417 protein-coding genes, 13 tRNA genes, 9 rRNA genes, 3 pseudogenes and 3 riboswitches (2 of these 445 only partly in view) are annotated in these 453782 nt (G+C 62.9%); of the genes and pseudogenes, 159 read left to right on the forward strand and 283 right to left on the reverse strand.

From position 1 onward, the window contains the following. Positions 1 to 144, reverse strand: partial view of a transcriptional regulator NrdR gene (gene nrdR / locus BTHE68_RS10495; RefSeq protein WP_061148277.1) — the beginning only. 339 nt of this gene lie to the left of the window's left edge; 144 of the gene's 483 nt are visible here — the first part of the coding sequence; the start codon lies at positions 142 to 144; its stop codon lies beyond the left edge, outside the window. Positions 145 to 162: 18 nt separating this feature from the next. Continuing rightward, positions 163 to 1410, reverse strand: coding sequence for a serine hydroxymethyltransferase (gene glyA, locus BTHE68_RS10500; protein WP_162066276.1), 1248 nt, complete (start codon positions 1408 to 1410; stop codon positions 163 to 165). Between the two features lie 166 nt (positions 1411 to 1576). After that, positions 1577 to 1675, reverse strand: a riboswitch (ZMP/ZTP riboswitch). Positions 1676 to 1869: 194 nt separating this feature from the next. Here glyA and ydfG point away from each other — a divergent pair. From ydfG to BTHE68_RS10550, 10 genes are all read left to right on the forward strand, one after another. Then, positions 1870 to 2616, forward strand: a complete 747-nt coding sequence (ydfG, locus tag BTHE68_RS10505; RefSeq protein ID WP_162066861.1) for a bifunctional NADP-dependent 3-hydroxy acid dehydrogenase/3-hydroxypropionate dehydrogenase YdfG — start codon at positions 1870 to 1872, stop codon at positions 2614 to 2616. Positions 2617 to 2742: 126 nt separating this feature from the next. Beyond that, positions 2743 to 3204: a tol-pal system-associated acyl-CoA thioesterase gene (gene ybgC, locus BTHE68_RS10510; RefSeq protein ID WP_162066277.1), complete on the forward strand. Its 462-nt coding sequence runs from the start codon at positions 2743 to 2745 to the stop codon at positions 3202 to 3204. A 165-nt stretch (positions 3205 to 3369) separates the two neighbouring features. Further along, positions 3370 to 4047 (forward strand): protein TolQ, encoded by a 678-nt coding sequence (gene tolQ / locus BTHE68_RS10515; protein ID WP_008342801.1) that lies wholly within the window; start codon positions 3370 to 3372, stop codon positions 4045 to 4047. 14 nt (positions 4048 to 4061) lie between these two features. After that, on the forward strand, positions 4062 to 4505 hold the full coding sequence (gene tolR, locus BTHE68_RS10520; RefSeq protein WP_162066278.1) for a protein TolR: 444 nt from the start codon (positions 4062 to 4064) through the stop codon (positions 4503 to 4505). Further along, positions 4502 to 5596 (forward strand): cell envelope integrity protein TolA, encoded by a 1095-nt coding sequence (gene tolA, locus BTHE68_RS10525; protein ID WP_162066279.1) that lies wholly within the window; start codon positions 4502 to 4504, stop codon positions 5594 to 5596. The genes tolR and tolA overlap by 4 nt, the downstream gene beginning before the upstream one ends. Before the next feature lie 123 nt (positions 5597 to 5719). Next, a complete protein-coding gene (gene tolB, locus BTHE68_RS10530; protein WP_061176741.1) occupies positions 5720 to 7012 on the forward strand; it encodes a Tol-Pal system beta propeller repeat protein TolB in 1293 nt (430 codons plus the stop codon). Between the two features lie 54 nt (positions 7013 to 7066). Beyond that, a complete protein-coding gene (gene pal / locus BTHE68_RS10535; protein ID WP_061176742.1) occupies positions 7067 to 7573 on the forward strand; it encodes a peptidoglycan-associated lipoprotein Pal in 507 nt (168 codons plus the stop codon). Between the two features lie 36 nt (positions 7574 to 7609). Further along, a complete protein-coding gene (gene ybgF / locus BTHE68_RS10540) occupies positions 7610 to 8359 on the forward strand; it encodes a tol-pal system protein YbgF (protein WP_162066280.1) in 750 nt (249 codons plus the stop codon). Between the two features lie 159 nt (positions 8360 to 8518). Then, a tRNA-Lys gene (locus BTHE68_RS10545) sits at positions 8519 to 8594 on the forward strand. A 192-nt stretch (positions 8595 to 8786) separates the two neighbouring features. Beyond that, complete coding sequence (locus tag BTHE68_RS10550; protein ID WP_162066281.1) at positions 8787 to 9872, forward strand: helix-turn-helix transcriptional regulator; 1086 nt, start codon at positions 8787 to 8789, stop codon at positions 9870 to 9872. A 6-nt stretch (positions 9873 to 9878) separates the two neighbouring features. Here BTHE68_RS10550 and BTHE68_RS10555 read toward each other — a convergent pair whose 3' ends face one another. Together BTHE68_RS10555 and BTHE68_RS10560 are read right to left on the reverse strand one after the other, a co-directional pair. After that, positions 9879 to 13340: an ATP-binding protein gene (locus tag BTHE68_RS10555; protein ID WP_162066282.1), complete on the reverse strand. Its 3462-nt coding sequence runs from the start codon at positions 13338 to 13340 to the stop codon at positions 9879 to 9881. Between the two features lie 3 nt (positions 13341 to 13343). Further along, positions 13344 to 14600 carry a metallophosphoesterase family protein gene (locus BTHE68_RS10560; RefSeq protein WP_162066283.1) on the reverse strand — a complete coding sequence of 419 codons (1257 nt, stop codon included), beginning with the start codon at positions 14598 to 14600 and terminating at the stop codon, positions 13344 to 13346. 169 nt (positions 14601 to 14769) lie between these two features. Here BTHE68_RS10560 and BTHE68_RS10565 point away from each other — a divergent pair, with 169 nt between their 5' ends. Continuing rightward, positions 14770 to 15024, forward strand: a complete 255-nt coding sequence (locus BTHE68_RS10565; protein ID WP_162066284.1) for a hypothetical protein — start codon at positions 14770 to 14772, stop codon at positions 15022 to 15024. Here the strand turns inward: BTHE68_RS10565 and rsmA are convergent. From rsmA to BTHE68_RS10585, 4 genes are all read right to left on the reverse strand, one after another. Continuing rightward, a complete protein-coding gene (gene rsmA, locus BTHE68_RS10570) occupies positions 15006 to 15821 on the reverse strand; it encodes a 16S rRNA (adenine(1518)-N(6)/adenine(1519)-N(6))-dimethyltransferase RsmA (protein ID WP_162066285.1) in 816 nt (271 codons plus the stop codon). The genes BTHE68_RS10565 and rsmA overlap by 19 nt on opposite strands. A gap of 33 nt (positions 15822 to 15854) precedes the next feature. After that, entirely contained in the window at positions 15855 to 16847 is a 993-nt protein-coding gene (gene pdxA / locus BTHE68_RS10575; protein WP_162066286.1) for a 4-hydroxythreonine-4-phosphate dehydrogenase PdxA, read from the reverse strand. Between the two features lie 4 nt (positions 16848 to 16851). Next, positions 16852 to 18195: a peptidylprolyl isomerase gene (locus tag BTHE68_RS10580; protein WP_162066287.1), complete on the reverse strand. Its 1344-nt coding sequence runs from the start codon at positions 18193 to 18195 to the stop codon at positions 16852 to 16854. Between the two features lie 139 nt (positions 18196 to 18334). Next, the gene (locus tag BTHE68_RS10585; RefSeq protein WP_162066288.1) at positions 18335 to 20725 is read right to left on the reverse strand and encodes an LPS-assembly protein LptD; all 2391 of its coding nucleotides are present in this window, start codon (positions 20723 to 20725) and stop codon (positions 18335 to 18337) included. Positions 20726 to 20952: 227 nt separating this feature from the next. Between BTHE68_RS10585 and BTHE68_RS10590 the strand changes: the two genes are divergently transcribed. The 3 genes from BTHE68_RS10590 (at position 20953) to purB (ending at position 24164) form a co-directional block, all read left to right on the forward strand. Beyond that, positions 20953 to 21978: an aminoglycoside phosphotransferase family protein gene (locus tag BTHE68_RS10590; protein WP_162066289.1), complete on the forward strand. Its 1026-nt coding sequence runs from the start codon at positions 20953 to 20955 to the stop codon at positions 21976 to 21978. Positions 21979 to 21985: 7 nt separating this feature from the next. Continuing rightward, on the forward strand, positions 21986 to 22687 hold the full coding sequence (gene murU / locus BTHE68_RS10595) for an N-acetylmuramate alpha-1-phosphate uridylyltransferase MurU (protein ID WP_162066290.1): 702 nt from the start codon (positions 21986 to 21988) through the stop codon (positions 22685 to 22687). Between the two features lie 88 nt (positions 22688 to 22775). Then, positions 22776 to 24164, forward strand: coding sequence for an adenylosuccinate lyase (gene purB, locus BTHE68_RS10600; protein WP_162066291.1), 1389 nt, complete (start codon positions 22776 to 22778; stop codon positions 24162 to 24164). A 76-nt stretch (positions 24165 to 24240) separates the two neighbouring features. Here purB and BTHE68_RS10605 read toward each other — a convergent pair whose 3' ends face one another. The 5 genes from BTHE68_RS10605 to edd all read right to left on the reverse strand — a co-directional run bounded on the left by BTHE68_RS10605 (position 24241) and on the right by edd (position 29273). Next, positions 24241 to 24735 carry a gluconokinase gene (locus BTHE68_RS10605; protein WP_061176756.1) on the reverse strand — a complete coding sequence of 165 codons (495 nt, stop codon included), beginning with the start codon at positions 24733 to 24735 and terminating at the stop codon, positions 24241 to 24243. A 10-nt stretch (positions 24736 to 24745) separates the two neighbouring features. Further along, on the reverse strand, positions 24746 to 26110 hold the full coding sequence (locus BTHE68_RS10610) for a GntP family permease (protein ID WP_162066292.1): 1365 nt from the start codon (positions 26108 to 26110) through the stop codon (positions 24746 to 24748). 159 nt (positions 26111 to 26269) lie between these two features. Further along, on the reverse strand, positions 26270 to 26494 hold the full coding sequence (locus tag BTHE68_RS10615; RefSeq protein WP_232077876.1) for a DUF2827 family protein: 225 nt from the start codon (positions 26492 to 26494) through the stop codon (positions 26270 to 26272). A 129-nt stretch (positions 26495 to 26623) separates the two neighbouring features. Continuing rightward, complete coding sequence (gene eda / locus BTHE68_RS10620; protein ID WP_162066293.1) at positions 26624 to 27256, reverse strand: bifunctional 4-hydroxy-2-oxoglutarate aldolase/2-dehydro-3-deoxy-phosphogluconate aldolase; 633 nt, start codon at positions 27254 to 27256, stop codon at positions 26624 to 26626. 67 nt (positions 27257 to 27323) lie between these two features. Beyond that, positions 27324 to 29273 (reverse strand): phosphogluconate dehydratase, encoded by a 1950-nt coding sequence (gene edd / locus BTHE68_RS10625; RefSeq protein WP_162066294.1) that lies wholly within the window; start codon positions 29271 to 29273, stop codon positions 27324 to 27326. Positions 29274 to 29573: 300 nt separating this feature from the next. Here edd and BTHE68_RS10630 point away from each other — a divergent pair, with 300 nt between their 5' ends. Continuing rightward, the gene (locus BTHE68_RS10630; RefSeq protein WP_162066295.1) at positions 29574 to 30413 is read left to right on the forward strand and encodes a MurR/RpiR family transcriptional regulator; all 840 of its coding nucleotides are present in this window, start codon (positions 29574 to 29576) and stop codon (positions 30411 to 30413) included. A 131-nt stretch (positions 30414 to 30544) separates the two neighbouring features. Then, positions 30545 to 31003: a hypothetical protein gene (locus BTHE68_RS10635; protein WP_162066296.1), complete on the forward strand. Its 459-nt coding sequence runs from the start codon at positions 30545 to 30547 to the stop codon at positions 31001 to 31003. On the opposite strand, the gene BTHE68_RS10640 is transcribed toward BTHE68_RS10635, so the two are convergent. The 9 genes from BTHE68_RS10640 to BTHE68_RS10680 form a co-directional block, all read right to left on the reverse strand. Then, positions 30990 to 31406 carry a CopD family protein gene (locus tag BTHE68_RS10640; RefSeq protein ID WP_162066297.1) on the reverse strand — a complete coding sequence of 139 codons (417 nt, stop codon included), beginning with the start codon at positions 31404 to 31406 and terminating at the stop codon, positions 30990 to 30992. The two genes, BTHE68_RS10635 and BTHE68_RS10640, sit on opposite strands and share 14 nt — an antisense overlap. A gap of 22 nt (positions 31407 to 31428) precedes the next feature. Continuing rightward, the gene (locus BTHE68_RS10645; protein WP_162066298.1) at positions 31429 to 32700 is read right to left on the reverse strand and encodes a glutamate-5-semialdehyde dehydrogenase; all 1272 of its coding nucleotides are present in this window, start codon (positions 32698 to 32700) and stop codon (positions 31429 to 31431) included. A 108-nt stretch (positions 32701 to 32808) separates the two neighbouring features. After that, positions 32809 to 33900, reverse strand: coding sequence for a DNA polymerase III subunit delta (gene holA, locus BTHE68_RS10650; protein WP_162066299.1), 1092 nt, complete (start codon positions 33898 to 33900; stop codon positions 32809 to 32811). Between the two features lie 21 nt (positions 33901 to 33921). Next, entirely contained in the window at positions 33922 to 34515 is a 594-nt protein-coding gene (locus tag BTHE68_RS10655; RefSeq protein WP_162066300.1) for an LPS-assembly lipoprotein LptE, read from the reverse strand. Beyond that, complete coding sequence (gene leuS, locus BTHE68_RS10660; RefSeq protein WP_162066301.1) at positions 34515 to 37109, reverse strand: leucine--tRNA ligase; 2595 nt, start codon at positions 37107 to 37109, stop codon at positions 34515 to 34517. The genes BTHE68_RS10655 and leuS overlap by 1 nt, the downstream gene beginning before the upstream one ends. Positions 37110 to 37302: 193 nt before the next feature. Continuing rightward, positions 37303 to 37743: an ExbD/TolR family protein gene (locus tag BTHE68_RS10665; RefSeq protein WP_162066302.1), complete on the reverse strand. Its 441-nt coding sequence runs from the start codon at positions 37741 to 37743 to the stop codon at positions 37303 to 37305. Between the two features lie 12 nt (positions 37744 to 37755). After that, positions 37756 to 38421 (reverse strand): MotA/TolQ/ExbB proton channel family protein, encoded by a 666-nt coding sequence (locus BTHE68_RS10670; protein ID WP_162066303.1) that lies wholly within the window; start codon positions 38419 to 38421, stop codon positions 37756 to 37758. Between the two features lie 12 nt (positions 38422 to 38433). Continuing rightward, on the reverse strand, positions 38434 to 39231 hold the full coding sequence (gene dapB, locus BTHE68_RS10675) for a 4-hydroxy-tetrahydrodipicolinate reductase (RefSeq protein ID WP_061177780.1): 798 nt from the start codon (positions 39229 to 39231) through the stop codon (positions 38434 to 38436). 127 nt (positions 39232 to 39358) lie between these two features. Then, positions 39359 to 40159 (reverse strand): outer membrane protein assembly factor BamE, encoded by an 801-nt coding sequence (locus BTHE68_RS10680; protein WP_162066304.1) that lies wholly within the window; start codon positions 40157 to 40159, stop codon positions 39359 to 39361. Between the two features lie 175 nt (positions 40160 to 40334). Between BTHE68_RS10680 and fur the strand changes: the two genes are divergently transcribed. Continuing rightward, entirely contained in the window at positions 40335 to 40763 is a 429-nt protein-coding gene (gene fur, locus BTHE68_RS10685) for a ferric iron uptake transcriptional regulator (RefSeq protein WP_035507641.1), read from the forward strand. 135 nt (positions 40764 to 40898) lie between these two features. Here the strand turns inward: fur and BTHE68_RS10690 are convergent, their stop codons facing one another. The 3 genes from BTHE68_RS10690 to BTHE68_RS10700 are packed head-to-tail and all read right to left on the reverse strand — an operon-like array spanning position 40899 to position 43767. Then, positions 40899 to 41408 (reverse strand): ureidoglycolate lyase, encoded by a 510-nt coding sequence (locus BTHE68_RS10690; protein ID WP_162066305.1) that lies wholly within the window; start codon positions 41406 to 41408, stop codon positions 40899 to 40901. Next, positions 41405 to 42415 carry an allantoicase gene (gene alc / locus BTHE68_RS10695; RefSeq protein WP_162066306.1) on the reverse strand — a complete coding sequence of 337 codons (1011 nt, stop codon included), beginning with the start codon at positions 42413 to 42415 and terminating at the stop codon, positions 41405 to 41407. Before alc ends, BTHE68_RS10690 begins: the two co-directional genes overlap by 4 nt. A gap of 26 nt (positions 42416 to 42441) precedes the next feature. After that, positions 42442 to 43767 (reverse strand): C4-dicarboxylate transporter DctA, encoded by a 1326-nt coding sequence (locus BTHE68_RS10700; RefSeq protein ID WP_162066307.1) that lies wholly within the window; start codon positions 43765 to 43767, stop codon positions 42442 to 42444. 228 nt (positions 43768 to 43995) lie between these two features. Here BTHE68_RS10700 and BTHE68_RS10705 point away from each other — a divergent pair, with 228 nt between their 5' ends. Together BTHE68_RS10705 and BTHE68_RS10710 are read left to right on the forward strand one after the other, a co-directional pair. Next, a complete protein-coding gene (locus tag BTHE68_RS10705) occupies positions 43996 to 44691 on the forward strand; it encodes a FadR/GntR family transcriptional regulator (RefSeq protein WP_162066308.1) in 696 nt (231 codons plus the stop codon). A 114-nt stretch (positions 44692 to 44805) separates the two neighbouring features. Next, a complete protein-coding gene (locus tag BTHE68_RS10710; RefSeq protein ID WP_162066309.1) occupies positions 44806 to 45195 on the forward strand; it encodes a hypothetical protein in 390 nt (129 codons plus the stop codon). Positions 45196 to 45264: 69 nt separating this feature from the next. Here the strand turns inward: BTHE68_RS10710 and gap are convergent, their stop codons facing one another. Both gap and tkt read right to left on the reverse strand, forming a co-directional pair. Then, a complete protein-coding gene (gene gap / locus BTHE68_RS10715) occupies positions 45265 to 46275 on the reverse strand; it encodes a type I glyceraldehyde-3-phosphate dehydrogenase (RefSeq protein WP_162066310.1) in 1011 nt (336 codons plus the stop codon). A gap of 48 nt (positions 46276 to 46323) precedes the next feature. After that, a complete protein-coding gene (gene tkt, locus BTHE68_RS10720) occupies positions 46324 to 48342 on the reverse strand; it encodes a transketolase (protein ID WP_502710584.1) in 2019 nt (672 codons plus the stop codon). A gap of 502 nt (positions 48343 to 48844) precedes the next feature. On the opposite strand from tkt, the gene BTHE68_RS10725 reads away from it, so the two are divergent. Beyond that, positions 48845 to 49258, forward strand: coding sequence for a VOC family protein (locus BTHE68_RS10725; RefSeq protein WP_162066312.1), 414 nt, complete (start codon positions 48845 to 48847; stop codon positions 49256 to 49258). Positions 49259 to 49323: 65 nt separating this feature from the next. Beyond that, positions 49324 to 50061, forward strand: a complete 738-nt coding sequence (locus BTHE68_RS10730; RefSeq protein ID WP_162066313.1) for a 16S rRNA (uracil(1498)-N(3))-methyltransferase — start codon at positions 49324 to 49326, stop codon at positions 50059 to 50061. A gap of 115 nt (positions 50062 to 50176) precedes the next feature. Here the strand turns inward: BTHE68_RS10730 and BTHE68_RS10735 are convergent, their stop codons facing one another. Next, positions 50177 to 50740, reverse strand: a complete 564-nt coding sequence (locus BTHE68_RS10735; protein ID WP_061177769.1) for a barstar family protein — start codon at positions 50738 to 50740, stop codon at positions 50177 to 50179. A 16-nt stretch (positions 50741 to 50756) separates the two neighbouring features. Beyond that, entirely contained in the window at positions 50757 to 51239 is a 483-nt protein-coding gene (locus BTHE68_RS10740; RefSeq protein WP_162066862.1) for a ribonuclease, read from the reverse strand. A gap of 688 nt (positions 51240 to 51927) precedes the next feature. On the opposite strand from BTHE68_RS10740, the gene BTHE68_RS10745 reads away from it, so the two are divergent. After that, positions 51928 to 53562, forward strand: coding sequence for a tetratricopeptide repeat protein (locus BTHE68_RS10745; protein ID WP_162066314.1), 1635 nt, complete (start codon positions 51928 to 51930; stop codon positions 53560 to 53562). Between the two features lie 72 nt (positions 53563 to 53634). On the opposite strand, the gene BTHE68_RS10750 is transcribed toward BTHE68_RS10745, so the two are convergent. From BTHE68_RS10750 to BTHE68_RS10765, 5 genes and pseudogenes are all read right to left on the reverse strand, one after another. Then, on the reverse strand, positions 53635 to 54375 hold the full coding sequence (locus BTHE68_RS10750; protein WP_162066315.1) for an OmpA family protein: 741 nt from the start codon (positions 54373 to 54375) through the stop codon (positions 53635 to 53637). Between the two features lie 83 nt (positions 54376 to 54458). Continuing rightward, positions 54459 to 65063 (reverse strand): annotated as a pseudogene (locus BTHE68_RS10755) (YadA-like family protein); the annotation flags it as partial. Between the two features lie 294 nt (positions 65064 to 65357). Beyond that, positions 65358 to 65489: pseudogene (locus BTHE68_RS37335) on the reverse strand (ESPR domain-containing protein); the annotation flags it as partial. A 511-nt stretch (positions 65490 to 66000) separates the two neighbouring features. Beyond that, positions 66001 to 68619, reverse strand: coding sequence for a tetratricopeptide repeat protein (locus BTHE68_RS10760; protein WP_162066317.1), 2619 nt, complete (start codon positions 68617 to 68619; stop codon positions 66001 to 66003). 273 nt (positions 68620 to 68892) lie between these two features. Further along, a complete protein-coding gene (locus tag BTHE68_RS10765; protein ID WP_162066318.1) occupies positions 68893 to 71187 on the reverse strand; it encodes an NADP-dependent malic enzyme in 2295 nt (764 codons plus the stop codon). Between the two features lie 253 nt (positions 71188 to 71440). Here BTHE68_RS10765 and thiL point away from each other — a divergent pair, with 253 nt between their 5' ends. Genes thiL through BTHE68_RS10785 form a run of 4 tightly spaced genes read left to right on the forward strand, consistent with a single transcriptional unit; the run spans position 71441 to position 76829 of the window. Further along, positions 71441 to 72439, forward strand: coding sequence for a thiamine-phosphate kinase (thiL, locus tag BTHE68_RS10770; RefSeq protein ID WP_162066319.1), 999 nt, complete (start codon positions 71441 to 71443; stop codon positions 72437 to 72439). Continuing rightward, positions 72429 to 72971 (forward strand): phosphatidylglycerophosphatase A family protein, encoded by a 543-nt coding sequence (locus tag BTHE68_RS10775; protein WP_174258007.1) that lies wholly within the window; start codon positions 72429 to 72431, stop codon positions 72969 to 72971. Before thiL ends, BTHE68_RS10775 begins: the two co-directional genes overlap by 11 nt. A gap of 26 nt (positions 72972 to 72997) precedes the next feature. Next, positions 72998 to 73498 (forward strand): CinA family protein, encoded by a 501-nt coding sequence (locus BTHE68_RS10780; protein ID WP_061177766.1) that lies wholly within the window; start codon positions 72998 to 73000, stop codon positions 73496 to 73498. Positions 73499 to 73514: 16 nt separating this feature from the next. Then, a complete protein-coding gene (locus tag BTHE68_RS10785; RefSeq protein WP_162066320.1) occupies positions 73515 to 76829 on the forward strand; it encodes a DEAD/DEAH box helicase in 3315 nt (1104 codons plus the stop codon). Between the two features lie 9 nt (positions 76830 to 76838). On the opposite strand, the gene pyrF is transcribed toward BTHE68_RS10785, so the two are convergent. The 16 genes from pyrF to mpl form a co-directional block, all read right to left on the reverse strand. After that, a complete protein-coding gene (gene pyrF, locus BTHE68_RS10790) occupies positions 76839 to 77651 on the reverse strand; it encodes an orotidine-5'-phosphate decarboxylase (protein ID WP_162066321.1) in 813 nt (270 codons plus the stop codon). Between the two features lie 65 nt (positions 77652 to 77716). Beyond that, entirely contained in the window at positions 77717 to 78829 is a 1113-nt protein-coding gene (locus BTHE68_RS10795; RefSeq protein ID WP_162066322.1) for an aldose 1-epimerase, read from the reverse strand. 90 nt (positions 78830 to 78919) lie between these two features. Next, positions 78920 to 79807, reverse strand: a complete 888-nt coding sequence (locus BTHE68_RS10800; protein ID WP_162066323.1) for an SMP-30/gluconolactonase/LRE family protein — start codon at positions 79805 to 79807, stop codon at positions 78920 to 78922. Further along, a complete protein-coding gene (locus BTHE68_RS10805; protein WP_162066864.1) occupies positions 79798 to 80586 on the reverse strand; it encodes an SDR family NAD(P)-dependent oxidoreductase in 789 nt (262 codons plus the stop codon). The genes BTHE68_RS10800 and BTHE68_RS10805 overlap by 10 nt, the downstream gene beginning before the upstream one ends. Before the next feature lie 678 nt (positions 80587 to 81264). After that, positions 81265 to 82281, reverse strand: a complete 1017-nt coding sequence (gene araH, locus BTHE68_RS10810) for an L-arabinose ABC transporter permease AraH (protein ID WP_061177761.1) — start codon at positions 82279 to 82281, stop codon at positions 81265 to 81267. Between the two features lie 29 nt (positions 82282 to 82310). Beyond that, complete coding sequence (gene araG, locus BTHE68_RS10815; protein WP_162066324.1) at positions 82311 to 83825, reverse strand: L-arabinose ABC transporter ATP-binding protein AraG; 1515 nt, start codon at positions 83823 to 83825, stop codon at positions 82311 to 82313. A gap of 50 nt (positions 83826 to 83875) precedes the next feature. Beyond that, a complete protein-coding gene (locus tag BTHE68_RS10820; RefSeq protein WP_162066325.1) occupies positions 83876 to 84883 on the reverse strand; it encodes an arabinose ABC transporter substrate-binding protein in 1008 nt (335 codons plus the stop codon). 130 nt (positions 84884 to 85013) lie between these two features. Then, complete coding sequence (locus BTHE68_RS10825) at positions 85014 to 85793, reverse strand: SDR family oxidoreductase (protein ID WP_162066326.1); 780 nt, start codon at positions 85791 to 85793, stop codon at positions 85014 to 85016. Beyond that, positions 85790 to 86467 (reverse strand): 2-dehydro-3-deoxy-6-phosphogalactonate aldolase, encoded by a 678-nt coding sequence (locus BTHE68_RS10830; protein ID WP_162066327.1) that lies wholly within the window; start codon positions 86465 to 86467, stop codon positions 85790 to 85792. Before BTHE68_RS10830 ends, BTHE68_RS10825 begins: the two co-directional genes overlap by 4 nt. A gap of 15 nt (positions 86468 to 86482) precedes the next feature. Then, complete coding sequence (locus BTHE68_RS10835; protein WP_162066328.1) at positions 86483 to 87445, reverse strand: 2-dehydro-3-deoxygalactonokinase; 963 nt, start codon at positions 87443 to 87445, stop codon at positions 86483 to 86485. Then, positions 87442 to 88386 (reverse strand): IclR family transcriptional regulator, encoded by a 945-nt coding sequence (locus BTHE68_RS10840; RefSeq protein WP_162066329.1) that lies wholly within the window; start codon positions 88384 to 88386, stop codon positions 87442 to 87444. The genes BTHE68_RS10835 and BTHE68_RS10840 overlap by 4 nt, the downstream gene beginning before the upstream one ends. 346 nt (positions 88387 to 88732) lie before the next feature. Continuing rightward, positions 88733 to 89494 carry a monofunctional biosynthetic peptidoglycan transglycosylase gene (mtgA, locus tag BTHE68_RS10845; RefSeq protein ID WP_174258008.1) on the reverse strand — a complete coding sequence of 254 codons (762 nt, stop codon included), beginning with the start codon at positions 89492 to 89494 and terminating at the stop codon, positions 88733 to 88735. Beyond that, positions 89494 to 90336, reverse strand: a complete 843-nt coding sequence (gene aroE, locus BTHE68_RS10850) for a shikimate dehydrogenase (RefSeq protein ID WP_162066330.1) — start codon at positions 90334 to 90336, stop codon at positions 89494 to 89496. Before aroE ends, mtgA begins: the two co-directional genes overlap by 1 nt. Further along, positions 90333 to 92387 carry a ribonuclease catalytic domain-containing protein gene (locus BTHE68_RS10855; RefSeq protein ID WP_162066331.1) on the reverse strand — a complete coding sequence of 685 codons (2055 nt, stop codon included), beginning with the start codon at positions 92385 to 92387 and terminating at the stop codon, positions 90333 to 90335. Before BTHE68_RS10855 ends, aroE begins: the two co-directional genes overlap by 4 nt. A 77-nt stretch (positions 92388 to 92464) precedes the next feature. Continuing rightward, complete coding sequence (locus BTHE68_RS10860) at positions 92465 to 93061, reverse strand: YqiA/YcfP family alpha/beta fold hydrolase (protein WP_162066332.1); 597 nt, start codon at positions 93059 to 93061, stop codon at positions 92465 to 92467. Next, positions 93058 to 94494 carry a UDP-N-acetylmuramate:L-alanyl-gamma-D-glutamyl-meso-diaminopimelate ligase gene (mpl, locus tag BTHE68_RS10865; protein WP_502710585.1) on the reverse strand — a complete coding sequence of 479 codons (1437 nt, stop codon included), beginning with the start codon at positions 94492 to 94494 and terminating at the stop codon, positions 93058 to 93060. Before mpl ends, BTHE68_RS10860 begins: the two co-directional genes overlap by 4 nt. A 172-nt stretch (positions 94495 to 94666) precedes the next feature. Between mpl and BTHE68_RS10870 the strand changes: the two genes are divergently transcribed. From BTHE68_RS10870 to BTHE68_RS10915, 10 genes are all read left to right on the forward strand, one after another. Next, complete coding sequence (locus BTHE68_RS10870; protein WP_162066334.1) at positions 94667 to 95314, forward strand: UDP-N-acetylmuramate--alanine ligase; 648 nt, start codon at positions 94667 to 94669, stop codon at positions 95312 to 95314. Positions 95315 to 95332: 18 nt separating this feature from the next. Continuing rightward, a complete protein-coding gene (locus tag BTHE68_RS10875; protein ID WP_162066335.1) occupies positions 95333 to 95872 on the forward strand; it encodes a TlpA family protein disulfide reductase in 540 nt (179 codons plus the stop codon). Between the two features lie 205 nt (positions 95873 to 96077). Further along, the gene (locus BTHE68_RS10880) at positions 96078 to 96341 is read left to right on the forward strand and encodes a hypothetical protein (RefSeq protein WP_162066336.1); all 264 of its coding nucleotides are present in this window, start codon (positions 96078 to 96080) and stop codon (positions 96339 to 96341) included. A 75-nt stretch (positions 96342 to 96416) separates the two neighbouring features. Continuing rightward, complete coding sequence (gene accB, locus BTHE68_RS10885; protein WP_162066337.1) at positions 96417 to 96893, forward strand: acetyl-CoA carboxylase biotin carboxyl carrier protein; 477 nt, start codon at positions 96417 to 96419, stop codon at positions 96891 to 96893. A gap of 153 nt (positions 96894 to 97046) precedes the next feature. Continuing rightward, positions 97047 to 98414, forward strand: coding sequence for an acetyl-CoA carboxylase biotin carboxylase subunit (gene accC / locus BTHE68_RS10890; RefSeq protein ID WP_062255370.1), 1368 nt, complete (start codon positions 97047 to 97049; stop codon positions 98412 to 98414). A gap of 20 nt (positions 98415 to 98434) precedes the next feature. After that, positions 98435 to 99337, forward strand: coding sequence for a 50S ribosomal protein L11 methyltransferase (gene prmA / locus BTHE68_RS10895; RefSeq protein WP_162066338.1), 903 nt, complete (start codon positions 98435 to 98437; stop codon positions 99335 to 99337). Between the two features lie 50 nt (positions 99338 to 99387). Next, on the forward strand, positions 99388 to 100710 hold the full coding sequence (locus BTHE68_RS10900) for a DUF3426 domain-containing protein (protein ID WP_162066339.1): 1323 nt from the start codon (positions 99388 to 99390) through the stop codon (positions 100708 to 100710). A 123-nt stretch (positions 100711 to 100833) separates the two neighbouring features. Continuing rightward, entirely contained in the window at positions 100834 to 101334 is a 501-nt protein-coding gene (tpx, locus tag BTHE68_RS10905) for a thiol peroxidase (RefSeq protein WP_162066340.1), read from the forward strand. Positions 101335 to 101454: 120 nt separating this feature from the next. Continuing rightward, positions 101455 to 102393, forward strand: a complete 939-nt coding sequence (locus BTHE68_RS10910; protein ID WP_162066341.1) for a carbohydrate kinase family protein — start codon at positions 101455 to 101457, stop codon at positions 102391 to 102393. A 17-nt stretch (positions 102394 to 102410) separates the two neighbouring features. Continuing rightward, a complete protein-coding gene (locus tag BTHE68_RS10915) occupies positions 102411 to 102890 on the forward strand; it encodes an outer membrane lipoprotein (RefSeq protein ID WP_008342914.1) in 480 nt (159 codons plus the stop codon). Between the two features lie 257 nt (positions 102891 to 103147). Here BTHE68_RS10915 and BTHE68_RS10920 read toward each other — a convergent pair whose 3' ends face one another. The 4 genes and pseudogenes from BTHE68_RS10920 to BTHE68_RS10935 all read right to left on the reverse strand — a co-directional run bounded on the left by BTHE68_RS10920 (position 103148) and on the right by BTHE68_RS10935 (position 106411). Continuing rightward, on the reverse strand, positions 103148 to 103798 hold the full coding sequence (locus BTHE68_RS10920; RefSeq protein WP_162066342.1) for a histone H1-like DNA-binding protein: 651 nt from the start codon (positions 103796 to 103798) through the stop codon (positions 103148 to 103150). Between the two features lie 31 nt (positions 103799 to 103829). Then, positions 103830 to 104157: pseudogene (locus BTHE68_RS36825) on the reverse strand (hypothetical protein). A 103-nt stretch (positions 104158 to 104260) separates the two neighbouring features. Beyond that, positions 104261 to 105505 (reverse strand): ribonucleotide-diphosphate reductase subunit beta, encoded by a 1245-nt coding sequence (locus BTHE68_RS10930; RefSeq protein WP_162066343.1) that lies wholly within the window; start codon positions 105503 to 105505, stop codon positions 104261 to 104263. 693 nt (positions 105506 to 106198) lie between these two features. Then, complete coding sequence (locus BTHE68_RS10935) at positions 106199 to 106411, reverse strand: DUF3820 family protein (RefSeq protein WP_162066344.1); 213 nt, start codon at positions 106409 to 106411, stop codon at positions 106199 to 106201. Positions 106412 to 106533: 122 nt separating this feature from the next. On the opposite strand from BTHE68_RS10935, the gene BTHE68_RS10940 reads away from it, so the two are divergent. Then, a complete protein-coding gene (locus BTHE68_RS10940) occupies positions 106534 to 107931 on the forward strand; it encodes an MFS transporter (protein WP_162066345.1) in 1398 nt (465 codons plus the stop codon). Between the two features lie 712 nt (positions 107932 to 108643). Here the strand turns inward: BTHE68_RS10940 and BTHE68_RS10945 are convergent. From BTHE68_RS10945 to BTHE68_RS10960, 4 genes are all read right to left on the reverse strand, one after another. Further along, positions 108644 to 111646, reverse strand: coding sequence for a ribonucleoside-diphosphate reductase subunit alpha (locus BTHE68_RS10945; protein ID WP_162066346.1), 3003 nt, complete (start codon positions 111644 to 111646; stop codon positions 108644 to 108646). Positions 111647 to 112219: 573 nt separating this feature from the next. After that, positions 112220 to 112843 (reverse strand): 1,6-anhydro-N-acetylmuramyl-L-alanine amidase AmpD, encoded by a 624-nt coding sequence (gene ampD / locus BTHE68_RS10950; RefSeq protein WP_162066347.1) that lies wholly within the window; start codon positions 112841 to 112843, stop codon positions 112220 to 112222. Then, positions 112840 to 113184: a PP0621 family protein gene (locus BTHE68_RS10955; RefSeq protein WP_162066348.1), complete on the reverse strand. Its 345-nt coding sequence runs from the start codon at positions 113182 to 113184 to the stop codon at positions 112840 to 112842. The genes ampD and BTHE68_RS10955 overlap by 4 nt, the downstream gene beginning before the upstream one ends. A 28-nt stretch (positions 113185 to 113212) precedes the next feature. Continuing rightward, positions 113213 to 114127, reverse strand: a complete 915-nt coding sequence (locus tag BTHE68_RS10960) for a cytochrome C assembly family protein (protein WP_162066349.1) — start codon at positions 114125 to 114127, stop codon at positions 113213 to 113215. A gap of 110 nt (positions 114128 to 114237) precedes the next feature. Between BTHE68_RS10960 and ffh the strand changes: the two genes are divergently transcribed. Further along, positions 114238 to 115605, forward strand: coding sequence for a signal recognition particle protein (gene ffh / locus BTHE68_RS10965; protein ID WP_061177733.1), 1368 nt, complete (start codon positions 114238 to 114240; stop codon positions 115603 to 115605). A gap of 123 nt (positions 115606 to 115728) precedes the next feature. Beyond that, the gene (locus BTHE68_RS10970; RefSeq protein WP_053568795.1) at positions 115729 to 116280 is read left to right on the forward strand and encodes a hypoxanthine-guanine phosphoribosyltransferase; all 552 of its coding nucleotides are present in this window, start codon (positions 115729 to 115731) and stop codon (positions 116278 to 116280) included. 43 nt (positions 116281 to 116323) lie between these two features. Here the strand turns inward: BTHE68_RS10970 and BTHE68_RS10975 are convergent, their stop codons facing one another. Both BTHE68_RS10975 and BTHE68_RS10980 read right to left on the reverse strand, forming a co-directional pair. Next, positions 116324 to 116923 (reverse strand): MarC family protein, encoded by a 600-nt coding sequence (locus BTHE68_RS10975; RefSeq protein ID WP_061177731.1) that lies wholly within the window; start codon positions 116921 to 116923, stop codon positions 116324 to 116326. Then, positions 116923 to 118659 carry a proline--tRNA ligase gene (locus BTHE68_RS10980; RefSeq protein WP_162066350.1) on the reverse strand — a complete coding sequence of 579 codons (1737 nt, stop codon included), beginning with the start codon at positions 118657 to 118659 and terminating at the stop codon, positions 116923 to 116925. Before BTHE68_RS10980 ends, BTHE68_RS10975 begins: the two co-directional genes overlap by 1 nt. A 260-nt stretch (positions 118660 to 118919) precedes the next feature. On the opposite strand from BTHE68_RS10980, the gene BTHE68_RS10985 reads away from it, so the two are divergent. Together BTHE68_RS10985 and BTHE68_RS10990 are read left to right on the forward strand one after the other, a co-directional pair. Beyond that, positions 118920 to 119570 carry an RNA pyrophosphohydrolase gene (locus tag BTHE68_RS10985; protein WP_061177729.1) on the forward strand — a complete coding sequence of 217 codons (651 nt, stop codon included), beginning with the start codon at positions 118920 to 118922 and terminating at the stop codon, positions 119568 to 119570. Between the two features lie 144 nt (positions 119571 to 119714). Next, positions 119715 to 120278, forward strand: a complete 564-nt coding sequence (locus BTHE68_RS10990) for a CNP1-like family protein (RefSeq protein ID WP_162066866.1) — start codon at positions 119715 to 119717, stop codon at positions 120276 to 120278. A gap of 53 nt (positions 120279 to 120331) precedes the next feature. Here BTHE68_RS10990 and proB read toward each other — a convergent pair whose 3' ends face one another. The 4 genes from proB to rplU all read right to left on the reverse strand — a co-directional run bounded on the left by proB (position 120332) and on the right by rplU (position 123343). Then, on the reverse strand, positions 120332 to 121450 hold the full coding sequence (proB, locus tag BTHE68_RS10995; protein WP_162066351.1) for a glutamate 5-kinase: 1119 nt from the start codon (positions 121448 to 121450) through the stop codon (positions 120332 to 120334). Positions 121451 to 121476: 26 nt separating this feature from the next. Beyond that, positions 121477 to 122562, reverse strand: coding sequence for an Obg family GTPase CgtA (gene cgtA / locus BTHE68_RS11000; protein WP_162066352.1), 1086 nt, complete (start codon positions 122560 to 122562; stop codon positions 121477 to 121479). Positions 122563 to 122727: 165 nt separating this feature from the next. Beyond that, positions 122728 to 122988: a 50S ribosomal protein L27 gene (rpmA, locus tag BTHE68_RS11005; protein ID WP_008342952.1), complete on the reverse strand. Its 261-nt coding sequence runs from the start codon at positions 122986 to 122988 to the stop codon at positions 122728 to 122730. 43 nt (positions 122989 to 123031) lie between these two features. After that, positions 123032 to 123343 (reverse strand): 50S ribosomal protein L21, encoded by a 312-nt coding sequence (rplU, locus tag BTHE68_RS11010; RefSeq protein ID WP_035511298.1) that lies wholly within the window; start codon positions 123341 to 123343, stop codon positions 123032 to 123034. 268 nt (positions 123344 to 123611) lie between these two features. On the opposite strand from rplU, the gene BTHE68_RS11015 reads away from it, so the two are divergent. The 9 genes from BTHE68_RS11015 (at position 123612) to BTHE68_RS11055 (ending at position 131404) form a co-directional block, all read left to right on the forward strand. Next, entirely contained in the window at positions 123612 to 124604 is a 993-nt protein-coding gene (locus BTHE68_RS11015; protein WP_162066353.1) for a polyprenyl synthetase family protein, read from the forward strand. A 41-nt stretch (positions 124605 to 124645) separates the two neighbouring features. Next, positions 124646 to 124722: transfer RNA gene (locus BTHE68_RS11020), tRNA-Pro, on the forward strand. A 144-nt stretch (positions 124723 to 124866) separates the two neighbouring features. Beyond that, complete coding sequence (locus BTHE68_RS11025; protein WP_162066354.1) at positions 124867 to 126153, forward strand: HlyC/CorC family transporter; 1287 nt, start codon at positions 124867 to 124869, stop codon at positions 126151 to 126153. 74 nt (positions 126154 to 126227) lie between these two features. Then, the gene (locus BTHE68_RS11030) at positions 126228 to 127445 is read left to right on the forward strand and encodes a GspE/PulE family protein (protein ID WP_162066355.1); all 1218 of its coding nucleotides are present in this window, start codon (positions 126228 to 126230) and stop codon (positions 127443 to 127445) included. Further along, positions 127442 to 128641: a type II secretion system F family protein gene (locus BTHE68_RS11035; protein ID WP_162066356.1), complete on the forward strand. Its 1200-nt coding sequence runs from the start codon at positions 127442 to 127444 to the stop codon at positions 128639 to 128641. Before BTHE68_RS11030 ends, BTHE68_RS11035 begins: the two co-directional genes overlap by 4 nt. Positions 128642 to 128672: 31 nt before the next feature. After that, a complete protein-coding gene (locus BTHE68_RS11040) occupies positions 128673 to 129593 on the forward strand; it encodes a prepilin peptidase (RefSeq protein ID WP_162066357.1) in 921 nt (306 codons plus the stop codon). A 17-nt stretch (positions 129594 to 129610) separates the two neighbouring features. Then, positions 129611 to 130216 (forward strand): dephospho-CoA kinase, encoded by a 606-nt coding sequence (coaE, locus tag BTHE68_RS11045; RefSeq protein WP_162066358.1) that lies wholly within the window; start codon positions 129611 to 129613, stop codon positions 130214 to 130216. A gap of 170 nt (positions 130217 to 130386) precedes the next feature. Continuing rightward, positions 130387 to 131142: a cell division protein ZapD gene (zapD, locus tag BTHE68_RS11050; RefSeq protein ID WP_061164498.1), complete on the forward strand. Its 756-nt coding sequence runs from the start codon at positions 130387 to 130389 to the stop codon at positions 131140 to 131142. A 70-nt stretch (positions 131143 to 131212) separates the two neighbouring features. Continuing rightward, positions 131213 to 131404 carry a DNA gyrase inhibitor YacG gene (locus BTHE68_RS11055; protein ID WP_061177722.1) on the forward strand — a complete coding sequence of 64 codons (192 nt, stop codon included), beginning with the start codon at positions 131213 to 131215 and terminating at the stop codon, positions 131402 to 131404. A gap of 23 nt (positions 131405 to 131427) precedes the next feature. Here BTHE68_RS11055 and BTHE68_RS11060 read toward each other — a convergent pair whose 3' ends face one another. From BTHE68_RS11060 to secA, 4 genes are all read right to left on the reverse strand, one after another. Continuing rightward, positions 131428 to 131871, reverse strand: a complete 444-nt coding sequence (locus BTHE68_RS11060) for an NUDIX domain-containing protein (RefSeq protein WP_162066359.1) — start codon at positions 131869 to 131871, stop codon at positions 131428 to 131430. Next, positions 131868 to 132731 carry an ATP-binding protein gene (locus tag BTHE68_RS11065; protein ID WP_061177720.1) on the reverse strand — a complete coding sequence of 288 codons (864 nt, stop codon included), beginning with the start codon at positions 132729 to 132731 and terminating at the stop codon, positions 131868 to 131870. The genes BTHE68_RS11060 and BTHE68_RS11065 overlap by 4 nt, the downstream gene beginning before the upstream one ends. Positions 132732 to 132756: 25 nt before the next feature. Beyond that, on the reverse strand, positions 132757 to 133998 hold the full coding sequence (argJ, locus tag BTHE68_RS11070) for a bifunctional glutamate N-acetyltransferase/amino-acid acetyltransferase ArgJ (RefSeq protein WP_162066360.1): 1242 nt from the start codon (positions 133996 to 133998) through the stop codon (positions 132757 to 132759). 158 nt (positions 133999 to 134156) lie between these two features. Then, the gene (secA, locus tag BTHE68_RS11075) at positions 134157 to 136970 is read right to left on the reverse strand and encodes a preprotein translocase subunit SecA (RefSeq protein WP_162066361.1); all 2814 of its coding nucleotides are present in this window, start codon (positions 136968 to 136970) and stop codon (positions 134157 to 134159) included. A gap of 287 nt (positions 136971 to 137257) precedes the next feature. On the opposite strand from secA, the gene BTHE68_RS11080 reads away from it, so the two are divergent. Beyond that, complete coding sequence (locus BTHE68_RS11080; RefSeq protein ID WP_162066362.1) at positions 137258 to 137743, forward strand: DciA family protein; 486 nt, start codon at positions 137258 to 137260, stop codon at positions 137741 to 137743. Positions 137744 to 137795: 52 nt separating this feature from the next. On the opposite strand, the gene lpxC is transcribed toward BTHE68_RS11080, so the two are convergent. From lpxC to coq7, 18 genes are all read right to left on the reverse strand, one after another. After that, positions 137796 to 138713, reverse strand: coding sequence for a UDP-3-O-acyl-N-acetylglucosamine deacetylase (lpxC, locus tag BTHE68_RS11085; RefSeq protein ID WP_061177717.1), 918 nt, complete (start codon positions 138711 to 138713; stop codon positions 137796 to 137798). A gap of 263 nt (positions 138714 to 138976) precedes the next feature. Beyond that, entirely contained in the window at positions 138977 to 139480 is a 504-nt protein-coding gene (locus BTHE68_RS11090; RefSeq protein ID WP_061177795.1) for a peroxiredoxin, read from the reverse strand. Between the two features lie 271 nt (positions 139481 to 139751). Next, positions 139752 to 140966, reverse strand: coding sequence for a cell division protein FtsZ (ftsZ, locus tag BTHE68_RS11095; RefSeq protein WP_162066363.1), 1215 nt, complete (start codon positions 140964 to 140966; stop codon positions 139752 to 139754). 110 nt (positions 140967 to 141076) lie between these two features. Next, the gene (gene ftsA / locus BTHE68_RS11100; protein WP_008342980.1) at positions 141077 to 142309 is read right to left on the reverse strand and encodes a cell division protein FtsA; all 1233 of its coding nucleotides are present in this window, start codon (positions 142307 to 142309) and stop codon (positions 141077 to 141079) included. A 27-nt stretch (positions 142310 to 142336) separates the two neighbouring features. Then, positions 142337 to 143089 carry a cell division protein FtsQ/DivIB gene (locus tag BTHE68_RS11105; protein ID WP_162066364.1) on the reverse strand — a complete coding sequence of 251 codons (753 nt, stop codon included), beginning with the start codon at positions 143087 to 143089 and terminating at the stop codon, positions 142337 to 142339. A gap of 34 nt (positions 143090 to 143123) precedes the next feature. Beyond that, positions 143124 to 144065 (reverse strand): D-alanine--D-alanine ligase, encoded by a 942-nt coding sequence (locus BTHE68_RS11110; RefSeq protein ID WP_162066365.1) that lies wholly within the window; start codon positions 144063 to 144065, stop codon positions 143124 to 143126. Between the two features lie 25 nt (positions 144066 to 144090). After that, a complete protein-coding gene (gene murC, locus BTHE68_RS11115; protein WP_162066366.1) occupies positions 144091 to 145491 on the reverse strand; it encodes a UDP-N-acetylmuramate--L-alanine ligase in 1401 nt (466 codons plus the stop codon). 2 nt (positions 145492 to 145493) lie between these two features. Next, the gene (murG, locus tag BTHE68_RS11120; RefSeq protein WP_162066367.1) at positions 145494 to 146612 is read right to left on the reverse strand and encodes an undecaprenyldiphospho-muramoylpentapeptide beta-N-acetylglucosaminyltransferase; all 1119 of its coding nucleotides are present in this window, start codon (positions 146610 to 146612) and stop codon (positions 145494 to 145496) included. Beyond that, complete coding sequence (ftsW, locus tag BTHE68_RS11125) at positions 146609 to 147886, reverse strand: putative lipid II flippase FtsW (protein WP_162066368.1); 1278 nt, start codon at positions 147884 to 147886, stop codon at positions 146609 to 146611. Before ftsW ends, murG begins: the two co-directional genes overlap by 4 nt. Further along, positions 147883 to 149394, reverse strand: coding sequence for a UDP-N-acetylmuramoyl-L-alanine--D-glutamate ligase (gene murD / locus BTHE68_RS11130; RefSeq protein ID WP_061177710.1), 1512 nt, complete (start codon positions 149392 to 149394; stop codon positions 147883 to 147885). Before murD ends, ftsW begins: the two co-directional genes overlap by 4 nt. A 48-nt stretch (positions 149395 to 149442) precedes the next feature. Beyond that, a complete protein-coding gene (gene mraY / locus BTHE68_RS11135; RefSeq protein WP_061177709.1) occupies positions 149443 to 150612 on the reverse strand; it encodes a phospho-N-acetylmuramoyl-pentapeptide-transferase in 1170 nt (389 codons plus the stop codon). Positions 150613 to 150635: 23 nt separating this feature from the next. After that, positions 150636 to 152066: a UDP-N-acetylmuramoyl-tripeptide--D-alanyl-D-alanine ligase gene (locus tag BTHE68_RS11140; RefSeq protein WP_162066369.1), complete on the reverse strand. Its 1431-nt coding sequence runs from the start codon at positions 152064 to 152066 to the stop codon at positions 150636 to 150638. Then, on the reverse strand, positions 152063 to 153607 hold the full coding sequence (locus tag BTHE68_RS11145) for a UDP-N-acetylmuramoyl-L-alanyl-D-glutamate--2,6-diaminopimelate ligase (RefSeq protein WP_162066370.1): 1545 nt from the start codon (positions 153605 to 153607) through the stop codon (positions 152063 to 152065). Before BTHE68_RS11145 ends, BTHE68_RS11140 begins: the two co-directional genes overlap by 4 nt. After that, positions 153604 to 155460, reverse strand: a complete 1857-nt coding sequence (locus BTHE68_RS11150) for a peptidoglycan D,D-transpeptidase FtsI family protein (RefSeq protein ID WP_162066371.1) — start codon at positions 155458 to 155460, stop codon at positions 153604 to 153606. Before BTHE68_RS11150 ends, BTHE68_RS11145 begins: the two co-directional genes overlap by 4 nt. Continuing rightward, positions 155457 to 155801 (reverse strand): cell division protein FtsL, encoded by a 345-nt coding sequence (gene ftsL, locus BTHE68_RS11155; RefSeq protein WP_162066372.1) that lies wholly within the window; start codon positions 155799 to 155801, stop codon positions 155457 to 155459. The genes BTHE68_RS11150 and ftsL overlap by 4 nt, the downstream gene beginning before the upstream one ends. Next, complete coding sequence (gene rsmH / locus BTHE68_RS11160) at positions 155798 to 156751, reverse strand: 16S rRNA (cytosine(1402)-N(4))-methyltransferase RsmH (RefSeq protein WP_162066373.1); 954 nt, start codon at positions 156749 to 156751, stop codon at positions 155798 to 155800. Before rsmH ends, ftsL begins: the two co-directional genes overlap by 4 nt. Before the next feature lie 16 nt (positions 156752 to 156767). Beyond that, positions 156768 to 157196 (reverse strand): division/cell wall cluster transcriptional repressor MraZ, encoded by a 429-nt coding sequence (mraZ, locus tag BTHE68_RS11165; RefSeq protein WP_061177703.1) that lies wholly within the window; start codon positions 157194 to 157196, stop codon positions 156768 to 156770. Between the two features lie 388 nt (positions 157197 to 157584). After that, complete coding sequence (coq7, locus tag BTHE68_RS11170; protein ID WP_162066867.1) at positions 157585 to 158229, reverse strand: 2-polyprenyl-3-methyl-6-methoxy-1,4-benzoquinone monooxygenase; 645 nt, start codon at positions 158227 to 158229, stop codon at positions 157585 to 157587. 415 nt (positions 158230 to 158644) lie between these two features. On the opposite strand from coq7, the gene BTHE68_RS11175 reads away from it, so the two are divergent. After that, positions 158645 to 159811, forward strand: coding sequence for a porin (locus tag BTHE68_RS11175; protein ID WP_162066374.1), 1167 nt, complete (start codon positions 158645 to 158647; stop codon positions 159809 to 159811). A gap of 148 nt (positions 159812 to 159959) precedes the next feature. Here BTHE68_RS11175 and BTHE68_RS11180 read toward each other — a convergent pair whose 3' ends face one another. Next, positions 159960 to 161633 (reverse strand): long-chain fatty acid--CoA ligase, encoded by a 1674-nt coding sequence (locus BTHE68_RS11180; protein ID WP_162066375.1) that lies wholly within the window; start codon positions 161631 to 161633, stop codon positions 159960 to 159962. A gap of 128 nt (positions 161634 to 161761) precedes the next feature. Next, positions 161762 to 163843, reverse strand: a complete 2082-nt coding sequence (locus tag BTHE68_RS11185) for a molybdopterin-containing oxidoreductase family protein (RefSeq protein WP_162066376.1) — start codon at positions 163841 to 163843, stop codon at positions 161762 to 161764. Positions 163844 to 164005: 162 nt separating this feature from the next. On the opposite strand from BTHE68_RS11185, the gene BTHE68_RS11190 reads away from it, so the two are divergent. Further along, positions 164006 to 165199: a M20 aminoacylase family protein gene (locus tag BTHE68_RS11190; protein WP_162066868.1), complete on the forward strand. Its 1194-nt coding sequence runs from the start codon at positions 164006 to 164008 to the stop codon at positions 165197 to 165199. A 110-nt stretch (positions 165200 to 165309) separates the two neighbouring features. On the opposite strand, the gene rrf (BTHE68_RS11195) is transcribed toward BTHE68_RS11190, so the two are convergent. The 6 genes from rrf (BTHE68_RS11195) to BTHE68_RS11220 form a co-directional block, all read right to left on the reverse strand. Continuing rightward, a 5S ribosomal RNA gene (gene rrf / locus BTHE68_RS11195) occupies positions 165310 to 165422 on the reverse strand. 134 nt (positions 165423 to 165556) lie between these two features. Then, positions 165557 to 168443, reverse strand: a 23S ribosomal RNA gene (locus BTHE68_RS11200). 334 nt (positions 168444 to 168777) lie between these two features. Next, a tRNA-Ala gene (locus tag BTHE68_RS11205) sits at positions 168778 to 168853 on the reverse strand. 50 nt (positions 168854 to 168903) lie between these two features. After that, positions 168904 to 168980, reverse strand: a tRNA-Ile gene (locus BTHE68_RS11210). A 62-nt stretch (positions 168981 to 169042) separates the two neighbouring features. Then, positions 169043 to 170576 (reverse strand): 16S ribosomal RNA (locus BTHE68_RS11215). Together the 16S, 23S and 5S rRNA genes with 2 tRNA genes alongside form the textbook arrangement of a ribosomal RNA operon. Before the next feature lie 434 nt (positions 170577 to 171010). Continuing rightward, entirely contained in the window at positions 171011 to 171787 is a 777-nt protein-coding gene (locus BTHE68_RS11220) for an enoyl-CoA hydratase (RefSeq protein ID WP_162066377.1), read from the reverse strand. 140 nt (positions 171788 to 171927) lie between these two features. Between BTHE68_RS11220 and paaN the strand changes: the two genes are divergently transcribed. The 4 genes from paaN (at position 171928) to paaK (ending at position 176412) form a co-directional block, all read left to right on the forward strand. Further along, positions 171928 to 173637, forward strand: a complete 1710-nt coding sequence (paaN, locus tag BTHE68_RS11225; RefSeq protein ID WP_162066378.1) for a phenylacetic acid degradation protein PaaN — start codon at positions 171928 to 171930, stop codon at positions 173635 to 173637. A 157-nt stretch (positions 173638 to 173794) separates the two neighbouring features. Then, positions 173795 to 174586, forward strand: a complete 792-nt coding sequence (gene paaG, locus BTHE68_RS11230) for a 2-(1,2-epoxy-1,2-dihydrophenyl)acetyl-CoA isomerase PaaG (protein WP_162066379.1) — start codon at positions 173795 to 173797, stop codon at positions 174584 to 174586. Between the two features lie 64 nt (positions 174587 to 174650). After that, positions 174651 to 175037, forward strand: a complete 387-nt coding sequence (gene paaI, locus BTHE68_RS11235) for a hydroxyphenylacetyl-CoA thioesterase PaaI (protein ID WP_232077936.1) — start codon at positions 174651 to 174653, stop codon at positions 175035 to 175037. 70 nt (positions 175038 to 175107) lie between these two features. Continuing rightward, positions 175108 to 176412, forward strand: coding sequence for a phenylacetate--CoA ligase PaaK (paaK, locus tag BTHE68_RS11240; RefSeq protein WP_162066381.1), 1305 nt, complete (start codon positions 175108 to 175110; stop codon positions 176410 to 176412). A 67-nt stretch (positions 176413 to 176479) separates the two neighbouring features. On the opposite strand, the gene mltA is transcribed toward paaK, so the two are convergent. Beyond that, positions 176480 to 177646, reverse strand: coding sequence for an MltA domain-containing protein (gene mltA, locus BTHE68_RS11245; RefSeq protein ID WP_162066382.1), 1167 nt, complete (start codon positions 177644 to 177646; stop codon positions 176480 to 176482). Between mltA and BTHE68_RS37340 the strand changes: the two genes are divergently transcribed. After that, positions 177645 to 177794 carry a hypothetical protein gene (locus BTHE68_RS37340; protein ID WP_033536109.1) on the forward strand — a complete coding sequence of 50 codons (150 nt, stop codon included), beginning with the start codon at positions 177645 to 177647 and terminating at the stop codon, positions 177792 to 177794. The two genes, mltA and BTHE68_RS37340, sit on opposite strands and share 2 nt — an antisense overlap. Positions 177795 to 177818: 24 nt before the next feature. On the opposite strand, the gene apaG is transcribed toward BTHE68_RS37340, so the two are convergent. Next, entirely contained in the window at positions 177819 to 178193 is a 375-nt protein-coding gene (apaG, locus tag BTHE68_RS11250) for a Co2+/Mg2+ efflux facilitator ApaG/CorD (protein WP_162066383.1), read from the reverse strand. A 221-nt stretch (positions 178194 to 178414) separates the two neighbouring features. Between apaG and rpe the strand changes: the two genes are divergently transcribed. The 8 genes from rpe (at position 178415) to BTHE68_RS11290 (ending at position 185579) form a co-directional block, all read left to right on the forward strand. Beyond that, a complete protein-coding gene (rpe, locus tag BTHE68_RS11255; RefSeq protein ID WP_162066384.1) occupies positions 178415 to 179110 on the forward strand; it encodes a ribulose-phosphate 3-epimerase in 696 nt (231 codons plus the stop codon). Further along, positions 179107 to 179847, forward strand: coding sequence for a phosphoglycolate phosphatase (locus tag BTHE68_RS11260; RefSeq protein WP_162066385.1), 741 nt, complete (start codon positions 179107 to 179109; stop codon positions 179845 to 179847). Before rpe ends, BTHE68_RS11260 begins: the two co-directional genes overlap by 4 nt. Before the next feature lie 370 nt (positions 179848 to 180217). Next, complete coding sequence (trpE, locus tag BTHE68_RS11265) at positions 180218 to 181714, forward strand: anthranilate synthase component I (protein ID WP_162066386.1); 1497 nt, start codon at positions 180218 to 180220, stop codon at positions 181712 to 181714. Positions 181715 to 181726: 12 nt separating this feature from the next. Next, positions 181727 to 182311, forward strand: coding sequence for an aminodeoxychorismate/anthranilate synthase component II (locus tag BTHE68_RS11270; protein WP_162066387.1), 585 nt, complete (start codon positions 181727 to 181729; stop codon positions 182309 to 182311). A 4-nt stretch (positions 182312 to 182315) separates the two neighbouring features. Beyond that, positions 182316 to 183350: an anthranilate phosphoribosyltransferase gene (trpD, locus tag BTHE68_RS11275; protein ID WP_162066388.1), complete on the forward strand. Its 1035-nt coding sequence runs from the start codon at positions 182316 to 182318 to the stop codon at positions 183348 to 183350. 11 nt (positions 183351 to 183361) lie between these two features. Continuing rightward, positions 183362 to 184147: an indole-3-glycerol phosphate synthase TrpC gene (trpC, locus tag BTHE68_RS11280; protein ID WP_162066389.1), complete on the forward strand. Its 786-nt coding sequence runs from the start codon at positions 183362 to 183364 to the stop codon at positions 184145 to 184147. 5 nt (positions 184148 to 184152) lie between these two features. Continuing rightward, the gene (locus BTHE68_RS11285; protein ID WP_162066390.1) at positions 184153 to 184797 is read left to right on the forward strand and encodes a CYTH domain-containing protein; all 645 of its coding nucleotides are present in this window, start codon (positions 184153 to 184155) and stop codon (positions 184795 to 184797) included. 2 nt (positions 184798 to 184799) lie between these two features. Then, positions 184800 to 185579, forward strand: coding sequence for a uracil-DNA glycosylase (locus BTHE68_RS11290; RefSeq protein WP_162066391.1), 780 nt, complete (start codon positions 184800 to 184802; stop codon positions 185577 to 185579). A 48-nt stretch (positions 185580 to 185627) separates the two neighbouring features. On the opposite strand, the gene BTHE68_RS11295 is transcribed toward BTHE68_RS11290, so the two are convergent. The 4 genes from BTHE68_RS11295 to BTHE68_RS11310 form a co-directional block, all read right to left on the reverse strand. Further along, positions 185628 to 186224, reverse strand: a complete 597-nt coding sequence (locus tag BTHE68_RS11295) for an FMN-dependent NADH-azoreductase (RefSeq protein WP_162066392.1) — start codon at positions 186222 to 186224, stop codon at positions 185628 to 185630. A gap of 143 nt (positions 186225 to 186367) precedes the next feature. Beyond that, complete coding sequence (locus tag BTHE68_RS11300; protein WP_162066869.1) at positions 186368 to 188167, reverse strand: M61 family metallopeptidase; 1800 nt, start codon at positions 188165 to 188167, stop codon at positions 186368 to 186370. A gap of 178 nt (positions 188168 to 188345) precedes the next feature. Continuing rightward, on the reverse strand, positions 188346 to 189077 hold the full coding sequence (locus BTHE68_RS11305) for a DsbC family protein (protein ID WP_162066393.1): 732 nt from the start codon (positions 189075 to 189077) through the stop codon (positions 188346 to 188348). A gap of 66 nt (positions 189078 to 189143) precedes the next feature. Next, a complete protein-coding gene (locus tag BTHE68_RS11310) occupies positions 189144 to 190316 on the reverse strand; it encodes a UbiH/UbiF family hydroxylase (RefSeq protein WP_162066394.1) in 1173 nt (390 codons plus the stop codon). Positions 190317 to 190527: 211 nt separating this feature from the next. Here BTHE68_RS11310 and ychF point away from each other — a divergent pair, with 211 nt between their 5' ends. The 3 genes from ychF to BTHE68_RS11325 all read left to right on the forward strand — a co-directional run bounded on the left by ychF (position 190528) and on the right by BTHE68_RS11325 (position 194822). After that, positions 190528 to 191622 (forward strand): redox-regulated ATPase YchF, encoded by a 1095-nt coding sequence (gene ychF, locus BTHE68_RS11315; protein WP_162066395.1) that lies wholly within the window; start codon positions 190528 to 190530, stop codon positions 191620 to 191622. 254 nt (positions 191623 to 191876) lie between these two features. After that, entirely contained in the window at positions 191877 to 193544 is a 1668-nt protein-coding gene (ettA, locus tag BTHE68_RS11320; RefSeq protein WP_162066396.1) for an energy-dependent translational throttle protein EttA, read from the forward strand. A 150-nt stretch (positions 193545 to 193694) separates the two neighbouring features. Then, positions 193695 to 194822 carry a DUF748 domain-containing protein gene (locus BTHE68_RS11325; RefSeq protein WP_162066397.1) on the forward strand — a complete coding sequence of 376 codons (1128 nt, stop codon included), beginning with the start codon at positions 193695 to 193697 and terminating at the stop codon, positions 194820 to 194822. An 18-nt stretch (positions 194823 to 194840) separates the two neighbouring features. Here the strand turns inward: BTHE68_RS11325 and BTHE68_RS11330 are convergent, their stop codons facing one another. The 3 genes from BTHE68_RS11330 to BTHE68_RS11340 form a co-directional block, all read right to left on the reverse strand. Next, the gene (locus BTHE68_RS11330) at positions 194841 to 195464 is read right to left on the reverse strand and encodes an HAD family hydrolase (RefSeq protein WP_162066398.1); all 624 of its coding nucleotides are present in this window, start codon (positions 195462 to 195464) and stop codon (positions 194841 to 194843) included. Between the two features lie 19 nt (positions 195465 to 195483). Beyond that, complete coding sequence (locus BTHE68_RS11335) at positions 195484 to 197271, reverse strand: aminopeptidase P family protein (protein WP_232077937.1); 1788 nt, start codon at positions 197269 to 197271, stop codon at positions 195484 to 195486. 126 nt (positions 197272 to 197397) lie between these two features. Further along, the gene (locus BTHE68_RS11340; protein WP_162066400.1) at positions 197398 to 197670 is read right to left on the reverse strand and encodes a hypothetical protein; all 273 of its coding nucleotides are present in this window, start codon (positions 197668 to 197670) and stop codon (positions 197398 to 197400) included. Positions 197671 to 197731: 61 nt separating this feature from the next. On the opposite strand from BTHE68_RS11340, the gene BTHE68_RS11345 reads away from it, so the two are divergent. The 7 genes from BTHE68_RS11345 to BTHE68_RS11375 all read left to right on the forward strand — a co-directional run bounded on the left by BTHE68_RS11345 (position 197732) and on the right by BTHE68_RS11375 (position 203949). Then, entirely contained in the window at positions 197732 to 198577 is an 846-nt protein-coding gene (locus BTHE68_RS11345) for a galactosyltransferase-related protein (RefSeq protein WP_162066401.1), read from the forward strand. Between the two features lie 161 nt (positions 198578 to 198738). Then, positions 198739 to 200034: a glutamyl-tRNA reductase gene (gene hemA / locus BTHE68_RS11350; protein ID WP_162066402.1), complete on the forward strand. Its 1296-nt coding sequence runs from the start codon at positions 198739 to 198741 to the stop codon at positions 200032 to 200034. Positions 200035 to 200131: 97 nt separating this feature from the next. Beyond that, entirely contained in the window at positions 200132 to 201214 is a 1083-nt protein-coding gene (gene prfA, locus BTHE68_RS11355; protein WP_162066403.1) for a peptide chain release factor 1, read from the forward strand. Continuing rightward, complete coding sequence (gene prmC / locus BTHE68_RS11360) at positions 201211 to 202047, forward strand: peptide chain release factor N(5)-glutamine methyltransferase (protein WP_162066404.1); 837 nt, start codon at positions 201211 to 201213, stop codon at positions 202045 to 202047. The genes prfA and prmC overlap by 4 nt, the downstream gene beginning before the upstream one ends. Before the next feature lie 83 nt (positions 202048 to 202130). Next, positions 202131 to 202442, forward strand: coding sequence for a Grx4 family monothiol glutaredoxin (gene grxD / locus BTHE68_RS11365; RefSeq protein WP_061179180.1), 312 nt, complete (start codon positions 202131 to 202133; stop codon positions 202440 to 202442). 11 nt (positions 202443 to 202453) lie between these two features. Further along, on the forward strand, positions 202454 to 203053 hold the full coding sequence (locus BTHE68_RS11370; protein ID WP_162066405.1) for a UbiX family flavin prenyltransferase: 600 nt from the start codon (positions 202454 to 202456) through the stop codon (positions 203051 to 203053). Positions 203054 to 203163: 110 nt separating this feature from the next. Beyond that, positions 203164 to 203949 carry a DODA-type extradiol aromatic ring-opening family dioxygenase gene (locus BTHE68_RS11375; protein WP_162066406.1) on the forward strand — a complete coding sequence of 262 codons (786 nt, stop codon included), beginning with the start codon at positions 203164 to 203166 and terminating at the stop codon, positions 203947 to 203949. Between the two features lie 57 nt (positions 203950 to 204006). Here the strand turns inward: BTHE68_RS11375 and BTHE68_RS11380 are convergent, their stop codons facing one another. Further along, positions 204007 to 205599: an APC family permease gene (locus tag BTHE68_RS11380; protein WP_174258010.1), complete on the reverse strand. Its 1593-nt coding sequence runs from the start codon at positions 205597 to 205599 to the stop codon at positions 204007 to 204009. A gap of 427 nt (positions 205600 to 206026) precedes the next feature. On the opposite strand from BTHE68_RS11380, the gene BTHE68_RS11385 reads away from it, so the two are divergent. Beyond that, the gene (locus BTHE68_RS11385; protein ID WP_007000074.1) at positions 206027 to 206230 is read left to right on the forward strand and encodes a cold-shock protein; all 204 of its coding nucleotides are present in this window, start codon (positions 206027 to 206029) and stop codon (positions 206228 to 206230) included. A gap of 78 nt (positions 206231 to 206308) precedes the next feature. Here the strand turns inward: BTHE68_RS11385 and BTHE68_RS11390 are convergent, their stop codons facing one another. Then, positions 206309 to 207559, reverse strand: a complete 1251-nt coding sequence (locus BTHE68_RS11390; protein ID WP_162066871.1) for an Hsp70 family protein — start codon at positions 207557 to 207559, stop codon at positions 206309 to 206311. Positions 207560 to 207762: 203 nt separating this feature from the next. Between BTHE68_RS11390 and BTHE68_RS11395 the strand changes: the two genes are divergently transcribed. After that, a complete protein-coding gene (locus BTHE68_RS11395; protein ID WP_162066407.1) occupies positions 207763 to 209256 on the forward strand; it encodes an MFS transporter in 1494 nt (497 codons plus the stop codon). Between the two features lie 10 nt (positions 209257 to 209266). Here the strand turns inward: BTHE68_RS11395 and BTHE68_RS11400 are convergent, their stop codons facing one another. Beyond that, positions 209267 to 209863: a nitroreductase family protein gene (locus BTHE68_RS11400; RefSeq protein WP_162066408.1), complete on the reverse strand. Its 597-nt coding sequence runs from the start codon at positions 209861 to 209863 to the stop codon at positions 209267 to 209269. A gap of 98 nt (positions 209864 to 209961) precedes the next feature. Further along, complete coding sequence (locus BTHE68_RS11405) at positions 209962 to 211245, reverse strand: MFS transporter (protein ID WP_162066409.1); 1284 nt, start codon at positions 211243 to 211245, stop codon at positions 209962 to 209964. A gap of 132 nt (positions 211246 to 211377) precedes the next feature. Between BTHE68_RS11405 and BTHE68_RS11410 the strand changes: the two genes are divergently transcribed. Further along, entirely contained in the window at positions 211378 to 212025 is a 648-nt protein-coding gene (locus BTHE68_RS11410; RefSeq protein WP_162066410.1) for a TetR/AcrR family transcriptional regulator, read from the forward strand. Next, positions 212022 to 212579, forward strand: a complete 558-nt coding sequence (locus tag BTHE68_RS11415; protein WP_162066411.1) for a DUF1415 domain-containing protein — start codon at positions 212022 to 212024, stop codon at positions 212577 to 212579. Before BTHE68_RS11410 ends, BTHE68_RS11415 begins: the two co-directional genes overlap by 4 nt. Here BTHE68_RS11415 and BTHE68_RS11420 read toward each other — a convergent pair whose 3' ends face one another. Continuing rightward, positions 212580 to 213455, reverse strand: coding sequence for a class I SAM-dependent methyltransferase (locus BTHE68_RS11420; RefSeq protein ID WP_162066412.1), 876 nt, complete (start codon positions 213453 to 213455; stop codon positions 212580 to 212582). It abuts the gene before it with no gap. Between the two features lie 375 nt (positions 213456 to 213830). On the opposite strand from BTHE68_RS11420, the gene BTHE68_RS11425 reads away from it, so the two are divergent. Then, positions 213831 to 214151: a hypothetical protein gene (locus BTHE68_RS11425; protein ID WP_061151036.1), complete on the forward strand. Its 321-nt coding sequence runs from the start codon at positions 213831 to 213833 to the stop codon at positions 214149 to 214151. A 48-nt stretch (positions 214152 to 214199) separates the two neighbouring features. On the opposite strand, the gene BTHE68_RS11430 is transcribed toward BTHE68_RS11425, so the two are convergent. Beyond that, entirely contained in the window at positions 214200 to 214898 is a 699-nt protein-coding gene (locus BTHE68_RS11430) for a FadR/GntR family transcriptional regulator (RefSeq protein WP_162066413.1), read from the reverse strand. A gap of 238 nt (positions 214899 to 215136) precedes the next feature. On the opposite strand from BTHE68_RS11430, the gene BTHE68_RS11435 reads away from it, so the two are divergent. The 3 genes from BTHE68_RS11435 (at position 215137) to BTHE68_RS11445 (ending at position 219185) form a co-directional block, all read left to right on the forward strand. Next, a complete protein-coding gene (locus tag BTHE68_RS11435; protein WP_162066414.1) occupies positions 215137 to 216261 on the forward strand; it encodes a mannitol dehydrogenase family protein in 1125 nt (374 codons plus the stop codon). 88 nt (positions 216262 to 216349) lie between these two features. Then, positions 216350 to 217633 (forward strand): MFS transporter, encoded by a 1284-nt coding sequence (locus BTHE68_RS11440; RefSeq protein ID WP_162066415.1) that lies wholly within the window; start codon positions 216350 to 216352, stop codon positions 217631 to 217633. A gap of 10 nt (positions 217634 to 217643) precedes the next feature. Next, positions 217644 to 219185, forward strand: coding sequence for a UxaA family hydrolase (locus BTHE68_RS11445; RefSeq protein ID WP_162066416.1), 1542 nt, complete (start codon positions 217644 to 217646; stop codon positions 219183 to 219185). 42 nt (positions 219186 to 219227) lie between these two features. On the opposite strand, the gene BTHE68_RS11450 is transcribed toward BTHE68_RS11445, so the two are convergent. The 13 genes from BTHE68_RS11450 to BTHE68_RS11510 all read right to left on the reverse strand — a co-directional run bounded on the left by BTHE68_RS11450 (position 219228) and on the right by BTHE68_RS11510 (position 231750). Then, positions 219228 to 220862, reverse strand: coding sequence for an NAD(P)/FAD-dependent oxidoreductase (locus BTHE68_RS11450; RefSeq protein WP_162066417.1), 1635 nt, complete (start codon positions 220860 to 220862; stop codon positions 219228 to 219230). 150 nt (positions 220863 to 221012) lie between these two features. Continuing rightward, a 5S ribosomal RNA gene (gene rrf, locus BTHE68_RS11455) occupies positions 221013 to 221125 on the reverse strand. A 136-nt stretch (positions 221126 to 221261) separates the two neighbouring features. Further along, positions 221262 to 224148 (reverse strand): 23S ribosomal RNA (locus BTHE68_RS11460). Positions 224149 to 224436: 288 nt separating this feature from the next. Further along, a tRNA-Ala gene (locus BTHE68_RS11465) sits at positions 224437 to 224512 on the reverse strand. Between the two features lie 50 nt (positions 224513 to 224562). Further along, positions 224563 to 224639: transfer RNA gene (locus BTHE68_RS11470), tRNA-Ile, on the reverse strand. 62 nt (positions 224640 to 224701) lie between these two features. Next, positions 224702 to 226235 (reverse strand): 16S ribosomal RNA (locus BTHE68_RS11475). A gap of 396 nt (positions 226236 to 226631) precedes the next feature. Further along, positions 226632 to 226707, reverse strand: a tRNA-Thr gene (locus tag BTHE68_RS11480). 18 nt (positions 226708 to 226725) lie between these two features. Continuing rightward, positions 226726 to 227232 carry a ClpXP protease specificity-enhancing factor gene (locus tag BTHE68_RS11485; protein ID WP_162066418.1) on the reverse strand — a complete coding sequence of 169 codons (507 nt, stop codon included), beginning with the start codon at positions 227230 to 227232 and terminating at the stop codon, positions 226726 to 226728. Between the two features lie 64 nt (positions 227233 to 227296). Then, complete coding sequence (locus BTHE68_RS11490; RefSeq protein WP_014192402.1) at positions 227297 to 227908, reverse strand: glutathione S-transferase N-terminal domain-containing protein; 612 nt, start codon at positions 227906 to 227908, stop codon at positions 227297 to 227299. A gap of 94 nt (positions 227909 to 228002) precedes the next feature. Then, the gene (locus BTHE68_RS11495; protein WP_162066419.1) at positions 228003 to 228758 is read right to left on the reverse strand and encodes a cytochrome c1; all 756 of its coding nucleotides are present in this window, start codon (positions 228756 to 228758) and stop codon (positions 228003 to 228005) included. A 23-nt stretch (positions 228759 to 228781) separates the two neighbouring features. Continuing rightward, complete coding sequence (locus BTHE68_RS11500; protein ID WP_162066420.1) at positions 228782 to 230164, reverse strand: cytochrome b; 1383 nt, start codon at positions 230162 to 230164, stop codon at positions 228782 to 228784. Continuing rightward, the gene (gene petA, locus BTHE68_RS11505; protein WP_162066421.1) at positions 230165 to 230785 is read right to left on the reverse strand and encodes a ubiquinol-cytochrome c reductase iron-sulfur subunit; all 621 of its coding nucleotides are present in this window, start codon (positions 230783 to 230785) and stop codon (positions 230165 to 230167) included. 218 nt (positions 230786 to 231003) lie between these two features. Further along, entirely contained in the window at positions 231004 to 231750 is a 747-nt protein-coding gene (locus BTHE68_RS11510; protein ID WP_162066422.1) for a Nif3-like dinuclear metal center hexameric protein, read from the reverse strand. Between the two features lie 20 nt (positions 231751 to 231770). On the opposite strand from BTHE68_RS11510, the gene BTHE68_RS11515 reads away from it, so the two are divergent. After that, positions 231771 to 232994 carry a S1C family serine protease gene (locus BTHE68_RS11515; protein WP_061180205.1) on the forward strand — a complete coding sequence of 408 codons (1224 nt, stop codon included), beginning with the start codon at positions 231771 to 231773 and terminating at the stop codon, positions 232992 to 232994. An 87-nt stretch (positions 232995 to 233081) separates the two neighbouring features. On the opposite strand, the gene tatC is transcribed toward BTHE68_RS11515, so the two are convergent. From tatC to BTHE68_RS11660, 29 genes are all read right to left on the reverse strand, one after another. Continuing rightward, complete coding sequence (gene tatC, locus BTHE68_RS11520; RefSeq protein ID WP_061180204.1) at positions 233082 to 233858, reverse strand: twin-arginine translocase subunit TatC; 777 nt, start codon at positions 233856 to 233858, stop codon at positions 233082 to 233084. Between the two features lie 45 nt (positions 233859 to 233903). Then, positions 233904 to 234434 (reverse strand): Sec-independent protein translocase protein TatB, encoded by a 531-nt coding sequence (tatB, locus tag BTHE68_RS11525; protein WP_162066423.1) that lies wholly within the window; start codon positions 234432 to 234434, stop codon positions 233904 to 233906. 36 nt (positions 234435 to 234470) lie between these two features. Beyond that, positions 234471 to 234707, reverse strand: a complete 237-nt coding sequence (gene tatA / locus BTHE68_RS11530; RefSeq protein ID WP_162066424.1) for a Sec-independent protein translocase subunit TatA — start codon at positions 234705 to 234707, stop codon at positions 234471 to 234473. A 158-nt stretch (positions 234708 to 234865) separates the two neighbouring features. Further along, positions 234866 to 235228, reverse strand: coding sequence for a histidine triad nucleotide-binding protein (locus BTHE68_RS11535; protein WP_061180201.1), 363 nt, complete (start codon positions 235226 to 235228; stop codon positions 234866 to 234868). A 27-nt stretch (positions 235229 to 235255) separates the two neighbouring features. Then, entirely contained in the window at positions 235256 to 235648 is a 393-nt protein-coding gene (locus BTHE68_RS11540) for a DUF4870 family protein (protein WP_162066425.1), read from the reverse strand. A gap of 33 nt (positions 235649 to 235681) precedes the next feature. After that, positions 235682 to 236050 (reverse strand): phosphoribosyl-ATP diphosphatase, encoded by a 369-nt coding sequence (locus BTHE68_RS11545; RefSeq protein WP_061180199.1) that lies wholly within the window; start codon positions 236048 to 236050, stop codon positions 235682 to 235684. Then, positions 236047 to 236439 carry a phosphoribosyl-AMP cyclohydrolase gene (gene hisI, locus BTHE68_RS11550; protein ID WP_174258037.1) on the reverse strand — a complete coding sequence of 131 codons (393 nt, stop codon included), beginning with the start codon at positions 236437 to 236439 and terminating at the stop codon, positions 236047 to 236049. Before hisI ends, BTHE68_RS11545 begins: the two co-directional genes overlap by 4 nt. A 15-nt stretch (positions 236440 to 236454) precedes the next feature. Further along, positions 236455 to 237228, reverse strand: coding sequence for an imidazole glycerol phosphate synthase subunit HisF (hisF, locus tag BTHE68_RS11555; RefSeq protein WP_162066426.1), 774 nt, complete (start codon positions 237226 to 237228; stop codon positions 236455 to 236457). Positions 237229 to 237312: 84 nt separating this feature from the next. After that, entirely contained in the window at positions 237313 to 238065 is a 753-nt protein-coding gene (hisA, locus tag BTHE68_RS11560) for a 1-(5-phosphoribosyl)-5-[(5-phosphoribosylamino)methylideneamino]imidazole-4-carboxamide isomerase (RefSeq protein ID WP_162066427.1), read from the reverse strand. A gap of 149 nt (positions 238066 to 238214) precedes the next feature. Beyond that, on the reverse strand, positions 238215 to 238856 hold the full coding sequence (hisH, locus tag BTHE68_RS11565) for an imidazole glycerol phosphate synthase subunit HisH (protein WP_162066428.1): 642 nt from the start codon (positions 238854 to 238856) through the stop codon (positions 238215 to 238217). Next, positions 238853 to 239473, reverse strand: a complete 621-nt coding sequence (locus tag BTHE68_RS11570; RefSeq protein ID WP_061180194.1) for a MarC family protein — start codon at positions 239471 to 239473, stop codon at positions 238853 to 238855. Before BTHE68_RS11570 ends, hisH begins: the two co-directional genes overlap by 4 nt. Before the next feature lie 40 nt (positions 239474 to 239513). Further along, a complete protein-coding gene (gene hisB / locus BTHE68_RS11575) occupies positions 239514 to 240101 on the reverse strand; it encodes an imidazoleglycerol-phosphate dehydratase HisB (protein WP_162066429.1) in 588 nt (195 codons plus the stop codon). Positions 240102 to 240133: 32 nt separating this feature from the next. Continuing rightward, on the reverse strand, positions 240134 to 241207 hold the full coding sequence (hisC, locus tag BTHE68_RS11580; protein WP_162066430.1) for a histidinol-phosphate transaminase: 1074 nt from the start codon (positions 241205 to 241207) through the stop codon (positions 240134 to 240136). A gap of 72 nt (positions 241208 to 241279) precedes the next feature. After that, positions 241280 to 242602 (reverse strand): histidinol dehydrogenase, encoded by a 1323-nt coding sequence (hisD, locus tag BTHE68_RS11585; protein WP_162066431.1) that lies wholly within the window; start codon positions 242600 to 242602, stop codon positions 241280 to 241282. Positions 242603 to 242648: 46 nt separating this feature from the next. Beyond that, on the reverse strand, positions 242649 to 243341 hold the full coding sequence (gene hisG, locus BTHE68_RS11590) for an ATP phosphoribosyltransferase (protein WP_061180190.1): 693 nt from the start codon (positions 243339 to 243341) through the stop codon (positions 242649 to 242651). Further along, a complete protein-coding gene (gene murA / locus BTHE68_RS11595; protein WP_162066432.1) occupies positions 243338 to 244609 on the reverse strand; it encodes a UDP-N-acetylglucosamine 1-carboxyvinyltransferase in 1272 nt (423 codons plus the stop codon). The genes hisG and murA overlap by 4 nt, the downstream gene beginning before the upstream one ends. A 152-nt stretch (positions 244610 to 244761) precedes the next feature. Beyond that, positions 244762 to 245001 carry a BolA family protein gene (locus BTHE68_RS11600; protein WP_061180189.1) on the reverse strand — a complete coding sequence of 80 codons (240 nt, stop codon included), beginning with the start codon at positions 244999 to 245001 and terminating at the stop codon, positions 244762 to 244764. Between the two features lie 15 nt (positions 245002 to 245016). Beyond that, positions 245017 to 245772, reverse strand: a complete 756-nt coding sequence (locus BTHE68_RS11605; RefSeq protein ID WP_162066433.1) for an ABC transporter permease — start codon at positions 245770 to 245772, stop codon at positions 245017 to 245019. Then, the gene (locus tag BTHE68_RS11610) at positions 245769 to 246695 is read right to left on the reverse strand and encodes an ABC transporter ATP-binding protein (protein ID WP_162066434.1); all 927 of its coding nucleotides are present in this window, start codon (positions 246693 to 246695) and stop codon (positions 245769 to 245771) included. Before BTHE68_RS11610 ends, BTHE68_RS11605 begins: the two co-directional genes overlap by 4 nt. 202 nt (positions 246696 to 246897) lie before the next feature. Then, on the reverse strand, positions 246898 to 247185 hold the full coding sequence (locus tag BTHE68_RS11615) for an STAS domain-containing protein (protein WP_162066435.1): 288 nt from the start codon (positions 247183 to 247185) through the stop codon (positions 246898 to 246900). Beyond that, entirely contained in the window at positions 247182 to 247811 is a 630-nt protein-coding gene (locus BTHE68_RS11620) for an MlaC/ttg2D family ABC transporter substrate-binding protein (RefSeq protein WP_061180185.1), read from the reverse strand. Before BTHE68_RS11620 ends, BTHE68_RS11615 begins: the two co-directional genes overlap by 4 nt. A 125-nt stretch (positions 247812 to 247936) precedes the next feature. Further along, the gene (locus BTHE68_RS11625) at positions 247937 to 248827 is read right to left on the reverse strand and encodes an MlaA family lipoprotein (protein ID WP_162066436.1); all 891 of its coding nucleotides are present in this window, start codon (positions 248825 to 248827) and stop codon (positions 247937 to 247939) included. 10 nt (positions 248828 to 248837) lie between these two features. Then, positions 248838 to 249392: an outer membrane lipid asymmetry maintenance protein MlaD gene (gene mlaD / locus BTHE68_RS11630; protein ID WP_162066437.1), complete on the reverse strand. Its 555-nt coding sequence runs from the start codon at positions 249390 to 249392 to the stop codon at positions 248838 to 248840. Positions 249393 to 249486: 94 nt separating this feature from the next. Then, entirely contained in the window at positions 249487 to 250254 is a 768-nt protein-coding gene (mlaE, locus tag BTHE68_RS11635) for a lipid asymmetry maintenance ABC transporter permease subunit MlaE (RefSeq protein ID WP_162066438.1), read from the reverse strand. After that, complete coding sequence (locus BTHE68_RS11640; RefSeq protein ID WP_162066439.1) at positions 250251 to 251066, reverse strand: ABC transporter ATP-binding protein; 816 nt, start codon at positions 251064 to 251066, stop codon at positions 250251 to 250253. Before BTHE68_RS11640 ends, mlaE begins: the two co-directional genes overlap by 4 nt. Before the next feature lie 97 nt (positions 251067 to 251163). Beyond that, positions 251164 to 252249 carry a thiamine phosphate synthase gene (thiE, locus tag BTHE68_RS11645; protein ID WP_162066440.1) on the reverse strand — a complete coding sequence of 362 codons (1086 nt, stop codon included), beginning with the start codon at positions 252247 to 252249 and terminating at the stop codon, positions 251164 to 251166. After that, positions 252246 to 253052: a thiazole synthase gene (locus BTHE68_RS11650; protein ID WP_162066441.1), complete on the reverse strand. Its 807-nt coding sequence runs from the start codon at positions 253050 to 253052 to the stop codon at positions 252246 to 252248. Before BTHE68_RS11650 ends, thiE begins: the two co-directional genes overlap by 4 nt. A gap of 23 nt (positions 253053 to 253075) precedes the next feature. Then, positions 253076 to 253273, reverse strand: coding sequence for a sulfur carrier protein ThiS (gene thiS, locus BTHE68_RS11655; protein ID WP_061180179.1), 198 nt, complete (start codon positions 253271 to 253273; stop codon positions 253076 to 253078). A 16-nt stretch (positions 253274 to 253289) separates the two neighbouring features. Next, a complete protein-coding gene (locus BTHE68_RS11660) occupies positions 253290 to 254438 on the reverse strand; it encodes an FAD-dependent oxidoreductase (protein WP_162066442.1) in 1149 nt (382 codons plus the stop codon). A gap of 183 nt (positions 254439 to 254621) precedes the next feature. Continuing rightward, a riboswitch (TPP riboswitch) is annotated at positions 254622 to 254746 on the reverse strand. Positions 254747 to 254951: 205 nt separating this feature from the next. On the opposite strand from BTHE68_RS11660, the gene BTHE68_RS11665 reads away from it, so the two are divergent. Next, positions 254952 to 256694 (forward strand): ABC transporter ATP-binding protein/permease, encoded by a 1743-nt coding sequence (locus BTHE68_RS11665; RefSeq protein WP_162066443.1) that lies wholly within the window; start codon positions 254952 to 254954, stop codon positions 256692 to 256694. Positions 256695 to 256767: 73 nt separating this feature from the next. Here BTHE68_RS11665 and BTHE68_RS11670 read toward each other — a convergent pair whose 3' ends face one another. The 3 genes from BTHE68_RS11670 to BTHE68_RS11680 all read right to left on the reverse strand — a co-directional run bounded on the left by BTHE68_RS11670 (position 256768) and on the right by BTHE68_RS11680 (position 264055). Then, on the reverse strand, positions 256768 to 258234 hold the full coding sequence (locus BTHE68_RS11670) for a glutamate synthase subunit beta (RefSeq protein ID WP_162066444.1): 1467 nt from the start codon (positions 258232 to 258234) through the stop codon (positions 256768 to 256770). Between the two features lie 80 nt (positions 258235 to 258314). Further along, a complete protein-coding gene (locus tag BTHE68_RS11675) occupies positions 258315 to 263018 on the reverse strand; it encodes a glutamate synthase-related protein (protein WP_162066445.1) in 4704 nt (1567 codons plus the stop codon). A gap of 329 nt (positions 263019 to 263347) precedes the next feature. After that, on the reverse strand, positions 263348 to 264055 hold the full coding sequence (locus BTHE68_RS11680; protein ID WP_162066446.1) for a transposase: 708 nt from the start codon (positions 264053 to 264055) through the stop codon (positions 263348 to 263350). A 205-nt stretch (positions 264056 to 264260) separates the two neighbouring features. Between BTHE68_RS11680 and BTHE68_RS11685 the strand changes: the two genes are divergently transcribed. From BTHE68_RS11685 to BTHE68_RS11695, 3 genes are all read left to right on the forward strand, one after another. Further along, on the forward strand, positions 264261 to 264986 hold the full coding sequence (locus tag BTHE68_RS11685) for an OmpW/AlkL family protein (protein WP_061179128.1): 726 nt from the start codon (positions 264261 to 264263) through the stop codon (positions 264984 to 264986). 68 nt (positions 264987 to 265054) lie between these two features. Then, a complete protein-coding gene (locus BTHE68_RS11690) occupies positions 265055 to 265297 on the forward strand; it encodes a hypothetical protein (RefSeq protein WP_162066447.1) in 243 nt (80 codons plus the stop codon). Further along, positions 265281 to 265658: an ElaB/YgaM/YqjD family protein gene (locus BTHE68_RS11695; protein WP_061179088.1), complete on the forward strand. Its 378-nt coding sequence runs from the start codon at positions 265281 to 265283 to the stop codon at positions 265656 to 265658. Before BTHE68_RS11690 ends, BTHE68_RS11695 begins: the two co-directional genes overlap by 17 nt. Positions 265659 to 265662: 4 nt before the next feature. Here the strand turns inward: BTHE68_RS11695 and ugpQ are convergent, their stop codons facing one another. The 12 genes from ugpQ to pilM all read right to left on the reverse strand — a co-directional run bounded on the left by ugpQ (position 265663) and on the right by pilM (position 277729). Then, positions 265663 to 266418: a glycerophosphodiester phosphodiesterase gene (ugpQ, locus tag BTHE68_RS11700; RefSeq protein WP_162066448.1), complete on the reverse strand. Its 756-nt coding sequence runs from the start codon at positions 266416 to 266418 to the stop codon at positions 265663 to 265665. A 14-nt stretch (positions 266419 to 266432) separates the two neighbouring features. After that, positions 266433 to 267518, reverse strand: a complete 1086-nt coding sequence (locus tag BTHE68_RS11705; RefSeq protein ID WP_162066449.1) for a sn-glycerol-3-phosphate import ATP-binding protein UgpC — start codon at positions 267516 to 267518, stop codon at positions 266433 to 266435. A gap of 15 nt (positions 267519 to 267533) precedes the next feature. Further along, positions 267534 to 268379, reverse strand: coding sequence for a sn-glycerol-3-phosphate ABC transporter permease UgpE (ugpE, locus tag BTHE68_RS11710; protein ID WP_162066450.1), 846 nt, complete (start codon positions 268377 to 268379; stop codon positions 267534 to 267536). Continuing rightward, positions 268376 to 269260, reverse strand: a complete 885-nt coding sequence (gene ugpA, locus BTHE68_RS11715) for a sn-glycerol-3-phosphate ABC transporter permease UgpA (protein WP_162066451.1) — start codon at positions 269258 to 269260, stop codon at positions 268376 to 268378. Before ugpA ends, ugpE begins: the two co-directional genes overlap by 4 nt. A 56-nt stretch (positions 269261 to 269316) precedes the next feature. Beyond that, complete coding sequence (ugpB, locus tag BTHE68_RS11720; RefSeq protein ID WP_162066452.1) at positions 269317 to 270642, reverse strand: sn-glycerol-3-phosphate ABC transporter substrate-binding protein UgpB; 1326 nt, start codon at positions 270640 to 270642, stop codon at positions 269317 to 269319. A gap of 46 nt (positions 270643 to 270688) precedes the next feature. After that, positions 270689 to 271909, reverse strand: coding sequence for a deoxyguanosinetriphosphate triphosphohydrolase (locus BTHE68_RS11725; RefSeq protein WP_162066453.1), 1221 nt, complete (start codon positions 271907 to 271909; stop codon positions 270689 to 270691). 42 nt (positions 271910 to 271951) lie between these two features. Further along, positions 271952 to 273028, reverse strand: a complete 1077-nt coding sequence (gene aroB / locus BTHE68_RS11730) for a 3-dehydroquinate synthase (RefSeq protein ID WP_162066872.1) — start codon at positions 273026 to 273028, stop codon at positions 271952 to 271954. 8 nt (positions 273029 to 273036) lie between these two features. After that, on the reverse strand, positions 273037 to 273588 hold the full coding sequence (locus BTHE68_RS11735) for a shikimate kinase (protein ID WP_162066454.1): 552 nt from the start codon (positions 273586 to 273588) through the stop codon (positions 273037 to 273039). A 94-nt stretch (positions 273589 to 273682) separates the two neighbouring features. After that, positions 273683 to 275272, reverse strand: a complete 1590-nt coding sequence (locus BTHE68_RS11740; RefSeq protein WP_162066455.1) for a type IV pilus secretin PilQ — start codon at positions 275270 to 275272, stop codon at positions 273683 to 273685. Next, positions 275182 to 276051 carry a type IV pilus inner membrane component PilO gene (locus BTHE68_RS11745; RefSeq protein WP_162066456.1) on the reverse strand — a complete coding sequence of 290 codons (870 nt, stop codon included), beginning with the start codon at positions 276049 to 276051 and terminating at the stop codon, positions 275182 to 275184. Before BTHE68_RS11745 ends, BTHE68_RS11740 begins: the two co-directional genes overlap by 91 nt. Continuing rightward, positions 276048 to 276731: a PilN domain-containing protein gene (locus BTHE68_RS11750; RefSeq protein WP_162066457.1), complete on the reverse strand. Its 684-nt coding sequence runs from the start codon at positions 276729 to 276731 to the stop codon at positions 276048 to 276050. Before BTHE68_RS11750 ends, BTHE68_RS11745 begins: the two co-directional genes overlap by 4 nt. Continuing rightward, on the reverse strand, positions 276728 to 277729 hold the full coding sequence (gene pilM, locus BTHE68_RS11755; RefSeq protein WP_162066458.1) for a type IV pilus biogenesis protein PilM: 1002 nt from the start codon (positions 277727 to 277729) through the stop codon (positions 276728 to 276730). Before pilM ends, BTHE68_RS11750 begins: the two co-directional genes overlap by 4 nt. A gap of 250 nt (positions 277730 to 277979) precedes the next feature. Here pilM and BTHE68_RS11760 point away from each other — a divergent pair, with 250 nt between their 5' ends. Continuing rightward, positions 277980 to 280388, forward strand: coding sequence for a penicillin-binding protein 1A (locus BTHE68_RS11760; RefSeq protein ID WP_162066459.1), 2409 nt, complete (start codon positions 277980 to 277982; stop codon positions 280386 to 280388). A gap of 53 nt (positions 280389 to 280441) precedes the next feature. Here BTHE68_RS11760 and cyaY read toward each other — a convergent pair whose 3' ends face one another. After that, positions 280442 to 280759: an iron donor protein CyaY gene (cyaY, locus tag BTHE68_RS11765; RefSeq protein WP_062259623.1), complete on the reverse strand. Its 318-nt coding sequence runs from the start codon at positions 280757 to 280759 to the stop codon at positions 280442 to 280444. Positions 280760 to 280794: 35 nt separating this feature from the next. Between cyaY and lptM the strand changes: the two genes are divergently transcribed. Then, complete coding sequence (gene lptM, locus BTHE68_RS11770; protein ID WP_162066460.1) at positions 280795 to 281079, forward strand: LPS translocon maturation chaperone LptM; 285 nt, start codon at positions 280795 to 280797, stop codon at positions 281077 to 281079. Positions 281080 to 281121: 42 nt separating this feature from the next. Next, a complete protein-coding gene (lysA, locus tag BTHE68_RS11775; RefSeq protein ID WP_162066461.1) occupies positions 281122 to 282384 on the forward strand; it encodes a diaminopimelate decarboxylase in 1263 nt (420 codons plus the stop codon). 45 nt (positions 282385 to 282429) lie between these two features. Here the strand turns inward: lysA and msrQ are convergent, their stop codons facing one another. The 5 genes from msrQ to BTHE68_RS11800 all read right to left on the reverse strand — a co-directional run bounded on the left by msrQ (position 282430) and on the right by BTHE68_RS11800 (position 288511). Then, entirely contained in the window at positions 282430 to 283083 is a 654-nt protein-coding gene (msrQ, locus tag BTHE68_RS11780; RefSeq protein WP_162066462.1) for a protein-methionine-sulfoxide reductase heme-binding subunit MsrQ, read from the reverse strand. A 3-nt stretch (positions 283084 to 283086) separates the two neighbouring features. Further along, on the reverse strand, positions 283087 to 284076 hold the full coding sequence (gene msrP, locus BTHE68_RS11785; RefSeq protein WP_162066463.1) for a protein-methionine-sulfoxide reductase catalytic subunit MsrP: 990 nt from the start codon (positions 284074 to 284076) through the stop codon (positions 283087 to 283089). 148 nt (positions 284077 to 284224) lie between these two features. After that, on the reverse strand, positions 284225 to 285427 hold the full coding sequence (gene ccsB, locus BTHE68_RS11790; RefSeq protein ID WP_162066464.1) for a c-type cytochrome biogenesis protein CcsB: 1203 nt from the start codon (positions 285425 to 285427) through the stop codon (positions 284225 to 284227). 4 nt (positions 285428 to 285431) lie between these two features. Continuing rightward, complete coding sequence (locus tag BTHE68_RS11795; protein ID WP_162066465.1) at positions 285432 to 287663, reverse strand: cytochrome c biogenesis protein ResB; 2232 nt, start codon at positions 287661 to 287663, stop codon at positions 285432 to 285434. A gap of 173 nt (positions 287664 to 287836) precedes the next feature. Continuing rightward, entirely contained in the window at positions 287837 to 288511 is a 675-nt protein-coding gene (locus tag BTHE68_RS11800) for a c-type cytochrome (protein WP_162066466.1), read from the reverse strand. A 303-nt stretch (positions 288512 to 288814) separates the two neighbouring features. On the opposite strand from BTHE68_RS11800, the gene yihA reads away from it, so the two are divergent. Together yihA and hemB are read left to right on the forward strand one after the other, a co-directional pair. After that, positions 288815 to 289477 (forward strand): ribosome biogenesis GTP-binding protein YihA/YsxC, encoded by a 663-nt coding sequence (yihA, locus tag BTHE68_RS11805; RefSeq protein WP_162066467.1) that lies wholly within the window; start codon positions 288815 to 288817, stop codon positions 289475 to 289477. A gap of 257 nt (positions 289478 to 289734) precedes the next feature. After that, positions 289735 to 290733, forward strand: coding sequence for a porphobilinogen synthase (gene hemB / locus BTHE68_RS11810; protein WP_162066468.1), 999 nt, complete (start codon positions 289735 to 289737; stop codon positions 290731 to 290733). 53 nt (positions 290734 to 290786) lie between these two features. On the opposite strand, the gene dsbD is transcribed toward hemB, so the two are convergent. From dsbD to BTHE68_RS12085, 55 genes are all read right to left on the reverse strand, one after another. After that, positions 290787 to 292619 carry a protein-disulfide reductase DsbD gene (dsbD, locus tag BTHE68_RS11815; RefSeq protein ID WP_162066469.1) on the reverse strand — a complete coding sequence of 611 codons (1833 nt, stop codon included), beginning with the start codon at positions 292617 to 292619 and terminating at the stop codon, positions 290787 to 290789. Further along, positions 292612 to 292944 carry a divalent-cation tolerance protein CutA gene (cutA, locus tag BTHE68_RS11820; RefSeq protein WP_162066470.1) on the reverse strand — a complete coding sequence of 111 codons (333 nt, stop codon included), beginning with the start codon at positions 292942 to 292944 and terminating at the stop codon, positions 292612 to 292614. The genes dsbD and cutA overlap by 8 nt, the downstream gene beginning before the upstream one ends. A 154-nt stretch (positions 292945 to 293098) precedes the next feature. Beyond that, positions 293099 to 293494, reverse strand: a complete 396-nt coding sequence (gene rplQ / locus BTHE68_RS11825) for a 50S ribosomal protein L17 (protein ID WP_162066873.1) — start codon at positions 293492 to 293494, stop codon at positions 293099 to 293101. 138 nt (positions 293495 to 293632) lie between these two features. Then, positions 293633 to 294610: a DNA-directed RNA polymerase subunit alpha gene (locus BTHE68_RS11830; protein ID WP_162066471.1), complete on the reverse strand. Its 978-nt coding sequence runs from the start codon at positions 294608 to 294610 to the stop codon at positions 293633 to 293635. A gap of 134 nt (positions 294611 to 294744) precedes the next feature. Then, positions 294745 to 295368: a 30S ribosomal protein S4 gene (rpsD, locus tag BTHE68_RS11835; RefSeq protein WP_061179112.1), complete on the reverse strand. Its 624-nt coding sequence runs from the start codon at positions 295366 to 295368 to the stop codon at positions 294745 to 294747. 148 nt (positions 295369 to 295516) lie between these two features. Beyond that, positions 295517 to 295921, reverse strand: coding sequence for a 30S ribosomal protein S11 (gene rpsK / locus BTHE68_RS11840; RefSeq protein WP_006052224.1), 405 nt, complete (start codon positions 295919 to 295921; stop codon positions 295517 to 295519). Positions 295922 to 295949: 28 nt separating this feature from the next. Continuing rightward, a complete protein-coding gene (gene rpsM / locus BTHE68_RS11845; protein WP_061179113.1) occupies positions 295950 to 296315 on the reverse strand; it encodes a 30S ribosomal protein S13 in 366 nt (121 codons plus the stop codon). A gap of 41 nt (positions 296316 to 296356) precedes the next feature. Beyond that, positions 296357 to 296473, reverse strand: coding sequence for a 50S ribosomal protein L36 (gene rpmJ / locus BTHE68_RS11850; RefSeq protein ID WP_004199844.1), 117 nt, complete (start codon positions 296471 to 296473; stop codon positions 296357 to 296359). Between the two features lie 20 nt (positions 296474 to 296493). Further along, the gene (infA, locus tag BTHE68_RS11855; RefSeq protein ID WP_004521905.1) at positions 296494 to 296712 is read right to left on the reverse strand and encodes a translation initiation factor IF-1; all 219 of its coding nucleotides are present in this window, start codon (positions 296710 to 296712) and stop codon (positions 296494 to 296496) included. Between the two features lie 8 nt (positions 296713 to 296720). Continuing rightward, positions 296721 to 298067 carry a preprotein translocase subunit SecY gene (gene secY / locus BTHE68_RS11860; RefSeq protein ID WP_061179114.1) on the reverse strand — a complete coding sequence of 449 codons (1347 nt, stop codon included), beginning with the start codon at positions 298065 to 298067 and terminating at the stop codon, positions 296721 to 296723. A gap of 41 nt (positions 298068 to 298108) precedes the next feature. Further along, positions 298109 to 298543, reverse strand: coding sequence for a 50S ribosomal protein L15 (gene rplO / locus BTHE68_RS11865; protein WP_035506750.1), 435 nt, complete (start codon positions 298541 to 298543; stop codon positions 298109 to 298111). Positions 298544 to 298574: 31 nt separating this feature from the next. Beyond that, positions 298575 to 298757, reverse strand: coding sequence for a 50S ribosomal protein L30 (gene rpmD / locus BTHE68_RS11870; protein WP_010106952.1), 183 nt, complete (start codon positions 298755 to 298757; stop codon positions 298575 to 298577). Positions 298758 to 298767: 10 nt separating this feature from the next. Next, positions 298768 to 299286 carry a 30S ribosomal protein S5 gene (gene rpsE, locus BTHE68_RS11875; RefSeq protein WP_008343875.1) on the reverse strand — a complete coding sequence of 173 codons (519 nt, stop codon included), beginning with the start codon at positions 299284 to 299286 and terminating at the stop codon, positions 298768 to 298770. Between the two features lie 14 nt (positions 299287 to 299300). Further along, entirely contained in the window at positions 299301 to 299666 is a 366-nt protein-coding gene (rplR, locus tag BTHE68_RS11880; protein ID WP_061179115.1) for a 50S ribosomal protein L18, read from the reverse strand. A gap of 12 nt (positions 299667 to 299678) precedes the next feature. Continuing rightward, entirely contained in the window at positions 299679 to 300212 is a 534-nt protein-coding gene (rplF, locus tag BTHE68_RS11885) for a 50S ribosomal protein L6 (RefSeq protein ID WP_162066472.1), read from the reverse strand. A gap of 18 nt (positions 300213 to 300230) precedes the next feature. Further along, a complete protein-coding gene (gene rpsH, locus BTHE68_RS11890) occupies positions 300231 to 300626 on the reverse strand; it encodes a 30S ribosomal protein S8 (protein ID WP_044041653.1) in 396 nt (131 codons plus the stop codon). A gap of 14 nt (positions 300627 to 300640) precedes the next feature. Beyond that, entirely contained in the window at positions 300641 to 300946 is a 306-nt protein-coding gene (gene rpsN / locus BTHE68_RS11895) for a 30S ribosomal protein S14 (RefSeq protein ID WP_016346471.1), read from the reverse strand. A 7-nt stretch (positions 300947 to 300953) separates the two neighbouring features. Then, positions 300954 to 301493, reverse strand: coding sequence for a 50S ribosomal protein L5 (gene rplE, locus BTHE68_RS11900; protein WP_162066473.1), 540 nt, complete (start codon positions 301491 to 301493; stop codon positions 300954 to 300956). Positions 301494 to 301507: 14 nt separating this feature from the next. Continuing rightward, positions 301508 to 301816 (reverse strand): 50S ribosomal protein L24, encoded by a 309-nt coding sequence (gene rplX, locus BTHE68_RS11905; protein WP_061179118.1) that lies wholly within the window; start codon positions 301814 to 301816, stop codon positions 301508 to 301510. Between the two features lie 9 nt (positions 301817 to 301825). Beyond that, positions 301826 to 302194 (reverse strand): 50S ribosomal protein L14, encoded by a 369-nt coding sequence (gene rplN / locus BTHE68_RS11910; protein WP_006998478.1) that lies wholly within the window; start codon positions 302192 to 302194, stop codon positions 301826 to 301828. 302 nt (positions 302195 to 302496) lie between these two features. Beyond that, positions 302497 to 302769, reverse strand: a complete 273-nt coding sequence (rpsQ, locus tag BTHE68_RS11915; protein ID WP_008343854.1) for a 30S ribosomal protein S17 — start codon at positions 302767 to 302769, stop codon at positions 302497 to 302499. Next, the gene (rpmC, locus tag BTHE68_RS11920) at positions 302766 to 302960 is read right to left on the reverse strand and encodes a 50S ribosomal protein L29 (protein ID WP_035933103.1); all 195 of its coding nucleotides are present in this window, start codon (positions 302958 to 302960) and stop codon (positions 302766 to 302768) included. Before rpmC ends, rpsQ begins: the two co-directional genes overlap by 4 nt. 10 nt (positions 302961 to 302970) lie before the next feature. After that, entirely contained in the window at positions 302971 to 303387 is a 417-nt protein-coding gene (gene rplP / locus BTHE68_RS11925; protein WP_008343852.1) for a 50S ribosomal protein L16, read from the reverse strand. A gap of 2 nt (positions 303388 to 303389) precedes the next feature. Beyond that, a complete protein-coding gene (gene rpsC / locus BTHE68_RS11930) occupies positions 303390 to 304184 on the reverse strand; it encodes a 30S ribosomal protein S3 (protein WP_162066474.1) in 795 nt (264 codons plus the stop codon). Between the two features lie 11 nt (positions 304185 to 304195). Next, the gene (gene rplV / locus BTHE68_RS11935) at positions 304196 to 304525 is read right to left on the reverse strand and encodes a 50S ribosomal protein L22 (protein WP_011490054.1); all 330 of its coding nucleotides are present in this window, start codon (positions 304523 to 304525) and stop codon (positions 304196 to 304198) included. A 12-nt stretch (positions 304526 to 304537) separates the two neighbouring features. After that, the gene (gene rpsS / locus BTHE68_RS11940; protein ID WP_035506764.1) at positions 304538 to 304813 is read right to left on the reverse strand and encodes a 30S ribosomal protein S19; all 276 of its coding nucleotides are present in this window, start codon (positions 304811 to 304813) and stop codon (positions 304538 to 304540) included. A gap of 10 nt (positions 304814 to 304823) precedes the next feature. Beyond that, a complete protein-coding gene (gene rplB, locus BTHE68_RS11945; protein ID WP_162066475.1) occupies positions 304824 to 305651 on the reverse strand; it encodes a 50S ribosomal protein L2 in 828 nt (275 codons plus the stop codon). 2 nt (positions 305652 to 305653) lie between these two features. Next, positions 305654 to 305968 carry a 50S ribosomal protein L23 gene (rplW, locus tag BTHE68_RS11950; RefSeq protein ID WP_008343846.1) on the reverse strand — a complete coding sequence of 105 codons (315 nt, stop codon included), beginning with the start codon at positions 305966 to 305968 and terminating at the stop codon, positions 305654 to 305656. Next, positions 305965 to 306585: a 50S ribosomal protein L4 gene (gene rplD, locus BTHE68_RS11955; protein ID WP_035506767.1), complete on the reverse strand. Its 621-nt coding sequence runs from the start codon at positions 306583 to 306585 to the stop codon at positions 305965 to 305967. Before rplD ends, rplW begins: the two co-directional genes overlap by 4 nt. After that, positions 306585 to 307244, reverse strand: a complete 660-nt coding sequence (gene rplC / locus BTHE68_RS11960; RefSeq protein WP_162066476.1) for a 50S ribosomal protein L3 — start codon at positions 307242 to 307244, stop codon at positions 306585 to 306587. Before rplC ends, rplD begins: the two co-directional genes overlap by 1 nt. Before the next feature lie 210 nt (positions 307245 to 307454). Then, positions 307455 to 307766 (reverse strand): 30S ribosomal protein S10, encoded by a 312-nt coding sequence (gene rpsJ, locus BTHE68_RS11965; RefSeq protein WP_006998489.1) that lies wholly within the window; start codon positions 307764 to 307766, stop codon positions 307455 to 307457. Positions 307767 to 307905: 139 nt separating this feature from the next. Further along, positions 307906 to 309096: an elongation factor Tu gene (tuf, locus tag BTHE68_RS11970; protein WP_016346480.1), complete on the reverse strand. Its 1191-nt coding sequence runs from the start codon at positions 309094 to 309096 to the stop codon at positions 307906 to 307908. 67 nt (positions 309097 to 309163) lie between these two features. Next, positions 309164 to 311266 carry an elongation factor G gene (gene fusA, locus BTHE68_RS11975; RefSeq protein WP_061179122.1) on the reverse strand — a complete coding sequence of 701 codons (2103 nt, stop codon included), beginning with the start codon at positions 311264 to 311266 and terminating at the stop codon, positions 309164 to 309166. 118 nt (positions 311267 to 311384) lie between these two features. After that, complete coding sequence (gene rpsG / locus BTHE68_RS11980; RefSeq protein WP_006053291.1) at positions 311385 to 311855, reverse strand: 30S ribosomal protein S7; 471 nt, start codon at positions 311853 to 311855, stop codon at positions 311385 to 311387. A gap of 182 nt (positions 311856 to 312037) precedes the next feature. Then, a complete protein-coding gene (gene rpsL / locus BTHE68_RS11985; protein WP_006053290.1) occupies positions 312038 to 312418 on the reverse strand; it encodes a 30S ribosomal protein S12 in 381 nt (126 codons plus the stop codon). A gap of 219 nt (positions 312419 to 312637) precedes the next feature. Beyond that, on the reverse strand, positions 312638 to 314485 hold the full coding sequence (gene recQ / locus BTHE68_RS11990) for a DNA helicase RecQ (protein WP_162066477.1): 1848 nt from the start codon (positions 314483 to 314485) through the stop codon (positions 312638 to 312640). A gap of 179 nt (positions 314486 to 314664) precedes the next feature. Then, positions 314665 to 318906: a DNA-directed RNA polymerase subunit beta' gene (gene rpoC, locus BTHE68_RS11995; RefSeq protein WP_162066478.1), complete on the reverse strand. Its 4242-nt coding sequence runs from the start codon at positions 318904 to 318906 to the stop codon at positions 314665 to 314667. A 21-nt stretch (positions 318907 to 318927) separates the two neighbouring features. Next, positions 318928 to 323034, reverse strand: a complete 4107-nt coding sequence (gene rpoB, locus BTHE68_RS12000) for a DNA-directed RNA polymerase subunit beta (RefSeq protein ID WP_162066479.1) — start codon at positions 323032 to 323034, stop codon at positions 318928 to 318930. A 368-nt stretch (positions 323035 to 323402) separates the two neighbouring features. Beyond that, positions 323403 to 323777 (reverse strand): 50S ribosomal protein L7/L12, encoded by a 375-nt coding sequence (rplL, locus tag BTHE68_RS12005; protein WP_035511392.1) that lies wholly within the window; start codon positions 323775 to 323777, stop codon positions 323403 to 323405. 83 nt (positions 323778 to 323860) lie between these two features. After that, a complete protein-coding gene (gene rplJ, locus BTHE68_RS12010; protein ID WP_034473109.1) occupies positions 323861 to 324358 on the reverse strand; it encodes a 50S ribosomal protein L10 in 498 nt (165 codons plus the stop codon). A 301-nt stretch (positions 324359 to 324659) separates the two neighbouring features. Then, positions 324660 to 325358, reverse strand: coding sequence for a 50S ribosomal protein L1 (rplA, locus tag BTHE68_RS12015; protein ID WP_162066480.1), 699 nt, complete (start codon positions 325356 to 325358; stop codon positions 324660 to 324662). After that, entirely contained in the window at positions 325359 to 325790 is a 432-nt protein-coding gene (rplK, locus tag BTHE68_RS12020) for a 50S ribosomal protein L11 (RefSeq protein WP_106857454.1), read from the reverse strand. It abuts the gene before it with no gap. Between the two features lie 147 nt (positions 325791 to 325937). Then, positions 325938 to 326495: a transcription termination/antitermination protein NusG gene (gene nusG / locus BTHE68_RS12025; RefSeq protein ID WP_014192489.1), complete on the reverse strand. Its 558-nt coding sequence runs from the start codon at positions 326493 to 326495 to the stop codon at positions 325938 to 325940. Between the two features lies 1 nt (position 326496). After that, on the reverse strand, positions 326497 to 326877 hold the full coding sequence (gene secE / locus BTHE68_RS12030) for a preprotein translocase subunit SecE (RefSeq protein WP_162066481.1): 381 nt from the start codon (positions 326875 to 326877) through the stop codon (positions 326497 to 326499). Positions 326878 to 326911: 34 nt separating this feature from the next. After that, positions 326912 to 326987: transfer RNA gene (locus tag BTHE68_RS12035), tRNA-Trp, on the reverse strand. Positions 326988 to 327054: 67 nt separating this feature from the next. Then, positions 327055 to 328245: an elongation factor Tu gene (gene tuf, locus BTHE68_RS12040; RefSeq protein ID WP_016346480.1), complete on the reverse strand. Its 1191-nt coding sequence runs from the start codon at positions 328243 to 328245 to the stop codon at positions 327055 to 327057. Between the two features lie 62 nt (positions 328246 to 328307). Continuing rightward, positions 328308 to 328382: transfer RNA gene (locus BTHE68_RS12045), tRNA-Thr, on the reverse strand. A gap of 16 nt (positions 328383 to 328398) precedes the next feature. Next, a tRNA-Gly gene (locus BTHE68_RS12050) sits at positions 328399 to 328472 on the reverse strand. A 30-nt stretch (positions 328473 to 328502) separates the two neighbouring features. After that, positions 328503 to 328588, reverse strand: a tRNA-Tyr gene (locus tag BTHE68_RS12055). Between the two features lie 153 nt (positions 328589 to 328741). Continuing rightward, positions 328742 to 328854, reverse strand: a 5S ribosomal RNA gene (gene rrf, locus BTHE68_RS12060). Positions 328855 to 328976: 122 nt separating this feature from the next. Next, positions 328977 to 331863, reverse strand: a 23S ribosomal RNA gene (locus tag BTHE68_RS12065). 288 nt (positions 331864 to 332151) lie between these two features. Then, positions 332152 to 332227: transfer RNA gene (locus BTHE68_RS12070), tRNA-Ala, on the reverse strand. Positions 332228 to 332277: 50 nt separating this feature from the next. Next, positions 332278 to 332354: transfer RNA gene (locus BTHE68_RS12075), tRNA-Ile, on the reverse strand. A gap of 62 nt (positions 332355 to 332416) precedes the next feature. Continuing rightward, positions 332417 to 333950: ribosomal RNA gene (locus BTHE68_RS12080) — 16S ribosomal RNA — on the reverse strand. A gap of 445 nt (positions 333951 to 334395) precedes the next feature. After that, on the reverse strand, positions 334396 to 335691 hold the full coding sequence (locus tag BTHE68_RS12085) for an SGNH/GDSL hydrolase family protein (protein WP_162066482.1): 1296 nt from the start codon (positions 335689 to 335691) through the stop codon (positions 334396 to 334398). A 169-nt stretch (positions 335692 to 335860) separates the two neighbouring features. Here BTHE68_RS12085 and BTHE68_RS12090 point away from each other — a divergent pair, with 169 nt between their 5' ends. Further along, positions 335861 to 337015, forward strand: a complete 1155-nt coding sequence (locus BTHE68_RS12090) for a methyltransferase (RefSeq protein WP_162066483.1) — start codon at positions 335861 to 335863, stop codon at positions 337013 to 337015. A 6-nt stretch (positions 337016 to 337021) separates the two neighbouring features. Here BTHE68_RS12090 and BTHE68_RS12095 read toward each other — a convergent pair whose 3' ends face one another. Next, a complete protein-coding gene (locus tag BTHE68_RS12095; protein ID WP_162066484.1) occupies positions 337022 to 338281 on the reverse strand; it encodes a TIGR03862 family flavoprotein in 1260 nt (419 codons plus the stop codon). A 178-nt stretch (positions 338282 to 338459) separates the two neighbouring features. Here BTHE68_RS12095 and BTHE68_RS12100 point away from each other — a divergent pair, with 178 nt between their 5' ends. From BTHE68_RS12100 to BTHE68_RS12140, 9 genes are all read left to right on the forward strand, one after another. Beyond that, positions 338460 to 339932 (forward strand): MFS transporter, encoded by a 1473-nt coding sequence (locus BTHE68_RS12100; protein WP_162066485.1) that lies wholly within the window; start codon positions 338460 to 338462, stop codon positions 339930 to 339932. A 245-nt stretch (positions 339933 to 340177) separates the two neighbouring features. Then, on the forward strand, positions 340178 to 341182 hold the full coding sequence (gene paaA / locus BTHE68_RS12105) for a 1,2-phenylacetyl-CoA epoxidase subunit PaaA (RefSeq protein ID WP_162066486.1): 1005 nt from the start codon (positions 340178 to 340180) through the stop codon (positions 341180 to 341182). A 17-nt stretch (positions 341183 to 341199) separates the two neighbouring features. Further along, positions 341200 to 341484 carry a 1,2-phenylacetyl-CoA epoxidase subunit PaaB gene (gene paaB, locus BTHE68_RS12110; RefSeq protein WP_014191517.1) on the forward strand — a complete coding sequence of 95 codons (285 nt, stop codon included), beginning with the start codon at positions 341200 to 341202 and terminating at the stop codon, positions 341482 to 341484. A gap of 13 nt (positions 341485 to 341497) precedes the next feature. Then, positions 341498 to 342298, forward strand: coding sequence for a 1,2-phenylacetyl-CoA epoxidase subunit PaaC (gene paaC, locus BTHE68_RS12115; protein ID WP_162066487.1), 801 nt, complete (start codon positions 341498 to 341500; stop codon positions 342296 to 342298). Continuing rightward, positions 342298 to 342822 (forward strand): 1,2-phenylacetyl-CoA epoxidase subunit PaaD, encoded by a 525-nt coding sequence (paaD, locus tag BTHE68_RS12120; RefSeq protein ID WP_162065679.1) that lies wholly within the window; start codon positions 342298 to 342300, stop codon positions 342820 to 342822. The genes paaC and paaD overlap by 1 nt, the downstream gene beginning before the upstream one ends. A gap of 73 nt (positions 342823 to 342895) precedes the next feature. Then, complete coding sequence (gene paaE / locus BTHE68_RS12125) at positions 342896 to 343984, forward strand: 1,2-phenylacetyl-CoA epoxidase subunit PaaE (RefSeq protein ID WP_162066488.1); 1089 nt, start codon at positions 342896 to 342898, stop codon at positions 343982 to 343984. A gap of 83 nt (positions 343985 to 344067) precedes the next feature. Beyond that, entirely contained in the window at positions 344068 to 344868 is an 801-nt protein-coding gene (locus tag BTHE68_RS12130) for a DUF1835 domain-containing protein (RefSeq protein WP_162066489.1), read from the forward strand. 34 nt (positions 344869 to 344902) lie between these two features. After that, positions 344903 to 345505, forward strand: a complete 603-nt coding sequence (locus BTHE68_RS12135) for a TetR/AcrR family transcriptional regulator (RefSeq protein ID WP_061180111.1) — start codon at positions 344903 to 344905, stop codon at positions 345503 to 345505. A 289-nt stretch (positions 345506 to 345794) separates the two neighbouring features. Then, positions 345795 to 346391 carry a GNAT family N-acetyltransferase gene (locus tag BTHE68_RS12140; protein ID WP_225936256.1) on the forward strand — a complete coding sequence of 199 codons (597 nt, stop codon included), beginning with the start codon at positions 345795 to 345797 and terminating at the stop codon, positions 346389 to 346391. Positions 346392 to 346466: 75 nt separating this feature from the next. On the opposite strand, the gene BTHE68_RS12145 is transcribed toward BTHE68_RS12140, so the two are convergent. Beyond that, positions 346467 to 346970, reverse strand: a complete 504-nt coding sequence (locus BTHE68_RS12145) for an Lrp/AsnC family transcriptional regulator (protein ID WP_061180113.1) — start codon at positions 346968 to 346970, stop codon at positions 346467 to 346469. Positions 346971 to 347115: 145 nt separating this feature from the next. Between BTHE68_RS12145 and hppD the strand changes: the two genes are divergently transcribed. After that, positions 347116 to 348219 (forward strand): 4-hydroxyphenylpyruvate dioxygenase, encoded by a 1104-nt coding sequence (hppD, locus tag BTHE68_RS12150; protein WP_162066491.1) that lies wholly within the window; start codon positions 347116 to 347118, stop codon positions 348217 to 348219. Between the two features lie 107 nt (positions 348220 to 348326). Here the strand turns inward: hppD and BTHE68_RS12155 are convergent, their stop codons facing one another. Next, on the reverse strand, positions 348327 to 348536 hold the full coding sequence (locus tag BTHE68_RS12155; protein WP_061180115.1) for a hypothetical protein: 210 nt from the start codon (positions 348534 to 348536) through the stop codon (positions 348327 to 348329). A gap of 336 nt (positions 348537 to 348872) precedes the next feature. On the opposite strand from BTHE68_RS12155, the gene BTHE68_RS12160 reads away from it, so the two are divergent. Further along, entirely contained in the window at positions 348873 to 352457 is a 3585-nt protein-coding gene (locus BTHE68_RS12160) for an indolepyruvate ferredoxin oxidoreductase family protein (protein WP_162066492.1), read from the forward strand. A gap of 74 nt (positions 352458 to 352531) precedes the next feature. Here BTHE68_RS12160 and BTHE68_RS12165 read toward each other — a convergent pair whose 3' ends face one another. Both BTHE68_RS12165 and BTHE68_RS12170 read right to left on the reverse strand, forming a co-directional pair. Beyond that, positions 352532 to 354805 carry an NADP-dependent malic enzyme gene (locus tag BTHE68_RS12165; RefSeq protein WP_162066493.1) on the reverse strand — a complete coding sequence of 758 codons (2274 nt, stop codon included), beginning with the start codon at positions 354803 to 354805 and terminating at the stop codon, positions 352532 to 352534. Between the two features lie 265 nt (positions 354806 to 355070). Continuing rightward, positions 355071 to 356312 (reverse strand): MFS transporter, encoded by a 1242-nt coding sequence (locus tag BTHE68_RS12170; protein WP_162066494.1) that lies wholly within the window; start codon positions 356310 to 356312, stop codon positions 355071 to 355073. A 232-nt stretch (positions 356313 to 356544) separates the two neighbouring features. Here BTHE68_RS12170 and BTHE68_RS12175 point away from each other — a divergent pair, with 232 nt between their 5' ends. Beyond that, positions 356545 to 357231 (forward strand): orotate phosphoribosyltransferase, encoded by a 687-nt coding sequence (locus BTHE68_RS12175; protein ID WP_061120316.1) that lies wholly within the window; start codon positions 356545 to 356547, stop codon positions 357229 to 357231. 83 nt (positions 357232 to 357314) lie between these two features. Here BTHE68_RS12175 and BTHE68_RS12180 read toward each other — a convergent pair whose 3' ends face one another. After that, entirely contained in the window at positions 357315 to 358028 is a 714-nt protein-coding gene (locus tag BTHE68_RS12180; RefSeq protein ID WP_162066495.1) for a response regulator, read from the reverse strand. A 290-nt stretch (positions 358029 to 358318) separates the two neighbouring features. Between BTHE68_RS12180 and BTHE68_RS12185 the strand changes: the two genes are divergently transcribed. The 3 genes from BTHE68_RS12185 (at position 358319) to argC (ending at position 360611) form a co-directional block, all read left to right on the forward strand. Continuing rightward, the gene (locus tag BTHE68_RS12185; RefSeq protein ID WP_162066496.1) at positions 358319 to 358924 is read left to right on the forward strand and encodes a YbhB/YbcL family Raf kinase inhibitor-like protein; all 606 of its coding nucleotides are present in this window, start codon (positions 358319 to 358321) and stop codon (positions 358922 to 358924) included. 72 nt (positions 358925 to 358996) lie between these two features. After that, a complete protein-coding gene (locus tag BTHE68_RS12190; RefSeq protein ID WP_162066497.1) occupies positions 358997 to 359611 on the forward strand; it encodes a flavodoxin family protein in 615 nt (204 codons plus the stop codon). A 46-nt stretch (positions 359612 to 359657) separates the two neighbouring features. Next, positions 359658 to 360611: an N-acetyl-gamma-glutamyl-phosphate reductase gene (gene argC, locus BTHE68_RS12195; RefSeq protein ID WP_162066498.1), complete on the forward strand. Its 954-nt coding sequence runs from the start codon at positions 359658 to 359660 to the stop codon at positions 360609 to 360611. A 233-nt stretch (positions 360612 to 360844) separates the two neighbouring features. Here argC and BTHE68_RS12200 read toward each other — a convergent pair whose 3' ends face one another. The 4 genes from BTHE68_RS12200 to BTHE68_RS12215 all read right to left on the reverse strand — a co-directional run bounded on the left by BTHE68_RS12200 (position 360845) and on the right by BTHE68_RS12215 (position 363490). Next, complete coding sequence (locus tag BTHE68_RS12200; RefSeq protein WP_162066499.1) at positions 360845 to 361210, reverse strand: response regulator; 366 nt, start codon at positions 361208 to 361210, stop codon at positions 360845 to 360847. A gap of 7 nt (positions 361211 to 361217) precedes the next feature. Further along, complete coding sequence (locus BTHE68_RS12205) at positions 361218 to 361658, reverse strand: hypothetical protein (RefSeq protein WP_162066500.1); 441 nt, start codon at positions 361656 to 361658, stop codon at positions 361218 to 361220. 162 nt (positions 361659 to 361820) lie between these two features. Next, a complete protein-coding gene (locus tag BTHE68_RS12210) occupies positions 361821 to 362450 on the reverse strand; it encodes a LysE family translocator (protein WP_162066501.1) in 630 nt (209 codons plus the stop codon). Positions 362451 to 362545: 95 nt separating this feature from the next. Then, a complete protein-coding gene (locus BTHE68_RS12215) occupies positions 362546 to 363490 on the reverse strand; it encodes an NAD(P)-dependent oxidoreductase (protein ID WP_286202776.1) in 945 nt (314 codons plus the stop codon). A gap of 44 nt (positions 363491 to 363534) precedes the next feature. On the opposite strand from BTHE68_RS12215, the gene BTHE68_RS12220 reads away from it, so the two are divergent. After that, complete coding sequence (locus tag BTHE68_RS12220; RefSeq protein WP_162066503.1) at positions 363535 to 364290, forward strand: Mut7-C RNAse domain-containing protein; 756 nt, start codon at positions 363535 to 363537, stop codon at positions 364288 to 364290. Positions 364291 to 364351: 61 nt separating this feature from the next. Beyond that, complete coding sequence (locus BTHE68_RS12225) at positions 364352 to 364621, forward strand: hypothetical protein (protein ID WP_162066504.1); 270 nt, start codon at positions 364352 to 364354, stop codon at positions 364619 to 364621. Positions 364622 to 364642: 21 nt separating this feature from the next. Here BTHE68_RS12225 and BTHE68_RS12230 read toward each other — a convergent pair whose 3' ends face one another. The 7 genes from BTHE68_RS12230 to BTHE68_RS12260 all read right to left on the reverse strand — a co-directional run bounded on the left by BTHE68_RS12230 (position 364643) and on the right by BTHE68_RS12260 (position 369904). Further along, positions 364643 to 364909: a Txe/YoeB family addiction module toxin gene (locus tag BTHE68_RS12230; protein ID WP_162066505.1), complete on the reverse strand. Its 267-nt coding sequence runs from the start codon at positions 364907 to 364909 to the stop codon at positions 364643 to 364645. Beyond that, positions 364906 to 365208 (reverse strand): hypothetical protein, encoded by a 303-nt coding sequence (locus BTHE68_RS12235; RefSeq protein WP_162066506.1) that lies wholly within the window; start codon positions 365206 to 365208, stop codon positions 364906 to 364908. Before BTHE68_RS12235 ends, BTHE68_RS12230 begins: the two co-directional genes overlap by 4 nt. Positions 365209 to 365379: 171 nt before the next feature. After that, the gene (locus BTHE68_RS12240) at positions 365380 to 365691 is read right to left on the reverse strand and encodes a cupin domain-containing protein (RefSeq protein WP_162066507.1); all 312 of its coding nucleotides are present in this window, start codon (positions 365689 to 365691) and stop codon (positions 365380 to 365382) included. A gap of 11 nt (positions 365692 to 365702) precedes the next feature. Further along, positions 365703 to 366992, reverse strand: coding sequence for an MFS transporter (locus tag BTHE68_RS12245; RefSeq protein WP_162066508.1), 1290 nt, complete (start codon positions 366990 to 366992; stop codon positions 365703 to 365705). Positions 366993 to 367192: 200 nt separating this feature from the next. Beyond that, a complete protein-coding gene (locus BTHE68_RS12250; protein WP_162066509.1) occupies positions 367193 to 367507 on the reverse strand; it encodes a high-potential iron-sulfur protein in 315 nt (104 codons plus the stop codon). A 133-nt stretch (positions 367508 to 367640) separates the two neighbouring features. After that, on the reverse strand, positions 367641 to 368741 hold the full coding sequence (locus BTHE68_RS12255; RefSeq protein WP_162066510.1) for an NAD(P)/FAD-dependent oxidoreductase: 1101 nt from the start codon (positions 368739 to 368741) through the stop codon (positions 367641 to 367643). 185 nt (positions 368742 to 368926) lie between these two features. Beyond that, positions 368927 to 369904 carry an AAA family ATPase gene (locus tag BTHE68_RS12260; RefSeq protein WP_162066511.1) on the reverse strand — a complete coding sequence of 326 codons (978 nt, stop codon included), beginning with the start codon at positions 369902 to 369904 and terminating at the stop codon, positions 368927 to 368929. A 326-nt stretch (positions 369905 to 370230) separates the two neighbouring features. Between BTHE68_RS12260 and BTHE68_RS12265 the strand changes: the two genes are divergently transcribed. Both BTHE68_RS12265 and BTHE68_RS12270 read left to right on the forward strand, forming a co-directional pair. Next, positions 370231 to 370752 (forward strand): hypothetical protein, encoded by a 522-nt coding sequence (locus tag BTHE68_RS12265; protein WP_162066512.1) that lies wholly within the window; start codon positions 370231 to 370233, stop codon positions 370750 to 370752. A gap of 50 nt (positions 370753 to 370802) precedes the next feature. Next, positions 370803 to 371609 (forward strand): endonuclease/exonuclease/phosphatase family protein, encoded by an 807-nt coding sequence (locus BTHE68_RS12270; RefSeq protein ID WP_162066513.1) that lies wholly within the window; start codon positions 370803 to 370805, stop codon positions 371607 to 371609. 8 nt (positions 371610 to 371617) lie between these two features. Here BTHE68_RS12270 and BTHE68_RS12275 read toward each other — a convergent pair whose 3' ends face one another. After that, the gene (locus BTHE68_RS12275) at positions 371618 to 372019 is read right to left on the reverse strand and encodes a response regulator (RefSeq protein ID WP_162066514.1); all 402 of its coding nucleotides are present in this window, start codon (positions 372017 to 372019) and stop codon (positions 371618 to 371620) included. Between the two features lie 161 nt (positions 372020 to 372180). Between BTHE68_RS12275 and BTHE68_RS12280 the strand changes: the two genes are divergently transcribed. Beyond that, positions 372181 to 372789 carry an alpha-ketoglutarate-dependent dioxygenase AlkB family protein gene (locus BTHE68_RS12280; RefSeq protein ID WP_162066515.1) on the forward strand — a complete coding sequence of 203 codons (609 nt, stop codon included), beginning with the start codon at positions 372181 to 372183 and terminating at the stop codon, positions 372787 to 372789. Here the strand turns inward: BTHE68_RS12280 and BTHE68_RS12285 are convergent. Further along, positions 372786 to 373184, reverse strand: a complete 399-nt coding sequence (locus BTHE68_RS12285) for a RidA family protein (RefSeq protein ID WP_162066516.1) — start codon at positions 373182 to 373184, stop codon at positions 372786 to 372788. The two genes, BTHE68_RS12280 and BTHE68_RS12285, sit on opposite strands and share 4 nt — an antisense overlap. 121 nt (positions 373185 to 373305) lie before the next feature. Here BTHE68_RS12285 and BTHE68_RS12290 point away from each other — a divergent pair, with 121 nt between their 5' ends. Continuing rightward, positions 373306 to 373800 (forward strand): MgtC/SapB family protein, encoded by a 495-nt coding sequence (locus tag BTHE68_RS12290; RefSeq protein WP_162066517.1) that lies wholly within the window; start codon positions 373306 to 373308, stop codon positions 373798 to 373800. Here the strand turns inward: BTHE68_RS12290 and BTHE68_RS12295 are convergent. The 3 genes from BTHE68_RS12295 to arsC all read right to left on the reverse strand — a co-directional run bounded on the left by BTHE68_RS12295 (position 373770) and on the right by arsC (position 376020). Then, positions 373770 to 374969 carry a GGDEF domain-containing protein gene (locus BTHE68_RS12295; RefSeq protein WP_162066518.1) on the reverse strand — a complete coding sequence of 400 codons (1200 nt, stop codon included), beginning with the start codon at positions 374967 to 374969 and terminating at the stop codon, positions 373770 to 373772. The genes BTHE68_RS12290 and BTHE68_RS12295 overlap by 31 nt on opposite strands. A gap of 214 nt (positions 374970 to 375183) precedes the next feature. After that, positions 375184 to 375471 carry a hypothetical protein gene (locus BTHE68_RS12300; protein WP_162066519.1) on the reverse strand — a complete coding sequence of 96 codons (288 nt, stop codon included), beginning with the start codon at positions 375469 to 375471 and terminating at the stop codon, positions 375184 to 375186. A 126-nt stretch (positions 375472 to 375597) separates the two neighbouring features. Continuing rightward, complete coding sequence (gene arsC, locus BTHE68_RS12305) at positions 375598 to 376020, reverse strand: arsenate reductase (glutaredoxin) (RefSeq protein WP_162066520.1); 423 nt, start codon at positions 376018 to 376020, stop codon at positions 375598 to 375600. A gap of 473 nt (positions 376021 to 376493) precedes the next feature. On the opposite strand from arsC, the gene BTHE68_RS12310 reads away from it, so the two are divergent. From BTHE68_RS12310 to BTHE68_RS12320, 3 genes are all read left to right on the forward strand, one after another. Next, complete coding sequence (locus BTHE68_RS12310; RefSeq protein WP_162066521.1) at positions 376494 to 376802, forward strand: hypothetical protein; 309 nt, start codon at positions 376494 to 376496, stop codon at positions 376800 to 376802. A gap of 96 nt (positions 376803 to 376898) precedes the next feature. Then, entirely contained in the window at positions 376899 to 377165 is a 267-nt protein-coding gene (locus BTHE68_RS12315) for a cupin domain-containing protein (RefSeq protein WP_162066522.1), read from the forward strand. 16 nt (positions 377166 to 377181) lie between these two features. Next, on the forward strand, positions 377182 to 377997 hold the full coding sequence (locus BTHE68_RS12320; RefSeq protein ID WP_162066523.1) for a DUF72 domain-containing protein: 816 nt from the start codon (positions 377182 to 377184) through the stop codon (positions 377995 to 377997). Positions 377998 to 378010: 13 nt separating this feature from the next. Here the strand turns inward: BTHE68_RS12320 and gudD are convergent, their stop codons facing one another. The 3 genes from gudD to BTHE68_RS12335 form a co-directional block, all read right to left on the reverse strand. After that, the gene (gene gudD / locus BTHE68_RS12325; protein ID WP_162066524.1) at positions 378011 to 379360 is read right to left on the reverse strand and encodes a glucarate dehydratase; all 1350 of its coding nucleotides are present in this window, start codon (positions 379358 to 379360) and stop codon (positions 378011 to 378013) included. 282 nt (positions 379361 to 379642) lie between these two features. Beyond that, complete coding sequence (locus BTHE68_RS12330) at positions 379643 to 380992, reverse strand: MFS transporter (RefSeq protein ID WP_286202777.1); 1350 nt, start codon at positions 380990 to 380992, stop codon at positions 379643 to 379645. Between the two features lie 52 nt (positions 380993 to 381044). Continuing rightward, positions 381045 to 381980 (reverse strand): 2-hydroxyacid dehydrogenase, encoded by a 936-nt coding sequence (locus BTHE68_RS12335; protein WP_162066525.1) that lies wholly within the window; start codon positions 381978 to 381980, stop codon positions 381045 to 381047. A 99-nt stretch (positions 381981 to 382079) separates the two neighbouring features. On the opposite strand from BTHE68_RS12335, the gene BTHE68_RS12340 reads away from it, so the two are divergent. Next, entirely contained in the window at positions 382080 to 382997 is a 918-nt protein-coding gene (locus BTHE68_RS12340; RefSeq protein WP_162066526.1) for a LysR family transcriptional regulator, read from the forward strand. A 43-nt stretch (positions 382998 to 383040) separates the two neighbouring features. On the opposite strand, the gene BTHE68_RS12345 is transcribed toward BTHE68_RS12340, so the two are convergent. Continuing rightward, positions 383041 to 383949 carry a 2-hydroxy-3-oxopropionate reductase gene (locus BTHE68_RS12345; protein WP_286202786.1) on the reverse strand — a complete coding sequence of 303 codons (909 nt, stop codon included), beginning with the start codon at positions 383947 to 383949 and terminating at the stop codon, positions 383041 to 383043. Between the two features lie 42 nt (positions 383950 to 383991). Continuing rightward, positions 383992 to 384777: a 2-dehydro-3-deoxyglucarate aldolase gene (gene garL, locus BTHE68_RS12350; protein WP_162066528.1), complete on the reverse strand. Its 786-nt coding sequence runs from the start codon at positions 384775 to 384777 to the stop codon at positions 383992 to 383994. Between the two features lie 366 nt (positions 384778 to 385143). Here garL and BTHE68_RS12355 point away from each other — a divergent pair, with 366 nt between their 5' ends. Next, a complete protein-coding gene (locus BTHE68_RS12355; protein WP_162066875.1) occupies positions 385144 to 385848 on the forward strand; it encodes a FadR/GntR family transcriptional regulator in 705 nt (234 codons plus the stop codon). A 482-nt stretch (positions 385849 to 386330) separates the two neighbouring features. Here BTHE68_RS12355 and glmS read toward each other — a convergent pair whose 3' ends face one another. From glmS to BTHE68_RS12380, 5 genes are all read right to left on the reverse strand, one after another. Further along, positions 386331 to 388148 (reverse strand): glutamine--fructose-6-phosphate transaminase (isomerizing), encoded by a 1818-nt coding sequence (glmS, locus tag BTHE68_RS12360; protein WP_162066529.1) that lies wholly within the window; start codon positions 388146 to 388148, stop codon positions 386331 to 386333. Positions 388149 to 388229: 81 nt separating this feature from the next. Continuing rightward, complete coding sequence (gene glmU, locus BTHE68_RS12365) at positions 388230 to 389591, reverse strand: bifunctional UDP-N-acetylglucosamine diphosphorylase/glucosamine-1-phosphate N-acetyltransferase GlmU (RefSeq protein WP_162066530.1); 1362 nt, start codon at positions 389589 to 389591, stop codon at positions 388230 to 388232. 96 nt (positions 389592 to 389687) lie between these two features. Then, on the reverse strand, positions 389688 to 390647 hold the full coding sequence (gene ttcA, locus BTHE68_RS12370; RefSeq protein WP_162066531.1) for a tRNA 2-thiocytidine(32) synthetase TtcA: 960 nt from the start codon (positions 390645 to 390647) through the stop codon (positions 389688 to 389690). Then, positions 390644 to 391045, reverse strand: coding sequence for a dihydroneopterin aldolase (locus BTHE68_RS12375; protein WP_061173962.1), 402 nt, complete (start codon positions 391043 to 391045; stop codon positions 390644 to 390646). The genes ttcA and BTHE68_RS12375 overlap by 4 nt, the downstream gene beginning before the upstream one ends. A 28-nt stretch (positions 391046 to 391073) precedes the next feature. Then, a complete protein-coding gene (locus BTHE68_RS12380; protein ID WP_162066532.1) occupies positions 391074 to 391916 on the reverse strand; it encodes an SDR family oxidoreductase in 843 nt (280 codons plus the stop codon). 13 nt (positions 391917 to 391929) lie between these two features. On the opposite strand from BTHE68_RS12380, the gene BTHE68_RS12385 reads away from it, so the two are divergent. Further along, positions 391930 to 393135 (forward strand): class I SAM-dependent methyltransferase, encoded by a 1206-nt coding sequence (locus BTHE68_RS12385; protein WP_162066533.1) that lies wholly within the window; start codon positions 391930 to 391932, stop codon positions 393133 to 393135. Positions 393136 to 393145: 10 nt separating this feature from the next. Then, positions 393146 to 393340, forward strand: a complete 195-nt coding sequence (locus BTHE68_RS12390; RefSeq protein ID WP_061173965.1) for a DUF2905 domain-containing protein — start codon at positions 393146 to 393148, stop codon at positions 393338 to 393340. A 6-nt stretch (positions 393341 to 393346) separates the two neighbouring features. Here BTHE68_RS12390 and BTHE68_RS12395 read toward each other — a convergent pair whose 3' ends face one another. From BTHE68_RS12395 to BTHE68_RS12410, 4 genes are all read right to left on the reverse strand, one after another. Then, the gene (locus tag BTHE68_RS12395) at positions 393347 to 394582 is read right to left on the reverse strand and encodes a multifunctional CCA addition/repair protein (RefSeq protein WP_162066534.1); all 1236 of its coding nucleotides are present in this window, start codon (positions 394580 to 394582) and stop codon (positions 393347 to 393349) included. Further along, on the reverse strand, positions 394579 to 395202 hold the full coding sequence (locus tag BTHE68_RS12400) for a glutathione S-transferase family protein (RefSeq protein ID WP_162066535.1): 624 nt from the start codon (positions 395200 to 395202) through the stop codon (positions 394579 to 394581). The genes BTHE68_RS12395 and BTHE68_RS12400 overlap by 4 nt, the downstream gene beginning before the upstream one ends. A gap of 18 nt (positions 395203 to 395220) precedes the next feature. Next, positions 395221 to 396177: a complex I NDUFA9 subunit family protein gene (locus BTHE68_RS12405; RefSeq protein ID WP_162066536.1), complete on the reverse strand. Its 957-nt coding sequence runs from the start codon at positions 396175 to 396177 to the stop codon at positions 395221 to 395223. Between the two features lie 120 nt (positions 396178 to 396297). Then, positions 396298 to 398265 (reverse strand): lytic transglycosylase domain-containing protein, encoded by a 1968-nt coding sequence (locus tag BTHE68_RS12410; RefSeq protein ID WP_162066537.1) that lies wholly within the window; start codon positions 398263 to 398265, stop codon positions 396298 to 396300. 19 nt (positions 398266 to 398284) lie between these two features. On the opposite strand from BTHE68_RS12410, the gene BTHE68_RS12415 reads away from it, so the two are divergent. After that, the gene (locus BTHE68_RS12415) at positions 398285 to 398914 is read left to right on the forward strand and encodes a 5-formyltetrahydrofolate cyclo-ligase (RefSeq protein ID WP_162066538.1); all 630 of its coding nucleotides are present in this window, start codon (positions 398285 to 398287) and stop codon (positions 398912 to 398914) included. A gap of 12 nt (positions 398915 to 398926) precedes the next feature. Here the strand turns inward: BTHE68_RS12415 and BTHE68_RS12420 are convergent, their stop codons facing one another. Beyond that, positions 398927 to 399439 carry a winged helix DNA-binding protein gene (locus BTHE68_RS12420; RefSeq protein ID WP_162066539.1) on the reverse strand — a complete coding sequence of 171 codons (513 nt, stop codon included), beginning with the start codon at positions 399437 to 399439 and terminating at the stop codon, positions 398927 to 398929. A 183-nt stretch (positions 399440 to 399622) separates the two neighbouring features. On the opposite strand from BTHE68_RS12420, the gene pxpB reads away from it, so the two are divergent. The 15 genes from pxpB (at position 399623) to pseI (ending at position 415828) form a co-directional block, all read left to right on the forward strand. After that, positions 399623 to 400276, forward strand: coding sequence for a 5-oxoprolinase subunit PxpB (pxpB, locus tag BTHE68_RS12425; protein ID WP_162066540.1), 654 nt, complete (start codon positions 399623 to 399625; stop codon positions 400274 to 400276). Continuing rightward, positions 400273 to 401313 carry a 5-oxoprolinase subunit C family protein gene (locus tag BTHE68_RS12430; RefSeq protein WP_162066541.1) on the forward strand — a complete coding sequence of 347 codons (1041 nt, stop codon included), beginning with the start codon at positions 400273 to 400275 and terminating at the stop codon, positions 401311 to 401313. Before pxpB ends, BTHE68_RS12430 begins: the two co-directional genes overlap by 4 nt. Positions 401314 to 401380: 67 nt before the next feature. Continuing rightward, positions 401381 to 402130 (forward strand): 5-oxoprolinase subunit PxpA, encoded by a 750-nt coding sequence (pxpA, locus tag BTHE68_RS12435; protein ID WP_162066542.1) that lies wholly within the window; start codon positions 401381 to 401383, stop codon positions 402128 to 402130. 145 nt (positions 402131 to 402275) lie between these two features. Next, a complete protein-coding gene (locus tag BTHE68_RS12440) occupies positions 402276 to 402995 on the forward strand; it encodes a DUF969 domain-containing protein (protein WP_061173973.1) in 720 nt (239 codons plus the stop codon). Beyond that, a complete protein-coding gene (locus BTHE68_RS12445) occupies positions 402992 to 403948 on the forward strand; it encodes a DUF979 domain-containing protein (protein ID WP_162066543.1) in 957 nt (318 codons plus the stop codon). The genes BTHE68_RS12440 and BTHE68_RS12445 overlap by 4 nt, the downstream gene beginning before the upstream one ends. A 335-nt stretch (positions 403949 to 404283) precedes the next feature. After that, on the forward strand, positions 404284 to 405657 hold the full coding sequence (locus tag BTHE68_RS12450; RefSeq protein WP_162066544.1) for an undecaprenyl-phosphate glucose phosphotransferase: 1374 nt from the start codon (positions 404284 to 404286) through the stop codon (positions 405655 to 405657). Between the two features lie 16 nt (positions 405658 to 405673). After that, positions 405674 to 406798 (forward strand): polysaccharide biosynthesis/export family protein, encoded by a 1125-nt coding sequence (locus tag BTHE68_RS12455; protein WP_174258012.1) that lies wholly within the window; start codon positions 405674 to 405676, stop codon positions 406796 to 406798. Continuing rightward, the gene (locus BTHE68_RS12460; protein WP_162066545.1) at positions 406795 to 407232 is read left to right on the forward strand and encodes a low molecular weight protein-tyrosine-phosphatase; all 438 of its coding nucleotides are present in this window, start codon (positions 406795 to 406797) and stop codon (positions 407230 to 407232) included. The genes BTHE68_RS12455 and BTHE68_RS12460 overlap by 4 nt, the downstream gene beginning before the upstream one ends. Next, entirely contained in the window at positions 407229 to 409445 is a 2217-nt protein-coding gene (locus tag BTHE68_RS12465) for a polysaccharide biosynthesis tyrosine autokinase (protein ID WP_162066546.1), read from the forward strand. Before BTHE68_RS12460 ends, BTHE68_RS12465 begins: the two co-directional genes overlap by 4 nt. Positions 409446 to 409496: 51 nt before the next feature. Further along, entirely contained in the window at positions 409497 to 410759 is a 1263-nt protein-coding gene (locus BTHE68_RS12470) for a lipopolysaccharide biosynthesis protein (protein WP_162066547.1), read from the forward strand. A gap of 27 nt (positions 410760 to 410786) precedes the next feature. After that, positions 410787 to 411788: a UDP-N-acetylglucosamine 4,6-dehydratase (inverting) gene (pseB, locus tag BTHE68_RS12475; protein WP_162066548.1), complete on the forward strand. Its 1002-nt coding sequence runs from the start codon at positions 410787 to 410789 to the stop codon at positions 411786 to 411788. Further along, entirely contained in the window at positions 411789 to 412946 is a 1158-nt protein-coding gene (pseC, locus tag BTHE68_RS12480) for a UDP-4-amino-4,6-dideoxy-N-acetyl-beta-L-altrosamine transaminase (protein ID WP_162066549.1), read from the forward strand. Continuing rightward, a complete protein-coding gene (pseF, locus tag BTHE68_RS12485; protein WP_162066550.1) occupies positions 412943 to 413659 on the forward strand; it encodes a pseudaminic acid cytidylyltransferase in 717 nt (238 codons plus the stop codon). The genes pseC and pseF overlap by 4 nt, the downstream gene beginning before the upstream one ends. A 31-nt stretch (positions 413660 to 413690) precedes the next feature. Then, positions 413691 to 414722 (forward strand): UDP-2,4-diacetamido-2,4,6-trideoxy-beta-L-altropyranose hydrolase, encoded by a 1032-nt coding sequence (gene pseG / locus BTHE68_RS12490; protein ID WP_232077940.1) that lies wholly within the window; start codon positions 413691 to 413693, stop codon positions 414720 to 414722. A 38-nt stretch (positions 414723 to 414760) separates the two neighbouring features. Next, entirely contained in the window at positions 414761 to 415828 is a 1068-nt protein-coding gene (gene pseI, locus BTHE68_RS12495) for a pseudaminic acid synthase (protein ID WP_232077879.1), read from the forward strand. 32 nt (positions 415829 to 415860) lie between these two features. Here the strand turns inward: pseI and BTHE68_RS12500 are convergent, their stop codons facing one another. Further along, on the reverse strand, positions 415861 to 416364 hold the full coding sequence (locus BTHE68_RS12500; RefSeq protein WP_162066552.1) for a hypothetical protein: 504 nt from the start codon (positions 416362 to 416364) through the stop codon (positions 415861 to 415863). On the opposite strand from BTHE68_RS12500, the gene BTHE68_RS12505 reads away from it, so the two are divergent. From BTHE68_RS12505 to BTHE68_RS12525, 5 genes are all read left to right on the forward strand, one after another. Then, entirely contained in the window at positions 416359 to 416871 is a 513-nt protein-coding gene (locus tag BTHE68_RS12505; protein WP_162066553.1) for a hypothetical protein, read from the forward strand. The genes BTHE68_RS12500 and BTHE68_RS12505 overlap by 6 nt on opposite strands. After that, positions 416868 to 418076 (forward strand): O-antigen ligase family protein, encoded by a 1209-nt coding sequence (locus BTHE68_RS12510; RefSeq protein WP_162066554.1) that lies wholly within the window; start codon positions 416868 to 416870, stop codon positions 418074 to 418076. The genes BTHE68_RS12505 and BTHE68_RS12510 overlap by 4 nt, the downstream gene beginning before the upstream one ends. A gap of 70 nt (positions 418077 to 418146) precedes the next feature. Further along, positions 418147 to 418845 (forward strand): WecB/TagA/CpsF family glycosyltransferase, encoded by a 699-nt coding sequence (locus BTHE68_RS12515; protein ID WP_162066555.1) that lies wholly within the window; start codon positions 418147 to 418149, stop codon positions 418843 to 418845. Positions 418846 to 418859: 14 nt separating this feature from the next. Continuing rightward, on the forward strand, positions 418860 to 420263 hold the full coding sequence (locus tag BTHE68_RS12520) for a right-handed parallel beta-helix repeat-containing protein (RefSeq protein WP_162066556.1): 1404 nt from the start codon (positions 418860 to 418862) through the stop codon (positions 420261 to 420263). 14 nt (positions 420264 to 420277) lie between these two features. Further along, entirely contained in the window at positions 420278 to 420757 is a 480-nt protein-coding gene (locus BTHE68_RS12525; protein ID WP_162066557.1) for a GNAT family N-acetyltransferase, read from the forward strand. Between the two features lie 16 nt (positions 420758 to 420773). Here the strand turns inward: BTHE68_RS12525 and BTHE68_RS12530 are convergent, their stop codons facing one another. From BTHE68_RS12530 to BTHE68_RS12580, 11 genes are all read right to left on the reverse strand, one after another. Then, positions 420774 to 421865 carry a TraB/GumN family protein gene (locus BTHE68_RS12530; protein ID WP_162066558.1) on the reverse strand — a complete coding sequence of 364 codons (1092 nt, stop codon included), beginning with the start codon at positions 421863 to 421865 and terminating at the stop codon, positions 420774 to 420776. 44 nt (positions 421866 to 421909) lie between these two features. Next, positions 421910 to 422914: a peptide ABC transporter ATP-binding protein gene (locus BTHE68_RS12535; protein ID WP_162066559.1), complete on the reverse strand. Its 1005-nt coding sequence runs from the start codon at positions 422912 to 422914 to the stop codon at positions 421910 to 421912. Further along, positions 422911 to 423903 (reverse strand): ABC transporter ATP-binding protein, encoded by a 993-nt coding sequence (locus BTHE68_RS12540; RefSeq protein WP_162066560.1) that lies wholly within the window; start codon positions 423901 to 423903, stop codon positions 422911 to 422913. Before BTHE68_RS12540 ends, BTHE68_RS12535 begins: the two co-directional genes overlap by 4 nt. A gap of 1 nt (position 423904) precedes the next feature. Beyond that, positions 423905 to 424825, reverse strand: a complete 921-nt coding sequence (locus BTHE68_RS12545; RefSeq protein ID WP_162066561.1) for an ABC transporter permease subunit — start codon at positions 424823 to 424825, stop codon at positions 423905 to 423907. 10 nt (positions 424826 to 424835) lie between these two features. Further along, positions 424836 to 425846: an ABC transporter permease subunit gene (locus BTHE68_RS12550; protein WP_162066562.1), complete on the reverse strand. Its 1011-nt coding sequence runs from the start codon at positions 425844 to 425846 to the stop codon at positions 424836 to 424838. A gap of 127 nt (positions 425847 to 425973) precedes the next feature. Continuing rightward, positions 425974 to 427605: an ABC transporter substrate-binding protein gene (locus tag BTHE68_RS12555; protein WP_162066563.1), complete on the reverse strand. Its 1632-nt coding sequence runs from the start codon at positions 427603 to 427605 to the stop codon at positions 425974 to 425976. Positions 427606 to 427926: 321 nt separating this feature from the next. Further along, the gene (metF, locus tag BTHE68_RS12560; RefSeq protein WP_162066564.1) at positions 427927 to 428766 is read right to left on the reverse strand and encodes a methylenetetrahydrofolate reductase [NAD(P)H]; all 840 of its coding nucleotides are present in this window, start codon (positions 428764 to 428766) and stop codon (positions 427927 to 427929) included. 25 nt (positions 428767 to 428791) lie between these two features. Beyond that, positions 428792 to 429145 (reverse strand): phage holin family protein, encoded by a 354-nt coding sequence (locus BTHE68_RS12565; RefSeq protein WP_061173991.1) that lies wholly within the window; start codon positions 429143 to 429145, stop codon positions 428792 to 428794. A gap of 84 nt (positions 429146 to 429229) precedes the next feature. Continuing rightward, positions 429230 to 430651 carry an adenosylhomocysteinase gene (gene ahcY, locus BTHE68_RS12570; RefSeq protein WP_162066565.1) on the reverse strand — a complete coding sequence of 474 codons (1422 nt, stop codon included), beginning with the start codon at positions 430649 to 430651 and terminating at the stop codon, positions 429230 to 429232. A gap of 31 nt (positions 430652 to 430682) precedes the next feature. After that, a riboswitch (S-adenosyl-L-homocysteine riboswitch) is annotated at positions 430683 to 430808 on the reverse strand. Positions 430809 to 430890: 82 nt separating this feature from the next. After that, a complete protein-coding gene (locus tag BTHE68_RS12575) occupies positions 430891 to 431613 on the reverse strand; it encodes an LrgB family protein (RefSeq protein ID WP_162066566.1) in 723 nt (240 codons plus the stop codon). 10 nt (positions 431614 to 431623) lie between these two features. After that, positions 431624 to 432067: a CidA/LrgA family protein gene (locus BTHE68_RS12580; protein ID WP_162066567.1), complete on the reverse strand. Its 444-nt coding sequence runs from the start codon at positions 432065 to 432067 to the stop codon at positions 431624 to 431626. 130 nt (positions 432068 to 432197) lie between these two features. Here BTHE68_RS12580 and BTHE68_RS12585 point away from each other — a divergent pair, with 130 nt between their 5' ends. Then, entirely contained in the window at positions 432198 to 433142 is a 945-nt protein-coding gene (locus tag BTHE68_RS12585) for a LysR family transcriptional regulator (protein WP_162066568.1), read from the forward strand. Between the two features lie 66 nt (positions 433143 to 433208). Here the strand turns inward: BTHE68_RS12585 and BTHE68_RS12590 are convergent, their stop codons facing one another. After that, complete coding sequence (locus BTHE68_RS12590) at positions 433209 to 434891, reverse strand: OmpA family protein (protein WP_162066569.1); 1683 nt, start codon at positions 434889 to 434891, stop codon at positions 433209 to 433211. A 312-nt stretch (positions 434892 to 435203) separates the two neighbouring features. Here BTHE68_RS12590 and BTHE68_RS12595 point away from each other — a divergent pair, with 312 nt between their 5' ends. Then, positions 435204 to 436901 carry an isovaleryl-CoA dehydrogenase gene (locus tag BTHE68_RS12595; RefSeq protein WP_162066570.1) on the forward strand — a complete coding sequence of 566 codons (1698 nt, stop codon included), beginning with the start codon at positions 435204 to 435206 and terminating at the stop codon, positions 436899 to 436901. Here BTHE68_RS12595 and BTHE68_RS12600 read toward each other — a convergent pair. The 5 genes from BTHE68_RS12600 to fliE all read right to left on the reverse strand — a co-directional run bounded on the left by BTHE68_RS12600 (position 436879) and on the right by fliE (position 439924). After that, positions 436879 to 437211 carry an EscU/YscU/HrcU family type III secretion system export apparatus switch protein gene (locus BTHE68_RS12600; protein WP_162066571.1) on the reverse strand — a complete coding sequence of 111 codons (333 nt, stop codon included), beginning with the start codon at positions 437209 to 437211 and terminating at the stop codon, positions 436879 to 436881. The genes BTHE68_RS12595 and BTHE68_RS12600 overlap by 23 nt on opposite strands. Further along, positions 437208 to 438518, reverse strand: coding sequence for a flagellar hook-length control protein FliK (gene fliK / locus BTHE68_RS12605; protein ID WP_162066572.1), 1311 nt, complete (start codon positions 438516 to 438518; stop codon positions 437208 to 437210). The genes BTHE68_RS12600 and fliK overlap by 4 nt, the downstream gene beginning before the upstream one ends. Before the next feature lie 42 nt (positions 438519 to 438560). Further along, complete coding sequence (locus BTHE68_RS12610) at positions 438561 to 438890, reverse strand: flagellar protein FliT (protein ID WP_061174000.1); 330 nt, start codon at positions 438888 to 438890, stop codon at positions 438561 to 438563. Positions 438891 to 438920: 30 nt separating this feature from the next. Then, positions 438921 to 439340, reverse strand: coding sequence for a flagellar export chaperone FliS (gene fliS / locus BTHE68_RS12615; RefSeq protein ID WP_061174001.1), 420 nt, complete (start codon positions 439338 to 439340; stop codon positions 438921 to 438923). A 218-nt stretch (positions 439341 to 439558) separates the two neighbouring features. Continuing rightward, positions 439559 to 439924 (reverse strand): flagellar hook-basal body complex protein FliE, encoded by a 366-nt coding sequence (fliE, locus tag BTHE68_RS12620; protein WP_061174002.1) that lies wholly within the window; start codon positions 439922 to 439924, stop codon positions 439559 to 439561. A gap of 271 nt (positions 439925 to 440195) precedes the next feature. On the opposite strand from fliE, the gene fliF reads away from it, so the two are divergent. The 13 genes from fliF to fliR all read left to right on the forward strand — a co-directional run bounded on the left by fliF (position 440196) and on the right by fliR (position 452330). Then, on the forward strand, positions 440196 to 441968 hold the full coding sequence (fliF, locus tag BTHE68_RS12625; RefSeq protein WP_162066573.1) for a flagellar basal-body MS-ring/collar protein FliF: 1773 nt from the start codon (positions 440196 to 440198) through the stop codon (positions 441966 to 441968). Continuing rightward, positions 441958 to 442953: a flagellar motor switch protein FliG gene (gene fliG / locus BTHE68_RS12630; protein WP_061174004.1), complete on the forward strand. Its 996-nt coding sequence runs from the start codon at positions 441958 to 441960 to the stop codon at positions 442951 to 442953. The genes fliF and fliG overlap by 11 nt, the downstream gene beginning before the upstream one ends. Then, positions 442946 to 443629: a flagellar assembly protein FliH gene (gene fliH, locus BTHE68_RS12635; protein ID WP_162066574.1), complete on the forward strand. Its 684-nt coding sequence runs from the start codon at positions 442946 to 442948 to the stop codon at positions 443627 to 443629. The genes fliG and fliH overlap by 8 nt, the downstream gene beginning before the upstream one ends. Beyond that, entirely contained in the window at positions 443623 to 445149 is a 1527-nt protein-coding gene (fliI, locus tag BTHE68_RS12640) for a flagellar protein export ATPase FliI (protein WP_162066575.1), read from the forward strand. The genes fliH and fliI overlap by 7 nt, the downstream gene beginning before the upstream one ends. 65 nt (positions 445150 to 445214) lie before the next feature. Then, positions 445215 to 445664: a flagellar export protein FliJ gene (fliJ, locus tag BTHE68_RS12645; RefSeq protein WP_162066576.1), complete on the forward strand. Its 450-nt coding sequence runs from the start codon at positions 445215 to 445217 to the stop codon at positions 445662 to 445664. Between the two features lie 34 nt (positions 445665 to 445698). After that, positions 445699 to 447048 carry a flagellar hook-length control protein FliK gene (locus BTHE68_RS12650; protein ID WP_162066577.1) on the forward strand — a complete coding sequence of 450 codons (1350 nt, stop codon included), beginning with the start codon at positions 445699 to 445701 and terminating at the stop codon, positions 447046 to 447048. An 805-nt stretch (positions 447049 to 447853) separates the two neighbouring features. Beyond that, complete coding sequence (gene fliL / locus BTHE68_RS12655) at positions 447854 to 448342, forward strand: flagellar basal body-associated protein FliL (protein WP_162066578.1); 489 nt, start codon at positions 447854 to 447856, stop codon at positions 448340 to 448342. A 24-nt stretch (positions 448343 to 448366) separates the two neighbouring features. Next, on the forward strand, positions 448367 to 449365 hold the full coding sequence (gene fliM, locus BTHE68_RS12660) for a flagellar motor switch protein FliM (protein ID WP_061174010.1): 999 nt from the start codon (positions 448367 to 448369) through the stop codon (positions 449363 to 449365). Beyond that, positions 449358 to 449789 (forward strand): flagellar motor switch protein FliN, encoded by a 432-nt coding sequence (gene fliN / locus BTHE68_RS12665; RefSeq protein WP_061174011.1) that lies wholly within the window; start codon positions 449358 to 449360, stop codon positions 449787 to 449789. The genes fliM and fliN overlap by 8 nt, the downstream gene beginning before the upstream one ends. After that, entirely contained in the window at positions 449786 to 450277 is a 492-nt protein-coding gene (gene fliO / locus BTHE68_RS12670; RefSeq protein ID WP_162066579.1) for a flagellar biosynthetic protein FliO, read from the forward strand. The genes fliN and fliO overlap by 4 nt, the downstream gene beginning before the upstream one ends. A gap of 185 nt (positions 450278 to 450462) precedes the next feature. Continuing rightward, positions 450463 to 451233 carry a flagellar type III secretion system pore protein FliP gene (gene fliP / locus BTHE68_RS12675; RefSeq protein WP_162066580.1) on the forward strand — a complete coding sequence of 257 codons (771 nt, stop codon included), beginning with the start codon at positions 450463 to 450465 and terminating at the stop codon, positions 451231 to 451233. Between the two features lie 10 nt (positions 451234 to 451243). Continuing rightward, positions 451244 to 451513, forward strand: coding sequence for a flagellar biosynthesis protein FliQ (gene fliQ, locus BTHE68_RS12680; RefSeq protein ID WP_008352562.1), 270 nt, complete (start codon positions 451244 to 451246; stop codon positions 451511 to 451513). 22 nt (positions 451514 to 451535) lie between these two features. Then, positions 451536 to 452330 carry a flagellar biosynthetic protein FliR gene (gene fliR / locus BTHE68_RS12685; protein ID WP_162066581.1) on the forward strand — a complete coding sequence of 265 codons (795 nt, stop codon included), beginning with the start codon at positions 451536 to 451538 and terminating at the stop codon, positions 452328 to 452330. Here the strand turns inward: fliR and BTHE68_RS12690 are convergent. Continuing rightward, positions 452327 to 453782 carry the 3' portion of a glycosyltransferase family 9 protein gene (locus BTHE68_RS12690; RefSeq protein WP_162066582.1) on the reverse strand. It continues 236 nt past the right edge of the window, so the window shows 1456 of its 1692 coding nt (coding positions 237-1692); its start codon lies beyond the right edge, outside the window; its stop codon occupies positions 452327 to 452329. The two genes, fliR and BTHE68_RS12690, sit on opposite strands and share 4 nt — an antisense overlap.

Genomic DNA, 453782 nt, shown 5'->3' on the forward strand with positions numbered 1-453782 from the left:
CAACGCCAGTTCGACGCGCTCATAGGTGGTAAAACGCTTGTCGCACGCCGGACAGCGCCGGCGCCGCCGAATGGCCGCGCCATCCTCCGACACGCGAGAATCCACGACCTGGGTATCTTCGTGTCGGCAGAATGGGCAGCGCATCGGCGGTGTGCTCGAAAATTAACGATAGACCGGGAAACGCTTGGTCAGATCGGCCACTTGCGCGCGCACGCGCTCAATGGTCGCCTGGTCTTCCGGATTGTCGAGCACGTCGGCGATCAGGTTGCCGACGATCTCCGCTTCCTTCGTGCCGAAGCCGCGCGTGGTCATCGCGGGCGAGCCGAGACGCACGCCGCTCGTGACGAACGGCTTTTCGGGATCGTTCGGGATCGCGTTCTTGTTGACGGTGATGTGCGCTGCGCCGAGCGCGGCTTCCGCAGCCTTGCCCGTGATCTTCTTCGCGCGCAGATCGACCAGCATCACGTGACTTTCCGTGCGGCCCGACACGATGCGCAAACCGCGCTTCACCAGCGTTTCGGCGAGCACGCGCGCGTTGTCGATCACGCCTTGCTGGTACGTCTTGAAGTCCGGCGACAGCGCTTCCTTGAACGCGACAGCCTTCGCCGCGATCACGTGCATGAGCGGTCCGCCCTGAATGCCCGGGAAGATCGCCGAATTGACCGGCTTCTCGAACTCGGACTTCATCAGGATCACGCCGCCGCGCGGGCCGCGCAGGCTCTTGTGCGTCGTCGTGGTGACGAAATCGGCGTGCGGCACCGGATTCGGGTACAGCCCGGCCGCGACGAGACCGGCGTAATGCGCCATGTCGACCATGAAGTAAGCGCCGACGCTCTTCGCGATCTTCGAGAGACGTTCGAAGTCGATGCGCAGCGCGAACGCCGACGCGCCCGCGACGATCAGCTTCGGCTTATGTTCCTTGGCGAGCGCTTCGGTCTTTTCGTAGTCGATGTCTTCGGCTTCGTTCAGGCCGTAGCTCACGACGTTGAACCACTTGCCCGACATGTTGACCGGCGAGCCGTGCGTCAGGTGACCGCCTTCGGCGAGGCTCATGCCCATGATCGTGTCGCCCGGCTTGAGCACGGCGAAAAACACGCCCTGATTCGCCTGCGAGCCGGAGTTCGGCTGCACGTTCGCGGCTTCGGCGCCGAACAGTTGCTTCACGCGGTCGATCGCGAGCTGCTCGACGATGTCGACATACTCGCAGCCGCCGTAGTAACGCTTGCCGGGATAGCCTTCGGCGTATTTGTTGGTGAGTTGCGAGCCTTGCGCGGCCATCACGGCCGGGCTCGTGTAGTTTTCCGACGCGATCAGCTCGATGTGATCTTCCTGGCGGCGGTTTTCCTGCTCGATCGCCTTGAGCAATTCGGGATCGACGTTGGCGAGGGTACTTTCGGCTCTGTCAAACATACGTTTTCCGTGAGATCAAAACAGGTTGACCGGATCGCGCGCGCGCCGCGTTGGAAGCAGACGCAAAAGACGCTGGAAACCGATGGAGTCCAGACGCGACGGATAGAGGATGAATCCGGTTTCGCGGAACGGACAGCCACCGGCAACGCAGCAACGGCGTGCGGATCTCAGCTGCCCAGGCGAACGGCAAAACGACGCTCCGCGCTTCCTGGTGGGTCGCTCCACCTTGAATCCGAAGATTCTATCGCCAGTCACGCGGGGTTTGAGCGTTGTAGTGTAATGGGCGGGCAGGCTTTAGGCAACCGGCTTCCGGCGCGATCCGGCACGCCTGCGATCGCGCTTAAAGCACGATCGTTCGCTCCCGCGATTGCTTGCCGCGCCGCATCAATGGAAGTACCCTTTGCGCCGTTGCCGGACGCGCTCCGGCTCTACCCATTTCATCCCGTTCGGAGTCCGCTCATGATCGTTTTCGTCACCGGCGCGTCGGCCGGATTCGGCGCCGCCATCGCCCGCACTTTCGTGAAGGGCGGCCATCGCGTGATCGCTGCCGCGCGCCGCAAGGAGCGCCTGGTCGCCCTGTCGAACGAGCTCGGCGACGCGCTTTTGCCGGTCGAACTCGACGTGCGCGACGAAAACGCGGTCCGCAACGCCATCGCGTCGCTGCCCGAGTCGTTCGCCCAGATCGACGTGCTCGTGAACAACGCCGGCCTCGCGCTCGGCCTCGAGCCCGCGCAGCGCGCGAACCTCGAGGACTGGAAAAGCATGATCGAGACGAACTGCACGGGCCTCGTGACGGTCACGCATGCAATCCTCCCCGGCATGATCGAGCGCAATCGCGGCCATGTATTCAACATGGGATCGGTGGCGGGCACGTATCCGTATATCGGCGGGAACGTGTACGGCGCGTCCAAGGCGTTCGTGCGGCAGTTCAGCCTGAATTTGCGTTCCGATGTCGCCGGCACCGCGCTGCGCGTGACCGACATCGAACCGGGCCTCGTGGGCGGCACCGAATTCTCCAACGTGCGTTTCAAGGGCGACGACGGCAAGGCGGCGACCGTTTACAAGGACGTGCAGGCGCTGACACCCGAGGATATCGCCGATGCCATCTACTGGATCGCCACGCGTCCGGCACACGTGAATATCAATGCAATCGAGATGATGCCGATCGCGCAGACGTTCGCACCGTTGCAAATTCACCGCGGCTGATTCCGAGATTGCCCAAGGTTTTGGCAGTCGTGCTTCCGGTTCCGGTAAAATGCCGCCGATGAATATTTGTCAAAAAGCAAGCCGGAGCGGGCCAATCAGCCTCCGCGCGAGCGGAGCGGCGCAAAGGTGAGTGATTCGTTGACTTTCGATTGGCCGGTGCGGGTGTACTACGAGGACACCGACGCCGGCGGCATCGTCTTCTACGCGAACTACCTGAAGTTCTTCGAACGGGCGCGCACCGAATGGCTGCGCGCGTGCGGCATCGACCAGCAGCGTCTCGCAGAGTCGAACGGCATCCTGTTCGTCGTGCGACGCACGTCCGTCGAATATGCATCGCCGGCGCGTCTGGATGACGTCATTCGCGTCGTGAGCCGCATCGAGCGGCTCGGGCGCGCATCGGTGGATTTTCATCAGGAAGCGTGGCGCGACGGCGTGCTGCTCGCGAGCGGCGACATTCGCGTCGCTTCGGTGGATCGCGCGTCGATTCGTCCGGCCGCCATTCCCGACGGCGTGCTCGACGGATTGAAGCGCGGCCCGCGCGCGGCGCCCGCCACCGCGTCATGCGGCGCGAACCCGGACCAGGCCTGATCGATGAACGCATCGCACCCCGAAGCGAACCAGGGCATCGGTAACAGAGGAAGCACTAACGAGCATGAGCCGGTTACGGCACGGCTTTCGTTTGATTCACATCCCTTTCACGAAAGCATGATGCTTTGACCGGACGCCCCTTGCGGGACGTAACAGCGGACCTTTATGAACAATACACAAGACCTGTCGATCATTTCTCTCGTCGTCCACGCGAGCCTGCTCGCGCAGGCGGTGATGGCGCTGCTGCTGTTGCTGTCGCTGCTGTCGTGGACCTTCATCTTCCGCAAGTGGTTCGCCATTCGTCGCGCGCGGGCGCAAACCGAGCGTTTCGAGCGCGATTTCTGGTCGGGCGGCGATTTGCAGGCGCTTTATCAGAGCGCGGCGAACAATCGCCACACCATCGGTGCGCTGGAGCGTATCTTTGAATCCGGCATGCGCGAATTCCTGAAGGGCAAGGAGCGCCGCATCACCGATCCGGGCGCGATCCTCGACGGCTCCCGCCGCGCGATGCGCGCGGCCTTCCAGCGCGAAATGGACGTGCTCGAGGCGAATCTCGCGTTTCTCGCGTCGGTCGGCTCGGTGAGTCCGTATATCGGTCTGTTCGGCACGGTCTGGGGGATCATGAATTCGTTCCGCGGACTCGCCAACGTGCAGCAGGCAACGCTCGCGAACGTAGCGCCGGGCATCGCCGAAGCGCTCGTCGCGACCGCGATCGGCCTGTTCGCCGCAATTCCCGCGGTGGTCGCATACAACCGCTACGCGCACGACATCGACCGTCTGGCGATCCGCTTCGAGACCTTCATCGAAGAGTTCTCGAACATTCTGCAGCGTCAGGCGCACTAAGCAAGGAGTTCGCGATGGCAGGCCCCATTCGTTCCAGCATGCGCGGCAGCTCGCGCCGCGCGATGTCCGATATCAACGTCGTGCCGTACATCGACGTGATGCTCGTGCTGCTCGTCATCTTCATGGTGACCGCGCCGCTCGTTTCGCCGTCCATCATCAATCTGCCGACCGTCGGCAACGCGCAGCCGCAGGAGCAACAGCCGCCGCTCGTCATCAACATCAAGGCCGACGGCAGCATGAACGTCCGCTACAAGGAGAACGGCGGCTCGACGCAGGAGCAGAAGATGTCGAAAGACGAGTTGAACACGTTCGTGCTCAATCGTCAGGAATCGCATCCGGATCAGCCCGTCGTGATCGCGGCGGACAAGACCGTGAAGTATGAAGTCGTGATGAACGTGATGTCCGATATGAAGGCGCGCGGTGTGAAGCGCGTCGGATTGCTCGTCAAATCGCAATGACCCTTTTGCACAAGCAGACACGCGCATCGTCCGCGCGACCGATTCGCCCGCCGCGCGAGCGCGGCACGGGCAAGGCGTTCGCGCTCGCGGCAGTGATGCACTTGCTGCTCGGCTGGCTGCTGTATCACGGCATCAACTGGCAGAACAACACGCCGGCGGGCTCGGAAGCGGAAATCTGGACCGAGATCCCGGATACGTCCACGCCGACGCCGCGCCCCGCTCCGCCGCCGCCCGCGCCGGTGAAGGTGCAGCCCGCGCCGCCGCCCGCGAAGGACGAGGACGCGGACATCGCGTTGCAGGAAAAGAAACGCAAGCAGCAGGAAGCCGCCGCGCGGGAAGCGCAACTCGCCGAGCAGCGCCGTCAGCAGGAGCAGGCCCGCCAGGAAGCGGAAGAGAAGCGCCAGCAGCAACTCGCCGCCGCGGCCGCCACACAGAAGGCGATGCAGGACAAGCAGAAGCAGATCGAGCAGCAGCGTCAGGCGGAACTGCAGAAACAGCAGCAACAGAAGGCGCAGCAGGACAAGCAGCGTCAGCAGCAGCAGGCGGAAGCGCAGAAGCAGGAACAGCTCAAGGACCAGAAGGAACAGCAGGAAGCCAAGGCGAAGGCCGATGCGCAAGCCAAGGCCAAGGCTGAGTCCGACGCGAAGGCGAAGGCGGCCGCTCAGGCGAAAGCCAAGGCCGAAGCGGAAGCGAAGGCCAAGGTCGATGCCGAACGCAAGGCGCGTCTTGCGCAACTGCAGGGTCAGTTGGGCGGCGGCACGGCGGGCAGCGGCGAAGGCCTCGCGAAGAGCGGCACCGGCAAGGGCGCGGGCGGCAATGCGACCTCGCCCGGCTATGCCGAGAAAGTGCAGCGCCGCGTGCGGCCGAATATCGTGTGGGCCGGCGAAACGGCCGGGCTCGAGACCGTCGTTTCGGTGCGTTGCTCGCCGACGGGCACGCTGCTCTCGGCGAACATCACCCGTTCGAGCGGCAACGAGCAATGGGATCAGGCGGCCCTGCGCGCAGTGCAGCGCTCCGATCCGATGCCGGTGGATATCGACGGCAAGGCTCCCGGCGCCTTCACGATCACGCTGCGGCCGGCCGGAGGCTGAGCGCGATTGCCTGAAAGCCGGCTTGTAAGCTGGCATTAAGCAGCGGGAACGAATTGTGCGAGCGCGGGTCTGTTCTGCAGTCCGCGGACACTTGAAAACGCTTTTATCTGGAACCTATACAGCATGAGTTTGATGACGAAGCTTGGCCTGAAAACGCTGGTCGCGTCCTGCCTGATCGCAGCCGGCACCGCCGCACACGCCCAGTTGAACGTACTCGTGACCGGCGTCGGTTCGACCCAGTTTCCGATCGCAACGGCCAATTTCGCCAATGAAGCGAATTCTCCGCAGCAGGTCAGCGCGATCATTCGCCAGGATCTGCAACGAAGCGGCAAGTTCACGAATATCGACGCGGGCGGCACGCCGGTGTCGGAAACCGATTCGGTCGACCTCGGCGCCTGGAAGGCGAAAGGCGCGGACGCGTATGTGTCGGGCAGCGTGAACAAGCTGCCGAACGGCCAATACGAAGTGCGCTTCCGTCTGTACGACACCGTCAAGCAGCAGAATCTCGGCGGCCTGTCGCTGGTCAGCGCGGAAAGCGGTCTGCGCATGAGCGCGCACAAGATCGCCGACTACATCTACGCGAAGCTGCTCGGCGGCCGCGGTGTGTTCGCCACGCGCCTGTCCTACGTGATTCAGACTGGCGGGCGCTATCAGTTGCAGATTTCGGATTCGGACGGCCAGGACGCGAAGATCGCCCTCTCCAGCCCCGAGCCGATCATCTCGCCGGCATGGTCGCCGGACGGCACGAAGGTCGCATACGTGTCGTTCGAAAAGAAGAAGCCGGTGGTCTACATCCACGATCTGCCGACGGGACGTCGCGTGGTCGTGTCGAATCAGAAGGGCAACAACAGTGCTCCGGCGTGGTCGCCCGATGGCCGCAAGCTCGCCGTCGCGCTCTCGCGCACCGGCAACACGCAGATTTTCGAAGTCAACGCAGACGGCTCCGGCCTGCGCCGTCTGACACAAGGCAGTTCCATCGATACCGAGCCGGCCTACTCGCCCGATGGCAACTCCATCTACTTCACGAGCGATCGCGGCGGCCAACCGCAGATCTACAAGATGCCGGCGGCGGGGGAAAGCGCCGGCTCGGCCCAGCGGGTCACCTTTGCGGGCAGCTACAACACCAGCCCGCGCGTGAGCCCGGACGGCAAGCAACTCGCGTACATTTCGCGCACTGGCGGCGGCTTCAAGCTGTATCTGCAGGACCTCGCGTCCGGCACGGCGACGGGGCTGACCGACACGACGCATGACGAATCGCCGAGCTTCGCGGCGAATGGTCAGTACATCCTCTACGCCACCCAAGTGAACGGACGTGGCGTGTTGGCAGCCGTTTCGACCGACGGTCGCACGCGGCAAGTCTTGTCCTTACAGGGCGGTGTGGTGCGCGAGCCGTCCTGGGGTCCGTTCATGCAATAAGTCCAGCAATAACGTTTAGAAACAACGTTCAGCTACAACACAAGGAGAGGTACCATGATGTCGAAACTTCGTATCGGCCTGGCAGTTGCGATGGTCGGCGCATTGGCGGCGTGTCACTCGGGCGTGAAGCTCGACGAAGGCCAAAACAAGGGTGCAGTCGGCACGCAGCCGAACCCGACGGACGTGAAGCAGGTCAATATCGACCCGCTGAACGACCCGAACAGCCCGCTCGCCAAGCGCAGCATCTATTTCGACTTCGACAGCTATGCCGTGAAGGACGACTATCAGCCGCTGCTGCAACAACACTCGTCGTACCTGAAGAGCCATCCGGAGCGTCACGTCCTGATCCAGGGCAACACCGACGAGCGCGGCACCAGCGAGTACAACCTCGCACTGGGCCAGAAGCGCGCGGAAGCCGTGCGTCGCGCGATGTCGCTGATGGGCGTCGCCGATTCGCAGATGGAAGCCGTGAGCCTCGGCAAGGAAAAGCCGATGGCGACGGGTCACGACGACTCGTCGTGGGCACAGAACCGCCGTGCGGACCTCGTGTACCAGCAGTAATCAACTTAACGTAACCAGTTACGGGTGAGTCGCCCTATGTTGTATCGTTTTCCCTTGCTGCGTGTAGCCGCAGCCGCGTGTCTGGCTGGCTCGACGATGCTGAGCGTGCCCGCGCACGCCGGCGTCTTCGACGACACCGAAGCGCGTAAAGCCGTGCTCGACCTGCGCACGAAGACTGATGGCCTGTCGAATCAGTTGCAGGCTGCGCAGCGCACGATCCTCGATCAATCGAACCGTATCGACCAGCTCAACCAGCAGGTCGCCACGCTTCGCGGCCAGAACGAGGATCTGGCCAATCAGGTCACCACACTGCAGAAGCAGCAGAAGGACTATTACGCCGATCTCGACACGCGCTTGAAGAAGTTCGAGCCGCAGCAGGAAACAGTCGACGGCGTGACCGGTTCGGTGCAGCCCGGCGAGACGGAAGCGTTCAACGCAGCGTCGACTCAATTCCGCAACGGCGATTACAAGAACGCCGCGGCGTCGTTCAAGGCGTTCGTGGCGAAGTATCCGCAGAGCCCGTATCAGCCGACGGCGCGGTACTGGCTCGGCAATGCGCTCTATGCACAGCGCGACTACAAGGGATCGACGGCGATCTGGCAGGATCTGGTGAAGAGTTATCCGACGCATCCGCGGGCGCCCGAGGCATTGCTTGCGATCGCGAACAATCAGATCGAGCAAGGCCAGAAGGCGGCTGCAAAGCAGACGCTTCAGCAGATCATCTCGCAGTACGCCGGTACGGAAGTCGCGCAGACCGCGCAGAGCAAGATGTCGCAGGTGAAGTGAAGTAAGCAACGCTTTGCGGTGCTTTTTGGCATCGCGCCTCTCGAGGAGAATGCCCGTGGGCCATGAAGCCGCGGGCGTTTTTCTTTCGGGATTTCGGCTGTTCTTCGGCGGAATGGGTTGACGGTTCTCCCTTTCGGCGATTATAATTTTGCCTCTTTCGGGTCGTTAGCTCAGCTGGTAGAGCAGCGGACTTTTAATCCGTTGGTCACAGGTTCGAATCCCGTACGGCCTACCAAAGAAATCAAGCAGATAGCCCGGTCATTGCGACCGGGCTTTTTGTTTTGCATGCGCGATTCGTCTCAATGCACTTCGTCGGCTCTTCAGTCAAGCCAACGAATCGCCACCCTCCCCGCTGTTCCAATCGAGACACAATACGTCTCGTACCTTCCTATAATCGAATTCCTCCCCGCCCCACTCCCGCCCTCCCATGACCTCCAGCCTCGACGAAGCCATACTCCGCGTGCTGCCCACCGAGCGTGACGCGACCGCCTGGCTCTCGACGCCCGAAATCCGCAGGCGGCTCGAAGAGCGCGGCCATCGCGTCGGCTATACGAAGAAGGTGCAGCGCCATCTGAGCGCGCTCGAAGCCGACGCGCGCGTCGTGTCGATGATCAATGGCCGCGAACTGCTCTGGCAGCGCAAGCCGTGGCTGCACGGTTTGCAGGAAGGCGTCAGCGGTTTGATGAGCGCATCGGAGGCGGTTGCCTTTCACATCCTCCAGCGCTTCGCGGGCAACAAGCTGCCGAACGCCGTGACACGCGATATCGACCCGCTCTTCAAGGCGGCCGAATCGCGGTTATCGCAGGAAAAAGCCGACAGCCGCATCTATCGCGCGTGGGCGGACAAGATCGATTCCGTCGACGGCGCCTTCACCTTGATCCGCCCGAAGCTGCGCCCGGAAATCTTTCAGACCGTCGCGACCGCCACCTTCTTCGAGCGCGAGCTGCTCGTGCAATACCGCGCCGCGTACAAGGCGGAGCAACAGCACGATCAAAGTAACGATCCGAAGACCAGAACGCTCTGGCCGCTCGCGCTCGTCGAATCGGCTGGCGTCATGTACATGGTCGCGCAAGATCCGAGTCGCGCGCCGCGTCCGGAAAAAGGCGAAACGCAATGGCTGCGAACGCTTTATCGCCTCGATCGCATTCGCTCGGTGACGGAGTCGGGCGCATCGTTCACTTACCCCGAGGACTTCAAGCTGCGCAAATACATCGAGACGCAGCAGGTGTTCGACTTCCTGCCCGAGCCGCCGGTGTTGCTCGAACTCGCCTTCGATGACAACGCGGGCAATCAGTTGCGCGAATCGCCGATGTCGAAAGATCAGCAGATCAGCACACTCGCTGATGGCCGCATGAAAGTGACAGGCACCGTCACGCCGAGTCTCAAGCTGCGCTGGTGGCTGCGCGCGCTCGGCGCGAGCGTCGAGATCCTGGCGCCGAAAGCGCTGCGCGACGAATTCGCCGAAGACTATCGCAAGCTCGCGAGCCGTTACGACGAAACGTCGCGCACCTGAAGCGCCTCACCTCATGTAGCACACGTTGACCTGCGGCCCGAACACGTCGCGCACGATATCGATCAGATGATCGTGATGGCTCAGAAAGATCACCTGGGTGCGCTTTGCGATCTGCGCGAGCACGCGCAGGCCGGCGCGCGCGCGTCCATCGTCGAAATTGATGAACAGATCGTCGGCGACGAACGGCAGCGCCGACGCCTTCTCACCGTGCTCTTCCAGCGCTGCCAGCCGCAGCGCGAGATACAGCTGATCGCGCGTGCCCTCGCTCATTCCGGCGATCTCGACGTGCTCGCCGCTCGCACGAACCGCCGACAGCGCCATCGGCTGCCGGTCGTAATCGACGACGAGCCGCGCGAACGTGTCGAGCGTGAGCGCCGAGAAGATCGCACTCGCGCGTGAGAGCATCGGGCCCTGCCGGCGCTCGCGATAGCGGTCGATCGCCCACTTGAGCAGCGTCGATGCGGTCTCGACTTTCACGAAGCGCTCGGCGGCATCGGCCATCGCGGCAAGCGCTTCCTGGCGCTTCGCTTCGGCGCGCGCGGCATTCGCTTCGCCCGAAATGGCCGCGAGTTCGCGACGCGCGGCATCGAGTGCGGTCGCGGTTTCGCTCGCGATTCGCACCGATTCCGACAGCGCCGCGCCGATGCGCGACAGCTCGGCCGGCACGTTCGGCATGTCGGCGTCCTCCACCTCCGCGACGAGCTCGTCGAGCGCCAGGCCATCGCCGCCCTTGATGAGCGCGGCGCGCGCGTCATCCACCGCGGCGCTCAGCGCGCGCTTTGTCTGCGATTGCGCGATCAGCGCCTGGAGCACGTCAGGCGTATCGACGCCAGCCAGATCATAGAGCGGACGCAAAGTCGCTTTCGCTGCTTCGACCTCGGCGCGGGTCTGACTCACCTGCTCGCTCGCCGACGCGTGAGCCTTCTGCAACCGCTCCCACTCGGCATGCGCCGCGCATGCGCGATCGAGGCGCGCGGACAGTTCCGTCGCGATCGTCTTCGCGCCTTGCGTCGCAAGCGATTCATCGAGTTCGCGCGCCAGTTGCGATGCATCGCCGTCGAGCGCGGCGAGCGCAGCGCGCATCGCGTCGATCTGGCCGGTGCGTGTGGTCTCGATCTGCGTCAATTGCTCGCCGATCTTCTTCACGATATCGATGGCCGCTTCGGCCGCGGCCTGCGAATCCGCCGCGTTCGCGAGGCCCGCCTTCGCGATCGCCGCCGACCACTCGCGCTGCCAGCGCGCGTACGCTTCGCGGGCCGTTTTCGCCGCGCCCTGCCGCGCGATGCGTTCGGCCTGCGCTTCGTCGAGCTGCGCGGCGACATTGCGGCGCGTCACCGTGGCTTCGTCGATGGCCGCGATATGCGCCTCGGCCATGTCGCACAGCATGTCGAAACTGACGTGCGCGCCGGGTTGCGCGCCCGCCTCGGCAAGATGCCGCGCGAGTTCGTCGCGGCGCGTATCGGCATCGGCGGATTCGCGCGCGAATTCCTCGGCGCGCGCGTCGAGCGTCTGCGCGGCGACGAGCGCCTTCTCGCGCGATGCGATCCACGACGGCGCATCGTCGAGCGGCATGTCCGCGATGTGCGATTGCGCGGCGAGCGCGCGCCACGCGTCATCGAACGTCGTCAGCGCCGCTTCGGCTTCGCGCACGCTTTCCTCGCGGCGCGCGAGCGCGGATGTCTCGCTCGCGACACGCCGTTTCAGCGCCGCGAGTTGCGTCGCGTGTCCGACCGATCCGAGTTGACGATCGGCGAGGCCGTCCGCCGCGTGCATCGCGCTTTCGAAACCGGACGCGCCTTCATCGAGCGCGATATCGCCGGATCTGATCGCGGTCCACGCCGCATCGCGCGACGCGCGCGCGGCGTGAACCTGATCGCCCGTCACGACATCGTGCGCTTCGACGAGCGCGTCGAGTTCGCTGCGCGTCGCGTGGAGCGTGTCCTGCGCTTCCTTCGCGCGATCCGTGGCGAGCGTCAGCCGCGAAACGCATTCCTGACGCTGCGCGCGCAACGCGGCGATGCGCTCGGCTGCCGGCAGCGTCATCGTCTTCAATTCGGCGATCGGCCGCGACCATCGGCCAAGCGCGGCGATGCCCGCGTCGAGCGCATGCTGCGCGTCGCGCCGCGCGTCTTCGAGGCGCGCTTTCGCCTCGCCCGTATCGCGATACTTTTGCGCGGCACGCAACGCGGCGCGCAGACGCGGCGGCACATCGCCGCCCGCGATCGCCGCGAGCCTCGCTTTCAGCGTGTCGATCTGCGCGGCGCATTCGTCGGCTGCCTGCTCAGCATTGCGCGCGGCGAGTTCGAGTTCGCCGTGCTCGAGCATCAGGCTCGTGACCGTCTGGAGCGCGAGCGCGCCGGGCATCGTGCGGCGCACGCCCGCTTCGTCGTGCGGCCAGCCGAGTTGCGCGCCGTCCTGCGCGATCTGGCGCAGTCGCATCGCGACTTCCTGTTCGAGGCGGGCGATATCGCTCGCGTGATGCGTGCAGCGCTGCCGCGTGGCGTCGAGCGCACGAATGCGCGCCTGCGCGGCGAGCAGCGCGTGCGCGATGTGAATCGCGTTCAGTTCGGCGTGCAATCGCTCGGCCGCCTTCGCGTGTACGTCGAGCGCGCCTTGCGCCGTCGCGAGCCGCGTGAGCGCGTTTTGCAGCGTCGCTTCGGCGTTCGCGGGCAAGTCGACGACGTCGCCCAGTTCGCGCAACTCCGCCGCCTTCTCGCGCCACACGTTCAGAAACGGCGCGACACGCCTCACGCGTTCCAGCTTGCCGCGCTGCGCTTCCAGTTCCGCGCGGCGCGCGTCCTGCTCGCGGCGCTGCTCTTCGGCCTCTTCGACCGCGCCGTGCGCGCGACGCCACTGTGTCGTTCGCACGCTCGCCGTTTTCAGTTCGCTGGTGGCTTCGTCGTATTGCTTTAGGCCGATGTAATACGCACGGTCGCCCGACTTGCGCTTCGCCCACAGACGATCGGCTTCGTCCGCGAGACGCTGGCGCACGTCACCGAGACTCGCGATGCCCGCCGCCGACTGGAACAGCATCTGCCCGACATCGCTCGATGCATCGAGAATGCCTTGGCCGCCGCGAATCAGCGCCGTGTGATCGAGGCAGTACATCTGCTCGAAGAAGCTCTTGTCGGCCGAGCCGAGAAACGGCGCGAGCGCGTCGGCGGCAAGCGCGTCGCCGTTCGGCGCGCTGAGCGACGACTTACGGCTCTTCGTGCGATGAAACGCGAAGGTTTCGCTACCCGCCTCGATCGACGCGCCGAGCCGCAAGTCGCTCTGCGGATGCACGAACGCGAGCGGCGAGCTGTGCGGCATGCCGAAGAGCAATTCGGAGATCGCGTTCTTGATGGTCGATTTGCCGGCCTCGTTCGGACCGACGACGAAGTGAAAGTCATGTTCCGGCGCCGGAAACTCGACGGCGTGATCGGTGAATTTGCCGTAGCGGATGAGTTCGAGCTTGCCGATACGCATCGCTTACTCCGCGTCCGCCAGTTGCGCGATCAGCCCGGAGCGCACGTCGCCGACGAGCTTCGCGAGTTCGCCGTTGCGCACGTGCTCGAGCTCGGGCACGGACTTCTGCAATTCGCTCGGCGCCTGCGATGCCAGCGCGATGAGTCTTTCTTTCAGCATGCTCAGGAATTCCGGGTCGGACTCGGCTTCGATCAGCAGGCCGTGAAGATCGGCGAGCGCGTCGGTGCGGCCGCTCGCGGGTTCGCTGTGTGCGAGCGGCGCGGTCGCGATCTTCACTTTTTCGAGCCACAGACGGTCGTGGCTGATCGCGGCGATCTGCGCGAGCACTTCCGCGCGCAGTTGCGCCTCCAGTCCGAACAGTTCGCCGTGCGCTCCGGTCGCGCCGGTGATCGTCACGCGCACCGCGTGCGGCACGGACGATGCCGCCGCTTCGATGAGCGCCTCCAGCGCGCGTCCGACCGCGAGCGCGACTTCATCGAGCGTGCTCGCCAGTGATGCGTCCACCGTGACGGCTTCCCAGCGCAACACGTCGATGAAGAGCCGCTCGACGCTCACCTCCTCCGTGTCCGACACCGTGACGAGCACCGCGCCGCGCCGTCCCGTCTCGCGGATGTTGCGGCCTTGCAGATTGCCCGGAAACACGATGGTCGATGCGTCCTGCCAGATCGCGTATTCGTGGACGTGGCCGAGCGCCCAGTAGTGATATTCCTTCGCGTGCAATTCGGCGACCGAGCATGGCGCGTAGCTCGCGTGCATCGACCCACCTTCGAGTGCGGTATGCAGCACGCCGATATTGAAGTACCCGGCGACCGGCGACGGATACGCGGTGACGAGATTCGTCGTGACCGCCTTTTCCTTGAAGCTGTGGCCGTGCAGCGCGACCTTCAGTGCGTCGATGCGGAAGGTCTGCGGCTTTCTCGTCGAGAAGGTGTGGACGTTGTCGGGCAGTTGCAACTGGCTCGTCATCTCGCTTTCGGCGTCGTGATTGCCGAACAGCACGTAGACCGGAATGCCGGCGCGTCGCAGGCGTCCCATCTCGCGGCAGAAAAAGATGCCCGTGTTGTGGTCGCGCCAGGTGCCGTCGTAGAGATCGCCGGCGATCACCATGAAATCGACCTGTTCGTCGACCGCCACCGACACGAGCTTCGAGAACGCCTCGCGCGTGGCGTTGCGCAGCATGTCGGCGGGTGCGTCCGCGTAGGCGGAAAGGCCGTGCAGCGGGCTATCGAGATGAATATCCGCGGCGTGAATGAAGCGCATGCAGTCTCCGTTGAAGGATGTCTTTCTGCCCCGGACCGATGGGGACGACGATCATAGCAGCCGGTCGGGACACATCGCGTCCCGATCGATGTTGTGCATTCGGGACGTCGAATGTCTCGCGCCGCTCGCAGAATCGGCCACTCGGAATCAACGCGACACGAGGATAACGATGAACGAAACACTCGCGCGAAACACCACGATCACGAGCCCATACACACCGAAGAATGTCGATGCCGCGATCGGGCATCTGGAGCGCGTGCTGTCGGCGGAAGGCGCCAACTCGCTGTTCGGCCAGACCTACTGGCGCACGCGCGTGCGGCAGGTGAGCGCGACGCACGGCCTGCATCGCGAACAGCGCGCGCGACTGGAACGGCTGCTGAAATTGCTGTCGGATGTCGGCTGCGTTCAGGCTTTCGAGCGCTGAACCGCCTGCGCGAGCGCGACGAACTCCGCAACCGGCACTTCCTCGGCGCGGCGCGTGAGATCGAAGCCGAGGGCATCGAAATCGATCGTGTCGCGATACGCGCCCAGATTGTTGCGCAACACCTTGCGACGCTGCGCGAAAGCCGCCTTCACGACATCGGACAGCACGGCTTCCTCGACTTCGGGCAACTCGTGCGGCGCGAACGGAATCATTCGCACGATGGCGGAATTCACCTTCGGCGGCGGGTTGAACGACTCGGGCGGCACGTCGAGCAGCTTGTCCATCACGTAGCGGTATTGCAGCATCACCGAAAGACGCCCGTAGTCCTTGCTCGCGGGCTCGGCGATCATGCGTTCGACCACTTCGTCCTGCAGCATGAAGTGCTGGTCGATCACCTTGTGCGCGAACGTCGTCAGATGAAAGAGCAGCGGGCTCGAGATGTTGTACGGCAGATTGCCGACGATACGCAGCGTCGGCTTTTCCCCTTCGAGCGCGAGCGAAGCGAAGTCGAACTCGAGCGCATCGGCGGAATGCACGACGAGCCTGTCGCCGAAGCGCTTTTCCAGCCGACCGATCAGATCGCGGTCCAGTTCGACCGCATGCAACGGCGCTTCGGGCGTGGCGAGCCGCTCGATCAGCGGCTCCGTGAGCGCGGCCAGTCCCGGCCCGATCTCGACCATGCGCTCGCCGCGCTTCGGCGCGATCACATCGACGATGGAATCGATCACGCCCTGATCGACGAGGAAGTTCTGCCCGAAGCGCTTGCGCGCGAAATGGCCTTGATGTTTGGTCGACATACTCGTTTGAAAGAAGCGGGCGCGTGGCCCGGATCACGCCGCGCGCGCGTGACGCTTGTGACGCGCCATCGTGACGGCGGCGTCGATTGCGGCGATCATGCTGCCCGGGTCGGCGCGGCCCGTTCCCGCGAGATCGAGCGCGGTGCCGTGATCCACCGACGTGCGGATGATCGGCAAGCCGAGCGTGACGTTGATGCCCTCGCCGAACGTCGCATACTTCAGCACCGGCAAGCCCTGATCATGGAACATCGCGAGCACGCAGTCGGCGTCTTTCAGATAGCGCGGCTGAAACAGCGTGTCGGCGGGATACGGACCCGGCGCGTCGATGCCAAGCGCGCGGGCGCGTTCGAGCGCGGGCGTGATGACGTCGATTTCCTCGCGGCCCAGATAGCCGTTCTCGCCCGCATGCGGATTGAGGCCGGTGACGAGAATGCGCGGCGCGCGCAGACCGAAATGCGCGCGCAGATCGTGATCGATGATCGTGAGCGTTTCAACGAGGCCGTCGATCGTGAGCGCCGCGGACACGTCCTTCAGCGGCAGATGCGTGGTCGCGAGCGCGACGCGCAATGGCCGCTCGCTCGAACCCGCCAGCATCATCACGACGCGCGGCGTGTTCGTGCGTTCGGCGAGATATTCGGTGTGGCCGGTGAAAGGCACGCCGGCATCGTTGATCGTGCTCTTTTGCAGCGGCGCGGTGACGATGGCGTCGAAACGGCCGGAAACCGCACCGTCGATGGCGGCATCGAGAAGACCCAGCACGTAGCGCCCGTTCGCCGCATTCAGCTTGCCCGGTTCGGCGGGCACGGCGAGCGCGTGATGTTCAACGTCGACGGCATCGTTTGTTTCGAGCCAGTCCGCGCCGGCACGCGCTTCAAGCAGAGCACGATCGCCGAGCACCGTGAAGTGCGCCGACGGCCAACGCTCGCGCGCCTGCCCGAGCGCAGCCGCGGTCAGTTCCGGGCCGACACCGGCCGGCTCGCCAGTCGTGATGGCGATGGCGAGCCGTCGGGCGTCGGCGGAGTTCATGCTCTTATTGCGGCTGGGCAGCGATGCCCTTGTACTGCACGTAAGCGGTGTCGCGCAGTTCGCGCAGCCAGTCCGAATACGCCTGCTCGGCCTTGCGCTGACCGATTGCCTGACGGGCGATATCGAGCTGCTGCGTCGCCGATCCTTCCGCATCGCGGCGGCCGAGCACCTGGATCAGGTGGTAGCCGTATTCGCTTCGCACCGGATCGCTGACGGCGCCGTCCTGGAGGTTGTTCATCGCGCGCTCGAATTCAGGCACGGTTTCGCCCGGGCTGATCCAGCCGAGATCGCCGCCCTGCGACGCCGAGCCGTCCTGCGAGTAGGTCCGCGCGAAGTTGGCGAAATCGCCGCCCGCCGCCACTTGCTGCTTGATGTCGAGCAGCTTCTGGCGCGCGGACTGTTCCGACATGCCATCGGATACGCGCAGGAGGATGTGGCGCACGTGCGTCTGCACGAGCTTCGGCGCGTCGGCTGCGGTGCCCTGGCTCGCGCGGCGATCCACCAGCTTGATGATCTCGAAGCCGCCGTCGGTGCGCAAAAGCGTGGGCACGACCTGGCCCGGACGCAGTGTCGACACCGCCGAGACGATGCCCGCCGGCAGCGAACCCGGTGCGCGGAAGCCGAGATCGCCGCCCTTACCGGCGTCGGTGTCCTGCGAGTTCTGCTTGGCGAGTTTCGCGAAATCGTCGCCGGCCTGCGCCTGCTTGAGCACGGCGTCGGCCTGAGCCTGAACCTTCGCGACATCGCTTTCAGGCGCATCCGACGGAAGCTTGAACATGATGTGCTGCAGACGCAGATCGCTCGCGTTGCGCGCGCCCGGGCCGCGCTGGCTGGCGATGTAGTTCGCCACTTCGCCGTCGGACACGGTGACCTTGCTGTCCACTTCCTTCTCGCGCAGCTTGGAGAGCGTGAGTTCGGTGCGCGCGTCGCGCATGAAGGTGGACCAGGGCACGCCCTGCGCCTCGATCCGCGAGCGGTAGACGTCGAGCGTCATCTGGTTTTGCTGGGCGAGACGCGAGAGTGTGCGGTTGACCGTGGCGTCGTCGACGACGATGCCGTCTTCCTTCGCCCGCTGAAGCTGGATGCGCTCGAGCACCATCTGATCGAGCACCTGCCGCTGCATCTGGTCCGCAGGCGGCACCGGCGCGTTCTGTTGCTGGAGACGCTTCGCGATGAGCGCCGTGCGTTCTTGCAGTTCGCGCTGCGTGATGACGCCGTCGTTCACCACCGCGACGACGGAATCGGCGAGCTGCGCATTGCGATTCGACAACGCCTGCGCACCGGCCGGCGAACTCAGGATCAGCGCGGCAGCGAGCGCGCCCGCTGCAATTACCGTCGATCGAAACATTTTCACGTTTGCCACAGATACTCCATCAAATACGAGCTTCACCCGTTCGTGTACTGCTTGTGTGTGCTGCCTGCGCGGCCATCGGCGCCGCTCTTGACCGCTCGTCATTGGATTCCCGCGCGAGAACGCCCGTTTCGGCCTACTCGTAGTCGCTGTACCGGGACAGCGGCGCCGGCGCCGGCGGCGGCGGCTGGTAACCCTGGACGCTCGAACGGAACGCGGTGACGAGGCCATTGTCGACGTTCGACAAGCCCTTGAACGTCAATTGCGCGAGCACGCGCGTGCCCGACGAAGGCTGGCCCTGCGTGTTCACGCCGTTGGCGTAACGCTGCATGCCGAAGCCGAACGCCCAGCAGTCGGCATCGTACTGGAAGCCCAGAAGCCCGTCGACGAGACGATGGCTCGCGAGATCATAATTTACGCGGGCGACGGCATAGAGCCGATTCGAGAGCGGCCACTCGCCCGACAGCAGGATCTGGTTGATCGGCTCGTTCACCAGGGTGGTCTGGTTGGAACGCGTGTAGCGGTATCCGACGTTGATCACCTTGCGTTCGGCGGGGCTGAACGCAAAACCGACGCTCGAGCGCACGAGCTGATTGTTATCGACATTATATTGGAACGCGGTTTCCGAAGCGAAACCAGCGCCCAGCTTGATGGCCGCGCCCGCGATCAGGTCTGAGTGCTTCGCCTGCTCCGGCAGCTGGCCCGGCGTGATCGTGACGCGCTGGCTCTGAAAATAATACTGCTGCGCGATGACGAAACGCGCGCGCTCGTCGCCCGTCGCCGGGTTGATGAAGCGCGTGGTCAGGCCGGCCGTCAGGCGGTTCGCATCGGCGATGCGGTCGTTGCCGACGAACGTGTTCGGCGTGTAGATCTCGGCGAGGCCGAAGTCGGCTTCGGCGGTATCGAAGATCGGCGCGAAGTCCTGATTGTGATACGGCGTGTAGACGTAATAGAGCCGCGGCTCCAGCGTCTGGATGTAATCCTGGCCGAACAGGCGCACCGAGCGGTCGAACACGAGCCCCGTATCGAAGCTGAGGGTTGGAATCGACTCGGTGAAATTCTTGGGCTGCCCCGCCACCGGCGGCGACGAGCCCGCAACCTGCGTGGTCGCGATGTGACTCAGGTCGTACGACGCGAAGTGCCATTGCACCTTCGGCGTGACGAAATAGCCCGGTGCATTGATGCCGTAGCTCAGGTACGGATTGAAGTACAGCCGGTTGCCGTCGGTCGCGCCATCGGTGGTGATGGTGAAGCGCGTCGCGTCCAGCTCCGCGCCGTAGTCGAAGCCGCCGACGTTGTACTTGTTGTACTGAACGTTCACCTGCGGCTCACGCGCGTACGGCGGAACCGACGGCTGCAGCGTCTGCCAGCGCTGTTCGCGCGCGAGCACGGACCACGGGCCGTTGTTGTACGTGAGCCCCGCTTCCTGCTGATACAGCAACTGCGTGCCGTTCAGGAACTGATTCGACGCGTTGCCCAGGTCTTCCGGATATTGATCGTCCGAAACCTTGTTGTAATTGACGTAGCCGCCGAAGCCGTTGCCGAAGTTCTGGCGATGCTGCCAGAAGATCGCATAGCGGTTCGTGTGCGTTACCCGGTCATTCGGCAGATAGTCGCCGGTAAACGAGCCCGAGTAGGTCGGCGACAGGTAGCGGTAGGTCGCTTCGCCCAGCACGCCACGCTTCGTCATGATGCGCGGCGTGACGGTCAGATCGCGATTCGGCGCGATGTTGAAATAGTACGGGATCGTCGCTTCGAAACCGGTCGTCGAGCTGAGCGAGAAGGTCGGCGGCAACAGGCCGCTGCGACGGTCGCTCGTGAGCGGAAACGAAAGCCACGGGCTCGCGAACACCGGCACGCCCTGGAAGAACAGCACGCCGTTATGCGCAACGCCTTCGTCGGCGCCGGTGTCGAAATCGAACGACGTGCCCTTGATGTACCAGGCCGGATCGGCTTCGCACTGGCACGCGGTGTACGTGCCGTGATCGATGCGCGCGCGCTCGTCGTCGATCATGTCGGCGCGCTCGGCGCTACCCGAGCCGCCCGTCAGATTGAAGTGGTACTTCGGGTTCGTCATGAACCCTTCGTTGGCCTCGACCTTCAGATGCGCTTCCGGACCGGCGAACGACACGCCGTTGTTGATCAGCCTGACATTGCCGAAAGCATCGGCCATGTCCGTGTCCTGATCGTAGTGCAGCGCGTCGCCCTTGATGACCGTCACCGTGCGGCGGATCTCCGCCGAACCCTTCGCCGCCATGTCTTCGTCGGAGGTGCCCGTCGCCTTGTCGCTCAGCAGGAAGGTAGACGATTGCTGGCCGCTTTGCAGCGGGCGCTCTTCGAGTTGCGGCGCGAGGCGCAGACTGCCGGGGCCGTCGAGCGGCTGCGGATACGCGGCGTCGCCCGCGAGCTGGGCGTGCGCGAGAGCGGGCATCAGACCCGGAACGGATAGAAGCGCGGCGACGAGCCGCCGCCTGCGTGGCTGAGCGTCGCCTTGGATTTTCGATACGGGAAACTGTCGTGGCGGCATGTATGGGTGGCGGTTCGATCCCGTTCGCGTCCCACGCGCCCGATGCCGCCGGGCAGGCGGCCGCGCCCTTTCCGCAGTCACGAACTTGACGGTCCGTTGCTAAGCGGGACGACACTCGATCGAACGGTGACGCTCACAGTCGTCGGGGGCCTGGTGCCAGGCGTGAAACGGATCGCTTAAAAAAGTCGTGGGGTATTATATGGCAAGATGTTTGGCCCCCCGAATTTATGACGCATATTCCTTCCGACGCCCGCCTGAATCAGCTCCGCTCATGGCTCGAAAATTTCGCCGGACGCTACCGGTTGAATGTCGCGAGTCTCGCCCCCGCTTCCGCCGATGCAAGCTTTCGCCGCTATTTCCGGCTGGAAAGCGATTCGGAGCACGGCCGGACGCTCATCGCCGTCGATGCTCCGCCGCCCGAAAAATGCCGCGAGTTCGTGCAGGTCGCCGGGCTGCTCGAAGCGGCGAACGTACACGTGCCGAAAATTCTCGAAGCCGATTTCGAAGCCGGTTTCATGCTCGTGACCGACCTCGGCAACACGACGTACATCTCCGTTCTCGACGAAAAGAACGCGCGGCCGATGATGCGCGACGCGATCGACCCGCTGATCCGCTTCCAGCAGACCGCGCGCGAAGGCGTGCTGCCGCCTTTCGACGAGGCGTTTTTGCGCCGTGAAATGGAATTGATGCCCGAGTGGTTCATCGGCCGTCATCTGGGCCGCGAAGTCACCACGGACGAACGCAAGACGCTCGACGACACCTTCACGCTGCTCGTGCAGAGCGCGCTCGCGCAACCGCAAACCTTCATGCTGCGCGACTACATGCCGCGCAATCTGATGGTGTGCGAGCCGAATCCGGGCGTGCTGGATTTTCAGGACGCGGTGTACGGCCCGATCACCTACGACATGGCGTCGCTGATGCGCGACGCATTCGTCAGTTGGGAAGAAGAATTTCAGCTCGATTGCATCGCGTATTACTGGGAACGCGCGAAGAAGGCCGGACTTCCCGTCGATCCGGATTTCGGCGACTTCTACCGTCAGCTCGAATGGATGGGCCTGCAGCGGCACATCAAGGTGCTCGGCCTGTTCGCGCGCATCCACTATCGCGACGGCAAGCCGCAATATCTCGCCGATCTGCCGCGTTTCATCGGCTATGCGCGCAAGGTCGCGGAGCGCTACGCGCCGCTCTGGCCGTTCGCGCGTCTGCTCGACTCGCTGGAAGGCCGCGCGATCGAAGTCGGTTACACCTTCTGAGCCGACGATGACGCACGCTCTCAAGACGGCGATGATCTTCGCCGCCGGTCGCGGCGAACGCATGCGCCCGCTCACCGACACATGTCCGAAACCGCTGCTCGAAGCAGGCGGCAAGCCGCTCATCGTGTGGCAGATCGAGCGGCTGGCGGCGGCGGGCATCGAAACGATCGTCATCAATCACGCGTGGCTCGGCGCGCAGATCGAAACCGCACTGGGCGACGGTGCGCGCTGGGGCGTTGCGCTGCGGTATTCGCCCGAAACCGAAGCGCTGGAAACGGCGGGCGGCATCGCGCAGGCGCTGCGGCTGATCGGAGACGGCGTGTTCATCGCCGTCAGCGGCGATGTGTTCTGCGATTTCGACTACTCGACCCTGCACGACCGCGCCGAAGCGCTCGAAGCACGCGACGAACCGGGCATGCATCTCGTGATGGTCCCTAATCCGCCCTTCCACGCGAAAGGCGATTTCGCGCTGAACGACGGCGTGCTCGCGCTCGACGGCACGCCGCGCCACACCTTCGGCAATATCGGGCTCTACGACACGCGCATGTTCCGCGATCTCGCGCCCGGCACGCGCCGCGCGCTCACGCCGTACTATCGCGAAACCATCGCGGCGGGGCGCGCGAGCGGTGAACTCTACGCCGGCCGATGGGAAAACGTCGGCACGCCCGCGCAACTTCGCGCACTCGACGACGAACTGCGAACCCGCTGAGCGGCGGCCGCGCGCCGGGGATTGGGACGCATCCGATGGTAAAATGCGCGGTTCTTCCGTCTTTTCCCTTCCGGCCGCGCCTGCAATCATGTCCGATACCCGTCCCGATACCCTTTTCGCGCTGACCGCGCTCTCGCCGCTCGACGGCCGCTACGCCGCCAAGACCGAAGCCCTGCGCGAATGGCTCTCCGAAGCCGCGTTCATGCGCCATCGCGTGACGGTCGAGATTCACTGGCTGATCGCGTTGTCGCGCGCCGGTTTCGCCGAAGTGCCGCGCTTCTCCGAAGCCTCCGAGCAATTCCTGCTGAGCCTCGCCGAGCGCTTCACCGCGCACGACGCAGCGCGCATCAAGGACATCGAGCGCGTCACGAATCACGACGTGAAGGCCGTCGAATACTGGCTCAAGGAGTCGGTCAAGGGCCAGCCGGAACTGGAACGCGCGAGTGAGTTCATCCACTTCGCGTGCACGTCCGAAGACATCAACAACACGTCGCACGGCCTGATGCTCGCCGGCGCGCGCGAGCGCGTGATCCTGCCTGCGCTCCGCTCGGTGTACGAACGCCTCGTGAAGCTCGCGCACACGCACGCCGAGCAACCGATGCTCTCGCGCACGCACGGCCAGCCCGCCAGCCCGACCACGCTCGGCAAGGAGATCGCCAACGTCGCGGCGCGTCTGTCGCGCGCAATCCAGCGCATCGAGAAGGTCGAACTGCTCGGCAAGATGAACGGCGCGGTCGGCAATTTCAACGCGCATCTGTCGGCGTATCCGGAATTCGACTGGGAAGCGTTCTCGAAGGACGTCGTGGAGAATCGGCTGAAGCTCACGTTCAATCCGTACACGATCCAGATCGAGCCGCACGACTACATGGCCGAACTGTTCGACGCGGTCGCGCGCGCCAACACGATCCTGCTCGACCTCGACCGCGACGTGTGGGGCTACATCTCGCTCGGCTACTTCAAGCAGAAGCTAAAGGCTGGCGAAATCGGCTCGTCGACGATGCCGCATAAGGTCAACCCGATCGACTTCGAGAATTCCGAAGGCAACCTCGGCCTCGCGAACGCGACGCTGCGCCATCTCTCCGACAAGTTGCCGGTCTCGCGCTGGCAGCGCGACCTGACCGATTCGACCGTGCTGCGCAACATCGGCGTCGCGTTCGGCTATTCTCTGCTGGCTTATGACGCGCTGATCCGCGGCCTCGACAAGCTCGAAATCAACGCGGCGCGCCTGAACGAAGATCTCGACAATACCTGGGAAGTGCTCGCCGAGCCGGTGCAGACGGTGATGCGCCGCTACGGCATCGAGAATCCGTACGAGCAGTTGAAGGAGCTGACGCGCGGCAAGGGCATCACGCGCGAGGCGTTGCAGACGTTCATCGGCGGTCTGGCGATTCCCGCCGATGCCAAGAAGCTGCTGCTGGAAATGACGCCGGGTTCGTATATCGGCAAAGCGGCCGAACTGGCAAAGCGTATCGCCTGATTCGCGGCGCAAGGTCGAAGAAAAAGCCCCACGCTTTGCGGCGTGGGGCTTTTTTTCTGCAACGTCAAACGCGAAATCAGCGCGTCTTCAGTTCCTCGATCACGATCTCGACGATTTCCTCGGGCGTGTGCTCGATGCTCACCACGATCGCCTCGTCCGCGCCCGGCGCCTCGAGCGTATCGAGCTGGCTCTGCAGCAGCTTCGGATCGAAGAAATGTCCCGTGCGCGTCGCGAGCCGTTCGTGCAGCACGTCGAACGTGCCTTCGAGATAGACGAAACAGACGTCTTTGTCGCCGTCGCGCAACACGTCGCGATACGAGCGCTTCAGCGACGAGCATGTGAACACCGCCGTCTCGCCCGCACGCTGCTTTTCCTCGATCGCGGCGCGAATCGTCTTGAGCCACGGCCAGCGGTCGTCGTCGGTCAGCGGGATGCCCTTGTGCATCTTCTCCTTGTTGGCGGCGCTGTGGAACGCGTCGCCATCGGTGAACGAGCATTGCAGGCGCTCCGCCAGCAATTCCCCGATAAGAGACTTGCCGGCGCCCGACACGCCCATTGCGATCAGAATCATCGAAATCTCCTTACACGAACGCCGCGAGCACGAAAGTCAAGCCGAGTCCCATCAGGGAAATGAGGGTTTCGAGCAACGACCAGGTCTTGAAGGTCTGTCCGACGGTCATCCCGAAATACTCTTTGATCAGCCAGAAGCCGCCATCGTTCACATGCGAAAAGATCAGCGAGCCGGAGCCGGTGGCGAGCACCAGCAATTCCGGGCTCGTATGGCCGCCCGCCGCGGCCGCGATCGGCGCGACGATGCCGCACGCGGTCGTCATCGCGACGGTGGCAGAGCCGGTCGCCAGACGAATCAGCGCGGCGACGAACCAGCCGAGCAACAGCGGCGACAGATTCGCCTGCGAAGCGGTGGCGACGATCTGCTGCGAGATGCCGCTGTCGCGCAGAACCTGGCCGAAACCGCCGCCCGCGCCCACGATCAGCGTGATGCCTGCGATCGGCGCAAGACACTCGCCGCAGAACTTCTGAATCTGTTCGCGGTTGAATCCACGTTTCGCGCCGAAGGTCCAGAAACTGACCAGCACCGCGATCAGCAGCGCCATATCCGATTGGCCGATGAAGCGCAGCAAATCGTTCGGCAGCGTCTTCGGCGTGAAGACCAGATCCGCCCAGCTTCCGACCAGCATCAGAATGACCGGCAGCAGAATGGTGAAGAGCGTGATGCCGAAGCTCGGCAGGTCGCGCTTCTTTTCCGTGTCGCCGTGCTTTTCCGTGAACTGGTCGGCGAGTGCGTTGGCGTCCGGCAGCTTGATGTATTTGTGGATCATCAGCGCAAAGAGCGGGCCCGCGACGATCGCGGTCGGCACGCCGACGATCAGGCCGTATGCGATCGTCTTGCCGATATCCGCGTGATACTGCTGCACCGCGAGCAGCGCGGCCGGGTGCGGCGGAATCAGGCCGTGCACGACCGAGAGGCCGGCGACCATCGGCAGGCCGATGAGCAGCAGCGATTTGCCGGTGCGTTTCGCGACGTTGAACGCGATCGGAATCAGCAGCACGAAGCCGACTTCGAAGAACACCGGCAAGCCGACGATGATCGCGACGACCATCATCGCCCAGTGAATGTTCTTCTCGCCGAACAGATGGATGAGCGTATTGGCGATGCGCTCGGCGCCGCCCGATTCGGCCATCATCTTGCCGAGCATCGTGCCGAGACCGACCACCACCGCAATGTGGCCGAGCGTGTTCCCGTTGCCGGTTTCGAACGACTTCACGATCTTGTCCATCGGCATGCCGACCGCGAGGGCCAGCAGCACGGACACAATCATGAGAACGAGGAAAGGGTAAACCTTGTAGCGGGCGATCATCAGGATCAGAACCGCGATCGCGATCACCGCGTAGAGCAGCAGCATGCTCCCGTGGACGGCTGGCATAACGCCTCCTTTGATTTTGTTGAGGTTTTTGCGCTATGTATGCGTTTGCCGTCGCTGCACTGCACACATCGGCGGCGTCCGGCAAGCGCAAACACGGCGCAAGGCAACGGAATTTTATCTGTAAGCGAGGAGATTGGCCGGGAATTGAGCTTCGAGGAATTATGCGCTGGCCGCGCGGGTTTCCCACTGGTGACCGTCCACCGCATCGACGGTGGCCGGCACGATCTGCGCGAAGGGGAACCGCCCTTCGAAGTTGCCGAGGCCGTGCTTCACGTAATCGAGTCTCTGCGCGAAGCCGGCGAACACCGCGTGATCCTTCAGCTTGAACGTGTTGTACGCCCATACGCGCTCGAGCCTGTCCGGATTCTCGCGATGTGCCCGCATCGCAGGCGATCAACCGGTCGGCGAAAGCATCGAGGTTTGCCTGATTGAATCGAACAGGACATCCGGCCAAAAGAAAAAGCGCGTCCGACCGCTCACATGGTCGCGACGCGCCTTTGGATGCAAAGCAGCTTACTGGTGCGGCGCCAAGTCGCTCGCAGCGCGTGCAAGACGCGTGACTTCCTCCCAGTTCTGCGCGGCAAGCGCGGCCTTCGGCGTCAGCCAGGAACCGCCGACACACACCACATTCGGCTGTGCGAGAAAGTTGGTCGCGGTTTCAGCCGTGATCCCGCCCGTCGGACAGAATTTCAGATTCGGGAACGGTCCGTAGAACGCCTGAAGCATCGGAATGCCGCCCGCCTGCTGCGCCGGGAAAAACTTGACGATTTCGTAGCCCAGTTCCATCGCGGCGATGATATCGCTGGGCGTCATCACGCCCGGCAGCAGCGGCAAGCCTGCGTCCTGCGCGGCCTTGTGCATGTCCTTCGTGAGACCGGGCGACACGCCGAACTGCGCGCCCGCCTTCTTCGCCTGCGCGCAATGCTCGGGCTTCGTGATGGTGCCCACGCCGACGACGATATCGTCCGCCAACTGGCTCGCGCGCTCGATCGCGCCGATGCCCGCTGGCGTGCGCAGCGTGATTTCCAGCACTTTCACGCCGCCCGCGTGCAGTGCGCGCGACACATGTTCGCCTTGCTCGACCGTTTCGAACGCCAGCACCGGAATCACCGGGCCCAGACGCACGATTTCGCTTACCGATTTCATTTGATGCGACTCCTGTTTTTGATGCGGCGCCATTCGGTCTGTCCGCGGTTTCTCGACGTTGCGATGTTCAATGCTGCGTGGCGTGCGCCTTGTTCAGCGCCGATGCCGCGGCGCGCGCGTTTTCGCGAAGCGGATTCTTGTCTTGCGGGGCCGCCGCGCCGTTCGCCCCGTCGTGCGCGGACGTCGCGCCGATGAGCGCGCCGAACACCGACGCCCCCTCTTCCGCTGGCAGCGCCGCGCTACGGAATACGCCGAACAGTTCGCGTCCGAATCCTGCTTCGTTGTCCGCCTGATAGAGCGGCGCTTGCACTTCCCGCGAATCCCACTCGTTCGCATCGATTTCGATGTCGAGCACGCCGGCGGGCGCATCGATTACGAGCATGTCGCCGGTGCGGACCTTGCCGAGCGGTCCTTGCAGCAGCGCCTCGGGCGACACGTGAATGACCGCCGGCACCTTGCCCGACGCGCCCGACATGCGTCCGTCCGTAACCAGTGCGACATGGAAGCCCTGATCCTGCAGCACGCCGAGCAGCGGCGTCAAACGATGCAGTTCGGGCATGCCGTTCGCGCGCGCGCCCTGGAAGCGCACCACGGCGACGAAATCGCGCTTCAGTTCGCTTTTGTCGAACGCTTCCTGCACTTCCTCTTGCGAATTGAACACGATGGCCGGCGCCTTCACCACGCGATGCTCCGCCGCGACCGCCGAAATCTTGATGACCCCGCGCCCGAGCTTGCCCTGCATGAGACGCAGGCCGCCGTCCGGCTGGAACGGCTCGCCGATGCCGCGCAGCACCTTGGTGTCGTGGCTTTCAGGCGCGCCGTCGACCCATTGCAGCTTGCCGTCGATGAGCTTCGGCTCCTTCGTATAGTGCGAAAGTCCCTTGCCCGCGACCGTCTGCACGTCTTCGTGCAGCAAGCCGCCTTCGAGCAGATTGCGTACGAGGAACGCGACGCCGCCCGCCGCGTGGAAGTGGTTCACGTCGGCCTTGCCGTTCGGGTAGATTTTCGCGAGTAGCGGCACCACTTGCGAAAGCTCGTCGAAATCGTTCCAGTCGATCATGATGCCCGCCGCCCGCGCGATCGCCACGAGATGCAGCGTATGGTTGGTCGAGCCGCCCGTCGCCAGCAGCGCGACGATGCCGTTCACGATCGCCTTTTCATCGACCACATGGCCGATCGGCGTGTAGTTGCCGCGTTCCAGCGTGAGATCGAGCACACGACGCGCGGCCTCGGCCGTGAGCGCGTCGCGCAGGGGCGTGTGCGGATGCACGAACGCCGAGCTCGGCAAATGCAGGCCCATCACTTCCATGAGCATCTGGTTGCTGTTCGCCGTGCCATAGAACGTGCAGGTGCCGTGTCCGTGATACGCCGCGGATTCCGCTTCGAGCAGCGCGCCCCGATCGCATTTTCCGGTCGCGAACTCCTGGCGCACTTTGGCCTTGTCGTCATTGGTCAAGCCGCTGGTCATCGGGCCGGCGGGCACGAAAATGGTCGGCAGGTGACCGAACTGCAACGCGCCGATGGCCAACCCCGGCACGATCTTGTCGCAAATACCGAGGCACAGGGCCGCGTCGAACATGTTGTGCGTGAGCGCCACGGCCGTGCTCATCGCGATGACTTCACGCGAAAAAAGCGACAGTTCCATGCCGGCGTTGCCTTGCGTGATGCCATCGCACATGGCGGGCACGCCGCCCGCGAATTGCGCGACGCCGCCGTGCTCGCGCGCCGCCTGCTTGATGATGTCGGGGAAGTTCTTGTACGGCGCGTGCGCGGACAGCATCTCGTTATAGGACGAGACGATGCCGATGTTCGGCTCGCGAATCGCCTTGATCGCTATCTTTTCCTCGCCTTCGAGTCCGGCGAAGCCGTGCGCCAGATTCGCGCACGAAAGCGCGCCGCGCGCCGGAAACTTGCCGTGGGCGGCATCGATGCGCGCCAGGTATGCGGAACGCGTCGGCTTGCTGCGCTCGATGATGCGATCGGTGACTTTTTTGAGTTGCGAATGCGGGGAAACCATCGAAGCTCCTTCGTCTTACGCCCGGCGCGCCTGCCGTCGAGGTTGGGTGGAATGTTGCGGAGAACGGCGTTCGGTTCGTTGTCGTGCGGTATTGCCGTGTTTCGCGATGTTAGTAGAAAAACTACATTGTGACAACGTGAATTCCTGCATGCATTTTAAGCAACCGCATGATTCGAATCGCTTACGGGGAAACGGTCTACGGGATTTCCCTTAGATTGCGCAGACTGATTCTGTAGTATTTGTACATTCTCGATGTTCGGCTATAGTCCCAAGCAATTTTCAGCATAGGCGAGATTTCCGATGTTGCTGTCTCAAGTCGAAGCGAAGCGCGAGCAACTGCGGCCGTCCGAGCGCAAGCTGGCCGACTATGTGCTCGAAGCGCCGCGCGAGGTACTCGACCTGTCGATGACCGATTTCGCGGCGCGTGCCGGCGTCAGTCAGCCGACCATCGCGCGCTTTTGCCAGGCGCTCGGCTTTTCGGGTTTCCGGGAATTCAAGATTCGCCTGGCTCAGAACATAGCAGCGGACGTTCCCACCGTTTACCGCGACGTGCGCGCGGACGAGCCGCCCGCGGGCGTCGCGGCCAAGGTGCTCGACCGGACCATCGGCGCGCTGATCGCCGTGCGCAATACGCTCTCGTCGGACAGCGTCGCGGCGGCCATCGCGATCCTGGCCGAGGCGCGCCGCATCGAGTTCTACGGCGCTGGCGGATCGGGCATCGCCGCGCTCGACATGCAGCACAAATTTTTTCGATTGGGCGTGCCGTCTGTCGCATACTCCGATCCGCATACGTACACCACTTCCGCCGCGCTCCTCGGAGCTGGCGACGTCGTCGTGGCGATCTCCAATACCGGACGCACCCGGGACATTCTCGACGCGTGCAGATCGGCGTTGAACGGCGGCGCGAGAGTCATCGCGATTACGCACGGCCACTCGCCGCTCGCGCGCATGGCGACGGTCGGATTGTTCGCAAATGTCGATGAAGACACCGACATTTTTTCGCCGATGACATCGCGCGTGTCGCATCTCGCAATCGGCGACATTCTGGCGGTTGGTCTGGCACTGGCGCGTGGACCCGCGCTCGCGGACAAGCTTGCCGAAGCGAAAGACGTGCTGGAAGGACGGCGAGTGGGAGCGTAAGCGGCGGAGGCGGCGGCGTCTTCGAATGAAGGCGAACGATCGCCGGTGCTGTCCATATCCCCGATCGTTTATCTATTGGTTGATACGCCACAATTCATAGATCTTCTGACGTTGATGGCGCCTTCCTCGGTATGGCCTCGCCGCAGCAGAGAGCGGTTGAACAATTTGCCAGTCGCATGGCGGCAGCCATCGTCGCGCTGCTCAGAATCCGGATCGCACTCTCAGAGACACAATTCAAGAGGTTAACCAGTTGCCGATACTCGGCGCTGCCCTTCGGCAACACGAACGGCATCGTATACGCGTTCACAGTCGGGTTGCCGGGCATCTGCAAGACTGGCCGGGAGGTGTTCGAGCGCATCGACGGCGCCATGTTCATGCGCGCCTATATGCCCGGCTGGATGGTCGCGGAAACCGTGGAGGAATACATCGAAGCCGCGGTGCGACTCGCCAACAATCACGACGAGCGTGAATCGCTGCGCAGCTACATGTTCGAAAAGAACGTAGTGCAGCGATTCTTCGAAGGGCGTCCGGAAGTCTTCGGTGAAATGTTGCTCGATCTGGTCAACGAGCAACGCCTCAGAACGGCTTGATCACCACGAGCAAGGTCGCGCCGAGAAGCCCGAGAACCGGAAGTTCATTGAACATCCGATACCACTTGTCCGAGCGCTTGTTCTCGCCGCGTTGAAACGTGTGCAGCAAGCGCCCGCAATACCCGTGATACACGATGATCAACGCGACGATGGTCAGCTTGGCGTGCAACCAGCCCTGCCCCGCCCCGATCCCGACGACGAGCCACAGCCACAACCCGCACGCGAGCGCGGGCACCGCGATGAACGTCATGAACCGGAACAGCTTGCGCGCCATGAGCAGCAGCCGCGCGGTGGCCGCCGGATCGGTTTCCATCGCGAGGTTCACGAAAATGCGCGGCAGATAAAAAAGCCCCGCGAACCACGAGGCCACCAGCACGATATGCAGCGATTTGATCCAGAGCATCCTTGTTCTTGTCGACTCGTGCTTATTGACGCACTTCGCCGCGCCCGAGCACGACGTATTTGAGCGATGTCAGCCCTTCCAGGCCGACCGGGCCGCGCGCGTGCAGCTTGTCGTTCGAAATGCCGATCTCCGCGCCGAGGCCGAATTCGAAGCCATCGGCGAAACGCGTCGAGGCATTGACCATCACGCTCGCCGAATCCACTTCGCGCAGGAAACGCATCGCGCGGTCGTGATCTTCCGTGCAGATTGCATCGGTGTGATGCGAGCCGTAGCGATTGATATGCTCGATCGCTTCGTCCAGATCGCCGACGACCTTGATCGCGAGCACCGGCGCGAGATATTCCGTGCTCCAGTCTTCTTCGGTCGCATCGACGAGCCCGCCGATCTTCGCCGCTTCGAGCACGGCGCGCGCTTGCCCGTCCACGCGCAGTTCGACTTCCTTCGCCTGAAACGCGCGCGCGAGTTGCGGCAACGCTTGCTGCGCGATGCCGCGCGCGACGAGCAGCGTTTCCATCGTGTTACAGGTGCCGTAGCGATGCGTCTTCGCGTTGTCGCAGATCACCGATGCCTTCGCGAGATCCGCGCGATCGTCGACATAGACGTGGCAGATGCCGTCGAGGTGCTTGATCATCGGCACGCGCGATTCTTCCATCAGGCGCGCGATCAGGCTCTTGCCGCCGCGCGGCACGATCACGTCGACGAACTCGGTCATCGTGATGAGCTTGCCCACCGCCGCGCGGTCCGCCGTCTCGACGACCTGCACCGCGTCCTGCGGCAATCCGGCCGCTTCCAGCCCGACGCCGATCAGCTTCGCGAGCGCCGTATTGCATTCGAGCGCCTCGGAGCCGCCGCGCAGAATCGTCGCGTTGCCGGATTTGAGACACAGCGCGGCCGCGTCGATGGTCACGTTCGGCCGCGATTCGTAGATGATGCCGATCACGCCGAGCGGCACGCGCATCTGTCCGACCTGAATGCCGCTCGGACGGAACTTGAGCCCGCTGATCTCGCCGATCGGATCGGCCAGCGCGGCCACTTGCCGCAAGCCTTCGACCATCGTGTTGAGCGCCTTGTCGGAGAGCGTCAGGCGGTCGATGAACGCGGCGTCGTGGCCCTTTTCGCGCGCGCGCGCAAGGTCACGGCCGTTGGCTTCCTTGAGCGCCTCGCGCTCGCGTTCGATGGCGTCCGCCACCGCGTGCAGCGCCGCATTCTTCGCCGCCGTCGACGCCCGCGCCATCGCGCGCGACGCCGCACGTGCGCGGCGGCCGAGGTCGGTCATGTATTGATCGATGTTCATCGTGGGTCTCATCCGTGATCCGCTTTCTTGAGCCGCCTTCACGGCCGAAGCGTCGATGCATCATTCTAAGCCGTTGCACGAATTGCAACAGCGCGTGACAGAAGCGTTCTAGCGACGCGGTCGTGGCGCTGGCGGCGCCTGCGCCGGCTTGCCGCCGTGCGCGACCGCCATCGCCAGTTCGAACATGCCAGCCCACGGGTCCGGCGGCGGCTCGCTGCCGCGCTTGCCCGTGCTGCCCGAGAGCCCCTTCACCTGCCGGTCGAGGCGCGCCGCGAGCGACAGCGCCTTTTCCAGCGCTTCGTCCGTCACGCGCGAAAGCGCCGGACCGATCAGCCGTTCGCGCGGCCCCCAGACGCGGTTCTCGCGCAACAGCGTGGCGAGCGGCTTGCCCGCAGCGACGCCCCGTTTGATGCGCAACAGCGTACGCACCTCTTCGACGAGCGCCCACAGCACGAGCACGGCGGCTTCGCCTTCGCCCTTCAGGCCATCGAGCATGCGCGCGAGACGGCCGACGTCGCCCGTCAGCATCGCCTCGTTGAGCTTGAACACGTCGTAGCGCGCGACGTTCAGCACCGCGTCGTGGATCTGCTCGAACGTGAGCACGCCCTCGGGATACAACAGCCCGAGTTTCTGAATTTCCTGATGCGCGGCGAGCAGATTGCCTTCCACCCGCTCCGCTATGAACGACAACGCGCGCCGGCCTTCCTCGCCGGGCGCGACGCGCTGACCTTGCTGCGCGAGCCGCTGGCCGACCCACATCGGCAGTTGCGCGCGTTCGATCGGATCGATCTTCAGCGCGACGCCCGCGCCGCTCAATGCGGTGAACCAGCCCGCTTTCTGCGTCGCGCCGTCCACGCGCGGCAGTGTGACGAGCGTCACGACATCCGGGTTATCGGCGTCAGCGAGCGTCTTCAGCGCTTCCGCGCCTTCCTTGCCCGGCTTGCCGGTGGGAATGCGCAGTTCGATGAGTTGACGGTCGCCGAAGAGCGACATCGATTGCGTCGCGCCGATGAGCGCGCTCCAGTCGAAGCCACGCTCGACGGTGAACACCGTGCGGTCCGTGAAGCCGCCCGCGCGCGCAGCGGCCCGGATGCGGTCGCACGCCTCCTGCGCGAGCAGATGCTCATCGCCATAGACGACGTACAGACCCTTCAGGCCTTTCGCGAGGTGCGCTTCGAGCGCGTCGAGCTTCAGTTGCATGATCCTGACGAGCGCGGCCGATCAGAGCGGCGGCACCGGAAGCGGCGCGCGCGGCGCGACGCCCGGTGTCTGTTCGCCCGGCGCCGGATGCAGCGAGCGCACCGTCGCGAGACGGCGCGTCAACTGATCGACGGCGTCGTTGCGCATGTCGTTGTACAGCAGCGTTGATTCCTGGCCTTTTCCAAGCGTGTATTGATCGCTATAGGTCATCGAGCGGTTCAATACGATGGAACTCGGCGGAATCAGCAGCGTCCCATCGGCGCCTGTCAGCGAATAATTCACGTTGTAGATCAGCTCGTATTCCTGCACGACGCCCTGCGCATTCAGGCTCAGCGTGCGCAATCCCTGACCTTCCGACAGACTGAGCGTCGCGTCCGGCTTCTCGAATGGCTTGACGATCACCGTGTCGCTGCCGCCCTGCACCATGCGCTCGAGGCGCGCGACCATCTGCGGCACGCCGCCCGTGATCGCGAGCCGCTTGAACGCGTAGTCCTGCTGGCCGCGCAACTGGAAGCCGCACGCGGACAGCATCGCCGCGCCGCCGATGAGCGTAAGAAATGAGCGCCTGCTCGTGCTGACTTTCCCGGTCACATCGACTCCCATGGTTGTACGCATCAGACGACGACGTTGACGAGACGCCCCGGCACCACGATCACCTTCTTCGGCGCGCGGCCTTCCGCGAACTTCTCGAACATCTCGTGCGCAACCGCGGCCTTTTCGATGGCTTCGCGCGATGCATCCTTCGCGACCGTCAGCGCGCCGCGCACCTTGCCGTTGACCTGCAGCACGAGTTCGATCTCCGATTGCTCGAGCGCGGCTTCGTCGACCTTCGGCCAGGGCGCGTCGAGCAGCGGGCCGAATTCCTTCTCGTAGCCGAGTTCCGACCACAACTGGAACGTGACGTGCGGCACGACCGGATACAGCACGCGCAAGAGCACGCCGAAGGTTTCGTTCAGCGCGCCGGCGCCCGCGTTCTTCGCGCCTTCGACCGCGTTGAGCATCTTCATCGCGGCGGAAACCACCGTGTTGTATTGCAGGCGGCCGTAGTCGAAATCGGCCTGCTTGAGCACGGTGTAGATTTCGCGACGCAGCGTTTTGTCTGCGTCGTTGAGCGTCGAGGCATCGAGCTTCGCGTGCTGACGCAGCGCGTCGGCGTTGTCGTGCGCGAAGTGCCACACGCGGCGCAGGAATCGGCTCGCGCCTTCCACGCCCGCGCCCGACCATTCGAGCGACTGCTCCGGCGGCGCCGCGAACATCACGAACAGACGCGCGGTATCCGCGCCGTACTGGTCGATCAGCGTCTGCGGATCGACGCCATTGTTCTTCGACTTCGACATCTTCTCGACACCGCCGAGCACGACCGGCTGCCCGTCCGCGTTGAGCGTGGCGCCGCTCGGACGGCCCTTGTCATCGTGCGCGACGGTGACGTCGAGCGGGTTGTACCAGGTCTTCTTGCCGGCCGCGTCCTCGCGATAGAACGTTTCGTTCAGCACCATGCCCTGCGTGAGCAGGTTCTTCGCCGGCTCGCCGAACTTGATGAGACCCATGTCGCGCATGACCTTGGTCCAGAAACGCGAGTACAAGAGGTGCAGAATCGCGTGCTCGATACCGCCGATGTACTGATCCATCGGCATCCAGTAATCGGTGCGCTCGTCGACCATCGTGCTCGCGTCCGGCGCGCTGTAGCGCGAGAAGTACCAGGACGAATCGACGAAGGTGTCCATCGTGTCGGTTTCGCGCTTCGCCGCCGCGCCGCACTTCGGGCACGCGCAGTTCAGGAACGCTTCGGACTTGGCGAGCGGATTGCCCGAGCCGTCCGGCACGAGGTCTTCCGGCAGCACGACGGGCAGATCCTTCTCCGGCACCGGCACGTCGCCGCAGCTCGGGCAATGGATGATCGGAATCGGCGTGCCCCAGTAGCGCTGGCGCGAAATGCCCCAGTCGCGCAGACGCCAGGTGACCTGCTTGTCGCCGAGGTCCTTCGCTTTGAGATCGGCGGCGATCGCGTCGATCGCTTCCTCGGTGGTCATGCCGTCGTACTTGCCGCTGTTGATGAGGCGCCCCGCGGTCTTGTCGCCGTACCACTCTTCCCATGCGTCGGTCGAATAGGTCTTGTCAGCGACATCGATCACCTGATTGATCGGCAAGCCGTACTTCTTCGCGAACGCGAAATCGCGCTCGTCGTGCGACGGCACGCCCATCACCGCGCCTTCGCCGTAGGACATCAGCACGTAATTGCCGATCCACACTTCGACCTGCGCGCCCGTCAGCGGATGCGTGACGAAGAAGCCGGTCGGCACGCCCTTCTTTTCCATCGTGGCGACATCGGCTTCCGCCACGCCGCCGCGCTTGCATTCGTCGATGAAGGCCTGCAGTTCGGCGTTGTCGCGCGCGAGGCGCGTGGCGAGCGGATGCTCCGCCGCGACCGCCGCGAAGGTCACGCCCATGATGGTGTCGGCGCGCGTGGTGAACACGCGCAGCAGCTTCGCTTCGCCGTCGATTTCATACGGGAAGCCGAAATTCACGCCGAAGCTCTTGCCGATCCAGTTCTGCTGCATGATCTTGACGCGCTCGGGCCAGCCGAGGCCGTCGAGATCGTCGAGCAGTTGATCCGCGTAATCGGTGATGCGCAGGTAGTACATCGGGATTTCGCGCTTTTCGACCAGCGCGCCCGAGCGCCAGCCGCGCCCGTCGATGACCTGTTCGTTCGCGAGCACGGTCTGGTCGACCGGGTCCCAGTTCACCGTGCCGGTCTTCTTGTACGCGATGCCCTTTTCCAGCATCTTCAGGAACAGCCACTGGTTCCACTTGTAGTACTCGGGCGAGCAGGTGGCGACTTCGCGCGACCAGTCGATGGCGAGGCCCATCGACTGCATCTGCTTCTTCATGTACGCGATGTTGTCGTACGTCCACTTCGCCGGCGGCACGTTGTTCGCCATCGCCGCGTTCTCGGCGGGCATGCCGAACGCGTCCCAGCCCATCGGCATCAGCGTGTTGTGACCGTTCATGCGCAGATAGCGGTACATCACGTCGTTGATGGTGTAGTTGCGCACGTGCCCCATGTGCAGCTTGCCCGACGGATACGGCAGCATCGAGACGCAATAGAACTTGGGCTTGGCCGACGTCTCGGTCGTCCGGTAGACGTCGTTCGCGCGCCAGTTGCTCTGCGCGGCGGATTCGACGTCGGCGGGTACGTATTTATCGTGCATGGTGTGGTTTGGCTTTCGGCAAATGCTGGGAACGGACTTTGGAACCAGCCGCTATCGATATGGGCGACGAGTCCAGGCGCTGCGGCATTGCTGACACGGCGCGGCGTCGGATTTTCGGGCCTGCTGGCTTCCGCAAGGCCCGCCGAACGGGGAAAACGGGATTATACCGTTCGATGCGCGGCAACTCGCGCGCTTATCGCGCGGGCGCTTGCGCCTGCGGCCGCGCCGGCTGCGTGACGAAGCCGATGCGCTCGAGCCCCGCCTGCTGCGCCGCGCCCATCACCTGCGCGATGACCTCATAGCGCGTCGCGCTCGACGCCCGCAAATGCAACTCGGGTTTTTGCGCCGCCTTGCCGGCATCGGCGAAGCGCGCGCGCATCTGCTCGAAGCTGATGGGCGTGTCATTCCAGAAGAGCTTGCCGGCGTCGTCGATGGACAGCGTGATGGTCTGCGGCGTCTCGCGCGCCGGTTGCGACGCGACTTTCGGCAAATCCAGCCGGATCGCGTGCGTGAACAGCGGCGCGGTGATGATGAAGATGACGAGCAGTACGAGCATGACGTCGATGAGCGGCGTCATGTTGATGTCCGCCATGGGCGCGCCGTTGGGCTTCTTGTCGAGTCCGCCGAAGGCCATCGTCGCGCGCTCCTATTCGGCCGGGCCGCAGACGAACGTGTGCAGATCGTGCGCGAAGCCGTCGAGTTCCTCGGAAATCTGCCGCACGTAGCGGCCGAGCACGTTGTACGCGAGCACGGCGGGAATCGCGACGACCAGCCCGAACGCCGTCATGATGAGCGCCTCGCCGACAGGCCCGGCGACGTTCTCGATCATCGCCTGCCCGCTCGACGCGATGCTGCCGAGCGCGTGATAGATGCCCCATACGGTACCGAGCAGTCCGACGAACGGCGCCGTGCTGCCCACCGATGCGAGCAGAACCTGGCCGAATTCGAGCCTGCGTTGCGAACGAAGCATGGCCTCGCGCAGCGCGCGCAACACCCGCTCGCTGCGCTCGACGCGCGCGAGCATCGCGCCGGGCATGTCGGTCTCGGACGCGTGCCACGCGGCTTCGGCAAGCGGCAGGAAAACGCGCTCGCGATCCGCGCTGCGCAGTGCGCTGATGCCGTCCTTCAGATTCGCCGCCTGCCAGAAGCGACGCAAGGCGCGTGGCCCCTGCCATTTGGCGTGCGCGAGAATCCACGCCTTCACGAGCAGGAAGCACCAGCTCGCGAGCGACATCGCGAGCAGCACGCCCGCGACCGCATGCGTGACGGCGTCGCCGGATTGCAGATAGTGAATGACGCCAGTCGCTGCCATCGTCGAGAACGATCAGCGCAGGCCGAGTACGTCCTGCATGTCGAAGAAGCCTTTGTCGTGTCCTTGCAGGAAATGCGCGGCGCGCAGCGCGCCTTGCGCATAGGACAGACGGCTCGCCGACTTGTGCGTGATCTCGATGCGCTCTCCGATGCCCGCGAAGAGCACCGTGTGATCGCCGACGATATCGCCGCCGCGAATCGCGGAGAAGCCGATGGTCGACGGATCGCGCTCGCCCGTCACGCCTTCGCGCGCGTACACGGCGCAGTCCTTCAGATCGCGGCCGAGCGCCTTGGCGATCACTTCGCCCATGCCGAGCGCGGTGCCCGACGGCGCGTCAACCTTGTGACGGTGATGCGCCTCGATGATCTCGATGTCGTAGCCGGTGGCGAAGTGCTTCGCGGCGAACTCGAGCAGCTTCATCGTGACGTTCACGCCGACGCTCATGTTCGGCGCGAACACCACGCCGATCTTCTCGCCCGCCTGCTTCAGTTGCGCCTTCTGCTCGTCCGAGAACCCAGTCGTGCCGATGATCATCTTCACGTCGTGGCGCAGCGCGGCTTCGAGATGAGTCATCGTGCCTTCGGGGCGCGTGAAGTCGATCAGGTAATCGGCATCGGCGAATACGCGCTCGATGTCGTCGGTCAGCAGCACGCCCGTGGTCTTGCCGAGGAACGCGCCCGCGTCCTGCCCGAGTTGCGGCACGCCGGGCCGGTCGAGCGCCCCTGCGAGCTGCGCTTCGGAATCGTTGAGAACGGTTTCGATCAGCATCCGGCCCATGCGGCCCGATGCCCCGGCAATGGCGATCTTCATGGCAGTCTCGTATTGAATCTGAATCGCGCGCGCGACGCGCGATGGATGATGCGGATGGGCTGGCCGGATGAAGCAAGCGCCAGGTCGAAACGCCTGGCGCGGCCTCATCCGCAAACGGCTGAACTGCTTACTGACTTTGCTGCGGCAGATAGAACTGCGCCTGACCGCTCGCATTGGCCGGCGTGGGCGACGAGCCCGACGGGCCGACCGCGCTGCTGTCCGGAATGTTGATCGTCTGCGGCCGGCGCTTCAGTTGAATCTGCGAGTTGCTGCCGCTCTGGCCGCTCGAGCCGGGCGCACCGCCCGCCGTCTGCGGCACGTTTGCGCGCACCGACGACTGCGTGCGGCCCGTCGGCATGTCGACCTGCGCCGTGGCGCGATTGGCGGCCTGCGCGGCTTCCTGATTGGCGTCGCCTGCAAACGCGGCCGCGGTGTTCGGCTGCGTGGACGGCTCGCCGACCGGCGCGGTCACCGCTGCCGTCGACGCCACCGGCGCCGATGCCGCCGCGGGCGCTACGGGCTTCGCGACCTTGATACCCTTGTCGCCGTCGATTTCCGCGAGCAGTTCGAGGTTCGACGGCAGGTTCTCGCCGCCCGACCAGCTGACGACGCGATCGCTCGCGAAGTTCACGACGAAGTCACGCTGCTGCACGATCGACGTCGACCCGCGCTTGAAATAAAACACATAGTCCCAGCGATCGGCGTGGAACATGTCGCTCAGGAGCGGCGTGCCCAGAAGCTGCTTCACCTGATCGCGCGACATGCCGACCTGCATCTGATTCGCCGCTTCCTGCGAAACGAAATTGCCTTGCACGACCGTGATCCGATACGGCGTGATGCTTTGCGCGATCTTCTGCGTGACGCTGTCATACGCCGAGCAGCCGGCGAGCAATGCGGCCAAGGTTGCTGCGATCACGATTCCCCGCATGCGACGGCTCTCCCTGCAATTCGATAAAGATTTGACGAACATTTCACCTTTCACGCGAGGCGCTCCGAGGTCGCGCTCTTTTCATCCGATTCGCCTTGCATCCGCGTGGGATGTCGGGAATTGGAAAAACGCATTACTATGAGAACCTTGAATTGTACTCTAGGGATGCCTAGCCATGACCAATCCCGCCGATCTCAAAAATATCGGGCTCAAGGCGACCCTGCCCCGCCTCAAAATCCTCGAAATTTTTCAGCATAGTCCGGTGCGCCATCTGACCGCTGAAGACGTGTATCGCAGCTTGCTGAACGAAGAGCTCGATATCGGTCTCGCAACGGTGTATCGCGTGCTCACGCAGTTCGAGCAGGCCGGCCTGCTGTCGCGTAGCAATTTCGAATCGGGCAAGGCCGTCTTCGAACTCAACGAGGGATCGCACCACGATCACCTCGTGTGCATCGACTGCGGACGTGTGGAAGAGTTTTTCGATGCGGAGATCGAACGCCGTCAGCAATCGATCGCGAAGGATCGCGGCTTCAAGCTCCACGAGCATGCGCTCGCGCTGTACGGCGCATGCACGAAGGAAAACTGCCCGCACCGCAAGCATTGAGTTTCGAGCGCCGGCTTCGCGGCGCACGGAAATGAAAACCGCCGCCCATCTCGCGATGGACGGCGGTTTCGTTTCGCCTGTACGCTTTGTGATTTGCGTCTGCGATCGATTCGCAGTTGCATTTCGATTAGCGCGTCACGCGGCGTGTACTTCGTGTTCGACCAGCGTGTAACGATCCGGCAGATCGATCTCATCGCAATTCGGCGCATCGCCGCCGCGATCCACGACGATGAAATCGCCAGCTTGGTCGAGCACGATCAGCGGGTGATGCCACACGCCGCGCGCATAGTTCACGCCTTGCCAGCCGCGCGCGAAGAATGCGCGCAGCTTCGCCGGATCGAACTCGCCCGCGGGCGCGACCACCACGAGATAGCGCACGTCCGCGAGCGGCACGAACGCCTGGCTGCCGAGCGGATGGCGCTCCATCATCGAGATCACGACCGGCTGCGGGCGCGGCTGGCCGCGAAACACGTTGATGAGCGGCCGCCCGCCGCTCTCGAAACCGACCTCCACATTCGCGAGATCGTGAAAGCGCTCGGTCGTGCCCGCGTTGATCGGAAAATGGCGCGCGCCGTCGAGTTCGATCACGTCGCCGAACGGGGCGAAGGCTTCGCGCGTCAGCGGCTCCAGCGTCAGCGTCTTCATTCCAGTTCACCGAAGATGCGCAGCCGCGACACGCCGCCATCCGGGTAGATATTGAAGCGTACGTGCGTCACCGGTCCGAGCGCGGCGATCTCCTTTTCGAAGCGATGCACGCTGTCCATCGAGAGCTTCTGCTCGTCGAGCAGCACGGGCCAGAACATCGCCTGCGTGACGAGCGATTCATCCGTGCCGCCTTCCACGCGCGCAGCCTGCAGCGAACAACGGTCCGGGTAGTTGCCCTTGAAGTGCGCGGTATCCACTTCGATCGCGCGGATCACGCCGGGATTCGCCAGCGCGACGATCGCCCAGTCGTTGCCCGGCTCGCGCCGACGACGCGTTTCCCAGCCGTCGCCCATGTTCACGCCACGCCCGGGCATCAGCATTTGCGACGCGGGTCCGAAATGCTGATTGTTCGCCGCGACGAGATACGCGCCGTTTTCGATCGCCGCGAGATCGAGCAGCGTGCCGCGTTCGACGCGCGAAAAGTCCGTCTTCGGCTGGCCATAAACACGCAAGCGCGCGATGCCGCCATCGGGATAGATGTTCACGCGCAGATGCGTGTAAGCGCGCGTATCGCCGATCTCGAGATAGTGATGATGATTGCCCTGCAGCGTCGTCGACGGCACGATTTCGCGCCAGTCGCCATCGTCCTGCGGATTCGCGCTTTCGCTGTAGCACGCGTCGATCGACGCCGCCGGCGGGAAGTTGCCGGTGAAGTGACTCGTATCAATGTCGATGCCGTGAATCACGCCCGCGCGCGCGAGTTTGACGATGCAGTGATCGTAGCCCGTCGTGCGCTTGCGGCGCGTTTCCCAGCCGTCCATCCACTTGCCGTGTTCGTCGTACTTGCCGGGGATGAACACCGCGGGCTGCGGTTCCAGCATGCGTTCCTTCGGCGCGAAGAATTCGTCGGTGGCGACGAGTGCCTGCGCGCCGAGTCGCGGGTCCGCGAGGTTCATGTAGCGGCGGGCGAAAGCGGGAGCGTCGTCGGGCAGAATCGGATTGGCCATTTCAGTGTTCCTTCGGTTGCGGTGAGTCAGATTGCGTGTGCGTTTTCATGACCGTGCGTGTGCGCGGGTTCCGGCGCGGCAGGCACGAAGCGGTATTCGGCGTCCTGGTCGAGCACGCGCTTCGCACGCACCCGGTCGATGTCGTTCTCCCACACCGCGACGATCACCGTCGCCACGCAGTTGCCGATCAGATTGGTGACGGCGCGCGCGATGCCGACGAACCAGTCGACCGGCAGGATCAGCACGAGGCCGAGCACGGGAATCGCGGGAATCGCGGAAAGCGTCGCGGCGAGAATCACGATGGCCGAGCCCGGAATACCGTGTGCGCCCTTCGACGTCACCAGCGACACGAGCACGACGACGATCAGGTCATGCAGCGACAGCGGCGTGTTGGTCGCCTGCGCGATGAAGATCACGGCGAGCGTGAGATAGATCGAGAAGCCGTCGAGGTTGAACGAGTAGCCGGTCGGAATCACGAGGCCGACGGTCGAATCCTTCACGCCCATCCATTCGAGCTTGCGCATGATCTGCGGCAGCACGGCATCGGACGACGCGGTGCCGAGCACGATCGACAGTTCTTCGCGCAGGTAACGCACGAGCTTGAAGATCGAGAAGCCCGCGAGCCGCATTACCACGCCCAGCACGACGAACACGAACAGGAAGCAGCTCGCGTAGAACACCATCACGAGCAGGCCCAGTTGCTTGAGCGACGCGACGCCGTACTGGCCGGTCGTGAACGCGATCGCGCCGAGCACGCCGAGCGGCGCGAGCTTGATGATGAACGCCATGATGCGGAAGAACACGTTCGACAACTCGTCGATGAACACGGTCACGCGCTGCGCCTTGTCGCCGAGCATCGAGAGCGCCGCGCCGAACAGGATGGCGAACACGAGCACTTGCAGGATGTCGCCCTTCGCGAAGGCATCGATGGCGGTGTCGGGGATGATCTTCAGCAGGAAGCCCGCCGTGTCCTTCAGGCTCTTCGCGTGCTCCGTGTAGGTGGAGAGCGACGCCGCATTGAGCGTATGCAGATCGATGTTCATGCCGACGCCCGGGCGCGTGACCCACGCCAGAATCGCGCCGATGACCAGCGCGAGCGTCGTCATGATCTCGAAGTAGATGACCGCCTTGAGCCCGACGCGCCCGACCTTCTTCAGATCGCCCGCGCTCGCCATGCCGCTCACGACGACGCAGAACACGATCGGCCCGATCACCATTTTGATCAGCTTCAGAAAGCCATCGCCCAAAGGCCGCAGCGACTGGCCGAATTGCGGAAACAGCGCGCCCACCACGATGCCGATGACCAGCGCGATCATCACCCTGCCGAACAGCGAATTCAGAAATCTCGACACGACCGTCTCCTCGTGTAATGTCTCAGGACCTGAGCAACTGTTCCGACTGGTCGGACCAGTGCTGTGATGTGGAATATTAGAAAGCCGATATAACCCAGTCAAGGACGCATTCGTAGCGGTATACCCTGTTCGGTCCGGGCACGAAAATGCGCGCGGCGCAGTCGCTTACACACGCGCGCGGCACGCGCATACAATGGCGGTCAGACCGGCCAATACTGTTTTCTTCCTATGAAAAATGTCCCGCACACCGTGACCGACGCCGCGATCGCGACCATTCGCGAACGTATCGAATCGAGCGTGTATCCGGTCGGGAGCCTGCTGCCGGCGCAGCGGCAACTATCGGAGGAACTGGAGATCAGCCGGGCGTCGCTGCGCGAGGCGCTCTCGACACTCGAAGCGCTCGGCATGCTGCATATCCGTCCCGGCAAGGGCGTGTACGTCAGCAACGCGCAGGCGAGCAACGCGCATCCGTGGCGTTTCGCGGATCAGGCTTCGTTGCCGGACACTTATCAGATGCGTTTCGCGCTGGAGGGATTCGTCGCACGGCTCGCGGCGCATTCCATCGGCGATTCCGACATCGACTGGCTCGACGACAATCTCGGTTCGCTGCACGTCGCGTTGACGGAATCGGCGCTCGAGGAAGCCGCGCAACTGGATTTCGCGTTCCATATGCGTATCGTGAGTCTCGCGGGCAACGCGGCGATCGAATCGATCCTGCGCGGCAGCGCCGACATCATGAAGGAAAGCCAGCGCCTGCCGTTCTATCGGCGCGAACTGGTGCTGTCGACGTATCACGAGCACGCGATGATCATCGAGGCGCTGAAGGCGCGCGACGGAGAGAAGGCCGGCCGCGCGATCGAAGGACACATCGTCAATGCGGCGCAGCGCGCGGGCGTGCATTTTCCGGTGCCGAACAAAGCGTGAGCGCATGCGGCACTTCTTTTGATGTCGTCAGTCTCAGCAAGGGCCGTGCGTGATGGAGGTTTCTATCCGCTTGCGCTGCCCTGCAATTGACGAACATCAAGAGGAGCAGCGTCGATGGACATGCAACAACTCGTTTCGGAATTTCTATCCTCGGATCACGGCGCGCAAGCCACGCAAGCGCTGACCGATCAGGGCTTCAGCCCCGAAGACAGCCAGCAGATGCTCGGCACCGCTGCGGAAACCGCGCACGCGCACGCCGAAGAGCAGAGTCAGGGCTTGCTGGGCGATCATCCCGGCAAGAGCTTTTTCGCGGCGTTCGCCGCCGGGCTCGTGCGCGGCGACGGCTTTCTGAAATCGATGGAGGAAGGTGGCGAAGGCGTTCTCACGGGACGCATCGCGGAATCGATCGCCGCGCGCATGGGCATGGACCCCGGCACGGCAGCCACGGTCGCGGCGGCGGCGACACCTTACGTCGTATCGTTTCTGCGCGAGAAGCTCGCGTAACGCAGACTAAAAGCTGCAAAAAACAAAGCCGCTCCGAAGAGCGGCTTTGTCATTTCAGCAAGCCGAAACTTACTTGGCGTTCGCGAGTGCAACCGCCGTATCCAGCATGCGGTTCGAGAAGCCCCACTCGTTGTCGTACCAGCTCGACACCTTCACGAGACGGCCCGACACCTTCGTGAGCGTCGAGTCGAACGTCGACGAAGCCGGGTTGTGGTTGTAGTCGATCGAGACCAGCGGCGCATCGTTGTAGCCGAGCACGCCCTTCAGCGCGCCTTCCGACGCTTCCTTCATGATCTTGTTGACTTCCTCGACCGTCGTGTCGCGCGCGGCGATGAACGACAGATCGACGACCGATACGTTGATCGTCGGCACGCGAATCGCGTAGCCATCCAGCTTGCCGTTCAGCTCCGGCAGCACGAGGCCGACCGCGGAAGCCGCGCCCGTCTTCGTCGGGATCTGGCTGTGCGTGGCCGAGCGCGCGCGGCGCAGGTCTTCGTGATACACGTCGGTCAGGACCTGATCGTTCGTGTAGGCGTGGATCGTGGTCATCAGACCGTTCACCAGACCGATCTTGTCGTTCAGCGGCTTGACGAGCGGCGCGAGGCAGTTCGTCGTGCACGATGCGTTCGAGATGACCGTATCCGAAGCCTTCAGCACGTGATGGTTCACGCCGTACACGACGGTCGCGTCCACGTCCTTGCCGCCCGGCGCCGAGATGATGACCTTCTTCGCACCGCCCTTGATGTGCGCGCTCGCCTTTTCCTTGGTCGTGAAAAAGCCCGTGCACTCCAGCACCACGTCGACCTTCAACTCGCCCCACGGCAGTTCGGCCGGATTGCGGTTCGCCAGCACGCGGATCTTGTCGCCGTTGACGACGAGGTAATCGCCGTCCACCGACACTTCGCCCGGGAACTTGCCGTGCGCGGTGTCATATTGCGTCAGATGCGCGTTCGTCTTGGCATCGCCCAGATCGTTGATGGCGACGATCTCGATATCGTGCTTCTTGCCGTTTTCATAGAGGGCGCGCAGCGTGTTGCGGCCGATCCGGCCGTAGCCGTTGATTGCAACGCGAATCGTCATGGTCTATCTCCTTGGCTCAAAAAAACCTTGCTTCGCTGAGATCAGTGCTTACGCGGCGAGAACGGACTTCGCCGTCCCGACGACGTTCTCCACCGTGAAGCCGAAATGCTTGAACAGCGCGCCCGCCGGGGCCGACTCGCCGAACGTGTCGATGCCGACCACGCCGCCTTCGAGGCCCACGTACTTGCGCCAGAAATCCGTCACGCCCGCCTCGATCGCCACGCGCGCCACGCCCTTGGGCAGTACGCGTTCGCGGTATTCGGCGTCCTGCTTGTCGAACAGGTTCGTGCAGGGCATCGACACGACGCGCGCGCCGATGCCTTCCTTCGCCAGCGCCTCAACCGCTTCCATCGCGAGCTGCACTTCCGAGCCGGTCGCGATGAGGATGATCTTGCGCGCGGGGATGTCGTCATTCCAGTCGCGCAGAACGTAGCCGCCCTTCGCGATGTTGGCGATCTGAATGTCGTTGCGCGCCGAGAATTGCAGGTTCTGACGGCTGAAGATCAGCGTCGACGGACCTTGATGCGCGATCGCATGCGTCCACGCGACGGCCGTTTCGACGGTATCCGCCGGGCGCCACGTCTGCAGATTCGGAATCAGGCGCAGGCTGGACACGTGCTCGATCGACTGGTGCGTCGGGCCGTCTTCACCGAGGCCGATGGAATCGTGCGTGAACACGAAGATCGAGCGCGATTTCATCAGCGCGGCGACGCGCAGCGCGTTGCGGCTGTAGTCCGAGAACGTCAGGAACGTGCCGCCGAACGGACGATAGCCGCCGTGCAGCGCGAGGCCGTTGATGGCCGCGCTCATGCCGAACTCGCGCACGCCGTAATTGATGTGATTGCCCCACTGGATGCCTGCGTGATCCGGATTCGCGTTTTCCGCGTCTCCTGCCGCACGCACCGCTTTGGAAGCCTTCCAGTTGGTGAGGTTCGAACCGGTCAGGTCGGCCGAGCCGCCGAGCAGTTCCGGCAGCGCGGCAGCCAGCCCTTCGATCGTGTTCTGCGATGCCTTGCGCGTCGCAACGGTCTCGCCCTTCTGGTTCGCGTCCTCGATGATCTTCGCGGCAGCTTCGGCCCAGTTCGCGGGCAGTTCGCCAGTCATGCGGCGCGCGAATTCCGTGCCTTCGCTGGCGTACTTCGCCTTGTAGGCGTCGAATGCCTTGTTCCACTCGGTTTCAGCGTGCGCGCCCTGTTCCTTCGCGTCCCACGCTGCGTAGACTTCCTGCGGAATTTCGAACGGACCGTAATTCCAGCCGATGGCCGCGCGCGTCGCCGCGATTTCCTTGTCGCCGAGCGGCGCGCCGTGCGCGTCGTGGCCGCCCGCCTTGGTCGGCGCGCCCTTGCCGATGACCGTGCGGCAGCAGATCAGAGTCGGCTTGTCCGACTTCTTCGCTGCGGCGATGGCCGCATCGACCGCATCGACGCTGTGGCCGTCCACCGCGCGGATCACGTTCCAGCCGTACGCTTCGAAGCGCTTCGGCGTGTCGTCGTGGAACCAGTGCTCGACGTGGCCGTCGATCGAGATGCCGTTGTCGTCGTACAGCGCGATCAGCTTGTTCAGCTTCAGCGTGCCCGCGAGCGAGCAGGCTTCGTGCGAGATGCCTTCCATCAGGCAGCCGTCGCCGAGGAACACGTACGTGTAGTGATCGACGATCTTCGCGTCCGCCTTGTTGAATTCAGCGGCGAGCAGTGCTTCGGCGAGCGCCATGCCGACGGCATTGCCGACGCCCTGGCCGAGCGGGCCCGTGGTCGTCTCGACGCCAGCCGTCATGCCGTATTCCGGGTGGCCCGGCGTCTTCGAATGCAACTGGCGGAAATTCTTCAGTTCGGCGAGCGGCAGGTCGTAGCCGGTGAGATGCAGGAGCGAGTACAGCAGCATCGAACCATGACCGTTCGACAGAACGAAACGGTCGCGATCGAACCAGTGCGGGTTCGTCGGGTTGTGCTTCAGATGGCGCGACCACAGCGCGACGCCGATTTCGGCCATGCCCATCGGCATGCCGGGGTGACCGGAATTGGCTTGTTGAACGGCGTCCATGGCAAGCGCGCGGATCGCGTTGGCCATGAGGGCGGACTGGCTGGAGGTCGGGATCGTCATGTCGAGTCTGGGGCAGGTCCTGAAATGATCCACGGTGCTTCTCTTGCAGTACTTCTCACCCGAGCCGGACCCGCGGGACACAACGTTTTCAGGACCGGAACGACGAGAAACGACGAGGATCGGGAGGCCGTCATTCTAACAGACCGGTCCGATTGACACGCGCCGCAAGCATGGCAAAGCGGGTGCGGCCAGGCGTCCCGGGGCGCGGGCATGTTCCGTGCAAATGACCGTCGGCGATCTGCGGGAACTGCGCCGCGCCGCGCGCGTCGCAAGCGTGACAGACGTTGTCACGACTTCGTGACAACGCGTCACATTACACGGTAACGCGCATCATCGACGGACGTTGTTCCGGCGAAATCCGTCTGGCGCGCGGCTCGTTCTGCAAAATTCTTGCTGCTCCATTGTTCGTACGGCTTCATGGCAAAATGCCTGTCAATGTGCAGCAGCAAGGCTTCAAGGAGTGCTTTCGATGACCGACCCTCGCCCCGCCGACGTGCCCTGGCTGATCCCGTACCTCACCGTGCGCGATGCGCGCGTGAGCATCGCGTTCTATGAAAAGGCGCTCGGCTTCGCGGTGCGCGACAGCGTGAACGACGACGGCACGATCATTCACGTCGAGATGGCTTATCGCGGACAGTTGATCGTGATGTTCGCGCCCGAAGGCGCATACGGTTCGCAGGCGCGCACGCCGAAGAGCGCCGGCCTGATGGCGCCGCAGTCGTTCTATCTGTATGTCGACGACGTCGACGCGACGTTTCAGCAGGCGCTCGCCGTCGGCGCCAAATCCCTCATCGAGCCGCAGGACCAGTTCTGGGGCGACCGTTTCGCGCAGATCGAAGACCCGGACGGCTATCGCTGGGCTATCGCGCGGCATCTGCGTTAAACGCGCTCGCATCGCCGTCAGGTATCACTACTATCCGCGGATCGAATATCCGCGATCGACCATCCATGCCACGTTTTCACGTCGACGGCCCACTTCGCGTGGGCCAGACTCTCACCCTTCCCGATGACGTCGTGCGTCACGTCCACGTCCTGCGCCTGCAGACCGGCGACGCGATCACGCTCTTCGATGGCGCCGGCGGCGAATATCGCGGCGAGCTGGTCGATATCGCCAAACGCGCGGCGACCGCGCGCCTCGACGAACACAGCGATCGCGAGGCCGAGCCGCCTTATCGCGTGACGCTTGCGCAAGGTGTGGCGGGCGGCGACAAGATGGACTGGCTCATCGAGAAGGCGGTGGAACTCGGCGTGGCGGCCATCGCGCCGATCACCGCCGAGCGCGGCGTCGTGCGTCTCGCCGGCGAGCGCGCATTGAAGCGTCAGGCGCACTGGCAGGCGCTCACGCGCGCAGCGTGCGAGCAGTGCGGCCGCAACCGCGTGCCGGATGTCGCCCCGCCGCGCGATCTCGACGCCTGGCTCGCCGATCTGCCCGCCGCCACCGATGGCGAACTGCGCCTGCTGCTCTCGCCGCGCGCCGAAGTCAGCTTCACGTCGCTGCCCGCCGATCCGCCGCGCGCTCCGGTCACGTTGCTGATCGGCCCCGAAGCGGGCTTCTCGCCCGGCGAAGAAAGCGCGATCGTCGATGCGGGCTTTGCCACGCTCGGCCTCGGCCCGCGCGTGCTGCGCACCGAGACGGCCGGCATCGCGGTGCTCGCCGCGCTGGCCGCGCGCTGGGGCGGCTGGTGAGTCTCCGGCACAATCCGGCGCGCCAACGAAAACAGCCCGATGAACGCGCCTTTCGGCTGCGCCCATCGGGCTGCTGCACCATCCTGACCGCCGCGAGCGCGGCGGCCGAGCGAACTCAGACGAACGAGTAAAACACGCGGAAAGCCACTTTCCGCTCGGCCCAGAACTCCGCTGCATCGCGGAAGACGTCGAGGAGGACTTCACGCCCTTCCTTGTCGAATTTCTGCGCGATCGGCAATTGCTCCAGCACGATCACGAAACCCGGCTGCGAGCCCGCCTTGTGAACGAGATCGGTGAGCGAATCGTAGAGCGCGTCGTAGTTCTTGCCGAAATGCTTGGGGAAAATGAACGAGGTGGCGATGGTCTCGAGCACTTCCTGCTTGCTCTGAGCCTGACCGAGATAGGCGTAGAGAAAATGCTGGCCCAGGCGGTTCGCTTCGTCCGCGAGATCCTGCACGCGGAACGCGCGTATCGACTGCACGATATTAGGCCGCACGGTGGCGAACAGCGCTTCAGGATCCTCTTGCGAATGGAACTCCTCAGGCCTGGTCTCGTCGTCGGGTCTGTTGTCGTGTTCTGTCATGCGTAGCCGCAATACTCGCTGGAACAGGTTGCCATCGCCGGTGGCGAAAAGATCACCCGCGACGCTATGGTCGTGCGCGTAGATGTTGTCGCTCATGCCGTTAATCCCGTAGTTAATCCGCAATGCGTTTGAAACTGGCGTAGTGGTCGTCCGTGTAGTAGCAATCGCCGATCTGCTTCCTCGGGCCGCCGCAAACGATCCGGCGCGCGCCGCGATCCCGCGCGCGCGGCGTGGGAACGGTGTATTCGTGGTAGTAGCCGCGTGCATGCCGCGGCAGCAGACGCTCGCGATTGCCGAACACGACGCCGTCCTTCTCAAAAGGGAAAGGGCCGCCCGCTTCGATCAGCCGCAAGGTCGCGACCGCCTGCCTGGGCAATTGCGCGATGTGGACGGTGGCGAACCCGTCACGCTCCTGCCCGCCGGTCGCGTCAAGCTGCCGTGACTGCGCCTCCCGGACCGGTTCCACTGGCGCAACCGGCGCCGGACTCGCCGACGCAACCGGTTCCTGAACGCCACTGCGAGGTTCGTCCTTGCCGCATGCGCCCAACAGGACGCTCAGGACGACGACGGAACACAGAACCCGCGCGCGTATCACCAAACGGTTGTCCTCGCGTTACACCAGAATTCGACGACCATGAAAGATGTAAGGGTATCGCTAATGACAGGGCGAAGCAACGTCAGGCCGAAAATCGGAAATTTTTTCTCAGATTGATCGCGTCGAGCAATTCCGGGCGCGCTTCATCGGCCGCATTTAGCCCAAATCTGAGAGATTTTTATCTCACACAGGATAATAATTCGACGCGTGGGATCTTGAAGCCTCTGGACGAGCCGCCTCACTCGTCGCCAGCTTCACGGCAACGCGCTCCGCCGACGATCCCGCATTTTGGTGAATTGAGGTTCCCCTCTTCGCCTCGGGCGTGCCGCAAACCTGCGGCACGCTTTTTTTAACACGGACGGTTTCCTTCAAGTTCCTTCAAGGACGCCGCACCCGCTGCACCATCACTCAGCACACCGGCGTGCAAAAAAATGCCGTCGATGTGAACTCCGCAAGTGCACCTTTGGTGAACGTCGCCGACTCGCGAAACGCGGGTTGCAATTTTTGCGTACTTTGACATTGACGGCCGCCGCGCGAGGGATAATCTCCTTCACATATCCCGGATCGAGGAGACGTAGATCCGTCCTCGAGCGCTCCGCGTCTGCACCATGTGCGACGCACATTGAACCCGAACACAACGGCCTGTTTGCACGCCGACGACGTTTCAGGCCGACTCCCAGGATACCGAATGAACGAATCGATCCATCATGCGACGGGCTCGATCCTCGATGCTTTCCAGACCTTCCTGCGCAATGCACTAAACGCGCAACAACAGGGCGATCAACGCGCGCGCGACATCTGGATGCAGGCTGCGAGTCACTTGTCGCTTACGGATGGCGCGTCTATCAGCGCCCTGCTTTCACGACTCGGCATCGAACGACGCAATATCGAAGCCGAAAACATCGCACGCACCCTGCTGGCGCTCGAACCACGCAGTGCGCTGGCGCATTTCAACCTGGGGTTGGCTCTTCAGTATGCGAATCGTCACGTCGATTCCATGACGCCCTATCGCGCAGCGCTCGCAATCGATCCCAATCTGATCAGTCTGCGAAACAACCTTGCCGCCGCGCTGCTGGACGGCAATCCGGCGTCTGGCGAAGCGGCCGAATTGCTCGAAACCGCGCTCGTACATAGCCCGAATGACGCGAACTGTTGGGTCAATCTCAGCAAAGTACGTTTGGCAAGATTCGATCTCGATGGCTCTCTCGAAGCCAGCGAGCGTGCAGTGAAACTCGCGCCCGACGATTCCGTCGTGATCAGCAACCACGGGCAAAAGCTGCGCGAAGCTCAAAGATGGGACGACGCCGAGCGCTATGCGACGACAGCACTTCAGCTTGCCCCGGGCAACGCGGCGTATCGATCGAATCTGGGGATGCTTCATCTCATGCGAGGCAACTACGCCGATGGTTGGGCGGAGCACGAAGCGCGATGGGACGGCGCGAAGGAACTGGCGGGAAAGCGACCCGCATTCCCCGGCCCGACGTGGCAAGGCCAGCCGCTCGAGGGTAAGACACTCCTGCTCTGGGGCGAACAAGGCATGGGCGACCTGTTGCAGTTTTGCCGCTATGTGCCTTTGCTTGCGGATCGAGTGCATCGCGAAGGCGGGCGGCTCGCGTGGAATTCGTTCCCCCAGATGGGCGGGTTGCTCGCCCGCACGCTCGCTCGTTATGCAGATGAATTCACGCTGGGCGGTGGCGTCGAATTATTACCGAGGTTCGACTACGAAATTTCGATGGTGACGCTGCCGCTTATTCTCGATACTCGCGAAAACACCATTCCTGCAGATGTACCCTATCTGGACGCCGACCCGAAAGCCGTCGACGAATGGCGTGAGCGTCTTGGCACGGAAAAACGTCTCAAGGTCGGATTAACGTGGACCGGCAGCCGCACGCATCAGCGCAACCCATTCCGTCGCGTCGGACTCGAACGCTACGAAGCGTACTTTCGCGACCTCGACAATGTGGCGTTCTATTCGCTCCAACCCGATGCAAGTGCCGAGGTCGCGGCGGCGCGCTCCGCGGGCCTGGACATCGCCGATTTCACGAGCGAGTTCAAGAGTTTCGACGATACGGCCGCGTTCATCAGCGCGCTGGACCTGGTGATAAGCGTATGCACGTCGGTCGCACATCTGAGTGGCGCTTTGGGACAGCGAACCTGGGTTCTGCTCGATGTCAATCCGCATTGGGTGTGGCTACTCGATCGCACAGATAGCCCGTGGTATCCGAGTGCCACGCTATATCGGCAGAAGCGGTTTGCGGATTGGGAGTCTGTTTTCGAAGAGCTCAGGGAGGATCTCGTGGCACTTCCGGCTGGGCAGATCTGAAATGAGAAGAGCCCGACGCCTCACGGCGTCGGGCTCTTTGTCATCCTGAACTAATATGTTCGCTTCCTGCTATTACTGACCGACCGCGCGGATCTCGATGCCGTCTGTGCTGATCTCGACGCGCCGATTTTGCGCGCGCCCAGCGGCCGTTGCGTTGGTGGCCACCGGCGACGCAGGGCCAAAACCATGCACGTCGTAACTATCGGCGCGCAGACCACGCGACGTCAGATAGTTCTGCGTCGCCAATGCACGCGCTTCGGAGAGCCGTTGGTTGAGAGCCATTGAACCGGTTGAATCCGTATAACCCGCGATGCTCAAACGCTGGATATGGTAGCCCTTGTTCGCCTCGACGAACTCGTCCAGCTTGCGCTGCGCGATCGGACTGAGGACCGCACTGTTGGTCGCGAAGTTTGCGTCGCCCGGCAACGTCAAAGCTCGGATCGGTTTGACAGGCGCGGGTGCCGGAACGGGTACTGGAACCGGTGCGACCACTGGCGCGGGTGCTGGTGACGGTGTCGCAGCGGGAGCGTTGCCGCACTTGAACGTGATCTCGCGCGGATCGCTCACCGCCCTGCGATCGTTCGCCATGTGATCCACCGCGCCGATCAGGCGCACGGACTGATCCTTGCAGATTTCCTGCGCACGATTCATACAGGTCTTGCTGCTCTCCAACAACCCTTGGCACTGAACGCGCCAAGCCTGATCGCCAGTACTCAATGTCACCACGTCTGTGTTTGTCGTCGGTGTGGAATAGCTCGTACAGCCGGTCGCCGCTACGGCGACGAAGGCTGCCAACAGAATTCGAATGTACATGATTTACTCTTACCGAATTGAATTTGCTTTGCTAACCGAAACAATCGGACGGTCTTCACCGTCCGATTGCCATCAGTTGTAGGTTACCACTGGTAAGACGCACCAGCGCCAACTGTCATACCTCCAGAACTGTAGCCAGCGCCAACCTTCACCTTGATGTTCTGCGTAATGCGCGCGGTGGCACCAAGGGCTGTTGCCTGATAACCCTTGTAGTTGGCCGTGCCGACGCCAACCGCGATCGTCTTGCCGAGATCGACATCGGGAATCATGGTCAGCGCTGTTGCTGCAGCCACGCCCGAGTAGGCGCTGCGTGCCACGGAGGTGATCTGATCACCCAACGCGTTGACCTTTTGATCGGTGTACGAATTGGCTTGCGTCACACCCTGCGAGATGCTCTGGTTCAACTGATCCAGATTTACGGCATCGGTGCCCTGTGTGCCAGCCGCGACATTCGTGATCTGACGCTCGTTACCAGCTGAGCCGACAGAGACCGTGTTTTCGCGGTCAGCGACGGAGTTAGCGCCCAGCGCGACCGAGTTCGTTGCCGACGCGGTAGAGCCCGAGCCGATTGCGGTAGCTTGGGATCCCGTCGCACCTGCATTGGCACCCATCGCGGTCGAATGCGTACCGGTTGCCACGGCCTGCTCTGTATCGCGATTGCCATCAGCCGTGAAGAACGGGTTGCTCGCCGTTTCAGCAATATGCGTGACATTGCCGATTGCGTCGTTCAACTGGTCTACGTTGACTGCGTCGCCACCATCGACACCGTACGCCACGTTGTGAATCGCCGTGCCGCCTTGACGCGTCTTGGAGTTGTACGTGTTACCTCCGAGCGTGATGCTGTTGTAGTTCGTCGTGTTGTCCGGATTCGTGTCGTACTTCACAGCGCCGTTGGTCGCGGTGTTCGTGATGTGCGTGATCTCGCCCGCCAGGTTGTTCACCGCCTGGTTCGTCGCATATAGCTGCGAACCATTCACGGCGTCCGTCGACGTGCCCGAGATCGTTCCCGCCGCGACATTGGTGATCGTACGTTCGTGACCCACCGACCCGATGCTGAGGGTACCGACCGGCGAAGTACCGGCAAAGGTGTAGTCCACACCGCCAATAGTCGTACCCGTAGTCGCCACGGCAGCCGAAGAGGTAGAGTTCGCTCCCAAAGCAATATCGTTAGCGTTATTCGCAACCGCACCCGTACCGATCGCAACAGAATCCACGCCCGTAGCCGTCGAATCCGCTCCCGTGCTGTTCGCATGGAAGTACTTCGTGCCCGTCTCGTAGATGTTGTTGATCTGGTTTCCCATGTTGGTGATGTCACCACCGATGTTGGTGATCGAGCCCGCCACGTTCGAGATGTCCGACGTGTTCTGGTCGATCGCCTGATTCGCCGCGTACAGCTGCGAGCCGTTCACCGCATCCGTCGAGGTCGACGACAGGCGACCCGCCGCCACGTTGGTGATCGTGCGCTCCGCACCCGCCGAACCCACCGACACCGTGCTCGTCGCGTTGCTGCCCGCGAACGTGTACGCCGTGCCGCCGATCGTCGCGCCCGCGGTGTTCACCACGGCCGCCGTCTTCGAGTTCGCGCCCAGCGCCACGTCGTTCTTGTTGTTCGACACCGCACCCGTACCGATCGCAACAGAATCCACGCCCGTAGCCGTCGAATCCGCTCCCGTGCTGTTCGCATGGAAGTACTTCACACCCGTGTTGTAGATGTTGTTGATCGAGTTGCTAACGTTCGTCAGCTGCGAGAAGTTCACCGCGTCGCCAGCTTGCGTGCCGTCAGCCACGTTGTGAATCGTCGTGCCGCCTTCATGCGTCGTCGTGTTGTACGTCGTGCCGCCCATCGTGACGCTGTTCATGTCGGTCGCGCCGTTGATCACGTCGTACTTCACCGAACCCGCGCTCGAGTTGTTGATCGCGTCGTTGATCGCCAGATTCGATGCGTACAGTTGCGAGCCGTTCACCGCATCCGTCGAGGTCGACGACAGACGACCCGCCGCCACGTTGGTGATCGTGCGCTCCGCACCCGCCGAACCCACCGACACCGTGCTCGTCGCGTTGCTGCCCGCGAACGTGTACGCCGTGCCGCCGATCGTCGCGCCCTTGGTGTTCACCACGGCCGCCGTCTTCGAGTTCGCACCCAGCGCCACATCGTTCTTGTTGCTCGACACCGCACCCGTACCGATCGCAACAGAATCCACGCCCGTAGCCGTCGAATCCGCTCCCGTGCTGTTCGCATGGAAGTACTTCGTGCCCTTCGTGTACACGTTGTTGATCTGGTCACCCATGTTCGTGACGTCACCAGCGATGTTGGTGATGTCGCCTTGCATGTTGGTGATGTCACCCGAGATGTTGGTGATCGAGCCCGCCACGTTCGAGATATCCGACGTGTTCTGGTTGATCGCCTGATCCGCTGCGTACAGTTGCGAGCCGTTCACCGCGTCCGTCGAGGTCGACGACAGACGACCTGCCGCCACGTTGGTGATCGTGCGCTCCGCACCCGCCGAACCCACCGACACCGTGCTCGTCGCGTTGCTGCCCGCGAACGTGTACGCCGTGCCGCCGATCGTCGCGCCCTTGGTGTTCACCACGGCCGCCGTCTTCGAGTTCGCACCCAGCGCCACATCGTTCTTGTTGCTCGACACCGCACCCGTACCGATCGCAACAGAATCCACGCCCGTAGCCGTCGAATCCGCTCCCGTGCTGTTCGCATGGAAGTACTTCGTGCCCTTCGTGTACACGTTGTTGATCTGGTCACCCATGTTCGTGACGTCACCAGCGATGTTGGTGATGTCGCCCGAGATGTTGGTGATCGAGCCCGCCACGTTCGAGATGTCCGACGTGTTCTGGTTGATCGCCTGATCCGCTGCGTACAGCTGCGAGCCGTTCACCGCGTCCGTCGAGGTCGCCGACAGACGACCCGCCGCCACGTTGGTGATCGTGCGCTCCGCACCCGCCGAACCCACCGACACCGTGCTCGTCGCGTTGCTGCCCGCGAACGTGTACGCCGTGCCGCCGATCGTCGCGCCCTTGGTGTTCACCACGGCCGCCGTCTTCGAGTTCGCGCCCAGCGCCACGTCGTTCTTGTTGCTCGACACCGCACCCGTACCGATCGCAACAGAATCCACGCCCGTAGCCGTCGAATCCGCTCCCGTGCTGTTCGCATGGAAGTACTTCGTGCCCTTCGTGTACACGTTGTTGATCTGGTCACCCATGTTCGTGACGTCACCAGCGATGTTGGTGATGTCGCCTTGCATGTTGGTGATGTCGCCCGAGATGTTGGTGACCGAGCCCGCCACGTTCGAGATGTCCGACGTGTTCTGGTTGATCGCCTGATCCGCTGCGTACAGCTGCGAGCCGTTCACCGCGTCCGTCGAGGTCGCCGACAGACGACCCGCCGCCACGTTGGTGATCGTGCGCTCCGAACCCGCCGAACCCACCGACACCGTGCTCGTCGCGTTGCTGCCCGCGAACGTGTACGCCGTGCCGCCGATCGTCGCGCCCTTGGTGTTCACCACGGCCGCCGTCTTCGAGTTCGCACCCAGCGCCACATCGTTCTTGTTGCTCGACACCGCACCCGTACCGATCGCAACAGAATCCACGCCCGTAGCCGTCGAATCCGCTCCCGTGCTGTTCGCATGGAAGTACTTCGTGCCCTTCGTGTACACGTTGTTGATCTGGTCACCCATGTTCGTGACGTCACCAGCGATGTTGGTGATGTCGCCCGAGATGTTGGTGATCGAGCCCGCCACGTTCGAGATGTCCGACGTGTTCTGGTTGATCGCCTGATCCGCTGCGTACAGCTGCGAGCCGTTCACCGCGTCCGTCGAGGTCGCCGACAGACGACCCGCCGCCACGTTGGTGATCGTGCGCTCCGCACCCGCCGAACCCACCGACACCGTGCTCGTCGCGTTGCTGCCCGCGAACGTGTACGCCGTGCCGCCGATCGTCGCGCCCTTGGTGTTCACCACGGCCGCCGTCTTCGAGTTCGCACCCAGCGCCACATCGTTCTTGTTGCTCGACACCGCACCCGTACCGATCGCAACAGAATCCACGCCCGTAGCCGTCGAATCCGCTCCCGTGCTGTTCGCATGGAAGTACTTCGTGCCCTTCGTGTACACGTTGTTGATCTGGTCACCCATGTTCGTGACGTCACCAGCGATGTTGGTGATGTCGCCTTGCATGTTGGTGATGTCGCCCGAGATGTTGGTGACCGAGCCCGCCACGTTCGAGATGTCCGACGTGTTCTGGTTGATCGCCTGATCCGCTGCGTACAGCTGCGAGCCGTTCACCGCGTCCGTCGAGGTCGCCGACAGACGACCCGCCGCCACGTTGGTGATCGTGCGCTCCGCACCCGCCGAACCCACCGACACCGTGCTCGTCGCGTTGCTGCCCGCGAACGTGTACGCCGTGCCGCCGATCGTCGCGCCCGTGGTGTTCACCACGGCCGCCGTCTTCGAGTTTGCACCCAGCGCCACATCGTTCTTGTTGCTCGACACCGCACCCGTACCGATCGCAACAGAATCCACGCCCGTAGCCGTCGAATCCGCTCCCGTGCTGTTCGCATGGAAGTACTTCGTGCCCTTCGTGTACACGTTGTTGATCTGGTCACCCATGTTCGTGACGTCACCAGCGATGTTGGTGATGTCGCCCGAGATGTTGGTGATCGAGCCCGCCACGTTCGAGATGTCCGACGTGTTCTGGTTGATCGCCTGATCCGCTGCGTACAGCTGCGAGCCGTTCACCGCGTCCGTCGAGGTCGCCGACAGACGACCCGCCGCCACGTTGGTGATCGTGCGCTCAGCACCCGCCGAACCCACCGACACCGTGCTCGTCGCATTGCTGCCCGCGAACGTGTACGCCGTGCCGCCGATCGTCGCGCCCGTGGTGTTCACCACGGCCGCCGTCTTCGAGTTCGCACCCAGTGCCACGTCGTTCTTGTTGCTCGACACCGCACCCGTACCGATCGCTACAGAATCCACGCCCGTAGCCGTCGAATCCGCTCCCGTGCTGTTCGCATGGAAGTACTTCACACCCGTGTTGTAGATGTTGTTGATCGAGTTGCTCACGTTCGTCAGCTGCGAGAAGTTCACCGCGTCGCCAGCTTGCGTGCCGTCAGCCACGTTGTGAATCGTCGTGCCGCCTTCATGCGTCGTCGTGTTGTACGTCGTGCCGCCCATCGTGACGCTGTTCATGTCGGTCGCGCCGTTGATCACGTCGTACTTCACCGAACCCGCGCTCGAGTTGTTGATCGCGTCGTTGATCGCCAGATTCGATGCGTACAGTTGCGAGCCGTTCACCGCATCCGTCGAGGTCGACGACAGACGACCCGCCGCCACGTTGGTGATCGTGCGCTCCGCACCCGCCGAACCCACCGACACCGTGCTCGTCGCGTTGCTGCCCGCGAACGTGTACGCCGTGCCGCCGATCGTCGCGCCCGTGGTGTTCACCACGGCCGCCGTCTTCGAGTTCGCGCCCAGTGCCACGTCGTTCTTGTTGCTCGACACCGCACCCGTACCGATCGCAACCGAATCCACGCCCGTAGCCGTCGAATCCGCTCCCGTGCTGTTCGCATGGAAGTACTTCGTGCCCGTCGTGTAGATGTTGTTGATCTGGTTGCCCATGTTCGTGACGTTGCCACCGATGTTCGTCACGCTGCCAGCCACGTTCGAGATATCCGACGTGTTCTGGTTGATCGCCTGATCCGCTGCGTACAGCTGCGAGCCGTTCACCGCGTCCGTCGAAGTCGCCGACAGGCGACCCGCCGCCACGTTGGTGATCGTGCGCTCCGCACCCGCCGAACCCACCGACACCGTGCTCGTCGCGTTGCTGCCCGCGAACGTGTACGCCGTGCCGCCGATCGTCGCGCCCGTGGTGTTCACCACGGCCGCCGTCTTCGAGTTCGCGCCCAGTGCCACGTCGTTGCTGTTGTTCGACACCGCACCCGTACCGATCGCAACAGAATCCACGCCCACAGCACGCGAATCCGTTCCCGTGCTGTTCGCATGGAAGTATTCGATGCTGCCGCTGGTGTTGATGCTGTTGATCTGATTGCTCAGATTCGACATCGCGGTATTGGTCGCATACAGCTGCGAGCCGTTCACCGCATCCGTCGAGGTCGACGACAGACGACCCGCCGCCACGTTGGTGATCGTGCGCTCCGCACCTGCCGAACCCACCGACACCGTGCTCGTCGCGTTGCTGCCCGCGAACGTGTACGCCGTGCCGCCGATCGTCGCGCCCGTGGTATTCACCACTGCCGCCGTCTTCGAGTTCGCGCCCAGTGCCACGTCGTTCTTGTTGCTCGACACCGCACCCGTACCGATCGCAACCGAATCCACGCCCGTAGCCGTCGAATCCGCTCCCGTGCTGTTCGCATGGAAGTACTTCGTGCCCGTCGTGTAGATGTTGTTGATCTGGTTGCCCATGTTCGTGACGTTGCCACCGATGTTCGTCACGCTGCCCGCCACGTTCGAGATATCCGACGTGTTCTGGTTGATCGCCTGATCCGCTGCATACAGCTGCGAGCCGTTCACCGCGTCCGTCGAAGTCGCCGACAGACGACCCGCCGCCACGTTGGTGATCGTGCGCTCCGCACCCGCCGAACCCACCGACACCGTGCTCGTCGCGTTGCTGCCCGCAAACGTGTACGCCGTGCCGCCGATCGTCGCGCCCGTGGTGTTCACCACGGCCGCCGTCTTCGAGTTCGCGCCCAGCGCCACGTCGTTCTTGTTGCTCGACACCGCACCCGTACCGATCGCAACCGAATCCACGCCCGTAGCCGTCGAATCCGCTCCCGTGCTGTTCGCATGGAAGTACTTCGTGCCCGTCGTGTAGATGTTGTTGATCTGGTTGCCCATGTTCGTGACGTTGCCACCGATGTTCGTCACGCTGCCAGCCACGTTCGAGATATCCGACGTGTTCTGGTTGATCGCCTGATCCGCTGCGTACAGCTGCGAGCCGTTCACCGCATCCGTCGAGGTCGCCGACAGACGACCCGCCGCCACGTTGGTGATCGTGCGCTCCGAACCCGCCGAACCCACCGACACCGTGCTCGTCGCGTTGCTGCCCGCGAACGTGTACGCCGTGCCGCCGATCGTCGCGCCCGTGGTGTTCACCACTGCCGCCGTCTTCGAGTTCGCACCCAGCGCCACGTCGTTGTTGTTGTTCGACACCGCACCCGTACCGATCGCAACAGAATCCACGCCCACAGCACGCGAATCCGTTCCCGTGCTGTTCGCATGGAAGTATTCGATGCTGCCGCTGGTGTTGATGCTGTTGATCTGATTGCTCAGATTCGACATCGCGGTATTGGTCGCATACAGCTGCGAGCCGTTCACTGCGTCCGTCGAGGTCGACGACAGGCGACCCGCCGCCACGTTGGTGATCGTGCGCTCCGCACCCGCCGAACCCACCGACACCGTGCTCGTCGCGTTGCTGCCCGCGAAGGTGTACGCCGTGCCGCCGATCGTCGCGCCCGTGGTGTTCACCACTGCCGCCGTCTTCGAGTTTGCACCCAGTGCCACGTCGTTCTTGTTGCTCGACACCGCACCCGTACCGATCGCAACAGAATCCACGCCCGTAGCCGTCGAATCCGCTCCCGTGCTGTTCGCATGGAAGTACTTCGTACCCGTCGTGTAGATGTTGTTGATCTGGTTGCCCAGGTTCGTGACGTTGCCACCGATGTTCGTCACGCTGCCCGCCACGTTCGAGATATCCGACGTGTTCTGGTTGATCGCCTGATCCGCTGCATACAGCTGCGAGCCGTTCACCGCGTCCGTCGAAGTCGCCGACAGACGACCCGCCGCCACGTTGGTGATCGTGCGCTCCGCACCCGCCGAACCCACCGACACCGTGCTCGTCGCGTTGCTGCCCGCAAACGTGTACGCCGTGCCGCCGATCGTCGCGCCCGTGGTGTTCACCACGGCCGCCGTCTTCGAGTTCGCGCCCAGCGCCACGTCGTTCTTGTTGCTCGACACCGCACCCGTACCGATCGCAACCGAATCCACGCCCGTAGCCGTCGAATCCGCTCCCGTGCTGTTCGCATGGAAGTACTTCGTGCCCGTCGTGTAGATGTTGTTGATCTGGTTGCCCATGTTCGTGACGTTGCCACCGATGTTCGTCACGCTGCCAGCCACGTTCGAGATATCCGACGTGTTCTGGTTGATCGCCTGATCCGCTGCGTACAGCTGCGAGCCGTTCACCGCATCCGTCGAGGTCGCCGACAGACGACCCGCCGCCACGTTGGTGATCGTGCGCTCCGAACCCGCCGAACCCACCGACACCGTGCTCGTCGCGTTGCTGCCCGCGAACGTGTACGCCGTGCCGCCGATCGTCGCGCCCGTGGTGTTCACCACTGCCGCCGTCTTCGAGTTCGCACCCAGCGCCACGTCGTTGTTGTTGTTCGACACCGCACCCGTACCGATCGCAACAGAATCCACGCCCACAGCACGCGAATCCGTTCCCGTGCTGTTCGCATGGAAGTATTCGATGCTGCCGCTGGTGTTGATGCTGTTGATCTGATTGCTCAGATTCGACATCGCGGTATTGGTCGCATACAGCTGCGAGCCGTTCACCGCATCCGTCGAGGTCGACGACAGACGACCCGCCGCCACGTTGGTGATCGTGCGCTCCGCACCTGCCGAACCCACCGACACCGTGCTCGTCGCGTTGCTGCCCGCGAAGGTGTACGCCGTGCCGCCGATCGTCGCGCCCGTGGTGTTCACCACGGCCGCCGTCTTCGAGTTCGCGCCCAGTGCCACGTCGTTCTTGTTGCTCGACACCGCACCCGTACCGATCGCTACAGAATCCACGCCCGTAGCCGTCGAATCCGCTCCCGTGCTGTTCGCATGGAAGTACTTCGTGCCCGTCGTGTAGATGTTGTTGATCTGGTTGCCCATGTTCGTGACGTTGCCACCGATGTTCGTCACGCTGCCAGCCACGTTCGAGATATCCGACGTGTTCTGGTTGATCGCCTGATCCGCTGCGTACAGCTGCGAGCCGTTCACCGCGTCCGTCGAAGTCGCCGACAGACGACCCGCCGCCACGTTGGTGATCGTGCGCTCCGAACCCGCCGAACCCACCGACACCGTGCTCGTCGCGTTGCTGCCTGCAAACGTGTACGCCTTACCGCCGATCGTCGCGCCCGTGGTGTTCACCACTGCCGCCGTCGTCGAGTTCGCGCCCAACGCAACCGAGCCCGCCACTGACGCATTCGCGTTCTCACCCAATGCAAGCGAGTTTGCGGCCGTTGCCACCGCGGAACGACCCAGAGCCGTCGCATTCAGAGCGGAAGCGCTCGCATTTGTACCCAACGCCACGGAACTCGTAGCCGACGCAAGCGCGCCGAAGCCAACTGCCGTGCTACCGTCTCCCGCCGCCGTCGATGTTCCACCAAGTGCAGTGGCCGCATTATTCGACGCAAGTGCATTCGTGCCGATCGCCGTCGCGTTATAGGTGCCGTTGCCCGAAGCCGTCGCGGACGCGCCCAACGCGATGTCGCCGTAATTGCTCCCAAACGCCGAATCGCCGATTGCTACGGCCCATCCGGCTCCGGTCTTGGCGTTCGCGCCCATTGCGATCGCACTCGTGCCAACGCTCGTGGCCGCCTGACCAATCGCCACCGCATCCGCGCCCGAAGCAGTCGAGTCCGCTCCAGTGCTGTTCGCATGGAAGTATTTGATGCTGCCGCTGGTGTTGATGTTGTTGATCTGGTTGCCCAGATTTGATACCGCCGTGTTGGTCGCATACAACTGCGAGCCGTTCACCGCGTCCGTCGAAGTCGACGACAGGCGACCTGCTCCGACGTTGGTGATCGTGCGCTCCGCACCCGCCGAACCCACCGACACCGTGCCCGTCGCGTTGCTGCCCGCGAACGTGTACACCGTGCCGCCGATCGTCGCGCCCGTGGTGTTCACCACGGCCGCGGTCGTCGAGCTCACGCCCAGTGCAACCGAGTTGGCCACCGACGCATTCGCATTCTGACCCAATGCGAGCGAGTTCGCGGCCGTCGCCTTCGCAAAACGACCCAGCGCCGTCGCATTCTGGGCGCTAGCGGCCGCATTCGTACCCAACGCCAGGGAACTCGCACCCGATGCCGTCGCGCCATAACCAACTGCCGTGCCGGAGTCTCCCGTCGCCGTCGATGATCCACCCAGCGCAGTGGTCGCAATACCCTGCGCCGTGGCACTCGTGCCGAGCGCCGTGGCGTAGTACGTGCCGCCGCCCGAAGCCGTCGCGGACGCACCCAATGCGATGTCGCCCATATTGTTCGCAAACGCATTATTGCCAATTGCCTCGGCATAGTCGCCTGCGGTCTTCGCGGACGCCCCCATGGCGATCGAACTCGTGCCAACGCTCGTGGCCGCCTGACCGATCGCCACCGCATTCGCACCTGAAGCAGTCGAATCCGCTCCCGTGCTGTTCGCATGGAAGTACTTCGTGCCCGTTGCGTAAATGTTATTGATCTGGTTGCCCTGCGAGCCCAACGCGGTGTCGATTTCCGTGAGCGCGGAGCCTACGTCGGTCTGCGACGCCGCCATGCCCGTTATCGCGCTGGCCTTGGGAAGCGCAAATGTAGGTCCGGTGACGGCGCCCGTGGTCGTGTTAAACGACGCGCCGCCGCCCAAAGCGGTGACGAGCGGCGTAAGCTGACCGACGTTCACGGCATCACGCGTGCTCACACCGGCAGCGATGCCGGAAAGAAGCACGCCGCCATACGCACTGTCTGTCATCGTGGCGATGTTGGCGCCGCTTGGGGAAAAGCCCAGCTTTTTCTGAGCTGTAGAGACAACTATCTGGGTTTGGCCAGCGCCCATGCCTGACCAGACGCTGCCGGGCGCATCTCCCAGAACGTTTGTATTGCCCCAGGCAGCGCAGCCTGCAACGTCGCCGGTGGCCTGGTAGTTATGTGCATCTTTGGCGACCATCGAGCAAAAATCGGCCCAAGCTGACCCCGAGAACGCAGAAAAGACGGCGCCGACGCTCAACACAGAAATTGCCGGGGCCAGCTTTACACCTTTCGAAGCCGACTTGCCACGGGCCGTTGCGGTCTCTTGCACGGCGCACCACGTTTGCGTTGATTCGTTCCACACCGAACGATAAGTCTTATTCATCTTAGTCCTTTAGACCTTAAAGAAATTTGATTTGAAATCACGCAAGAGCGTGACGCGCGGCAGTTAAAACCAATTAAATGATTGAATGCGGCAAACCGGCTCTGACCCAGTAAAGAAAGCGGCAGCAGACTCTAAGGCAGCCATGCCGGCTTTCGGTGAGGACAGGAGCAACTTAAAAAACAATTCACGCTGCACCCGACAAGGCTATACGCACCCATGAAGTGAGTAGATCGCAAGACTCTTAAAATGAGTCAAATTTCTTCGCAAGACACCGATTCGGGGATCAGCAGGCGAACGCCAACTCAGCGCCAACCAAGAGGCGATATGATTTAGATTAAATTCAAAAAACGGAATAAGAAAAAGACGAGTCTTTTAATTGAAAAAATAAGCACTTTCCTATTCGCAAATCAAGACGAGTGCGATTCATAGTTCGCCTCGCCATGAAATGGACTTTGAAATGGGAATATTGATAAATCCTGAAACCGTCACGCGATGCTGCGCAGTCTTAGCTTCAGATACGGCTCCGCGCCTTCCTCGCTTTCGGGCGCACTTCGGCGCGCGGAGCGGTGCCACTTACCCACCCGGCCCACATCGAGCGGAACGCCTTCTCCATCCCGCGAGCGAAACGGGCGCCATCCATCAGCGGAGAGCGCTCCATTCTCGCGCGCAGTCCTGAGCGGAGCTCGCGCAACCGAGGCAGGTCGCTAGCCAACCCGACAGCTTCAGTGACGAAGCATTCCTCCGAGTCACCAGCCAGTTCGGGCAAGCCCAGGTTCGACAGAAATGCATAGCCGGCCCGCGCCGCTGCCGTTTCGCCGATCATCGTCACCACCGGAACGCCCATCCAGAGCCCATCCAGGCTTGTCGTGTGACCGTTGTACGGGAACGTGTCGAGCACGATGTCGATCTGCTGGTACGTCCGCAGATAGGTCTCGCGCGGTTGATAATCCACGAGACTCAGCCGCCCGGCATCGATCCCGAGCGCCGCAAAGCGTGCAATGATCGCCTCACGCGCCTGTCCCTGGCTGACCAGCAGTGTCAGGCGGGAGCCGGCCACCTGCGACATCACGCGCGACCAAAGCTCGAACGTTCGATCACTGAGCTTGCAGGGATTGTTCAGACACCCGAACATAACGTGGCCCGCGCCGTCGGCGGGTAGCGGGCCCGATTCGAGGTCGGCCGTCATCGGGTCGTAACACCAGAAGGTATCGGGAAGACGAATCGATTGTTCTGTGTAGCGTTCGTCCGCCTCGGGCGAACCGGGAGGATCGATCCACGGATCGGTCAAGCGATAGCCGATGGCGCTGCTACCCGTCGTGCCCGGATAAGCGAGCCAGGCGACCTGCACTGGCGCCGGACGGCGCGCATAAAGCTGCGGACGCCCGTTGGACATATGCATGGTGAGATCGACGAGCACGTCGATCCGGTCTTCCCTGATCTGGCTGGCGAGTTGATCGTCGTCCAGTTTGTGGACGTCGCGCCAGACGTCGGACAGGCCGGCGATTTCGCGCGTTACGTCGTCCGGTTTTGAAACGCTCGAATAGCAATAGACTTCGACTGCCTCGTGATCGTGATGGCGCAACAGTGGCAGCAGGAACATTGCCTGGCAGTGGTTGCGAAAATCCGGGGAGACATAGCCGATGCGCAAACGCCGCGAAGGGTCGGAATCGTTGGTGTACTTCATGGGGCCCGTCGCGTACGGGGCCTCGAAGTGAGCGGCAAAGCGCCTGGCCTCTTCCAGGACATCTAAGCCGTTGGAACTCTCGAAGTTGAGCGTGAAGGCCAGATTCGAGTGCCCGATCAGACAGTCCGGATCGACCTTGATCGCATGGCGATAGTTGTTCAACGCCTCACCAATGTCACCGGAGGCTTTCCCCAGCAACACATTGCCGAGACCGACATACCCTGCCGCCAGACGCGGCTTCAGCTCGACGACCCGACGCGAGACCGTTTCGGCTTCGTCCAGCCTGCGCGCGCTCTTCAGCAGCAAGCCAAGGGCGTAGACCGCGCCCCAATGCGCGCCATCGAGTTCGATTGCGCGCCGCAGAACGGTTTCCGCTTCGCCACTGCGCCCGGTTTCCATGAGCAGGTTGCCCAAGTTCACGTGCGCCGCAACGAATGCAGGATCAAGTTCCAGCGCGCGACGCAGCGTGGGCTCGGCATCCGCGAATTCCCTCTCCTCCGCCAGCGTGGCGCCCAACGCATTGAGCGCGCCGGCATCGTCGGGCAGCAGGGCGACCATCTTGCGGAACATTTCGATGGCCTCTGTCCGGCGCCCCAGGCGAGACAGGAGACGGGCCAACGCTTCGTTCGCGCCGGCGAACGCGGGGTCGACCGACAGCGCCGTGCGCAACTCGGATTCCGCTTCCGCAAGGCGCCCCGCCTCCACAAACAGCGATCCCAGGTTGCAGCGCGCTTCAGCGAAATCCGGTTTGAGTTCCAGCGCACGACGAAAAGCAGACTCGGCATGCTTCAGCTCGCCCAGTTCTCCGAGCGCAGAACCCCGGCTGTTGTGCGCCTCCGCCCATGCGGGACGCAGTTCCACAGCGCGATCAAACTCCGCGAGTGCTGCTTTCGAAGAACGGGTTCGTGCCAGCAGCTTGCCGTAATTGAAGTGGAAATCCGCGGCGTCCGGCTTCAGTTCGATGGCGCGCCGATAGGCGGTTTCGGCCTGAACTACATCGCCTTGCTCGTCGAGGAGCCGCGCGGCATTGTGATGCGCGAACGCGAAATCGGGGTCAAGCGAGAGCGCGCGTTGCAGGGCGGCACCGGCGTCCGCGTAGCGCTTCTGCGCTTTCAGGGCGAGACTGAGATCCGATTCGCCGGCGGCGCTCTTTGTTTGCGCGAGCGAAATGCGGATCAGCGATTCCGCCTTCGCCGGATCGCCGCTCAGCAAGTGGATTAAACCGCGAAGATGATTGGCGCCGGCATGGCCCGGCGCCTCACTCAAAATTTCGTCGCAGTGGGCGGCGGCCAGCGCCCGGTCGCCTGCGCGGAAACTCGCGAGTGCGGAGTCAAATGAGTCGGTCGTTGCGTGTCCGGTTGCTTGCAATCCTGCGTCCCCTTCGGTGCGTGCATGGAGGCCGAAGGAGAAGCACTTCGGCCAGGCTTCATGAACCGGCGCGAGCAAGCGCTCCGGCAGACCGCATAGTAAAAAGCAGGGGGTATCGCAGCCATCCGACGATTCCGAAAATCAGATCGTCGAGTCTGAAAAACTTAGGCACGCGCCTTAAGACAGGCAGTCAGGAAAGAAGAGTCGGAAATGCGTAGTCCAAGACAGGCGCGCAAGCGCTCCAGAAGCCGGGCCCGGCCGACGTCTACGGTGATGGTCGTCACGTACAAAGCAAAACGCGGCGAAATTCGCCGCGTTTTGCTTAACCATCCAGAAACTCAGATTTCGTTATCACCGCGTGGCCGTCGCGTCCGCCACCAGCAACGCCGTCATGTTGACGATCCGCCGCACTGTCGCCGACGATGTCAGCACGTGCACCGGCTTCGCCGCGCCGAGCAGGATCGGCCCGATCGCGATGCCGCTTCCCGCCGCCGTCTTCAGCAGGTTGTACGAGATGTTCGCCGCGTCGATGTTCGGCAGGATCAGCAGGTTCGCGTCGCCTTCGAGGGTCGATTCGGGCAGCACTTCCTTGCGCAAGCGCGAATCCAGCGCGACGTCGCCGTGCATTTCGCCATCCACGTCGAGATCGGGCGCGCGCTCCTTCAGGATCGCGAGCACCTCGCGCATCTTCTGGGCGCTCGGCGCGTTGCTCGTGCCGAAGTTCGAATGCGACAGCAGCGCGATCTTCGGCACGATGCCGAAGCGCTTCACTTCTTCCGCCGCCAGAATGGTGATTTCGGCGAGCTGCTCGGGCGTCGGATCGACATTCACGTGCGTATCGACGATGAAAATCTGCCGGCCCGGCAGCACGAGCGCGTTCATCGCCGCGTACACCTTTGCGCCTTCCTTCTTGCCGATCACCTGATCGATGAAGTGCAAATGGCGATGCGTCGTGCTCACCGTGCCGCAGATCATGCCGTCGGCTTCGCCCTTCTGCACGAGCATCGCGCCGATCAGCGTCGTGCGGCGGCGCATTTCGAGCTTCGCCATCTGCTCGCTGATACCCTTGCGCGCCATCATCTTCGCGTAGGTCTGCCAGAAATCGCGGTAACGCTCGTCGTGATCCGTATCGACGACGGAGAAATCGGTGCCCGCCGTGAGACGCAGGCCGAACTTCTGGATGCGCTGCGCGATGACCGCCGGACGGCCGATGAGAATCGGCTTCGCGATCTTCTCATCGACGGCGATCTGCACTGCGCGCAGCACGCGCTCTTCCTCGCCCTCCGCGAACACGATGCGCTTCTTCTCCGGCTCGACGCTGCGCGCGAGCTGGAACACGGGCTTCATCGTCGTGCCGCTGTGATAGACGAACTGCTGCAGATGCTGCTCGTAGGCTTCCATGTCCTCGATCGGACGCGTCGCGACGCCGGAGTCCATCGCGGCTTTCGCCACCGCCGGCGCGATCTTCACGATCAGACGCGGATCGAACGGCTTCGGAATCAGATATTCCGGACCGAAGGACAAATCCTGAATGCCATAAGCGGTCGCGACGATATCGCTCTGTTCCTGACGCGCCAGTTCCGCAATCGCGTTCACCGCCGCGATTTCCATTTCCTTCGTGATGACGGTCGCGCCCACGTCCAGCGCGCCGCGGAAGATGAACGGGAAGCACAGAACGTTGTTGACCTGGTTCGGATAGTCCGTGCGGCCCGTGGCGAGCACCGCGTCCGGGCGCACTTCGAGCGCGAGTTCCGGCAGGATTTCCGGCGTCGGATTGGCGAGCGCGAGGATCAGCGGCTTCGCGGCCATCTGCTTGACCATGTCCTGCTTGAGCACGCCGCCCGCCGACAGACCGAGGAACACGTCCGCGCCTTCCATCACTTCAGCGAGCGTGCGCGCGCTGGTTTCGCGGGCGAACAGTTCCTTGTCCGGGTCCATGAGTTCGGTGCGGCCCTTGTAGACCACGCCGGCGAGATCGGTCACGTAGATGTTCTCGCGCTTCATGCCGAGATCGACGAGCAGGTTCAGACAGGCCAGCGCCGCCGCACCCGCGCCCGACGCGACCAGTTTCACTTCGCCGATATTCTTGCCGACGACCTTCAGACCATTGGTGACCGCCGCCGCGACGACGATCGCCGTGCCGTGCTGGTCGTCGTGGAAGACGGGAATCTTCATGCGCTTGCGGCATTCGCGCTCGACGATGAAGCAGTCCGGCGCCTTGATGTCTTCCAGATTGATGCCGCCGAAAGTCGGCTCCAGCGCGGCGATCACGTCGACGAGCTTGTGCGGGTCGTTTTCGTTCAGCTCGATATCGAACACGTCGATGCCGGCGAACTTCTTGAACAGCACGGCCTTGCCTTCCATCACCGGCTTCGACGCGAGCGGCCCGATGTTGCCGAGTCCCAGCACGGCCGTGCCGTTCGACACGACGCCCACGAGATTGCTGCGCGCGGTGAAGCGCGCGGCGTTCAGCGGATCTTCCACGATCGCTTCACACGCGAACGCGACGCCCGGCGAATAGGCGAGCGCGAGGTCGCGCTGGTTGATCATCTGCTTCGTGGGCGCGATCGCGATCTTTCCCGGAACCGGGAATTCGTGATAATCGAGCGCGGCTTCGCGCAACTTCGTATTGGCGTCAGTCGTCATAAGGCGGGCTAGCAGTGCGGGAATTAGAATGGAAGTTCGAACGCATTGTAGCGCCAATCAGAGGCGGTTTCGGGCCGCGCTCCATGCATTTCGGCTACAAGTGCCATGACCGGAAATGGTCTGATCGCTCCGTGGGGCAAGGCTCGCGGCGCTTCGTTCGATTTTTTCGAGACACGGGACGGATGCTTTCGGGGTTCTTGGGCGTCCCGCGTCGTTCTCTTGCAGCGCACAAAAAACCATTTCATCGCCGACGATGCTCTCCGAGTTTTCCCTGATCGACCGCTTCTTTGCACGCCGCGCGACCGCGCCCTCGCCACGTCATGACGACGAAGCCGCGCGGCCGCTCGGCATCGGCGACGACTGCGCGCTGATCGCGCCGCCCGCCGGCCATCAGCTCGCCATTTCGACGGACATGCTGGTCGAAGGCCGCCACTTCTTTCCCGATGTCGATCCTTACGCGCTCGGGCACAAGGCGCTCGCCGTAAATCTGTCGGACCTGGCCGCGATGGGCGCGCAGCCGCACGCGTTCACGCTCGCGCTCGCGCTGCCGCGCGCCGACGAAGCATGGCTCGAAGCGTTCAGCAATGGCCTCTTCGCGCTCGCCGACCGGCATGACTGCGCGCTCGTCGGCGGCGATACGACGAGCGGTCCGCTGAATCTCTGCATCACCGTGTTCGGCGACGTGCCGCACGGCGCGGCCCTGCGTCGAGACGCCGCGCGGCCTGGCGACGACATCTGGGTGTCCGGCACGCTGGGCGATGCGCGCGCGGGACTCGGCGCGATCCGCAACGAATGGCGCGCGCCCGACGAAGCCACCGCCGCAAACTGGCAGCGCGCGCTGGAGCGGCCCGAGCCGCGCGTCGCGCTCGGTCTCGCCCTGCGCGGCGTCGCGCACGCGGCGCTCGATATCTCCGACGGCCTCGCGGGCGATCTCATGCACATCCTGAAACGCTCGGGCGTGCGCGCCATCGTCGATGCCGATGCCGTGCCGTGCTCGGACGCCGTCCGCGCGCTGCCCGAGGCCGCGCGCCGCCAATGCACGCTCGCCGGCGGCGATGACTACGAGCTCTGCTTCACCGCGCCGCCCGCCGCGCGCGCGGCGCTCGCGAATATCGCGACGAGCGTGAAAGTGCCGCTGACCCGCATCGGTACAATCGAATCATCCGGTGCGCCCGGTATCGCCTGGCGCGATGCCGCGGGCGCGCCGCTCTCCCTGACGTTGCAAGGCTTCGATCATTTTCATGCAGACTGACCCGACCCTCGCGGGCGAACCGAACGATTCACGCAATGCGCCGCGCGCGCCGCGCAAGGCGAGCGCACGCTTCATGCTCACGCATCCGCTCCATATTCTTTCGCTCGGCTGCGGCAGCGGGCTGTCCCCCGTCGCGCCGGGAACGGTCGGCACGCTGTTCGCGTGGCTATCGTTCATCGTCTTCAACCCGCATATGACGGTCGCGGCGTGGGGCGCGCTGATCGTCGTCGGCTTTATCGCCGGATGCTGGTTCACCGGCTTCACCGCGAAGAAAATGGGCATCGCGGACCCGTCGCCGGTCGTGTGGGACGAGATCGTCGCGTTCTGGCTCGTGCTGCTGCTCGTCACACCCGCGACATTTACCGGTCAGTTGTGGGCGTTCATCGTGTTCCGTTTCTTCGACATGGTGAAGCCGCCGCCCATCCGCTATTTCGACCGCCATCTGAAAGGTGGCTTCGGCATCATGTTCGATGATCTCGTCGCGGCGTTCTTCACGCTGCTCGTGATCGCGCTCTGGCGCATGACCGTCTGACTTTCCCATCCATCGAGAACACCGCCATGCCAACCGACACCGTCGTTCACCAACTTGCGATTCGCGTCGGCAACAAGCTGCGCGACGAACGGCTGATGCTCGCGACCGCCGAGTCGTGCACGGGCGGCATGGTCGCGACCGCCATCACGGATATTTCCGGCAGCAGCGCGTGGTTCGAGCGCGGCTTCGTCACCTATTCGAATCTCGCGAAGATCGAGATGATCGGCGTGCCGGCGGCGCTGATCGAGCAGCACGGCGCGGTGAGCGAACCCGTCGCGAAGGCGATGGCCGAAGGCGCGCTGCGCAACAGCCGCGCGCAGGTGTCGGTGGCGATCACGGGTGTCGCGGGCCCGGCGGGCGGAAGCGACGCGAAGCCGGTCGGCACGGTGTCGTTCGCGTGGAGCAACCGCCTTCATACCGGCGTCGAAACGCAACTGTTCAAGGGCGACCGCGAACAGGTGCGCGCGCAGGCGGCGGCGCATGCCCTGCGCAAGCTGCTGGAGTTTCTGGATCAGCGCGAACGGTGAGGCGCAGTTGCATCGCATGACGAAACCAGATAGCCAGACGGCCGATCCGGCCACATACACCAGAGACCAGGTGGCCCGCTGGATGGGCCCGAAGACCATCGGCAAGGCGCTCGGCTATGTCCGCGCCGTCGGCGATATCGACTTGGTGAAGCACATGATGTACGCGCAGGTACCGGGGACGCAACCGGCGCCGTACATGGTCGAGATCACATTCCAGAGCGGCCGGCCGCACGGCTACTGCTCCTGCCCGGTCGGGTATGACTGCAAGCATGTCGCGGCAACGCTGCTCGCCTGGCTGGAGCGAAAGGAAGCGGCTGAGCGATCCGGCGTGAGCATGGCCGTCGAGCGGTGGCTGTCGGGCTTTCGCGCCAAGGTCGAGGCGACGCGGCAGGCGCAGGCGAAAGCGGCCCGATCCGCTACCGGCGCGGTGTATCAGATTGTCTACGTGCTCATGCCGTCCCTGCGCGGTCACTCGGGTTTCGAGCTGGTGACGCTCAAGGCGCGGCTCAACGTCGATGGCGCGATCCGCGCGACCGAAAGCTGGTACCCGAACTACGCCGCCTGGAAAAGCCCGCCTAAATTCGTGTCCACCGAGGACGACGCGATCATTCGCGCGCTCAGATCCGAGCGGGGCTATTCGGGCGACGGCTACGCACCATTCGGCAAGCGCGGCGCGGTGGTGTGGCAGATGATGCTAGCGACGGGCCGCCTCTACTTCGAGCCGAACGCGAATGCCCTGCAGTTGAAACAGCCTTTGCGCGAAGGCGCGCGCCGCCGCGGCAATGTCGAATGGATTCCGCACCACGACGACATGATCTTCGCGGCGCTCGAAACCGAGCCGGAAGGCGGCGTCGTGCTGCCGACCGAACCGCCGTGGTACTTCGATGGCGTCAGGAACGAAACCGGCCCCGTCGATTCACCCGTGCCCGACGAACTCCTCGCCGACTACCTGGCGATGCCGGTGCTGACGCTCGAGGAAGCGGCCATCGTGCGCGCGGCGCTCGCCGAATTCGCGTCCGAACTGCCCGCGCCGCCCGCCGACGGCGACGCGGGGACCCGCACGATCGACGCCGCGCCGGTCCCCGTGCTCACGCTCGCCACGCTCCTGCTCGACGCGCCTCGCAGGCTGAACGCGCCGCCGGTGGAACTCGATATCGCCCGATTCGATTTCGACTACGGCGGCATCACGATTCCGGCGAACGGTCTCGAGACGCTCGTGCGGCTCGCGGACGGCGAACGCGTCCGTATTGCGCGCCCTCAAGATGCCGAAGACGCGTGCTGGAATCGTCTGATCGAAGCCGGACTGAAGTCCATTACCGGCGTGCGGGGCCATCACGACGACTCCCAGTATGCCGGCGCCTTCGTCTTGCCCTCGCAGGATGCGTGGCCAGCGTTCGTCGCCGAACAGGTACCCGCGCTGCGTGCAGCCGGCTGGCGCGTGATCATCGAGCCGAACTCGCGTTTCGATGTCGTCGAGATCGAAGAAATCGAGGCGACCGCGCGTGCCGCCGAGAACAACTGGTTCGATCTCGAACTGGGCATCATGGTCGAGACGGAGCGCGTGCGCCTGGAACCGCTGCTCGCCGAACTCTTCGCGCGCGACCGCCGCTGGCTCAACGGCGCGATCGATCTGATCGACGACGCCCACGCCGTCGAATTCCGTACTCAGGCGGGCAGGCGCTTCATGGTTCGCGCCGCGCGGATCAAACCGCTCGTGCACGCGCTGATCGACCTGTTCGACCGCGCCGATCCTCAAGCGGAAACACCGTTGCGACTGTCGGCGCTCGAAGCCGGCCGCCTCGCCGAAGCCGATGAACGATTGCGCTGGCAATTCGACGGCGACGCGTCGGTGGTCGGACTAGCGCAGCGGCTGCGCAAAGCCGCCGGACCGCGCCGGATCGCCGTGCCGCGCGGCCTGAAAGCGAAGTTGCGCGATTACCAGCGCGAAGGCGTCGACTGGATGCAGTTCCTGCGCGAACACGATCTCGCCGGCGTGCTCGCCGACGACATGGGCCTCGGAAAGACCGTGCAGACGCTCGCGCACATCCTCGTCGAAAAGGAAGCCGGCCGTCTGACGCGCCCGGCACTGATCGTCGTGCCGACCACGCTCGTCAACAACTGGCAGGAAGAAGCGCGCCGTTTCGCGCCACGGCTCAAAGTGCTGGATCTGCATGGGCCGCAGCGCCACGAACGCTTCGCGCTGATCCCGGAGCACGAACTCATCGTCACGACGTATCCGCTCGTCTGGCGCGATCACGAAGCGCTTGCGCAACACGACTATCACCTGCTGATACTCGACGAGGCGCAGTACGTAAAGAACGCTTCGAGCAAGGCGGCGGGCGTCATCCGCACGTTGCGCGCGCGGCATCGCCTGTGTCTGACCGGCACACCGCTCGAGAATCATCTAGGCGAACTCTGGTCACAGTTCGATTTCCTGCTGCCCGGCTTTCTGGGCACGCAAAAAGACTTCGCGGCCCGCTGGCGCAAACCGATCGAAAAGTACAACGATTCGACGCGCCGTGACCTGCTCGCGCGCCGGATTCGCCCCTTCCTGCTTCGTCGCCGCAAGGACGATGTCGCGACCGAACTACCGCCGAAGACCACGATCGTGCGCAGCGTCGAGCTGGAAGGCGCGCAGCGCGATCTCTATGAGACCGTGCGCGCCGCGATGCAGAAGAAGGTGCGCGATGCGATCGCGCAGCAAGGTTTCGCACGCAGCCACATCCTGATGCTCGACGCGCTGTTGAAGCTGCGGCAGGTGTGCTGCGATCCGTCGCTCGTCAAACTGCCGGGCGCGAAAAAAACGTCGGATTCGGCCAAGCTCGCGCTGTTGCTCGACATGCTGCCCAATCTGATCGAGGAAGGCCGGCGCGTGCTGGTGTTCTCGCAATTCACGGGCATGCTCGCGATCATCGCCGCCGCCCTCGACGCGGCCGGTCTTGGCTACGTCACGCTGACGGGCGAAACCGCCGATCGCACGACGCCCGTGCAGCGCTTTCAGGCCGGCGAAGCGCCGATCTTCCTGATCAGCCTGAAAGCGGGCGGCGTCGGTCTGAACCTGACCGCCGCCGATACCGTCATTCACTACGACCTGTGGTGGAACCCCGCCGCCGAGAATCAGGCGACAGACCGGGCGCACCGCATCGGGCAGGACAAGCCGGTGTTCGTGTACAAGCTCGTGGCGACGGGCAGCATCGAGGAAAAGATATTGTCGATGCAGGAGCGCAAGGCAGCGCTCGCCGCGGGCATTCTGTCCGAAGATTCGCGCGCGGTCGAGAAGTTCTCCGCCGAGGACATCGACGCGCTGTTCGCGCCGATTCCCGATGCCTGAACCGCGCGCTCAGCGATACTGATTGATCGTATCGCGCGTCTTCTTCGCCGCTTCGGCGGCGGCTTGCGCGTAGTCGTCGCCCTTGCTCGCGTAGATGATCGCGCGCGACGAGTTGATCAGCATGCCCGTGCCGTTCGCGGTGCGGCCCGCGCGCACGGTCGCTTCGACATCGCCGCCTTGCGCGCCGATGCCGGGAATCAGCAACGGCATATCGCCGACGATGCCCCGCACGGTTTCGATTTCCTTCGGGAACGTCGCGCCGACGACCAGCCCGAGCTGGCCGCTCGCGTTCCACTTTTCGGCGGCGAGCGTCGCGACGACCTGGTACAGCGGCTTGCCGTCGGTCGTGAGGAATTGCAGATCCGAGCCGCCCGCATTTGACGTGCGGCACAGCACGATCACGCCCCGGCCTTCATGTTCGAGATACGGCTCGATCGAATCGAAACCCATGTACGGATTGACCGTCACGGCATCCGCCCGATAGCGCTCGAACGCTTCCTTCGCGTACTGCTCGGCCGTGCTGCCGATATCGCCGCGCTTTGCATCGAGAATCACCGGAATGCCGGCGTGTTTTTCATGGATGTGCGCGATCAGCGCTTCGAGCTGGTCTTCGGCGCGATGCGCCGCGAAGTACGCGATCTGCGGCTTGAACGACGATGCGTACGGCGCGGTCGCATCGACGATGGTCTTGCAGAACTCGAAGATCGCATCGGCGCGGCCGTTGAGCGCGGCGGGAAATTTCGCGGGCTCAGGGTCGAGGCCGACGCACAGAAGCGATTGCGTGCGCGACCACGCGGCGTTGAGAGACTGAATGAAGGACATGGCGGGATTCGTTGAACGTCGATGCCACGCATTTTAACGTGCGTGGCATCGCCGTCTCCCGGACATCAGCGCGATGCGCTTCTCGCCCGCGCCTTCGCTCCCGCGCGCGTGCGCGGCCGTGCACGCCGCGCCGCTTCTCCGGTGCGTTCGACCGTGAAGCGAAACTCCCGCGACAGCCGCTCGCCCGGCGCGAGCACGGTCATGCCGTGCGCTTCGCCGCCGCCGGGCAGATTCACCGCGTTAACCGGATGATCGACCGGCTCGAAACAGAAGAAGCTCTCGCCGGGCGGCGCGTACAGCACGTAATAGTCGGTATCGGCGACGATCGTCAGCGACAGGCGCCGCTTCGGCCACAGCACGCTCGTGCGCCCGCTCCATCCCGTGAACGCGTTGTTCACCATCTCGGACGGCATCGGATACGCGACGCCGAACTGCCACGCCGGCGGCGTCGGCACATGCCGCACCGGCAGCCAGTCGTCGCCGCACAGCCACACGCCGCCCGCCGCCGCCGACAATTCCGTGTCGGCCTCGCGCATCAGAAACGGATGCAGCCCGAGGCCGAACGGCAGCGCTTCGTCGCCGGTGTTCTCCACGTCGAGCGTGACGACGAGCGTGGCTTCGTCGAGCGCGTAAGTCTGCGCGGCGCGAAACGAATACGGCTTGCCGTCGCTGCGATCGAGCGTGAGACGCGCACGCCCCGCATCTTCCGCGTCCTCCGCTTCGACCTGCCACGCGCCGAGCCAGCCGTCGCCATGCAGCGGCAGCGGTTCGCCCGCGCGATTGCACGGCACGTCGATGGAGCGTCCGGAGAACTGAAAGCGCCCGTCGCCGATGCGGTTCGAATACGGCAGGAGCGGATAGCACGCGAGCTGATTCGGATCGGTATCCGGACCGGGTTCGGCGCAGGGCCGGAAGATCGGCACCAGCGTGCCTTCGTGACGCCAGTCGAAGCGCGTGATGCCGCCGCCGAGCGACGGCGCGAGTTCGAGCCGCAGATGCGCGTTGGCGAGGGTGATGCAGCCTTCGGTGTGCGATCCGCCGATCGCGACGACCGCCGTGCCCGGGCCGGGACGGATGGGCGGCTCGGCCGCGGCGGCCAGCCTGGAGCGGCGGGCGTTCGCTTGCGCCGTGGACGTCGATGCAGGATTCGGTCTTTGCTCTGTGCGCGCAACAGCCATGACTCGTGCTCCATCGAGAGGCGAAAAACCCGGCGCCGCCGGGGCAGGTCGGACGACGCGTCGTTGCGCGCCGTCTCGGTGTTCTCTTCGTTACGCCTTGCCTGCGAACACGGCTTCGGCGATGCCGCGCGCGCCGGGTGTCGCGACGAACACGCCGCCGGCGTGTGCATCGCTTCCGAGTGCCGTGTCGTCGAGACCGATGCGCGCGCTCGTCACATACAGCGTGCCGAAATCGGCGCCGCCGAACGCGGCGCAACTCGGCTGCGCGGTCGGCACGTCGATGCGCGCCGTCTCGCGGCCATCGCGCCCATATCGCACCACCCGCGCGCCGCCCCACTGCGCGTTCCACAAACCGCCTTCGGCATCGACGATGGAACCATCGGGCACGCCGGTCGCGTCGGTCAGCTCGACGAACACGCGGTCATTCGAAAACGTCGGGTAATCGCAAACGCGGATCTGGCGCGTCGGCGAGTCACAGTAATACATCGTCGCGCCGTCGGGGGAAAAACCGATGCTGTTCGAGATCGCGCAATTTCCGAGCGGCAGCCGTTCGAGCGACAAATCCCGGTTCAACCGATAAAACCCGCCGATCGCCTGCGCGTCGTCGACATCGTGCTTCGTGCCGAATACGAAGCGTCCCTCGCGATCGCAGCGGCCGTCGTTCAGGCGCGTCGGCAGATCGGCTTCGACTTCCATGAGGGTCTCGATCCTCCCCGTCGCGATCTCGTAGAACGCGAGCCGCGATGCGAGCCCGAGCAGCAGGAAACGCGCATCGGCGCACGGCGTGAAGCATCCGAGCCGTTCGGGCATGGCGAACGATTCGCTCGCGCCGTCGCGCGGATCGTAGCGCCACAGCGTGTTGCCTTCGATGTCGGTCCACCAGAAGCGGCCGCTCGCGGCGCACCACGTCGCGCCTTCGCCGAGCGAGCATCGGCTGTCGATGAGAAGTTGCGCGCGAGTCGAGTTCATCAGGCCCATCCTCCGTCGACGATGATGTCTTGCGCAGTCAGCATGCTGCTGTCGTCCGAGGCGAGAAAGAGCGCGGCGCGGGCGAGATGCGCGGGCAGCAGTTCCGCGTCGATGCACTGGCCTTGCTTGATCGCTTCGCGGCCGGCGTCGTCGAGCCAGAGGCGCTTCTGCTTTTCGGTCATGACCCAGCCGGGTACGAGCGTGTTCACGCGGATGCCGAACTTGCCGAGATCGCGCGCGAGGCCGCGCGTCATACCTTGTACGGCCGATTTCGCCGTGACGTAGACGGGGAAGTTGCCTTGCTTGAGCATCCAGCTGATCGAGCCCAGATTGACGATCGAGCCGCCGCCCGATTGCTTCATGTCTTCGATCACCGCCTGAGCCGCGAAGAACTGATGGCGGATGTTGACCGCGATGCCCGCATCGTAGGACTCGGGCGTGACATCCTCGATCTTGTGGCGCTTGTCGTTGGCGGCGTTGTTCACCAGCACGGTGATCGGGCCGAATGCGGTTCGCACGTCCGCGATGCCTTTGCGCAAGGCGTCGATGTCGGTGAGGTCGATGTTGAGGAACATCGGGCGGGTCTGGGTTGGCTGCAAGGCCGCGCCGAGGCGGTCGGCGAGGGATTCGCCCGCGTCGGTGTCGATGTCGAAGAAGGCGACTTTCGCGCCTTGATCGAAGAAGTGTTCTACGAAGGCTTCGCCGATGCCGGTCGCGCCGCCGGTTATCAGGACGGTTTTGCCTTGCAGGCTGGGGTATCTTGCGAGGTGTTTGTCGATTTGTGCCATGTCGTTTTGTCTCTTTGCCTGCGCTTCTAGGGAATCCTGAGTTCGTGTCGGTCTATTAGCACTGCCCCTGTGCGGGGCGGCAGTCACTTTCTTTGCTGCTGCAAAGAAAGTAACCAAAGAAAGCAGCTCGAGACGCCCACGGTCACACGCAATTTGGGTGTCCTTCTCCTCACCCGTGGCCTCTGTAGCGAGTGCCCTCATAGGCCACATCCGGCTTGGACCGCGCACGGTCTGCCACATCGCGCCGCGTGCGTGCCTGGTTCAGCACCAAATAGCTCCGGCCCGCTTCGCGGCCGACCGGTCAATCGGGTCTGCGCGTGCTTCTGTGCTAACACTTCCATCTCGCTGCATCGGCGCTTCGTCGGTTTCCCTTGCATGCCCGGCGGCAGCGCGTAGCGCTGTGCCGGAGCTCTTTCGTGCTGAACCAGCACGCTATACGTTCTAGCTCGTCAGACCGTGCGCGGCCCACGCCCGGTTAGGCCTACGAGGGCACTCGCTACTGAGTCCACGAACAACGAGAATAGTGGCCAAATTGCGTGTGACCGCGGGCGGCTCGAGCTGCTTTCTTTGGTTACTTTCTTTGCAGCAGCAAAGAAAGTGACTGCCGCCCCGCACAGGGGCAACGCAAATAGACCGACGCGAAATCAGGATTCCACGAAGGCCCGGGCGCACCAACCATCAATCCCTCGACCCGCGATTCTTCAACTGATCAAGCAACACGGCTGCAAGCAAAATCGCCCCCCGCACGAGGTACTGATAAAACGCGTCGATATTCAGCAGATTCATGACGTTCTCGACGGTGCCCATGATCAGCACCCCAATCACGACGCCAGAAATCGTCGCCCGCCCGCCGAGCAGCGAAACTCCGCCGAGCACGCAAGCCGAAATCACGTTCAGCTCGAAACCTTGAGCCGCATTCGGCTGCCCCGACGTGATCCGCGAAGCGAGAATGACACCCGCCAGCGCGGTGACCGCGCCCTGAATCAAAAAGATCCACACCCGCGTGCGCTCGACATTGATCCCCGCGAGCCGCGAAGCCTCTGGATTACCGCCGATCGCCAAGGTATTGCGTCCATACACAGTCTGGTTGAGCAATACGCCAAAAACGATGAAGCACGCAAGCGTCACCCAGATAGGCAGGGAAATCCCGAGCATAGACAAACTGCCGAGCGCAATGAACGTATCCGACGACACCCCGACCGCCTGCCCGTGCGACACGATGAACCCGAGCCCGCGCACGATCTCCATCGTCGCGAGCGTGGTGATCAGCGCGTTGATGCGCAAATAGGCGATCACCGCGCCGTTCACGAAACCGATCACGGCACCCGCCGCCACGGCCGCGACAATCGCAATCGCCGTGTTGTCGGTCGCGTTGAGCACCATCGCGCAGAGCACGCCGGCGAACGCGATCGTCGACCCGACCGACAGGTCGAAATCGCGCGACGCGAGACAGAACATCATCGTGCAGGCGACCATGCCGATCTGCGAGATCGACAGCGCCAGACCGAGCATGTTCTCGATCGAAAAGAAGTGATCCACGGTCAGCGACATCGTCAGGAACATGACGATGAAGATCACGATCAGGCTGTATTCCGTGATCTGCTGCCACCACTTCTGCTTGTCGTTCTTCTGCGGGATCAGCGCATTCGCGACGGTTTCCGTCGCCTGCCCCACGATGTTTTCTCTTGCTTCCATGCTGCGCTCCTCTTGTCCTGATGTTGCCTTCATGCCGCCTGCGCGACGCTGTCCGACTGCGGCAGCGCGAGACTCAGCACCGCCTGTTCGTTCGCCTTCTCGCGCGGCAGTTCGCCCGCGATCCGCCCCTGTCGCATCACGATGATCCGGTCGGACACGCCGAGCACTTCCGGCAGCTCCGACGAAATCATCACGATCGCGCAGCCGCGCTCGGCAAGCTGATAGATGACGTTATAGATCTCGTGCTTCGCGCCGACGTCGATGCCGCGCGTCGGCTCGTCGAGGATCACCACCTTCAGATCCGGCTCCGCGAGCCAGCGCGACAGAATCGCCTTCTGCTGATTGCCGCCCGACAGAAAACGGATGCGCTGCTTGCGGCTCGGCGTCTTGATCTTCAGAAGCTGGATGAAGCGCTCGGCCGTCTGCGCCTCCTTCTTGCGATCCAGAAAGAGGCCGCCGCGCAGATAGTGACGGCGGCACGAGATGTTGATGTTCTCCGCGACCGTCGCGATCGCGACGATGCCCTCTTCCTTGCGATCCTCCGGACACAGCACGATGCCGTGACGAATCGCTTCGCCCGTGCTGCGTACCTTGATCGGCTGGCCGTCGAGCGTGATCGTGCCTTCCTTCTTCTTGTCCGCGCCGTAGACGAGATGCATCAGCTCGCTGCGGCCCGCGCCCACGAGCCCGAAAAATCCGACGATTTCACCGCGCTTCACCTCGAAGTTCGCGGGCGCGCTCAATGCGTCGCCCAGCACGTTCTTCACGGAGAAACGCACATCGCCGAGCGGCCGCGCCCGATAGTTGTAGATGTCGCTGATTTCGCGGCCGACCATTTCCTGCACGAGCGTGTCGCGCGGCACGTCGGCGAGCGACAGATGCGACGCGATCTTGCGGCCGTCGCGGAAGATCGTGCAGGCATCGCAGAGTTCGTAGATCTCGTCCATGCGATGCGAGATGTAGATCAGCGCGCGGTTGTCCGCCTTCAGGTCGCGCACGAGCTTGAACAGCACTTCCGTCTCGCGGTGCGAAAGCGAACTCGTCGGCTCGTCGAGCGCGATCACGCGCGCGTTGCGCAGCAACGCCTTGCAGATTTCGACCATCTGCCGCTGCGCGATGGACAGCTTGCGCAGCTTCGCGTTCGGATCGAGATCGACGCCCATCGCGGCAAGCCGTTCGCGCACGTGCGCCTTCGCCGCGCGCTTGTTCACCCAGCCGAGCCGGTTCGGCAGCGCGCCGAGCAGCAGGTTCTCGGACACGGTCAAATCCGGCACGTACTGCAATTCCTGATGAATCACCGCGATGCCCGACGCGATCGAAGCCGCCGCGCTCGCGAAATGCACTTCGTTGTCGTCGATGAGCACGCGCCCCGAATCGGGCTGATACTCGCCGCCGAGAATCTTGAGCAAGGTCGATTTACCCGCGCCGTTCTCGCCCATCAGACCGTGAACTTCGCCGGCGTTGACGTCGAACGACACGCCGTCGAGCGCGCGCACGCCTGGAAACACCTTGCCGATATTGTCAAAACGCAGCGTCGCTGACACATCGCCTCCTGAATTCGCGCGGGCCGTACTTTCATACGGCCCGCAAAGCTTTAGTTCGATGCCAGGCCCATCTGCTGACGCACCGAAGCCACGTTCTCACGCGTGGCGAGCATGCCGGTCGTGAGCGTGAGCGGCGGCGGCGCCTTGCCGTCCTTGATCCACGCGTACATCAGCTCGGAGGTCTCTTCGCCGTGACGCTTCGGGCTGATGATCACGGTGCCGTAGAAGCCCGTCGGATTCGGCTTCTTGAACTCGTTGAGTGCCGAGTCCGAACCGCCGATGCCGATGCCGATCATGTTGTCCGCCTTGAAGCCGCGCCCTTCCGCCGCGCGCACCGCGCCGAGCACGCCCTCGTCGTTGAGCGCGTAAGCGACCCAGTGCTTGAACTGCGGATTCTTCGTGAGCGCGATGTTCGCGGCGTTGAACGCGTTCTCGGTGTCGGTCTTCGCCTGCGGCGCCATGATGATGTTCGCCTTCGGGAAACCGGCAGCGACGAGCGCGTCGGTCGCGCCGGCGGTGCGGTCATGCGCGGTCGGCAACTGTTCGTAGGTAACGTCGATCGCGCCGACGTCCTTCATGTCCCAGCCGCGCTTCTTGATCTCGGCCGCGATGCCGTCGCCCACCTGCTTGCCGATGTTGTAGGCCGAGATGCCCATGTGCGGCACCGACTCGATCGGCTTGCCGGAGCCGTCGACCAGGCGGTCATCGACCGTCATGATCTTGAGCTTGTCGGCCTTCGCCTTCGCGACGATGCCCGGTCCGAGCTTCACGTCCGGCGTGCAGATGATGAAGCCCTGCGCCTTCTGCGCGGCGAGATTGTCGATCGCGCTCATCACCTTTTCTCCCGACGGCGCGCCGATCTTCACGAGCGTGAAGCCCTTCTCTTTCGCGGCCATTTCGGCGAACTTCCATTCGTCCTGGAACCACGGCTCTTCGGGCTGCTTCACGAGGAAGCCGATCTTGACCTCGTCCGCGGCCTGCGCGACGGGCGCGGCGATCATGGACGCACTCGTTGCCGTGGCGGCGGCGATCAGCGTGAGGAACAGTCTGCGTTTCATTTTTTGTCTCCCGACTTTTTCCGATGTCGAAAAAAATGCCCGCGCACGGGCGCTACGAAGGTGTGTGGCCGTGTTTTTTATGGTGATGCCGCACCGCGGCCAGTGCGTCATTCTTTCGGTGGTTCGTGGTTCAGTCGTGGTACAGCGCGGAGCGTCCGCCATCCACGGTGATGCAACTCGCGTTGATGAACGGCGCCTCGTCGGAGGCGAGAAACACCGCCGTCATCGCGACTTCCTGCGGCTGGCCGATGCGCTTCATCGGCTGAAGATCGAGCGTTGCGGCACGCGCGGCCTTCGGGTCGGCTTGCGAATCCCACCAGTCCAGCGTCAACTGCGTTTCGATGTAACCCGGCGCGATCGCATTCACGCGCACGTTGTTCGGCGCGTACTCGATGCCGAGCGCGCGTGTAAGCCCGATCACGCCGTGCTTCGCCACCGGATACGGAAAGCAGCCCGGAATGATCTTGAAAGCGTGCGTCGACGCGATATTCACGATGCTCCCGCCGCCACGCGCGACCATGCCCGGCAGCACGGCGCGGCAGCCGTTCCACACGCCGTCGAGATCGACGGCGAAGCAGCGGCGCCAGTCGTCGTCGGTCATGGTGAGCGGGTCGCAGAACACGTTGATGCCCGCGTTGTTCACGAGCACGTCGATCGGACCCAGCGACGCTTCGATCTGCTCGACCGCCTGTTTCACCTGCGCGCTCTGCGTCACGTCCGTCGGCACCGCGATCACGCGCGCGCCGCTGACTTCCGACGCGATGCGCTCCGCGCTCGCGCGCGCCGTGTCGATGTCGAGTTCGGCGAGCGCCACCGCTGCGCCCTCGCGCGCGAACGCCAGCGCGATCGCGGCGCCGATGCCGCGTCCCGCGCCCGTGACCATCGTCACTTTGCCGGCGAGGCGGTTCATCTCGTTTCGCCTCGCGCTTTCGCGAGCCCGTCGATGAAGGCCTTCGCGTGCTGCGCGGTCACGTCCGCGCTCTGGCCCGGCTTGTAGAGCGCCGAACCGAGGCCGAAGCCGTTCGCGCCCGCGCTCAGAAACGGCCCCATGTTGTCCGGCGAGATTCCGCCGACCGGCACGAGCGGCACCTCGTTCGCGATCACCGCGCGCCAGGCCTTCGTCACCGTCGGGCCGAGCTGTTCGGCGGGGAACATCTTCAGCACGTCCGCGCCTGCTTTGAGCGCGAGAAACGCCTCGTTCGGCGTCGCGACGCCCGGCGCGCACGCGAGGCCTTGCGCCTTGGCGGCGCGTACGACATCGGCGTCGCTGTGCGGCATCACAATGAGTTCGCCGCCCGCTGCCTTCACGCTGTCGACATAACTCGGATGCAGCACCGTTCCCGCGCCGACGATCGCATCGGCGGGCAGCGTCTGACGGATCGCCGCGATGCTGTCGAACGGCTGCGGCGAATTGAGCGGCACCTCGACGATGCGAAAGCCCGCTTCGTACAGCGCGCGGCCATGTTCGGCGGCTTCGGCCGGCGTGACGCCGCGCAGGATCGCGATCAACGGGCACGCGGCGAACGCCTTGGCGAGACCGGCGTGCATGCCGTACGGCGCGGGCAGATTGATGGGAGGCTGCATTGTTTTTGCTCCTTCTCAGGCCGCGCGCGCGGGCGCGGCAACCAGCCCGGCGAGGGCTGCGATACGGTAAAGGCCGTGCTCGGTGGCGTGCGCGACCGTCGTGGCATCGTGGCAACCGAAGCGCGCGAGCGCGGTGCGATAGCGGTCGCAGAGCGCATCGTTGCCGATCAGCCGCAGCGTCCGGCCTGCGAGCGACGCCTGCTGGCGCGCGAGCACTTCGTTCAGGCCGCGCAATTCGTGACCTATCAGGAGGCCCGACAGATAGTCCGGCTGCTGCTCCGCCGTAAGCTGACCCGTGAGGCCGAGCGTGCGCGTGCTGAAGATCGTCGCGAGCACGCCGGGATGACCGGCATCGCGCGCGGTATCGACGCCGCGCAGGAACACCGGTTCATCGTGCGTCGGGCTCGGATGCATCGTGCGGCCGAGGATCGTGTGATCGCGCAGCGCGCCGAAGGTCTCGCCGGTCATGAAGGTGTAGAAGCGCTCGATGCGCTCATCGTTCACGAACACCCATTTCGCGTGCGTGCCCGGCAAGCCGATCAGCGCGCCGCCCGCCGCGCCCGACGCAGGGTCGCTGGCGAGCGCGCCGAAGATCTGCGTTTCCTCGCCGCGCATCACGTTCGGCAACGCGCCCGGCTCCAGCACGCCCGGCACGACATGCACCGTGACGCCGCGCGCCGTCTTCACCTTGACGATGCCCGCGACGAGCGCATCCGCGCCCGCCGGCGTTTCGACGTACGGCGCTTCCACCCAGCCCTGCGCGCTGCCGACCATGCCCGCCGCGATGACGGGAACCCGGGCAGCATCGAGCCACGCGCCGCAGGTTTCCTCGAACGCCTGATCGAAGCCGCCTGCGGGCAGGTTCATGATGCCCGCCGGCGATGCGCGCGTATCGAGCGCGACGCCGTCCGCGCCGAGCAGATAGGCGCGCAGGGACGTCGTGCCCCAGTCGAGCGCGATCAGTGCCGCCGCGCTCATCGCTTGATCCTGCGCGCGGACTGCGGCGCGCGCCAGCCGAGTTCCTCGGAGATCGCGCGCGCCTCGCGCTGCAAGACCGGAATCAGTTCTTCCATGCGCTCGTGCGGCATATAGGGAATCGTGCTCGCCACCGACAACGCCGCGACGATCGCGCCCGACGCATCGCGCACGGGCGCGGCGACGCAGCGGATCGACGCTTCGTTCTCTTCGAGATCGAAGGTGAAACCGCCTTGCGAATAGCGCGTCATGCGCTGCAGGAAGGTGTCGAAGTCGGGGCGGTTATCGGGCTTGAAGCTCGTCTTCGCGAGCGCGCGATGCGACGCGTCGAGCAGCCTCTTCCACGCGTTCGCTTCGAGGTCGAGCATCATTGCCTTGCCGATGCCCGTCGACGCGAGCGGCATGCGGTGCCCGACGCGCGAGCGCATCTCGAGGCCGCGCGTGCCGGGAATCTTGTCGATATAGAGCACGTCGTCGCCGTCGCGCACGCCGAGGTGGATGGTGTCGTGCGTGTGATCGGCGAGCGCCTGCAAGTGCGGGCGGGCGACCGTCGTGAGCGGCATCTGTTCCAGCGCGATCGTGCCCAGTTCGATGAGCTTCGGTCCGAGCAGATAGCCGCCCTGCACCTGGCGCAGATAGCGCGCCTGCACGAGCGAGCTGACGAGCCGGTGCGTGGTGCTGCGCGTCGTGCCGAGCGCCGCGCCGAACGAGCGCAGATCGCGCGCGCCGTTGGCGGCGGCTTCGAGAATCGCGAGGCCGCGCAGCAGCGTCTGCGTGCCGGCCTGTTGCGGCGTGATGTCGACGAGTGCGCTCGGCAGCGCGATAGCGTCGGGATCGGGCAGGTGTTTCGTTGCGCTCGCGCCGCTCGGCTTCGCGCGCGGGCCGCTGGTATGCGCGGCTTGCGCTTCGGCGGCGTCGGTTTCGGGATTCTGGAATTGGGTCATGGCGCGCGTTCCTCGTCGCTCAGCGCGTGGATCGCGATGCGAGTGGGCGCAAAGTCGAACCAGCGTGCGAATCGTGCGGATCGTGCGATGAGGCCCGCGAGCGCGGGCAGGCGATCGAGTGCATGACGTGTCTCCGTTGTTCTGGTCGTGCGAGCCGGTTTCTCCCGGTCTTTGCACGCATGTGCCGTTTGGCTTGGTCGGATTGTAGTTCCGCCTCTCCGAATAATTCAATATGTGATCGCACTGTTCAGATGTTGGGAGGAAACCTGACTATCGACAGCCTTCTGAAACAAAAAAGCCCTGATAAATCAGGGCCTTACATTGTTTAGTTTGGTAAAGCTAAATTTCACTGCGGCAATTCCGCCGCCCCCATCCGCCGCGCGATGACGCCGGCCCGCTGCGACAGATACGGCGCACTGCGATGGTCGTCGAAATATTTGGGACGCGGCAGCATCACGGCGAGCCGCGCGCTCTGCCAGGCGGTCAGCTTCGCCGCCGATGTCTTGTAGTAATGCTGCGCCGCCGCTTCGGCGCCGTACACGCCGTTGCCCCATTCGACGGAATTCAGATAGATCTCGAAGATGCGTTCCTTGGTCCACCAGAATTCGAGCATCCACGTGATGACGAGCTCCTGCGCCTTGCGCACATAGCTCTTTTCACGCGACAGAAACAGATTGCGCGCGAGCTGCTGCGAAATGGTCGAACCGCCCGCGACGATCTTCCCGCGCGATTTATTCTTCTCCCACGCCTGCAGGATGGCGTCGGTTTCGTAGCCGTTGTTGTTGACGAAGTTGGCGTCTTCAGACGCGATGATCGCGCGCTTCAGGTTGCGCGAAATCTGCTCGTACGGCACCCAGGTGCGCTGCAACTCGATGCCCGGATGGGTCTTGGCGAGCGTCCACGCGTCGGCGCGCATGAACGCGGTCGGTCCGGGATTCACTACCGTCCAGATGCCGATCTGCGCGAAAAAGTAGAGCTGCGTCGCGATGAATGCGATGCCGAGCACCGCCACGCCATATGCGATCCAGCGCGCCGGGCCGAGCCGCACCGCGCGTCGCACGCGCGGCGTGCCGGTGGGCGTGCGGCTGCCGAGCGGCGCGGTCGTCATCAGGCTTTGGCTGCGAGCGCCTGGCGCAATTCGCGCAGCACCGCGCCACCGTCCGGGCGCACGCCGCGCCAGATGAAGAACGATTCGGCGGCCTGCTCGACCAGCATGCCGAGGCCGTCCGACGCGCGCGCGCCGAGTTTCGACGCGTGCTGCATGAAGACGGTCGGCTGCGCGCCGTACATCATGTCGTAGGCGAGCGTGCCCGCGCCGAACGCGCTGTCGTCGCAATCGGGCAAGGCGGCGTCGAGGCTGCCCGCGGTCGCGTTGACGATCACGTCGTAGCGGCCCCCTTCGGCGCTGTCCGCGCCGCCGCCCGAAAAGCGCACGCCGCATTCGGCCGCGTTGCCGGCGAACTGCTCGACGAGCTGCTGCGCCTTCGCCGCCGTGCGATTGACGATGGTCAGCGCCGCCGGCGCGCGATCGAAGATCGGCAGCACGACGCCGCGCGCCGCCCCGCCCGCGCCCAGCAGCAGGATGCGCGCGCCTTTCAGGCTCACGCCGAGATTCACTTCGATGTCGCGCACGAGCCCGACGCCGTCGGTGTTGTCGCCGCGCACGCCATCGGGACCGAAGGCCAGCGTGTTCACCGCGCCCGCCGCCGCCGCGCGCGGCGACAGTGAATCCGCGAGTGCGTGCGCTTCGAGCTTGAACGGCACCGTGACGTTCATGCCGCGTCCGCCCGACGCGATGAATTGCTTCACCTCACGCTCGAAACCGCCGAGCGGCCCGAGAATGCGCCCGTATTCGACCGGCTCGCCGGTCTGCGCGGCGAACTTCGCGTGAATCCACGGCGATTTGCTGTGCTCGATCGGATTGCCGATCACCGCGTACTGGTCTTTCATGGCGTCGGTTCCTGCGCGTCGTCCGGCGTTTCCGGTTGTGGCTGCTCCGCCGGCGCTTCCGCCTGCGCTTCGGCTTCGCTTTCGGCGGAAAGATCGGTCGTCTCGATGATCTCTTCTTCCGCCTCTTCTTCCTCGACCGGCGCGCTCGCGGCGGGCGCATCGATGACGTGCAGCAGACGGCACGACGCTTCGACGGTCAGCTCATCGATCGATACGACTTCCAGCATCACGCGCGTGCCGCGCGCATGCACGCCGAGACCCGGCACGTGCAGAATCAGCGGGATTTCTTCGAGCCGGACGAGATCGTCCTTGATGACCGACGCCGGAACGTGTTTCCTGTTCTCCTGCTTCAGCCAGCGCAGGCACCAGAAATACTCCATGCGGCGCTGGTGATCGGCATACGCGGTATAGGTATCGTCGAAGCCCTGCACGACGGCGAAAAGGTCCGCGTCCTTCGGCTTGAACGGCGCGGCGAGCTTCGCCGTCACGCCGTGCTGCACGCACGCGATCAGTTGCCATTGATTGACGAGATCGACATAACGGCGCAGCGGCGACGTGCTCCACGCGTATTGCGCGACACCCAGACCTTCGTGCGGCGCCGGCGTCGTCTGCATGCGCGTGCGCTTCGGGCCCGGGCCGCCGAAACCGCGCTGCGAGCGATAGATGCCCGGCACGCCGTGATCGTTCAGGAACGCGCCCCACGACGAGTTCGCGAGAATCGCCAGCTCCGCGACGATCAGGTCGAGCGGTGACCCACGACGGCGCGGCGTGATCGAGATGTGCTCGCCATCGACGTAAAAGTTGAAGTCGTTGTTGCGCTGCACTTCGCGCTTCAGACCATAGGTGGCGCGCGCCTGCTGCCGCTTCTCGAAGAGCGCCTGCGCGAGCGGCCACAGCACCGCGATGTCCGCCTTGTGCGGATAGTCGCCCGTGCCCGCCGCGAGACTTTCCTCGGTGACGAACTCGTCGAGATGGTTGTGGCGCAGATTGCTCTTCACGAACACGCGCTCGGCGCGCGTTTCCGTCGCGACGATATCCTGCGTCTCGCGATTCACGATGATGTACAGCGACAGCGCCGGGCGCAGTCCGCCTTCGCCGAGCGTGAACACATCGACGACGTTGTCGGGCAGCATCGTGATCTTGTCGCCGGGCATGTAGACGGTCGACAGACGCCCGCGCGCGATCGCGTCGATCGCGTCGCCGCGTGTGATGCCGAGCGCCGGCGCCGCGATGTGGATGCCCACGCGCACGCGGCCATCGGAAAGATGCTCGACGGAAAACGCGTCGTCGATTTCGGTCGTGGTGACGTCGTCGATGGAGAAGGCTTCGACATGCGCTTCGGGCAGATCGTCGGGCAGCGGCCCCGGCTGCACCGACGGAAAGCCGATGCCGTGCGGAAAATGCTCCGACAGAAAGCGCGCTTCGTGCAGCGCGCGCGGCGATGCAATGCCGCCGCATTCCAGCATCAGACGCGCCTGCGAGATGCCGCGCGCAGCCGCCGCCGCTTCGAGCGCCTTGTACTCGATGGAATTCTTGTCCGGCTTGGTGAGCAGGCCGAGCGCCTTGTCCTTCAGCGCGTCGGGCAGTTTGCCCGCCTTCAGTTCCTCTTCGTAGCCCTGCTGCACGAGCGCCTGCTGACGCTTGCGCTCCAGCCCGGCCAGCGCCATCTGCAACTGTTCCTGCGGCGCGCGCTGATACTGGCCGCGTCCCTTGCGCCGGAAATAGACCGGCGCGCCGTGCATGCGCAGGACGAGCGCCGCGCGTTCGGCGGGACCGAACTTGTCGCCGAAATAGTCCGCGCCGAGCGCCGCGAACGGGAATTCGTCTTCTGGCGCGCACTCCCACAGAAAGTCGAGATCGATGTCCTGCGCGATGGCGTCGGCTTCCTGCATCAGATCGCCGGCGGCGGGTTTATCGAATTCGATCAGCACATCTTTGGCGCGCACCTTCGCGCGCCGCCCGCCCGGCAACTCGACTTGGAACGCGTCGCCCTGTTTGGACAGCACCGATCCGGCCTTGAAACTACCCGATTCCTCGAAGAAAACGTTCACTCAATACTCTCGTAATACGGTGGACCGGGCCGCGCTCGTGCGGCAGGCGCGCCGGTGGTTGAATGGGTTTGCCCGCATCACGCGGCGGCCGGCGCAACGAGCGGCGGCGCCTGATCGCAGAACGCGAGGACTTCGGCGAGATGCGCGGGGAAGTCGCTGATTGCGTGATCGCCGCCCTGAATCAGCGTGGTGCGCGCGCCGGGATAGTGGTCGAGCATCGTGCGGTAATCGAGCACTTCGTCGCCGGTGGCCGCGATCAGATAGTAGCGCTCGGGCCGGGTGATCGAGGCGACGGAAAGCGCGCGCAACTCGTCGAGGTGGCGCGGCAAGACCGTGATGCTGCCGTCGCCGTGCCACAGCGGCTGTTCGCCGAGAAAATGGCTCAGATCGCGCTGCGGCACGACCGCGGGATTGAGCAGCACGGCGCGCCAGCCGTGCTTTTCGGCGAGATAGGTGGCGTAGTAGCCGCCGAGCGAACTGCCGACGACGGTCACATCGGCCGGGCTCTCGGCCGCCGCGAGCGATTCCGCCAGCGCGACGGCGTCGAACGGCGACACCGGCAGCGTCGGGCACTGCCATTCGCCGAGCCTCCCGAGTTCCGCGAGACGCGCGCGCATCACGCGCGCCTTGAACGATTGGGGAGACGAGCGAAAGCCGTGCAGATAGAGAATCACGAATGTCCTCCTGCGCCACGCGCCGAGAGCGCGTCGAGCAGTTTCTGATGGACGCCGCCGAAGCCGCCGTTGCTCATCACGAGCACGTGGTCGCCGGGGCGCGCGGCTGCCGCGACCGCCTTCACCAGAGGTTCGATCTCGTTGAATGCCCGCGCCTTGTCGCCGAGCGGGGACAACGCCTCGGCGAGATCCCAGCCGAGCTTGTCGCGGCCTTCACGCGCGCCGTAGCCGAATACGAGGTCCGCATTGGCGAGACTCGCGGGCAACTGTGCCTTCATCGTGCCGAGCTTCATCGTGTTCGAGCGCGGCTCCAGCACCGCGAGAATGCGCGCCTGGCCGATGCGCGTTCTCAGTCCCGCGACGGTCGTGTCGATCGCCGTCGGGTGATGCGCGAAGTCGTCGTAGACGGTGACGCCGTCGACGCTGCCTTTCACTTCCATGCGCCGCTTGACGTTGCGAAAGCTCGCCAGCGACTTCACCGACTGCGCCGCCGGCACGCCGACCGAACGCGCCGCCGCGATCGCCGCGAGCGCATTCATGCGATTGTGCTCGCCCTGCACCTGCCAGTCGACGACGCCCTGACGCTCGCCCTCCCAATACACGGCGAACTGCTGGTCGACGTTCGCGCCATCGGTTGCGGGCAACGCCTGCCAGCCGCCCTCGACGCCGAAGCGCTCGACGCCCGACCAGCAGCCGCGCGTGAGCACGCGCTCCAGCGCGTCCTCGCGCCCGTTCGTCACGATGCGGCCGACGCCCGGCACCGTGCGCACGAGATGATGGAATTGCGTTTCGATCGCGGCGAGATCGGGAAAGATGTCGGCGTGATCGAATTCGAGATTGTTGAGCACCGCCGTGCGCGGACGGTAATGGACGAACTTCGAGCGCTTGTCGAAGAATGCGGTGTCGTATTCGTCGGCTTCGATGACAAAGAAGCTCGAATCCGTCAGCCGGGCGGAAATGCCAAAGTTGAGCGGCACGCCGCCGATCAGAAAGCCCGGGTTCATGCCCGCGTCTTCGAGCAGCCACGCGAGCATGGAGCTCGTCGTGGTCTTGCCGTGCGTGCCCGCGACGGCGAGCACCCATTTGCCGTTGAGCACGTGCTCGCCGAGCCACTGCGGGCCGGATGTGTAAGGCAGACCGCGATCCAGGATGGCTTCCATCAGCGGATTGCCGCGCGTCACGACGTTGCCGATGACGAACAGGTCCGGCTCGAGCGCGAGTTGCTCGACGCCGAAACCTTCGATCAACTCGATGCCCTGCGCTTCGAGCTGCGTGCTCATCGGCGGGTAGACGCCCGCGTCGCAGCCGGTGACCTTGTGGCCCGCTTCGCGCGCCAGGACGGCGAGTCCGCCCATGAAGGTGCCGCAGATGCCGAGGATGTGGATGTGCATAAACCGTGTCGCGCCGCGCGGGCGATTGAGATGCCGAAACAGGAAACGGCGCCGTACGGGTCAACCTAAGGGCAAACCCGTGCAGAAAGGCGCCTGAAGGCGCATATTGTAACCGAGCAGGCCAGGCGTTCCGCCGCCGGCGCGAGCCTGCGGCAAGGGTCCGCCGCCCGGGTCCCAGAAAGGCCGTCCGAGGTTATCTAGTATCATTCCCGCCATGGTTCGCAAAACACATTTTGATCCGCAGCGCGTGCGCGAGGAAATCGCGATTGCGGCTGCGCGGATGATCGCCGAGGACGGCCTCGACTACGCCACCGCCAAGCGCAAGGCGGCGCGGCAGGTGATCGGCGAAGCCAGGATCGGCGGCGAGTTCCTGCCCGATAACGACCAGATCGAAGAGGAAATCCGCACGTACCAGGCGATTTTCCAGGGCGACAGCCAGCCGGCCGTGCTGCGCCACATGCGCGAAGTCGCGCTCGACTGGATGGATCGGCTGAAGCCCTTCGATCCGTATCTGACGGGCGCGGTGCTAAATGGCACGGCGGGCGAGCATTCCGATATCCATCTGCAATGCTTCTGCGACAATCCGAAGGAAGTCGCGATCTACCTGTTGAACGCGAACATGCAGTACGACGTATCGGAGACGCGGCATTTCGCCGGGCGCGGCTATGTCGAGACGCTGAGTTTCCTGCATCGGGTGCGTGGCGAGGAACCGGTCGGCGTGCATATCGCGCTCTATGGCGCCGATGACCTGCGCGGCGCGGTGCGCGCGGATGGCCGCGGACGGCTCGCGCGCGCGAATGCGGCGGCCGTGCGCGCGCTGCTCGATCATCCCGATGTCCCGCCGCTGGAAGTCGGCGGCTGACCTTTCTTCTGGACGCTCATGAAAAGCACACGCATTCTGGCGGCCCTCGTGGTCGCGGTCGCCGCGACCGTCGGCGGTTTCTACGCGGGTCATCTGTTCACCGGCAGCGATACCGTGGCCGCGACGCCGGCAAGCGGCAACGCCGTCGAACAACTCTGGAAAGCGACGCCGCCCGGCGCCTCGGGCACGGCGCAGCCGCTCGCGGCGTACCGGGGCAAGCCCGTCGTCGTCAACTTCTGGGCCTCGTGGTGCGGGCCGTGCGTGAAGGAAATGCCGACTCTCTCCGCGATGCAGCGCGACTATGAGAAGAAAGGCATCACGTTCATCGGGCTCGGCGTCGACAGCGAAAAAAACGTCAACGACTTCCTGAAGAAAGTGCCGGTCGCCTACCCGGTCTACGTCACCGGATTCGGCGGCGCGGATCTTGCGCGGAGCTTCGGCAACAATGCCGGCGGCTTGCCGTTCACTGTCGTGATCGATGCCAAGGGCCAAATCCGCTCGACAAAATTGGGCGAAGTCGATCCCGCCGAACTGAAGCACACTCTGGACAGCCTGTAAAAATTCGCAGCTTTTAGGCAGCGGCTTGCGCTAAGTAAGCGGCGAGTTAAGGTACAGTACGGCGATCTTGCGGGGAATTCAGCTTGTCCCACGGCTTGGGATGGTAATTTCTCCCGCCGTTTCAGAACGACCTGCACGGTAAAACTAGACAAAATTCTCTAAACGGCGCTAAAGTGCGCCGAATTCCGCACAACCTGAAGCGACCATGACAACTCTGCCGGTGCCACGAGGCTACCTCGCCGTCGAGTCCGACACCCGTGAAAGCGGTGCCGGCCGCGTCGGGGCATTCGCGGCGGTCATGTCGTCCGGGCGCGCGCTTCAAAGCGACCACGATGACGCGTTCGATATGAACGCGTCGGGCGTGCCGACCGATTCCGCCGCCGTGGTTTCCGTCGGCGCTTGCATGGGCGCGGAGATGCGCGGCGTGTTTGCGCATGTCGGCCGGCTGGCCGCGCCGGTTCGCGGCTGAGCAGTCAGAACACCCACAAATCAAGTCAAGTGCCGGGCAGATCCCGGTCTCCAAGTATTGAAAGGGGAATTTTCGATGGACCTTCGTAAACTGAAAACGCTGATCGACCTCGTCTCGGAATCCGGCATCTCGGAGCTGGAAGTGACGGAAGGCGAAGGCAAGGTTCGCATCGTCAAGAACGCCGCGCCCGTCTACATGCAGGCGCCGCAGCAATACGCGCCGCAAATGCAGGCGCCGGCCGCGCCGCATTTCGCCGGCGCGGGCGAGGCAGGCGCACCGGCCTCGGCGGCCGCGCCGGCCGTAGTCGCACCGCAGGGTCACGTCGTGACTTCGCCGATGGTCGGCTCGTTCTATCGCGCGCCGTCGCCGGGCGCGGACCCGTTCATCCAGGTCGGCGATACGGTGAAGGAAGGCCAGACCCTCTGCATCATCGAAGCGATGAAGCTCTTGAACGAAATCGAATCGGACAAGGCTGGCGTCGTGAAGGAAATCCTCGTCGAGAACGGGCAGGCGGTCGAGTACGGCCAGCCGCTCTTCGTGATCGGCGACTAAGGGCGCACCGGGCCGTGCCGCGGATGCGCCTCGCAGCCGCCGCCGGCTTCACCGCCCCGGCGCGCTTCATGCGGCATCGATCCGTCGAGAAGCGCGCCGCCGATTGGATCCCCGAGGGCCGCTCGCGCGAGCCCGTTGATGAGCCGACCCACTATGTTTGAAAAAATTCTCATTGCGAACCGCGGCGAAATCGCGCTTCGCATCCAGCGCGCGTGCCGCGAGCTGGGCGTCAAGACCGTCGTCGTCTACTCCGAAGCCGACAAGGAAGCGAAGTACGTCAAGCTGGCCGACGAAGCCGTGTGTATCGGACCGGCGCCGTCGAACCTGTCCTACCTGAACATGCCGGCGCTCATCAGCGCGGCCGAAGTCACCGACGCCGAGGCCATCCACCCCGGCTACGGCTTCCTCTCCGAAAACGCCGACTTCGCCGAGCGCGTCGAGCAATCGGGCTTCACCTTCATCGGGCCGCGTCCCGAAACCATCCGCCTGATGGGCGACAAGGTCACCGCCAAGCAGACGATGATCAAGACCGGCGTGCCGTGCGTGCCGGGTTCGGAAGGCGCGTTGCCCGAAGATCCGCGCGAGATCGTGAAGATTGCGCGCGCGGTCGGCTACCCGGTCATCATCAAGGCGGCGGGCGGCGGCGGCGGGCGCGGGATGCGCGTGGTGCACACCGAAGCGGCGCTCGTCAACGCGGTCAACATGACGCGCGAGGAAGCGGGCCGCGCCTTCGGCAACCCGCAGGTGTACATGGAGAAGTTCCTCGAGAATCCGCGCCACATCGAGATTCAGGTGCTGTCGGATTCGTTCCGCAACGCAATCTGGCTCGGCGAGCGCGACTGCTCGATGCAGCGCCGTCACCAGAAGGTGATCGAGGAAGCGCCGGCGCCGGGCATCGCGCGCCGGCTGATCGAGCGCATCGGCGACCGCTGCGCCGACGCATGCAAGAAGATGGGTTATCTCGGCGCGGGTACCTTCGAGTTCCTGTACGAGAACAACGAGTTCTACTTCATCGAGATGAACACGCGCGTGCAGGTCGAGCATCCGGTGACGGAACTCATCACGAGCGTCGACATCGTGCAGGAACAGATCCGCATCGCCGCGGGCGAAAAGCTCTCGATCCGCCAGAAGGACATCCAGTTTCGCGGCCACGCGATCGAATGCCGCATCAACGCGGAAGATCCGTTCAAGTTCACGCCTTCGCCGGGACGCATCACGTCGTGGCACACGCCGGGCGGTCCGGGCATCCGCGTGGATTCGCACGCGTACGCCAACTACTTCGTGCCGCCGAACTACGATTCGATGATCGGCAAGCTGATCGCGTACGGCGCGACACGCGAGCAGGCGATCAACCGCATGCGTATCGCGCTGTCGGAAATGGTCGTCGAAGGCATCTCGACCAACATTCCGCTGCATCGCGAGATGATGATCGACGCAAAGTTCGTCGAGGGCGGCACGAGCATCCACTACCTCGAAAACAAGCTGGCGGCGCGACAGGCAGCCGTGGCGGAAGAGTCGTAAGCCGAGCGAGAGAGAGAAGCATGAGTTACCGGGAACTGATCGCCGAGCTGGATCGCGAGCGCGCGGAAGCACTGTCGGACGCGCTGCTCGAAGTCGGCGCCTTGTCGGTGTCGGTCGAAGACGCCGACGCCGACACGCCCGACGAGCAGCCGCTCTTCGGCGAGCCGGGGCTCGTGCCCGAGAAGCGCGCGTGGAATCGCTCGCGCGTGGTCGCGCTGCTCGCCGAGGACGCCGATCCCGACGTGCTGCTCGCCGCCGCCGCGAACGAGATCGGCCTCGCGGCGACGCCCGCCTTCACCGTGCGTGACGTGGCGGAACAGGATTGGGTGCGTCTCACGCAGGCGCAGTTCGATCCGATCGCCATCGGCGAGCGCATCTGGGTCGTGCCGTCGTGGCACGACGCGCCCGATCCGGACGCGCTCGTGCTCGAACTCGATCCCGGTCTCGCGTTTGGCACCGGCAGCCATCCGACCACGCGCCTGTGCATGGAATGGCTGGAGCAGTCGGTGCAGCCGGGGCAATCGCTGCTCGACTACGGCTGTGGCTCCGGCATCCTCGCGATTCTCGCGAAGAAGTGCGGCGCGCAGCCGGTCGTCGGCATCGATATCGATCCGCAGGCGGTCGAGTCGGCGCGTCAGAACAGCACGCGCAATCACGCGGACGTGACCTACGGTTTGCCCGACGCGTGCCCCGCCGGCGAGTTCGATATCGTCGTCGCGAACATTCTCTCGAATCCGCTCAAACTGATGGCGTCGATGCTCGCCGCGAAGGTGAAACCGGGCGGCAGAATCGCGCTTTCGGGCGTGCTCGCGCGGCAGGCCGACGAAGTCGCGGCGGTCTATGCGAAGTGGATCGACATCGGCGTCTGGCGCGAACACGAAGGCTGGGTGTGCCTCGCGGGAACCCGGCGCGAAAGCCTTTAGAATAGCGCCATCCTCCACGAATGGCCGTCAAGGCCAACGGCACTTCTTATATGGCGCTGGCAACCCGCTGCCCTCACTGCGAAACCGTGTTCAAGCTGGACCCGCACCTGCTCGCGCCGCATGACGGCCGCGTGCGTTGCGGACACTGCCAGGAAGTTTTCGATGCCGCGCATCATCGCTTCGAGCTTCCCGATGAGCCGGCCGCGGCTGGCGTCGCCCAGCATGCCGCGATCATCGACGATGACGTCGCCGTCGGGCCCACGACCAGTTCTCCCGATGCGTCCGCCCGTGCGCCCGTCACGCCTGAAGCGCCGCTGAAGCCGCGTCCGTTCGCACCGCGCAAGCTCGATCTCGATACGCCTTCCCAGCCCGTCCCGCCCTTCGGCACGAAGCCCGGCGAAGACAGCGAGCGAACGGTCTATGCCGACTCTCCCGCCTTCGCCAGCGCGTCGGGACCGGCGCGCTCAGCGCCTCCGCGCACCGAGCCCGCGCAGTCCGATGCGGCGAACGAGCCATCCGCGCTGCCTTCCGAACCGGACCGCCTGAAGCAGTTCATCCGCGTCCGCTCGCCGCATCCCGACGCCGCGAACGCCGCGAACGCCGCGCAAGGCGGCGCCGATGCGCCGCTCGGCGAGCCGCCCGTCGCGCCGTTCGCTGGGCCCGTCGATGATCGCGCCGAGCCGTTCATCGGACCGGCTCCGCAACTGGACGCGCCGCCCGCGCGCCCCACGCCGGAACCGCCTGCCGCATCTGCCTGGCGCAATGACGAGGAGCCGGCCTTCAGCGCCAAACCGCCCGCCCCCGCTCGCCGCACAAGCGCGAACGAAGCGTTTCCGGTCATTCGCGAGTCGCGGGAGGCGCGAGAGTCGCGCGCGCCCGTGCGCCCCGCGCCGAGCAAGGCCAGGCGCGTCGTCGGCATCATCGTCGCCGTGTTGCTGGCGTTGCTGCTGCTCGTGCAGCTCGCGTGGTGGCAGCGCGAAACCGTGATGGTGTACGTGCCCGGATCGCACTCGCTCTATTCGGATGTCTGCGACCAGATCGGCTGCACGATCTCACCGCCGCGCAACATCGACGGATTGCAGATCGAGAGTTCCGGCCTGCGTCAGGTGGACGGCCCGCACAAGCTCGAGCTGAAGCTGTCGTTGCGCAATCGGCTGGATGTGGCGCTCGCATATCCGGCGCTCGAGCTCACGCTGCTCGACGACAAGAACAACGTCGCGATCCGCCGCGTGCTCTGGCCGCAGGATTACGCGCGACCGGGTACGATATTCGCCGTTGGCCTTCCGCCGCAAAGCGCGCAGCCGGTCGTCGTCCGACTTGATACGGGCGACGCGGTCGCCGCGAATTACCGGGTTCAGGTCTTTTATCCGTGATCACGGCCTTGGCGCCCCGTCGCGCGCAAGGCGAACCCAGTGCCACACGACGCGCGTGCCTGCCCTCATGGCCCGGCACGCGCGATTTTCCTGTCAGCATCTGACAATTCTCTGGAGCGCAACATGAGTCAAGTTACCCTCGGCGGCAATCCCATCGACGTCAGCGGCACGTTTCCGGGCGCGGGCCAGCAAGGGCCCGAATTCACGCTCGTCGGCGCGGATCTCGGCGACGTCAAGCTCGCGAGCTTCGCGGGCAAGCGCAAGGTGCTGAACATCGTGCCGAGTCTCGACACGCCGACCTGCGCCACCTCGACGCGCAAGTTCAACGAAGCGGCCGCGAGCCTCAACAACACGGTCGTGGTCGTGGTTTCGGGCGATCTGCCGTTCGCGGCGAAGCGCTTCTGCACGACCGAAGGCATCGCCAATGTCGTGACGGCATCGACGTTCCGCGGCCATGACTTCGCGCAGGCCTACGGCGTCGACGTGACTAGCGGCCCGCTCACGGGCCTGACGGCACGCGCGGTCGTCGTGCTGGACGAGAACAACAAGGTGCTGCACTCGGAGCTCGTGCCCGAGATCAAGAACGAGCCGAACTACGACGCAGCGCTCGCCGCGCTGAAGTAATCCTTCGCGACGGACCGCTTCGCATCGAAGCGGTCTGCGCATACGAGGCGCGGTGAACCGCCCGCCGCGCGCCGTATGCGCATTTTTTTCCTCGGCCCCTATTCATAAAGGACGTTCGCCTTGGCTACGCTCATCTGCGGCTCGCTCGCCTACGACAACATCATGACCTTCCAGGGCCGCTTCGGCGACCACATCCTGCCGGACCAGGTGCACATGCTGAACATCAGCTTCCTGGTGCCGACGATGCGGCGCAACTTCGGCGGCTGCGCGGGCAATATCGCCTATGCGCTCAAGCTGCTCGGCGGCGATCCGAAGATCATGGCGACGCTCGGCGCGGCCGATTCGCAGCTCTACACCGACCGGCTCGACGCGCTCGGTCTGTCGAAGGAATACGTGCGCGTGCTGCCCGACCAGCACTCGGCGCAGTGCTTCATCACGACCGATCTCGCCAACAACCAGATCACCGCGTTCCACCCCGGCGCGATGATGGAATCGCACCAGAACCGCGCTGATGAAGCGCGCGGCATCTCGCTCGGCATCGTCGCCCCTGACGGCGCCCAAGGCATGCGCGAACACGCCGAAGGAATGGCCCGCGCGGGCGTGCCGTTCGTGTTCGATCCGGGTCAGGGATTGCCTATTCTGGAAAGTGCGGAACTTTGTCGCATGATTGAACTCGCCACCTACGTGGCGGTCAACGATTACGAAGCCAAGCTGCTGAGCAACAAGACCGGCTGGTCGATCGAAGACATCAAGAGCCGGGTCGATGCCCTCGTCGTGACACGCGGCGAACACGGCGCGCAGATCTATCATCAAGATGGCGTGCTCGAAATTCCGTGCGTGGAAGCGCGTCAGGTGGTCGATCCGACCGGTTGCGGCGACGCATTCCGCGGCGGCCTGCTGTACGGCATCGAAAACAAGCTTGGCTGGGAGAAAACGGGGCGTCTCGCAAGTCTGATGGGCTCGCTGAAAATCGAACATCAGGGACCGCAAACCTACGCGCCGACGCGCGTCGAAATCGAAGAGCGTTTCAAGCAGGCCTTCGGAAGCAGCCTGTTCTGAATGATTGGAGTGAAGGAATGAAAACGGTAAGTCGTATCGCGCTGGCAATGGCACTCGTCGGCTCGGTGGCGCTGACGGGCTGCGCCTACAACAGCAGTTCTTCGGACGTCTACACGGCCTCGCAGGCACAGCGTGAGGAAACGGTACGCATGGCGACTGTCGAAAGCGTGCGCGGCGTGAAGATCAGCTCGAACAACGGCCAGCCGACCGGCCTCGGCACGATCGGCGGCGGCGCGCTGGGCGGCGTCGCGGCGGCAAGTGCGATCGGCGGCGGCAACGGCTCGATCATCGCGGGCATCATCGGCGGCCTGGCTGGCGCCGTGGCGGGCAACGCGGTCGAGAACAGTGTCGCGATGAAGAACGGCCTGGAGATCACCGTACGCCTCGATAACGGCGATCTGCGCGCGATCACGCAGACCGCGAACGGCGAGGTGTTCCAGGCGGGCGAACGGGTGCGTCTGTTGTCGAGCGGCGGCGTCACGCGCGTTACGCACTGAACTGAGCCATTGAGGCATTCAGCGGAGGAATAGGCGCCGCGCCGCAAGGCGCTGACCTCTCCGACACGGGCGCATGTATCGAAAGATGCATGCGCTTTTTCTTTGGGCGCCCGACTCGGGCGAGTTGCCCCATGCGATTCGTTCGCCGAAACGAAAAACCCGCCGCCAGGTTGCTCCGGCGACGGGTTCAGGCCGGGTAGGCCTACCCGGACCAAGGGCACAGCGCGCTGTGCCTGGGTGTTGCCTACTGCGAGAGCTTACGGACGGCTGCCCGTCGGGAACGGCCATGCCGCTGCCGGGTTCAACGCCGTCTTGACAGCCGCAGCCGGAGCCGGAGCGGGCGCCGATACGGTCGTTGCCGTCGTTGCAGGAGCGGCAGCCGTAGTCTTCTTCGCAGCAGCGGCCTTCTTGGCCGGAGCCTTCTTCGCAGGGGCCTTCTTTGCAGCAGGAGCGGGCGCAGCCGCAGGCGCAGGGGCTGCGGTTTTCGCAGCAGCCTTTTTCGCAGGAGCCTTTTTCGCGGCAGCCTTCTTCGCCGCGGCCTTCTTCGCAGGTGCCTTCTTCGCTGCGGCCTTCTTCGCAGGCGCCTTCTTCGCCGCTACCTTCTTGGTCGCAACCTTCTTCGCTGCGGCCTTCTTCGCGGGCGCCTTCTTCGCCGCGACCTTCTTCGCTGCTACCTTCTTCGCCGCGACCTTCTTCGCTGCTACCTTCTTTGCCGCGACCTTCTTCGTCGCTACTTTCTTTGCAGCAACCTTCTTCGCTGCGACCTTCTTCGCTGCTACTTTCTTGGCAGCGACCTTCTTCACAGCGACCTTCTTAGCGGCAACCTTTTTCGCCGGCGCAGCCTTCTTGGCGGTGACCTTCTTTGCTGCAGCCTTTTTCGCGGCGGGTTTTTTCTTGGCAACTGCCATGGTTTTTCTCCTTCAGGTTTTCAGATGAGAGTCAGTTCAAACTACACCCTTCGTCAAAACCCGCTTCCCACGTGTCGCCTCTCACAGCGCACGCTACGAAGCGGATTATTCATCGGCGTACGCTGATCCCACCTGCTTACGCTAATGAATACGGCAAGGCGCGCCGTGCCCCGAGGCACCGCGCGCCAAATTGAGTCAGCACCGTTTGTTCGCGGCGCCGGCCTTCGCTTGATCGAGCCAGCGAGCTTGCCGCTGGCATATTCCGGGGGGAAGTTTGCCCATCCCTTTTCAGGGAACGCAAAACGCCTGTCTTCCATTCGAGCCACTTGGCCCGCCACGTCAGTAGGCGCACTCTGCATCAGGCGACCGTTCTCCTAAACCTTGTCGGCCGGGCGCGCGTGAGCGACACGCTGCTGCCCGTCCGTCCCGTCGATTTCGTCTGCAACACGTCCTGGATTTTTATTATTCCCAGGTCAGCGCGCCGCCGGTTTGATACTCAATCACGCGTGTCTCGAAGAAGTTGCGTTCCTTCTTCAAGTCGATCATTTCGCTCATCCACGGGAACGGGTTTTCCTCGTTCGGGAAGAGCGGGTCCAGTCCGATCTGCTGGCAACGCCGGTTGCAGATGAACCGCAAGTAGCTCTTGAACATCGACGCGTTCAGGCCGAGAACCCCGCGCGGCATGGTGTCTTCAGCGTAGCGATATTCAAGATCGACAGCCTGCTTGAAGAGCTCGCGGATCTCGGCCTTGAATTCGGCGGTCCACAGTTGCGGCTCTTCCAGCTTGATCTGGTTGATGAGGTCGATACCGAAGTTGCAGTGCATCGATTCGTCGCGGAGGATGTACTGATACTGCTCCGCCGCGCCAGTCATCTTGTTCTGGCGACCCAGCGCCAGAATCTGCGTGAAGCCGACATAGAAGAACAGGCCTTCCATGATGCAGGCGAACACGATCAACGACTTCAGCAATTTCTGGTCCGCTTCCAGCGTGCCGGTGGTGAAGGCCGGGTCGGTCAGCGTATTGATGAAGGGGATGAGGAACTCGTCCTTGTCACGGATCGACTTGACCTCGTGATACGCGTTGAAGATCTCGCTTTCATCGAGACCGAGCGATTCGACGATGTACTGGTACGCGTGCGTGTGGATCGCCTCTTCGAAGGCTTGGCGCAGCAGGAACTGGCGGCACTCCGGAGCGGTGATGTGACGGTACGTGCCGAGCACGATGTTGTTCGCGGCGAGCGAGTCCGCCGTGACGAAGAAGCCGAGGTTGCGCTTGACCACGCGGCGCTCGTCGTCCGAGAGACCGTTCGGGTCTTTCCACAGGGCGATGTCGCGCGACATGTTCACTTCCTGCGGCATCCAGTGATTCGCGCAGCCGGCGAGGTACTTCTCCCACGCCCACTTGTACTTGAACGGGACGAGCTGATTGACGTCGGTCTTGCCGTTGATGATGCGCTTGTCGGCGACATTGACGCGCGCTTCGCTCTGCGCGGCGATCGCGCCGGCGGACGGTGTGGCGGCTGCGGGGGGAACGAAGCCATCGGAAAAGATGTTGTTCGCCTGAGCAGTCTGGGCAGCTTGATGAGCGTGCGCTACTTGCGTCGCGCCTTGCGTGCCGAAAGTCGTGCCTTGAGCGTGACGCAACGGGTTCTGTTGCGAAGCGCTCGAGGGAGCTACGGCAGTGGTCTCGTCATCCCAGTTGAGCATAAATTCTCACCATCAATTTAGATCGGTTTGTACCATCTTTTCATGAGCGATAAAAGAGTTTGCTCATGAAAAATCTCGTTTTCATGCGATTTAGATTCGACGTTGCTACCTGCATACAACACTTGGCTCGTCGATGTGTGTGTGAGGCTCGATGCGACATCTCTTCGATCGGGTGTGAAGCGGTCCTGATCGAGTGACTTCGAAGGCATCTCCGCATGCGTGCGAGTAACTTCATCGATGCCTTGGAAGCCTTGTCTCACAAGGCTTTGCGGCCGACGCACAAAGCACGCTGCGAAGCACATCGCGTTTCGCTGCAAGCATCGGCTCACTGCTGAGCGCGCGATCTCGAACGCATCGCAGCGTGACGCGCTTCGCTCATCGATCCATCTTGCTCGACGACACTCGATGCGATGCAAAACATGTGTCGAGAAGCGATCGACTTGCTGCCTTCTCTCGCTCTCTTCGATGACCTTCGAAGCATGTCATCGGACCCATACCGCGTCGCTCGAAAGACTCTCGCGAAGGCATCTCGAAGCGCGCTCTACTGCCTGCTTGCGGCCGCGAATTCGTTGCCGAAGTTTAGCATCTGGTGTCTCGTATTTCCACAATATCTTGTGCTTGCAAATATCACCAATACAACCTATAGCGTGTTTACGCGGCACTCCGACTCACTGCAAAACCTTGCGCCAAGCGTCACCGGCCTCGCAGCGGATCGAGCAACGCACGCAAGTTGTTGTGGTCGATCTCATGCATCAAGGCGAGCAACTTGCCGAGCTTGCCCTCTGGAAAACCCTCACGCGCGAACCACGCGAGATAGTGACCGGGCAGGTCCGCGATGAGCCTGTCCTTGTACTTGCCGTACGGCATCGTCTGCGTGACGAGACGCTGCAGATCTTGCGGGTCCATCGCTTCTTCACTCCTCGTTCAATGTTCATCGCACCACCCAACGCGTGGCAATCGCTCAGCGACTGCTCCATATCGGTGCCATAATCGCCGCTCTTGCCGCCAAGAGTTGATCGCGATTCACCATGCCGCTTGCCGTCAAAGCTTTCATCGCCCCTCTCATCGTCGCGTGCGCGATGTTCATGGAAAGCGTCGACGCCAATGTCATCGTCACGGCGATTCCTGAAATGGCTCGTGCCTTCGGACGCGATCCCGTCACGTTGAAGGTCGCCGTCACGAGCTACGTGCTCGGGCTCGGCGTCTTCATACCGATCTGCGGCTGGGTCGCCGACCGCTTCGGCGCACGCGCCGTGTTCCGCACGGCGATCGGCGTGTTCGTCGTCGGCTCGCTGCTCTGCGCGGCTTCCACTTCGCTCGGACCATTCACGGTCGCGCGCTTCATCCAGGGCGTCGGCGGCGCGATGATGGTGCCCGTCGGCCGCATCATCATCTTCCGCTCGGTGCGCCGCTCCGACTTCATCCGCGCGATGAACTATCTCTCGGTGCCCGCAATGCTCGGACCCGCGGTCGGGCCGCTGCTCGGCGGCTTCATCACGACGTACCTGCACTGGCGTCTGATCTTCTTCATCAACATTCCGATCGGCATCGCCGGCATCTGGCTGACCAATCGGCATATCCCCAACTCGCACGAGGAGCATCCCGGCCGGCTCGACTGGTTCGGCTTCTTCCTCTCGGCGAGCGCGGGCGTGTTGCTGCTGCTCGGACTCTCGCTCGTCGGCGGCGAACTGATTCCGCAAGGCACCGCCTACGCGATGTGCGCCGCCGGCGCGCTGATGGTCGTGCTGTACTGCATCCACGCGCGCCGCGCGGAGAAGCCGCTGCTCGATCTGCGCTTCTTCCGCGTGCCGACGTTTCAGGCGAGCGTGCTGGGCGGCTCAATGTTCCGCATCGGACTCGGCGCGGTGCCGTTCCTTTTGCCGCTCGCGCTGCAGGAAGGTCTCGGCATGTCCGCGTTCAAGTCCGGCGCGATCACCTGCGCGTCCGCGTTCGGCGGCATGTTCATGCGCTCGTTCGCTTCGCGCGTGCTGCATCGCTTCGGCTTCCGTCAGACGCTCTTCTACAACGCGGCGCTGTCGGGCATCGCCATCGCGGCGTGCGGCGCGTTCTTCCCCGGCACGCCGACCTGGGTGATCTGGGCTGTCGTGCTGCTCGGCGGCTTCTTTCCCGCGTTGCAGTTCACGAGCCTCAACTCGCTCGCGTATGCGGAGATCGAAACGCGCGATGTCGGACGCGCGACCAGCCTCGCGAGCTTCGTGCAGCAGGTGTCGCTGGGGCTTGGCGTGACGGTCGCGGGTATCACGCTCGAACTCTCGCAATATCTGAACGGTCATGCGAGCGTGCAATGGTCCGACTTCTGGCCTGCGTTTGTCGTCGTGGGGCTGTTTTCTTTTCTTTCGATGCCGATTACTGCGCGGCTCGCGCACGATGCCGGCACGGAGATCTCGCGCGGGACGCGCGGCTGAGTCTGGTTCTTCAGCTGGGTTTCTCGCCGGATCCCGTTGGCGTGTTGGTCGGTTAGCGTTGCCCCTGTGCGGGGCGGCAGTCACTTTCTTTGCTGCTGCAAAGAAAGTAACCAAAGAAACAGCTTTCCCCATCCAAAGTACTTCACGCCGGCCGCGGCACAGGCGATCAGTCTTGGCACAGCAGTAGCGAGTGCCCTCAAAGGCCTAACCGGGCTTGGACCGCGCACGGTCTGCCACATCGCGCCACAAAACAAACTGGTTCAGCACGAAATAGCTCCGGCCCGCTTCGCGGCCGATGGGCTAATCGGGTCTGCGTGGGCTTCTGCGTTTCTCTTTTCTCATCGGTTTCCCTTGCATACCCAACGGCAGCGCGTAGCGCTGTGCCGATGCTATTTCGTGCTGAACCAGCGCGCTCAAACGACTAGCTTGTCAGACCGTGCGCGGTCCAAGCCCGAGGTGGCCTGTGAGGGCACTCGCTACAGACGCCACGAGCGACGAGAAGAACACCCAAATTGCGTGTGACCGCGGGCGTATCGAGCTGCTTTCTTTGGTTACTTTCTTTGCAGCAGCAAAGAAAGTGACTGCCGCCCCGCACAGGGGCAACGCTAACCGACCAACCCGCCAACGGGATCCGGCGAAAAAAAAACGGACCAGCACCGGAGCAGAAAAAAACCACTCCGATGCCGGCCCGCCCGACCGGCTCACTCGACGCTTACTGGCAAGCCTCGCACTCGTCGAAGCCCGCATCGCCCGGACGCATCATGCAGACGGGGCCATCGGCTTCCTGAGCCGGCGCTGCCTCAACCGCCGCAGCATTGAACCCGCCCGCGCCCGACGAAGCACCACCCGACACGCCACCGAAGCCACCTTGCGCACCCGATGCGCCATGACCGCCATCGCCCGACGGCACCGCGTTCAGCGCCCCATGCGCAACAGTGGACTTCTCGACATGCGTCGCCGCCATCGTGCGGAGATAGTAGGTCGTCTTGAGGCCGCGAATCCACGCGAGCTTGTAGACCTCATCGAGCTTCTTGCCCGACGCGCCCGCCATATAGATGTTCAGCGACTGCGCCTGATCAATCCACTTCTGACGGCGCGACGCCGCCTCCACCAGCCACTTCGGATCGACTTCGAACGCGGTCGCGTAGATCGCGCGCAGATCCGCCGGAACACGGTCGATGCGCGAGAGCGTGCCGTCGAAATACTTCAGATCCGACACCATCACTTCGTCCCACAGCCCGCGCGCCTTCAGGTCACGCACCAGGTAGTCGTTGACGACCGTGAATTCGCCCGACAGATTCGACTTCACGTACAGGTTCTGGAAGGTCGGCTCGATGCACGCCGACACGCCGATGATGTTGGAGATCGTCGCCGTCGGCGCGATCGCCACGCAGTTCGAATTGCGCATGCCGTACGTCGAGATGCGCGAACGCAGTTCGGGCCAGTCCATCGACTCGGACGAATCCACTTCCACATACCCGCCGCGCGCGTCCGCCAGCAGCTTCAGCGAATCCTGCGGAAGAATGCCGCGATCCCACAGCGAGCCGCGATACGTCGCGTAACGGCCACGCTCTTCCGCGAGTTCCGTCGACGCGTAGTACGCGTAATAGCAGACGGCTTCCATCGAACGATCCGCGAACTCGACCGCTTCGCCCGACGCGTACGGCGTGCGCAGCAAATGCAGGCAGTCCTGGAAGCCCATGATGCCCATGCCCACCGGACGATGCTTCAGGTTCGAGTTACGCGCCTTCGGCACCGCGTAGTAGTTGATGTCGATGACATTGTCGAGCATACGCATCGCGACGCTGATGGTGCGCTTGAGCTTGGCGTGATCCAGCGCGTAGCTGCCGTCGGCCTGCTTCACCATGTGCGCGACCAGGTTCACCGAGCCGAGATTGCACACCGCGATTTCCGTCTCGCTCGTGTTCAGCGTGATTTCCGTGCACAGGTTCGACGAATGCACGACACCGACGTGCTGTTGCGGCGAGCGCACATTGCACGGATCCTTGAACGTGATCCACGGATGGCCGGTCTCGAACAGCATGCCGAGCATCTTGCGCCACAGTTGCGCCGCCGGCAGCTTCTTGAACAGCTTGATCTCGCCGCGCGCTGCTTTCTCTTCGTAAGCCACATAGGCCTTCTCGAAGTCCGCGCCGAACAGGTCGTGCAGGTCCGGGCAGGTCGACGGCGAGAACAGCGTCCAGTCGCCGCCTTCGACGACGCGCTTCATGAACAGGTCGGGAATCCAGTTCGCCGTGTTCATGTCGTGCGTGCGGCGACGGTCATCGCCCGTGTTCTTGCGCAGCTCGAGGAATTCCTCGATGTCGAGGTGCCACGTTTCCAGGTACGCGCACACCGCGCCCTTGCGCTTGCCGCCCTGATTCACGGCGACGGCCGTGTCGTTCACGACCTTCAGGAACGGCACGACGCCTTGCGACTTGCCGTTGGTGCCCTTGATGTGCGAGCCGAGCGCGCGCACGCGCGTCCAGTCGTTGCCGAGGCCGCCCGCGAACTTCGAGAGCAGCGCGTTTTCCTTCAGCGCTTCGTAGATGCCGTCGAGATCGTCGGCGACGGTCGTCAGATAGCACGACGACAACTGCGAGCGATGCGTGCCGGAGTTGAACAGCGTCGGCGTCGACGACATGAAGTCGAACGACGAGAGCACGTTGTAGAACTCGATGGCGCGCGCTTCGCGGTCGATTTCGTTGAGCGACAGGCCCATCGCGACACGCATGAAGAATGCCTGCGGCAACTCGATGCGGGTGCCTTCGACGTGCAGGAAGTAGCGGTCATACAGCGTCTGCAGGCCGAGGTAGCCGAATTGCAGATCGCGGTTCGCGTCGAGCGCGGCGCCGAGGCGCTTCAGATCGAATTGCTGGAGCTTGTCGTCGAGCAGGCCGGCTTCGACGCCGCGCTTGATGAACAGCGGGAAGTATTCGGCGTAGCGCTCGCCCATTTCGGCTTGCGTCACTTCGTCCACGAGAATTTCGCGGCGGATCGTGTGCAGCAGGATGCGCGCGGTGACCTGGCTGTACGCCGGGTCCTTTTCGATCATCGTGCGCGCGGCGAGGATGGACGACTCGTAGACCTGCGACATCGGCACGCCGTCGTACAGGTTCTTCACCGTTTCCGCGACGATCGGCTCAGCGGACACCGCGTCGCCGAGGTTCGCGCACGCGGAGACGATCAGCGCCTTCAGCGCGTCGAGATCGAGCGGGCGCGTGACGCCGTTGTCCGTCACGTTGATGACGCCCTCGTGCGCCTGCGCGTCCTGCGTCTGCGCGCGCTCTTGCGTACGCTGCTGCGTGCGCTTCTCGCGATACAGCACGTATGCGCGCGCGACGTTGTGCTCGCCACCGCGCATCAGCGCGAGTTCGACCTGATCCTGAATGTCTTCGATATGGAACGTGCCGCCATGCGGACGGCTGCGCACGAGCGCGCGCACGACGGCTTGCGTCAGTTGCTCGACGAGCTCGCGCACACGCGCGGAAGCTGCGCCCTGCCCGCCGTTCACGGCGATGAACGCCTTCGTCACCGCGATCGCGATTTTCGTCGGCTCGAACGACACCACGCTTCCGTTGCGACGGATGACCTTGTAGTCGGCAAACGTCGTGTCCGGCGCGAGCGCTTGCGCGGCGCTCGTGGACTGGGCACCGCCCATCGGCTGTGCGGATGCGCCTTCGAAGGAAGTCGCGGCGTTCTCGGTGGTTTGCATGTGCAAAACTCCTGGTGTTCGAATGGTGCGGATGGTCCGCGGATTTATCACTTATGCCGCGCGCGTCAGGACATCGTCATGAAGATTGCGCGGTGTTTTGGCGGTAAAGCGGGCTGTGAATGCAGCAGGCTGGAAACACGATTCGCGGCGCTTACGGCCCGCATTGTCTTTGGCGTCTCATGCGGTGCCCGCGTTGGCGCGCGGTGTCGGTCGACGCAACTCGCGCTCACTTGCTTGCCTTCTTCACGGTGCTGCTCGCTGGCGCTCGATGCGCCTGACGCCTCCCCCCTCGCAAAGGGAAACGGTCTCGCGCATCGCCCCGGGCCAGCCAAACTTCTCTTACGCCGGAAAGCCGGCGGCGCCGGCTCATCGGAGCGGGCGCCGCCACAACAACACAAGATCTAGTGCCAATTACGTCTTTCGGCACCAAGTATAGTGGACATCCGCGCAGTCTCAAAAAGGTTTATTTGCCTGCCGTCTGCCTGTACGGGGTTGACTTTTGCTATCGCAAAGCGCGGCAAGGCCTCGCGCGCAACGCTGTTGCGCCGCAGCGAGAAAGACCTTACGCGACGCTCAGATGCTGGACTGGAAGGGGAAAAACGAAGGCGGCAAGGCGCTGTCGCGACGCACGCGCGGCCAGTCGAAATGCGGACCGGGATCGGTCTTGCGACCGGGCGCGATGTCGGAGTGGCCCGCCACGGCATCGATCGGATAGCGCTTCACGACGATGCGCGCGAGCGCGCTCAACGCGGCGTACTGCGCGTCTTCGAAGGGCATGCGGTCGCTGCCTTCGAGCTCGATGCCGATCGAGAAATCGTTGCAGCGCTCGCGCCCGCAAAACGACGAGACGCCTGCGTGCCACGCGCGTTCATCGCAGGAGACGAATTGCTGGACCGCGCCGTCGCGGCGAATCACGAAGTGCGCCGACACGCGCATGCCGCGCAGATGATCGAAGTACGGATGCGCGTCGTGATCGAGCTTGTTGAGGAAGAAATCGGCGATCGAGTTGGTCGTGAAATCGTCGGGCGGCAAGCTGATGTTGTGCACGACGATGAGCGTCGGCACGGCGTCGCCGGGACGCGCCTCGAAGTTCGGCGAAGGCAGGCGCGACGCGTGCGTGAACCAGCCGTGTGCGTCGATGTGCGGATCGCCTGGCCGGACGACAGGCTGGACGTGCGGGACGTGCTGTGGGGTCATCGCGCGTCGCGACCGGTCGGACGGCTCGCGTAGTGGCGCGCGTGATCGGCGCAGCAAAAGCGCTCGCCCGCGACGACGATCGACTCGCTGCGCGGCGTGTGCACGCCGCACTGCGCGCAACGGATGAGCGGATCGGCGAGTTGCGGCGCGCCGTTCGACGCACCATTGCCATTGCCATTGCCGTTGCCACTACGCGCGCGTTGCGCGCCATTGGCGCCGCCCGCGGTCGCGCCGCCGGCCTGCGCGTCGCCCTGCTGCGCGCGCTCGTTCGCGCGGCGCAGCTTCTTCAGGAGCCACTGGCTCACGAAGAAGAGAACGATCAGAAAGATGAAATTTCGCATCGATTCATGCCGATAAAAAAGTACGCGCTCAGACGACCGCACGGTGCAGCAGCACTTCGAACACGAAGCGGCTGCCCACATACGCGAGCAGCAGCGCGGCGAACGAAGCCAGCACCCAGCGCAACGCGGCGCGTCCGCGCCATCCGGAGATGCGGCGCGCGGTGAGCAACGCGCCGAACATCAGCCAGGAGATGAAAGCGAAGATGGTTTTGTGATCGAAGCGCAGCGCGCGATCGACCAGTTGCTCGTTGAACGCGATGCCCGACACGAGCGTGAGCGTGAGCAACACGAAGCCGGCCGCGATCAGACGGAACAGCAGCTTTTCGAGCGTCAGGAGCGGCGGCAGCGCGTCGAGCCAGCTCGTGAGCCAGCTGTTGGCGGCATGACGCGTCGCCATGCCGCGCATGCGTTGCAGACGGCGTTCGAGCATCAGCATCAGCACGGCGTGCAGCGCGGCGATCGCGAAGAGTCCGTACGCGATGTTCGCGATCAGGAAATGCAGCTTGAACATCGGCGCGGCGGAGTACGACAATACGCGCACGCCGCCGAACACGAGCGGCAAAAGCGACGCGATGCATGCGAGCGGCAGGACTAGCAGACGCAGGCCGTCGAGCGGGAAGAAAAAGCTTTCGATCCAGTAGATGCCCGCGCCGAGCCAGAACATCGCGGAGAGCGCGAACGCGAAGCCGAAGATCATCGCGTTCTGGGGGAAGATCGTGGTGTGCAGCAGGATGCCGTGCACGAGCAACGCTATTAATAATAGAGCGCGGCCCGTTGCGCCCATTGCGCCCATGCCCGGCGACACTTTCGGCGCCGCCTGCGCCATGCCCGAAGGCACACCGGCCAGCGCCGGCTCCACGGTCGTGTGACGATGCGCGCGCCACCCCGCTACGGCCAGTCCGCCGTAGAGAAGCGCAGTGAGGGCATACAGTACAATATCCATGTTCGAAGTTTACACTAGGCCCCTGAATCGCGACGTTTTCCCCCTTGCGGCAACGCGGGGCGTCGAGTCGTTCTGCGCTGAAAAAGGGCCGCATTCCCTACCGCTCCCCCATGCTCGATAACCTCACTCAACGGATGGCGCGCGTCGTCAAGACGCTGCGCGGCGAGGCCCGGCTCACCGAGGCCAACACGCAGGAAATGCTGCGCGAGGTGCGGCTTGCGCTGCTCGAAGCGGACGTGGCGCTACCGGTCGTGCGCGAGTTCATCGCGAAGGTGAAGGAGAAGGCGCTCGGCGAAGAAGTCGTGTCGAGCCTCTCGCCGGGCCAGGCGCTCGTCGGCGTCGTCCAGAAGGAACTGACGGCCGTGATCGGCGGCGATTACGAAGGCAAGGCCGCCGAACTGAATCTCGCCGTCACGCCGCCCGCCGTCATCCTGATGGCCGGCTTGCAGGGCGCGGGTAAAACGACCACGACGGGCAAGCTCGCCAAGCTCCTGCGCGAAAAGAGCAAGAAGAAGGTGCTCACCGTTTCCGTCGACGTGTACCGCCCCGCCGCTATCCGCCAGTTGCAGACGGTGACCGAGCAGGTCGGCGCGGACTTTTTCCCGTCGGAGCCGAACCAGAAACCTGCGGACATCGCGCGCGCGGCGATCGACTGGGCGAAGCGGCATTATCACGATGTCGTGATCGTCGATACGGCCGGTCGCCTCGGCATCGACGAAGCGATGATGAACGAGATCAGCGAGCTGCACACGCTGCTCAAGCCCGCTGAAACGCTGTTCGTCGTCGACGCCATGCTCGGTCAGGACGCGGTCAACACCGCGAAAGCGTTCAACGACGCGTTGCCGCTCACCGGCGTCGTGCTCACCAAACTCGACGGCGATTCGCGCGGCGGCGCGGCGCTCTCCGTGCGCCACGTTACCGGCAAGCCGATCAAGTTCGTCGGCGTCGCGGAAAAGCTCGACGGCCTCGAAGTCTTCCATCCGGATCGCATGGCGAACCGGATCCTCGGCATGGGCGACATTCTTGCGCTCGTCGAGGAAGCGCAGCGCGGCGTCGACAGCCAAGCCGCGCAGAAGCTCGCCGACAAGGTCAAGAAAGGCGGCGACTTCGACCTGAACGACTTCAAGGCGCAACTCTCGCAGATGAAGAAGATGGGCGGCCTCTCGTCGCTCATGGACAAACTGCCCGCGCAGTTCCAGCAAGCCGCGCAAGGCGCAGACATGAACAACGCGGAAAAGCAGATGCGCCGCATGGAAGGCATCATCAATTCCATGACCATTCAGGAACGCGCGAAGCCCGAACTCATCAAGGCCGCGCGCAAACGCCGTATCGCGGCAGGCGCGGGCGTGCACGTGCAGGAAGTGAACCGCATGCTCAATCAGTATGAGCAGATGCGCGGCATGATGAAGAAGCTGAAGGGCGGCAACCTGCAGAAGATGATGCGCGGCATGAAGGGCATGCTGCCCGGCATGCGCTGATCGCGGCACCTCGAACCCGCGTTTGCGCGCGTCGCCCGACGCGAAGCAAGCGCGGGTTTATCATATGGCGCACGCCGCCGTTTTTTTCCACACTAAGAAGTCAGCCTCTCCCCCGCTTTCCCTATGAATCGCGAAGAAGCTCTCCATATTTTCAGCCACTCCGAAGAAATCGTGACGGCTGACGAGGTCAATGCATCGATCGGCAAGATGGCCTCGTCCATCAAGGCGGCGACGCAAGACGACTTCCCGCTCGTGCTCTCGGTCATGGGGGGCGCGGCCGTATTCACCGGCATGCTGCTGCCGCATCTCGACTTCCCGCTCGAGTTCGATTACATCCACCTGACGCGCTATCGCAACGCCATCAAGGGCGGCAGCGAGATGCAGTGGCGCGTGGCGCCGGCGGAATCGGTGAAGGACCGCGTGGTGCTCGTGCTCGACGACATCCTCGACGAAGGCGAGACGATGGCCGCGATCCGCGACCGCATCATGGCGATGGGCGCGAAGACGTTTCTGTCGGCGGTGCTGTGCGAGAAGATCATCCCGAAGGCAAAGCCGTTGCGACCGGATTTCTGTGGATTCGAGGTGCCGGACAGGTACGTGTTCGGCTGCGGGATGGACGCGAAGGGTTACTGGCGGAATTTGCCGACGATTCGCGCACTGACCGAAGGCGCGTGAGCGTTTTCCGGCGACATGAAAAAAGCGGCCTCGGCCGCTTTTTTTATAACTGATGCACGAAAGTGCGTATCCCCGTCAGTATCATCTCGACGGAAATCGCGACCAGCACGAGCCCCATCAACCGTTCGAACGCCGTGACCGCGCGCTCGCCGAGCCAGTGCTGAATCTTTTCCGCAAGAATCAGCACGATCGCGCAGACGATCATCGTCACCGACAGCGCGCCGACCCATTCGAGCATCTTGCCCGGCGCCTGCGAAGTCAGCAGCATCACCGTCGCCAGCGCGGACGGCCCGGCCAGCGCCGGAATCGCGAGCGGTACGATCAGCGGCTCGCCGCCGCGCGCATCGCCGCCCATCGCGCCGTCGGGATGCGGAAAGATCATCCGCAGCGCGATCAGAAACAGCACGATCCCGCCGCCGATGCGCAACGACAAATCCGTCAGATTCATCGCGCGCAGGAAGCGGTCGCCCGCCAGCATGAACAGCAGCAGGATGCCGAACGCGATCGCCACTTCGCGCAGGATCACGACGCGGCGCCGCTCTTTCGCAACGCCGCGCAACGCGTTGATGAAGATCGGAATGTTGCCGAGCGGATCGGTGATCAGCAGCAGCAGGATCGTCGCCGACAGGAAGTCGTACTGCATTACTTCCCGAGCGCCGCTCGCACCTTCGCTATCACCGCGCCGGCGGCTTCATCGACCGGCAGCAGCGTGGCTTCGGTATCGCGTCGGCCCTGATATTCCAGCTTGCCTTCCTTCAGCCCGCGATCGCCGATCACGATACGATGCGGCACGCCGATCAGTTCCCAGTCCGCGAACATCACGCCTGGACGCTCACCGCGATCATCGAGGATCACGTCGATGCCCGCTTCCTGCAGCGTCGCGTACAGCTTGTCGGCCTGCTCGCGCACGGCGTCGCTGCGGTCGTAGCCCATCGGGCAGATCACGACTTCGAACGGCGCGATGGCTTCCGGCCAGATGATGCCGCGATCGTCGAAGTTCTGTTCGATCGCCGCGCCCAGCACGCGCGTCACGCCGATGCCGTAGCAGCCCATCTGCATCGGCGCGGGCTTGCCGTTTTCGTCGAGGAAGGTCGCGCCCATCGAATCGGAGTACTTCGTGCCGAGCTGGAACACGTGGCCCACTTCGATGCCACGGCAGATTTCCAGCGTGCCACGGCCGTCCGGCGACGGATCGCCCGCGACGACATTGCGGATATCCGCGACTTCCGGCTCGGGCAGATCGCGGCCCCAGTTCACGCCGGTCGTGTGGTAATCGACCTCGTTCGTGCCGACGACGAAATCGCTCATGTTCGCGACCGTACGGTCCGCGATCACGCGCACCGGCTTCTTCGTGCCGATCGGGCCGAGATAGCCCGGCGGCGTGCCGAACCATTCGATGATCTCGGCTTCCGTCGCGAAGCGGTAGCCCGCGAGGCCCGGCAGCTTGCCGGTCTTGATGTCGTTGAGCGAGTGATCGCCGCGCAGCATCAGCAGCCAGATGGTGGGCTCGGCGCCTTCGTTTTCGGTTGCGAGAATGATCGACTTGATGGTCTTTTCAAGCGGAATGTTCAGAAGCTGCGCGACCGCCTCGCATTTCGCGGCGCCCGGCGTCGGCGTCTTCTTCAGTTCTTCCGTGGGCGCGGCGCGTTGCGCGATGAGCGGCAGCGCGTCCGCCGCTTCGACGTTCGCGGCGAAGTCCGAGTCCGGGCAATACGCGATGTCGTCCTCGCCCGTATCCGCGATGACGTGAAACTCGTGCGAGCCGCTGCCGCCGATCGAGCCGTTGTCCGCCGCGACCGCGCGGAACTCCAGGCCGATACGCGTGAAGATGCGCACATAGGCGTCGTACATCTTGCGATACGACTCGGCGAGACCGTCGAGGTCCTTATCGAAGGAATAGGCGTCCTTCATGATGAACTCGCGGCCGCGCATCACGCCGAAGCGCGGACGGATCTCGTCGCGGAACTTCGTTTGAATCTGATAGAAGTTCACCGGCAACTGGCGATAGCTCTTGATGTCGCGGCGCGCGATGTCGGTGACGACTTCCTCATGCGTCGGGCCCATCACGAAGTCGCGCTCGTGGCGATCCTTGAAGCGCAGGAGTTCCGGACCGTACTGCTCCCAGCGGCCCGACTCCTGCCACAGTTCGGCGGGCTGCACGGCGGGCATCAGCAGTTCGAGCGCGCCCGCGCAGTTCATCTCTTCGCGCACGATGGCTTCGACCTTGCGCACCGAGCGCAGGCCGATCGGCATGTAATCGTAGATGCCGCCCGCGACGCGGCGGATCATGCCGGCGCGCATCATCAGCTTGTGGCTGACGATCTCGGCGTCGGCGGGAGCTTCTTTCAGGGTGCCGATGAAGAAACGGGATGCTTTCATTCAAATTTTCCAAAAGCGGCGCGCGCTTCGGAGCCGTTGTGGCGCCGGAGCAGGCGTATCGAAGGTGAACGACGGAAACGGTCTACGGCTTTCGCAGGGAAGAAGATTTTGCCGCCTTCCGCAAGGTCTGGCAAAGCGTCCTGCACCCTGCTCGGCAAACGTGCCCCGCATTCGGCTTCATGCCGCGGGTTCGAACCGATGCGCGGGGTCCGTTAACTGTTTATAATCAAAGCAATTTTAAAGGATTTGAAGGTGGCTGTATGCTGGATCGTGAAGGCTTTCGCCCGAACGTCGGCATCATCCTCTTGAACGCGCGCAACGAAGTGTTTTGGGGCAAGCGGCTGCGTGAACATTCCTGGCAGTTTCCGCAAGGGGGCATCAAATACGGTGAGACCCCTGTGCAAGCGATGTATCGGGAGTTACACGAAGAAACCGGTCTGCTTCCGGAGCATGTGAAAGTTGTCGGTCGCACGCGCGACTGGCTGCGTTATGAGGTGCCGGACAAGTTCATCAAGCGCGAGGTGCGCGGACATTATCGCGGTCAGAAACAAATCTGGTTTCTGCTGCGCATGGTGGGACGCGATTGCGACATCTGCCTGCGTGCGACGGACCATCCGGAGTTCGATGCCTGGCGCTGGAACGAGTATTGGGTGCCGCTTGACGCGGTCATCGAGTTCAAGCGCGACGTTTATCAAATGGCTCTCACCGAGCTGTCCCGGTTCCTGCGGCGAACCAACTCCCGCGCCGAGCGCGGCGAGCGAGCCGCGCATCATGGACTGCGCTATCCACGCGTCGTCCAGACGATGACGATCGAAGCACCTGCCGTTACTGCCTCCGGCGCGGCGGTTCAGGCAGAATGCACGGTCAGCGAGGAAGTGCATGTGATCGCGCACCGCTCATCGTGCGACTGATCATCGCGGTTCCTCGCACACGTCGACACTCAGCATGACTTCGATCGATGGCACGGCGATTCACTCGCCGTGCCATTTCGCTTTGTTCCGCCGGGCGGGCGCGTCAAGCCCCGCGCGCATGTTTCCGGGAAGATCCAATTGAAAGTGAATGCCTCACTCGCGGTAATCGCGGCATCCGCGGCAGCGCTTGCCGTGCTCGCCGGCTGCTCCAGCAATAAAACTCCGTCCACCCAGGACGACGGCGTGTTCACCTATCTGCTCGACCGCAAGCCGAACTGGACCGAGGAGAAGATCGAGACGCTGCCGCCTCTGCCGCAAGCATCGAATCTGCTGGCGTTCAATGTTTCGCAGAACACGCCGCTCACTTTCGCCGTCGACAAGACATCGCTCACGGTCGGCAACGACGGCGTGGTGCGCTATGTGGTCGTCGTGACGAGTCCGGCGGGCGCGCGCAACGTCAACTATGAAGGGATTCGTTGCGACACCTACGAATGGCGCCGCTACGCGAGCATCAACGACGATCAGAACGGCTGGGATCAGGGTTCCGCGTTCGACTTCAAGCGCATCGAGAACGGCGAGTTGAACGCGTACCAGGCGGCGCTCTATCAGGATTACTTCTGCGCGAGCAAGCTGCCTGTCGGCACGGCGAAGCAGATCGTCAACAATATCCAGTACAAGCGCACGCAAAGCTCGATCAATCTGCGCTGATTTCACGGCACGGCAAAGTACAAAAGCCCGCTGGATCAGCGGGCTTTTTCGTATCAGACGAGCACGAGATTGTCGCGATGAATCAGTTCGGGCTCCAGCATATAGCCGAGCACGGTTTCGATCTCGCCGCTGGGCCGCCGATGAATCAGGCGCGCTTCGGAACTGCTGTAGTTCGTGATGCCGCGCGCGACCTCCTGCCCCTGAGCATCGACGCACGCGATGACCTCGCCGCGCGCGAACGCGCCCTTCACGTCGATGACGCCGATCGGCAACAGGCTCTTGCCGTCTGCGGTGAGCTTGCGCACCGCGCCATCGTCGATCACGACGTGCCCGCGCACCTGCAGGTGATCCGCCATCCACTGCTTGCGCGCCGCCATCCGCGCCGTGCGCGCGATGAGTTGCGTGCCGATCATTTCGCCGGACGCGAGACGTGTGAGCACGTCGGCTTCGCGGCCGCTCGCGATCACCGTGTTCGCGCCACTATGCGCCGCGCGCTTCGCCGCGAGAATCTTGGTCAGCATGCCGCCGCGTCCGAGGCTCGAGCCCGCGCCGCCTGCCATCTGCTCGAGTTCGGGCGTGCCGGCATCGGCCTGTTCGACGAGCGTCGCGTTCGGATCCTTGCGCGGATCGGCGGTGAAGAGACCGCGCTGATCGGTGAGGATGACGAGCGCATCGCCTTCGATCAGATTGGCGACAAGCGCGCCGAGCGTGTCGTTGTCGCCGAACTTGATTTCGTCGGTGATGACGGTGTCGTTCTCGTTGATGATCGGCACCGCGCCCAGGCGCAACAGCGTGAGCAGCGTCGAGCGCGCGTTCAGATAGCGCTCGCGATCGGCGAGATCCGCGTGCGTCAGCAAAATCTGCGCGGTGCGGATGCCGTGCGCGCCGAAGCTGCTTTCGTAGACCTGCGCGAGGCCCATCTGGCCGACGGCCGCCGCCGCCTGCAACTCGTCGATCTCGCGCGGCCGCTTGGTCCAGCCGAGCCGGTGGACGCCTTCCGCGATCGCGCCCGAACTCACGAGCACGACTTCCTTGCCCTGCTCGCGCAGCGCCGCGATCTGCGCCGCCCAGCGAGAGATTGCCGCATGGTCGAGCCCGCGCCCGTCGTTGGTGACGAGGCTGGACCCTACTTTCACTACGATTCGCTTCGCAGCGGCGATGACCGAACGCATCGTGCGCTTTCTCCTCGTGGTTGCGTTTATTCCTTCGCTGCGTCGTCGCGGAAACGCACGTCGGCGGCGAGATCTTCCGCCTCCGCCGCACGCGATGCGTCGGAATGCTGCGAGATGTAGTCGTAGATCGCGTACGTGAGCGCCTCGCAGCCCTGGCCCGTCAACGCGGAAATCTCGTAGACCGGACCATCCCACTCGAAGCGCTCGACGAAATCGGCGATACGCGCTTCGCGCTCGTCCTCCGGCACCATGTCGAGCTTGTTCAGCACGAGCCAGCGCGGCTTGTCGTAAAGCGACTCGTCGTACTTGCGCAGTTCGTTGACGATCGCTTTCGCTTCGGCGACCGGATCGACGTTTTCGTCGAACGGGGCCATGTCGACGAGATGCAGCAGCACGCCGGTGCGCTGCAAGTGACGCAGGAAACGATGCCCAAGCCCCGCGCCTTCCGCCGCGCCTTCGATCAGGCCGGGGATGTCCGCGATCACGAAGCTCTTGCTCGGCCCGACGCGCACCACGCCGAGATTCGGCGCGAGCGTCGTGAACGGATAATCCGCGATCTTCGGCCGCGCGTTCGACACCGACGAGATGAACGTGGATTTGCCCGCGTTCGGCATGCCGAGCAGACCGACATCGGCGAGCACTTTCAGTTCGAGCCTGAGCATGCGGCGCTCGCCCGGCTTGCCGTCGGTCTTCTGACGCGGCGCGCGGTTCGTGCTCGACTTGAAATGCAGGTTACCGAGGCCGCCCGCGCCGCCCTGCGCGATCAGCACCTGCTGATTGTGTTCGGTCAGATCGGCGATGATCTCGCCCGTTTCCTGATCTGAAATGATGGTGCCGACCGGCATGCGCAGCGTGATGTCGTCGCCGCCCTTGCCGTAGCAGTCCGCGCCGCGGCCGTTTTCGCCGTTGCGCGCCTGATGCTTCTTGGAGAACCGATAGTCGATCAGCGTGTTGATATTGCGATCGCCGACCGCGTAGACGCTGCCGCCGCGTCCGCCGTCGCCGCCGTCGGGGCCGCCGAACGGGACGAACTTTTCGCGGCGCATCGACGCGCTGCCATCTCCTCCGTCGCCGGCGATGACTTCAATCTTCGCTTCGTCAATGAACTTCATGCGTTGCTCCGTCCCGTGTATTTGCAGCTATTTTGCCGTGACCCGGCGTTGCCCGGTCACCGATATTCTCGAATTCCCGCCGATGCGCGTTCCCCGCGCACCAACGAAAAAGGCCCCGCGAACTTCGCGGGGCCTTTTTTCGGTCCTGAAGCCCGTGCGTAAAATTTACGCTGCCGGGACGACGACGACCGTGTGCTTCTTCGCAGCGCCCTTGGTCACGAACTTGACGTGGCCGTCGGCGAGCGCGAACAGCGTGTGATCCTTGCCGATGCCGACATTCTCACCCGGATGCATGCGCGTGCCGCGCTGGCGAACGATGATGCCGCCTGCGTTGATTGCCTGGCCGCCGTACACCTTAACGCCGAGGCGTTTCGACTCGGAGTCGCGGCCGTTGCGGGAAGACCCGCCTGCTTTTTTGTGTGCCATTTGATTAGCTCCTTAACCGATATCTGTGCGGAACGATCGCGCCTTAGGCGTTGATCGCGTCGATGCGCAGCTCGGTGTAGTTCTGGCGATGGCCAGCGTGCTTTTGGTAGTGCTTCCGGCGGCGCATCTTGAAGATGGTCACTTTCTTGTGACGACCTTGCGACACGACGGTAGCCTTGACGGAAGCCCCACCCACCAGCGGCGTACCGAACTTAATCGATTCGCCTTCGCCTACTGCGAGAACCTGGTCGAGCGTGATTTCAGCGTCAATGTCTGCCGGTATCTGTTCTACTTTCAATTTTTCGCCAACGGCAACCTTATACTGCTTGCCGCCGGTTTTTATGACCGCGTACATTGAGAACCTCACTCAGAATTCTTTTTCCACGCACCACGCGGGGAAAACACGCGATTATACATAGGGTTACGCTTGACGTCAAAGTGCGTCGACGTCCCCTTCGCGCACGGCGCGAGCGCGCGGTCCGCGGCCGAACCTCGGCGAACACAACGAAAATCGCAGCGAATCCTGTCCGAATTTCGCGCACAGCGCGCGGATCGACACAGCCGAAACCCCGTCGTCTGTCGGATTCGCCTTATAATCCGCCGGATTACCTTTCCTGCCGAACATGTCGTCCACCGCCACTTCCCCTCCCAACGCCGCCGCGCTGCTCGCCCCGATCGCCGAGGACATGCAGCACGTCAATCGTGTCATCCGGCAGCGCCTGGCATCAGAAGTGATGCTGATCAACCAGATTTCGGAGTACATCATCGGCGCGGGCGGCAAGCGGCTGCGTCCGGCGCTGCTGCTGCTGGTCTCCGGCGCGCTGGGCGACACGACCGGATATCGCCATGAACTGGCCGCCGTGGTGGAGTTCATCCACACGGCGACGCTGCTGCACGACGACGTCGTCGACGAATCCGACCTGCGGCGCGGCCGCAAGACCGCGAACGCGCTGTTCGGCAATGCGGCGAGCGTGCTGGTCGGCGACTTCCTCTACTCGCGCTCGTTCGAGATGATGGTGAGCGTCGGCAAGATGCGCGTGATGGAAATCCTGTCGGTCGCGACCAACGTCATTTCCGAAGGCGAAGTGCTGCAGCTGCTCAACATGCATGACCCTGATGTGGACGAAACGCGCTACATGCAGGTGATCCGCTACAAGACCGCGAAGCTGTTCGAAGCGGCCGCGCAACTGGGCGCGGTGCTGTCGGGTGCGGATGCGCGCACCGAAGCGGCGGCGGCGGAGTTCGGCCGGCGCATCGGCACGGCGTTCCAGATCATGGACGACTGGCTCGACTACACCGGCACGCCCGAATCGATGGGCAAGAACGCCGGCGACGACCTGCGCGAAGGCAAACCCACTCTGCCGCTCATCTTTCTGATGGAGCACGGCACGCCGGAGCAGGCGGCGCTCGCACGCGAGGCCATCGAGCAAGGCGGCACGGACCGCTTCGACACGATCTTCCACGCGATCACCACGTCCGGCGCGCTCGACCACACGCTGGAATGCGCGCGCAAGGAAGCGCAGGCGGCGGCGAATGCGATTTCTGCATTTCCCCCTTCCATCTACAAAGAGAGCCTGCTAGAATTATGTTCTTACTCGACGTCACGGCAGTCTTGAACGAGACTGAAACAGCGTAAGAGTCCAAGTTTGGTCAAATTCGGGGTGTAGCTTAGCCTGGTAGAGCGCTACGTTCGGGACGTAGAGGCCGGAGGTTCGAATCCTCTCACCCCGACCAGAATTGCAAAAACCCGCATGGTCCGCCATGCGGGTTTTTTATTTCCAGCGCACGAAACCGCGTACGCTGGTCAACAGGCCGAAGGCGGGCGTGCCTGCCCGTCTGCTATATTGCCTCCCATCTCCGCCCCTACTCGATCACCGCGTGGACAACCTTCCCTTATGGGCGCAAATTTGCGCCATTTTTCTGCTTCTCATCCTTTCCGGCTTCTTCTCGATCTCCGAAACATCGATGATGGCGCTCAATCGCCATCGGCTGAAATATCTGGCGAGCCAGGGATCGCTGCGCGCCCGCACGACGCAAGGGCTGCTCGCAAAAACCGACCAGCTTCTCTCCGTGATCCTGATCGGCAACAACCTGATCAACACGATCATCCCGGTGCTGACCACATCGATCGCGCTGCGCACCTTTGGCCACAACAACCTCGTCCTGTCGGTCACGACGGGCGTGATCGCGTTTCTGATCATCGTGTTCGCGGAGATCGCGCCGAAGATCGTTGGTGCGACTTATCCCGAGAAAGTGGCGCTGCCCGCGAGTCTGGTGCTCTCACCGCTCATGCGTATCGCGCGGCCGCTGATCTGGTTCGTGAATCTGTTCGCCAACGCGATTCTCGCCGCGCTGCACATCAACACGAAAAACAAGCGCGACCAGCGCATTTCGCCGGAAGAACTGCGCACGATCGTGCTCGAGACCGGCAGCTTCATGCCGACCAAACACCGCAGCATCCTGCTCAATCTGTTCGATCTGGAAAACATCACCGTCGATGACGTGATGATTCCGCGCCGACGCATCGAAGCGCTCGACTTCGAGGCGCCGTTCGAGCAGATCCTGCATCAGCTAGAGACCTGTTATCACAACAAGCTCGTCGTCTTTCAGGGCGATATCGATCGCGTGATGGGCATCCTGCACGTGCGCAAGACGCTGTCTGCGCTGCATAACCAGGAGCTCGAACGCGAGACGCTGCGCGAACTGCTCACCGAGCCCTACTTCGTACCGACCGGCACGCCCGTTTTCCAGCAACTGCAGTACTTTCAGGAAAGCGGCCATCGCATCGCGATCGTGGTCGACGAGTACGGCGAGTTGCAGGGGCTCGTCACGCCCGAGGACATCATCGAGGAACTGATCGGCGAGTTCACGACGACGATTCCGCGCGGCGCGGGCTCGCGCGGCGGCTGGAACGAGAACGGCGAGTGCATCGTGGCGGGCAGCATGCCACTGCGCGAACTGAATCGCTGGCTGAACCTGACGCTGCCGACGGACGGCCCGAAAACGCTCAACGGCCTGATTCTCGAAACGCTCGAAGACATCCCGGACGGCGACGTGTCGATCCGCATCGCCGACGTCACTTTCGAAGTCATGCGCAGCGACGATCAGGCGATCCGCACCGTGAAGATTTTCCGCCCGCTCGGGCCGCAGCGCGCACTGCGTTAGCCATTCGGACGACTGGGCGTCGGTAGTTGCGAACGAGATGATCGGGTCATCTCGACTCCGACCGCACGACGCCCATGATTTCTCCCTCCCGCGACGCTTTCGACACTTTCGCGCGCCCGGCCCGCTCCGTCGATCCCGCGCTCGAAGGCGCATCCGATCACGACACGCCCGCCGTTTCGCTCCTCGCCGACACCCTGCGCGAAGCCGCCGAGCGCGGCGCATCCGACATTCACGTCGAGCCTTCCGAGCACGACTGGCGCATCCGCCTGCGCGTCGACGGCGCGTTGCATGTGCTCAGACGCCCGCCGCCGCACTTGCGCGACGCGTTCGTCACGCGCATCAAGGTGCTGGCCCGCATGGATATCGCCGAGCGGCGCGTGCCTCAGGACGGCCGCCTGCGTCTGAATCTGCCGGGCGGGCGCGTCGGCGACTATCGCGTGAATTCGCTGCCGACACTCTTCGGCGAAAAGCTCGTGCTGCGGCGGCTGGACGCGCTGCCGCCTGATCTGTCGCTCGCCGCGCTGGGCCTCGATGACGCCCAAAGCCGCACGGTCGAATCGGCGATTCGCGCGCCGCACGGTCTCGTGCTCGTGACGGGCCCGACCGGCAGCGGCAAAACCCTGTCGCTCTACTGCTTCCTGCAGATGCTCAACGCCGAAGCGCGCAACGTGTGCTCCGTCGAAGATCCGGTCGAGATTCAGCTGGCGGGCATCAATCAGGTCAGCGTGCGCGAGAAGGCCGGGCTGACGTTCGCCGTGGCGCTGCGTGCGTTCATGCGCCAGGACCCCGACGTCATCATGGTCGGCGAGATTCGCGATGCGCAAACCGCGGACGTCGCGGTTAAGGCCGCGCAGACCGGACACCTCGTGCTCTCGACCTTGCACACGAATGACGCGCCCGCCGCGATCGCGCGGCTCATCGATATCGGCGTCGCGCCTTATAACCTCGCGTCGGCGCTCCGGCTCGTCACGGCGCAACGGCTCGTGCGCAAGCTGTGCGAGCACTGCCGAGCGCCATCGGCGCTGCCGCTCGCGGACGGATTTCATCCGTTCGAGGCGCGCGGCTGTCCGGCGTGCCACGGCATCGGCTATCGCGGGCGCGTCGGCGTGCATCAGGTGATGCCGGTCTCGGACGAGATACGCGAGTTGATCGTCTCGCGGTCGGCGACGCATGCCATCGCGCGCGCCGCACAGACGCAAGGCATGCCCGCGCTGCGCGACGCGGCCTTCACGCGCGTGCGCGAGGGCGTGACGAGCGTCGCCGAGGCGGCCGAAGCGACGGAGATCGAATGATGTCAATGGAGATGCGCTTCGCGTGGCGCGGCCTGGATGCCGAAGGCCGGCAAAAGCACGGAAAGATCATCGCAACCGATGCGGTCTCGGCGCGTGCGACGCTGCGGCGCGAAGGCGTCATCGTCACCTGGCTCGAAGCGCTCGGCGTCGCACCGCCGCCCAAGGCCAAGGCCGGCGAAGTCACGCTCTTCACGCGCCAGCTTGCCGGCCTGCTGCGCGCTGGCCTGCCGCTCGCGGGCGCGCTCGAATTGCTGGCCGGCAGCGCGACGGGCGGCGGATTGCCGCGCATCGTGCGCGCCCTTGCACGCGACATCACGCGCGGCGTGCCGTTCTCCGCCGCGCTCGCGCAGCATCCCTCGGCATTCGGCGCGTTGTATTGCCAGTTGGTCGCGGTCGGTGAAGTGGCGGGCGCGTTGGCGTCCGTTCTAGCCCGCCTCGCCGACGATCGCGAACGCGCCGCGTCGCAACGGGCCCGGCTGCGCGCCTCCCTCACCTATCCGGTCATGGTCTTGCTGCTGTCCCTCGCGATCACGGCGGGCTTGCTGATCGGTGTCGTGCCGACGTTCAAGACCATCTTCGACGGTTTCGGCGCCCCGCTGCCCGCGCCCACGCGTTTCGTGCTCGCGCTCTCGGACGGCGTCGCGAATGTCGGCGTGCCGTTTGTCGTGGCGTGCGCCTGTGCGGCGATCGTCGTGTCGCGCTGGATCAGGCGCTCGCCCGCTGCACGCGAATCGGCCGACCGCCTGGTGCTGCGTCTGCCGCTCGCGGGCAGGCTGCTGCGCGCGCTGGCCGTCGCGCGCTGGAGCCGCGCGCTCGGCACGCTGCTCGCCGCGGGCACGCCGCTGTCGGACGCCTTCGATTCGCTCGCGCACGCCACCGGCAACCGTGTGTTCGACCGCGCGACCGTCGATATCGCCGCGCGTCTGCGCAACGGCGAGCGCCTCGCGGCCGCGATGCGCGCCAGCGGTTGCTTTCCGCAGGACGTGGTGCAGCCGATCGCGGTCGCGGAAGAATCGGGCTCGCTCGACGCGATGCTGCTCGATCTCGCCACCCTCGCGGATCGTCAAGTGGACGAGCGTCTCGGCGCATTCGCGAGTCTGTGCGAGCCGATCGTCATCACCGTGCTCGGCGCGCTGGTGGGCGGCCTCGTCATCGCGATGTATCTTCCTATCATTCAGCTCGGCAACGTGGTGTAGCATCGCGGGCCAAAGCAACCGTTCGTTCATCATGCAGCCTTCGTTCGATCCGTCCACCGCGCATTTCGCGAGCCGCTATGCGGCCGTGTTCGCCGTGCTTCCCGTCGCCGTGCAGTACGGCTTCGTCGTCGTGTTCGGTCTCGTGATCGGCAGCTTCCTGAGCGTCGTCGTGCATCGTCTGCCAGTCATGCTCGAACGCGCGTGGCGAGCCGAAGTCGATGCGGCCATGCCCGATGCGTCCAATTCCCCCAAACCCGCCGCCGATTCCTATCCCGCCCGCTTCAACCTTGCAGTGCCACGCAGCGCGTGTCCGCATTGCAAGCATGTGCTGCGTGCGTGGGAGAACATTCCCGTCGTGAGTTATCTCGCGCTGCGCGGGCGCTGCTCGGCGTGCGGGACGCGCGTCAGTGCGCGCTATCCGTTGATCGAACTTGCGACCGGCGCGCTCGCGGCGCTCTGCCTCTATGCCTTTGGTCCCGCCTGGCCCGCGCTCGCCGCGTTCGGACTGTGCGCGACATTGCTGGCGGCAGGCCTCATCGACTACGACACGCGGTATCTTCCCGATGTGCTGACGCTGCCGCTGCTGTGGGCGGGACTCATCGTCAATTTTGGCGAAGGCGGATTCGCGACGCTGCACGATGCCGTCACCGGCGCGATCGCGGGTTATCTTTTCCTGTGGTGCGTGTACTGGCTCTTCAAGCTCGTGCGCGGCGTCGAAGGCATGGGCTACGGCGACTTCAAGCTGCTCGCCGCGATCGGCGCGTGGCTCGGCTGGGGGGCGCTCGCGCAAGTGGTGCTGATCGCGGCCGTTGCGGGTGCGCTGGTTGGCATCATCGCGACGTGGCGCAAGCACATGCGTTTCGAAGAGCCGTTGCCGTTCGGGCCATTTCTCGCGGCGGGCGGCGCAATCACGCTCTTCGCCGGCACGCCGCTTTACGCATTGTTCGGATGAACGAAGGAGCGCAACGGATGTTCAGCATCGGTCTTACCGGCGGCATCGGCAGCGGCAAGAGCACGGTCGCGGATCTGTTCGCGCAGCGTGGCGTGCCGCTGATCGACACGGACCTGATCGCGCATCGGATTACAGCGCCGAGTGGCGTCGCGATGCCGCTGATCGCGAGCGAGTTCGGTGACGATTTCGTCGCCGCCGACGGCTCGCTCGATCGCGCGAAAATGCGCGCACTGGTTTTCGCCGACGACACCGCGAAAGCACGTCTCGAAGGCATCGTGCATCCGCTGATTCGCGCCGAAACGGAGCGCCAGCGGCACGGGGCGTCGGGCGCGTATCACATCGTCGTCGTGCCGCTGCTCGTGGAGTCCGGCGAATGGGCGAGCCGCGTGTCGCGCGTGCTGGTTGTGGATTGTCCCGTCGAGACGCAGATCGCGCGCGTCATGCGGCGCAACGGCTTCACGCGTGAACAGGTGCTTTCGATCATCGCGAAGCAGGCGTCTCGCGAAGCGCGCGTCGCAGCAGCGGACGATATCGTCGTCAACGATGAAACCGCCACGCTCGATTCACTCGCACAACAAGTCGACGCACTGCATGCGCGTTATTTGTCGCTCGCATCCGTCTGACGCAACGCAATCGCCTGAGTTTGCCAAATCGACGAAAAGTTCCCGGATTTGCGGCGAAACCGGCAGCTTGACGCGCGAATATGCCCCGATTTGCTAGGGTGAGGATGCGGCATTAGAATGTGCTCACTTCCGCTCAAGGAAGCAACCGACCCACGCCGAGGCGAGCGCGCTTGATCCTTTACGAGTATCCCTTCAACGAGCGAATCCGGACGCTGCTGCGCCTCGAAGACCTGTTCGAGCGCTTCACGTTCTTTCTGACTCAGGAAGACGCGCGGGAACATCACGTCGCGCTCACGACACTCTTCGAGATCGCCGAAGTCGCTGGCCGCACGGATCTCAAGGCCGACCTCATGAAGGAACTGGAGCGGCAGCGGCAGACGCTGGCGCCGTTCCGCGGCAATCCGGGCATCGAGCAGGAAGCGCTCGAAGCCGTGCTCGGCGAAATCGAGCAGACGCTCACCGGGCTCACCGATATGCACGGCAAGACCGGCCAGCATCTCGCCGACAACGAGTGGCTCGCGAGCATCCGCAGCCGCACGATCATCCCCGGCGGAACGTGCAAGTTCGATCTGCCGTCGTACTATGCCTGGCAGCAGTTGCCGGTCGAAGAGCGGCGTCAGGATATCGCGAAGTGGGTCATGCCGATGCTCGCGCTGCGCGACGCGGCGGCCATCGTGTTACGGCTCGCGCGCGAGTCCGGTCAGGCGTCGAAAGTCATGGCGATGCAGGGCAGCTATCAGCAGATGCTATCGGGCCGCACGTATCAGCTGATGCAGGTGCGCGTTTCGCCCGACACACGCGTGATTCCGGAAGCGAGCGCGAACAAGTACATGCTGTGGGTGCGCTTCACGGTGCAGGATGGCGATCTGAAGCCGCGCGCCGTCGATGTCGATGTGCCCTTTCATCTGACGCTTTGCAGCCTTTGAAACGAATCGGCAGGCCCCATATCGTTCCGATGTCGATCAAAGCCTGCGCGATTTTTCACGCCTTACCGTTATGAGCACTGTCGTCAAATGCCCGACCTGCGACAAAGACGTTCGCTGGGTTCCGGAAAACCGTTTTCGCCCGTTCTGCTCGGAGCGCTGCAAGCAGATCGATCTCGGCGCGTGGGCGACCGAGAAGTACAAGATCGCGGGCAATTCGCAGGAAACGCCGCCGGACGACGATACGCGCGGCGGCCTGAACTGATCTGAACTGAGCCGTCTCCGGCTCTATTCGCGCTCTTCCTCTTCGAGCCATTCGAGAATCGGAATGGCCGCGGGCAGCAGCGGCGCGACGTCGACCGGAAGCGACTGCCACGCGATCGCCTGACCTTCACGCCCGCGCGGTGTGCCCTGCCAGTCCGTCACCTTGCAGAAAAACAGACGCACGTACGCGTGCGGATAGTCGTGCTCAAGCGTGCGCCAGAGCTGGCACGCGGTGACGTCGATGCCCAGTTCTTCGTGCAGTTCGCGTCCCAGCGCCGCCTCGATGCTCTCGCCCGCCTCGAGCTTGCCGCCAGGAAACTCCCAGTAACCTTCATACGGTTTGCCCTCGGGGCGCTGCGCGAGCAGATAGCGGCCGTCGCGCTGCACCATCACGCCGACGGCAACTTCGGTCACCTTGCGTCCGTCGGGCGCGATGTCGGTCTGCGAGCTGGTGTTCGACTCGCTCATTGCTTGCGTCCCGACCAGTCGCGCGCGAATTGCCATGCGACGCGACCCGAACGCGAGCCGCGCTCCAGCGCCCACACGAGCGCATCGCCGCGCGCGCTTTCGACTTCCGCTTCATCGCAGCCGAAATGCTTCAGCCAGTGACCGACGATCGAAAGATAGTCGTCCTGCTTGAACGGATAGAAGCTGACCCAAAGGCCAAAACGCTCGGACAGCGAGATCTTCTCTTCGACCACTTCGCCCGGATGAATCTCGCCATCGGACGTGTGCTTGTACGTCTCGTTGTCGCTCATGTATTCGGGCAACAGATGACGGCGATTCGACGTCGCGTAGATCAGCACATTGTCCGATTGCGCCGCGACCGAACCATCGAGCGCCACCTTCAGCGCCTTGTAGCCCGACTCGCCTTCCTCGAACGAAAGATCGTCGCAGAACACGATGAAACGCTCGGGCCGCGCCGAAATCAGGTCGACGATATCGCCGAGATCGTGCAGATCGTCCTTGTCGACTTCGATGAGACGCAGGCCGTCCTTCGCATGCGCATTCAGGCACGCCTTGATCAGCGACGACTTGCCCGTCCCGCGCGCGCCCGTCAACAGCACGTTGTTCGCCGGCAGCTTCTTCACGAACTGCTGCGTGTTCTGCTCGATCAAGCCCTTCTGGCGATCGATGTTCTGCAGATCATCGAGCGTGATCTGCGAGATGGCCGGCACCGGCTGCAGAAATCCGCGCCCCTGACGCTTGCGCCAGCGAAACGCCACCGCGGATGCCCAGTCGATATCCGGCGCGGCGGGCGGCAACATACCTTCGATGCGCGCGAGGACCGCCTCGGCGCGCGTGAGAAATTGTTCGAGCTTGTCCATATGGGTATCGATGCGCGCCGCTTGTTCAGGAACGGTAGTCGGCGTTGATGCTCACGTAATCATGCGAGAGGTCGCACGTCCAGATCGTCGCTTGTGCGTTGCCGCGTCCGAGCAGCACGCGAATCGCGATCTCGCTCTTCTTCATCACGCGCTGGCCGTCTTCTTCTTTGTACTCGGGATTGCGTCCGCCCGCTTTCGCGACGAGCACGTCATCGAGATAAAGATCGATCTTGCCGACGTCGAGATCCGTCACGCCTGCATAGCCGATCGCCGCGAGAATACGGCCGAGATTCGGATCGGATGCGTAGAACGCCGTCTTGACGAGCGGCGAATGGCCGATCGCGTACGCGATCTGACGGCATTCCGCCGCGTCCTTGCCGCCTTCCACCGTGATCGTCATGAACTTGGTCGCGCCTTCGCCATCGCGCACGATGAGTTGCGCGAGCGCCTGAGCGACTTCCGTCACGGCATCGCGCAGCGCGACGTACGCAGGCGAATCCGTCGACGTGATCGCGGGCAGGCTCGACTTGCCAGACGCGATCAGGATGAACGAATCGTTGGTCGACGTATCGCCGTCGATGGTGATGCAGTTGAACGAGCGATCCGCCACATGCTTCACGAGCTGATCCAGCACCGGCTGCGCGACGGTTGCATCGAAGGCGAGGAAGCCGAGCATCGTCGCCATGTTCGGCTTGATCATGCCCGCGCCCTTGCTGATGCCCGACAGCGTGACGACGTGTCCGTCGATCGTCACCTGACGCGACGCCGCCTTCGGCAGCGTGTCGGTGGTCATGATGGCTTGCGCGGCATCGAACCAGTGCGCGGCCTGCTGGTTCGCGAGCGCGGCGGGCAGACCGGCCTTCAGGCGATCGATCGGCAGCGGCTCCAGAATCACACCGGTCGAAAACGGCAGGATCTGCTGCGCATCGAGACCTTCGAGGCGCGCGAGCTCCGCGCACGTCGCGCGCGCGTGCGCCAGGCCCGGCTCGCCGGTGCCGGCGTTCGCATTGCCGGTGTTCACGACGAGCGCGCGAATGCCCTTGCCGCCCTTGCTGACAGCCGCGAGATGCTCGCGACACACCGTGACGGGCGCGGCGCAAAAGCGATTCTGCGTGAACACGCCTGCGACGCTCGCGCCTTCATCGACGCGAATGACGAGCACATCCTTGCGATTGGGCTTGCGGATATTCGCCTCGGCCCAGCCTAGCGTGACGCCGGCGACGGGATGAAGCGCTGCGGGATCGATCGAGGGAAAGTTGACGGCCATGTTCGCGTCTCGCTGAAGGTGGCGAGTGCCGGCTTATCGGACCGGCACGCTTTGGAAGACTGACGCCCGCCCGGCTATTCGAGGCCGGCGCCGTGAATAAGGGACCTGCAAAGACAAACGACGCATCGCTGCGTCGCTTGGATCTGGTCGACAGCCGATTAAGCCAGCTTGCCGTGACAGTTCTTGTACTTCTTGCCGCTGCCGCACGGGCACGGATCGTTGCGGCCGACCTTCGGAACGTCGTCCGAGGGGCGGGTCGCGACGCTGATGTCGTCGCCTGCGGCCATCGCCTGGCTGACCATCTGCGCCGTCGCGCTCGCCGCCGTCGAGGCGGGCGTCGGCTCGGCGGCCGGCGCGTTGAAGTCCGCGTGCGTGAACGACACGTTCTCGAGATGGCTGCCCTTTTCTTCGTACTGCTCGGCGGCTTCTTCGAGCTGTTCCGGCGACTGGATCTGCACGTTCATCACGACGCGCGTGACTTCCTGCTTCACGGCGTCGAGCATCGCGGCGAAGAGCTCGAACGCCTCGCGCTTGTATTCCTGCTTCGGGTTCTTCTGCGCATAACCGCGCAGATGGATGCCCTGACGCAGATGATCGAGCGCGGCGAGATGCTCGCGCCAGCGGCTGTCGAGCGTCTGCAGCATGATCGAGCGCTCGAACGCGCTGAACGATTCGCGGCCCACGAGCGTGACCTTCGCTTCGTACGCTTCGTCGGCGGCGGAGAGCACGGCCTCGCAGATCTCTTCGGCGTCGATCGAGTTCGACTCGTTGATCATCTCCTGCACGGCGAGATCGAGCGACCAGTCGTTGCGCAGCACTTCTTCCAGTTCGGGCGCTTCCCATTGCTCTTCGATACTGCCCGCCGGCACGAACGTACGAACCACGTCGCCGATCACGCTCTGGCGCATCGCGGCGATGGTTTCCTGCACGTCGTTCGCTTCGAGCAGTTCGTTGCGCTGCTGGTAGATCACCTTGCGCTGATCGTTGGAGACGTCGTCGTATTCGAGCAGCTGCTTGCGGATATCGAAATTGCGCGCTTCGACCTTGCGCTGCGCGCCTTCGATCGAGCGCGTGACCATGCCCGCTTCGATCGGCTCGCCTTCCGGCATCTTCAGACGATCCATGATCGCGCGCACGCGGTCGCCCGCGAAAATGCGCAGAAGCGGATCATCCAGCGACAGATAGAAGCGCGACGAGCCCGGATCGCCCTGACGGCCCGCGCGGCCGCGCAACTGGTTGTCGATACGGCGCGACTCGTGACGCTCGGTGCCGATGATATGCAGACCGCCCGCGGCCTTCACGTGATCGTGCAGCGCCTGCCATTCGTCGTGCAGCTTCTGGATGCGCGCGGCTTTTTCGTTCTCGGGAATCGACAGATCCGCTTCGATGAACGACGCCTGCTTCTCGACGTTGCCGCCGAGCACGATGTCCGTGCCGCGGCCGGCCATGTTCGTCGCGATGGTGACGGCGGCCGGACGGCCCGCTTCGGCGACGATCGCCGCTTCGCGCGCGTGCTGCTTCGCGTTGAGCACTTCGTGCTTCACGCCCGTCTGCGCGAGCAGGCCGGACAGCAGTTCGGACGCTTCGATCGATGTCGTGCCGACGAGCGTCGGCTGACCACGTTCGACGCAATCGCGGATGTCGCGGATCACCGCGTCGTAACGCTCCTTCGACGACTTGTAGATCTGGTCCTGCTTGTCGACGCGCTTCGGCGGACGGTTGGTCGGAATCACGACCGTTTCGAGGCCGTAGATTTCCTGGAATTCGTACGCTTCCGTGTCCGCCGTACCGGTCATGCCGGACAGCTTCGCGTACATGCGGAAGTAGTTCTGCAGCGTGATGGACGCGAGCGTCTGGTTCTCGGCCTGAATCTGGACGTGTTCCTTCGCTTCGACGGCCTGATGCAGACCGTCCGACCAGCGGCGGCCGGTCATCATGCGGCCCGTGAATTCGTCGACGATCACGACTTCGCCGTTCTGCACCACGTAATGCTGGTCGCGCATGAAGAGCGTATGCGCGCGCAACGCGGCATAGATGTGGTGCATCAGCGTGATGTTCTGCGGCGCGTAGAGGCTTTCGCCCTCGCCGATCAGGCCCCACTCGGCGAGCAGGCGCTCGGCCTTCTCGTGGCCCGATTCCGTCAGGAACACCTGGCGCGCTTTTTCGTCGAGCGTGTAGTCGCCGGGCTTCTCTACGCCGGTGCCATCCGCCTTTTCCTCGCCGATCTGCTGTTCGAGCAGCGGCGGCAGCGCGTTCATGCGTACGTAGAGATCGGTGTGATCTTCCGCCTGACCGGAGATGATGAGCGGCGTGCGCGCCTCGTCGATGAGGATCGAGTCCACTTCGTCGACGATCGCGAAATTGAGCGGCCGCTGCACGCGCGCGTTGGTCTCGTAGACCATGTTGTCGCGCAGGTAGTCGAAGCCGAATTCGTTGTTCGTGCCGTAGGTGATGTCCGCGCCGTAGGCTTCCTGCTTCTGCGAGTGCTCCATCTGCGACAGATTCACGCCGCATGAGAGCCCGAGGAAGTTGTAGAGGCGCGCCATCCATTCGGCGTCGCGCTGGGCGAGGTAATCGTTCACCGTCACGACGTGCACGCCGCGGCCAGACAACGCGTTCAGATACGCCGCGAGCGTCGCGACGAGTGTCTTGCCCTCGCCGGTACGCATTTCAGCGATCTTGCCGTAGTGCAGGACCATGCCGCCGATCAGCTGGACGTCGAAGTGGCGCATCTTCAGGACGCGCTTGCTCGCCTCGCGACAGACTGCGAACGCTTCGGGCAGGATCACGTCGAGCGATTCGCCGCCCGCGACACGCTGGCGGAACTCATCGGTCTTGGCGCGCAGCTGGTCGTCCGAGTACTTCTCGACGGTCGGCTCGAGGGCATTGATCGCCGCAACGGTCTTTTGATATTGCTTGACCAGCCGCTGATTGCGGCTGCCAAAAATCTTCTGAAGGAAACCGGTCGTCATCGGATCAGTGTCTGCGTCGCGGCTTCGGACGGGCGGCAGCATGAGCTGCGTCCGGCCTCGGGGAACCTCGGCGACTTAAGTCCATAAGGTGAAATTCGAATCGGGAATTTTAGCACGCGAGTCTGGCAGACCTTGTGTCAGCGTGCCCGCCCGCGCGTCGGTGCGGCGCGACAGTCAACGGGTTGAAAGCTTGCCTGCAAGCAACGCCCCAAAAGGCTCGCGACCGGGAACAATGGCTCGCCTCGCGTACAATCGAACCGTTCCATCGGGCCTGCGCCTAGATAAAAATGAGCCGCTTTTCTACAAATTCAAGGTCGCGTTTCGATCCGCGCCGGCCGCAAGCCGTCGCCGACGTGCTCGATCGCACCGATGCGTTCCGCGCGCTGCGGGCGGGCGTCGAGCAAGTGGCGGCGCTGCAGCGCGATCTCGGCGCGCTTTTGCCGGATTATCTGGCGTCGAACGTGGAGCCAGGGTTCATCAAGGATGGCGTGCTCGCGCTCTTTGCCGCGCACAACGCGCTCGCCGCACGGCTGCGGCATCTGGAGCCGCGTCTGCTCTCGGACCTTCAGCAGCGCGGCTGGGCGGTCGATGCGCTGAAAATCCGCGTGCGTCCGCAGCCGATGAAGGAAGCCGCGCCGCCGAAGCAGGCGCGCATGTCGCCCGCGGGTGCGTCGGCGTTGCAGGAACTGGCGGAAACGCTGGAGCCGTCTCCGCTCCAGGAAGCGCTCGCACGCATGGCGTCGCGCCACCAGGGACGCGCGCAAAAAAAATGAGCGGCGCTTTCGCTGCCGCTCATTCTCTGACTGCTCGAATCGCCTAGTTACATCAGGCGAATGCCGTCTGCGTGTCAAAACCAAAACCGCGCGGCGCCTTCTGCGTGTCCTCGAACGTGACGATCTCGTAGGCGTCTTCGGTCGCGAGCAACTCGCGCAGCAACATGTTGTTCATCGCGTGGCCGCCCTTGTACGCCTTGTACGACGCCAGCAACGGATGGCCGACCACGTAAAGATCGCCGATCGCGTCGAGCATCTTGTGCTTCACGAACTCGTCGTCGTAACGCAGGCCGTCGTTGTTCAGGATGCGGTATTCGTCCAGCACGATCGCGTTGTCCATGCTGCCGCCGCGCGCAAGGCCCAGTTCGCGCATCATCTCGACTTCATGCGCGAAACCGAAGGTGCGGGCGCGCGCAATTTCACGCACGTAGGACGTGGTCGCGAAATCCACTTCGAGCGCCTGGCCCGTCTTGTCGACGGCCGGATGGCGGAAATCGATGGTAAAGCTCAGCTTGAAGCCGAAATACGGTTCGAGACGCGCGAACTTGTCGCCGTCGCGCACTTCGACGGGCTTCGTCACCTTGATGAACTGCTTCGGCGCGTTCTGCTCTTCGATACCCGCCGATTGAATCAGAAACACGAACGATGCCGCGCTGCCGTCCATGATCGGGATTTCCTCGGCGGTCACGTCGACATACAGGTTGTCGATGCCGAGGCCGGCGCATGCCGACATCAAGTGCTCGATGGTCGAGACCCGCGCGCCGTCCTTCTGCAACACGGACGCGAGCCGGGTGTCGCCGATCGCCATTGCCGACGCCGGGATATCGACCGGCTCCGGCAAGTCGATGCGCGAAAATACGATGCCCGTGCCAATCGGTGCGGGGCGCAGGGTCAGGTTGACCTTGCTGCCGGAATGGAGCCCGATCCCCACGGTTTTGACAACGGTCTTGATTGTTCGCTGCTTCAACATGATGTTCTTTCCGATTTACGATCCCTATAAAGAGAATCAATCGTGCATTAAATTCTAATAGGTCGAATTATACTCCATTCGTTGCACGCCGTCCTGATCCATGAGGTATCAAACGTTTCCCTGTGTTACGTCGCGGCGGCCCAACTGAGAAGTAGAACGGGCCGATGCCCGGAATGGAGGCATTTCCGGTCATCGGCCCCAAGTTACGGCTGATTGCGAGGGCGTCTGAAGCGTTGCGCGCGGGCAACGCAACGCCGCTGCATTCAGCGCAACGTCGCCAGGATGCTTTGAGCGTCGCTGACTTCGAACTTGCCGGGCGCTTCGACAGACAGCGTCTTGACCACGCCGTCGTCGACCACCATCGCGTAGCGTTGGGAACGGATTCCCATGCCACGCTCGGACAAATCCTGATCCAGTCCGAGTGCCTGAGTGAAACGCGCACTGCCGTCCGCGATCATCTTCACCTTGCCCGAGGCTTGAAGATCGCGTCCCCACGCGCTCATCACGAACGCGTCGTTGACGGAAACGCACCAGACTTCGTCGATGCCCGCTGCGGACAGGTCCGCCGCCGCATCGATGTAGCCGGGCACGTGTCTGGCGGAGCACGTCGGCGTAAACGCGCCCGGCAATCCGAAGATCACCACGCGTTTGCCGGCGCACCGCTCGCGCACCTGGAACGCATTCGGTCCCACGGCACAGCCCTCGGTCGCCTCGTCGATGAACTCGAAAAGGCGCGTATCGGGCAACGCTTCACCTACTTTGATCATGCTCGGTCCTTCCCTCATCAGTGCTCGCGACATCCTCGCGATTGCATCATCCCGCAACCGCGCCGAGGCCTTTTGCGGTCATGTCGGTTTCACTCTGCCTCCCTCGACGTCAGAAGCAGATTCGTGGAGGTCGGCTGGCCACGGCCCGGCGTCCATTTCGAATCAGGACGCGGCCTTGGACAGTCGCCCCACGCGAAACCTTCATCATCCGCGCAAAACGTTCAGCGCGTGCACGCGGTGTGCTGCAAGCAGCAAATAAACTGCGCTTCGCTCAGTCCGCCTGCTTGCGCAGGAACGCCGGAATGTCATACGTATCGACGCCCTTTTCCTGCAGCGCCTGCACGTGCGATGCCGCGGTTTCGCGGGTCGAACGCCACACTGCCGGGGTATCGAGCTGACCGTAATCCGTCGTCGACTGGCCGTGCTGCGCGCCGTACGTATTGTGATTGTGCGAAGGCTGATGGCCGTGCGCGATCGGCTGGTTGTCGGTGCCGGTGCGCAGCAGGGTCATCGGCGCTTGCTGCTGCTTCTTCGCCGCGCGGCCCAAACCAGTTGCCACCACCGTCACGCGCAGTGCGTCGCCCATCGCGTCGTCGTACACCGCGCCGAAGATCACCGTGGCATCGTCGGCCGCGTAGCTCTTGATGGTGTTCATCACTTCACGCGTTTCCGACAGACGCAGCGAACGGCTCGACGTGATGTTCACCAGCACGCCGCGCGCACCCGACAGATCCACGCCTTCCAGCAGCGGGCTCGCGACAGCCTGTTCGGCGGCGAGGCGCGCGCGATCGACGCCGGCGACCGTCGCCGTGCCCATCATCGCCTTGCCCTGCTCGCCCATCACCGTCTTCACGTCTTCGAAGTCGACGTTCACGAGGCCATCGACGTTGATGATTTCCGCGATACCGGCCACAGCGTTGTTCAGCACGTCGTCCGCGCACTGGAAGCACTTGTCCATCTCGGCGTCATCGCCCATCACCTCGAACAGCTTGTCGTTGAGCACGACGATCAGCGAGTCGACGTGATCCTCCAGTTGCTGCGAGCCAGCTTCGGCCACGCGCATGCGGCGGCCGCCTTCGAACTCGAACGGCTTGCTCACCACGCCGACGGTCAGAATGCCCATTTCCTTGGCGATCTGCGCGACCACCGGCGCCGCGCCCGTGCCCGTGCCGCCGCCCATGCCCGCGGTGATGAACACCATGTGCGCGCCGCGCAGCGCATCGGCGATGCGTTCGCGCGCGTCTTCCGCCGATTCCTTGCCCTTCTCCGGTTTCGCGCCGGCGCCCAGACCCGTCATGCCCAGTTGCAGCACCGTCGGCGCGCGCGAACGAGCGAGCGCTTGCGCGTCGGTGTTCATCACGATGAAGTCGACGCCCTGCACGCCGCGCGTGATCATGTGCTGAACCGCGTTGCCGCCAGCACCACCAACGCCCACGACCTTGATGATCGTTCCGTTGGTTTCCGTTTCCAGCATTTCGAAATCCATGTTGCCTCCGTCAAGAATGAAGATCGGCGTTATTCGATGAAAGATCGGGCAACCTTTCGTCGCGCGCCAGCCGCCGGTACCAGCGCGTAATTCGTTTCAATGCGTTTTGCTTAGAAGTTTCCGAGGAACCAGTCCTTCATCCTCGAAAACACTTGTCCCATCGAACCGTTCTGCACCGCGACCTTGCGGCCACGCATGCGTTGAGAGCGTCCTTCGGCGAGCAGGCCCATGGCAGTCGAGTAGCGCGGATTGCGCACCACGTCCGCGAGGCCGCCCGCGTACTCCGGCACGCCGATACGCACCGGCTTCAGGAAGATGTCTTCGCCGAGCTCGACCATGCCAGGCATCATCGCCGCGCCGCCGGTCAGCACGACGCCGCTCGACAGCAGCTCTTCGTAGCCCGACTCGCGCACGACCTGCTGCACCAGCGAAAACAGCTCTTCGACGCGCGGCTCCACCACCGCCGCCAGCGCCTGACGCGACAGCGTGCGCGGACCGCGTTCGCCGAGCCCCGGCACTTCGATCATTTCGTCCGGATCGGCGAGCGCCTGCTTGGCGATGCCGTAGCTCACCTTGATGTCTTCCGCGTCGGGCGTCGGCGTGCGCAGCGCCATCGCGACGTCGCTCGTGATCTGGTCGCCCGCGATCGGAATCACCGCCGTATGACGGATCGCGCCTTCGCTGAAGATGGCGATGTCGGTCGTGCCGCCGCCGATATCGACGAGCACCACGCCGAGTTCCTTCTCGTCCTCGGTCAGCACCGCGAGCGACGACGCCAGCGGTTGCAGGATCAGGTCGTTCACTTCGAGGCCGCAGCGGCGCACGCACTTCACGATGTTCTGCGCCGCGCTCACCGCGCCCGTCACGATATGCACCTTCACTTCGAGGCGGATGCCGCTCATGCCGATCGGCTCGCGCACGTCCTCCTGACCGTCGATGATGAATTCCTGCGTCAGGATGTGCAGCACCTGCTGATCGGTCGGGATATTGATCGCCTTGGCCGTCTCGATCACGCGCGCGACGTCCGCCTGCGTGACTTCCTTGTCCTTGATCGCGACCATGCCGCTCGAATTGAAGCTGCGGATATGGCTGCCCGCGATGCCGGTGAAGACGTTCGTGATCTTGCAATCCGCCATCAACTCGGCTTCTTCCAGCGCGCGCTGGATGGATTGCACCGTGGCCTCGATATTGACCACGACGCCCTTCTTCAACCCCTTCGAGTCGCTCTGACCGAGTCCGATCACCTCGTAGTGGCCTTCGCCCTTCAGTTCGGCGACGATCGCGACCACCTTCGACGTTCCGATGTCGAGGGAAACCAGCAGGTCTTTGTAGTCTTTGCTCATAGCGTGCTCATTGCCTGTGATGTCTGCTTACTTCTTGGCCTTGTCGGTGTCGTTGATGAAGCGCATGCCGGCTGCGCGTATCGCGAAGCCGTTCGGGTAACGCAAATCCGCATATTCGATGTCCTTCCCCCATCGTCCCGTTACGGACGTCCACGAAGCGACGAAACGCTTGCAGCGCTCATTCAGCGTGTCCTGGTTGCGTTCGCGACCCAGTTCGATCTGCGTGCCGTTCGAGAGCTTGACCGTCCACGCGAAACGCGGCGACAGCGTCACTTCCTCGGGCTGCGCGTCGAGCGGCGCGAACCACTTCTGGAAATCGCGATACCGCGCGACCACTTCCTTTGCCGTGCCTTCGGGGCCGTCGAACGCGGGCAGATCGTCGTCGAGCTCGCCCTGATTCGCCGTGAAGAGATCGCCGTCGACGCTCACCAGTTGATCGTTGCCCCACGTGCCGAGCGGCTTGTACTCTTCCAGCGTCACCGCGAGCGCGTTCGGCCACACGCGGCGCACGCTCGCATGACGCACCCACGGCACCTGTTCGAACGCTGCGCGCGCGGCATCCAGATCGACCGTGAAGAAGTTGCCCTTCAGGTGACCGACCACGCTCGCGCGCACGACCGGCTTGCTGACGTGCGTGGTGTCGCCGTCGATCTGAATCTCGCGCAGGCGAAACTCGGGACGCTGGATCGCCCAGTAACCCGCGGCGGCCAGAAGCAGCAGCACGAGCACGACGTGCAGCGCGTTGGCGGCGAGGTTGAGTTGGCGAACGTTGTTCCACATGGTTTCGCTTGTTCGTGTCCTGTGTGTGATCGACCTAATTCTTCAGCGTGAGCGACAGCACCTTCACGACGAGATCCTTGTAGCTGATGCCCACCGCGCGCGCGGCCTTCGGCGGCAGCGAGTGATCCGTCATGCCAGGCGCCGTGTTCACTTCGAGGAAGTACGGGTTGCCGTCCACATCGAGCATGAAGTCGGCGCGGCCCCAGTCGGTGCAGCCGAGAATCTCGAACGCGCGCTTGGTCAGCGCCTTCATGCGCGCTTCCTCGGCGTCCGTCAGGCCGCACGGAATCAGGTACTGCGTGTCGTCGGCGACGTACTTCGCGTGATAGTCGTAGAACTCGCCCGCCGGCACGATCTTGATGACCGGCAGGTCGAGATCGCCCGCGATGCAGCATGTGAATTCACCGCCGCCTTCGATGCTCTTCTCGACGATCACGATCTTGTCGAAGTTCGCGGCTTCCGCGAGCGCCGGCACGAGCGTTTCCGCGCTCTTCACCTTGATCACCGCGACACTCGAACCTTCGCTCGCCGGCTTCACGAAGAGCGGCAGCCCGAGCTTCGCGATGATGTCCTGCGCACGCGCCGCATAGTCTTCGCCGCGGAACACGGTCTCGAACGGCGGCGTCGGAATGCCGGTCTGCTGCCACACGAGCTTGGTGCGCAGCTTGTCCATGCCGAGCGCCGAGCCGAGCACGCCGCTGCCGGTGTAACGAATGCCGTAGAAGTCGAGCGCGCCTTGCAGTTGCCCGTTCTCGCCGTAACCGCCGTGCAGCGCGATGAACGCGCGCACGAAGCCTTGCGCCTTCAGATCCGAAAGCGGATGCCGGGCCGGATCGAACGGATGCGCGTCGATGCCTGCGTCGCGCAGACCTTCGAGCACGAGCCGTCCCGAATTGAGCGAGACTTCGCGCTCGGCGGAGTTACCACCGAGCAGCACCGCGACTTTGCCGAACACGGCCGGATCGATTTGATTCACTTGATTGCTCGTTACGTCTGTCATTTCAGTTCTGGCCGTTTGCCACGTTCGCCAGCTTTCCGCACACGCCGCCGATGGAACCGGCGCCCATCGTGATCACCACGTCGCCGTTGCGCGCGATCGTCGTGACCGCGTCGGGCACTTCATCCACCGTATCGACGAACACCGGCTCGACCTTGCCCGCGACGCGAATCGCACGCGCCAGCGCGCGGCCGTCCGCGGCGACGATGGGCGCTTCGCCTGCTGCATAGACATCGGTGAGCACGAGCGCATCGACCGTCGACAGCACTCTCACGAAATCCTCGAAGCAGTCGCGCGTGCGCGTGTAGCGATGCGGCTGGAACGCGAGCACGAGACGCCGGCCGGGAAACGCGCCGCGCGCCGCCGCGATCGTCGCAGCCATTTCCACCGGGTGATGGCCATAGTCGTCGATCAGCGTGTACGCGCCAGCGCCGTCATTCGCGCTCACTTCGCCGTAACGCTGGAAGCGCCGGCCCACGCCGTTGAATTCGGCGAGCGCACGCTGGATATCGGCATCGGCGACTTCGAGTTCAGTCGCGATCGCAATCGCCGCGAGCGCGTTCTGCACGTTGTGCGTGCCCGGAAGGTTCAGCACGATGTCGAGCGACGGCGCGTCTTCGCGCAAGGTCGTGAAATGCATGCGGCCATCGCGCGCCTCGACGTTGACCGCGCGCACCTGCGCTTCGGCCCCGAGACCGTAGCGGATGATCGGCTTCGACACGAACGGCAGGATCTCGCGCACGTTCGGGTCGTCGACGCACAGCACTGCGATGCCATAGAACGGCAGCCGGTGCGTGAACTCGATGAACGCCTGCTTCAGCCGCGCGAAGTCGTGACCGTAGGTGTCCATGTGATCGGCGTCGATGTTCGTGATGACTTCGATCACCGGGAACAGATTGAGGAACGACGCGTCCGATTCATCCGCTTCAGCAACGATGAAATCGCCCGTGCCGAGCCGCGCGTTCGCGCCCGCGCTGTTCAGGCGCCCGCCGATCACGAAGGTCGGATCGAGCCCGCCCGCTGCAAGCACGCTCGCGACGAGCGAAGTCGTCGTAGTCTTGCCGTGCGTGCCGGCGATCGCGATGCCCTGCTTCAGACGCATCAGCTCCGCGAGCATCACGGCGCGCGGCACGATCGGCACGCGGCGATGGCGCGCGGCGAGCACTTCGGGATTGTCCGCGCGCACGGCCGTCGACACGACGACCGCATTCGCGCCTTCGATGTTCTGCTCGTGATGGCCGATCTCGACACGCGCGCCGAGCCCACGCAAGCGCTCAGTGACCGCGCCGTTCGAGAGATCCGAGCCGCTCACGTGATAGCCGAGATTGAGCAGCACTTCGGCGATGCCGCTCATGCCCGCACCGCCGATCCCGACGAAATGAATATGCTTGACGATATGTTTCATGTTCAGTGTGCCTCCCGAGCTTGCGCGTTCACACGCGCGCCGGCCACGTCGGCGCAAACGCTCGCGACCCTCTCGGTCGCATCCGGTTTTGCCAGTGCGCGCGAGCGCTCGGCCATCTCGGCGAGCGTGTCGCGCGTCTGTGCGCGTAACCAGTCGGCGAGCTTTTGCGCCGACAAATCGCGTTGTTGTATCAATTCAGCCGCGCCGTTCTTCGCGAGAAATGCGCCGTTGGTCGTCTGGTGATCGTCGACGGCGAACGGGAACGGCACGAAGAGCGCTGCCACGCCGACCGCCGCGATCTCCGAAACGGTCATCGCGCCCGAGCGGCAGATGACGAGATCCGCCGATGCATACGCGCTCGCCATGTCCTCGATGAACGGCACGAGTTGCAGGTCGTCGCCCCGCGCGAAACCCGCTGCCGCATAGTTCGCTTCCAGTGCCTCGATATGCTTCGCGCCCGCCTGATGCACGATGCGCGGACGCTCGTCCGGCGAGAGCATGGCGAGCGCCTTCGGCACCGTTTCGTTCAATGCAGCCGCGCCCAGACTGCCGCCCACGACGAGCACGTTAAGGCGTCCGGAACGCGCGGCGTAGCGTTCTTTGGGTGGCAACGCGCTCGTTAGTTCCGCACGAATCGGATTACCGGTCCATTCGGCATTCGGCAGAGCATTGGGGAACGCGACCAGCACGCGCTTCGCGAGATGCGCGAGCATCTTGTTCGCGAGTCCGGCGATCGAATTTTGTTCGTGCAGCACGAGCGGGCAGCCCGCGAGCTTCGTCATGATGCCCGCCGGAAACGTGATGTAGCCGCCCATGCCGAGCACGACGTCCGGCTTCACGCGGCGCAGCGCCGCAAGGCTCTGCGAACACGCGCGCAACAGATTGACCGGCAGCATCAGCTTGGTCTTGATGCCCTTGCCGCGCACGCCGCCGAAGCGCACGTATTCCATCGGAATGCCGTGCTTCGGCACGAGCGTCGCTTCCATGCCGCTCGCGTTGCCGAGCCATACCACGCGCCAGCCATGCGCCTGCATCCAGTGCGCGACCGCGAGCCCCGGGAACACGTGGCCCCCGGTGCCTCCCGCCATGACCATCAGCGTGCGGTTGCTCTGCGCGGTCATACCTTTCCTCCGCGCATCAGCACACGATTCTCGTAATCGACGCGCAGCAACACCGCCAGCGCGACGCAGTTCAGCAAAATACCGGAGCCGCCGTAGCTGACGAGCGGCAACGTGAGACCCTTGGTCGGCAGAAGACCGAGGTTCACGCCCATGTTGATGAAGGTCTGCGCGCCGAACCAGATGCCGACGCCCTTCGCCATCAGACCGGCGAACGTGCGGTCGAGCGCGAGCGCCTGACGGCCGATCTCGAACGCGCGGCGCACGATCCAGTAGAACAGCAGAATCACGCAGATCACGCCGACGAAACCAAGCTCCTCGCCGATCACCGCGAGAATGAAGTCGGTGTGCGCTTCCGGCAGATAGTTGAGCTTCTCGACACTGCCGCCGAGACCGACGCCGAACCACTCGCCGCGCCCGAACGCGATCAGCGAGTGCGTCAATTGATACGCCTTGCCCTGCGCGTAGCGGTCGTCCCACGGATCGAGATACGCGAAGATCCGCTCACGGCGCCACGGCGACGCCCACACGAGCAGCGCGAACGTGCCGACTGCCGTCGCGACGAGGCCGCCGAACAGCTTGCCGTTCACGCCGCCGAGGAACAGCACGCCCATCGCGATCGCGGCGATCACCATGAACGCGCCCATGTCCGGTTCGAGCAGCAGCAGCGCGCCCACGGCGCCGACCGCAACCGCCATCGGCAGAAAGCCCTTGCCGAAGCTGTGCATGAATTCCTGCTTGCGCACGGTGTAGTTCGCGGCGTAGATCGTCACCGCGAGCTTCATGATTTCCGACGGCTGCATGTTCGTGATGCCGAGCGGAATCCAGCGGCGCGCCCCGTTCACGCCTTTACCGAGGTGCGGGATCAGAACGATGACGAGTAACACCAGCGCGATCAAAAAAAACTTCGGCGCGTATTTTTCCCACGTCTTGATCGGAATCTTGAATGCGATGATCGCGCCGACGAGCGCCGTCGTGATCGAAATCAGATGGCGCACGAGGAAGTGATAGTCGCGGTAGCTCGCGTACTTCGGCGAATCGGGCATGGCGATCGACGCCGAATACACCATCACGATGCCGAGTCCGAGCAGCGCGATCATCACCCACAGCAGCGAATAGTCGTAGTCGAGCATGCGCGAGCGCGCGGGACGCACGCCGTTCACCGCGCTCGAAATGCCGCCACGCGTACCGGAATTCGAACGGCCCGCGAGCGAGTCGCTCGGCATCGCGTTGCGCTGGCCGCTGAGTTTCGATCCGAAGCGTTCCGACCAGCTCATAGCATCACTCCCCGCGCGGCGGCAATTTCTTCGACCGCGCTGCGAAATACCTCAGCGCGATGTGCGTAGTTCTTGAACATGTCGAGGCTCGCGCACGCCGGCGAGAGCAGCACGGCGTCGCCGGCTTCGGCGATGCGCGCGGCGGCGTTCGTCGCGGCTTCGAGCGTCGCGTGATCTTCGAGCGCGACGCCCGTCGATGCGAGCGTTTCGCGGATGCGCGGCGCATCGCGGCCGATCAGCATGACCGCGCGTGCCCAGCGTGCGACGGGCGCTTCCAGTGGCGAAAAGTCCTGGCCCTTGCCGTCGCCGCCGGCGATCAGCACGATGCGTTGCGCGAGACCGTCGAGCGCGGCGACCGTCGCACCGACGTTGGTGCCCTTGCTGTCGTCGACGTAATCGACGCCGTCGATCTGCGCGATCACTTCCACGCGATGCGGCTCGCCGCGATATTCGCGCAAGCCGTGCAGCAAGGCGGCGAGCGGCAGGTCGATCGCGCGCGTCAGCGCGAGCGCGGCAAGCGCGTTCGCCGCGTTGTGAAGACCGCGGATACGCAGCGCATCGACGGGCATCAGCCGCTTCGAGACGACGTTCGGCTCGCTGATGTCCTGCTTGCGGCGGCGCGACGGCGCGGGTTCATCGGCTGCATCCTGGTCGACGCCGACGGCCAGCCACGCCATGCCGTTGTCGCGCAGCAGACCGTAATCGCCGACGTGACACGGCTCGTTCAGCCCGAACGTCACGACGCGGTCCTGCGCGATGTTCTTCGCGAGCGCCATCGTGCGGGCGTCGTCGCGGTTCAGCACGCGCGTGGTGCGCGGGCCGAAGATGCGGCCCTTCGCGGCGGCGTACGCGTCGAGGCCGCCGTGCCAGTCGAGATGATCCTGCGTGATGTTGAGCACCGCGGCGGCATCGGGTGCGAAGGTGTGCGCGGTCTCCAGCTGGAAGCTCGACAGTTCGAGCACCCAGACATCGGGCAGCGCGGTTTGATCGATGGCTTCGGTCAGTTTGTCGAGCATGGCCGGGCTGATGTTGCCCGCGACCGCGACCGACTTGCCCGCGCGCTCGCACAAAAGGCCGGTGAGCGCGGTCGTCGTGGTCTTGCCGTTCGTCCCGGTGATGGCGATGACCTTCGGCGCGTAGCCATTCACGCCGAGTCCGGCGAGCGCCTGCGCGAAGAGTTCGAGCTCGCCCCATACGGGAATGCCGCGTTCGTTCGCTGCAGCGATCAAGGGCGCGAGGTCCGGCGCGAGCGGCGAAAGACCCGGGCTGATCGCAACGAGTTCGATGCCGCCATCGAGCAAAGCGGGCGTGAACGCGCCGCCGACGAAATCAGCGTCGATCTTGTGGATCGCGAGTTCGGAAAGATTCGGCGGAGTTTCGCGCGTGTCGGCAATCTTCAGGCGGCAACCGTGCCTGGCGCACCAGCGCGCCATCGCCAGACCGGATTCACCGAGTCCAAGCACGAGCACCATCGGACTTTGCCGACCGACAAACTTCTCGCCAAACATCGCTTTACCTTTCCCAAAAGCCCGAAAAACTGCGAAAACGCAAAAGGATCAACGCAACTTGAGCGTCGACAGACCGAACAGGCACAACATCAACGTGATGATCCAGAAGCGCACCACCACTTGCGTCTCGGTCCAGCCGGACAGCTCGTAGTGGTGATGCAGCGGCGCCATCTTGAAGAAACGGCGGCCTTCGCCGTAGCGCCGCTTCGTGAACTTGAACCAGAAGACCTGCAGCATCACGGAGAGCGTTTCCGCGACGAAGATGCCGCCCATGATGAACAGCACGATCTCCTGACGGACGATCACCGCGATCGTGCCGAGCGCGCCGCCGAGCGCGAGTGCGCCGACATCGCCCATGAAGACCTGCGCGGGGTGCGTGTTGTACCAGAGGAACGCGAGACCCGCGCCTCCCATGGCGGAACAAAAGATCAAGAGTTCGCCCGCGCCGGGGATGTGCGGGAACAGCAGGTACTTCGAATAGACCGAGCTGCCCATCACGTACGCGAACGCGCCGAGCGACGCGCCCACGAGCACGACGGGCATGATGACGAGGCCGTCGAGACCATCGGTGAGATTCACCGCGTTGCTCGAACCGACGATCACGAAATACGTCATCGCGATGAAGCCCCACACGCCGAGCGGATAGGTGATCGACTTGAGGAACGGCAGCATCAGGTCGGCGCGCGCGGGCAGGCCCATTGACAGGCCGCTGCGCACCCACGCCATGAAGAGGTCGAAGACGCGCGCGTTGTTCGCTTCGGACACGGAGAACGCGAGATACACCGCCGCGAAAATGCCGATCACCGATTGCCAGAAATACTTCTCGCGCGAGGACATGCCGCGCGGGTCCTTGTGCACGACCTTGCGATAGTCGTCCACCCAGCCGATCACGCCAAAGCCGAAAGTGACGAGCATCACGATCCAGACGAAGCGGTTCGTGAGGTCGGCCCACAACAGCGTGGATACCGCGATGCCGATGAGAATCAGCACGCCGCCCATGGTCGGCGTGCCGGATTTGACGAGGTGCGTCTGCGGTCCGTCCTTGCGCACGGCCTGGCCGACCTTGAGCGCGCTCAGCTTGCGGATGACCCACGGGCCGCAGACGAGACCGATCAGAAGCGCCGTCGCCGTGGCACCCACGGCGCGGAACGTGATGTAGGTAAACACGCGCATGAAGCTGGCGTCATTCTGTAGCCATTGCGCGAGTGCGAGTAGCATGCTGGTCCTTCTCTTTCAGTGAATCAATGTGCGGCGGGCGCGTTGCCCGCAGCGGGTTGTTGTGGACTCGTCAGGGCGTCCACCACGCGCTCCATCTTCATGAAGCGCGAGCCTTTCGCGAGATACGTGGCCTTGTTGCCGTAGCCTGCGTGTTCGAGTGCTGCGATCAGTTCGGCGACGTCGCCGAAATGCCGTGCGGTCTGCTTCGATGCTCGCGCGTTGAATGCGTTCACCGAATCGGCACTCGAGGCGCCGAGCGCGAAGAGCACATCGATGCCGCGTTCGGCCGCATACGCACCGACTTCGCGATGAAACGCCGGGCCTTCCTCGCCGACTTCGCCCATGTCGCCCATCACGAGCACGCGTGGCGAAGCTTGCGATGCGAGCACGTCGATCGCGGCGCGCATGGAATCGGGATTCGAGTTGTACGTGTCGTCGATGACGGTCGCGCCGGTCAGCGCGCCGAACACCGCGCGCTTCACCTGCAGGCGGCCCTTCACCGGCTGGAATGCTTCGAGACCGCGCTTGATCGCGTCGAGCGAAACGCCCGCGGCGAGCGCGGCGGCAGTAGCGGCGATGGCGTTGCGCGCGTTGTGTTCGCCGAGCACGTTCAGCGCGACGTCGAGCGCGCCTTGCGGCGTACGCATATGCACCGTCGTGCCATCGAGCGTGCCGGTAACAGCCGCTTTCGTTGCGTCGTCCGTCAATGCGAAGTCGATGATCGCGTTGTCCGTCGCGGCGGTGCGCCAGAAGACGGCGTACTGATCGTCGGCGGGGAACACGGCGGTGCCCGTTTCGCCCAGCGCGTGAATGACCGACGCGTGTTCGAGCGCGACCGCTTCGACCGTCGCCATGAACTCCTGATGCTCGCGCTGCGCGTTGTTGACGACAGCGACATCCGGCGCGGCGATCTTGCCGAGCACTTCCGTTTCGCCCGGATGGTTCATGCCGAGCTCGACCACCGCGAGCTTGTGCGACGCGTTCAGACGGAACAGCGTGAGCGGCAAGCCGATGTCGTTGTTGAAGTTGCCAGCGGTTGCGAGACGCGCGTCTTGTCCGACCGACGCCGCGAAGATCGACGCGATCATCTCCTTCACGGTCGTCTTGCCGTTGCTGCCCGTCACGGCGACGAGCGGCATCGTGAAGCGCTTGCGCCAGCCGTGCGCCAGCGCACCGAGCGCGGCGCGCGTGTCCTTTACCTTGATGACAGGAAGTGGCCAGGCATCGGCGTTGCTCGGGTCGCGTGACACGAGCGCCGCGGACGCGCCGCTCTTCGCCACCTGATCAAGGAAATCATGTGCATCGAAGCGATCGCCCTTCACCGCGACGAACAGGTCACCTGCCTGAACGCCACGGCTGTCCGTGACGACGCGCCCGATGGCCACGTTGTGATCGCCCTTGATCGTGGCGCCGGGAATCATCGCGGCGGCTTCGCGCAACGTGAACATCGTCATTCGCCGCCTCCGCGCTGTTGTGTGGCACGTGCGGCCAGCGCGAGGCGCGCGTGATCCTGATCCGAGAACGCGCGCTTCTTGCCCATGATTTCCTGCGTGGCTTCGTGTCCCTTGCCCGCGAGCACGACGACATCCTCGCGCGCGGCCGAGCGGATCGCCTGCAGGATCGCGCTCGCGCGGTCCTCGATGCGGCGCGCTTTCGCGGCGTCGTTCATGCCGGCGGCGATCTGGTCGATGATGGCTTGCGGATCTTCGCTGCGCGGATTGTCGCTCGTGATGACGACCTGATCCGCGAGACGTTCGGCGATTTCGCCCATCAGCGGACGCTTGGTCGCGTCGCGGTCGCCGCCGCAACCGAACATGCAGACGAGCTCGCCGCCACGCGCCGCCGCGATCGGGCGCAGCGCGGCGAGGGTTTTATCGAGCGCGTCGGGCGTGTGCGCGTAGTCGATCACGACGAGCGGCTCGTCGCTCTGAACACGTCCGCCGAGACGCTCCATGCGGCCGTTTACCGATTCGAGCTTTTCGATGCGCGTGATCGCGGCATCGAACGGCACGCCGACTTCGAGCAGCACGCCGAGCACCGAAAGCAGGTTGCTCACGTTGAACGTACCGAGCGTGCCGACTTCGACATCGGCTTCGCCCCAGTCGGACGACAGATGAAACGCGGTGCCGGTTGCCGTCGCGCGGACTTGCGTCGCGAGCAGCATCGCGTCGGCGCGCGGCGCGGCGCTGGCAGGCATTTCGACGCCGTACGCAATCGTGCGTACCTTGCCGCGCAGCGATTCGATCAGGCGCTGGCCGGCCGCATCGTCGCGATTGACGATCGCAGTCTTGAGCGACGGCCACGCGAACAGACGCACCTTCGCCGCTTCGTACGCGTCCAAGGTGCCGTGGTAGTCGAGATGATCCTGCGTGAGATTCGTGAAGATCGCGATGTCGAAATCGACGCCGTTCACGCGCCCCTGATGCAACGCGTGCGACGACACTTCCATCGCAACGCCTTCCGCGCCCTGTGTCTTCAGTTGCGCGAGATTGCGTTGAAGCTGCGACGCGTCGGGCGTGGTGAAGCCGCTATGCACGAGCTTGCCCGGCATGCCGATACCGAGCGTGCCGACGATCGCGCAAGGGCGGCCGAGCGCCGTCAGCGCCGTGGCGATCCACTGGCTGCACGAGGTCTTGCCGTTCGTGCCCGTCACGCCGACGGTCAGCATCGACGCGGTCGGCTCGCCGTACCACGCGGAAGCGATCGGACCGGCGAGTTCGTTGAGCGCCTTCACGGCGAGCGCCTTCGATGCGTCCGGCTTGCCCGCGAAGTTCTCCGGCTGATACAACGCAGCGGCCGCGCCGGCGGCCAGCGCGGCGTCGAGATACGGACGGTTATCCGCACCGTCGACCGCATAGGCGAGGAACGCATCGCCGCTTTTGAGCGAGCGCGTGTCGGCGTGCAAGTGCGCCTCGGGCTGCACGCGCGCGCGCAGCCATTGAACGGCATGTGATACGTCCTTCTGCATCTTGGTCTGTCGGGCTTGCGCGCTCATCGCACGACTCCCGGGTGCGTCTTCATATTGCTCGACACCGCGACTTTCTTCGCGGCGTTCGCGTTGTTCAGGTTCGCCGGCTGCTGCGCGGCCGGTTGTGCTGCGGAATTCGAATCGTCCGTGACGACCATCTGCTTGACCGGCATGTCGGGCGGCACGTTGAGCGCGCGCAGCGTATCGCCGACGATGCCCGAGAACACCGGCCCCGACACCTGGCCGCCGAAGTGGCTGCCGACCGTCGGTTCGTCGACCGAAACCGCCACGACGATGCGCGGATTCGGCATCGGCGCCATGCCGACGAACGATGCGCGGTACTTCGACTTGTCGTAGCCGTGGCCGCCGTGCTTGTAAGCCGTACCCGACTTGCCGCCGACGCGATAGCCCGGCACCGCCGCATCCGGCGACGTGCCGCCCTTCGCCGTCACGGTTTCGAGCATCGCCCGCACTTGACGCGCGGTGGTCGGCGAAAAAATCTGCTGGCCGACGACCGGCTGATCGCCCGGCGTGCGGAAAATCGACACCGGCATGACCTCGCCGTCGTGCGCGATGGCCGTGTACGCGCGCGCGAGCTGAAACAGCGAGGCGGACAGGCCGTAGCCGTAGGACATCGTCGCCTGCTCGATGCGCCGCCAGCTTTTCCACGGCCGCAGACGCCCGGTCACCGCGCCCGGAAAACCGACTTTCGGCGCCTGCCCGAGCCCGAGACCCGTGTACATGTTCCACATTTCTTCAGGACGCAATTGCATCGCAATTTTGGTCGCGCCGATATTGCTCGACTTCTGAATCACGCCGCCGACAGTGAGCGTGCCGAAACCGGAATCGTCCGTGATGCGCGCGCCGTCGAGCACGAACACGCCGCCGCCCGTTTCCACGAGCGTGTTCGGCGTCACGCGATGCAGATCGAGCGCGAGCGAAACGGTGAACGGCTTCATGATCGAGCCCGGCTCGAACGTGTCCGTGAGAATGCGGTTGCGCAACTGCTCGCCGGTCATGCGCGAGCGGTCGTTCGGGTTGTACGTGGGATAGTTGACGAGCGCGAGCACCTCGCCCGTCTTCGTGTCGATCACGATCGCCGCGCCTGCCTTCGCCTTCGACTTCTCGACGGCGGCTTTCAGGTTCGTGTACGCGATGTACTGAATCTTGCTGTCGATCGAGAGCTCGACATCCGCACCGTTGTGCGGCACGACCTGTTCGTCGACGTCCTCGACGATATGGCCCATGCGGTCCTTGATGACGCGCCGCATGCCCGGCGTGCCGGCGAGAACGTGCTGGTCGCCGAGTTCGACGCCTTCCTGTCCCTTGTCTTCAATATTAGTAAAGCCGATCAGATGCGCGGTGATTTCGCCTTCCGGATAGAAGCGCTTGTATTCGCCGCGCGAATAAATGCCGGGGATATCCAGCGCGGCGACTTTCTGCGCGACTTCGAGCGGCACCTGGCGCTTCACGTAGACGAAGGTCTTGTCCATCGACAGCTTCGCGCGCAGTTCCTTTTCCGGCATCTCGAGCAACTTCGACAGTTGCGCGAACTTTTCCGCGCCGAGATCGTTCGGCACGGCTTCGGGAATCGCCCAGACGGCCTTCACCGGCAGGCTCGTCGCGAGCACGAGGCCGTTGCGGTCGCGGATCTGTCCGCGCGTCGCCGGCAGTTCGAGCGTGCGCTGATAGCGGCTTTCGCCCTGCTTCTTGAAAAAGGCGTTGCCCGGACCCTGAATCCAGAACGCTCGGCCGGCAAGCGCGACGAACGCCATGAACAGCAGGAACACGACGAACTTCGAGCGCCACATGGGCAGGCGCACGGCGAGAAGCGGGTTCGGTACGTGAGCGATGTCTTTCTGCTTCGCGGACTTTTTCATCGCTTGGCTCCGCGTGCAGGCGGCGCCGACGCCGGCAGCGGCGGCGGCATGGGTGCGTCGGCGGCCTTGTTGGTCGCCGTGTCGTAGGTGAGATATTGCGTGCGGCCGGTCGTCACGGGCTGCATCTTCAGTGAGTTAGTGGCCAACTGCTCGATGCGCGATGTCTTCGACAGCGCGCTCTGCTGGTATTGCAACTGCGCGTAATCCTGCTGGAGCTGGCGCTCCTGCGACTGCGCCCGCTGCAAGTCGATGAAAATCTCCCGCTGCTGATTGGTGGAGCTGACGACCGACAGCGCGCAGCCCAGCACGATGATCAGCAGGAAGATATTGAGACGGTTCATGGCACGATCCGCTCAGCGATACGCATCACGGCGGAACGGGCGCGCGGGTTGTCGGCGACTTCGGCTTCGCTCGGAAACACGCGGCCGACCACCCGCATCGGCGGGCTGGGAAGATCGACCGCGCGGATCGGCAAGCGACGATCCACCGCCGGCGCGCTCGCGTGCGCCTGCATGAACCGCTTGACGATCCGGTCTTCGAGTGAATGAAAGCTGATCACGACCAGCCGCCCCCCTTGCTCCAACAATGCCAATGCCGACTCGAGTACTACCTGCAGCTCCGCAAGCTCTTGATTGACGTGAATCCGTATAGCCTGAAAGGTGCGAGTTGCCGGGTCCTTGCCCTTTTCACGGGTTTTGACGACGTGACCCACGATTTCGGCAAGCTCGCCCGTGCTGTCGAGAGGCCCAAGACGGTCGGACTCTGCCCGGCGAGCAACAAGCGCCTTTGCAATCTGAAAAGCAAACCGTTCTTCCCCATAATCTCTGATGACCTCCGTGATTTCCTGCACCGTGGCTCGCGCGAGCCACTCGGCTGCCGACTCGCCGCGAGTCGGGTCCATCCTCATGTCGAGCGGACCTTGCGCGCGGAAGCTGAAGCCGCGCTCCGGGTCGTCCACCTGCGGCGACGACACGCCAAGGTCGAGCAATACGCCCGACACCCGCCCTACCCCACGCTCGGCCGCCGCATCGCGCAACGCCGCGAAGCTGTCGTGCACGATCGAAAAACGCGCGTCCTGAATCTGTTGCGCCGTGGCGATCGCAAGAGGATCCTTGTCGAAGGCGATGAGCTGCCCCGCTTCTCCCAACCGCTGCAAGATCGCCCGGCTATGACCGCCGCGCCCGAACGTGCCATCTATATAGATGCCGTCCGTGCGGGTGATCAGTGCATCCACCGCTTCCTTCAGCAGCACCGTCCGATGCTGCAGCTCAACTCCCGACGACTTCGCCATGTTCTTCAGCGCCGCATCAGAAAGTGAAATTCTTCAGCGCGTCGGGCATGCCCTGCGCCATCGCCGCGGCTTCGTTCGCCGCGTAAGTCTGCGAATCCCACAACTCGAAGTGCGCGCCCATGCCGAGCAGCGTCACGTCTTTTTCCAGCGACGCGGCCGAGCGCAATTCGGGCGAGACCAGCACGCGCCCGTTGCCATCGAGTTCGACATCCATTGCATTACCGAGAAAGATGCGCCGCCACCACATGGCTTCCATCGGAAGCGCGGCGACCTTCGCGCGAAAGACTTCCCACTCAGGACGAGGAAAGAGCAACAGGCATCCATCCGGGCTCTTTGTGAGCGTCACCCGGCCTTCTGCCTGCCCTTGCAGCGCATCCCGATAGCGCGACGGAATGGACATCCGTCCTTTCGCATCGAGCGTCAGCGCCGACGCCCCCTGGAACACTCGCCCTCTCCCCGTTTCAGACGCCCACCGTGACGTCCGTCCCACTCAGATTTGCTCGAAAATGGGCTCCGAATCACACAAAAGACCACTTTCTCACACTGTCTCCCACTTTAGAGGAAGGTATTTCCTCGGTCAAGACGCGTACCTTTTTTTCGAGCGATTTTTATTTGATAGAACAAGGACTTAGCGTAGGAGCTTGAAGTGACGCGAAAAGAGAAAACCGTTATGAATTAGAGAGCTAGTGGCGGATGTGAAGGTAGTACGTGAAATCAGCTGTCGAAATGAGGGAAATGTAACGGTCTTTACGGCCGATTTGTGGGCCACAGGTGGGATGCGGCCGCGGGGGTCTCGGCCGACCACGTGTGGATCGGCCGGGATGTTCATCGCACTATATGTAATACGCCGTGCGGGTCATGACTTTCGATGCTGCGCGCATCAGCGCGCGGACCGGAAAAGGTACTTCGCTCCCGCCCGCGCCGATCGCGGCGGCGGCATGCGCGCTTTCGTCGAGACGCATTTGCTCGACGATCGCGCGTGATGCGTGATCGTTCGCGGGCAAGGTCTTCATGTGACCGTCGAGATGTTGCTCGACCTGGCGCTCGGTTTCGGCCATGAAGCCAAGGCTCGCGCGATCGCCGAAGCGTCCCGCGACGAAACCGATTGCGAGCGCGCCCGCATACCAGAGCGGGTTCAGCAAGCTCGGCCGCGATTCCAGGTCCTGCAGCCGCTTCGACGTCCACGCGAGATGGTCTTCCTCTTCGCGAGCCGCTTGCTCGAAGTTCGCCTTGAGTTCGGGCGACTGCGTCGCGAGCTTCTGCGCCTGATAAAGCGCCTGCGCGCAAACCTCGCCGACGTGGTTCACGCGCATCAGGCCCGCCGAATGAGCGCGCTCTTTCTCGGTGAGTTGCGATTCTTCGGAGAGGATATCGTCTTGCGCGTTGGCTGACTCTGGAATGGGGCGCGACATGCGGCTCACGCCGGTCATGGACCGCAATCCTCGATCGAACTCGCTGATGACTTCATCGAGCGTCATGTTGTCACCTCTCATCTTGGTCGCCGGCACGATGCGGTTCGTAAAACCATACGGGCGTTTGGCGGAAAACGCGGATTTTAGCGCACATCTCCGAGCGTCGATGACTACGTCGGCTCGCTTGACCGACTCCGTGGGAACCTGACCAAAGGGACGAAAAACGACCCTTCGACAGCGTCGATTTTAGTAAGTAGGGCAAACACGGGTCGCAAAAATCCTGCAAAACCAACATTTTAGCGCCTGTTGCGTAAATGTCACACGCGTCGGGCGGACCGCCCCCTTTTCCTTTGTCCATCAAAGGCTCTTTGTTACATTACGTGGCAACTTCGTTAAGAAGCCCGGCAGGGACCGTCAACACACTGGCGCTAGAACAGTGACCTTGCCAAACAGTCGCAAACACTCCCTGGAGATCTATTCAATGAAAAAGTCGCTTCTCGCTCTCGCCGCATTGGGCACTTTCGCAGGCGCCGCACATGCGCAGAGCAGCGTGACGCTGTACGGCATCATCGACGCAGGCTTCGCGTACAACAACAACAGCAGCGGCCAGAAGCTGTATGCAATGAACAGCGGCAATCTGCAGGGCAGCCGTTGGGGCCTGCGCGGCACGGAAGACCTGGGTGGCGGTCTGAAGGCCATCTTCGTGTTGGAAAACGGTTTCAACGTGTTCAATGGCCGTCTGGGCCAAGGCGGCGCTGAGTTCGGCCGTCAGGCATATGTCGGTCTGTCGACGGCGCAATTCGGCACGGTCACCCTCGGTCGCCAGTACGACTCCGTGGTTGACTACACCGGCGCATTCGAAGTCGGTAGCCAGTGGGCATCGTACTTCGGCGCGCACCCGGGCGACCTCGACAACATGAACAACTCGAATCGCGTGAACAACGCGGTCAAGTTCACGAGCGCGAACTACGCTGGCTTCACCTTTGGCGGCTTGTACAGCCTCGGCGGCAACGCTGGCCAGTTCAACCGCAACCAGATCTGGTCGCTTGGCCTCGGCTACTCGCAAGGTCCCCTGCAGTTGGGCGCGGGCTACTTGAACGTCAAGGATCCGAACTACTCGTTCTTCGGCAACACGCCGTCGTCGAGCACCACGGGCTCGAACATGGCCGGCAGCCGCGTGTACTCGGGTTACGCTTCGGCGAAGACGCAACAAGTGATCTCGGCTGGCGGTGCATACACGTTCGGCGCGGCGACCGTCGGCGCAACGTATAGCAACACGCAGTTCAAGGATCTGGGTTCGGAGCCGGGCACCGGCCTGACCTCGCCGGGCGGCTTCACGGGCGGCACGGGCAAGTTCCACAACGCCGAAATCAACTTCAAGTATCAGCTGACCCCGGCTCTGCTGCTGGGCGTGGCGTATGACTACACGAAGGGTTACGGCCTGGGCAACGCCAAGTACCATCAAGGTATGCTCGGCGCCGACTACTTCCTGTCGAAGCGCACGGACGTGTACATCGACGGTATCTACCAGCACGCGAGCGGCACGGACTCGACGAACGGCAACGCGGTTGCGAACATCAACGGCCTGTCGCCGTCGTCGACGTCGAACCAGGTTGCTGCTGTGGTCGGCATCCGTCACAAGTTCTAATAAGTCGTAACAAAGCGGTATTCCCTGAAAGGCGCCTCCGGGCGCCTTTTTTTCGTTCTGGTCGGGGAAATCGCGTCGCACATGTCCAACAAAAAAGCCTTCGCGTCTCACGACACGAAGGCTTTTCCCGATGCGGGCGAAACGCAGGTTACGCGCAGCCGTCGCGCAATTCGCGCCGCAGGATCTTGCCGACATTGCTCTTCGGCAGATCGCTGCGAAACTCGATCACGCGCGGACGTTTGTAGCCGGTGAGCCGCTCCTTGCAATAGGCCATGACGTCGGCTTCGGTCAGGCTCAGATCCTTGCGCACGATAAAGAGCTTCACGGCTTCGCCCGAAGTCTGATCTTTCACGCCGACCGCCGCGACTTCGAACACGCCCGGCAACATCGCGACGACATCCTCGATCTCGTTCGGATACACGTTGAAGCCCGACACGAGAATCATGTCCTTCTTGCGATCGACGATCTTCACGTAACCGCGGTCATCGAGCACGCCGATGTCGCCCGAGCGGAAAAAACCGTCCGGGGTCATCACCTTCACCGTTTCATCGGGACGGTTCCAGTAGCCTGCCATCACCTGCGGACCGCGAATGCAGATTTCGCCGGACTGGCCGAGCGGCACTTCGTTGTTGTCGTCGTCGCGGATGGAGACTTCGGTCGACGGAAGCGGCAAGCCGATCGTGCCGGTGTATTCGGTCGCGGTCACCGGGTTGCAGGTGACGCACGGCGAGGTCTCGGACAGGCCGTAGCCCTCGACGATCGGCACGCCGGTCGCCGCGAACCACCGTTTCGCCACGGCTTCCTGGACCGCCATCCCGCCGCCGTTCGCCGCAATGAGCCTGGAGAAGTCGAGTTTGTTGAAATCGGGATGGTTCAACAGCGCGTTATACAGCGTGTTGACCGCCGGGAACGTGTTGATGGGAATGCCCTTCAGTTCCTTGATCGTCCCGGCGATATCGCGGGGATTCGGAATCAGCACGCCCAGGCCGCCGGTCCGGATGGTCAGCATCCCGCACACCGTCAGCGCGAAGATGTGATACAGCGGCAGCGCCACCACGCAAACGAACTGGTCGATATCCGGGCGCCGCTTGCGAGCCGGGTCGAGCCAGACTTCGGACTGCAGCGTGTTCGCGATCAGATTTCGATGCGTGAGCGTCGCACCCTTGGCGATGCCCGTCGTGCCGCCGGTGTACTGCAGGAACGCGACATCGTCGGGGCTTTGGGTGACGGGCTGGAGCGTACCGCGCGCGCCTTCATCGAGCGCGTCGTTGAAGCGGATGCTGCCGGGCAGGTTCCACTCCGGCACCATCTTCTTCACGCGCCGGACGACGAAATTGACCAACAGGCCCTTCAGGCCCATGAGATCGCCCATGGACGCGACGACGACATGTTTGATGGCCGTATTCCTGACGACCGCCTGCAGCGTGCCGGCGAAGTTTTCCAAGATGACGATCGCTTCCGCCGCGCAGTCTTTGAGCTGATGCTCGAGCTCGCGCGGCGTGTACAGCGGATTGACGTTGACGACGATGTAACCGGCGCGCAGCACGGCCGCTATCGCGACCGGATATTGCAGGACGTTGGGCATCATCAGCGCGACACGCGCGCCCGGCTGCATGCCCCGCTTCTGAAACCACGCAGCCAGCTTTCTCGACATCGCGTCGAGTTCGGCGTAGGTGATCGATTGGCCCATGCAAACGAACGCGCGGCGGTCGCGGTTCGCGCGAAAGCTGTCCACGAGCAGCTCGGAAACGGACCGATACGCGGACGCGTCGATTTCCGCAGGCACGCCGGCCGGGTAAGACTTCAGCCAGGGTTTTTCCATACGGCGTCTCCTTTATATGATTTTAGAATGGTCGTGCGGAAACGAGATCCTAGCTTTTCGGCAGGTCTCCGACAACTGGGTTAGACGCCATGCACCAGACTCGTTCGAGTCGGTTCCTCCAAAGCCCGTCAATGCATCGGCTCCACTTCGACGAGACAATCGTAAAACGTCGCCGATCGCCCGAGATCGGTCAATGCCTGGCTCGTCACCTGATTGGCGTTGCAGCCGTCCGGCGACAGCTTCTTCCACCAGATCGACAAACCGACGACGACGCCTTCGCGCGCGCGCTCCGTCACGCGGGCGCGGGCCTGCATCGAACCGCGATCATTGAAGATACGCACCAGCGTGCCGTCGGCGATGCCGCGTGATTTCGCATCGACGGGATGAATGTCCAGATGCGGCTCGCGCTCCGCCGCGCGCAAGCTTTCGATGTTCACGAAACTGCTGTTGAGAAAGTTGCGCGCGGGCGGAGAGATCATCGCGAGCGGATAGCGCGCGGCCAGGTCCGGAGAACCATCCGCGGATTCGTACGGCGGCAGGTAGTCCGGCAGCGGATCGAGACCCTCGTTTTTCAGAAGCTCGCTGTAGAACTCGCATTTGCCCGACGGCGTCCGGAACGCGCCCTCTGCAAGCGGTGCTTGGGCGATGTCGAGTTCCAGCCAGCCTGACGCTTTCAGTGTCTCCCAACTCTGGCCGTGCAGCGTGCGGTCGTCCCAGCGGAATGCCTTCGATGCGATCTGCTCGTCGGTTTCGAACAGCGCCGGCTCGACGAGGCCCATCGCGTGCGCGAGACCGCGGAAGATTTCCGTGTTCGGTCGTGCTTCACCGACCGGTTGAATCGCCGGAAGGTTCGCCATCACGTGCGTATGTCCGTAGGACTTGTGGACGTCGAGATGTTCGAGCTGCGTGGTCGCGGGGAAAATCAGGTCGGCGTAGTCGGCGGTATCGGTCTGGAAATGTTCCAGCACGATCGTGAACAGGTCCTCGCGCGCGAAACCCGCTTCGACCTTCGCCGAATCGGGCGCGACCGCGACCGGGTTCGAGTTGTAGACGATCATCGCTTCGATTTTCGGCCCGAACGTTTCGTCGCCCGGATGCAGCAGCGCGTCGCCGATCGCGTTCATGTTGATCGCGCGCGGTATCGTCGAAGGCCAGCTGGGCAGCAAGTCGGGACGCTCGAGCGCGCTGCCGTCGATCGGCGCCCATCCGGACGATGACAGCAACAAGCCGCCTGCGCGTTCGCGCCACGCCCCTGTCAGTGACGGCAGCGAAGCGATCGCCCGGACCGCGTTGCCGCCGCCGCGCACGCGCTGCATGCCGTAGTTGAGCCGAATCGCGGCCTTCTTCGTCGATCCGAACGCACGCGCAAGTTCGACGACCACGTTCTCGTCGATGCCACAGATCTGCGCCACGCGCGACGGCGGATACTGTGCGGCGCGCGCCGCGAGCTCGTCGAAGCCTACCGTGTGCGCGCTCACGTACTCGTGATCGATGAAATTCTCGCGGATGAGAACGTCGATCATGCCGAGCGCCAGCGCCGCATCCGTGCCCGGGCGCAGCGCGATATGTTGATGACACTTTTCCGCCGTGAGCGACTTGTAGGGATCGATCGCGATGAGCTTCGCGCCGCGTCGCTTCGCTTCCTGCGCCCGCGTCCAGAAATGCAGGCTGGACGCGATAGGATTCGCGCCCCAGATCAGGATCAGCTCGCTCTCTTCGTAATACTCCGAGTGCATACCGATGCTCGCGCCGTAGGTGTAGCGCAATCCGGCTGCGCCCGCCGCGGCGCAAATGGTGCGCTCGAGCCGCGATGCTCCGAGCACGTTGAAAAACCGCGCGGCGATGCTTTCGCCTTGCACCAGACCCATCGTGCCCGCATAGCTATACGGGACGATGGCTTCGGGCGCGCGCCGAGCAATCGGAGCGAGGCGCTCGGCCGCGAGCTGTAGCGCTGCGTCCCAGCCGATTGGCTCGAATCGACCCTCGCCTTTCTTGCCGACGCGGCGCAACGGCGTCAGCAGTCGATCCTTGTGATGCGTGCGCTCGGCGTATCGGGTGACCTTCGTGCACAGCACGCCCTGTGTCGGCGGATGATCAGGGTCGCCGCTGATTTTCACCGCTTTGCCGTCCTTTACGGTGACGCGCATCGCGCAAGTATCGGGGCAATCGTGCGGGCATACGGCTCGGGCAAACTCGGCTGGAGCGTTCATCGGAAAGTCCGGTAATTCGAAACAAAAAGCGGCAGATGACGGGATTCTATTACGGACGCTATGCGATCGACCGTCCGGTGGAGCAAATAGTGGCGGCGTAGAATGAATGCATCAGGCGCGGTCAATACGCGCGATCCGAATTCAAACGTGAGAACGGTTCAAATGAATCTGATCCCAGAAATCGAAGCATCACACGACGAAATCAAAACGCTCCGACGAACGATCCATGCTCACCCCGAGTTACGCTATGAGGAGGTGGGCACGGCAAAAATCGTCGCCGAGAGCCTCGAACGATGGGGAATCGAAGTGCATCGGGGATTGGGCAAGACAGGTGTTGTCGGGGTGTTGAAACGGGGTTCTGGCAGTGCATCGATAGGGCTGCGCGCGGACATGGACGCGCTGCCCATACAGGAATTGAATACGTTCGGCCATAAGTCGATGAACGACGGCCGCATGCATGCTTGCGGACACGACGGTCATACCGCGATGCTGCTCGGCGCCGCGAAGCATCTGGCCGCGCACGGCAAGTTCGACGGGACGATCGTTTTCATCTTTCAGCCCGCGGAAGAAGGTGGCGCGGGCGCAAGGGCCATGATCAAGGACGGTCTTTTCGAGCGCTTTCCAGTCGATGCCGTGTTCGGAATTCACAACTGGCCCGGTATGCCGCCCGGTCATTTCGGCGTGACCGAAGGGCCGATCATGGCCTCCAGTAACGAGTTTCGCATCACGGTTCGCGGAACCGGTTCGCACGCGGCCCTGCCTCATAACGGGCGCGATCCGATCTTTACCGCGATCCAGATTGCGAACGGACTTCAAAGCATCATCACGCGAAACAAGAAGCCGATCGATACCGCAGTCCTTTCCATTACGCAGATTCACGCGGGGGAAGCGGCGAATGTATCGCCCGATCAGGCCTGGCTCGGGGGGACCGTACGCACCTTCACGGTGGCGACGCTCGATCTGATCGAAGCGCGTATGCGCAAAATCGTCGAAGCGACGGCAGCCGCCTATGACTGCGAAGTGGAGTTGCGCTTCCACAGAAACTACCCACCGACGATCAATGCGCCCGAGGAGGCCAAATTCGCGGCGGAAGTAATGGCGGAAGTGGTCGGAAAAGATAAGGTCGATAGCGCCGTCGAACCGACGATGGGGGCCGAGGACTTCTCGTTCATGCTCATCGAAAAGCCCGGATGCTATGCGTTCCTGGGTAATGGCGATGGAGGGCATCGCGAGCAAGGGCACGGCGCGGGTCCGTGCATGCTGCATAACGCCAGCTACGATTTCAACGACGACTTGCTGTCGATCGGGGCGTCGTATTGGGTGCGTCTGGCCGAGCGATTCCTGACGCGCGGGTAGTCGTAGCGGCGAACGTTGCCGCTTCGTTCGAAGCTATATGCTTTGCAGCGCCGCCGGAAACGCAAAAACCCCACCTTTGCGGGGTGGGGTTTTTGTTTTCGGCATGAGGAGCCTGACGATTACCTACTTTCACACGGGAACCCGCACTATCATCGGCGTGGAGTCGTTTCACGGTCCTGTTCGGGATGGGAAGGGGTGGGACCGACTCGCTATGGTCATCAGGCATGACTTGTTGTTGAGCGCCTGAGGGCGCACAACCAATCTGGGAAGAAGCGGTAAAGAATTCGGGTGGCGATTGTCGCACACGCTGTGACTCGCCAGTGCGGGCTCCTGAGGAGGCACAAACACACTGGTTATAGGATCAAGCCTTACGGGCAATTAGTATCAGTTAGCTCAATGCATTACTGCACTTACACACCTGACCTATCAACGTCCTGGTCTGGAACGACCCTTCAAGGGGCTCGAAGCCCCGGGGATATCTCATCTTAAGGCGAGTTTCCCGCTTAGATGCTTTCAGCGGTTATCTCTTCCGAACATAGCTACCCGGCGATGCCACTGGCGTGACAACCGGTACACCAGAGGTTCGTCCACTCCGGTCCTCTCGTACTAGGAGCAGCCCCCTTCAAATATCCAACGCCCACGGCAGATAGGGACCAAACTGTCTCACGACGTTTTAAACCCAGCTCACGTACCTCTTTAAATGGCGAACAGCCATACCCTTGGGACCGGCTACAGCCCCAGGATGAGATGAGCCGACATCGAGGTGCCAAACACCGCCGTCGATATGAACTCTTGGGCGGTATCAGCCTGTTATCCCCAGAGTACCTTTTATCCGTTGAGCGATGGCCCTTCCATACAGAACCACCGGATCACTATGACCTGCTTTCGCACCTGCTCGACTTGTCGGTCTCGCAGTTAAGCACGCTTATGCCATTGCACTATCAGCACGATTTCCGACCGTACCTAGCGTACCTTCGTACTCCTCCGTTACACTTTGGGAGGAGACCGCCCCAGTCAAACTGCCTACCATGCACTGTCCCCGATCCAGATCATGGACCAAGGTTAGAACCTCAAACAAACCAGGGTGGTATTTCAAGGACGGCTCCACGCAAACTAGCGTTCACGCTTCATAGCCTCCCACCTATCCTACACAGATCGGTTCAAAGTCCAATGCAAAGCTACAGTAAAGGTTCATGGGGTCTTTCCGTCTAGCCGCGGGGAGATTGCATCATCACAAACACTTCAACTTCGCTGAGTCTCGGGAGGAGACAGTGTGGCCATCGTTACGCCATTCGTGCAGGTCGGAACTTACCCGACAAGGAATTTCGCTACCTTAGGACCGTTATAGTTACGGCCGCCGTTTACCGGGACTTCAATCAAGAGCTTGCACCCCATCATTTAATCTTCCGGCACCGGGCAGGCGTCACACCCTATACGTCCACTTTCGTGTTTGCAGAGTGCTGTGTTTTTATTAAACAGTCGCAGCCACCAGTTTATTGCAACCCTTTCACCCTCCTGGCGCAGGCCAGTCAAGCTACAAGGGCGTACCTTATCCCGAAGTTACGGTACCAATTTGCCGAGTTCCTTCTCCCGAGTTCTCTCAAGCGCCTTAGAATACTCATCTCGCCCACCTGTGTCGGTTTGCGGTACGGTCACTATTAGACTGAAGCTTAGAGGCTTTTCTTGGAACCACTTCCAATTGCTTCGCTTCCTAAGAAGCTCGCGCCACACCCTTGAATTACGCGCCCGGATTTGCCTAAGCGCCTTCTCCAATGCAGCGACCGGGACGTCCAACACCCGGACAACCTTCCGCGATCCGTCCCCCCATCGCATCTAACAATGGTGCAGGAATATTGACCTGCTTCCCATCAGCTACGCATTTCTGCCTCGCCTTAGGGGCCGACTCACCCTACGCCGATGAACGTTGCGTAGGAAACCTTGGGCTTACGGCGAGGGGGCTTTTCACCCCCTTTATCGCTACTCATGTCAGCATTCGCACTTCCGATACCTCCAGCACGCTTTTCAACGCACCTTCGCAGGCTTACGGAACGCTCTCCTACCACACACGTATCTTTCAACGTGTATCCGCAGCTTCGGTGACTGGCTTGAGCCCCGTTACATCTTCCGCGCAGGACGACTCGATCAGTGAGCTATTACGCTTTCTTTAAAGGGTGGCTGCTTCTAAGCCAACCTCCTGACTGTTTTAGCCTTCCCACTTCGTTTCCCACTTAGCCAATCTTTGGGACCTTAGCTGGCGGTCTGGGTTGTTTCCCTCTTGACACCGGACGTTAGCACCCGATGTCTGTCTCCCGTGATTGCACTCTTCGGTATTCGGAGTTTGCTATGGCGTAGTAATCCGCAATGGACCCCACAACCATGACAGTGCTCTACCCCCGAAGGTGATACACGAGGCACTACCTAAATAGTTTTCGGAGAGAACCAGCTATTTCCAAGTTTGTTTAGCCTTTCACCCCTATCCACAGCTCATCCCCTAACTTTTCAACGTTAGTGGGTTCGGTCCTCCAGTACGTGTTACCGCACCTTCAACCTGGCCATGGATAGATCACTTGGTTTCGGGTCTACGCCCAGCAACTGATCGCCCTATTCGGACTCGCTTTCGCTACGCCTGCCTTAATCAGTTAAGCTCGCTACTGAACGTAAGTCGCTGACCCATTATACAAAAGGTACGCCGTCACCCGTTTCCAGGCTCCGACTGTTTGTATGCATGCGGTTTCAGGATCTATTTCACTCCCCTCCCGGGGTTCTTTTCGCCTTTCCCTCACGGTACTGGTTCACTATCGGTCGATCACGAGTATTTAGCCTTGGAGGATGGTCCCCCCATCTTCAGACAGGATTTCACGTGTCCCGCCCTACTTGTCGTACACCTAGTTCTTTCAACCTATTTTCGCCTACAGGGCTATCACCTGCTAGGGCCGCACTTTCCAGAGCGTTCGGCTAATAAGTCAAATAAAGAGTACAGGCTGATCCCATTTCGCTCGCCACTACTCTGGGAATCTCGGTTGATTTCTTTTCCTGCGGTTACTTAGATGTTTCAGTTCACCGCGTTCGCTTCACTAAGCCTATGTATTCAGCTTAGGATGACCCATACGGGCCGGGTTTCCCCATTCGGACATCTACGGATCAAAGCTCGTTTGCCAGCTCCCCGTAGCTTTTCGCAGGCTACCGCGTCCTTCATCGCCTGTGATCGCCAAGGCATCCACCACATGCACTTGTTCGCTTGACCCTATAACGAGTGTGTCTGAGCGATCAGAGTTAGCGCTTTAGCGCTTACTCTGATCTCATCCCCGCAAGGGGACGACTCATTTCGCTATAGGCTGAGTATTCGCGTTGTGCCGTATTCCAAAGCGATCTCTCGATCACCTTTTCATACTTGATACAATCACTACCCTTAAATCTCTACTCACACCCATCTCTAAGTGCTTTCGCGATTCTCTTTACTACTTCTTCCAGATTGTTAAAGAACGTTTAGCCGACAAGCGTGTTGCACTGCTTGCAGCATCAACTGGCTATAGTCGCCAATGCCAAGTGCTTGCAGCAAACACTTGGCATTGAAGACTTGGTGGAGGATGACGGGATCGAACCGACGACCCCCTGCTTGCAAAGCAGGTGCTCTCCCAGCTGAGCTAATCCCCCTTCCGTGGCCTGACTAGGAACGGTTGCTCCGTCAGCACGCCTCTCTCGGGTGGTGGGTCTGGTTGGATTCGAACCAACGACCCCCGCCTTATCAAGACGGTGCTCTAACCGACTGAGCTACAGACCCTTAGCCTGTCTTTCTTACAGCCGATAAGCGTGAGCGCTTAATGTTGAAGTGCGAAGCTCGAGAAAGGAGGTGATCCAGCCGCACCTTCCGATACGGCTACCTTGTTACGACTTCACCCCAGTCATGAATCCCACCGTGGTAAGCGCCCTCCTTGCGGTTAGGCTACCTACTTCTGGTGAAACCCACTCCCATGGTGTGACGGGCGGTGTGTACAAGACCCGGGAACGTATTCACCGCGGCATGCTGATCCGCGATTACTAGCGATTCCAGCTTCACGCAGTCGAGTTGCAGACTGCGATCCGGACTACGATCGGTTTTCTGGGATTGGCTCCACCTCGCGGCTTGGCAACCCTCTGTTCCGACCATTGTATGACGTGTGAAGCCCTACCCATAAGGGCCATGAGGACTTGACGTCATCCCCACCTTCCTCCGGTTTGTCACCGGCAGTCTCCTTAGAGTGCTCTTGCGTAGCAACTAAGGACAAGGGTTGCGCTCGTTGCGGGACTTAACCCAACATCTCACGACACGAGCTGACGACAGCCATGCAGCACCTGTGCGCCGGTTCTCTTTCGAGCACTCCCACCTCTCAGCGGGATTCCGACCATGTCAAGGGTAGGTAAGGTTTTTCGCGTTGCATCGAATTAATCCACATCATCCACCGCTTGTGCGGGTCCCCGTCAATTCCTTTGAGTTTTAATCTTGCGACCGTACTCCCCAGGCGGTCAACTTCACGCGTTAGCTACGTTACTAAGGAAATGAATCCCCAACAACTAGTTGACATCGTTTAGGGCGTGGACTACCAGGGTATCTAATCCTGTTTGCTCCCCACGCTTTCGTGCATGAGCGTCAGTGTTGGCCCAGGGGGCTGCCTTCGCCATCGGTATTCCTCCACATCTCTACGCATTTCACTGCTACACGTGGAATTCTACCCCCCTCTGCCACACTCAAAGCCTGCCAGTCACCAATGCAGTTCCCAGGTTAAGCCCGGGGATTTCACATCGGTCTTAACAGACCGCCTGCGCACGCTTTACGCCCAGTAATTCCGATTAACGCTCGCACCCTACGTATTACCGCGGCTGCTGGCACGTAGTTAGCCGGTGCTTATTCTTCCGGTACCGTCATCCCACCACCATATTAGGGCGATGGTTTTCTTTCCGGACAAAAGTGCTTTACAACCCGAAGGCCTTCTTCACACACGCGGCATTGCTGGATCAGGGTTGCCCCCATTGTCCAAAATTCCCCACTGCTGCCTCCCGTAGGAGTCTGGGCCGTGTCTCAGTCCCAGTGTGGCTGGTCGTCCTCTCAGACCAGCTACAGATCGTCGCCTTGGTAGGCCTTTACCCCACCAACTAGCTAATCTGCCATCGGCCGCCCCTATAGCGCGAGGTCCCGAAGGATCCCCCGCTTTCTTCCGTAGATCGTATGCGGTATTAATCCGGCTTTCGCCGGGCTATCCCCCACTACAGGACACGTTCCGATGTATTACTCACCCGTTCGCCACTCGCCACCAGGGTTGCCCCCGTGCTGCCGTTCGACTTGCATGTGTAAGGCATGCCGCCAGCGTTCAATCTGAGCCAGGATCAAACTCTTCAGTTCAAACCTGTTACTGTTTTTCGGTTCCGTTAAGAACCGGTCGCTCACTCAACGTACTGACGATGATTAATCCATCTCTCGACAGATAAACCTTCCTCTGATACTTCGTGTGAGACTCTTGATACTTTTGCTATTGCCTCAGCCCCGAAAGACTGAAACCGCACTCGCTATCAAGCGCCCACACTTATCGGCTGTTAGTTTTTAAAGAGCACATCGCAAGAATCACATCAACTTCCGTCTTGCGTCGCTGCATCAGCAGCAGAGAAACGAGATTATGAACAACGCTTCGGCTTCTGTCAACAAGAACTTCGAACTTCTTTTCTCGCCGACCGCACCGGGAACCGCCTCATCCCGCCTCCTTCGCGTTCATCGAATCGCGAAGGAACGGAATTCTAGTCAGCGTCCTCAAGAAGCGCAAGCGCTTTCTCGAATAAGAATCACCGATGCTTGAAGACCGGCTTGCGTTTCTCGACAAACGCAGCCATTCCCTCCTTCTGATCCTCCGTGGCAAACAGCGAATGGAACAGCCGTCGCTCGAAATGCACGCCCTCCGCGAGCGTCGTCTCGTACGCGCGATTGACCGCTTCCTTGGCCATCAATACGGCCGGCGCCGAAAATCCAGCGATGATCGTCGCAGCTTCGACGGCCTCATCCAGGAGACGGTCCGCCCCGACTACACGCGACACCAGCCCCGCGCGCTCTGCCTCATTCGCATCCATCATGCGCGCGGTCAGGCACATGTCCATCGCCTTGGCCTTCGAAACGGCGCGCGGCAAGCGCTGCGTGCCGCCCGCGCCCGGAATGACGCCAAGCTTGATCTCGGGTTGGCCGAATCTGGCCGTATCGGCGGCGATGACGATGTCGCACATCATCGCGAGTTCACAACCGCCGCCGAGCGCGAAGCCCGCGACCGCTGCGATGACCGGCTTGCGAATCGCGCGGATCGCCTCCCAGTTGCGCGTGATGTAGTCGCCCTTGTAGACGTCCATATAGGAATAGCTCGCCATCATGCCGATGTCCGCACCCGCGGCGAACGCCTTCTCGCTGCCGGTCAGCACGATTGCGCCAATGTCGTCGTCGGCGTCGAACGCCTTTAGTGCGGCGCCCAACTCGTCCATCAGCGCATCGTTCAGCGCGTTGAGCGCCTTTGGACGGTTGAGCGTGATGAGTCCAACCCGACCAAGCGTCTCAACCAGCAGATTCTCATAAGCCATTCGCTCCTCCCTTTCCTATCCTCAGGTAAGCCCTAATGAAAAGACGTCGTCAACCGCATCTCGATAATGCTACCATTACCAACCAACCGGTCGGTTAATTATTCGATCTGGCACCTTTCCTCGTTCACTTTCTCGCGACCATGACACATCCGCTATTCACGAAGCACGAAGCGACGCTCGATAAAGCGCTCGCAGCCATCGAAACGCGCGGCTACTGGAGCCCGTTCGTCGAAATGCCGAGCCCCAAAGTGTACGGGGAAACGGCCAGCGCCGACGGCGAGGCCGCCTTCAAAGCGCATTTCGGCAAGACATTCGAACTCGACCAGCCTTCCACCGGCGAAACGGTCGGGAAAGAACGCTCGCCGTTCGGCGTCGCGCTCGACATCCGCTATCCGAAGTCCGATCCCGACGCGCTCATTCAAGCCGCCGCTCACGCGCAAGCCGGCTGGCGCGCCGCCGGACCGCGGGCGTGGGTCGGCGTGAGCATGGAGATTCTTTCGCGTCTGAATCGCGCCAGTTTCGAGATTGCCTACAGCGTGATGCATACGACTGGTCAGGCCTTCATGATGGCGTTCCAGGCTGGCGGGCCGCACGCGCAGGACCGCGCGCTCGAAGCCGTGGTCTACGCCTGGGACCAGTTGCGCCGCATTCCCGCCGAAGCCCACTGGGAAAAGCCGCAGGGCAAGAACCCGCCGCTCGCGATGCAAAAGCGCTTTGCCGTCGTCCCGCGCGGCACCGGGCTCGTACTGGGCTGCTGCACGTTCCCGACCTGGAATGGCTATCCCGGCATGTTCGCCGATCTCGCGACCGGCAATGCCGTTATCGTCAAGCCGCACCCGGGCGCGATCCTGCCGCTCGCGATCACGGTGCGTATCGCGCGTGACGTGCTCCGCGAAGCGGGCTTCGATCCGAACCTCGTCACCCTGCTCGCCACCGAGCCGAACGATGGCGCGCTCGTACAGCAACTGGCCGTGCGTCCCGAAATCAAGCTGATCGACTTCACGGGCAGCACGCAAAACGGCACCTGGCTCGAACGCAACGCGCACCAGGCGCAGGTGTACACCGAGAAGGCGGGCGTGAATCAGATCGTCATCGATTCCGTGGACGACATGAAAGCCGCCGCGCGCAACATCGCCTTCTCTCTTGCCCTTTACTCGGGCCAGATGTGCACGGCGCCGCAGAACATCTACGTGCCGCGCGATGGCATCCGCACCGCCGACGGACAACTGAGTTTCGACGACGTCGCCAAAGCGCTCGCAGGCGCTGTCGAGAAACTGGCGTCCGATCCGGCACGCGCCGTCGAACTCACCGGTGCGATCCAGAATGAAGGCGTCGTGGAGCGTGTCGCCGAAGCGCGCAAGCTCGGCGACGTCCTGCTCGACAGCCAATCGCTCACGCACCCCGCCTTCCCGGACGCGCGAGTGCACACTCCGCTCATGCTCAAGCTCGACGCGCGCACCGACGAAGCCAAGTTCACCAAGGAATGGTTCGGGCCGATTTCGTTCATCGTCGCGACGGACTCGACCGCGCATTCGCTCGAACTGGCCGCCTCGATCGCACGCACGCACGGCGCGTTGACGTTGTCGGTCTACAGCACCGACGACAAGGTGATCGACGCCGCGCACGAAGCAGCCATCGAAGGCGGCGTCGCGCTTTCGATCAACCTCACGGGCGGCGTGTTCGTCAATCAGACCGCCGCGTTCTCGGACTTTCATGGCACGGGCGCGAACCCGGCGGCCAACGCCGCGCTTTCGGACGCCGCGTTCGTCGCGAATCGTTTCCGTGTAGTGCAGAGCCGGGTCCATGTTGCGCCGAAGGCCGCCCCGGCGGAAGCCGGCCAAACGGCATAAGGCGAACTGCACAAGGTGCGAAGGCCGAATCGCCGTGCAAACGGCCTATAACATTCGGCCTAATGGAAAGCCATCGGTCGCGCGGCTAGTATCGGAACCAAGGGAAAACCGGTCCGCAACAGCCGCGCGACCGCGCTTCGGCGACAAAGGAGATGCAATGACAGAGAAGTCCGTGCTGTTCCATATTGACAGCGAGACGCGCGTCGCGACGTTGACGCTCAATCGTCCCGACAAGCTAAACAGCTTCACACGCGAAATGCATCGCGAGTTGAATCAGGCGCTCACTGAAATCGAGGCGGGCAATGCACGCGCGCTCGTCGTTACAGGCGCGGGACGCGGGTTTTGTGCGGGACAGGATCTCGCTGACCTGGATTTCACGCCGGGCTCGATGTCGGATCTCGGCGATCTCATCGACGAGTACTTCAATCCGCTCGTGCGCAGGCTGCAGGCCATGCGCATGCCCGTCATCGGCGCTGTGAACGGCACGGCTGCAGGCGCCGGCGCGAATCTGGCGATGGCGTGTGACCTCGTCATCGCGGCGCGGTCAGCGAGTTTCATTCAGGCGTTCGTGAAAATCGGCCTCGTGCCGGATTCGGGTGGAACGTGGCTCCTGCCGCGACGCGTGGGCGAAGCGCGCGCGCTCGGCCTCGCGCTGACTGGCGAGAAACTCAGCGCGGAAAAAGCGGAAGCCTGGGGAATCGTGTGGCGCGTCGTCGAGGATGGCGAGTTGCAGCAGGCGGCAGCGCAACTGGCCGCGCAACTCGCGCAGCAGCCGGCGCGCGCGGTCGTCGCGATCAAGCAGGCGATCCGCGCGAGCGCCAACAAGACATTCGATCAGCAACTCGATCTCGAACGCGATCTGCAACGCGAACTGGGTGCGTCGCCCGACTATATCGAAGGCGTCGCCGCCTTCAAGGAAAAGCGCGCGCCGCGCTTCGAAGGTCTGTGAGAACCGAATCAATCTGGAGACGCCTGTGACGCCACAACAACTCGCGGAAGCCACAGCCAAGGCCATGTACGAAGCCGACGCATGCTCGCGCGCGCTCGGCATTGAACTGATCGAAGTACGGCCGGGCTATGCGCGGCTGCAAATGAACGTGCGACCCGACTTCCTCAACGGCCACGAGATCTGCCACGGCGGGCTGATGTTCACGCTGGCGGACTCCGCGTTCGCCTTCGCCTGCAACTCATACAACATCAACACGGTCGCGGCAGGCTGTTCGATCGAGTTCCTGCGCCCCGTGCAAGGCGGCGATCGTCTGACCGCCGAGGCGATCGAGCAGACGCTGAGCGGCCGCACGGGCATCTACGATATTCGCGTGACGAACCGGGAAGGCGAAGCAGTCGCGATGTTTCGCGGCAAATCGGCACAAATCAGAGGTACCGTGATCCCCGCGTGACGGGACTCGTTCATATAACGGACGCGGCATGAAAAGGCCGCGCCGCATAGTCAGCATCAAGGAGACAGCAATGACCACCCCGCTGCCGCTCGAGCCGATCGAAAAAGCGAGCCGCGACGAACTCGCGGCGTTGCAGCTCGAGCGCCTCAAATGGACGCTCAGGCACGCCTACGAGAACTCGCCGGTGTACAGGCGCAAGTTCGACGAAGCCGGTGTCCATCCGGACGACGTCACATCGCTTTCGGATCTCGCGCGCTTCCCCTTCACGACCAAGAAGGATCTGCGCGACAACTACCCGTTCGGCATGTTCGCCGTGCCGCAGGAGCGTGTCTCGCGCATCCACGCATCGTCAGGGACGACGGGAAAGCCCACGGTCGTCGGCTACACCACTCAGGATCTCGACAATTGGGCGAACCTCGTCGCGCGCTCGATCCGCGCGGCGGGCGCGCGGCGCGGCGACAAGGTCCACGTGAGCTACGGCTATGGACTGTTCACTGGCGGACTCGGCGCGCACTACGGCGCGGAGCGCGCTGGGCTCACCGTCATTCCCTTCGGCGGCGGCCAGACCGAGAAGCAGGTACAGCTGATTCAGGACTTCCGGCCCGACATCATCATGGTCACGCCGAGCTACATGCTCTCGATCGCCGACGAACTGGAGCGCCAGGGAATCGAGCCGGCGAGCTGCTCGCTGCGGATCGGCATCTTCGGTGCGGAGCCGTGGACGAACGACATGCGCCGCGCCATCGAGACGCGCATGGGAATCGACGCCGTCGACATCTATGGGCTCTCGGAAGTCATGGGGCCGGGGGTAGCGTCGGAATGCGCGGAAACCAAGGACGGTCCGACCATCTGGGAAGACCATTTCTATCCCGAGATCATCGATCCGGAAACCGGCGAAGTGTTGCCCGATGGCGAATTCGGCGAACTCGTGTTCACCTCGCTCACGAAGGAAGCCCTGCCGATCATTCGATATCGCACGCGCGATCTGACGCGCCTTCTGCCCGGCACGGCCCGCACGATGCGTCGCATGGAGAAGATCACGGGCCGCTCCGACGACATGATGATCGTGCGCGGTGTCAACGTCTTCCCGACGCAGATCGAAGAGTTGCTGCTCAAGCGTCCCGTGCTCGCGCCGCATTATCAGATCGTGCTCACCAAAGAGGGCCCGCTCGACGTGCTGACGTTGAACGTCGAACCGTGCCCGGAATCGGCGCCGGACGCCACTGCGCTCGACAGCGCAAAGGCCGCGCTCATTTACGACATCAAGGCGCTGATCGGCGTAAGTGCCGTGGTGAACGTGCTTGGGGTGAACGGTATCGAACGTTCGGTCGGCAAGGCGCGGCGGGTGATCGACCGGCGCAACATGACCTCATGAAGTGAAAAAGCTCGCGAGCCGTGACGGCCGCGAGCTTTTTCCATTGCCGCGAGAGAACGCTGAAAGATCAGGAATTCGGCAGCAGCAACCACATTCTGCCGCCCTGCTTCATGCGCCCTGCGAGATCGCCGGCGTCGTCGCCGAGGCCCCAGAAGTAGTCCGCGCGCACGCCGCCCTTGATCGCCGAGCCCGTGTCCTGCGCGAACACCAGGCGGTTCATCGGCTGGTTGCTGAGCGGACGGGTCGTCTGGAGGAACACGGGCGTGCCGAGCGGAATGGCGGAAGGATCGACCGCGATCGAACGTTCGGGCGTCAGCGGCACGCCGAGCGCGCCGACCGGGCCATCGCCGAGGCTCGTGGGCATCGTTTCGTTCGCCGGCATTTCCCGGAAGAACACGAAGCGCGGATTCACGTCGAGCAGCGCGTCGACGCGCGCGGGGTTCGACTTCGCCCAGGCCTTGATGCCTTGCATCGTCGCTTGCGCGGGCGTGAGTTCGCCGCGATCGAGCAGTTCCTTGCCGATCGACCGATACGGCTGATTGTTCGTGCCACCGAAGCCCACGCGCATCACGCTGCCGTCTTCCATGGTGACGCGTCCCGAGCCCTGCACTTGCAGGAAAAACGCTTCGATCGGATCGTCGACCCACACGAGTTCGTTGCCGGTCAGCACGCCCGAACGTTCGAGTTGCGCGCGTACAGGCAGCGCCGAGCCAGGCTTGTACCGATACGGCCAGCGATACAGCGCGTACTGATACACCCCGTGCCGCGTGCGCGAGCCGCGCAGCAGCGGCTCGTAGTAGCCGGTCACGAGACCGTCGAGCGTGCCGTCGGTGTTGGCGAGCTGGAAAGGCGTGAAATAGGTTTCGAAGAAGCTGCGCGCCGCCGACATGTCGAGGTCGTCGAGCCGCTGCGCCGCCGTGCACGCCTTCTGCCAGTTGGCCTGACGCGCGAGCCGGCTGCAGTTCTGACGCAACGCCGCCGTCGCGCCGATGAGCGAGTCGTCCTGCCACCCCGGCACCTGCTGCCAGCTCACCGCCGTCAGGCGCGACGCGGCGCGCTGTCCGGTCGTGATCGGCGTGCCGGGAGTCGCCGTGGCCGGGCCCGGTTTCACGTAATTACCGCCTCCGCACGAGGCGAGCAGGACAGCGGTTGCAATCGATGCGGCCCAGGCCGCCAGTCGCGCGGTCGGCCGCGCGAAACGCATACAATGCTCGTTCTTGATGGGAACCGCCATGTCTGATCTGTTCGACGAATATCCAATGCTTATTTTTGCGCTCGAGTCGCTCGTGGCGCTCGCCTTGCTGATCTTCATCGTCGTATGGACGGCATCGGGCAAGAAGAAAAACCAGAACCGCTCGAACGATCCGGCGAAACGGCGCTGAGCGTCCCTTTCCGCCGGCTCCCGCTCAGTGGAGCGTGCGCGGCATATGCAACGCGAACTCCGCTACCGGCGCCTCGAAACGCTCGCCGTCTTCGGCCACGCAGAAATACTCGCCGCGCATCGTGCCGACGGGCGTCGCGATCACCGCCCAGCTCGTGTATTCGAACTGTTCACCCGGGGGCAAAAGCGGTTGATGCCCAACGACCCCGAGTCCCTTCACTTCCTGCACGTGGTCGTTGCTGTCAGTGATGATCCAGTGCCGCGAAATCAACTGCGCCGCGACCTCACCGGTGTTACGGATCGTCAGTGTGTAGGCGAATGCGTACTGCCGGCTGTCGGGATCGGACTGTTCCGGCAGGTACCGCGTCTCCACGGAGACGCTGAATTCGTACTGGCTCATCGTAGTTCCAATTCCAGTTCAAATGGCCGCTGCCCCGCCGCGCAGAGAGCCGTGCGGGCGCGCCGCCATTGGTGAGGCATTCTCCTTGATGCTGGCCGCGCCCGCAACACGATTGGAGCCCTGTGCACATCCGCCCGACGCACTGGCCGTTCGGCCGAGGGCACTCCAGGGAAAAACGCGGGTTAAAATCACGCCTTTAGGTCGCTACCCGGTCACCGTCCATGGCGCAATTCCACATCGCTCCCAGCATCCTCTCCGCTGACTTTTCCCGCCTCGGCGAGGAAGTCCGCAATGTCGTCGCCGCCGGCGCCGACTGGATCCACTTCGACGTCATGGACAACCATTACGTGCCGAATCTGACGATCGGTCCGTTGGTGTGCGAAGCCATCCGCCCGCACGTGGACGTGCCCATCGACGTGCATCTGATGGTGCGCCCGGTCGACCGCATCGTGCCCGATTTCGCGAAAGCCGGCGCCAATGTGATCAGTTTTCATCCGGAAGGTTCGGATCACATCGACCGCACGCTCTCGCTGATCCGCGATCACGGCTGCAAGGCGGGCCTGGTGTTCAATCCCGCGACGCCGCTGAATTATCTCGATCACGTGATGGACAAGCTCGATCTCGTGCTGATCATGTCGGTGAATCCGGGCTTCGGCGGGCAGTCGTTCATTCCCGAGGCGCTCAACAAACTGCGCGAGGCGCGCGCGCGAATCAATGCGTATCGCGATCGCACGGGGCGCGAGATCCATCTGGAAGTCGACGGCGGCGTGAAGATCGACAACATCGCTGAAATCGCGGCGGCCGGCGCGGACTCGTTCGTCGCGGGCTCGGCCATTTTCGGCAAGCCGGACTACAAACAGGTCATCGACGCGATGCGCGCGGAACTGGCCAAGGCCGAAGCAGGAGCGAAAGCATGAGCGAGATCGCCCCGGCGCAGACGCCGTTTGTGAACCGGCCGATCCGCGCGGCCATCATCGACCTCGACGGCACGATGGTCGATACCGCGGACGATTTCGTCGCCGCGCTGAACGCGATGCTCGCGCGCATCGGCATCGAGACGCCCGTCACGCGCGATGAAGTCACGGACTACGTCGGCAAGGGTTCGGAAAACCTGATTCGCAGCGTGCTGGCGGTGCGGCTATCGCCGTCGCAGGCGGCCGCGCAATTCGACGACGCGCTCGCGATCTATCAAACCGAATACGCGAAGGTCAACGGCAAGCATTCGACGCTCTTCCCCGAAGTGAAGGAAGGCCTCGAAGCGATGCGCGAAAGCGGCGTCGCGCTCGCGTGCGTGACAAACAAGCCGCATCGGTTCGCGGTGGAGTTGCTCGCGCACTTCGGCATCGCGGATTTCTTCAAGGTGATTCTCGGCGGCGACTCCCTTCCGGCGAAGAAGCCCGATCCGTTGCCGATGCTCACGGCCTGTGAACGACTGGACGTCTTGCCGCGCGAAACCGTGGCGGTCGGAGATTCGGAGAACGACGCGCTCGCGGGCCGCGCCGCGGGCCTCGCGACCCTGACCGTGCCCTACGGTTACAACCACGGGAAACCTGTACAGTCCGTGAAATCCGATGGTATAGTTTCCTCGCTGCGCACCGCAGCACTGGCGATCGCCGCCACTTTGGCGCCGCCGGATACCACCCTGACTGAATAAGTCCATCCATGTTTCTCAACAGAAAACGGAGTCTGAGCAGCATCGACCGGGGAGCCTGGCCCTGGCGTCGCTGGTCGCGCTAACCTCGCCCGAGGTACGCTGAAGCCATGTCGCGTCGTGCTTCATCCGCTTCAGCATCCGTTTTTTGTTTCGCTGCGCGTCCCTGCGCCGTTTCCGTCGAATCGTCATACATCGAGCCTCGCTCAGGCACGCGTCGTGTAGTGCTGCGCGAGTCGTCCCCTCCGCTTCAGCCATTCGAAGCGGCCGGACCGTCGTGTGCGATCATCACGGGATTCGACCGACCGCAGCGCCCTGCACTCCCCGATGCCGCGCCACCGTCGAAAAGCGCGCGTCGCTCAAGGATCGCAACATGACCGAACTCGAATTCCAATCGCTGGCGAACGAAGGCTACAACCGCATTCCGCTCATCGCCGAAGCGCTCGCCGACCTCGAAACGCCGCTCTCGCTGTATCTCAAGCTCGCGCAGTCCGAGCGCAACGGCGCGAACTCGTTCCTGCTGGAATCCGTCGTGGGCGGCGAGCGCTTCGGGCGCTACTCGTTCATCGGCTTGCCGGCCCGCACGACCGTGAGCGTCCAGAACGGCAAGACGCAAGTCATCACCGACGGCAACGTCGTCGAAACGGATGAAGGCGATCCGCTCACGTTCATCGAGCAATATCAGAAACGTTTCAAGGTCGCGACGCGTCCGGGCCTGCCGCGTTTCTGCGGCGGTCTCGCGGGCTACTTCGGCTATGACGCGGTGCGCTACATCGAGAAGAAGCTCGCGCACACCGCGCCGCCCGATGATCTCAACCTGCCGGACATCCAACTGCTGATGACGGAAGAGGTCGCTGTCATCGACAACCTCGCGGGCAAGCTTTATCTGATCGTCTACGCCGACCCGACCCGGCCCGAGGCGTATGCGAAAGCGAAGCATCGGCTGCGCGAGTTGCGCGCGCGCCTGCGCGTGACGGTGCAGCCGCCGGTGACATCCGCGAGCGTGCGTACCGAAACGTTCCGCGAGTTCAAGAAAGACGACTATCTGAACGCCGTGCGCCGTGCGAAGGAATACATCGCTGCGGGCGAACTGATGCAGGTGCAGGTCGGCCAGCGCCTCATCAAGCCGTTCCGCGACAACCCGCTTTCGCTGTATCGCGCGCTGCGTTCGCTGAATCCGTCGCCGTACATGTACTACTACAACTTCGGCGGCGAAATGCATGTAGTCGGCGCGTCGCCAGAAATTCTCGTGCGTCAGGAAAAGCGCGCGGAAGACCGCATCGTGACGATTCGTCCGCTCGCCGGTACGCGGCCGCGCGGCAACACGCCGGAGCGCGACGCCGAACTCGCCACCGAACTGCTGAACGATCCGAAGGAAGTCGCCGAGCACGTGATGCTGATCGACCTCGCGCGCAATGACGTCGGCCGCATCGCGCAGACGGGCTCGGTTTCCGTGACGGACAAGATGATCATCGAAAAGTATTCGCACGTGCAGCACATCGTGAGTTCGGTCGAAGGCAAGCTGAAACCCGGCATGAGCAACTTCGACGTGCTGCGCGCAACCTTCCCCGCCGGCACGCTGTCCGGCGCGCCGAAGGTCCGCGCGATGGAACTCATCGACGAACTCGAACCGGTCAAGCGCGGACTGTACGGCGGCGCAGTCGGTTATCTCTCCTTCAGCGGCGAAATGGATCTCGCCATCGCGATTCGCACCGGCCTCATCCACAAAGGCAATCTCTACGTTCAGGCGGCCGCGGGCGTCGTCGCCGATTCGGTGCCGGAATCCGAATGGCAGGAAACGGAGAATAAGGCGCGCGCCGTGCTGCGCGCCGCCGAGCAAGTGCAAGACGGCCTCGACAGCGACTTCTGAGGAGACAAGACCATGCTGCTGATGATCGACAACTACGATTCCTTCACCTACAACCTGGTCCAGTATTTCGGCGAACTCGGCGAGGACGTGCACACGTATCGCAACGACGAAATCACCCTCGATGAAATCGCGAAGCTGAACCCCGAGCGCATCTGCCTCTCGCCTGGACCGAGCAATCCGCAGCACGCGGGCATCACGCTCGACGTGCTGCGCGAATTCTCCGGCAAGCTGCCGATTCTCGGCGTGTGCCTCGGCCATCAGGCGATCGGCGAGGCGTTCGGCGGACGCGTCGTGCGCGCGCAGACGATCATGCACGGCAAGGTGAGCCAGATCGAAACCGACTGTAGAGGGGTGTTCTCCGATCTCCCCAAACACTTCAATGTGACGCGCTATCACTCGCTCGCCATCGAGCGCGAGTCTTTGCCTGACTGTCTCGAAGTGTCCGCATGGACGCCGGACGGTGAAATCATGGGCGTGCGCCACCGGGAACTCGAAGTGGAAGGCGTGCAGTTCCATCCGGAATCGATTCTTTCCGAGCACGGCCACGCGCTGCTCGAAAACTTCGTGAAAAACTCCTCGACCGGCAAGCGGGCCTGAAAAAATGACCATCACCGCACAGGAAGCGCTGCAACGCACGATCGAGCATCGCGAGATTTTCCACGACGAAATGCTGCATCTGATGCGCCAGATCATGCGCGGCGAGATGTCGCCCGTCATGGCCGCCGCGATCATCACCGGCTTGCGCGTGAAGAAGGAAACCATCGGCGAGATCGCCGCGGCCGCAACCGTGATGCGCGAGTTCGCCAATCACGTCGAAGTCGAGGACAACTCGAATTTCGTCGATATCGTCGGCACGGGCGGCGACGGCTCGCATACCTTCAACATCTCCACCGCGTCGATGTTCGTCGCGGCGGCGGCGGGCGCGAAGGTCGCGAAGCACGGCAATCGCGGCGTATCGAGCAAATCGGGCAGCGCGGACGTGCTCGAAGCGCTCGGCGTGAACATCGATCTGACGCCGGAACAAGTGGCCGCGTCGATTGCCGAAACCGGCATGGGCTTCATGTTCGCGCCGAATCATCATCCGGCGATGAAAAACATCGCGCCGGTGCGCCGCGAACTCGGCGTGCGTACCATCTTCAATATTCTCGGGCCGTTGACCAATCCGGCCGGCGCGCCGAACCAGCTTCAGGGCGTATTTCACGAAGACCTCGTCGGCATTCAGGTGCGCGTGATGCAGCGGCTCGGTGCAAAACACGTGCTGGTGGTGTACGGCAAGGACGGCATGGACGAAGTGTCGCTCGGCGCCGCGACGAAAGTCGGCGAGCTGAAGCATGGCGAAGTGACCGAGTACGAAATCCATCCGGAGGACTTCGGCCTGCAGATGGTGTCGAACCGCACGCTGAAAGTGCAGGACGCGCAGGAATCGAAGGCGATGCTGCTCGGCGCGCTGAACAACAAGGCGGGCGTCGCGCGCGAGATCGTCACATTGAACGCCGGCACGGCGCTTTATGCTGCGGATGTCGCCGAGTCGATCGAAGCTGGCATGGCAGCCGCGCGCGAAGCAATCGAAAGCGGCGCGGCGCGCGAGAAGATCGAAACGCTCGTGACATTCACGCAGCAGTTTGCGAAGAAATAACGGAAGCCAATATGAGTGACATTCTGGATCGCATCATCGCGGTCAAGCGCGAGGAAATCCGCGCCGCCGAACTGAGCGCGCCGCTCGAAGAGCTGAAGCTCGAAGCCAGCGCGCGCGACCTGCGCGATTTCACCGGCGCGTTGCGTGCCAAGCACGCGGCAAATCAGGCTGCGGTGATCGCCGAGGTGAAGAAGGCGAGCCCGTCGAAAGGCGTATTGCGCGAACACTTCGTGCCCGCCGACATCGCGCGCTCGTACGAAAAAGGCGGCGCCGCGTGCCTTTCCGTGCTCACCGACGTGCAGTTCTTCAAGGGCAGCGTCGCCTATCTGGAGGAAGCGCGCGCCGCGTGCAGCCTGCCGGTGCTGCGCAAGGACTTCATCATCGATCCGTATCAGATCATGGAAGCGCGCGCGATGGGCGCGGACTGCATTCTGCTGATCGCCGCCGCGCTCGAGCTTTCGCACATGCAGGACCTCGAAGCGTACGCGCATTCGCTCGGGCTCGCGGTGCTCGTCGAAGTGCACGATGCCGACGAACTGCGCGACGCGCTCACGCTGAAGACGCCGCTCATCGGCATCAACAATCGCAATCTGCGCACGTTTGAAACCACGATCGACACGACCATCGGCATGCTGGAACAGGTGCCGGATGACCGGATCGTCGTGACGGAATCGGGCATCCTGTCGCGTCTGGATGTCGACCGGCTGCGCGCGATGCGCGTGCATACCTTCCTCGTCGGCGAAGCGTTCATGCGCGCCGACGATCCCGGCGCGGAACTCGCGCGCATGTTCTTCTGAACGCCATGGGAATCGAACGGGAACTCAAGCTCGCGCTCGCGCCGTCGCAACACGACGACGTCGCGCGCTTCTTCGACGAGCGCACCGGCGCGGGCAAGCCGATCGAGCTTGCCAACGTCTATTTCGATACGCCGGACTGCGCGCTCGCGAAGGCAAAGTCCGCGCTGCGCCTGCGCCGCACGCCCGAGCAGTGGCTGCAGACTTTCAAGACGCTCGGAAAATCGGTGGCTGGTCTGAGCAATCGGCAAGAATGGGAATTGCCGGTCGAAGGTGAAGCGCTCGAATTTGAAGCGCTGCTCGACGCATGCGACGACGCCGCCGCGCACGAAGCGCTGGAACGCGCCGCGCCGGATGTCATCGCGCTCTTCAAGACCGACTTCAGGCGCCTCGTGTGGGACATCGAGCGCGAGGGATCGCAGATCGAAGTGGCGCTGGATCTCGGCGAAATCACCGCCGATGTCGATGGCGAAACGCGTCGCGCGGAAATCAGCGAACTCGAACTCGAACTGAAATCGGGCGAAGAAAGCGCGCTCTCGATGCTCGCGGCGGAATTGCGCGGCGCGTTTCCCGAGCTCGTACCTGAAGATCTCAGCAAGGCTCAGCGCGGTTATCTTCTGCGCGAACAGCCCGAAAAGAACCGCAACGCGTGAGCATGAATCAGCAGCCTTCCCTCTTCGCGGAGAACGAACCCGCGTCCGCGTCGGATGTCACGACGCTCGAAAGCCAGTTCGACGCGCTGCCCGCCGACTGGCGCCGCCATCTGAAGCCGTTCATCGACGGCAAGCACTATGCGGCGCTATGCGCGTTCGTAGATGCCGAGCGCGCCGCCGGAAAGACGGTCTATCCCGCCGATGTCTTTCGCGCGCTGCGTCTCACGAGTCCCGGCGACGTGAAAGTCGTGATTCTCGGGCAAGACCCGTATCACGGCGAAGACAAGGGCGCGCCGCAAGCGCATGGCCTCGCGTTCTCGGTGCCCGCGCCGGTGCGGCCGCCGCCGTCGTTGCGCAACATCTTCAAGGAAATCCACGCGAGCCTCGGTTTTCCGGCGCCCGCGCACGGATGCCTCGATTCGTGGGCAAAACAAGGCGTGTTGCTGCTCAATACGTCGCTGACCGTCGAGCGCGACAAGGCCGGCAGCCACGCGAAACGCGGCTGGGAGCAATGCACCGACACGCTGATCCACGAAATGGCGCAGCGTCACGACAGCCTCGTGTTCATGCTGTGGGGCGCGCATGCGCAGGCGAAGCGCGGTTTGATCGAAGGCACGGGGAAATCGCATTGCGTGCTGGAAGCAGTGCATCCGTCGCCGTTGTCGGCGTATCGCGGATTTTTCGGCTGCGGACATTTCGCGCTCGCCAACGACTATCTGACGAAACACGGTCGCGAGCCGATCGACTGGCGTTTGCCCGCTGAACCGGAATTGCTCGCCTGAAAACGAAAAACCCCGCATCAGCGGGGTTTTTTATCGAAGCGAAGACGCTTAAACAGCCGCGATGGCCTCACGCGCCGACGCCAGCGCCGCGCCAGCCGCGTCCGGGCCCATGTTCAGGCCTTCGGCGTAGATGAAGTTCACGTCGGTCATGCCGAGGAAGGCAAGGAACGTCTTCAGGTACGGCGTCTGCGAATCATGCGGCGTGCCCGCGTACTTGCCGCCGCGCGCCGAGACCACGTACACCTTCTTGCCCTTCACGAGACCTTCCGGACCGTTCGCGGTGTAGCTGAACGTGATGCCCGCACGCGCGATCCAGTCGAAATACGTCTTCAGTTGCGACGAGATGCCAAAGTTGTACAGCGGCGCCGCGATCACGACGATATCCGCCGCTTGCAGTTCGTTGATCAGCGCTTCGCTCTTCGCGTTGATCGCGACTTGTTCCGCGCTGCGCTGATCGGCGGGCGTGAAGAACGCGCCGAGCGTGGCGTCGTCGAGGTGCGGCAGGCTGTCGCCGAGCAGATTGCGCACGACCACCTTGGCGCCTGCGTTGGCTTGTTGCAGTTTTGCGGTCAGTTCATCGGCGAGCAGCGTCGATTGAGCGCCTTGCGAACGGGCGGCGGAGTTGATTTGCAGAATCGTCGTCATGATGGCTTCCTATCTCTATGAGGTTTCGGGCGCCCTCGGCGTCCGGCTTAGGAAGCATTCTTCGTGTTTCGGCGTCCGGGAAAAAGCCGTGCGGTCATGACGGATCGTTGCACCAGTAGAACAATCCGCCAGACCCCGCCGAATCAGCCTTTCAGCCAGCGCTCGCGCCATTGTTTCGACGGGCCACGTCCGTCGATGGCCGTCAGCACGTAGCGCGCGACTTCCGGTCCGTCGAGCTTCACGTCGGTGCGACGCAATTCCTCGCGGCGGAACGCGTGCACTTCCACCTTCGCGCCCGGCAGATAGCGCGACAGCAGCGCGTCGAGATTCGATCCGGTGACACGCAGTCCGTCGATCGCCACGAGCACGTCGCCCGCCGACAAGCCCGCCTTCTGCGCCGCGCTGCCCTCGTGGACGACGGCGAGCGTGCAATCCGCGCCGCCGCGCACGCGCACGCCGAGCGACGGCTTCACCGACACCCCGTTGCCCGGCAAATCGGGCGCGAGCGCAATGCCGAACGGCTCGAACAGTGCATCGAGAGGCAGATCGCGGGTGCCGCGCACACCGTCGCGGAACAGCGAGCGCAGGTCCGCGCCGGTCGCTTCGGCGAAGAGCGCCTCGACGTCCCCTTCCGGAATGCCGCGCGGCTTGCCGTTGTAGAAGTCGCGGCCGTAGCGCTGCCACAGAAGGCGCATCACGTCGTCGAGCGATTTGCGGTTGCCCGTTTGCGCGCGAATCGACAGATCGAACGCAAGCGCGACGAGCGAGCCCTTCTGGTAATAGCTGACGATCGCGTTCGGCGCGTTTTCGTCGGCGCGGTAGTACTTCACCCACGCATCGAACGAGCTTTGCGCGACGGATTGCTTCAGACGCCCGCTACCACGCAGCACGCCGCCGATCGTCTTGCCGAGCAGGTTGAAGTAGTCGCCCGCCGAAATCAGTCCGCTGCGCACGAGCATCAGGTCGTCGTAATAGGACGTAAAGCCTTCGAAGAGCCACAGCAGCGTCGTGTAATTTTCCTGCGACAGATCGTACGGCGCGAACGCGGCCGGTTTGATGCGCTTCACGTTCCACGTATGGAAGTATTCGTGGCTGCACAGCCCGAGATAGGTGCGATAGCCCTCGGTCACTTCCGGACGGCCCTGGGCCGGCAAATCCGTGCGATTGCAGATCAGCGCCGTCGATGCGCGATGTTCGAGCCCGCCGTAACCATCGCCGACGGCGACGGTCATGAACACGTAGCGGTCCATCGGCGCTTTCTTCGTGCGCGGCTCGAAAAGCGCGATCTGCGCTTCGCACACGCGCTTCAGATCGGCCGCGAGCCGGTTCATGTCGAGATTGACGACGCGTCCCGAGATCACGATGTCGTGCTTCACGCCGTGCGCGTTGAAGCTGCCGAGCGCGAATTCGCCGAGCGCGACCGGATGATCGACGAGTTCGTCGTAATTCGCCGCCTCATACGTGCCGAAGCCGTAGCGCTTCGTGCCGCGCGCTTCCGCGAGCGCCGTCGCGACGCGCCAGTTGCGATACGCGCCGCCCTGCGGCGGCTGGATATCGACGATGCACGGCGCGCCCGACTGCCCTTCCACGGCGAGGAACGTACTCGTGCCGTTGAAAAAGCCGACGGTGTCGTCCAGATGCGCGGCGCGCACCGACATGTCCCACGCGTAGACCTCGTAGCGCAGCGTGATCGGACCGTCGACCGGCGCGGCCTGCCACGCGTGCTTGTCGGTCTTTTCGATGGCGACCCGGCGGCCCGCCGCGTTGAACGCCTGCAGCGTGACGATATTGCGCGCGAACTCGCGGATCATGTAGCTGCCCGGAATCCAGACCGGCAGCATGAAGCGCTGGCCGGTCGGATCGGGTTCGGCGACGGTCAGCGTCACTTCGAAGAGATGCGCCGCGGGATTCTTCGGAACGATGCCATAGCGGATGGGCTGCACCGTTTGCATGAGCGTAGTCATCTCGATGTCCTTGTTCTTGTTCTGGGCGCGTGATTGGGATGAGCGCGCCCGACGCCTTGCTGCCGCCTTTCTTCATTACGCTGCGCTTTCGCAAAAGCAAGGCCGTAAAAACACAGGAGGCGCATCACGCGCCTCCCTTCCTCGTTTAGCCCCGCGCTCAGTGCACGGCCGAGAGTTCCTTTTCGAGCCGGTCGGCGGGCACGGCGCCCGGCAGACGGCGGCCGTCGGTGAGAAACACGGTCGGCGTGCCGGTGACGTTCATCGAGCGGCCGAGCTTCAGGTTCTTGTCGATCGCGGTCGTGTCGCAAGTGCCCGCGGTGGTGGGCGCCTTGTGATCGAGCATCCAGCCTTCCCACGTCGTGCCGCGATCCTTCGAGCACCAGATCGACTTCGACTTGGCGGTCGAATCGGGCGACAGCACCGGATAGAGGAACGTGTAGACCGTCACGTTGTCGATCGACTTCAGCGTCGTTTCGAGCTGCTTGCAGTATGGACAGTTCGGATCGGAGAACACCGCGATCTTGCGGCTGCCGTTGCCCTTCACGACCTTCACCGCGTTCTCGAGCGGCAGCTTTGCGAACTCGATCTTGTTCGTGTCCGCGAGCCGCGCCTCGGTGAGATTCTTGCTGTTGCGCGTATCGACGAGATCGCCGATCAGGACGTAGTTTCCGGTTGCATCGCTATAGACGATCTGCGAGCCGAGATTCACTTCGTAGAGCCCCGGCACGGGCGTCTTCTCGATGCTCTTGATGGTGGCGTCGCCCATGCGCGATTCGAGCGCGGACTTGATCTTGTCGGTGGTCTGATCGGCCTGCGCCGAGCAACCGATGCCGAGCGTCACGGCGAGCGCCGCGGCCGTGGCGAGAGCGAAGCGGAAGGTGGTTTTCATGCGGGTTCCTGTGAGTCGCCTGAGCGTGACGCGAGCGCCGCGCCTGTGGAATATCGATGGAGTATTTCAACCGAGCGCCGCCGACACCAGCCAGCGCTTGACGAGCGGCTGCGCGCCGACGAACGCCATGCCGGTGTTGCGGACCGCGCGCGCGAGCGTGCCCGGCACGGCAAAGAGACGCTGCAGGCCATCGGTTGCGAACATGAGCTTCTGGATGTCTTCGCGGCGCGCGCGTTCATAGCGGCGCAGCAGGATCGGATCGCCGAGATCACGGAACGACTCCTTGTTCGCGATGACATCCGCGAGCGCAGCCACGTCGCGCAGGCCGAGGTTCATGCCCTGCCCGGCGAGCGGATGGATCAGATGCGCGGCGTCGCCGACGAGCGCGACGCGCGGCGCGATCAGCTTGTCGACGGTTTGCAGCCCGAGCGGAAAGCCTTGCGCGGACGTGACGCAATCGAGCGCGCCGAGCGTGTTTTGTGTCGCCTGTTCGACTTGTGCCGAGAGTTGCGCGGGATCGAGCGCGAGCAGTTCGTCGGCGTGCTCCGTGCGCGCGGACCAGACGAGCGATACGTGCTCGCCCGGCAACGGCAGGAGCGCGATGATTTCGGTATCGCGGAACCATTGATACGCGGTCTCGCCGTGCGGCCGCTCGGCCTTGAAATTGGCGACGACGCCGGTTTGCCGGTAATCGCGACGATGCATCTTCGCGCCCATTTGCGCGCGCACCCATGAATGCGCGCCATCGGCGCCGACGATCAGATCCGTTTCGAGCATTTCGCCGCTCGCGAGCGCGATGTGCGCCGCGTCGGCTTCGACCGTCATGCCTTGCGCGCGCGATTCGAACCACGACAGGCTCGGCTGAAAGCGCAGCGCGGTGTCGAGCGATTCTTCGATAAGCGACGATTCCACGATCCACGCAAGCTGCGGCACCGATGCCTGAAAAGCCGAAAAGTGCAGTTCCGCGTGGGCATCGCCGAACACGCGCATGTCGAAGACAGGACCGAGACGCGATCGATCGAGCGCCTGCCAGACGCGCAGGCGTTCCAGCAGCGTCTGCGAGCTCGACGACAGCGCGTAGATGCGCGAATCGAACGCGGCGCCCGGCGGCAGGCCGGTTGCGCGCGCCGCGATGAGCGCGGTGCGCAGCCCGGATTGCGCGAGCGCGAGCGCGGCCGTCTTGCCGACGAGCCCGCCGCCGACCACGACCGCGTGAAATTTGAGGGGATGCGAAGTCATCCGGGCATTATAGCCGTGGGGTACGAACGGGTTTGCCCACGGCGCGAGGCCTGGCGGGCGGAGCTAGGCGGCCCGGCGCGGCGTTACAATAGCGGTTTGCCCGGCCGCCGGATGCGGCCGCAGCGTGGCGGGCGGTTCTCGCCCGCTCATTGCGCACCATTTTTGACGAAACCCGCGCGGCCCGCGCCGTCTCACCAGTTCGAAGGATCCCATGAGCCTCCAATGCGGCATCGTCGGCTTGCCCAACGTCGGCAAGTCCACACTTTTCAATGCTTTGACCAAGGCGGGCATCGCCGCCGAGAACTATCCGTTCTGCACGATCGAGCCGAATGTCGGCGTGGTCGAAGTGCCGGACGCGCGCCTGAACGCACTCGCCGAAATCGTGAAGCCCGAGCGCATCCTGCCGGCGGTGGTCGAGTTCGTCGATATCGCGGGTCTCGTCGCGGGCGCGTCGAAAGGTGAAGGCCTCGGCAACCAGTTCCTCGCGAACATCCGCGAAACGGACGCGATCACGCACGTCGTGCGCTGCTTCGAGGACGAGAACGTGATCCACGTCGCGGGCAAGATCGATCCGATCGCGGATATCGAAGTCATCAACACTGAACTCGCGCTCGCCGATCTGGCGACGGTCGAAAAGGCATTCACGCGTTACTCGAAGGCGGCGAAATCGGGCAACGACAAGGAAGCGGCGAAGCTCGTCGCCGTGCTCGAGAAAGTGCGCGCGCAACTGGATCAGGCGAAGCCGGTGCGCGGTCTGTCGCTGACCGACGAAGAACAGTTGACCATCAAGCCGTTGTGCCTGATCACGTCGAAGCCCACGATGTACGTCGCGAACGTGAAGGACGATGGCTTCGAGAACAACCCGTATCTCGACGCGGTGCGCAAGCACGCGGAAGCGGAGAACGCGCCGGTGGTCGCCGTGTGCGCGGCGATCGAAGCGGAAATCGCCGACCTCGAAGATGCCGACAAGCAAGACTTCCTGGCTGATATGGGCATGGACGAGCCGGGTTTGAACCGCGTGATTCGCGCGGGTTTCAAGCTGCTCGGTTTGCACACGTACTTCACGGCGGGCGTGAAGGAAGTGCGCGCGTGGACGATTCATATCGGCGATACGGCGCCGCAGGCCGCGGGCGCGATTCATACGGATTTCGAACGTGGCTTCATTCGCGCGCAGACGATTTCGTTCGATGACTACATCGCTTATAAGGGCGAGCAAGGCGCGAAGGAAGCCGGGAAGATGCGGGCGGAAGGGAAGGAGTATGTGGTGCATGACGGGGATGTGATGAACTTTTTGTTCAACGTGTAAGCGTCAAGAACTGTCGACACTGCCTGCCTCGCAAAGCGGAGTACCCGATAAAAGGGACTCCGCTTTTTTCTTTTCCGGACGAGGCAGCGCGGTCGCGAGCTGGCAGTGACGGAAACCCACCGCGAAGTACAATGCCACATAACCCCGCCTGCGCCGCCTGACGCGGCCCCGGGAACGCGCGCCAGACCGCGCGTGCGACATCATCGGACGCACGGCGTTCGCACCCTTCATCACACCATCACAGAACACTCGACATGGCCCAATACGTCTTCACCATGAACCGCGTCGGCAAGATCGTCCCGCCGAAGCGTCAGATCCTGAAAGACATCTCCCTCTCGTTCTTCCCCGGCGCGAAGATCGGCCTGCTCGGTCTGAACGGTTCCGGCAAGTCGACGCTCATCAGGATCATGGCCGGCGTCGACAAGGACATCGAAGGCGACGCCACGCCGATGCCGAACCTGAACATCGGTTATCTGCCGCAGGAGCCGCAACTGGATCCGCAGCAGACCGTGCGTGAGGCCGTCGAGGAAGGTCTCGGCGATGTCTTCCAGGCGCAAAAGAAACTCGACGAAATCTACGCCGCCTACGCCGAACCCGACGCCGACTTCGACAAGCTCGCCGCCGAACAGGCGAAGTACGAAGCCATCCTCTCCACGAGCGATGGCGGCAGCCCCGAGCAGCAACTCGAAGTCGCCGCCGACGCGCTGCGCCTGCCCGCGTGGGACGCGAAAATCGAACATCTGTCGGGTGGCGAAAAACGCCGTGTCGCGCTGTGCAAGCTGCTGCTGCAAAAGCCCGACATGCTGCTGCTCGACGAGCCGACCAACCACCTCGACGCCGAATCCGTCGAATGGCTCGAACAGTTCCTGACGCGCTATCCGGGCACCGTCGTCGCCGTGACGCACGATCGCTACTTCCTCGATAACGCCGCCGAATGGATTCTCGAACTCGACCGCGGCCACGGCATTCCGTGGAAGGGCAATTATTCGAGCTGGCTCGACCAGAAGGAAGACCGCCTGAAGCAGGAAGAATCGAGCGAATCCGCGCGCCAGAAAGCGATCAAGAAAGAACTCGAATGGGTGCGCCAGAACCCGAAGGGCCGTCAGGCTAAATCGAAGGCGCGTATCGCGCGCTTCGAGGAGCTCAACAGCCAGGAATATCAGAAGCGCAATGAAACGCAGGAAATCTTCATTCCGGTCGGCGATCGGCTGGGCAATGAAGTCATCGAGTTCAAGAACGTCAGCAAAGCCTATGGCGATCGACTGCTCATCGACAATCTCAGCATGAAGATTCCGGCAGGCGCGATCGTCGGCATCATCGGGCCGAACGGCGCCGGCAAGTCGACACTCTTCCGCATGCTGACCGGCAAGGAACAGCCGGATTCGGGCGAAATCGTCAAGGGACCGACCGTCAAGCTCGCCTATGTCGATCAGAGCCGCGACGCGCTTGCCGCCGACAAGACCGTGTTCGAGGAAATCTCCGGCGGCGCCGATGTGCTCACGGTCGGCAAGTACGAAACGCCGTCGCGCGCGTATATCGGCCGCTTCAACTTCAAGGGCAGCGATCAGCAAAAACTCGTCGGCAATCTGTCGGGCGGTGAGCGCGGGCGTCTGCATCTGGCGAAGACGCTCATCGCGGGCGGCAACATGCTGCTGCTCGACGAACCGTCGAACGATCTCGACGTCGAAACGCTGCGCGCGCTCGAAGACGCGCTGCTCGAATTCGCCGGCTCCGTGATGGTGATTTCGCACGATCGCTGGTTCCTAGACCGCATCGCGACGCATATCCTCGCGTTCGAAGGCGATTCACACGTCGAGTTCTTCGACGGCAACTATCAGGAGTACGAGGCCGATAAGCGCAAGCGTCTCGGCGAAGAGGCCGCGAAGCCGAAGCGCCTGCGCTACAAGCCGATCACGCGCTGAACACGGCAAAACGTCTGATGATAAACAGCGCGCGTCTATGCGGGCACGCGCACCGACTTCAGGCATAAAAGTGGCGACTGTGTAGGACGCAGTCGCCACTTTCTTTTTCGAGCGGCGCTTTTCAATGGCCGACACCGGAGACACACGCAGATGGCGGGATCGAGCGCGAGGCGGGGGGCGCTTTGGGCAATCGGCATCGTCGTGGCGCTCGTCGTCGTGGCTGTCGGTGGCTGGCTGTTTGTCGTGCATCAGATGAAAGAGCGCATCGTCGAGACGCTCGGCCCGAACGGTTCGGTCGAAGAAATCGATGTCGGCTTCGGTCACGTGACGCTCTCGCGCGTGCGCCTGCGCGGTCCGAAAGACTGGCCCGCAAGCGACGCCATGCGCGCCGAGCGCATCGTGCTCGATGTCGACATGCGCTCGCTCATCTCCCGACCGATTCATCTGCGCAGCGTGAGCGTCGATAACTACTATCTGTCGATCGTGCGCTCCGCCGATGGCCGCGTGCGAATTTTGCCCGGACTCAAGGAAACCGCGCGCGAAGCCGACGCGACGCCCGACAGCAAGGCGCGCCAGGAGCACGCGCAGGAAGAAAAGCTGATCGATCGCGTGTCGTTCGAACGCGGTTCGATGGAGTTCTTCGACGGTTCCGTGCAGGAGCCGCCGTATCGCGTGCTGATCGGCGATGCGCGCGCGACCGTCGATCACATTCATCTGCCCGCGCTCACCGACCGCACCGACCTCTCGATGACCGGTTCGATCAAGGGTCCGTCGCACACCGGCAACGTGACGTGGGGCGGCTGGATGATCATCGCGAACAAGGATTCGCAGACGCGCGTGACGCTGCACAACGTCGACGTCGCGACGCTCGATCCGTATCTGCTCAAGAAAGCGGGCGCGAAGGCGGCGGTGACGGGCGGCACCATCGACCTGACGATCGACGCAACGGTGAAGGATTCCCGCATCCACGCGCCCGGCACGCTCACGTTGAATCATCTTCAGATCAGCGATACCGGCAACGCGCTCGACACCTTTCTCTCGATTCCGACGAAGGCCGCGATCGCCGCGCTGAAGGACCGCAAGCAGCAGATCAAGCTCGATTTCGTGCTCGAAGGCGATTTGCGCGATCCGAAGTTTTCGCTGAGCGAAAGTCTGTCGAAGAAACTCGCGGCGGGCTTCGCGAAGGCGCTCGGCGTGAGCGCTGAAGGCGTCGCGCGAGGCGCGGGTGATACGGTGCGGGGAATCGGCAACGCACTGAAGAATCTGCTGGGGCAGTAGCGCGTTGCCTTCGTGCGTTCAGATCGGCAGGTCGAGCGCGCGCAGCTTCGTTTCGGTGTCCGCGGCGCCGGTGTAGTGAACGCCGTGCCAGCCGAGCGCGTTCGCAGCTTGCGCGTTCTTCAGATTGTCGTCGATGAATACGAGCTCGTTCGGCTGAATGCCCGGCAACTGCTTTTCGATTTCCGCGCGCATCAGAGCGAAAATCCGCGCATCGGGCTTCACCAGTCCGACACGCCCCGAGACAACGACCTCCCGGAACTTGCGCAGCACGTCAAAACGCTCCCACGCGTACGGAAAAGTCTCCGCCGACCAGTTCGTCAGGCCGAAGAGCGGCACGCCGGCAGCCTCAAGCCGGTCGACCAGCGCGACGCCCTCTTCCAGCACGCCCGACACCATCTCCGGCCAGCGCGCATAGAACGCGCGGATCAACGCTTCGTGACCGGGATGGAGCGCGACCAGTTCGGCGGTGCCTTCCTCGATCGTCTGCCCGCCGTCCTGCTGCACGACCCACTCCATCTTGCAGACGTTGTCGAGAAACCAGAGCCGTTCGGTCTCGTCCGGAATCAGTTGTTTGTAGAGATACTCGCGATTCCAGTCGATCAGCACGCCGCCGAAATCGAACACGACTGCCTTGATGGTCATCTTGCCGCGCTCCGTCGAGTCAAATCGCCTTCGTCCGTTCTTCGAGCCACGCCAGCGCCTTCCCCGACACATGCGGCGACACGCGCGAGCGCACCGTCTCGTGATAGGCGTTGAGCCACGCGCGCTCGTCGTCGCGCAACAGCGACAAGTCGATGCAGCGCGTATCGATCGGGCACAGCGTCAGCGTTTCGAATTCGAGGAAATCACCGAACTCGGTCTTTTCCGCGGCCTGGTTCATCACGAGATTCTCGATGCGGATGCCCCACTTGCCCGGCCGATAAATGCCCGGCTCGATCGATGTGATCATGCCCTCTTCCATCGCCGTCCACGGTTCGGCGGGCGCGTAGTGCGAGATCACCTGCGGGCCTTCGTGCACGTTCAGGAAATAGCCGACGCCGTGCCCCGTGCCATGCCCGTAGTCCGCGCCCGCTTCCCAGATCGGCGCGCGTGCGATCGAATCGAGCATCGGCGAGCGGATGCCGCGCGGGAAGCGCGCGCGCGAAAGCGCCATCGTGCCCTTCAGCACGACGGTGAAATCGCGCTTGTGTTCGGCGTTGATCTCGCCGATCGGAACGACACGCGTGATGTCCGTCGTGCCGCTCAGATACTGTCCGCCTGAGTCGATCAGCAGCAGGCCGTTGCCTTCGATCACTGCATGCGACGCCTCGGTCGCGCGGTAATGCGGCATCGCGCCGTTGGCGTTGAAGCCCGCGATCGTGCCGAAGCTCAAGGTGACGAAACCCGGCCGGCGTGCGCGCGCGGCGGTCAGTTTCTCGTCGATGGTCAGTTCCGTGATGCGTTCGCGGCCGAGCGCGTCTTCGAACCACGCAAAGAATTCGGCGAGCGCGGCGCCGTCCTGCTCCATCGTCGCGCGGATATGCTCCGCTTCCGCCGCAGTCTTGCGCGACTTGGCAAAGGTCGACGGATTCACCGCCTCGACAATCGTGACCGCCGCGGGCACTTTCTCCAGCAGGCCGTGCGTGATGCGGCGCGGATCGATCAGCAGCGTCGAGCCCGCCGCCAATGACGCGAGCGCGTCGGGCGCAGCGGCGTATGGCGCGACGCGCACGTTGTCGCGCGCGAGCGACTCGACGAGCGCAGCCGGAACCTTGCCGTCGGCGACGAAGATCGTTGCGTCATCGAGCCCGATGAGGGCGTGCGCCACGAAGACCGGGTTGTAGCTCACGTCGCCGCCGCGCAGGTTGAAGATCCACGCGAGATCGTCGAGCGTGGAAACGAAGTGCCACTGCGCGCCTTTCGCGCGCATCGTCTCGCGCACTTGCGCAAGCTTGTCCGCCCGCGCGACGCTCGCATGCGGCGCGGCGTGTTCGTAGACGGGCGACTCCGGCAAGCCGGGACGCGCGGGCCACACTGAATCCAGCAAATCGAGATCCGTGCGCAGCACGATGCCGCGCGCCGTGAGCGCATCGGACAATGCACGCGCCGCCGCGACGCCGAGCACCGCGCCGTCGGCCGCGACGGTCGCGCCCGACGGCACGTTTTGCGCGAGCCAGTCGATGTGCGGCGCGGTCTGCTGGCCACTCATCATCTTCATGAGCGCGATGCCGGTGCCCGCGAGTTGCGCTTCGGCCTGCGTCCAGTAACGGCTGTCGACCCAGACGCCCGCGAAATCCGCCGTCACCACGAGCGTGCCCACCGAACCGGTGAAGCCCGAAAGCCATTGACGCCCTTGCCAGCGTTCCGGCAGGTATTCGGAAAGATGCGGGTCCGCGGACGGAATGAGCACGGCGGCGAGCTTTTCGAGTGCCATCTGGCCGCGCAACGACTCGATGCGCCGCGCGAACATGGCGGGCTCTGGAATGGCGGAATCTGCAATGCGATCGTTCATGAAGTCACCTGCTTGAAAGCCCGCGTGGGGCGCGAAGAGCAAGACGCGCGGTCAGGATCACCCACCGCGTTGTCGGAAAAGAGTTCAGCGGCGCGCCGCCAGCCCGACCGTCGTCGTCACGACAACGAGCGCGAAGACCGCGCACGCCAGCCATTCGAGCGTATCGCCGTCGTGATAAACATCGACGATATTGCCGAGCATGCGCGCGACGACCGTCGCCAGTATGCCGGCGCCGATGGCCGTCCAGATGCGCCCCGCCGGCGCGCGCGCGACGCGTCCCGCACGCCGCAACGGATGCAGCCACCAGCCCGCGGCGCCGATGACCGCGCCGAGAAAAATCAGTCCGATCCAGCCCATCAGCGCGAGCGCTCCGTCGACATCAAATGATAGCGGCTGAGTTTAGGGGGACGGGTTGTCGATGGCAAGAATATCGGCCCGGCGACATCCGCCATGGATCTCACTCCGAGGCGTCGAATTCGTTGTCACATATCGTGGCGCGAGTCAGGAGCGACGCGAAAACCTGCTCGGCACGCTCCGCTATCTCGATCGGACATATTCGGATTTCACCGTCTGGCTGATCGAGGCGGATGCGAGCCCGACCTTCTCCTGGCAACAACTGTCCGATCCGAAGATCCGTCATGTCTTCGTGCATGACACGGGGCGGTTTTCGCGCGCCCGCCTCGCCAATCTGGGCGCACGCATGTGCACGAGCCGAGTCATCTGTTTTCAAGATATCGACATGATCGCCAATCCGAGATACATGAAAGCGGCGATCGACTCATTGATGGACACGAATAACAGCGACGCGGTGTGCCCGTTCATTCGGGTGGTGAATACCGCGGGCGAACTTCGCCGCTCGTTTATCGAGTCCGGCAACTATGACGAACTTGCGCCCTTTGCATCGTGCGACGAAGCCGATCTGCCACCCGATATGAACCTGCTCTATGCGAACACATCCGGAGCGCTGAACGTCTTCCTTCGCTCGGAATTCATTCGCATCGGCGGGTTCGATCCCGTCTTCGAAGGTTGGGGCGGCGAGGACGATGACCTGCTGCTGCGCGCCACCCGCCTGGGTGTCCGATGGCATATGCTTTCGGGCACGGATGCACTGCTGTTCCACATGCATCACGACACCGCCCTCCGCGCAGATTGGTACAACCGGCCTGAGGTGGAGGCGAATCGCAAGAAAGGATTCGAGTGCGGCGAAATACCACTCCCTCAGGTAGAGAGTCGGGCAGCGGCGCTGGCGAAGTACTTCAAATGACCGTGGAGCCCGTTGCGGCGGGCCTTCGACGCCCGTTCGGCGTGCTCGGAAAGCTGCTCGCGCCCCAAATGCCGCCTATAAATGAAGAAATACGCAAAAGGCTATAATATTGGGCTATCTGAAAGGCCATCGGCTTAGGCCCAAAGCATCAGCCCAAAACAATGCAGCTCCTCACGATCGGAATCAATCACCACACTGCGCCTGTCGCCCTGCGCGAACGCGTGGCGTTTCCGCTCGAACAGCTCAAACCCGCGCTGGGCGCGCTGAAGGATGTCTGGCTGGGCCCGCTCGCGAAGGCATCGCCTGAAGCGGCCATCCTTTCGACCTGCAACCGCACCGAACTCTACTGCGCCACTGACAACTCCGCCGCCCGCGATGCCGCGCTTCAGTGGCTCTCCAAGTACCACAACATCCCCGTTCCCGATCTTGCGCCGCATGTCTATGCGTTGCCGCAGTCGGAAGCCGTGCGCCACGCGTTCCGCGTCGCCTCGGGGCTGGACTCGATGGTGCTCGGCGAGACGCAAATCGTCGGACAAATGAAGGATGCTGTGCGTACGGCGTCCGAAGCCGGCGCGCTCGGCACGTATCTGAACCAGTTGTTCCAGCGCACCTTCGCCGTTGCGAAGGAAGTACGCACGACGACCGAAATCGGCGCGCAGTCGGTGTCGATGGCCGCCGCAGCCGTGCGTCTCGCGCAGCGCATCTTCGAGAACATTTCGAGCCAGCGCGTGCTGTTCATCGGCGCGGGCGAAATGATCGAACTCTGCGCGACGCACTTTGCTGCGCAGAATCCGCGCGAATTGGTCGTCGCGAACCGTACGGCCGAACGCGGCGAAAAGCTCGCGAGCCGCTTCAACGGCCGCGCGATTCCGCTCTCCGAGCTGCCCGCGCGCATGCACGAGTTCGACATCATCGTGTCGTGCACGGCTTCGACGCTGCCGATCATCGGTCTCGGCGCGGTCGAGCGTGCGGTGCGCGCGCGCCGCCATCGCCCGATCTTCATGGTCGATCTCGCCGTGCCGCGCGACATCGAGCCTGAAGCCGGCAATCTGCACGATGTCTTCCTGTACACCGTCGACGATCTCGGCGCGATCGTGCGTGAAGGCAACGCGTCGCGTCAGGCCGCGGTCGCGCAGGCGGAAGCGATCATCGAGACGCGCGTCGCGAATTTCATGCAGTGGCTCGATGCGCGCAGCATCGTGCCCGTCATCCGCCACATGCACACGCAGGCGGACACGCTGCGCCGCGCCGAAGTCGAGCGCGCGCGCAAGATGCTCGCGCGCGGCGACGATCCGGCCGCCGTGCTCGAAGCGCTGTCGCAATCGCTCACGAACAAGCTGATTCACGGCCCGACGCACGCGCTCAACCGCGCGAGCCGCGAAGAGCGCAGCCAGCTCATCGACCTGATGAGCGGTTTCTATCGACACGGCTCGTCGTCCGATTCGTCGGAACGTTAGCGGCCTTCTCTTTGCTATTCTCAAATGCCCCGCGCGGCTAGCGTGGCGGCTCCCTGATCGCAGTATTTCCTGGCGCTGACCGCGCCGATTCCGCCCGATGAAAACGAGCATGCAAAGCAAGCTCGACCAGCTTGCAAAACGGCAGGTCGATCTCAACGAACTGTTGAGCCGCGAAGACGTGACAGCCGATATGGACCAGTATCGGAAACTGACGCGGGAGCACGCGGAGATCAGCCCGATCGTCGATCAATACGCACTCTGGCGTCAGGCGCTGACCGACGAAGCCACCGCGCAGGAACTGCTCTCCGATCCGTCGATGCGCGATTTCGCCGAAGAAGAGATCGGCGAGGCGCGGGAGCGCATGGTGAAGATCGAAGGCGATTTGCAGACGATGCTCTTGCCGAAAGATCCGAACGACGACCGCAACATCTTCATCGAAATCCGCGCGGGCACCGGCGGCGACGAATCCGCGCTGTTCGCGGGCGATCTGCTGCGCATGTATCTGCGTTACGCGGAACGCAACCGCTGGACCGCCGAAACGATGTCCGAAAGCGTGTCCGATCTCGGCGGCTACAAGGAAGTGATCGTGCGGATCGCGGGACAAAGCGCGTATTCGCGGCTCAAGTTCGAATCGGGCGGGCATCGCGTGCAGCGCGTGCCGGCGACCGAAACGCAGGGACGCATCCATACGTCGGCGTGTACGGTCGCGGTGATGCCGGAAGCCGATGAAATCAGCGAAGTCGTGATCAATCCGGCGGATTTGCGCATCGACACGTTTCGCGCGTCGGGCGCGGGCGGCCAGCACATCAACAAGACGGATTCCGCCGTGCGCGTGACGCACTTGCCGACGGGCATCGTCGTCGAATGTCAGGACGACCGCTCGCAGCACAAGAACAAGGATCGCGCGCTGAAAGTGCTCGCCGCGCGCATCAAGGACAAGCAGTATCACGAGCAGCACGCTAAGGAAGCCGCGACGCGCAAGAGTCTGATCGGCTCGGGCGACCGCTCGGAGCGCATCCGCACGTACAACTTCCCGCAAGGGCGCATGACGGATCACCGCATCAACCTGACGCTCTACAAGCTCGAATACATCATGGACGGCGATCTCGACGAGATGATCGCCTCGCTGGTTTCCGAGCATCAGGCCGAGCTGCTTGCCGCGCTCGGTGAAACCGAGTGAGCACCGCGGTCGACTTGCTGCGCACTGCCGGACTGCCGCAACTCGAAGCGCGCATCCTGCTGATGCATGTGCTCGGCTGGCGGCGCACGGAACTCATCACGCGCGATGGCGAAGCGCTCGAGCACGATGCCATCGCGCGTTTCGAAGCGCTCGCGGCGCGACGTCTGAACGGCGAGCCCATCGCGCAACTGACCGGCAAGCGCGAGTTCTTCGGCCTCGAATTCGACGTGACACCGGACGTGCTGATTCCGCGTCCGGAAACCGAATTGCTCGTGGAACTCGCACTCGAAGCCATTGCCGATACGCCGAACGCGCGCGTGCTCGATCTCGGCACGGGAACGGGCGCAGTCGCGATCTCGCTCGCTCACGCGCGGCCCGATGCGCGCGTGTGGGCCGTCGATCGCTCGAACGCGGCGCTCGATGTCGCGCGCGGCAATGCGCGTGCGCTGCTCGATGCGGCACGCGCGGGCGGCCAGGTCTCATTCGTTCAAAGCGACTGGACGGGCAATGTCGATCCATCGTTGCTGTTCGAAGCGATCGTCAGCAATCCGCCGTATATCGCGAGCGACGATCCGCATCTCGAACAAGGCGACCTGCGCTTCGAACCGCGCGGCGCGCTCACCGACGACGCCGACGGCTTGTCCGCGATCCGCACGATCATCGGGAACGCGCCGTTTCTGCTGGCGAATCGCGGCGCGCTCTGGCTCGAACACGGCTACGATCAGGCCGATGACGTGCGTGCGCTGCTCAAGGCGCGCGGCTTCACCGACGTGCGCTCGATGCGCGATCTCGCGGGCATCGAACGCTGCTCCGGCGGACTTTTCACGGCGTGAGCGCCGGGCCGCGATCAGCCCGCGAAACCGAAATCCGCTATCATTTCAACCATCAATCCACCGACTTCAAGCGCAGGAACGCCATGGACACGCAAGAACGCATCAAGCAGATCGTCGATCAGAACCCGGTCGTCCTCTTCATGAAGGGCACCGCGCAATTTCCGATGTGCGGTTTCTCCGGCCGCGCCATTCAAGTGCTCAAGGCATGCGGCGTCGATCAGATCAAGACCGTGAACGTCCTCGAAGACGATGAGGTTCGCCAGGGCATCAAGCAATTCTCCAACTGGCCGACCATTCCGCAGCTTTATGTGAACGGCGAGTTCATCGGCGGTTCGGACATCATGATGGAGATGTATCAGTCGGGCGAGCTGCAACAGCTTTTCGCCGCCGCCTGAGTTCTTTGCAAGTGAGCGCGCCCGCTGCCGCAACGCGACGGCTCATCGTCGCGATAACCGGTGCAACGGGCGCCATCTACGGCGTACGTCTGCTCGAGACGCTCCGCCGGCTGGGCGGCGTAGAGACGCATCTGCTCATTTCCAGCGCCGGCTGGCTGAATATTCAGCACGAGCTCGATCTCGACAAAGCCACCGTCCACGCGCTGGCCGATGTCGTCCACAGCGTGCGCGACGTCGGCGCGAGCATTGCCTCGGGTTCCTTCGCGACCGACGGCATGGTTGTCGCGCCCTGTTCCATGCGTACGCTTGCGAGCATCGCGCACGGTCTCTCCGACAACCTCATCACCCGCGCCGCCGACGTCGTGTTGAAGGAGCGCCGCCGCCTCGTGCTGCTCGTGCGCGAAACGCCGCTCAATCTCGCGCATCTGCGCAACATGACGGCCGTCACCGAAATGGGCGGCGTGATCTTTCCGCCGCTGCCCGCGTTCTATCAGAAGCCTGCGACCATCGACGACATGGTCGATCACACGGTCGCGCGCGTCATCGATCTGTTTGGCCTTGCGCAGCCTGCCGCGTCCGCCTGGCAAGGACTTCGCGGCGAAACCAACTGACGTCCTTGAGATTGACAACAACGGCGACACAATTCGTTGCCGTCTGCGCTGTTTATCAACCCGGCTCGCGGCCCTACATTCATGGCAATCCCAAAGGAATTCTTGCCGCCATGAGCCGACTGCCCACCGTTTTCATTTCCCACGGCGCACCGACATTGCCGATCGACCCGTCGATGCCGTCCGCCGAATTCGCTTCGCTCGCACAAACGCTGCCGCGTCCGCGCGCCATTCTGATGTTGTCCGCGCACTGGGGCACGGCGGAGCCTGTCGCGAGCACCGCCGAGCGGCCTGAGACGATCCACGATTTCTACGGGTTTCCGCGCGCACTCTACGAACTGCGCTACCCGGCGCCCGGCGCACCCGATCTGGCGAAGCGCGCCGCCGCCTTGCTCGGAGAACAGGATATTCCCGCCGCGACGACCGATCACGGCCTCGATCACGGCGCGTGGGTGCCGTTGCTGCTGATGTTCCCCGACGCCGATGTGCCCGTCGCCCAGCTATCGATCCAGCCGAGGCTCGACGCCGCGCATCATTTCCGCATCGGCCGGGCGCTGCGCGATCTGCGCGATGACGGCGTGATGATCGTTGGTTCCGGGCAGATCACGCACAATCTGCGCATGGCCGATTTCAGCGCGCGGCCCGAAGACGCCGATCCGCGCGTGACTGAATTTACCGACTGGTTCGAGGACCGCATGGCCGAACGCGACATCGCCGCCCTGCTCGACTATCGCGCCCGCGCGCCGCACGCCGCGCTGATGCATCCGACCGACGAGCATCTGCTGCCGGTCTTCAGCGCGCTCGGCGCAGCGGCGGATGATTATCGGCTTGGCATTCAGTCGCTCGGCACGTTCCAGCGCGCGCTCGCCATGACGAACTACGTGTTCACCAACGCTTGACGTGACAAAAAAACCCGCCTGATCGCTCAGGCGGGCTTCGTCGTGAAGCGGAACAACTCACGCGCCGACGTCGTGAAGAATGTCGTCGCGGCTTTCGCGCTCGTCGAGGTACGTCGTGCGATATCCCGTGTGCACGCCCCAGTAATAGAAGATCAGCGCCAGCACGGCTACCGCGGCCATGTCCCAGCCGTACGGCAGCAATCCGCTACCGCCAAAGTCCTTGCTGCCGATCAGCGACATCATCGCCATCGACGGCAGATAGGTCACGAGCCACCACGCCGCCTTGAGATCGCGGCCCCAGCCCGCAAAGCCCGTCTTGCTTTGAAAGTAGAAATAGACCGGCAGCGCGACGACCATCAGCAGAATGATCTCGCCGGTCAGCGGCCATTTCGCCCAGAACAGCACGAGCGACGCGCAAACGAACGCGAACGGCGCGATCACGCACATCAGCGGCAACTTGAGCGGGCGATCGAGATCGGAGGCCGAGCGGCGCAGCGCCATCAGGCTGACGGGACCGGTGAGATACGAGATCACCGTCGCGACCGAAATCACCGCCGCGAGCGAACTCCAGCCGCGGAAGAAGAACAGGAAGACGAACGCGACGCAGAGGTTGAACCACATCGCCGGACGCGGCACGCCGTAGAACGGATGCACGACGCCGAAGATCTTCGGCATCGTATTGTTACGCTGCATCGCGTAGATCATGCGGGTGGTCGTCGCCATGTAGGTCGTGCCGGTGCCGCTCGGGCTGACGAACGCATCGACGTAAAGCAGGATCGCGAGCCAGTTCAGATTCAGCGCGAGCGCCAGTTCCGCGAACGGCGACGCGAAGTTGAAATGCGACCAGCCCTTCATCACGTCCGCCGGATTCACCGCGCCGATATACGCGACCTGCAGCAGCACGTAGATCACGAGCGCAAGCAAGATCGAGCCGATCACGGCGAACGGCACGCTGCGCGACGGGTTCCGCGCCTCGCCGGCGAGGTTGATCGGGCTCTGGAAGCCGTTGAAACTGAAGACGATGCCGCTCGTCGCCACCGCCGTCAGCACGGCCGGCCAGCCGTACGGCGCGAAATCGGACGTGGTGCCGAAGTTCTGCGCATGGAAGCCGGTGTAGACGAGGCCGGCGATCGTCGCGCCAGGAATCAGGAACTTGAAGATCGTGATCGCGGAATTGGCCCGCGCGAACACTTTCACGCCCCAGTAGTTCAGCATGAAGTAGACGATCACCAGCAGCGCCGAGAGCGCGATGCCCATCGGCGTAAGCGACTCGTTGACGAACAGCGCGTGCGCCCAGTCATACGGCCAGGTGCTCATGTATTGAATCGACGCTTCGGCTTCGATGGGAATCACCGAGACAATCGCGATCCAGTTGGCCCACGCGCTGATGAAACCGACCAGCGCGCCGTGCGAGTAGCGCGCGTAGCGCACCATGCCGCCGGATTCGGGGAACATCGCGCCGAGTTCGGCATAGGTCAGTGCGATCGCCAGAATGACGACCGCGCCGATCACCCACGCGACGATCGCAGCCGGCCCGGCGATCTTCGCAGCCTTCCACGCGCCAAACAGCCAGCCCGACCCGATGATGGATCCGAGGCCGGTCAGCATCAGGGCCATCGGCCCGATATTTCTTTGTATCGAACTCTTCAAACTCTCTCTCCAGTGTCTCGCGCCACGCGCGCATCGCCACGAAACGCGGTCATTTTTTCGACCTCGCGACGATGCCGGTGCAACTGTTAAGTCGGCGCGTAGTTTACCGGTTGCACCTTTCGTTTGCAGTGCATGCTGAGAAAAAGTTCGCCCCAATTTGGGGTTTTTGTAGGCTGATCGCTACCGAAATTGCAAGTCTTGTAAATTTTGCTTACGTATCTCGAAAAAATCCCTTCGGAGTTGTCGGATATTAATTGACCCAGAAATCGTTTCGCCGTATAAAGCTTCTTGCAGGATTTCAAGTGGCGAGTGAATTGGTCTTTTCGAGTTCGCCATCACGGTACTCCGGTTGGTCCCATTGCCCCTTCCTTGATTTTCCGCACCCTTGGGCTTCGGCCTTATTCATCAATTTTTTGGAATACGTAACATGGAAACCGGTACCGTCAAGTGGTTCAATGACGCAAAGGGCTTTGGCTTCATCACTCCGGATGGCGGCGGCGAAGATCTGTTCGCGCACTTCTCGGAAATCCGCATCGAAGGCTTCAAGACGCTTCAGGAAAACCAAAAGGTTTCCTACGAAGTGAAGACTGGCCCGAAGGGCAAGCAAGCAGCAAACATCAAGCCGGTCTAAGACCCGCTACGATTTATGCAAAAAACCCCGCCTCGGCGGGGTTTTTCTTTTTTCTGGCGCGCGCAGAGTACGCGGGCGTCACGCGAAAACGCGTTGGGCGTAGATCCCGAGTCCCTTCGCCACGCTGGCGAGGCGATCGCCGAACACCGGCTGCGCGGCGGGGAACGCCGCCGACAGCGCCTCCGACAGGAATCGCAGCCCCGTCGTCCCGCCCGTGAAATAGACGGCGTCGACGTCTTCAGGCGCCACGCCCGCCCGTCTAAGCGTTTCCTGCGCCGCCTCGACGATTCGCCGCGTCTCGTCCGCCCCGGCCGCGATCAGTTGCGCCTCGTCGAAAGCAACGCGCAGCGCTTCTTCCACCTCTTCCATATCGATTTCGGTCGTGCCGCCCGCCGCCACGTCGATCTTCGCTTCCTCCGCGTGCGCCGTCAGCGCGTGACCGAGCCGGCGATCCACGACGCGCATCAGGCGATCGTGATGGCGCGTGTCGGTGTAGAGATGGCGCATCAGTTGAAGCTCGCTAACACGCTTCGGCGTGTAGACCGTGTTGATCAGATGCCAGGTCGCGAGATCGAAGTACACGGGGCTCGGCAGTTCGCGTCCTTTGGGATCGAGCGCCTGGTAGCCGAGTTCGCGCAGCACGGTCACGAGTTCCACGCGGCGGTCGAAGTCCGTGCCCGCGACATGCACGCCGTGATGCGCGAGCACGTCGTCCTTGCGCTCCAGGCGATGCGCGCGCTCCGGGCCGACGCGCACGAGTGAAAAGTCCGACGTACCGCCGCCGATATCCGCGACCAGCACGAGCCCTTCTTTTGTCAGGCCCGCTTCGTAATCGAAGGCCGCGGCGATCGGTTCGTACTGGAAATGGATTTCGCGCAAGCCGACCGCGTGCGCGCACGCTTCGAGCTGCTTTTGCGCGAGGTGATCCGCGCGCGGATCGTCGTCGACGAAAAAGACCGGGCGACCGAGCACCGCGCGGGTGAGCGGTTCGGCGGCGAGCGCCTGCGCCTTCTGCTTCAGATGCTGCAGAAAGAGCGTGATGACGTCTGTGTATTTGATCGCCGAGCCATCGCCGAGATCGGTGCTGTTGTCCGCGAGCGGCGAGCCGAGGATGCTCTTCATCGAACGCATCAGACGGCCGTCGAAGCCGTCGATGTACGCCTCGAGCGCCGCGCGGCCGTAGGACTGGCTGTTCTCGTCGGTGTTGAAGAAGACGGCTGTAGGCAGCGTGGTCGCCTCCCCTTCGACGGGCGCAAGCCGGATCGACAGGCCGTCAGGAAGAGCGACGGCGGAGTTCGACGTGCCGAAGTCAATCGCGCAATAAGTCATGGGCATCGGCGGCGTCGCTCAGGGGACGCCGCAATCAAACATGGACGGCGTTTTTAACACGTTCCGGGACGAGCATCAATCGCATTCAAGCCATTTTTAAACCATTGAGGCTATTCACCAAAAGCGGAATGCAACTTGCTCGACAAGCGGCAATTTGTTCATTCCCTTGCGTGCCTGATCTCAGTGAAGCACGCTTCAGTCCCATGAGCGTAACGGAACCCGCCGTGCAACAGGAGAATCGTTTGAGCGACAACGCCGGCGAGCGCCCCGCCATCATCGAAACGGATTTGCCCGGACGCCTCGACCGCCTCCCGTGGGGCCGCTTTCACACGCTGATCGTGCTCGCGCTCGGCATCACGTGGTTGCTCGACGGACTCGAAGTGACGCTGGCCGGCGCCGTCGCGAGCGCGCTCAAAACGAGCCCGGCGCTGCAGTTCTCCAACGCGGATGTCGGCATCGCGGGCAGCGCGTATATCGCGGGCGCGGTGCTCGGGGCGCTCGGCTTCGGCTGGCTCACGGACCGGCTCGGTCGCCGCAAGCTGTTCTTCATCACGCTCTTTCTCTACGTGGCGGCCACCGCCGCGACCGCGTTCTCGTGGAATCTCGCGACCTTCGTGCTGTTTCGCTTTCTGACGGGCGCGGGCATCGGCGGCGAATACACAGCGATCAACTCGACGATTCAGGAGTTCACTCCGGCCCGCCTGCGCGGCTGGACCGATCTCGCGATCAACGGCACCTTCTGGATCGGCGCCGGCATCGGCGCGGCGGGCTCGATCGTCCTGCTCGATCCCGGCCTGCTTCCGCCCGACTGGGGCTGGCGCGCGTGCTTTCTGATCGGCGCGGCGCTCGGACTCGCGATTCTGCTCATGCGGATGTGGGTGCCGGAAAGCCCGCGCTGGCTCATCACGCACAATCGCGCGGAAGAAGCGAAGCAGATCGTCGAGAATATCGAGGCGCAGTTCCGACAGCACGGCGTCGCGATTCCGGACACGCCCATCAAACCGCTGCGCCTGCACGCGCGCGAACACACGCGGCTGAGCGAAGTCGTGCACACGCTTTTCAAGGCGCACCGCAGCCGTTCGCTCGTCGGACTCACGCTGATGACGGCGCAGGCGTTTTTCTACAACGCGATCTTTTTCACGTATGCCCTCGTGCTGACCGATTTCTATCACGTGCCCGGTGATCACATCGGCTGGTACGTGCTGCCGTTCGCGGCGGGAAATTTCCTCGGTCCGGTGCTGCTCGGCAAGCTTTTCGACGTGCTCGGCCGGCGCAGGATGATCGCGTTCACGTATGCGATTTCCGGCGTGCTGCTTACCGTGAGCGGCTGGATGTTCATGGAGGGCATGCTCACCGTGACCGCGCAGACCATCGCGTGGATGGTGATTTTCTTTTTCGCATCGGCGGCGGCGAGTTCTGCCTATCTGACGGTGAGTGAAACCTTTCCGCTGGAGATTCGCGCGCTTGCCATCGCGGTGTTCTACGCATTCGGCACGGCGCTCGGCGGCATCATCGGGCCGACGCTGTTCGGGCAACTGATCGACACCCATCAGCGCGGCGCCGTGTTCGTGGGCTATCTGATCGGCTCGCTGCTGATGATCGCGGCGGCGGTCGTCGCCGGTATCTGGGGCGTCGCGGCCGAGCGCAAGTCGCTTGAAGATGTTGCTCGCCCGCTCTCGGCCGCGGACGAGCATTGAGCGTTTCGCTTTACTCGAACGCCTTGTCCCAGCCGCCTTCGAAGGCGGTCTCGCTCAGTGTCTTGCGCGCGCGTGGCGCCGCTTCGCGCTCGCGCAGCGCTTCGTCGAGCTGATTGACGTCGCCGTGATGGCCGATTGCGATCATCGCGATGATCTCCACCTCCGACGGAATCGAAAACGCCTGACGGAACGCGTCGCGATCGAAACCGCCCATCTGATGCGTCGCCAGCCCCAGCGCGTGCGCCTGAAGCACGAGCGCCATCGCGGCCGCGCCGGTGTCGTAAGTCGCGGTGCGGTTCGCGTCACCCTTCGGCGTGAGCGTCGACGCCGTCACGCAGACGAGCAGCGGCACGCTTACATTCCACTTCTGGTTCGATGGCGCAAGCGTGTCGAACGCGCGCTTGAACGCGGCTTCGTCGCGCTGACGGTCGAACGCGATGAAACGCCACGGCTGCAGATTGTTCGACGACGGCGCCCAGCGCGCCGCTTCGAGCAGACGATGCAACTGCGCGCGCTCGATCGGCGCGTTGGAGAAGGCGCGCGGGCTCCAGCGGCCGGCGATCAGTTCGTGGATGTCGACATCGGTTGGAGCCGGCTTCGTGGTCATGTTGATCCTCGTTGGCGTGATGAAAGGCAAACGGCGCGCATCGGCCAGGGATGCGCGCCGTTCCAGGCGACAAGGATAACAAGCGCGCGTGAAGCGCCTCAGGTCGCGGCGACGCCTATCGACCGGTTCGCGCGATTGATGCGCAACACCGTGACCGCCGCCACGAGGCACAGGCCGCCCGAAATCATCGTCGCGACGGTGTAGCTGCCGAGACTCGAGCGCAACATGCCGCCGCCGAGCGCCGCGAATGCCGCGCCCAGTTGATGGCCCGCGACGATCCAGCCGAACACGATCGGCGCCGATTCCTTGCCATAGGCATCGGTGGCGAGGCGCACTGTCGGCGGCACGGTGGCGATCCAGTCGAGACCGTAGAACACGGCAAAAAGCGGCAGGCCGAAGAAATCGATGCCGAACGCGTATGGCAGATAAATCAGCGACAATCCGCGCAGCCCGTAGTACCAGAACAGCAGCACGCGCGCGTTGAAGCGGTCCGAAAGCCAGCCGGAAAGCGTCGTGCCGAAGAGATCGAAGATGCCCATGGCGGCGAGCAGCGTCGCGCCCTGCACCTGCGTCATGCCGTAATCGGAACACATCGCGATCAGGTGCGTGCCGACATAACCGTTGGTGCTCGCGCCGCAGACGAAGAAGCTGAAGAACAGCAGCCAGAAATCGCGCGTCTTGCTGGCCGAGGCGAGCGTGGCGAACGCGACCTTGATCGGATTCTTCGGCGGCGACACCGCGGCGGGCGGCAGATCCGCGTGTTCGCCGACGGGACGCAGCGAAAGATCGACGGGACGCTCGGGCAACAGCCACGCGACGAGCGGCAGCACGACCGCCACCGCCGCCGCGACCACGAACACGACCGGACGCCAGCCGAAGCGCTCGGAAATCGATGCGAGGAGCGGCAGGAAGACGAGCTGGCCGGTTGCGGAGCTGGCGGTGAGAATGCCCATCGCGAGACCGCGATGGGTGGTGAACCAGCGGTTCACGATCGTCGCCGACAAGGTCAGCGCGGCGACGCCCGTCGCACTGCCGACCATCACGCCCCAGACGAGCACCATTTGCCACGGCTCGGTCATCATCGACGAGAGGCCGACGCCCGCGGCAAGCGTCGCGATCGCGGCGAGCACGGTCGGGCGCACGCCGAAGCGCTGCATCGCCGCCGCCGCGAACGGGCCGGCGAGACCGTAGAGCGCGAGGTTGATCGAGATGGCGAGCGAAATCGTGCCGCGCGACCAGCCGAACTGCTTTTCGAGCGGCAACATCATGACGCTCGGCGTCGCGCGCGTGCCCGCCGCCGCCAGCAGCACGAAAAACACGACGCCCACCGCGACCCAGCCATAATGTATCCGGCCGTTCAGCCGTCTCGCTACCCAGTTCATCGCTGCTCCGTTTCGTTGATTTCCTGCCTGTGGCGATATGATTCGTTACCGCTCTGTCACATCAGAGTTGCGAGCTTAGTTACCGATCGGTAACATGTCAAGCGTGCAGCAGGAATTTTTCGAGGAGCGACTTTGACACGATCATCTGCCGATCAGCCGAAAACCCATGCCCGGCGCAATGTCCGCACCGACGGCGCGACGGCGCAAGAGCAGTTGCTCGACGCGGCGCAGGAACTGTTCTATCGCGACGGCATCCGCGCGATCGGCGTCGATGCCGTCGTGGAACGCGCGGGCGTCAACAAGATGAGCCTGTACCGGCAGTTCGCGTCGAAGGACGAACTGGTCGTCGCCTATCTGGAGCGCATGGACGAAGGGTTTCGGCGGCGCTTCGAGGCGAGCGTCGCGAAACATCCGGGCGAACCGGCGCGGCAGATGATTCAAGCGCTGGAGGACCTGGTGAAGCGGGCGTCGTCGCCGGACTATCGCGGCTGCCCGTTCCTGAACATCGCGTGCGAATTCGGCGATCCGGCGCATCCCGCGCGGCAATCGGTCGAGCGCAACAAAAGTTACCTGATGACACGCCTCGTCGAGATGTCGACGGCCGCCGGAGCGGATAATCCGGTTGAACTGGCGGAATCGCTCGCGTTGCTGGTCGACGGCATCTATGCAACGAGCCAGACATACGGCCCCGGCTCGGGCCCGCTGCTCGCGGCGCCGCGCATCGCGCGCGTGCTGATCGCCGCGGCGTGCGCCGCGCATCGCAAACAGGAAGGTTCATGACTGACAGCAGCACCCGCGACGACGTGATCGCGGCGACTCGACACTGGCTCACCCGCGCGGTGATCGGCCTCAATCTGTGCCCGTTTGCGAAGAGCGTGCATGTCAAAAACCAGATTCGTTATGTGGTGAGCGAGGCGCGCGGCGTGGACGATCTCGTCGTCGAACTGACCGACGAACTGCGTCTGCTGCGCGATACGGACCCCGACGCCATCGACACCACGCTTTTCATCACGCCGCACGCGTTCGCGGATTTCGCCGAATACAACGACGCCCTTTTCTTCGCCGAACGTCTGCTCGGTCAACTGGGGCTTGCGGGCGAATTGCAGATCGCGAGCTTTCATCCGCATTACCAGTTCGAAGGCACCGCGCCCGACGATATCGACAACTACACGAATCGCGCGCCCTATCCGATCTTTCATCTGCTGCGCGAAGCGAGCATCGATCGCGCCGTCGACGCGTTTCCCGAGGCCTCCGAAATTTACCAACGCAATATCGAAACCCTGCGCCGTCTCGGGCACGACGGTTTCGACGCGTGGATGAAAGACAAAACCTGATCAGTTCGCGGGCGCGAAGAAACGCGCGCGCAATTCGTCCAGCCCGAGCGTTTCGAGCACGTCCGAGAGCCGTTGGGCGGGCCGGCCGCGCGGCAAATCTTTGAATTGCGCGATGATCAGTTCGTTCTTCATCGAGTGCTCCCAGCCGACGAGTTCCGTCACGCTCACCTGATAGCCATGCGATTCGAGCTGCAGGCAGCGCAGCACGTTCGTGATCTGGCTCCCAAATTCCCGCGTGTGCAGCGGATGCCGCCACATTTCCGTCAGCACGTTCTTCGAGAGCGAGTGTCCCTTGTTCTTGCGCAGCACCGAGGCCACTTCGGCCTGACAGCACGGCACCACGACGATGTGCTTCGCATTCTTCTGCAGAGCGAACTGGATCGCGTCGTCGGTGGCGGTATTGCAGGCGTGCAGCGCTGTGACGATATCGATCGAAGCGGGCAGACGATCCGAATCGATTGATTCGGCCACCGACAGATTCAGGAACGACATCCCTGTAAACCCGAGGCGCTCCGCCAATTCTTCGGATTTTTTTACCAGTTCCTCGCGCGTCTCGATTCCAAAGATGTGTGACCGATCGCGCAGAGTCTTGAAGAAGAGATCGTAGAGAATGAACCCAAGATAGGACTTGCCTGCGCCGTGGTCGACGAGTGATACGGCCCCTTGATGTGCATGCACGTCGGCGAGAAGCGGTTCGATGAACTGATAGAGGTGATACACCTGTTTCAGCTTGCGACGGCTGTCCTGGTTCATCTTGCCGTCGCGCGTGAGGATATGGAGTTCCTTCAGCAGTTCGATCGACTGGCCTGGACGGATATCGTGCTTGGTGGAGGGGTCGGGCGTACCCGGAGCCGGCGCGGGAGACTTCCTGGTCATTGTGAAGGTGTGGTGAATAAAAAATGCGGAGCAGTTCGCGCTGAATGTGCGCTAACCGCTGGTTCTGCCGTCTCAAAAGGGGAAGTTTACCCAAAAGCGCAAAGACGCTCTTGTTTCAGCCACTGGCTCGTCACTTCAGGCGTGACGCTAGAACGGATGGAACGGTTCGTGCATCGTCCGACAATGAGGCCATTGGAAGAGACGACACGGCGTGGCCCGGGCCACGTACCGATCAGCAAGCAGGAGCAACACGCCAGTAACAAGCCGCGCCTCGACACGTCCAACGTCGTCACCCGCGCCAACCTTGTTACGTAACACCTAACGCACAGCGCGGCGAATGCGACTCGCCGGCGCCATGAACATGAGAGGACGGCAATGGATGCGATCCCCGACAAGAAAGCAGAAAAACAGTTTCAGGAGATGCTCGCGGCACTGACCGCGATGCCCGCGTGGAGCGAAAAGCAGCAGCTCGAACTGGAAATGGCTCGAGAGATCTCCGTGGAGATGTTGCGCCTCGCCGAGTCGATGCGCGACGGCTCCACTGACATCGAGAGCTGCCTGACGATGCTGAAATACGCCAAGGTGATGGACTTCGTCCTGACGACGCTCGCCTCACGCCGGGATATCGCGCCGCAAACGCTGCGCGTCATCTTCAAGCTGGCGGGTCTGAAGGTCGATGAGGCCTATCCGGGCTGACGCGGTCATCTTCCCGAAACCGGTGCGCATTCCGGATGCGCGCCGGCGTCAGCTTTTGCGTCTCGTCATCAGGCGCGCCGCGGACTGACGCATGTGCCGCTGCATCGCGGCCTGCGCCTGGATCGCGTCGCGCGCCTCGAGCGCCTCCAGAATCTCGCGATGCTCGCCGAGCGCCGCCGCCCACGTTTCTTCCCCTTCGAAGTGTCCGCGCAGCGTCGATGACAACGGGCTGTGCCGTTCGTCGTACAGGCTACCGACCGTGCGTACCAGCACGTCGTTGCCGGTCATCTGCGCAATCGCGATGTGAAACGCGCGGTCGGCGCTCATCGGCACTTGGCCGTTTGCGACTTCGCGCGCCATCGTCTCGTACACTGCGCGCAGCGTCTTCAACTCCTTCGGCTTCGCAAACGGCGCGACGCTCGCCGCGATCGCGCCCTCGATCACGCTGCGCGCGTTCATGATTTCGATCGGGCTTTCGCCCAGTTCCGCTTCGGTTGTCGGCGGCTTGGCGGCTGGCGCCGCGACGATATACACGCCCGAGCCCATGCGAATCTCGACGCGCCCTTCCAGTTCGAGCGCGACCAGCGCCTCGCGCACCGAAGGCCGCGACACGCCGAGCGTCAGCGCGAGTTCGCGCTCCGACGGCAAACGGCCGTTGGGCGCGAAATCCTGCTGTTCGATCAGCCCGCGCAGCTTGTCGGCGATCTGAAGATAGAGGCGGCGCGTTTCGGCTGGTTTCACGCTCACGTGCTGGCTCCTGCTTTTTGTCTCGGGGAAAACGTGGATTGTAATCAGCGGAAGGGCCGACGCACCGCATGGCGGGCATTTGCCGTTCTCGGACCGCTTACAAGTGGCTTGACCAATTCTATTTCAAGACACTAGTATGCAATCCGGTAAGGCCAGGTGGCCGATTTTTTTTGGCCGATCTGGAACCGTTCCCACTCGAATCAGCACCGAGCCGTCGCGACGAGCGGCATGCGCAAACATGAAAAATCCAATCCTTCAATTCGGCACGAGCCGGTTTCTGCAGGCGCATGTCGATTTCTTCGTCACCGAAGCGGCGCGGCGCGACCCCTCGAAAGCGCTGGGCAAGATTACCGTCGTACAGACCACCGCCAGCGCCGACAGCCGCGCGCGCGTCGACGCGCTGCGCTCGTCGGGCCGCTATCCGGTACGCATCCGCGGCCGTCGCCGGGATGAAACGGTCGATACGACCGTCGAATGCGATTCGATCACCGAAGCGCTGCACGCGAACGATGACTGGCCATTGCTGATCGAGCGCGTGAAGCACGACGTGAAAGTGATCGTCTCGAACACGGCGGACGCGGGCTACGCGCTCTTCGATGAAGACCGCGCCGATCTGCTCGACGGCCTGCACACTCCGCGCGGGTTCGCGGCAAAACTCGCGGTCCTGCTCCATGCGCGATATCGGGCGGGCGCCGCGCCGATCACGCTTCTGCCCTGCGAACTGGTTTCGCGCAACGGCGATACGTTGCGCGATCTGGTCATCGGCGTGGCGCACGGCTGGAATGTCGACGAGGCGTTCATCGGCTATCTGACGAAAGACTGTGTGTGGGTGAATTCGCTCGTGGACCGGATCGTGTCCGAGCCGATCCAGCCGGTCGGCGCGATCGCGGAGCCGTACGCGCTGTGGGCGATCGAGCGCCAGGCCGGCATGGTGCTGCCGTGCGAGCACGAGGACATCGTCGTCACCGACGATCTCGCGCACTACGAACGTCTCAAGCTGCTGATGCTCAATCTCGGCCACACGATGCTCGCGGAAATCTGGCGCGCGCGCGACGGCGCTCCCGACATGACCGTGCTCGATGCGATGCGCGATCCGGCCTGGCGCGAGCCGCTCGAAGCGACTTGGCGAGACGAAGTGCTGCCGGTGTTCGCGGCGCTCGGCAAGCACGACATCGCGGCCGACTATCTCGCGAGCGTGCGCGACCGCTTCGAAAACCCGTTTCTCGTGCATCGGCTTGCGGATATCGCGCGCAATCACGACGAGAAAAAGCTGCGCCGCTTTCAGCCAGTCATCGATCTCGCGCGCGAATTGAACCTCGAAATCGAGCAGAAGCGTCTGCACGACGCGCTCAACGCGCGCTGAACACGTTTTCCCTGAATCACGCCTCGCCGCGCCGGCATCGCGGATCGAGTCGGAATACATGAAGTGCCGCCCATTGAGGAGACGAACGATGCGCAAAATGCGTTGGGTAGTGATATTTCTGGCTTTTCTCGCAATCGCAATCAACTACATCGACCGCGCGAATCTTGCGGTCGCCGCGCCGCAGATCGAAAAAGCGCTCGGCATCGGCCCGGCTGAAATGGGCTTCATCCTGAGCGGCTTCTTCTGGAGCTATGCGCTCATGCAGATGCCGTTCGGCTGGTTCGTCGACCGCGTCGGTGCGCGCATCGCGCTGCCGCTGGCGGTGGGCTGGTGGTCGGTGTTCACGGCGCTGACCGCCGTCGCGACGAGCGTCGTCGGCATGTTCGGCTGCCGTCTGATGCTGGGCATCGGCGAAGCGGGCGCGTATCCGTCGTGCGCCAAGCTCGTGTCGCAATGGTTCAAGAAGGAACAACGCGCCTTCGCAACCAGCATCTTCGATAGCGGCTCGCGCGTCGGCTCGGCGCTGTCGATTCCCGTGGTCGCCCTCATCATCAGTTCGTTCGGCTGGGAAGCGTCGTTTGTCATCACCGGCGTGATCGGCTTCGTGTGGATTCTCGGCTGGTTCCTGATCTACCGTAACAAGTCGAAGGGCGATCTGACCGGCGAAACCGATGTCGCGCCGGTTCCGGTCGCGCCGAAGAACAAGGTTTCGTGGGCGTCTCTCTTCAAGTACCGCACGCTGTGGGGCATGATGCTCGGCTTCTTCTGCCTGAACTTCGTGATCTACTTCTTCATCACCTGGTTCCCGAGCTATCTCGTGCAGGCGCACGGCTTCTCGCTGAAGTCGCTCGGCACGCTCGGCACGATTCCCGCGCTGATGTCGATTCCGGGTGGCTGGCTCGGCGGCTATGTGTCGGACTCGCTGTTCCGGCGCGGCTGGAGCCTGACCGCCGCGCGCAAGACCTGCATGGTCGGCGGCATGCTGCTTTCGTCGGTCATCACGCTTTCGGCGTTCGCGACCAACGTCTATCTGATGCTCGCATTCTTCGGCATCGCTTACGCCAGCCTTGCGTTCGCGGCCGCCAGCATCTGGTCGCTGCCGAGCGACGTCGCGCCGACGCCGGATCACGTCGCGTCGATCGGCGGCATTCAGAACTTCGCGTCGAACCTGGCGGGCATCGTCATCACGACCTTCACCGGCGTGATGCTCTCGATCACCAAGGGCTCGTTCGTGATTCCGCTGTGTGTCGCGGGCGGCTTCTGCTTCCTCGGCGCGTTCAGCTATCTTGTAATCGTAGGCAAGATCGAACCGCTCAATCTTGCCGAAGAAGAGCAAGCCCGGCGCGACAACCGCGCACCTTCCACGGTCTGAGAACTAAACCATGTCCAGCACATCCACCGACCATGCGGTCATCCGGCTGCATCCCAATGACGACGTCGTGATCGCGACGCGTCAGTTGCTCTCCGGCGCGCGCATCGCGTCGGAGGATCTCGTCGTCGCCGGGCTGATCCCGCCGGGGCACAAGATCGCGACGCGCGATATCGCGGCGGGCGCGCCCGTAAAGCGCTACAACCAGATCATCGGCGTGGCGCGCGATGCGATTTCGCGCGGACAGCACGTGCACACGCACAATCTGTCGATGGCCGATTTCGCGCGCGAACACGAGTTCGGCGTCGATCTGCATCCGACGCCGTTCGTCGATGTACCCGCGACGTTCATGGGCATCCGCCGCGACGACGGCCGCGTGGCGACGCGCAATTTTGTCGGCGTGCTGACGAGCGTGAACTGTTCGGCGACGGTGGCGCGCGCGATCGCGGATCACTTCCGTCGCGATGTGCATCCGGAAGCGCTCGCGGATTATCCGAACGTGGATGGCGTGATCGCGCTGACGCATGGTCTCGGATGTGGCATCGACATGCAGGGCGAAGGGCTCGGCATCTTGCGCCGCACGCTCGCGGGTTACGCGGTGCATCCGAATTTTCATGCGGTGCTGTTCGTCGGGCTGGGATGTGAGACCAATCAGATTTCGGGCGTGCTCGAATCGAGCGGCCTGAAGGACGGCGAAAAACTGCGCAGCTTCACGATTCAGGACAGCGGCGGTACGAGGAAGACCATCGAGCGCGGCATCGCGATCGTGAAGGAAATGCTCGCCGATGCTAATCGCGTCAAACGTGAGCCGGTCCCGGCTTCACATTTGATCGTCGGATTGCAGTGCGGCGGGTCCGACGGCTATTCGGGCATTTCGGCCAATCCCGCGCTCGGCGCGGCGGTCGACAAGCTCGTCGCGAATGGCGGCACGGCGATTTTGTCGGAGACGCCGGAAGTGTATGGCGCGGAGCATTTACTGACGCGTCGCGCGGTGAGCCGCGAGGTCGGCGAAAAACTGCTCGCGCGTATCACGTGGTGGGAAACGTATTGCGCACGCAACGGTGCGGCGATGGACAACAACCCGTCGGCGGGCAACAAGGTCGGCGGTCTCACGACGATCCTCGAAAAGTCGCTCGGCGCGGTCGCGAAGGGCGGAACGACGAATCTCGTCGAAGTGTACGAGTACGCTCAGCGCATCGATGCGAAAGGCTTCGTGTTCATGGACTCGCCCGGCTACGATCCGATGTCGGCGACGGGCCAGGTTGCGTCGGGTGCGAATCTGATCTGCTTCACGACGGGTCGCGGCTCGGCCTATGGATGCGCGCCCTCGCCTTCGCTCAAGCTCGCAACGAACACCGCGTTGTGGGAGCGGCAGGAAGAGGATATGGATATCAACTGCGGCGGCGTGATCGACGGCTCCGCGACCATCGAGCAGCTCGGTGAGCAGATCTTCCAGATGATGCTGGACTGTGCGTCAGGCGTGGCGTCGAAGAGCGAACTGCATGGGTACGGGCAGAGCGAATTCGTGCCGTGGCAGGTCGGTGTGGTGACCTGATCAAGAGGCGCATCGCTTTCGCGGATGCGCCTTTTTTCTTCTTCAGGCAGTCGCCGCGTGCTGCGCCATCATTTGCAGCGCCACCGCCTCGGCGACTTCGATGCCATCGATGGCCGCCGAATAGATCCCGCCGGCATAACCCGCGCCCTCGCCTGCCGGATACAGACCGTCGACGTTGACGCTCTGATAATCGTCCTTACGACGCACGCGGATCGGTGACGACGTGCGCGTCTCGACGCCGGTCAACACGGCATCGTGCATCGCGAATCCATTGATCTTCTTGTCGAGTTCGGGCAAGGCTTCGCGGATCGCTTCGATCACGTATTCGGGAAGCGCTGTGCTCAGGTCGGTCGGCTTGACGCCCGGCTTGTACGAAGGAACGACCGAACCAAGCGATGTCGAAGCCCGACCCGCGATGAAGTCGCCAACGAGTTGGCCCGGCGCGCTGTAGTCGCCACCGCCCAGTTCGAACGCGCGCTCTTCCCACTTGCGCTGGAACGCGATGCCCGCGAGCGGGCCGCCGGGAAAGTCGTCCGGCGTAATGCCGACGACGATGCCCGCATTCGCATTGCGCTCGGCGCGCGAATACTGGCTCATGCCGTTGGTCACGACGCGACCCGGCTCGGAAGTCGCCGCGACGACCGTGCCGCCCGGGCACATGCAGAAGCTGTAGACCGCGCGACCGTTGCTGCAGTGATGGACTACTTTGTAATCGGCCGCGCCCAGCTTCTCGTGACCAGCGAATTTGCCGAAGCGGCTTCGATCGATCAAACCTTGCGGATGCTCGATGCGAAAGCCTAGCGAGAACGGTTTGGCTTCCATGTACACGCCGCGGTCGTGCAGCATCTGGAAGGTGTCGCGCGCGCTATGACCGACAGCCAGCACGACGTGATCGCAACGCAGCGTTTCTCCGGTCGAAAGCGTGAGTCCGCGCACCTTGCCGTTATCGATTTCGATGTCTTCGACCCGCTGCTGGAATCGCACTTCGCCGCCGAGCTGGTGTATCTGCGCGCGCATCTTCTCGACCATGCTCACGAGCCGAAACGTACCGATGTGCGGTCGGCTCAAGTACAGTATGTCCTCGGGCGCGCCTGCCTTGACGAATTCGTCGAGCACCTTGCGTCCGTAGTGCTTCGGATCCTTGATCTGGCTGTAGAGTTTGCCGTCGGAGAACGTGCCGGCGCCGCCTTCGCCGAATTGCACGTTCGACTCCGGGTTGAGCTCGTTACGTCGCCAGAGACCCCATGTGTCCTTGGTGCGCTCACGCACGGCTTTGCCTCGCTCGAGGATGATCGGGCGGAAGCCCATCTGCGCGAGAATCAGCCCGGCGAAAAGCCCGCACGGCCCCATGCCAATGACGACGGGACGCAGCAGCGTCGAATGCGCCGGCGCTTTGGCCACGAAGCGATAGGCCATGTCCGGCGTTACGCCGCAATGCGGATGAGGACGCGATTCGAGACGCTTCAACACAGACGCTTCGTCTTGCAACTCGACATCGATGATGTAGGTGAGTTTGATATCGGCGCGCTTGCGGGCATCGTGTGCACGACGAAATACGTGAAAGCTCACGAGTTCGTTCGCGCCAACCCCGATCTCCGCGAGACGCGCGAGAACAGCAGATTCGATAGCCGATTCGGGATGATCGAGCGAGAGCTTGATTTCGCTTAGACGTAGCATGGGGAGATCGACGGCATTGGCCGCTCTTGGGGAATACGTGTGGGATTTTAGCGCTTGCGCGGCGTGCGGCTGCTTGCTTCGCTATCGTGCGCAGCAGAAACGCAAAAACCCCACCTTTGCGGGGTGGGGTTTTTGTTTTCGGCATGAGGAGCCTGACGATTACCTACTTTCACACGGGTATCCGCACTATCATCGGCGTGGAGTCGTTTCACGGTCCTGTTCGGGATGGGAAGGGGTGGGACCGACTCGCTATGGTCATCAGGCATGACTTGTTGTTGAGTTGACGTGGTCAACACAACCAATCCGGGAAGAAGCGGTAAAGAATTCGGGTGGCGATTGTCGCACACGCTGTGACTCGCCAGTGCGGGCTCCTGAGGAGGCAACAAACACACTGGTTATAGGATCAAGCCTTACGGGCAATTAGTATCAGTTAGCTCAATGCATTACTGCACTTACACACCTGACCTATCAACGTCCTGGTCTGGAACGACCCTTCAAGGGGCTCGAAGCCCCGGGGATATCTCATCTTAAGGCGAGTTTCCCGCTTAGATGCTTTCAGCGGTTATCTCTTCCGAACATAGCTACCCGGCGATGCCACTGGCGTGACAACCGGTACACCAGAGGTTCGTCCACTCCGGTCCTCTCGTACTAGGAGCAGCCCCCTTCAAATATCCAACGCCCACGGCAGATAGGGACCAAACTGTCTCACGACGTTTTAAACCCAGCTCACGTACCTCTTTAAATGGCGAACAGCCATACCCTTGGGACCGGCTACAGCCCCAGGATGAGATGAGCCGACATCGAGGTGCCAAACACCGCCGTCGATATGAACTCTTGGGCGGTATCAGCCTGTTATCCCCAGAGTACCTTTTATCCGTTGAGCGATGGCCCTTCCATACAGAACCACCGGATCACTATGACCTGCTTTCGCACCTGCTCGACTTGTCGGTCTCGCAGTTAAGCACGCTTATGCCATTGCACTATCAGCACGATTTCCGACCGTACCTAGCGTACCTTCGTACTCCTCCGTTACACTTTGGGAGGAGACCGCCCCAGTCAAACTGCCTACCATGCACTGTCCCCGATCCAGATCATGGACCAAGGTTAGAACCTCAAACAAACCAGGGTGGTATTTCAAGGACGGCTCCACGCAAACTAGCGTTCACGCTTCATAGCCTCCCACCTATCCTACACAGATCGGTTCAAAGTCCAATGCAAAGCTACAGTAAAGGTTCATGGGGTCTTTCCGTCTAGCCGCGGGGAGATTGCATCATCACAAACACTTCAACTTCGCTGAGTCTCGGGAGGAGACAGTGTGGCCATCGTTACGCCATTCGTGCAGGTCGGAACTTACCCGACAAGGAATTTCGCTACCTTAGGACCGTTATAGTTACGGCCGCCGTTTACCGGGACTTCAATCAAGAGCTTGCACCCCATCATTTAATCTTCCGGCACCGGGCAGGCGTCACACCCTATACGTCCACTTTCGTGTTTGCAGAGTGCTGTGTTTTTATTAAACAGTCGCAGCCACCAGTTTATTGCAACCCTTTCACCCTCCTGGCGCAGGCCAGTCAAGCTACAAGGGCGTACCTTATCCCGAAGTTACGGTACCAATTTGCCGAGTTCCTTCTCCCGAGTTCTCTCAAGCGCCTTAGAATACTCATCTCGCCCACCTGTGTCGGTTTGCGGTACGGTCACTATTAGACTGAAGCTTAGAGGCTTTTCTTGGAACCACTTCCAATTGCTTCGCTTCCTAAGAAGCTCGCGCCACACCCTTGAATTACGCGCCCGGATTTGCCTAAGCGCCTTCTCCAATGCAGCGACCGGGACGTCCAACACCCGGACAACCTTCCGCGATCCGTCCCCCCATCGCATCTAACAATGGTGCAGGAATATTGACCTGCTTCCCATCAGCTACGCATTTCTGCCTCGCCTTAGGGGCCGACTCACCCTACGCCGATGAACGTTGCGTAGGAAACCTTGGGCTTACGGCGAGGGGGCTTTTCACCCCCTTTATCGCTACTCATGTCAGCATTCGCACTTCCGATACCTCCAGCACGCTTTTCAACGCACCTTCGCAGGCTTACGGAACGCTCTCCTACCACACACGTATCTTTCAACGTGTATCCGCAGCTTCGGTGACTGGCTTGAGCCCCGTTACATCTTCCGCGCAGGACGACTCGATCAGTGAGCTATTACGCTTTCTTTAAAGGGTGGCTGCTTCTAAGCCAACCTCCTGACTGTTTTAGCCTTCCCACTTCGTTTCCCACTTAGCCAATCTTTGGGACCTTAGCTGGCGGTCTGGGTTGTTTCCCTCTTGACACCGGACGTTAGCACCCGATGTCTGTCTCCCGTGATTGCACTCTTCGGTATTCGGAGTTTGCTATGGCGTAGTAATCCGCAATGGACCCCACAACCATGACAGTGCTCTACCCCCGAAGGTGATACACGAGGCACTACCTAAATAGTTTTCGGAGAGAACCAGCTATTTCCAAGTTTGTTTAGCCTTTCACCCCTATCCACAGCTCATCCCCTAACTTTTCAACGTTAGTGGGTTCGGTCCTCCAGTACGTGTTACCGCACCTTCAACCTGGCCATGGATAGATCACTTGGTTTCGGGTCTACGCCCAGCAACTGATCGCCCTATTCGGACTCGCTTTCGCTACGCCTGCCTTAATCAGTTAAGCTCGCTACTGAACGTAAGTCGCTGACCCATTATACAAAAGGTACGCCGTCACCCGTTTCCAGGCTCCGACTGTTTGTATGCATGCGGTTTCAGGATCTATTTCACTCCCCTCCCGGGGTTCTTTTCGCCTTTCCCTCACGGTACTGGTTCACTATCGGTCGATCACGAGTATTTAGCCTTGGAGGATGGTCCCCCCATCTTCAGACAGGATTTCACGTGTCCCGCCCTACTTGTCGTACACCTAGTTCTTTCAACCTATTTTCGCCTACAGGGCTATCACCTGCTAGGGCCGCACTTTCCAGAGCGTTCGGCTAATAAGTCAAATAAAGAGTACAGGCTGATCCCATTTCGCTCGCCACTACTCTGGGAATCTCGGTTGATTTCTTTTCCTGCGGTTACTTAGATGTTTCAGTTCACCGCGTTCGCTTCACTAAGCCTATGTATTCAGCTTAGGATGACCCATACGGGCCGGGTTTCCCCATTCGGACATCTACGGATCAAAGCTCGTTTGCCAGCTCCCCGTAGCTTTTCGCAGGCTACCGCGTCCTTCATCGCCTGTGATCGCCAAGGCATCCACCACATGCACTTGTTCGCTTGACCCTATAACGAGTGTGTCTGCTTGCGCTTGTCACGTCCCGTCATAGGCTGAGTATTCGCGTTGTGCCGTATTCCAAAGCGATCTCTCGATCACCTTTTCATACTTGATACAATCACTACCCTTAAATCTCTACTCACACCCATCTCTAAGTGCTTTCGCGATTCTCTTTACTACTTCTTCCAGATTGTTAAAGAACGTTTAGCCGACAAGCGTGTTGCACTGCTTGCAGCATCAACTGGCTATAGTCGCCAATGCCAAGTGCTTGCAGCAAACACTTGGCATTGAAGACTTGGTGGAGGATGACGGGATCGAACCGACGACCCCCTGCTTGCAAAGCAGGTGCTCTCCCAGCTGAGCTAATCCCCCTTCCGTGGCCTGACTAGGAACGGTTGCTCCGTCAGCACGCCTCTCTCGGGTGGTGGGTCTGGTTGGATTCGAACCAACGACCCCCGCCTTATCAAGACGGTGCTCTAACCGACTGAGCTACAGACCCTTAGCCTGTCTTTCTTACAGCCGATAAGCGTGAGCGCTTAATGTTGAAGTGCGAAGCTCGAGAAAGGAGGTGATCCAGCCGCACCTTCCGATACGGCTACCTTGTTACGACTTCACCCCAGTCATGAATCCCACCGTGGTAAGCGCCCTCCTTGCGGTTAGGCTACCTACTTCTGGTGAAACCCACTCCCATGGTGTGACGGGCGGTGTGTACAAGACCCGGGAACGTATTCACCGCGGCATGCTGATCCGCGATTACTAGCGATTCCAGCTTCACGCAGTCGAGTTGCAGACTGCGATCCGGACTACGATCGGTTTTCTGGGATTGGCTCCACCTCGCGGCTTGGCAACCCTCTGTTCCGACCATTGTATGACGTGTGAAGCCCTACCCATAAGGGCCATGAGGACTTGACGTCATCCCCACCTTCCTCCGGTTTGTCACCGGCAGTCTCCTTAGAGTGCTCTTGCGTAGCAACTAAGGACAAGGGTTGCGCTCGTTGCGGGACTTAACCCAACATCTCACGACACGAGCTGACGACAGCCATGCAGCACCTGTGCGCCGGTTCTCTTTCGAGCACTCCCACCTCTCAGCGGGATTCCGACCATGTCAAGGGTAGGTAAGGTTTTTCGCGTTGCATCGAATTAATCCACATCATCCACCGCTTGTGCGGGTCCCCGTCAATTCCTTTGAGTTTTAATCTTGCGACCGTACTCCCCAGGCGGTCAACTTCACGCGTTAGCTACGTTACTAAGGAAATGAATCCCCAACAACTAGTTGACATCGTTTAGGGCGTGGACTACCAGGGTATCTAATCCTGTTTGCTCCCCACGCTTTCGTGCATGAGCGTCAGTGTTGGCCCAGGGGGCTGCCTTCGCCATCGGTATTCCTCCACATCTCTACGCATTTCACTGCTACACGTGGAATTCTACCCCCCTCTGCCACACTCAAAGCCTGCCAGTCACCAATGCAGTTCCCAGGTTAAGCCCGGGGATTTCACATCGGTCTTAACAGACCGCCTGCGCACGCTTTACGCCCAGTAATTCCGATTAACGCTCGCACCCTACGTATTACCGCGGCTGCTGGCACGTAGTTAGCCGGTGCTTATTCTTCCGGTACCGTCATCCCACCACCATATTAGGGCGATGGTTTTCTTTCCGGACAAAAGTGCTTTACAACCCGAAGGCCTTCTTCACACACGCGGCATTGCTGGATCAGGGTTGCCCCCATTGTCCAAAATTCCCCACTGCTGCCTCCCGTAGGAGTCTGGGCCGTGTCTCAGTCCCAGTGTGGCTGGTCGTCCTCTCAGACCAGCTACAGATCGTCGCCTTGGTAGGCCTTTACCCCACCAACTAGCTAATCTGCCATCGGCCGCCCCTATAGCGCGAGGTCCCGAAGGATCCCCCGCTTTCTTCCGTAGATCGTATGCGGTATTAATCCGGCTTTCGCCGGGCTATCCCCCACTACAGGACACGTTCCGATGTATTACTCACCCGTTCGCCACTCGCCACCAGGGTTGCCCCCGTGCTGCCGTTCGACTTGCATGTGTAAGGCATGCCGCCAGCGTTCAATCTGAGCCAGGATCAAACTCTTCAGTTCAAACCTGTTACTGTTTTTCGGTTCCGTTAAGAACCGGTCGCTCACTCAACGTACTGACGATGATTAATCCATCTCTCGACAGATAAACCTTCCTCTGATACTTCGTGTGAGACTCTTGATACTTTTGCTTTTGCCTCAGCCCCGAAAGACTGAAACCGCACTCGCTATCAAGCGCCCACACTTATCGGCTGTTAGTTTTTAAAGAGCACATCGCAAGAATCACATCAACTTCCGTCTTGCGTCGCTGCATCAGCAGCAGAGAAACGAGATTATGAACAACGTTTCGGCTTCTGTCAACAAAGTTTTGAAGCTTTTCTTATCGACTCAACCTACTTATCCAACCGACTTACAGCAAACGGGCCGTGCGGACATCGCACGACCCGTCGACATAAGTCTTGGTGCCGGCTGCAGGACTCGAACCCGCCACCTGATGATTACAAATCAACTGCTCTACCAGATGAGCTAAGCCGGCGAAGAGCGAGATTCTACTTCATTTAACGACTTTGAGGTGAGACCGCACAGGCGATTTCGAAGCATCGTCCTCGACGCCTGCCTGCGAGTCATCCTTCGACGACTCCGCTGCGGACTCCGCTCGCTCGCTCGCTGGCTCCTCGATACGCCGGGTCTCGCGCTCGACCGATCGCGACCCAAGAGGAGCGCCCGCGAGATCCGGGCCGGAATGCGATTGCTCAACCGGAAACGCCATCCCCTGGCCGTTCTCTCGCGCGTAAATAGCGAGCACGTTGGCAACCTGCACTTCGATCTTGTGCGACTTGCCGGAGAAACGCGCGCTGAACTCGATCCACTCGTTGCCCATCTGCAACTGGCTCGTCGCCTCGAAACTGATGTTCAACACGATCTCGTCGTTGCGCACAAACTGACGCGGCACGCGCGTGGCGGCATCGACCCGTACGGCGATGTGGGGCGTGAAGCCGTTGTCCGTGCACCACTCATACAGTGCGCGCAACAAGTACGGCTTGGTGGAAATCTCTTGCATCAACTTTCCTCTGTCGGAATACGGCTGCGCGAAATCCGCGCCGCCGCGTTCCAACGCACTCAAACTATCGACGCATCACCTTTTCGGAAGGCGTCAGCGCTTCAATATAAGCCGGACGGCTGAAGATCCGCTCGGCGTACTTCATCAACGGTGCGGCGTTCTTCGACAGCTCGATGCCGTAGTGATCCAGACGCCACAGCAGCGGCGCGATCGCGACGTCGAGCATCGAAAACTCTTCGCCCAGCATGTACTTGTTCTTCAGGAAGATCGGGGCGAGCTGCGTAAGGCGGTCGCGGATCGCGCCGCGCGCCTTTTCGTGGTTCTTCTCGGCGGCCTTGCCCTTTTCATTCTCGAGCGTGCCGACGTGAACGAACAACTCTTTCTCGAAATTCAGCAGGAACAGCCGCGCGCGGGCACGTTGCACCGGATCTGCCGGCATGAGTTGCGGATGCGGGAACCGCTCGTCGATGTATTCGTTGATGATATTCGACTCGTACAGGATCAGGTCGCGCTCGACGAGAATCGGCACCTGGCCGTACGGGTTCATCACCGCGATGTCTTCCGGCTTGTTGAACAGATCGACGTCGCGAATCTCGAAATCCATGCCCTTTTCGAACAACACCAGCCGGCAGCGCTGGGAGAACGGGCAAGTAGTGCCGGAATACAGAACCATCATGTTTTTAAAGTTCCTTCAGTAAACTCGAAGGGCCGGCTGCGGCGCTTCCCTCCCGGAAAACGTCGTCGCGCCGACCCACGCCGTCGAGGGCGCGCTATTTGATATCTTTCCAGTATGCCGCGTTCAGGCGCCACGCGAGGAAACTCAAGAGCGCCAGGAACAGCAAAACCCAGACGCCGAGCCGCTTGCGCGTCTGCTGCGCGGGTTCCGCCATCCACGACATGTACGAAACGAGATCCGCCACACTTGAATCATAATCCACGGACGACATGGCACCCGGTGTAACCTGAGTGTAACCCACGAATCTTCTTACCTTTTCGCCGGTCTTTTCATCCGTATCGGTCTCGAATTTAGCATCCCGGATGCCCTGAAGCGTCCACAGTACGTGCGGCATCCCGACATTCTCGTACACGCGGTTGTTCCAGCCCGTGGGCCTGGTCGGATCACGGTAGAATCTGCGCAAGTACGTATAGAGCCAGTCCTTGCCACGCGCCCGCGCCTCGACCGACAAATCCGGCGGCGATGCCCCGAACCACGCCTTCGCGTCCTCCGGGCGCATCGCGATGGACATCGTATTGCCGACCTTGTCGGTCGAGAACAGCAGATTCTCCTGAATCTGCTGCTGACTGATGCCGAGATCGGTCAGCCGGTTGTAACGCATCAGGTTCGCGCTATGGCAATTCAGGCAATAGTTTACAAAGATTTGCGCGCCGTGCTGAAGGGACGCGAGGTTGTCCGAGCTATCGGGCGCCCGGTCGAGCACCGCCTCTTCCTCCGCATGCACGGGCGCCGCGGTGAACGCGAACAGCATCGCTGCGATCATCGATATTGTAGAGAGCCATTTTTTCATCGTATTTGTCTCCGGACGTGCGCTCAGTGAGGTTTGTAGTGCACTCGCTCAGGCGGCGTCTTGAACCTGCCGCGCGGCGTCCAGAAAGGCATGCCGAGGAAGAACGCAAAGTAGATCAGCGCGCAGATCTGCGCGATCAGCGTCGCGGCCGGCGATGGTGGTCGCGTGCCCAGGAACCCTAGCAACAGGAACGCGAACACGAAGATCGCATAGAAGACCTTGTGGAACAGCGGCCGGTAACGGATCGATTTCACCGGGCTGCGATCCAGCCACGGCAGGAAGAACAGCGACACCACCGCCGCGCCCATCACGACCACGCCCCAGAACTTCGATTCCGTCAGCGCCATGAAGATCAGCACCAGCACCGCGAGCACCGGCAGGCCGAGCCGCCACTTGCCGCGCGCCTTCAGCAGAGCCAGGAGACCGAGCACCGCGATCACGATCATCAGCACGATCTTGAACGGATCGGTGGTGGCGCGAAGCATCGCGTAGAACGCGGTGAAGTACCACACCGGTGCGATTTCCGGTGGGGTCTGCAACGGGTTGGCCGGCACGAAGTTGTTCGCTTCGAGGAAGTAGCCGCCCATCTCCGGCGCGAAGAAGATGATCGCTGCGAAGATCAGCAGGAACACGCTCACGCCCATGAAATCGTGCACCGAGTAATACGGATGGAACGGAATGCCGTCGAGCGGGATGCCGTCGGCGCCCTTCTTCGCCTTGATTTCGACGCCGTCCGGATTGTTCGAACCGACCTCATGCAGCGCGACCAGATGCGCGACGACGAGCCCGATCAGCACCAGCGGAATCGCGATGACGTGGAACGCGAAAAAGCGATTGAGCGTGACGTCCGACACGACGTAATCGCCGCGAATCCACAACGACAGGTCCGGGCCGATGAACGGAATCGCCGAGAACAGGTTCACGATCACCTGCGCGCCCCAGAACGACATCTGCCCCCACGGCAGCAGGTAGCCGAAAAACGCCTCGGCCATCAGGCACAGGAAGATCGCGCAGCCGAAGATCCACACGAGTTCGCGCGGCTTGCGATACGACCCGTACATCAGGCCGCGGAACATGTGCAGATACACGACGACGAAGAACATCGACGCGCCCGTCGAGTGCATGTAGCGGATCAGCCAGCCCCACGGCACCTCGCGCATGATGTACTCGACCGACGCGAACGCGAGTGTTGCATCGGGCTTGTAGTTCATCGTCAGGAAGATGCCCGTGACGATCTGGTTGACCAGCACCAGCAGCGCGAGCGAGCCGAAGAAGTACCAGAAGTTGAAGTTCTTCGGCGCGTAGTATTCGGAAACGTGTTTCTTCCAGGTCGAAGTCATCGGAAACCGGCGATCGATCCAACCGGTCAGGCCCGTTGTCTCCACTTCCTTGTCTGCGGTCGCCATTTACGCCTCTCCCTTTTCGTCCTTGCCAATCACGAGTTGCGTCGCGGAAGTGAACATGAACGGCGGAATGTCCAGGTTCTGCGGCGCGGGCTTGTTCTTGAAGACGCGGCCGGCCATGTCATAGGTCGAGCCGTGGCACGGACACAGGAAACCGCCCGGCCAGTTATCGGGGAGATTGGGTTGGGGACCTTCGTTGAAACGTGGAGTCGGCGTGCAGCCCAGATGCGTGCACACGGCAACGGCCACGAAGATGTTCTTGTGATCGGCGCGCGAACGGAACTCGTTGTTGCAGTACTCCGGCAACGGCATCGAGAACTCCATCTTCGACTTCGGGTCCGCCACTTCGTTGTCGGCCTTCTTGACGTCGGCCAGCATTTCGTCGGTGCGGTTCACGATCCACACCGGCTTGCCACGCCAGGCGACGGTCATCATTTCGCCCGGCTTGAGTCCGCTGATATCGACCTCGACGGGCGCGCCCGCCGCCTTGGCCTTTTCAGATGGTGCAAACGAACCTACGAAAGGAACTACGGTTGCCACCGCGCCGAAACCACCCACTGCGGTCGTCGCAATCAGCCAGGTACGGCGGCCGCCGTCGACGCGTTTTTCTTCCTTGTCTCGCATCACACGCCCCACTTCTGAGTTGGATTTATACCGTCACATCAGTCGTTCCGCCGCTAGTGTGCGCGAATGGAGTTAGCATTTACAAGGGCTGACTAGCAAAAATCACTCGAAGTGATTGATGCTTCAGGGTTTTCCCCACGTTTCTCGCGCAATCTCGTGAAGCATTCATTTAAGCCGGCTGCAAGCGCCAATAATGGGCGCGCCGGCTTAATGACGTATTAAACAGGATTATCGATATCGATAAAAACATGTTCGATATCGAATTGCTCGGACAGGTGCGCGCCCACGGCCTGCACGCCGTAGCGCTCCGTCGCGTGGTGGCCCGCGCCGATGTACGCAACCCCCGATTCCGCCGCGATATGCATGGTCTGCTCCGAGACTTCGCCGCTCAGATAGACGTCCGCGCCCGCCGCAATGGCTTCTTCGAAATAGCCTTGCGCGCCGCCCGTGCACCACGCCACGCGCCGCAGTTCCTTGTCGGTATCGCCGAACACGAGCGGCTTTCTGCCGAGCGCGTTCTCGACCATCACGCTGAAGTGTTCGAGCGACAGCGGCATCGCGAGCGTCGCGATCCAGCCGAGATCCTGATCGGCAAAACGGCTGTCCGCGATCAAACCGAGCCGCGCGCCGATCTGCGCGTTGTTGCCGAATTCCGGATGCGAATCGAGCGGAAGATGGTAGGCGAAGAGATTGATGTCGTTGGCGATGAGCGTGCGCAGCCGCCGGTGCTTGCGGCCCGTGATCTGCGGCGCCTCGTTGCGCCAGAAGTAGCCGTGATGCACGAGGACGGTGTCCGCGCCCCACTCGAGCGCGGCTTCGAGAAATGCCTGCGAGGCGGTCACGCCGGTCGCGATCTTGTGCACGCGGCGCGCGCCCTCGACCTGCAGACCATTAGGGCAATAGTCCTTGAAGCGGCCGATTTCCAGCAGATTGTTCAGATACAATTCGAGTTCAATCCGATCCATGAATTCCTCTATCCCTTCAAATGCTTAGACGCTTCTGGCTATTTTTTGCCCAAGCGGTCACCGTGCTTTTGGCCCTGATGTTCATCATCGCGACCTTGAAACCGCAGTGGCTTCAACGTCAAGGTCAATTCGGCAAGCAGCTTGCCGAGCCGATCGTCGCGTTGCAGGAGGTCGCGCCGAGCATCGGCTCTCGCCCGCTCCAGTCGTCCTTCTCGGAAGGCGCGCAAAAGGCGATGCCGGCCGTCGTGAACGTTTTCTCCAGCAAGGACGGCAACCTGCCGCCCGACCCGCGTGCGAAAGACCCGCTGTTCCGCTACTTCTTCGGTGACAAGAACAAGCGCAAGAGTGACGAGCCGCCTGCGTCGAATCTGGGCTCCGGCGTGATCGTCAGCTCGGAAGGTTACATTCTAACGAACCAGCATGTCGTCGACGGGGCGGATCAAATTGAAGTCGCCCTCGCCGATGGTCGCACGTCCAGCGCGAAAGTGATCGGCGTCGATCCCGAAACCGACCTCGCCGTGCTGAAGATCAACATGACCAACCTGCCGGCCATCACGCTCGGCAGGATGGATCAGACGCGTGTCGGCGATGTCGTGCTCGCGATCGGCAATCCGTTCGGCGTAGGCCAGACGGTCACGATGGGCATCGTCAGCGCGCTCGGGCGCAATCACCTCGGCATCAACACGTTCGAGAACTTCATCCAGACCGACGCGGCCATCAATCCCGGCAACTCGGGCGGCGCACTGGTGGACGTGAACGGCAATCTGCTCGGCATCAACACTGCGATCTACTCGCGCAGCGGCGGCTCGCTCGGCATCGGCTTCGCGATTCCCGTGTCGACCGCGCGCAGCGTGCTGGAGAGCATCATCACGACGGGCACGGTCACGCGCGGCTGGATCGGCGTGGAACCGCAGGACGTGACGCCGGAAATCGCCGAATCGTTCGGGCTGGACCAGAAGTCGGGCGCGATCGTGGCGGGCGTGCTGCAGGGCGGCCCGGCGGACAAGGCGGGCATCAAGCCGGGCGATATCCTCGTGTCCATCAACGAAGACGCCATCACCGACACCACGCGCCTCCTGAATGTCGTCGCGCAGATCAAGCCGGGCACGTCGGTGAAGGTTCATCTGATGCGCAAGAACAAGGAGCTGGACGTCAACGTGATGATCGGCAAGCGTCCCGCGCCGCCACGCGCAGCGCAGATGCCGGACGACGAAGGCGATCAGGGTGACCAGGGCGACGAATAAAACCTCGTCGCGCTGAAAGCAAAAAGGCAGCTTCGAGAAATCGAAGCTGCCTTTTTTGCACCGCCGCGCCGCGACAATAAGCCGCACCTACTCCGCGGCCGCTTCTTCGCTTTTGACCTGTTCCTTGCCGACCACCAGCCGCGCTGCGATGATCCCCGCCTCATACAGAATGACGAGCGGAATCGCGAGAATCAGCTGCGAGAAGACGTCCGGCGGCGTGACGACCGCCGAAATGACGAACGCGCCAACGATCACGTAAGGCCGAATCTGCTTGAGCTTCTGAATCGACACGACGCCCATGCGCGCAAGCAACACCACGACGATGGGCACCTCGAACGTCACGCCGAACGCGAGGAACATCGTCAGCACGAAGCTCAGGTAATTGTCGATATCCGTCGTCATTTCCGCGCCGAGCGGCGCGTTGTAGTGCGCCATCACGCGGAAGATCGTCGGGAAGACGACGAAATACGCGAACGCCATGCCGCACAGGAAAAGCGTATAGCTGCTGAACACCAGCGGCGCGACGAGCTTCTTCTCGTGCTGATACAAGCCGGGCGCGACGAACGCCCAGACCTGATACAGCACGATCGGCAGCGCGATCACGAAGGCGACGAGCATCGTCACCTTCATCGGGACGAAGAACGAGCCGGTGACGTCGGTGACGATCATCTTGCCGTCGGCCGGCAGGTTCTGCATCAGCGGACGCGCAAGCAGCTTGAAGATGTCCGGCGCCCAGTACACCAGCGAGACGAACACCACGATGACCGAAGCCCCTGCGCGGATGATGCGGTCGCGCAATTCGACCAGATGCGAAATGAACGTCTCTTCGACGGGCTCTTCTTTAGTGTGTTGCGGGTCGCTCACGCCGGCCCTCGGTAAAAATCATCGATGGAAGGAAACGCGGCTCGCTCAGAAGAACTTCGTCTGCCGGCGCAGGGTGGCGGGCGTGTGACGCGCAACGCGCGCCGCGCCCGACTGAACCCGCGTACGACGCGAGGTCGTGCGCTTGTACCAGTTGGGAATCGCGGCTTGCTTGACGCGCCAGTTCTTGCGCTTGACCGACGTCGATGACGACGTGCTCGCCCAAGGCTTGTCCGACGCGGTGCTGTCCGCCGATTCCGCCGCGCCGCCCGCGATGCTCGGCGCGACCGACGTACCCTCCTTCCATGCATCGTTCAATTCGGATTCGTGGCGACGCAGCGTGTCGTGAATCGACGACTCCACGTTCGACGCCGCGGTTTCGAACTCGGTGCGCATTTTCTTCAGCTCATCGAGTTCCATTTCACGAGTGACTTCCGACTTGACGTCGTTGATGTAGCGCTGCGCGCGCCCGAACAGCGCGCCCGCGGTGCGGGCGACGCCGGGCAGGCGCTCCGGTCCGAGGACCACCAGCGCCACGACGCCGATGACCGCCATTTTGGTCAGACCGAGATCGAGCATTGAACGAGAAGTGAATGGTTGCGGTCGGCGGCCTGATTAACGGTAGTCGCCCGAGCGGGACTTGTCCTTCGCCTCGACGTCCACCGCGCCGTTACGCGGCAGTTCGCGCTGATCGGCGGAATTGGCCGGGGTTTCGCCCTCGCGCATGCCTTCCTTGAAACCCTTGACCGCGCCGCCCAGATCGCCGCCGATGTTGCGCAACTTCTTCGTGCCGAAAACGAGCGCCACGATCAACAGAACGATCAACCAATGCCAAATGCTTAACGAACCCATGAATGAAAACTCTCCGTGATTCCGCCCCGATTTGGGTGCCGGGAACGGAAGATCGGCCTTTCGACCGCAGCCGAGGCAGACCGCCTCAGCGTCAACTATCGATTTTGCTCGCCCAATATTTCATTGGAAAGGAAAAAGCCGCAAACAAGGGATGCGACTTACCCCATTCGGCGCCACGGGCGCTCGCCGGCCAACAAATGTGCGTGGATGTGATACACCTCCTGCCCGCCGCCCGGCCCGGTATTTATTACCGTGCGAAAACCGGTGTTCCCTCCCGTGTAGGAGACACCCAGATCTTTCGCCAAACGTCCGACGAGACTCACCATTCTACCAAGCAGCGGACTGTCACTTTCTGTGCAATGCGAAAGTGTTTCAATATGCTTGCGCGGGATGACCAGCACATGCACCGGCGCTGCGGGGTTGATGTCGTTGAAGGCGACGAATTCATCGTCCTCGTAGACCTTCGTGCTCGGAAGCTGCCCCGAGGCGATCTTGCAAAAAATGCAGTTGTCTTGACTCATGGAGTTGCCGGATTTTGTTGTCGGTGATCAGAACCACGCGCGCGGTTCGAGCGTCTTATTCTCGTAGAGGAAGAGCCAGCCCTTGATGATGCGATAAAGCGTCCAGATCCAGGCCGCGCCGATGATAAGAAAGCCCAGCCCCAGCACCCATATCAGCGCGAAGCCGACGACGTGCCCCAGCAGCGACCACCAGAACGTGCGGATCTGCCAGGTGAAGTGATCTTCGTACGGCGTTCCGGCAGCATCGCTGCGTTTGACGTAGTTGAGGATGATCGCGACAAGCCCCGTCAGACCACCGGAGAGCCAATACAGCGCATAGAGCACGTAAAGGATATGCGTGAACGTACGCATGTTGCGCAGACGCTCGGGATCAGTCGAATGTTGAATGACAGGCGGATACGGTTCGTACGGCCGGTTCATGCTTGCTCTCCTTCGCGCGAAGCGAGATGCTCGTCAGCCGCCGTTTTGCTCGCGCTCGCGCGACTTGCGCAGCGCCTTCTCCTCGATTCCCGACAAACCTTCGCGACGTTCCAGTTCCGCGATCACGTCGGCGGGATTCAAGTCGAAATGCGACAGCATCACGAGACAATGAAACCACAAGTCGGCGACTTCACTGACGATCGCCTTCGGGGCGCCGCCATGACGCGCGTCCTTCGCGGCGAGCACGACTTCCGTCGCTTCCTCGCCGATCTTCTTCAGGACCGCGTCGTCACCTTTGTGAAAGAGTCGGGAAACGTAGGATTGTTCCGGATCGCCGCCCTTGCGGCTGTCGATGACGGAGGCGAGGCGCTGCAGCGTGTCGAGCGTGTTGGCTTGCGTCATTTGTAGATGCTTTCTGGGTCTTTCAGGACCGGCTCGACGGCGACCCACTCGCCGTTTTCCGCCGTGCCCTCGAATTTCTGGAAAAAACAGGAATGGCGGCCGGTATGACACGCGATGCCCGATACCTGCTCGACCTTCAGCAGCACGACGTCTTCATCGCAATCGAGGCGCACGTCATGGACGTGCTGCACGTGGCCCGACTCCTCGCCCTTGAACCACAGGCGCTGGCGCGAGCGCGAGAAGTACACCGCGCGCTTCAGTTCGATGGTTTTCGCGAGCGCCTCGCGATTCATCCACGCGAACATGAGCACGTCGTTGGTCGACGCTTCCTGCGCGATCACCGGCACGAGTCCGTGCGCGTCCCACTTCACCTTGTCCAGCCAGGTCATATGATCGCTCACGGCTTACGTCCTCACCGAAATGCCTAGCTCCGCCATGAAGCGCTTCGCCTCGCCGACGGTGTGCTCGCCGTAATGGAAGATGCTCGCGGCCAGCACCGCGTCCGCGTGACCTTCGACGATACCGTCCGCGAGATGCTGCAGCGAGCCGACGCCGCCCGACGCGATCACCGGCACCGGCACAGCGTCCGACACGGCGCGCGTCAGCGCGAGGTCGAAGCCGGCTTTGGTGCCGTCGCGATCCATACTGGTGAGCAGGATTTCGCCCGCGCCGTACTCGGCCATCTTGCGCGCCCATTCGATCGCGTCGATGCCGGTCGCCTTGCGGCCGCCGTGCGTGAACACTTCCCAGCGCGGCGTCTCGCCCTCGGCGGACACGCGCTTCGCGTCGATCGCGACGACGATGCATTGCGAGCCGTGCTTGTCCGACGCGTCGCGCACGAGTTGCGGATTCGCGACCGCCGACGAGTTCATGCTGATCTTGTCGGCGCCCGCGTTGAGCAGACGGCGAACGTCCTCGACCGCGCGCACGCCGCCGCCGACGGTCAGCGGAATGAACACCTGCGAGGCCACCGACTCGATGATCGGCAGAATCAGATCGCGTTGATCGGAGGTCGCGGTGATGTCGAGGAACGTGAGTTCGTCGGCGCCCTGATCGTCGTAGCGCCGCGCGATTTCGACGGGATCGCCCGCGTCGCGCAGTTCGACGAAGTTGACGCCTTTCACGACGCGGCCAGCGGTCACGTCGAGACAGGGAATGATGCGTTTTGCGAGAGCCATGTCCTTACCACTGCTGATTCGGTACGAAATGAGGGCGGCCGAAGCCGCCCGCGTGCTTCTCAGGGGCGCCCGCGCCGCGCTGAATTACGCGCCGTCGGGTTCGCGCAGCGCGTCGGCGCGGGTCTGGGCGGCCTTGAAATCGAGATCGCCGGAGTAGATCGCGCGGCCGCAGATGACGCCTTCGACGCCGTCATCCTCGACCTCGCAGAGCGACTCGATATCCGCGATGCTCGACAGCCCGCCGCTCGCGATCACCGGAATCTTCACCGCCTGAGCGAGACGCACGGTCGCGTCGATGTTGATGCCCTGAAGCATCCCGTCGCGGCCGATGTCCGTGTAGATGATCGATTCGCAGCCGTAGTCCTCGAACTTGCGGGCGAGATCGACGACTTCGTGACCGGTCAGCTTGCTCCAGCCGTCGGTGGCCACCTTGCCGTCTTTCGCATCCAGCCCGACGATGATGTGCCCCCCAAACGCGCTGCACGCATCGCGCAGGAAACCGGGGTTCTTCACCGCCGCGGTGCCGATGATCACGTAGGCGAGGCCATCGTCCAGATAGCGTTCGATGGTTTCCAGATCGCGGATGCCGCCGCCGAGTTGCACGGGAATCTCGCTGCCGACTTCGTCGATGATCGCGCGGATCGCGTCGCCGTTCCTCGGTTTGCCGGCGAACGCGCCGTTCAGATCGACGAGATGCAGCCGTCGCGCGCCGCGATTGACCCAATGTCGGGCCATTGCTGCCGGATCTTCTGAAAAAATGGTCGCCTGGTCCATATCGCCTTGCTTCAGGCGCACGCACTGACCGTCCTTAAGATCGATGGCCGGAATGAGCAGCATAGGTATCGCGTATTTTCTGGGTGAAGTTGATCAAAACGGCCCGCGTGCGGTTTTCATGCCTTTCGCGAGCCGTCTCGCTAGTGTAGTACAAGTCTTGCAACGGTCATGCGCCCGTAGTAATAGGCGAAAACGCTAGCGTGCGCGCCATTTCACGGGTTCCAGTGCACGAAATTCCGGTACAGGCGCAAACCGGCGTCCGCGCTCTTTTCCGGGTGAAACTGGGTCGCGAAGATATTGTCGCGCGCGACCGCCGACGTAAATGCGCTGCCGTACATCGTTTCGCCGGATGTATGCGCCGGATTGTCCGGCGCGACGTAATAGCTGTGGACGAAGTAGAAGAACGCGCCGTCCACGACGCCGTCCCAGAGCGGATGCGTCTGCGTCTGACGGACGCGGTTCCAGCCCATTTGCGGCACCTTGAAGCGCGAGCCGTCGTCCTGCAGGAGGCCGTCGAGCTGGAAGCGCACGACCTTGCCCGGCAACAGCCCCAGGCCCTTCGTATCGCCTTCCTCGCTCCAGTCGAACAACATTTGCTCGCCGACGCACACGCCGAGCATCGGCTTCTCGCGCGCCGCCTGCATCACCGCTTCCTGCAGCCCGGATTCGGCCAGATGCGCCATGCAGTCGCGCATCGCGCCCTGGCCCGGCAGCACGACGCGATCCGCCGCATGGATGCCTTGCGGCTGGTCGACGATCGCCACGTTCGCCTCGGGCGCGGCCTTCTTCAGCGCCTGATACACCGAGCGCAGGTTGCCCATTCCGTAATCAACAATCGCAATCGAAGTAGTCATTTCAAAGATGGCATCAAGGCCTTCAACCCGTTGACGATGAACTCCACCGCCAACGCGGACAACATCAAACCCATGAGACGCGTGCCGATATTGATTCCGGTGCGCCCGACCACGCGCGCGATCGGCTCGGCGAGATTCAGCGCGCCGAAACACAGCCCCGCGATGATCGCGCCCAGCAAGACGAGGCCGAAGCGGTCGTACCAGTGCTGCGCATTGGCAGCATAGACGATCACCGTGCTGATCGAGCCGGGGCCGGTGAGCAGCGGAATCGCGAGCGGCACGACCGCGATGCTGTTGCGCTCCTCAGCTTCCATGCGTTCTTCCGGCGTCGAGCGCGCGTTGCCGACTTGCGCGTTCAACATGCTGATCGCCATGAGCAGCATGATGATGCCGCCGCCCACTTCGAACGATCCGACTGAAATACCGAAGAACGCGATGATCTGCTGCCCGAGCAGCGCCGTCACCGCGATCACGCAGAACACCGAGATGGACGCGACGCGAATCGTGTTGCGTCTTTCGATATCGGATTGCTGCGCGGTCAGGCTCAAAAAAAACGGTATCGCGCCGATCGGATTGATCAGCGCGAGCAACGATATGAACGACTTGAACAGATCCATCGTGTTTTCGACGCTCGCGCGCCGAAGCGGCGTGAGTCGATCAGAGGCTGCCCTTGGTCGACGGAATCTGCCCCGCCGCGCGTTCGTCCATTTCGACGGCCATGCGCAGCGCGCGGCCGAACGCCTTGAACACGGTTTCGACCTGATGGTGCGCGTTGATGCCGCGCAGGTTGTCGATGTGCAGCGTCACGCCTGCGTGATTCACGAAGCCGCGGAAGAATTCGATGGTGAGATCGACGTCGAACGTGCCGATGCGCGCACGCGTGAACGGCACATGGAATTCGAGGCCCGGTCGGCCCGAAAAATCGATCACGACGCGCGACAGCGCTTCGTCGAGCGGCACGTATGAATGCCCGTAGCGGCGAATGCCCTTGCGGTCGCCGATCGCCTTCGCCACAGCTTGCCCGAGCGTGATGCCGGTATCTTCGACGGTATGGTGATCGTCGATATGGAGGTCGCCATGCGCTTCGATTTCGAGGTCGAACAGCCCGTGACGGGCGATCTGGTCGAGCATGTGATCGAGGAACGGGACGCCGGTGGCGAGCTTCTGCTTGCCGGTGCCGTCCAGATCGAGCTTCACACGGATCTGCGTTTCGCTGGTGTTGCGAACGACTTCCGCAAGGCGCATGGTGATTCCTTGAGACTTTCGAAGAGTGAGGTTTAGTTTGGCGCGAGCTTTCTCAGCGCCTCGACCAGGTGTGCGTTTTCTGCGGCCGTTCCGACCGTCAAACGCACGCAATTGGCCAGCAACGGATGCATTTTACCCACGTTTTTGATCAAAACCCGCGAAGTCAGAAGGGTTTCGAAAGCGACGGCGGCGTCCGGCACGCGCACGAGCAGGAAATTTCCCGCGCTCGGATAAACCGTCATGCCGGGCAATGCGGCGACTTCCTGCGCGAGCGCAGCACGTTGCGCGCGCAGATCGGCGGCCTGGGCGTCGAGCACATCGAGGTGATCGAGCAGGAAATCGACGGTAGCCTGCGTCAGCACGTTGATGTTGTACGGCGGGCGCACCTTGTCGAACTGCATCATCCATTGAGGGCGCCCGGCCATGTAGCCGAGGCGGATGCCCGCGAGTCCCAGCTTCGACACCGTGCGCATCACGACGACGTTGTCGAAGTCCGCCGCGCGCGGCATCCAGCTTTTTTCGGCGAACGGCTGATACGCCTCGTCGATCACGACGAGGCTTTTACCCGCCGCGGCGATCACGCGTTCCATATCCGCGTCGTCGTAGAGCGTGCCGGTCGGATTGTTCGGATACGCGAGATAGACGAGCGCGGGCGCGTGTTCCTCGATGGCGGCGACGAGCGCGTCGGCGTCGAGCGTGAAGTCCGGCTTCAGCGGCACGCCGATGAACTCGAGATGCGCGAACTTCGCCGACATCTCGTACATCACGAAACCCGGCACAGGCGCTACGACCTTCGCGCCCGGCTTCGAGCACGCGACCGACATCATGCTGATCAGCTCGTCCGAGCCGTTGCCGAGCAGGACGTCGCAGGCGGCGGGAACGTTCATCGCGCGCTTGATCTTCGCGAGCAGATCCGCGGGACGCGGCGCCGGATAGCGGTTCAGCGCGACGCCGGCGAGATGCGCGCCGAGACGTTCGGCGAGATCGGCGGGCAAGGTGTAGGGATTTTCCATCGCGTCGAGCTTGATCAGACCCGTGGCGTCGGGCACGGGATAGCTCGTCATCGCGAGGATGTCGGGACGAATGATGTCTTGTGCTGTCGTCATGATTTCCCGGCGTCTCTCTCGCCGGTCAGGCGGCGGCTCTCAGGCCGCCTCGGTCATTCGGGTCGGCCTGATTCAGCCGATGTTTTTCATTCGATACTCGGCGCTCTTCGCATGCGCCTGCAAGCCCTCGCCGTACGCCAGTTCCGCCGCGATTTCGCCGAGCGTCTGCGCGCCGTCCGCGCTCACTTCGATCACGCTCGAACGCTTCATGAAATCGTACACGCCGAGCGGCGACGAAAAGCGCGCGGTGCGCGAGGTCGGCAGCACGTGATTCGGACCGGCGCAGTAGTCTCCGAGGCTTTCGCTCGTGTAGCGGCCGAGGAACATCGCGCCTGCGTTGTGGATTTGCGCGGCCCACTGATGCGGATCGAGCGCGGAAATCTCCAGATGCTCCGGCGCGATGTCGTTCGCGATCGCGCACGCTTCGCTCATGTCCTTCACCTTGATGAGCGCACCGCGATCTTCGAGTGAACGCTGGATGACGTCGCGGCGCGGCATCGAAGGAAGCAGTTCGATGATCGCATCCTCGACGCGCTGGATGAAGTTGTCGTCCGGGCACAGCAGAATGGATTGCGCGAGCTCGTCGTGCTCGGCTTGCGAGAAAAGGTCCATCGCGACCCAGCGCGGATCGGTGGTCGCATCGCAAATGACGAGAATTTCGGACGGCCCCGCGATCATGTCGATGCCGACCGTGCCGAACACGCGACGCTTCGCCGACGCGACATACGCATTGCCCGGGCCGCAGATCTTGTCGACCGCGGGCACGCTTTGGGTGCCGTACGCGAGCGCGCCGATCGCCTGCGCGCCGCCGATCGTGAACACGCGGTCCACGCCGCCGAGCAGCGCTGCCGCGAGCACGAGCGGATTTTTCACGCCGTCGGGCGTCGGCACGACCATCACGATTTCCTTCACGCCCGCGACGCGCGCCGGAATCGCGTTCATCAGCACCGACGACGGATACGCCGCCTTGCCGCCCGGTACATAGATGCCCGCGCGTTCGAGCGGGGTGACTCTCTGGCCGAGCACGGTGCCGTCGGCTTCGGTGTATTGCCAGCTATGACTGCCGCATTCGATGCGCTGCTTCTCGTGATAGCCGCGCACGCGCGCCGCCGCCGCTTCGAGCGCCGCGCGCCGCTTCGGTTCGAGCCCTTCGAGCGCGGCTTCCATTTCGGACAGCGGCAACTCGAGCGCCACGACGCTTTCCGCCTTCAGGCGATCGAACTTGTTGGTGTATTCGAGCACGGCCTCATCGCCGCGCGCCTTCACATCCGCGAGAATCTGCGCGACCGAGCGCTCGATCGCTTCGTCCTCGCTCGCTTCGAACGCGAGCACCGCACGCAGCGCTTTCTGAAAACCATCGGCGCTGGAATCGAGTTTGCGAATCTTGATAGACATGCTGGTTTTCCGTTTTGCTGATGGCGCGCCGCAGCGTGCGGCTCGCCTAATTTCCGGTTGCCGCCGTGGCGCGCTCGAAAGCGTCGAGGTAGGGCTTGAGCGCCGCGCGCTTGAGCTTGAGCGCCGCCTGATTCACGACGAGGCGCGACGAAATCTGCATGATCTCTTCGACCTCGACGAGGTTGTTCGCCCGCAACGTGCCGCCCGAGCTGACCAGATCGACGATCGCATCCGCGAGCCCGACGAGCGGCGCGAGCTCCATCGAACCGTACAGCTTGATCAGATCGACGTGCACGCCCTTCGACGCGAAATGCTGACGCGCGGTCTCGGTGTACTTTGTCGCGACGCGCAGACGCGCGCCCTGGCGCACCGCGTTCGCGTAATCGAAGCCGGCTTTCACGGCCACCGACATGCGGCAACGCGCGATGTCCAGATCGACCGGCTGATACAGACCGCCGCCGCCATGCTCGATCAGCACGTCCTTGCCCGCGACGCCGAAATCCGCCGCGCCGTATTCGACGTAGGTCGGCACATCGGTCGCGCGCACGATGATCACGCGCAGGTTCGGGTTCGTGGTCGGCAGAATCAGCTTGCGCGAGCTTTCCGGGTCTTCCGCCACCTGCACGCCGGCGGCGGCGAGCAGCGGCAGCGTTTCCTCGAAGATACGCCCTTTCGACAGCGCGAGCGTGAGGGGCGCGCTCGGTTCGACCGACGACGACGTCTGCGGCAGCGAGCTCATTGCTCGCTCCCGCTGCCCTTGATGCGGCGCACGTTCGCGCCGACGGCCGTCAGCTTCGATTCCATGCGGTCGTAGCCGCGATCCAGATGATAGATGCGGTCGATCAGCGTCTCGCCGTCCGCGCACATCGCCGCGATCACGAGGCTCGCCGACGCGCGCAGATCGGTCGCCATGACCTTCGCGCCGGACAGCTTCTCGACGCCGGACACGAGCGCCGTATTGCCGTCGATGGTGATGCTCGCGCCGAGACGGTTCAGCTCCTGCACGTGCATGAAGCGGTTCTCGAAGATCGTCTCGACGACCTGCGACGTGCCATTCGCGATCGTATTGAGCGCCATGAATTGCGCCTGCATGTCGGTCGGGAACGCCGGATATTCGGACGTGCGGATGCTCACCGCGCTGGCGCGCTTCGCCATACGCACGCGCATCCAGTCGTCGCCTTCCTCGATGGACACGCCGGCTTCGCGCAGTTTGGCCGTGACGGCGTCGAGCAGATGCGAGCTCACGCGACGCAGCGTGACATCGCCGCCGGCGGCCGCGACCGCGCACAGGAACGTGCCCGCTTCGATGCGATCCGGCACGACGTCGTGCTTCGCGCCATGCAGCTTGTCGACGCCCTGAATCACGAGCCGGTCCGTGCCGATGCCGTCGATCTTCGCGCCCATCTTCACGAGCAGGTGCGCGAGATCGCTCACTTCCGGTTCGCGCGCGGCGTTCTCGATCACGGTCTCGCCTTCGGCCAGCACCGCCGCCATCAGCAGGTTCTCGGTGCCGGTGACGGTGATCATGTCGGTGATGATGCGCGCGCCCTTCAGACGCTTCGCGCGCGCTTCGATGAAACCGTGCTCGATGTTGATCTCGGCGCCCATCGCCTGCAGGCCCTTGATGTGCTGATCGACCGGACGCGCGCCGATCGCGCAGCCGCCGGGCAGCGACACCTTCGCCTCGCCGAAGCGCGCGACGAGCGGCCCGAGCACGAGAATCGACGCGCGCATCGTCTTCACCATTTCATACGGCGCGATGAGCTGGTCGACTTTCGATGCATTGAGGCTCACGCGGCCGTCGCTCGCGACTTCCGACTGCACGCCCATCTGGCGCAGCAGCTTCAACATCGTGCGAACGTCCTGCAGATTCGGCACGTTCGACAGATGCATGTCGTCGGCGGTGAGAAGGGTCGAGCACAGAATCGGCAGAGCCGCGTTCTTCGCGCCCGATACGGTGATTTCGCCGGAGAGCTTCGCGCCCCCCGTGATGACCAGTTTGTCCATTGCTTGTCCTTCGACCGAGCTTCCTGCTGCGGAGCCGTTCTCGGCGCCGCGGTTGTCTTGAATGAATCGCACGCTTTACTGCCTTTGTCTGCCGGTGATGCCGGTGTTACGTAAGTTGAGTCGTATGACCTGATTGGCTTCGCCGGGTGGACTCAGGCCGTTTTCCACTCGTCGGGGGTGAGGGTCTTCATGCTGAGCGCATGAATCTCCTCGCGCATGCGCTCGCCGAGCGCCGCATAAACCAGTTGATGACGCGCGATCAGCCGCTTGCCGACGAACGCATCGCTCACGATGGTCGCGAAAAAGTGCTGGCCGTCGCCTTCCACTTCGAGATGCTGGCAGGACAAGCCGCCAGCGATGTAGTCCTTCACCTGCTCCGGAGTCGGCAACATGGAAGTCTCCTTGAATTAGTGACGCAGCTTGTAGCCGCTCGCGAGCAAACGCACGGCGATCAGCGCCAGCACGGCGAGAAATCCGCCGACGATGCCGAGGCTCACCAGCGGATCGACGTCGGACAGGCCGAAGAAGCCGTAACGGAAGCCGTCGATCATGTAGAAGAACGGATTCAGATGCGACACCGCGCGCCACAGCGGCGGCAGCGTATGAGTCGAGTAGAACACGCCGGAAAGAAACGTGAGCGGCATGATCAGGAAGTTCTGGAACGCGGCGAGTTGATCGAACTTGTCGGCCCAGATGCCCGCGATCAGACCCAGCGTGCCGAGAATGCCCGAACCGAGGATCGCGAACGCAATGATGTAGAACGGCGCCGAAAAAGACATCGGGATGAACCATATCGTCACGATGAACACGCCGAGGCCCACGCACAGCCCGCGCACGACTGCCGCCAGCACATACGCAAAGAACATTTCCCAGTGCGCGATGGGCGGCAGCAGCACGAACACGAGATTGCCGGTGATCTTCGACTGGATCAGCGACGACGAACTGTTCGCGAACGCGTTCTGCAGCACGCTCATCATCACGAGGCCGGGCACGAGAAAGCTCGTGTAGCCGACGCCCGGATACACCTGCACATGCCCCGACAGCGCGTGACCGAAGATGGTCAGATACAGCAACGCCGTGACGACCGGCGCGAGCACGGTCTGAAACGAAACCTTCCAGAAGCGCAGCAGCTCCTTGTAAAACAACGTCCGGAAACCGCTCATGAAAGTCCCTCGACCACTTCCGGCTCGTTCATCACCTGCACGAACACGTCCTCCAGATCGGCCTTGCGCACTTCGATTTCATCGAACGTGCAGCCTGCAGTGCGGCATTTCGCGAGAATCGGCTCGACTTCGTCGTAGCTCGCGAGACGCAGCAGATGCTGGGTGCCCGACACCGCGTGCGGATCGACTTCGAGTGCGCGCAACTCGGCAGGCAACGCACCGTTCGACAGACGCAGATACAACTGCATGCCCGAAAAGCGCTGCAACAGCGTGCTGGTGCGCTCCAGCGCAACCACTTCACCGCGACGAAGCATCGCCAGCCGGTGGCACAGCGATTCGGCTTCTTCGAGATAGTGCGTCGTGAGCACGATCGTGTGGCCTTCGCGATTCAGGCGCGAGATGAACTTCCACAGCGTCTGGCGCAATTCGACATCGACGCCGGCCGTGGGCTCGTCGAGCACGATCACCGGCGGACGATGCACGAGCGCTTGAGCTACGAGCACGCGGCGCTTCATCCCGCCCGACAGCGCGCGCGTGTTGACGTCGGCCTTCTCGGTGAGATCGAGATTGGCCATGACTTCGTCGATCCAGTCGTCGTTGTTGCGCAAGCCGAAGTAGCCGGACTGAATCCGGAGCGACTCGCGCACGGTGAAGAACGGATCGAACACCAGTTCCTGCGGCACGACGCCGAGCGCCCGCCGCGCCGCCCGGAAGTCGCTGACGACATCGTGGCCGCGCACGGTGATGGTGCCGCTATCGGCGCGGGCCAGACCGGCCAGAATGCTGATCAACGTGGTCTTGCCCGCGCCGTTGGGACCGAGCAAGCCGAAGAACTCGCCCTCTTCCACCGTGAGGCTCACGCCTTTGAGCGCCTGGAGATCCTTGTAGCGCTTCCTGACGTTTCGGATTTCTATGGCTGACATGTGGACAGTGCGCGCGCCTGACACGGCCGCGCCTCGATTGTGCGGATTCGCTTGACGGACCCGGACTCAGACAAAAAGGGCCGGGTACAGGCCCGAAAAAAACGTTTGATTATAGGGCAAAGCGGCTGGGGCCGACTTCGGAGCGATCCTGATTGCGGCAGCGAAGCGTGCTGCCGCGATTCTGCGCGGAGACAGAACAGGATCAATGTCGGAACGAGAGGAGCGTATCGACGCCGTAGGCGCGCGCAAGACTCACGAGCCCGGAAGGAAGGTTGACGACGCCCAGTGCGGCGCCGCGCGCGGACGCTGCGCGCTGCCATGCGAGCAGCACGGCGAGCGCGGAGGAATCGAACTGCGTAAGCGGTGCGCAATCGACTTCGGTCGCGCCCGCTGCGATGCGCGACAGACCCGAATCGAGCGCGGCCTTCGCGCTCTCGTGGGTCAGCGATGCGGCCGTCTGGAAACGGCCGCCCGTGGCTGGCGTGCTCACGATGCCTTGCCGCCTGCGAGTTGCTGGTTACGTTGCGTCAGGAACTGCAGCAGACCGCCCACGCCGTTCTGCGAGATCTGCTCGTTGAACTGCTGCTGATACGCCTGAATGAGCCACGCGCCGAGCACGTTGATGTCGTACACGCGCCAGCCTTGCGCCGTCTTGTACAGACGATAGTCGAGTTCGACCGGCGAGCCGTTGTTCATCACGACCGAGCGGACCACGACGTCCGTGTCGTCCGGATTCGCGCGGAACGGCTTGTACTGAACCGTCTGGTTGCGCACTTGCGCGAGCGCGCCCGAGTATGTGCGGATCAGCAGCATCTTGAACTGCTCGACGATCTGCTTCTGCTGCTCCGGCGTCGCCGAATTCCAGTTGCGGCCCATCACCAGGCGCGTCGTGCGCGTGAAATCCGTGTACGGCAGGATCTTCTGGTTGACGAGTTCGGTGATCTTGTTGATATCGCCCGATTGAATCTTCGGGTCCGACTTGATTTCGTCGAGGACTTGCTGCGTCACCGTCTTGATCAGCACGTCGGGCGCGCTCGAGTCGACGCTTTGCGCCGACGCCGCGCCGCAGACCGCCATGAACATCGCGAAGAGGGGGAGAAGCAAAAGTTTTTTCATCACAGATCCTGCAAAAGTAAATGGCTTCGGTTTGAGCGTGCGGCCTGAACCGAGTTCAGGCCGCACAGCGTTCAAATCGTAAGAAATGACGTTAGATATGTTACCGCGCGTTAGGGAAATCCCGCTCAACGCAAGCGGAATGAAGGGAAACCCGCCGGCGGAACGTACTGATTGCCCGGCACCGTGTTGCTGGGCCCGCTGGCGGGAGCAGGCGCAGCGGCCGTGCCCGATGCCGGCGCGGCGGCTGTGGGCGACGCCCCTTCCGCTGGGGCCGCGCCTTCGGTATCGCCATAGTTCGGCAACGGCGCTTCGCCGTAATCCGGCGCATCATTCTCGCCGCCGGAGATCAGATACTGACGGCGTTGCAGGTACGCGTTGCGTACGAACGAATATTTGTCGAGCGCGGCGTCGGCGAGCACGTCGGTCGCGCCCAGCAGATTCGCGCGCACATTGATGAGGTTCACGCCATACAGCGCCCAGCTCACCGAATCCGGGCTCACATAGGTGAGCGGATTGCCGAAATAGTCGACGACAAGGCCAGCGGAATCCCGCACGGTGCTCGGCCCGAGCAGCGGCAGCACGACATACGGGCCGGACGGCATGCCATAGTGGCCGAGCGTCAGGCCGAAATCACCGGCGTGCTTCGGCAGCTTCGCGATGGTCGCGACGTCGAACAGACCGCCGACGCCGAACACCGTATTGATCGCGACGCGCATGATGTCCGACACGCCGTCCGCGATCTTCAACTGCAGCAGGTTGTTCGCGGCGATATACACGTCGCCGATATTCGAGAAGAAGTTGGTCACGCTGTTGCGCACCGGCTCCGGCACCGCCCAGACATAACCCTTCGCCACCGGCTTGAACGCGTATTGATCGACGGTATCGTTGATCGTGAACATCGTCCGGTTATAGCTCTCGAACGGGTCTCCCTTGGTCGGCGTCGTCACCGTCGCGCAACCGACGAGCGCCATGGCGCCCGCCCCGATGATCGCGCGCCGCATCACCATCGCCTGCATGTTCTTCTCCTTATTGAGCCGCGCCCGACGCGCCCATCGCGCTCGCCGCGCCGGGGAAAGCCGGTGCGGGCGCGGGCGCTGCCGGCGCCGCCGATGATTTCGAGGCGCCGGAATCCGCCGCCTTGTTGTAGAGGAACTGGCCGATCAGGTTCTCGAGCACCACGGCCGATTGCGTCATCGTGATGGTGTCGCCGTTCTTCAACATCTGGTCGTCGCCGCCCGGTTCGAGGCCGATGTACTGCTCGCCGAGCAGGCCCGAGGTCAGGATCTTCGCGGACGAGTCCTTCGGAAACTGATACTGCTTGTCGATATCGATCGTCACGACGGCCTGGTAGGTGTTCGCATCGAAGCCGATGCCGCCGACCCGCCCGACCGTCACGCCCGCGCTCTTGACGGGCGCGCGCGCCTTGAGGCCGCCGATGTTGTCGAACTTGAGTTTCACCGCGTAAGTTGGCTGAAACGACAGGGAGCTCATGTTGCCCGCCTTCAGCGCAAGAAACAGCAGCGCCACGAAGCCGAGCACCACGAAGAGGCCGACCCAAAAGTCGAGAGCAGTCTTTTTCATCGTCTTCCCAAAGAGAATCTTTTCGCAGGTGGCGCGTGATGGTCTGTGCCCTTCACAACGCCCGCGCCATTGCCCGGCGCCTGCGCTTGGTCCATTAGCTGAACATCAGTGCGGTCAGCAGGAAATCGAGCCCGAGTACGGCGAGCGACGCGTACACGACGGTTTTCGTCGTCGCGCGCGACACGCCTTCCGGCGTCGGTCTTGCCTCGTAGCCCTGAAACAACGCGATGAACGTCACCGCGAAGCCGAACACGATGCTCTTGACAACGCCGTTGCCGACATCGCGCCACACGTCCACGCCACCTTGCATCTGCGACCAGAACGCGCCGGGATCGACGCCGATCAGTATCACGCCGACCACATAGCCGCCGACGATGCCGACCGCGCTGAAAATGCCCGCCAGCACCGGCATGGCGATGATGCCCGCCCACATGCGCGGCGCGACGACCACTTTCAGCGGATCGACCGCCATCATTTCCATCGCGGTGAGCTGTTCGCCCGCCTTCATCAGCCCGATTTCGGCGGTGAGCGAAGTGCCCGCGCGCCCCGCGAACAGCAGCGCCGTCACGACCGGGCCCAGTTCGCGTGTGAGCGACAGGGCGACGAGCAGGCCAAGCGCCTGTTCCGAGCCGTAGCGGCTCAGCGTGTAATAGCCCTGCAAGCCGAGCACGAATCCGACGAACAGCCCCGACACCGCGATGATGACGAGCGAATAATTGCCGACGAAGTGGATCTGTTTCGTGACGAGGCGCGGGCGGCGCAACAGCGAAAAGAATTCGAGCACGAGGCGCACAAACATGCGCGTCGCGTAGCCCGCGGTGCCGAAACCGTCGAGCACCCAGCGTCCGAGCGCGCTGATCATGCCTGCCCTCCGATGCCGAAATCCGCGCCGAGCGGCGTGCTCGCGTAGTGGAACTTGAACGGGCCGTCCGGCGTGCCGTCGATGAACTGGCGCACGGTCGGGTCCTGCGATGCGCGCAGTTCCGCCGGCGTGCCTTCGGCGTGGATGCCGCCGTTGGCGATGAAATACACGTAGTCCGCGATCGCGAACGATTCGGGCACGTCGTGCGTCACGAGAATGGAGGTCGCGCCGAGCGCGTCGTTGATCGTGCGGATGAGCTTCGCGGTGATGCCGAGCGAGATGGGATCGAGGCCGGCGAAGGGCTCGTCGTACATCATCAGTTGGGGGTCCAGCGCGATTGCGCGGGCGAGCGCCACGCGGCGCGCCATGCCGCCCGAAATCTCCGACGGCGCGAGATCGCGCGCGCCGCGCAGGCCGACGGCATTGAGCTTCATCAGCACGAGATCGCGGATCAGCGCTTCGGGAAGATCGGTGTGCTCGCGCAGCGGGAACGCCACGTTCTCGAACACGGTCTGGTCGGTGAAGAGCGCGCCGAACTGGAACAGCATGCCCATCTTGCGACGCAGCGCGTACAGACCCTCGCGCGTTTGCGCGCCAACGTCCTGTCCGCCGAACATTACCTGACCGCGGCTCGCCTTCACGAGGCCGCCGATCAGACGCAAGGTCGTGGTCTTGCCACAGCCGGAGCCGCCCATGACCGCGACCACCTGCCCACGCGTGAAACGCATGTTCAGGTCCGACAGAATGAGCCGGTCGCCGTAGCCAAAATCGACGTCGCGCAGCTCTAACAGAGTCTCGGAAGAGGCAGGCACTGGATAGGAGATTCCGTAGACGCAAAACGCCGAATTATAGGGCCTGCGCGCAATCGGTGCTTTGCCTAGGTCGGTGCCCTCCTGTTTTTGGGAATTTTCACCTTTGACCTGCAAACATCTGTTGCAGAGCCGAAACCGCCGACGCCGTGTCGGGCGCCTCGGTCACCGCGCGCACTACTGCCGCGCTGGCGACGCCCGTCGCGAGCACCTCGGGCATCACCCTGGCGTCGATTCCGCCGATCGCGACGAGCGGCACGCGGCCGGACAGCAGCCGCACGTAGCGCGCGAGTCGTGCGAGACCTTGCGGTTTCGTCGGCATGACCTTTGTCGTGGTCGGGAAAACCGCGCCGAGCGCCAGATAGCTCGGTTTGAAATGCAGCGCGCGCAACATCTCGTAATAGCCGTGCGTCGAAAGCCCGAGGCGCAGGCCGGCCTTCGCGATCGCAGCGAGATCGGCGGTCTCGACGTCTTCCTGACCCAGATGGACGCCGTACGCGCCTGCGTCGATCGCTTCGCGCCAGTGATCGTTGATGAAAAGCTGCGCGTCGTGCCGGCGTCCCGCTTCGACCGAACGTGCGATTTCTCGATGGAGATCCGCGGCGTCGGTCGTCTTGCGGCGCAGTTGCGTGGTCCGCACGCCGAGTTCGAGCACGCGCTCGACCCATTCGGCGCTCGGCAGCACCGGATAGAGGCCGAGGCGATCCGGGCACGCCGGAAACCCGCCTTCGGGCGCGGGCGGCAAATCGGTCACGCGCGGAAAGGTCGCGAAATCGACGGGCCAGGCGTCGTCCTTGTCTTCGTCGCCGGCGCGCCAGGCAAGCGCGAGCGTGAGCGCGTCGTGCGGTTCGAAATTGCAGTCGAGGAACGCAGCGAGCGCGGCCAGCCAATCATCCGACCATTCGCCTTCCAGCGCAAAACGCTCGTCGCCGCGCCGCAGCGTAACGCGCCCGCCGTGCGCTTCGAGCACCGCCGCGCCGCTGGTCGCGAGCCGCCCGGTGTCCGCGTCGTGCGGTTCGGTGAAGACGATCAGATCGTTCACTTTGGGTGATTCCGGCGCGGTCAGGCAGATACGCCAGCGCGTCTCGGCCACCGGCCAGTCGCCCAGACGCGCGCGAATCCGCTCCGCGACTTCGACGAGTTCGTCCGCGGGCGGCCAGAACACTTCGCGATTCAGCAAGCTCATGCCACGCCTCCGTCCTGATGCCAGAACGGCATGCCGACGACCGGCGTGCTCGCCTGCGCGCTGTCGCGCTCGGCCATCGGACCGGCGAGGAACGCCGTGCGTCCGGCTTCGACGCCGAGCGCGAACGCCCGCGCCATCTGCGGCGGGAACGTCGCCTGCGAAACGGCGGTATTGAGCAGCACGCCGTCGAAGCCCCATTCCATCACCTGGCACGCGTGCGACGGCACGCCGAGCCCCGCATCGACGATGAGCGGCACGTCCGGCAAGCGCTCGCGCAGCGTGCGCAGTCCGTAGGGATTGGTCACGCCCTTGCCGGTGCCGATCGGCGCGCCCCATGGCATCAGCGCCTCGCAGCCGGCATCGAGCAGGCGCCGACCGATCACCAGATCCTCCGTGCAGTACGGCAGCACCTTGAAGCCATCGCGGATCAGCTTCGCCGCCGCTTCGACGAGCCCGATCGGGTCAGGCTGCAGCGTGTAGTCGTCGCCGATCAGCTCCAGCTTGATCCACGGCGTCTCGAAAACCTCGCGCGCCATGTGCGCGGTCGTCAGCACTTCGTCGACACTCTGGCAACCCGCCGTGTTCGGCAGCAGCGCGACGCCGTGGCGCTTCAATACATCGAAAAAGCCGGCTTCGCCCGTCTCCGACTGGCGGCGCAGCGCGACCGTGACCATCCCCGGCCGCGCGGCGTCGATGGAGTCGGAAAGCGATTGCAGCGACGGATAGCGCGACGTGCCGAGCAGCACGCGGCTCGGAAACGCCTCGCCGTAGAGCATGAGGACGTCGGCGGTCTGTGTGGTCATGGTTCGATCCTTCGGTTCGGAATTCAGCCGCCCGCGACGGGCGACACGATGTCGAGCTTGTCACCGGCAGCGAGCGTTTTCGTGGCGTGCTGGCCGCGCGCCACGAACTGACCGTTCAACGCGACCGCGAACGGCGGCTTCGCGCCGAACGCGGCGAGCGCTTCGGTGACGGTGGCGGCATCGGGCAAATCGAATGCGCGCTGATTGATATGGATGTTCATGGCTCTGTTCTCTTTCTCAATGCGACAGCGCCGGCGCCAGCGCGAATTCGCCCTGTAACAGCTCGGGCCAGCGGGCGGCGCGGCGGAAATCGGCGAAGGTGTCGGCATCGGCGACATCGCCCTCGATGAGCGCGCCGGCAAGCGCGCAGGCCGCGTCGGCGACTTCCGGCGCGATCATGAAGCCGTGCCGATACAGCCCGTTCACGCGCAAGGTCCGCGCCCCGTCCCAGACGATCGCCGGGCGGTGATCCGGCAAGGTCGGCCTGCAATGCGCGTTCAGTTCGAGAATGCGCGCCTCACCGAAGCCCGGATGCACCGCGAACGCGGCGCTCAGCAGTTCGAGCGCCGAGCGCACCGACACGGGCGACATGTCCTCGCCTTCCACTTCGGTCGCGCCGATCACGTACAGATCGTTTTCCTTCGGAGCGATGTAGAGCGGATAGCGCGGATGCAGCATCCGCACGGGCCGCGACAGCCCGATACCCGGCGCATGCACGCGCGCGACTTCCCCACGGATGCCGCGCAGCGCCGGCCACGCGGGCTTGCCGCCGAGTCCACGGCAATCGATGATCCAGCGCGCGTCGGGCATAGCGTCGACCGCTGTGTTCCAGTGCGTGCACACGCCGCGCGCCGCCAGTCCGGCAGCGAGCGCAGCGAGTGCCTGGCGATTGTCGAGCTGGCCCTCGTTCGGCAGCAGCCAGCCCTGCGCGAAACGCGTGCCGAGCGCGGGCTCCGCCTGCGCTAGCTGCGCGCCCGCGAGCTTGACGAAGCCGCCGGCAAGCAGATCGGCGGGCGAGTTGGCGCGCAGGCGGCGCTCGAAGAGCGGCGCCTCGGCGCGGTCGGCGCCGTGCCAGACGACGAGCGTGCCGTTGCGCTGAAAGAACACCGGCTCCGGCAATTGCGCGAGCAGGCGCGGCCAGCGTTCGAGCGACGCCGCCCCGAGCCCGACCACTAGCGGTTCCGCGCTCGCCGCTTCCGCGAGCGGCGCGAGCATCGCGGCAGCGACCCACGCCGCCGATTGCGTGCCCGCCGCGTCGCCGCGTTCATAGAGCGCGACGTCATGCCCCGCGCCCGCGAGTTGCCAGGCGACGAGTCGCCCGACGAGCCCGCCGCCGATAACCGCGAAGTCCGGCCGGCGCGCGTCGCCCTGTTCGATCCTGTTCAATTCGATGTCTCCATAGCGGTAGCGCTGCACTGCACGAGGAGACGAAGTACGCGATCTCGACCGTGCTGGCGCGGCGCCACATCACGAGGACGAAATCAGCTGAGAGAGACCGGCTCGACGCAGGAACCACGCGCCGTGCGGAAAGAAGGTACTGGAAGAAACTGGAGGAATGGCGCGAGGCTCGCGCGTTCTCCGGAAACTTCCCTCGCCGGTATTACCCGGATCGGGTGCAAAGGGTCTCTCTCAGCCTCGCCGCGCTGATGACCGTTCCGGCCACCGATGCACGCGAAGCACCCCTGTTTCGTCGAGGATCATTAAAACATGAAAGCCGAATCCGCTGCAAACCGGGATTGCCCGGCTTTTATCGTGCGCGGCGGCACTCTGGCACAATGCCGCGAACATGGTTCGCGGGACGATCGCGCGAAATTAAGTGAGCGTTAAGAGAACCCCGGAACAATTTGCGGGCCGCGGACATAACATTCGGGCGCCTCGATGTGCGCCAGCAGGAAGCTCATGACCAACACTCGTACCGAAAGCACGCAGCAAAAAGCCGACGAAGTCTCGGCATGGAGCCTCATCAAGCCCTACTGGGTGTCAGAAGAGCGCGGCTTCGCGTGGGGGCTGCTCGTCGCGATCATCGCGATCAACATGACCGTCGTGTATATCAACGTGCGGCTCAACAGCTGGAGCGCGTCGTTCTACAACGCGCTCCAGAACAAGAACGTCACCGAATTCCCGCATCTGCTGCTGATCTTCACCGGGCTCGCCTTCGCCTACATTCTGCTTGCGGTGTATGGGCGGTATCTGCGTCAGATGCTCGGTTTCCGCTGGCGCCAGTGGCTCACCAACAAGTTCCTCGAACAATGGCTCGGCGATAAGGCGTTCTACCGCATCGAACGCGACCGTCTTGCTGACAACCCCGACCAGCGTATTTCCGACGACCTGCAATCGTTCGCGACCACGACGCTCTCGCTGTCGCTCGATCTGCTTTCGACGCTCGTCACGCTCGTCACTTTCATCACGATCCTGTGGACGCTCGCGGGCGCACTGACGATCACGCTCGGCGGCACGCCGATCAACATTCCGGGCTACATGGTGTGGGCCGCCGCGCTGTACGCGATCGCGGGCTCGCTCATCATCCAGAAGGTCGGGCATCCGCTCGTGTCGATCAATTATCAGCAGCAGAAGGTGGAGGCGGATTTCCGCTTCGGCCTGATCCGCGTGCGCGAGAACGCCGAGCAGATCGCGTTTTACGACGGCATCGCGACCGAAACCGCGAACGCGAAAACCATCTTCCACCGCATCAAGGACAACTGGTGGATGATCATGAAGTACACGAAGCGCATGACCTTCGTGCTGAGCTTCTATGGGCAGATCGCGATCATCTTTCCGATCATGGTCGCCGCGCCGCGCTACTTCGCCGGCGCGTTCTCGTTCGGCGTGCTGATGCAGATTTCATCGGCGTTCGGCACGGTCAGCGATTCGTTTTCGTGGTTCATCAACAGTTATTCGACGTTGGTCGAATGGCGCGCCACCGTCAATCGTCTGCGCGAATTCAAGCGCGTGATGCGCTCGACGCATATCCGCGAGGAAACGTCGCCGGCGACGGAGCACGGCGGCATCAACCTGCACTACACGAGCACGCCTTCGCTCACGACGAACAATCTCGTGCTCGCGCTGCCCAACGGCACGCCGCTCTCGCGCGTGGCGAACGTGTCGATCGAGCCGGGTTCGCGCTGGCTCGTCGTGGGGCCGTCCGGATCGGGCAAGAGCACGTTGATGCGCGCGCTCGCGGGCTTGTGGCCGTTCGGCGACGGCACCATCGATGCGCCCGTCGACGCGAAGATGATGTTCATTCCGCAGATGAGCTACCTGCCGATCGGCACGTTGCGCGCGGCGCTTTCGTATCCGTCGCCCGGCGGAACGTTCAGCGACGAAGAATCGCGCGAAATCCTGCGTCTGTGCAATCTCGAGTCTTATGCGGACCGGCTGGAAGAAAGCGCGCACTGGGCGCGGAGTCTCTCGCCGGGCGAACAACAGCGGCTGGCCGCGGCGCGCGTGTTGCTGCACAAGCCGGACTTCGTGTTCCTCGACGAAGCCACCAGCGCGCTCGATGCCGAGAACGAACTGCATATCTACAACACACTCGTCGAGCGGTTGCCGAAGGCGGCGATATTGAGTGTGGCGCATCGCGAGTCAGTGGCGATGTTCCATGATTACAAGATCGAGATCGAGAGGATGTTGGTGGAGGCTTGAGGCGCACGCAGCCAAAGAAAAAAGGCCACGCACTGCGTGGCCTTTTTTCATCAATCGATCAATCTTCAACGGCTTACCGCGGCAACTCGCTCGAACCCATCAGATACGCATCCACCGAGCGCGCGCACTGGCGGCCTTCACGAATCGCCCAGACAACGAGCGACTGACCGCGCCGCATATCGCCCGCCGTGAACACCTTGTCCACCGACGTGTAATACGCCTTCTCGCCCTCGGTCGCCGCGCGCACGTTGCCGCGCGCATCCTTCTCGACGCCGAACGCATCCAGCACCGGCGAAACCGGTTGCGTGAAGCCCATCGCGAGCAGCACGAGATCGGCCTTCATTTCGAACTCGCTGTTCGGCACTTCCTGCATCTTGCCGCCCTTCCACTCGACGCGCACCGCGATCAGCTTCTCGACCTTGCCGTTCTTGCCTTCGAAACGCTTCGTCGCCACCGACCAGTCGCGCTCGCAACCTTCTTCATGCGACGACGACGTGCGCAGCTTGATCGGCCAGTACGGCCACACGAGCGGCTTGTTTTCCTCTTCGGGCGGTTGCGCGAGCAGTTCGAACTGCGTGACGTCCTTCGCGCCATGACGATTCGACGTGCCGACACAATCCGAACCCGTATCGCCGCCGCCGATCACGACGACATGCTTGCCCTTCGCGAGCAGCTGATCCGTCAGTTTGTCGCCGGCGTTGACCTTGTTCTGCTGCGGCAGGAATTCCATCGCGTAGTAGATGCCTTCGAGCTCGCGCCCAGGCACCGGCAGATCGCGCGGCATTTCCGAACCGCCCGCGATCACGACCGCGTCGAACTGTTCCTTCAGTTCATCCGGCGTGATGGTTTCCTTCGCCGTATTCGCGATGTAATCCGGCAATGCGTCCTTACCGACGAACACGTTCGTGCGGAACGACACGCCTTCCGCTTCCATCTGGCGCATGCGGCGATCGATCAGCCACTTTTCCAGCTTGAAGTCGGGAATGCCGTAACGCAGCAGACCGCCGATGCGATCGTTCTTCTCGAACACGACGACTTCATGCCCCGCGCGCCCGAGCTGTTGCGCGGCCGCGAGACCCGCAGGGCCCGAACCGACGACCGCGACCTTCTTGCCGGTCTTGTGCTTCGGCGGCTGCGGCACGACCCAGCCTTCGGCGAAGGCTTTGTCGATGATCGCGTGCTCGATCGACTTGATGCCGACCGGATCGTCGTTGATGCCGAGCGTGCACGCCGCTTCGCACGGCGCCGGACAGATGCGGCCCGTGAACTCCGGGAAGTTGTTAGTCGAGTGCAGCACGTTGATCGCGCTCTTCCAGTCTTGCTGGAACACGAGATCGTTGAAGTCCGGAATGACGTTGTTGACCGGGCAGCCGTTGTTGCAGAACGGAATGCCGCAGTCCATGCAGCGCGCGCCCTGAACCTTGGCGTCTTCATCCGTCAGTGCGGCGACAAATTCCTTGTAGTGCTTGACGCGGGTCAGCGGTGCTTCGTACGCCTCGTGGCGGCGTTCGAACTCGAGAAAACCGGTTGCCTTGCCCATTTCTTTCTCTGTATTTGGTGAGGATCGCACTCTCCGATGCACACGCACCGGAGAGCCTTTCTAAATGTTGTGACTCGGCCTCAAGCCGCGATGGCGTCCTTCGACTTCTTCGCGCCCATCTCCGTGAGTGCGCGCTTGTATTCGGTCGGGAACACCTTGACGAACTGACGGCGAGCCGAATCCCAGTTCTCGAGCAGCGACTTCGCGCGCGGCGAACCAGTGAACTGGAAGTGACGCCCGACCAGACCCTTGAGCAGCGCTTCGTCGGTCTTGCCCGCGTGCCACAGCACGCGATCCACCGTGCGTTCCTGTTCGGCCTGTTGAAGCACCGGATCGAGCGCGACCATCGACTTGTTGCACTTGCCGGCGAACGCGCCGTCCGGGTCGTACACGAACGCGATACCGCCCGACATGCCCGCCGCGAAGTTGCGGCCCGTCTCGCCGAGCACCACCACCGTGCCGCCCGTCATGTATTCGCAGCCGTGATCGCCCGTGCCTTCGACGACCGCCGTCGCGCCCGAATTGCGCACGCAGAAGCGCTCGCCCGCGACGCCGCGGAAATACGATTCGCCTTCGATCGCGCCGTACATCACCGTGTTGCCGCAGATGATGTTTTCTTCGGACTTGCCGCGGAAGTCGTTGGTGGGGCGAATGATGATGCGTCCGCCCGACATGCCCTTGCCGACATAGTCGTTGCCGTCGCCGACGAGGTCGAGCGTCACGCCCTTCGCGAGGAACGCGCCGAAGCTCTGGCCCGCCGTGCCCTTCAGCTGGATGTGGATCGAGTCGTCGGGCAGGCCGTCGTGGCCGTGCTTCTTCGCGATCAGGCCGGACAGCATCGCGCCGACCGTGCGGTTCACGTTGCGCACCGGCTGGATGAACGACACATGCTCGCCCTTCTCGATCGCCGCCTTCGACTTCTCGATCAGCACGTGATCGAGCGCCTTGTCGAGGCCGTGATCCTGCACGTCCACGTGCTTGCGTGCGACTTCCTCGCCCACCGGCACCTGATAGAAGATGCGCGAGAAGTCGAGACCCTTCGCCTTCCAGTGTTCGATGCCCTTCTTCATGTCGAGCAGATCGACGCGGCCGATGAGGTCATCGAACTTGCGGATGCCGAACTGCGCCATGATCTCGCGCACTTCTTCCGCGACGAAGAAGAAGAAGTTGACGACGTGTTCCGGCTGGCCCGAGAACTTCGCGCGCAGCACCGGGTCCTGCGTCGCGACGCCGACCGGGCAGGTGTTCAGATGGCACTTGCGCATCATGATGCAGCCTTCGACGACGAGCGGCGCCGTCGCGAAGCCGAACTCGTCCGCGCCGAGCAGCGCGCCGATCACGACGTCGCGGCCGGTCTTCATCTGGCCGTCGGCCTGCACGCGGATGCGGCCGCGCAGGCGGTTCAGCACCAGCGTCTGCTGTGTTTCAGCAAGGCCGAGTTCCCACGGCGTGCCCGCGTGCTTGAGCGACGACAAGGGCGACGCGCCCGTGCCGCCGTCATGTCCCGCGATCACGACGTGATCGGCCTTCGCCTTCGCAACACCGGCGGCAACCGTGCCGACACCGACTTCCGACACCAGCTTCACCGAAATGCTCGCCGCCGAATTCACGTTCTTCAGATCGTGAATGAGCTGCGCGAGGTCTTCGATCGAATAGATGTCGTGGTGCGGCGGCGGCGAAATCAGGCCGACGCCCGGCACCGAGTAACGCAGCTTGCCGATGTACTCTGACACCTTGTGACCCGGCAACTGGCCGCCTTCACCCGGCTTCGCGCCTTGCGCCATCTTGATCTGGATCTGATCCGCCGACGACAGATACTCCGCCGTCACGCCGAAACGGCCCGACGCGACCTGCTTGATCTTCGAGCGCAGCGAATCGCCGTCCTTCAGCGGGATGTCGGTGACGACTTCCTTGCCGATGATCGATTGCAGCGTGTCGCCGTTCTTGATCGGAATGCCGCGCAGTTCGTTGCGATAACGCGTTTCGTCCTCGCCGCCTTCGCCCGTGTTCGACTTGCCGCCGATGCGGTTCATCGCCACCGCCAGCGTCGCGTGCGCTTCGGTCGAAATCGAGCCGAGCGACATCGCGCCAGTCGCGAAGCGCTTGACGATGTCCTTCGCCGATTCCACTTCATCCAGCGGAATCGCCTTCGTCGGCTCGACCTTGAACTCGAACAGACCGCGGAACGTCATGTGACGCTTCGTCTGGTCGTTGATGATGTGCGCGTATTCCTTGTACGTCTGATACGAATTGCTGCGCGCCGAGTGCTGCAGCTTGGCGATCGCATCCGGCGTCCACATGTGCTCTTCGCCGCGCACGCGGTACGCGTACTCGCCGCCCGCGTCGAGCATGGTCGCGAGGACCGGGTTGTCGCCGAACGCATCGCGGTGCAGACGAATCGCTTCTTCCGCCACCTCGAAGATGCCGATGCCGCCGACCTTCGTCGCCGTGCCCTTGAAATACTTCTCGACCAGCTCGGAGGACAGGCCGACGCCTTCGAAGATCTGCGCGCCGGTGTAGGACATGTACGTCGAGATGCCCATCTTCGACATGACCTTCAGGAGACCCTTGCCGACTGCCTTCGTGAAGTTGTAGATGACCTTGTCGGCCGACAGATCGCCCTTCAGGCCTTCGGCCATGTTGGCGAGCGTTTCCAGCGCGAGATACGGGTGAACGGCTTCCGCGCCGTAGCCCGCGAGCAGCGCGAAGTGATGCGTCTCACGCGCCGAACCCGTTTCCACGACGAGACCCGTGCTCGTGCGCAGGCCATGCGCGACGAGATGCGAGTGAATCGCCGACGTGGCGAGCAGCGCCGGAATCGCGACGTTGTCGCGGTCCATCTTACGATCGGACACGATCAGGATGTTGTAGCCGGACTTCACGGCATCGACCGCTTCCGCGCACAGCGACGCGATGCGCGCTTCGACGCCTTCCTTGCCCCACGCCGCCGGATAGCAGATGTTCAGTTCATACGAGCTGAACTTGCCGCCGGTGTATTTATCGATCGCGCGGATCTTGGCGATGTCCTTGAAGTCGAGCACGGGCTGCGACACTTCGAGACGCATCGTCGGGTTGATGTTGGTCGTGTCGAGCAGGTTCGGCTTCGGACCGATGAACGAGTTGAGCGACATCACCAGGTTTTCGCGGATCGGATCGATCGGCGGGTTCGTCACCTGGGCGAACAACTGCTTGAAGTAGTTGTACAGCGTCTTGTTCTTGTTGGACATGACCGCCAGCGGCGAATCGTTGCCCATCGAGCCGACGGCTTCCTCGCCCGCTTGCGCCATCGGCGCCATCAGGAACTTGAGGTCTTCCTGCGTATAGCCGAATGCCTGCTGGCGGTCGAGCAGCGCGGCGGCTTCGCGGCGTTGCGTCTCGACGTCTTCCGCCTTCGGCTCGATCTCGTCGAGCTTGATGCGAACGGCGTCGATCCAGCTCTTGTACGGCTTCGCGTTGGACAGGTTGTCCTTCAGTTCCTTGTCCTCGATGATGCGGCCCTGCTCCATGTCGATCAGGAACATCTTGCCCGGCTGCAGACGCCACTTCTTGACGATCTTCGACTCGGGAATCGGCAGCACGCCGGATTCCGACGCGAGGATCACGAGATCGTCGTCGGTGACGAGATAGCGCGCCGGACGCAGACCGTTGCGGTCGAGCGTCGCGCCGATCTGGCGGCCGTCCGTGAACGCGATCGCGGCGGGGCCGTCCCACGGCTCCATCATCGCGGCGTGGTATTCGTAGAACGCGCGGCGGTTGTCGTCCATCAGCGTGTGCTGTTCCCACGCTTCGGGGATCATCATCATCATCGCGTGGACGAGCGGGTAGCCGGCCATCACGAGCAGTTCGAGACAGTTGTCGAACGATGCCGTATCCGACTGGCCCGGATAGATCAGCGGCCAGAGCTTCGGCAGATCGTCGCCGAGCACGTAGGACGCGATTGCGCCCGTGCGCGCGTTCAGCCAGTTGACGTTGCCCTTCACGGTGTTGATTTCACCGTTGTGCGCGATCATGCGGTACGGGTGCGCGAGTTCCCACGCCGGGAACGTGTTGGTCGAGAAGCGCTGGTGCACGAGCGCCAGCGCCGAGACAACGCGCTCGTCCTGCAGGTCGCGGTAGTACACGCCGACCTGACCCGCCAGCAGCAGGCCCTTGTAGACGACCGTGCGCGACGACATCGACGGCACGAAGTATTCCTTGCCGTGCTTCAGCTTGAGCGCCTGGATGCGATGGCTCGCCGTCTTGCGGATGATGTACAGCTTGCGCTCGAGCGCGTCCGTCACGACGATGTCCTTGCCGCGGCCGATGAAAATCATGCGGATCAGCGGCTCGCTCGCCTTCACGGTCGGCGAGATGGGCATGTTGCCGTCGACGGGAACGTCGCGCCAGCCGAGCACGACCTGACCTTCGGCCTTCACCGTACGCTCGAGCTCCTGTTCGCACGCGAGACGCGACGCATGCTCCTTCGGCAGGAAGATCATGCCGACGCCGTATTCGCCAGCCGGCGGCAACGTCACGCCCTGCTTGGCCATTTCCTCGCGATAGAAGCCGTCCGGCACCTGAATCAGGATGCCGGCGCCGTCGCCCATCAGCGGATCGGCGCCGACCGCGCCGCGGTGATCGAGATTCTCGAGAATCTTGAGACCCTGCTGAATGATCTCGTGGCTCTTTTTCCCTTTGATATGGGCGACGAAGCCGACGCCGCAGGCGTCGTGTTCGTTCGCAGGGTCGTACATGCCCTGCGCGGCGGGAAGCGAACCGGCTGCCGGTTGCTGATGATCGTTCATGGGGACACCGTCTCTACTGTGAGGGGCCGATTCGACTCGGCCGTTGAATCATTTTCTTTTCGCTTGCGACGGTTTTTTTCAACTTGAAGTGTCACGAAGCACGGTCGTGCGCGGCACGCTGCACCGCGGCAATTGCCGGAAATCGAAATATACGCGACGAATCAAAAGGATGGCAAATAAAACTTGATGATATGGCACCAATTATCGATATGGTGCAAGCGCGCCCCAATATATTAGGGTCGCATTAATAATCATAAAAAAGAAACGGCGAACCCCGAAAATTCGAGACGCCGTTTCATTTTGTGCTTCAGGTTTGCTGTCAGAGGCCGTTATTGGGGCTGTGGGGTTTCGCGAATCTTGCGAGGCCGTCCACGCGGTAAAGGCGACACCCGACGGTTGGCTGCATGAGATGCCCATTCGCGATAGGCCTCGCTGCCCAGCACCCAGCCTTTGAGTGTCGCTTGCAGGAGACGGTTGGCCTCCCGCTCGTCGAGCGGTTGCTCGCACAACTCTTTGTAGGCGTGCTGGCGCTCGAACGGCGTGTTGCCGAGCGACCAGAACAGCGGATGATCCGTGATGAGGCCATCGAGCGTAAGCCCGATGTGATGACGGAAGCTGGACCACTTGTAATCCTGCGGCGTCGCGACGAGTTGCGCGCGCACCGGCGCTGTCTCGACGACGCGCGTGGCGAGCAGAAAGTAACGCTCGCCCTCGATCACCGTGGCGCGATAGCGGCCTTCCCACAACGTGCCGCGCCGCATGTAACGGCGATTGAAGTGCGCTACGTAACGACGCCCGACGGCCTGCATCGCCTTGGGCAAGCTGGCCTCGTCGCGCGGCGTGACGAGCAGATGCACCGCCTGCGGCATGAGCGCGTAGGCGTGGATCGAGAGGTGATGATCACGTGAAGCAGTCCTCAAGCAGTCGATGAAAAGCTCGTAGTCCTGGTCGTCGACGAATGCGGGTTGCTGGTCGAGACCACGCAGGATGACATGCTGCGGCTGTTCGGGAACGTAGAGTCGTGCAAGCCGTGCCATTCTGGATATTCCGTTGGTCGCGTTTGTGTTACCCCAATCGGGGGCCTCTCGGAGCCGTTGTGGCAGCGTGGACAAACACATGCAAGTGCCGTGCAACGAAGCCCCAAAGCCGCTCTTTGCCCTAGGGAAAATGCTCTACGGCGCCGCTATGGTTAATGTGAAATCTTATGTTCATAATGAGCGTGCTTTTCTGGAGGAGCACAAATTGAAAATAAAACAAGTCATCACGGGGATCGCGGCATTAGCGTGTGTGTCCACCGCGGCACATGCGCAATCTGCTGGGTCCTTCTATGCAACAGCAGGCTGGTTTCACTTTGCCCCGCAAGACAGCAGCGGTCCGCTCAAAGAAACAAGTGTAGGCGGATCTCCGGTCAATATCGATGTTCCCGGCACCGGCGCCGGCATTGGGAGCGCTGACACAGCCGGCTTCACATTGGGTTACTTCGCCACCGACCACATCGCAGCCGAACTCGAAATGGGCATACCGCCCACGTTCGATCTCGAAGGCACAGGCACCTTCTCGCAGTACGGCAAGCTCGGCAGCGCCAAGCAGTGGAGCCCGACGCTGCTGTTCAAATACTTCTTCAATGCTCCTACGGCGAAGTTCCGTCCGTTCGTTGGCATCGGCGTGACGCGGACCTGGTTCACCGACGCCCAGATCACGAACCAGCAATTCGAAGGCTCGGTCCTGCATGGTCCGACCACGGTCGACACGGATAGTTCGTGGGCGCCCGTGTTTAATGTCGGCGCGACTTACAATTTCACAGAACACTGGTTCGCCGGCTTCTCCGTGTCCTTCATTCCGTTGAAGGCCACTGCGAAGTTGAACACGCAGGCACAAACGCCTGTCGGTACGCTGAATGTTCAGTCGCAGGCAAAAATCACCCTCAACCCGATCGTTACGTATTTGCGAGTAGGCTACCGCTTCTAAAGCAATACTGCTCATGAGCAGGTAATGACGATATAAAGCGTCTCTGCGAAAAGAAACAAAACGCCGGCATGATTCACTCATGCCGGCGTTTCTCTTTGCATGAGCTTGTAAATGTGACCTCTGAAAGAAAGAACGACTTGCAGTTCTTACGCACCGACGCGAGGGAAATCCCGGTCACGGTCGCGCTTACCGAAGCATTGCGCAAAGTCGAAGCGGCGGCATCGAATTTGCTGCATGATGAGTTTCCCCGCTTCGGGCGGGCCATCCACGACTCATCCATCGACGGAGCGATCTATGAACGCACTGCCTAATACGCGAGACGCCATCGGAGACTCATGGACCACGACGGGCCGCCGCGCACGCCGCATGGCGCGCCATGGACGTGAAGCAGCCGAGGATATCGGCGCCGAACTCCGCACGCTGCTCAGCGAACTCGAAAGCACATTGGCGGAAGGCACGTCCGCCGATGCAGCGGCACTACGCGCGCAGATCGGCGAGCGTCTCGATAGCGCGCGCGCACGGTTGAACGACACGCACGCCGCATTGCGCGAGCGCGCAGGCGCCGTGTTCGAAGACGCGGACGCCTACATCCACGAAAAGCCCTGGCAGACTATCGTGCTGGTTGGCGGGCTGGCGCTCGTCGCGGGCGTGCTGCTTGCCCGCGTGCGCTAGCGATTCAATTACTCGACGCCTCCAGAAAATCAGCGCCGATGATGTCGATGCGATCCGTGCAGATCGCATCGACGCCCCATTGCGCAAGCAACCGCGCGCGCGCCGGGTCGTTCACGGTATAGGCAAGGATGCGCAGGCCCGCATCCTTAATCTGCGCGACGAGTGCTTCATCGAGCGCGCGGTGGCTCGCGTGCAACGACACGCACGATAGCGCCGCGGTCTGCGCGCGCCAGTTCCCCGGTACGCGTTCGTACAGCATGCCGCGCGGGAGATTCGGCGCGACATCGCGCGCCGCCTCCAGTGCCGCATACGAAAACGATGACAGCAGCGGCGCGATTTCGGCATCCGACCACAGACGCGCCGCTTCGCGCGCGACGAGCACGCCCGTTTCCACGTCGCGTCCCTGACTCGGCTTTATTTCGATGTTCGCCGCGAGTCCATGCTTCGTGCATCGTTCATGGACTTGCGCGAGCGTCGGCATGCGCGCGTTCGCGAATTCCGCGCCGAACCAGGAGCCCGCATCGAGCGCGCTCAACTGCGCGTAGGTCAGCGCTTTCGCCGCGCCATGACCGTTCGACGTGCGGTCCACCGCGTCGTCGTGCAGCAGGAAAACGACATCGTCGGCGGAGAGTTTCGCGTCGAACTCGATCATCGTGTGGCCGAAGCGCGCGCCGACGTCGATCGCTTCGAGCGTGTTCTCCGGCGCGAGCTTGCCGCCGCCGCGATGCGCGACGATCGCGGGATAAGGCCAGGTTCTCATCGCTTCTGCTCCATTCAATTGGCGCGCCGCCCCGTTGCCGGATCGAAGAAATGCAGATGCTTCGCGGGCAACGACACGGCGAGCCGCTCGCCGCGCTGCGGCCGATGTTCGTGCGGCAAACGCGCCGCCACATCGTGCTTGCCCCACTTGCCGTGCGCGAGATTGTCCGCGCCGAGGAGTTCTGCCGAATCGACATCGAGCGTCGCGCTGGGCGCGCTGCTGTTGCCGGGCGTCATGTGCTCCGGACGAATGCCGACGATCCATTCGCGCCCGTGCATCGCGCTCGATACACCCGCTGCGCCCGCGACCGGCAGCTTCGGCCCATCGCCCGCGACCTCGAACACCGATCCATCTTCGGACAAACGCCCTTCGAGCAGATTCATCGCTGGCGAGCCGATGAAGCTCGCGACGAATACTGTCGCCGGACGTTCGTACACTTCTGTGGGCGCGCCGATCTGCTCGGCATGCCCCTTGTTCATCACGATGACGCGCTGCGCCAGTGTCATGGCTTCGATCTGATCGTGCGTGACATACAGGCTCGTCGTGGCCAGACGGGCATGCAGGCGTTGAATTTCGAGGCGCATCTGCACGCGCAGCTTGGCGTCGAGATTCGAAAGCGGTTCGTCGAACAGGAACACAGCCGGTTCGCGCACGATCGCGCGGCCCATTGCGACGCGCTGCCGCTGGCCGCCGGACAACTCGCGCGGCTTGCGCGCGAGCAAGTGCTCGAGTTCGAGAATGCGCGCTGCGTTCGCCACACGCGACTCGATGGTCGCGCGATCCGCGCCGCCGATCTTCAGCGCATACGCCATATTCTGCGCGACGCTCATGTGCGGATAAAGTGCGTAGTTCTGAAATACCATCGCGATATCGCGATCCTTCGGCTCCAGCTTGTTCACGACCTTGCCGCCGATTTCGATCGCGCCTTCGGACACGCTTTCGAGTCCCGCCACCATGCGCAGCAGCGTCGACTTTCCGCAGCCCGACGGGCCGACCATCACGACGAACTCGCCGTCTTCGATCGCGACATCGATACCGTGCAGCACGTAGTTCGAGCCGTCGTAGGTTTTCTTGACGCCTTTGAGATTCAGCGCAGCCATCTATCCAGGGTCTCCTTATTTTTCGGCGTCGACGAGTCCGCGCACGAACCAGCGCTGCATCGTCAGCACGACGGCGAGCGGCGGCAGCATCGCGAGCAGCGTCGCTGTCATTACGTAGTGCCATTCGGTCGCGGTATCGCCGGACGCGATCATGCTCTTGATGCCGACCACCGCCGTCTGCAGCGACACCTCGTTGGTGATGAGAATCGGCCAGAGATATTGATTCCAACCGTAGATGAACGTGATGACGAAGAGCGCCGCGATGTTCGTCTTCGAGAGCGGCAGCACGACGTCCCAGAAGAAACGCAGCGGTCCCGCGCCGTCGATGCGCGCCGCTTCCATCAATTCGTCGGGCAGCGTCACGAAGAATTGCCGGAACAGAAACGTGGCCGTGGCGGACGCGATCAGCGGCAGCGTCAAGCCCGCATACGTGTTCGACAGATGCATCGACGAGACGACTTGCACCGTTGGAAAAATACGCACTTCGACGGGCAGCATCAGCGTGACGAAGATCAGCCAGAACGCGAGGTTCTTCATCGGAAAGCGGAAGAACACGATCGCGTACGCGGAGACTATCGACACCGCGATCTTGCCGATCGAAATGACGAGCGCCATCACGAGGCTGTTGATGAGCATCAGGCCGAACGGCGCGGCCGCGTTGCCGCTGCCGTGCGTCCAGATATGCACGATGTTTTCGAAGAGATGCGAACTCGGCACGAGCGAGATCGGCACGCTGAACACTTCCTTCGAATTCATCGTGGCCGCGCAGAACGCAACATACACCGGGAACACGACCAGCGCGACGCCGAGTATCAGCACCGCGTGACAGAAGATATCGAAACCGCGACGGTTCTCGATCATGAGTATTGCACCCTGCGTTCGACGAAGCGGAATTGCACGATCGTCAACGCGACGACGATCACCATCAGCACCACCGACTGCGCGCCCGAACTGCCGATATCGAGTCCCTGAAAGCCTTCCGCGAAGATCTTGTAGATGAGCGTCTTGGTCGACTGCGCGGGGCCGCCGCCGGTGGCGGCATCGATCACGGGGAAGGTATCGAAGAACGCGTAGACGAGATTCACGACGAGCAGAAAGAAGCTGGTCGGCGACAGCAGCGGCAGCGCGATGCCGAAGAAGCGTCGCACGGGCCCGGCGCCGTCGATGGCGGCGGCTTCGATCAGCGATTGCGGAATCGCCTGCAGGCCCGCATAGAAGAACAGGAAGTTGTAGCTGACCTGCTTCCACACCGATGCCAGCACGACGAGGAACATCGCCTGCGTGCCATTGAGCGCATGATTCCAGACGATGCCCTGCTTCGCGAGCGCATACGTCACGAGCCCGATGCTCGGGTTGAACAGGAACGACCACAGCACGGCGGCGATAGCGGGCGCGACCGCGTACGGCCAGATCAGCAGCGTCTGATACGCCTTCGCACCGCGCGTCACGCGATCGGCGCAGGCGGCGAGCAGCAGCGAGATCGCGAGCCCGGACACGGTGACGAGCGCGCAGAAGATCATCGTCGTGTTGAACGACGAGAGATAGAGCGGGTCCGCAAACAGTTGCCTGAAGTTCGCCAGCCCCACGAACTCGCTCGACGTGCCGAACGCGTCCTGACTTTGCGTGGCTTGCCAGAGCGCTTCGCCCGCAGGCCAGAGAAAGAACAGCGCGGTGATCGCGAGCTGAGGCGCGACGAGCAGATACGGCAACACGCTCGTATCGAAACGAGACCGTTTTTCCATTCGCTGGTGTCCTGAACTAGGCGCCCGCGTAGCGTGCGGGCGCCGGCTGTATGAGCTTAGTTGCCGGTCTTCTCGAAGCGGCGCAGCAGTTCATCGCCGCGTTGCACCGATGCGTCGAGTGCCTGTTGCGGCGTCTTCTTGTCGGCCCAGACCTGCTCCAGCTCTTCATCGACGATGGTGCGGATCTGCGGCATGTTGCCCAGACGCAGACCCTTCGTGTATGGCAGCGGCGGCTTGTTCAGCATCTGTTTGATCGCGATGTCCGCGCCGGGATTCTTGTCGTAGAAGCCCTGCTTCTGCGTGAGCTCATACGCTGCCTGCGTGACCGGCAGATAGCCCGTGTCCTGATGCCACTTCGCCGCGACTTCCGGCGTCGACAGATACGCGAGGAACTTCGCGACGCCCTTGTAGACGGCCGGATCCTTGCCCGACAACACCCACAGACTCGCGCCACCGATGATCGCGTTCTGCGGCGCGCCCTTCACGCTGGCGTCATACGGCATCATGCCGACGCCGTAATCGAACTTCGCGTATTTGGCGATGGTCGCGCGCGAGCCCGACGAGTTCGTGATGATCCCGCAATCGCCGCTATAGAACTTCGACACCGGCTCGTCCTTGCGGCCCACGTACGTGAACGTGCCGTCCTTCGCCATCTTCTGCAGGAACTGGATATGCGCGACCTGCAGCGGCTTGTTGAATTCGAGCTTGGCATCGAGACCGTCGAAGCCATTGTTCTTCGATGCGAACGGCGCGGCGTGCCACGCGCTGTAGTTTTCGAGCTGAATCCAGCTCTGCCAGCCCGACGAATAGCCGCACGAGTAACCGGCGGCCTTCAGCTTCTTCGCGTCGGCTTCGACATCGGCCCAGGTTTTCGGCGGCTGGTTCGGATCGAGGCCGGCTTTCTTGAACGCGTCCTTGTTGTAGTAGAGCACCGGCGTCGAGCTGTTGAACGGCATCGAGATCAGATGGCCGGTTTTCGCGTCGCTGTAGTAGCCAGCAATCGTTGGCACGAAGGCCTTTTCATCGAGCGGCACGCCCGCCTGTTTGAACACGTCGGAGACGGGAATGACGGCCTTCTTCGCCTGCATCATCGTCGCGGTGCCGACTTCGTAGACTTGCAGGATCGCGGGCGCGTTGCCGCTGCGATACGCCGCGATACCGGCCGCGAGGGTCTGGTCATAGGTGCCCTTGAACACCGGGACGATCTTGTAATCGCTCTGCGACTTGTTGAAATCGTTGGCGATGTCGCTCACGCGCTCGCCGAGCGCGGCTTCCATCGCATGCCAGAACTGGATTTCCGTTGCGGCCTGCGCCGCGGTGCTGGCGCCGAACGCCAGAACGGCCGCGGCCGAGATCGTGCGGAACAAGGGCTTGCAGCTCATCGATGAGTCTCCTTTTTGCGAATTCGCGCTTCGAAAATGCGCGATATTAGTTGTTGTCGATGACAAACAGGCGTTGATACTCCTTCAATGCGTAGCGATCCGTCATCCCGGCGATGTAATGCGCGATGAGCCGCGCCTGCGAACTGTCGTGGCTCGCCGAAGGCGCGTCGTTAGCGGATTCCTCCGCCACCGGTCCGCGCGCCTGATAGGCAGGCGGCAGCAGGCGCGGATCGTCGGTGAACGCTTCGAAGAGGCCCGTCACCACGCGCTTCGCCTTGTTGGCCATCCGCATCACGCGATAGTGCCGGTACAGGTTCTTGAACAGGAAGCGCTTGAGTTGCGCCGCCTGCGCGGCGACTTCGTCGCTGTGCGCGACGAGCGTCGGGGCATTGCGCACGTCGTCGAGCGATTGCGGCGCGACGCGCTCGAGGTTGCGGCCCGTCGCCTCGATCAAATCGACGATCAGCGTATTGATGATGCGCCGGATCGTTTCATGAATCAGCCTGCGCCCCTCGATGTTCGGGTAATCGGCGCGCGCCGCGTCGAAATGCGTGTGCCAGAGGCTCACTTCGGCAAGCTGTTCGAGCGTGATGAGACCGGAGCGCAGGCCATCGTCGACGTCGTGATTGTTGTACGCGATTTCATCGGCGACATTGGCGATCTGCGCTTCGAGCGAAGGCTGCTTGCCCGTGAGAAAGCGCTCGCCGAGATCGCCGAGCTTGCGCGCGTTCTCGCGCGAGCAATGCTTGAGAATGCCTTCGCGCGTTTCGAAGCACAGGTTCAGGCCGTCGAACGCGCCGTAGTGCTCTTCGAGCTGATCGACCACCGCGAGGCTTTGCAGATTGTGCTCGAAGCCGCCGTGATCGCGCATGCAGTCATGCAGCGCGTCCTGCCCGGCATGGCCGAACGGCGTATGGCCGAGATCGTGCGCGAGCGAGATGGCTTCGACGAGATCTTCGTTGAGACGCAGATTGCGCGCGACTGAACGCGCGATCTGCGCGACTTCGAGGCTATGCGTGAGACGCGTGCGGAACAGGTCGCCTTCGTGATTGACGAAGACCTGCGTCTTGTATTCGAGCCGGCGAAACGCGGTCGAATGCACGATGCGGTCGCGGTCGCGCTGAAACTCGGTACGCGCGGCGGGCGGCGGCTCGGCGAAACGCCGGCCGCGCGATCGCGACGAGTGCGCGGCGTACGGCGCGAGATGCGCTTCGAGCACGAGCGATGACGGCGTGCCCAGTGGAAATTGACTTTCTTTTTCGGTCACCGGCTGCTCCGCATTCGTGGTTCTAGCCGCCGCTCGCGCGGATCAGACGCTGGCTGCGAGCGTCGCGCGCACGGCCTGATCGGGCGCGCTCGCGATCTCGGTCGCGCCGAAGCGGGTCAGCAGAATGAATTTGATCGCGCCGGCTTCGGCCTTCTTGTCGACCTTCATCAGATCGACGTAACGGTCGTCGCCGAGCTTTGGCGCCGTGACCGGCAGCTTCGCCGCCTCGATCAGGCGCACGAGACGCTGGCGCGCGGCTTCGTCCAGCTTGCCGAGACGCACGGAGAGATCCGCCGCCATCACCATGCCGCAGCCGACCGCTTCGCCGTGCAGCCATTCGCCGTAGCCGAGCCCGGCTTCGATCGCATGGCCGAAGGTGTGGCCGAAATTGAGGATCGCGCGCTGTCCGCCTTCGCGCTCGTCCGATGCGACGACCGCCGCCTTGATCTCGCACGAACGCTTCACGGCATGCGCGAGCGCCTCGTCGTCACGGCGATTCAGCGCGTCGATATTGGTTTCGATCCAGTCGAAGAACGCCGCGTCCGCGATCGCGGCCGTCTTGATGACTTCCGCGATGCCCGCCGCCAGCTCGCGCTCCGGCAGCGTGTGCAGCGCGCCGATATCCGCGATCACCGCTTGCGGCTGATAGAACGCGCCGATCATGTTCTTGCCGAGCGGATGATTGATGCCCGTCTTGCCGCCGACCGATGAATCCACTTGCGAGAGCAGCGTGGTCGGAACTTGGATGAACGGCACGCCGCGCATGTAGCACGCGGCCGCGAAGCCGGTCATGTCGCCGACGACGCCGCCGCCCAGCGCGATCAACGTGGTCTTGCGGTCGGCTCGTTCGGTGAGCAGCGCATCGAAAATCCGGTTGAGCGTTTCCCAGTTCTTGTGCGCCTCGCCGTCCGGCAGGACGACCGTCGTCACTTTCTTGCCGAGCGGTTCGAGCGCGGCGCGCAAGCGGTCGCCGTAGAGCGGATCGATGGTGGAATTGGTGACGATCGCCACCGACGCGCCCTTGATATGCAGCGCAAAAAGCTCAGTGCGGCCGATCAGGCCCGCCCCGATATGAATGGGGTAGGCGCGCTCGCCCAGTTCGACGTTGACGGTAATCATGGCGGACATTATGACTCAGCCGACTTGACGACGCCGGCGACCTCCAGTTGCATCAGGACCATATTGACGAGCGCGTTCACGGTCGGCCGCCCCGTTTCGACGACGAAATGCGCGCATTCGTGATACAGCGGATCGCGCGTCTGAAAGAGTGCTTCGAGCTTGCCGCGCGGATCTTCGGTCTGCAGCAGCGGGCGATTCTTGTCGCGCCGCGTGCGCTGCCAGAGATCGTGCGGATTGGCGCGCAGATAGATGACGATGCCGCGATTCTTCAGATGTTCGCGATTATCGGTCCGCAGCACCGCGCCGCCGCCCGTCGCGAGCACGATGCCGCTGCGCTGCGACAGCTCGTCGATGATGTTCGCCTCGCGCTGACGGAAACCCTCCTCGCCTTCGAGCTCCCAGATCACGGGGATGCGAGCGCCCGTGCGCGCCTCGATCTCCAGATCCGAATCGATGAACGAGCGCTGCAGACGGCGCGCAACCGCACGGCCCACGGTGGTTTTACCCGCCCCCATGAGTCCGACGAAAAAGATGTTCGCGTTCGCGTGCCCTTCCTGCAACTCGGTTTCCTTCCAGTTCGATGCAATTTGTTCGTGCGGCAGCTTAAGGGCAAACCGCCCGCTTTGTCGAGTCGCGCCGTCCTCCTGGCGCAGCTCAGCCGCTGCTCGCGATCACATGCGGCGTAATCAATATGACCAGTTCGCTTTTTGCGCGTCGCCGCGCCTCATGGCGAAACAGCCAGCCGATCAGCGGCAGTTTCGACAATCCTGGCACGCCGGTGACATCGTCGCGCTCGTCGTCGGAATAGATGCCGCCGATCGCCACGGTCCCGCCGTTCTCCACTTCCACGCGCGTCTGGACGTGCTTCGTGTGGATGGCCGGACCGTTCGCCGTCTGCTCGCCCAGGCTGTCCTTCGTGATGTCGAGATCGAGAATGACATGGCCATGCGGCGTAATCTGCGGCTCGACCTCCAGTTTGAGCGTTGCACGCCGAAACTGCACGCCCGACATGCCGTTGCCGACTTTCGCCTGATACGGTACTTCCATGCCCTGCTCGACGATGGATTTCACCCGGTCCGCCGTCACGACGCGCGGACGCGACACGATCTGCCCGCGCCCTTCCGCCTCCAGCGCGCTCAGTTCGAGATTGAGCAGGCGTGTCGCCTGGGCGACGAAGAGCGTGAGTCCAGCGGTCGCCGCATCGAAGCCGTTGATCGGCCCCGCCGACAGATCGTATACCACACCCTCCTTGCCGCCCGCGAACCCGGTCGACGGATCGTTCTGCGGCGCGACGCTCAGTTTGACGCCCAGATTGCGGGACAACCCCGCCTCGCCCTCGACGATCTTCGCCTCGATCATCACCTGCGGCGTCGGTTTGTCGATCAGTGCGATCAGCTCCGCCATCTGCTGGACGCGTGCGTCGAGGTCGGTGACGAAAAGCAGATTGGTGCGCGCGTCGGCGATGGCGGAGCCGCGTTTCGACAGCACCCGCTGCCCGCCCGCGCCGCTCAGCATCTTGCGCAGTTCTTCCGCGCGCGAGTAGCGCAGCACGAACGTACGGCTCGCGAGCGGTTCGAGATCGGCGGTGCGCGCGTGTGCCTCGAAACGCATCTTCTCGCGCGCGGCGAGCTCGGCGAGCGGCGCGACCCAGATCACGGTGCCGTGCTGTTCCATCGCGAGGCCGTGGACTTCGAGCAGCGTGTCGAACGCGCGCCGCCACGGCACGGCGACGAGATTCATCGTCACCTGCCCGCGCACCTTCTCGCTCGCGACGATATTCAGGCCCGTGAAGCGCGCGAACGCATGAAGCGCGGCGCTCAGGTCGGCGTTTTTCAGATCGAGGGTGATCGGTTTGCCGACGTCGGTGCTGTGCGATGCGCCGCTCAGCCGCTCGAGTTCGGGCAACGGCACCGGTGGACCTTCCAGTGCCTCGGCTGATTCGACTGCGGGCTTGGCGTCCACGAGTGGAGCGGGCGAAGGAGGCGCGGCGTCGATGGCGAGCTGTTCCGTCGGCTGAATATCGAACGATGCCGGCAGCGGAGGCAGCGGCGCGATGATCGTGTCCGCGCTCTCGGCGGCGAGCGCCGCGTGCGCGAATATCAGCGCCGCCGCGCCCGCACCAGCGAATCCGCGTAAAAGCTGCGCGATGCGTTTCACTTGCGATCCTCCGCGAGCGTCAGCTTGCGCGACATGCCGTCGTTGCGAGCGAGTTCGACAGCGCGAGGGAGGACGCGCCCGAGCCATTCGTCGCCGACCTTCTGTCCCGGCGCGAAGCCATCGACGTCGTGGCCACTTTGCAGCAGCGCCATCGCGCGATGGCGACCGACGAAGGTTCCGACCAGTAGCATGTCGCCACCCTGCGCGGCGGCGTCCGCACCGCCGAACGGATCGACGATGAACGCGTTCGCGCGTGGCGCGGCCGCAGGCGATACCGCTGGCAGCGTTTCGAAGATGCGCAGCGTCGCTTCGATGGCAAGCTCGCCCGTCTGTCGCCTGATCTGGACGTTTTCGGGGACGACGAGCCGCGGCAGTCCGGCGAGCGCTTCCAGAAAGCGTCGCATCTCCGCGAACGTGCCGTCTGCACGCAGCTTCAGCGCGCGCTCCGGAATCGGTTCGCGTGCTTTCGGATCGCTGCCTCTGAGCGCGACGGGCTCGATGCCCGCGACGCGCAGCCCGTTCTGCGCCGCCAGATCCGCGACGGCGCGCAACGCGTCGGAGGCGCTCCAGACTTCCGGCTCCATCCGGCCCGACGCCGCTCGCGCGCGAAGATCGGGCAATTCCGCCGCGATGCGCTCCGCGTCCCGTGCCTTCGCTTGCGCAGCCGCCCATGCCGCGCGGCTTGCATCGAGCTGGCTCGCGTCCGACATTTGCCAGGCCCGCAGGCCCGTGATGAACACAAGCAAGCCCAGGATGAGGCCGACACACGCGGTTCGAGGCCACGACCATTCATTGAGCGGCTGCAAGACGGACGGCATGCCGCGCGAATGCCGTTTGACAGGCAGGTTCATCGGAATCGTGCTCATGGGCGTTTCCCCTGCGCTGAAGGACGGGTGGCCGTCAAGATGGGACGCATCTGACGCGATGCGGCTTCGTCGCGCGCATGATCCGGCGCATAGCGCACGAGCGCGACGAACTCGAAATGCGCGGACCGCTCTCCGAAGGATGCCGGTGCGACGCGCTTGCCCGGCGTCGCAGTATCCGCGCGCCGCTTCATTTCGATCACTTCGACCGATTGCACGCCACGTAGCCCCTCCAGCCGCTTGAGCCATTGCGCGGCCGCCTGCGAATCCGGCGCGAGCGCGGCAAGCTCGACCTCGTTCGTGCGCTGCGACACGCGCTGGAGCGCGATGCCTCGTTGCGGCGGCGTGTCCGCCAGCGCTTCGAGCAGCGCGAGAAAGCGTTCGCGCGGCAAAGCCAGCGGCTGCGCGGCGTCACGCGCGCGCCGCCGCTCCGCTTCGGCGCGAATGAGCCGGGCGTGTTCGTCGACATGCGCGCCCGATGCGCGCAGCGACGTCTCCAGCGCCATGCGCCGCTCGTCCAGGCGGAGGCGCTCGAACGCATCCCAGCCCGCCACGGCGCCCACGGCGGCACACCCTGCCAGACTGATCGCGCCGATCAACGCGAGCCGCTGACGGCGCAACTCACGGCGCTTGCGCGCGCGATACGGAAGCAGATTGAATCCATCGAGCATGACGGCGTTCATTGCATCACCTCGCGCAACGCAAGCCCGAACGCGGTCGCGAATCTCGGCGAATGTTTGTTCGCAGCGAGAATCCCGGATGCCCCATTGCAGTAAGGCGCGGCCTCGAACGGCAGAGCCGGGCAGCCAAAGCTCTTGCCCAGCATCGGAAGCGGCAGACACGCGTGCGCCATCAGCTCGATCTGGCCGCCCACGTAAATGCAATCGAGCGGCGCCGCCTCGTCCGCAAGATCATGCAGCGCGTCGGCGATACTCCGATGCTCCGGCGCGGGATAACGGATCTCGTTTTCGACGCCCCGCGCACCGACCAGCCAGCCATGCAGGCCGGTACTCTCCAGCCAGCAAACGAGATAGCGCGCATCGGCGTCCAGCTCGACCGAGCCGGCGTGCCGCATCGCGCGCAACGCGGCAGCCGGTTCTCCGTCGATGGCCGATAGCGCGATGCCCGCTTCCGCCGCCGTTTCGACGCGTGCTTCGACGTGACGCCGCGCCGTCGCCGCGATCGCGACCTGCGCCTCGCCGTCCTCGCGCGCCTGCACGGACCAGTCCACCGCCAGTGCGCCGCGTTCGATGCCGGTCGCGCGTTCGGCTTGGGCGAGCACCGCCGGTTCGAGCATGCCGCGCGGATCGCCACCGATGGAGGCCGCGAGTTGCTCGTGGTCTTCCATCAGCCGCGCGAGCGGAATCTGGGTCGTGAGCGTCGCCGCAGCGGGCAAGCCCATCGCGCAGCGCAGCGCCCGCCACGCGCCGCTTTCCGGCAAGCGGCCGAACGCCTCGCGCAAAGCCGCGACGATGGCCGCACGATCGACGAAATCGCCGGCGATCACCGCCCCCGACGGCAGCGCCACCGCCTCCAGATGTTCGACACACACTGCTGCGTTAGCCCGCAATCGTCTGCTGATGATCGCGAGCCGCACCGCGTCCTCGCCCACGTCGATGCCTGCGGCATAGCGGCGCGTGACCGTCAGCATCGTGCCGCGCAGCGCGTTTTCCTTACTCATGAGCCACTCCTTCCATTCACCCGCGCACCGAACCATTCGGGCGCCTGACGTGGAAGAATTGTCGCGAGCGGCATCGGCGGCGAACACTCGGCCGAATGGCCAACGCTCGCGATAGAAAGATGATTCCCGGCACGATCGCGCGTATCTTGAAGACAGCGGCAAGCGCACGTGACCGGCGCACGCCGAACGGCTTCAGAAAAGTCCTAAACCCTCGGCAGCTATAATCGCGTGTCTGTTTTTGGTGGTGCTAATGCAATCCTCTTCCCCGAACAACCCGCCTTCCACGCCGCCCGAGGGGCAAAAGAAAGCCAAGCGTCCCTGGTGGTCGCGGCTTCTGCTTGGATTTTTCGTCAGCGTATTTGCGCTCGTGGTTTGTGCGGGTCTCGTGCTCGGCTACGCGCTCGTCGTCGCGATGCCGAACCTGCCTTCACTCGAAGCGCTCACTGACTACAAGCCGAAGGTGCCGCTGCGCATCTATACGGCGGATCACTTGCTCATCGGTGAATTCGGCGAGGAACGCCGCAGCGTCGTGCGGATTCAGGACGTGCCGGATCATCTAAAGAAAGCCGTGCTCGCGATCGAAGACGCGCGCTTTTACGATCACGGCGGCGTCGATCTGACCGGCATCCTGCGTGCGGGCTCGGTCGCGCTGACCAACGGCCACGCGTCGCAAGGTGCGAGCACGATCACGATGCAGGTGGCGCGCAACTTCTTCCTCTCGAGCGAGAAGACCTACACGCGCAAGATCTACGAGATGTTGCTCGCGTACAAGATCGAGCGCGCGTTGACGAAGGATCAGATTCTCGAGGTGTATATGAATCAGATCTATCTCGGGCAGCGCGCGTATGGATTCGCGAGCGCGGCGCGCGTGTACTTCGGCAAGGATCTGAAGGACATCTCGCTCGCCGAGGCGGCGATGCTCGCGGGTTTGCCGAAGGCACCATCCGCGTATAACCCGGTCGTGAATCCGAAGCGCGCGAAGGTACGGCAGGAGTACATCCTGCAGCGCATGCGCGAGCTGAATTTCATCACGCAGGATCAGTATGAGCAGGCGGTGAAGCAGGCGCTCGTCGTGAAGGGCCAGGGCCGCGAGTTCAGCGTGCACGCCGAGTACGTCGCGGAAATGGTGCGTCAGATGATGTACGCGCAGTATCGCGAGGAAGCGTACACGCGCGGCCTCAATGTCGTGACGACGATCGATTCCGCCGACCAGGACGCCGCGTATCGCGCGGTGCGCAAGGGCTTGATGGACTACGAGCATCGGCACGGGTATCGCGGGCCGGAAGGCTATATCGATCTGCCGTCGAATGCGGATGACCGCGAGCAGGCCATCGACGACGCGCTCGCCGAGCATCCCGACAACGGCGAGATCGTCGCGGCCGTGGTGACGTCGGCGAATCCGAAGGAAGTGAAGGCGAGTTTCATCGACGGCAACACGGCGACCATCACCGGCAACGATCTGCGCTTCGTGCAGTTCGCGCTGAGTTCGCGCGCGCAGCCGAACGCGCGCATTCGTCCGGGCGCGATCGTGCGTCTCATGAAGAGCGACGACGGCGATTGGGTCATCACGCAGCTGCCGCAAGTCGAAGGCGCGCTGGTGTCGATGGTGCCGCAGGACGGCGCGATCCGCGCGCTCGTCGGCGGCTTCGACTTCAACAAGAACAAGTTCAACCACGTGACGCAGGCGTGGCGGCAGCCGGGATCGAGCTTCAAGCCGTTCATCTACTCGGCATCGCTGGAGAAGGGCCTGTCGCCCGCGACGATCATCAACGACGGCCCGCTGTTCTTCAGCGCCGCCGAAACCGGCGGGCAAGCGTGGGAGCCGAAGAACTACGGCGGCGGCTTCGACGGTCCGATGACCATGCGCTCGGCGTTGCAGCGCTCGAAGAACATGGTGTCGATCCGCATCCTGAGTCATATCGGCACGAAGTACGCGCAGCAGTACATCACGCGCTTCGGTTTCGACGCCGACCGTCATCCCGCCTATCTGCCGATGGCGCTCGGCGCGGGCCTCGTCACGCCGCTGCAAATGGCGGCGGGCTATGCGGTGTTCGCGAACGGCGGTTATCGCGTGAATCCGTATCTGATCGCCGATATCACCGATCCGTACGGCCGCGTCGTGTCGCATCCGCAACCGCTCGTCGCGCAACAGAGCGCGCCGCTCGCGATCACGCCGCGCAACGCGTTCGTGATGAACAGCCTGTTGCAGAGCGTCGCGCAGCACGGCACGGGCTCGAAGACGAATCAGTTGAAGCGCGGCGACCTCGCCGGCAAGACGGGCACGACGAACGATTCGCGCGACGCGTGGTTCGCCGGCTATCAGCGCACGCTCGTGGCGATCGCGTGGATCGGCTATGACAATCCGCGCAGCCTCGGCGACAAGGAAACCGGCGGCGGCCTCGCGCTGCCCGTGTGGATGGATTACATGGGCCGCGCGCTCAAGGGCGTGCCCGAGTACAAGCCGATGATGCCGCCGGATATCACCCCGCTCGGCAGCGAGCTGTACTACGACGACATGACGCCGGGCCACGGCTTCGTCGCGACGATCGGCGTGAGTCAGGCGCCGCCGCAGGACGGAGTATCGGGCGTGACCGCGCCCACGCCGGAAGTCGGCGAGCAGGAAAAGCAGGACATCATGAATCTGTTCAAGGGCCAGTAAGCGCGCCCTTGCAAGGTACGAAGCGAGCGGGTCGAACGATCCGCTCGCTTTTTTTACGGCTTGAAGCGGATCGGCTCGCCCGCCTGTTCGCTCGAATACTTGCTCAACGTCGCGAAGAATTCGCTGTTGTCGCGTGTATCGCGCCAGGCGCCGTCGACGTATTTGTAGTGAAAACCGCCTGCCTTCGCCGCGAGCCAGATCTCATGCTTTGGCGGCTGCAGATTCACGATCACTTTGGTGCGATTCTCGAATTCCAGCGTGAGGACATTGCCGCTTCGCTCGAATTCGATATCGGCCTCGGCTTGGTCCACCGAGCGCTCGATGGCGGTCAGCGCGGCCTCCGCCAGCGTCAGGTATTCCTGGTCTGTCATGCTAAACTCCATCGATTAAACGTATAGGGACGGTCATGCGAGTCGTTTTCAGGATGAGCGCGATTGTAGCGGCTTTGAGCATCAGCGCCGCGGCAACACTCTCGCTCGGTGGTTGTGGGCAACGTGGTCCGCTTTATCTTCCGAAGGCGCCCCCGCTTCCGCAACGTCCCAACGATCTCCAGAATACGCCGCCTTCGAACGTGACTCAGGGCAGCGTTCCGGACACCTCGGGCCAGCCGCTGTCGCTTTCGCCCGAGACAGACCTGAAGTCCGCTCCCAACGCGGCATCGGCGCCGAAAGCCGCGTCGTCCGCTTACTGATCCTCGAGCCTTCGCCTTCGTGGCGCATTTCCGATTACACGCATGAGTGATTCCGCATTTCATTACGTCGACGGCGTGCTGCACGCCGAAGGCGTCTCAGCCGCGTCGCTCGCGGAGCAGTTCGGCACGCCCCTCTATGTCTATTCGCGCGATGCGTTGACGCGTGCCTATCACGCCTACGCCGATGCCTGCGCGGGCCGCCGTGCGACCGTGCACGTCGCGGTGAAGGCGAACAGCAATCTCGCGGTGCTCAACGTGTTCGCGCGCATGGGCGCGGGCTTCGACATCGTGTCGTCGGGCGAGCTTGCGCGCGTGCTCGCGGCGGGCGGCAAGGCGGAGAACACGGTTTTTTCGGGCGTCGGAAAATCGGCGGCGGAGATGCGCGAGGCGCTCGAAGCGGGCGTGAAGTGCTTCAACGTCGAATCGATTCCCGAGCTGCACGCGTTGAACGATGTGGCGAAGTCGCTCGGCAAGAAAGCGCCGGTTTCGTTGCGCGTGAATCCGGATGTCGATGCGAAAACGCATCCGTACATTTCCACCGGCCTCAAGTCGAACAAGTTCGGCGTCGCGTTCAACGACGCGCGCGCGACCTATGCGCAAGCGCAGGCGATGCCGAATCTCGATGTCATCGGCATCGATTGCCATATCGGCTCGCAGATCACCGAAGTCAGCCCGTATCTCGACGCCGTCGACAAGCTGCTCGAACTCGTCGAACAGATCGAAGCGGACGGCATGAACATTCGTCATGTGGACGTCGGCGGTGGTCTCGGCATCACGTATGACGACGAAACGCCGCCCGATATCGGCGAGTTCGTGAAGACGGTGCTCGATCACATCGAAGCGCGCGGCCACGGCGAGCGCGAAGTGTATTTCGAGCCGGGACGTTCGCTCGTCGGCAATGCGGGCGTGCTGCTCACGCGCGTCGAGTTTCTGAAGCCGGGCGAGGAAAAGAACTTCGCCATCGTCGATGCCGCGATGAACGATCTCGCGCGTCCCGCGATGTACGAGGCGTTTCATCGCATCGTGCCGGTCGTGAAGCACGACGCGCAGGCGCACAAGTACGATGTCGTCGGCCCGGTGTGTGAGAGCGGCGACTGGCTCGGACGCGATCGCGAACTGGCCATCGAACCGGGCGACCTGCTCGCGATCTGTTCCGCGGGCGCATATGGTTTCGTGATGAGCTCGAACTACAACACGCGTCCGCGCGCCGCCGAAATCATGGTCGATGGCGAACGCGCGCGTCTCGTGCGCGAGCGCGAGGAAGTGAAGCAGTTGTTCGCCGGGGAATCGATTCTGCTGGACTGAAGCTCACGCGCTTCAACGAAAAGCGATGCCGAGGCATCGCTTTTTTTATGCGCGCCGCCGTGTCACGCGCGTGCGAAGCCACGCGATCACACGCCAGCCGAGCAGCACGATCACGATCGAGCCGTAGATCTTCGGCAGTTCGAAATCGTGCTTGCCCGCTTTCATCCACCAGAAATGCAGGATCGCGAGCGCGGCGATCAGATAGATCACGCGATGCAAGGTCTGCCAGCGGCGCCCGAGCTTCCTTACCATCGCTTTCGGCGACGTGACCGCGAGCGGAATCAGCAGCACGAACGCCGCGAAACCGACCGTGATGAACGGCCGCTTGCCGATGTCCTTCACCATTTCGGCGACATCGAACCATTTGTCGAACCAGATGTACGTCGTGAAGTGCAACACGGCGAAGAAGAACGCGTACAAGCCAGTCATCCGGCGAAAGCGCGCGAGCGCCACGATGCCGGTCATGCGGCGCACCGGCGTGATCGCGAGCGTGATGCACAGATACACCAGCGTCCAGAGACCGGTCGAGCGCGTGATGAATTCGATCGGATTGGCGCCGAGGCCGTTCGTCACGCCGAGCACGACCAGACGCGCGAGCGGATACAGCATCGCGATGAACACGGCCACCTTGACGGGCGCCACGCGGCTCGGTGTCCGCGCCGTCGCGGCGGACCGCTTGAGTTCAGAAGCAGTCGGCATCGCTCAGAAGTTCTTTTTGAGATCCATGCCCTGATACAGCGACGCGACCTGATCGCCATAGCCGTTGAACATGAGCGTCTTGCGCTTCGGCGTAAAGAATCCGTCCTCGCCGATGCGCCGCTCCGTCGCCTGACTCCAGCGCGGATGATCGACGCCCGGGTTGACGTTCGAATAGAAGCCGTATTCGTTCGGCGCGTACAGATTCCAGCTCGTCGGCGGCTGTTTTTCGACGAAGCGGATCTTCACGAGCGATTTCGCACTCTTGAAGCCGTACTTCCACGGCACGACGACGCGCACCGGCGCGCCGTTCTGGTTCGGCAGCACTTCGCCGTACAGGCCGACGGTGAGAAGCGTGAGCGGGTTCATCGCCTCGTCCATGCGCAGGCCTTCCGAATAGGGCCATTCGAGGATCGGCGTGGAGAGACCGGGCATCTGCGAAGGATCGGCGAGCGTGATGAACTGCACGTACTTCGCGCTGCTGGTCGGCTCGGCGCGCTTGATGAGTTCGGACAGCGACACGCCGATCCACGGAATCACCATCGACCAGCCTTCGACGCAGCGCAGCCGGTAGACGCGCTCTTCGAGCGGCGCGAGCTTCAGGATGTCGTCGATGTCGTAGACCTTCGGATTCTTGATCGCGCCTTCCACCGACACCTTCCACGGCCGCGCACGCAATGTGCCGGCGTGTTCGACGGGATCGCCCTTGTCGGTGCCGAACTCGTAGAAGTTGTTGTAGGAGGTGATGTCCTTGAACGGCGTGGCCTTGTCGAGCGCGACGAACTTCGGATTCGTTTTCGCCGCGAGCTTCTGGCCTTTGGCATCGGGCGAAGTCAGCGTCGCGAAGGCGTTGCCGGTCACGCCGGCCAGGCCCGTCGCGGCAAATGCGCCGATCGATCGCAGCGCGCGCCGACGGTTCTCGAACACCTCGCGCGGCGTGATTTCATGACCCGCGATGTCATCGCCGTAAAGACGACGATCTCTTCTGATCCACATTTTCGTTCCTTCCATTGCGACGCAGGACACGTCGCCGCTGAATGCTCATACGGGGAAAACAGCAGTCTGGATGACAGTATTCCACCGCAAAACGAAAAAAAACCGCCAGCGTCACGCATGGCGGTTTTTTCTGATCCGATGCAACCGATCAGAGCTTGCCGTAGCTATGCAAACCCGACAGGAACATGTTGACGCCGAGAAATGCGAAGGTCGTCACGATCAGGCCCGTCAGCGCCCACCACGCCGCCGCCGCGCCGCGCAGGCCCTTCATCAGGCGCATATGCAGCCACGCCGCATAGTTCAGCCAGACGATCAGCGCCCACGTCTCCTTCGGATCCCAGCTCCAGTAGCCGCCCCACGCTTCCGCGGCCCACAGCGCGCCGAGAATCGTCGCGATGGTGAAGAACGCGAAGCCGACGGCGATCGACTTGTACATCACGTCGTCGAGGACTTCGAGCGAGGGCAGTCGGTCCGCCATGAAGCCGCGCTGTTTGGCGAGATACGCGACGGAAACCATCGCCGAGAGCGCGAAGCTGCCGTAGCCGATGAAGTTCGCCGGCACGTGGATCTTCATCCACCAGCTTTGCAGCGCGGGCACGAGCGGCTGGATCTGCTGCGCGTCGCGGGCGATCGAGTACCACATCAGGAAGCCGACCGCCGCGCTGATCACGAGCAGCACGAACGCGCCCATCTGCCGCGTGGCGTAGTGCTGTTCGTAGTAGAGGTAGAACAGCGCCGTGATCAGGCAGAACAGCACGAACACTTCATACAGATTCGAGATCGGAATATGACCGACGTCCGCGCCGATCATGTACGACTCGTACCAGCGCACCATCAGGCCGGTGAAGCCCATCAGCACCGCGACCCAGGTCATGCGCGAGCCGATCGCGCCGCCGGTCTGCGAACGCGTCACGAGGCCGATCCAGTAGAAGAGCGTCGCGAGGATGAAGAGCGCGCTCATCCAGAGGATCGCGGACTGGCTCGACAGGAAGTATTTGAGGAAGAAATTGGTCTCGGCGCGCGCGAGATCATGCTGGTAGAGCTGAATCGAAAACAGCGCCAGCACGGCGATCATCGCGATCAGCAGACGCACCGGTTTCCAGCGCCAGCCGAGCACGACGAACGTGGGCACCGCGCCGATCAGCACGGCAGTGTCGTACACGTCCATGTACGCGTGATAGCGGTTGAGCGCGAAACCCGCGCCGGCGACCATCGCGAGCGCGAACAGCCAGTCGATGACGCTGAGCCTGCGCAGGAACGGACGATCGTCGAACACGGCGACGTCGGGAAGGCCCGATGCCGGACGTTCCGTCTTGGCGGAGGCGTGGGAGGAAGTCTGTGTGAGGTCCATGATCTTACCGTGTTGAAACTTCCGAGCTCGATGTCTCGGATTGCGAGTGCTGGGCCGCGCCGGGTGCGGGGGACGGATCGGCCGGATCGACTGGCTTCGCGCCGAGCGCCGCCGCGATCTGCGCGCGTGTGCGGACGAACTCCTTCTCGAAATCGAACGTCCGGCGCGCCGTGGACATCGCCATCAGCACGCTCGCGCCGCCTTGCCCCGTATCCTTGAGCCAGAACCAGAGCCGGCGTTCGCGCACGTAGAACATCGAGAAAATGCCGACCACCAGCAGAAGGCTGCCAAGATACACCAGATTTTTACCTGGCGCGCGCGTCAACTGGAATACCGAAGCTTGCACCTGCTTGAAGTTGTCCAGTTGCAGGAAGACCGGCGCGCCGTACAGGAAACTGTCGGACAGCGCGTTGATGGACGACTGCACGAACGCGGAGCTCTTCTCATCCACTTTAGCGCTCGGAAGGCCGTTTTGCTCTCGGGAAATCTGCCATACGTCCCACATCGCGCCTTCGAGCATGCGCATCAGCAGGCCGGCGGCCTTTTCCTGCTCGCCCTTCGGCACCGAGCGGTCGATGAACGTCGCGATGCTCTGGAAACCGCCAATCATCTGCGGATTGGTCGTCGCCTTGCCCGTTTCGTCGGCGCCGGCAAACAGATTCAGCACGCGAATCGCGCTCTCTTCCAGATGCTTCTGCAATTCGCCGTTTTCTTGCGGAACCGAACGCAACGCGAAACGATGCGCGGCTTCGGTGCGCGTCGCGGGCGTGGCGAGCGCCGCGCGCAGGTTCATCCATTGCTTCACGGCGCCATTTTCGTCGGCGGGAATGCGCAGATAGCGGAACGGATCGTTCGGGCTCACGCGCATGCCCGCGAGGAACATGCGCTGGCCGCTGACATTGATCGGCAGCATGTAGTTGCTGTACTCGCGCGCCTGGCCGTCCGTGCCGCGCACCTTGTATTGCACCGACGGACCGATATTGCGCAGATCCGTGGGCTTTGAGGTTTTCGCGCCGGAGCCGAGGCGCTCGTCGAAGGCATCGCGCAGCGTTTCCTTCTTGCCTACGCCGCGCGCGTCGGGCGCGCCGCTGCCGTCCGTCATGTTCTCGACGTTGATCGCGCGGAAATCCGTGAATTCGACCGTCTCGCCCTGCGCGCCCGTGAACTGCGTGCCGATGGGCGCCGTGCCGCCGATCGTCCCGCTGAACGGCGCGGCCTTCGCACTGCCGCCGGTCATCGGCCAGGCCGTCATTTCGAGCTTCGAGCCGCCGTCCTGAAAGCTCGACTGATAGATCGAGATGCCGTCGTAGGTGAACGGCTTGTTGACTTCGACGCGCGCCGGAATGCGCTTGCCCGTTTTGTGATCGATCACGACGATGTCGCTCGCGAAGAGCTTCGGCATGCCGGTCGAGTAGTAATCGACGATGAACTTGTTCAGCTCGATGGAGAACGGCAGATCCTGGATGATCGATCCGTCCTGCTGGTTCAGAATCGCCGTGCCGACATACTGGCCCTCGGGCACCCACGCGTAGCCGCGAAACGTCGGGTTCGAGGTCGAAAGGCGATGCTCGGGCGGAATGTCGTTGATGACGGCGTTGCTGCTGATCGGCGTCTTGTTGAACATCCACATCTGCAGTTTGATGGGCAGATTGCTGTCCAGCAGCCCGCCGAGACAGATCACGACGATCGCGACGTGCGCCGAGATGTAGCCGATCTTGGTCATCGCGCCGCGCTTGGCGGTGATGAGCGTCGCGCCGTTGTCGGTCTCGCGCGTCTTGAAGCGGTAGCCCATTTTCGCGGAGAGCCGCTCGAGCGTCGCCACCGTCTGTGCGCGGTTCGTCGACACCGCGAATTCGCCCTTGTGATGGAACGCGCGAAGCCCGCCTTCGTGCACGCGATCTTTCCAGCTCTTGATGTCCGCGACCATCTTCGGGCTGTTGCGGATCACGCACAACGACACCGAGATCACGAGAAAGATCAGGATCAGCATGAACCACCATGCGCTGTACACGGTGTAGATGCTCAGGCCTCGGAAGATATCCGCCCAGAACGGGCCGAACTGATTGACGTAGTTGGGGTACGGATCGTCTTGCGTGAGCACCGTGCCGATGATGCTCGCGATCGCCAGAATGACCAGCAACGCGATGGCAAAGCGCATCGAACTGACGAGTTCGACAAAATGCCTGAGGGCGCGGCGGCCCGACTTCGACTGCAGACCCGATGTGGTGACGCTCATTCAAACTCCGACTGGACAGCAAAAAAGGGTGGAGACGCTGGCGGTCTCATCGACCGACGTCCCACCCTTTTCTTGTTTTCGCGCCGGTCTTCTCGGATCTTTCCGGGACCGGCTTCGTAGTATGGACGCTTCCCGCGTTCCGCCGGGAAGCGCTGGACGCTGATCATGCGCGTTTAATGCAAACCGGCGATGTAGTCCGCAACCGCCTTCATCTCCGCTTCATTCAGACGCGAGGAAATCTGGTGCATCGGCTCGCTGTTGTTGCGTTGCCCCGATGCGAAGGCGTTCAACTGTGCCACCGTGTAATCGCCCCATTGCCACGAGAGCCGCGGATACTGCACCGGAATGCCCATGCCCGTCGCACCGTGGCACGCAGCGCATGCCGGCACGCCCTTGTCCGCGATGCCGCCGCGGTAGATCTTCTGGCCCAGCGCGACGTCATTCTTGTCGCGCGCATAGTTGGGCTTGGCCTTCTGCGACGCGAAGTACGCCGCGACGTTCAACATGTCCTGATCCGACAGCGCGCCCGCGATGCCCGCCATGATCGGATTGTTGCGCAACGGTGCCTTGGCACCCGGCTGCGTCTTGTAGTCTTTCAACTGCTTGACGATGTATTCGGCGTGCTGGCCCGCGATCCTCGGAAACGCCGCGCCGGCGCTGTTGCCATCCGCCGCGTGACATGCCGCGCACACCTGGGTTGCGACGGCCTGCCCTCTCGCCACATCCGGCTTCGCCGGTTGCGCGGGCTCCGCCGCGTTCACTGACATCGATACCGCTAGTCCACTCAATCCTGCACCGAAAGCCGCCGCTGCCCGAATCACCACCAGAGACCTGTACAGTCGGTTCATTCGCGTACCCTGTTTTTCGTCTTGTGAGAATGTGAGGTTCTGCAAAAAACGACGGCGACCGATCATCGCCGCAAGATACCCGAACGCGCTGGACGAAGAGGCTCAAAAAGTGCCCCAAAAACTGTCTCGCTCCTCTGTGGGTGCCGCCTGCGGCCAGGGTCTTGCGTGCCCGTGCTGATCTTTAAAAATCCGTCGTATTGTACAATAACCCGCTACACGCAAAGACGCCAGTCGGGGCATGCCCAGTATTTGCCGGGTTCTCAAGGCTTGAAGTTTTCGCAGCTCTTTCGATTGGGCCCGCCAATGTCATTTCTGCTTCACCAATCCCGCTTCTTCACGACCGTCAATCACCTGCGCGATCTGCCGCCCACGCCGCAGCCCGAAATCGCGTTCGCGGGACGTTCGAACGCGGGCAAATCGACCGCGATCAACATCCTGTGCAACCAGAAGCGGCTCGCGTTCGCCAGCAAGACGCCGGGCCGCACGCAGCACATCAATTACTTCTCGGTAGGGCCTGAAGCGGCGCCTGTCGCCTATCTCGTCGATCTTCCCGGCTATGGCTACGCCGAAGTGCCCGGCGCCGCAAAAGAGCATTGGCAGCGGCTGCTCTCCACCTATCTGCAGAGTCGCGCGCAGCTGTGCGGCATGATCCTGATGATGGATTCGCGCCGCCCGCTCACCGAACTCGATCGCATCATGATCGACTGGTTCGCGCCCACCGGAAAGCCGATCCACGCGCTGCTCACCAAATGCGACAAATTGACGCGACAGGAGATGACCAACGCCCTGCGCGCGACGAAAAAATCCTTCGCGGAATACAAGGACGCGGGCTATCGCGGCGAACTCACCGCGCAGCTTTTCTCCGCCCTCAAGCGCACGGGTCTCGATGAAGCACATGAATTGATCGAAAGCTGGCTGATACCTGAGAAAGCGGGCGAGAACGCGGCGGAAGACGCGAAAGAGTGAGCCATCGCGCGGCGCGCGCGGCCATAAAAAAACCCGCCGCATGACGGCGGGTTAACAGCCTAATCGAATATCGACAGGCACCCGCTCAGGGAGGAGAAGCGGGGAGTCCGGCGGCAAGCGCCTCGCTCGATCGGTATGATATACCATTGTCTCAAAACGGTTTCAGACGCGGCCAAGTGCTTGTTCGGCAAGGATTTACGCGCTTTGGAAGCCGTTTTCGACGTCCTCCGGAAGACCACTCCAATTCGAGTCAAGACATGAGCTTCTACCCTCACCATCGGCCGCGCCGCATGCGCCGCGATGACTTCTCGCGCCGTCTCATGCGCGAAAACATCCTCACCACGAACGACCTCATTTACCCGGTTTTCATCGTCGAAGGCGCGAACGTGCGCCAGGCCGTGCCGTCGATGCCCGGTGTCGAGCGCACGTCCGTCGATCTGCTGATGAAGGTCGCCGAGCAATGCGTCGAACTGGGCGTGCCGGTGCTGTCGCTGTTTCCGGCGATCGAGCCGGCGCTCAAGACGCCCGATGGCCGCGAGGCAACCAATCCCCAAGGCCTGATCCCGCGCGCCGTGCGCGAGCTGAAAAAGAACTTCCCGATGCTCGGCGTGCTGACGGATGTCGCGCTCGATCCGTACACGAGCCACGGCCAGGACGGCGTGCTCGACGAAGAAGGTTACGTGAAGAACGACGAAACGAGCGAGATTCTCGTCGAACAGGCGCGCACGCAGGCTGAGGCGGGCGTGGATATCGTCGCGCCATCGGACATGATGGACGGCCGCATCGGCGCGATTCGCGAGATGCTCGAAAGCGAAAGCCACATCCACACGCGCATCATGGCGTACGCGGCGAAATACGCGTCGGCGTTCTACGGTCCGTTCCGCGACGCAGTCGGTTCGGCTGCGAATCTCGGCAAGAGCAACAAGATGACGTATCAGATGGACCCGGCCAATTCCGACGAAGCCATGCGCGAAGTACGCATGGACATCGAGGAAGGCGCCGACATGGTGATGGTCAAGCCAGGCATGCCGTATCTCGACATCGTGCGCCGCGTGAAGGACGAATTCCGCTTCCCGACTTACGCGTATCAGGTGAGCGGTGAGTACGCGATGATCAAGGCCGCCGCGCAGAACGGCTGGATCGATCACGACAAGGTGATGATGGAAGCGTTGCTCGCGTTCAAGCGCGCGGGCGCGGACGGCGTGCTGACGTACTTCGCGCTGGATGCCGCGCGGATTCTGCGGGCGTCGAAGTAAGGTCTCTGGCTTGCGATACGAAAAGGGCGCTGCTTGATGCATCGCCCTTTTTCTTATCCGTTCGAAGGTCCGACCTTGTCGAGGCTTTTCAGGAACCTGTCCGCCGATTCATAACCGACGACGCGTGCAACTTCATTGCCCGCTGCATCGAAGAAGATGATGCCCGGCGGACCGAACAGTTTGAAGCGCTTGAGAAGCGCCCGATCGTCGGCATTGTTGGCGGTCACGTCCGCGCGGAGAAGATTCAGTTGCGCGAGACGCGCCTGCACGCGGGCGTCGGAGAACGTCAGCTTCTCCATTTCCTTGCAGGATACGCACCAGTCGGCGTAGAAGTCGAGCATCGCGGGACGCGCGGCGGCCTTCACGGCCGAGTCCAGTTCCGCCGATGAACGCACGGGCGCGAACGTCGGTCCCAATGCTTGCGGACTCGCCGAAGCGGACGATTCGCCTCGGGATGCGAGCAAGGCGAGCGGACGCAGCGGATCCGTCGAACCCGCGGCCAATCCGACGAGCAACGTCGCTGCCCAGATCGCGAACGCCGCGCCGAGCCCGCGTCCGAGTCGCGTCCAGATGCCGAGTGGTTGCGCCGCGCCTGACGAGAACAATCCAAGCGATGCCGCCGCGATCAGCAGCCACAGCGCCGCTAACAACATCTGCGCGACGCCGCCGATCACCGGCCATACGATCCAGAGCGCGGCTGCGAGCAGCACGACGCCGAAGAACACTTTCACGCCGTCCATCCACGCGCCTGCGCGAGGCAGGATCGAGCCCGCGCCCAACCCGATCATCAGGAGCGGCACGCCGAGCCCGACGCCCATTGCGAACAGCGCCGCGCCACCGAGCACTGCATTCCCGGTATGCGCGATGAACGCGAGCACCGCGAACAGCGGCGCGGTCATGCACGCACCGACGACAAGTGCAGAGAGCGCGCCCATCGCGGCAACCGCCGCAAACTTGCCGCCGCTGCGTTTCTGCGACGCCTCGTTCACGCCGCTTTGCCAGCGCTCGGGCAATGCGATGTCGACGCCTGAAATCAGCGCAACCGCAAATGCCGCGAGCAGCACGCCGAACGCGCCGAGCACCCACGGATTCTGAAGCCACGCGCCGAGGCTTTGTCCGATCAGCGCGGCCGCGATACCGAGCACGGTATAAACGAGCGCCATGCCGATCACGTACGAAACCGACAACGCGAATCCGCGCGAACGCGTCACGCGCGCGCCTTCCCCGACGATGATCGCGGACAGGATCGGGATCATCGGATACGAGCACGGCAACAGGCTCAGGACCATGCCAGCGAGAAAATACAGTCCGACAACGGCGAAGAATCCGCCGCCTTCGAGCATCGATTGCGCGTAATCCGCGCTCGTCGCGCGCTCGAACCACGAATTGACAGGTTCTTTCGGAGAAACAGATGGCGCGGCGCCCGCCGGTTGCAGGGCATCGCCTTTGACGCGGTAGGTCTTCTCCATCGGCGGATAACAGATGCCCTGATCCGCGCATCCTTGCGATGTGACCGCTAGTTCGAATGGACCTTTCGCCTGCGTCACGGGAATGTGGATGAGCAATACACCGCGGTAGGTCTCGACATCCTTGTTGAATGTCTGGTCGAAGTGCACTTTGCCCGCCGGCAGTTGCGCGGCGCCGATGGTGGCATCGCCACTCTTCACGGCAAACGCGAAACGCTCGCGGTACATGTAGTAGCCGTCCGCGATCTTGTAGCGCACAACCACTTCGCCGGGATTTTCAGATGCGCTGAATTTGAACGCGACGTCGGGGTCGAGGAAATCGTCGGCTGCGCGCGCGGCGCCCGACAACAGCGCAAACGCCGCCAGGAACAGAAACACGCCGAAGAAACGACGCGCGAGAAGACGAGAAAACTCAAACATGAATAGGACGCTGCGTTTCTGCGTTGACCCACTGACCGTAGCCCGGCGAGGCATCCACCTGCCAGACGAGGATCTCGGGCGTTTCATACGGATGCCGAGTCTCGACGAAGCGCTGCAACTCCTCGCTACGCGCGACGCTCGTCTTGAACAGCAACTGCACTTCCTGTGACGACTCCAGCGCGCCGTTCCAGTGATACCGCGACGACACCGCGCCGACGTTCGTCACGCACGCGGCAAGACGCGCTTCGAGCGCCGCTTGCGCGAGCGCATCAGCTGCGGCGGCGTCGGGCAGCGTGGAGAGCATCAAAACGACGGGGACGTTCACTCGGGAAACTCCGGAAGGCGCGAGAGGCCAATTGCATATCGTAGCATCGGCGGCCGTCACGCATCTTTACAGGCAGGCGCGCTGAAAAGCCGCAGGCCAAATACAAAAAGGCCAAGCTGAGCTTGGCCTTTCTGCTAACGACTCGAATCGGATTTTATTCCGCTTCTTGCACTTCTTCCGTCTCTTCGACTTCCGGGCGATCCATCAACTGGATCAGCGCCATCGGTGCGTTGTCGCCGACGCGGAAACCGAACTTCAGGATGCTCAGATAGCCACCCGGACGGTTCGCGTAGCGCGGGCCGAGGACGTCGAACAGCTTCGCCACGGAATCACGATCGCGCAGGCGGTTGAACGCCAGACGACGGTTTGCGAGCGACGGCTTCTTGCCCAGCGTGATGAGGGGCTCGACGACCTTGCGCAGTTCCTTGGCCTTCGGCAACGTCGTCTTGATCACTTCGTGCTCGATCAGCGAATTCGACATATTGCGGAGCATTGCCAGACGGTGGCTGCTCGTGCGGTTCAGTTTCCGCAAACCATGCTTATGACGCATTTTCAGTTCCTTAAACGAGTTTTGATCCAGCTCTTCTATTGCGCCCTGGTTCGGGTGCACGGGCCGGTCAGAAAAAGCAAGACGCGGATTTTAAAGGAAAATCCGCGTCTTTGCCAGTAACGCGATCGATCTTCGCTATTACTTGTCGAGACCAGCCGGCGGCCAGTTTTCGAGCTTCATACCGAGCGTCAGACCACGCGATGCCAACACTTCCTTGATTTCATTCAGCGACTTGCGGCCCAGATTCGGCGTCTTCAGCAGCTCGTTTTCCGTGCGCTGGATCAAATCGCCGATGTAGTAGATGTTCTCGGCCTTCAGGCAGTTCGCGGAGCGAACCGTGAGTTCGAGGTCATCCACCGGACGCAGCAGGATCGGATCGATCTGCGGCGCGCGCGACGGCGCTTCCGCTGCCGCTTCCGTGCCTTCGAGCGCTGCGAACACCGACAGCTGATCGACCAGAATGCGAGCCGACTGGCGAATCGCTTCCTCCGGCGAGATCACGCCGTTGGTTTCGATGTTCATCACGAGCTTGTCGAGGTCGGTACGCTGTTCGACACGCGCGCTTTCCACTGCGTAGCTCACGCGGCGAACCGGCGAGAACGACGCGTCCAGCACGATCCGGCCAATGATCTTGGCCGAGTCTTCGCCATAACGACGCACGTTGCCCGGCACATAGCCGCGGCCCTTTTCGATCTTGATCTGAACGTCGAGCTTGCCGCCCTTCGACAGGTGCGCGACCACGTGACCGGGATTGATGACCTCGCAGTCATGCGCGAGTTCGATATCGCCAGCTGTGACAACACCTTCGCCTTCCTTGCGCAGCGTCACCGTGACTTCGTCGCGGTTGTGCAGCTTGAAGACGACGCCCTTCAGGTTCAACAGCAGGTTGACCACATCCTCTTGCACACCATCGAGCGTCGAGTATTCGTGCACGACGCCCGCGATCGTCACTTCGGTCGGCGCGTAGCCGATCATGGACGACAGCAGCACGCGCCGAAGCGCGTTACCCAAGGTGTGGCCATAGCCGCGTTCGAACGGCTCCATAACCACTTTCGCGTGGTTTTCACCAAGCGATTCAACTGCAATGATCTTGGGCTTCAACAAACTGGTTTGCATAGGTTTTCCTTTTCAATACCCTCGGCTCGTTACACCGATAAGGCTGACCGGTGACAACCTGAAAATAAACAGCCGAGGCCACCCTTTGCCACGAGCAATCAGGCTCCCCGGCTGTCCATCCATTACCGCCGCGATTAACGCGAATACAGTTCGACGATCAGGCTTTCGTTGATGTCGCCGGCGATGTCGCTACGCTCAGGCATCGACTTGAACGTGCCTTCGAACTTCTTCTCGTCGACCGACACCCAGCTCGGCATGCCGCCTTGCTGCGCCAGCGAGAGAGCTTCGACGATACGAGCCTGCTTGCGCGACTGCTCGCGCACGGACACGACGTCACCCGACTTCACTTGCAGCGACGGGATGTTCGCGACCTGGCCGTTCACCATGATCGACTTGTGGCTCACGAGCTGACGCGCTTCTGCGCGCGTCGAGCCGAAGCCCATGCGGTACACGACGTTGTCGAGACGCGACTCGAGCAGCTGCAGCAGGTTTTCGCCCGTCGGGCCCTTGCGGCGGTCGGCTTCAGCGAAATAGCGGCGGAACTGACGCTCCAGCACACCGTAGATACGCTTCACTTTCTGCTTTTCGCGCAACTGGGTACCGTAGTCGGACGTACGCGCGCCCGAGATGCGGCCATGTTGGCCGGGCTTGCTGTCGAGCTTGCACTTGTCAGCGAGCGAGCGGCGTGCGCTCTTCAGGAACAGATCAGTGCCTTCACGGCGGGACAGCTTGGCTTTGGGACCGGTATAGCGTGCCACTTTGCATCCTTAAATATTGATCACGCAAACTCTCGTCTGCGCTAGTCCGAACCCTTTGGGCCGAACGGTGGGCTTAGTAAAACTTCACAACGCACGAAACCCGCCGATACTCGCGCATCGACAGGAAACATGCGGTTGCGTCGACGTATTAGATACGACGGCGCTTCGGCGGCCGGCAGCCATTGTGCGGGACCGGCGTCACGTCGGAGATCGCGGTGATCTTGATGCCAAGACCATGCAGCGCGCGCACCGCCGATTCACGGCCAGGGCCGGGGCCCTTGATCCGCACTTCGAGGTTCTTCACGCCGTACTCCATCGCCACGCGGCCAGCCGATTCGGCTGCGACCTGAGCTGCGAAGGGCGTCGACTTACGCGAACCCTTGAAGCCCTGACCGCCCGAGGTCGCCCATGCCAGCGCGTTACCTTGACGGTCGGTGATCGTGATAATGGTGTTGTTGAACGACGCGTGAACGTGAACCACGCCCTCGGCGACGTTCTTCTTGACCTTCTTGCGAACGCGTTGCGCCGCGGAGTTGTTCGAAGCCTTAGCCATTACGTTTTCCTGTAACTGTCAGTTCCGCTTACTTCTTCAGCGATTGCGCTGCACGACGCGGACCCTTGCGCGTACGGGCATTGGTGCGCGTACGTTGGCCACGCAGGGGCAGACCCTTGCGATGGCGCATGCCACGGTAGCAACCCAAGTCCATCAGGCGCTTGATGTTCATCGTCACTTCACGGCGCAGGTCGCCTTCGACGATGAACTTGCCTACTTCGTCACGCAGCTTTTCGAGGTCTGCGTCGGTAAGGTCCTTGACCTTCTTCGAAAATTCCACACCAGCTGCCGAGCAAATGCCGCGGGAACGCGTGCGACCGATGCCGAAGATTGCCGTCAGGCCGATCTCGGTATGCTGGTGATTCGGGATGTTAACCCCTGCGATACGAGCCATTGTTTTTCCTCAAACAAAAAGCGCAAGCAAAAGCGCGGCGTTCAGCCTTGACGCTGTTTGTGGCGCGGATCAGAGCTGCAAATCACGCGCACAACGCCCTTGCGCTTGATGATCTTGCAATTGCGGCAAATGCGCTTAACCGATGCCATCACTTTCATGATATTACCCTTTTTTCAAATCACTTCGCCCGGAACACGATCCGTGCACGAGACAGATCGTAAGGCGTCAATTCAACCGTAACCTTGTCGCCCGGCAGGATGCGGATGTAGTGCATCCGCATCTTTCCGGAAATATGCCCCAGGACGACATGGCCATTTTCCAATTTCACCCGGAAAGTAGCGTTGGGCAGGTTTTCGATGACCTCACCCTGCATCTGGATAACATCGTCTTTGGCCATAGTCCTAATTAACGCATCGGGACGTTGCTACCCTTGAAGTTGGCCTTCTTGAGCAGCGATTCATATTGTTGCGACATAACGTACGACTGCACCTGAGCCATGAAGTCCATCGTGACGACGACAATGATCAGCAGCGACGTTCCACCAAAATAAAACGGCACGTTCCAGCGCAACACCAGAAACTCAGGCAGCAGGCACACGAATACGATGTAGATCGCACCAGCCAGCGTCAGACGCGTCAGGATGCGGTCGATATATCGTGCAGTCTGATCGCCCGGACGGATACCCGGAACGAAAGCACCGCTTTTCTTCAAGTTGTCGGCGGTTTCCCGGCTGTTGAACACCAATGCGGTGTAGAAGAAGCAGAAGAAAACGATCGCCAACGCATACAGCAGCACGTACACAGGTTGACCAGGCTTGATCGCCTCGGCCACGTTGTGCAACGCGTTTGCGAACCAGTTGGTACGCGTACCCGAACTGAACCAGTTCAGGATGGTTGCCGGGAAGAGAATGATCGACGACGCAAAGATCGGCGGAATCACACCCGACATGTTCAACTTCAGCGGCAGATGGGACGACTGTCCGCCGTAAATCTTGTTACCGACCTGGCGCTTCGCGTAGTTCACGAGGATCTTGCGCTGTCCGCGTTCGATGAACACGACCAGATACGTGACCGCCGCGATCAGCACGACGATGATGATCGCCGAGATGATGCTCATCGAACCGGTGCGAACCAGCTCGAACAGACCACCGATTGCGTTCGGGAAACCCGCCGCGATACCACCGAAGATGATGATCGAGATGCCGTTGCCGAGACCGCGCTCCGTGATCTGCTCACCGAGCCACATCAGGAACATCGTGCCCGTCACCAGCGTGACGACCGTCGTCAACCGGAACACCATGCCGGGGTCCAGAACCAGAGCCGGCTGATTTTCCAGCGCAACCGCGATACCGAACGCCTGGAAGGTTGCCAGGACCACCGTGAAGATACGCGTGTACTGCGTGATCTTACGTTGTCCCGCCTGCCCTTCCTTCTTCAACGCTTCCATCTGCGGCGACACGATCGACAGCAACTGCATGATGATCGACGCCGAAATGTAGGGCATGATGCCCAGCGCAAAGATCGTGAACCGTGACAGCGCGCCACCCGAGAACATGTTGAACATGCCAAGGATGCCGCCCGACTGGCTTTGGAACAGCTTGGCCAGTTGATCCGGATCGATGCCGGGTACCGGAATATGCGCACCAATGCGGTAGACGATCAGCGCCAGCAGCAGAAACACTGCACGCCGGCGCAGATCGCCGAATTTCGCCGCGCTTCGACCGGTTTTTGCGAGACTCGGGCTGTTAGCCAAGTACCTTCTCCGATGCTAGTGCTAGTAACGGCGAAAGCGCGTTACTCGGCGAACGAGCCGCCAGCGGCTTCGATTGCCTCACGGGCGCCCTTCGTTGCCGTCAGACCCTTCACCGTGACCTTGCGCGTGATCTCGCCGGTCTTGATGATCTTCGCGCTCTTGATGAGCTCGCCGACCAGACCCGCTTGCTTCAGCGCCAACAGATCGATTTCGTCGACCGGCAGCTTTTCCAGATCGGACAGGCGCACTTCACCGACGAATTCCTTCGTCAGCGAGGTGAAGCCACGCTTCGGCAGACGGCGCTGCAGAGGCATCTGACCGCCTTCGAAGCCGACCTTGTGAAAGCCGCCCGAACGCGATTTCTGACCCTTGTGGCCGCGACCTGCGGTCTTGCCGAGGCCCGAACCGATGCCACGACCGACGCGACGCTTAGCGTGCTTCGCGCCTTCCGCCGGCTTCAGGTTATTCAATTCCATGTTCAACTCCTTGGATCCTAGGGTCAGCCGCTTAGCCGATGACCTTAACCAGGTACGAGACCTTGTTGATCATCCCGCGCACTGCCGGCGTGTCCTGCAACTCGGAGACCGAGTTGAGGCGACGCAGGCCGAGGCCACGCACCGTTGCACGGTGCGTTTCGCGGGTCCCGATCAGGCTCTTGACGAGCTGAACCTTGACAGTTTTTTCAGACATGGTGACCACCTTAGCCCAGAATGTCTTCGACGGACTTACCACGCTTCGCCGCGATGTCGGCCGGGGTCGACTGCTTGCGCAGACCGTCCAGCGTTGCGCGAACGAGGTTGTACGGGTTCGTCGAACCGTGGCTCTTGGCCACAACGTTTTGCACGCCCATCACGTCGAACACTGCGCGCATCGGGCCGCCAGCGATCACGCCGGTACCGTCCTTCGCCGGAGCGAGGAGAACCGCCGATGCGCCATGCTTACCGTGCACTTCGTGTTGCAGCGTGCCGTTCTTCAGGGGCACCTTGAACATGTTGCGGCGGGCCTGTTCCATTGCCTTTTGAACGGCAACCGGAACTTCCTTGGCCTTGCCCTTGCCCATGCCGATCCGGCCGTCACCGTCGCCGACCACGGTCAGTGCGGCGAAGCCGAGAATACGGCCACCCTTCACGACCTTGGTCACGCGGTTGACCGAAATCATCTTTTCGCGCAGGCCGTCGTCGCGTTCGTCAGCCTGAACTTTCGCTTGCATCTTTGCCATGACGAATTCTTCCCTTAGAACTTGAGCCCGGCTTCACGCGCCGCATCAGCCAGCGCCTTCACGCGGCCGTGGTAGCGGAAACCCGAGCGGTCAAAGGCGACGGATTCGATGCCGGCAGCCTTGGCCTTTTCGGCGATACGCTTGCCGATCAGGGTCGCAGCATTGACGTTGCCGCCCTTGCCCGACTTGTCGGCGAGTTCAGCGCGCACTTCAGCTTCGAGCGTCGAGGCGCTTGCCACGACTTTCGTACCGCATGCCGAGAACACTTGCGCGTAGATATGCGTATTCGTGCGATGCACGGCCAGACGCGGAACCTGCAGCTCAGCGATCTTGACACGCGTCTGACGAGCGCGGCGCAGGCGAGATTGAGTCTTATCCATGATTGCGCACCCTTACTTCTTCTTCGTTTCTTTGAGGATCACGACCTCGTCGGAATAACGCACGCCCTTGCCCTTGTAGGGCTCAGGCGGACGATAGCCGCGCACTTCTGCTGCGGTCTGTCCGACTTTCTGCTTGTCGATCCCCTTGATCACGATTTCGGTCTGCGACGGAGTTTCAGCCTTGACGCCTTCCGGCATCTGGTGCACCACGGGGTGCGAGAAACCCAGCGACAGGTTCAGCTTGTCGCCTTGCGCTTGTGCACGATAACCGACGCCAACCAGCGTCAGCTTGCGCTCGAAACCCTTGGTGACGCCCTGCACCATGTTCGCCACCAGGGCGCGCATCGTGCCGGACATCGCGTTTGCTTCACGGCTTTCGTTGGCCGGAGCGAGCTTCAGCGTGCCATTGTCGTTCGTCACGTTCACCAGCTTGTTAGCTGCTTGCGAGATCGTGCCGAGCGGACCCTTAACGGTGATGACGTCGCCCTTGATGGCCACTTCCGCGCCTTGCGGCAGCGCGATCGGGCTTTTACCTACTCGAGACATGTTTCTTCTCCTTAGGCGTTAAGCGACGTAGCAGATGACTTCGCCGCCGACGCCGTTCTGGCGCGCCTTGCGGTCGGTCATCACACCCTTCGGCGTCGAAACGATGGCAACGCCCAGGCCGTTCATGACCTGCGGAATGTCGTTGCGACCGCGGTACACGCGCAGACCAGGCTTCGAGACGCGCTCGAGGCGCTCGATCACCGGACGGCCAGCGTAGTACTTCAACGCGATATTCAATTCGATCTTCGCGCCATCAGCCTTCACTGCGAAGTCGTCGATATAACCTTCGTCCTTCAAAACCTGCGCAATCGCAACCTTGACTTTTGACGAGGGCATAGTCACCGAAACCTTCTCGACCATCTGCGCATTGCGGATGCGAGTCAGCATATCGGCGATAGGATCACTCATGCTCATTTATGTTTCTCCTATTACCAGCTCGCCTTGGTCAGGCCAGGGATTTCGCCGCGGAAAGCGATTTCACGAATCTTGCCGCGTGCGAGTCCGAACTTGCGGAACGTGCCACGCGGACGACCCGTGATCGCGCAGCGGTTACGCTTGCGAGTGGGGTTCGAGTTACGCGGCAGTTGTTGCAGCGCCAGACGCGCGAAGTAACGCTCTTCGTCCGACTTGCTTGCGTCATCGATCACAGCCTTCAGCTCAGCACGCTTCGGAGCGTACTTGGCTGCCAGGCGCGCGCGCTTCTTTTCACGTTCGATCAGTGCCAGTTTAGCCACGGTAACCTCAGTTTCTGAACGGGAACTTGAAGCCGGCGAGCAGCGCCTTTGCTTCATCGTCAGTCTTCGCGGTAGTCGTGATGCTGATGTTCAGCCCACGCAGCGCGTCGATCTTGTCGTAGTCGATTTCGGGGAAAATGATCTGCTCTTTCACACCGATGTTGTAGTTGCCACGACCGTCGAATGCACGGCCCGACACGCCACGGAAGTCACGCACCCGCGGGAGCGCAACCGTCACGAAACGGTCGAGAAATTCGTACATCGCTTGGCCGCGCAGCGTGACCATCGCGCCGATCGGGTAGCCCTGACGAATCTTGAAGCCTGCGATTGCCTTGCGCGCCTTCGTGATAACCGGCTTCTGGCCAGCGATCTTCGTCAGGTCGCCCACGGCGTTTTCGATGATCTTCTTGTCGGCGACGGCTTCGCCAAGACCCATGTTCAGGGTGATCTTGGTGATGCGCGGCACTTCCATGACGGACTTGTAGCCGAACTTTTCAACGAGTTGCGGCACAACGTTTTCTTTATAAATCTCTTGCAGACGAGCCATTTTTTAACTCCGCGTCAGGCGTTGAGCGTGGCGCCGGTCGACTTCAAGAAGCGAACCTTCTTGTCGTCTTCGACCTTGATGCCCACACGCGATGCCTTGCCATTCGCGTCGACCAATGCGACGTTCGAAATATGCAGCGGCATCGTTTTGGCTTCCACACCGCCCGTCGTACCCTTCATCGGGTTCGGCTTCACGTGCTTCTTGACGAGGTTGATACCCTCGACCGTGACACGGTCTTCCGCAACGGCCAGCACGGTACCGCGCTTGCCCTTGTCCTTGCCGGTGATGACGATGACTTCGTCACCCTTGCGAATCTTGTTCATCGCGACTCCTTACAGCACTTCCGGCGCGAGCGAAACGATCTTCATGAATCGTTCGCTACGCAGTTCACGCGTCACCGGCCCGAAAATACGCGTGCCGATCGGCTCGAGCTTCGTATTCAACAGAACGGCGGCATTGCCGTCGAACTTGATGAGCGAGCCATCCTGGCGACGCACGCCCTTGGCCGTACGAACGACCACAGCGTTATAAATTTCGCCCTTTTTCACGCGTCCGCGCGGCGTCGCTTCCTTGACGGTCACCTTGATGATGTCGCCAATGCTAGCGTAACGACGCTTCGAACCGCCGAGCACCTTGATGCACATGACTTCACGCGCACCCGTGTTGTCGGCCACTTCAAGCCGAGTTTCGGTCTGGATCATGGTTTATCTTTCCCAACTTAATCCGGTCGCACCACCATGGCACAGCCGGTCAGTCTTGGTCCCGTCAGCCAACTGGCTGCTTGGGTTAGAACAGGCAGCGAGGGCAGACGAAACCCGCCATCGCAATCCGGTGAATCTGTCGACTCAGGCTGGCGCCTGAACCGGCTTCCCCCACCAGTTTCGCCCGCGACGGGGCTCCCACAAAGAGGGAAGACCGAGATTATAACAAATAATCTCGGTCTTGCAAGCGAAACTTACTGCGACACCACTTACTACTGCATCGCCGTACTACTACTTCTACTTCAGATCACGCGAGCCGCTTCAACCAGCTTCGACACAACCCAGGCCTTCGTCTTCGAAATCGGACGGGTTTCCTGAATTTCGACGAGATCGCCTTCGTTGTACGTGTTCGCGTCGTCATGCGCGTGGTACTTCTTCGAACGCACGACGTACTTGCCGTAGATCGGATGCTTCACGCGGTGCTCGACCAGAACGGTGACCGTCTTGTCCATCTTGTTGCTGACGACCTTGCCGACCAGCGTCCGCTTGAGCGAGGTTTTTACGCTATCGTTCATTTCTGGTTCGCCTTCTCAGTCAGGACGGTGCGTACACGTGCGATGTCGCGACGGACCTTCTTCAGCTGGCTCGTGTTCGTGAGCTGCTGGGTCGCGAGTTGCATACGCAGGCCGAATTGCGCCTTCAGCAGGTCCGTGAGCTCTTTGTTGAGCGCGGCCTGGTCTTTCTGGTGAAGTTCAGATGCCTTCATCATTTACTCCTTAGGCGCCGAGCTGACGCACAACGAAGTTCGTCTTGAGCGGCAGCTTGGCTGCAGCCAGACGGAACGCTTCGCGCGCCAGTTCTTCGGAGACACCGTCCATTTCGTACAGCATCTTGCCCGGTTGAATTTCAGCGACGTAGTACTCGGGGTTGCCCTTACCGTTACCCATACGCACTTCGGCCGGTTTTTGCGAAATCGGCTTGTCCGGGAAGATACGGATCCAGATCCGGCCGCCACGCTTGATGTGACGCGTCATTGCACGACGTGCCGCTTCGATCTGGCGCGCGGTCAAACGGCCGCGACCGATAGCCTTCAGACCGTATTCACCGAACGACACTGCGTTGCCGCGCGTCGCCTTGCCGGTGTTACGACCTTTCTGCTCTTTGCGATACTTTCTGCGTTTCGGTTGCAGCATCGTTATTCTCCAGTCTTCGCGTCACCGCCTGCGCGACGGGGTGCACCACGACGCGCGCCAGCCGGAGCGCCTTCACCGTCACGGCGCGGACGGCGATCGCCACCCGGACGTGCGTTGCGGCGCGGACGCTTTTCTTCTGCCACTTCTTCCACCACCGGCGCATCGTTGCGGCCGAGCGTGTCGCCCTTGTAGACCCACACCTTCACGCCGATGATGCCGTACGTGGTCTTCGCTTCCGAAGTCGCGTAGTCGATATCGGCACGCAGCGTATGGAGGGGCACGCGACCTTCGCGATACCACTCGGTACGAGCGATTTCGATACCGTTCAGACGGCCCGCGCTCATGATCTTGATGCCTTGGGCGCCAAGACGCATCGCGTTCTGCATCGCGCGCTTCATCGCGCGACGGAACATGATCCGGCGCTCGAGCTGCTGCGTGATGGAGTCAGCGATCAGCTGAGCATCGGTTTCCGGCTTGCGGATTTCTTCGATGTTGACGTGAACCGGAACGCCCATGCGCTTTTGCAGCTCGGCCTTCAGCAGTTCGATGTCTTCGCCCTTCTTGCCGATGACAACGCCCGGACGCGAGCTGTAAATCGTGATGCGCGCGTTCTTCGCCGGACGCTCGATGACGACGCGACCAACCGAAGCGTTCTTCAGCTTCTTCTTCAGGTATTCACGAACACCGATGTCTTCCTGCAACATCGCCGCGAAATTGTTGTTGTTCGCATACCAGCGCGAAGCCCAATTGCGGCTGACGGCCAAGCGGAAGCCAGTCGGATGAATTTTCTGTCCCATCGTATGGCTCCTTAATTCCCGACCGTCACTGTGATGTGACAGGATTGCTTCTCGATGCGGTTACCGCGACCCTTTGCGCGTGCGGTAAAACGCTTCAGCGAAGCAGCCTTATCGATATAGATGCTCGTGATCTTGAGCTCGTCGATATCGGCGCCTTCGTTGTGTTCCGCATTCGCGATCGCAGACAGCACGACCTTCTTGACGATACCCGCCGCCTTCTTCGGCGAGAACGTCAGAACGTTCAGCGCCTTGTCGACCGGCAAACCACGAATCTGGTCAGCCACAAGGCGCGTCTTCTGCGCCGAGATGCGGGCACCGCGATGAATTGCTTTCACTTCCATCTTGATAGCCCCTTATTTCTTGGCCTTCTTGTCGGCCGCGTGACCCTTGAACGTACGGGTCAGTGCGAACTCGCCAAGCTTATGGCCGACCATGTTTTCCGTGACGTACACCGGAACGTGCTGACGGCCGTTGTGAACAGCGATCGTCAGACCGATGAAATCCGGCAGAATCGTCGAGCGACGCGACCAGGTCTTGATCGGCTTCTTGTCGCGCGTAGCTGCTGCCGACTCAACTTTCTTCAGCAAATGAGCGTCGCAGAACGGACCTTTTTTAGCAGAACGTGTCATTGCCTACTCCTTAACGCTTGTGACGGCGCTGGACGATCATGCTCGTCGTGCGCTTGGTGCTGCGGGTACGATAACCCTTCGTCGGCGTGCCCCACGGGCTCACCGGATCGCGACCTGCAGCCGTCTTGCCTTCACCACCGCCGTGCGGGTGATCGACCGGGTTCATTGCAACGCCGCGCACCGTCGGGCGGATACCGCGCCAGCGGTTTGCGCCAGCCTTGCCGATTTGACGGAGGCTATGCTCTTCGTTGCCCACTTCGCCGATCGTCGCGCGGCACTCAACGTGCACGCGGCGGATTTCGCCGGAGCGCAGACGCACCTGAGCGTAGACGCCTTCACGAGCCAGCAGCATTGCCGACGTACCAGCCGAACGCGCGATCTGCGCGCCCTTGCCCGGCAGCATTTCCACACAGTGGATCGTCGTACCGACCGGAATGTTGCGGATCGGCAGCGTGTTGCCTGCCTTGATCGGCGCTTCCGAACCGGACATCAGCGGCGTACCAACCGTCACGCCCTTCGGCGCAATGATGTAGCGACGCTCGCCGTCTGCGTACAGAACCAGCGCGATGTTCGCGCTACGGTTCGGGTCGTACTCGAGACGCTCGACCTTTGCCGGAATGCCGTCCTTGTTGCGACGGAAATCGACGATACGATAGTGCTGCTTGTGACCACCGCCCTGGTGACGCGTGGTGATACGGCCGTTGTTGTTACGGCCCGCCGACTTGGATTGCGAGTCGAGCAGCGCAGCGTGCGGCGCGCCCTTATGCAGATCCTTGTTGACGATCTTGACCATCGCGCGGCGACCCGGCGAGGTCGGCTTAACTTTCACGATTGCCATGATTACTTGGCCTCCGCTTCAAAGTTGATTTCCTGGCCGGGCTTCAGGCAGACGTACGCCTTCTTCACGTCCTTGCGCTTGCCGTTGAAGCGGCCAAAGCGCTTGGCTTTGCCCTTCGTGACGAGCACGTTGACGGAATTGACTTCGACCTTGAACAGCAGCTCGACAGCAGCCTTTACTTCCTGCTTCGTGGCGTCCGGTGCGACTTCGAACACGACTTGCTCGTTCTTGTCGGCAACCAGCGTCGCCTTTTCGGAGATCACCGGCGCGAGCAGAACTTGCATCAAACGATGATCGTTTTTGCGAATTTCGCTCATGACAGCAACTCCTCGATCTGAGCGACCGCAGCCTTCGTGATCAGAATCTTCTTGAAGTAGATCAGCGAGAGCGGGTCGGCGTAACGCGGCTCGACAACGGCCACGTGGGCCAGGTTGCGCGACGCGAGGTACAGGTTCTCGTCGACCGTATCGGTGATGACCAACACGGATTCGAGACCCATCGCCTTGAATTTATCGGCCAACAGCTTGGTCTTCGGGGCTTCGAGCGCGAGGTCTTCGACCACGGCGATACGGCCTTCGCGAGCCAGCTGCGAGAAGATCGAGCAGAGACCTGCGCGATGCATCTTCTTGTTGACCTTGTGCGAGAAGTTTTCTTCCGGCGAGTTCGGGAAGATGCGACCACCGCCACGCCACAACGGGCTCGACGACATACCGGCACGAGCACGGCCCGTACCCTTCTGACGCCACGGCTTCTTGGTGGTGTGCTTGACCTGCTCGCGATCCTTCTGCGCGCGGTTGCCGCTACGTGCGTTCGCCTGATAAGCGACGACGATCTGGTGAATCAGGGCTTCGTTGTAATCGCGACCGAACACGACGTCCGATGCGTTCACGCCAGCGCCTTCCTGACCATTGGCATTCAGGAGCTTAAGTTCCATTATTTCGCTCCTTTCACAGCACGCGTCTTGACGGCCGGGGTCACGAAGACCTTGCCGCCCTTCGCACCCGGAACAGCACCGCGGACGAGCAGCAGACTGCGCTCAGCGTCGATGCGGGCGATTTCGAGATTTTGAACCGTAACGGTTTCGTCACCGAGGTGACCCGTCATGCGCTTGCCAGGAAACACGCGACCCGGATCCTGCGCCATACCGATCGAACCCGGAACGTTGTGCGAACGCGAGTTACCGTGTGTCGCGCGACCCGAGGCGAAGTTGTAGCGCTTGATCGTGCCGGCATAACCCTTACCGATCGACGTGCCTTGCACATCGACCTTCTGGCCGACTTCGAAAATATCCGTACCGATCACGGCGCCGTTCGACAGTTCACCTGCCTTGGCCGTATCGATATGGAATTCCTTGAGGATTTCACCAGCTTGAACGCCGGCTTTGGCGAGGTGACCCGCCAGCGGCTTCGTCACGCGCGATGCGCGGCGAGCACCGAATGCAACCTGAACGGCGGTATAACCATCCGTTTCAACGGTCTTGATCTGCGTCACGCGGTTGTCCGACACGTCCAGCACGGTGACGGGGATGGAATCCCCTTCAGGCGTGAAGATACGGGTCATGCCAACCTTGCGACCTACGAGTCCAAGGCTCATCGTTTTCTCCATTCCCAACTGCGATTGGTCGGGGCTGATTTACAAATGCCGGCTTCGTTACGAGAAACTGGGTCGGCTTTCTTGCGTCTTTTTCGTGCACATAGGCGCGAAAAGCCTTGAAGTATAACAAGGCTTTTCGAATCCCGCAAGCAATCAAAGACTTAGCGGCCCCTGACGCGCCTTCTAACGCGCCAGGGAAGCTTTCGGGACTTACTGCAGCTTGATTTCGACGTCGACGCCAGCCGGCAGATCGAGCTTCATCAGCGCGTCGACGGTCTTGTCCGTCGGATCGACGATGTCCATCAGGCGTTGGTGCGTGCGGATTTCGAGCTGGTCGCGCGACGTCTTGTTGACGTGCGGCGAACGCAGGATGTCAAAACGCTGAATACGCGTCGGCAACGGCACCGGGCCACGGACGATCGCGCCAGTCCGCTTCGCCGTATCGACGATTTCGGCTGCCGATTGATCGATCAGGCGATAGTCGAAAGCCTTCAGACGAATACGGATTTTCTGGTTCTGCATGACGATTCCTTGAAAAGAGCGAGGCGGTATTGCACCGCACATTGGCAAAAGAGCGTGGGACCGGGTGCTCGCTGAGGGCGAGCACCCGGTCCCGGTCTTTACTGCGTTACTGCAACTTCAATCGAGCAAGCCCGATATCTTACTCGATAATCTTCGCCACGACACCAGCGCCGACGGTACGACCGCCTTCACGGATGGCGAAACGCAGACCTTCTTCCATGGCGATCGGGGCGATCAGCTTGACCGTGATCGACACGTTGTCGCCCGGCATCACCATTTCCTTGTCCTTCGGCAGCTCGATCGAGCCCGTCACGTCGGTCGTACGGAAGTAGAACTGCGGACGGTAGTTGTTGAAGAACGGCGTGTGACGGCCGCCTTCGTCCTTGCTCAGCACGTACACTTCAGCCGTGAAGTGCGTGTGCGGCGTGATCGAACCCGGCTTGGCCAGAACCTGGCCACGCTCCACGTCTTCACGCTTCGTGCCGCGCAGCAGGATACCGACGTTGTCGCCCGCCTGACCTTGGTCGAGCAGCTTGCGGAACATTTCCACGCCCGTGCAGGTCGTCTTCACCGTCGTCTTGATACCGACGATTTCGATTTCCTCGCCAACCTTCACCACACCGCGCTCGATACGGCCCGTCACCACCGTGCCGCGACCCGAGATCGAGAACACGTCTTCCACCGGCATCAGGAACGAACCGTCCACTGCGCGCTCCGGCGTCGGGATGTACGTGTCCAGCGCGTCAGCCAGGTTCATGATCGCCACTTCACCCAGCTCGCCCGTGTCGCCTTCCAGCGCCAGCTTGGCCGAACCCTTGATGATCGGGGTATCGTCGCCCGGGAAGTCGTACTTCGACAGAAGCTCACGCACTTCCATTTCGACGAGCTCGAGCAGCTCGGCGTCGTCCACCATGTCGCACTTGTTCAGGAACACGATGATGTAAGGCACGCCAACCTGACGGGCCAGCAGGATGTGCTCGCGCGTTTGCGGCATCGGGCCGTCAGCGGCCGAACACACCAGGATTGCGCCGTCCATCTGCGCCGCGCCCGTGATCATGTTCTTCACATAGTCAGCGTGGCCCGGGCAGTCGACGTGTGCGTAGTGGCGATTAGCCGTTTCGTACTCGACGTGCGCGGTGTTGATGGTGATACCGCGTGCCTTTTCTTCCGGCGCTGCATCGATCTGGTCGTATGCCTTTGCTTCGCCGCCGAACTTCTTGGTCAGCACCGTCGTGATCGCTGCCGTCAGCGTGGTCTTGCCGTGGTCAACGTGACCGATCGTGCCCACGTTCACGTGCGGCTTGGTCCGCTCGAATTTACCTTTTGCCATGATTACCTTCTTTCAAAGTTTGGTTATCGGTTAAAGCTTGTGGCTTGCGCCGAATGACTTGCGGGTATTACTTACCCTTCGCGTTGATGATCGCTTCGGCGACGTTACGCGGAGCTTCGGAGTAGTGCTTGAACTCCATCGTGTACGTGGCACGGCCTTGCGTCAGCGAACGCAGCGACGTCGAGTAGCCGAACATTTCCGACAGCGGCACTTCGGCGCGAACGATCTTGCCGCCGCCAATCATGTCTTCCATGCCCTGGACGATACCGCGACGGCCCGACAGGTCGCCCATCACGTTGCCCATGTAGTCTTCCGGCGTTTCGACTTCCACAGCCATCATCGGTTCGAGGATGACCGGGCTTGCCTTGCGCATTGCTTCCTTGAAGGCCATCGAACCGGCCATGCGGAACGCGTTTTCGTTCGAGTCCACGTCGTGGTACGAACCGAACGTCAGGTGAACCTTCACGTCGACCACCGGGAAGCCCGCCAGCACGCCCGACTTCAGCGTTTCCTGGATACCCTTGTCCACGGCCGGGATGTATTCGCGCGGAATCACGCCACCCTTGATCTCGTCCAGGAACTCGTAGCCCTTGCCCTGCTCGTTCGGCTCCAGCGTGATGACCGCGTGACCGTACTGGCCGCGACCACCCGACTGCTTGACGAACTTGCCGTCGACGTCTTCCGCCTTGCTGCGGATCGTCTCGCGGTAAGCAACCTGCGGCTTGCCGACAGTCGCTTCCACGCCGAATTCGCGACGCATACGGTCAACCAGAATTTCCAGGTGGAGCTCGCCCATGCCCGAAATAATGGTTTGGCCCGACTCTTCGTCCGTTTGAACGCGGAACGACGGATCTTCCTGTGCCAGACGGTTCAGCGCCAGACCCATCTTTTCCTGGTCAGGCTTCGTCTTCGGCTCGACTGCCTGCGAAATCACCGGCTCCGGGAAAATCATGCGTTCGAGCACGATCGGGTGCTGCGGATCGCACAGCGTGTCGCCGGTGGTCGCTTCTTTCAAACCGACTGCCGCCGCGATGTCGCCCGCGCGCACTTCCTTGATTTCTTCGCGCTGGTTCGCGTGCATCTGCAGAATACGGCCGAGACGTTCCTTCTTGTCCTTGGTCGCGTTCAGCACGGTGTCACCCGAATTCACGACGCCCGAGTACACGCGGAAGAAGATCAACTGGCCGACGAACGGGTCCGTCATGATCTTGAACGCCAGCGACGAGAACTTCTCGTCGTCGGATGCACGACGCTCGCCCTTCTCGCCGCTTTCGAGTTCGCCCGTAACCGGCGGAATGTCGATCGGCGACGGCAGGAAGTCGATCACGGCGTCGAGCATGCGCTGCACGCCCTTGTTCTTGAACGCGGTGCCGCACAGCATCGGCTGAATTTCGCACGCGATGGTCCGGTCGCGGATCGCCTTGACGATTTCCGCTTCGGTCAGCTCTTCGCCGCCGAGGTACTTTTCCATCAGCTCTTCGGTTGCTTCAGCAGCCGACTCGATCATCTTCTCGCGCCACTCGTTGCACGTGTCGACGAGTTCAGCCGGGATATCGACGTAGTCGAACTTCGTGCCTTGCGACGCTTCGTCCCAAATGATCGCCTTCATCTTGATCAGGTCGACCACGCCCGTGAACGTGTCTTCAGCGCCGATCGGCACCACGACGGGAACCGGGTTCGCCTTCAGACGCGTCTTCAATTGGTCGTAGACCTTGAAGAAGTTCGCGCCAGTACGGTCCATCTTGTTGACGAACGCGAGACGGGGAACCTTGTACTTGTTGGCCTGACGCCACACGGTTTCCGACTGCGGCTGCACGCCGCCCACCGCGCAGTAGACCATGCACGCGCCGTCGAGGACGCGCATCGAGCGCTCCACTTCGATCGTGAAGTCGACGTGCCCCGGGGTGTCGATGATGTTGATGCGGTGCTCGGGATAGTTGCCGCCCATGCCCTTCCAGAAGGCCGTGGTAGCAGCCGACGTGATGGTGATGCCGCGCTCCTGCTCCTGCTCCATCCAGTCCATCGTTGCTGCGCCGTCGTGAACTTCACCGATCTTGTGGTTCACGCCCGTGTAAAACAGGATGCGCTCGGTCGTCGTCGTTTTGCCGGCGTCGATGTGAGCGCTGATACCGATATTGCGGTAGCGCTCGATAGGTGTCTTGCGAGCCACTTTGGATCCTTTTTCGGTCGACGCGCCAGCGAGTGCGAGCGCGCCCTAACACAAACGGGCGAGGCGCCTGGAGTAGCGCACCCGCCCTGATTTTTCCGTTTGCTCTACGAGCGGGAGCTTAGAAACGGAAGTGCGAGAATGCCTTGTTGGCCTCTGCCATGCGGTGAACTTCGTCGCGCTTCTTCATCGCGCCGCCGCGGCCTTCAGCCGCTTCGGAGAGCTCACCTGCCAGGCGCAGGGCCATCGACTTTTCGCTGCGCTTCTTCGCGGCTTCACGCAACCAACGCATCGCCAATGCCATACGACGCGAGGGACGCACTTCGACCGGAACCTGATAGTTGGCACCACCAACGCGACGGCTCTTCACTTCGACCACCGGCTTCACGTTGTTGAGCGCAACCGTGAACACTTCCAGCGGGTCCTTGCCACCCTTGGTCTGGATCTGTTCAAAAGCGCCGTACACGATACGCTCGGCAACCGACTTCTTGCCGGAGAGCATCAGCACGTTCATGAACTTGGCTACATCTACGTTACCGAACTTCGGATCCGGCAACACTTCCCGCTTGGGGACTTCGCGACGACGCGGCATGATTCTTCCTTTACTTTTTCAGTTGGAGCTGGCTCTCAGCTCCGCGGCCACCAACAAACCCGATCCATCTTTTCGACTAACCAGCTTGGCCGGGTGACCACTTACTCGACAGCACCGGCAATTCCGGCACCACCGCCTTAACCGCCTTGCGGCGACCTGATTCCTTACTTTCGACCGGCGACTTACTTGCCAGCCTTCGCGCGCTTCGCACCGTACTTCGAGCGAGCTTGCTTACGGTCCTTGACGCCCTGGGTATCCAGCGAGCCGCGAACCATGTGGTAACGCACACCCGGCAAGTCCTTCACACGGCCGCCGCGAATCAGCACGACCGAGTGCTCTTGCAGGTTGTGGCCTTCACCGCCGATGTACGAAATGACTTCGAAGCCGTTCGTCAGACGAACCTTGGCAACTTTACGGAGTGCCGAGTTCGGCTTCTTCGGCGTCGTGGTGTACACGCGGGTGCACACGCCACGACGCTGAGGGCAGTCCTGCAGGGCCGGCGACTTGCTTTTCGTCGTTTCCGACGTGCGGCCTTTGCGAACCAGTTGATTGATGGTTGGCATTGTTTAATCCTAAAAATGAACAAAATCCGCGCAATTCTCTCGGGCAAAGCGAAAAGAACCGCGCGTTTGACGTTCTCGTCGAATGAATTCCGCTCTCAGTACCTGGCGCTAAGCCAGATCCTAAGCAGGACCAAGAACGAGAACCAAGCATGATATTCCGAAAATCGCAATCGGGTCAATACGTTGCGACAATTTCACAGGCTTTCGAGGACCCGGACGTCATTCGGAGCCGACGACATCGAGCAGCTCGTCGCCGAAGCGCTCCAGTTTGCGCACGCCGATGCCCGGAATATGGCGCAGATCGTCGACCGTATCGGGATCGCTGCGGGCGATTTCGGCAAGCGTGGCGTCGTGAAAGATGACGTAGGCCGGCACGCCGTCGCTCTTTGCGGTTTCCGCGCGCCAGGTACGCAGACGGTCCCAACGAGCCTTCTCGCGTGCCGACATGCCAGCGGTCGGATCCGCGCGCTCGCCCGTGCGGCTGGAAGACTGGCGGGCCCGAGTCGGCTTGACATACTTGCGCAGCGTGACGCTCTCTTCGCCCTTGAGGACGGGCTTGCTCGCGTCGGTGAGCACGAGCGCGCCGAAACCGTCGTGATCGACGGCGAGATAGCCGAACGCGACCAGTTGCCGGAACACGGCACGCCACTCTGCCTCGGAGAGCGCCGCGCCGACGCCGAAGGTCGAAATCTTCTCGTGTCCGCGCTGCAGGACTTTCTCACTGCGCGTCCCACGCAGAATATCGATGAGATGCCCCGCGCCGAAACGAAAGCCGCTCGCCTTCTGCGCGCGATAAACGCATGAAAGCGCCATCTGAGCCTCGCGCGTGGCATCGAAGGACGCAGGCGGCTCCAGACACGTATCGCAGTTGCCGCACGGCTTGCTCGTCTCGCCGAAGTACGCGAGCAAACGTACACGACGACACGACGCCGCTTCGCACAACCCCAGCAGCGCGTCGAGCTTCCCGCTCTGAACGCGCTTGTGCGCGTCGTCGGCTTCGGACTCGTCGATCATCTTGCGCTGTTGCACGACGTCGCCCAATCCGTACGCCATCCACGCGTTCGCCGGCATGCCGTCGCGGCCGGCGCGACCGGTTTCCTGATAGTAGCCCTCGACGCTCTTCGGCAAATCCAGATGCGCGACAAAACGCACGTCCGGTTTATCGATGCCCATGCCGAACGCGATCGTCGCGCACATGACGATGCCTTCCTCGCGCTGGAACATTTCCTGGTGCTTCTGCCGCGTCTCGAACTCCATCCCAGCGTGGTACGGCAGCGCGCGAACGCCCTGGCCTTTCAGCCAGTCCGCGGTCTCCTCGACCTTTCGCCGCGACAGGCAATATACGACGCCCGCATCGGTCGTGCCGTCCTTGTTCGTGTGCTCGGCGCGGATGAAATCGAGCAGCTGCGAGCGAGCGTTGTCCTTCTCGACGATTCGATAACGAATATTCGGCCGATCGAAGCTGGAAACGAAAATGCGCGCATCGTCCAGCGCGAGCCGGTGGACGATTTCATCGCGCGTGATCGCGTCGGCGGTCGCGGTGAGCGCGATGCGCGGCACATCGGGAAACCGCTCGTGCAGCACGGAAAGCTGGATATATTCGGGGCGGAAATCGTGGCCCCACTGCGACACGCAGTGCGCTTCATCGATCGCGAACAGGCCGACGCGCGCGCGTTCGAGCAGTTCGAGAAAGCGCGGCGTCATCAGGCGTTCCGGCGCGACGTAGAGCAAGTCGATATCGCCCTCGCGCAGCGCGCGTTCGGTGGCCGCAGCCTCGGCCCCCGACAATGTGGAATTCAGATACGCGGCGCGCACGCCGACTTCCGTCAGCGCGGCGACCTGGTCCTGCATCAAGGCGATGAGCGGCGACACCACGATGCCGGCGCCAAGCCCGGCCTCGCTGCGCACGAGCGACGGAATCTGATAGCACAGCGACTTGCCGCCGCCAGTGGGCATCAGCACGAGGGAATCGCCGCCGTTCGCGACATGCTCGACGATCTCCGCCTGTTGTCCGCGAAATGCGGGATAGCCGAAGATTTCGTTGAGTATTTCGAGCGACCGGGCCATGGAAGAAGAGTGCGCACTACGATGAGAGATAACGAATTCTACCAACGCATTCACGCGCCCCGACGCGTTCGAATGCATCGTTAGCCAAACGGCCGAGGTTGCGACGCCAAATTCGCCAGACGAAAAAAAACCGCCCAGCCGAAGCTGAGCGGTTCGATGCTGCTACGAGCGAGAAACGCTTACTCGTTGGTATGCGGCGCCTGCTCCGTTGCCGGAGCCTCCGGCGTGCCAAAGTCGAATGCCTCTTCGGCCGCGATCTGGTCGAAACGCTCGCGATCCGACGATTCCTTCGCCTTGCGCGCCTTGTGGAACGCGAGACCCGTACCGGCCGGAATCAGACGGCCGACGATCACGTTTTCCTTCAGGCCACGCAGATCGTCGCGCTTGCCCATGATCGCCGCTTCGGTCAGCACGCGGGTCGTTTCCTGGAACGATGCCGCGGAGATGAACGAATCGGTCGACAGCGAGGCCTTCGTGATACCGAGCAGCACGTTGTCGTACGACGCCGGGCGCTTGTCGTCCGCGATCATGCGGTCGTTCTCGTCCAGCATGTCCGAACGCTCGACTTGCTCGCCCGGGATGAAGCGCGTATCGCCGTTGTCGACGATCTGCACACGACGCAGCATCTGACGCACGATCACTTCGATGTGCTTGTCGTTGATCTTCACGCCCTGCAGACGGTACACGTCCTGCACTTCGTCCACGATGTAGCGCGACAGCGCCTCGATACCCTGCAGACGCAGGATGTCGTGCGGATCGGCAGGACCGTCGACGATCATTTCGCCCTTGTTGACGACCTGACCATCGTGCACCAGCACCTGCTTTTCCTTCGCGATCAGGAACTCGTGCTGATTGCCTTCGAGGTCCGTGATGACGAGACGCTGCTTGCCCTTCGTGTCCTTGCCGAACGACGTCGTGCCCGTGACTTCCGCGAGAATACCCGCGTCCTTCGGCGAGCGCGCTTCGAACAGTTCGGCCACGCGCGGCAGACCACCGGTAATGTCACGCGTCTTCTGCGCTTCAACCGGGATACGCGCCAGCACTTCACCGACCTGCACTTGCTGACCGTCCTTCACGGTGATCAGTGCGCCGACCTGGAAGCCGATCTGCACCGAATGCTCGGTGTTCGGGATCTTCACTTCCTCGCCGTTTGCGTCGAGCAGTTTCACCTGCGGACGCACGCTCTTCGAAGCTTGCGAGCCGCGACGCTTCACGTCGATCACGACGAGCGTGGAAAGCCCCGTCACATCGTCGATCTGCTTCGCAACCGTCACGCCTTCTTCGACGTTTTCGAACTTCACCGTACCGCCCCACTCGGTGATGATCGGACGCGTCAGCGGATCCCATTGCGCCAGTTGCGCGCCGGCCTTGATCTGCGCGCCGTCGAGCTGCAGCAGCGTCGCGCCGTACGGAACCTTGTGACGCTCACGCTCGCGACCGAAGTCGTCCGCGATGATCGCCTCGCCCGAACGCGAGATGACGACCTGCTCGCCCTTCGCGTTGGTGACGTAACGCATCGTGGCCGTGAAGCGCACCGTACCGTTGCTCTTCGCTTCGACCGTCGAAGCAACCGCCGCACGCGATGCCGCACCACCGATGTGGAACGTACGCATCGTCAACTGCGTGCCCGGCTCACCGATCGACTGAGCGGCGATCACACCCACCGCTTCGCCGACGTTCACGCGCGAACCACGGCCGAGGTCACGGCCGTAGCACGAGGCGCACAGGCCATAGCGCGTTTCGCAGGTGAGCGGCGTACGCACGCGCACTTCGTCGATGCCGAGGCGTTCGATTTCCTCGACCGCGTCTTCATCGAGCAGATCGCCCGACGCGTACAGCGTTTCCTGCGTTTCCGGATTGACGACGTCCGCCACCGCGACGCGGCCGAGAATCCGGTCGCGCAGCGCTTCGACGACTTCACCGCCTTCCACCAACGCTTTCATCGCCACGCCGTTCGACGTACCGCAATCGTCTTCGACGACAACCAGATCCTGCGTCACGTCGACCAGACGACGCGTCAGGTAACCCGAGTTCGCGGTCTTCAGCGCCGTATCCGCCAGACCCTTACGGGCGCCGTGGGTCGAGATGAAGTACTGCAACACGTTCAGGCCTTCGCGGAAGTTCGCCGTAATCGGCGTCTCGATGATCGAGCCGTCCGGCTTCGCCATCAGGCCGCGCATACCGGCCAGCTGACGAATCTGCACCGCGGAACCACGCGCGCCCGAGTCGGCCATCATGTAGATGGAGTTGAACGACTCCTGCTTCGTCTCGTTGCCGTCACGGTCGGTGACAGGCTCCGTCGCGAGCTGTTCCATCATCGCCTTGCCGACGCTTTCCGACGTCGCCGACCAGATGTCGACCACGTTGTTGTAGCGTTCCTGCGCGGTGACGAGACCCGACATGTACTGACGGTCGTACTCCTTCACCTTCTTCGCGGCGTCGCCGACGATCGTCTCTTTCTGCGGCGGCACGAGCATGTCGTCCACGCAGATCGAGATGCCGGCGCGCGTTGCAAGACGGAAACCCATCTGCATCAGCTGGTCGGCGAAGATCACCGTCTCGCGCAGACCGCACTTGCGGAACGCCGTGTTGATCAGGCGCGAGATTTCCTTCTTCTTCAGCGGCTTGTTCAGCACCGTGAACGGCAGCCCCGGCGGCAGAATCTCCGACAGGATCGAACGGCCGACCGTGGTCGCGTACAGCGAGATCTTCGGCACGAACGCCGGCGCGCCTTCGCTCGTGTCTTCGTTCGCCACCATTTCGGTGATACGCACGTTGACGCGCGAAGCCAACTCGACTTCCTTGTTCTCGTACGCGCGGATCACTTCCGACACGCCCGTGAACGTCATGCCTTCGCCCTTGCCGTTGATCGCTTCACGCGACGCGTAGTACAGGCCCAGCACGATATCCTGCGACGGCACGATCGACGGATCGCCGTTGGCCGGGAACAGGACGTTGTTCGACGCCAGCATGAGCGTGCGCGCTTCCATCTGCGCTTCGAGCGACAGCGGCACGTGAACAGCCATCTGGTCACCGTCGAAGTCGGCGTTGAACGCCGCGCAAACGAGCGGGTGCAGCTGAATCGCCTTGCCTTCGATCAGCACCGGCTCGAAAGCCTGAATGCCGAGACGGTGAAGCGTAGGCGCGCGGTTCAGCATAACCGGATGCTCGCGGATCACCTCTTCGAGAATGTCCCACACCACCGGCGTCTGGTTCTCGACTTCCTTCTTCGCGGCCTTGATGGTCGTCGCGACGCCCATCACTTCCAGCTTGTTGAAGATGAAAGGCTTGAACAGTTCGAGCGCCATCAGCTTCGGCAGACCGCACTGATGCAGCTTGAGCGTCGGGCCGACCACGATCACCGAACGGCCCGAATAGTCCACGCGCTTACCGAGCAGGTTCTGACGGAAGCGGCCGCCCTTACCCTTGATCATGTCGGCGAGCGACTTCAGCGGACGCTTGTTCGCGCCCGTCATGGCCTTGCCGCGACGACCGTTGTCGAGCAGCGAATCGACGGCTTCCTGCAGCATCCGCTTTTCGTTGCGGACGATGATTTCAGGCGCCTTCAGTTCGAGCAGACGCTTCAACCGGTTGTTACGGTTGATCACGCGGCGATACAGGTCGTTCAGGTCCGACGTCGCGAAACGGCCGCCATCCAGCGGCACCAGCGGACGCAGTTCCGGCGGCAGCACCGGCAGCACTTCGAGCACCATCCAGTCCGGCTTGATGCCCGAACGCTGGAATGCCTCGAGCACCTTCAGGCGCTTCGCGTACTTCTTGATCTTCGCTTCCGAACCCGTGTTCTTGAGTTCGGTGCGCAGCATCTCGACCTGTTCGTCGATGTTGATCGCGCGCAGCAGCTCGCGCACGCCTTCCGCGCCCATCTCGGCGCGGAATTCGTCACCGTACTCTTCGACCTTGTTGTAGTAATCCTCTTCCGTCATGATCTGCCGCGCTTTCAGCGGCGTCATGCCCGGATCGATCACCACGTATGCTTCGAAGTACAGCACGCGCTCGATGTCGCGCAGCGTCATGTCCAGCACCATGCCCAGACGCGACGGCAGCGACTTCAGGAACCAGATGTGCGCGACCGGCGAGGCCAGTTCGATGTGGCCCATCCGTTCGCGACGCACCTTCGCCAGCGTCACTTCGACGCCGCACTTCTCGCAGATCACGCCGCGGTGCTTCAGGCGCTTGTACTTGCCGCAAAGACATTCGTAGTCCTTGATCGGACCAAAAATCTTCGCGCAGAACAGACCATCCCGCTCCGGCTTGAACGTGCGGTAGTTGATGGTCTCCGGCTTCTTCACTTCGCCGAACGACCAAGAACGAATCTTGTCGGGCGACGCGAGGCCGATCTTGATCGCATCAAAAACTTCTTCTTGTTGGACTTGCTTGAATAGATCGAGCAGAGCTTTCATTGCTTTCTCTCCGTAGTCCGATTAGTTGCGGTCCAGATCGATATCAATACCGAGCGAGCGGATTTCCTTCACCAACACATTGAAGGATTCCGGCATGCCCGCGTCGATCACGTGATCGCCCTTGACCAGGTTCTCATAAACCTTGGTCCGGCCCGTCACGTCGTCCGACTTGACCGTCAGCATTTCCTGCAGCACATACGACGCGCCGTACGCCTCGAGCGCCCACACTTCCATCTCACCGAAGCGCTGACCACCGAACTGCGCCTTACCACCCAGCGGCTGCTGCGTGACGAGCGAGTACGGACCGGTCGAACGCGCGTGCATCTTGTCGTCGACCAAGTGGTGCAGCTTCAGGTAGTGCATGTAGCCGACCGTGACCTTCCGCTCAAACGGCTCGCCGGTGCGACCATCGTGCAGCTGAACCTGATTCTTCGACGAGTTCATGCCGAGGTTCGTGGCGATGTTGTCCGGATACGCCAGATCGAGCGCACGCCCCATTTCCTCTTCGGTCGCGCCATCGAACACCGGCGTCGCGAACGGCACGCCTTCGCGCAGGTTCTTCGCGAGTTCGAAGATTTCGTCATCGGAGAAGCTTTCCAGCTCTTCCTTGCGGCCCGACTCGTTGTAGATCTTCGTCAGGAACTGGCGCAGTTCCTCGATCTTCGTCTGACGCTCCAGCATCTCGCCGATACGCCAGCCGAGACCCTTCGCGGCCCAGCCCAGATGCACTTCGAGAATCTGTCCCACGTTCATCCGCGACGGCACGCCGAGCGGATTCAGCACGACGTCGGCCGGACGGCCATCGGCCATGTACGGCATGTCTTCGATCGGCACGATCTTCGACACGACACCCTTGTTACCGTGACGGCCCGCCATCTTGTCGCCAGGCTGCAGACGACGCTTCACGGCGAGGTACACCTTGACCATCTTCAACACGCCCGGCGGCAGTTCGTCGCCTTGCGTGAGCTTCTTGCGCTTTTCTTCGAACGCGAGGTCGAACTGGTGACGCTTCTGCTCGATCGAGTCCTTGATCGCTTCCAGCTGCGCTGCCGCTTCTTCGTCCGCGAGGCGGATGTCGAACCAGTGGTAGTGGTCGAGATCTTCGAGGTACGGGAGGTCGATCTTCGTGCCCTTCGCGAGCTTCTTCGGACCGCCGTTCGCGACCTTGCCGTTCAGCATGCGCGCGAGACGCTGGAACGCGTCGCCTTCCACGATACGAAGCTGGTCGTTCAGGTCGAGGCGATAGCGCTTCAGTTCGTCGTCGATGATCTGTTGCGCGCGCTTGTCGCGCGTGATGCCTTCGCGCGTGAACACCTGCACGTCGATCACCGTGCCGCTCATGCCCGACGGCACGCGCAGCGACGTGTCCTTCACGTCCGATGCCTTCTCGCCGAAGATCGCGCGCAGCAGCTTTTCTTCCGGCGTCAGCTGGGTTTCGCCCTTCGGCGTGACCTTGCCGACCAGCACGTCGCCCGCTTCGACTTCCGCGCCGATGTACACGATGCCCGACTCGTCGAGACGGCCAAGCTGCACTTCCGCGAGGTTCGAAATATCGCGCGTGATTTCTTCCGGTCCGAGCTTCGTGTCGCGAGCAACGACGTTCAACTCTTCGATGTGGATCGACGTGTAGCGATCGTCGGCCACGACCTTTTCCGAGATCAGGATCGAGTCTTCGAAGTTGTAGCCGTTCCACGGCATGAACGCGACCAGCATGTTCTGGCCGAGCGCGAGCTCGCCCAGATCCGTCGAGGCGCCGTCGGCCAGCACGTCGCCGCGCGAGACCTTGTCGCCGACCTTCGCGATCGGACGCTGGTTGATGTTCGTGTTCTGGTTCGAACGCGTGTACTTGATCAGGTTGTAGATGTCCACGCCGACGTCGCCGGCTGCGGCTTCATCGTCGTTCACGCGAATCACGATACGGCCCGCGTCGACGTAATCCACCACACCGCCACGCAGCGCCTGCACGGTCGTACCCGAGTCCACCGCCACCGTACGCTCGATGCCCGTACCGACGACCGGCTTCTCCGGGCGCAGACACGGCACGGCCTGACGCTGCATGTTCGAGCCCATCAACGCGCGGTTCGCGTCGTCGTGCTCGAGGAACGGAATCAGCGATGCAGCCACCGACACGATCTGCGACGGCGCCACGTCCATGTACTGGATGCGGTCCGGCGTGACCATCAGCGTTTCGCCCGCTTCACGCGACGACACGAGTTCGTCGGTCAGCGTGCCGTCGTCGGCCACTGCCGCGTTCGCCTGAGCGATCACGTAACGGCCTTCTTCAATCGCCGACAGGTAATCGATCTGGTCGGTCACCTTGCTGTCCACGACCTTGCGGTACGGCGTTTCGAGGAAGCCGTACTCGTTCAGGTGCGCGTATAGCGCGAGCGAGTTGATCAGACCGATGTTCGGACCTTCCGGCGTTTCGATCGGGCACACGCGGCCATAGTGCGTCGGATGCACGTCGCGGACTTCGAAGCCCGCGCGCTCGCGCGTCAGACCGCCCGGGCCCAGTGCGGAAACACGGCGCTTGTGCGTGATTTCCGACAGCGGGTTGGTTTGGTCCATGAACTGCGAAAGCTGCGACGAACCGAAGAACTCGCGAATCGCCGAGGAAATCGGCTTCGAGTTGATCAGGTCGTGCGGCATCAGGTTTTCGCTTTCGGCCTGGCCGAGGCGTTCCTTCACTGCACGTTCGACACGCACGAGACCCGCGCGGAACTGGTTCTCCGCGAGTTCGCCCACGCAACGCACGCGGCGATTGCCCAAGTGGTCGATGTCGTCCACTTCGCCCTTGCCGTTACGCAGCTCGACGAGGATCTTGATGGTCGCGAGGATGTCGTCGTCCTGCAGCGTCATCGGTCCGATGATCTCGTCACGGCCGACGCGGCGGTTGAACTTCATACGGCCGACCTTCGACAGGTCGTACGCGTCTTCGCTGTAGAACAGACGGTTGAACAACGCCTCGACCGCTTCTTCGGTCGGCGGTTCGCCCGGACGCATCATGCGATAGATCGCGATGCGCGCGGCCATCTTGTCCGCGGTTTCATCGATACGCAGCGTCGACGAGATGTACGGGCCCTGGTCCAGATCGTTCGTGTAGAGCGTCTGGATGTCCTTGACCTTTGCTTCGCGCAGCTTTTCGAGGACCGTTTCCGTGATTTCCTCGTTGGCGTTCGCGATCACTTCGCCCGTTTCCGGATCGATCACGTTCTTCGCCAGCACGCGGCCGAGCAGATATTCCTCGGGCACCGAGATGAACTTCGTCTTGGCGTTTTCGAGATCGCGAATGTGCTTCGCGTTGATCCGCTTGTCCTTCGTGACGATGACGTTGCCGTCGCGATCCTGGATGTCGAAGCGCGCGACTTCGCCGCGCAGACGCTCAGGAACGAATTCCATTTGCGCGCCTTCGCTCATCAGGCCGAAGTTGTCGAACACGAAGAAGTTCGCGAGGATCTGCTCCGGCGTCATGCCGATGGCTTTGAGCAGGATCGTGACCGGCATCTTGCGGCGACGGTCGACGCGGAAATACAGCACGTCCTTCGGGTCGAATTCGAAGTCGAGCCACGAGCCGCGGTAAGGAATGATCCGCGCCGAGAACAGCAGCTTGCCGGAGCTGTGCGTCTTGCCCTTGTCGTGCTCGAAGAACACGCCAGGCGAACGGTGGAGCTGCGACACGATCACGCGCTCGGTACCGTTGATGACGAACGAGCCAGTCGGCGTCATGAGCGGAATTTCGCCCATGTACACTTCCTGTTCCTTCACTTCCTTGACGACGGGCTTGCTCGGCGATTCCTTATCGAGCAAAACCAGACGCACTTTCGCGCGCAGGGCCGAGCAGTACGTCAGGCCGCGCTGCTGGCATTCCTTGATGTTGAATGCGGGCGACGACAGCATGTAGCTGACGAATTCGAGCCGTGCAAAACCGTTGTGCGAGACAATCGGGAAAACAGAGGTGAACGCAGCCTGCAAGCCTTCTGACTTGCGCTGCGACGACGACGTGTCTGCTTGCAGAAACGTCTGGAATGATTCAAGCTGGGTCGCCAGCAAAAAGGGAACTTGGTGAACGATGGGGCGCTTCGCGAAACTCTTGCGAATACGCTTCTTCTCGGTGAAGGAATATTGCATACGATCTCCGAATCACGGCGGGCGTTGGCGAGGCGGGATACCTCGACGTCACGGCCCGGTGTTCACCGACTGAGACTCGCGCGAATGTCCGGGGAGGACGCACGAATCTAGAAGCTTGGTGGTTGGCCGCTACCAACCGCTGGCTGACGGCAGCGGATGCCTGTGTTTCCCGCTACCCGACCAAACTTGCCTTCTGCAGTCGCTTCAGAAGACAAAGAGAAATGCCGGAAATTTGTGCCGATCCGACTGTTCTCTTTGGCTTCTGCAGGGACATTTATGCCTGTTTCCAAGCCTAAAAACTGCGTCCCCACAAAGCACAAAAAGGCCGGCGGTGGAAAACCGCCAGCCTTCGCACGGCGCAGTGAAACTTACTTGATTTCAGCCTTCGCGCCTGCTTCTTCCAGCTTCTTCTTCGCTTCTTCAGCAGCAGCCTTCGGCACCGCTTCCTTGACGGGCTTCGGTGCACCGTCGACCAGGTCCTTCGCTTCCTTCAGGCCGAGACCGGTCAGTTCACGAACAGCCTTAATCACGGAAACCTTGTTCGCGCCCACTTCGAGCAGGTTCACGGTGAACTCGGTTTGCTCTTCGACTGCAGCAGCTGCGCCGCCACCTGCCGGGCCAGCAACTGCGACAGCAGCAGCCGACACGCCAAACTTCTCTTCGAACGCCTTGACCAGTTCGTTCAGTTCGAGAACCGACATCGAGCCAACGGCTTCCAGGATGTCTTCTTTTGCGATTGCCATTTGAAATACTCCTAAATTGAATTCGGATCGAGCTAGCGATCTAGCTAGTACCTAACTGAGCAACTGGTGCCCAAGCGCATGCGTTATGCAGCTTCGCCTTGCTTCTTCTCGGCGAGCGCGGCCAGGGCGCGCGCGAAGCCGGAAACAGGTGCTTGCATGACGAACAGCAGCTTGGAGAGCAGTTCTTCGCGGCTCGGGATGTTGGCCAGCGCTTGCACGCCCGCCTTGTCCATCACGTTACCTTCGTAGGAACCAGCCTTGATGATCAACTTGTCATTGCTCTTGCCGAAGTCATTGACGACCTTGGCAGCGGCAATGGCATCTTCCGAGATGCCGTAGATCAGAGGACCGGTCATCTGCTCAGCCAGCGGAGCGAACGGGGTACCTTCGACAGCGCGACGCGCCAGCGTGTTTTTCAACACGCGCAGATACACCTGTTGCTCACGCGCTTTCGCGCGCAGCTTGGTCAGATCGCCAACCGTGATCCCACGATACTCAGCGAGCACCATCGTCTGAGCCTTCGCGACCTGCGCGGCGACTTCAGCGACGACTGCCTGCTTATCTTCTTTGTTCAGTGGCACGGTTAAACCTCCAGATTCGATGCACTCGGGCCACGAACCCTCATGCACCACGTTCGACAACGGCGTCCGACTGTTAGGAGTATTTCGATCGATCGGTGATCATTCAGGATGATCGACAACCGACTTCAACCACTGCAAAACTGTTTCGGGTTCGCCATCTGCGTTGGCTTGAATTAAGGTGCTGCCTGCCTGCTGCATCACCACCAACGGTCTTTGACAACCGGCTGCTCGACTCGGAACCGCAATCTTGCAACCGCCCAAAGCCCTTTATCAGCGCGGTCTTGCGACCGCGCTCGAATTCTTACTGTTGCGCCAGCGTGCCTTGATCCACGCGAACGCCAACGCCCATCGTGCTCGACACAGCGATCTTGCGCAGGTAGACGCCCTTGCTCGTCGCCGGCTTCGCCTTTTGCAGCGCTTCGATCAGCGCGGACAGATTCTGGCGCAGCGATGCCGATTCAAACGATGCGCGACCGATCGTGCCGTGGATGATACCGGCCTTGTCGACGCGGAACTGAACCTGACCCGCCTTCGCGTTCTTGACCGCTTGAGCGACGTCCGGCGTAACGGTGCCGACCTTCGGGTTCGGCATCAGGCCGCGCGGGCCGAGAATCTGACCCAGCGTACCGACCACCCGCATCGTGTCCGGCGAAGCGATCACGACGTCGAAGTTCAGGTTGCCGGCCTTGACTTGCTCAGCCAGGTCTTCCATGCCGACCACGTCCGCGCCAGCTGCACGAGCTTGCTCGGCCTTGTCGCCTTGCGCGAACACTGCCACGCGAACCGACTTGCCGGTACCAGCCGGCAGAACCACCGAGCCGCGAACCACTTGGTCCGACTTCTTCGCGTCGATGCCGAGTTGCACTGCGACGTCGATCGACTCGTCGAACTTCGCGCTCGCGCATTCCTTCACGAGAGCCAGTGCGTCGTCGATCGCGTACAGCTTCTGACGGTCGACCTTGGCAGCGAATGCCTGAAGGCGCTTAGAAAGCTTAGCCATTTACACGCCCTCCACAGTGATGCCCATCGAACGCGCGCTGCCGGCGATCGTGCGCACGGCTGCGTCAAGATCAGCTGCCGTGAGATCCGGCATCTTGGTCTTCGCGATTTCTTCCGCTTGAGCGCGGGTGATGTTGCCAACCTTGTCCGTGTGCGGCTTTGCCGAACCCTTTTGCACTGCGGCTGCCTTCTTGATCAGAACGGTAGCCGGCGGCGTCTTCATGATGAAGGTGAAGCTCTTGTCCGCGAATGCCGTGATGACGACCGGCACCGGCAGACCCGGCTCCATACCTTGAGTCTGCGCGTTGAACGCCTTGCAGAACTCCATGATGTTCAGGCCACGCTGGCCCAGTGCCGGACCGACCGGCGGCGACGGGTTGGCTTTACCTGCAGGGATCTGCAGTTTGATAAAGCCGACGATTTTCTTTGCCATGTTGAAAACCTCTGCTGAACGCGTGAGCGTTCGGTGAGTGATAGCGCGCGTTCGACGTTGCCGGCTACTGACGCTCCTCAACGGTCATGACGCGGACCGTAAGCGCGAATCGCGCGATGGCTCTAGAGCCACGCGCGATGGATTCGTTCAAAGCTTCTCGACCTGACCGAACTCGAGTTCGACCGGCGTCGATCGCCCGAAAATCGTGACGGAGACACGAACTCGGGACTTTTCGTAATTCACTTCTTCGACGTTGCCATTGAAGTCGGTGAACGGGCCTTCCTTCACCCGGACCATCTCGCCCACTTCGAAGAGCGTCTTCGGCCGCGGCTTCTCGACGCCTTCCTGCATCTGCGACATGATCTTTTCGACTTCACGCGGCGAGATGGGACTCGGGCGGTTACGCGCACCACCGACGAATCCCGTGACCTTGGCCGTATTCTTGACCAGATGCCACGTCTCGTCCGTCATTTCCATTTCGACCAGGACATAGCCGGGGAAGAAACGACGCTCGGTGACCGACTTGTGGCCACCCTTCACCTCAACGACCTCTTCGGTCGGGACAAGAATCTGACCGAATTGATCTTGCATGCCTGCGCGTTCGATGCGCTCCTGGAGCGCACGTTGCACGCTCTTCTCCATGCCGGAGTAGGCGTGCACCACATACCAACGCTTTCCACTCGGGGATGTCGGAGTATCGCTCATATCATTTCCAACCCAGAATCACCGAGAAAATCACCCATTCGATCGACTTATCGCTAAGCCAAAGGAAGATGGCCATGATCAGAACAAACGCGAAGACTACCAAGGTCGTTTGCGTGGCCTCTTTGCGGGTCGGCCAAACAACCTTACGGACTTCCTTGTACGAGTCTTTGGCGAAAGCGATGAACCCTTTGCCCGGCGCAGAGAGAAGACCGACTGCGACACCCGCGATGACACCGACAGCAAGCGCTGCGCCGCGAACGTACCATTCTTGGCCAGACAGCCAGAAGAATCCAACGAACCCGGCCAAGACCAACAATACGCCCGCCACCAACATCAACTTGTCGCCGGAAGTATTTACAGTTTCGACGGAAGGATTCGCCATAACACCTTAAACAGCGCCACTTGGCGCGAGAATTTGGCAGGGGCAGAGGGAATCGAACCCCCAACCTTCGGTTTTGGAGACCGACGCTCTGCCAGTTGAGCTATACCCCTAAACCATTTGGGGTCGACGGATTTCGCCGACCCCGAAACCACTAACTACCGAGAAGATTTCTGGCTCTTACTCGATAATCTTCGCCACGACACCAGCGCCGACGGTACGACCGCCTTCACGGATGGCGAAACGCAGACCTTCTTCCATGGCGATCGGGGCGATCAGCTTGACCGTGATCGACACGTTGTCGCCCGGCATCACCATTTCCTTGTCCTTCGGCAGCTCGATCGAGCCCGTCACGTCGGTCGTACGGAAGTAGAACTGCGGACGGTAGTTGTTGAAGAACGGCGTGTGACGGCCGCCTTCGTCCTTGCTCAGCACGTACACTTCAGCCGTGAAGTGCGTGTGCGGCGTGATCGAACCCGGCTTGGCCAGAACCTGGCCACGCTCCACGTCTTCACGCTTCGTGCCGCGCAGCAGGATACCGACGTTGTCGCCCGCCTGACCTTGGTCGAGCAGCTTGCGGAACATTTCCACGCCCGTGCAGGTCGTCTTCACCGTCGTCTTGATACCGACGATTTCGATTTCCTCGCCAACCTTCACCACACCGCGCTCGATACGGCCCGTCACCACCGTGCCGCGACCCGAGATCGAGAACACGTCTTCCACCGGCATCAGGAACGAACCGTCCACTGCGCGCTCCGGCGTCGGGATGTACGTGTCCAGTGCGTCAGCCAGGTTCATGATCGCCACTTCGCCCAACTCGCCCGTGTCGCCTTCCAGCGCCAGCTTGGCCGAACCCTTGATGATCGGGGTATCGTCGCCCGGGAAGTCGTACTTCGACAGAAGCTCACGCACTTCCATTTCGACGAGCTCGAGCAGCTCGGCGTCGTCCACCATGTCGCACTTGTTCAGGAACACGATGATGTAAGGCACGCCAACCTGACGGGCCAGCAGGATGTGCTCGCGCGTTTGCGGCATCGGGCCGTCAGCGGCCGAACACACCAGGATTGCGCCGTCCATCTGCGCTGCGCCCGTGATCATGTTCTTCACGTAGTCGGCGTGGCCCGGGCAGTCGACGTGTGCGTAGTGGCGGTTAGCCGTTTCGTACTCGACGTGCGCGGTGTTGATGGTGATACCGCGTGCCTTTTCTTCCGGCGCTGCATCGATCTGGTCGTATGCCTTTGCTTCGCCGCCGAACTTCTTGGTCAGCACCGTCGTGATCGCTGCCGTCAGCGTGGTCTTGCCGTGGTCAACGTGACCGATCGTGCCCACGTTCACGTGCGGCTTGGTCCGCTCGAATTTACCTTTGGCCATTTTCGACTCCTAACAGGATTTTCGCACCTTGCGCCGCGCGCAACTTACTAGACTGATACAGCTGGTGCCCATGGGCAGGATCGAACTGCCGACCTCTCCCTTACCAAGGGAGTGCTCTACCACTGAGCCACATGGGCACTACAAAACCGACACTGGAGCGGGTGAAGGGAATCGAACCCTCGTCGTAAGCTTGGAAGGCTTCTGCTCTACCATTGAGCTACACCCGCGAGGGCTGGACTCCCTTACCGCTTGAATTCTGGTGGAGGAGGTTGGATTCGAACCAACGTAGGCGTAAGCCAACAGATTTACAGTCTGCCCCCTTTAGCCACTCGGGCACCCCTCCGCAGAGAACTATCGATTATGGGGTAACAACATGCCGTTGTCAAGCGCTTCTTACGACCCGAAACAATCGAGGCTCTCACCTATAGGCGAGGCGAAAACGCAAAAAGCCCCAACTCGCGGAGTTGGGGCCTTCGTTTGCGTTAAAGCATGAGGAGCCTGACGATTACCTACTTTCACACGGGAACCCGCACTATCATCGGCGTGGAGTCGTTTCACGGTCCTGTTCGGGATGGGAAGGGGTGGGACCGACTCGCTATGGTCATCAGGCATGACTTGTTGTTGAGTTGACGTGGTCAACACAACCAATCTGGGAAGAAGCGGTAAAGAATTCGGGTGGTGATCGTCGCACAACGATTCACTCAACCAGTGGATTCAAACACACTGGTTATAGGATCAAGCCTTACGGGCAATTAGTATCAGTTAGCTCAATGCATTACTGCACTTACACACCTGACCTATCAACGTCCTGGTCTGGAACGACCCTTCAAGGGGCTCGAAGCCCCGGGGATATCTCATCTTAAGGCGAGTTTCCCGCTTAGATGCTTTCAGCGGTTATCTCTTCCGAACATAGCTACCCGGCGATGCCACTGGCGTGACAACCGGTACACCAGAGGTTCGTCCACTCCGGTCCTCTCGTACTAGGAGCAGCCCCCTTCAAATATCCAACGCCCACGGCAGATAGGGACCAAACTGTCTCACGACGTTTTAAACCCAGCTCACGTACCTCTTTAAATGGCGAACAGCCATACCCTTGGGACCGGCTACAGCCCCAGGATGAGATGAGCCGACATCGAGGTGCCAAACACCGCCGTCGATATGAACTCTTGGGCGGTATCAGCCTGTTATCCCCAGAGTACCTTTTATCCGTTGAGCGATGGCCCTTCCATACAGAACCACCGGATCACTATGACCTGCTTTCGCACCTGCTCGACTTGTCGGTCTCGCAGTTAAGCACGCTTATGCCATTGCACTATCAGCACGATTTCCGACCGTACCTAGCGTACCTTCGTACTCCTCCGTTACACTTTGGGAGGAGACCGCCCCAGTCAAACTGCCTACCATGCACTGTCCCCGATCCAGATCATGGACCAAGGTTAGAACCTCAAACAAACCAGGGTGGTATTTCAAGGACGGCTCCACGCAAACTAGCGTTCACGCTTCATAGCCTCCCACCTATCCTACACAGATCGGTTCAAAGTCCAATGCAAAGCTACAGTAAAGGTTCATGGGGTCTTTCCGTCTAGCCGCGGGGAGATTGCATCATCACAAACACTTCAACTTCGCTGAGTCTCGGGAGGAGACAGTGTGGCCATCGTTACGCCATTCGTGCAGGTCGGAACTTACCCGACAAGGAATTTCGCTACCTTAGGACCGTTATAGTTACGGCCGCCGTTTACCGGGACTTCAATCAAGAGCTTGCACCCCATCATTTAATCTTCCGGCACCGGGCAGGCGTCACACCCTATACGTCCACTTTCGTGTTTGCAGAGTGCTGTGTTTTTATTAAACAGTCGCAGCCACCAGTTTATTGCAACCCTTTCACCCTCCTGGCGCAGGCCAGTCAAGCTACAAGGGCGTACCTTATCCCGAAGTTACGGTACCAATTTGCCGAGTTCCTTCTCCCGAGTTCTCTCAAGCGCCTTAGAATACTCATCTCGCCCACCTGTGTCGGTTTGCGGTACGGTCACTATTAGACTGAAGCTTAGAGGCTTTTCTTGGAACCACTTCCAATTGCTTCGCTTCCTAAGAAGCTCGCGCCACACCCTTGAATTACGCGCCCGGATTTGCCTAAGCGCCTTCTCCAATGCAGCGACCGGGACGTCCAACACCCGGACAACCTTCCGCGATCCGTCCCCCCATCGCATCTAACAATGGTGCAGGAATATTGACCTGCTTCCCATCAGCTACGCATTTCTGCCTCGCCTTAGGGGCCGACTCACCCTACGCCGATGAACGTTGCGTAGGAAACCTTGGGCTTACGGCGAGGGGGCTTTTCACCCCCTTTATCGCTACTCATGTCAGCATTCGCACTTCCGATACCTCCAGCACGCTTTTCAACGCACCTTCGCAGGCTTACGGAACGCTCTCCTACCACACACGTATCTTTCAACGTGTATCCGCAGCTTCGGTGACTGGCTTGAGCCCCGTTACATCTTCCGCGCAGGACGACTCGATCAGTGAGCTATTACGCTTTCTTTAAAGGGTGGCTGCTTCTAAGCCAACCTCCTGACTGTTTTAGCCTTCCCACTTCGTTTCCCACTTAGCCAATCTTTGGGACCTTAGCTGGCGGTCTGGGTTGTTTCCCTCTTGACACCGGACGTTAGCACCCGATGTCTGTCTCCCGTGATTGCACTCTTCGGTATTCGGAGTTTGCTATGGCGTAGTAATCCGCAATGGACCCCACAACCATGACAGTGCTCTACCCCCGAAGGTGATACACGAGGCACTACCTAAATAGTTTTCGGAGAGAACCAGCTATTTCCAAGTTTGTTTAGCCTTTCACCCCTATCCACAGCTCATCCCCTAACTTTTCAACGTTAGTGGGTTCGGTCCTCCAGTACGTGTTACCGCACCTTCAACCTGGCCATGGATAGATCACTTGGTTTCGGGTCTACGCCCAGCAACTGATCGCCCTATTCGGACTCGCTTTCGCTACGCCTGCCTTAATCAGTTAAGCTCGCTACTGAACGTAAGTCGCTGACCCATTATACAAAAGGTACGCCGTCACCCGTTTCCAGGCTCCGACTGTTTGTATGCATGCGGTTTCAGGATCTATTTCACTCCCCTCCCGGGGTTCTTTTCGCCTTTCCCTCACGGTACTGGTTCACTATCGGTCGATCACGAGTATTTAGCCTTGGAGGATGGTCCCCCCATCTTCAGACAGGATTTCACGTGTCCCGCCCTACTTGTCGTACACCTAGTTCTTTCAACCTATTTTCGCCTACAGGGCTATCACCTGCTAGGGCCGCACTTTCCAGAGCGTTCGGCTAATAAGTCAAATAAAGAGTACAGGCTGATCCCATTTCGCTCGCCACTACTCTGGGAATCTCGGTTGATTTCTTTTCCTGCGGTTACTTAGATGTTTCAGTTCACCGCGTTCGCTTCACTAAGCCTATGTATTCAGCTTAGGATGACCCATACGGGCCGGGTTTCCCCATTCGGACATCTACGGATCAAAGCTCGTTTGCCAGCTCCCCGTAGCTTTTCGCAGGCTACCGCGTCCTTCATCGCCTGTGATCGCCAAGGCATCCACCACATGCACTTGTTCGCTTGACCCTATAACGAGTGTGTCTGCTTGCGCTTGTCACGTCCCGTCATAGGCTGAGTATTCGCGTTGTGCCGTATTCCAAAGCGATCTCTCGATCACCTTTTCATACTTGATACAATCACTACCCTTAAATCTCTACTCACACCCATCTCTAAGTGCTTTCGCGATTCTCTTTACTACTTCTTCCAGATTGTTAAAGAACGTTTAGCCGACAAGCGTGTTGCACTGCTTGCAGCATCAACTGGCTATAGTCGCCAATGCCAAGTGCTTGCAGCAAACACTTGGCATTGAAGACTTGGTGGAGGATGACGGGATCGAACCGACGACCCCCTGCTTGCAAAGCAGGTGCTCTCCCAGCTGAGCTAATCCCCCTTCCGTGGCCTGACTAGGAACGGTTGCTCCGTCAGCACGCCTCTCTCGGGTGGTGGGTCTGGTTGGATTCGAACCAACGACCCCCGCCTTATCAAGACGGTGCTCTAACCGACTGAGCTACAGACCCTTAGCCTGTCTTTCTTACAGCCGATAAGCGTGAGCGCTTAATGTTGAAGTGCGAAGCTCGAGAAAGGAGGTGATCCAGCCGCACCTTCCGATACGGCTACCTTGTTACGACTTCACCCCAGTCATGAATCCCACCGTGGTAAGCGCCCTCCTTGCGGTTAGGCTACCTACTTCTGGTGAAACCCACTCCCATGGTGTGACGGGCGGTGTGTACAAGACCCGGGAACGTATTCACCGCGGCATGCTGATCCGCGATTACTAGCGATTCCAGCTTCACGCAGTCGAGTTGCAGACTGCGATCCGGACTACGATCGGTTTTCTGGGATTGGCTCCACCTCGCGGCTTGGCAACCCTCTGTTCCGACCATTGTATGACGTGTGAAGCCCTACCCATAAGGGCCATGAGGACTTGACGTCATCCCCACCTTCCTCCGGTTTGTCACCGGCAGTCTCCTTAGAGTGCTCTTGCGTAGCAACTAAGGACAAGGGTTGCGCTCGTTGCGGGACTTAACCCAACATCTCACGACACGAGCTGACGACAGCCATGCAGCACCTGTGCGCCGGTTCTCTTTCGAGCACTCCCACCTCTCAGCGGGATTCCGACCATGTCAAGGGTAGGTAAGGTTTTTCGCGTTGCATCGAATTAATCCACATCATCCACCGCTTGTGCGGGTCCCCGTCAATTCCTTTGAGTTTTAATCTTGCGACCGTACTCCCCAGGCGGTCAACTTCACGCGTTAGCTACGTTACTAAGGAAATGAATCCCCAACAACTAGTTGACATCGTTTAGGGCGTGGACTACCAGGGTATCTAATCCTGTTTGCTCCCCACGCTTTCGTGCATGAGCGTCAGTGTTGGCCCAGGGGGCTGCCTTCGCCATCGGTATTCCTCCACATCTCTACGCATTTCACTGCTACACGTGGAATTCTACCCCCCTCTGCCACACTCAAAGCCTGCCAGTCACCAATGCAGTTCCCAGGTTAAGCCCGGGGATTTCACATCGGTCTTAACAGACCGCCTGCGCACGCTTTACGCCCAGTAATTCCGATTAACGCTCGCACCCTACGTATTACCGCGGCTGCTGGCACGTAGTTAGCCGGTGCTTATTCTTCCGGTACCGTCATCCCACCACCATATTAGGGCGATGGTTTTCTTTCCGGACAAAAGTGCTTTACAACCCGAAGGCCTTCTTCACACACGCGGCATTGCTGGATCAGGGTTGCCCCCATTGTCCAAAATTCCCCACTGCTGCCTCCCGTAGGAGTCTGGGCCGTGTCTCAGTCCCAGTGTGGCTGGTCGTCCTCTCAGACCAGCTACAGATCGTCGCCTTGGTAGGCCTTTACCCCACCAACTAGCTAATCTGCCATCGGCCGCCCCTATAGCGCGAGGTCCCGAAGGATCCCCCGCTTTCTTCCGTAGATCGTATGCGGTATTAATCCGGCTTTCGCCGGGCTATCCCCCACTACAGGACACGTTCCGATGTATTACTCACCCGTTCGCCACTCGCCACCAGGGTTGCCCCCGTGCTGCCGTTCGACTTGCATGTGTAAGGCATGCCGCCAGCGTTCAATCTGAGCCAGGATCAAACTCTTCAGTTCAAACCTGTTACTGTTTTTCGGTTCCGTTAAGAACCGGTCGCTCACTCAACGTACTGACGATGATTAATCCATCTCTCGACAGATAAACCTTCCTCTGATACTTCGTGTGAGACTCTTGATACTTTTGCTTTTGCCTCAGCCCCGAAAGACTGAAACCGCACTCGCTATCAAGCGCCCACACTTATCGGCTGTTAGTTTTTAAAGAGCACATCGCAAGAATCACATCAACTTCCGTCTTGCGTCGCTGCATCAGCAGCAGAGAAATGAGATTATGAAGAATCTTTTTCTCCTTGTCAACACTATTTTCTCGCTTTCGCTTCGAAATTTGTCGACTTCGGAGGCCGCCCGTTTCGCTCAGCGGCCCTCGTCTTGCAACGAAGGGGCTGAATATTAGGCCAAGCAAGCGCGAATGACAAGGTGATGACGCAAACTTTTTCGCGCCGCTTTATTTCGCCGGCTTCGCGGTCCCGGAGACAAACTCCATCGGCACAGCCGCGGCCATCGCCGCGTAGCCCGCATCGCTCGGATGGATGTGATCTCCACTGTCATATCGGCGTTGCAGCACGCTGGGCCGCGCCGGATCGCGCAGCGCCTGATCGAAGTCGATCACGCCGTCGAACGCGCGGCTCGAGCGGATCGATTCATTGACCGCCGTGCGGATCGCCTCGCGCTCGGGCGGCAACGAGGCCGGCGTCAGCGTCGCGCCGTAAATCTTGATGCCGCGCTGGTGCGCCTGCGCAATCAGCCGCTGATAGCCGCGTACCAGCGCATCCGCGTTCACTTCGGTGTGTGGCGCGTCGCAATCGAGTCCGGCGTGTGCGGGCATCGCCATGAAATTGATGTCGTTGATGCCGATCAGCACGATCACCGCGCGAACGCCCGGCTGGCGCAGCGCGTCGCGCTCGAAGCGGCTGACCACCGCCTCGCCGTAGCACGGTGAATTGCTCAGAAGACGATTTCCGCTGATGCCCGCGTTCACGATGACCGTTTCCGCGCCACTCTTGCGCGCGAGCTGCTTCGCGAGCGCGTCGGGCCAGCGGCGGTTTGCGTTGAGCGAGGAGCGCATGCCATCGGTGATCGAATCGCCGATGGCGACCACTGCTTGCGCCGACTGGCTCTCGACCGCCACATTGGTCAGCCACGCATATTGGGTAAAGCGCGTGCGGAATGCGCCCGCCGACGCATCTTCGGTACGGTCGCCTGGCGTCGAGATGTAGTTCACCTGACTCGACACGCGATGCCATGCCACGAGCTTCTGATCCTTCCCCATGAACATGCTGACGGCCACGGGCTGAAGCGCTTCGACGTCGAAGCCGACTGCGTCGCTGGTGGCTTGCGCGCCCGGCGCGACCGTCACGCTCTTGCGCCCGCCAAACAGAACGGGCCGCGCGCTGCCGGCGCGGATCGCGCCGCTGCTGCCGCCGCCCGCCCGAGCCACGCTCATCGATTCGACGACGAGCGGCTCCGTTCCATATAGATTGCTTATCCGCAGACGAATGCGTTTGCCATCGAGCTGCGGGTAGATCAACTGACGCACGGTGCGCCCCGCGACATCCGGCGCGCGATACAGCGGCGGCAGATTCGCCAGTTGCGGAATCGACTGCAGCGCGGTGCCCCACGCGCTGACCCAATGTTCGTTGGCGGTCGCATCAGCAGTGTCAGCGGCGAACGCGTGCGGCGCGAGATTGACCTGTGCGACAAGCGCGGCCGCGCAGATCGCGGCGAGAACTCGGAGTTTCATTCGGCGAAGGCGTTCGGAAAAGGCTCGATTGTGCCCGAAGTGTCACAAGTTCCACCGCGCTCGCATCACCCGCAAAGTGAACACGAACGAACCACGCGCCCGAAATGGCCTCACAATGCAGCCAATTCAATTTTTGCCGGCCACGACGGCCGGCGCTCCGGGCATCACTATGCATTCGAAAAACACCGCACCGCAACGACTCACCTGGGATGAAGACGACGAAAGCCGCTCCGCCCGCTGGAGATCGGAGAGCGGCAATCCGCCACCGAAGCGCGTGGTCATCGGGCACGATCAGATGACGGCGGATATCGCCTATCGCCTCGCCTGCGAGGGCACGGCGATACTTTGGCGCGGCGACTTCCAGAACGCCCGGCAACTACTTCAGGCGATGGCACGCCGCATCGACGACAAGCCGCGCAAGGCCAAGAAGAAGCCGGCTGCGGCGCCGTCGCCGATCGATGCATTCAATCTGCATCGCCTCGCGCAATCGCAACGCGCGCGCACGCTCGCAATGCTGGTGCTCCCGCTCGACGAAGACTACGCCATCCCCCTGCGCCGCGCGCCGAACGTGCAACAGGCGTGCGAGGAGGCTTACGGGCCCTCATCGGATGAAGCATCGGTCGTGTCCTTGCGCGAAGTGCTCGGCCTGGTCGGCGCGCATGAATGGCGCAAGAAGGGCGTCGAGATCGGCGCGGTCGGCGGGAGAATCCATCCCTATTACGGCGTGTTCTCGCCGGTTCGAGGCGAATACGTCGATCTCGTCGCGAACCAGCCGCTTCCGGCGAAGCAACTCGCGTTCGATATCGGCACCGGAACGGGCGTGCTAGCGGCCGTGCTCGCGCGGCGCGGCGTCGAGCGGATCGTCGCCACCGACGTCGATGCCCGTGCGCTCGACTGCGCGCGGGAAAACATCGGGCGGCTCGGGCTCGATCGTCGGGTCGAGATCGTCGAGGCCGACATGTTCCCCGAAGGCCGCGCGCCTTTGATCATCTGCAATCCGCCCTGGCTGCCGGCGCGGCCGAGCGCGGCGATCGAGCACGCCATCTACGATCCGGACAGCCGCATGCTGCGCGGCTTTCTCGATGGCCTCGCCGCGCATCTGACGCCGGGCGGCGAAGGCTGGCTGATCCTGTCCGACTTCGCTGAGCATCTCGGTCTGCGTACACGCGCGCAATTGCAGGAATGGATCGACAAGGCCGGTCTGAAAGTGGATGGGCGCATCGATATCAAACCGCATCATCCGCGCGCGACCGACAAGTCCGATCCGCTGCACGCCGCGCGCTCGGCTGAAGTGACGTCGCTTTGGCGGCTGGTGGCCGCGTAACTCTGCTCACGCGCGCTCGGCGAGCCACGCGAGCGCGCCTTCCCCCGCGACGAGCCCGCTCGCGAAGCACGCCGTCAGCAGATAGCCGCCGGTCGGAGCTTCCCAGTCGAGCATTTCGCCCGCGCAGAACACGCCCGGCAGCGCGCTGAGCATGGAGCGCGCGTCCAGCGCTTCGAATTCGACGCCGCCCGCGCTGCTGATCACTTCTTCGATAGGACGCGTGCGCAACAGTCGCAGCGGCAATGCCTTGATGCGCGCGGCGAGCGTTTCCGGATTGGCGAATTCGTCCTTGCTCACACACTCGCGCAGCAATCCCGCTTTTACGCCCGTCAGATGCAGGCGGCTCTGCAGATGGCTCGACATCGAGCGCGCCCCGCGCGGATGCAGCACCTCGTCGCGCACGCGCGCGGCGGAAAGTTGCGGCGCGAGGTCCAGCATGATCGTCGCGCCGAGGCCGCCGCTTTCCGCGATCCGATCGCGGATCGGCGCCGATAACGCATAAATCAGACTGCCTTCGATGCCCTGATCGGTAATCAGACACTCACCGACACGCCAGTCGAGCGCGCCGTCCGCGCGCGGCACGCCGATCGCCACGGATTTGAGCGGCTCGCCCGCGAAACGGCTGCTGAAATGCTCGCTCCAGCCAACATCGAAACCGCAGTTGGACGGCACGAAAGGCCGCACGCCGACACCGCGCGCCGCGAGAATCGGGAGCGCGCCGCCGTCCGAACCGAGTTGCGGCCAGCTTGCGCCGCCGAGCGCGAGCACGATCGCGTCGTGCCGGACGCGCTTTTCGCCGGATGGCGTCGCGAAACGCGATATCGACGTATCTTCTTCCCAGCCAAGCCAGCGATGCCGCATGTGAAACGTCACGCCCGACGCGCGCAGCCGATGCAGCCACGCGCGCAGCATCGGCGCGGCCTTCATGTCGGTGGGAAAGACGCGTCCCGAACTGCCGACGAACGTCTCCACACCCAGCCCGTGTACCCACTCGCGCAGCGCGTTCGCGTCGAAGCGCGCGAGCAGCGGCGCGATGTCCGGGCTGCGCGCACCATAGCGCGCCAGAAAGGCGTCGGCGGGCTCGGAGTGCGTGAGATTCATGCCGCCCTTGCCGGCCATCAGGAATTTTCGGCCGACGGACGGCATCGCGTCGAACACATCGACGCGCGCGCCGCCCGCCGCGAGCGCTTCCGCGGCCATGAGCCCGGCCGGCCCTCCGCCGACGACCGCGACGTTCACCGATTCGATGCTTTCATCTGACGACATGCCTGAATACCACGAAGGAACGGAGCGACATTGTCGCATCGGAGCGCCGGCGTGCCGACAGGCCCGCCAGCCGTGCGTAAGTCATTAAATAACAAAAATGAATTTGGCCGTCCGCGTTCGGGCCAGTACGATCCGGCGATTCGTTGCATCGACAACTTTTTACCGAACCCGCCACATCATGTCCGTTTCCCTCGCGCCCGACCGCGCTTCCGTCCGGGCCGCCGCCGACGATTCGCTCCCCGTCATCAAAAGCGCCGCCGATGTCTCCAGCCTCGTCAACCACGGCGCGGCCATCGGCAGCGATGCGCGCGTGGTCGTCGCCATCGCGCTCGGAGGCATTTTCCTCGACGCCTACGATCTGGGCGCGCTCGCCTTCGGCATGAAGGACATCGCCCGCGAATTCTCGCTGACGCCGACCGGTTCGGGCTTCGTCGCGGCCGCGATCACGTTCGGCGCGATCATCGGCGCGTTTCTCGGCGGCTATCTGACCGACAGAATCGGCCGCTATCGCGTTTTCATGGCCGACATGTTCTTTTTCGTCGTCGCGGCCATCGCGTGCGCGCTCGCGCCCAACGCGTGGGTGCTCGGCGGTGCGCGCTTCGTGATGGGTCTGGGCGTCGGTATCGACCTTCCCGTGGCGATGGCCTTTCTCGCGGAATTCTCGCGATTGCAAGGCCGCGGCAACAAGGCGTCGCGCGTCGCGATGTGGTGCCCGGTCTGGTACGCGGCGATCAGCGTCTCGTATCTGCTCGTTCTCGGCCTGTACGCGGTCTTGCCCGAACACAATGCCGGCTGGCTGTGGCGTCTGATTCTCGGCTTCGGCGCGGTGCCGGCGATCGCGATCATCCTGATCCGCAGCCGCTACATGAGCGAATCGCCGGTGTGGGCGGCAAATCAGGGCGATCTCAAGGGCGCGGCCGCGATCCTCAAGCGCTCCTACGGCATCGATGCCCGTGTCGACGAAACCGCCGTCGCCCCAGCCAAAGCTCGTCGCGCGACGTGGAGCAACTACGGCGCGCTGCTGCGCGGCGTTTATCTGCGCCGGACCGTGCTGGCGACGATCATCGCGATCGCCTCGTCGTTCGCGTACAACGCGGTCGCGTTCGGGCTGCCGGTGATCATTTCGAGCTTCCTCGCGCAGTCGATGCTCACCACGATTCTCGCTTCGCTCGCGCTGAATCTGTGCTTCGCGTTCGCGGGCGGGCTGTTCTCCGTGCGCACGGTGCCGAAGTACGGCGCGTGGAAGCTGTCGGTCGTCGGCTACGCGTTTCAGCTCGCGGCGCTCGTCGGGCTCGCGATCGTCGGCAAACCGTCGACAAGCGTGGAAGTCGTCATCGCGATCGCCTTTCTCGCCGCGTTCCTGCTCGGGCAAGGCGTCGGGCCGGGTTCGCACAGCATGACGTTCGCGTCGCTGAGCTATCCGACATCGCTGCGCGGCGTCGGCGTCGGTTTCAATCAGACGCTGATGCGCGCCAGCTCGACGGTCTCGCTGTTCCTGTTCCCGGTCCTGTCGGCGGCGCTCGGCACGAAGGTGTTCTGGATCATCGCGGTCGCGCCGCTCGCGGGCCTCGTCGCCTTGCTCGCGGTGCGCTGGGAACCCTCGGGTTACGACGTCGACGCTGAAGATTTCGCCGCAACGCAGACGCGCTAGGCGTCTACGGTTTCCCTGACTCTCTTCTCCCGCAAAGCGGTGGCGATGGATCGCCGCCGCTCTTCTTTTTTCTGCCGTCCGGCACGCATCCCTCGTCTGCACTAGATTAAGAGCACGCATAGCTCGCGTGTCGCGTCCGCGCGCCTCATGCGGGCTTACCCGAGTACATCTCAAAAACGCTATTTACCGACCGTCCGGTCGGTTTATAATCGCCGGACAGCGACTATCCAGGAGCGAGTGCCGCCATGTACACCCAATCCCTCGACCTCCCGAGCCCCACGCAGTCAAGCGACGCAGCCCTATCGGCCGCTTCGCCGGACCAGACCCGTTTCGACGCGATCATGCAAGCCGACGGCAAGATCGAGCCGCAGGACTGGATGCCCGAGGCGTATCGCAAGACGCTGGTGCGTCAGATTTCCCAGCACGCGCATTCGGAGATCATCGGCATGCAGCCCGAGGGCAACTGGATCAGCCGCGCGCCGAGTCTGAAGCGCAAGGCGATTCTGCTCGCCAAAGTGCAAGACGAAGGCGGCCACGGCCTGTATCTCTACAGCGCAGCCGAGACGCTGGGCGTCTCGCGCGATCAACTGGTCGCCGCGCTGCACGCAGGCAAGGCCAAGTATTCGAGCATCTTCAACTACCCGACGCCCACCTGGGCCGATGTCGGCGTGATCGGCTGGCTGGTCGACGGCGCGGCGATCATGAACCAGATCCCACTGTGCCGCTGCACCTACGGGCCGTATGCCCGCGCGATGATCCGCATCTGCAAGGAAGAGTCGTTCCATCAACGCCAGGGCTTCGATGCGCTGCTCTCGATGATGAAAGGCACGCAGGCGCAGAAAGACCTCGTGCAGCAGTCGGTGAACCGCTGGTGGTGGCCGGTGCTGATGATGTTCGGCCCGAGCGACAAGGATTCGATCCACAGCGGCCAGTCCTTCGCATGGGGCATCAAGCGCATCTCGAACGATGATCTGCGTCAGAAGTTCGTCGACGCGACCGTCGAGCAGGCGAAGATTCTGGGCGTCACGCTGCCCGATGCCGATCTGAAGTGGAATGCCCAACGCAACGCGCACGACTACGGCGAGATCGACTGGGAAGAGTTCTGGCGCGTGGTCAACGGCGACGGCCCGTGCAACAAGGAGCGCCTCGCCACGCGCGTGAAGGCGCACGACGAGGGCGCATGGGTGCGCGAAGCGGCCCTTGCCTACGCGGAGAAACAGAAGGTCCGCGCCCACCAACAAGCTGCATGAGCATGGAGACGATGAAGATGAACAAGGAATGGCCGATCTGGGAAGTGTTCGTGCGCAGCAAGCAGGGACTGGATCACAAGCATTGCGGCAGTCTGCACGCGCCGGACGCGGGCGCGGCGTTGCGCATGGCGCGCGACGTGTACACGCGCCGTCAGGAAGGCGTGAGCATCTGGGTGGTGCCGTCGGCGGCGATCACGGCATCGGACCCGGCGGACAAGGGTGAATTGTTCGAGCCTGCGGCCGACAAGATCTATCGGCATCCGACGTTCTTCGTGCTGCCCGACGAAATCAATCACATGTAAGGGCGGGAGCGTCATGAATCAGGAACAACATCTCGCCTACGTGCTGCGTCTGGCGGACAACGCGCTGATCCTCGGCCAGCGCAACGCCGAGTGGTGCAGCCACGGCCCGGCGCTGGAAGAAGACATCGCGCTGGCGAACATCAGTCTGGATCTGATCGGTCAGTCGCGGCTTCTTTATACGCACGCGGCGACGCTCGAAGCATCGCTGAACGGCACGAAAAAAACCGAAGACGACTACGCGTACTTCCGCACCGAACGCGAGTTCGCCAACTACACGATCGCGGAGTTGCCGCACGTCGGTCCGCTGGCGGGCACGACACGCGCCGAGCGCGATTACGCGGTGACGATCGTGCGCAACTTCCTGTACTCGGCGCTGATGATCGAAGTGTGGAGCGCGCTGCAGACATCGAGCGATGCGCAACTCGCGGCGATCGCGGCGAAGTCGATCAAGGAGACGAGCTATCACCTGCATCATGCGCGCGACTGGCTGGTGCGCTTCGGCGATGGCACGGACGAGTCGCATCGCCGTGCGCAGGCCGCGCTCGATTATCTGATGCCGTACACGCGCGAGTTCTTCGCCACCGATGCGATCGAGCAGGCAGTCGCCGATGCGGGCATCGCGCCGCTGGCGAGCGCGTTCGAAGCGGCATGGCGTGAGCAGGTTGCATCGGCGCTCGAAGAAGCCACGCTCAAAGCGCCCGCCGAAGTGCAGCACATCACGACGGGCAAGCACGGCGAGCACTCGGAGCACATGGGTTATCTGCTGGCGGAAATGCAGAGTCTGGCGCGTCAGCATCCGGGCGCGAGCTGGTGATGAATACGGCCGACGCAACCATCGAACGCGCGTGGCACGTGCTCGAAGCGGTGCCTGATCCGGAGATTCCGGTGGTGTCGATTCGCGAGCTGGGCATTCTGCGCGATGTGCGCCACGGCGACGATGGCGTGCTCGAAGTGGTGATCACGCCGACGTACTCGGGGTGTCCTGCGATGTCGCAGATTGCCGAGGACATCGCGCAGGCGATCGATCAGGCTGAACTCGGCGCGCATCGCGTGGAGACGGTGCTGGCGCCGGCGTGGACGACCGACTGGATCACCGATGAAGCGCGCGAGAAGCTGCGCCGCTACGGTATCGCGCCGCCGACCGGTCAATGCGGCAGCGCGCCCGTATCGAACGTGAAGCCGATCCGTTTCGTGCCGCGCAAGCCCGAGGTGATCGCCTGTCCGCGTTGCGGCTCGACGCACACGGAGAAGCTGGCGCAATTCGGCTCGACGGCGTGCAAGGCGCTGTATCGCTGCATCGATTGCCGCGAGCCGTTCGATTACTTCAAGCCGTACTGAACCGAATCACTGAATCAACCGAATCAACCGAATCAACCGAATCAACTGAATCAACTGAAGCGAGCCGAAAAACATGGCGACTCCGCAATTCCACCCGCTGCGCATCCGTGACGTGCGACCCGAAACCGCCGATGCGGTCACTGTTTCGTTCGAGGTGCCGCCCGCGCTGCGCGATGCGTTTCGCTTCACGCAGGGCCAGTTCGTGACGCTCAAGACGCATATCGACGGCGAAGAAACGCGTCGTTCGTATTCGATCTGCGTGGGCGTGACCGACTACGATCGCGATGGCGAATTGCGCATCGGCATCAAGCGTGTGCGGGGCGGCCGCTTCTCGAACTTCGCATTCGATACCTTGAAGCCCGGCCACGAGATCGAGGTGATGACGCCCGATGGCCGCTTCTTCACGCACCTGAACGCGGATCACGCGAAGCATTACGTGGCGTTCTCGGGCGGCTCGGGCATCACGCCGGTGCTGGCGATCATCAAGACGACGCTGGATACGGAGCCGACCAGCCGCTTCACGCTGGTGTACGGCAATCGCAGTGTGGACGCGATCATGTTCGCCGAGGAGCTCGAAGATCTGAAGAATCGCTATATGGATCGCTTCTCGCTGTATCACGTGCTGTCGGATGATCTGCAGGATGTTGAGCTCTTCAACGGCGTGCTGGATGAAGCGAAGTGCAAGGCGTTTCTGGAAAGCCTGCTCTCGCCTGAAGAAATCGACGAAGCGTTCATCTGCGGCCCCGGCCCGATGATGGATGCGGCCGAAGCGGCATTGAAGGACTCGGGCGTTGCACTGAAGCAGATTCACGTCGAGCGCTTCGGCACGCCGTTGCCGCAGGCGGGGGTGCCGGCCATCGAGATCACGGAGAACACGCCTGCGGCGGATCTGGAGCTGATCATCGACGGCAAGAAGCGCAAGCTGCGCCTGCCGTACGAAGGCGTGAGCGTGCTCGATGTGGGTTTGAAAGCGGGCCTCGCGCTGCCGTACGCGTGCAAGGGCGGTGTGTGCTGCACGTGCCGCGCGAAAGTGCTCGAGGGCGAAGTGAAGATGGAAAAGAACTTCACGCTCGAACAACATGAAATCGAGGATGGTTTCGTCCTGACTTGCCAGTGTCATCCGGTGAGCGAGCGCGTGGTCGTGAGTTTCGACGAGCGATAGATCACAGCCGGGCATCATTCGATTCGCGTAAACTAGGACCGCTCACCCGAGCGGTCCTTTTCGTCTTCCGGCATCCGACAACGATGAACACGACTCACGTCACGAATGGCGATTACGCGGCCCAGGCCCTCACGGAAGCATTGCGGCGCGCCGAACGCGACGAGCCCGTCATCGCGCTGCGCGACGATCTTGCCGTCGGCCCGCTAAGGGAGATCGACGAATCGCCGCTCGCGCGCGCCGCGTTCTGGCGTCAGGTGCTGAACAGCGCGATCGACTTCGAGGACGAACTCGAAGAGCAGCAAGCCCTCTTCGGCCGCCTCGCGCGTAGCGATGCGCAGATTGTGGTGTGGCACGGCCAGAGCGCGGCGGACCAGCTCACGCTGCGGCGCGTCGCTTTTCACTTGCGCAATGCGCCCCAGCGCCTCAACGAAGCGAAGCTCAATCACGACGATCTGAGCATCGCGACCGATGACGGCGCACCCGGACGCGTCGGCCGCGACGATCGCGCGACCGCCGTCGGCATGTTCTCGCCGAAGCAACTGCTCGCGAAACTGCCGACCGCCGCGCCGATTTCCGTCCTGCGCATCAGCCGGCTCGCGCTCGAATGGCAGGAAGCGAAATACGCGAATGCCGAGACGCGTCGCCTGCGCGACAACATGCTCGTTTCCAGCACGTGGGCCGACGTCGACGAAGCGTTGCTCGATCTCGCCGGCCCGGAATGGCAATTGGCCCGCCAGATCGCCGGCGCCGCGATGGGACGACGCTTCGATTTCATGCTCTCCGATTCCATCGCCTTCTGGCGCTGCCGCGAACTCGTCACGGCGGGACGGCTTAAAATCCGCGGCACGCCGTCCGAGATCAGTCAGGCCGAGCTGCGCCGCTGAACACCATATTTATAAGAACGCACACTTCGAACACATGGCACGTACCAAAGCGCCCGACCACGAGACGCAACGCGAACAGATCCTCGAACTCGCCGCCGCGAAATTTGCGCAGACGAGCTATCCCAGCACTTCGATGGCCGACCTCGCCGCCGCGAGCGGCACGTCGAAGGCGCGTCTCTATCACTACTACGCGAGCAAGGAAGCGATCCTCTTCGATCTGCTCGACCGCTACACCAAGCGGCTCATGCTGATCATCGCGGAAGTGGAAGGTTCGAGCCAGCGGCGCGGACTGGGCGAGCGCGAGGCGTTCGCCGATCTCGTGCGCGCGTTCCTCGCCGAATACGAGACGTCGCACAGCCGGCACGTCGCGCTGCTCAATGATGTGAAGTATCTGGAAGACGCGCAGCGCGAGATTGTTCTGGATCGTCAGCGCGATATCGTGGCGGCTTTTGCGCGTCAGCTCGCGCGGGCTTATCCGAAGCGCGCGACCAAGGACAATCAGACCGCGCTCACGATGATGGTCTTCGGCATGATCAACTGGACGTTCACGTGGCTCAAGCCGGGCGGCAAGCTTGGTTATGGCGAATTCGCCGAGCAGGTCGTCGACATGATCGAGAACGGTCTGAACGGCGACTGAACGCGATGTTGCAGCACAACAAACCGACTGGCCGGTAAAACGTTGCGTTTACACAGCGATCGTAAAATGTTGATTTTTATACAATCTAATCGATTTCAGTAGCTGTTTAGAACGTCTTTCCTAGAGCGTTTTAAGGGTTTTCCCGTATCTGTTTCTCTGGAATCAGCTAAAATTCGTTTTGCTTTGCAGCATGCTGCATGACGAATGAGGAGGAACAACCGTGGAACTGACCATCAACCGCACTGCCGAGCAGATCGTCGCGCACGATCAGCCGATCAAGAACGCGCGCATGCCGGTTCTCGTCCGCGAATTGTCCTCGGCCGATCGCGAACGCCTGCTCACGCACTTTCTTGCACTCGACGAAGACGACCGCCTCTTGCGCTTCGGCCAGGTCGTGCCGGATCACGTGATCGAGAACTACGTCCACAACATCAACTTCTCGAACGACAAGGTGTTCGGCGTGTTCGGGAGTTCGCTGGAACTGATCGGCGTCGGCCATCTGGCCTATCTGCCCGCTGAAGGCGACAAGCGCACCGCCGAGTTCGGCGTGTCCGTGCTCGAAAGCGCGCGCGGTCGCGGCGTCGGCACGAAGCTGTTCGAGCGCGCCTCCATGAGCAGCCGCAACACGCATGTGTCGGTGCTCTATATGCACTGCCTGTCGCGCAATTCGACGATGATGCACATCGCGAAGAAGTCGGGCATGAAGATCGAGTACGCGTACGGCGAGGCGGACGCTTATCTGTCGCTCACGCCGGCCGACCAGAGCAGCTTCATGACCGAAATGCTTCAGGAGCAGGCCGCCCTCTTCGACTACGCGATCAAGCGTCAGGCGCACCGCGCGTCGCAGGTTTTCCAGGCACTTATGCCGACTGCGGACGCCGCGTAACTTCCTTCGAGAACAGCGCGGGGTTTGCGCTGCGAGCGGGACCAACAAGGGCGACTTCGACCGCCCTTCGTCATTTCAGCGCAGCGGCAGAACCGTCGTCTCCTTGATGCGTTCGAGAGAAAAACTGGAGCGCACGTCGATCACCGATGGATGATGCAGCAGTTGATCCTGCACGAATCGCGAGAAATCATCCATGTCGCGCACCTGCACGCGCAGCAGGAAATCCATTTCACCGGTCATCGCATCGCAGGCCACCACTTCCGGCCACGAGCGCACCGCTTCGCGAAACAGATCGCCGTGCGTCGGCGCTTTCGGCGTGCCGGCCGCGGCCTGCATGCCGCCGCGTTTCTCCAGACGCACGTTGATGTACGCGAGCAGGCCGAGTCCGAGCTTTTTCGCATCGAGCAACGCGACATAGCCGCGAATCACGCCGATATCCTCCAGCCGCCGAATGCGCCGCAGACACGGACTTGGCGACAGATTCACGCGCTCCGCGATCTCCTGATTCGACAAGCGCCCATTCTCCTGAAGGATGGCAAGAATTCTGCGATCTATCGTGTCCAAATCGGGTTCGGCCATTTTCTAGCTCCGTGTGACGCATTACTGGCAATATCGTGCCGAATATTATGAACTCACGGTTTGTTTCGCAAGTTTTTGCCAGCGACGCCTGACTAAACTGTCTCCACGTCGCGCACATCGCGCGCATCCAAATCAGGAGACATGCATGACCGCAACGACCTGGGAGAATCCCGTCGGCACTGACGGCTTCGAGTTCATCGAATACACCGCGCCCGATCCCGTCGCGCTCGGCAAGCTGTTCGAGCAAATGGGCTTCACCGCGATCGCGAAGCACCGTCACAAGGACGTGACGCTGTATCGCCAGGGCGAAATCAACTTCATCGTTAATGCCGAGCCGGATTCGTTCGCGCAGCGCTTCGCGCGTATGCACGGGCCATCGATCTGCGCAATCGCGTTCCGCGTCGCCGATGCCGCCCAGGCGTACAAGCGCGCGCTCGATCTAGGCGCGTGGGGCTTCGACAACAAGACCGGCCCGATGGAACTGAACATTCCGGCGATCAAGGGCATCGGCGATTCGCTGATTTACTTCGTCGATCGCTGGCGCGGCAAGAACGGCGCACAGCCGGGCAGCATCGGCGATATCAGCATCTACGACGTCGATTTCGAGCCGATTCCCGGCGCGGAGCAGAATCCGGTCGGCCACGGGCTCACGTATATCGATCACCTGACGCACAACGTGCATCGCGGCCGCATGGTCGAGTGGGCGGAGTTCTACGAGCGGCTCTTCAACTTCCGCGAAGTTCGCTACTTCGATATCGAAGGCAAGGTGACGGCGGTGAAGTCGAAGGCAATGACTTCACCGTGCGGCAAGATCCGCATTCCGATCAACGAGGAAGGCTCGGAAACCGCGGGACAGATTCAGGAATATCTCGACGCGTATCACGGCGAAGGCATTCAGCACATCGCGCTCGGCGCGGGCGATATCTACAGCACAGTCGACGGCCTGCGCGGCGCGAACATCGCGCTGCTCGACACCATCGATACCTATTACGAACTCGTGGATCGTCGCGTGCCGGGTCACGTCGAATCGGTCGCGGAATTGAAGAAGCGCAAGATTCTGATCGACGGCACCAAGGACGAAATCCTGCTGCAGATCTTCACGGAGAACCAGATCGGGCCGATCTTCTTCGAGATCATCCAGCGCAAGGGCAATCAGGGCTTCGGCGAAGGCAACTTCAAGGCGCTGTTCGAGTCGATCGAACTGGATCAGATGCGCCGTGGCGTGCTGAAGGACACCACCGCGAGTTGATCGGCGACTGAAATACGGGTGTTGAAAAAGGGACATGGACCGCGAAGGTCCATGTCCCTTTGTGCATTCTGACGGTCCGGTGTGTAAATCCGAACCGCGTGAGCGGGTCAGCCCGCCGTCTCGTCGTCGCTGCTTTCCGATTCGCGGCGCTTCTGGGCGCCAGCCTGGACCGAATGAACGCGCACCTGCGCGACCTGTGCAACCGACGACGCCCCGAACGGCGACGCGTTATTCGCCCGAGCGCCGCCCACCGGCGCGCTGATGGCGAAAAAAGCCGCCGAAACCATCAAAAAACTCTGGATGTGGCGTTGTTTCATCGTTATCTCCTTCTAAACAACTCGCTTTCGGAAGCCAAACGTGCGCAAAAAGACGGCACGGGATTTCCGAAAAGCGCATGTTAGACAGGGATGAGCCTCAGGGTTCCGCGAATCGGTCGGATTTACACGCTGTAACAAAACCCTCTTCGAGACGGTCAAAACGTTAAGGATTTGATGCAAAACGCGCTTAAGTGAGGAATTTTTAACGGGTTTGTACCAGTGCCTGAAAGACCAGCGCATCGGGCACACTGAGAATCCCGGCCCGAACGTTCACAAGACGCAACGGCCTGAAAAATGCTTTGGCGATCCCAAACCCCGGGTGGAGGAGTACACATAATGAACGCCCCGCTAGACGCAGAACAAAGAGCTTCCCTAGAAGCCGCACTGAAGTCCGTCACGCTCGACGACAAATACACGCTCGAACGCGGCCGCGCCTATATGAGCGGCATCCAGGCGCTGGTGCGCCTGCCGATGCTCCAGCAGGAGCGCGACAAGGCCGCCGGTCTCGACACCGCCGGATTCATCTCCGGCTATCGCGGTTCTCCCCTCGGTGGTCTCGACCAGTCGCTCTGGAAGGCGAAGAAGCATCTCGCCGCGCATCAGGTCGTGTTTCAGCCGGGCGTGAACGAAGATCTCGCCGCCACCGCCGTATGGGGCTCGCAGCAAGTCAATCTGTATCCGAGCGCGAAGCACGACGGCGTGTTCGCGATGTGGTACGGCAAAGGCCCGGGCGTCGACCGTTCCGGCGACGTCTTCAAGCACGGCAATTCCGCCGGATCGGCCAAGCACGGCGGCGTTCTGGTGCTCGCCGGCGACGATCACGCCGCGAAATCATCGACGCTCGCGCATCAGTCCGAACACGTTTTCAAGGCGTGCGGTCTGCCGGTGCTGTTTCCGTCGAATGTGCAGGAATATCTAGATTTCGGCCTCCACGGCTGGGCGATGAGCCGCTATTCCGGCCTGTGGGTCGCGATGAAATGCGTGACCGATGTCGTGGAGTCGTCGGCGTCCGTCGATATCGATCCGCATCGCACGAAAATCGTGCTGCCGACCGACTTCGCGATGCCCGATGGCGGCCTGAACATCCGCTGGCCGGACCCGCCGCTCGTGCAGGAAGCGCGTCTGCTCGACTACAAGTGGTACGCCGCGCTCGCCTACGTGCGCGCGAACAAGCTCGACCGCGTGGAAATCGATTCGCCGCACGCGCGCTTCGGCATCATGACCGGCGGCAAGGCGTATCTCGACGTACGTCAGGCGCTGACCGACCTCGGCCTCGACGACGCGACTTGCTCGCAGATCGGCATCCGTCTCTACAAGGTCGGCTGCGTGTGGCCGCTCGAAGCGCAAGGCGCGCACGAGTTCGCGCGCGGGCTCGAAGAGATTCTGGTGGTCGAGGAAAAGCGCCAGATCCTCGAATACGCGATCAAGGAAGAGTTGTACAACTGGCCGGATGCGCAGCGGCCGCGCGTCTACGGCAAGTTCGACGAAAAAGACGGCGCGGGCGGCGAATGGTCCGTGCCGATGGGCAACTGGCTTTTGCCCGCGCACTACGAGCTGTCGCCCGCGATCATCGCGAAGGCGATCGCCACGCGCCTCGAAAAATTCGATTTGCCCGCGGACGTGCGCGCGCGCATCGCCGCGCGGCTCGCCGTGATCGACGCGAAGGAGAAGTCGCTCGCGCGCCCGCGCGTCGAAGCGGAGCGCAAGCCGTGGTTCTGCTCGGGCTGTCCGCACAATACGTCGACGAACGTGCCCGAAGGCTCGCGCGCGATGGCGGGCATCGGCTGCCACTACATGACGGTCTGGATGGACCGCAATACCAGCACCTTCAGCCAGATGGGCGGCGAAGGCGTCGCGTGGGTCGGCCAGTCGCCGTTCTCGAACGACAAGCACGTGTTCGCCAATCTCGGCGACGGCACCTACTTTCACTCCGGGTTGCTCGCGATCCGCGCGGCGATCGCGGCGAAGGTGAACATCACCTACAAGATTCTCTACAACGACGCGGTCGCGATGACCGGCGGCCAGCCCGTCGACGGCGTGCTGACCGTGCCGCAGATCACGCATCAGCTTGCGGCGGAAGGCGCGGCCAGAATCGTCATCGTCACGGACGAGCCGGAGAAGTACACGGCGAGCGTCGGACTTGCGCCGGGCATCGACGTGCATCATCGCGACAAGCTCGACGAAATCCAGCGTCAACTGCGCGAAGTGCCGGGCACATCGATTCTGATCTACGACCAGACCTGCGCCACCGAAAAGCGCCGGCGTCGCAAACGCGGCGCGTTTCCCGATCCGGCGAAGCGCGTCGTCATCAACGAGGCCGTGTGCGAAGGCTGCGGCGATTGCTCGGTGAAGTCGAATTGCCTGTCGGTCGAACCGCTCGAAACCGAATACGGCACCAAGCGGCAGATCAACCAGTCGACGTGCAACAAGGACTACTCGTGTCTGAACGGCTTCTGCCCGAGTTTCGTGACGGTGGAAGGCGGCCAACTGAAGAAGCCGAAGGCGACGAGCGTCGAAGCGGATGCGATGCCCACCGTGCCCGCGCCGGAGCTTCCGGAGATTGCGCGGCCGTACGGCGTGCTGGTGACGGGCGTCGGCGGCACGGGCGTCGTGACGATCGGCGCGCTGCTCGGCATGGCGGCGCATCTGGAGCAGAAAGGCGTCACCGTGCTCGATGTCACCGGCCTCGCGCAAAAGGGCGGCGCCGTGATGAGCCACGTGCAGATCGCTAACCGCCCCGCCGATATCCACGCGACGCGCATCGCGATGGGCGAGGCGGATCTCGTCATCGGCTGCGATGCGATCGTCACCGCGAGCAACGAATGCGGCTCGCGGATGCAGCCGGATCACACGCGCGTCGTCGTGAACAGCGCGCAGACGCCGACCGCCGAATTCATCAAGAACCCGAACTGGAGTTTCCCGGGCGCGAGCGCGGAGGCGGATATTCGCGCGGCGGCCGGCGAGCATGTCGCGCTCGTCGATGCGAACCGCTTCGCCGTCGCACTGATGGGCGATGCGATCTACACGAATCCGTTCGTGCTCGGGTTCGCGTGGCAAAAGGGTTGGGTGCCGCTACGGCATGAATCGCTGGTGCGCGCGATCGAGTTGAACGGCGTGCAGGTCGAAAAGAATCTCGCCGCATTCGAATGGGGCCGTCGCGCGGCGCACGATCCCGAGGCAGTGCGCCGTCTCGCGGATTCGCAGCGCGTCGGACAGGAAGCGCCGGGCAAGGTCATCGCGCTGCATACGCCGAAGGCTCTGGACGCGTTGATCGACAAGCGGCTCGACTATCTCGCCAGGTATCAGAACGCGGCGTACGCGGCGCGTTATGGCCGGCTCGTCGCGGAAGTGCGCGCGAAGGAAGCGGAATTCGGCCCGGGCGACGGGCGGTATCCGTTGACCGAAGCCGTCGCGAAGAATCTCCATAAGCTGATGGCTTACAAGGACGAGTACGAAGTCGCGCGCCTGTATGCCGATCCGGTTTTTCTCGACAAGGTGAAGAACAGTTTCGAAGGCGACTGGAAGATCAAGATTCACCTCGCGCCGCCGAGCCTGTCGAAGAAGGACGCGCACGGGCATCTGGTGAAGAAGCAATACGGCCCGTGGATGATGTCCGCGATGCGCGTGCTCGCGAAGTTCAAGTTTCTGCGCGGGACGGGACTCGATCCGTTTGGACGCACGGAAGAGCGAAAGATGGAGCGGGCGTTGATCGGCGAGTATGAGGCGCTGGTGCGCGAGGTTATCGGCGGACTCACGGCGCAGAAGCTGCCGCTTGCGGTGGAACTGGCGAGTCTGCCGGATTCCATGCGCGGCTATGGGCACGTCAAGGAGAACAACGTGAAGGCGGCGAAGGTCAAGTGGGAGAAGCTGCTGGCGCGGTGGCGTGATCCGCAGGGCGGCGACGCGAGACACGTCGCCTGACGCGCTGAATCTCCCAAACAAAACGGCGATCCGGTTTCCCGGATCGCCGTTCGACTATCTAACGCGCTGGCGCCTTACTTCGCCACGCTCGCATTCGCGCTCGCCACCGCCGTCATATTGATGATCCGACGCACCGTCGCGGCCGGCGTCAGAATATGCACCGGCTTCGCCGCACCCAGCAGGAACGGCCCGACCGTCACGCCCTCGCCGCTCACCATCTTGAGCAGGTTGTACGTGATGTTCGCCGCTTCCACATTCGGCATGATCAGCAGATTCGCCTCGCCGTGCAGCGTCGTGCCCGGGAACGAAGCCTTGCGCACCGTCTCCGACAAAGCAGCATCGCCGTGCATTTCACCGTCGATCTCGAGATCCGGCGCGCGCTCTGCGATCAGCTTGCGCGCTTCCGCCATGCGCTTGCTCGACGCACCCGGCACGCTGCCGAAGTTCGAGTTCGACACCAGCGCGACCTTCGGCTGAATCCCGAAACGCTCGATCTCGCGCGCCGCCAGAATCGTCATGTCGGCGAGTTGCTCGGGCGTCGGCGTTTCGTTGACGTAGGTATCGCTGATGAAGAGATTGCGGCCCTGAAGCATCAGCAGGTTCATCGCGGCGAAGTTGTTCGCGCCTTCCGCCTTGCCCAGCACCTGATCGATGAACTTCAGATGATCCTGATACGTGTCGATGAGACCGCAAATCATCCCGTCCGCATCGCCGGTGTGAACCAGGATCGCGCCGATCAGCGTGTTGAACTTGCGCAGCGCGGCCTTCGCGCTTTCGGGCGTCACGCCCTGACGCGCGGCGATTTCGTGATACGCCTGCCAGCTCTTCTGATAACGCGGATCGTCCTCCGGATTCACGATCTCGAAGTCGACGCCCGGCTTCAGCTTCGAGCCCATCTTCTGCAGACGCATTTCGACGACAGCCGGCCGGCCGATGATGATCGGCTTCGCGATCTTCTCCAGCAGCACGAACTGCGCGGCGCGCAGCACGCGCTCGTCCTCGCCTTCCGCGAACGCGATGCGCGCGGGCGCCGCCTTCGCCGCCGCGAACACCGGGCGCATCACCATGCCCGTGCGATACACTGTCGCGCCGAGCGTCTCGCGATACGCGTCCATGTCCTTGATCGGACGGGTCGCGACGCCCGAATCCATCGCGGCTTGCGCGACGGCCGGCGCGATCTTGATGATCAGACGCGGATCGAACGGCTTCGGAATCAGATAGTCCGGGCCGAACTCCAGTGAATGACCTTCGTAAGCCTTCGCGACTTCATCGCCCTGATCGGTTTCTTCCGCGAGTTCCGCGATTGCGCGCACGCACGCGAGCTTCATCTCTTCCGTGATCGTCGTCGCGCCGACATCCAGCGCGCCGCGGAAGATGAACGGAAAGCACAGCACGTTGTTCACCTGGTTCGGATAATCCGAACGGCCCGTCGCGACGATACAGTCCGGACGCACGCGCTTCGCCTCTTCCGGACGGATTTCCGGCTCGGGATTGGCCAGCGCGAGGATCAGCGGCTTGTCGGCCATCGTCTCGACCATTTCGGCCTTGAGCACGCCCGCGCTCGAACAGCCGAGGAACACATCGCAGCCGTGCATCGCGTCGGCGAGCGTACGCGCGTCGGTGCTCGCCTGATAGCGCTCCTTCGAGGCATCCAGATTGCCGCGGCCTTCGTAGATCACACCCTTTGAATCGATCACGAGCGTGTTCGACTTCTTCAAGCCCAGATGCACGAGCAGGTCCAGACACGCGATCGCTGCCGCGCCCGCGCCCGAGCACACGAGCTTGATCTCGTCCAGCTTCTTGCCGACCACTTTCAGGCCGTTGAGAATCGCCGCCGATGCAATGATCGCCGTACCGTGTTGATCGTCATGGAAAACGGGAATCTTCATGCGCTCGCGCAGCTTCTTTTCGATGTAGAAGCATTCCGGCGCCTTGATGTCTTCGAGGTTGATGCCGCCCAGAGTGGGCTCGAGCATCGCGATCGCATCGACGAGCTTGTCCGGATCGGTTTCCGCCAATTCGATATCGAACACATCGATGCCCGCGAACTTCTTGAAGAGACACCCCTTGCCTTCCATCACCGGCTTGGCCGCGAGCGGGCCGATATTGCCGAGGCCCAGCACGGCCGTGCCGTTCGTCACGACGCCCACGAGATTCGCGCGCGACGTGTACTTCTGTGCGTCGAGCGGCTCATCGTAGATCGCCATGCACGCGGCCGCGACGCCCGGCGAATACGCGAGCGAAAGGTCGAGCTGGTTCGAAAGCGGCTTGGTCGGGGTAACCGAAATCTTGCCGGGACGGGGATTCTGGTGATACGCGAGGGCGCTTTGCTTGAGTTGTTCGTCCATGATTGACCTGAGACGTTTGGGAATTATTTGAACAGGGTTCACACCGCCGTCGACCGTGCTGCATGAATGCGGAAATGTGAATCTATGGACCAAGTTTCATATGCCCGGCGCGTCGGATAGACGCGGCGTGCCGCTCGCAAGGATGGAACGAGCGGACGGAGCCTTTGGTTTTTTGGGACAACCAGTGTACACCGCGCGCCTGCAATGACGCGATGCAACGTTTCAGCGTATCCGGGCCGGTTTCATCGGACAAACGCGGGTGATGTCACTCGAGTTCAGCGCCGCGCTTTTCGGGGATCAGAAAGAGCGTCGCGACGATATCGAACAGATAGATCGAGGCGAGGAACGCGAGCGCGACCGCGAAGGAATAGCGTGCCGCGAGCGCGCCGACCGCCACCGGCCCGAGCCCGCCGACCGCGCGCCCGATGTTGAACAGCACGTTTTGCGCGGTCGCGCGCGCTTCGGTCGGATAGATCTCGGAGATCAGCGCGCCGTAGCCGCCGAGCATGCCGTTCACGAACACGCCCATCACCGCGCCGCCGATCAAGAGCGCCGACGGGCTCGTCAGATTCGAATAGACGAACACCATCGCGACCGCGCCGATCTGATACGCGAGAAACGCCGGCTTGCGCCCGAAGCGGTCCGCCGCGAGCCCGAACAGCCAGATGCCCAGCGCCATGCCGAGCACGGTGGCAGCGGTCCAGAGTCCGGACTTCGTGAGCGAGTAGCCGAAGGTCTTCGACAGATAGCTCGGCAGCCAGATCATCAACCCGTAATAGCCGAAGTTCTGCACCGAGCACAGAATGATCACGCCGATGCTCGCGCGTGCCGTGCGGGCGTCGTCGAAAAGACGTTTGAGCGGCAGTTTGCGCGCGGCGCCGGTTTTCGCGGCGGCGCGGCGTTCGGTGAACAGCGTGGGTTCTTCCACTTGCCGCCGCACGAAAAACGAAACGACCGCCGGCAAGAGTCCGACCGCGAACATGCCGCGCCAGCCGATCACGGGCAGGAGCATCGGCGTGATGAGCGCGGCGGCGAGCACGCCCAGTTGCCAGCCGATCCCCACATACGACGACACACGCGCCCGCAGCCGCGCGGGCCACGCCTCGGCGACGAGCGCCATGCCGATGCCGAACTCCCCGCCCAGCCCGATCCCGGCGATGGTGCGATAGATCAGCAGGTCGCCGTAGCCCTGCGCGAGCGCGCACAAGCCGGTGAAAACGGCGAACACGAGAATCGTCCAGGTCAGCATTCGCACGCGGCCGAAGTAATCGGACAGCATGCCGAACACGATGCCGCCCGCCACCGCACCGGCGAGCGTCCAGGTGACGAGCGCGCCGGATTGCGCGGGCGTGAGATGCAAGTCCGCAGCGATCGCGGGCAGCATGAAGCCGAGGATCAGCAGATCGAAGCCGTCCATCGCGTAGCCGAGCACGGACGCGAGGAGCGCGCGCAGCGCGTGGCGAGTGGGCGCGGCGGGGGAATCGTTGGTGGAGGAAACAGATGTCATCGAAGGAAGTCGGTACGCGCAGCGTCGCGAGTGTACGTGCGAGCGTCGCGCTTTCACAACCTGCAAACAATTCGCCCCGACCCGTTCGCTCGGGTAAAATGGCGGGCTACGCGCGCAGGAAACGTCTGAACGACCGTCGCAAGACGGCTCTTTTCGCGTCAGTTCCATGCGCCAGGGCCCTCGCGGCCGCCTCCCGCTTCTTCAAGCGCCACACAAGTCCAAGGATTCGCCCATGACAGGCTTCGATCGCCAGACGATCTCCGATACCACCGCCAAAATGCTGCTCGAAGTTCAGGCGGTGCACTTCAACGCGGAAAAACCGTACATCTTCACGTCCGGCTGGGCGAGCCCGGTGTATATCGACTGCCGCAAGCTGATTTCCTACCCGCGCGTGCGTCGCGGCCTGATGGAGATGGCCGAGGCAACGATCCTGCGCGACGTCGGCTACGAGCAGATCGACGCGGTCGCCGGTGGCGAGACCGCGGGCATCCCGTTCGCGGCGTGGATCGCCGACCGTCTGATGGTGCCGATGCAGTACGTCCGCAAGAAGCCGAAGGGTTTCGGCCGCAACGCGCAGATCGAAGGTTTGCTCACGGAAGGCCAGCGCGTGCTACTGGTCGAAGACCTGACCACGGACAGCCGCAGCAAGATCAATTTCATCAACGCGCTGCGCACCGCGGGCGCGACCGTGAATCACTGCTTCGTGCTGTTCCACTACAACATCTTCAAGGAAAGCGTGTCGGTGCTGAAAGACATCGACGTCGATCTGCACGCGCTCGCCACGTGGTGGGACGTGCTGCGCGTCGCGAAGGAGCAAGGCTACTTCGAGTCGAAGACGCTCGATGAAGTCGAGAAATTCCTGCACGCGCCGGCCGAATGGTCGGCTGCCCACGGCGGCGCAACCGCTGCTCCGCAATAAGAATTTACATTCGCGAAGCAATATGAATAAAAGAGTCGCTGATTCGAATCAGCGGCTCTTTTTTATTCGGCAAGCAAAAACGGCTAAAGAGAATTCGGATTGGGCAATGAAGAATTGTCGAGCGAGCCGTCGCCGGAATAGGCAGAGAGATTCATTAAGCCGTTGCTTTGCGCATACTGAAACAATTCGGAATCGCGCTCGATGCCGAGTTTTCGCATCGCGGTGTTCTTTTGCGTGCTGATCGTCTTGATACTGCGCCGCAATTGCCCCGCGATTTCCGTGATCGTCATGCCCGAGACAAAAAGGCGTACGACCTCGAGTTCGCGCTTGGACAGGATCACGCTGCGCTGCTGCCCGTTCGAGCCGAGCCCCATGCTGTCGAGCGCGCTCTTCACGGACGGGCCCAGATACTCCTGACCGCGCATCACGTGCTGGATCGCCCAGCCTATATGGTTCATGTCGTCGGCCTTGTTGATGATCGACATCACGCCGACTTCACGCAAACGTTTGAGCAAGGCCGGATTTTCGAGCATCGTCAGCACGACGAGCTTGACCCGCGGAAACTGGCGGCCAATGTAGCCGAGCAAGGGCATGCCGTCGCCGTATGAGCCGCCGGGCATGGCGAGATCGGTGACGAGGACGTCGCAAGGTGTCTTCTGCAGCAACTGGACGAGTTCAGTCGACTGGCGCGCCTGCCCGATGACGTCGACTTCCGGAAACTTGTTGAGCGCCTGTGTCGCGCCGAACAGGATCACGGGGTGGTCATCCGCGATGATGACTTTTATTCGCTGGCTCATTTACTTCTCCTGTATTTCGGTCCATTTGCTGCCGCGCGAATCTGCGTCGAATTACTCATTTCTACGTTCAATAGAATCAGAAGTCATCGCCGTCAAGGCGCTGCGCACTACGTCGAAACCGACGGGCGCGCAAGGCGCCATCGGTTAAGTCTCAAGGATTCAAGGCTTTTATGCTTTGTTGCAATGTTAAACTGCAAGCTGGTACGAAGCGCATCACTGAGACAAAAAACATCGTTGCAGCCAGCGAAACGCTGCTATAACGCGCGACGATACTGACAGGAGTTCAGCACATGCGCCTCACCGGCCGACGCGTGAGTTCGAGTCGCCATGTCGCAGCAGTACTCTTCACCGCCTGTGCGGTCGCCGGTTTCTCGAATTCGCACGAGGTCGCAGCGGATCCCGCCTTCAGCGTGTCGAGCACGGATCTCGCGCCGGGCAAGCCTGTCGGACGCGATCTGCTCTTCGATCAGTCCGAGTGCAAGGGCGGCAACCGCTCGCCGCAGATTTCCTGGCGCGGCGCCCCCGCGAACACCCGCAGCTTCGCCGTGACGGTCTTCGACCCGGATGCGCCCGGACGCGGCTGGTGGCATTGGGCGGTCGCCGGGATTCCCGTCGGCACCGATCGTCTGCCGAACAACGCGAGCGCCTCGGGCGTGCTGCGCAAGATGGGCGCGATCGAGGCGCGCAACGACTGGGACACGGACGGCTACGGCGGTCCGTGCCCGCCGCCCGGCAAGCCGCATCGCTACATCGTGACCGTCTACGCGCTCGACAGCACCGATCTGCGCCTGCGCCAGGGCACGCCGGCACTGATGTTCGAGCACGAAATCCGCACGATGACGATCGCCAGCGCGCAACTGACTTTCACCTATGCGCGCCCGGATGTTCCCCGCTAGAAGCGTGCGCTCGCGCCGGTCCGTCAGAATTTGTCTTTGCTAGACTCGGCCGGAGCAAGACTCAGGGACACCATGCCGAACATCATCATCGTTTATCACAGCGGCTACGGCCACACGAAGAAGGTCGCGGAAGCCGTGCTCGGCGGCGCCACCGACGCCGGCGCGAACGTCAGGCTGATCGCCGTTTCCGAACTCGACGAGACCGGCTGGGCCGAGCTGGACGCCGCCGACGCCATCGTGTTCGGCGCGCCGACCTACATGGGCGGACCGTCCGCCGACTTCAAGAAATTCGCCGATGCGAGCTCGAAGCCGTGGTTCGCGCAGAAGTGGAAAGACAAGATCGCGGCCGGATTCACCAATTCGGCGCATATGAACGGCGACAAATTCCTGACCATCTCCTATTTCGTCACGCTGGCGATGCAGCACGGCATGATCTGGGTCGGCACGGGCATGATGCCGTCGAACACGAAGGCGGCCACCCGCAACGACCTGAATTTCGTTGGCGGCTTCACCGGCCTGCTGACGCAGTCGCCGGCCGACGCCTCGCCGGACGAAGCCCCGCCGCCCGGCGATCTCGAAACGGCGAAGGTCTTCGGCGCGCGCATCGCCGAGGTAACGGCGCGCTGGATCGGCAGCCAGGCGCGTCTCGAAAGCGACGGACATCCCCCCGCCTCGGAATCGCCTTAAACTATCGGTTTTGCGGCGAGCGCCCGCACGAACCAGCGAGATCGAGATGACCACGAAAGTATTTGTCGACGGACAGGAAGGCACCACCGGCCTGAAGATTTTCGAATATCTGTCGCAGCGCCGTGACATCGAAGTGTTGCGGATCGAGGAAGCGAAGCGGAAGGACGTCGAGGAACGCCGCCGCCTGATCAACGCGTCGGACGTGACGTTTCTGTGCCTGCCGGATGTCGCGTCGCGCGAATCGGTTTCGCTCGTCGACCCGGGCAACACGCGCACCGTGATGATCGACGCCAGCACGGCGTTCCGCACGCAGGACGACTGGGCGTACGGGCTTCCCGAATTGTCGCGCGCGCAGCGCGAGCGTCTGCGCGCGTCGAAGCGCATCGCGGTGCCGGGCTGCCACGCGTCGGCGTTCGTGCTGTCGGTGCAGCCGCTCGTCGCGGGCGGCCTCGTTCCCGCCGATTTCGACGCCCACGCGTATTCGATCACCGGCTACAGCGGCGGCGGCAAGAAAATGATCGCGGAGTACGAAGCGGGCGGCAACGACAGGCTCATGAGCCCGCGCCCGTACGCGCTCGCCCTGACGCACAAGCATCTGCCGGAAATGTCGGTACGCACGGGACTGAAGCGCGCGCCGGTCTTTACGCCGATCGTCGGCCCGTTCCTGAAAGGCCTCGCGGTCACGACGTATTTCTCGCCCGACCAGCTCGCGCGCAAAGCCAAACCGCAGGACGTGCGTGACATGCTGGCGGAGTACTACAACAACGAGCCGTTCGTGCGCGTGATGCCGTTCGACGCCGACAGCAACCTCGACGCCGGCTTCTTCGACGTACAGGCGTGCAACGAAACGAATCGCGTCGATATTTTCGTGTTTGGCAACGACGAGCGTTTCGTGACGGTCGCGCGTCTGGACAATCTCGGCAAGGGCGCATCGGGCGCGGCGATCCAGTGCATGAACCTGGCGATCGGCGCGGACGAGGAGGCGGGTCTGGCCCGCTGATTACGCTGCATCCGGGATAACGAAAGCCGATTCGCTTCACCGCGAATCGGCTTTTTTGCGTCTGGCGACGCGGCGCAGCATCGAAACGTAGGGACGAAAAAAAGCCCGCCAATGCTGGCGGGCTGAATCCATATCAGTGGAGACATGGAGGAGACAGGAGTAAATATACCAATAATATTGGTGCATCGCAACATCACCTGTTGCGGCGGTGTGACGCAGAGCTGCCGAAAAAATCAGGGCTGCATCATCGACAGGATGAAGTGGAGTTGATCGCCGGAAATCGGCTTGACGAGGTGGACGTCGAAACCGGCGTCCTGCGTCATCTCCCGATGCTGCGGCTGGCCCCAGCCCGTGAGCGCCACGAGCATCATCGCGTGGCCGTTCGGCAGCCGGCGCAAGGCGCGCGCCGCCGCGAGGCCGTCCAGGAGCGGCATGCCGAGATCGAGAATCACGACTTCCGGATCGAACTGCGCGGCGACTTCGACCGCCTGCGCGCCGTTCGCCGCGAGCGCCACTTCGTGGCCCATGCCGTTCAGCAGGTTCGCGAGGCCCGCGAGCGCATCGTCGTCGTCATCGGCTATGAGGATGCGCTTGCTCACGATGGCCTCACCGGGAACCGAATATTTCGAGGGTCAATTTGTTCGAGCCCGCTTGCGCCGCCGTGATCTCGGTGCGCGCGCCGCGTGCGCCGAGATAGAAATGCTGGCGCGCGGGGGCGTTCTGGTCGTGCGTCGCGTCCGGCAGGCAAGACGCGATGTCCGCCGCGACGCCCTGGAGCGCTTCGGCGCTGGAACCGCCGTGCGGCGTCCAGGTGCAGCGATAGTTCGTCTGCGAAGCAGCGCATTTCGCGTCATCGCCGTAGGGCCGCGCGAGCGCGCGTCCGTCGGATGCGGAAAGCGACGAGAAATTCGGCGCCGCGGCCACGATGCGTTTGAGCGCATCGCAGGGACTCGGGGTATCGTCGGCGCGCGCGGGCGTCGTCGCCAGTACGCCGAAACAAAGCGGCAGGAGCGCTGCCAGAGCGGCGCGTCGGCCAGTCAGTTGCATGAGGCGCCTCCTTTTCAGCTTTTTTTCTGGTTTTGCTGCGAACCGGGACAAGCGCTACGAGCGCGACTATGCACCCGCCGGTCGCGCCTGTATGTTCGAAAGCGAATGAAGCACTGCGGACGCACGCAAGTTATGCGCCCGTTCATGCAGACGTTTGCGCGCTCAGTGGCGCACGAGCGCCATCATCGCGCCGAAGCCGACGAACACGCCGCCCGTCAGCCGGTTGAACGCCTGCGCGACGCTCGCGCTCTTCAGCCTGTCGCCGATGCGCGCGCCCAGGCCTGCGTACACCGCGTACCAGCTCACTTCGATCACGGCGAACGTCGATACCAGCACGGCGAATTGCGGCAGCACCGGCCTGCTTGCGTCGATGAATTGCGGCAGCAGCGCCGCCGCGAAGAGAATCGCCTTCGGATTGCTGCTCGCCACCAGAAAGCCGTTGCGAAAGAGCGTGAAGCGTCGGGAAGCGTGCGCAATGCCGCTGTCATCGCGGACCTCGACCGCGCTCGCCTTCGCGCGCCAGCTCCTCACGCCGAGCCAGACGAGATAGGCCGCGCCGAGCAGACGCAGCGTGTCGAACAGACGCGGCCACGCTTCGAGAAACACGCCCAATCCCGCCGCCGATACCGACAGCATGAGGACGAGCGCCGCGAGGCAGCCGGCCATTGTGGCCGTCGAACGTCTGAGGCCATGACGCGCGCCGTGCGTCATCACGAGCAGCATGTTGGGACCGGGAATCGCGGAAACGACGAAAACAGTGGCGACGAACAGCCACCAGAGATGCAGGCTCATTGCGGCGTGGCGGGAAGAAAGCGGGACTCGCATTATGCCGTCTGCCCGCGTCGAACCGGGCGAAACCTCGCCTTCGCCACACCGCGCGAATGGAATCAGCGCCCCGCGCGCCGCGCCGCCACCTGACCCAGCACGGCGAAGTCCTTTTCGCCGTCGCCGTGGGCGAGCGCATCGACGAGATTGTCGCGCACGACGCTCGCGACTGGCAGCGGCACGTTCACGGCATCGCCCGCGGCGATCGCGAGGCGCACATCCTTCAGCCCGAGACGCGCCTTGAAGAGCGCGGGCTCGTAGCGGCGCTCGGCGATCATCTTGCCGTAGCCCTGATACACCGGCCCCGGAAAAAGCGAGTTCGTGATGACGTCGAGCAAGGTCTTCGCCTCGATGCCGTGGCCGCTCACGAGCGCCGCCGCTTCGCCGAAGCTTTCGATCGCCGATGCCAGCATGAAATTCGCCGCGAGCTTGAGCACGTTCGCGTGCTGCGGCTCGCTGCCGACGCGCCAGGTTTTCTGGCCGAGCGCGTCGAGTACCGGCTGCACGCGGTCGATGGCGTCGCTCGCGCCCGCCGCGAGGATGTTGAGCTTGCCCGCCGCGGCGACATCCGGCCGCCCGAGCACCGGCGCGGCGACATACGCGACGCCGTGCTGCGCATGCAACTCGGCCAGTTCGACGGCGAGCGCCGCCGAAATCGTCGCCATATTGACGTGCACGAGGCCCTTCGGCGCGTGCTTGAGCAAACCGCCGTCGACCAGCACCGAGCGCAGCGCGTGGTCGTCGGCGAGCATGGAGAACGCTGCGTCGCCGGCGAAGGCCTGCTCGGGCGTATCGACCACCGACGCGCCCTGGTCCGCGAGCGCGCGCGTCTTGTCGCGCGAGCGGTTCCAGACGCGCACCGTGTGCCCCGCCTTCAGCGCGTTGCTTGCCATCGCGCCGCCCATTTCGCCCAGTCCGATGAATCCGATATCCATGCTCACATGCTCCTTTGCCTTGTCCGCTTGCCGCGCCGCGAGGGCCGCGCGACCCGAGCGCCAGTAGAGCACATCGATGCGAAGCGCGCAGCAGCGCGCAATGCGATACTGCCTGCATGGTCAAGGCGCGCTTTCACTTCCATCGCGAACTGAATGATTTCCTCGCTCGATCCCTGCGCGGGCACACGTTCGCGTGCGCGTGCGCGAAGTCCTCGTCGACCAAGCACATGATCGAGGCGCTCGGCGTGCCGCATACAGAAGTCGAACTGATCGTGCGCAACGGCATGCCGACCGGCTTCGACACGCTGATCGAGGCGGACGACCTCATCGAGGTGTATCCGGCGCGCCACGCGCCCGAGGGCAAAGCCAACGGCGCGCGGCTGCTGCGTCCGCCGCTCGACGCCGCCGGTCTGAGCTTCATCGCCGATGCGCATCTCGGCGGTCTCGCGCAGTTGCTGCGGCTCGCGGGCTTCGACACCCGCTATGACAACAACTTCCCCGACGACGAAATCGAGCAGCTGGCACGCGACGAAGCGCGCATCGTGCTGACGCGCGATCGCGAGTTGCTCAAGCGCCGCGCCGTGCTGCACGGATGCTACGTGCGTACGCTGCAGCCCGACGACCAGTTTCGCGAGGTTTCGGAGCGCTTCGACCTGGCGCCGCATGTTCGCGCGTTCCGCCTCTGCCTGATGTGCAATGCGCCTTTGCGTCCGGCCGGACCTGGCGATATCGACGGCCGCGTGCCCGACGGCGTGCGCGAGCGGCACGCGCGCTTCGTCACCTGCGACGTGTGCCATCGCGTGTTCTGGGAAGGCTCGCACTGGCGGCGCATGCGCGAGCGCATCGACGCCCTCGCGGAAGCCGGCCGCTAGGGCGATCGTCGCGTTCCGTACAATACGGCCCCTGACATCGAAACTTGCCCTGGAGCATCGCGTGAACAAATTTCAACTGGAACAGACCAAGGCCTTCAAACTGGCCAACGACCTGAAGCAAGGCGGCCGCGCGCGCGCGGGCGGCGCGGACGCGCAAAAGACCGATCGCCGCGAGCAGCGCAAGCTCGACCAGGCGAAGGGACTGGTGCCGTTCGCCTGCAAGCTCGATGAAAAGCTGGTGACGCAGTTGAAGGAACGCGCCGACGGGCACGAGGGCGGGATGACGGAAGTGCTGGCGGAGCTGCTGGTGAAGGCGGGGCTGGAGCGGTAAGTCGCTTGCAGGCGTCTTGCGTTATTTGTCGCCGTAGTGGCCACGGCAACTGATGACGAGAACGAACCCGTCCGTGACCCGGTACACGAAGCGATTTTTCTCGTCTATGCGACGCGACCAGGCCTTTTCGTATTTGAGCGGCTCCGGCTTGCCCGTACCCTTGAACGGGTTACGACAGCACTCATTGATCAGGCCGGTCACTTTCGTGAATATCTTCGAGTCGGAACCATGCCACACGTGATAGTGGTACCAACTCGGCACTGAGAACTGAACGGCGCGCGCCATCATCCGACCTGCTTCGTTCTCTTTGCGAACAGACCGCCGAAGACATCGAAAAACGATGTTCTTCGCGCCTGGCATCCGGGCTTGCGCGGGACATGGACGCCTGCCGTTTCGTCCACTTCATCCACGAGATCCTCAGGCGAAAGAAGCTTGTCCGCCGTATAGCCCATCGACTCGAAGTGGGCGATCGATTCTTCGAACAGTCGCTTATCCAGTTCCCGTTCGGCTTCTTCCAGACGCGCCGCCATCCGCGCGAGCGCTTCTCTGGAAATCGCAAGAAGATCCTCCGATTCGAGCAACGGCATCTCCCCCCATTCGCCCAAACGCTCCGCTTCGCGCGCCTCGTCGTAGTCGCGCTCGATTAATTCAACCATCCTAACCATTTCTCACCCTCGTTCATACACAACGATGGGCACATTATCAGGGACGACGCGGCAGCCGCACCACCTGTCCGAATGGTTTAGGAAGAATCGCCCTCACACGCTCCCTTCCTTCTCAATCACCAGAATGCGCGCCTCGCCGACCGGTTCGGCGAAATGCTCGTCGCCGGCTTGCGCATGGAAGATATCGCCGGCACGCAGCGTCAGCGTGCGCTCGCCGTCCGCCCCGCGCACGTGCATCCGCACTTCGCCCTGCATCACGGCGAACACCTCTTCGCCGTCGTTCACATGCCACTTATAGGGCTGGTCCGTCCAGTGCAGACGGCACGACGTGCCGTTCATCACGCAGATATCGAGCGCGCCCCATGCGCGCTCCGCCGTGAACTTGCCGCTTTCGATCACTTTCATTTGAACGCCTGCTAACGGATGAAATCGCGCGCTTCGTCGACGTCCGCGTGGCGCGTCGCCGGAATGCACGCCACCGCGATCAGCGAAAGCACGAGCCCGCCCATCACATAGAAGGTCGGCGCGAGTTGCGATTCCGTGACGCGGATGAGCCACGTGACGATGAACTGTCCGAAGCCGCCGAAAATCATCACCGCGATGTTGTACGCGAGAGACAGCCCCGTCGAGCGCACGTGCGCCGGAAAGAGTTCGGCGATGAGCGCGCCGAACGGCCCATAGTAGCCCGAGAGCGCGATCGACAGCAGCGCCTGCACGATCACGAGCCGCATCACGCTCGGCTCGGCCGCGAGCCACGCGAAGAGTGGATAGATGATGACGAGCGTGATCGCCAGCGACCACAGCGACAGCCCCTTGCGCCCGATGCGATCCGACCACGCGCCCGCGACCGGCGAGAGCACCATCAACAGCAGATTGCCGACGATCAGCGCCGTGAACGACTGCCCGAACGGCAGCTTCAGTTGCTTGACGGCAAATGTCGGCAGATAGGCGATCAGCACGTACACGCTCACCGTCAACGCGATCACCGCACCGAGCCCGCACAGCACTTCGCGGCTATGCGTGCTGAACACTTCGCCGAGCGTCGCGCGGCGCGCGGTCTTCTTCGCGTGCAGAAACGCTTCTGTGTCGGCCATGTTGCGGCGGATATACAGACCGACCGGCCCGATCACGAGCCCGAGAATGAACGGCACGCGCCAGCCCCAGGAATCGAGCGCTTCGGGCGACAGACCGCGCGAGATCGCCGCGCCGACGATCGCCCCGAGCAACAGCGACGCCGCCTGGCTCGCCATCTGAAAACTGCCGTAGAAGCCGCGCTTCGAGAAAGGCGCCGCTTCGATCAGGAGCGCCGTGGAACTGCCGAACTCGCCGCCCGCGGAAAAGCCCTGCAACAGTCGCGCGAACACGATGACGAGCGGCGCGCCGATGCCGATCGCCGAGTACGGCGGGGCGATCGCCAGCAGAAAAATGCCGAGCGTCATCAAACCGATGACAAGCGTCAGCGCCGCCTTGCGCCCCGCGCGATCCGCATAGAGACCGAGCACGATGCCGCCGACCGGCCGCATCACGAACGCGACGCCGAAGGTCGCGGTGGTCAGAAGAATCGACGAATAGTCGCTGTCGGTCGGGAAGAACAGGCGCGCGATGACGACCGTCATGAAACCGAACACGGTGAAGTCGTACCACTCCAGCGCGTTGCCGATGACCGCCGCCGTCACGGCGCGCGCGTTCAATCGTCTTCCTGGCATGCGATCCCCTGTGTGTGCATCGATCGGCGTGGGCGTGTCCGCGTTTCGTTCGCGTCATTCTAAAGATGCGCACGCGCGGCTCTTTTTGCCTTGGCGAGTGTAAAGACGGTTTTTCTCCCGATCAAGCTAAATGCGAACGAACAAAAACGCGCCGGGCCTTTCGGCCGGGCGCGCCTGCGCGTTGACGCTCTTCGGACGGCTTATGCCTTCTTCACATACGCGCTGCACCAGCCCTTCGATGCGACCTGCTTGCCGGCGAACATCGGACACGGTGCGTAGGCGTCGGTCGGCTTGCCCTGATAGAACTGACAGTTGCCGCAATCCTGACCGGCGGCGTATTTCGCGAACTTGGCCTTGTCGACCTTGGTCGCGTCTTCCTTGTAGCCGAGCGCCTGCGCGGTGGGATCGCTTTCGGGGACTTTCGGCGCATCGGCGAATGCGGCTTTCGAGCCGAGCGCGAACGTCGAGGCGACGCCCACGCTGGTAATCAGAAACGTGCGACGTGATGTCTTCATGGTGACTCGCTCCATGTTGTATTGGGGGATAAGCGCCGTTCTTGGCGACGGCGATTCCCGAGCATAACAACCTGGAAGCAAGTCGACGACGTCAAATCCCGGAGATAAGCGCCGGTCGAAAGTCGCGTGTAAGTCAGCGCGCCATGTCGGCGACGCGCTCCGCGATCGCAAGTGACGCCGTCAGTCCCGGCGACTCGATGCCGTACAGATTCACCAGCCCCGGCACGCCGTGCGCCGACTTGCCCTGAATCATGAAGTCCGCCGCCGCCTGGCCCGGGCCAGACAGCTTGGGCCGGATGCCCGCATAGGCGGGCTGCAACGCGTCGTCGGGCAGGCCGGGCCAGTACGCGCGGATCGCCGCGTAGAACGATTCGGCGCGGCGCGGATCGACGTCGTAGTTGAGCGCCTGCACCCATTCGACGTCCGGCCCGAACTTCGCCTGGCCGCCGAGATCGATCGTCAGATGCACGCCGAGACCGGCTTCGTTGGGCATCGGATAGATGAGCCGTTCGAACGGCGCGCGTCCGCTCACGCTGAAGTAATTGCCCTTCGCGAAGTAGAGCGGCGGCACGTGGCGATCGTCGAGGCCGCGAATAGTGCGCGCGATCGCGTTCGCCCACAGCCCCGCGCTGTTGATCAGATACGACGCCCGAAAGCGCGCGGGCGACTCGCCGCCCGTCTCGACGATGAAGCAGCCCTCGCGCGCATCGATCGACGCGACGGGCGTATGGAACACGATGTTCGCGCCGCGGTTCTCCGCTTCGCCCTGCAGCGCGAGCATGTACTGATGACTGTCGACGATGCCCGTCAGCGGCGACCACACCGCCTCGACGCATTGCAGTTGCGGCTCCATCTCCGCCGCCTGCGCGCCGCTGATGCGCGTGAGCCCCTTGACACGGTTCTCGATGCCCTTCTGCTCCAGCGCTGCCAGTTGCGGCACCTGATTGCGCGCCGTGGCGACGAGCAGTTTGCCGCATTGCCGGTGCGGCACGCCGTGCGCCTGACAGAACTCGTAGAGCATGTCGCGCCCGCGCACGCACAGCTCTGCCTTCAGCGATCCGCGCGGATAGTAGATGCCCGCGTGAATCACCTCACTGTTGCGCGAGCTCGTGCCGATGCCGATGCCCTCGCCCGATTCCAGGACGATGACTTCGCGCCCGCGCATCGCCAGCGCCCGGGCGATCGCCAGCCCGACCGCGCCCGCTCCGATTACCACGCACTCGATCCGATCCATGTTTTCTTCCGCCGCAGATTTATCCCAACTATTTTACGTTCGGGACTATTGCGCGATACACAACAAACGCACATGGATTGCATCGTTTTCCGGTGCAATTCAGAAAAAGGCAAGAATCTGGCCGCCAGATGTCAAGAATGACAGGTTTTGGCGGCCTTTTTCGCAATTCCGCAAATTACGCCTTTTCAGAACCCGATAGCTTTCCTGCGCGAAGTCCGGTCGAGCTGGATATCGCGCGCCTCGATGTGGTGCCGGCTGTCGATACGTGCGTTGCCGAACGCATTCAGTACCGCACGCCGCATGCCGCGCGGCGACGCCTGCGTGAGCGCGTCGAGCGGCGCATCGCCGAGCGTTTCTGGAAAGCGCGCGCCCCATGTGTGGGCATTGCGGATTTCGGCGTAAATCGACTGCGCGATGCGCCGCGCGCCGTCGCGATCGGGCGCGGGAATCTCGTAGACGTTCATGCGGTTCAAAAGCGGCTCGGGGATCGCGCGCGCGTCGTTGGCCGTGGCGATCCACACCACGTTGCCGGCGTTGATCGGCACCTCGGCGAATTCGTCGATGAAAGTCTGCGCCGTGTCGTGCTCCAGCAGCGCGTAGAGCGCACCGAGCGGATCGTACTGCGCGTCGCCGGTGGCCTTGTCGATTTCATCGACGGTGATGACGGGGTTCGCGTAGCTGCCGTTCACGAGCGCGTCGAAGACCTTGCCTGGCTTCGCGTTGCGCCATTGCGACGACGCCCCCGACAGAATCCAGCCCGCCGTGAGCGAGCTCATCGCGATGTAATGGCAGGATGTGCCGAGCAGCCGCGCGAGATGTTTCGCGAAGTGTGTCTTGCCGATGCCCGGCTCGCCGAGCAGCAGAATGGGCATGAGTTCGAGGCGGTCGTCGGTTTCGAGACACAGCGCGATCTGCTTGCGGATATCCGCGAGCGGTTCCTCGAAGTTGGGGAGGTCGGCGGCTAGATCGTCGATCGACGGCATGCGGTTGGGCTTCACGCAAAAGCGCAGATTGCCCACCTTGAGCATCTTTTCGTAGGTGGCGCGCAAGGCGTCGCTTGCGCCTTCGGTGAGGTCGTTGAGCGCGGCTTCCACGTCGTCGAGACTGTAGACCTTGCTGAACGATGCCACCGCGAGTTCCTGTTTGACCACGGCTGTCGTCATGTCACACCCCGTCATTTTTTATGGTCGACGAGTCCAGTGTATCGACGCCAAAACCCCTTGCAAGCGAGCAGTCGCACGCGTGTGCTGCTAATTGGGACGCCCCTTTCCGCCGATAAAGCCGCGATCGGCGCGGCCTAGTATCATCGTCGGGATCGAAACGGCGAGCGGGTTCGATATCTGCTCCGTCTGCAATCGTGTATTTCGACGGGCGCGCTGAACCGGCTTCGCGTCGCCGTGTCACACCGAAGTCGCCGAGGAACGCCGATCCCGTGGCCGCCGCCGGGTGTGCCGCCATCCGAACAGTTCGCGCGCAGGAGTTGCTTTCAATGCGAAAAACGATACCCACTGCCTTTCTGAATGCCGCGCTCATGATGAGCGCCTGTCTTGCCGCGTTCGCCGCGCACGCGCAAACCACGCCGCCGCAGCCGGTGAACTGGGAATTGCAGGTTGTGCGCGACGGGCAACAGATCGACTCATTCTCTGGCACGACCAACGTCGGACAGGCGCGCACGGACACGCATCACAACAAGGTGCAGAACCGCGTCGGCTGCGCGGATCAACCCGCGGGCGACATCGACTTGCAACGCACCGTCACCATCTCGCCGACCCACGCGAGCGCCGACGACATCACGATCGCCATCGACGCGCAGGAAACCCTGCAGGACGACAGCACGCGCGTGTCGCAGTCCGGCTGCAAGCTGCCGCCGGTGCCGCGTCAGGTGAGCGGTTCGCATCCGGGGCTCGTGATCAAGCCGGGCGAATGGGCGCAATGGCAGATCATCGACAGCAACCCGTCGCTCGCCTATCGGGTGCGCGCGAGCCTGGGCGCAGCGACGGCGGCGCAATGACAACCGCGGTGACATAGACTCAAAAAGCCGCCGCTCAAGACAAAGAACGCATGCGAAACCCAGAACACCTTCCGCCGGGCCCATCCGCTCACACGGCCACGCCGGATTTCACGGCGGTCAGCTGGAACCTGCACAAGGGTCGCTCGCCGCTCGGCTTGCGCGCCTGGAACGCGATGCAGCGGTGGGTTCAGACCACCAACGCGGACGTCTATTTCCTTCAGGAAGCGATGGCGCGGCGCATGCCGCAGCCGGTGCTCGCCAGCGGCTTCGGCAAGCCGCTGAACGCACCGCTCGACGATGTCTGGCATTGCCAGGCCACTGAGATCGCTACCGCGCTCGAGTTGCAGATCGCGCTCGGGCCGAACGTCTTCAAACCGTCGTGGCGGCACGGCAACGCGATTCTTTCGCCGCATCCGCTCGATCTCTCCGGGCGCTGGGACATCTCGGCGCATCGGTTCGAAAAGCGCGGCTTGCTGGTCGCGCGCGCCACCTTCGCCGGTCAGTCGGTCACGCTGCTGTGCGCGCATCTCGCGCTGACGCGTCAGGCGCGTCTGCGTCAGATGAACTGGATCGCGCACTGGATCGCGAAGGAAGCGCCCGACGGCCCGCTCGTGCTGGCGGGCGACTTCAATGACTGGCGCAACGATTCCGTGCCGCTATTCGCCGAACTCGGCATGAACGAAGTCGCGACGATGTTGGGCGCTTCGGGCCGCACGTTTCCGGCGTTCTCGCCCGCGCTCGCGCTCGACAAGATGTTCGTGCGCGGCCTGAGACCGGTGGAATGGCTCGTGCCGACGCAGGACACCGCGTGGCTGTCCGATCACCTGCCGTACATGGCGCGGCTGCGGGTGGAATGACGAAGCGCTTACCCTCGCGGCTTCGCGAGCAGCGCTTCCAGACTGGCGACGTCGACGGGCTTGGTCAGATGATGATCGAAGCCCGCATCGAGCGCGCTGCGGCGGTCGGCGTCACTGCCCCAGCCGGTCAGCGCGAGCAGCAGCGCGTGCTGCGTGGCTTCGCGCTTTCTCATTTCGCGCGCCACGTCGAAGCCGCTCATGCCCGGCAAACCGATATCGAGCACGACCACATCGGGTTTGAAATCATCGATCGATGCGAGCGCGCGCGGCCCGTCGTGCTCGCTGCGCACGACGTAACCGAGCGCTTCGAGCAGCATCGACAGGGCGAACGCCGCATCGGCGCTGTCGTCGACGAGCAGAATGCGGCGGCCTTGCGCCGCGCCGCCGCTTGCTTCGGCGGTAGTGTTCATGCGAATCCCCGTGCATTGTCGCCGCGCGGCGACTTTATTGAGATGATGCGGGAAATGTAGCACAGCGGGTCTGCGCGTCTGAAATGAGGCCGCAAGCACGCTGCGCGGCGGCTCTGCTATCGTGAATGCTTCATTTGCCGCGCCGTTCCCGCATCGCCGCCATGTTCGATCTATTCGACGACATTCCCAAACCCGACATCGTCTGGCATCCGGACTGGATCGATGCCGACGAAGCCTCCGACCTGATGGGCGCGCTGATCGCGGAAGTCGGCTGGCAGCAGGACACGATGAGCACGCCCGGCGGCCGCGTGCCGTTGCCGCGCCTGACGGCGTGGCAGGGCGAACCGGATGCGGTCTATGTGTATTCGGGCATCCGCAACGTGCCGCAGCCGTGGACGCCGGCCGTCGCGCAACTGCGCGAGCGCGCCGAAGCCGCCTGCGGCGCGCGCTTCAACAGCGTGCTGCTGAACCGCTATCGCAGCGGCCTCGACAGCATGGGCTGGCACGCCGACAAGGAACGCGAACTCGGCCCGGAGCCAGTGATCGCATCGGTGAGTCTCGGCGCAACGCGCACCTTCGAGTTCCGCCACGCGCGCACGCACACGACGCACACGCTCGCGCTGACGCACGGCAGCCTGCTCGTCATGCGCGGGCGCACGCAGCTCGAATGGGTGCATCGCGTGCCGAAAGAGCCGGGCGCGCGCGGCGAGCGCATCAATCTCACGTTCCGCAGTGTCGATGCGTCGAAGCGCGTGAACAAGCGCGCTTAGGGCCGCTTCGCGACGAAATCGATCTCCACGAGCGCATCGCGCGCGAGTCCCGTCACGCCGATGCACGTGCGCGCAGGCAGCGGCTTCGGCAGAAAGTACGAGCGATACACTGCGTTCATCGCGTCGTAATCGCGCTTGAACTCGGTGAGGAAGATGCGCGCGCTGACCACGTTGTCGAGCGTGAGGCCGACGCCGTTCAGCACGAGAATCAGGTTGTCCATCACGCGCCGTGTCTGCGCCGCGACGCCTTCGGGCAGCGGCGCGTTGTCGTCGACGGGATCGGTCGGCATCTGGCCCGTCAGAAACACCCAGCCGTCGGCCTCGGCCGAGTGCGAGAACGGTCCGACGGGCGTCGGCGCGGCATCGACCATCGTGAATTTGGGCAGTTGGCTCACTTCGTCTCCTTTTAATATGCGTGTGGATCGCAGAGAACCGGAACGTTAGCGCGCCAAAATTGCGCGTGTGCTGGCGCCCCGTGCGAAGATGATGCGGCTTACGGTTCCCTTCTCACGCGCGATGCTTCCTTACCCTCTTCTCGCCGACGCCGTCCTGCGCATGCTGACCGCGATGCTGATCGGCTGCATCATCGGCATCGACCGCGATCTGCACGGCAAGCCGACCGGCATGAAGACGCTCGGGCTCGTGTCGCTCGGCGCGTGCATCGCGACGATGTGCGCGCAAGGTTTCTCGATGACGCTCTCCGCCGATGCCGACGTATCCCGCGCCGTGCAGGGCATCGTGACGGGCGTCGGCTTTCTCGGCGCCGGCGTGATCCTGCAGAATCCGCGCGAAAACCGCGTGCGTGGGCTTACCACGGCGGCGTCGATCTGGGTGACGGCGGCTGTCGGCATCGTGTGTGGGCTGGGCGTCTGGAGCGTTGCGTTCATCGCGATGCTCATGATGATCGCGCTCATGGTCATCGGGCGCGTGGTCGAGAAGCGTTTGCTGCGGCGCTGGATGAACAAGCCGGAGGACGAGCGTCAGAAGTATGGCGATATCGAAGAGGCTTGAACGAGTTCCTCCGCGCCAGACGCCTTCACACGATTACGGCCCGCGACCTTCGCGGCATACAGCAGGCTGTCGGCCCGCGCCATCAACGAGGCGAGCGGCTCGCGCCCGTCCCACCTCGCGATACCCGCGCTGAAGGTGTAATTCAGCACGCCACCGGGCACGGCGCACGGCGTCGCTTCGACAGTCCTGCGCAGACGCTCGACGAGCGTGATGACATCCTCGCTGCGATCCGCCGTGCAGAACAGACAGAACTCCTCGCCACCGATGCGGCCGAACGCATCGCCATCGCGGATGCGCGCACGCACGATGGCCGCGAAGTGACGCAGCACGTCGTCGCCCGCCGCGTGACCGTAGCGGTCGTTCACGCTCTTGAAATGATCGACGTCGACCACCGCCACATATTCGCGCCGGCCGGTATTTCCGGCGCGCGCGAGCCGCTCAACCGCCGCAGCCAGAAACGCTTTTCGCGACAACGCGCCGGTGAGATCGTCGAAGCGCGCGAGCCGTTCGAGCCGCTGCGCCAGACGGTCGTGCGCCATCATCACGAGCCCGATGCACAACGACGGCAGCACGAGAATTCCCAGCGCGAGAAACGTGATCTGCATCGGGCCGGGTTGCAGCAGCGCCGCCTGCGCGGGCGGCTGCACAGCGTAGATCGCGCCGCGGATCGTATGGCCGAGCGTGCCGAGCGCCGCCGCGCCGGCGACGAACAGATAGTTGTAGCGCGGCCGCTCCTTCGGACGCCCGAGCAGCACGCGGCCGGCAATCGCGAGATCGCAGGCGGCATGAAACGCCGACACGATCACCACGCGCACGTGCACATCGGGGACGACGTAGGTGAAGTACACGATGCCCGCCATCACGGCGAGCCACATGATCCAGCCCGCCCAGCGTTGCGCGGGGCGCAGATGCACATCGAAGAATTCGTTGCAGCCTTCGTAGATCAGCAGAACGGTCGCGGCCAGCAACTGATTCGCGACCACGACGCCGAGCCACGCGGGCGCCACGTTCTGCATGGCGAACAGCACGAGCGACACGATGGCCAGCACGTTCGCCCAGAGCCAGCGCGGCACGCCGTCGATCTCGTGCGAGAGCAGCGAGATCAGCACCAGTATCGAGAGAATGCTCGATAGCGCGGTGACGACGAGAATGCTGACGGGACTGAACATCGCTGAAAGTGAGGTGGAATTTGCTCGCGCCGAAGAGATCGCAGCGCGTCGCCAACGTGTTTACGGCACGAACGGCCGCACCTTGACCGACGCCGCATGCGGCACGCGGTCGCACGGCAACAAACAGAAACAGAAACGCGGCGCAGCCTCCCGGCCCGCCGCGTTCGATCAAGCAATGCGCAGTCCAGACGAACCGCGCATCGTCGTTCAGACCTTACCATTCGTGCCGGTCGCGCCAGCGATCCTCCCGGCGCATCTCGTGACGCCATTGACGCTCGCGCCATTCGTGGCGTCGCCATTCGCGCTCGCGCCAGCGGTCGCGGTGATAGCCGTAGCCATCGCGATCGCCATATCCGTAATAGCCGACCGGCACCGCGGGCTGCGCATACACCGGCACGCCGACGCCCACCGCCACATCGACATGCGCGTTCGCCGAGGCCGACATTGCGAGCGCTGCGATCCCCGCCAGCCCGACAGCCATTCCAAGCAGTTTCTTCTTCATGTCGCTTTCTCCCTGCACCAAGTGCCTTGTGAGTCAGGTGCAGTCTAAAAAGCGATGCCGGATACAGGTGCAACGGGTTTGCCAGAAAGGTAACGTCAGGTAACGGTCAGATTGTTTGCGTTTCGCTTAGCGGACGCGCTTGCCGGTTTCGTCGATGACGACTTCGCCGTCTTCCTTCACGAACGGCCCCTTCTGCGCCTCGGGCAGGAGATCGAGCACGAGTTCCGACGGGCGGCACAGACGCGCGCCCTTGGGCGTATCGACGAACGGCCGGTTGATGAGAATCGGATGCGCGAGCATCGCGTCGATGAGTTGTTCATCGGTGAGGCCCGGATCGTCGAGACCGAGTTCGGCGTACGGCGTACCCTTTTCGCGCAGCGCTTCGCGCACGGACAGACCCGCGCGCGCGATCAGCGCGACGAGCGCTTCGCGGCTTGGCGGGTGCGTCAGATACTCGATCACGTTCGGTTCGATGCCCGCGTTGCGAATCAGTGCGAGCGTATTGCGCGAGGTTCCGCACTTCGGATTGTGGTAGATGATGACGGTCATGGTCGCGTTGTCCCTGCATTCGAAAGTTGGCGAGATGGCACGCCTCGCATTCTAGAACCGATACAACGATGACGCGACCGACAGCCGCGCGCCACGCGCGCGACCGTAAGCGTGCCGTGCGTTCAATTGTCCTGTTCATTCGCGCATCCGCGGGCTATAAAGAAGGTGCAGTGCGGCATGCGTCTTCTGCGGACCCGCGGGTCCCATTCGCCGGAAAGCGCACCGGCGCTCCGTCTGCATCGCAACGGCGAGATGCCGTGCGTGAAACGCATTCGAACAAGTTCGGCATACCGGCGGCGGAACACGCATACCACGCCGGCAACCGGCATCTATGTTCCGTCCTCGCGGCGCGCCACGCATGGCATATGCGGGACACGTGGCACGTTCCGTGCGGATTACCGATCCGAATCAGCGAACAGCGTTACGCGGACACACGCGAGCGCGCCTTCTGACCGTACGATCAAGGAGTCGACATGAAATCACGTATCGCCATGGCGGCGCTCGCCGCCGCATTATTCGCCGCTGCGGGCCTCGCCTCGGCCCAGCAGACCTACTATCGAACCGCGCAGGTGCCCGGACAGGCCACCGCCGACACCTGGACCGACCCGAGCGCGCCGCAGCAAAGCGCCATGCAGGCCCAGCCCGGTGACATGTCCGACACGTCCTATGGCGGCGCGCCCATGACGCGCGGTGCAGCCGGCACGACGATGAACACCATGGACAGCTCGGCGTCGAAGCCCTGCACGCGCGGTCCGCAGTGCAACATCTTCTTCGGCAACTGAGCAGTCGACAAAGCATCTGCGTTAGCATGAGCGCATGAGACGGCGCGTCCGTTCCAGACGAACGGACGCGCCATTCTTTTTTCTGGGACACCGATCATGCGCCGTGACGAATTTCTTGCGCTTCTTTCCAGCGAAAGCTTCGACGAGGTCGTCACGGTTACACGCGAGCCGAACGGTTCGCTCGACCTTCACGCGCATCCGTTCGAAGCCAAGGCGCTGATTCTCGAAGGCGATCTCACGATTCGCATCGCCGCTCACGCGCGGACGTATCGCGCGGGCGATATCTTCCATCTCGCGCCGAACATCGAGCATTCGGAGCAGTACGGGCCCGAGGGCGTGAGCTATCTCGTCGGCCGCAAGTGAGCGGAGGAGCGCATCGATGGCTACCTCCAAAGGAAAGTCCGGACGCATCCGGGTCGGCATCGGCGGATGGACGTTCGAGCCGTGGCGCGGCACGTTCTATCCCGAAGGGCTCGCGCAGAAGCGTGAACTCGAATACGCGAGCCGCGCGCTCACCAGCATCGAAGTGAACGGGACGTTCTACGGCGCGCAGAAACCCGCTACCTTCATCAAGTGGCGCGACGAGACGCCGGACGATTTCGTGTTCTCGCTCAAGGCGCCGCGCTACGCGACGAATCGCCGTGTGCTGGCCGAAGCCGGCGATACGATCGAACGTTTTTTCGGCAGCGGCGTGCTCGAACTCGGAGACAAGCTCGGTCCGATCAACTGGCAATTCGCGGCGACCAAGAAGTTCGACGCCGAGGATTTCGAGCGCTTTCTGGAACTGCTGCCCGCGAAAATCGACGACCGCGCGATCCGTCACGCGGTCGAAGTCCGACACGAGAGTTTCTGCGATCCGGCGTTCATCGCGCTCGCGCGAAAGTATCGCGTCGCGGTGGTGATCGCGGGTGATTCGAAGTATCCGCAGATCGCGGATGTGACCGCGCCTTTCGTCTACGCGCGCATCATGGGCACGACCGAAAAGCAGGCGAAGGGTTATGCGAAAGCGGCGCTCGATCAATGGACCGGGCGCGCGAAAACGTGGGCCGCGGGCGGCTCGCCGGCCGACTTGGAGACCTTCGGCAAGCCGGCCCCGAAAGCCGCATCGCGCGATGTGTTCGTCTACGTCATCAGCGGCTTCAAGGAGCGCAATCCGGCTGCGGCGATTGCGCTCATCGAACGTCTGAAGGACTAGACGCGCATCGGTCTCAACGCGCGAGGCAGGGCTTCTTGTTGTCGAACTTCCAGTTCGGAATCAGATACTGCATCGCGACGCCGTCATCGCGCGCGCCGAGACCGTGCTGCTGATACAGCGCGTGCGCCTTCTCGACTTCGTCCATATCCAGTTCGACGCCCAGACCCGGCACTTCCGGCACCTTCACCTTCCCGCCGACGATCTGCAGCGGATCGCGCGTGAGACGCTGGCCGTCCTGCCAGATCCAGTGCGTGTCGATCGCCGTGATCTTGCCCGGCGCGGCGGCGGCGACGTGCGTGAACATCGCGAGCGACACGTCGAAGTGATTGTTCGAATGCGAGCCCCACGTGAGACCCCAGTCGTTGCACATCTGCGCGACGCGCACCGAGCCCTGCATCGTCCAGAAGTGCGGATCGGCGAGCGGGATGTCGACGGATTGCAACTGGATCGCGTGGCCCATCTGACGCCAGTCCGTCGCGATCATGTTGGTCGCCGTCGGCAGGCCGGTCGCGCGGCGGAATTCGGCCATCACTTCGCGGCCCGAATAGCCGTTTTCCGCGCCGCACGGATCTTCCGCGTACGCGAGCACGTCGTGCTTGTCGCGGCACAGACGGATCGCTTCGGCGAGCGACCACGCGCCGTTCGGATCGAGCGTCACGCGCGCTTCGGGAAAGCGTTCCGCAAGCGCGGTGGCGGCTTCCATTTCCGCTTCGCCCGCCAGCACGCCGCCCTTCAGCTTGAAGTCATTGAAGCCGTAACGCGCCTTCGCCGCTTCCGCGAGACGCACGACCGCTTCGGGCGTCAGCGCAACTTCGGTGCGCAGGCGCTCCCAGTCGTCGCGGCCATCCGCGCCGGATGCGTATTGCAGGTCCGTCTTGTTGCGATCGCCGATGTAGAACAGATAGCCGAGCATTTCGACTTCATCGCGCTGCTGCCCTTCGCCGAGCAGCGCCGCGACCGGCACGCCCAGGTGCTTGCCGAGCAGATCGAGCAGCGCGGCTTCGAGCGCGGTAACGGCGTGGATCGTCGTGCGCAGATCGAAGGTCTGCAGGCCGCGGCCGCCCGCGTCGCGATCGGCGAACGCCGTGCGCACCTTGTTGAGCACCGCATGCATGTTGCCGATCGACTGGCCGACGACGAGCGAACGCGCATCGTCGATGGTCTTGCGGATGTTCTCGCCGCCCGGCACTTCGCCGACGCCCGTGTTACCGGCGCTGTCCTTCAGGATCACGATGTTGCGCGTGAAGAACGGGCCGTGCGCGCCCGAGAGGTTCATGAGCATGCTGTCGCGGCCGGCGACCGGCACGACGCGCAATTCGGTGACTTTCGGAGTGGCGTTCGGTTCGACTGCGTTCGTGGACATGAGCGTGATCCTGTGAGTTGAGCGAGTGATGCTGCCTTGTCGGCCATGTGATATGTTGTCTGATGACATTTTAAAATGACCTTCTTTCGGTGCCAAGCGTGTTTACCCTTTGTCATCTCGCGGCTCTATCCACAACACTCACGGCGATTGTCCCTGCTTCCAATCGATTCAAACCAGACTCAAACTAAGACGTCCGACAACTAACTGCCGATACACTGGCACCGAAACGACAAAGCCGGCTCGCGCCGGCTTTGTCGGTCCTGCCTGCACTGCCCTCGGAAATCAGGTCTTCAGCTGAATCCGCTTGAATGGCCCGGCGAGCAGCCCGTATGCGAGCATCGCCGCGATGCCGTGCGCGCCGACGAACCACAGCGCGCGATCGAACGAGCCGGTGCTCGCGACCACATAGCCGATGACGATCGGCGTCACGATGCCCGCCGTATTGCCGATGCCGTTGAACACGCCGCCGGACAGCCCCGTCATCTCGCGGGGCGCGACGTCCGAAAGCACGGCCCAGCCGATCGCGGCAAGCCCCTTGCCGAAGAACGCGAGCGACATGATGACGACGATCGCCGTATTGGTCGATGCAAGCGGCGCGGTCATGATCGCGGTCGCGAGCAGCATGCCGATCATGAACGGCGTCTTGCGCGCGAGCGACACCGACACGCCGCGCCGGATCAGGAAATCGGACAGCAGCCCGCCGAGAATGCCGCCGGAGAATCCGCAGATCGCGGGCAGCGCGGCGACCAGGCCCACGGTCATCACATTCATGCCGCGTTCCTTGATCAGATAGATCGGGAACCAGGTGATGAAGAAGTACGTCAGCGCCGTGATGCAGTATTGGCCGATGTAGATCGCCCACATCATGCGGCTCGTGAAGAGCGTCGAGAGTTCGCGGCGCGTGAAGCGGCGACGCGTCGTCGCGATGGTCGTATCGAGGCTCACGAGCGCGCCGTTACCCGCGATGTGGTCGAACTCGGCGCGGCTCATGCGCTTGTGCGACTTCGGATCGTCCATCACGGCGAACCACACGACCGCGACGATCAGCCCGAGCCCGCCCATGAAGAAGAACACGTGATGCCAGCCGAACGCATGCGTGAACCACGCCATCAGCGGCGTGAAGAGCACGACCGCCAGATACTGCGCCGAGTTGAACAACGCGCTCGCGGTGCCGCGCTCGTTGGTCGGGAACCACGTCGCGACGACGCGCGCGTTCGCCGGAAACGCGGGCGATTCGACGAGGCCGAGCATGAAGCGCATCACGAAGAGCGCGGCCGTCGCGGAGGCCGCCGTGCCGAAGAGCGACACCGTGCCCTGACTGAACGTGAAGATCGACCATAGCGCGATGCTCGCGCCGTAGACGCGTTTCGCGCCGTATCGGTCGAGCAGCCATCCGCCGGGAATCTGGCCGATCGCGTAGGCCCAGCCGAACGCCGAGAACACGATGCCGAGCGCCGACGCCGACAGACCCAGGTCCTTCGAAACGAAGGTTCCGGCGATGGAGAGCGTCGCGCGGTCCGCGTAGTTCAGCACCGTGACGAAGAAAATCAGCGCGAGAATGTAGTAGCGGAAATGGCCGACCTTGGCCGCGCTGGCTCCCACTGCGGACGAAGCGATATCGAGGTTCTTCACGTGTCTCCTCCCAGATGTCGTCGGGATGGTTATGGTTCGGCGATGCCGTGTGTCAGGGCGTGACGCTCGTCTCGGGCCGCTCGCCCGCGAAGCTGGACGCGAGGCTCGCGAGGACGATGTCGCCCATCGCGGTGCGCGTCTCTACGGTCGCGCTCGCGCGATGCGGCTGGAGCACGACGTTCTTCAGCGCGTACAGCGCGGCGGGCACGTTCGGTTCATCGACGAACACGTCGAGCCCCGCGCCCGCGATGCGCTTCTCTTCGAGCGCCTGCACGAGATCCGCTTCGTCGACGAGTTTGCCGCGCGCGACGTTGATCAGATAACCGTCGGGGCCGAGCGCATCGAGCACGGCGGCATCGACGATGCCTTCCGCGTCGTCCGCCGATGCCGCGAGAATCAGCGCATCGCTTTCGCGCGCGAGATCGCGCAGATCGGCGACGAAGCGATAACGCACATCGGCGATTTCGCGCAGATCGGTGTACGCGATCGGGCAGCCGAACGCCGCCGCGCGCTGCGCGATCGCGCGCCCGACACGCCCCAGCCCGACGATGCCCACCTTCATGCCGCTGAACTTGCGCGCGAGCGGCAGGCCGCTTTTGCCCCATTCGCCGTCACGCACGTACGCATCGCCGACGCACAAGCCACGGCACGCGGAAATCAGCAGTCCGATGGCGAGATCGGCGACGTCGTCGGTGAGTACGCCGGGCGTCGTCGAAACGTGGATGCCGCGCGCGCGGGCGTACGTCAGGTCGACCGCGTCGGTGCCGATGCCGTTGATCGCGACGATGCGCAGCGCGGGCAGCGCATCCATCAATGCGTTGCTGATGCCGGTCGCGCCACCCGTCACGACCCCGCCGATGCCGTGTGCGACTTCGCGCAGGAATCCGGCCTTGTCGGCGTGCTCGTAGTAGCGATGCACGGTGTAGCGCGCGCTCAGTTCGCGGTCGAGCGACGCAAGCACGGGATTGATCAGTAGCACGTCGAACATTCGAGTTCCTTGAAGATCGGCCTATCTCGGAAATCACTATATTCACGCGATCGATTGATGTCTAAGCTATATTCCGCATCGATCAATACCCAAATTGACATGATCATCGAGCTGAATCATTTGCGCTGTTTCGTGGCCGTCGCGGAGGAATTGCACTTCGGGCGCGCCGCCACGCGGCTTTTCATGACGCAGCCGCCGCTCTCTCGGCAAATCCAGTTGCTCGAACAGGCGCTCGATCTGGTTCTGTTCGAGCGCAACAGCCGCAGCGTGAAGCTGACGGCGGCGGGCCGGACGTATTACGAGGACGCGGTGCGCATCCTGCGGCTGTCGACGCAGGCGGCGGATTCGGCAAGGCGCGTGGCGCGCGGCGACGTCGGCCAGGTGACGATTGGCTTCACGGCCGTATCGGGCTATCACCTCGTGCCGAGCCTCATCGCCGCCGTGCGCGACGAGTTGCCGGGCATCAGGGTCGTGCTCAAGGAGATGGTGTCGTTGCAGCAGGTGAAGGCGCTGGAATCGCGCGAGATCGATCTCGGCGTCATGCGGGCGCAGTTCTTCATGCACGGCATCGAATATCAGCGGATCGCGCGCGAGCCATTGCAACTCGCGATTCCGGTCGGGCATCCGCTCGCGAAGCGCCGCGCCATCGCCGCGAGGGATCTCGATGGCCAGCCGTTCGTCATGTATTCGCACGATGGCGGGAAGTACTTCCACGATCGCATCGTGGGGCTATTCGCGGGGAGCGGCGTGCAGGCGGATTACGTGCAGTACATCGACCAGACGCATACGATCGTCGCGCTGGTGCGTGCGGGCGTGGGCGTCGCGATCGTGCCGGCGTCGGCGCGCGAGTTGTGCTTCGAGGAAGTCGTGTTCAGGCCGCTATGGGCGCAGGACGCGTACGCGGATATCGATCTTGCGTGGAGCGAGGAGCAGACGAATCCGGCCGTGGAGAACGTGCGGCGCTTCGCGATCGGGCATTTCGCGCGAATCGGGGAGCGCGCACTGAAGAAGCCTTGAGGCAACCCGCCGGCGCGCGGCGGGCGGGTTGAGTCTTCGAGAATTACTTCGTTTCCTGGCCGATTTCGTGATTCGCCATAATTTCGAGCGCGCGCACCATGCCGGAGTGATCCCACGCCTTGCCGCCATTCGCGGCGCACGCGTTGAACAACTGCATGCATGTCGACGTATTCGGCAGCGAGACGCCGAGCGCCTGCGCGGTCGCGAGCGCCAGATTCAAATCCTTCTGATGCAGCTCGATGCGAAAGCCCGGATTGAACGTGCGCTTGGTCATGCGCTCGCCGTGCACTTCGAGAATGCGCGACGACGCGAACCCACCCATCAGCGCGGTGCGAACCTTTTCGGCATCGACGCCTGCTTTCGACGCGAGCAGCAACGCCTCGCCGACCGCCTCGATGGTCGCCGCGACGATCACCTGATTCGCGACCTTGCACACCTGTCCCGCGCCGACTTCGCCGATCAGCGAGATGTTCTTGCCCATCATGTCGAAGAGCGGCTTGACCTTGTCGAAGGTCGCCTGCGCGCCGCCGACCATGATCGTGAGCGACGCGGCCTTCGCGCCGACTTCGCCGCCGGACACGGGCGCGTCGAGATAATCGGCGCCCTTCTCGCGCACCTTCGCGGCAAACTCGCGCGTGGCGATCGGCGAAATCGAGCTCATGTCGACGACGATCTGCCCGCTCTTCAGCTTGCTCGCGACGCCGTTCTCGCCGAACAGCACTTTCTCGACGTCCGGCGTGTCCGGCACCATGATGAAGATCACATCAGCCTTCTCGGCGACTGCGGCGGGCGTATCGCATGCCGTCGCGCCCGCGCCCGTGAGATCCGCGCTCACGCCGCTGCGCGTGAATGCCGCGAGCTGAATGCCGTTCTTGAGAAGATTGGCCGCCATGGGATTGCCCATGATGCCCAGTCCGATGAAGCCTGCCTTTTGCATGTATCGCTCCTTGATGTCGATGTTCGGTGTCGGCCGGTCGAGCGTGACGCGTCGCGCTCACTCCGGGATGAAATGTTTCTTCACGGCCTGCGCGGCGTTCCTGAGCAAGCCCAGATCCGCGCACACGGCGACGAGCGTGCAGCCCATCGCGAGATAGCGCTCGGCATCTTCCTGCACGGGCGCGAGAATGCCGCTCGGCTTGCCCGCCGCGTGCGCACGCTCGAACACGTGCGCGATGGCCGCCTGCACATCCGGATGATTCGCGTTGCCGAGATGACCATACGCGGCGGCGAGATCGGACGGGCCGACGAACAGCGCATCGACGCCTTCGACCGCGATGATCTCATCGATTGCTTCGACCGCCGCGCGGCTCTCGATCTGCACCGCGACGCTGATATTGTCGTTCGCGACCTGGAAATAGTTCGCCACGGTGCCGTAGCGATTTCCGCGATGTCCGACCGACACGCCGCGGATGCCTTGAGGAGGATAACGCGTCGCGGCGACTGCGCGCTCGGCTTGAGCGGCGTTGTCGACGAAGGGAATCAGGAAATTGACGAAGCCCGAGTCGAGCAGCTTCTTGATCGCGACGGGATCGTTCGCCTGCGGGCGCACGACAGGCGCGCTCGGGCTGTCCTTCAGCGACATCAATTGCGGGATGAGCGTGAGGGCGTCATTGGGCGCGTGCTCGGCGTCGAGCAGCATCCAGTCGAAGCCGACCACGCCGATCAGTTCGGTGGCGATCGGAGACGCGAGCGACAGCCAGCAACCGATCAGCTTCTTGCGCTCGCGCAGCGACGTTCGGAATGTATTGGGCAGCGGTTGGTACGGTGACGAAGACGGCATGATGCCTCCCTGTGACGACGGCGATCTGAATGGAAAGCGACGCGTCCGAGAGCGCTATGTCATCAGACGTCTTAACACAGAGTACCGCTGATTCGCGCCTGTATGACAGGGGCGTATACCCTAATTAGCTTGATTTTGCGTAAGTTTTGACGATGTAAGCTCGATCATACTTATACGATGTCTTATATCTTTTCGATTCTTGAAGCAGGATTTGCCGAATTGACGGATCCGTCGTCCAGCACGATGATGCGTTGTCGGACATCTATCCATCTTGGCGCATGCCGCCTTGGTCTATTCTGGCTCAAGCCGATCCGACGACGTCCGACAACAGCCAAAACTACTCTACTCCATCCGCAGCGAATCAATATGGCAAGTCTCACCGAAAAAGTTGTCGCCACCCTGTTCGAGGACATCGAGCGCGGTGTTCTCCGTCCAGGCGACAAGATCCCGACCGAAGTCGCGCTGATGAAACAACTGTCGGTGAGCCGATCGGTCGTGCGTGAGGCGGTGTCGCGCTTGCAGGCGGCGAATGTGGTCGAGACACGGCATGGCGTCGGCACGTTCATCCGGGCGCCGGAGGATCGCGAAGCAGTGCGTCTGCCGGACGCGGATCTGTCGAGCCTGCTGGACATCATGGCTGTCATCGAGTTTCGCATCGATCTGGAAGGCGCGGCGGCCGCGCTTGCGGCGGCGCGGCGCACGGACGCGCATCTCAAGCAGATCGCGGCGGCGCTGAAACGCTTCGAGGAGCAACTGGCGAGCGGGAACACGGATGTGCTGCAGCATGACGTCGAGTTTCATTTGCAGATCGCACGGGCGAGCGGCAACCGATATTTCTACGACGTGCTGAGCCAGATGGGACGCGGCGTGAGTCCGCGCACGCGCCTGGGCAAGGCAGAGCTTGCGGAACTGGATCAGATCGAGCGCTTGCGCAGCGTGCTTGGCGAGCACAAGGCGATCTATCAGGCGATCGTACGGCAAGATCCCGACGACGCGCGCGCTGCGATGCGAATGCATCTGAGCAATAGCCGCGAGCGGTTGAGGCAAGTGCATGGCGCTGCTTCTGCCTGAAGGTGCGCTGCGGTTTTGAGCAGTGCGGCCACGTCGCTTAAGTAAACAAAAGAGTTCGTATGTATACGTGGTAGTAGTTAACAAGCTTGCGGCAAAACAGTGGATAACTGCCGAAGCGCGTTTTACGTCAGATGTTTACCGAGTATACAAGTCCGGTATGACGCGTCTGGTTCTGGCTTGAGCGCAGGACAACTTTCGCATTCCGGCGATGGACGGCCAGTTGTTCAGAAACCGCCAACAGTTAACGCGGTGTGGTGCCAACAAGGTTGTCCACAGGCGGGGCACGCGTGGCAGCATCATTTTCGAGATCGACCACCGTCATTTTTGCGCCGGTTAAACAGCATGATGGTGCTTTCCCGGCAAAATCATGCCGGTTAAACACTGAGCCTTTCTCCGCAAAAATGCTTCAACCGAAAAGAAAAAAGCGCCTCCGAGAAGGCGCTTTTTTCTCCAGATACCAACCCGCGAAAACCCCGCGACGCTTATTCCACCGTCACCGACTTCGCTAGATTCCGCGGCTTGTCGACATCCGTCCCGCGCGCGCACGCCGTGTGATACGCGAGCAACTGCAACGGCACGACGTGCAGTATCGGCGACAGCGCCCCATAGTGCTCCGGCATGCGGATCACATGAATGCCGTCCTCGCTGACGATGCGCGTATCCGCATCCGCGAACACATACAGCTCGCCGCCACGCGCGCGCACTTCCTGCATGTTCGACTTCAGCTTCTCGAGCAGCGTGTCGTTCGGCGCGACGGTCACCACCGGCATCGCTTCGGTCACGAGCGCGAGCGGCCCGTGCTTCAGTTCACCCGCCGGATACGCTTCCGCGTGGATGTACGAAATTTCCTTCAGCTTCAGCGCGCCTTCGAGCGCGATCGGATAGTGCAGGCCGCGTCCGAGGAACAGCGCATTTTCCTTGCGCGCGAACTCCTCCGACCACGCGATGATCTGCGGCTCCAGCGCCAGCACGCTATTCAGCGCCGCCGGCAAGTGCCGCAGTTGCGTGAAATACGCGGCTTCCTGCTTCGCGTTCACGTGACCGCGCATCTTCGCGAGCGTCACCGCCAGCACGAACAGGCCGACGAGCTGCGTCGTGAATGCCTTCGTCGATGCCACGCCGATCTCCGTGCCCGCATGCGTCAGGAACGCGAACTCGGTCTGACGCACCATCGCGCTGGTCGCGACGTTGCACACGGCGAGCGTGTGCTTGTGGCCGAGCGACTGCGCGTGCTTCAGCGCGGCGAGCGTGTCGGCGGTTTCGCCCGATTGCGAGATCGTCACGACCAGCGCCTTCGGATTCGGCACCGACTCGCGATAGCGATACTCGCTCGCGATTTCGACCTGCGTCGGAATCTTCGCGATCGATTCGAGCCAGTACTTCGCCGTGAGACCCGAGTAGTAGCTCGTGCCGCACGCGAGGATCAGCAGGCTGTCGACGCCCGCGAACGCGTCGCGCGCGCCTTCGCCGAACAGGCTCGGGCCGAACTCGTCGGCTTGCGGGATCGTGTCGGTGATCGCGCGCGGCTGCTCGAAGATTTCCTTCTGCATGAAGTGGCGATACGGCCCGAGTTCCACCGCGCCGCCATACGCCGTCACCACGCGCACTTCGCGCTCGGCGGGTACGCCTTCGCGATCGACGATCTTCACGCCGTCGAGCCGGATCTCAACCACGTCTCCTTCTTCGAGGAACGCGAAGCGATCGGTGCTGCCGGCGAGCGCGAGCGCGTCCGATGCGAGGAAGTTCTCGCCCTCGCCCACGCCGACGACGAGCGGCGAACCCTGGCGCGCGCCGACGACCGTGTGCGGCTGATCCTTGTGCATCACGGCGATCGCATACGCGCCATGCAGTTGCTTGACGGCATCGCGCACGGTCTGGAACAGGTCGCCGCGATACATGCTGTGAATCAGATGCGCGATGACTTCGGTATCCGTCTGCGAGACGAATTCGTAGCCCTTGCCCCTGAGCATCTCGCGCAGCGACTCGTAATTCTCGATGATGCCGTTGTGCACGAGCGCCACGGTATCGCGCGAGAAGATCGGGTGCGCGTTGTCGGTGACGGGCGCGCCGTGCGTCGCCCAGCGCGTGTGGGCGATGCCGGTCATGCCGCCGAGATTCGTATCGCGCACTTGCGCGTCGAGATCGGACACACGCGCGACACTGCGCGCGCGGCGCGGCTCGCCGTGGCTCAGCACGGCCACGCCGCACGAGTCGTAGCCGCGATACTCGAGGCGGCGCAGACCTTCGACCAGCACCGAGACGATGTTACGTTGCGCTACCGCGCCGACAATTCCGCACATGGACGTTCATCCTTTGAAACTTGCATTCGAAAGCGCGGCACGAAGCGCGCCGCGCGCGTTGGGCTGAATCTCTCGACAGCCTTACGACTTCTTCTTCACCGGGCGTACATAGCCCGTCTTGCTCACCTGCGTCTTCTCGTTGAGCACCAGCTCGCCTTCGCCGACATCCTTCCACACCGTCGTGCCCGCCGCGATCGTCACGCCGCGGCCCACGCGCACCGGCGCGACCAGTTGCGTGTCCGAGCCGATGAACACGTCGTCCTCGATCACGGTGCGATGCTTGTTCGCGCCGTCGTAGTTGCAGGTGATCGTGCCCGCGCCCACGTTCACGCGCGCGCCTATATCGGTATCGCCGATATAGGCGAGATGGTTGGCCTTCGAGCCGTGCCCGAGCACCGCGTTCTTCACCTCGACGAAGTTACCGATATGCGCTTCATCGCCGAGCTTCGCACCCGGACGCAGCCGCGCGTACGGGCCGAGCACGACATTCGCGCCGGTCGTGCCGCCTTCGATATGCGTGTACGCATCGACACGCGTGCCCGCGCCGATGGTGGCGTCGCGGATCACGCAGTTCGGGCCGATCGTCACGTTGTCGGCGAGCGTCACGCGCCCTTCGAACACGCAGTTCACGTCGATCGACACGTCCGCGCCGCATTCAAGCGTGCCGCGCACGTCGATGCGCGCCGGGTCCATCAGCGTCACGCCGGCGTCGAGCAGCGCATGCGCCACGTTGTGCTGATGGATGCGCTCCAGTTCCGCGAGCTGAATCTTGCTGTTCACGCCGAGCGTTTCCCATTCGGCGTCCGGCTGCGCGGTGACGACTTCGACGCCCGCGTCGATGGCGCGCTCGACGACGTCCGTCAGATAGAACTCGCCTTGCGCGTTGTTGTTCTTCAGCGACGCGAGCCATGTTTCGAGCGTGCGCGTCGGCGTGATCACGATGCCGGTGTTGATTTCCGCGATGCGCCGCTCTTCCTCGCTCGCATCCTTCTGCTCGACGATCTTCTTCACCTTGCCCGCCGCGTCGCGCACGATGCGGCCGTAGCCGGTCGGATCGCCGACGGTCACGGTAAGCACGCCGTAACGCTCGGCGCCCGCGGCCTCGATCAGGCGTTCGAGCGTGCTCGCGCGCGTAAGCGGCACGTCGCCATACAGCACGAGCGTGGGAACCGAGGGATCGAGCAGCGGCAGCGCCTGCTGCACGGCGTGTCCCGTGCCGAGCTGCTTGTCCTGCAACGCGAATTGCACGTCCGGCGCGCCGACGGCCTCGCGGACCTTGTCCGCGCCGTGCCCGACGACGACGACGAGCCGCGTCGGCGAGAGCGTGCGCGCCGTATCGATGACGTGGGCGAGCAACGGCTTGCCCGCCAATGAATGGAGTACTTTCGGCAGGGCGGAGCGCATGCGCTTGCCCATGCCGGCAGCCAGAATCACGATGTTCATCGCTGGGAGCCTTGCTGGTATGACGAGCCGCCAATTTATCACGCGGCTCTTTGGCGCAATGCGGCGAAACCCACGCTGCGCCTTATTGGATAAAGGTTATAGATCGTCGAACTGCACGATTGAAACCGCGCCGGACGATCCTGACGGTTCGCTTGCACACGGTTCTTCGTCGAAGGCGATATCGCCTTGCGGATCGGCCTCGCCCGTCGCGCGCAGGCCGGCGAACGGAAACAGCGCGCTGTCCATCAGATGCGACGGCACCACGTTCGACAGCGCGTTGAACATATTCTCCACGCGGCCCGGGAAACGCTTGTCCCATTCGCGGATCAGCGCCTTCATTTCCGCGCGCTTCAGGTTTGGTTGGCTGCCGCACAGATTGCACGGGATGATCGGGAATTCGCGCAGTTCGGCGTACTTTTCGAGATCGGTTTCCTTCACATACGCGAGCGGACGGATCACGACGTTCTTGCCGTCGTCGGATTGCAGCTTGGGCGGCATGCCCTTCAGCTTGCCGCCGTAGAACATGTTGAGCAGCAGTGTCTGCAGGATGTCGTCGCGATGATGCCCGAGCGCGATCTTGGTCGCGCCGAGCTCGCCCGCCACGCGATACAGGATGCCGCGACGCAGGCGCGAGCACAGCGAGCATGTGGTCTTGCCTTCCGGCACCAGGCGCTTGACGATGCTGTACGTGTCCTGATTCTCGATGTGAAACGGGATATCGAGCTTGCTCAGGTAATCCGGCAGGACGTGCTCCGGAAAGCCCGGCTGCTTCTGGTCGAGATTGACGGCGACGAGTTCGAAGTCGATCGGCGCGCGCTCGCGCAGGCGCATCAGGACGTCGAGCATCGCGTAGCTGTCCTTGCCGCCCGACAGGCACACCATGACCTTGTCGCCGTGCTCGATCATGTTGAAGTCGCCGATCGCCTCGCCGACCTGCCGCACGATGCGCTTGTACAGCTTGTTGTTCTCGTACGCTTCCTTCTGCTGGCGCTTGGTCAACGCCTCGCGCGCGGGCTTCTGTGCCTCGGCGGCTTCGATCGTGTCACGCGCGTTCATGCTCGTTCCTCTTTGATGCGAAAGACTTCGACGCCCACCGCGTCGCAATCGGGGTAGACGTCGGGCTTTTCCGTCGATACGGCCACCGCGCGCACATTCGGATGCGCGAGCAGGGCCGCGGCGACGTCGTCGCACAGCGTTTCCTGCAAGTGGATATGGCCCTGCTTCACGCGCGCGGCGATGGTCGAGCGCATGAAGTCGTAATCGACGACTTCGGACAATTTGTCCGCGACGGGCGTCGACAGCGCGAGCGGCACATACAGTTCGACGTTGATCACGACGCGTTGCTCGCCGCGCTTCTCGAAGTCATGCACGCCGATGTTGATGCGAACTTCGTAGTCACGCAGAAAAAGCCGCCGGCAATCGGTCAGCCGGGGATGCGAAAGTGCGGCAAGCATATGGGTTCCAATATTCAGTAAGCGCGTTTCAGGGCTTTTGCGTGCCGATCATGTACATGACGTCGCGCGGGCTCGGCACCAGGTGCTGGCCGCCATCGACGACGAGCGTCGTGCCGTTCACGCCGTGCGCGTTCGCCAGATAGCAGGCGGCCTGCGCCACGTCCTCCACCGTCGATGCGCGATTGAGCGGCGTCACGCGATGCGCCGCCTCGAACGACGCGGGCGTCTGCCCGGCGGAAATCAGCGTCAGACCCGGCGCCAGGCCGACGACACGCAGCTTCGGCCCCAGCGCCTGCGCCAGCGCGATGGTGGCGTTGTCGAGCGCCGCCTTCGTCAGCGTGTACGACAGGTAATCCGGATTCATGTTGTACAGCTTCTGATCGAGCACGTTGATGACGACGCCGCGTTGCGCATCGTCAACGGCTGCGGCTTCAGGCGTGATCGCGTGCAGCATTCGCGCGAGCGTGAGCGGCGCTGCGACATTGACCGCCGTCATTTCGAGCAGCCTGGCGTAGCCGAAGTCGATCGCCGTATCTTCGTCGAAGCGCGACGCGCAGTTCACGACGCAATTCAGCCCGCCGAACGTTTCCACGCACGCGGGCACGAGTCGCTCGACTTCGGCCTCGACGCCGAGATCCGCCTTCAGCGCGACCGCGCGCCGCCCGAGGGCCTCGATATCCGCGACGGTTTCACGCGCTTCGAGCTCCGAGCCGCCATAGTGCACGGCCACGTCCCAGCCCTGTCGCGCGAATTCCAGTGCGACGCCGCGCCCGATGCGCTTCGCCGCGCCCGTGACGAGCACGGTCCGGGCGCGTGCGACGGAGCCGGAAGACGGCGAGTTGACGGAAGAAAACGGCGTGGTAGCGCTCATTTACAATACTGGGATGAATCCGAATGCCAGACAATCCGATAGTTTACCTGCTCCGGGCGCCGATGCGCTCGCGCAGTCCGAAGCGCTTACAGATCTGATCCGGGGACGCATCGCCGCAGCGGGCGGCTGGCTGCCGTTCGACCGCTATATGGACCTCGCGCTGTACGCGCCGGGACTCGGCTATTACGGCGGCGGCGCGATGAAATTCGGCCGCCGCGCCGAGGACGGCAGCGACTTCGTCACCGCGCCCGAGCTGTCCCCGCTTTTTGCGACGACACTCGCGCGTCCTGTCGCGCAGGCTTTGCAGCAAAGCGGCACGCGGCAGTTGATGGAATTCGGCGCGGGCACCGGCAAGCTGGCCGCCGGCCTTCTGACCGCGCTCGCCGATCTCGATGTGCCGTTCGACAGTTACGCGATCGTCGATCTGTCCGGCGAGTTGCGCGCGCGCCAGCGCGAGACCATCGAAAAGCAGGCGCCCGCGCTGGCCGCGAAGGTGAAATGGTTAGACGCGCTGCCCGACCGGTTCGAAGGCGTCGTGATCGGCAACGAAGTGCTCGATGCGATGCCCGTGCGCCTCGTGGTGCGCAAGCTCGGCGCGTGGCACGAGCGCGGCGTCGTCGTGCTGGACGACCGTTTTGCGTTCGATGACCGGCCGATCAGGCCCGACGCGCAAGTCGAATTGATCGATGCCGCCATCGACGAAGCCAACGATGAGCCCTTCGCCGAATACGTCACCGAGACGCACGAAGCGGCGATCGCGTTCACGAAGACCGTCTGCACGATGCTGACGCGTGGCGCGGCGTTTTTCGTCGACTATGGCTTTCCGCGACGCGAGTTTTATCATGCGCAGCGCGCGGCCGGTACGCTGATGTGCCACTACCGGCATCGCGCGCATGGCGATCCGTTTCTGTACCCCGGCTTGCAGGACATCACCGCGCATGTGGAATTTACGGGCATCGCGGAAGCGGGCGTCGAGACGGGGGCCGATTTGCTCGGCTTCACGTCGCAGGCGCGGTTTCTGATGAACGCCGGTATCACCGATGTGCTCAGCGATCTCGATCCAGCGGACGTCAGGCGCTTTCTGCCTGCTGCGAATGCGGTGCAGAAGCTGCTTTCAGAAGCGGAGATGGGCGAGTTGTTCAAGGCGATCGCGTTCTCGCGGAGTATTCCCGGTACGCTCGACGCATTCGCGGCGGGCGATCGTTCTCACACGCTATGAGTGCGCGATCATGATTCGCTGGCTGCTCACGACTTTTATCGCGCTTGCGATTCTGTCCGGCTCGATGCCGTGGCTGAAGAAGATCGGCATCGGCAGACTGCCGGGGGATTTCACGCTGCGGATCTTCGGGCGTGAGTATTCGTTTCCGTTTATGTCGACGTTGTTGTTGTCGGTGTTGCTTTCGTTGATTGCTCGGGCGCTTTGAGGTTTTCTAGCCCCCCAACGCCCCCTTCACCGCCGCCACCCGCGCATCGTGCACCGCATCCTTGATCTTCGCGGGCTGCTCGGCGTACTCCTGCGCGACCGCGCCAGCATCGACCGCGCGTGCCGCGACCAACGCCTCCCTCAACCGCTCTGCCTGCGGATAAGGCTGCTGCTCCAGCCCGAGCCGCCCACGCGCATCGGCGAGACAGGCCTGTAGCGCCTCGGCAAACCGCGCCGGCTTGCGCAGCGCATCCGACCGCTCGAAGAGCCTGACGAGCGCCGCCGCGCCCATCTCCATCACGCGATGAATATTGCCGTGCTCACGCGCGACCAGCACGGCCAGATCGCGGCATTCGTTCGGCACGCGCAGCCGCTCGCACAACGGCCGCAATAGATCGACGCTGCGTCCCTCATGACCGATGTGACGCGGCAAGATATCCTCCGGCGTCGTCGCCTTGCCGAGATCGTGGGTGAGCGCGGCGAAGCGCACTGGCAACGCAAACCCCTGCGATGCGGCGTAGTCCAGCACCATCATCACATGCACGCCGGTATCCACTTCCGGGTGATAGTCCGCGCGCTGCGGCACGCCCCACAAGGCATCGACTTCGGGAAGAATCCGCACCAGCGCGCCGCAGCCACGCAACACCTCGAACATGCGCGACGGCTTCTTCTCCATCAAACCACGCGACACTTCCTGCCAGACGCGCTCTGGCACGAGCGCATCGACTTCGCCCGCCGCGACCATCTTCTGCATCAGCTCGGCGGTTTCCGGCGCGATATCGAAATTCGCGAAACGCGCCGCGAAACGCGCGAGACGCAGAATGCGTACCGGATCTTCGATGAACGCATCGCCCACATGCCGGAACAGCCGGTTTTTCAGGTCGCTCTGCCCGTCGAACGGATCGATGACCGGACCGGTCAACTCGCCCGCTGGCGTGACCTCGCGCGCCATCGCGTTGATCGTGAGATCGCGCCGCGCGAGATCCTCCTCCAGCGTGACGTCCGGCGAATAGTAGAACTGGAAGCCGTGATAGCCCGCCGCCGTCTTGCGCTCGGTGCGCGCGAGCGCGTATTCCTCGTGAGTCTCGGGATGCAGAAACACCGGAAAGTCCTTCCCCACCGGCCGATACCCCTGCGCCACCATCTGCTCCGGCGTCGCGCCCACGACGACATAATCGCGATCCACCACCGGCACGCCGAGCAACTCGTCCCGGATCGCGCCGCCGACTGCGTAGATATTCATCGCGCTTCCTTGCGCGCGCCGTCGATCCACGCCGCGACCGCCGGCAGCGCCGTGATGCGCTTCGCATAATCGAGCGACGTCGCGCTCAGTTCAGGCGCGTAGGTATTGAAGCGCATGACGACCGGCGCGAACATCGCGTCCGCGATGCCGAATTCATCGCCGAACAGGAACGGTCCGCCCCACTTCGCCAGACACTCCGCCCAGATCGCCTCGATGCGCGCGATGTTCGCGAGCGCGCCCGGCGTCGCGCCCGCGCCCGGCGCGTGCGTCGTGATTTCCATCGGCATGTTCTGGCGCAGGTCCGCGAAGCCCGCGTGCATCTCCGCGCTGATGCTGCGCGCATGCGCGCGGGCGGCGGCGTCGCGCGGCCACATCGCGTGCTCGGGGTGCAGCTCGGCAATTGTCTCGACGATCGCGAGCGACTCCCACACGGCATCGCCGGAATCGGTGACGAGGCACGGCACCTTGCCCGAAGGCGAGACCGCGAGAATCTTCGATTTCGTGTCGGGCTGGCCGAGGCGAATCAGCACTTCGTCGAACGGGATGCCGAAATGTTCGAGCAGCACCCACGGCCGCATCGACCAGGAAGAATTGAACTTGTCACCGATAACGAGTTTCATGCGATCACAAAAAGAGAATTAACGATGCGCGGTTGCGCGGTAGGCATTGAAGCGCGAGCGCGACGAGTTGCCGGTGAGATACAGCGGCGCGATCGTCTCGATGCTCGCCGGCTCGTCGATGCCCAGTTCCGGCGCGAGCGGCCCGCTCGCGATGTTCGGCGTCTTCATCGAATCGAGATTGTCGCGCGAGATGAGCGGCTGGCCGGGCGCCAATTCCATGGTCATCGCCTGGAGGCGGCCGAGGCTCTCCGGCAGCTTGATGATGCGCGAATGCTTGCCGATGGTCGCGCCCGCGAAACGCACCAGCTCCGCGAGCGTGTAGACGCCGGGACCCGCGAGTTCGTAGACATGGCCGTTGGCAGCGTCGAGGTCGAGCACGTTGACCATCCCTTTCGCCACATCGCCGACGAACACGGGCTGAAACTGCGCATCGGCGCATGCGAGCGGGATGACCGGAAACATGCGCTCCAGAAACGCAAACTGGTTGAGCAGATTGTCCTCGGGACCGAACACCACGGAGCTGCGGAAGATGGTCCAGTCCAGTCCCGATTCGCGGACGATCTTCTCGCCATCGCCCTTCGAGCGCAGATACATGCTCGGACCTTGCGAATCCGCGCCGATCGCGCTCATGTGCAGCAGACGCCGCACGCCCTTCGCCTCGCACGCGGCGGCGATCTTGCGCGGCAGTTCGACATGCGCCTTCGCGAAATCCGGCCCGTAGGGATCGTCGCGCCGCCCCTGAAGAATGCCGACGAGATTGATCACCGCATCGCTCTGATCGATGAACGCGGCGAGCTGCACGGGATCATGCACGTCGGTTTCGATGACATCGATGGGCAAGAGCGTGAGATGCGCGGCGGTCGCGCGCCGGCGGGTCGCGACGCGCACGGTCTTGCCGAGATCGACGAGCGCATTGATGAGATGGCTGCCGATGAAACCCGAACCGCCGATCAGCGCTACATGTTGGTGTCGCATGGTTCACCTCTTGGGTCGCGGCCTGACGAATGCGGGTTCAGTTGGAACGGCGGCCTGAAAATGAAAACGCCCGCGCGTCCTGTCGTTCGACGCGCGGGCGTGAGGTTCGCTGCGGGAGGGTCAGGGAGCGATATAGCCCAGACGCGCCTTCAACGACTGCGGACGGCCTTCGAACAGCGCAGCGTAATACACGGTGTTCGACAGCACGTTCTTCACGTAATCGCGTGTCTCGGTGAATGGGATGGTTTCAGCAAAAACCGCGCCCTCGACCGGAGCGCGCAAGGCCTGACGCCACTGGCTCGGGCGGCCCGGACCGGCGTTGTAGCCGGCGGTGGCGAGCACGGCCGAGTTGTCGAATTGATTGTAGATCATCGACAGGTAATTCGTGCCGAGCAGGATATTGGTGTTGATATCGTTCATCTGCGCGCGCGATACCGGACCGAGGCCGATCTTCTTCGCGACGAGTTGCGCCGTGCCCGGCATCAACTGCATGAGGCCACCGGCGCCGACCTCCGAACGCGCGTTGATGATGAAGCGCGATTCCTGGCGGATCAGACCATACGCCCATTCGATGTCGAGACCGGTGTTCTGCGCGTCGCGCTCGACGATATCGCGGAACGGCGACAGATAACGCAACGAGAAATCGTGCTCGGCCTTCGTCTTGTCGGCAGTGTTGACGGTGCGGTCGAACATCTCGATGCGTTTCGCGTACTGCGCGGCGGCGATCAGTTGCCGGTCCGTCATCGTGCGCAGCGGCCAGTTCCATTCGCGGTTGCCTTCGAGACGCATGTTCAGCGCGTAAAAACGCTGCGACAGCGCGAAGCCCGGTACCGACTGCATCTGTGCGATCTCGGCATCCGACACGGTCGTGCGCGGCGGCACGGTGATCTTCTGGCCGAGTTCTTCGAGCGCGAGTTGCCCGTAGAAGTTGTACTGATCCGCGATGGTCTGGAATTCCTGATTCGCCGTGGCCGTGTCGCCAGCCTGCTTCACGGCGCGCCCGTGCCAGTAGACCCACGACGGCTGCGCGCGCAGCGCGGGCGGCATCTGCTCGATCGACCAGCGCACCATGTTCCAGTCGCCGGCGAGCAGCGCACTGCGCGTGCGCCATTCGTACGCCGGGTTCGACAATTGCGCGTTCGCCGACAGCCGATACCAGTCCGCCGCCGCCGGCATGCGCTTGAGCGCCGCCTGATAGCCGATCGTGCCCCAGCCGGTCGCGCGCTCGGTCGGCGTCAGGCTCGGCGCGACGGAACTGAACGTGGCGGCGGCCATCGCCGGATCGTTGCGGGCCATGCGCGTGACCGCGAGCAGTGTCAGCTGATGCGCCGGCGTGTTCGGCATCACGCCGCGCGCGAGATAGAGCGGCGGCTTGTTGACGGCGTCGTCGAACAGCGAGTCTTTCGGTTTTTCCTGACCGAGCGCCTCGACGATGTTCGAGCCGGTGGAAGTGTAGTTCTGCTCGTAGGCGAGACGGATCTGCTGCCAGATGTCGTCGCTCGTGAACTGGCCCGACTCCGCGAGCGCGCCGATCAGATCGACGCAGCCGTCGCCGTACCATTTCGGCTCGACGAGCAGCGCGCGCGCCGCGTCCGCGACGTTTTCGCCGCGCGACAGACGCGCTTCGAGCGCGTAGCACTTGACCTGCGTGTCGTCGTTGAGAACGAAACGGGAGTATTGCTGCTCGAAGTTCTTCCAGTCGTGACGGCTGCCGAGCACGACCAGATAGTCGTTGCGCATGCGGTCGGCGATCGCCTGGCCGTCGTAGCGCTGCAGGAACGAAAGCACCGGCGCGTCGGGCGCGTCGATGCGCGCGTGGCCTTGCGAATCGAAGAGCTGCGGCTTGATCGTGAAGTATTCGATATAGCTCGGCGCCGGGTAATCCGGAATCTGCGATGCGAGCACGGCGGCCTTGCCCGCATCGTTCGCGCGCGCGGCATCGCGCAGCTGCATGAAGATGCGGTCGTCGGAGGTGGGCGACAGGTCAGCGTCGGGACGGACGGCGGAAGCCGTGCCGCACGCGACGAGCGTCGCTGCGACAAGGGCCGCGCTGACCGCGAGATATACTCGTTTGAGGCGTTTTGACATCGTTATTTCTGGAGCGCGAATGGTCTTGAACCGAGTCCTGAGATCGGAGGAAAGCATAGCACGCAACGTTTGCGACGAACCCAAGAGCGAGCCCAAAAGCGCCTTGCGCGCGACGCTTCTCGCGACCCGCGAGGCGCAGAGCGAGCAAGCCGGCCAGGCTGCGAAGAATGACGCGCTCGCAACGCGCATTCAGGAGGTGCTCGCGCGACACGACGCGCGGTGCGTCGGCTTTTACTGGCCGGTCGCAGGCGAATTCGACGCACGCGCTGCCCTCACGCACTGGCTCGCCGCCGATGAAACTCGCGGCGCCGCGCTGCCGGTGGTCGTCAAACCTCATGCGCCGATGGTTTTCCACGCGTGGAACGCGCGCGCGCCGATGAAGGAAGGCCGTTACCGGATCCCGGTGCCCGCTGAGGAAAGGGTCGTGGTGCCGGAACTGCTGTTGATTCCGTGCGTCGGTTTCGATGCGGATCGATATCGGCTGGGTTACGGTGGCGGCTATTACGATCGCACGCTGGCCGCGTGGCCGAATGGCGCGCGTCCGGCGACGATCGGCATCGCATATGAATCGGGCAAGTGCGGCGCGCTGCCGCGCGAGGTCCACGACATGCCGCTCGACACGATCGTCACCGAATCGGCTATCTATTAGACGTATCGGGCGTCAGAGCGAGGCCGCCGCGCGCGCGGCGGTATCGTAGAGACCGGACGCATTGCGCATCAATTGCGCGGCTTCGCCGATCTGCTCGTTGGTGAGGCCGCTTTCGCGCAGCGTCTCGATGAGGCACGCCTCGCGTACGTCGCGATACTTGCCGCACAGTTCGCGCCCCGCCGGGGTCGCGGCGAAGAACACTTCCTTGCCGATTTTCTCGCTTTGCACATAGCCGCGAGCGACAAGTTTCTTCAGTGCATACGTAGCAACGTGCGTGTCCTCGATGTTCAGCACGAAGCAGATGTCGGCGAGCTTCTTCTTGCGGTCGCGATGGCTCACGTGATGCAGCAGCGACACTTCCACCGCCGTCATGTCCTTCGCGCCCGCCGCGGACATGCAGCGCACCATCCAGCGATTGAACGCGTTGCCCGCCATGATGAGGCCGTACTCGAATTCCGAGAGTTCCGCGCTGGCTTCGGAGACGAGATGCTCGGACGAAACGATCTTGGTGGGATTGCGCGCCATGGCGAGGACCGGTTTGGAGTGCGTTGGAGTGTAGCGCAACGTCATTTTTGCGAGCAACGAGACGCCTCGGCGAAAACGTGAATTGATAATTTCTTGATAATTTATTGACAATGTAACATTCTGCGACGACGCGAAGCTCATCGAATCGACGAAATTCGCATCCTGCAAGGGCAAATCAGAGGCATGACAACACCACGTATTCATCCGCTCGGCGACACCGCGCTCGTGTGCGAAGCCGCGCCGCCCGCCACGCTCGACTGCCAGCGCCGCTTCTGGGCGCTGGCGGAGCACGCGCGTCTCATGCCGCACGTCGTCGAAGTGGTGCCGGGCATGAACAACCTGACGATCGTGTTCGACCCGCTCGAAGCGGACTACGAAACGCTCGCCGCGCAACTGGAAACCGGCTGGGACGCCGCCGGGACGACCGACATGGACAGCGCGCAAATCGAGATTCCGGTGCGCTACGGCGGCGCCGACGGCCCGGATCTCGCCGCGCTCGCGAAGCACACGGGACTGTCCGTCGACGAAGTGGTGAAACGTCATACGGAAGCCGAGTACGTCGTGTTCTTTCTCGGCTTTCAACCGGGCTTCGCGTATCTCGGCGGGCTCGATCCGGCGCTCGCCATCCCGCGCCGGGCTGAGCCGCGTCTCGAAGTGCCGGCGGGATCGGTGGGAATCGGCGGGGCGCAGACGGGCATCTATCCGGCGGTGTCGCCGGGCGGCTGGCAATTGCTCGGCCGCACGGAGCTGAAGCTCTTCGATCCGGCCAGAAACCCGCCGACGCTGATGCAGCCCGGCGACCGCGTGCGCTTCACGGCGCTGGAGGTGCGCGCATGATCGACGTGATTCGCGCGGGCGTGCTCACGTCCGTGCAGGACCTTGGCCGACGCGGCTACCGGCATCTCGGCGTGAGTTCGGGCGGGGCGCTCGACGCGCTGTCGCTGGAAATCGGCAATCGCATCGTCGGGAACCGGCCGGATGCGGCGGGCATCGAGGTGACCTTCGGGCCGACGGTGCTGCGCTTCAAGCACGCGACGCGCATCGCCATTACCGGCACCGATTTCGGCGCGACGCTCGACGACAAGCCCGTTTATTCGTGGTGGAGCCTGCCGGTGCGCGCGGGCCAGGAACTGACGCTGCGCGTGGCGAAGCGCGGCATGCGCGCCTACGTGAGCATCGCGGGCGGCATCGACGTCCTGCCGATGCTCGGCTCGCGCAGCACCGATCTCGCCGCGTGCTTCGGCGGCCTCGGCGGGCGCGCGCTACGCGACGGCGACCGCTTGCCGGTGGGCGTGCCGCAGCCGCACAAGGGGATCGCGTTTTCGCCGGACGAGCCCGCGTTCGGCGTGAAGGCGCCGGCGTGGTGCAAGTTCGTGCTCGTCGACGAACCCGTGCGGCGCGGCCGTCATGCGCCGGGGCTCGCGTGGGCGGTGCCGATCCGCGTGCTGCGCGGCCCGGAATACGAGAGTTTCAGCGACGCGGCGCACGACAGCTTCTGGAACGAGGAATGGACGATCACGCCGAACAGCAACCGCATGGGTTTTCGCCTCGCGGGCACGGCGCTCGAACGCAGGGAGAAGATCGAGCTGCTATCGCACGCGGTGTTGCCCGGCACGATCCAGGTGCCGCCGAACGGCCAGCCGATCGTCCTGATGGGCGACGCCCAGACCACCGGCGGCTATCCGAAGATGGGCGCGGTGATCAAGGCGGATTTGTGGAAGCTCGCGCAAGTGAAGTTGAATGGCGGCGTGCGCTTCATCGAAACGTCGGTGGAAGAGGCGCGTCACGCGCTCGCCGACGAGCGGCAATACGTGAGCCAGGTGGAAACGGCCATCGCGATGCACGAGGAACGCATCGCGCGCGCTGGCTCCTGAATCGCAAGCCGTGCACGAGACGCGGCGCATCACACCCAACATTCAACGGAACGACTGCAAAAACATCATGGAAATCGATCTCAATGCCGATCTCGGCGAAGGCTGCGGCTCCGACGAAGCGCTGCTCGATCTCGTGAGTTCCGCGAACATCGCGTGCGGCTGGCACGCCGGCGGCGCAACCGCGATGCGCGATTGTGTGCGCTGGGCCGTCGAAAAGGGCGTGGCCATCGGCGCGCATCCGAGCTTCAACGATCCCGAGAACTTCGGCCGCAGGGAAATGGATCTGCCGCCCGAGGAAATCTATGCGGGCGTGCTGTATCAACTCGGCGCGCTGTCTGCGATCGCGCAGGCGGAGGGCGGGCGCATCGCGCACGTGAAGCCGCACGGCGCGCTCTACAACCAGGCCGCGAAGAGCACGGAAATCGCCGATGCGATCGTCTCCGCCGTCCATGATTTCGATCCGTCGCTGCTCGTGTTCGGGCTGGCGAACAGCGGGCTGGTCGAAGCGGCGCGGCGCGCGGGGCTCATCGCGATCGAGGAAGTGTTCGCGGATCGCGGTTATCGCGCGGACGGCTCGCTCGTGCCGCGCAAGGAGCCGGGCGCCTTGCTCGACGACGAAAACCTCGTGCTCGACCGCACGCTCGCGATGGTGCGCGAGCAGCGTGTGCAGGCCGTGTCCGGCGAATGGGTGCCGCTCAACGCGCAGACGATCTGTCTGCACGGCGACGGCGCGCACGCGCTGGAATTCGCGCGACGCATTCGCGGCGCGCTCGCCGATGCGGGTATCGAGGTCCGCGCCGCGCACGCCGCCGCATAGCGCGCTTTCCGTAGAAGATTCAACGCCCCGCACAGTTCGTTCAGCCGGGGCGTTTTAGCAAGCGGCCAGGAAATGTAAAAGAGCCGCATGTGGTGAAACCACGCGCCCGGTACGAGGCGTGATGTTCATATCGTTTGGAGAACTCATGGCAACCCCAGTCAATCTATGGCCGCTCATTGGCGTGGCCGTCATCATCATAGGTTTCGTGCTGCGTTTCAATCCGATGCTGATCGTCGCCGCCGCGGCGATCATCACCGGTTTCGCGGCGCATTTTCCCGTCGAGCGCATTCTGACGGCGATCGGCAGTGGGTTTCTGAAGACGCGCAACATTCCGCTCATCATCCTGCTGCCGCTCGCGGTGATCGGCCTGCTCGAACGGCATGGCCTGCGCGAGCGCGCGCAGATGTGGATTTCGAGCATCAAGGCGGCGACGGCCGGGCGTCTGTTGATCGTCTATCTGTTCGTGCGTGAAATCACGGCGGCGGTCGGCCTGACGGGTCTCGGCGGCCATCCGCAGATGGTGCGCCCGCTGCTCGCGCCGATGGCCGAAGGCGCCACCGAAGCGCGCTACGGCAAGCTCTCCGACGCGACGCGCTTCAAGCTGCGCGCGTATTCCGCTGCCACCGACAACGTCGGCCTGTTCTTCGGCGAGGACATCTTCGTCGCGTTCGGCGCGATCGTGCTGATGGTCACGTTCCTGAAGGAAGCGGGCATCGTCGTGGAGCCGATGCACGTCGCCGTGTGGGGTATTCCCACCGCGATCTGCGCATTCCTGATCCACGGCTTCCGGCTGTGGCTGCTCGACCGCAGGCTCGCGCGCGAACTCGACGCGCTCACGCGCAACGTCGCGGGAGAAAAAGCATGACGCTCACGATCAACTATCTGTTCTATCTGGTCGGCATTGTGCTCGTGGTCGTCGCGGGCATGATTCTCACGGACAAGTCGCATCCGCGGCGTCTGACCGCGGGCGGCTTCTGGCTGATCTACGCGCTGATCTTTCTCGTCGGCGACTGGATTCCGGTGACAGTGGTCGGCGTGCTCGTCGTGGCGATGGCGCTGATCGCGGGCTTTCACGGCGTCACCGGAGCGAAGCCGAAGATGCTCTCCGAGGACACGCGCCGCCAGAGCGCCGTGCGGCTCGGCAACAAGCTTTTCGTGCCCGCGCTGACGATTCCCGTCGTCACCGTGATCCTCACGCTCGGCGCGAAGTATCTCGTGTTCGGCGGCGTGCCGCTGATCGAACTGAAGAACGTGACGCTGATCGGTTTCGGCGTCGGCTGCGTGATCGCGCTTGCGATTGCGTGCGTGATGACGCGCGACACCGTCGGCCAGTCGATGCGCGAGACGCGCCGTCTGATCGACGCGCTCTCGTGGGCCGCGGTGCTGCCGCAGATGCTCGGCATGCTCGGCCTCGTGTTCTCGGATGCGGGCGTCGGCAAGGCGGTTGCGCACGTCACGACGGCTTACGTGAACATGGACTACCGGCTCGTCGCGGTGACGGTGTATGTCGTCGGCATGGCGCTCTTCACGATGGTCATGGGCAACGGCTTCGCCGCATTTCCGGTGATGACGGGCGGCGTCGGCGTGCCGATTCTCGTCGGCGTGTTCCACGGCAATCCCGCGACGATGGCCGCGATCGGCATGTTCTCCGGCTACTGCGGCACGCTGATGACGCCGATGGCCGCGAACTTCAACATCGTTCCGGCGGCGTTGCTGGAGTTGCCGGACAAGAACGCGGTGATCAAGGTGCAGGTGCCGACCGCGCTCACGCTTTTGGTCGCCAATATTTTTCTGCTCAACTGGCTGATGTTCATCTGAACGACAGCGCTTCACCTGTGCGCGCGGATCGCGGATGACGCCGCAATCCGCGCGCACCCTGGCAACGCCCTCCCCTCCCTCGCCTCTCGGCCACATTTTTTCTTCGTGGCATACATTTCTCCAACTTTGTGGACGTACGTCTGCATGCTGCAGATGATCTGCGGCAATTCGGAACGTGCCTATATCTGCTTGCAGGCAGCGTGACGGAGACTTCGGCGCCCTCACTGCTCTTGGGAAGCATCGCGTGCTTCCGGAGCTGAGCGAGGGTATCGGTTCGCCGTTCGCGCCCTGTCGCGCGGACGTCGACGAACCGGTCTTCCGCCACCGATTCCGTCATGCGTTTGCCGAGTTATTCCCATCTGCTCGCTTTACCCGCAGGGCCTGACCTGCTGCTTCGCCTGCTCGAGACGATCGTCGTCGCGGCCAGCGCGCTCGCGGCCCAACGAAATTTCGGCCAGGGCGTCACCGCCGGCTATGACAGCGCCGTTGCCGCTTTCGCCATCGTCTTTGCGTGGAGCGCGTTGTCCGGGTTCTATGTGAAAAGCCCGACGCGCCGCGCATCGCTGCCGCGCGCCATGCTCCTTCCGGCGCTCGGCTGGGTGCTCTGCGAGGCCGGCGCGGTGTGTCTGGTCAAGTGGATGCATGGCGAATATCAGCCTTCGCGCGCGTGGCTCGCCGGCCTTTTCCTGCCAACGGCCATCGGCGTGATGCTCTGCCGCTTGGTCGACCGGTTTGCGGGTGCGCGCCGTATCCGTCGCGTGTCGGTGGCCGTGGTCGGGCGCGGCGCGCGTTGCGCGGCCTTCGTGCGACGCATCGGCGCCATGCCCGATTCGGCGTGCCGCGTCGATGCCCTCTTCGACATGGACGCCGATTCCGGCGCGACGGACATCGACAGCTTCGCCGCGCACGTGCGGACGCAGCGCATCGACGAGTTGTGGCTCGCGCTGCCGCTCACGGACGAAGCGGCACTGCTGCATTTTCTCGACGTCTTCCGCGACGACCTGCTGAACATTCGCTTCGTGCCGGAGATCGACCAGTTCACTCGTTTTCGCGGCGAAGCCGCCGGCCTCGACTCCACCTTCGCGATCAATCTCGTCGCGGCGCCGCTCACGGCTCGCGCGCTCGCGAGCAAGGCGATATTCGACCGGCTCTTCTCCGTTTGCGCGGTCGTCGGCATGTCGCCCGTGCTCCTCGCGATCGCGCTTGCGGTCAAGTTGTCGTCGCCCGGTCCCGTGCTGTTCAGACAGCGGCGCCAGGGCGCGAACGGCACGCCTTTCGACATCTACAAGTTCCGCACGATGCACACGCACGCGACGGACGACGGCCAGCTCATGCAGGCCACGCGCGACGATCCGCGCGTGACCAGCGTCGGGGCGTTCCTGCGCCGCACGAGTCTCGACGAGCTGCCGCAGTTCTTCAATGTGCTGCGCGGCGAGATGTCGGTCGTCGGTCCGCGTCCGCATGCGATGGAGCACGACGCGCTCTATCAGCACATCGTCGACGGCTATATCCACCGCTATCGCATCAAACCGGGCATCACCGGCTGGGCGCAGATCAACGGACTGCGCGGCGAGACCGATTCCGTCCACAAGATGCAGCGGCGCGTCGAACACGATCTCTATTACCTCAGCAACTGGTCATTCGCGCTCGACATGCGCATCGTGCTCGCGACCATCGTGCGGGGCTTCGTTCACCGCAATGCGTACTGACTCGCAGGACCCTTCCATGAAGCACTCCTTTTCGCGGACCGCAGTGGCCGTCGCGCTGGCGGCGATGTTGAGTGCGTGCGCGTTCGCGCCTGGTTTCCGTATGCCGGTCAGCGGCGACGATGCCGGTCCGCACATCGAAGCCACCGCGGCGACACCCGCGATTCCCGTTACGGAGCTCGATCTCGCGCTCGTCAAGCGCTACGCCGATCAGCGCAAGGCGAATCAGGACCAGCAGGCGAAGCAGCTGTTCGGCGCGGCGAAGCCCTACACGGTCGGCGCGGGCGACGTGCTGCAGATCGTCGTCTGGGATCACCCGGAACTCGCGGCGGCGCAAGGCGCCGGTCAGAGTCAGGCGCCCGCGAAGTCGAGCGATCCGGCGGCCGGCTTCGTCGTCGATCAGAAGGGCAATCTGCGCTTTCCTTACGCGGGCACGCTGGCGGTCGCCGGATTGCGCACCGATGAGATTCAGCAAAAGCTCGTCACCGCGCTCTCGACGTATCTCGTCAAGCCGCAAGTCACCGTGCGGATGGCGTCGTATCGCGCGCGTCAGGTGTATGTCGACGGTCAGGTGCATAACCCGGGCGCGCTTTCGCTGACGGACGTGCCCCTCGGTTTCTACGACGCGATCGCGCGCGCCGGCGGCTTCAACGACAACGCCGACCAGAGCGATGTCGTGCTGGTGCGCGGCGGCGATTCGTATCGGATCGACGTGCCGCGACTGCTCGCGCAGGGGCTGAATCCGTCGAAGCTGTATCTGAAAGAAGGCGACCTGCTGCGCGTCACGTCGCGCGACGACAACGGCGTCTACGTGATGGGCGAAGTGAACAAGCCGGGCTCGGCGGCGCCGCGCCGCGATGGCCGGCTCACGCTCGCGGATGCGCTCTCGCAGGTCGGCAGCATCAACTCGGCCACGGCCGACACGGCTCAGATGTTCGTGATCCGCCCGGGGGGCGATGCCCCGCGCGTGTATCACCTCGACAGCCGCTCGCCCGTGTCGATGCTCGTGGCGAACGAGTTCGAACTGCAGCCGAAGGACGTCGTTTATGTCGACGGCAGTGGGCTCGTGCGGTTCAACCGCGTGATCAGTCTGTTGATGCCGTTGATCAGCACGGGGCTCACGGCGGGGGTGATCGCGAAATGATCGGCTCGGTGTTGATGGTGTGCGAAGGGAATATTTGTCGCAGCCCGCTGGCGGCGGCGTTGCTCAAGCGGGAGTTGCCGCAGTTGGACGTTCGGTCGGCGGGCACGCACGCTTTGGTGGGCGCGCCTGCCGACGCGGTCGTCGTCGAGCTGGCGCGCGAGCACGGCATCGCGCTCGATACGCACGTCGCCACGCAACTCGATTCGTCGCTCGCCTGCGCCGCGAACGTGATTCTCACGATGACCAAGCCCCAGCGCGAATGGGTCGAGACGGCCTTTCCGTCGACGCGCGGCAAGGTGTTTCGTCTCTGCGACGAACACGGCGCGGACGTCACCGATCCCTACCGGCGGCACCGCGCGGTGTTCGACCTGGCCTTCGCCCAGATTCGGGAAGGCATCTCGCAATGGACCCGCACGCTGGCGGCACAACGATGAACGACATTACCCTCAAACCTTCCGCGCCCGAACCCGCGGCCGGCGACGATGAAATTCGCCTGTCGGAGATCGTCTCCGTGTTGCGCGAGCGTCGCGGGCTGATCGCGATCGTCACTGCTTGCGCGCTCGCGGCCGGATCGCTGTATGCGTTTCTCTGGGCGCCGACCTATCGCGCCGACGCACTCATTCAGGTCGACGACGACAGCGGCACGGGCACGCTCAACGACAAGCTCGGCGACCTCGCGGCCTTGTTCCAGAGCAAGGCGAGCGCCGATGCGGAAATCGAACTGATGCGCTCGCGCATGGTGATCGGCGATGCGGTTTCGCGGCTGCATCTCGACATCGATGCGCGTCCGCACTATCTGCCGCTCGTCGGTGCGCCCTATGTCCGCTACATCGCTGGCGACGGCCTCGCAAGCGCGCCGCTCGGCCTTGGACGTTACGCGTGGGGCGGCGAGCGCATCGGCGTCTCGGAGTTCGACGTTGCGCCGCGCCTCTTCGACAAGACATTCACGCTGATCGCCGGCGAAGGCGAGCGCTACGAGCTGCAAGGTCCCGATGGCATGACCGTCCTGCGCGGCCGCGTCGGTGAAACGGCCACGGCGCAAGGCAGCGACGGCCCCGTCAGGCTGATGGTGACGTCGCTGCTCGCGCGTCCCGGCACGCGCTTCGACTTGAAGCGTGCATCGACGCAGCAGACCATCGCGGATCTGCAAAAGGCGCTCATGGTCAGCGAAAAGACGAAGCAGTCCGGCATCATCGGCATGTCGCTCGACGGCCCGGACGCGCAACGCGTGACGACGACCGTCAACACCATTGCGACGCTCTACGTGCAACGCAACGTCGACCGCAAGTCCGCGCAAGCGCAGCAGATGCTCGCGTTCCTCGGCGATCAGTTGCCGCAACTGCGCGCCGACCTCGATCGCGCCGAAGCGCGCTACAACGCGTTTCGCGCGAAGAACGGCGCGGTCGATCTGGAAGAGCAAAGCAAGCTGCTGCTGCAGACGGTCGTCGAGAACCGCTCGAAGATCATCGAATTGCAGCAGCAGCGCGCGGATCTCGTGCAGCGTTACACCGCGCAGCATCCTTCCGTCACGGCGGTAGATGCGCGCATCGGCGAGTTGCAGCACCAGGCCGATGAGACCGACACGCAGATCAACGCGCTGCCTTCGGTGCAGCAGGATGCCGTGCGTCTGCTGCGCGACGTAAAGGTCAGCAACGATCTCTATACGAGCCTGCTCAACAGCACACAGCAGTTGCGCGTGCTGAAGGCTGGGCAGCTCGGCAACGTCCGCACCGTGGATTACGCGGTGACGCCAGAAAAGCCCGTCGCGCCGAAGAAGGCGCTGGCTCTTGCGCTTTCCGTCGCGCTCGGTCTCATGGCCGGCTGCGCGCTCGCGCTCGCGCGGCGCATGTTCAATCGCGGCCTCGAAACGCCGGCGGAAATCGAGCAGGCGCTCGACCTGCCCGTCTACGCGATCATCTCGCACTCCGAGCGGCAGGCGTCGCTTCAGACGTCGCGCCGCCGCATGCCGACGAAGCCGCAAGTGCTCGCCGACGTCGCGCCGAACGATGTCGCCATCGAAGGCTTGCGCAGCTTGCGCACCGCGCTGCAGTTCGGCGTGATGAAGCCGCGCAACAACGTGATCATGGTGACGGGACCGCGTCCGGGTATCGGCAAATCGTTCGTGTCGACCAATTTTGCGACCGTGCTCGCGGCGGGCGGTCAGCGCGTGCTGCTGATCGACGGCGACATGCGCCGTGGCGATCTCAACCGCATGTTCGCGCTGCCTCGCAAGCCGGGGTTCGCCGAGCTGCTGGGCGGCGGCGCCGAACTGGATGCCGTGATTCATCGCGGCGCGCTGCCGAATCTGGATCTGATCGCCGGTGGCGCCGCCCCCGATCTGCCCGCCGAACTGTTGATGCGCGAGCGCTTCGTGCGCGTGCTCGACGAGCTGCGCGCGCGCTATGACTTCGTGATCATCGATTCGCCGCCGGTGCTGGCGGTGACCGATTCCGGCCTGATCGGCAGACATGCGGGGGCGACGCTGCTCGTCGCGCGTCATGGATTCCATACCGCGGCGGAATTGCGTCAGACCGCGCGTCAACTCGCCAGCGCGGGCGTGCAGGTGGACGGCGTGCTGCTCACCGATACGCCGGCGCGCGGGATGGCGTATGGGGCGTTTTCTCAGTATGCGAGTCGTGAAAACTGATTCCTTGCAGACCGCCGTGCTTGCGGTCGATCTCACCGAGAGGAGCCACTCGTGACGCTTGACGAAGTGTTCGGCGTCGCGCGCCTTTCGAGGGTCGCGAATGTGTCGCTGCGCGGACTGACGCTGGCGAGCAAGTTCGTCTTGCTGCTCGCTCTGGCGAAGTTCACGACGCTTGTAGAGGTCGGCCAGTATGGCGTCCTATCCGCCACGATCGGTTATGCGCTTTTCATTCTCGGGTTGGATTTCTATACCTACAGCACACGGGAGATGTTGAACGTCGACCAGATGTTGTGGCCTGCCTTGTTGCGCAACCAGGCGGTGTTTTACGTCGTCTGTTACGCGACGATGCTGCCTGTCTTCTATCTGGCGCTGAAGTGGTCGGACGCGTTCTCTGATCGGCTGGTCGTCTGGTTTCTCGTGCTGGTGATTCTGGAGCATCTCGCGCAGGAGCTCAGCCGCTTGCTGGTCGCGATGTCGCGGCCTGTATCGGCAACCGTTCTCGGCTTCTTGCGGGGCGGCATCTGGGTATTCGCGTGCATTGCAGTGATGATCTTGGTGCCGGCGCTGAGGTGTATCGAGACGGTGCTCGTTGCATGGGCTTGCGGAAGTTTTTGCGCGGTCGCTTTTGGGCTGGCGAACATTAGCGGATTGCTCACCCAGAATGCGTTCCGAAAACCTCTCGATTGGAGATGGATATGGCGTGGCGTAAAAATCTGCACCCCTTTGCTCATTGCCACGTTGTCCATTCGAGGACTTTCGGTGTTTGATCGCTACATGCAGGGCTTTGTTGCGGGCAAGGAAGCGCTTGGCGTCTATACGTTCTATGCAAGTGTGGCCAACGCCATTCAGGCATTTCTCGATGCCGCCGTTTTTTCTTTTCAATATCCACGCGTGGTGATGGCTGCGCAGAGCAAAGACAAAGCCGTCTTCGATGCGGCAGTCCGGCAGTTGACGCGCGCGACGGTCTTTACGGTGATCTCGCTTTCGCTCGTTGCGTTGATCGGAATCGAACCCGTGCTGAGGCTACTGCATCGGCCGATCTATGCCGAGCATCTCGGCATGTTCTTCTGGATATTGGCGGGAGTCGTTCTATTTTCGCTGAGCATGATTCCCCATTACGTTCTCTACGCGACCCGACGTGATCGGGCCATTCTCGCAGCCAACCTGAGCAGCGTTGTCGTTTTCGTCGTCGCGGCGTTTGCCCTTGCGTCGCATCTCCAAACTCTGGCGATTCCTATTGCCCTCACTGTCGCATTCGGAACCATGTACGCGTCAAAGTTCGCACTTTGTCGAAGCTTCGGTGCGTCCAGATAAATCTGCTTCAACCTGAAAGATCGAAACATGTTTAACGATAAGTCCATTCTCATCACCGGCGGCACGGGTTCGTTCGGCAAGAAATACGTCAAGACCATTCTTACGCGCTACAAGCCGCGGCGTCTGATCATTTTCTCGCGTGACGAACTCAAGCAATTCGAGATGCAGCAGGAATTCAACGATCCGTGCATGCGCTATTTCATCGGCGACGTCCGGGACTACGATCGTCTGCTGCAAGCGATGAACCACGTGGACTTCGTGATTCATGCCGCGGCGCTGAAGCAGGTGCCCGCAGCCGAATACAACCCGATGGAATGCATCAAGACGAATATCCACGGGGCCGAGAATGTCATTCGCGCCGCGCTCGCGAACAATGTGGAAAAGGTCATCGCGCTTTCGACGGACAAGGCGGCGAATCCCATCAATCTGTACGGCGCGACGAAACTGGCGTCCGACAAACTCTTCGTTGCGGCAAACAACATCTCGGGCGGTCATCGGACGCGCTTCGCAGTGGTTCGCTATGGCAATGTGGTCGGGTCCCGTGGCTCAGTCGTGCCGTTCTTCAAGCAACTCGTGGCTTCAGGCGCGACGGCCTTGCCGATCACGCATCCGGAAATGACGCGCTTCTGGATCACGCTGCAGCAGGGCGTCGACTTTGTGCTCACGAATTTTCAGCGCATGCACGGTGGCGAGATCTTCGTGCCCAAGATTCCGTCGATCAGGATTCTCGACCTGGCCCGCGCCATGGCCCCGGAAATCGACACGAAGATCGTTGGTATCCGGCCGGGAGAGAAGTTGCACGAAATCATGTGCCCCGCGGACGATTCGCATCTGACTGTCGAGTTCGGCGACCACTACGTACTGAGTCCCACGATCATGTTCAATGGCCGCGCCGACGATTTCACCCGCAACGCGCTGAACGAACAGGGACGTCCGGTAAAACAAGGCTTCGAATACAACTCGGGCTCGAACGATCACTTCCTTTCGATCGAGCAGATCCGTGAATTCGATCAACTGGCAGAGGCTTAAATGATCCCTTACGGCAGACAGGAGATAACGCAGGACGATATCGACGCCGTCGTCGAAGTCCTGCGCTCCGATTTCCTCACGCAAGGTCCGGCAGTGCCGAGCTTCGAGAAAGCGATGGCAGCGCGGGTAGGCGCGCGCTTCGGGGTCGCGGTGAATAGTGCAACGTCGGCTTTGCACATCGCATGCCTCAGCCTCGGGCTCGGTGCGGGAGATGTTCTCTGGACGAGTCCGATCACGTTCGTCGCGTCTGCGAACTGCGCTCGATATTGCGGCGCGGATGTCGATTTCGTGGATATCGATCCGGTTACGTACAACATCGATATCGAATCGCTGGCGAACAAACTCGAGGACGCGAAGAAGAACGGCTTGTTGCCGAAGATCCTGGTGGTCGTACATCTTTGCGGCCAGCCATGCGAACTCGAAGCGATTCATGCGATGAGCCGCCAGTACGGATTCCGCGTGATCGAAGACGCTTCGCATGCGGTCGGCGCGTCTTACAGGAACGCGCCCATCGGAAATTGCCAGTACTCGGATATCACCGTCTTCAGTTTTCATCCCGTGAAAATCATCACCACGGGCGAAGGCGGTATGGCGATCACGAATGACGCACAACTCGCGAGTCGCATGGAGTTGCTGAGAAGTCACGGCATCACACGTGATGCGAGCCTGATGACGCACGTGCCGGACGGCCCTTGGTACTACCAGCAGATCGACCTCGGCTTCAATTATCGGATGACCGACCTGCAGGCTGCGCTCGGATTGACGCAACTGACGCGACTCGATGACTATGTTTCTCGTCGCAAGGCCATCGCCGCGCGCTATGACGATTGCCTGAGCGGGTTGCCGGTTCAAACTCCGCAGCAGATCGCCGACGCAGCATCGGCCTGGCATCTCTATGTGATCCGGCTGCGTCTCGATGAGATCACTCGCTCGCGTGAAGAAGTCGTGCAGGCCCTGCTAAGCGCGGGAATCGGCGTCAACGTTCACTACATTCCCGTTCATACCCAGCCGTACTATCAAGCGCTCGGGTTTCGAGCCGGAGATTATCCGCAAGCAGAGCGCTACTACAGCGAGGCGATCAGCCTGCCGCTTTACGCAACGATGAGCGACGCGCAACAAGACACGGTTGTCGAGGCACTCAAGGCGGCCCTGTCATGACGACGGTGGCCATCATTCCGGCTCGCGGCGGCAGCAAGCGAATTCCCGGCAAGAACACGAAGCTGTTCAGTGGCAAGCCGATGATCGCCTGGTCGATCGAAGCGGCGTTGCGCTCGAATTGCTTCGATCGGGTCGTGGTCTCGACGGACTGCGTGCGGATTGCCGATATCGCGCGCGACATCGGCGCCGACGTGCCGTTCATGCGTCCGGCCGAGCTGGCCGATGATCATGCACCGACCATATCGGTCATGAAGCACGCGCTGTCATCGCTGGCATGCGAACCGGAAGATCTGGCCTGCTGTGTCTACGCCACGGCGCCGTTTTTGATGGCCAATGACCTCACGCGCGGCCTGGACGTGCTGCGAACATCGAAAGCCGATTTCGCCGTCAGCGTCACGACGTTTGCGTTCCCGATTCAACGCGCGCTTCGCATAACCGCCGAGGGTCGCGTTGCGATGCTCGATCCACGGAACTACCTCGTCCGGTCGCAGGATCTGGAAGAGGCCTATCACGACGCCGCCCAATTCTATTGGGGCACCGCCGAAGCGTTCCTCGCGGCACGCCCGATACTTGGCGAGGGCACCGCTGCCGTAGAAATTCCGCGTTATCGCGTGCAAGACATCGATACGCCGGAAGACTGGATTCAGGCGGAAGCCATGCATGCGGCACTACTCCATTTGGGAATGACCGATGCGAATCGTCTTCCGGGCTGATTCGTCGTCTGTGATCGGCAGCGGGCACGTGATGCGCTGTCTCGCACTCGCGCACGAGCTCGCGCAAAGAGGCGCGGCAATCCACTTCGTGACCACGGCCTACAACGGACACCTCGGCGCCATGATTCGGGCGGCCGGTTTCGCATGCCATGAGCTCATCGCCGTGGACGAGCGCCTGTCCATGGACCATCGCTCATGGACGGGGGAAGTGCTGTCGGAACAAGTTGCCGAAGTGAAGCGAACGCTTGCATCCATCGGCGCAGTGGACTGGCTCGTCGTGGATCACTATGGGCTCGATGCCCGTTTCGAGACGTCATGTCGCGCCCTTGTGAAGCATGTCGCCGTGATCGACGATCTGGCGAATCGCGAACACGACGCTACGTTGCTGGTTGACCAGAATCTGTTCCAGGATGCCGAGCCTCGTTACCGAGGCCTGATACCAGCGCATTGCGAGACTCTGCTCGGGCCCGCTTATGCCTTGTTGCGCGAGGAGTTTCGCGCATATCGGGAAGCGTGCCTGAGTCGGGCCGCACATACGGGCGCGCTGCGCGTGCTGGCCTTTTTTGGCGGCGGCGACAGCAGCAATGAAACCGAGAAGTTCCTGTTGGGCTGCCGCGAATCGATCGAGGACGGTTTATCGGTGGATATCGCGGTGGGCGGAAGCAATATGCACATCGGACGCCTGCGTTCGCTTGCCGAGACGATGCCCGGCGTGCGCATACATCGTCAGACGCCGGAAATGGCAAAGCTCATGGCTGCCAGCGACTACGCATTCGGCGCGTCAGGCAGTGCGAACTGGGAGCGGCTCTGTCTCGGACTGAACGCGAGCGTCGTCTGCGTCGCCGACAACCAGGTGAAAACCGTCCACGCGCTGGTGCAGCAAGGGCTCGTCGATTACATCGGCCATTCCGACGAAACAACCCCGTCGACCTATGCGCAAGCGTTGCATGGTCTCAAGGCGCATCCGAACGATTACCTTCGCCCCGCGGAGCGCCTGATGAGTCATGTGGATGGATTGGGCGCACGCCGCGTTGCGCACGCCATCCTCGATACCCCGCGCTGAATGCTGCTTCGGCCTCTCAAAATCCTCTACGAATTCGAATGACACAGAAACTCACGCCAAAAATGCAGATTGCCGGCAGACCGATCGGGCCGGAATATCCACCTTACGTGATCGCCGAACTGTCGGCCAATCACAACGGCAATCTCGATACCGCGCTGCGCATCATCGACGTGGCAAAGAAGGCCGGCGCGGCCGCCGTGAAGTTGCAAACCTACAGGCCCGATACGATCACGATCGACTCGACCAGTCCCGACTTCATGATTCACGGCGGATTGTGGGACGGCAAATCGCTTTATGAGCTCTATCAATGGGCGCATATGCCGTGGGACTGGCACAAACCGCTGTTCGAGTACGCGCGCCGGCAGGACATAACCATCTTCAGCTCGCCGTTCGATTCCACCGCCGTCGATCTTCTCGAGGATCTGAATGCACCGGCGTACAAGATCGCTTCATTCGAGGCGGTCGATCTTCCGCTCATCAGATATGCGGCGAGCACGAAGAAGCCTTTGGTGATTTCGACCGGCATGGCGTCCAAGGATGAAATCAGCGAGGCAATCGAAGCCGCGCGTTCGGCCGGCTGTCGCGAACTCGCCATACTTCATTGCGTGAGCGGCTATCCTGCGCTTGCCGAGCACTACAACCTGCACACAATCCGGGACATGATCGATCACTTTGGCGTGGTGGTCGGGCTGTCCGATCACACGATCGACAACACGACCGCGATCGCGAGCGTAGCGCTCGGCGCTTCGATCATCGAAAAGCATGTCACGCTCGATCGCAACGGAGGCGGCCCCGACGACAGCTTCAGCCTTGAGCCGGACAGTCTCCTTGCGCTCACGACCGAAGCACGGCGTTGCTGGGACGCGATGGGCAAAGTGACTTATCAGGTCCAGGAAAGCGAAGCCCCGAATCAGAAATTCCGACGCTCACTGTATATCGTGAAACCGGTTGCCGCCGGTGAGAAGTTCTCGCCTGAAAACGTCAGGAGCATTCGTCCCGGGTATGGACTCGCACCGAAGCACTACGACGCGCTGATCGGACAGACAGCTCCAAGGGACTTTGCGGCAGGCGAGCCGGTGCCGCGCGACATTCTGGTCACTCAATAAAGTCCGCTGGCCCGCAAACGTCTATGCCGACCTTATTCGTCGTTCAAAACGATACGCACGCAAAGAACTTCAACATTCTCGCCCGCGAGGCCATCGCGCGCGGCGAGGCTGTGTCGATTCTGCTTCTCGACGGCGCCACGCACGAATCGACAGCGCGGTTCTTCGACGACAAACTGACGCCATTGATCAGTCGCGTCGAACGAACGGCCAGAGCGTTCTATCGATCGGGCGGTTTGCAACGCGCCAGGATCTGCATGCGGTTCCGGTCGTGGGCGCGAGACGAAATCGGCTCGTTCGATCACGTCGTTCTTGGAAATGACGGCGCGTTGCAGAAGATCATCGTCAAGGCAGCGCGAGTCAGAAGGACCAACTGTCGCGTCACCGTCATGCTCGACGGACTGCTTACGCGCGAGAAAGGCGTTCGCGCTGTCGCGAAGCGCAGGATGCAACGGCTGGCCGAGTGCTTGAACCTCGACGAATTCGTGCCGAGCACGGTGGGCGTAAGCCGCATGATCGATGACATAAGCGTCATGCACGCTTCCGTCGCCGATGTGCTGCGCTTTCACGGTGCAAGCGCGCAGCGTATCGCAGTTTCACCGTTGCCACGGCACGCCGCGATACGCGCAACCGTGCGCCGCGACGCGTTCGGCAAGAAGCGCATCCTGTTCCTCGGCAGCGCATATCTCTGGCATGGCGAGCAAACCGGCCATGATCGGCAGACAGCGGACTTCGCCGCGTTCAGCGACTTCGCCGCGCGATCGGCGCACTGCGAATGTCGTCTGCGCATTCATCCGCGCGACGATATCGCGATCTATCGAGAACTCGACCGAAATGCTCTGCAAATCAGCGATGGCGAGACGAGTCTTGAGGACGATTTGATGTGGTCCGACGTCGTCGTGGCATCGCGTTCGTCAGGTTTGTTCGACGCCACGCTGGCCGGACGACGCGCCGTAGTTTATGCCGCGCATTTTCCCGCGCCGGCAGATGACACGTTCCTGAGTTCGCTTCCCTCTATTTCGACGTTCGAAAAGCTCGATCAATGAAGTCTTCGAGTTTGACGGCGTTAGGGCTGTATTTTCTGTTCCTGGTGTATCTCCCGTTCACCGGATATTCATACGTCTCCATTCGAGGCGGTGCGCAGATCATCGACAAGGACGTTCGGGCGGCGGTCGTTCTCGTGCTGTTCGCGATGATCGCGGCGTTGTTCGTGCTCACTCGGAAAGTAGATTCCGTCCCCCGATGCGTCATAGGGTTGGGAAGTTTCTTTCTTTACGGGCTCGCTATTTCCGCGATGCGCAATTCGCCACAGGAATACGTTTCGTACTTTCTTCGCATTGCGTCGTTCGTCCTGATCTTCTGGATGGCCTACTCATGGGCGAAGCGCGATCGGGAAGACTGGTGGCGCTTCGCCCGGAATATCGTTCTGGGAAGCTCGCTGATCTACGTCGCGGAATCGCTGATCGATTTGCTGGCGGGCCGCGCACTCGCGATGAACGGCGCAATAAGGTTTCCAGGGAGCCTCGGCAGCCCTCCGGGCTACGCATCCGTCTGCATGATCTTTCTGCTGGCGAACGCCTACTTTCTCATACGGACGAGATCGAAGGTTCATCTTGCGCTCTCGTTGCTTCTCGTCGTTTGCTCCTTTCTTACGGGAACGCGCGCGATTGCTGTCGCCGGATTGCTCGTGCTGAGCCTCACCGTCATTGCGTATCACCGATCGGTTTACCTTCGCGTGATCCTGCTGCTCGTCACGTTTAGCATCGCCCCGCTCGCAATCGGCTGGGTGTTGAACAACACGGAAATAGGTTCACGAGTCGCGCTTTCATTCGGTGATCAAGGGAACGACACTTCGACCAATTTTCGGTTGATGATCCTGTCCACCTATTTCTCACATATCTCGACTTCGCAGTTCATGTTCGGCCTCGGCATTGGGGGCTTCCCAAAATGGTTCGAGGCACAAACCGGAATTCAGGATGTCGGCCCGCACTTCGAGTTCTTGTGGGCACTTTCCGAGTTGGGCGTAGTCGGCTCGGCCATCTACATCCTGGCGCTTTTCGGCGGAGCGCGATTGGTTCTTTCGCGACGAAGCCAGGCCAGCAGAGCAGAAAGGATATCGGCGCTGATCCTGATCTTTTCCCAGCAACTGATATTTCAGTTCACCAATCCGCTCTATTTCTATCAGCTTTGTCTCCCTGCCCTGTTCATGCTGGGCGGAACGCTCGGCAGCGAGCGCGGCAGGAACACGTAATTGTTTGGGGTGGGCCGTTTTCGTGCAACACAAGAAGTCCAATCTGGTCCGGCTGATATTCGACAAAATCATGAGCAGCGACAGTGATGATTGTTCGGGCCAGTCAGTCATCTTTCTGAATCCTCACTCATACATGATTCTCCGGGACCATCCTGACCTTTTCGCGGCCTGCGGCAAGGTGGGAATCGACGGTCAGTTGCTAGTGAGAATTTTGTCGATATTCTGGTCCGGGCGCATCGATCGTGTGAGTTTCGACATGACGTCTCTCGCCCCGCGCGTATTTCAAGATGCGGCGGCATCGCGCAAGCGTGTGTACATCATCGGATCTACGCAGGCCAATCTCGACAGCGCGGTCTCCGTATTGGTCGAAAAGTTTCCGGAGCTCGATATTTGCGGCAGTCGAAACGGCTACTTTCTGAGCGACGCTGATCGAACTAGTGCTCTGCACGACGTTCTGGACTCCAAAGCAAATGTAATAATCTGTGGCATGGGAACGCCGCATCAGGAACGCTTTCTTTACGAACTCCGTGCTCTCGGTTGGACCGGCACCGGCTATACATGCGGCGGATTTCTGCACCAGACTGCCAGTAAGGGCGCTCATTACTATCCAGCCTGGATCGATCGTTCCCAGTTGCGCTGGGCCTATCGAATCTACGACGAGCCAAAGCTGTTCAAACGCTACTTCTGCGGTTATCCGATAGCCGTACTTTTCATCATCAAGGATTGCCTTGGCTTCGCGATGAGCAAGGTGTCGAGGTCTACCGTATGAATCGCAGACGGTTGATGCTGAAATCACTGGGTGCCCTGCAAATGTCCGGGGCGGGTCTCGGTTTGCTTGCTCGCTCGAGTAGATCGGTCGCCGCGCGGGCGTTTCGGGAGCCATCGGAGCTCGAAGCTGCGCTACTGCGGTCCACCGGGGTGCGCTATGGTCCAAGCGATCTCGAAATTCTCAACTCGTCGTCTGACCTGAGCGGGTACGCGGGACCTGCAACCCGCGTCTTTCTGCGAAATGCCAGCCCGTCGGAAAGTCGGCAGAAGCGCTTCTTTGTCCGCGATGTCACTGGACGAGACGCCGGAGGGTATCTTGCCGACGCGCTGGGAAGAACCTGGCTGCCCGATTCAACGCGACTAGTCGACATAAGACAATTCGGGCCGGTGAAAGACGGTGACTGCACGGTCCCGCTGGAACGCGCACTCGCGGAGCCGGACGTCTATGCCTGGATTCCGCAGGACCAGCGCTGCACAGCTCTCGATGTGCAACTTCCCTCTCATGCGACCGTTGTCATAGACGGCGTAATCGAGATGTCGGCCCGTGCGTCTGCGCGCGCGGCCATATTCACAAATGCCGATCCGCAGCAGGGCAATTCACACATCGCGCTCATCGGCAACGGCAGCATCGACGGAGCCAGGGCGCGCCAGGCATTAGATGCGGAGCATGAGCTGGTTCGTTTCAGCCATTGCTCGTCAGTCGCGATACACCTTGCGCGAGCAGGCGGCAACCGCTTTTCCAAAGCAATTCGGACGCGTTCGGGCGCGGCGATACATCTGCTGGGCGGACGAAATCATTCCGTTTCGATCGACCGTCTGATCGACTATGGTCGCGAGGGCGTCTGGCTCTTCGACGTGAGCGACAGCGTCGTCCACGATATGAAAACCTACGGCGGTGCTGAAAGCTGGAGCGGCGTGCAGGTCGGTGGCCCGACGTCGGCGCGCAATAAAATCGCCAATGTAGAGACGTGTCTCGCGGGCGCTTCGGGCATAGGCTGCGACTCAAAGGAGTCGCTGGTGGTCGATTGTTCGAGCAAGGCGAATGCGTATTTCCACGGCTTCAACTTCGGGCATGCAGGGCAGCCCGCCGACGATACGACCGGAATGAGGCTCCTTTCCGTTTCTGCGGGAACCGAAGGTTCGGGCAGCGCCGACTTCAATGGCTTTAGCATCGTGAATGGCAGTCGACGCGTCAGGCTCATCGACTGCGTGGCCGAACGAGCGTTCAGAGATGGCTTCAACACCTCGGCGGGCGCCGACGAATCCACGCTCTCTCGCTGTGCCGCTACCGGGTCGGGACGTTATGGCATCAATGCGTACGGCGCGACAGTCGTCGCGCGGAACTGCAGTTTTGATTCGAATGCAGGCGGACCGGTTTCGCCATCGGGCAACGGGCGAGTCCTAGTCGAACAGGTCTGACCTCGAACGATTCGATGGCTTCTTCAAATCTGGATACCCACGACATGCTGACTTTGAGAAAAGCGACCGCGCAGGATTCCGATCTGCTCTTCAACTGGAGAAACGATCCGATTACACGGCGCAGCAGTCACGACACATCCGAAATCTCCCGCGACCGGCACGAAACCTGGTTGGCCGCGAGCCTCGCCAATTCGCAGCGGGTGATACTCATCGCTGAGGAACGCGGGCGCCCGGTGGGCACGGTGCGCGTCGACCATGGGCCGGACGGCACGGCCGAGTTATCGTGGACAGTTGCGCCGGATGCACGCGGCGAGGGTGTGGCAACGCGCATGGTCCGTACGGTTGCAGACGATGTCGCTCGCAAATGCCCGGTTCGTGCCGAAATCAAGATTGGGAATGAAGCGTCTGTAAAAGTGGCCGAAGCTGCCGGGATGCGCCTGTTCACCGAGGATCGAGACGTTTTGCATTTCTGCCGCGAGGCTTCTTCCACGTGATGCAAACTAGCGTCGATCAACCAGGCACCACCACGAACCCCCTCTTCCTCAACAGCTCCACCACCCCCCTCGCTCCCCCGAGATGCAACGCCCCGATCGCCACGAACACCGGCTTATCCGGCGCGGCCAGCCCAACCATCCGCTGCACGAAGCGCCGGTTTCGCTCATACACCACCCGCCCGTCGACCTGCGCCGCCAGCGCCGGATTCCTCGCGAGCTTGCTGCTCTTCGCGTCATCCCAGGCTTTCAAAGCGTCCGCATCGCCGATGCGCCATAGCCTATGCAGCTCCTTCACGTCCGCGACATTCTCCGCCGGCGTCTGCACCAGATCCTGCGCGAGCATCTCCCGCTGCTGCGCCGACGTGAGCCGCGTAAATGTCGAGATTTGCTCGTTCAGCGTCTCCAGCCCGACGATCTTCCCTCTCGCCCGCAGATAGACGTTCTGCAACTGCGCCTCGGTCCCGTACTCGCTCTGAAAACCCGCCTTCAACGTGTCGTACGTTTCGATCAGCATCGACGCGAGCCACGGCCGCGTATGCCGCAACTCCTTCAACGCTTCCGGATTGCCGCGCATGCGCGTCTCGACCTTCTTCCACATCGCGTCCGGCAGATAGTCGATCAGACACTCGCTGCGACACATGCCGTAGCGGTTCACATCGTCCTGAGAAAGCAGCAGTTCGTCCGGAGAAATTTCGAGCGCCAAGGTCGGCGATGCATCCAGCGCCGCGAGTATCGGTTTGCGAAATGGTTGCTCGGGCGGATAGTCGCTCGCGAATCCCACATGGAGCGTGCCGAGCAGATAGATGGTCGTCGTACCCTTGGTCGCGACGTAAAACGGCATGCGCGGCGGCTGCGCGCGCACCGGGCCGCTCGCGGTCGTGCCTTCCGAGCGATCAGCGCGCGGCGGCGCAACCGGATTGGCGGGCGCGGCGGCGGACCCCGCGTCGCCCGCGGCCTGCGGCGTGCGCGATCCGACCACGGCGAAGCCCGCCGGCGAGACGCAAACACCCGCCGTAAACAGCACGAACGACAGCACGATGGCTGTCGTTTTGGCGAACGCCGCGCGCACGAAGCGCGGCTTGTCGAATGAATCCGGCACGACGCACATCTTAAAACATTCGCGTGACGCCACGCGCGCCCACTCGCTCGGATTCAGGCCTCGCCTTCGCCGACCTCCTCGGCGCGATGACACGACACCTGGCGTCCATCGACCGCGCGCAGCTTCGGCTCCTCCACACGGCATCGCTCGATCGCGTACGGGCAGCGCTGATGAAACGTGCAGCCCGACGGCGGATTGAGCGGCGACGGCATCTCGCCCTGCAGCTTGATCTTGATGGTCCGGTCTTCCTCGAAGATCGCGGGCGTCGCGGACATCAGCGCGCGCGTGTACGGATGGCGCGGCTTCGCGAAGATCGTCTTCTTGTCGCCTACTTCGGCGACGCCGCCGAAGTACATCACCATCACGTCGTCGGCGATATGCTCGACCACCGACAGGTTGTGCGAGATGAACACGTAGCTCGTGCCGAACTGTTGCTGCAGATCCATGAACAGGTTCAGGATCTGCGCCTGGATCGACACATCGAGCGCGGACACGGGCTCATCCGCGACGAGGATCTGCGGATCGAGAATCATCGCCCGCGCAATCGCCACGCGCTGACGCTGCCCGCCCGAAAACATGTGCGGGTAACGCGTCGCATGCTCCGGCCGCAAGCCGACGGTGCGCATCATCTTCGCGATGCGCTCGGCGCGCTCCGTCGACGAAAGCGATGTGTTGATCGCGAGCGGCTCGCCGAGCGTCTGCTCGACAGTCTTGCGCGGATTCAGCGACGCGAACGGGTTCTGAAACACCATCTGCACGCGCTGGCGCAATTCCGCGATCTTCGCCTTGCTCGCGCCCGCGACATCATCACCGTCGATCAGCAAGCGGCCCGACGTGGGCGCTTCGATCATCGTCAACTGGCGCGCGAGCGTGGACTTGCCGCAGCCCGATTCGCCGACGACCGCGAGCGTGCGCCCGCGCCTCAGTTCGAACGACACGCCGTTGAGCGCCTTCACCGTGCCGTGCTTGAACGCGCTGCGCTTCACGTCGTAGTGCTTCGTGAGCTGATCGGCCGCGAGCACGATGTCCTGACTGATTTCCTGCGGTACGGCGTTCATCGCGCGCCTCCTTCCACCACCACATCGATGTTCAACGGCTTGATGCAACGCGCGCGCACGGCCGGATCGTTCTTGTCGAGCTGAAGCAGACCCGGCCTGCCCTTCCAGCAATCGTCGACGACATACTTGCAGCGCGGTGCGAACAGACATCCGCTCGGCCGGTCGTCCTTACCCGGCACCATGCCCGGCAAGGCCGCGAGGCGCTCCGCACCGCGCGAATGCTCGGGAATCGCCGCAAGCAGCGCCTCGGTATACGGATGATGCGGGTCGCTGAAGATCGTCGGCACATGATTCGTTTCGATGATCTCGCCCGCGTACATCACCGCGACGCGCTGCGCCACTTCGGACACGACGGCCAGATCGTGCGAGATCAGCACGAGCGCCATGCCGCGTTCCTTCTGCAGCTTGACGAGCAGTTCCATGATCTGCGCCTGAATCGTCACGTCGAGCGCGGTAGTCGGCTCGTCGGCGATCAGCAGCTTCGGATTGCACGCGACGGCCATCGCGATCATCACGCGCTGGTTCATGCCGCCCGACATCTGATGAGGAAACGCGTTGATGCGGCTTTTCGCGTCCGGAATGCCGACCTGATCGAGCAGTTCGAGCGCGCGCCTGTTGAGCGCATCGCCGCGCAGGCCTTCGTGCAGCTTCAGCACTTCCTTGATCTGATAGCCGACGGTATAGCTCGGGTTCAGGCTCGTGAGGGCATCCTGAAACACCATCGCGATGTCCTTGCCGATGATCCTGCGACGCGCGCTTGCCGATGCCTTCAGCAAGTCCTTGCCGTCGAACGTGACCTGATCGGCGGTCACTTTGCCGGGCGCGTCGATGAGGCCCATCAGCGCCATCATCGTGACGCTCTTGCCCGAGCCCGATTCGCCGACGACGCCGACCACTTCGCCCGGCTTCACGGAAAGATCGATGCGATCGACGGCCTGGGTGCCGCCGAACGTCACCTGCAAATTACGGATAGTCAGAAGATCGTTCATGTCAGCCCATCCGCTTGAGTTTCGGATCGAGCGCGTCACGCAGACCGTCGCCGAGCAGGTTGATGACGAGCACCGAGACCAGAATCGACAGACCCGGCATCGTCACGATCCACCATGCGCTTTCGATGTAATCACGCGCCGATGCCAGCATCGCGCCCCACTCCGCCGCCGGCGGTTGCACGCCGAGGCCGAGGAAGCCGAGCGCGGCGGCATCGAGAATCGCGGAGGAGAAGCCGAGCGTCGCCTGCACGATGAGCGGCGCGGCGCAGTTCGGCAGCACTTGCGAGAACATCAGCCGCACGGTGCCCGCGCCCGCGACGCGCGATGCCGTCACGTATTCCTTCTGCAGTTCGCCGAGCGCGGATGCACGCGTGAGGCGCACATAACCCGGCAGCGCGACGATCGCGATGGCGAGCATTGTATTGACGAGTCCCGGCCCGATGATCGCCACGACGGCGACCGCGAGCAGCAGCGACGGCAACGCGAGCAGCACGTCCATCACGCGCATGATCGGCGTGTCGAGCCAGCTGAAGAACGCGGCCATGAGACCGAGCACGACGCCCGGAATCAGCGCGAGAATCACCGACACGAAACCGATCCAGAACGACAGCCGCGCGCCGTACATCAGGCGCGAGAGGATGTCGCGGCCGGCTTCATCGGTGCCGAGCGGGAACATGCGGTTGCCGCCTTCGAGCCACGCAGGCGGAATCTTCACGTAGTCGCGGTATTGCTCGATCGGGCTGTGCGGCGCGATCAGCGGCGCAGTGATCGCCACGATGATCAACAAAAGCACGATCACGCCCGCGACGACAGCGCCGCGATTGCGCGAGAAGTTCGCCCAGAACTCGCGCGCCGCGACCATGCGGCCGGACGGCGGCGGCATCACCGCTTGCGGCGGGAGGTTGTTTTGAATATCGGCCATATCTTTCCAGTTACCTCGTATGGCGAATGCGCGGATTCAACACGCCGTAGAGCAGATCGACGACCAAATTCACGACGATCACGAGCGTCGCGATCATCAGAATGCCGCCTTGCACGACCGGATAATCGCGACGCGAAATGGCGTCGATGAGCCACTTGCCGACGCCCGGCCACGAGAACAGCGTCTCGGTCAGCACCGCGCCCGCGAGCAGCGTGCCGACCTGCAGACCGATCACGGTCACCACGGGAATCAGCGCGTTGCGCAGCGCATGCACGACGATCACGCGTAGCGGCGACAAGCCCTTCGCGCGCGCCGTGCGGATGAAGTCCTCGCGCAGCACTTCGAGCATCGAGGAGCGCGTCATGCGCGCGATGACCGCGAGCGGAATCGTGCCGAGCACGATGGTCGGCAGAATCAGATGCGACACCGCCGATTTGAACGCGCCTTCATCGGTCGAGAAGATCGAGTCGATCAACATGAAGCCGGTGACGTGCGGAATGTCGTATTCCACCGCGATGCGGCCCGACACCGGCGTCCAGCCGAGCTTCGCCGAGAAGAACATGATGAGGATCAAGCCCCACCAGAAGATCGGCATCGAATAGCCGGTGAGCGCGGTGCCCATCACGCTGTGATCGACGACCGTGCCGCGTTTCAACGCAGCCGCGACGCCCGCCGGCAATCCGACGACGAGCGCGAAGATCATCGCGCAGATCGACAGCTCGACGGTCGCGGGAAAGCGCGCGAGGAACTCGCCCATCACACTCGTATTGGTGATGATCGAGGTGCCGAGATCGCCCTTCAGCGCGTGGCCGACATAGGTCAGATACTGGATCGGAAGCGGCTGATCGAGGCCGAGGCGCTTCATGGCTTCGGCGTGCATCGCCGGGTCGACGCCGCGCTCGCCCATCATCACTTCGATGGGGTCGCCAGGAATCAGGTGAATGAGCGCGAACGCGAGAATCGTAATGCCGATGAACGTCGGTATCACCATTCCTATGCGTCGCAAAACGAATCGGAACATGATCGCCTTTTTTCGGTATTGGAGGGACTCAAAACGTGTCCGGCGGCTTGGATCGTACTTCGACCCGCGCCGCCGGACCTTTTCGATTAGTTATGGTTTAGTGCAAAAAGCGCTCCGCAGCAAAACCTTATTGCATGCCGACGCCATCGAAGCGCACGTAGCCGAGCGGCTCGATCTTCATGTTCGTCACCTTCTTGCTGACGGGCTGATAGACCGTCGAGTGCGCGATCGGCGAGAACGGCAGTTGTTGCGCGAAGATCTGCTGCGCGTCGGTGTAAGCCTTGGTGCGAGCGGCGACATCGGTCGTCGAACGGCCCTTCACGACGAGCTCGTCGAACGGCTTGTAGCACCACTTCGAGAAGTTGCTGCCCTTCACCGCATCGCAGCCGAGCAGCGTGCCGAGCCAGTTGTCCGGGTCGCCGTTGTCGCCGGTCCAGCCGATCAGCAGCGCGTCATGTTCGCCCGCGTGCGCGCGCTTCAGATACTCGCCCCACTCGTACGACACGATGTTCGCCTTCACGCCGATCTTCGCCCAGTCGGCCTGGATCATTTCCGCCATCAGGCGCGCGTTCGGGTTGTATGCGCGTTGCACGGGCATCGCCCACAGCGTGATCTCGAAGCCGTTCGGAAAGCCCGCTTTCGCGAGCAGTTCCTTCGCCTTCGCGGTGTCGTAAGCCTGACCTTTCAGGTTCTTGTCATAGGACCATTGCGTCGGCGGCATCGGTGCGGTGGCCGGCTGGCCCGCGCCCTGATACACGGAATCGATGATCGCCTTCTTGTTGATCGCCATGTCGAGCGCGCGACGCACGTCGGTGTTGCCGAGGTCCTTCTTCGTGACGTTGTACGCGACATAGCCTTCGTTGAAGCCCGCCTGCGACGGCGTATCGACATTCGACGCCGACTTCAGCGCCGCGATATCGCCCGGACGCGGATAGCTCATCACCTGGCATTCGTTGCTCTTCAGCTTCTGCACGCGCACGGCGGCGTCCGGCGTGATCGAGAAGATCAGCTTGGAGATCTGCACCGCGTTCGGCTTCCAATAATCAGGATTGCCGTCGAAGCGGATGGTCGCGTCCTTCGTATAGCTGCGGAAAATGAACGGACCCGTGCCCACCGGCTGCTGGTTGATGTCGGCGGCCTTGCCGTCCTTCAGCAGCTTGTCCGTGTACTCGGCGGACAGAATCGATGCGTATTCCATCGCCATGTTCTGGATGAATGGCGCGCTCACTTCCTTCAGCGTGAACTTCACGGTGTACGGATCGACCTTCTCGATCTTCGAGATCAGCTTGTCCATGCCGAGGTCCGTGAAGTACGGAAACTGCACGTTGTACGCCTTGCGGAACGGATTGTTCGGATCGAGCATGCGGTTGAACGTGAAGATCACGTCATCCGCGTTGAATTCGCGCGTCGGCTTGAAGAACGACGTCGTCTGGAACTTCACGCCGTGACGCAGATGGAACGTGTAGGTGAGTCCGTCGGACGAAACGTCCCACTTTTCTGCGAGACCCGGCTCGACCTTCGTGCCGCCGCGCTCGAACTCGACGAGACGGTTGTACACGGTGAAGGTGTTCGCGGTGAAATCGGTGCCGGTCGTGTACTGGGCCGGATCGAAACCGGCGGGGCTGCCTTCCGAACAGTACACGAGCGTCTTGTTCGGGATGGCGGCGTTCGCCGCGCTCGCTGCGAAGAGCGATGCCGTGGCCACGGCGCCCGCGAGCGCCGACATGCGGACGGCTCGCAACAGGCTGTTTTTGTTCATGTTTCCTCCAAGTCGATGCCGGCTTCTGGCCGGCGTAGCGCGAGTGTACTTGATCGCACCGCCCGGTTTTCGACGCGTGTGCGCAAAGTCGGGCGCTACCCTAGCACGAACAAAAGTGACATGCGCGCTTGGTTTTCCCCACTAGAGTTTGTCGCCGGTGGCACTTCGATAAGGGTATGTTATCGCTCATGCACAGACGTGATAGACCGGACGACGAAATATTGCGCGCCCGGCTCTTTGCTGGCAAAAAAAGGCGAAATTCATGGGAGAAGAAACAAGAACCGCGCGACGAACGCCGCGCGGGTGAAGCATTGATGCAGATCAGATGCTTTTGAATCCGAGGCCTTCGCAAATCGCTTTGGAGGCCCACGAACCGTTGAGCGTGTAGAAGTGCAGCCCCGGCGCGCCGTCGTCGACGAGGCGCTGGCACAAACCGGTCACCACATCGACGCCGAATGCGCGAATCGACTCGCGATCGTCGCCGAAGCTTTCGAGCCGGCGCGCGATCCACTTCGGCACTTCCGCGCCGCACATGTCGGAGAAGCGCATCAGTTGCGAGAAGTTGGTGATCGGCATGATGCCCGGCACGATCGGCACGTCCACGCCGAGCTTGCGCGCTTCCTCGACAAACCTGAAGTACGAATCGGCGTTGAAGAAGTATTGCGTGATCGCGGAATTCGCGCCCGCCTTCACCTTGCGGGCGAAGTTTTCGAGGTCCGCGCGTGGCGATTTCGATTGCGGATGAAACTCCGGATACGCGGCCACTTCGATGTTGAACCAGTCGCCGTGCTCCTGGCGAATGAACGCCACGAGCTCCGACGCATAGCGCAACTCGCCGACTTCGCCCATGCCCGAAGGCAGATCGCCGCGCAGCGCGACGATATGACGAATGCCGTGCTCGCGGTAGTTCGAAAGGATCGCGCGCAGGCTGTCCCGCGACGAGCCGATGCACGAAAGGTGCGGCGCGGCCTCGAAGCCTTCCGTGGCCATTTCGAGCACGGTGTCGAGCGTGCCTTGCTGCGTGGAGCCGCCTGCGCCGAAGGTCACGGAAACGAACTTGGGCGAGAGCTTCTTGAGCTCGGCGCGGGACGCGCGCAGCTTGTCCACGCCCTCCTGCGTCTTCGGCGGGAAAAACTCGAATGAGAGTTCGATCGGTTTCATGATGGTGGATGATCGAGCGGCGACGTCAGCCGAAGTTGCGGTTCCCGAAAATGAGCGCCGACAACAGCCACGACACGATGCTGTACAGAATCGAGCCGAAGAACGCGGACCAGAATCCCGACACTTCGAAGCCCTTCAGCAGCGACGAGCACAGCCAGAAACACAGCGCATTCACGACGAGTATGAAGACCCCGAGCGTGAGGATCGTCACCGGCAGCGTGAGGATGATGAGAAGCGGCCTCAGCACTGCATTGATGAGCCCGAGCACCACCGCGATGATGAGCGCCGTGCCAAAACTGCGGATGTGGATCGACGGCACGAGATAGGTAATGATCAGGAGCGCGAGCGCGTTGATCAGCCATGTCAGCAGCACGGTCATCGAAGGTTCTCCGGTTGATGCGTCAGCTCGCGCGCGTCGCACGGGTGCGCGTGCCCCCGTGCGAACGAACGCCGCCGCCTGCGATTAATAGCGATAGTGGTTCGGCTTGAACGGGCCGTTCTTGTCGACGCCGATATAACCGGCCTGCTCGTCCGACAGCACGGTCAGTTCCACGCCGATGCGGCCCAGATGCAGACGCGCGACCTTTTCGTCGAGATGCTTCGGCAGCACGTAGACCTTGTTCTCGTACTTCTCGCCTTGCGTGAACAGTTCGATCTGCGCGAGCGTCTGGTTGGTGAACGAGTTCGACATCACGAACGACGGATGGCCCGTTGCGCAGCCGAGATTCACGAGACGGCCTTCGGCCAGAATGATGATCTTCTTGCCGTCCGGGAAGACGATGTGATCGACCTGCGGCTTGATGTTGTCCCACGTGTACTGGCGCGTGGAAGCGATATCGATTTCCGAATCGAAGTGACCGATGTTGCAGACGATCGCGTTGTTGCGCATCGCCTTCATGTGGTCGTGGTTGATGACGTGGTAGTTGCCCGTCGCCGTCACGAAGATGTCGGCGCGGCTCGCTGCGTATTCCATCGTCACGACGCGGTAGCCTTCCATCGCGGCTTGCAGCGCGCAGATCGGATCGATTTCCGTGACCCACACCGTCGCGCCCAGACCGCGCAGCGATTGCGCGCAGCCCTTGCCCACGTCGCCGTAACCGGCCACGACCGCGATCTTGCCCGCGATCATCACGTCGGTCGCGCGCTTGATGCCGTCGACGAGCGATTCGCGGCAGCCGTAGAGGTTGTCGAACTTCGACTTCGTGACCGAATCGTTCACGTTGATGGCCGGGAACGGCAGGCGGCCTTCCTTTTCCATCTGGTACAGGCGATGCACGCCCGTGGTGGTTTCTTCCGTCACGCCCTGAATGTGCGCGAGGCGCGTGGAGTACCACGTCGGATCGGCGTCGAGGTGCGAAGCGATCGACTTGTAGAGCGCCACTTCTTCCTCGTTCGTCGGTTTCGAGATGACCGAACGATCCTTCTCCGCCTTCGAGCCGAGAATGAGCAGCAGTGTTGCATCGCCGCCGTCATCCAGAATCATGTTGGCGAACTCGCCGTTCGGCCATTCGAAGATGCGGTGCGAGAACTCCCAGTATTCGTCGAGCGATTCGCCCTTGAACGCGAACACCGGCGTGCCGCCCGCGGCGATGGCGGCGGCTGCGTGATCCTGCGTCGAGAAGATATTGCACGAGGCCCAGCGCACGTCCGCGCCCAGCGCGGTGAGCGTTTCGATCAGCACGCCCGTCTGGATCGTCATGTGCAGGGAACCGGCGACGCGCGCGCCCTTCAGCGGCTGCTGCGCCTTGTATTCCTCGCGCGTCTGGATGAGACCCGGCATTTCCGTTTCGGCGATGTCGAGTTCCTTGCGGCCCCATGCGGCCAGCGACATGTCGGCGACGACGTAATCCTTGGAATTCTTGGAATCGAGAACTGCGGCGTTCATCACGCCCTCCTTTCTAAATAGTCTAGAAATGTTGACGTGAGCGCCGTTCGATGCGGTGGCTCAGCGGGCTTTCGATCAGCCTTCGAACCGTCCGGATTGAATGCTCCGAGCCTGGCGGCCCGTGTGTTTTCTGGCCGTCGCAACGCTCCTCGGAAGCGAACGCCGATTGTAGCAAAGTCCCGTGGGAACGATCCGATTCTGAGACGCGCGTGGGGATTTTTCGCGGCGCTCTGCCGCGCTCAGAAAGGCAGCGCAGACAGCAATGGCGCGAGCAGCACCATCGCGACGCCCGCGATCATCATCGTGAGACTGGCGACGACGCCCTCTTCGCTCCCCAGTTCGCGCGCTTTTGCGGTGCCTACGCCGTGCGCCGCCGCGCCGAACAACGCGCCGCGCGCGAGCCGCGTGCGCAACGGCACGAGCGCGAGCACGATCTCGCCGAACAGCATGCCGCATACGCCCGTCGCGATCACGAAAAGCGCGGTGAGGTCCTTCGGCGCGTGAATCTTGTCGGAGACGGCGAGCGCGAAGGGCGTCGAGACCGAGCGCGTCGCGAGACTGCGCTGCAATTCCGGCGACAGATGCAGCAGCTTCGCGAGCATGAGCGATCCGCCGACCGCCACCAGAATGCCGACCGTCACGCCGACGCTCAGCGAAATCCAGTGCCGCTTGATGAGCATGCGGTATTCGTAGATGGGCACCGCGAACGCGACCGTCGCCGGGCCGAGCAGCCACATGAGCCAGCGCGTATCGGCGAAATAAACCGAATAAGGAATGCGCGCCATCACGACGATCAGCGCGAGCACCGCCGGCACCGCGAGCAGCGGCGTGAGCCACGGCCGCCTGAAGCGCGCGTAGAGCTGCTTGGCCGCGAAGTACAGCGCGACGGTCAGCACGAAGCAGCCCGCCGCGATGAGGCGCGCGGCGTCGTCTTCGATGAGGGAGGCGTAGAAGTGGTTCATGTCGGCCGACTCACGCGCGCGCGGCCTGCCGTGCGACGAGCACGCGGCGCAACGCGAGATGGCGTTCGAGGCGCGCCGCACGGTCGACGGCGAACGCGACGGCCACCATCACCATCAAGGTTCCCCCGACCACCACGAGCGCGAGCCGCCAGCCGTCCTCCTTGAAGAGGCCGCCGTACTGAACCGCCGCGACCGCCGCCGGGATGAAGAACAGCAGCATGTCCGAAAGCAGCCAGTCCGCGCCCGCTTTCACCCAGCGCGGTGCGATGCCGCCGCAGAACAACAGCGCGAGCAGCGCGACCAGGCCGACCACGCCGCCCGGCACCGGCAGCGACAGCTTGCGCGCGACGAAATCCGCCGCGACCCAGATCGCCGCGAGCGCGGCGGACTGCACCGCGACGCGCAAAAAGCGGCCGAAGGCGGATTGCGAAGGGTTCGTCAGGACGGCGGACATGGCGGGCTCTTTTGCGATGAAATCAATGAACTAGGGTTAACCTGTAGTCCGAGTATATGGGCGCTCCTTGCATAATTAAAATGAATTAAGCTTATCCAAAACATTCCAAACTGGAATTCAGGAGCCGACGATGGAATTGCGCGCCTTGCGGTACTTCATCGAGGTCGTGAAGCAGAAGAGCTTCACCGCCGCCGCCGAGCACATGTTCGTGACCCAGCCGACCATCAGCAAAATGGTGAAGGCGCTGGAGGATGAAGTCGGATCGCCGCTGCTGTTGCGCGAGGGCCGTCAGATGGTGCTGACGGACGCCGGGCAGATCGTCTATCAGCGCGGCGTCGAGGTGCTGGCGGCGCACGCGCGGCTGGAGGCCGAGCTCAACGATCTCGGCACCTTCGGGCGCGGCACGCTGACAATCGGCATTCCGCCGATGGGCGGTTCGCTCTTCACGCCCGCCATCGCTGAGTTCCGGCGTCGCTATCCGAAGGTCGAGCTCAAGCTGTTCGAGCGCGGCTCGAAGGCGATCGAGGCGGCGCTCATCGACGGCGAACTGGAACTGGGCGGCGTCTTGCAGCCTGTCGATACCAACATGTTCGACGTCCTGCCCGTCAGCCGGCAGATTCTGTGGCTCGTCGCGTCGAAGGGTTCGCGCTGGGACGACGCGCGCGAAGTCGCGCTCACCGATCTCGCCGCGGAACCGTTCGTGTTCTACGGTGAAAGTCTCGCGCTGAACGACGTCGTGCTCAACGCGTGCCGCGAGGCGGGTTTCGCGCCGACGATCGTCGGCCGCAGCGGGCACTGGGATTTCATGGCGGCGCTCGTGCAGGCGGGCATCGGCATCGCGTTGCTGCCCGCGCCGTACTGCCGCCGGCTCGACGCCGACGCGTTCACCTGCCGTCCGGTCGTCGCGCCGGAGATTCACTGGGATATGGCGCTCGGCTGGCGGCGCAACGGTTATCTGTCGCACGCGGCGCGGGCGTGGATCGAAGTCGCGCGCGAAATGCTGCCCGCGAATCTCGATCAGGATTTCATGGGCGATGGCTTCCCGCGCGCGCGGCGCGGCGAGCCGGGAAAATGAAACGCGCCGGCCTGCATTGAGCAAGCCGGCGCGTTCTTTACAGCAACTTCCCGGGCGTTAGCCGTATCAGTTCAATTCCTTGAACTCGATCCGGCGATTCGCCGCGCGACCTTCACGCGTCGCGTTGTCGGCGATCGGATGCGCGTCGCCGAAACCTTCCGCTGAGAGTGTGTCCGCAGGCACGCCGTGCTGGATCAGATAGCTGCGCACCGCCTGCGCGCGCTTTTCCGACAAACGGATATTCACCGCCGGATCGCCCGAGCTGTCGGTGTAGCCGCCGATCTGCAGCCTGATCGGTTTGCCGGATGCGCCGCAATCCTTCAGCGCCTTCGCCGATTCGGCGAGTTCGTCCAGCGCGGCGCGCGGCAGCGAATTCGACGCAAAGCCGAAGTTGACCGGATGCGTATTCAGATGCTTCGCGATGTCGGCGGCGGCGCAACTCGCGGCGGCCTGGGCGTCGGATGCGGCCAGCGCCTTGGCTGCGGCGGGAGTATCGGCGGCGATTGTCCAGCCATCGCCGAAGGACGCCCTCAGCTTGTCCAGCCAGCCGAGCGCCGTGTCCGCGGCGCGGCCGCCCAGATCGACCTTGTCGCCCGCGATCTGCACCTGCGCACCCGGCAACGCCATGACCGGCAACAGGCCGTCGAGCTTGCCGAGCCACGCGGCCGGCTTCGTATCCGGATCGACCGTGATGTTGGCGTGGAACTTGTCGATGCCGAACTTGACCGCGAGCATGTCGAGCAGGTGTTGCCGCTCCTTTTCGCTGTTCACGGTGGCGGTCAGCGTGGGGATGCCGGATGCGTCGACGGCGAAGGATAACTTCGAGTCCTTGCCCGGCAGCGCGACGGGCATCGACGCCTCGCTTGCTGCGGGAATCGTCGCCGCGGCCGCGGAACCGGCGCTCGTGACGGCGGCCATGTCGGTGTTCGCATCAGAGGCAGCATCCGGCTTCGCGGCGGGCGCGGTGTCCTCCTGCTTCTCCGTCGAGCATCCGCGCCCGAGCAGCGCCGCGAACAGCGCGAGCGCGGCGGCGAGCGCGATCCACCACCATTTTTTCTTGCCAGCGCGCTCTTTCGCCGGTTGCTCCGCAGCGGGGGCGGGTTCCGACTGCAACGGAAACGCCGCCGCTTCCTGCGTGGCCGGATGGTCGAGATGCGCCGCCACGGCCTTCAGCCGCGACGCGACGCCCGCAAGAAAGGCGCCGACCGAGCCGAGCCCGAGCGCATTCGCGAACGCGTCCGTCATGTTGGCGCGCACTACCGGCAACTGGTGTCCGAGCAGGGCCGGAAGCTGGGCCGCCTGGCCGTTGTGCTGCGTGAGATAGCGCTTGAGCACGCCGAAAAGCGTCGCGCTGACCACGCCGTTCAGCGTGCGCGTGGCGATCGTCGCCACGCCGGTATATTCGGCGACGCGATCGGCGAGGCCGTTGAGGCTGTCGCGCGAGGCGATCGCCTCGTCGGTTTTCGCGCCGCTGCTGACGAGCGTCCTGAATCCCTCGTCCTGCACGACGAAATGCGGCAGTTCCTCCGCGATCAGCGCGTTCGTGCCCGGCGACATGATCGCGGCGAACAGATTGCGCGCGCCTTCGAGCGACGACGCCTTGTTCATCATGGCGCCGATGAGCGCGGGGGCGCACAGCGACACCACGCGCCTGGCGGATTCCGGCGCGCAGCCGATGCGCCCGGCGATGTGCTGCAACACGCTTTCTGGCAAAGCGCTCTGGACGAGTTGATTGAGGTTGATGCTCATTGAGAATGCTTCCCTAAAAGCGTTACTGCATCCGCCGGAATTGGGCGAGCCGATTATAGGTTCGGGCTCCTGCGCGTCATCGGGGTGGCATTAACAATCGGATTTGTCCCAGCGATCCGCGCTTTAGGAACGCGCATCAGAAAGTGATGCTGATTTGTGAAAAGAACGATGGCTCTACCCGTCCAATGAATGCGCGGCCTATGATTCCTGAATTCGAGATGGGTCGAGACGCCCGGAACGACTGTTGCGCCCACCCGACAGTGACGCATCGCCGCCCTGCCTGCGCGCGCGTGCAAATGAAGGAGACCAGCGATGTCCGCTTCCGCCGATCGCCCGTTCGGGCAGACACACGAAGTCACGAATCAGGCGCCGCCGCTCGTCGGCTACGACGCGTTCGCCTTCGATCCGGCGCTGACGGCCGCGCTCGGGCGGGAAGGCGCGCAATGGCACGCGCAGGCGCTCTCGCGCGACGGCATGACGCTGACGCAGCCGGATGTCGTCGCGCTGGCGGAACTCGCCAATCGGCACGAGCCGGAGCTCGCGACGCACGATCCGCGCGGCGAGCGCATCGACGCGGTGGAGTTTCATCCGGCCTGGCACGAACTGCTGCGGCGCCTGCGCCACGAAGGGCTGCACGCGCTGCCGTTCGAACCGGCCGCGCGCGTGGGATCGATGGCCGCGCGCTGCGCCGGCTACTATCTGCACGGCCAGCTCGAATCGGGCTCGCTGTGCCCGATCACGATGACCTTCGCGAGCATCCCGGTCCTACGCAACGAGCGCGATCTGTTCGCGCGCATCGCCCAGCCGCTGCTGTCGCGCGAGCACGATCCGCGCGACATCCCGCTCGAAGCCGGCAAGCATTCGATGATGATCGGCATGGGCATGACCGAAAAGCAGGGCGGCTCGGACGTGCGCAGCAATCGCACGCGCGCGTACGCGCTCGGCGTGCCGGGACGCGCCAGCGCGTATCGGCTGGTCGGTCACAAATGGTTTTTCTCCGCGCCGCAATGCGACGCGCATCTCGTGCTCGCCCGCACCGCCGACGAAGGCGGCCTGTCGTGCTTCTACGTGCCGCGCTTCGCGCCGGACGGCCGCAAGAACGCGGTCCAGATCCAGCGCCTGAAGGACAAGCTCGGCAACCGCTCGAACGCGAGCAGCGAAGTGGAGTTTCTCGATGCCTACGGCGTGATGATCGGCGACGAGGGGCGCGGCGTGCCGACCATCATCGAAATGGCGAACTTCACGCGGCTCGACTGCGTGATCGGCAGCGCGGCGCTGATGCGCGCGGCGCTCGTACAGGCGATCCATCACGCGCGGCATCGCAGCGCGTTCGGCGCGGCCCTCATCGATCAACCGCTGATGCGCAACGTGCTCGCGGATCTCGCCCTCGAATCCGAAGCCGCGACGGTCCTCTTCATGCGGCTTGCGGGCGCGTTCGAGCGCAGCGCCGTGCCGGACGGAGCGCTCGCCGAGCGCGCGTGGCGGCGCATCGTCACGCCCGCCGCGAAGTTCTGGGTCTGCAAGCGCGCGCTCGAATTCACCGGCGAGGCGATGGAAGTCTGGGGCGGCAACGGCTATGTCGAAACCGGGCCGATGGCGCGTTTCTATCGCGAGGCGCCGGTCAATTCGATCTGGGAGGGCTCGGGCAACGTGATGTGCCTCGACGTGCTGCGCGCGTTCGAGCGCGAGCAGGACGCCGCGCACGCGCTCCTCGCCGACTGGAAGCGGACGGCGGCCGCGCATCCGGCGCTTTCTGGCGCGCTGGCGTCGCTGCTCGACATGCTGACGGGCGATCCGGCTGCGCGGGAAGCGTCGGCGCGGCGCATCGCGCAGCAATTGACGCTATGCGCGCAGGGCGTGTTGCTGGCGCGGCATGCGCCGCAGGAAGTCGCGGATGCGTTCATCGACACGCGGCTCGGCGATGCGCGCGGCGAGACGGGGCGGGTGTATGGCACGCTGCCGGCGCGGTTCGATCATGCGGCGATTGTCAGGCGGGCGTTTGCCGCGTAGCGAGCGCGCGCCCGCTTTCCCGCATCGGCTCCTCGTTCTCCAGCCGATACACCCACGAAAGCAACTCCGCCACCGCCTGATACAACGCCGGTGGAATATGCGCGTCGAGATCGACCTGCATCAGCAGCGACACCATCTCCGGCGATTCGTGCACATACAGTCCCGCTTCCTTCGCGCGCTGCACGATCATCTCCGCGACCATGCCATAACCCTTCGCCACGACGCGCGGCGTCGCCTCGCGATTGCCCGCGTCGTAGGCGAGCGCGGTCGCCTGCCTGCGCGTGTACGGCGGCTGATCCTGTCCGCTCATGCTTCACTCCCCTCGCCGCGCGGCGGGCGAAACAGATGTTCGAGCGGCGAGCGCAACGGCTTTTTCGCGACAGGCTTGTCGCCGGACATCGCGAGATCGGTCGCGCCGTCCATCGAGCGCACGGACAGCGACGCGAGCGCGATGCCCGCCGCCTCGAGCTGACGCGCGAACGCGGCGCCGTCCGCGGCGAGACGGCGTGCGCCCGAATCCCCCGCCTTGATGCGCGCGACGAGCTTTTCGCCCGTCAGCACCAGTTCGGCGTCGACCGTGCCGAGCGCAGGCAGCGATAACGTGATGCGCGTGCGCCAGGCGTGCTTGTCCGCGGCGGCGTCGGCATCGTCGGGCGTGCGCGGATCGCGCGGTTCGCGGGCGATTTCCCATTCGAAGCGCGTGCCGGGCCACGCTTCGCCCTGCCAGCGGAACTGCTGGTTCGCGAGCACGTCGAGTTGCTGGCGCACGACATTGAGCGTCGCCGGATGAATGCCCGCCGCCAGCGACGCCTGCAACGCCGATTCCTGCGTGCCCGGTTGCACGGGTTGCGCATTCGCCCCGCCCGACGCGTTCCCGCTCTGCGAATTCGAGAGCGCCGACGCCGGCGCATCGCGCACCGACGCCGCGAGCGCGGCCGCCTGCTGCGGCGTCTGCGGCGTCGCGACGGCGTGCGCGGGCGCGTGGAAATCGGGCGCACTGGCGTCCAGCCATGCGTCGCCGGTCGCGCCATTCGCGAAATCCAGCGGCAAAGTCATCGAGCGTGCATCGGTGCGCGCCTGCGGCTCGTTGCCGAGCGACGCGGCGCTGCGCTGGCCCGCGAGCCATTGCACCAGATGCGATTCGTAGAAGAGCCCGCTTTCGTCGACGGTCTTCGCCAGCGCGGTCGCGAGCGCCGCGGCGGGCAGCGGCGGCAGATTCTGCGTCGCGGCGCGCGCGGCCGCGACGGCGGCGGCGTTGGCGGAGAAAGCGGTATCGAAGAGGCCGGTCGTGAGCGCGGCGAAGGCGCTCGCGGGACGCGGCGGAGTCGGCCAGAGCGGGGCGTCGCTGGTCAGCGCGGGCGTCGCGCCGCCGATGCGCGAGATCACGTCGAGCGTGCGCGCGACGCTGGAAAGCGCGGTTTGCGCCGATGCGGCCGGCGCCGCGGCCTGCGCCGATGTGCCGACGAGCTGCGGCAGGTCCGTCTGCGTCGTCGTCTGCCCGACGCTCGCGCCCGTCACGCCCGTGCCGCTGACGCCGTTGGGCGCGCGAATCGCGGACAGCAGGAGCTCGGTGCGGCTGGCGAGCAGCGATGCGATCGCGGTATCGAGTCCAGTCATGCCCACATCCTCAATTGCGCCACGGCCGGCGCGCACGGACGCTTAACGCAGTCCGATCATCTTTTTCAGTACGCGCGCCGGGCTGTTGACCGTGAACAGCGCGGAAAGGCGCGCGAGGCTCGGCGAGCTCAGATCGCGGATCGCGGCGTCGTCGGCGAGAATCTTCTTCACGAGGTCCAGCTTGCGCGCGCGGGCGTCGTCGTCGAGTTCCGAGCCCGAATCCACTTCCTTCAGCTGCTCGACCAACTCACGGTAAGTGCCCTGCAACGTCTTCAGTTCGCTCCATTCGCCGCCGCGCGCAGCCGCCAGCATCTGGCCGGAAACCGCTGCGATGGCTTCGTAGTGGGCGAAATAGTCTTGTGTCGTCTTCATTCTTTCGAGGCAGTCGACGCGAGAGTCCCGTCAAACGGGCGTCGCGGTCAGTTGCGCCACTTCCGGTCCAATTCCCACCCAGGCTTCTTCGAGCGTTGCGAGCAGGTTGTCGACCTCGACGAGCATCGTCTCGTCCTGCTTCAGATTCGCCTCCAGCAGCCGGCGCGTCATATACGTGTAGAGCGCGTCCAGACGCTCCGCGATCTCGCCGCCCGCATCCTTGTTGAGCGCCTGCTGCAGGCCGCTCTCGATGATGCTGATGGCCTTGCTGATCGCAGCGCCGCGCGCGCCGATGTTGCGCTGCTGCAGGTGCATGCGCGCCTGCGCGATCGCCTGGCGCGCGCCCTGATACAGCATCACGATCAGCCGATGCGGGCTCGCTCCCATCACTCCTGTCTGAACGCCCACGCGTGCGTACGCGCTGGCTCCAGCGTGTCCTGGGGAATACATCTCTCGGTTCTCCTTATGCGATGCCGCGGTGTCCGCATGCTTCCAGCGGACGCCGTGCTTCTCGTCCTGATCCGTATGGGCCCGGCAAAACCGGTGCAGGCAAACGAACCATCGTTCGCCGTGCCGTTATCGGGGTTATCGGAGAAACGCGGCAAAGCTTTAGGAAACAAGGCTCCAGAGCCGGTGCAGCGATAAAGGGCTGGATCGCGGGGGCCGCGTCAGACGGAGATCTGCATGATGTCGTTGTAGGCCGACACGAGCTTGTTGCGCACCTGCAGCCCGAATTGCAGGCCGACGTTCGCCTTCTGCATGTCCACCATCACGTCGTTGAGCGACACGTTCGGCGCGCCGATCTCGAAAGCGTGCGCCTCGCCGAGCGCCTTGGTCTGGTTGTCGCTGATCTTGTCGATGGACGATTTCAGCGCATCGGAAAAGCTGCCGACGCTCGCCGCGCCCGATGTCCCGCCCTGCCCCGTGACGGCGCCCGACGCGCTGGTCGGGCCGGAGGTCCCGCCGGCGGCTTGCGAGGCCATCGACTGAATGGCCGAGAGCGCGGCGGAAAGCGGATTGATCGGAAAGTTCATGTTGACTCCGGGTGACAGGGAAAAGCCGGTGCCGCACGTAGCGGAGACCTGGCGCTCGGGACGCGTTTCGCGGAGGTTCGCCGAGTACGAAAAAGCTTAGCAGCGGGCCAGTTTTCAAAGCACCGGAAGAACGGGGAAAACCCCGCTCTATTCACCGAATCGACTTGCAATCTTCTGCGGATAATCCCCATCGTGAAAAGTCCTCCACCGCCGCTTACATCAGCGGACAACGGCGGCAGGAGAACAACAGGATTCGGAGCTTCGACGCTAAATGGAAACGCCCAACAACTCACTGATCACGCCCGACGCCAGAATGGGCCTGGCGGGCGCACAACCGGGAGCCGCCGGAACGGTCGGCGCCGGCCCGGGCCTCGCGGGCGCCGACTTCGGCGGCTTTGCGCAGCGCGTGCCGATGCTCAACCAGTTCCGCTCGAATCCGCGCGTGCCGTTCATCGTGGCCGTCGCGATTCTGGTGATGGTGGTCGCCGGCCTCGTCATGTGGTCGCGCCAGCCGGATTACCGCGTCCTCTTCTCCAATCTCTCGGATCGGGACGGCGGCGCAATCGTTGCCGCGCTCCAGCAGGGCAACATTCCGTACAAGTTGTCCGACGGCGGCGGCGCCATCCTCGTGCCCGACGCGCAGGTTCACGAAACGCGTCTGCGCCTCGCGAGCCAGGGCCTGCCGAAAAGCGGCTCGGTCGGCTTCGAACTGATGGACAACCAGAAGTTCGGCATCAGCCAGTTCGCCGAACAGGTCAACTATCAGCGCGCGCTGGAAGGCGAACTGGAACGCACGATCGGCTCGATTTCGTCGGTGAAGTCGGCGCGCGTGCATCTGGCGATTCCGAAGCCGAGCGTGTTCGTGCGCGACAAGGAACTGCCGACCGCCTCGGTCATGGTCAATCTGTATCCGGGCCGCGTGCTCGACGAAGGGCAAGTGGTCGCGATCGCGCACATGGTCGCGTCGGGCGTGGCGGACATGCCGGTCAAGAACGTCAATATCGTCGATCAGGACGGCAACCTGCTGACGAGCCAGAACGCCGCCAACGGTCTCGACGCGTCGCAACTGAAGTATGTGCAGCAGATCGAGCACAACACGCAAAAGCGCATCGACGCGATCCTCGCGCCGCTCTTCGGCAACGGCAACGCCCGCTCGCAGGTGAGCGCCGACATCGATTTCTCGAAGCTCGAACAGACCGCCGAAAGCTACGGCCCGAACGCCAATCCGCAAAACACGGCGATCCGCAGCCAGCAATCGAGCGAGTCGAGCGAGACGTCGGGCGGCGGCGCATCGGGCGTGCCGGGCGCGCTGTCGAACCAGCCGCCGCAGCCGGCCTCCGCGCCGATCGACGCAGCCGCGTCGGGCGCGGCCGGCGCGAAGTCCACGCCGCAGAACCAGCGCCGCGACACGACGACGAACTACGAAGTGGACCGCACGGTGCGCCACTACGAACAGGCGACGGGCGGCATCAAGCGTCTGTCGGTGGCGGTGGTCGTGAACTACGAGAAGAAGCTCGACGCCAAGGGTAACGTCACCATGACGCCGCTCGCCGCCGACAAGCTCGCGCAGGTCCAGCAGCTCGTGAAGGACGCGATGGGCTTCGACGAGAAGCGCGGCGACTCGGTGAACGTCATGAACAGCGCGTTCTCGGCCGATCTGAACGTGACGCCCGACGCGCCGTGGTGGCGCACCCCGCAGATGATCGCGTGGGGCATCCAGGCGGCGAAGTACGTGGGCATCGGCATCGTCGGATTGTTCCTGTACTTCAGCATGGTGAAGCCGGCGATGCGCCGCGCCTTCCCGCCGCCGCCCGAAGTCGCGCCGACGCTCGGTGCACCGGATGAACTCTCGCTGCTCGACGGTCCGTCGCTCGACGGCGAGAAGAAGGAAGACGAAGACAAGGATGCCGAGGTGAGTCTCCTCGGTCATGAAAGCAAGAAGGCCAAATTCGATCGCAATCTCGACTACGCGCGCATGGTGGCGCGTCAGGACGCGAGAATCGTTGCGACGGTCGTGAAAAACTGGGTGTCCGATGAACGCTGAAGGCCTGAACAAAGCCGCTCTCCTCCTGATGTCGATCGGTGAGGAAGAAGCCGCCGAAGTATTCAAGTATCTCGCGCCGCGCGAGGTGCAGAAAATCGGCGCGACCATGGCGGCCCTGAAAAACGTGACGCGCGAGCAGCTCGACAACGTGCTGACCGAATTCGTGTCGGAGGCGGAGCAGCACACCGCGCTGTCGCTGGATTCGAGCGAGTACATCCGCTCAGTGCTGACCAAGGCGCTCGGCGAAACCAAGGCCGGCGCGCTGATCGACCGTATCCTGCAAGGCAGCGACACGAGCGGCATCGAAGGGCTGAAGTGGATGGACTCGGGCGCGGTCGCGGAACTGATCAAGAACGAGCATCCGCAGATCATCGCGACGATCCTCGTGCATCTGGACCGCGATCAGGCTTCGGAAATCGTCTCGCTGCTGACCGACCGTCTGCGCAACGACGTGCTGCTGCGCATCGCAACGCTCGACGGCATTCAGCCCGCCGCGCTGCGCGAACTGGACGATGTGCTGACCACGCTCCTCTCCGGCAGCGACAACCTGAAGCGCGCGCCGATGGGCGGCATCCGCACGGCGGCGGAAATTCTCAACTTCATGTCGAGCAATCACGAGGAAGGCGTCATCTCGAACGTGCGCGAATACGACGCCGAACTCGCGCAGAAGATCATCGACCAGATGTTCGTGTTCGAGAACCTGCTCGACCTGGAAGACCGCGCGATCCAGCTGCTGCTGAAGGAAGTCGAGTCGGAGACGCTGATCGTGTCGCTCAAGGGCGCGCAGCCGGCGCTGCGTCAGAAGTTCCTGTCGAACATGTCGCAGCGCGCGGCCGAACTGCTCGCCGAAGACCTCGATTCGCGCGGTCCGGTGCGCGTGTCGGAAGTCGAGCAGCAGCAGCGCAAGATTCTCCAGATCGTGCGCAATCTCGCCGAAAACGGTCAGATCCAGCTAGGCGGCAAGGCGGAGGACGCATATGTCTGACGCCCGCGCGCGCAAGGCTCAGGCGGCTCCGGTCTCGGCGTATCAGCGCTGGGAGATGGCCTCGTTCGATCCCGTCGAAATCAAGGTCGACAACAGCGCGGCGGAACAGGCCGCGCTCGAAGCGCACCTGCGCCGCGTCGAGGACGACGCGCATCAGCAAGGACTCGCGAAGGGGCACGTCGCGGGTCAGGCGCTGGGTTATCAGGCGGGTTTCGAGCAGGGTCAGGCGAAGGGTTTCGAGGATGGCCGCAAGGAAGCGCTCGCGCAGGCCGCACGCCTCGCCGAGATCGCCGATGCGTTCAAGACCGCGTTGCAGGCCGCCGATGCCGCCATCGCGGAATCGCTCGCCGAACTCGCAGTCGATATCGCGCAGCAGGTCGTGCGCCAGCATCTCGCGCTCGATCCGACCGCGCTCGTCGCCGTCGCCCGCGAAGTGATCGCCGCCGAGCCGGAGTTGTCGGGCGCGCCGACGCTCGTCGTCAATCCGGCCGATTTGCCGATCGTCGATGCGTATCTGAAGGACGAACTCGAAAGCGCCGGCTGGACCGTGCGCCCCGATCCGGAGATCGAGCGCGGCGGCTGCAAGGCGCACGCCGCAACCGGTGAGATCGACGCGACCAATGTCTCGCGCTGGGAGCGCGTCGTGGCCGCTCTGGGGAGAAACAAGCCGTGGTGAATCAACGGATCACGCAGGATGGACTGAGCGCGCTGGAACAGGAAATCGCGCGCGCATCGTTCGGCCCGCTCGCTCACGACGAATCCGTCGGCGACGAATCGCCCGACGAACTCGCCGCGCGCACCATTGCCGAACTCGCCGATATTGCGGGCAATCCGCACATCGACACGTGGCGCGAAAAGCTCGACGCGCTCAGAACGCGCAGCGAACTCGCCAAGCCGCTGCGTTCGTGCGGACGTCTCACGCGCGCCGCCGGACTCGTGCTCGAAGCAGTCGGCCTGAAGATGGGCGTCGGCTCCGAATGCATGATCGAGTTGCCGCCGGGCAGCGCGATTCCGACAGCCGAAGCCGAAGTCGTCGGCTTTTCGGGCGACAAGCTCTTTCTGATGCCGACTACCGAAGTGGCCGGCCTGCTGCCCGGCGCGCGCGTCTATCCGCTCGAAAGCGCGCCGATCAACGATCCGATGGCCGGCGCGAAGCGCTTGCCGGTCGGCTGGGAAATGCTCGGGCGTGTGGTCGATGCGTCGGGCCGTCCGCTCGACGGGCTCGGCCCGCTCGGCGCGAAGGTCGATGCGCCGCTGTCCGCGCCGGTCATCAACCCGCTGAACCGCGAGCCGATCCACAAGGTGCTCGACGTCGGCGTGCGCGCGATCAACACGCTTCTGACGGTCGGGCGCGGCCAGCGCATGGGCCTGTTCGCGGGTTCGGGCGTCGGTAAATCGGTGCTGCTCGGCACGATGGCGCGCTACACGAGCGCGGAAGTGATCGTGATCGGGCTGATCGGCGAACGCGGCCGCGAAGTGAAGGAATTCATCGAGCAGATTCTCGGCGAGGACGGTCTCGCGCGCTCCGTTGTGGTCGCGGCGCCGGCGGACGTATCGCCCGTGCTGCGGATGCAGGCCGCCGCGTACACGACCTCGCTCGCCGAATATTTCCGCGATCAGGGCAAGCACGTGCTGATGCTGATGGACTCGCTGACGCGTTACGCGATGGCCCAGCGCGAGATCGCGCTCGCGATCGGCGAGCCGCCCGCGACCAAGGGTTATCCGCCGTCCGTGTTCGCGAAGCTGCCCGCGCTCGTCGAGCGTACCGGCAATGGTCCGGAAGGCGGCGGCTCGATCACCGCGTTCTACACCGTGCTCACCGAAGGCGACGATCAGCAGGACCCGATCGCCGACTCGGCGCGCGCGATTCTCGACGGCCACATCGTGCTGAACCGTTCGCTCGCGGAGGCGGGGCACTATCCGGCCATCGACATCGAGCAGTCGATCAGCCGCGCGATGACCGCGCTCATCGACGACAAGCATCTCGAACGCGTGCGTCTCTTCAAGCAGATGCTGTCGCGCTATCAGCGCAACAAGGATCTGATCAACGTGGGCGCGTATTCGAGCGGGCGCGATGCGCTGCTCGACCGCGCGATCGCGTTGTACCCGCGCATGGAGTCGTTTTTGCAGCAAGGCTTTCGCGAGCAGGCGCCGTTCGAGCCGAGCATCGCGATGTTGAATCAACTGTTCGAATAGTTTTCGACTAGTATCCGAAGCATTCGTCATAAGAACGCCAAAAGACCATACGGGATCGCCACGCCATGTCCAAGAATCTGCCGATCAACACGCTCATCGAACTTGCTGCAGAGGAACTCGACACTGCCACGAAGAAGCTCGGCAAACTCCAGCAGGAGCGCAACGACATCGAGACGCAGCTGAATTCGCTCGTGACCTATCGCGACGAATACCACGCGCGGTTCACGGCATCGGCGCAGGAAGGCACCACGGCGCAGACGCTGCGCAACTTCCAGGCGTTCGTCGACACGCTGGATTCAGCGATTGCGCAGCAACGCACGGCGCTCGTCATGGCCGATCAGCGCATCGAGGCGGCCAAGCCCGACTGGCGTCTGAAGAAGCAGAAGCTCGGCAGTTACGAAGTGCTGGCCGCGCGCGGCGAGGCGATGCTCGCGAAGAAAGCGGCACGCGTCGAGCAGCGCGAAGCCGACGAACACGCGGCCAAGGTGCTGCGCATGCGCGCCGAACGGGCCTGAGCCGTTTTTAACCCATTGCATTTGAGAGACTCGTATGTCCTCCGTATCTATCCTCGGCGCGCTGACTGGCGCCGCGTCATCGAGCAAGGCCGCGGCGCAGCGCGCGGCGAGCGCGGGCGCGTCGTTCGGCATGACGCTGCAAGGCATCACCGACCGCGCCAATGCCGACGCGCAGGCGGCGAAGGCGCTGGCGGATTCAGCGGCCGATAAATCGAGCGTGCATGACGCGCCGAAGCCGGACGACAGCGCGGCCGATGCGGCGTCGAAGAGCGATGACGCGTCGGATGCGCAGGCTGCGTCGAAGCCCGATCGGACGGACGCGCCGAAAGAGGCGTCGAAGAACACGGGCAAGCGCGATACGGCGGACGCATCGAAGCCGGCGGCATCGGGGACTTCGTCGGATGCGGCCGCTGCCGCTGCTGCGCAGGCAAAAGCGCGCGCAGACGCCGCCAACGCCGACGATACCGGCACTGACGTCACGCTCTCCGATCTGACCAACGCCGTCACCGCTTCGACCGACGACGACAAATCGACCGGCGAAACGCACAAGAGCGGCGATGCGAAGACGGCGCAGGATCCGCTCCAGGCAGCGCTCGCGGCGATCAGCAACCCGCCGGTCAATGCGACGCCCGCGAATGCCGCGGCGAACGGTGCCGTCGCGGGCGCGCGCGAAGGCGCGAAGGGCGAGGATCAAGGCGGTTTGTTCGCCAAGGGCGGAAAGGGTGCGGGTATGGCCGTGCTGGCGAGCAACGTGAACACGGACGCCAAGGCGACCGATGCGAGCGCGCTTGCCGTCGCGACGACGCCCGCGGACGCTGCAACCGCCGCGTACAAACAAGCCGCCGATGCGGCCGCGCACGCGGTGGCGATGCAGACCACATCGGCGAATTCGGCGGTGTCGAGCCCGCAAGGCGCGATGGCGTCGGCGACGAGCGCGGCGATTGCGCCGCACGTGGGCGCGTCCGGCTGGGACGATGCGTTCAGCCAGAAGGTCGTGTTTTTGTCGAAGGCGGATCAGCAGAGTGCTGAGCTGACTTTGAATCCGAAGGATCTGGGGCCGTTGCAGGTGACGTTGCAGGTTTCGGAGAATCACGCGCACGCGTTGTTTGTTTCGCAGCATGCGCAGGTGCGGGAGGCGGTCGAGGCCGCCATGCCGAAGCTGCGTGAGGCTATGGAGGCGAATGGCATCAGTCTCGGGAGTGCCTCGGTTTCGGATGGGGCTGCGTTTGGGCGGCAGTCGCAGCAAGGAAGCGAAGGGGAGCGCTCGTCGGGGTCGCGGGGTGGGCGTGGGGTTGGTGGGATCGGTGGGGGGGATGATTCGGGTGCTGCCAGCGTGAGTTTGCCTGTGCGGCGCAGGGTTGGGCTTGTGGATACCTTCGCTTGACGGCTCGGGGTTTTCGTTTTTGGTTTCGCCGGATCCCGTTAGCGCGTCGGTTTATTAGCGTTGCCCCTGTGCGGGGCGGCAGTCACTTTCTTTGCTGCTGCAAAGAAAGTAACCAAAGAAAGCAGCTCGAGACGCCCGCGGTCACACGCAATTTGGGTGTTTTTCTCATCGTTCGTGGCCTTTGTAGCGAGTGCCCTCATAGGCCCCGTCGGGCTTGGACCGCGCACGGTCTGTCACATCGCGCCGCGCGTGTAGCTGGTTCAGCACGAAATGGCTCCGGCCCGCTTCGCGGCCGATGGGTCAATCGGGTCTGCGCGTGCTTCTGCGTTTCCCTTTTTTTCGTCGGTTTCCCTTGCATACCCTGCGGCAGCGCGTAGCGCTGTGCCGAATCCATTTCGTGCTGAACCAGCGCGCCTGGATTTCTAGCTCGGCAGACCGTGCGCGGTCCAAGCCCGATTAGGCCTATGAGGGCACTCGCTACTGAGCCCACCGCATCTGGCAAGCATGGCCAAACTGCGTGTGACCGCGGGCGTTTCGAGCTGCTTTCTTTGGTTACTTTCTTTGCAGCAGCAAAGAAAGTGACTGCCGCCCCGCACAGGGGCAACGCTAATAGACCGACACGAATACAAGTTTCCCGAGAATCGCCCGTTAACAAACGCTAAAGAGAAAGCGCACTAAGCCCGCGCCAAGGCCCCAAAGCGGGCCCAAAGCAATCGGATGGAATAACCCCAAATCCCCCCTCTGTTCGACCCATCGCTTTACACGGCGATAGCCAACAATTCACCCTATCGAAAGAGGCAAGCAAATGGCTACCACGACCGCAAACCAGCAATCCATCGTTCCCGCGAAGAACGGCAAGCTCAAGAAAATCCTGATCATCGCCATCGGCGCGATCGTGCTGCTCGGCGCGGGAGCCGGCGGCGCTTACTTCTTCCTCGGCAAGAACCACGGCGCAGCCAAACCCGCGCCCGAACCGCCGCCCGTGTTCTTCCCGCTGGAATCGCTCACTGTGAACCTCCAGTCCGACGACGGCAGCATGCATTATCTGCGCGCCGGTCTCACGCTCAAGCTGAAAGACGAAAAGGTCCAGTTGCTCGTCACCGAGCACATGCCCGAAGTCCGCAGCCGCGTGCTGCTCCTGCTCTCGGGCAAACGCCCCGACGATCTCGCGACCGTCGACGGCAAGAAGCAACTCGCCAACGAATTACGCGCGGCGGTCGAAACCGCGGCGAGCACCGCCGAAAAGCCGGTGCGCGTCGAGGAAGTGCTGTTCACCGAATTCGTCGTTCAGTAACGCCGCATCAGCGAGTAACCACTCATGGGCCACGAAGAGTTCATGTCGCAGGAGGAGGTCGATGCCCTCCTCAAGGGCGTCACCGGCGAAATCGATCAGGAAACTGACGAGAAAAAGCCCGTCGGCGTACGTCCCTACAACATCGCGACGCAGGAACGCATCGTCCGCGGCCGGATGCCCGGCCTCGAAATCATCAACGACCGCTTCGCGCGCCTCATGCGCGTGGGCATCTTCAACTTCATGCGGCGCTCGGCGGAAATCTCCGTCGGCCCGGTGAAGGTGCAGAAGTACAGCGAATTCACGCGCAACCTGCCGATCCCGACCAACCTCAACCTGGTCCATGTGAAGCCCCTGCGCGGCACCTCGCTGTTCGTGTTCGATCCGAACCTCGTGTTCTTCGTGGTCGACAACCTGTTCGGCGGCGACGGGCGCTTTCACACGCGCGTCGAAGGCCGCGAGTTCACGCAGACCGAGCAACGCATCATCAGCAAGCTGCTCAATCTCGTGTTCGAGCACTACGCCACCTCGTGGCGCAGCGTGAAGCCGCTGCAGTTCGAATACATGCGCTCGGAGATGCACACGCAGTTCGCCAACGTGGCGACGCCGAACGAAATCGTCATCGTGACGCAGTTCACGATCGAATTCGGTTCGACGGGCGGCACGCTGCACATCTGCATGCCGTACTCGATGATCGAGCCGATCCGCGACGTGCTCTCCTCGCCGATCCAGGGCGAAGCGCTCGAAGTGGACCGCCGCTGGGTGCGCGTGCTGTCGCAGCAGGTGCAGTCCGCCGAAGTGGAACTGACGGTGGATCTCGCCGAGATCCGCTCGTCGTTCGAACAGATTCTCAACATGCGCGCGGGCGACGTGCTGCCGATCGATGTTCCGGAGCACGTCGTCGCGAAAGTGGATGGCGTGCCGGTCATGGAATGCGGCTACGGAATTTTCAATGGTCAATACGCGCTGCGCGTGCAGAAGATGATCAGCGCGAGCGATACGATGAAGGAAGGTGGATATGAGTGATCTGATGCAGAACGACGCGCCCGGCGCGCCGGAAAAAGGCGAAGAGCTTTTGCTGGACGACTGGGCGAGCGCGCTCGCCGAGCAGAACGGCAACGACACGCCGGTTGCAGCGAGCGCGGGCGTGTTCCAGCCGCTGTCGAAGGCCGCTGCGCCGTCGACGCGCAACGACATCGACATGATTCTCGACATCCCCGTGCAGATGACAGTGGAGCTCGGGCGCACGAAGATCGCGATCCGCAACCTGCTGCAACTCGCGCAGGGCTCGGTCGTGGAGCTCGACGGCCTCGCCGGCGAGCCGATGGACGTGCTCGTGAACGGCTGTCTCATCGCGCAGGGCGAAGTGGTCGTGGTCAACGACAAGTTCGGCATTCGCCTGACCGACATCATCACGCCGTCCGAACGTATCCGGAAGTTGAATCGATGAAACGCTTTGCCGCCTTGTTGTCCGCAGCGCCGCTGTTCGCGCGCGCCGCCGACATGAATGCCGTGAACCACGCCGCGCAGATCGCCTCGGGCGTCGGCGCGGGCACCGCGGTGCCGTCGCTCGGTTTCGGCGCGGTGCTGCAGACGCTCGTCGGACTGGTCGTCGTGATCGGTTTCGTGTTCGGCTGTGCGTGGCTCGCACGCAAGTTCGGCTATCAGGGCGGCAAGCGCAGCGGTCTCGTGAAGGTTGTGGGCGGCGCATCGCTCGGCAACAAGGAGCGCGTCGCGGTCATCGAAGTGGGCGATACGTGGCTCGTGCTCGGCGCCGGTCCCGGCAATGTGCGTCTCTTGCACACGATGCCCGCCGGTTCGGCCGAAGTGGAAGGCATCGCGGCGCCGGCGCCGTCGCCGGCTGGCAGCTTCGGCGCGCGCTTTCGCGACGCCCTCGCCGGCGAAGCGAACAAGCGGCTCCAGAAGTTCGTCAAGTAAGTTCGTTCCGTTTGACCGATACATCGGGCGTGGTCCGCAAGGATCGAACGCCCGATGTTCGTTTACGGCGAACGTTTCGCAATAGAACGAGTTAGCCCGGGTTTCCCCCTCTGTTCGCGTCATCGTTCGCGACCGGGATCGACAACAATTCAGCCTATCGAAAGTGTTCGTCGGCGGGAGCAAGCATGCAGGTCAGTCGTAACATCGCGCGTGGTGTGAAGATCGCGCTGCCAGTCATCATCGGGCTGATGCCGTATCTCGCGTTCGCGCAGAGCACGGCGGGCCTGCCGGCCTTCAACACGAGTCCCGGCCCGAACGGCGGCACCACGTATTCGCTCAGCGTGCAGACGATGCTGCTGCTGACGATGCTCTCGTTCCTCCCCGCGATGGTCCTGATGATGACGAGCTTCACGCGCATCATCATCGTGCTCTCGCTGTTGCGCCAGGCGCTCGGCACGACGAGCACGCCGCCGAATCAGGTGCTCGTCGGGCTCGCGCTGTTCCTGTCGTTCTTCGTGATGTCGCCGGTGCTCGACCGCGCATACAACGACGCGTACAAGCCCTTCTCCGAAGGCCAGATCGCGATGGACCAGGCGATGACGCGCGGCGTCGCGCCGTTCAAGCAGTTCATGCTGAAGCAGACGCGCGAAACCGATCTCGCGCTGTTCGCGCGCATTTCGAAGGCCCCGCCGATGAACGGCCCTGAAGACGTGCCGCTGTCGCTGCTCGTGCCGTCGTTCGTCACGAGCGAGCTGAAGACGGGTTTCCAGATCGGCTTCACGATCTTCATTCCGTTTCTCATCATCGACATGGTGGTGGCGAGCGTGCTGATGTCGATGGGCATGATGATGGTTTCGCCTACGACCATCGCGCTGCCTTTCAAGCTGATGCTGTTCGTGCTCGTCGACGGCTGGCAGTTGCTGATCGGCTCGCTGGCGCAAAGTTTCGTATCCTGAGGAGACGCGCATGACACCCGAATCCGTCATGACCATGGCGCATCAGGCGATGTACGTCGCCTTGTTGCTCGCCGCGCCGCTGTTGCTGGTCGCGCTCGTCGTCGGTCTGGTCGTGAGCCTGTTTCAGGCGGCCACGCAGATCAACGAGTCGACGCTGTCGTTCATCCCGAAGCTGATCGCGGTGGCGGTGACGCTCGTGATCGCAGGTCCGTGGATGCTGTCGACATTGCTCGACTACATGCGCCACGTCTTCACGATCACGCCCGCGATCACGGGCTGAGTCACGGGCCGAGATTCGTTCGATGTTCTCCGTCACCTACGCGCAACTGAACGGCTGGCTCACGGCGTTTCTGTGGCCGTTCGTGCGTATCCTAGCGCTGATCGCGACCGCGCCCGTGCTGAGTCACATGGCGATTCCGATGCGCGTGAAGATCGCGCTCGCCGCGTTCATCGCGCTGATCGTCGCGCCGACGCTTCCCGCCATGCCTCAGGCGACGGTGTTTTCCGCTGCGGGCGTGTGGATCATCGTCAATCAGTTTCTGATCGGCGCGGCCATCGGCATGGTGATGCAGATCGCGTTCGCCGCCGTCGATGCGGCCGGCGAGTTCATCGGCCAGCAAATGGGGCTCGGTTTCGCGATGCTTTACGATCCGCGCGCGGGTGGCAATGCGGTAGTCGTGTCGCGCTATCTGAACACACTGGCGATGCTGGCGTTTCTCGTCTTCGACGGGCATTTGCAGTTGATAAGTGCGCTGGTCGGCACGTTTCAAAGCGTGCCGATCGAGGCGAATGTGGTCGCGACGGCTTCGCATGCGCAGGGATGGCGCGTGCTGGTGGGCTACGGCGGCAGTGTGTTTTCGACTGGGTTGCTGCTCGCGTTGCCGATCGTGGCGGCGCTGCTGACGGCGAATCTCGCGCTCGGCATTCTCAATCGCGCTGCGCCGCAGATCGGGATTTTTCAGGTCGGCTTTCCGGTGACGATGCTCGTCGGGCTGCTTTTGCTTCAGTTGATGGTGCCGAATCTGATGCCGTTTTTTCAGCGGATTTTCGATGTGGGGATTGCGCAGGTGGGGCGGGTGGCGGGCGGGATGTTCTAGCGCTGCCCCGCTTTCGACCATTCACCGAGCCAGGTGCCGATTCGTGCGACGACGTTGCTCCAATTCTCGCCGCGCTCTTGCCGCAAGAGGCGCATCGTCGGATACCACGGACTGTCCTCGCGAACGTAGTGCCAGCGCCAATCGCCGAACGGCGGCAGCATCAGCCAGACCGGCTTGCCGAGCGCGCCCGCAACATGTGCGACGGAGGTATCCACGGTCACGACGACATCGAGCGCCGCGATCGCGCAGGCGGTTTCGTCCATGCTCGTCACGTGAGCGCCGATATCGTGAAAGTTGCGCAATCGCTTCGCGTAGTCCGCTGCTTCCTCCGCGCCCGCGCCCTTTTGGAGGCTGTAGAACTCGACGCCTTCGATCGCAAACAACTCGTCAAGCACGCAAAGAGACGGCAGCGACCGGGCGGCATCGTTCTCGTGCGTCGGATCGCCCTTGAACGCGATCCCCACTTTTACGGCGTGCGTATCGAGTTGCGGCATGCCTGGCACGGGCACATCCGACGCGCGAAGATACGGCACCGATTGCGGCAGCGCGTCGAGGTCGAGTGGCAGATGCGCGGGTATCGCGTGGGGATAGACCCAGAAATCGTGCGGCAGGATCTCGCTGGCGTTTTTCGCGTCGATGACCGCATCCGCTTCGCCCGATGCTTCGAACAGGTCGACGAGCGGCGTCTGGCACACGACGCTGACGCTCTTCGCGCCTGCCCGCTCGCGAAGTATCCTGGCGAAACGAAAGAAGAAGATCTCATCGCCGAGCCCGAACTCGCTCCAGATGACGATGCGCTTGCCGGCCAGCGATTCTCCCTGCCATGCCGGGACGTCCTGCGGCGGCCGTGCTTTCGTGCGACGCTGCCAGCCCATCCGCGCGAACAGTCGCTCGCGCAACGCGAAACCCTCTTTCAGGCGCCCTCGCGCGATCACGTGAAGGACATGCGTGAGTCGTGCGATGTGATCGTGCGGCATGCGCTCCGCTGCGCGCGCCAGCACCACGTCCATATGCGAAAGCTCGCGCCGGTGAAGTAGTTCGAACGCCGCCATATGAGAGATGTCCCCACGATACGGATAGGCGGTGATTGCCGCGTCGCATGCCGCCACGCACGCCTGCGGGCTATCCGCCACGACGATCGCGTTCGCGCATTCCTGTGCGCTTCGCACGGCGCGCTTGCGCAACACGAGCTCGATCGTGCATTCGGCCGACGCGTCCGCCGAGTCGTCGCGAATGATCGCGAACCGCTCGCACTGGGCGGCATGCGAAACCGTCTTCACGAGTTCGAGGATATCGATGCCAGGCAGCGACGTGTTCGTCGCCCCGCCGATCGAGAAGCGCCATTTCCGCGTCTCGCTACTGTCGTTCGGCACCGTGACGATCGCATGACCACCCGGCTTGAGCAGATCAAGCCATCGCGACAGCGACTGCGCGGGATCGGGCTGCGTGGCA

It is taken from the genome of Burkholderia sp. THE68, from assembly GCF_009938265.1.
Taxonomy (GTDB): domain Bacteria; phylum Pseudomonadota; class Gammaproteobacteria; order Burkholderiales; family Burkholderiaceae; genus Caballeronia.

What these genes read in the sequence shown, in the direction of transcription:
- glyA (WP_162066276.1), bottom strand. Translation starts at nt 1,410, where the DNA reads ATGTTTGACAGAGCCGAAAGTACCCTCGCCAACGTCGATCCCGAATTG.
- ydfG (WP_162066861.1), top strand. Translation starts at nt 1,870, where the DNA reads ATGATCGTTTTCGTCACCGGCGCGTCGGCCGGATTCGGCGCCGCCATC.
- tolQ (WP_008342801.1), top strand. Translation starts at nt 3,370, where the DNA reads ATGAACAATACACAAGACCTGTCGATCATTTCTCTCGTCGTCCACGCG.
- tolR (WP_162066278.1), top strand. Translation starts at nt 4,062, where the DNA reads ATGGCAGGCCCCATTCGTTCCAGCATGCGCGGCAGCTCGCGCCGCGCG.
- tolA (WP_162066279.1), top strand. Translation starts at nt 4,502, where the DNA reads ATGACCCTTTTGCACAAGCAGACACGCGCATCGTCCGCGCGACCGATT.
- tolB (WP_061176741.1), top strand. Translation starts at nt 5,720, where the DNA reads ATGAGTTTGATGACGAAGCTTGGCCTGAAAACGCTGGTCGCGTCCTGC.
- pal (WP_061176742.1), top strand. Translation starts at nt 7,067, where the DNA reads ATGATGTCGAAACTTCGTATCGGCCTGGCAGTTGCGATGGTCGGCGCA.
- ybgF (WP_162066280.1), top strand. Translation starts at nt 7,610, where the DNA reads ATGTTGTATCGTTTTCCCTTGCTGCGTGTAGCCGCAGCCGCGTGTCTG.
- BTHE68_RS10550 (WP_162066281.1), top strand. Translation starts at nt 8,787, where the DNA reads ATGACCTCCAGCCTCGACGAAGCCATACTCCGCGTGCTGCCCACCGAG.
- BTHE68_RS10555 (WP_162066282.1), bottom strand. Translation starts at nt 13,340, where the DNA reads ATGCGTATCGGCAAGCTCGAACTCATCCGCTACGGCAAATTCACCGAT.
- BTHE68_RS10560 (WP_162066283.1), bottom strand. Translation starts at nt 14,600, where the DNA reads ATGCGCTTCATTCACGCCGCGGATATTCATCTCGATAGCCCGCTGCAC.
- BTHE68_RS10565 (WP_162066284.1), top strand. Translation starts at nt 14,770, where the DNA reads ATGAACGAAACACTCGCGCGAAACACCACGATCACGAGCCCATACACA.
- rsmA (WP_162066285.1), bottom strand. Translation starts at nt 15,821, where the DNA reads ATGTCGACCAAACATCAAGGCCATTTCGCGCGCAAGCGCTTCGGGCAG.
- pdxA (WP_162066286.1), bottom strand. Translation starts at nt 16,847, where the DNA reads ATGAACTCCGCCGACGCCCGACGGCTCGCCATCGCCATCACGACTGGC.
- BTHE68_RS10580 (WP_162066287.1), bottom strand. Translation starts at nt 18,195, where the DNA reads ATGTTTCGATCGACGGTAATTGCAGCGGGCGCGCTCGCTGCCGCGCTG.
- BTHE68_RS10585 (WP_162066288.1), bottom strand. Translation starts at nt 20,725, where the DNA reads ATGCCGCCACGACAGTTTCCCGTATCGAAAATCCAAGGCGACGCTCAG.
- BTHE68_RS10590 (WP_162066289.1), top strand. Translation starts at nt 20,953, where the DNA reads ATGACGCATATTCCTTCCGACGCCCGCCTGAATCAGCTCCGCTCATGG.
- murU (WP_162066290.1), top strand. Translation starts at nt 21,986, where the DNA reads ATGACGCACGCTCTCAAGACGGCGATGATCTTCGCCGCCGGTCGCGGC.
- purB (WP_162066291.1), top strand. Translation starts at nt 22,776, where the DNA reads ATGTCCGATACCCGTCCCGATACCCTTTTCGCGCTGACCGCGCTCTCG.
- BTHE68_RS10605 (WP_061176756.1), bottom strand. Translation starts at nt 24,735, where the DNA reads ATGATTCTGATCGCAATGGGCGTGTCGGGCGCCGGCAAGTCTCTTATC.
- BTHE68_RS10610 (WP_162066292.1), bottom strand. Translation starts at nt 26,110, where the DNA reads ATGCCAGCCGTCCACGGGAGCATGCTGCTGCTCTACGCGGTGATCGCG.
- BTHE68_RS10615 (WP_232077876.1), bottom strand. Translation starts at nt 26,494, where the DNA reads ATGCGGGCACATCGCGAGAATCCGGACAGGCTCGAGCGCGTATGGGCG.
- eda (WP_162066293.1), bottom strand. Translation starts at nt 27,256, where the DNA reads ATGAAATCGGTAAGCGAAATCGTGCGTCTGGGCCCGGTGATTCCGGTG.
- edd (WP_162066294.1), bottom strand. Translation starts at nt 29,273, where the DNA reads ATGGTTTCCCCGCATTCGCAACTCAAAAAAGTCACCGATCGCATCATC.
- BTHE68_RS10630 (WP_162066295.1), top strand. Translation starts at nt 29,574, where the DNA reads ATGTTGCTGTCTCAAGTCGAAGCGAAGCGCGAGCAACTGCGGCCGTCC.
- BTHE68_RS10635 (WP_162066296.1), top strand. Translation starts at nt 30,545, where the DNA reads ATGGCCTCGCCGCAGCAGAGAGCGGTTGAACAATTTGCCAGTCGCATG.
- BTHE68_RS10640 (WP_162066297.1), bottom strand. Translation starts at nt 31,406, where the DNA reads ATGCTCTGGATCAAATCGCTGCATATCGTGCTGGTGGCCTCGTGGTTC.
- BTHE68_RS10645 (WP_162066298.1), bottom strand. Translation starts at nt 32,700, where the DNA reads ATGAACATCGATCAATACATGACCGACCTCGGCCGCCGCGCACGTGCG.
- holA (WP_162066299.1), bottom strand. Translation starts at nt 33,900, where the DNA reads ATGCAACTGAAGCTCGACGCGCTCGAAGCGCACCTCGCGAAAGGCCTG.
- BTHE68_RS10655 (WP_162066300.1), bottom strand. Translation starts at nt 34,515, where the DNA reads ATGCGTACAACCATGGGAGTCGATGTGACCGGGAAAGTCAGCACGAGC.
- leuS (WP_162066301.1), bottom strand. Translation starts at nt 37,109, where the DNA reads ATGCACGATAAATACGTACCCGCCGACGTCGAATCCGCCGCGCAGAGC.
- BTHE68_RS10665 (WP_162066302.1), bottom strand. Translation starts at nt 37,743, where the DNA reads ATGGCCTTCGGCGGACTCGACAAGAAGCCCAACGGCGCGCCCATGGCG.
- BTHE68_RS10670 (WP_162066303.1), bottom strand. Translation starts at nt 38,421, where the DNA reads ATGGCAGCGACTGGCGTCATTCACTATCTGCAATCCGGCGACGCCGTC.
- dapB (WP_061177780.1), bottom strand. Translation starts at nt 39,231, where the DNA reads ATGAAGATCGCCATTGCCGGGGCATCGGGCCGCATGGGCCGGATGCTG.
- BTHE68_RS10680 (WP_162066304.1), bottom strand. Translation starts at nt 40,159, where the DNA reads ATGCGGGGAATCGTGATCGCAGCAACCTTGGCCGCATTGCTCGCCGGC.
- fur (WP_035507641.1), top strand. Translation starts at nt 40,335, where the DNA reads ATGACCAATCCCGCCGATCTCAAAAATATCGGGCTCAAGGCGACCCTG.
- BTHE68_RS10690 (WP_162066305.1), bottom strand. Translation starts at nt 41,408, where the DNA reads ATGAAGACGCTGACGCTGGAGCCGCTGACGCGCGAAGCCTTCGCCCCG.
- alc (WP_162066306.1), bottom strand. Translation starts at nt 42,415, where the DNA reads ATGGCCAATCCGATTCTGCCCGACGACGCTCCCGCTTTCGCCCGCCGC.
- BTHE68_RS10705 (WP_162066308.1), top strand. Translation starts at nt 43,996, where the DNA reads ATGAAAAATGTCCCGCACACCGTGACCGACGCCGCGATCGCGACCATT.
- BTHE68_RS10710 (WP_162066309.1), top strand. Translation starts at nt 44,806, where the DNA reads ATGGACATGCAACAACTCGTTTCGGAATTTCTATCCTCGGATCACGGC.
- gap (WP_162066310.1), bottom strand. Translation starts at nt 46,275, where the DNA reads ATGACGATTCGCGTTGCAATCAACGGCTACGGCCGGATCGGCCGCAAC.
- tkt (WP_502710584.1), bottom strand. Translation starts at nt 48,342, where the DNA reads ATGGCCAACGCGATCCGCGCGCTTGCCATGGACGCCGTTCAACAAGCC.
- BTHE68_RS10725 (WP_162066312.1), top strand. Translation starts at nt 48,845, where the DNA reads ATGACCGACCCTCGCCCCGCCGACGTGCCCTGGCTGATCCCGTACCTC.
- BTHE68_RS10730 (WP_162066313.1), top strand. Translation starts at nt 49,324, where the DNA reads ATGCCACGTTTTCACGTCGACGGCCCACTTCGCGTGGGCCAGACTCTC.
- BTHE68_RS10735 (WP_061177769.1), bottom strand. Translation starts at nt 50,740, where the DNA reads ATGAGCGACAACATCTACGCGCACGACCATAGCGTCGCGGGTGATCTT.
- BTHE68_RS10745 (WP_162066314.1), top strand. Translation starts at nt 51,928, where the DNA reads ATGAACGAATCGATCCATCATGCGACGGGCTCGATCCTCGATGCTTTC.
- BTHE68_RS10750 (WP_162066315.1), bottom strand. Translation starts at nt 54,375, where the DNA reads ATGTACATTCGAATTCTGTTGGCAGCCTTCGTCGCCGTAGCGGCGACC.
- BTHE68_RS10765 (WP_162066318.1), bottom strand. Translation starts at nt 71,187, where the DNA reads ATGACGACTGACGCCAATACGAAGTTGCGCGAAGCCGCGCTCGATTAT.
- thiL (WP_162066319.1), top strand. Translation starts at nt 71,441, where the DNA reads ATGCTCTCCGAGTTTTCCCTGATCGACCGCTTCTTTGCACGCCGCGCG.
- BTHE68_RS10775 (WP_174258007.1), top strand. Translation starts at nt 72,429, where the DNA reads ATGCAGACTGACCCGACCCTCGCGGGCGAACCGAACGATTCACGCAAT.
- BTHE68_RS10780 (WP_061177766.1), top strand. Translation starts at nt 72,998, where the DNA reads ATGCCAACCGACACCGTCGTTCACCAACTTGCGATTCGCGTCGGCAAC.
- BTHE68_RS10785 (WP_162066320.1), top strand. Translation starts at nt 73,515, where the DNA reads ATGACGAAACCAGATAGCCAGACGGCCGATCCGGCCACATACACCAGA.
- pyrF (WP_162066321.1), bottom strand. Translation starts at nt 77,651, where the DNA reads ATGTCCTTCATTCAGTCTCTCAACGCCGCGTGGTCGCGCACGCAATCG.
- BTHE68_RS10795 (WP_162066322.1), bottom strand. Translation starts at nt 78,829, where the DNA reads ATGGCTGTTGCGCGCACAGAGCAAAGACCGAATCCTGCATCGACGTCC.
- BTHE68_RS10800 (WP_162066323.1), bottom strand. Translation starts at nt 79,807, where the DNA reads ATGGGCCTGATGAACTCGACTCGCGCGCAACTTCTCATCGACAGCCGA.
- BTHE68_RS10805 (WP_162066864.1), bottom strand. Translation starts at nt 80,586, where the DNA reads ATGGCACAAATCGACAAACACCTCGCAAGATACCCCAGCCTGCAAGGC.
- araH (WP_061177761.1), bottom strand. Translation starts at nt 82,281, where the DNA reads ATGGAAGCAAGAGAAAACATCGTGGGGCAGGCGACGGAAACCGTCGCG.
- BTHE68_RS10820 (WP_162066325.1), bottom strand. Translation starts at nt 84,883, where the DNA reads ATGAAACGCAGACTGTTCCTCACGCTGATCGCCGCCGCCACGGCAACG.
- BTHE68_RS10825 (WP_162066326.1), bottom strand. Translation starts at nt 85,793, where the DNA reads ATGAACCGCCTCGCCGGCAAAGTGACGATGGTCACGGGCGCGGGACGC.
- BTHE68_RS10830 (WP_162066327.1), bottom strand. Translation starts at nt 86,467, where the DNA reads ATGCAGCCTCCCATCAATCTGCCCGCGCCGTACGGCATGCACGCCGGT.
- BTHE68_RS10835 (WP_162066328.1), bottom strand. Translation starts at nt 87,445, where the DNA reads ATGAGCGCGGCGGCACTGATCGCGCTCGACTGGGGCACGACGTCCCTG.
- BTHE68_RS10840 (WP_162066329.1), bottom strand. Translation starts at nt 88,386, where the DNA reads ATGACCCAATTCCAGAATCCCGAAACCGACGCCGCCGAAGCGCAAGCC.
- mtgA (WP_174258008.1), bottom strand. Translation starts at nt 89,494, where the DNA reads ATGACGACCGCGCCGCTCGGCAGCCGCACGCCCACCGGCACGCCGCGC.
- aroE (WP_162066330.1), bottom strand. Translation starts at nt 90,336, where the DNA reads ATGAAAGACCAGTACGCGGTGATCGGCAATCCGATCGAGCACAGCAAA.
- BTHE68_RS10870 (WP_162066334.1), top strand. Translation starts at nt 94,667, where the DNA reads ATGGTTCGCAAAACACATTTTGATCCGCAGCGCGTGCGCGAGGAAATC.
- BTHE68_RS10875 (WP_162066335.1), top strand. Translation starts at nt 95,333, where the DNA reads ATGAAAAGCACACGCATTCTGGCGGCCCTCGTGGTCGCGGTCGCCGCG.
- BTHE68_RS10880 (WP_162066336.1), top strand. Translation starts at nt 96,078, where the DNA reads ATGACAACTCTGCCGGTGCCACGAGGCTACCTCGCCGTCGAGTCCGAC.
- accB (WP_162066337.1), top strand. Translation starts at nt 96,417, where the DNA reads ATGGACCTTCGTAAACTGAAAACGCTGATCGACCTCGTCTCGGAATCC.
- accC (WP_062255370.1), top strand. Translation starts at nt 97,047, where the DNA reads ATGTTTGAAAAAATTCTCATTGCGAACCGCGGCGAAATCGCGCTTCGC.
- prmA (WP_162066338.1), top strand. Translation starts at nt 98,435, where the DNA reads ATGAGTTACCGGGAACTGATCGCCGAGCTGGATCGCGAGCGCGCGGAA.
- BTHE68_RS10900 (WP_162066339.1), top strand. Translation starts at nt 99,388, where the DNA reads ATGGCGCTGGCAACCCGCTGCCCTCACTGCGAAACCGTGTTCAAGCTG.
- tpx (WP_162066340.1), top strand. Translation starts at nt 100,834, where the DNA reads ATGAGTCAAGTTACCCTCGGCGGCAATCCCATCGACGTCAGCGGCACG.
- BTHE68_RS10915 (WP_008342914.1), top strand. Translation starts at nt 102,411, where the DNA reads ATGAAAACGGTAAGTCGTATCGCGCTGGCAATGGCACTCGTCGGCTCG.
- BTHE68_RS10920 (WP_162066342.1), bottom strand. Translation starts at nt 103,798, where the DNA reads ATGGCAGTTGCCAAGAAAAAACCCGCCGCGAAAAAGGCTGCAGCAAAG.
- BTHE68_RS10930 (WP_162066343.1), bottom strand. Translation starts at nt 105,505, where the DNA reads ATGCTCAACTGGGATGACGAGACCACTGCCGTAGCTCCCTCGAGCGCT.
- BTHE68_RS10935 (WP_162066344.1), bottom strand. Translation starts at nt 106,411, where the DNA reads ATGGACCCGCAAGATCTGCAGCGTCTCGTCACGCAGACGATGCCGTAC.
- BTHE68_RS10940 (WP_162066345.1), top strand. Translation starts at nt 106,534, where the DNA reads ATGCCGCTTGCCGTCAAAGCTTTCATCGCCCCTCTCATCGTCGCGTGC.
- BTHE68_RS10945 (WP_162066346.1), bottom strand. Translation starts at nt 111,646, where the DNA reads ATGCAAACCACCGAGAACGCCGCGACTTCCTTCGAAGGCGCATCCGCA.
- ampD (WP_162066347.1), bottom strand. Translation starts at nt 112,843, where the DNA reads ATGACCCCACAGCACGTCCCGCACGTCCAGCCTGTCGTCCGGCCAGGC.
- BTHE68_RS10955 (WP_162066348.1), bottom strand. Translation starts at nt 113,184, where the DNA reads ATGCGAAATTTCATCTTTCTGATCGTTCTCTTCTTCGTGAGCCAGTGG.
- BTHE68_RS10960 (WP_162066349.1), bottom strand. Translation starts at nt 114,127, where the DNA reads ATGGATATTGTACTGTATGCCCTCACTGCGCTTCTCTACGGCGGACTG.
- ffh (WP_061177733.1), top strand. Translation starts at nt 114,238, where the DNA reads ATGCTCGATAACCTCACTCAACGGATGGCGCGCGTCGTCAAGACGCTG.
- BTHE68_RS10970 (WP_053568795.1), top strand. Translation starts at nt 115,729, where the DNA reads ATGAATCGCGAAGAAGCTCTCCATATTTTCAGCCACTCCGAAGAAATC.
- BTHE68_RS10975 (WP_061177731.1), bottom strand. Translation starts at nt 116,923, where the DNA reads ATGCAGTACGACTTCCTGTCGGCGACGATCCTGCTGCTGCTGATCACC.
- BTHE68_RS10980 (WP_162066350.1), bottom strand. Translation starts at nt 118,659, where the DNA reads ATGAAAGCATCCCGTTTCTTCATCGGCACCCTGAAAGAAGCTCCCGCC.
- BTHE68_RS10985 (WP_061177729.1), top strand. Translation starts at nt 118,920, where the DNA reads ATGCTGGATCGTGAAGGCTTTCGCCCGAACGTCGGCATCATCCTCTTG.
- proB (WP_162066351.1), bottom strand. Translation starts at nt 121,450, where the DNA reads ATGCGTTCGGTCATCGCCGCTGCGAAGCGAATCGTAGTGAAAGTAGGG.
- cgtA (WP_162066352.1), bottom strand. Translation starts at nt 122,562, where the DNA reads ATGAAGTTCATTGACGAAGCGAAGATTGAAGTCATCGCCGGCGACGGA.
- rpmA (WP_008342952.1), bottom strand. Translation starts at nt 122,988, where the DNA reads ATGGCACACAAAAAAGCAGGCGGGTCTTCCCGCAACGGCCGCGACTCC.
- rplU (WP_035511298.1), bottom strand. Translation starts at nt 123,343, where the DNA reads ATGTACGCGGTCATAAAAACCGGCGGCAAGCAGTATAAGGTTGCCGTT.
- BTHE68_RS11015 (WP_162066353.1), top strand. Translation starts at nt 123,612, where the DNA reads ATGTCGTCCACCGCCACTTCCCCTCCCAACGCCGCCGCGCTGCTCGCC.
- BTHE68_RS11030 (WP_162066355.1), top strand. Translation starts at nt 126,228, where the DNA reads ATGATTTCTCCCTCCCGCGACGCTTTCGACACTTTCGCGCGCCCGGCC.
- BTHE68_RS11035 (WP_162066356.1), top strand. Translation starts at nt 127,442, where the DNA reads ATGATGTCAATGGAGATGCGCTTCGCGTGGCGCGGCCTGGATGCCGAA.
- BTHE68_RS11040 (WP_162066357.1), top strand. Translation starts at nt 128,673, where the DNA reads ATGCAGCCTTCGTTCGATCCGTCCACCGCGCATTTCGCGAGCCGCTAT.
- coaE (WP_162066358.1), top strand. Translation starts at nt 129,611, where the DNA reads ATGTTCAGCATCGGTCTTACCGGCGGCATCGGCAGCGGCAAGAGCACG.
- BTHE68_RS11055 (WP_061177722.1), top strand. Translation starts at nt 131,213, where the DNA reads ATGAGCACTGTCGTCAAATGCCCGACCTGCGACAAAGACGTTCGCTGG.
- BTHE68_RS11060 (WP_162066359.1), bottom strand. Translation starts at nt 131,871, where the DNA reads ATGAGCGAGTCGAACACCAGCTCGCAGACCGACATCGCGCCCGACGGA.
- BTHE68_RS11065 (WP_061177720.1), bottom strand. Translation starts at nt 132,731, where the DNA reads ATGGACAAGCTCGAACAATTTCTCACGCGCGCCGAGGCGGTCCTCGCG.
- argJ (WP_162066360.1), bottom strand. Translation starts at nt 133,998, where the DNA reads ATGGCCGTCAACTTTCCCTCGATCGATCCCGCAGCGCTTCATCCCGTC.
- secA (WP_162066361.1), bottom strand. Translation starts at nt 136,970, where the DNA reads ATGACGACCGGTTTCCTTCAGAAGATTTTTGGCAGCCGCAATCAGCGG.
- BTHE68_RS11080 (WP_162066362.1), top strand. Translation starts at nt 137,258, where the DNA reads ATGAGCCGCTTTTCTACAAATTCAAGGTCGCGTTTCGATCCGCGCCGG.
- lpxC (WP_061177717.1), bottom strand. Translation starts at nt 138,713, where the DNA reads ATGTTGAAGCAGCGAACAATCAAGACCGTTGTCAAAACCGTGGGGATC.
- BTHE68_RS11090 (WP_061177795.1), bottom strand. Translation starts at nt 139,480, where the DNA reads ATGATCAAAGTAGGTGAAGCGTTGCCCGATACGCGCCTTTTCGAGTTC.
- ftsZ (WP_162066363.1), bottom strand. Translation starts at nt 140,966, where the DNA reads ATGGATTTCGAAATGCTGGAAACGGAAACCAACGGAACGATCATCAAG.
- ftsA (WP_008342980.1), bottom strand. Translation starts at nt 142,309, where the DNA reads ATGAGCAAAGACTACAAAGACCTGCTGGTTTCCCTCGACATCGGAACG.
- BTHE68_RS11105 (WP_162066364.1), bottom strand. Translation starts at nt 143,089, where the DNA reads ATGTGGAACAACGTTCGCCAACTCAACCTCGCCGCCAACGCGCTGCAC.
- murC (WP_162066366.1), bottom strand. Translation starts at nt 145,491, where the DNA reads ATGAAACATATCGTCAAGCATATTCATTTCGTCGGGATCGGCGGTGCG.
- murG (WP_162066367.1), bottom strand. Translation starts at nt 146,612, where the DNA reads ATGACCGCGCAGAGCAACCGCACGCTGATGGTCATGGCGGGAGGCACC.
- ftsW (WP_162066368.1), bottom strand. Translation starts at nt 147,886, where the DNA reads ATGAGCTGGTCGGAACGCTTCGGATCGAAACTCAGCGGCCAGCGCAAC.
- murD (WP_061177710.1), bottom strand. Translation starts at nt 149,394, where the DNA reads ATGTTTGGCGAGAAGTTTGTCGGTCGGCAAAGTCCGATGGTGCTCGTG.
- mraY (WP_061177709.1), bottom strand. Translation starts at nt 150,612, where the DNA reads ATGCTACTCGCACTCGCGCAATGGCTACAGAATGACGCCAGCTTCATG.
- BTHE68_RS11140 (WP_162066369.1), bottom strand. Translation starts at nt 152,066, where the DNA reads ATGACGATGTTCACGTTGCGCGAAGCCGCCGCGATGATTCCCGGCGCC.
- BTHE68_RS11145 (WP_162066370.1), bottom strand. Translation starts at nt 153,607, where the DNA reads ATGAGCGCGCAAGCCCGACAGACCAAGATGCAGAAGGACGTATCACAT.
- BTHE68_RS11150 (WP_162066371.1), bottom strand. Translation starts at nt 155,460, where the DNA reads ATGAAAAAGTCCGCGAAGCAGAAAGACATCGCTCACGTACCGAACCCG.
- ftsL (WP_162066372.1), bottom strand. Translation starts at nt 155,801, where the DNA reads ATGAACCGTCTCAATATCTTCCTGCTGATCATCGTGCTGGGCTGCGCG.
- rsmH (WP_162066373.1), bottom strand. Translation starts at nt 156,751, where the DNA reads ATGGCGAAGTCGTCGGGAGTTGAGCTGCAGCATCGGACGGTGCTGCTG.
- coq7 (WP_162066867.1), bottom strand. Translation starts at nt 158,229, where the DNA reads ATGACGCTCGATGAAGTCATCAGCGAGTTCGATCGAGGATTGCGGTCC.
- BTHE68_RS11175 (WP_162066374.1), top strand. Translation starts at nt 158,645, where the DNA reads ATGAAAAAGTCGCTTCTCGCTCTCGCCGCATTGGGCACTTTCGCAGGC.
- BTHE68_RS11180 (WP_162066375.1), bottom strand. Translation starts at nt 161,633, where the DNA reads ATGGAAAAACCCTGGCTGAAGTCTTACCCGGCCGGCGTGCCTGCGGAA.
- BTHE68_RS11185 (WP_162066376.1), bottom strand. Translation starts at nt 163,843, where the DNA reads ATGAACGCTCCAGCCGAGTTTGCCCGAGCCGTATGCCCGCACGATTGC.
- BTHE68_RS11190 (WP_162066868.1), top strand. Translation starts at nt 164,006, where the DNA reads ATGAATCTGATCCCAGAAATCGAAGCATCACACGACGAAATCAAAACG.
- BTHE68_RS11220 (WP_162066377.1), bottom strand. Translation starts at nt 171,787, where the DNA reads ATGGCTTATGAGAATCTGCTGGTTGAGACGCTTGGTCGGGTTGGACTC.
- paaN (WP_162066378.1), top strand. Translation starts at nt 171,928, where the DNA reads ATGACACATCCGCTATTCACGAAGCACGAAGCGACGCTCGATAAAGCG.
- paaG (WP_162066379.1), top strand. Translation starts at nt 173,795, where the DNA reads ATGACAGAGAAGTCCGTGCTGTTCCATATTGACAGCGAGACGCGCGTC.
- paaI (WP_232077936.1), top strand. Translation starts at nt 174,651, where the DNA reads ATGTACGAAGCCGACGCATGCTCGCGCGCGCTCGGCATTGAACTGATC.
- paaK (WP_162066381.1), top strand. Translation starts at nt 175,108, where the DNA reads ATGACCACCCCGCTGCCGCTCGAGCCGATCGAAAAAGCGAGCCGCGAC.
- BTHE68_RS37340 (WP_033536109.1), top strand. Translation starts at nt 177,645, where the DNA reads ATGTCTGATCTGTTCGACGAATATCCAATGCTTATTTTTGCGCTCGAG.
- mltA (WP_162066382.1), bottom strand. Translation starts at nt 177,646, where the DNA reads ATGGCGGTTCCCATCAAGAACGAGCATTGTATGCGTTTCGCGCGGCCG.
- apaG (WP_162066383.1), bottom strand. Translation starts at nt 178,193, where the DNA reads ATGAGCCAGTACGAATTCAGCGTCTCCGTGGAGACGCGGTACCTGCCG.
- rpe (WP_162066384.1), top strand. Translation starts at nt 178,415, where the DNA reads ATGGCGCAATTCCACATCGCTCCCAGCATCCTCTCCGCTGACTTTTCC.
- BTHE68_RS11260 (WP_162066385.1), top strand. Translation starts at nt 179,107, where the DNA reads ATGAGCGAGATCGCCCCGGCGCAGACGCCGTTTGTGAACCGGCCGATC.
- trpE (WP_162066386.1), top strand. Translation starts at nt 180,218, where the DNA reads ATGACCGAACTCGAATTCCAATCGCTGGCGAACGAAGGCTACAACCGC.
- BTHE68_RS11270 (WP_162066387.1), top strand. Translation starts at nt 181,727, where the DNA reads ATGCTGCTGATGATCGACAACTACGATTCCTTCACCTACAACCTGGTC.
- trpD (WP_162066388.1), top strand. Translation starts at nt 182,316, where the DNA reads ATGACCATCACCGCACAGGAAGCGCTGCAACGCACGATCGAGCATCGC.
- trpC (WP_162066389.1), top strand. Translation starts at nt 183,362, where the DNA reads ATGAGTGACATTCTGGATCGCATCATCGCGGTCAAGCGCGAGGAAATC.
- BTHE68_RS11285 (WP_162066390.1), top strand. Translation starts at nt 184,153, where the DNA reads ATGGGAATCGAACGGGAACTCAAGCTCGCGCTCGCGCCGTCGCAACAC.
- BTHE68_RS11290 (WP_162066391.1), top strand. Translation starts at nt 184,800, where the DNA reads ATGAATCAGCAGCCTTCCCTCTTCGCGGAGAACGAACCCGCGTCCGCG.
- BTHE68_RS11295 (WP_162066392.1), bottom strand. Translation starts at nt 186,224, where the DNA reads ATGACGACGATTCTGCAAATCAACTCCGCCGCCCGTTCGCAAGGCGCT.
- BTHE68_RS11305 (WP_162066393.1), bottom strand. Translation starts at nt 189,077, where the DNA reads ATGAAAACCACCTTCCGCTTCGCTCTCGCCACGGCCGCGGCGCTCGCC.
- BTHE68_RS11310 (WP_162066394.1), bottom strand. Translation starts at nt 190,316, where the DNA reads ATGACTTCGCATCCCCTCAAATTTCACGCGGTCGTGGTCGGCGGCGGG.
- ychF (WP_162066395.1), top strand. Translation starts at nt 190,528, where the DNA reads ATGAGCCTCCAATGCGGCATCGTCGGCTTGCCCAACGTCGGCAAGTCC.
- ettA (WP_162066396.1), top strand. Translation starts at nt 191,877, where the DNA reads ATGGCCCAATACGTCTTCACCATGAACCGCGTCGGCAAGATCGTCCCG.
- BTHE68_RS11325 (WP_162066397.1), top strand. Translation starts at nt 193,695, where the DNA reads ATGGCGGGATCGAGCGCGAGGCGGGGGGCGCTTTGGGCAATCGGCATC.
- BTHE68_RS11330 (WP_162066398.1), bottom strand. Translation starts at nt 195,464, where the DNA reads ATGACCATCAAGGCAGTCGTGTTCGATTTCGGCGGCGTGCTGATCGAC.
- BTHE68_RS11335 (WP_232077937.1), bottom strand. Translation starts at nt 197,271, where the DNA reads ATGTTCGCGCGGCGCATCGAGTCGTTGCGCGGCCAGATGGCACTCGAA.
- BTHE68_RS11340 (WP_162066400.1), bottom strand. Translation starts at nt 197,670, where the DNA reads ATGGGCTGGATCGGACTGATTTTTCTCGGCGCGGTCATCGGCGCCGCG.
- BTHE68_RS11345 (WP_162066401.1), top strand. Translation starts at nt 197,732, where the DNA reads ATGGCAAGAATATCGGCCCGGCGACATCCGCCATGGATCTCACTCCGA.
- hemA (WP_162066402.1), top strand. Translation starts at nt 198,739, where the DNA reads ATGCAGCTCCTCACGATCGGAATCAATCACCACACTGCGCCTGTCGCC.
- prfA (WP_162066403.1), top strand. Translation starts at nt 200,132, where the DNA reads ATGAAAACGAGCATGCAAAGCAAGCTCGACCAGCTTGCAAAACGGCAG.
- grxD (WP_061179180.1), top strand. Translation starts at nt 202,131, where the DNA reads ATGGACACGCAAGAACGCATCAAGCAGATCGTCGATCAGAACCCGGTC.
- BTHE68_RS11375 (WP_162066406.1), top strand. Translation starts at nt 203,164, where the DNA reads ATGAGCCGACTGCCCACCGTTTTCATTTCCCACGGCGCACCGACATTG.
- BTHE68_RS11385 (WP_007000074.1), top strand. Translation starts at nt 206,027, where the DNA reads ATGGAAACCGGTACCGTCAAGTGGTTCAATGACGCAAAGGGCTTTGGC.
- BTHE68_RS11390 (WP_162066871.1), bottom strand. Translation starts at nt 207,559, where the DNA reads ATGACTTATTGCGCGATTGACTTCGGCACGTCGAACTCCGCCGTCGCT.
- BTHE68_RS11395 (WP_162066407.1), top strand. Translation starts at nt 207,763, where the DNA reads ATGAGCGTAACGGAACCCGCCGTGCAACAGGAGAATCGTTTGAGCGAC.
- BTHE68_RS11400 (WP_162066408.1), bottom strand. Translation starts at nt 209,863, where the DNA reads ATGACCACGAAGCCGGCTCCAACCGATGTCGACATCCACGAACTGATC.
- BTHE68_RS11405 (WP_162066409.1), bottom strand. Translation starts at nt 211,245, where the DNA reads ATGAACTGGGTAGCGAGACGGCTGAACGGCCGGATACATTATGGCTGG.
- BTHE68_RS11415 (WP_162066411.1), top strand. Translation starts at nt 212,022, where the DNA reads ATGACTGACAGCAGCACCCGCGACGACGTGATCGCGGCGACTCGACAC.
- BTHE68_RS11420 (WP_162066412.1), bottom strand. Translation starts at nt 213,455, where the DNA reads ATGACCAGGAAGTCTCCCGCGCCGGCTCCGGGTACGCCCGACCCCTCC.
- BTHE68_RS11425 (WP_061151036.1), top strand. Translation starts at nt 213,831, where the DNA reads ATGGATGCGATCCCCGACAAGAAAGCAGAAAAACAGTTTCAGGAGATG.
- BTHE68_RS11435 (WP_162066414.1), top strand. Translation starts at nt 215,137, where the DNA reads ATGAAAAATCCAATCCTTCAATTCGGCACGAGCCGGTTTCTGCAGGCG.
- BTHE68_RS11440 (WP_162066415.1), top strand. Translation starts at nt 216,350, where the DNA reads ATGCGCAAAATGCGTTGGGTAGTGATATTTCTGGCTTTTCTCGCAATC.
- BTHE68_RS11445 (WP_162066416.1), top strand. Translation starts at nt 217,644, where the DNA reads ATGTCCAGCACATCCACCGACCATGCGGTCATCCGGCTGCATCCCAAT.
- BTHE68_RS11450 (WP_162066417.1), bottom strand. Translation starts at nt 220,862, where the DNA reads ATGCTACGTCTAAGCGAAATCAAGCTCTCGCTCGATCATCCCGAATCG.
- BTHE68_RS11485 (WP_162066418.1), bottom strand. Translation starts at nt 227,232, where the DNA reads ATGCAAGAGATTTCCACCAAGCCGTACTTGTTGCGCGCACTGTATGAG.
- BTHE68_RS11490 (WP_014192402.1), bottom strand. Translation starts at nt 227,908, where the DNA reads ATGATGGTTCTGTATTCCGGCACTACTTGCCCGTTCTCCCAGCGCTGC.
- BTHE68_RS11495 (WP_162066419.1), bottom strand. Translation starts at nt 228,758, where the DNA reads ATGAAAAAATGGCTCTCTACAATATCGATGATCGCAGCGATGCTGTTC.
- BTHE68_RS11500 (WP_162066420.1), bottom strand. Translation starts at nt 230,164, where the DNA reads ATGGCGACCGCAGACAAGGAAGTGGAGACAACGGGCCTGACCGGTTGG.
- petA (WP_162066421.1), bottom strand. Translation starts at nt 230,785, where the DNA reads ATGCGAGACAAGGAAGAAAAACGCGTCGACGGCGGCCGCCGTACCTGG.
- BTHE68_RS11510 (WP_162066422.1), bottom strand. Translation starts at nt 231,750, where the DNA reads ATGGATCGGATTGAACTCGAATTGTATCTGAACAATCTGCTGGAAATC.
- BTHE68_RS11515 (WP_061180205.1), top strand. Translation starts at nt 231,771, where the DNA reads ATGCTTAGACGCTTCTGGCTATTTTTTGCCCAAGCGGTCACCGTGCTT.
- tatB (WP_162066423.1), bottom strand. Translation starts at nt 234,434, where the DNA reads ATGCTCGATCTCGGTCTGACCAAAATGGCGGTCATCGGCGTCGTGGCG.
- tatA (WP_162066424.1), bottom strand. Translation starts at nt 234,707, where the DNA reads ATGGGTTCGTTAAGCATTTGGCATTGGTTGATCGTTCTGTTGATCGTG.
- BTHE68_RS11535 (WP_061180201.1), bottom strand. Translation starts at nt 235,228, where the DNA reads ATGAGTCAAGACAACTGCATTTTTTGCAAGATCGCCTCGGGGCAGCTT.
- BTHE68_RS11540 (WP_162066425.1), bottom strand. Translation starts at nt 235,648, where the DNA reads ATGAACCGGCCGTACGAACCGTATCCGCCTGTCATTCAACATTCGACT.
- BTHE68_RS11545 (WP_061180199.1), bottom strand. Translation starts at nt 236,050, where the DNA reads ATGACGCAAGCCAACACGCTCGACACGCTGCAGCGCCTCGCCTCCGTC.
- hisI (WP_174258037.1), bottom strand. Translation starts at nt 236,439, where the DNA reads ATGACCTGGCTGGACAAGGTGAAGTGGGACGCGCACGGACTCGTGCCG.
- hisF (WP_162066426.1), bottom strand. Translation starts at nt 237,228, where the DNA reads ATGGCTCTCGCAAAACGCATCATTCCCTGTCTCGACGTGACCGCTGGC.
- hisA (WP_162066427.1), bottom strand. Translation starts at nt 238,065, where the DNA reads ATGCTGCTCATTCCGGCCATCGATCTTAAGGACGGTCAGTGCGTGCGC.
- hisH (WP_162066428.1), bottom strand. Translation starts at nt 238,856, where the DNA reads ATGACTACTTCGATTGCGATTGTTGATTACGGAATGGGCAACCTGCGC.
- BTHE68_RS11570 (WP_061180194.1), bottom strand. Translation starts at nt 239,473, where the DNA reads ATGGATCTGTTCAAGTCGTTCATATCGTTGCTCGCGCTGATCAATCCG.
- hisB (WP_162066429.1), bottom strand. Translation starts at nt 240,101, where the DNA reads ATGCGCCTTGCGGAAGTCGTTCGCAACACCAGCGAAACGCAGATCCGT.
- hisC (WP_162066430.1), bottom strand. Translation starts at nt 241,207, where the DNA reads ATGACGACAGCACAAGACATCATTCGTCCCGACATCCTCGCGATGACG.
- hisD (WP_162066431.1), bottom strand. Translation starts at nt 242,602, where the DNA reads ATGTCTATCAAGATTCGCAAACTCGATTCCAGCGCCGATGGTTTTCAG.
- hisG (WP_061180190.1), bottom strand. Translation starts at nt 243,341, where the DNA reads ATGAGCTCGCTGCCGCAGACGTCGTCGTCGGTCGAACCGAGCGCGCCC.
- murA (WP_162066432.1), bottom strand. Translation starts at nt 244,609, where the DNA reads ATGGACAAACTGGTCATCACGGGGGGCGCGAAGCTCTCCGGCGAAATC.
- BTHE68_RS11600 (WP_061180189.1), bottom strand. Translation starts at nt 245,001, where the DNA reads ATGTTGCCGACTCCGGAGCAGGTGAAGGACTACATCGCTGGCGGCTTG.
- BTHE68_RS11605 (WP_162066433.1), bottom strand. Translation starts at nt 245,772, where the DNA reads ATGAGCGGTTTCCGGACGTTGTTTTACAAGGAGCTGCTGCGCTTCTGG.
- BTHE68_RS11610 (WP_162066434.1), bottom strand. Translation starts at nt 246,695, where the DNA reads ATGTCAGCCATAGAAATCCGAAACGTCAGGAAGCGCTACAAGGATCTC.
- BTHE68_RS11620 (WP_061180185.1), bottom strand. Translation starts at nt 247,811, where the DNA reads ATGAAAAAACTTTTGCTTCTCCCCCTCTTCGCGATGTTCATGGCGGTC.
- BTHE68_RS11625 (WP_162066436.1), bottom strand. Translation starts at nt 248,827, where the DNA reads ATGCAGGCGATGGTGATGCGGCGCGCGATCATCGGGGCGGGCGCCATG.
- mlaD (WP_162066437.1), bottom strand. Translation starts at nt 249,392, where the DNA reads ATGAAAAAGACTGCTCTCGACTTTTGGGTCGGCCTCTTCGTGGTGCTC.
- mlaE (WP_162066438.1), bottom strand. Translation starts at nt 250,254, where the DNA reads ATGATCAGCGCGCTCGGACGCTGGGTGCTCGACGGTTTCGGCACCGCG.
- thiE (WP_162066440.1), bottom strand. Translation starts at nt 252,249, where the DNA reads ATGAGCTTGCTGAATCGCGAAGTGTTCTGGCCGCCCGCGGACGAACTC.
- BTHE68_RS11650 (WP_162066441.1), bottom strand. Translation starts at nt 253,052, where the DNA reads ATGACCACACAGACCGCCGACGTCCTCATGCTCTACGGCGAGGCGTTT.
- thiS (WP_061180179.1), bottom strand. Translation starts at nt 253,273, where the DNA reads ATGAACATCCATATCAATCAGCGCGCATTCGATTTGCCCGATGCCGCC.
- BTHE68_RS11665 (WP_162066443.1), top strand. Translation starts at nt 254,952, where the DNA reads ATGACCAACACTCGTACCGAAAGCACGCAGCAAAAAGCCGACGAAGTC.
- BTHE68_RS11670 (WP_162066444.1), bottom strand. Translation starts at nt 258,234, where the DNA reads ATGGGCAAGGCAACCGGTTTTCTCGAGTTCGAACGCCGCCACGAGGCG.
- BTHE68_RS11675 (WP_162066445.1), bottom strand. Translation starts at nt 263,018, where the DNA reads ATGAACGATCATCAGCAACCGGCAGCCGGTTCGCTTCCCGCCGCGCAG.
- BTHE68_RS11680 (WP_162066446.1), bottom strand. Translation starts at nt 264,055, where the DNA reads ATGGCACGGCTTGCACGACTCTACGTTCCCGAACAGCCGCAGCATGTC.
- BTHE68_RS11690 (WP_162066447.1), top strand. Translation starts at nt 265,055, where the DNA reads ATGATTCACTCATGCCGGCGTTTCTCTTTGCATGAGCTTGTAAATGTG.
- BTHE68_RS11695 (WP_061179088.1), top strand. Translation starts at nt 265,281, where the DNA reads ATGAACGCACTGCCTAATACGCGAGACGCCATCGGAGACTCATGGACC.
- ugpQ (WP_162066448.1), bottom strand. Translation starts at nt 266,418, where the DNA reads ATGAGAACCTGGCCTTATCCCGCGATCGTCGCGCATCGCGGCGGCGGC.
- BTHE68_RS11705 (WP_162066449.1), bottom strand. Translation starts at nt 267,518, where the DNA reads ATGGCTGCGCTGAATCTCAAAGGCGTCAAGAAAACCTACGACGGCTCG.
- ugpE (WP_162066450.1), bottom strand. Translation starts at nt 268,379, where the DNA reads ATGATCGAGAACCGTCGCGGTTTCGATATCTTCTGTCACGCGGTGCTG.
- ugpA (WP_162066451.1), bottom strand. Translation starts at nt 269,260, where the DNA reads ATGGAAAAACGGTCTCGTTTCGATACGAGCGTGTTGCCGTATCTGCTC.
- ugpB (WP_162066452.1), bottom strand. Translation starts at nt 270,642, where the DNA reads ATGAGCTGCAAGCCCTTGTTCCGCACGATCTCGGCCGCGGCCGTTCTG.
- aroB (WP_162066872.1), bottom strand. Translation starts at nt 273,028, where the DNA reads ATGATTACCGTCAACGTCGAACTGGGCGAGCGCGCCTACCCCATTCAT.
- BTHE68_RS11740 (WP_162066455.1), bottom strand. Translation starts at nt 275,272, where the DNA reads ATGGCTCGGGCGCGTCCTCCCTCGCGCTGTCGAACTCGCTCGCAACGA.
- BTHE68_RS11745 (WP_162066456.1), bottom strand. Translation starts at nt 276,051, where the DNA reads ATGAGCACGATTCCGATGAACCTGCCTGTCAAACGGCATTCGCGCGGC.
- BTHE68_RS11750 (WP_162066457.1), bottom strand. Translation starts at nt 276,731, where the DNA reads ATGAACGCCGTCATGCTCGATGGATTCAATCTGCTTCCGTATCGCGCG.
- pilM (WP_162066458.1), bottom strand. Translation starts at nt 277,729, where the DNA reads ATGAGTAAGGAAAACGCGCTGCGCGGCACGATGCTGACGGTCACGCGC.
- BTHE68_RS11760 (WP_162066459.1), top strand. Translation starts at nt 277,980, where the DNA reads ATGCAATCCTCTTCCCCGAACAACCCGCCTTCCACGCCGCCCGAGGGG.
- cyaY (WP_062259623.1), bottom strand. Translation starts at nt 280,759, where the DNA reads ATGACAGACCAGGAATACCTGACGCTGGCGGAGGCCGCGCTGACCGCC.
- lptM (WP_162066460.1), top strand. Translation starts at nt 280,795, where the DNA reads ATGCGAGTCGTTTTCAGGATGAGCGCGATTGTAGCGGCTTTGAGCATC.
- lysA (WP_162066461.1), top strand. Translation starts at nt 281,122, where the DNA reads ATGAGTGATTCCGCATTTCATTACGTCGACGGCGTGCTGCACGCCGAA.
- msrQ (WP_162066462.1), bottom strand. Translation starts at nt 283,083, where the DNA reads ATGCCGACTGCTTCTGAACTCAAGCGGTCCGCCGCGACGGCGCGGACA.
- msrP (WP_162066463.1), bottom strand. Translation starts at nt 284,076, where the DNA reads ATGTGGATCAGAAGAGATCGTCGTCTTTACGGCGATGACATCGCGGGT.
- ccsB (WP_162066464.1), bottom strand. Translation starts at nt 285,427, where the DNA reads ATGGACCTCACACAGACTTCCTCCCACGCCTCCGCCAAGACGGAACGT.
- BTHE68_RS11795 (WP_162066465.1), bottom strand. Translation starts at nt 287,663, where the DNA reads ATGAGCGTCACCACATCGGGTCTGCAGTCGAAGTCGGGCCGCCGCGCC.
- BTHE68_RS11800 (WP_162066466.1), bottom strand. Translation starts at nt 288,511, where the DNA reads ATGAACCGACTGTACAGGTCTCTGGTGGTGATTCGGGCAGCGGCGGCT.
- yihA (WP_162066467.1), top strand. Translation starts at nt 288,815, where the DNA reads ATGTCATTTCTGCTTCACCAATCCCGCTTCTTCACGACCGTCAATCAC.
- hemB (WP_162066468.1), top strand. Translation starts at nt 289,735, where the DNA reads ATGAGCTTCTACCCTCACCATCGGCCGCGCCGCATGCGCCGCGATGAC.
- dsbD (WP_162066469.1), bottom strand. Translation starts at nt 292,619, where the DNA reads ATGTTTGAGTTTTCTCGTCTTCTCGCGCGTCGTTTCTTCGGCGTGTTT.
- rplQ (WP_162066873.1), bottom strand. Translation starts at nt 293,494, where the DNA reads ATGCGTCATAAGCATGGTTTGCGGAAACTGAACCGCACGAGCAGCCAC.
- BTHE68_RS11830 (WP_162066471.1), bottom strand. Translation starts at nt 294,610, where the DNA reads ATGCAAACCAGTTTGTTGAAGCCCAAGATCATTGCAGTTGAATCGCTT.
- rpsK (WP_006052224.1), bottom strand. Translation starts at nt 295,921, where the DNA reads ATGGCTAAGGCTTCGAACAACTCCGCGGCGCAACGCGTTCGCAAGAAG.
- rpsM (WP_061179113.1), bottom strand. Translation starts at nt 296,315, where the DNA reads ATGGCTCGTATCGCAGGGGTTAACATCCCGAATCACCAGCATACCGAG.
- rpmJ (WP_004199844.1), bottom strand. Translation starts at nt 296,473, where the DNA reads ATGAAAGTGATGGCATCGGTTAAGCGCATTTGCCGCAATTGCAAGATC.
- infA (WP_004521905.1), bottom strand. Translation starts at nt 296,712, where the DNA reads ATGGCCAAAGACGATGTTATCCAGATGCAGGGTGAGGTCATCGAAAAC.
- rplO (WP_035506750.1), bottom strand. Translation starts at nt 298,543, where the DNA reads ATGGAATTGAATAACCTGAAGCCGGCGGAAGGCGCGAAGCACGCTAAG.
- rpmD (WP_010106952.1), bottom strand. Translation starts at nt 298,757, where the DNA reads ATGTCTGAAAAAACTGTCAAGGTTCAGCTCGTCAAGAGCCTGATCGGG.
- rpsE (WP_008343875.1), bottom strand. Translation starts at nt 299,286, where the DNA reads ATGGCAAAGATGCAAGCGAAAGTTCAGGCTGACGAACGCGACGACGGC.
- rplR (WP_061179115.1), bottom strand. Translation starts at nt 299,666, where the DNA reads ATGGATAAGACTCAATCTCGCCTGCGCCGCGCTCGTCAGACGCGTGTC.
- rplF (WP_162066472.1), bottom strand. Translation starts at nt 300,212, where the DNA reads ATGTCTCGAGTAGGTAAAAGCCCGATCGCGCTGCCGCAAGGCGCGGAA.
- rpsH (WP_044041653.1), bottom strand. Translation starts at nt 300,626, where the DNA reads ATGAGCATGAGTGATCCTATCGCCGATATGCTGACTCGCATCCGCAAT.
- rplE (WP_162066473.1), bottom strand. Translation starts at nt 301,493, where the DNA reads ATGGCTCGTCTGCAAGAGATTTATAAAGAAAACGTTGTGCCGCAACTC.
- rplX (WP_061179118.1), bottom strand. Translation starts at nt 301,816, where the DNA reads ATGAACAAGATTCGCAAGGGTGACGAAGTCATCGTCATCACCGGCAAG.
- rplN (WP_006998478.1), bottom strand. Translation starts at nt 302,194, where the DNA reads ATGATCCAGACCGAAACTCGGCTTGAAGTGGCCGACAACACGGGTGCG.
- rpsQ (WP_008343854.1), bottom strand. Translation starts at nt 302,769, where the DNA reads ATGAACGATAGCGTAAAAACCTCGCTCAAGCGGACGCTGGTCGGCAAG.
- rpmC (WP_035933103.1), bottom strand. Translation starts at nt 302,960, where the DNA reads ATGAAGGCATCTGAACTTCACCAGAAAGACCAGGCCGCGCTCAACAAA.
- rplP (WP_008343852.1), bottom strand. Translation starts at nt 303,387, where the DNA reads ATGCTGCAACCGAAACGCAGAAAGTATCGCAAAGAGCAGAAAGGTCGT.
- rpsC (WP_162066474.1), bottom strand. Translation starts at nt 304,184, where the DNA reads ATGGGACAGAAAATTCATCCGACTGGCTTCCGCTTGGCCGTCAGCCGC.
- rplV (WP_011490054.1), bottom strand. Translation starts at nt 304,525, where the DNA reads ATGGAAGTGAAAGCAATTCATCGCGGTGCCCGCATCTCGGCGCAGAAG.
- rpsS (WP_035506764.1), bottom strand. Translation starts at nt 304,813, where the DNA reads ATGACACGTTCTGCTAAAAAAGGTCCGTTCTGCGACGCTCATTTGCTG.
- rplB (WP_162066475.1), bottom strand. Translation starts at nt 305,651, where the DNA reads ATGGCAATCGTGAAAGTTAAGCCGACCTCGCCGGGTCGCCGCGCGATG.
- rplW (WP_008343846.1), bottom strand. Translation starts at nt 305,968, where the DNA reads ATGAGCGAAATTCGCAAAAACGATCATCGTTTGATGCAAGTTCTGCTC.
- rplD (WP_035506767.1), bottom strand. Translation starts at nt 306,585, where the DNA reads ATGGAACTTAAGCTCCTGAATGCCAATGGTCAGGAAGGCGCTGGCGTG.
- rplC (WP_162066476.1), bottom strand. Translation starts at nt 307,244, where the DNA reads ATGAGCCTTGGACTCGTAGGTCGCAAGGTTGGCATGACCCGTATCTTC.
- rpsJ (WP_006998489.1), bottom strand. Translation starts at nt 307,766, where the DNA reads ATGCAGAACCAGAAAATCCGTATTCGTCTGAAGGCTTTCGACTATCGC.
- tuf (WP_016346480.1), bottom strand. Translation starts at nt 309,096, where the DNA reads ATGGCAAAAGGTAAATTCGAGCGGACCAAGCCGCACGTGAACGTGGGC.
- rpsG (WP_006053291.1), bottom strand. Translation starts at nt 311,855, where the DNA reads ATGCCGCGTCGTCGCGAAGTCCCCAAGCGGGAAGTGTTGCCGGATCCG.
- rpsL (WP_006053290.1), bottom strand. Translation starts at nt 312,418, where the DNA reads ATGCCAACCATCAATCAACTGGTTCGCAAAGGCCGCACGTCGGAAACG.
- recQ (WP_162066477.1), bottom strand. Translation starts at nt 314,485, where the DNA reads ATGGCCCGGTCGCTCGAAATACTCAACGAAATCTTCGGCTATCCCGCA.
- rpoC (WP_162066478.1), bottom strand. Translation starts at nt 318,906, where the DNA reads ATGAAAGCTCTGCTCGATCTATTCAAGCAAGTCCAACAAGAAGAAGTT.
- rpoB (WP_162066479.1), bottom strand. Translation starts at nt 323,034, where the DNA reads ATGCAATATTCCTTCACCGAGAAGAAGCGTATTCGCAAGAGTTTCGCG.
- rplL (WP_035511392.1), bottom strand. Translation starts at nt 323,777, where the DNA reads ATGGCAATCGCAAAAGAAGACATCCTGGAAGCCGTTGGCTCGATGTCG.
- rplA (WP_162066480.1), bottom strand. Translation starts at nt 325,358, where the DNA reads ATGGCTAAGCTTTCTAAGCGCCTTCAGGCATTCGCTGCCAAGGTCGAC.
- rplK (WP_106857454.1), bottom strand. Translation starts at nt 325,790, where the DNA reads ATGGCAAAGAAAATCGTCGGCTTTATCAAACTGCAGATCCCTGCAGGT.
- nusG (WP_014192489.1), bottom strand. Translation starts at nt 326,495, where the DNA reads ATGAGCGATACTCCGACATCCCCGAGTGGAAAGCGTTGGTATGTGGTG.
- secE (WP_162066481.1), bottom strand. Translation starts at nt 326,877, where the DNA reads ATGGCGAATCCTTCCGTCGAAACTGTAAATACTTCCGGCGACAAGTTG.
- tuf (WP_016346480.1), bottom strand. Translation starts at nt 328,245, where the DNA reads ATGGCCAAAGGTAAATTCGAGCGGACCAAGCCGCACGTGAACGTGGGC.
- BTHE68_RS12085 (WP_162066482.1), bottom strand. Translation starts at nt 335,691, where the DNA reads ATGAAACTCCGAGTTCTCGCCGCGATCTGCGCGGCCGCGCTTGTCGCA.
- BTHE68_RS12090 (WP_162066483.1), top strand. Translation starts at nt 335,861, where the DNA reads ATGCATTCGAAAAACACCGCACCGCAACGACTCACCTGGGATGAAGAC.
- BTHE68_RS12095 (WP_162066484.1), bottom strand. Translation starts at nt 338,281, where the DNA reads ATGTCGTCAGATGAAAGCATCGAATCGGTGAACGTCGCGGTCGTCGGC.
- BTHE68_RS12100 (WP_162066485.1), top strand. Translation starts at nt 338,460, where the DNA reads ATGTCCGTTTCCCTCGCGCCCGACCGCGCTTCCGTCCGGGCCGCCGCC.
- paaA (WP_162066486.1), top strand. Translation starts at nt 340,178, where the DNA reads ATGTACACCCAATCCCTCGACCTCCCGAGCCCCACGCAGTCAAGCGAC.
- paaB (WP_014191517.1), top strand. Translation starts at nt 341,200, where the DNA reads ATGAACAAGGAATGGCCGATCTGGGAAGTGTTCGTGCGCAGCAAGCAG.
- paaC (WP_162066487.1), top strand. Translation starts at nt 341,498, where the DNA reads ATGAATCAGGAACAACATCTCGCCTACGTGCTGCGTCTGGCGGACAAC.
- paaD (WP_162065679.1), top strand. Translation starts at nt 342,298, where the DNA reads ATGAATACGGCCGACGCAACCATCGAACGCGCGTGGCACGTGCTCGAA.
- paaE (WP_162066488.1), top strand. Translation starts at nt 342,896, where the DNA reads ATGGCGACTCCGCAATTCCACCCGCTGCGCATCCGTGACGTGCGACCC.
- BTHE68_RS12130 (WP_162066489.1), top strand. Translation starts at nt 344,068, where the DNA reads ATGAACACGACTCACGTCACGAATGGCGATTACGCGGCCCAGGCCCTC.
- BTHE68_RS12135 (WP_061180111.1), top strand. Translation starts at nt 344,903, where the DNA reads ATGGCACGTACCAAAGCGCCCGACCACGAGACGCAACGCGAACAGATC.
- BTHE68_RS12140 (WP_225936256.1), top strand. Translation starts at nt 345,795, where the DNA reads ATGCCGGTTCTCGTCCGCGAATTGTCCTCGGCCGATCGCGAACGCCTG.
- BTHE68_RS12145 (WP_061180113.1), bottom strand. Translation starts at nt 346,970, where the DNA reads ATGGCCGAACCCGATTTGGACACGATAGATCGCAGAATTCTTGCCATC.
- hppD (WP_162066491.1), top strand. Translation starts at nt 347,116, where the DNA reads ATGACCGCAACGACCTGGGAGAATCCCGTCGGCACTGACGGCTTCGAG.
- BTHE68_RS12155 (WP_061180115.1), bottom strand. Translation starts at nt 348,536, where the DNA reads ATGAAACAACGCCACATCCAGAGTTTTTTGATGGTTTCGGCGGCTTTT.
- BTHE68_RS12160 (WP_162066492.1), top strand. Translation starts at nt 348,873, where the DNA reads ATGAACGCCCCGCTAGACGCAGAACAAAGAGCTTCCCTAGAAGCCGCA.
- BTHE68_RS12165 (WP_162066493.1), bottom strand. Translation starts at nt 354,805, where the DNA reads ATGGACGAACAACTCAAGCAAAGCGCCCTCGCGTATCACCAGAATCCC.
- BTHE68_RS12170 (WP_162066494.1), bottom strand. Translation starts at nt 356,312, where the DNA reads ATGACATCTGTTTCCTCCACCAACGATTCCCCCGCCGCGCCCACTCGC.
- BTHE68_RS12175 (WP_061120316.1), top strand. Translation starts at nt 356,545, where the DNA reads ATGACAGGCTTCGATCGCCAGACGATCTCCGATACCACCGCCAAAATG.
- BTHE68_RS12180 (WP_162066495.1), bottom strand. Translation starts at nt 358,028, where the DNA reads ATGAGCCAGCGAATAAAAGTCATCATCGCGGATGACCACCCCGTGATC.
- BTHE68_RS12185 (WP_162066496.1), top strand. Translation starts at nt 358,319, where the DNA reads ATGCGCCTCACCGGCCGACGCGTGAGTTCGAGTCGCCATGTCGCAGCA.
- BTHE68_RS12190 (WP_162066497.1), top strand. Translation starts at nt 358,997, where the DNA reads ATGCCGAACATCATCATCGTTTATCACAGCGGCTACGGCCACACGAAG.
- argC (WP_162066498.1), top strand. Translation starts at nt 359,658, where the DNA reads ATGACCACGAAAGTATTTGTCGACGGACAGGAAGGCACCACCGGCCTG.
- BTHE68_RS12205 (WP_162066500.1), bottom strand. Translation starts at nt 361,658, where the DNA reads ATGCAACTGACTGGCCGACGCGCCGCTCTGGCAGCGCTCCTGCCGCTT.
- BTHE68_RS12210 (WP_162066501.1), bottom strand. Translation starts at nt 362,450, where the DNA reads ATGAGCCTGCATCTCTGGTGGCTGTTCGTCGCCACTGTTTTCGTCGTT.
- BTHE68_RS12220 (WP_162066503.1), top strand. Translation starts at nt 363,535, where the DNA reads ATGGTCAAGGCGCGCTTTCACTTCCATCGCGAACTGAATGATTTCCTC.
- BTHE68_RS12230 (WP_162066505.1), bottom strand. Translation starts at nt 364,909, where the DNA reads ATGATGGCGCGCGCCGTTCAGTTCTCAGTGCCGAGTTGGTACCACTAT.
- BTHE68_RS12235 (WP_162066506.1), bottom strand. Translation starts at nt 365,208, where the DNA reads ATGCCGTTGCTCGAATCGGAGGATCTTCTTGCGATTTCCAGAGAAGCG.
- BTHE68_RS12240 (WP_162066507.1), bottom strand. Translation starts at nt 365,691, where the DNA reads ATGAAAGTGATCGAAAGCGGCAAGTTCACGGCGGAGCGCGCATGGGGC.
- BTHE68_RS12245 (WP_162066508.1), bottom strand. Translation starts at nt 366,992, where the DNA reads ATGCCAGGAAGACGATTGAACGCGCGCGCCGTGACGGCGGCGGTCATC.
- BTHE68_RS12250 (WP_162066509.1), bottom strand. Translation starts at nt 367,507, where the DNA reads ATGAAGACATCACGTCGCACGTTTCTGATTACCAGCGTGGGCGTCGCC.
- BTHE68_RS12255 (WP_162066510.1), bottom strand. Translation starts at nt 368,741, where the DNA reads ATGGATCGGATCGAGTGCGTGGTAATCGGAGCGGGCGCGGTCGGGCTG.
- BTHE68_RS12260 (WP_162066511.1), bottom strand. Translation starts at nt 369,904, where the DNA reads ATGACGACAGCCGTGGTCAAACAGGAACTCGCGGTGGCATCGTTCAGC.
- BTHE68_RS12265 (WP_162066512.1), top strand. Translation starts at nt 370,231, where the DNA reads ATGCGAAAAACGATACCCACTGCCTTTCTGAATGCCGCGCTCATGATG.
- BTHE68_RS12270 (WP_162066513.1), top strand. Translation starts at nt 370,803, where the DNA reads ATGCGAAACCCAGAACACCTTCCGCCGGGCCCATCCGCTCACACGGCC.
- BTHE68_RS12275 (WP_162066514.1), bottom strand. Translation starts at nt 372,019, where the DNA reads ATGAACACTACCGCCGAAGCAAGCGGCGGCGCGGCGCAAGGCCGCCGC.
- BTHE68_RS12280 (WP_162066515.1), top strand. Translation starts at nt 372,181, where the DNA reads ATGTTCGATCTATTCGACGACATTCCCAAACCCGACATCGTCTGGCAT.
- BTHE68_RS12290 (WP_162066517.1), top strand. Translation starts at nt 373,306, where the DNA reads ATGCTTCCTTACCCTCTTCTCGCCGACGCCGTCCTGCGCATGCTGACC.
- BTHE68_RS12295 (WP_162066518.1), bottom strand. Translation starts at nt 374,969, where the DNA reads ATGTTCAGTCCCGTCAGCATTCTCGTCGTCACCGCGCTATCGAGCATT.
- BTHE68_RS12300 (WP_162066519.1), bottom strand. Translation starts at nt 375,471, where the DNA reads ATGAAGAAGAAACTGCTTGGAATGGCTGTCGGGCTGGCGGGGATCGCA.
- arsC (WP_162066520.1), bottom strand. Translation starts at nt 376,020, where the DNA reads ATGACCGTCATCATCTACCACAATCCGAAGTGCGGAACCTCGCGCAAT.
- BTHE68_RS12310 (WP_162066521.1), top strand. Translation starts at nt 376,494, where the DNA reads ATGAAATCACGTATCGCCATGGCGGCGCTCGCCGCCGCATTATTCGCC.
- BTHE68_RS12315 (WP_162066522.1), top strand. Translation starts at nt 376,899, where the DNA reads ATGCGCCGTGACGAATTTCTTGCGCTTCTTTCCAGCGAAAGCTTCGAC.
- BTHE68_RS12320 (WP_162066523.1), top strand. Translation starts at nt 377,182, where the DNA reads ATGGCTACCTCCAAAGGAAAGTCCGGACGCATCCGGGTCGGCATCGGC.
- gudD (WP_162066524.1), bottom strand. Translation starts at nt 379,360, where the DNA reads ATGTCCACGAACGCAGTCGAACCGAACGCCACTCCGAAAGTCACCGAA.
- BTHE68_RS12335 (WP_162066525.1), bottom strand. Translation starts at nt 381,980, where the DNA reads ATGTTCGACGTGCTACTGATCAATCCCGTGCTTGCGTCGCTCGACCGC.
- BTHE68_RS12340 (WP_162066526.1), top strand. Translation starts at nt 382,080, where the DNA reads ATGATCATCGAGCTGAATCATTTGCGCTGTTTCGTGGCCGTCGCGGAG.
- garL (WP_162066528.1), bottom strand. Translation starts at nt 384,777, where the DNA reads ATGCCGTCTTCGTCACCGTACCAACCGCTGCCCAATACATTCCGAACG.
- BTHE68_RS12355 (WP_162066875.1), top strand. Translation starts at nt 385,144, where the DNA reads ATGGCAAGTCTCACCGAAAAAGTTGTCGCCACCCTGTTCGAGGACATC.
- glmS (WP_162066529.1), bottom strand. Translation starts at nt 388,148, where the DNA reads ATGTGCGGAATTGTCGGCGCGGTAGCGCAACGTAACATCGTCTCGGTG.
- glmU (WP_162066530.1), bottom strand. Translation starts at nt 389,591, where the DNA reads ATGAACATCGTGATTCTGGCTGCCGGCATGGGCAAGCGCATGCGCTCC.
- ttcA (WP_162066531.1), bottom strand. Translation starts at nt 390,647, where the DNA reads ATGAACGCGCGTGACACGATCGAAGCCGCCGAGGCACAGAAGCCCGCG.
- BTHE68_RS12375 (WP_061173962.1), bottom strand. Translation starts at nt 391,045, where the DNA reads ATGCTTGCCGCACTTTCGCATCCCCGGCTGACCGATTGCCGGCGGCTT.
- BTHE68_RS12380 (WP_162066532.1), bottom strand. Translation starts at nt 391,916, where the DNA reads ATGAGCGCTACCACGCCGTTTTCTTCCGTCAACTCGCCGTCTTCCGGC.
- BTHE68_RS12385 (WP_162066533.1), top strand. Translation starts at nt 391,930, where the DNA reads ATGAATCCGAATGCCAGACAATCCGATAGTTTACCTGCTCCGGGCGCC.
- BTHE68_RS12390 (WP_061173965.1), top strand. Translation starts at nt 393,146, where the DNA reads ATGATTCGCTGGCTGCTCACGACTTTTATCGCGCTTGCGATTCTGTCC.
- BTHE68_RS12395 (WP_162066534.1), bottom strand. Translation starts at nt 394,582, where the DNA reads ATGAATATCTACGCAGTCGGCGGCGCGATCCGGGACGAGTTGCTCGGC.
- BTHE68_RS12400 (WP_162066535.1), bottom strand. Translation starts at nt 395,202, where the DNA reads ATGAAACTCGTTATCGGTGACAAGTTCAATTCTTCCTGGTCGATGCGG.
- BTHE68_RS12405 (WP_162066536.1), bottom strand. Translation starts at nt 396,177, where the DNA reads ATGCGACACCAACATGTAGCGCTGATCGGCGGTTCGGGTTTCATCGGC.
- BTHE68_RS12410 (WP_162066537.1), bottom strand. Translation starts at nt 398,265, where the DNA reads ATGTCAAAACGCCTCAAACGAGTATATCTCGCGGTCAGCGCGGCCCTT.
- BTHE68_RS12415 (WP_162066538.1), top strand. Translation starts at nt 398,285, where the DNA reads ATGGTCTTGAACCGAGTCCTGAGATCGGAGGAAAGCATAGCACGCAAC.
- BTHE68_RS12420 (WP_162066539.1), bottom strand. Translation starts at nt 399,439, where the DNA reads ATGGCGCGCAATCCCACCAAGATCGTTTCGTCCGAGCATCTCGTCTCC.
- pxpB (WP_162066540.1), top strand. Translation starts at nt 399,623, where the DNA reads ATGACAACACCACGTATTCATCCGCTCGGCGACACCGCGCTCGTGTGC.
- BTHE68_RS12430 (WP_162066541.1), top strand. Translation starts at nt 400,273, where the DNA reads ATGATCGACGTGATTCGCGCGGGCGTGCTCACGTCCGTGCAGGACCTT.
- pxpA (WP_162066542.1), top strand. Translation starts at nt 401,381, where the DNA reads ATGGAAATCGATCTCAATGCCGATCTCGGCGAAGGCTGCGGCTCCGAC.
- BTHE68_RS12440 (WP_061173973.1), top strand. Translation starts at nt 402,276, where the DNA reads ATGGCAACCCCAGTCAATCTATGGCCGCTCATTGGCGTGGCCGTCATC.
- BTHE68_RS12445 (WP_162066543.1), top strand. Translation starts at nt 402,992, where the DNA reads ATGACGCTCACGATCAACTATCTGTTCTATCTGGTCGGCATTGTGCTC.
- BTHE68_RS12450 (WP_162066544.1), top strand. Translation starts at nt 404,284, where the DNA reads ATGCGTTTGCCGAGTTATTCCCATCTGCTCGCTTTACCCGCAGGGCCT.
- BTHE68_RS12455 (WP_174258012.1), top strand. Translation starts at nt 405,674, where the DNA reads ATGAAGCACTCCTTTTCGCGGACCGCAGTGGCCGTCGCGCTGGCGGCG.
- BTHE68_RS12460 (WP_162066545.1), top strand. Translation starts at nt 406,795, where the DNA reads ATGATCGGCTCGGTGTTGATGGTGTGCGAAGGGAATATTTGTCGCAGC.
- BTHE68_RS12465 (WP_162066546.1), top strand. Translation starts at nt 407,229, where the DNA reads ATGAACGACATTACCCTCAAACCTTCCGCGCCCGAACCCGCGGCCGGC.
- pseB (WP_162066548.1), top strand. Translation starts at nt 410,787, where the DNA reads ATGTTTAACGATAAGTCCATTCTCATCACCGGCGGCACGGGTTCGTTC.
- pseC (WP_162066549.1), top strand. Translation starts at nt 411,789, where the DNA reads ATGATCCCTTACGGCAGACAGGAGATAACGCAGGACGATATCGACGCC.
- pseF (WP_162066550.1), top strand. Translation starts at nt 412,943, where the DNA reads ATGACGACGGTGGCCATCATTCCGGCTCGCGGCGGCAGCAAGCGAATT.
- pseG (WP_232077940.1), top strand. Translation starts at nt 413,691, where the DNA reads ATGCGCTGTCTCGCACTCGCGCACGAGCTCGCGCAAAGAGGCGCGGCA.
- pseI (WP_232077879.1), top strand. Translation starts at nt 414,761, where the DNA reads ATGACACAGAAACTCACGCCAAAAATGCAGATTGCCGGCAGACCGATC.
- BTHE68_RS12505 (WP_162066553.1), top strand. Translation starts at nt 416,359, where the DNA reads ATGCACGCTTCCGTCGCCGATGTGCTGCGCTTTCACGGTGCAAGCGCG.
- BTHE68_RS12510 (WP_162066554.1), top strand. Translation starts at nt 416,868, where the DNA reads ATGAAGTCTTCGAGTTTGACGGCGTTAGGGCTGTATTTTCTGTTCCTG.
- BTHE68_RS12515 (WP_162066555.1), top strand. Translation starts at nt 418,147, where the DNA reads ATGAGCAGCGACAGTGATGATTGTTCGGGCCAGTCAGTCATCTTTCTG.
- BTHE68_RS12520 (WP_162066556.1), top strand. Translation starts at nt 418,860, where the DNA reads ATGCTGAAATCACTGGGTGCCCTGCAAATGTCCGGGGCGGGTCTCGGT.
- BTHE68_RS12525 (WP_162066557.1), top strand. Translation starts at nt 420,278, where the DNA reads ATGGCTTCTTCAAATCTGGATACCCACGACATGCTGACTTTGAGAAAA.
- BTHE68_RS12530 (WP_162066558.1), bottom strand. Translation starts at nt 421,865, where the DNA reads ATGTGCGTCGTGCCGGATTCATTCGACAAGCCGCGCTTCGTGCGCGCG.
- BTHE68_RS12535 (WP_162066559.1), bottom strand. Translation starts at nt 422,914, where the DNA reads ATGAACGCCGTACCGCAGGAAATCAGTCAGGACATCGTGCTCGCGGCC.
- BTHE68_RS12540 (WP_162066560.1), bottom strand. Translation starts at nt 423,903, where the DNA reads ATGAACGATCTTCTGACTATCCGTAATTTGCAGGTGACGTTCGGCGGC.
- BTHE68_RS12545 (WP_162066561.1), bottom strand. Translation starts at nt 424,825, where the DNA reads ATGGCCGATATTCAAAACAACCTCCCGCCGCAAGCGGTGATGCCGCCG.
- BTHE68_RS12550 (WP_162066562.1), bottom strand. Translation starts at nt 425,846, where the DNA reads ATGTTCCGATTCGTTTTGCGACGCATAGGAATGGTGATACCGACGTTC.
- BTHE68_RS12555 (WP_162066563.1), bottom strand. Translation starts at nt 427,605, where the DNA reads ATGAACAAAAACAGCCTGTTGCGAGCCGTCCGCATGTCGGCGCTCGCG.
- metF (WP_162066564.1), bottom strand. Translation starts at nt 428,766, where the DNA reads ATGAAACCGATCGAACTCTCATTCGAGTTTTTCCCGCCGAAGACGCAG.
- BTHE68_RS12565 (WP_061173991.1), bottom strand. Translation starts at nt 429,145, where the DNA reads ATGACCGTGCTGCTGACATGGCTGATCAACGCGCTCGCGCTCCTGATC.
- ahcY (WP_162066565.1), bottom strand. Translation starts at nt 430,651, where the DNA reads ATGAACGCCGCAGTTCTCGATTCCAAGAATTCCAAGGATTACGTCGTC.
- BTHE68_RS12575 (WP_162066566.1), bottom strand. Translation starts at nt 431,613, where the DNA reads ATGAACCACTTCTACGCCTCCCTCATCGAAGACGACGCCGCGCGCCTC.
- BTHE68_RS12580 (WP_162066567.1), bottom strand. Translation starts at nt 432,067, where the DNA reads ATGTCCGCCGTCCTGACGAACCCTTCGCAATCCGCCTTCGGCCGCTTT.
- BTHE68_RS12585 (WP_162066568.1), top strand. Translation starts at nt 432,198, where the DNA reads ATGGAATTGCGCGCCTTGCGGTACTTCATCGAGGTCGTGAAGCAGAAG.
- BTHE68_RS12590 (WP_162066569.1), bottom strand. Translation starts at nt 434,891, where the DNA reads ATGAGCATCAACCTCAATCAACTCGTCCAGAGCGCTTTGCCAGAAAGC.
- BTHE68_RS12595 (WP_162066570.1), top strand. Translation starts at nt 435,204, where the DNA reads ATGTCCGCTTCCGCCGATCGCCCGTTCGGGCAGACACACGAAGTCACG.
- BTHE68_RS12600 (WP_162066571.1), bottom strand. Translation starts at nt 437,211, where the DNA reads ATGAGCGGACAGGATCAGCCGCCGTACACGCGCAGGCAGGCGACCGCG.
- fliK (WP_162066572.1), bottom strand. Translation starts at nt 438,518, where the DNA reads ATGACTGGACTCGATACCGCGATCGCATCGCTGCTCGCCAGCCGCACC.
- BTHE68_RS12610 (WP_061174000.1), bottom strand. Translation starts at nt 438,890, where the DNA reads ATGAAGACGACACAAGACTATTTCGCCCACTACGAAGCCATCGCAGCG.
- fliS (WP_061174001.1), bottom strand. Translation starts at nt 439,340, where the DNA reads ATGTATTCCCCAGGACACGCTGGAGCCAGCGCGTACGCACGCGTGGGC.
- fliE (WP_061174002.1), bottom strand. Translation starts at nt 439,924, where the DNA reads ATGAACTTTCCGATCAATCCGCTTTCCGCCGCGCTCTCGGCCATTCAG.
- fliF (WP_162066573.1), top strand. Translation starts at nt 440,196, where the DNA reads ATGGAAACGCCCAACAACTCACTGATCACGCCCGACGCCAGAATGGGC.
- fliG (WP_061174004.1), top strand. Translation starts at nt 441,958, where the DNA reads ATGAACGCTGAAGGCCTGAACAAAGCCGCTCTCCTCCTGATGTCGATC.
- fliH (WP_162066574.1), top strand. Translation starts at nt 442,946, where the DNA reads ATGTCTGACGCCCGCGCGCGCAAGGCTCAGGCGGCTCCGGTCTCGGCG.
- fliJ (WP_162066576.1), top strand. Translation starts at nt 445,215, where the DNA reads ATGTCCAAGAATCTGCCGATCAACACGCTCATCGAACTTGCTGCAGAG.
- BTHE68_RS12650 (WP_162066577.1), top strand. Translation starts at nt 445,699, where the DNA reads ATGTCCTCCGTATCTATCCTCGGCGCGCTGACTGGCGCCGCGTCATCG.
- fliL (WP_162066578.1), top strand. Translation starts at nt 447,854, where the DNA reads ATGGCTACCACGACCGCAAACCAGCAATCCATCGTTCCCGCGAAGAAC.
- fliM (WP_061174010.1), top strand. Translation starts at nt 448,367, where the DNA reads ATGGGCCACGAAGAGTTCATGTCGCAGGAGGAGGTCGATGCCCTCCTC.
- fliN (WP_061174011.1), top strand. Translation starts at nt 449,358, where the DNA reads ATGAGTGATCTGATGCAGAACGACGCGCCCGGCGCGCCGGAAAAAGGC.
- fliO (WP_162066579.1), top strand. Translation starts at nt 449,786, where the DNA reads ATGAAACGCTTTGCCGCCTTGTTGTCCGCAGCGCCGCTGTTCGCGCGC.
- fliP (WP_162066580.1), top strand. Translation starts at nt 450,463, where the DNA reads ATGCAGGTCAGTCGTAACATCGCGCGTGGTGTGAAGATCGCGCTGCCA.
- fliQ (WP_008352562.1), top strand. Translation starts at nt 451,244, where the DNA reads ATGACACCCGAATCCGTCATGACCATGGCGCATCAGGCGATGTACGTC.
- fliR (WP_162066581.1), top strand. Translation starts at nt 451,536, where the DNA reads ATGTTCTCCGTCACCTACGCGCAACTGAACGGCTGGCTCACGGCGTTT.